The sequence below is a fragment of the Bradyrhizobium sp. RDM12 genome (assembly GCF_051917485.1).
GTDB lineage: Bacteria > Pseudomonadota > Alphaproteobacteria > Rhizobiales > Xanthobacteraceae > Bradyrhizobium.
In genome coordinates, this window is sequence record NZ_CM133064.1 from 2,111,918 (window position 1) to 2,561,515 (window position 449,598).

At 62.9% G+C, this 449,598-nt stretch carries 401 protein-coding genes, 2 tRNA genes, 60 pseudogenes and 1 riboswitch (2 of these 464 only partly in view); of the genes and pseudogenes, 253 read left to right on the top strand and 210 right to left on the bottom strand.

Annotated features, from left to right (window positions below):
* Both ACTGJ9_RS10055 and ACTGJ9_RS10060 read left to right on the top strand, forming a co-directional pair.
* Positions 1-204 carry the end of an FAD-linked oxidase C-terminal domain-containing protein gene (locus ACTGJ9_RS10055; RefSeq protein WP_456676931.1) on the top strand. Its footprint begins 1,290 nt before the window's first position, so 204 of the gene's 1,494 nt are visible here — the last part of the coding sequence; the start codon falls outside the window, past its left edge; it ends in the stop codon at positions 202-204.
* A 29-nt stretch (positions 205-233) separates the two neighbouring features.
* Positions 234-1,397 (top strand): acyltransferase family protein, encoded by a 1,164-nt coding sequence (locus tag ACTGJ9_RS10060; protein ID WP_456676932.1) that lies wholly within the window; start codon positions 234-236, stop codon positions 1,395-1,397.
* Positions 1,398-1,445: 48 nt separating this feature from the next.
* Here the strand turns inward: ACTGJ9_RS10060 and ACTGJ9_RS10065 are convergent, their stop codons facing one another.
* Complete coding sequence (locus tag ACTGJ9_RS10065; protein ID WP_456676933.1) at positions 1,446-1,979, bottom strand: putative quinol monooxygenase; 534 nt, start codon at positions 1,977-1,979, stop codon at positions 1,446-1,448.
* Positions 1,980-2,115: 136 nt separating this feature from the next.
* On the opposite strand from ACTGJ9_RS10065, the gene ACTGJ9_RS10070 reads away from it, so the two are divergent.
* The 5 genes from ACTGJ9_RS10070 to ACTGJ9_RS10090 all read left to right on the top strand — a co-directional run bounded on the left by ACTGJ9_RS10070 (position 2,116) and on the right by ACTGJ9_RS10090 (position 7,282).
* Positions 2,116-2,805: an ArsR/SmtB family transcription factor gene (locus ACTGJ9_RS10070; RefSeq protein WP_456676934.1), complete on the top strand. Its 690-nt coding sequence runs from the start codon at positions 2,116-2,118 to the stop codon at positions 2,803-2,805.
* A gap of 33 nt (positions 2,806-2,838) precedes the next feature.
* Positions 2,839-4,077, top strand: a complete 1,239-nt coding sequence (locus ACTGJ9_RS10075; protein ID WP_456676935.1) for an FAD-binding protein — start codon at positions 2,839-2,841, stop codon at positions 4,075-4,077.
* Complete coding sequence (gene glcF / locus ACTGJ9_RS10080; protein WP_456676936.1) at positions 4,074-5,396, top strand: glycolate oxidase subunit GlcF; 1,323 nt, start codon at positions 4,074-4,076, stop codon at positions 5,394-5,396. The genes ACTGJ9_RS10075 and glcF overlap by 4 nt, the downstream gene beginning before the upstream one ends.
* A 47-nt stretch (positions 5,397-5,443) precedes the next feature.
* Positions 5,444-5,887 carry a hypothetical protein gene (locus tag ACTGJ9_RS10085; protein WP_456676937.1) on the top strand — a complete coding sequence of 148 codons (444 nt, stop codon included), beginning with the start codon at positions 5,444-5,446 and terminating at the stop codon, positions 5,885-5,887.
* 369 nt (positions 5,888-6,256) lie between these two features.
* Positions 6,257-7,282: a TorF family putative porin gene (locus ACTGJ9_RS10090; protein ID WP_456676938.1), complete on the top strand. Its 1,026-nt coding sequence runs from the start codon at positions 6,257-6,259 to the stop codon at positions 7,280-7,282.
* 72 nt (positions 7,283-7,354) lie between these two features.
* Here the strand turns inward: ACTGJ9_RS10090 and ACTGJ9_RS10095 are convergent, their stop codons facing one another.
* Positions 7,355-9,118, bottom strand: a complete 1,764-nt coding sequence (locus ACTGJ9_RS10095; RefSeq protein ID WP_456676939.1) for an ABC transporter ATP-binding protein/permease — start codon at positions 9,116-9,118, stop codon at positions 7,355-7,357.
* A 314-nt stretch (positions 9,119-9,432) separates the two neighbouring features.
* Here ACTGJ9_RS10095 and ACTGJ9_RS10100 point away from each other — a divergent pair, with 314 nt between their 5' ends.
* On the top strand, positions 9,433-11,097 hold the full coding sequence (locus ACTGJ9_RS10100; RefSeq protein WP_456676940.1) for an L-lactate permease: 1,665 nt from the start codon (positions 9,433-9,435) through the stop codon (positions 11,095-11,097).
* A gap of 135 nt (positions 11,098-11,232) precedes the next feature.
* A pseudogene (locus ACTGJ9_RS10105) lies at positions 11,233-11,630 on the top strand (META domain-containing protein).
* 132 nt (positions 11,631-11,762) lie between these two features.
* Here the strand turns inward: ACTGJ9_RS10105 and ACTGJ9_RS10110 are convergent.
* The 3 genes from ACTGJ9_RS10110 to ACTGJ9_RS10120 form a co-directional block, all read right to left on the bottom strand.
* Positions 11,763-12,974, bottom strand: a complete 1,212-nt coding sequence (locus tag ACTGJ9_RS10110) for a hypothetical protein (protein ID WP_456676941.1) — start codon at positions 12,972-12,974, stop codon at positions 11,763-11,765.
* Between the two features lie 143 nt (positions 12,975-13,117).
* Complete coding sequence (gene groL, locus ACTGJ9_RS10115) at positions 13,118-14,746, bottom strand: chaperonin GroEL (RefSeq protein ID WP_456676942.1); 1,629 nt, start codon at positions 14,744-14,746, stop codon at positions 13,118-13,120.
* 117 nt (positions 14,747-14,863) lie between these two features.
* Positions 14,864-15,160, bottom strand: coding sequence for a co-chaperone GroES (locus ACTGJ9_RS10120; protein ID WP_200296220.1), 297 nt, complete (start codon positions 15,158-15,160; stop codon positions 14,864-14,866).
* Positions 15,161-15,478: 318 nt separating this feature from the next.
* On the opposite strand from ACTGJ9_RS10120, the gene ACTGJ9_RS10125 reads away from it, so the two are divergent.
* A complete protein-coding gene (locus ACTGJ9_RS10125; protein WP_456676943.1) occupies positions 15,479-16,000 on the top strand; it encodes a hypothetical protein in 522 nt (173 codons plus the stop codon).
* 246 nt (positions 16,001-16,246) lie between these two features.
* Here the strand turns inward: ACTGJ9_RS10125 and ACTGJ9_RS10130 are convergent, their stop codons facing one another.
* The gene (locus ACTGJ9_RS10130; RefSeq protein ID WP_456676944.1) at positions 16,247-17,026 is read right to left on the bottom strand and encodes a protein phosphatase CheZ; all 780 of its coding nucleotides are present in this window, start codon (positions 17,024-17,026) and stop codon (positions 16,247-16,249) included.
* A 312-nt stretch (positions 17,027-17,338) separates the two neighbouring features.
* On the opposite strand from ACTGJ9_RS10130, the gene ACTGJ9_RS10135 reads away from it, so the two are divergent.
* A complete protein-coding gene (locus ACTGJ9_RS10135) occupies positions 17,339-18,154 on the top strand; it encodes a L,D-transpeptidase (RefSeq protein ID WP_456676945.1) in 816 nt (271 codons plus the stop codon).
* A 70-nt stretch (positions 18,155-18,224) separates the two neighbouring features.
* Here ACTGJ9_RS10135 and ACTGJ9_RS10140 read toward each other — a convergent pair whose 3' ends face one another.
* The 9 genes and pseudogenes from ACTGJ9_RS10140 to ACTGJ9_RS10180 all read right to left on the bottom strand — a co-directional run bounded on the left by ACTGJ9_RS10140 (position 18,225) and on the right by ACTGJ9_RS10180 (position 28,086).
* Positions 18,225-19,052 (bottom strand): DUF2076 domain-containing protein, encoded by an 828-nt coding sequence (locus ACTGJ9_RS10140; protein WP_456676946.1) that lies wholly within the window; start codon positions 19,050-19,052, stop codon positions 18,225-18,227.
* A gap of 124 nt (positions 19,053-19,176) precedes the next feature.
* On the bottom strand, positions 19,177-20,022 hold the full coding sequence (locus tag ACTGJ9_RS10145; RefSeq protein WP_456676947.1) for a ChbG/HpnK family deacetylase: 846 nt from the start codon (positions 20,020-20,022) through the stop codon (positions 19,177-19,179).
* Positions 20,019-21,065 carry a glycosyltransferase family 2 protein gene (locus tag ACTGJ9_RS10150; protein ID WP_456676948.1) on the bottom strand — a complete coding sequence of 349 codons (1,047 nt, stop codon included), beginning with the start codon at positions 21,063-21,065 and terminating at the stop codon, positions 20,019-20,021. The genes ACTGJ9_RS10145 and ACTGJ9_RS10150 overlap by 4 nt, the downstream gene beginning before the upstream one ends.
* 86 nt (positions 21,066-21,151) lie before the next feature.
* Positions 21,152-22,129, bottom strand: coding sequence for an ATP phosphoribosyltransferase (gene hisG, locus ACTGJ9_RS10155; RefSeq protein WP_456676949.1), 978 nt, complete (start codon positions 22,127-22,129; stop codon positions 21,152-21,154).
* Positions 22,130-22,132: 3 nt separating this feature from the next.
* Positions 22,133-23,284, bottom strand: a complete 1,152-nt coding sequence (locus tag ACTGJ9_RS10160) for an ATP phosphoribosyltransferase regulatory subunit (protein ID WP_456676950.1) — start codon at positions 23,282-23,284, stop codon at positions 22,133-22,135.
* Between the two features lie 201 nt (positions 23,285-23,485).
* Positions 23,486-24,078: pseudogene (locus ACTGJ9_RS10165) on the bottom strand (DUF1349 domain-containing protein).
* Positions 24,079-24,216: 138 nt separating this feature from the next.
* Positions 24,217-25,140, bottom strand: a complete 924-nt coding sequence (locus tag ACTGJ9_RS10170) for a substrate-binding domain-containing protein (protein ID WP_456678490.1) — start codon at positions 25,138-25,140, stop codon at positions 24,217-24,219.
* 37 nt (positions 25,141-25,177) lie between these two features.
* Positions 25,178-26,515 (bottom strand): ABC transporter permease, encoded by a 1,338-nt coding sequence (locus ACTGJ9_RS10175; protein ID WP_456676951.1) that lies wholly within the window; start codon positions 26,513-26,515, stop codon positions 25,178-25,180.
* Positions 26,512-28,086, bottom strand: a complete 1,575-nt coding sequence (locus ACTGJ9_RS10180) for a sugar ABC transporter ATP-binding protein (RefSeq protein WP_456678491.1) — start codon at positions 28,084-28,086, stop codon at positions 26,512-26,514. Before ACTGJ9_RS10180 ends, ACTGJ9_RS10175 begins: the two co-directional genes overlap by 4 nt.
* 238 nt (positions 28,087-28,324) lie before the next feature.
* Here ACTGJ9_RS10180 and ACTGJ9_RS10185 point away from each other — a divergent pair, with 238 nt between their 5' ends.
* The 3 genes from ACTGJ9_RS10185 to ACTGJ9_RS10195 all read left to right on the top strand — a co-directional run bounded on the left by ACTGJ9_RS10185 (position 28,325) and on the right by ACTGJ9_RS10195 (position 30,715).
* Complete coding sequence (locus ACTGJ9_RS10185; RefSeq protein WP_456676952.1) at positions 28,325-29,032, top strand: GntR family transcriptional regulator; 708 nt, start codon at positions 28,325-28,327, stop codon at positions 29,030-29,032.
* 158 nt (positions 29,033-29,190) lie between these two features.
* Positions 29,191-29,697 carry a hypothetical protein gene (locus ACTGJ9_RS10190; RefSeq protein ID WP_456676953.1) on the top strand — a complete coding sequence of 169 codons (507 nt, stop codon included), beginning with the start codon at positions 29,191-29,193 and terminating at the stop codon, positions 29,695-29,697.
* A 172-nt stretch (positions 29,698-29,869) separates the two neighbouring features.
* Positions 29,870-30,715 (top strand): helix-turn-helix domain-containing protein, encoded by an 846-nt coding sequence (locus ACTGJ9_RS10195; RefSeq protein WP_456676954.1) that lies wholly within the window; start codon positions 29,870-29,872, stop codon positions 30,713-30,715.
* Positions 30,716-30,730: 15 nt separating this feature from the next.
* Here the strand turns inward: ACTGJ9_RS10195 and ACTGJ9_RS10200 are convergent.
* A pseudogene (locus ACTGJ9_RS10200) lies at positions 30,731-31,485 on the bottom strand (16S rRNA (uracil(1498)-N(3))-methyltransferase).
* Between the two features lie 211 nt (positions 31,486-31,696).
* On the opposite strand from ACTGJ9_RS10200, the gene ACTGJ9_RS10205 reads away from it, so the two are divergent.
* Positions 31,697-32,356 carry a hypothetical protein gene (locus ACTGJ9_RS10205; protein WP_456676955.1) on the top strand — a complete coding sequence of 220 codons (660 nt, stop codon included), beginning with the start codon at positions 31,697-31,699 and terminating at the stop codon, positions 32,354-32,356.
* Positions 32,353-33,285, top strand: coding sequence for a 4-hydroxybenzoate octaprenyltransferase (gene ubiA / locus ACTGJ9_RS10210; protein ID WP_456676956.1), 933 nt, complete (start codon positions 32,353-32,355; stop codon positions 33,283-33,285). The genes ACTGJ9_RS10205 and ubiA overlap by 4 nt, the downstream gene beginning before the upstream one ends.
* Here the strand turns inward: ubiA and ACTGJ9_RS10215 are convergent.
* Positions 33,282-33,800: a DUF6101 family protein gene (locus tag ACTGJ9_RS10215; protein WP_456676957.1), complete on the bottom strand. Its 519-nt coding sequence runs from the start codon at positions 33,798-33,800 to the stop codon at positions 33,282-33,284. The genes ubiA and ACTGJ9_RS10215 overlap by 4 nt on opposite strands.
* Before the next feature lie 278 nt (positions 33,801-34,078).
* Here ACTGJ9_RS10215 and ACTGJ9_RS10220 point away from each other — a divergent pair, with 278 nt between their 5' ends.
* From ACTGJ9_RS10220 to lpxK, 6 genes are read left to right on the top strand one after another with little or no spacing between them, the layout of a single operon-like run.
* The gene (locus ACTGJ9_RS10220; protein WP_456676958.1) at positions 34,079-35,482 is read left to right on the top strand and encodes a TldD/PmbA family protein; all 1,404 of its coding nucleotides are present in this window, start codon (positions 34,079-34,081) and stop codon (positions 35,480-35,482) included.
* Complete coding sequence (locus tag ACTGJ9_RS10225) at positions 35,469-36,281, top strand: 3'(2'),5'-bisphosphate nucleotidase CysQ (protein ID WP_456676959.1); 813 nt, start codon at positions 35,469-35,471, stop codon at positions 36,279-36,281. Before ACTGJ9_RS10220 ends, ACTGJ9_RS10225 begins: the two co-directional genes overlap by 14 nt.
* Positions 36,282-36,338: 57 nt before the next feature.
* Positions 36,339-36,584: a DUF4170 domain-containing protein gene (locus tag ACTGJ9_RS10230; RefSeq protein ID WP_456676960.1), complete on the top strand. Its 246-nt coding sequence runs from the start codon at positions 36,339-36,341 to the stop codon at positions 36,582-36,584.
* Positions 36,581-37,294 (top strand): lysophospholipid acyltransferase family protein, encoded by a 714-nt coding sequence (locus ACTGJ9_RS10235; protein WP_456676961.1) that lies wholly within the window; start codon positions 36,581-36,583, stop codon positions 37,292-37,294. Before ACTGJ9_RS10230 ends, ACTGJ9_RS10235 begins: the two co-directional genes overlap by 4 nt.
* Positions 37,257-38,603 (top strand): 3-deoxy-D-manno-octulosonic acid transferase, encoded by a 1,347-nt coding sequence (locus ACTGJ9_RS10240; protein ID WP_456676962.1) that lies wholly within the window; start codon positions 37,257-37,259, stop codon positions 38,601-38,603. The genes ACTGJ9_RS10235 and ACTGJ9_RS10240 overlap by 38 nt, the downstream gene beginning before the upstream one ends.
* Complete coding sequence (gene lpxK / locus ACTGJ9_RS10245; protein WP_456676963.1) at positions 38,596-39,612, top strand: tetraacyldisaccharide 4'-kinase; 1,017 nt, start codon at positions 38,596-38,598, stop codon at positions 39,610-39,612. Before ACTGJ9_RS10240 ends, lpxK begins: the two co-directional genes overlap by 8 nt.
* 202 nt (positions 39,613-39,814) lie before the next feature.
* Here the strand turns inward: lpxK and ACTGJ9_RS10250 are convergent, their stop codons facing one another.
* Positions 39,815-41,068, bottom strand: a complete 1,254-nt coding sequence (locus ACTGJ9_RS10250) for an IS110 family RNA-guided transposase (RefSeq protein ID WP_456676042.1) — start codon at positions 41,066-41,068, stop codon at positions 39,815-39,817.
* Between the two features lie 377 nt (positions 41,069-41,445).
* Between ACTGJ9_RS10250 and ACTGJ9_RS10255 the strand changes: the two genes are divergently transcribed.
* Positions 41,446-41,751 carry a hypothetical protein gene (locus tag ACTGJ9_RS10255; protein ID WP_456676964.1) on the top strand — a complete coding sequence of 102 codons (306 nt, stop codon included), beginning with the start codon at positions 41,446-41,448 and terminating at the stop codon, positions 41,749-41,751.
* Positions 41,752-41,773: 22 nt separating this feature from the next.
* On the opposite strand, the gene ACTGJ9_RS10260 is transcribed toward ACTGJ9_RS10255, so the two are convergent.
* Positions 41,774-41,995: a DUF2093 domain-containing protein gene (locus ACTGJ9_RS10260; protein ID WP_456676965.1), complete on the bottom strand. Its 222-nt coding sequence runs from the start codon at positions 41,993-41,995 to the stop codon at positions 41,774-41,776.
* A gap of 184 nt (positions 41,996-42,179) precedes the next feature.
* Between ACTGJ9_RS10260 and ACTGJ9_RS10265 the strand changes: the two genes are divergently transcribed.
* Both ACTGJ9_RS10265 and ACTGJ9_RS10270 read left to right on the top strand, forming a co-directional pair.
* The gene (locus tag ACTGJ9_RS10265; RefSeq protein ID WP_456676966.1) at positions 42,180-43,010 is read left to right on the top strand and encodes a dienelactone hydrolase family protein; all 831 of its coding nucleotides are present in this window, start codon (positions 42,180-42,182) and stop codon (positions 43,008-43,010) included.
* 163 nt (positions 43,011-43,173) lie between these two features.
* The gene (locus tag ACTGJ9_RS10270; protein WP_456676967.1) at positions 43,174-43,323 is read left to right on the top strand and encodes a hypothetical protein; all 150 of its coding nucleotides are present in this window, start codon (positions 43,174-43,176) and stop codon (positions 43,321-43,323) included.
* A gap of 550 nt (positions 43,324-43,873) precedes the next feature.
* On the opposite strand, the gene ACTGJ9_RS10275 is transcribed toward ACTGJ9_RS10270, so the two are convergent.
* Complete coding sequence (locus ACTGJ9_RS10275; protein WP_456675946.1) at positions 43,874-45,037, bottom strand: IS110 family RNA-guided transposase; 1,164 nt, start codon at positions 45,035-45,037, stop codon at positions 43,874-43,876.
* A gap of 577 nt (positions 45,038-45,614) precedes the next feature.
* Between ACTGJ9_RS10275 and ltrA (ACTGJ9_RS10280) the strand changes: the two genes are divergently transcribed.
* Positions 45,615-46,991, top strand: coding sequence for a group II intron reverse transcriptase/maturase (gene ltrA / locus ACTGJ9_RS10280; protein ID WP_456673659.1), 1,377 nt, complete (start codon positions 45,615-45,617; stop codon positions 46,989-46,991).
* 176 nt (positions 46,992-47,167) lie between these two features.
* On the opposite strand, the gene xseA is transcribed toward ltrA (ACTGJ9_RS10280), so the two are convergent.
* On the bottom strand, positions 47,168-48,808 hold the full coding sequence (xseA, locus tag ACTGJ9_RS10285) for an exodeoxyribonuclease VII large subunit (protein WP_456676968.1): 1,641 nt from the start codon (positions 48,806-48,808) through the stop codon (positions 47,168-47,170).
* Positions 48,809-48,926: 118 nt separating this feature from the next.
* Here xseA and ACTGJ9_RS10290 point away from each other — a divergent pair, with 118 nt between their 5' ends.
* From ACTGJ9_RS10290 to ACTGJ9_RS10315, 6 genes are all read left to right on the top strand, one after another.
* Entirely contained in the window at positions 48,927-49,937 is a 1,011-nt protein-coding gene (locus ACTGJ9_RS10290; protein ID WP_456676969.1) for an alpha/beta hydrolase, read from the top strand.
* The gene (locus ACTGJ9_RS10295; RefSeq protein WP_456676970.1) at positions 49,934-50,488 is read left to right on the top strand and encodes a hypothetical protein; all 555 of its coding nucleotides are present in this window, start codon (positions 49,934-49,936) and stop codon (positions 50,486-50,488) included. The genes ACTGJ9_RS10290 and ACTGJ9_RS10295 overlap by 4 nt, the downstream gene beginning before the upstream one ends.
* Positions 50,489-50,492: 4 nt before the next feature.
* Positions 50,493-50,792, top strand: a complete 300-nt coding sequence (locus ACTGJ9_RS10300) for a winged helix-turn-helix domain-containing protein (protein WP_456676971.1) — start codon at positions 50,493-50,495, stop codon at positions 50,790-50,792.
* A 223-nt stretch (positions 50,793-51,015) separates the two neighbouring features.
* The gene (locus tag ACTGJ9_RS10305; RefSeq protein WP_456675789.1) at positions 51,016-52,614 is read left to right on the top strand and encodes an IS1182 family transposase; all 1,599 of its coding nucleotides are present in this window, start codon (positions 51,016-51,018) and stop codon (positions 52,612-52,614) included.
* A gap of 287 nt (positions 52,615-52,901) precedes the next feature.
* Positions 52,902-53,141 (top strand): hypothetical protein, encoded by a 240-nt coding sequence (locus tag ACTGJ9_RS10310; RefSeq protein WP_456676972.1) that lies wholly within the window; start codon positions 52,902-52,904, stop codon positions 53,139-53,141.
* Positions 53,142-53,956: 815 nt separating this feature from the next.
* Positions 53,957-54,820, top strand: coding sequence for a hypothetical protein (locus tag ACTGJ9_RS10315; protein WP_456676973.1), 864 nt, complete (start codon positions 53,957-53,959; stop codon positions 54,818-54,820).
* A 127-nt stretch (positions 54,821-54,947) separates the two neighbouring features.
* Here the strand turns inward: ACTGJ9_RS10315 and ACTGJ9_RS10320 are convergent, their stop codons facing one another.
* Positions 54,948-55,805: a DUF3800 domain-containing protein gene (locus ACTGJ9_RS10320; RefSeq protein WP_456676974.1), complete on the bottom strand. Its 858-nt coding sequence runs from the start codon at positions 55,803-55,805 to the stop codon at positions 54,948-54,950.
* 290 nt (positions 55,806-56,095) lie between these two features.
* Here ACTGJ9_RS10320 and purD point away from each other — a divergent pair.
* Both purD and ACTGJ9_RS10330 read left to right on the top strand, forming a co-directional pair.
* A pseudogene (purD, locus tag ACTGJ9_RS10325) lies at positions 56,096-57,380 on the top strand (phosphoribosylamine--glycine ligase).
* 138 nt (positions 57,381-57,518) lie between these two features.
* Positions 57,519-58,423: pseudogene (locus ACTGJ9_RS10330) on the top strand (alpha/beta fold hydrolase).
* Positions 58,424-58,587: 164 nt separating this feature from the next.
* Here ACTGJ9_RS10330 and ACTGJ9_RS10335 read toward each other — a convergent pair.
* On the bottom strand, positions 58,588-59,985 hold the full coding sequence (locus tag ACTGJ9_RS10335) for an IS1380 family transposase (RefSeq protein ID WP_456673068.1): 1,398 nt from the start codon (positions 59,983-59,985) through the stop codon (positions 58,588-58,590).
* 92 nt (positions 59,986-60,077) lie between these two features.
* Complete coding sequence (locus tag ACTGJ9_RS10340) at positions 60,078-60,536, bottom strand: nucleoside deaminase (RefSeq protein WP_456678492.1); 459 nt, start codon at positions 60,534-60,536, stop codon at positions 60,078-60,080.
* A gap of 119 nt (positions 60,537-60,655) precedes the next feature.
* Here ACTGJ9_RS10340 and ACTGJ9_RS10345 point away from each other — a divergent pair.
* Positions 60,656-62,712 (top strand): annotated as a pseudogene (locus ACTGJ9_RS10345) (pseudouridine synthase).
* 1 nt (position 62,713) lies between these two features.
* The gene (gene rsmD, locus ACTGJ9_RS10350) at positions 62,714-63,271 is read left to right on the top strand and encodes a 16S rRNA (guanine(966)-N(2))-methyltransferase RsmD (RefSeq protein WP_456676975.1); all 558 of its coding nucleotides are present in this window, start codon (positions 62,714-62,716) and stop codon (positions 63,269-63,271) included.
* A 1-nt stretch (position 63,272) separates the two neighbouring features.
* On the opposite strand, the gene mutL is transcribed toward rsmD, so the two are convergent.
* Positions 63,273-65,084 carry a DNA mismatch repair endonuclease MutL gene (gene mutL, locus ACTGJ9_RS10355; protein WP_456676976.1) on the bottom strand — a complete coding sequence of 604 codons (1,812 nt, stop codon included), beginning with the start codon at positions 65,082-65,084 and terminating at the stop codon, positions 63,273-63,275.
* Positions 65,085-65,317: 233 nt separating this feature from the next.
* On the opposite strand from mutL, the gene ACTGJ9_RS10360 reads away from it, so the two are divergent.
* Positions 65,318-65,635, top strand: a complete 318-nt coding sequence (locus ACTGJ9_RS10360; RefSeq protein ID WP_456676977.1) for a ribbon-helix-helix domain-containing protein — start codon at positions 65,318-65,320, stop codon at positions 65,633-65,635.
* A 78-nt stretch (positions 65,636-65,713) separates the two neighbouring features.
* Here ACTGJ9_RS10360 and ACTGJ9_RS10365 read toward each other — a convergent pair whose 3' ends face one another.
* The 4 genes from ACTGJ9_RS10365 to ACTGJ9_RS10380 are packed head-to-tail and all read right to left on the bottom strand — an operon-like array spanning position 65,714 to position 68,688.
* Positions 65,714-67,282, bottom strand: coding sequence for a GMC family oxidoreductase (locus tag ACTGJ9_RS10365; protein WP_456676978.1), 1,569 nt, complete (start codon positions 67,280-67,282; stop codon positions 65,714-65,716).
* 29 nt (positions 67,283-67,311) lie between these two features.
* Complete coding sequence (locus tag ACTGJ9_RS10370) at positions 67,312-67,860, bottom strand: gluconate 2-dehydrogenase subunit 3 family protein (protein ID WP_456676979.1); 549 nt, start codon at positions 67,858-67,860, stop codon at positions 67,312-67,314.
* A 45-nt stretch (positions 67,861-67,905) separates the two neighbouring features.
* Entirely contained in the window at positions 67,906-68,301 is a 396-nt protein-coding gene (locus ACTGJ9_RS10375; protein ID WP_456676980.1) for a VOC family protein, read from the bottom strand.
* The gene (locus ACTGJ9_RS10380; RefSeq protein ID WP_456676981.1) at positions 68,302-68,688 is read right to left on the bottom strand and encodes a c-type cytochrome; all 387 of its coding nucleotides are present in this window, start codon (positions 68,686-68,688) and stop codon (positions 68,302-68,304) included.
* A 317-nt stretch (positions 68,689-69,005) separates the two neighbouring features.
* Between ACTGJ9_RS10380 and ACTGJ9_RS10385 the strand changes: the two genes are divergently transcribed.
* A complete protein-coding gene (locus ACTGJ9_RS10385) occupies positions 69,006-69,311 on the top strand; it encodes a hypothetical protein (RefSeq protein ID WP_456676982.1) in 306 nt (101 codons plus the stop codon).
* A gap of 63 nt (positions 69,312-69,374) precedes the next feature.
* Here ACTGJ9_RS10385 and arfB read toward each other — a convergent pair whose 3' ends face one another.
* From arfB to ileS, 6 genes are all read right to left on the bottom strand, one after another.
* Positions 69,375-69,797: an alternative ribosome rescue aminoacyl-tRNA hydrolase ArfB gene (arfB, locus tag ACTGJ9_RS10390; protein ID WP_354032971.1), complete on the bottom strand. Its 423-nt coding sequence runs from the start codon at positions 69,795-69,797 to the stop codon at positions 69,375-69,377.
* 115 nt (positions 69,798-69,912) lie between these two features.
* A complete protein-coding gene (locus tag ACTGJ9_RS10395) occupies positions 69,913-71,286 on the bottom strand; it encodes a M16 family metallopeptidase (RefSeq protein ID WP_456676983.1) in 1,374 nt (457 codons plus the stop codon).
* Positions 71,283-72,674 carry a M16 family metallopeptidase gene (locus tag ACTGJ9_RS10400; RefSeq protein WP_456676984.1) on the bottom strand — a complete coding sequence of 464 codons (1,392 nt, stop codon included), beginning with the start codon at positions 72,672-72,674 and terminating at the stop codon, positions 71,283-71,285. The genes ACTGJ9_RS10395 and ACTGJ9_RS10400 overlap by 4 nt, the downstream gene beginning before the upstream one ends.
* A gap of 194 nt (positions 72,675-72,868) precedes the next feature.
* Entirely contained in the window at positions 72,869-73,600 is a 732-nt protein-coding gene (locus tag ACTGJ9_RS10405) for a hypothetical protein (RefSeq protein ID WP_456676985.1), read from the bottom strand.
* A 110-nt stretch (positions 73,601-73,710) separates the two neighbouring features.
* Complete coding sequence (gene lspA / locus ACTGJ9_RS10410) at positions 73,711-74,205, bottom strand: signal peptidase II (protein WP_456676986.1); 495 nt, start codon at positions 74,203-74,205, stop codon at positions 73,711-73,713.
* Positions 74,206-74,214: 9 nt separating this feature from the next.
* Positions 74,215-77,223, bottom strand: coding sequence for an isoleucine--tRNA ligase (gene ileS, locus ACTGJ9_RS10415; RefSeq protein WP_456676987.1), 3,009 nt, complete (start codon positions 77,221-77,223; stop codon positions 74,215-74,217).
* A 264-nt stretch (positions 77,224-77,487) separates the two neighbouring features.
* On the opposite strand from ileS, the gene ACTGJ9_RS10420 reads away from it, so the two are divergent.
* Together ACTGJ9_RS10420 and ACTGJ9_RS10425 are read left to right on the top strand one after the other, a co-directional pair.
* On the top strand, positions 77,488-77,886 hold the full coding sequence (locus ACTGJ9_RS10420) for an antitoxin Xre/MbcA/ParS toxin-binding domain-containing protein (protein ID WP_456676988.1): 399 nt from the start codon (positions 77,488-77,490) through the stop codon (positions 77,884-77,886).
* Between the two features lie 9 nt (positions 77,887-77,895).
* On the top strand, positions 77,896-78,336 hold the full coding sequence (locus ACTGJ9_RS10425) for an RES family NAD+ phosphorylase (protein ID WP_456676989.1): 441 nt from the start codon (positions 77,896-77,898) through the stop codon (positions 78,334-78,336).
* A gap of 13 nt (positions 78,337-78,349) precedes the next feature.
* On the opposite strand, the gene ACTGJ9_RS10430 is transcribed toward ACTGJ9_RS10425, so the two are convergent.
* Positions 78,350-79,321, bottom strand: coding sequence for a bifunctional riboflavin kinase/FAD synthetase (locus ACTGJ9_RS10430; RefSeq protein WP_456676990.1), 972 nt, complete (start codon positions 79,319-79,321; stop codon positions 78,350-78,352).
* 228 nt (positions 79,322-79,549) lie between these two features.
* Here ACTGJ9_RS10430 and ACTGJ9_RS10435 point away from each other — a divergent pair, with 228 nt between their 5' ends.
* The gene (locus ACTGJ9_RS10435; protein ID WP_007596883.1) at positions 79,550-79,945 is read left to right on the top strand and encodes a response regulator; all 396 of its coding nucleotides are present in this window, start codon (positions 79,550-79,552) and stop codon (positions 79,943-79,945) included.
* 93 nt (positions 79,946-80,038) lie between these two features.
* Here the strand turns inward: ACTGJ9_RS10435 and ACTGJ9_RS10440 are convergent, their stop codons facing one another.
* The 9 genes from ACTGJ9_RS10440 to uvrC form a co-directional block, all read right to left on the bottom strand.
* Complete coding sequence (locus ACTGJ9_RS10440) at positions 80,039-80,893, bottom strand: TIGR01459 family HAD-type hydrolase (protein WP_456676991.1); 855 nt, start codon at positions 80,891-80,893, stop codon at positions 80,039-80,041.
* Positions 80,894-80,908: 15 nt separating this feature from the next.
* The gene (locus tag ACTGJ9_RS10445; protein ID WP_456676992.1) at positions 80,909-82,387 is read right to left on the bottom strand and encodes an EAL domain-containing protein; all 1,479 of its coding nucleotides are present in this window, start codon (positions 82,385-82,387) and stop codon (positions 80,909-80,911) included.
* 151 nt (positions 82,388-82,538) lie between these two features.
* Complete coding sequence (locus ACTGJ9_RS10450; RefSeq protein ID WP_456678493.1) at positions 82,539-83,669, bottom strand: YihY/virulence factor BrkB family protein; 1,131 nt, start codon at positions 83,667-83,669, stop codon at positions 82,539-82,541.
* Positions 83,669-84,256, bottom strand: coding sequence for a phage holin family protein (locus tag ACTGJ9_RS10455; protein WP_456676993.1), 588 nt, complete (start codon positions 84,254-84,256; stop codon positions 83,669-83,671). The genes ACTGJ9_RS10450 and ACTGJ9_RS10455 overlap by 1 nt, the downstream gene beginning before the upstream one ends.
* A 78-nt stretch (positions 84,257-84,334) precedes the next feature.
* A complete protein-coding gene (prmB, locus tag ACTGJ9_RS10460) occupies positions 84,335-85,294 on the bottom strand; it encodes a 50S ribosomal protein L3 N(5)-glutamine methyltransferase (protein ID WP_456676994.1) in 960 nt (319 codons plus the stop codon).
* A complete protein-coding gene (locus ACTGJ9_RS10465; RefSeq protein WP_456676995.1) occupies positions 85,294-85,779 on the bottom strand; it encodes a molybdenum cofactor biosynthesis protein MoaE in 486 nt (161 codons plus the stop codon). The genes prmB and ACTGJ9_RS10465 overlap by 1 nt, the downstream gene beginning before the upstream one ends.
* Positions 85,780-85,793: 14 nt before the next feature.
* Positions 85,794-86,045, bottom strand: coding sequence for a molybdopterin converting factor subunit 1 (gene moaD, locus ACTGJ9_RS10470; protein ID WP_456676996.1), 252 nt, complete (start codon positions 86,043-86,045; stop codon positions 85,794-85,796).
* The gene (gene pgsA / locus ACTGJ9_RS10475) at positions 86,042-86,659 is read right to left on the bottom strand and encodes a CDP-diacylglycerol--glycerol-3-phosphate 3-phosphatidyltransferase (protein WP_148751106.1); all 618 of its coding nucleotides are present in this window, start codon (positions 86,657-86,659) and stop codon (positions 86,042-86,044) included. Before pgsA ends, moaD begins: the two co-directional genes overlap by 4 nt.
* A gap of 94 nt (positions 86,660-86,753) precedes the next feature.
* Positions 86,754-88,835, bottom strand: coding sequence for an excinuclease ABC subunit UvrC (gene uvrC / locus ACTGJ9_RS10480; RefSeq protein WP_456676997.1), 2,082 nt, complete (start codon positions 88,833-88,835; stop codon positions 86,754-86,756).
* 251 nt (positions 88,836-89,086) lie between these two features.
* Here uvrC and ACTGJ9_RS10485 point away from each other — a divergent pair, with 251 nt between their 5' ends.
* Entirely contained in the window at positions 89,087-89,710 is a 624-nt protein-coding gene (locus ACTGJ9_RS10485; protein ID WP_456676998.1) for an outer membrane protein, read from the top strand.
* An 86-nt stretch (positions 89,711-89,796) separates the two neighbouring features.
* Here ACTGJ9_RS10485 and ACTGJ9_RS10490 read toward each other — a convergent pair whose 3' ends face one another.
* The 4 genes from ACTGJ9_RS10490 to ACTGJ9_RS10505 form a co-directional block, all read right to left on the bottom strand.
* On the bottom strand, positions 89,797-90,012 hold the full coding sequence (locus ACTGJ9_RS10490) for a cold-shock protein (RefSeq protein ID WP_027534220.1): 216 nt from the start codon (positions 90,010-90,012) through the stop codon (positions 89,797-89,799).
* Positions 90,013-90,264: 252 nt separating this feature from the next.
* Complete coding sequence (locus ACTGJ9_RS10495; RefSeq protein ID WP_456676999.1) at positions 90,265-91,125, bottom strand: 23S rRNA (adenine(2030)-N(6))-methyltransferase RlmJ; 861 nt, start codon at positions 91,123-91,125, stop codon at positions 90,265-90,267.
* Positions 91,126-91,178: 53 nt separating this feature from the next.
* The gene (locus ACTGJ9_RS10500) at positions 91,179-91,880 is read right to left on the bottom strand and encodes a ribonuclease T2 family protein (protein WP_456677000.1); all 702 of its coding nucleotides are present in this window, start codon (positions 91,878-91,880) and stop codon (positions 91,179-91,181) included.
* Between the two features lie 134 nt (positions 91,881-92,014).
* A complete protein-coding gene (locus ACTGJ9_RS10505) occupies positions 92,015-92,479 on the bottom strand; it encodes a hypothetical protein (protein ID WP_456677001.1) in 465 nt (154 codons plus the stop codon).
* Between the two features lie 182 nt (positions 92,480-92,661).
* On the opposite strand from ACTGJ9_RS10505, the gene ACTGJ9_RS10510 reads away from it, so the two are divergent.
* Together ACTGJ9_RS10510 and ACTGJ9_RS10515 are read left to right on the top strand one after the other, a co-directional pair.
* Positions 92,662-92,955, top strand: coding sequence for a hypothetical protein (locus ACTGJ9_RS10510; RefSeq protein WP_456677002.1), 294 nt, complete (start codon positions 92,662-92,664; stop codon positions 92,953-92,955).
* A gap of 55 nt (positions 92,956-93,010) precedes the next feature.
* Positions 93,011-93,541, top strand: coding sequence for a DUF3617 domain-containing protein (locus ACTGJ9_RS10515; RefSeq protein WP_456677003.1), 531 nt, complete (start codon positions 93,011-93,013; stop codon positions 93,539-93,541).
* Positions 93,542-93,554: 13 nt separating this feature from the next.
* Here the strand turns inward: ACTGJ9_RS10515 and ACTGJ9_RS10520 are convergent, their stop codons facing one another.
* From ACTGJ9_RS10520 to ACTGJ9_RS10530, 3 genes are read right to left on the bottom strand one after another with little or no spacing between them, the layout of a single operon-like run.
* Positions 93,555-94,943: an ATP-binding protein gene (locus ACTGJ9_RS10520; protein ID WP_456677004.1), complete on the bottom strand. Its 1,389-nt coding sequence runs from the start codon at positions 94,941-94,943 to the stop codon at positions 93,555-93,557.
* A 19-nt stretch (positions 94,944-94,962) separates the two neighbouring features.
* Positions 94,963-95,694 (bottom strand): response regulator, encoded by a 732-nt coding sequence (locus ACTGJ9_RS10525; RefSeq protein WP_456677005.1) that lies wholly within the window; start codon positions 95,692-95,694, stop codon positions 94,963-94,965.
* Entirely contained in the window at positions 95,691-96,233 is a 543-nt protein-coding gene (locus ACTGJ9_RS10530; RefSeq protein ID WP_456677006.1) for a MarR family winged helix-turn-helix transcriptional regulator, read from the bottom strand. The genes ACTGJ9_RS10525 and ACTGJ9_RS10530 overlap by 4 nt, the downstream gene beginning before the upstream one ends.
* 338 nt (positions 96,234-96,571) lie before the next feature.
* Between ACTGJ9_RS10530 and ACTGJ9_RS10535 the strand changes: the two genes are divergently transcribed.
* The 4 genes from ACTGJ9_RS10535 (at position 96,572) to ACTGJ9_RS10550 (ending at position 100,083) form a co-directional block, all read left to right on the top strand.
* A complete protein-coding gene (locus ACTGJ9_RS10535) occupies positions 96,572-97,654 on the top strand; it encodes a branched-chain amino acid aminotransferase (protein ID WP_456677007.1) in 1,083 nt (360 codons plus the stop codon).
* Positions 97,655-97,741: 87 nt separating this feature from the next.
* Entirely contained in the window at positions 97,742-99,262 is a 1,521-nt protein-coding gene (gene hisS, locus ACTGJ9_RS10540; protein ID WP_456677008.1) for a histidine--tRNA ligase, read from the top strand.
* 122 nt (positions 99,263-99,384) lie between these two features.
* Positions 99,385-99,588 carry a tautomerase family protein gene (locus tag ACTGJ9_RS10545; protein WP_456677009.1) on the top strand — a complete coding sequence of 68 codons (204 nt, stop codon included), beginning with the start codon at positions 99,385-99,387 and terminating at the stop codon, positions 99,586-99,588.
* Between the two features lie 90 nt (positions 99,589-99,678).
* Positions 99,679-100,083 (top strand): thioesterase family protein, encoded by a 405-nt coding sequence (locus ACTGJ9_RS10550; RefSeq protein WP_456677010.1) that lies wholly within the window; start codon positions 99,679-99,681, stop codon positions 100,081-100,083.
* A 98-nt stretch (positions 100,084-100,181) separates the two neighbouring features.
* Here the strand turns inward: ACTGJ9_RS10550 and proC are convergent.
* Together proC and ACTGJ9_RS10560 are read right to left on the bottom strand one after the other, a co-directional pair.
* Positions 100,182-101,007 (bottom strand): annotated as a pseudogene (gene proC / locus ACTGJ9_RS10555) (pyrroline-5-carboxylate reductase).
* A 177-nt stretch (positions 101,008-101,184) separates the two neighbouring features.
* A complete protein-coding gene (locus ACTGJ9_RS10560) occupies positions 101,185-101,685 on the bottom strand; it encodes a YbjN domain-containing protein (protein ID WP_456678494.1) in 501 nt (166 codons plus the stop codon).
* 407 nt (positions 101,686-102,092) lie between these two features.
* A riboswitch (FMN riboswitch) is annotated at positions 102,093-102,250 on the top strand.
* 76 nt (positions 102,251-102,326) lie between these two features.
* Between ACTGJ9_RS10560 and ACTGJ9_RS10565 the strand changes: the two genes are divergently transcribed.
* On the top strand, positions 102,327-102,884 hold the full coding sequence (locus ACTGJ9_RS10565; RefSeq protein WP_456677011.1) for a 6,7-dimethyl-8-ribityllumazine synthase: 558 nt from the start codon (positions 102,327-102,329) through the stop codon (positions 102,882-102,884).
* Positions 102,885-103,194: 310 nt separating this feature from the next.
* Here the strand turns inward: ACTGJ9_RS10565 and ACTGJ9_RS10570 are convergent, their stop codons facing one another.
* The 6 genes and pseudogenes from ACTGJ9_RS10570 to ACTGJ9_RS10595 all read right to left on the bottom strand — a co-directional run bounded on the left by ACTGJ9_RS10570 (position 103,195) and on the right by ACTGJ9_RS10595 (position 108,589).
* Positions 103,195-104,148 (bottom strand): ribose-phosphate pyrophosphokinase, encoded by a 954-nt coding sequence (locus ACTGJ9_RS10570; protein WP_456677012.1) that lies wholly within the window; start codon positions 104,146-104,148, stop codon positions 103,195-103,197.
* Between the two features lie 193 nt (positions 104,149-104,341).
* Positions 104,342-104,970 (bottom strand): annotated as a pseudogene (locus ACTGJ9_RS10575) (hypothetical protein).
* A gap of 120 nt (positions 104,971-105,090) precedes the next feature.
* Positions 105,091-105,858, bottom strand: a complete 768-nt coding sequence (pgeF, locus tag ACTGJ9_RS10580) for a peptidoglycan editing factor PgeF (RefSeq protein ID WP_456677013.1) — start codon at positions 105,856-105,858, stop codon at positions 105,091-105,093.
* The gene (locus tag ACTGJ9_RS10585) at positions 105,855-106,976 is read right to left on the bottom strand and encodes a class I SAM-dependent methyltransferase (RefSeq protein WP_456677014.1); all 1,122 of its coding nucleotides are present in this window, start codon (positions 106,974-106,976) and stop codon (positions 105,855-105,857) included. The genes pgeF and ACTGJ9_RS10585 overlap by 4 nt, the downstream gene beginning before the upstream one ends.
* A 21-nt stretch (positions 106,977-106,997) precedes the next feature.
* Entirely contained in the window at positions 106,998-107,843 is an 846-nt protein-coding gene (gene lgt / locus ACTGJ9_RS10590; RefSeq protein ID WP_456677015.1) for a prolipoprotein diacylglyceryl transferase, read from the bottom strand.
* Between the two features lie 8 nt (positions 107,844-107,851).
* Positions 107,852-108,589 (bottom strand): dienelactone hydrolase family protein, encoded by a 738-nt coding sequence (locus ACTGJ9_RS10595; RefSeq protein WP_456677016.1) that lies wholly within the window; start codon positions 108,587-108,589, stop codon positions 107,852-107,854.
* A gap of 172 nt (positions 108,590-108,761) precedes the next feature.
* On the opposite strand from ACTGJ9_RS10595, the gene ACTGJ9_RS10600 reads away from it, so the two are divergent.
* The 4 genes and pseudogenes from ACTGJ9_RS10600 (at position 108,762) to ychF (ending at position 111,752) form a co-directional block, all read left to right on the top strand.
* Positions 108,762-109,013 (top strand): accessory factor UbiK family protein, encoded by a 252-nt coding sequence (locus ACTGJ9_RS10600; RefSeq protein WP_456677017.1) that lies wholly within the window; start codon positions 108,762-108,764, stop codon positions 109,011-109,013.
* A gap of 245 nt (positions 109,014-109,258) precedes the next feature.
* A complete protein-coding gene (locus tag ACTGJ9_RS10605; RefSeq protein ID WP_456677018.1) occupies positions 109,259-109,984 on the top strand; it encodes a 50S ribosomal protein L25/general stress protein Ctc in 726 nt (241 codons plus the stop codon).
* Between the two features lie 58 nt (positions 109,985-110,042).
* A complete protein-coding gene (gene pth / locus ACTGJ9_RS10610) occupies positions 110,043-110,648 on the top strand; it encodes an aminoacyl-tRNA hydrolase (RefSeq protein WP_456677019.1) in 606 nt (201 codons plus the stop codon).
* 5 nt (positions 110,649-110,653) lie between these two features.
* A pseudogene (gene ychF / locus ACTGJ9_RS10615) lies at positions 110,654-111,752 on the top strand (redox-regulated ATPase YchF).
* A gap of 18 nt (positions 111,753-111,770) precedes the next feature.
* Here ychF and ACTGJ9_RS10620 read toward each other — a convergent pair.
* A complete protein-coding gene (locus tag ACTGJ9_RS10620; protein ID WP_369721030.1) occupies positions 111,771-112,067 on the bottom strand; it encodes a DUF4282 domain-containing protein in 297 nt (98 codons plus the stop codon).
* A gap of 159 nt (positions 112,068-112,226) precedes the next feature.
* Between ACTGJ9_RS10620 and ACTGJ9_RS10625 the strand changes: the two genes are divergently transcribed.
* The 3 genes from ACTGJ9_RS10625 to ACTGJ9_RS10635 all read left to right on the top strand — a co-directional run bounded on the left by ACTGJ9_RS10625 (position 112,227) and on the right by ACTGJ9_RS10635 (position 113,506).
* Positions 112,227-112,679, top strand: coding sequence for a MaoC family dehydratase (locus tag ACTGJ9_RS10625; RefSeq protein ID WP_456677020.1), 453 nt, complete (start codon positions 112,227-112,229; stop codon positions 112,677-112,679).
* Positions 112,679-113,158 carry a MaoC family dehydratase gene (locus ACTGJ9_RS10630; protein WP_456677021.1) on the top strand — a complete coding sequence of 160 codons (480 nt, stop codon included), beginning with the start codon at positions 112,679-112,681 and terminating at the stop codon, positions 113,156-113,158. Before ACTGJ9_RS10625 ends, ACTGJ9_RS10630 begins: the two co-directional genes overlap by 1 nt.
* Before the next feature lie 201 nt (positions 113,159-113,359).
* Positions 113,360-113,506, top strand: coding sequence for a hypothetical protein (locus tag ACTGJ9_RS10635; protein ID WP_164938884.1), 147 nt, complete (start codon positions 113,360-113,362; stop codon positions 113,504-113,506).
* A 65-nt stretch (positions 113,507-113,571) separates the two neighbouring features.
* Here ACTGJ9_RS10635 and ACTGJ9_RS10640 read toward each other — a convergent pair whose 3' ends face one another.
* From ACTGJ9_RS10640 to ACTGJ9_RS10655, 4 genes are all read right to left on the bottom strand, one after another.
* Positions 113,572-113,709, bottom strand: coding sequence for a hypothetical protein (locus tag ACTGJ9_RS10640; RefSeq protein WP_187437467.1), 138 nt, complete (start codon positions 113,707-113,709; stop codon positions 113,572-113,574).
* Positions 113,710-114,007: 298 nt separating this feature from the next.
* Positions 114,008-114,430: a hypothetical protein gene (locus ACTGJ9_RS10645; RefSeq protein ID WP_456677022.1), complete on the bottom strand. Its 423-nt coding sequence runs from the start codon at positions 114,428-114,430 to the stop codon at positions 114,008-114,010.
* Between the two features lie 172 nt (positions 114,431-114,602).
* Positions 114,603-115,511, bottom strand: coding sequence for a hypothetical protein (locus ACTGJ9_RS10650; protein WP_456677023.1), 909 nt, complete (start codon positions 115,509-115,511; stop codon positions 114,603-114,605).
* Positions 115,512-115,724: 213 nt separating this feature from the next.
* Positions 115,725-116,165: a nuclear transport factor 2 family protein gene (locus ACTGJ9_RS10655; RefSeq protein WP_456677024.1), complete on the bottom strand. Its 441-nt coding sequence runs from the start codon at positions 116,163-116,165 to the stop codon at positions 115,725-115,727.
* Positions 116,166-116,439: 274 nt separating this feature from the next.
* Here ACTGJ9_RS10655 and ACTGJ9_RS10660 point away from each other — a divergent pair, with 274 nt between their 5' ends.
* Entirely contained in the window at positions 116,440-116,679 is a 240-nt protein-coding gene (locus ACTGJ9_RS10660; protein ID WP_456677025.1) for a hypothetical protein, read from the top strand.
* A gap of 102 nt (positions 116,680-116,781) precedes the next feature.
* Here ACTGJ9_RS10660 and uvrB read toward each other — a convergent pair whose 3' ends face one another.
* From uvrB to ACTGJ9_RS10680, 4 genes are all read right to left on the bottom strand, one after another.
* On the bottom strand, positions 116,782-119,757 hold the full coding sequence (uvrB, locus tag ACTGJ9_RS10665) for an excinuclease ABC subunit UvrB (protein WP_456677026.1): 2,976 nt from the start codon (positions 119,755-119,757) through the stop codon (positions 116,782-116,784).
* Positions 119,758-119,865: 108 nt separating this feature from the next.
* Complete coding sequence (locus tag ACTGJ9_RS10670) at positions 119,866-120,096, bottom strand: hypothetical protein (RefSeq protein ID WP_456677027.1); 231 nt, start codon at positions 120,094-120,096, stop codon at positions 119,866-119,868.
* A gap of 60 nt (positions 120,097-120,156) precedes the next feature.
* Positions 120,157-120,384, bottom strand: a complete 228-nt coding sequence (locus ACTGJ9_RS10675; RefSeq protein WP_456677028.1) for a hypothetical protein — start codon at positions 120,382-120,384, stop codon at positions 120,157-120,159.
* Positions 120,385-120,494: 110 nt separating this feature from the next.
* Positions 120,495-121,409, bottom strand: coding sequence for a LysR substrate-binding domain-containing protein (locus ACTGJ9_RS10680; protein ID WP_456677029.1), 915 nt, complete (start codon positions 121,407-121,409; stop codon positions 120,495-120,497).
* Between the two features lie 314 nt (positions 121,410-121,723).
* On the opposite strand from ACTGJ9_RS10680, the gene ACTGJ9_RS10685 reads away from it, so the two are divergent.
* Positions 121,724-122,503 carry a TSUP family transporter gene (locus ACTGJ9_RS10685; RefSeq protein WP_456677030.1) on the top strand — a complete coding sequence of 260 codons (780 nt, stop codon included), beginning with the start codon at positions 121,724-121,726 and terminating at the stop codon, positions 122,501-122,503.
* Complete coding sequence (locus ACTGJ9_RS10690; protein WP_148751146.1) at positions 122,500-122,730, top strand: hypothetical protein; 231 nt, start codon at positions 122,500-122,502, stop codon at positions 122,728-122,730. The genes ACTGJ9_RS10685 and ACTGJ9_RS10690 overlap by 4 nt, the downstream gene beginning before the upstream one ends.
* Before the next feature lie 35 nt (positions 122,731-122,765).
* On the opposite strand, the gene ACTGJ9_RS10695 is transcribed toward ACTGJ9_RS10690, so the two are convergent.
* Both ACTGJ9_RS10695 and ACTGJ9_RS10700 read right to left on the bottom strand, forming a co-directional pair.
* The gene (locus ACTGJ9_RS10695; RefSeq protein ID WP_456677031.1) at positions 122,766-123,377 is read right to left on the bottom strand and encodes an SCO family protein; all 612 of its coding nucleotides are present in this window, start codon (positions 123,375-123,377) and stop codon (positions 122,766-122,768) included.
* Positions 123,377-124,491 (bottom strand): annotated as a pseudogene (locus ACTGJ9_RS10700) (MBL fold metallo-hydrolase). The gene ACTGJ9_RS10695 and the pseudogene ACTGJ9_RS10700 overlap by 1 nt, the downstream one beginning before the upstream one ends.
* Positions 124,492-124,692: 201 nt before the next feature.
* Between ACTGJ9_RS10700 and ACTGJ9_RS10705 the strand changes: the two are divergent.
* Positions 124,693-125,400, top strand: coding sequence for a glutathione binding-like protein (locus ACTGJ9_RS10705; protein WP_456677032.1), 708 nt, complete (start codon positions 124,693-124,695; stop codon positions 125,398-125,400).
* A gap of 188 nt (positions 125,401-125,588) precedes the next feature.
* A complete protein-coding gene (locus ACTGJ9_RS10710) occupies positions 125,589-126,284 on the top strand; it encodes a glutathione S-transferase family protein (protein ID WP_456677033.1) in 696 nt (231 codons plus the stop codon).
* A gap of 60 nt (positions 126,285-126,344) precedes the next feature.
* Here the strand turns inward: ACTGJ9_RS10710 and ACTGJ9_RS10715 are convergent, their stop codons facing one another.
* Together ACTGJ9_RS10715 and ACTGJ9_RS10720 are read right to left on the bottom strand one after the other, a co-directional pair.
* Positions 126,345-127,169, bottom strand: coding sequence for an outer membrane protein (locus ACTGJ9_RS10715; protein ID WP_456677034.1), 825 nt, complete (start codon positions 127,167-127,169; stop codon positions 126,345-126,347).
* A gap of 167 nt (positions 127,170-127,336) precedes the next feature.
* Positions 127,337-127,534, bottom strand: a complete 198-nt coding sequence (locus ACTGJ9_RS10720) for a cysteine-rich CWC family protein (RefSeq protein ID WP_456677035.1) — start codon at positions 127,532-127,534, stop codon at positions 127,337-127,339.
* A gap of 114 nt (positions 127,535-127,648) precedes the next feature.
* On the opposite strand from ACTGJ9_RS10720, the gene ACTGJ9_RS10725 reads away from it, so the two are divergent.
* From ACTGJ9_RS10725 to ACTGJ9_RS10735, 3 genes are all read left to right on the top strand, one after another.
* Positions 127,649-129,205: a DUF1800 domain-containing protein gene (locus ACTGJ9_RS10725; RefSeq protein WP_456677036.1), complete on the top strand. Its 1,557-nt coding sequence runs from the start codon at positions 127,649-127,651 to the stop codon at positions 129,203-129,205.
* Positions 129,206-129,207: 2 nt separating this feature from the next.
* On the top strand, positions 129,208-130,425 hold the full coding sequence (locus tag ACTGJ9_RS10730; RefSeq protein ID WP_456678495.1) for a DUF1501 domain-containing protein: 1,218 nt from the start codon (positions 129,208-129,210) through the stop codon (positions 130,423-130,425).
* Between the two features lie 513 nt (positions 130,426-130,938).
* A complete protein-coding gene (locus ACTGJ9_RS10735; protein ID WP_456677037.1) occupies positions 130,939-131,262 on the top strand; it encodes an antibiotic biosynthesis monooxygenase family protein in 324 nt (107 codons plus the stop codon).
* 17 nt (positions 131,263-131,279) lie between these two features.
* On the opposite strand, the gene ACTGJ9_RS10740 is transcribed toward ACTGJ9_RS10735, so the two are convergent.
* From ACTGJ9_RS10740 to ACTGJ9_RS10765, 6 genes and pseudogenes are all read right to left on the bottom strand, one after another.
* Positions 131,280-132,221 (bottom strand): aldo/keto reductase, encoded by a 942-nt coding sequence (locus ACTGJ9_RS10740; protein ID WP_456677038.1) that lies wholly within the window; start codon positions 132,219-132,221, stop codon positions 131,280-131,282.
* A 263-nt stretch (positions 132,222-132,484) separates the two neighbouring features.
* Positions 132,485-132,940, bottom strand: a complete 456-nt coding sequence (locus ACTGJ9_RS10745; protein WP_456677039.1) for an N-acetyltransferase family protein — start codon at positions 132,938-132,940, stop codon at positions 132,485-132,487.
* Positions 132,941-133,014: 74 nt separating this feature from the next.
* Positions 133,015-133,825: pseudogene (locus tag ACTGJ9_RS10750) on the bottom strand (PAS-domain containing protein).
* A gap of 129 nt (positions 133,826-133,954) precedes the next feature.
* Positions 133,955-134,101: a hypothetical protein gene (locus ACTGJ9_RS10755; RefSeq protein ID WP_456678791.1), complete on the bottom strand. Its 147-nt coding sequence runs from the start codon at positions 134,099-134,101 to the stop codon at positions 133,955-133,957.
* 76 nt (positions 134,102-134,177) lie between these two features.
* A complete protein-coding gene (locus tag ACTGJ9_RS10760; protein WP_167527470.1) occupies positions 134,178-134,354 on the bottom strand; it encodes a hypothetical protein in 177 nt (58 codons plus the stop codon).
* A gap of 155 nt (positions 134,355-134,509) precedes the next feature.
* Positions 134,510-135,160, bottom strand: a complete 651-nt coding sequence (locus tag ACTGJ9_RS10765; RefSeq protein ID WP_456677040.1) for a glutathione S-transferase family protein — start codon at positions 135,158-135,160, stop codon at positions 134,510-134,512.
* Positions 135,161-135,736: 576 nt separating this feature from the next.
* On the opposite strand from ACTGJ9_RS10765, the gene ACTGJ9_RS10770 reads away from it, so the two are divergent.
* From ACTGJ9_RS10770 to ACTGJ9_RS10805, 8 genes and pseudogenes are all read left to right on the top strand, one after another.
* Positions 135,737-136,939, top strand: a complete 1,203-nt coding sequence (locus tag ACTGJ9_RS10770) for a pyridoxal phosphate-dependent aminotransferase (protein WP_456677041.1) — start codon at positions 135,737-135,739, stop codon at positions 136,937-136,939.
* A 422-nt stretch (positions 136,940-137,361) separates the two neighbouring features.
* A complete protein-coding gene (locus ACTGJ9_RS10775) occupies positions 137,362-137,841 on the top strand; it encodes a DUF992 domain-containing protein (RefSeq protein ID WP_456677042.1) in 480 nt (159 codons plus the stop codon).
* A 185-nt stretch (positions 137,842-138,026) separates the two neighbouring features.
* Entirely contained in the window at positions 138,027-140,075 is a 2,049-nt protein-coding gene (locus tag ACTGJ9_RS10780; RefSeq protein ID WP_456677043.1) for an elongation factor G, read from the top strand.
* 292 nt (positions 140,076-140,367) lie between these two features.
* Positions 140,368-140,675, top strand: a pseudogene (locus ACTGJ9_RS10785) (helix-turn-helix domain-containing protein).
* A 53-nt stretch (positions 140,676-140,728) separates the two neighbouring features.
* Positions 140,729-142,487, top strand: a pseudogene (locus tag ACTGJ9_RS10790) (SulP family inorganic anion transporter).
* A 52-nt stretch (positions 142,488-142,539) separates the two neighbouring features.
* A complete protein-coding gene (locus ACTGJ9_RS10795; protein WP_456677044.1) occupies positions 142,540-143,379 on the top strand; it encodes a shikimate dehydrogenase in 840 nt (279 codons plus the stop codon).
* Positions 143,380-143,435: 56 nt separating this feature from the next.
* A complete protein-coding gene (locus ACTGJ9_RS10800; protein WP_456677045.1) occupies positions 143,436-144,062 on the top strand; it encodes a hypothetical protein in 627 nt (208 codons plus the stop codon).
* 74 nt (positions 144,063-144,136) lie between these two features.
* The gene (locus ACTGJ9_RS10805) at positions 144,137-144,766 is read left to right on the top strand and encodes a hypothetical protein (RefSeq protein ID WP_456677046.1); all 630 of its coding nucleotides are present in this window, start codon (positions 144,137-144,139) and stop codon (positions 144,764-144,766) included.
* 245 nt (positions 144,767-145,011) lie between these two features.
* Here ACTGJ9_RS10805 and ACTGJ9_RS10810 read toward each other — a convergent pair whose 3' ends face one another.
* Positions 145,012-146,148, bottom strand: coding sequence for an alpha-hydroxy acid oxidase (locus ACTGJ9_RS10810; RefSeq protein ID WP_456677047.1), 1,137 nt, complete (start codon positions 146,146-146,148; stop codon positions 145,012-145,014).
* 117 nt (positions 146,149-146,265) lie between these two features.
* Here ACTGJ9_RS10810 and ACTGJ9_RS10815 point away from each other — a divergent pair, with 117 nt between their 5' ends.
* From ACTGJ9_RS10815 to ACTGJ9_RS10865, 11 genes are all read left to right on the top strand, one after another.
* On the top strand, positions 146,266-146,433 hold the full coding sequence (locus ACTGJ9_RS10815) for a hypothetical protein (RefSeq protein ID WP_456677048.1): 168 nt from the start codon (positions 146,266-146,268) through the stop codon (positions 146,431-146,433).
* A gap of 219 nt (positions 146,434-146,652) precedes the next feature.
* Positions 146,653-147,999 (top strand): phosphoglucosamine mutase, encoded by a 1,347-nt coding sequence (glmM, locus tag ACTGJ9_RS10820; RefSeq protein ID WP_456677049.1) that lies wholly within the window; start codon positions 146,653-146,655, stop codon positions 147,997-147,999.
* 303 nt (positions 148,000-148,302) lie between these two features.
* The gene (locus ACTGJ9_RS10825; RefSeq protein WP_456677050.1) at positions 148,303-149,544 is read left to right on the top strand and encodes an MFS transporter; all 1,242 of its coding nucleotides are present in this window, start codon (positions 148,303-148,305) and stop codon (positions 149,542-149,544) included.
* Positions 149,545-149,771: 227 nt separating this feature from the next.
* Complete coding sequence (locus ACTGJ9_RS10830) at positions 149,772-150,623, top strand: outer membrane protein (RefSeq protein WP_456677051.1); 852 nt, start codon at positions 149,772-149,774, stop codon at positions 150,621-150,623.
* A 170-nt stretch (positions 150,624-150,793) separates the two neighbouring features.
* The gene (locus ACTGJ9_RS10835; protein WP_456678496.1) at positions 150,794-151,615 is read left to right on the top strand and encodes an outer membrane protein; all 822 of its coding nucleotides are present in this window, start codon (positions 150,794-150,796) and stop codon (positions 151,613-151,615) included.
* A 75-nt stretch (positions 151,616-151,690) separates the two neighbouring features.
* Positions 151,691-152,281, top strand: coding sequence for a glutathione S-transferase family protein (locus ACTGJ9_RS10840; protein ID WP_456677052.1), 591 nt, complete (start codon positions 151,691-151,693; stop codon positions 152,279-152,281).
* A gap of 30 nt (positions 152,282-152,311) precedes the next feature.
* Entirely contained in the window at positions 152,312-152,776 is a 465-nt protein-coding gene (locus tag ACTGJ9_RS10845) for an N-acetyltransferase family protein (RefSeq protein WP_456677053.1), read from the top strand.
* A gap of 173 nt (positions 152,777-152,949) precedes the next feature.
* Entirely contained in the window at positions 152,950-153,141 is a 192-nt protein-coding gene (locus ACTGJ9_RS10850; RefSeq protein ID WP_456677054.1) for a hypothetical protein, read from the top strand.
* Positions 153,142-153,220: 79 nt separating this feature from the next.
* Positions 153,221-154,393: a phosphoserine transaminase gene (locus ACTGJ9_RS10855; protein WP_456677055.1), complete on the top strand. Its 1,173-nt coding sequence runs from the start codon at positions 153,221-153,223 to the stop codon at positions 154,391-154,393.
* 188 nt (positions 154,394-154,581) lie between these two features.
* The gene (gene serA, locus ACTGJ9_RS10860) at positions 154,582-156,171 is read left to right on the top strand and encodes a phosphoglycerate dehydrogenase (RefSeq protein ID WP_456677056.1); all 1,590 of its coding nucleotides are present in this window, start codon (positions 154,582-154,584) and stop codon (positions 156,169-156,171) included.
* Between the two features lie 182 nt (positions 156,172-156,353).
* Positions 156,354-157,526 carry a thiolase family protein gene (locus ACTGJ9_RS10865; RefSeq protein WP_456677057.1) on the top strand — a complete coding sequence of 391 codons (1,173 nt, stop codon included), beginning with the start codon at positions 156,354-156,356 and terminating at the stop codon, positions 157,524-157,526.
* An 81-nt stretch (positions 157,527-157,607) separates the two neighbouring features.
* On the opposite strand, the gene ACTGJ9_RS10870 is transcribed toward ACTGJ9_RS10865, so the two are convergent.
* On the bottom strand, positions 157,608-160,997 hold the full coding sequence (locus ACTGJ9_RS10870; protein ID WP_456677058.1) for a PAS domain S-box protein: 3,390 nt from the start codon (positions 160,995-160,997) through the stop codon (positions 157,608-157,610).
* A gap of 305 nt (positions 160,998-161,302) precedes the next feature.
* Here ACTGJ9_RS10870 and ACTGJ9_RS10875 point away from each other — a divergent pair, with 305 nt between their 5' ends.
* The 5 genes from ACTGJ9_RS10875 to ACTGJ9_RS10895 all read left to right on the top strand — a co-directional run bounded on the left by ACTGJ9_RS10875 (position 161,303) and on the right by ACTGJ9_RS10895 (position 163,654).
* Positions 161,303-161,686, top strand: coding sequence for a phasin family protein (locus tag ACTGJ9_RS10875; protein WP_456677059.1), 384 nt, complete (start codon positions 161,303-161,305; stop codon positions 161,684-161,686).
* Between the two features lie 403 nt (positions 161,687-162,089).
* Positions 162,090-162,527, top strand: coding sequence for a phasin (locus tag ACTGJ9_RS10880; RefSeq protein ID WP_456677060.1), 438 nt, complete (start codon positions 162,090-162,092; stop codon positions 162,525-162,527).
* 194 nt (positions 162,528-162,721) lie between these two features.
* A tRNA-His gene (locus tag ACTGJ9_RS10885) sits at positions 162,722-162,798 on the top strand.
* Positions 162,799-163,242: 444 nt separating this feature from the next.
* Positions 163,243-163,401 carry a hypothetical protein gene (locus ACTGJ9_RS10890; RefSeq protein ID WP_456677061.1) on the top strand — a complete coding sequence of 53 codons (159 nt, stop codon included), beginning with the start codon at positions 163,243-163,245 and terminating at the stop codon, positions 163,399-163,401.
* 94 nt (positions 163,402-163,495) lie between these two features.
* A complete protein-coding gene (locus ACTGJ9_RS10895) occupies positions 163,496-163,654 on the top strand; it encodes a hypothetical protein (RefSeq protein WP_456677062.1) in 159 nt (52 codons plus the stop codon).
* A gap of 341 nt (positions 163,655-163,995) precedes the next feature.
* Here ACTGJ9_RS10895 and ACTGJ9_RS10900 read toward each other — a convergent pair whose 3' ends face one another.
* From ACTGJ9_RS10900 to ACTGJ9_RS10920, 5 genes and pseudogenes are all read right to left on the bottom strand, one after another.
* Positions 163,996-165,222 (bottom strand): reverse transcriptase domain-containing protein, encoded by a 1,227-nt coding sequence (locus ACTGJ9_RS10900; protein WP_456677063.1) that lies wholly within the window; start codon positions 165,220-165,222, stop codon positions 163,996-163,998.
* A gap of 528 nt (positions 165,223-165,750) precedes the next feature.
* Complete coding sequence (locus tag ACTGJ9_RS10905) at positions 165,751-165,909, bottom strand: hypothetical protein (RefSeq protein WP_456677064.1); 159 nt, start codon at positions 165,907-165,909, stop codon at positions 165,751-165,753.
* A gap of 162 nt (positions 165,910-166,071) precedes the next feature.
* The gene (locus ACTGJ9_RS10910) at positions 166,072-166,476 is read right to left on the bottom strand and encodes a nuclear transport factor 2 family protein (RefSeq protein ID WP_456677065.1); all 405 of its coding nucleotides are present in this window, start codon (positions 166,474-166,476) and stop codon (positions 166,072-166,074) included.
* 222 nt (positions 166,477-166,698) lie between these two features.
* Entirely contained in the window at positions 166,699-166,908 is a 210-nt protein-coding gene (locus tag ACTGJ9_RS10915; protein WP_456677066.1) for a hypothetical protein, read from the bottom strand.
* Between the two features lie 635 nt (positions 166,909-167,543).
* A pseudogene (locus ACTGJ9_RS10920) lies at positions 167,544-168,438 on the bottom strand (LysR family transcriptional regulator).
* 267 nt (positions 168,439-168,705) lie between these two features.
* Between ACTGJ9_RS10920 and ACTGJ9_RS10925 the strand changes: the two are divergent.
* From ACTGJ9_RS10925 to ACTGJ9_RS10940, 4 genes and pseudogenes are all read left to right on the top strand, one after another.
* Positions 168,706-169,440 carry an SDR family NAD(P)-dependent oxidoreductase gene (locus ACTGJ9_RS10925; protein WP_456677067.1) on the top strand — a complete coding sequence of 245 codons (735 nt, stop codon included), beginning with the start codon at positions 168,706-168,708 and terminating at the stop codon, positions 169,438-169,440.
* A gap of 45 nt (positions 169,441-169,485) precedes the next feature.
* Positions 169,486-170,087: pseudogene (locus tag ACTGJ9_RS10930) on the top strand (NADPH-dependent F420 reductase).
* Positions 170,088-170,090: 3 nt separating this feature from the next.
* Positions 170,091-170,594 (top strand): SRPBCC domain-containing protein, encoded by a 504-nt coding sequence (locus tag ACTGJ9_RS10935; RefSeq protein WP_456677068.1) that lies wholly within the window; start codon positions 170,091-170,093, stop codon positions 170,592-170,594.
* Between the two features lie 111 nt (positions 170,595-170,705).
* The gene (locus ACTGJ9_RS10940; RefSeq protein ID WP_456677069.1) at positions 170,706-171,518 is read left to right on the top strand and encodes an SDR family NAD(P)-dependent oxidoreductase; all 813 of its coding nucleotides are present in this window, start codon (positions 170,706-170,708) and stop codon (positions 171,516-171,518) included.
* Between the two features lie 492 nt (positions 171,519-172,010).
* Here the strand turns inward: ACTGJ9_RS10940 and ACTGJ9_RS10945 are convergent, their stop codons facing one another.
* Together ACTGJ9_RS10945 and ACTGJ9_RS10950 are read right to left on the bottom strand one after the other, a co-directional pair.
* On the bottom strand, positions 172,011-172,664 hold the full coding sequence (locus ACTGJ9_RS10945) for an AEC family transporter (protein ID WP_456677070.1): 654 nt from the start codon (positions 172,662-172,664) through the stop codon (positions 172,011-172,013).
* Entirely contained in the window at positions 172,628-172,954 is a 327-nt protein-coding gene (locus ACTGJ9_RS10950) for an AEC family transporter (RefSeq protein ID WP_456677071.1), read from the bottom strand. The genes ACTGJ9_RS10945 and ACTGJ9_RS10950 overlap by 37 nt, the downstream gene beginning before the upstream one ends.
* Before the next feature lie 454 nt (positions 172,955-173,408).
* Here ACTGJ9_RS10950 and ACTGJ9_RS10955 point away from each other — a divergent pair, with 454 nt between their 5' ends.
* Positions 173,409-173,750 (top strand): hypothetical protein, encoded by a 342-nt coding sequence (locus ACTGJ9_RS10955; RefSeq protein WP_456677072.1) that lies wholly within the window; start codon positions 173,409-173,411, stop codon positions 173,748-173,750.
* 379 nt (positions 173,751-174,129) lie between these two features.
* A complete protein-coding gene (locus ACTGJ9_RS10960; protein WP_456678497.1) occupies positions 174,130-174,807 on the top strand; it encodes an AAA family ATPase in 678 nt (225 codons plus the stop codon).
* A 75-nt stretch (positions 174,808-174,882) separates the two neighbouring features.
* On the opposite strand, the gene ACTGJ9_RS10965 is transcribed toward ACTGJ9_RS10960, so the two are convergent.
* The 5 genes from ACTGJ9_RS10965 to trxB all read right to left on the bottom strand — a co-directional run bounded on the left by ACTGJ9_RS10965 (position 174,883) and on the right by trxB (position 178,742).
* The gene (locus ACTGJ9_RS10965; protein WP_456677073.1) at positions 174,883-175,029 is read right to left on the bottom strand and encodes a hypothetical protein; all 147 of its coding nucleotides are present in this window, start codon (positions 175,027-175,029) and stop codon (positions 174,883-174,885) included.
* A 132-nt stretch (positions 175,030-175,161) separates the two neighbouring features.
* Positions 175,162-175,383, bottom strand: a complete 222-nt coding sequence (locus ACTGJ9_RS10970) for a hypothetical protein (protein ID WP_456677074.1) — start codon at positions 175,381-175,383, stop codon at positions 175,162-175,164.
* A 108-nt stretch (positions 175,384-175,491) separates the two neighbouring features.
* Positions 175,492-176,400 (bottom strand): 4-hydroxy-tetrahydrodipicolinate synthase family protein, encoded by a 909-nt coding sequence (locus ACTGJ9_RS10975; protein ID WP_456677075.1) that lies wholly within the window; start codon positions 176,398-176,400, stop codon positions 175,492-175,494.
* A 447-nt stretch (positions 176,401-176,847) separates the two neighbouring features.
* Positions 176,848-177,771: a LysR family transcriptional regulator gene (locus ACTGJ9_RS10980; protein ID WP_027534296.1), complete on the bottom strand. Its 924-nt coding sequence runs from the start codon at positions 177,769-177,771 to the stop codon at positions 176,848-176,850.
* Between the two features lie 5 nt (positions 177,772-177,776).
* Complete coding sequence (gene trxB, locus ACTGJ9_RS10985; RefSeq protein WP_456677076.1) at positions 177,777-178,742, bottom strand: thioredoxin-disulfide reductase; 966 nt, start codon at positions 178,740-178,742, stop codon at positions 177,777-177,779.
* Between the two features lie 267 nt (positions 178,743-179,009).
* On the opposite strand from trxB, the gene ACTGJ9_RS10990 reads away from it, so the two are divergent.
* Complete coding sequence (locus ACTGJ9_RS10990; RefSeq protein WP_027534298.1) at positions 179,010-179,489, top strand: Lrp/AsnC family transcriptional regulator; 480 nt, start codon at positions 179,010-179,012, stop codon at positions 179,487-179,489.
* Positions 179,490-179,603: 114 nt separating this feature from the next.
* Here the strand turns inward: ACTGJ9_RS10990 and greA (ACTGJ9_RS10995) are convergent, their stop codons facing one another.
* The 3 genes from greA (ACTGJ9_RS10995) to ACTGJ9_RS11005 form a co-directional block, all read right to left on the bottom strand.
* Entirely contained in the window at positions 179,604-180,077 is a 474-nt protein-coding gene (gene greA / locus ACTGJ9_RS10995; RefSeq protein WP_027534300.1) for a transcription elongation factor GreA, read from the bottom strand.
* Positions 180,078-180,288: 211 nt separating this feature from the next.
* On the bottom strand, positions 180,289-183,753 hold the full coding sequence (carB, locus tag ACTGJ9_RS11000) for a carbamoyl-phosphate synthase large subunit (RefSeq protein ID WP_456677077.1): 3,465 nt from the start codon (positions 183,751-183,753) through the stop codon (positions 180,289-180,291).
* A gap of 143 nt (positions 183,754-183,896) precedes the next feature.
* The gene (locus ACTGJ9_RS11005; protein WP_456677078.1) at positions 183,897-185,066 is read right to left on the bottom strand and encodes an MFS transporter; all 1,170 of its coding nucleotides are present in this window, start codon (positions 185,064-185,066) and stop codon (positions 183,897-183,899) included.
* Positions 185,067-185,178: 112 nt separating this feature from the next.
* On the opposite strand from ACTGJ9_RS11005, the gene ACTGJ9_RS11010 reads away from it, so the two are divergent.
* The gene (locus ACTGJ9_RS11010; protein WP_456677079.1) at positions 185,179-185,550 is read left to right on the top strand and encodes an ArsR/SmtB family transcription factor; all 372 of its coding nucleotides are present in this window, start codon (positions 185,179-185,181) and stop codon (positions 185,548-185,550) included.
* Positions 185,551-185,814: 264 nt separating this feature from the next.
* Here the strand turns inward: ACTGJ9_RS11010 and ACTGJ9_RS11015 are convergent, their stop codons facing one another.
* The gene (locus tag ACTGJ9_RS11015; RefSeq protein WP_456677080.1) at positions 185,815-186,516 is read right to left on the bottom strand and encodes a class I SAM-dependent methyltransferase; all 702 of its coding nucleotides are present in this window, start codon (positions 186,514-186,516) and stop codon (positions 185,815-185,817) included.
* Positions 186,517-186,620: 104 nt separating this feature from the next.
* On the opposite strand from ACTGJ9_RS11015, the gene ACTGJ9_RS11020 reads away from it, so the two are divergent.
* Positions 186,621-187,145: a Dps family protein gene (locus ACTGJ9_RS11020; RefSeq protein ID WP_456677081.1), complete on the top strand. Its 525-nt coding sequence runs from the start codon at positions 186,621-186,623 to the stop codon at positions 187,143-187,145.
* Positions 187,146-187,264: 119 nt separating this feature from the next.
* On the opposite strand, the gene ACTGJ9_RS11025 is transcribed toward ACTGJ9_RS11020, so the two are convergent.
* Positions 187,265-187,786, bottom strand: coding sequence for a cupin domain-containing protein (locus ACTGJ9_RS11025; protein ID WP_456677082.1), 522 nt, complete (start codon positions 187,784-187,786; stop codon positions 187,265-187,267).
* A gap of 209 nt (positions 187,787-187,995) precedes the next feature.
* The gene (gene carA, locus ACTGJ9_RS11030; protein WP_456677083.1) at positions 187,996-189,186 is read right to left on the bottom strand and encodes a glutamine-hydrolyzing carbamoyl-phosphate synthase small subunit; all 1,191 of its coding nucleotides are present in this window, start codon (positions 189,184-189,186) and stop codon (positions 187,996-187,998) included.
* A gap of 225 nt (positions 189,187-189,411) precedes the next feature.
* On the opposite strand from carA, the gene ACTGJ9_RS11035 reads away from it, so the two are divergent.
* From ACTGJ9_RS11035 to ACTGJ9_RS11045, 3 genes and pseudogenes are all read left to right on the top strand, one after another.
* Positions 189,412-189,867, top strand: a complete 456-nt coding sequence (locus ACTGJ9_RS11035; RefSeq protein WP_456677084.1) for a GatB/YqeY domain-containing protein — start codon at positions 189,412-189,414, stop codon at positions 189,865-189,867.
* A gap of 123 nt (positions 189,868-189,990) precedes the next feature.
* Positions 189,991-191,130, top strand: coding sequence for an epoxide hydrolase family protein (locus ACTGJ9_RS11040; RefSeq protein ID WP_456677085.1), 1,140 nt, complete (start codon positions 189,991-189,993; stop codon positions 191,128-191,130).
* Positions 191,131-191,133: 3 nt separating this feature from the next.
* A pseudogene (locus ACTGJ9_RS11045) lies at positions 191,134-192,742 on the top strand (acyl-CoA synthetase).
* 62 nt (positions 192,743-192,804) lie between these two features.
* Here ACTGJ9_RS11045 and ACTGJ9_RS11050 read toward each other — a convergent pair.
* The 3 genes and pseudogenes from ACTGJ9_RS11050 to ACTGJ9_RS11060 all read right to left on the bottom strand — a co-directional run bounded on the left by ACTGJ9_RS11050 (position 192,805) and on the right by ACTGJ9_RS11060 (position 194,090).
* Positions 192,805-193,316 (bottom strand): annotated as a pseudogene (locus ACTGJ9_RS11050) (SRPBCC family protein).
* The gene (locus ACTGJ9_RS11055; protein WP_456677086.1) at positions 193,313-193,783 is read right to left on the bottom strand and encodes an SRPBCC family protein; all 471 of its coding nucleotides are present in this window, start codon (positions 193,781-193,783) and stop codon (positions 193,313-193,315) included. Before ACTGJ9_RS11055 ends, ACTGJ9_RS11050 begins: the two are co-directional and overlap by 4 nt.
* Positions 193,776-194,090: an ArsR/SmtB family transcription factor gene (locus ACTGJ9_RS11060; RefSeq protein WP_456678498.1), complete on the bottom strand. Its 315-nt coding sequence runs from the start codon at positions 194,088-194,090 to the stop codon at positions 193,776-193,778. Before ACTGJ9_RS11060 ends, ACTGJ9_RS11055 begins: the two co-directional genes overlap by 8 nt.
* Positions 194,091-194,204: 114 nt before the next feature.
* Here ACTGJ9_RS11060 and ACTGJ9_RS11065 point away from each other — a divergent pair.
* From ACTGJ9_RS11065 to ACTGJ9_RS11075, 3 genes and pseudogenes are all read left to right on the top strand, one after another.
* Positions 194,205-195,340 (top strand): annotated as a pseudogene (locus ACTGJ9_RS11065) (LVIVD repeat-containing protein).
* A gap of 2 nt (positions 195,341-195,342) precedes the next feature.
* Positions 195,343-195,891, top strand: a complete 549-nt coding sequence (locus ACTGJ9_RS11070; RefSeq protein ID WP_456677087.1) for a hypothetical protein — start codon at positions 195,343-195,345, stop codon at positions 195,889-195,891.
* Positions 195,892-195,938: 47 nt separating this feature from the next.
* A complete protein-coding gene (locus tag ACTGJ9_RS11075; RefSeq protein WP_456677088.1) occupies positions 195,939-196,559 on the top strand; it encodes a LysE family translocator in 621 nt (206 codons plus the stop codon).
* Positions 196,560-196,594: 35 nt separating this feature from the next.
* Here ACTGJ9_RS11075 and ACTGJ9_RS11080 read toward each other — a convergent pair.
* Positions 196,595-197,400 (bottom strand): annotated as a pseudogene (locus ACTGJ9_RS11080) (N-formylglutamate amidohydrolase).
* A 92-nt stretch (positions 197,401-197,492) separates the two neighbouring features.
* Here ACTGJ9_RS11080 and ACTGJ9_RS11085 point away from each other — a divergent pair.
* Both ACTGJ9_RS11085 and ACTGJ9_RS11090 read left to right on the top strand, forming a co-directional pair.
* Positions 197,493-197,588, top strand: a pseudogene (locus ACTGJ9_RS11085) (transglutaminase N-terminal domain-containing protein); the annotation flags it as partial.
* Positions 197,589-197,760: 172 nt separating this feature from the next.
* On the top strand, positions 197,761-198,159 hold the full coding sequence (locus ACTGJ9_RS11090) for a gamma-glutamylcyclotransferase family protein (protein WP_456677089.1): 399 nt from the start codon (positions 197,761-197,763) through the stop codon (positions 198,157-198,159).
* 163 nt (positions 198,160-198,322) lie between these two features.
* On the opposite strand, the gene ACTGJ9_RS11095 is transcribed toward ACTGJ9_RS11090, so the two are convergent.
* From ACTGJ9_RS11095 to ACTGJ9_RS11105, 3 genes are all read right to left on the bottom strand, one after another.
* Positions 198,323-198,886, bottom strand: a complete 564-nt coding sequence (locus tag ACTGJ9_RS11095; protein WP_456677090.1) for a chlorite dismutase family protein — start codon at positions 198,884-198,886, stop codon at positions 198,323-198,325.
* Positions 198,887-199,071: 185 nt separating this feature from the next.
* Positions 199,072-199,305, bottom strand: coding sequence for a BrnA antitoxin family protein (locus ACTGJ9_RS11100; protein ID WP_456677091.1), 234 nt, complete (start codon positions 199,303-199,305; stop codon positions 199,072-199,074).
* A gap of 19 nt (positions 199,306-199,324) precedes the next feature.
* Positions 199,325-199,642, bottom strand: a complete 318-nt coding sequence (locus ACTGJ9_RS11105) for a BrnT family toxin (RefSeq protein WP_456677092.1) — start codon at positions 199,640-199,642, stop codon at positions 199,325-199,327.
* Between the two features lie 160 nt (positions 199,643-199,802).
* Between ACTGJ9_RS11105 and dnaG the strand changes: the two are divergent.
* Positions 199,803-201,844, top strand: a pseudogene (gene dnaG / locus ACTGJ9_RS11110) (DNA primase).
* 373 nt (positions 201,845-202,217) lie between these two features.
* A complete protein-coding gene (gene rpoD / locus ACTGJ9_RS11115) occupies positions 202,218-204,362 on the top strand; it encodes an RNA polymerase sigma factor RpoD (protein WP_456677093.1) in 2,145 nt (714 codons plus the stop codon).
* A gap of 169 nt (positions 204,363-204,531) precedes the next feature.
* Here the strand turns inward: rpoD and ACTGJ9_RS11120 are convergent, their stop codons facing one another.
* Both ACTGJ9_RS11120 and ACTGJ9_RS11125 read right to left on the bottom strand, forming a co-directional pair.
* Entirely contained in the window at positions 204,532-205,101 is a 570-nt protein-coding gene (locus tag ACTGJ9_RS11120) for a hypothetical protein (RefSeq protein WP_456677094.1), read from the bottom strand.
* Positions 205,101-205,559: a hypothetical protein gene (locus tag ACTGJ9_RS11125; RefSeq protein ID WP_456677095.1), complete on the bottom strand. Its 459-nt coding sequence runs from the start codon at positions 205,557-205,559 to the stop codon at positions 205,101-205,103. The genes ACTGJ9_RS11120 and ACTGJ9_RS11125 overlap by 1 nt, the downstream gene beginning before the upstream one ends.
* 261 nt (positions 205,560-205,820) lie before the next feature.
* Here ACTGJ9_RS11125 and ACTGJ9_RS11130 point away from each other — a divergent pair, with 261 nt between their 5' ends.
* The 4 genes and pseudogenes from ACTGJ9_RS11130 to ACTGJ9_RS11145 all read left to right on the top strand — a co-directional run.
* Positions 205,821-206,237: a hypothetical protein gene (locus ACTGJ9_RS11130; protein WP_456677096.1), complete on the top strand. Its 417-nt coding sequence runs from the start codon at positions 205,821-205,823 to the stop codon at positions 206,235-206,237.
* A gap of 108 nt (positions 206,238-206,345) precedes the next feature.
* Positions 206,346-206,627: a hypothetical protein gene (locus tag ACTGJ9_RS11135; RefSeq protein WP_456677097.1), complete on the top strand. Its 282-nt coding sequence runs from the start codon at positions 206,346-206,348 to the stop codon at positions 206,625-206,627.
* A 574-nt stretch (positions 206,628-207,201) separates the two neighbouring features.
* Positions 207,202-208,278 (top strand): hypothetical protein, encoded by a 1,077-nt coding sequence (locus ACTGJ9_RS11140; RefSeq protein WP_456677098.1) that lies wholly within the window; start codon positions 207,202-207,204, stop codon positions 208,276-208,278.
* Between the two features lie 111 nt (positions 208,279-208,389).
* A pseudogene (locus ACTGJ9_RS11145) lies at positions 208,390-208,781 on the top strand (thiol-disulfide oxidoreductase DCC family protein); the annotation flags it as partial.
* A 22-nt stretch (positions 208,782-208,803) separates the two neighbouring features.
* Here ACTGJ9_RS11145 and ACTGJ9_RS11150 read toward each other — a convergent pair.
* On the bottom strand, positions 208,804-209,040 hold the full coding sequence (locus tag ACTGJ9_RS11150) for a hypothetical protein (protein WP_456677099.1): 237 nt from the start codon (positions 209,038-209,040) through the stop codon (positions 208,804-208,806).
* 780 nt (positions 209,041-209,820) lie between these two features.
* On the opposite strand from ACTGJ9_RS11150, the gene ACTGJ9_RS11155 reads away from it, so the two are divergent.
* Entirely contained in the window at positions 209,821-210,627 is an 807-nt protein-coding gene (locus ACTGJ9_RS11155; protein ID WP_456677100.1) for a lytic murein transglycosylase, read from the top strand.
* 213 nt (positions 210,628-210,840) lie between these two features.
* Here the strand turns inward: ACTGJ9_RS11155 and ACTGJ9_RS11160 are convergent, their stop codons facing one another.
* Together ACTGJ9_RS11160 and ACTGJ9_RS11165 are read right to left on the bottom strand one after the other, a co-directional pair.
* Positions 210,841-212,094 carry an IS110 family RNA-guided transposase gene (locus ACTGJ9_RS11160; protein WP_456677101.1) on the bottom strand — a complete coding sequence of 418 codons (1,254 nt, stop codon included), beginning with the start codon at positions 212,092-212,094 and terminating at the stop codon, positions 210,841-210,843.
* 342 nt (positions 212,095-212,436) lie between these two features.
* Complete coding sequence (locus ACTGJ9_RS11165) at positions 212,437-213,267, bottom strand: SDR family NAD(P)-dependent oxidoreductase (protein ID WP_456677102.1); 831 nt, start codon at positions 213,265-213,267, stop codon at positions 212,437-212,439.
* Positions 213,268-213,391: 124 nt separating this feature from the next.
* On the opposite strand from ACTGJ9_RS11165, the gene ACTGJ9_RS11170 reads away from it, so the two are divergent.
* The 4 genes from ACTGJ9_RS11170 (at position 213,392) to ACTGJ9_RS11185 (ending at position 216,868) form a co-directional block, all read left to right on the top strand.
* Complete coding sequence (locus ACTGJ9_RS11170) at positions 213,392-213,766, top strand: response regulator (protein WP_456677103.1); 375 nt, start codon at positions 213,392-213,394, stop codon at positions 213,764-213,766.
* Positions 213,767-213,829: 63 nt separating this feature from the next.
* The gene (locus ACTGJ9_RS11175; RefSeq protein WP_456677104.1) at positions 213,830-214,441 is read left to right on the top strand and encodes a LysE family translocator; all 612 of its coding nucleotides are present in this window, start codon (positions 213,830-213,832) and stop codon (positions 214,439-214,441) included.
* Positions 214,442-215,008: 567 nt separating this feature from the next.
* The gene (locus tag ACTGJ9_RS11180; RefSeq protein WP_456677105.1) at positions 215,009-216,211 is read left to right on the top strand and encodes a GGDEF domain-containing protein; all 1,203 of its coding nucleotides are present in this window, start codon (positions 215,009-215,011) and stop codon (positions 216,209-216,211) included.
* A 36-nt stretch (positions 216,212-216,247) separates the two neighbouring features.
* A complete protein-coding gene (locus ACTGJ9_RS11185) occupies positions 216,248-216,868 on the top strand; it encodes a peptidoglycan recognition protein family protein (RefSeq protein WP_456677106.1) in 621 nt (206 codons plus the stop codon).
* 9 nt (positions 216,869-216,877) lie between these two features.
* Here the strand turns inward: ACTGJ9_RS11185 and ACTGJ9_RS11190 are convergent, their stop codons facing one another.
* The 3 genes from ACTGJ9_RS11190 to ACTGJ9_RS11200 form a co-directional block, all read right to left on the bottom strand.
* The gene (locus tag ACTGJ9_RS11190; protein ID WP_456677107.1) at positions 216,878-217,219 is read right to left on the bottom strand and encodes a hypothetical protein; all 342 of its coding nucleotides are present in this window, start codon (positions 217,217-217,219) and stop codon (positions 216,878-216,880) included.
* 187 nt (positions 217,220-217,406) lie between these two features.
* Complete coding sequence (gene rpoH, locus ACTGJ9_RS11195) at positions 217,407-218,306, bottom strand: RNA polymerase sigma factor RpoH (RefSeq protein ID WP_148755811.1); 900 nt, start codon at positions 218,304-218,306, stop codon at positions 217,407-217,409.
* Between the two features lie 218 nt (positions 218,307-218,524).
* Positions 218,525-219,532: an RluA family pseudouridine synthase gene (locus ACTGJ9_RS11200; protein ID WP_456677108.1), complete on the bottom strand. Its 1,008-nt coding sequence runs from the start codon at positions 219,530-219,532 to the stop codon at positions 218,525-218,527.
* On the opposite strand from ACTGJ9_RS11200, the gene ACTGJ9_RS11205 reads away from it, so the two are divergent.
* Together ACTGJ9_RS11205 and ACTGJ9_RS11210 are read left to right on the top strand one after the other, a co-directional pair.
* A complete protein-coding gene (locus ACTGJ9_RS11205; RefSeq protein ID WP_456677109.1) occupies positions 219,531-219,875 on the top strand; it encodes a hypothetical protein in 345 nt (114 codons plus the stop codon). The genes ACTGJ9_RS11200 and ACTGJ9_RS11205 overlap by 2 nt on opposite strands.
* Before the next feature lie 57 nt (positions 219,876-219,932).
* Positions 219,933-220,007, top strand: a tRNA-Glu gene (locus ACTGJ9_RS11210).
* A gap of 92 nt (positions 220,008-220,099) precedes the next feature.
* Here ACTGJ9_RS11210 and ACTGJ9_RS11215 read toward each other — a convergent pair.
* The gene (locus ACTGJ9_RS11215) at positions 220,100-221,053 is read right to left on the bottom strand and encodes an alpha/beta hydrolase (RefSeq protein ID WP_456677110.1); all 954 of its coding nucleotides are present in this window, start codon (positions 221,051-221,053) and stop codon (positions 220,100-220,102) included.
* Between the two features lie 347 nt (positions 221,054-221,400).
* On the opposite strand from ACTGJ9_RS11215, the gene ACTGJ9_RS11220 reads away from it, so the two are divergent.
* Entirely contained in the window at positions 221,401-222,120 is a 720-nt protein-coding gene (locus ACTGJ9_RS11220; RefSeq protein WP_456677111.1) for a hypothetical protein, read from the top strand.
* 139 nt (positions 222,121-222,259) lie between these two features.
* Positions 222,260-222,421, top strand: coding sequence for a hypothetical protein (locus ACTGJ9_RS11225; RefSeq protein ID WP_456677112.1), 162 nt, complete (start codon positions 222,260-222,262; stop codon positions 222,419-222,421).
* A gap of 19 nt (positions 222,422-222,440) precedes the next feature.
* On the opposite strand, the gene ACTGJ9_RS11230 is transcribed toward ACTGJ9_RS11225, so the two are convergent.
* On the bottom strand, positions 222,441-222,872 hold the full coding sequence (locus ACTGJ9_RS11230) for a hypothetical protein (RefSeq protein ID WP_456677113.1): 432 nt from the start codon (positions 222,870-222,872) through the stop codon (positions 222,441-222,443).
* Positions 222,873-223,201: 329 nt separating this feature from the next.
* Between ACTGJ9_RS11230 and ACTGJ9_RS11235 the strand changes: the two genes are divergently transcribed.
* Genes ACTGJ9_RS11235 through ACTGJ9_RS11245 form a run of 3 tightly spaced genes read left to right on the top strand, consistent with a single transcriptional unit; the run spans position 223,202 to position 226,533 of the window.
* Positions 223,202-224,692, top strand: a complete 1,491-nt coding sequence (locus tag ACTGJ9_RS11235; RefSeq protein ID WP_456677114.1) for an amidohydrolase family protein — start codon at positions 223,202-223,204, stop codon at positions 224,690-224,692.
* A gap of 3 nt (positions 224,693-224,695) precedes the next feature.
* Positions 224,696-225,625 (top strand): CobW family GTP-binding protein, encoded by a 930-nt coding sequence (locus tag ACTGJ9_RS11240; RefSeq protein ID WP_456677115.1) that lies wholly within the window; start codon positions 224,696-224,698, stop codon positions 225,623-225,625.
* Positions 225,626-225,669: 44 nt separating this feature from the next.
* A complete protein-coding gene (locus ACTGJ9_RS11245) occupies positions 225,670-226,533 on the top strand; it encodes an urea carboxylase-associated family protein (protein ID WP_456677116.1) in 864 nt (287 codons plus the stop codon).
* A gap of 41 nt (positions 226,534-226,574) precedes the next feature.
* On the opposite strand, the pseudogene ACTGJ9_RS11250 reads toward ACTGJ9_RS11245, so the two are convergent.
* Positions 226,575-226,950: pseudogene (locus ACTGJ9_RS11250) on the bottom strand (tautomerase family protein).
* A gap of 166 nt (positions 226,951-227,116) precedes the next feature.
* Between ACTGJ9_RS11250 and ACTGJ9_RS11255 the strand changes: the two are divergent.
* The 5 genes and pseudogenes from ACTGJ9_RS11255 (at position 227,117) to ACTGJ9_RS11275 (ending at position 236,663) form a co-directional block, all read left to right on the top strand.
* The gene (locus ACTGJ9_RS11255; RefSeq protein ID WP_456677117.1) at positions 227,117-227,716 is read left to right on the top strand and encodes a TetR/AcrR family transcriptional regulator; all 600 of its coding nucleotides are present in this window, start codon (positions 227,117-227,119) and stop codon (positions 227,714-227,716) included.
* 119 nt (positions 227,717-227,835) lie between these two features.
* Entirely contained in the window at positions 227,836-229,518 is a 1,683-nt protein-coding gene (locus tag ACTGJ9_RS11260; protein ID WP_456677118.1) for a methyl-accepting chemotaxis protein, read from the top strand.
* Between the two features lie 155 nt (positions 229,519-229,673).
* Positions 229,674-231,394 (top strand): annotated as a pseudogene (locus ACTGJ9_RS11265) (AMP-binding protein).
* Between the two features lie 11 nt (positions 231,395-231,405).
* Positions 231,406-234,710: pseudogene (locus tag ACTGJ9_RS11270) on the top strand (acetyl-CoA carboxylase family protein).
* 96 nt (positions 234,711-234,806) lie between these two features.
* Positions 234,807-236,663, top strand: a complete 1,857-nt coding sequence (locus tag ACTGJ9_RS11275) for a sigma-54-dependent Fis family transcriptional regulator (RefSeq protein ID WP_456677119.1) — start codon at positions 234,807-234,809, stop codon at positions 236,661-236,663.
* A 9-nt stretch (positions 236,664-236,672) separates the two neighbouring features.
* Here ACTGJ9_RS11275 and ACTGJ9_RS11280 read toward each other — a convergent pair.
* Positions 236,673-237,242 (bottom strand): annotated as a pseudogene (locus tag ACTGJ9_RS11280) (flavin reductase family protein).
* A 58-nt stretch (positions 237,243-237,300) separates the two neighbouring features.
* Positions 237,301-238,398 (bottom strand): LLM class flavin-dependent oxidoreductase, encoded by a 1,098-nt coding sequence (locus ACTGJ9_RS11285; RefSeq protein ID WP_456678499.1) that lies wholly within the window; start codon positions 238,396-238,398, stop codon positions 237,301-237,303.
* A 221-nt stretch (positions 238,399-238,619) separates the two neighbouring features.
* Between ACTGJ9_RS11285 and ACTGJ9_RS11290 the strand changes: the two genes are divergently transcribed.
* The 3 genes and pseudogenes from ACTGJ9_RS11290 to poxB all read left to right on the top strand — a co-directional run bounded on the left by ACTGJ9_RS11290 (position 238,620) and on the right by poxB (position 241,995).
* Positions 238,620-239,534, top strand: a complete 915-nt coding sequence (locus tag ACTGJ9_RS11290; RefSeq protein ID WP_456677120.1) for a 2-dehydro-3-deoxygalactonokinase — start codon at positions 238,620-238,622, stop codon at positions 239,532-239,534.
* 13 nt (positions 239,535-239,547) lie between these two features.
* On the top strand, positions 239,548-240,180 hold the full coding sequence (locus tag ACTGJ9_RS11295) for a 2-dehydro-3-deoxy-6-phosphogalactonate aldolase (protein WP_456677121.1): 633 nt from the start codon (positions 239,548-239,550) through the stop codon (positions 240,178-240,180).
* 81 nt (positions 240,181-240,261) lie between these two features.
* Positions 240,262-241,995 (top strand): annotated as a pseudogene (poxB, locus tag ACTGJ9_RS11300) (ubiquinone-dependent pyruvate dehydrogenase).
* On the opposite strand, the gene ACTGJ9_RS11305 reads toward poxB, so the two are convergent.
* Both ACTGJ9_RS11305 and ACTGJ9_RS11310 read right to left on the bottom strand, forming a co-directional pair.
* Positions 241,992-242,357 carry a hypothetical protein gene (locus tag ACTGJ9_RS11305; protein WP_456677122.1) on the bottom strand — a complete coding sequence of 122 codons (366 nt, stop codon included), beginning with the start codon at positions 242,355-242,357 and terminating at the stop codon, positions 241,992-241,994. The pseudogene poxB and the gene ACTGJ9_RS11305 sit on opposite strands and share 4 nt — an antisense overlap.
* A 66-nt stretch (positions 242,358-242,423) precedes the next feature.
* Positions 242,424-243,332 carry a PaaI family thioesterase gene (locus ACTGJ9_RS11310; RefSeq protein WP_456677123.1) on the bottom strand — a complete coding sequence of 303 codons (909 nt, stop codon included), beginning with the start codon at positions 243,330-243,332 and terminating at the stop codon, positions 242,424-242,426.
* A 137-nt stretch (positions 243,333-243,469) separates the two neighbouring features.
* Here ACTGJ9_RS11310 and ACTGJ9_RS11315 point away from each other — a divergent pair, with 137 nt between their 5' ends.
* The gene (locus ACTGJ9_RS11315; RefSeq protein ID WP_456677124.1) at positions 243,470-243,787 is read left to right on the top strand and encodes a hypothetical protein; all 318 of its coding nucleotides are present in this window, start codon (positions 243,470-243,472) and stop codon (positions 243,785-243,787) included.
* 9 nt (positions 243,788-243,796) lie between these two features.
* Here ACTGJ9_RS11315 and ACTGJ9_RS11320 read toward each other — a convergent pair whose 3' ends face one another.
* The 3 genes from ACTGJ9_RS11320 to atzD form a co-directional block, all read right to left on the bottom strand.
* Positions 243,797-244,675, bottom strand: coding sequence for a DUF1186 domain-containing protein (locus ACTGJ9_RS11320; RefSeq protein WP_456677125.1), 879 nt, complete (start codon positions 244,673-244,675; stop codon positions 243,797-243,799).
* A 34-nt stretch (positions 244,676-244,709) separates the two neighbouring features.
* Complete coding sequence (locus ACTGJ9_RS11325; RefSeq protein ID WP_456677126.1) at positions 244,710-246,185, bottom strand: amidase; 1,476 nt, start codon at positions 246,183-246,185, stop codon at positions 244,710-244,712.
* 107 nt (positions 246,186-246,292) lie between these two features.
* Positions 246,293-247,399, bottom strand: a complete 1,107-nt coding sequence (gene atzD / locus ACTGJ9_RS11330; protein ID WP_456677127.1) for a cyanuric acid amidohydrolase — start codon at positions 247,397-247,399, stop codon at positions 246,293-246,295.
* 351 nt (positions 247,400-247,750) lie between these two features.
* On the opposite strand from atzD, the pseudogene ACTGJ9_RS11335 reads away from it, so the two are divergent.
* From ACTGJ9_RS11335 to ACTGJ9_RS11350, 4 genes and pseudogenes are all read left to right on the top strand, one after another.
* Positions 247,751-250,089 (top strand): annotated as a pseudogene (locus ACTGJ9_RS11335) (Tex family protein).
* A gap of 262 nt (positions 250,090-250,351) precedes the next feature.
* Positions 250,352-250,873 (top strand): hypothetical protein, encoded by a 522-nt coding sequence (locus ACTGJ9_RS11340; protein ID WP_456677128.1) that lies wholly within the window; start codon positions 250,352-250,354, stop codon positions 250,871-250,873.
* 96 nt (positions 250,874-250,969) lie between these two features.
* A complete protein-coding gene (locus ACTGJ9_RS11345; protein ID WP_456677129.1) occupies positions 250,970-251,662 on the top strand; it encodes a response regulator transcription factor in 693 nt (230 codons plus the stop codon).
* On the top strand, positions 251,649-252,719 hold the full coding sequence (locus tag ACTGJ9_RS11350) for a sensor histidine kinase (RefSeq protein WP_456677130.1): 1,071 nt from the start codon (positions 251,649-251,651) through the stop codon (positions 252,717-252,719). The genes ACTGJ9_RS11345 and ACTGJ9_RS11350 overlap by 14 nt, the downstream gene beginning before the upstream one ends.
* On the opposite strand, the gene ACTGJ9_RS11355 is transcribed toward ACTGJ9_RS11350, so the two are convergent.
* From ACTGJ9_RS11355 to ACTGJ9_RS11365, 3 genes are all read right to left on the bottom strand, one after another.
* Positions 252,714-253,085 carry a response regulator transcription factor gene (locus tag ACTGJ9_RS11355; RefSeq protein WP_456677131.1) on the bottom strand — a complete coding sequence of 124 codons (372 nt, stop codon included), beginning with the start codon at positions 253,083-253,085 and terminating at the stop codon, positions 252,714-252,716. The two genes, ACTGJ9_RS11350 and ACTGJ9_RS11355, sit on opposite strands and share 6 nt — an antisense overlap.
* Positions 253,082-253,948 (bottom strand): S1C family serine protease, encoded by an 867-nt coding sequence (locus ACTGJ9_RS11360; RefSeq protein WP_456677132.1) that lies wholly within the window; start codon positions 253,946-253,948, stop codon positions 253,082-253,084. Before ACTGJ9_RS11360 ends, ACTGJ9_RS11355 begins: the two co-directional genes overlap by 4 nt.
* Before the next feature lie 202 nt (positions 253,949-254,150).
* Entirely contained in the window at positions 254,151-254,885 is a 735-nt protein-coding gene (locus tag ACTGJ9_RS11365; protein ID WP_456677133.1) for a transporter, read from the bottom strand.
* Between the two features lie 208 nt (positions 254,886-255,093).
* Between ACTGJ9_RS11365 and ACTGJ9_RS11370 the strand changes: the two genes are divergently transcribed.
* On the top strand, positions 255,094-255,969 hold the full coding sequence (locus ACTGJ9_RS11370; protein ID WP_456677134.1) for a dihydrodipicolinate synthase family protein: 876 nt from the start codon (positions 255,094-255,096) through the stop codon (positions 255,967-255,969).
* A gap of 246 nt (positions 255,970-256,215) precedes the next feature.
* On the top strand, positions 256,216-258,540 hold the full coding sequence (locus ACTGJ9_RS11375) for a xanthine dehydrogenase family protein molybdopterin-binding subunit (RefSeq protein ID WP_456677135.1): 2,325 nt from the start codon (positions 256,216-256,218) through the stop codon (positions 258,538-258,540).
* A gap of 119 nt (positions 258,541-258,659) precedes the next feature.
* On the opposite strand, the gene ACTGJ9_RS11380 is transcribed toward ACTGJ9_RS11375, so the two are convergent.
* Genes ACTGJ9_RS11380 through ACTGJ9_RS11390 form a run of 3 tightly spaced genes read right to left on the bottom strand, consistent with a single transcriptional unit; the run spans position 258,660 to position 261,876 of the window.
* Positions 258,660-259,856, bottom strand: coding sequence for an acyl-CoA dehydrogenase family protein (locus ACTGJ9_RS11380; RefSeq protein ID WP_456677136.1), 1,197 nt, complete (start codon positions 259,854-259,856; stop codon positions 258,660-258,662).
* Between the two features lie 15 nt (positions 259,857-259,871).
* Positions 259,872-261,020, bottom strand: coding sequence for an acyl-CoA dehydrogenase family protein (locus ACTGJ9_RS11385; protein WP_456677137.1), 1,149 nt, complete (start codon positions 261,018-261,020; stop codon positions 259,872-259,874).
* Between the two features lie 4 nt (positions 261,021-261,024).
* Complete coding sequence (locus ACTGJ9_RS11390) at positions 261,025-261,876, bottom strand: enoyl-CoA hydratase (RefSeq protein ID WP_456677138.1); 852 nt, start codon at positions 261,874-261,876, stop codon at positions 261,025-261,027.
* 172 nt (positions 261,877-262,048) lie between these two features.
* Between ACTGJ9_RS11390 and ACTGJ9_RS11395 the strand changes: the two genes are divergently transcribed.
* The 3 genes and pseudogenes from ACTGJ9_RS11395 to ACTGJ9_RS11405 all read left to right on the top strand — a co-directional run bounded on the left by ACTGJ9_RS11395 (position 262,049) and on the right by ACTGJ9_RS11405 (position 264,188).
* Positions 262,049-262,657 (top strand): LemA family protein, encoded by a 609-nt coding sequence (locus ACTGJ9_RS11395; RefSeq protein WP_456677139.1) that lies wholly within the window; start codon positions 262,049-262,051, stop codon positions 262,655-262,657.
* Between the two features lie 138 nt (positions 262,658-262,795).
* Positions 262,796-263,686, top strand: coding sequence for a TPM domain-containing protein (locus tag ACTGJ9_RS11400; protein WP_456677140.1), 891 nt, complete (start codon positions 262,796-262,798; stop codon positions 263,684-263,686).
* 2 nt (positions 263,687-263,688) lie between these two features.
* Positions 263,689-264,188 (top strand): annotated as a pseudogene (locus ACTGJ9_RS11405) (TPM domain-containing protein).
* A gap of 110 nt (positions 264,189-264,298) precedes the next feature.
* On the opposite strand, the gene ACTGJ9_RS11410 reads toward ACTGJ9_RS11405, so the two are convergent.
* The gene (locus ACTGJ9_RS11410) at positions 264,299-265,111 is read right to left on the bottom strand and encodes an MBL fold metallo-hydrolase (protein ID WP_456677141.1); all 813 of its coding nucleotides are present in this window, start codon (positions 265,109-265,111) and stop codon (positions 264,299-264,301) included.
* A complete protein-coding gene (locus ACTGJ9_RS11415) occupies positions 265,108-265,479 on the bottom strand; it encodes a Crp/Fnr family transcriptional regulator (RefSeq protein ID WP_456677142.1) in 372 nt (123 codons plus the stop codon). The genes ACTGJ9_RS11410 and ACTGJ9_RS11415 overlap by 4 nt, the downstream gene beginning before the upstream one ends.
* A gap of 282 nt (positions 265,480-265,761) precedes the next feature.
* Here ACTGJ9_RS11415 and ACTGJ9_RS11420 point away from each other — a divergent pair.
* The 3 genes and pseudogenes from ACTGJ9_RS11420 to ACTGJ9_RS11430 all read left to right on the top strand — a co-directional run bounded on the left by ACTGJ9_RS11420 (position 265,762) and on the right by ACTGJ9_RS11430 (position 268,586).
* Positions 265,762-266,759 (top strand): annotated as a pseudogene (locus ACTGJ9_RS11420) (hypothetical protein).
* 94 nt (positions 266,760-266,853) lie between these two features.
* Positions 266,854-268,404, top strand: a complete 1,551-nt coding sequence (locus tag ACTGJ9_RS11425) for a hypothetical protein (RefSeq protein ID WP_456677143.1) — start codon at positions 266,854-266,856, stop codon at positions 268,402-268,404.
* A 17-nt stretch (positions 268,405-268,421) separates the two neighbouring features.
* A complete protein-coding gene (locus ACTGJ9_RS11430) occupies positions 268,422-268,586 on the top strand; it encodes a hypothetical protein (RefSeq protein ID WP_177243364.1) in 165 nt (54 codons plus the stop codon).
* 9 nt (positions 268,587-268,595) lie between these two features.
* On the opposite strand, the gene ACTGJ9_RS11435 is transcribed toward ACTGJ9_RS11430, so the two are convergent.
* From ACTGJ9_RS11435 to putA, 3 genes are all read right to left on the bottom strand, one after another.
* Positions 268,596-269,243 carry a glutathione S-transferase family protein gene (locus tag ACTGJ9_RS11435; RefSeq protein ID WP_456677144.1) on the bottom strand — a complete coding sequence of 216 codons (648 nt, stop codon included), beginning with the start codon at positions 269,241-269,243 and terminating at the stop codon, positions 268,596-268,598.
* A gap of 146 nt (positions 269,244-269,389) precedes the next feature.
* Positions 269,390-270,595 carry a CaiB/BaiF CoA transferase family protein gene (locus tag ACTGJ9_RS11440; RefSeq protein WP_456677145.1) on the bottom strand — a complete coding sequence of 402 codons (1,206 nt, stop codon included), beginning with the start codon at positions 270,593-270,595 and terminating at the stop codon, positions 269,390-269,392.
* 116 nt (positions 270,596-270,711) lie between these two features.
* On the bottom strand, positions 270,712-273,711 hold the full coding sequence (putA, locus tag ACTGJ9_RS11445; protein ID WP_456677146.1) for a bifunctional proline dehydrogenase/L-glutamate gamma-semialdehyde dehydrogenase PutA: 3,000 nt from the start codon (positions 273,709-273,711) through the stop codon (positions 270,712-270,714).
* A gap of 115 nt (positions 273,712-273,826) precedes the next feature.
* Between putA and ACTGJ9_RS11450 the strand changes: the two are divergent.
* Positions 273,827-274,287, top strand: a pseudogene (locus ACTGJ9_RS11450) (Lrp/AsnC ligand binding domain-containing protein).
* 168 nt (positions 274,288-274,455) lie between these two features.
* Here ACTGJ9_RS11450 and ACTGJ9_RS11455 read toward each other — a convergent pair.
* From ACTGJ9_RS11455 to ACTGJ9_RS11470, 4 genes are all read right to left on the bottom strand, one after another.
* Positions 274,456-274,656 carry a cold-shock protein gene (locus ACTGJ9_RS11455; RefSeq protein ID WP_008134691.1) on the bottom strand — a complete coding sequence of 67 codons (201 nt, stop codon included), beginning with the start codon at positions 274,654-274,656 and terminating at the stop codon, positions 274,456-274,458.
* 208 nt (positions 274,657-274,864) lie between these two features.
* Entirely contained in the window at positions 274,865-275,173 is a 309-nt protein-coding gene (gene sorB, locus ACTGJ9_RS11460) for a SorB family sulfite dehydrogenase c-type cytochrome subunit (protein ID WP_456677147.1), read from the bottom strand.
* A gap of 11 nt (positions 275,174-275,184) precedes the next feature.
* Positions 275,185-276,384 carry a SorA family sulfite dehydrogenase catalytic subunit gene (gene sorA / locus ACTGJ9_RS11465; RefSeq protein ID WP_456677148.1) on the bottom strand — a complete coding sequence of 400 codons (1,200 nt, stop codon included), beginning with the start codon at positions 276,382-276,384 and terminating at the stop codon, positions 275,185-275,187.
* A gap of 194 nt (positions 276,385-276,578) precedes the next feature.
* The gene (locus ACTGJ9_RS11470; protein ID WP_456677149.1) at positions 276,579-278,315 is read right to left on the bottom strand and encodes an adenylate/guanylate cyclase domain-containing protein; all 1,737 of its coding nucleotides are present in this window, start codon (positions 278,313-278,315) and stop codon (positions 276,579-276,581) included.
* A 334-nt stretch (positions 278,316-278,649) separates the two neighbouring features.
* Here ACTGJ9_RS11470 and ACTGJ9_RS11475 point away from each other — a divergent pair, with 334 nt between their 5' ends.
* Complete coding sequence (locus tag ACTGJ9_RS11475; RefSeq protein ID WP_456678500.1) at positions 278,650-280,248, top strand: glycosyltransferase family 39 protein; 1,599 nt, start codon at positions 278,650-278,652, stop codon at positions 280,246-280,248.
* Here the strand turns inward: ACTGJ9_RS11475 and ACTGJ9_RS11480 are convergent.
* Positions 280,157-281,185, bottom strand: a complete 1,029-nt coding sequence (locus tag ACTGJ9_RS11480) for a YcjF family protein (RefSeq protein WP_456677150.1) — start codon at positions 281,183-281,185, stop codon at positions 280,157-280,159. The genes ACTGJ9_RS11475 and ACTGJ9_RS11480 overlap by 92 nt on opposite strands.
* Positions 281,182-282,651 carry a YcjX family protein gene (locus ACTGJ9_RS11485; protein WP_456677151.1) on the bottom strand — a complete coding sequence of 490 codons (1,470 nt, stop codon included), beginning with the start codon at positions 282,649-282,651 and terminating at the stop codon, positions 281,182-281,184. Before ACTGJ9_RS11485 ends, ACTGJ9_RS11480 begins: the two co-directional genes overlap by 4 nt.
* A 182-nt stretch (positions 282,652-282,833) precedes the next feature.
* On the opposite strand from ACTGJ9_RS11485, the gene trhA reads away from it, so the two are divergent.
* On the top strand, positions 282,834-283,529 hold the full coding sequence (gene trhA / locus ACTGJ9_RS11490) for a PAQR family membrane homeostasis protein TrhA (protein WP_456677152.1): 696 nt from the start codon (positions 282,834-282,836) through the stop codon (positions 283,527-283,529).
* A gap of 52 nt (positions 283,530-283,581) precedes the next feature.
* The gene (locus ACTGJ9_RS11495; protein ID WP_456677153.1) at positions 283,582-284,376 is read left to right on the top strand and encodes an SDR family oxidoreductase; all 795 of its coding nucleotides are present in this window, start codon (positions 283,582-283,584) and stop codon (positions 284,374-284,376) included.
* Positions 284,377-284,409: 33 nt separating this feature from the next.
* Here ACTGJ9_RS11495 and mdlC read toward each other — a convergent pair.
* The 4 genes and pseudogenes from mdlC to ACTGJ9_RS11515 all read right to left on the bottom strand — a co-directional run bounded on the left by mdlC (position 284,410) and on the right by ACTGJ9_RS11515 (position 289,333).
* Positions 284,410-286,031 (bottom strand): annotated as a pseudogene (gene mdlC / locus ACTGJ9_RS11500) (benzoylformate decarboxylase).
* A gap of 164 nt (positions 286,032-286,195) precedes the next feature.
* Positions 286,196-287,042, bottom strand: a pseudogene (locus tag ACTGJ9_RS11505) (HTD2 family dehydratase).
* A gap of 14 nt (positions 287,043-287,056) precedes the next feature.
* Positions 287,057-288,156: pseudogene (locus ACTGJ9_RS11510) on the bottom strand (CaiB/BaiF CoA transferase family protein).
* Positions 288,157-288,163: 7 nt separating this feature from the next.
* Complete coding sequence (locus ACTGJ9_RS11515) at positions 288,164-289,333, bottom strand: acyl-CoA dehydrogenase family protein (protein WP_456677154.1); 1,170 nt, start codon at positions 289,331-289,333, stop codon at positions 288,164-288,166.
* A gap of 125 nt (positions 289,334-289,458) precedes the next feature.
* Between ACTGJ9_RS11515 and ACTGJ9_RS11520 the strand changes: the two genes are divergently transcribed.
* The 3 genes and pseudogenes from ACTGJ9_RS11520 to ACTGJ9_RS11530 all read left to right on the top strand — a co-directional run bounded on the left by ACTGJ9_RS11520 (position 289,459) and on the right by ACTGJ9_RS11530 (position 292,341).
* Complete coding sequence (locus tag ACTGJ9_RS11520) at positions 289,459-290,379, top strand: LysR substrate-binding domain-containing protein (RefSeq protein WP_456677155.1); 921 nt, start codon at positions 289,459-289,461, stop codon at positions 290,377-290,379.
* 722 nt (positions 290,380-291,101) lie between these two features.
* Positions 291,102-291,863, top strand: a pseudogene (gene ltrA / locus ACTGJ9_RS11525) (group II intron reverse transcriptase/maturase); the annotation flags it as partial.
* A 4-nt stretch (positions 291,864-291,867) separates the two neighbouring features.
* Positions 291,868-292,341 carry a group II intron maturase-specific domain-containing protein gene (locus ACTGJ9_RS11530; RefSeq protein ID WP_456677156.1) on the top strand — a complete coding sequence of 158 codons (474 nt, stop codon included), beginning with the start codon at positions 291,868-291,870 and terminating at the stop codon, positions 292,339-292,341.
* 199 nt (positions 292,342-292,540) lie between these two features.
* Here the strand turns inward: ACTGJ9_RS11530 and ACTGJ9_RS11535 are convergent, their stop codons facing one another.
* Complete coding sequence (locus ACTGJ9_RS11535) at positions 292,541-293,815, bottom strand: cytochrome P450 (protein WP_456677157.1); 1,275 nt, start codon at positions 293,813-293,815, stop codon at positions 292,541-292,543.
* Positions 293,816-293,989: 174 nt separating this feature from the next.
* Positions 293,990-295,255, bottom strand: a complete 1,266-nt coding sequence (locus ACTGJ9_RS11540) for a cytochrome P450 (RefSeq protein ID WP_456677158.1) — start codon at positions 295,253-295,255, stop codon at positions 293,990-293,992.
* A gap of 300 nt (positions 295,256-295,555) precedes the next feature.
* On the opposite strand from ACTGJ9_RS11540, the pseudogene ACTGJ9_RS11545 reads away from it, so the two are divergent.
* Together ACTGJ9_RS11545 and ACTGJ9_RS11550 are read left to right on the top strand one after the other, a co-directional pair.
* A pseudogene (locus ACTGJ9_RS11545) lies at positions 295,556-296,712 on the top strand (YjgN family protein).
* A gap of 3 nt (positions 296,713-296,715) precedes the next feature.
* Positions 296,716-297,846, top strand: coding sequence for a M48 family metallopeptidase (locus tag ACTGJ9_RS11550; RefSeq protein ID WP_456677159.1), 1,131 nt, complete (start codon positions 296,716-296,718; stop codon positions 297,844-297,846).
* 9 nt (positions 297,847-297,855) lie between these two features.
* Here the strand turns inward: ACTGJ9_RS11550 and upp are convergent, their stop codons facing one another.
* The 3 genes and pseudogenes from upp to ACTGJ9_RS11565 form a co-directional block, all read right to left on the bottom strand.
* Positions 297,856-298,485, bottom strand: coding sequence for a uracil phosphoribosyltransferase (gene upp / locus ACTGJ9_RS11555; protein WP_456677160.1), 630 nt, complete (start codon positions 298,483-298,485; stop codon positions 297,856-297,858).
* Positions 298,486-298,651: 166 nt separating this feature from the next.
* Positions 298,652-299,888, bottom strand: a pseudogene (locus ACTGJ9_RS11560) (URC4/urg3 family protein).
* Between the two features lie 7 nt (positions 299,889-299,895).
* Entirely contained in the window at positions 299,896-301,152 is a 1,257-nt protein-coding gene (locus tag ACTGJ9_RS11565; RefSeq protein ID WP_456677161.1) for a GTP cyclohydrolase II, read from the bottom strand.
* 341 nt (positions 301,153-301,493) lie between these two features.
* On the opposite strand from ACTGJ9_RS11565, the pseudogene ACTGJ9_RS11570 reads away from it, so the two are divergent.
* Positions 301,494-302,621: pseudogene (locus ACTGJ9_RS11570) on the top strand (threonine synthase).
* Between the two features lie 106 nt (positions 302,622-302,727).
* On the opposite strand, the gene ACTGJ9_RS11575 reads toward ACTGJ9_RS11570, so the two are convergent.
* Together ACTGJ9_RS11575 and ACTGJ9_RS11580 are read right to left on the bottom strand one after the other, a co-directional pair.
* On the bottom strand, positions 302,728-303,543 hold the full coding sequence (locus ACTGJ9_RS11575) for a DUF2927 domain-containing protein (RefSeq protein WP_456677162.1): 816 nt from the start codon (positions 303,541-303,543) through the stop codon (positions 302,728-302,730).
* A 135-nt stretch (positions 303,544-303,678) separates the two neighbouring features.
* On the bottom strand, positions 303,679-304,254 hold the full coding sequence (locus ACTGJ9_RS11580; protein WP_456677163.1) for a L,D-transpeptidase: 576 nt from the start codon (positions 304,252-304,254) through the stop codon (positions 303,679-303,681).
* Positions 304,255-304,616: 362 nt separating this feature from the next.
* Between ACTGJ9_RS11580 and ACTGJ9_RS11585 the strand changes: the two genes are divergently transcribed.
* Together ACTGJ9_RS11585 and ACTGJ9_RS11590 are read left to right on the top strand one after the other, a co-directional pair.
* On the top strand, positions 304,617-306,164 hold the full coding sequence (locus ACTGJ9_RS11585; protein WP_456677164.1) for an acetolactate synthase large subunit: 1,548 nt from the start codon (positions 304,617-304,619) through the stop codon (positions 306,162-306,164).
* 252 nt (positions 306,165-306,416) lie between these two features.
* Positions 306,417-306,935, top strand: a complete 519-nt coding sequence (locus ACTGJ9_RS11590; RefSeq protein ID WP_456678501.1) for a hypothetical protein — start codon at positions 306,417-306,419, stop codon at positions 306,933-306,935.
* A gap of 256 nt (positions 306,936-307,191) precedes the next feature.
* Here ACTGJ9_RS11590 and ACTGJ9_RS11595 read toward each other — a convergent pair.
* Positions 307,192-308,235, bottom strand: a pseudogene (locus ACTGJ9_RS11595) (peroxidase family protein); the annotation flags it as partial.
* A gap of 498 nt (positions 308,236-308,733) precedes the next feature.
* Between ACTGJ9_RS11595 and ACTGJ9_RS11600 the strand changes: the two are divergent.
* The 3 genes from ACTGJ9_RS11600 (at position 308,734) to ACTGJ9_RS11610 (ending at position 311,364) form a co-directional block, all read left to right on the top strand.
* On the top strand, positions 308,734-309,201 hold the full coding sequence (locus ACTGJ9_RS11600) for a hypothetical protein (RefSeq protein ID WP_456677165.1): 468 nt from the start codon (positions 308,734-308,736) through the stop codon (positions 309,199-309,201).
* A gap of 96 nt (positions 309,202-309,297) precedes the next feature.
* Positions 309,298-309,780 (top strand): transcription elongation factor GreA, encoded by a 483-nt coding sequence (gene greA / locus ACTGJ9_RS11605; protein ID WP_456677166.1) that lies wholly within the window; start codon positions 309,298-309,300, stop codon positions 309,778-309,780.
* A gap of 555 nt (positions 309,781-310,335) precedes the next feature.
* Positions 310,336-311,364 (top strand): ABC transporter substrate-binding protein, encoded by a 1,029-nt coding sequence (locus ACTGJ9_RS11610; protein WP_456677167.1) that lies wholly within the window; start codon positions 310,336-310,338, stop codon positions 311,362-311,364.
* Between the two features lie 150 nt (positions 311,365-311,514).
* Here ACTGJ9_RS11610 and ACTGJ9_RS11615 read toward each other — a convergent pair.
* Positions 311,515-312,060, bottom strand: a pseudogene (locus ACTGJ9_RS11615) (ATP-binding protein); the annotation flags it as partial.
* A gap of 77 nt (positions 312,061-312,137) precedes the next feature.
* Between ACTGJ9_RS11615 and ACTGJ9_RS11620 the strand changes: the two are divergent.
* The 3 genes and pseudogenes from ACTGJ9_RS11620 to ACTGJ9_RS11630 form a co-directional block, all read left to right on the top strand.
* Positions 312,138-312,260, top strand: a pseudogene (locus ACTGJ9_RS11620) (hypothetical protein); the annotation flags it as partial.
* 112 nt (positions 312,261-312,372) lie between these two features.
* The gene (locus ACTGJ9_RS11625) at positions 312,373-312,573 is read left to right on the top strand and encodes a hypothetical protein (protein WP_456675590.1); all 201 of its coding nucleotides are present in this window, start codon (positions 312,373-312,375) and stop codon (positions 312,571-312,573) included.
* Positions 312,554-314,623, top strand: a complete 2,070-nt coding sequence (locus ACTGJ9_RS11630; protein WP_456675589.1) for a recombinase family protein — start codon at positions 312,554-312,556, stop codon at positions 314,621-314,623. The genes ACTGJ9_RS11625 and ACTGJ9_RS11630 overlap by 20 nt, the downstream gene beginning before the upstream one ends.
* A gap of 34 nt (positions 314,624-314,657) precedes the next feature.
* Here the strand turns inward: ACTGJ9_RS11630 and ACTGJ9_RS11635 are convergent.
* Positions 314,658-314,978 (bottom strand): annotated as a pseudogene (locus ACTGJ9_RS11635) (ATP-binding protein); the annotation flags it as partial.
* An 8-nt stretch (positions 314,979-314,986) separates the two neighbouring features.
* Positions 314,987-316,477 (bottom strand): annotated as a pseudogene (gene istA / locus ACTGJ9_RS11640) (IS21 family transposase); the annotation flags it as partial.
* 99 nt (positions 316,478-316,576) lie between these two features.
* On the opposite strand from istA, the gene ACTGJ9_RS11645 reads away from it, so the two are divergent.
* Together ACTGJ9_RS11645 and ACTGJ9_RS11650 are read left to right on the top strand one after the other, a co-directional pair.
* The gene (locus ACTGJ9_RS11645) at positions 316,577-316,945 is read left to right on the top strand and encodes a hypothetical protein (protein WP_456677168.1); all 369 of its coding nucleotides are present in this window, start codon (positions 316,577-316,579) and stop codon (positions 316,943-316,945) included.
* A 293-nt stretch (positions 316,946-317,238) separates the two neighbouring features.
* Positions 317,239-317,394: a hypothetical protein gene (locus ACTGJ9_RS11650; protein WP_456677169.1), complete on the top strand. Its 156-nt coding sequence runs from the start codon at positions 317,239-317,241 to the stop codon at positions 317,392-317,394.
* 241 nt (positions 317,395-317,635) lie between these two features.
* On the opposite strand, the gene ACTGJ9_RS11655 is transcribed toward ACTGJ9_RS11650, so the two are convergent.
* On the bottom strand, positions 317,636-318,400 hold the full coding sequence (locus tag ACTGJ9_RS11655; protein WP_051448454.1) for a response regulator: 765 nt from the start codon (positions 318,398-318,400) through the stop codon (positions 317,636-317,638).
* Between the two features lie 188 nt (positions 318,401-318,588).
* Here ACTGJ9_RS11655 and ACTGJ9_RS11660 point away from each other — a divergent pair, with 188 nt between their 5' ends.
* From ACTGJ9_RS11660 to ACTGJ9_RS11700, 9 genes are all read left to right on the top strand, one after another.
* On the top strand, positions 318,589-319,398 hold the full coding sequence (locus ACTGJ9_RS11660; protein WP_456678502.1) for a cytochrome-c peroxidase: 810 nt from the start codon (positions 318,589-318,591) through the stop codon (positions 319,396-319,398).
* Positions 319,395-321,860 carry a two-component system VirA-like sensor kinase gene (locus tag ACTGJ9_RS11665; RefSeq protein WP_456677170.1) on the top strand — a complete coding sequence of 822 codons (2,466 nt, stop codon included), beginning with the start codon at positions 319,395-319,397 and terminating at the stop codon, positions 321,858-321,860. Before ACTGJ9_RS11660 ends, ACTGJ9_RS11665 begins: the two co-directional genes overlap by 4 nt.
* Before the next feature lie 100 nt (positions 321,861-321,960).
* Positions 321,961-322,149: a hypothetical protein gene (locus ACTGJ9_RS11670; RefSeq protein WP_456677171.1), complete on the top strand. Its 189-nt coding sequence runs from the start codon at positions 321,961-321,963 to the stop codon at positions 322,147-322,149.
* Between the two features lie 144 nt (positions 322,150-322,293).
* Entirely contained in the window at positions 322,294-324,894 is a 2,601-nt protein-coding gene (locus ACTGJ9_RS11675; protein ID WP_456677172.1) for a beta strand repeat-containing protein, read from the top strand.
* Positions 324,894-325,130, top strand: coding sequence for a hypothetical protein (locus ACTGJ9_RS11680; RefSeq protein WP_456678503.1), 237 nt, complete (start codon positions 324,894-324,896; stop codon positions 325,128-325,130). Before ACTGJ9_RS11675 ends, ACTGJ9_RS11680 begins: the two co-directional genes overlap by 1 nt.
* A 29-nt stretch (positions 325,131-325,159) precedes the next feature.
* On the top strand, positions 325,160-327,301 hold the full coding sequence (locus ACTGJ9_RS11685) for a type I secretion system permease/ATPase (RefSeq protein WP_456677173.1): 2,142 nt from the start codon (positions 325,160-325,162) through the stop codon (positions 327,299-327,301).
* Complete coding sequence (locus ACTGJ9_RS11690) at positions 327,288-328,739, top strand: HlyD family type I secretion periplasmic adaptor subunit (protein ID WP_456677174.1); 1,452 nt, start codon at positions 327,288-327,290, stop codon at positions 328,737-328,739. The genes ACTGJ9_RS11685 and ACTGJ9_RS11690 overlap by 14 nt, the downstream gene beginning before the upstream one ends.
* Before the next feature lie 65 nt (positions 328,740-328,804).
* Positions 328,805-329,332, top strand: coding sequence for a DUF3455 domain-containing protein (locus tag ACTGJ9_RS11695; protein ID WP_035969062.1), 528 nt, complete (start codon positions 328,805-328,807; stop codon positions 329,330-329,332).
* A gap of 645 nt (positions 329,333-329,977) precedes the next feature.
* Positions 329,978-330,151, top strand: coding sequence for a hypothetical protein (locus tag ACTGJ9_RS11700; RefSeq protein WP_198034903.1), 174 nt, complete (start codon positions 329,978-329,980; stop codon positions 330,149-330,151).
* Between the two features lie 562 nt (positions 330,152-330,713).
* On the opposite strand, the gene ACTGJ9_RS11705 is transcribed toward ACTGJ9_RS11700, so the two are convergent.
* From ACTGJ9_RS11705 to ACTGJ9_RS11735, 7 genes and pseudogenes are all read right to left on the bottom strand, one after another.
* The gene (locus ACTGJ9_RS11705) at positions 330,714-331,163 is read right to left on the bottom strand and encodes a GcrA family cell cycle regulator (protein WP_369721251.1); all 450 of its coding nucleotides are present in this window, start codon (positions 331,161-331,163) and stop codon (positions 330,714-330,716) included.
* Positions 331,081-331,251: a hypothetical protein gene (locus tag ACTGJ9_RS11710; RefSeq protein ID WP_198034902.1), complete on the bottom strand. Its 171-nt coding sequence runs from the start codon at positions 331,249-331,251 to the stop codon at positions 331,081-331,083. Before ACTGJ9_RS11710 ends, ACTGJ9_RS11705 begins: the two co-directional genes overlap by 83 nt.
* A gap of 87 nt (positions 331,252-331,338) precedes the next feature.
* The gene (locus tag ACTGJ9_RS11715; protein ID WP_027520182.1) at positions 331,339-331,650 is read right to left on the bottom strand and encodes a hypothetical protein; all 312 of its coding nucleotides are present in this window, start codon (positions 331,648-331,650) and stop codon (positions 331,339-331,341) included.
* A gap of 31 nt (positions 331,651-331,681) precedes the next feature.
* Positions 331,682-332,071 carry a dodecin family protein gene (locus tag ACTGJ9_RS11720; RefSeq protein ID WP_456677175.1) on the bottom strand — a complete coding sequence of 130 codons (390 nt, stop codon included), beginning with the start codon at positions 332,069-332,071 and terminating at the stop codon, positions 331,682-331,684.
* Positions 332,072-332,493: 422 nt separating this feature from the next.
* Complete coding sequence (locus ACTGJ9_RS11725; protein ID WP_456673553.1) at positions 332,494-333,693, bottom strand: IS91 family transposase; 1,200 nt, start codon at positions 333,691-333,693, stop codon at positions 332,494-332,496.
* 10 nt (positions 333,694-333,703) lie between these two features.
* Positions 333,704-334,579 (bottom strand): tyrosine-type recombinase/integrase, encoded by an 876-nt coding sequence (locus tag ACTGJ9_RS11730; RefSeq protein WP_456673554.1) that lies wholly within the window; start codon positions 334,577-334,579, stop codon positions 333,704-333,706.
* A gap of 669 nt (positions 334,580-335,248) precedes the next feature.
* Positions 335,249-335,701, bottom strand: a pseudogene (locus ACTGJ9_RS11735) (IS110 family RNA-guided transposase); the annotation flags it as partial.
* Between the two features lie 698 nt (positions 335,702-336,399).
* Between ACTGJ9_RS11735 and ACTGJ9_RS11740 the strand changes: the two are divergent.
* Both ACTGJ9_RS11740 and ACTGJ9_RS11745 read left to right on the top strand, forming a co-directional pair.
* Positions 336,400-336,747 (top strand): annotated as a pseudogene (locus ACTGJ9_RS11740) (transposase); the annotation flags it as partial.
* A gap of 97 nt (positions 336,748-336,844) precedes the next feature.
* Positions 336,845-337,069 carry a hypothetical protein gene (locus ACTGJ9_RS11745; protein ID WP_051448451.1) on the top strand — a complete coding sequence of 75 codons (225 nt, stop codon included), beginning with the start codon at positions 336,845-336,847 and terminating at the stop codon, positions 337,067-337,069.
* Positions 337,070-337,224: 155 nt separating this feature from the next.
* Here ACTGJ9_RS11745 and ACTGJ9_RS11750 read toward each other — a convergent pair whose 3' ends face one another.
* The 4 genes and pseudogenes from ACTGJ9_RS11750 to ACTGJ9_RS11765 form a co-directional block, all read right to left on the bottom strand.
* Positions 337,225-338,373 carry a PAS domain-containing sensor histidine kinase gene (locus ACTGJ9_RS11750; protein ID WP_456677176.1) on the bottom strand — a complete coding sequence of 383 codons (1,149 nt, stop codon included), beginning with the start codon at positions 338,371-338,373 and terminating at the stop codon, positions 337,225-337,227.
* Positions 338,374-339,162 carry an alpha/beta fold hydrolase gene (locus ACTGJ9_RS11755; protein WP_027520179.1) on the bottom strand — a complete coding sequence of 263 codons (789 nt, stop codon included), beginning with the start codon at positions 339,160-339,162 and terminating at the stop codon, positions 338,374-338,376.
* A 787-nt stretch (positions 339,163-339,949) separates the two neighbouring features.
* Positions 339,950-340,549: pseudogene (locus ACTGJ9_RS11760) on the bottom strand (LabA-like NYN domain-containing protein); the annotation flags it as partial.
* Between the two features lie 529 nt (positions 340,550-341,078).
* Positions 341,079-341,438 carry a response regulator transcription factor gene (locus ACTGJ9_RS11765; protein WP_456677177.1) on the bottom strand — a complete coding sequence of 120 codons (360 nt, stop codon included), beginning with the start codon at positions 341,436-341,438 and terminating at the stop codon, positions 341,079-341,081.
* Between the two features lie 691 nt (positions 341,439-342,129).
* On the opposite strand from ACTGJ9_RS11765, the gene ACTGJ9_RS11770 reads away from it, so the two are divergent.
* The 4 genes from ACTGJ9_RS11770 (at position 342,130) to ACTGJ9_RS11785 (ending at position 344,656) form a co-directional block, all read left to right on the top strand.
* Complete coding sequence (locus tag ACTGJ9_RS11770) at positions 342,130-342,435, top strand: hypothetical protein (RefSeq protein ID WP_027520174.1); 306 nt, start codon at positions 342,130-342,132, stop codon at positions 342,433-342,435.
* Positions 342,436-343,246: 811 nt separating this feature from the next.
* Positions 343,247-343,369, top strand: coding sequence for a hypothetical protein (locus tag ACTGJ9_RS11775; RefSeq protein WP_456677178.1), 123 nt, complete (start codon positions 343,247-343,249; stop codon positions 343,367-343,369).
* Between the two features lie 218 nt (positions 343,370-343,587).
* On the top strand, positions 343,588-343,773 hold the full coding sequence (locus tag ACTGJ9_RS11780) for a hypothetical protein (protein WP_035969060.1): 186 nt from the start codon (positions 343,588-343,590) through the stop codon (positions 343,771-343,773).
* A 691-nt stretch (positions 343,774-344,464) separates the two neighbouring features.
* Positions 344,465-344,656, top strand: a complete 192-nt coding sequence (locus ACTGJ9_RS11785) for a hypothetical protein (protein ID WP_027520173.1) — start codon at positions 344,465-344,467, stop codon at positions 344,654-344,656.
* Here the strand turns inward: ACTGJ9_RS11785 and ACTGJ9_RS11790 are convergent.
* From ACTGJ9_RS11790 to ACTGJ9_RS11800, 3 genes and pseudogenes are all read right to left on the bottom strand, one after another.
* On the bottom strand, positions 344,653-344,835 hold the full coding sequence (locus ACTGJ9_RS11790) for a hypothetical protein (RefSeq protein ID WP_027520172.1): 183 nt from the start codon (positions 344,833-344,835) through the stop codon (positions 344,653-344,655). The genes ACTGJ9_RS11785 and ACTGJ9_RS11790 overlap by 4 nt on opposite strands.
* A gap of 82 nt (positions 344,836-344,917) precedes the next feature.
* Positions 344,918-345,046: pseudogene (locus tag ACTGJ9_RS11795) on the bottom strand (DNA ligase); the annotation flags it as partial.
* 1,694 nt (positions 345,047-346,740) lie between these two features.
* Positions 346,741-346,920, bottom strand: a complete 180-nt coding sequence (locus ACTGJ9_RS11800) for a hypothetical protein (RefSeq protein WP_369721299.1) — start codon at positions 346,918-346,920, stop codon at positions 346,741-346,743.
* Between the two features lie 309 nt (positions 346,921-347,229).
* On the opposite strand from ACTGJ9_RS11800, the gene ACTGJ9_RS11805 reads away from it, so the two are divergent.
* From ACTGJ9_RS11805 to ACTGJ9_RS11830, 6 genes are all read left to right on the top strand, one after another.
* Positions 347,230-347,445, top strand: a complete 216-nt coding sequence (locus ACTGJ9_RS11805; RefSeq protein WP_456677179.1) for a hypothetical protein — start codon at positions 347,230-347,232, stop codon at positions 347,443-347,445.
* A 268-nt stretch (positions 347,446-347,713) separates the two neighbouring features.
* Complete coding sequence (locus ACTGJ9_RS11810; protein WP_456677180.1) at positions 347,714-348,034, top strand: hypothetical protein; 321 nt, start codon at positions 347,714-347,716, stop codon at positions 348,032-348,034.
* A 37-nt stretch (positions 348,035-348,071) separates the two neighbouring features.
* Positions 348,072-348,692: a hypothetical protein gene (locus ACTGJ9_RS11815; RefSeq protein ID WP_456677181.1), complete on the top strand. Its 621-nt coding sequence runs from the start codon at positions 348,072-348,074 to the stop codon at positions 348,690-348,692.
* Between the two features lie 76 nt (positions 348,693-348,768).
* Positions 348,769-349,227, top strand: coding sequence for a YidB family protein (locus ACTGJ9_RS11820; protein WP_456677182.1), 459 nt, complete (start codon positions 348,769-348,771; stop codon positions 349,225-349,227).
* 23 nt (positions 349,228-349,250) lie between these two features.
* Positions 349,251-349,514: a GlsB/YeaQ/YmgE family stress response membrane protein gene (locus ACTGJ9_RS11825; protein ID WP_369721305.1), complete on the top strand. Its 264-nt coding sequence runs from the start codon at positions 349,251-349,253 to the stop codon at positions 349,512-349,514.
* A gap of 439 nt (positions 349,515-349,953) precedes the next feature.
* Positions 349,954-350,154 (top strand): hypothetical protein, encoded by a 201-nt coding sequence (locus ACTGJ9_RS11830; RefSeq protein WP_198034942.1) that lies wholly within the window; start codon positions 349,954-349,956, stop codon positions 350,152-350,154.
* Between the two features lie 575 nt (positions 350,155-350,729).
* On the opposite strand, the gene ACTGJ9_RS11835 is transcribed toward ACTGJ9_RS11830, so the two are convergent.
* On the bottom strand, positions 350,730-350,924 hold the full coding sequence (locus tag ACTGJ9_RS11835) for a hypothetical protein (protein WP_027520168.1): 195 nt from the start codon (positions 350,922-350,924) through the stop codon (positions 350,730-350,732).
* A gap of 777 nt (positions 350,925-351,701) precedes the next feature.
* Between ACTGJ9_RS11835 and ACTGJ9_RS11840 the strand changes: the two genes are divergently transcribed.
* The 3 genes from ACTGJ9_RS11840 to ACTGJ9_RS11850 all read left to right on the top strand — a co-directional run bounded on the left by ACTGJ9_RS11840 (position 351,702) and on the right by ACTGJ9_RS11850 (position 352,778).
* A complete protein-coding gene (locus ACTGJ9_RS11840; RefSeq protein WP_027520167.1) occupies positions 351,702-351,905 on the top strand; it encodes a cold-shock protein in 204 nt (67 codons plus the stop codon).
* Between the two features lie 338 nt (positions 351,906-352,243).
* The gene (locus ACTGJ9_RS11845; protein WP_456677183.1) at positions 352,244-352,633 is read left to right on the top strand and encodes a hypothetical protein; all 390 of its coding nucleotides are present in this window, start codon (positions 352,244-352,246) and stop codon (positions 352,631-352,633) included.
* Positions 352,626-352,778 (top strand): hypothetical protein, encoded by a 153-nt coding sequence (locus ACTGJ9_RS11850; protein ID WP_456677184.1) that lies wholly within the window; start codon positions 352,626-352,628, stop codon positions 352,776-352,778. Before ACTGJ9_RS11845 ends, ACTGJ9_RS11850 begins: the two co-directional genes overlap by 8 nt.
* A 209-nt stretch (positions 352,779-352,987) precedes the next feature.
* On the opposite strand, the gene ACTGJ9_RS11855 is transcribed toward ACTGJ9_RS11850, so the two are convergent.
* Both ACTGJ9_RS11855 and ACTGJ9_RS11860 read right to left on the bottom strand, forming a co-directional pair.
* The gene (locus tag ACTGJ9_RS11855) at positions 352,988-354,358 is read right to left on the bottom strand and encodes a transposase (protein WP_456677185.1); all 1,371 of its coding nucleotides are present in this window, start codon (positions 354,356-354,358) and stop codon (positions 352,988-352,990) included.
* 105 nt (positions 354,359-354,463) lie between these two features.
* Positions 354,464-354,997 carry a cytochrome b gene (locus ACTGJ9_RS11860; RefSeq protein ID WP_456677186.1) on the bottom strand — a complete coding sequence of 178 codons (534 nt, stop codon included), beginning with the start codon at positions 354,995-354,997 and terminating at the stop codon, positions 354,464-354,466.
* A gap of 230 nt (positions 354,998-355,227) precedes the next feature.
* Here ACTGJ9_RS11860 and ACTGJ9_RS11865 point away from each other — a divergent pair, with 230 nt between their 5' ends.
* Positions 355,228-355,590 carry a hypothetical protein gene (locus tag ACTGJ9_RS11865; RefSeq protein ID WP_456677187.1) on the top strand — a complete coding sequence of 121 codons (363 nt, stop codon included), beginning with the start codon at positions 355,228-355,230 and terminating at the stop codon, positions 355,588-355,590.
* A gap of 52 nt (positions 355,591-355,642) precedes the next feature.
* Here the strand turns inward: ACTGJ9_RS11865 and ACTGJ9_RS11870 are convergent, their stop codons facing one another.
* Both ACTGJ9_RS11870 and ACTGJ9_RS11875 read right to left on the bottom strand, forming a co-directional pair.
* Entirely contained in the window at positions 355,643-356,365 is a 723-nt protein-coding gene (locus tag ACTGJ9_RS11870; protein WP_456678504.1) for a hypothetical protein, read from the bottom strand.
* Positions 356,366-356,833: 468 nt separating this feature from the next.
* Positions 356,834-358,780, bottom strand: a complete 1,947-nt coding sequence (locus tag ACTGJ9_RS11875) for an acyltransferase family protein (protein ID WP_456678505.1) — start codon at positions 358,778-358,780, stop codon at positions 356,834-356,836.
* 205 nt (positions 358,781-358,985) lie between these two features.
* Here ACTGJ9_RS11875 and ACTGJ9_RS11880 point away from each other — a divergent pair, with 205 nt between their 5' ends.
* The 4 genes and pseudogenes from ACTGJ9_RS11880 to ACTGJ9_RS11895 all read left to right on the top strand — a co-directional run bounded on the left by ACTGJ9_RS11880 (position 358,986) and on the right by ACTGJ9_RS11895 (position 360,897).
* The gene (locus ACTGJ9_RS11880) at positions 358,986-359,474 is read left to right on the top strand and encodes a hypothetical protein (RefSeq protein WP_456677188.1); all 489 of its coding nucleotides are present in this window, start codon (positions 358,986-358,988) and stop codon (positions 359,472-359,474) included.
* A 15-nt stretch (positions 359,475-359,489) separates the two neighbouring features.
* Positions 359,490-359,645: pseudogene (locus ACTGJ9_RS11885) on the top strand (SOS response-associated peptidase); the annotation flags it as partial.
* Between the two features lie 175 nt (positions 359,646-359,820).
* Positions 359,821-360,144, top strand: coding sequence for a hypothetical protein (locus ACTGJ9_RS11890; RefSeq protein ID WP_456678792.1), 324 nt, complete (start codon positions 359,821-359,823; stop codon positions 360,142-360,144).
* 471 nt (positions 360,145-360,615) lie between these two features.
* Positions 360,616-360,897: a hypothetical protein gene (locus ACTGJ9_RS11895; protein WP_456677189.1), complete on the top strand. Its 282-nt coding sequence runs from the start codon at positions 360,616-360,618 to the stop codon at positions 360,895-360,897.
* Here the strand turns inward: ACTGJ9_RS11895 and tnpC (ACTGJ9_RS11900) are convergent.
* From tnpC (ACTGJ9_RS11900) to ACTGJ9_RS11910, 3 genes are all read right to left on the bottom strand, one after another.
* Entirely contained in the window at positions 360,880-362,469 is a 1,590-nt protein-coding gene (gene tnpC / locus ACTGJ9_RS11900; RefSeq protein WP_456677190.1) for an IS66 family transposase, read from the bottom strand. The two genes, ACTGJ9_RS11895 and tnpC (ACTGJ9_RS11900), sit on opposite strands and share 18 nt — an antisense overlap.
* Before the next feature lie 69 nt (positions 362,470-362,538).
* Positions 362,539-362,892 carry an IS66 family insertion sequence element accessory protein TnpB gene (gene tnpB, locus ACTGJ9_RS11905; RefSeq protein WP_456674892.1) on the bottom strand — a complete coding sequence of 118 codons (354 nt, stop codon included), beginning with the start codon at positions 362,890-362,892 and terminating at the stop codon, positions 362,539-362,541.
* Complete coding sequence (locus ACTGJ9_RS11910; RefSeq protein ID WP_456677191.1) at positions 362,889-363,311, bottom strand: transposase; 423 nt, start codon at positions 363,309-363,311, stop codon at positions 362,889-362,891. Before ACTGJ9_RS11910 ends, tnpB (ACTGJ9_RS11905) begins: the two co-directional genes overlap by 4 nt.
* Positions 363,312-363,591: 280 nt before the next feature.
* Here ACTGJ9_RS11910 and ACTGJ9_RS11915 point away from each other — a divergent pair, with 280 nt between their 5' ends.
* Entirely contained in the window at positions 363,592-363,822 is a 231-nt protein-coding gene (locus tag ACTGJ9_RS11915) for a hypothetical protein (RefSeq protein WP_456677192.1), read from the top strand.
* A gap of 151 nt (positions 363,823-363,973) precedes the next feature.
* Here the strand turns inward: ACTGJ9_RS11915 and ACTGJ9_RS11920 are convergent.
* Positions 363,974-367,884: pseudogene (locus ACTGJ9_RS11920) on the bottom strand (autotransporter outer membrane beta-barrel domain-containing protein).
* 1,262 nt (positions 367,885-369,146) lie between these two features.
* On the opposite strand from ACTGJ9_RS11920, the gene ACTGJ9_RS11925 reads away from it, so the two are divergent.
* From ACTGJ9_RS11925 to ACTGJ9_RS11935, 3 genes are all read left to right on the top strand, one after another.
* Positions 369,147-369,275, top strand: a complete 129-nt coding sequence (locus ACTGJ9_RS11925) for a hypothetical protein (protein WP_456677193.1) — start codon at positions 369,147-369,149, stop codon at positions 369,273-369,275.
* 817 nt (positions 369,276-370,092) lie between these two features.
* Positions 370,093-370,305, top strand: a complete 213-nt coding sequence (locus ACTGJ9_RS11930; protein ID WP_456677194.1) for a hypothetical protein — start codon at positions 370,093-370,095, stop codon at positions 370,303-370,305.
* A gap of 23 nt (positions 370,306-370,328) precedes the next feature.
* Complete coding sequence (locus ACTGJ9_RS11935; protein WP_456677195.1) at positions 370,329-370,571, top strand: PilZ domain-containing protein; 243 nt, start codon at positions 370,329-370,331, stop codon at positions 370,569-370,571.
* 469 nt (positions 370,572-371,040) lie between these two features.
* Here ACTGJ9_RS11935 and ACTGJ9_RS11940 read toward each other — a convergent pair whose 3' ends face one another.
* Entirely contained in the window at positions 371,041-371,610 is a 570-nt protein-coding gene (locus ACTGJ9_RS11940) for a hypothetical protein (protein WP_456677196.1), read from the bottom strand.
* Positions 371,611-371,749: 139 nt separating this feature from the next.
* Between ACTGJ9_RS11940 and ACTGJ9_RS11945 the strand changes: the two genes are divergently transcribed.
* Together ACTGJ9_RS11945 and ACTGJ9_RS11950 are read left to right on the top strand one after the other, a co-directional pair.
* A complete protein-coding gene (locus tag ACTGJ9_RS11945; protein ID WP_456677197.1) occupies positions 371,750-372,667 on the top strand; it encodes a hypothetical protein in 918 nt (305 codons plus the stop codon).
* A 510-nt stretch (positions 372,668-373,177) separates the two neighbouring features.
* The gene (locus tag ACTGJ9_RS11950; protein ID WP_456677198.1) at positions 373,178-374,509 is read left to right on the top strand and encodes a tyrosine-type recombinase/integrase; all 1,332 of its coding nucleotides are present in this window, start codon (positions 373,178-373,180) and stop codon (positions 374,507-374,509) included.
* On the opposite strand, the gene ACTGJ9_RS11955 is transcribed toward ACTGJ9_RS11950, so the two are convergent.
* Complete coding sequence (locus tag ACTGJ9_RS11955; protein WP_456677199.1) at positions 374,454-374,822, bottom strand: hypothetical protein; 369 nt, start codon at positions 374,820-374,822, stop codon at positions 374,454-374,456. The genes ACTGJ9_RS11950 and ACTGJ9_RS11955 overlap by 56 nt on opposite strands.
* Before the next feature lie 513 nt (positions 374,823-375,335).
* Between ACTGJ9_RS11955 and ACTGJ9_RS11960 the strand changes: the two genes are divergently transcribed.
* The 18 genes and pseudogenes from ACTGJ9_RS11960 to ACTGJ9_RS12045 all read left to right on the top strand — a co-directional run bounded on the left by ACTGJ9_RS11960 (position 375,336) and on the right by ACTGJ9_RS12045 (position 388,558).
* Positions 375,336-375,887 (top strand): SMODS domain-containing nucleotidyltransferase, encoded by a 552-nt coding sequence (locus ACTGJ9_RS11960; protein WP_456677200.1) that lies wholly within the window; start codon positions 375,336-375,338, stop codon positions 375,885-375,887.
* Positions 375,884-376,285 carry a hypothetical protein gene (locus ACTGJ9_RS11965; RefSeq protein WP_456677201.1) on the top strand — a complete coding sequence of 134 codons (402 nt, stop codon included), beginning with the start codon at positions 375,884-375,886 and terminating at the stop codon, positions 376,283-376,285. Before ACTGJ9_RS11960 ends, ACTGJ9_RS11965 begins: the two co-directional genes overlap by 4 nt.
* The gene (locus ACTGJ9_RS11970; RefSeq protein WP_268738918.1) at positions 376,282-376,461 is read left to right on the top strand and encodes an HORMA-1 domain-containing protein; all 180 of its coding nucleotides are present in this window, start codon (positions 376,282-376,284) and stop codon (positions 376,459-376,461) included. The genes ACTGJ9_RS11965 and ACTGJ9_RS11970 overlap by 4 nt, the downstream gene beginning before the upstream one ends.
* Complete coding sequence (locus tag ACTGJ9_RS11975) at positions 376,421-376,786, top strand: HORMA-1 domain-containing protein (protein WP_456677202.1); 366 nt, start codon at positions 376,421-376,423, stop codon at positions 376,784-376,786. The genes ACTGJ9_RS11970 and ACTGJ9_RS11975 overlap by 41 nt, the downstream gene beginning before the upstream one ends.
* Positions 376,783-377,685 (top strand): AAA family ATPase, encoded by a 903-nt coding sequence (locus ACTGJ9_RS11980; protein ID WP_456677203.1) that lies wholly within the window; start codon positions 376,783-376,785, stop codon positions 377,683-377,685. The genes ACTGJ9_RS11975 and ACTGJ9_RS11980 overlap by 4 nt, the downstream gene beginning before the upstream one ends.
* A pseudogene (locus ACTGJ9_RS11985) lies at positions 377,685-378,846 on the top strand (hypothetical protein). The gene ACTGJ9_RS11980 and the pseudogene ACTGJ9_RS11985 overlap by 1 nt, the downstream one beginning before the upstream one ends.
* Positions 378,843-379,409 (top strand): 3'-5' exonuclease, encoded by a 567-nt coding sequence (locus ACTGJ9_RS11990; protein ID WP_456677204.1) that lies wholly within the window; start codon positions 378,843-378,845, stop codon positions 379,407-379,409. The pseudogene ACTGJ9_RS11985 and the gene ACTGJ9_RS11990 overlap by 4 nt, the downstream one beginning before the upstream one ends.
* Positions 379,410-379,447: 38 nt before the next feature.
* On the top strand, positions 379,448-379,771 hold the full coding sequence (locus ACTGJ9_RS11995) for a helix-turn-helix domain-containing protein (RefSeq protein WP_247396089.1): 324 nt from the start codon (positions 379,448-379,450) through the stop codon (positions 379,769-379,771).
* Positions 379,768-380,652 (top strand): ImmA/IrrE family metallo-endopeptidase, encoded by an 885-nt coding sequence (locus ACTGJ9_RS12000; protein ID WP_456677205.1) that lies wholly within the window; start codon positions 379,768-379,770, stop codon positions 380,650-380,652. The genes ACTGJ9_RS11995 and ACTGJ9_RS12000 overlap by 4 nt, the downstream gene beginning before the upstream one ends.
* A 156-nt stretch (positions 380,653-380,808) precedes the next feature.
* Positions 380,809-381,612, top strand: a complete 804-nt coding sequence (locus tag ACTGJ9_RS12005) for a hypothetical protein (RefSeq protein ID WP_456677206.1) — start codon at positions 380,809-380,811, stop codon at positions 381,610-381,612.
* A gap of 78 nt (positions 381,613-381,690) precedes the next feature.
* A complete protein-coding gene (gene tnpA / locus ACTGJ9_RS12010) occupies positions 381,691-382,164 on the top strand; it encodes an IS66-like element accessory protein TnpA (protein ID WP_456677207.1) in 474 nt (157 codons plus the stop codon).
* Positions 382,145-382,498, top strand: coding sequence for an IS66 family insertion sequence element accessory protein TnpB (gene tnpB, locus ACTGJ9_RS12015; RefSeq protein WP_456677208.1), 354 nt, complete (start codon positions 382,145-382,147; stop codon positions 382,496-382,498). The genes tnpA and tnpB (ACTGJ9_RS12015) overlap by 20 nt, the downstream gene beginning before the upstream one ends.
* A 52-nt stretch (positions 382,499-382,550) precedes the next feature.
* On the top strand, positions 382,551-384,122 hold the full coding sequence (tnpC, locus tag ACTGJ9_RS12020; protein ID WP_456677209.1) for an IS66 family transposase: 1,572 nt from the start codon (positions 382,551-382,553) through the stop codon (positions 384,120-384,122).
* Complete coding sequence (locus ACTGJ9_RS12025) at positions 384,115-384,654, top strand: hypothetical protein (protein WP_456677210.1); 540 nt, start codon at positions 384,115-384,117, stop codon at positions 384,652-384,654. Before tnpC (ACTGJ9_RS12020) ends, ACTGJ9_RS12025 begins: the two co-directional genes overlap by 8 nt.
* 127 nt (positions 384,655-384,781) lie before the next feature.
* Positions 384,782-386,065, top strand: a complete 1,284-nt coding sequence (locus ACTGJ9_RS12030) for a DUF4062 domain-containing protein (protein ID WP_456677211.1) — start codon at positions 384,782-384,784, stop codon at positions 386,063-386,065.
* A gap of 387 nt (positions 386,066-386,452) precedes the next feature.
* Positions 386,453-386,557 (top strand): annotated as a pseudogene (locus ACTGJ9_RS12035) (hypothetical protein); the annotation flags it as partial.
* Between the two features lie 221 nt (positions 386,558-386,778).
* A complete protein-coding gene (locus tag ACTGJ9_RS12040; RefSeq protein ID WP_456677212.1) occupies positions 386,779-387,378 on the top strand; it encodes a DUF4238 domain-containing protein in 600 nt (199 codons plus the stop codon).
* 955 nt (positions 387,379-388,333) lie between these two features.
* Positions 388,334-388,558 (top strand): hypothetical protein, encoded by a 225-nt coding sequence (locus ACTGJ9_RS12045; protein WP_456677213.1) that lies wholly within the window; start codon positions 388,334-388,336, stop codon positions 388,556-388,558.
* Between the two features lie 307 nt (positions 388,559-388,865).
* On the opposite strand, the gene ACTGJ9_RS12050 is transcribed toward ACTGJ9_RS12045, so the two are convergent.
* Genes ACTGJ9_RS12050 through ACTGJ9_RS12060 form a run of 3 tightly spaced genes read right to left on the bottom strand, consistent with a single transcriptional unit; the run spans position 388,866 to position 390,239 of the window.
* A complete protein-coding gene (locus tag ACTGJ9_RS12050; protein WP_456677214.1) occupies positions 388,866-389,381 on the bottom strand; it encodes a hypothetical protein in 516 nt (171 codons plus the stop codon).
* 47 nt (positions 389,382-389,428) lie between these two features.
* The gene (locus tag ACTGJ9_RS12055; RefSeq protein ID WP_456677215.1) at positions 389,429-389,776 is read right to left on the bottom strand and encodes a hypothetical protein; all 348 of its coding nucleotides are present in this window, start codon (positions 389,774-389,776) and stop codon (positions 389,429-389,431) included.
* Positions 389,777-389,795: 19 nt separating this feature from the next.
* On the bottom strand, positions 389,796-390,239 hold the full coding sequence (locus ACTGJ9_RS12060) for a hypothetical protein (RefSeq protein WP_456677216.1): 444 nt from the start codon (positions 390,237-390,239) through the stop codon (positions 389,796-389,798).
* A 142-nt stretch (positions 390,240-390,381) separates the two neighbouring features.
* Here ACTGJ9_RS12060 and ACTGJ9_RS12065 point away from each other — a divergent pair, with 142 nt between their 5' ends.
* Both ACTGJ9_RS12065 and ACTGJ9_RS12070 read left to right on the top strand, forming a co-directional pair.
* The gene (locus ACTGJ9_RS12065) at positions 390,382-390,930 is read left to right on the top strand and encodes a hypothetical protein (RefSeq protein ID WP_456677217.1); all 549 of its coding nucleotides are present in this window, start codon (positions 390,382-390,384) and stop codon (positions 390,928-390,930) included.
* 1,019 nt (positions 390,931-391,949) lie between these two features.
* On the top strand, positions 391,950-392,465 hold the full coding sequence (locus ACTGJ9_RS12070) for a hypothetical protein (protein WP_456677218.1): 516 nt from the start codon (positions 391,950-391,952) through the stop codon (positions 392,463-392,465).
* A gap of 8 nt (positions 392,466-392,473) precedes the next feature.
* On the opposite strand, the gene ACTGJ9_RS12075 is transcribed toward ACTGJ9_RS12070, so the two are convergent.
* Both ACTGJ9_RS12075 and ACTGJ9_RS12080 read right to left on the bottom strand, forming a co-directional pair.
* Positions 392,474-392,842 carry a hypothetical protein gene (locus ACTGJ9_RS12075; protein WP_456677219.1) on the bottom strand — a complete coding sequence of 123 codons (369 nt, stop codon included), beginning with the start codon at positions 392,840-392,842 and terminating at the stop codon, positions 392,474-392,476.
* Positions 392,843-392,877: 35 nt separating this feature from the next.
* Positions 392,878-393,441 (bottom strand): hypothetical protein, encoded by a 564-nt coding sequence (locus ACTGJ9_RS12080; protein WP_456677220.1) that lies wholly within the window; start codon positions 393,439-393,441, stop codon positions 392,878-392,880.
* A gap of 297 nt (positions 393,442-393,738) precedes the next feature.
* Between ACTGJ9_RS12080 and ACTGJ9_RS12085 the strand changes: the two genes are divergently transcribed.
* The 4 genes and pseudogenes from ACTGJ9_RS12085 (at position 393,739) to ACTGJ9_RS12100 (ending at position 397,437) form a co-directional block, all read left to right on the top strand.
* Positions 393,739-395,577, top strand: a complete 1,839-nt coding sequence (locus ACTGJ9_RS12085; protein ID WP_456677221.1) for a hypothetical protein — start codon at positions 393,739-393,741, stop codon at positions 395,575-395,577.
* Positions 395,578-395,805: 228 nt separating this feature from the next.
* Positions 395,806-396,012 (top strand): annotated as a pseudogene (locus tag ACTGJ9_RS12090) (hypothetical protein); the annotation flags it as partial.
* A gap of 23 nt (positions 396,013-396,035) precedes the next feature.
* Positions 396,036-396,158: a hypothetical protein gene (locus tag ACTGJ9_RS12095; protein WP_456678793.1), complete on the top strand. Its 123-nt coding sequence runs from the start codon at positions 396,036-396,038 to the stop codon at positions 396,156-396,158.
* Positions 396,159-396,304: 146 nt separating this feature from the next.
* A protein-coding gene (locus ACTGJ9_RS12100) for an IS3 family transposase (protein ID WP_456678506.1) occupies positions 396,305-397,437 on the top strand; the annotation gives its coding sequence in 2 pieces (ribosomal slippage) (positions 396,305-396,560 and positions 396,560-397,437; 1,134 coding nt in all).
* A 253-nt stretch (positions 397,438-397,690) separates the two neighbouring features.
* Here the strand turns inward: ACTGJ9_RS12100 and ACTGJ9_RS12105 are convergent.
* A complete protein-coding gene (locus ACTGJ9_RS12105; protein WP_456677222.1) occupies positions 397,691-397,906 on the bottom strand; it encodes a hypothetical protein in 216 nt (71 codons plus the stop codon).
* Positions 397,907-398,554: 648 nt separating this feature from the next.
* Here ACTGJ9_RS12105 and ACTGJ9_RS12110 point away from each other — a divergent pair.
* Positions 398,555-398,857, top strand: coding sequence for a hypothetical protein (locus ACTGJ9_RS12110; RefSeq protein WP_456677223.1), 303 nt, complete (start codon positions 398,555-398,557; stop codon positions 398,855-398,857).
* A gap of 347 nt (positions 398,858-399,204) precedes the next feature.
* Positions 399,205-399,471 carry a DUF3551 domain-containing protein gene (locus tag ACTGJ9_RS12115; RefSeq protein WP_456677224.1) on the top strand — a complete coding sequence of 89 codons (267 nt, stop codon included), beginning with the start codon at positions 399,205-399,207 and terminating at the stop codon, positions 399,469-399,471.
* Between the two features lie 771 nt (positions 399,472-400,242).
* Here the strand turns inward: ACTGJ9_RS12115 and ACTGJ9_RS12120 are convergent.
* From ACTGJ9_RS12120 to fixL, 8 genes are all read right to left on the bottom strand, one after another.
* The gene (locus tag ACTGJ9_RS12120; protein WP_456677225.1) at positions 400,243-400,734 is read right to left on the bottom strand and encodes a GNAT family N-acetyltransferase; all 492 of its coding nucleotides are present in this window, start codon (positions 400,732-400,734) and stop codon (positions 400,243-400,245) included.
* Positions 400,735-400,818: 84 nt separating this feature from the next.
* Positions 400,819-401,946 carry a hypothetical protein gene (locus ACTGJ9_RS12125; protein ID WP_456677226.1) on the bottom strand — a complete coding sequence of 376 codons (1,128 nt, stop codon included), beginning with the start codon at positions 401,944-401,946 and terminating at the stop codon, positions 400,819-400,821.
* Between the two features lie 83 nt (positions 401,947-402,029).
* The gene (locus ACTGJ9_RS12130) at positions 402,030-403,505 is read right to left on the bottom strand and encodes a coproporphyrinogen-III oxidase family protein (RefSeq protein WP_456677227.1); all 1,476 of its coding nucleotides are present in this window, start codon (positions 403,503-403,505) and stop codon (positions 402,030-402,032) included.
* 1,605 nt (positions 403,506-405,110) lie between these two features.
* A complete protein-coding gene (locus ACTGJ9_RS12135; RefSeq protein WP_456677228.1) occupies positions 405,111-406,391 on the bottom strand; it encodes an NAD(P)/FAD-dependent oxidoreductase in 1,281 nt (426 codons plus the stop codon).
* Between the two features lie 204 nt (positions 406,392-406,595).
* Complete coding sequence (locus ACTGJ9_RS12140) at positions 406,596-407,294, bottom strand: helix-turn-helix domain-containing protein (RefSeq protein WP_456677229.1); 699 nt, start codon at positions 407,292-407,294, stop codon at positions 406,596-406,598.
* Between the two features lie 103 nt (positions 407,295-407,397).
* On the bottom strand, positions 407,398-407,820 hold the full coding sequence (locus ACTGJ9_RS12145) for a response regulator (RefSeq protein WP_456677230.1): 423 nt from the start codon (positions 407,818-407,820) through the stop codon (positions 407,398-407,400).
* 44 nt (positions 407,821-407,864) lie between these two features.
* Positions 407,865-408,482, bottom strand: coding sequence for a response regulator FixJ (gene fixJ / locus ACTGJ9_RS12150; RefSeq protein ID WP_456677231.1), 618 nt, complete (start codon positions 408,480-408,482; stop codon positions 407,865-407,867).
* Positions 408,483-408,485: 3 nt separating this feature from the next.
* Complete coding sequence (fixL, locus tag ACTGJ9_RS12155; protein WP_456677232.1) at positions 408,486-410,003, bottom strand: sensor protein FixL; 1,518 nt, start codon at positions 410,001-410,003, stop codon at positions 408,486-408,488.
* A 203-nt stretch (positions 410,004-410,206) separates the two neighbouring features.
* Here fixL and ACTGJ9_RS12160 point away from each other — a divergent pair.
* From ACTGJ9_RS12160 to ACTGJ9_RS12220, 13 genes and pseudogenes are all read left to right on the top strand, one after another.
* Positions 410,207-410,695: pseudogene (locus tag ACTGJ9_RS12160) on the top strand (universal stress protein); the annotation flags it as partial.
* Between the two features lie 22 nt (positions 410,696-410,717).
* Complete coding sequence (locus ACTGJ9_RS12165) at positions 410,718-411,143, top strand: CBS domain-containing protein (protein ID WP_456677233.1); 426 nt, start codon at positions 410,718-410,720, stop codon at positions 411,141-411,143.
* A 207-nt stretch (positions 411,144-411,350) separates the two neighbouring features.
* Positions 411,351-413,000, top strand: a complete 1,650-nt coding sequence (ccoN, locus tag ACTGJ9_RS12170) for a cytochrome-c oxidase, cbb3-type subunit I (protein ID WP_456677234.1) — start codon at positions 411,351-411,353, stop codon at positions 412,998-413,000.
* Positions 413,001-413,010: 10 nt separating this feature from the next.
* Positions 413,011-413,745, top strand: a complete 735-nt coding sequence (gene ccoO / locus ACTGJ9_RS12175) for a cytochrome-c oxidase, cbb3-type subunit II (RefSeq protein WP_456677235.1) — start codon at positions 413,011-413,013, stop codon at positions 413,743-413,745.
* Positions 413,746-413,759: 14 nt separating this feature from the next.
* Positions 413,760-413,924 (top strand): cbb3-type cytochrome oxidase subunit 3, encoded by a 165-nt coding sequence (locus ACTGJ9_RS12180; RefSeq protein ID WP_456677236.1) that lies wholly within the window; start codon positions 413,760-413,762, stop codon positions 413,922-413,924.
* A 6-nt stretch (positions 413,925-413,930) separates the two neighbouring features.
* Positions 413,931-414,809 carry a cytochrome-c oxidase, cbb3-type subunit III gene (gene ccoP / locus ACTGJ9_RS12185; RefSeq protein ID WP_456677237.1) on the top strand — a complete coding sequence of 293 codons (879 nt, stop codon included), beginning with the start codon at positions 413,931-413,933 and terminating at the stop codon, positions 414,807-414,809.
* Between the two features lie 97 nt (positions 414,810-414,906).
* On the top strand, positions 414,907-416,373 hold the full coding sequence (gene ccoG, locus ACTGJ9_RS12190; RefSeq protein ID WP_456677238.1) for a cytochrome c oxidase accessory protein CcoG: 1,467 nt from the start codon (positions 414,907-414,909) through the stop codon (positions 416,371-416,373).
* 18 nt (positions 416,374-416,391) lie between these two features.
* Positions 416,392-416,883, top strand: a complete 492-nt coding sequence (locus tag ACTGJ9_RS12195) for a FixH family protein (protein ID WP_456677239.1) — start codon at positions 416,392-416,394, stop codon at positions 416,881-416,883.
* Between the two features lie 11 nt (positions 416,884-416,894).
* Positions 416,895-419,082, top strand: a pseudogene (locus ACTGJ9_RS12200) (cation-translocating P-type ATPase).
* Complete coding sequence (gene ccoS / locus ACTGJ9_RS12205) at positions 419,082-419,243, top strand: cbb3-type cytochrome oxidase assembly protein CcoS (RefSeq protein ID WP_456678507.1); 162 nt, start codon at positions 419,082-419,084, stop codon at positions 419,241-419,243. Before ACTGJ9_RS12200 ends, ccoS begins: the two are co-directional and overlap by 1 nt.
* Positions 419,244-419,806: 563 nt before the next feature.
* The gene (gene ybgC / locus ACTGJ9_RS12210) at positions 419,807-420,250 is read left to right on the top strand and encodes a tol-pal system-associated acyl-CoA thioesterase (RefSeq protein ID WP_456677240.1); all 444 of its coding nucleotides are present in this window, start codon (positions 419,807-419,809) and stop codon (positions 420,248-420,250) included.
* Positions 420,251-420,543: 293 nt separating this feature from the next.
* On the top strand, positions 420,544-421,005 hold the full coding sequence (locus tag ACTGJ9_RS12215) for a GNAT family N-acetyltransferase (protein ID WP_456677241.1): 462 nt from the start codon (positions 420,544-420,546) through the stop codon (positions 421,003-421,005).
* Positions 421,006-421,127: 122 nt separating this feature from the next.
* Positions 421,128-421,499 (top strand): phospholipid-binding protein, encoded by a 372-nt coding sequence (locus ACTGJ9_RS12220; RefSeq protein ID WP_456677242.1) that lies wholly within the window; start codon positions 421,128-421,130, stop codon positions 421,497-421,499.
* A 54-nt stretch (positions 421,500-421,553) separates the two neighbouring features.
* Here ACTGJ9_RS12220 and ACTGJ9_RS12225 read toward each other — a convergent pair whose 3' ends face one another.
* On the bottom strand, positions 421,554-422,045 hold the full coding sequence (locus ACTGJ9_RS12225) for a hypothetical protein (protein WP_456677243.1): 492 nt from the start codon (positions 422,043-422,045) through the stop codon (positions 421,554-421,556).
* Positions 422,046-422,473: 428 nt separating this feature from the next.
* On the opposite strand from ACTGJ9_RS12225, the gene ACTGJ9_RS12230 reads away from it, so the two are divergent.
* Positions 422,474-422,992 (top strand): hypothetical protein, encoded by a 519-nt coding sequence (locus tag ACTGJ9_RS12230; RefSeq protein ID WP_456677244.1) that lies wholly within the window; start codon positions 422,474-422,476, stop codon positions 422,990-422,992.
* A gap of 442 nt (positions 422,993-423,434) precedes the next feature.
* Here ACTGJ9_RS12230 and ACTGJ9_RS12235 read toward each other — a convergent pair whose 3' ends face one another.
* Positions 423,435-424,586 (bottom strand): LysR family transcriptional regulator, encoded by a 1,152-nt coding sequence (locus ACTGJ9_RS12235; protein WP_456677245.1) that lies wholly within the window; start codon positions 424,584-424,586, stop codon positions 423,435-423,437.
* Positions 424,587-424,736: 150 nt separating this feature from the next.
* Between ACTGJ9_RS12235 and ACTGJ9_RS12240 the strand changes: the two are divergent.
* Together ACTGJ9_RS12240 and ACTGJ9_RS12245 are read left to right on the top strand one after the other, a co-directional pair.
* Positions 424,737-424,874 (top strand): annotated as a pseudogene (locus ACTGJ9_RS12240) (helix-turn-helix domain-containing protein); the annotation flags it as partial.
* Between the two features lie 241 nt (positions 424,875-425,115).
* Positions 425,116-425,640, top strand: coding sequence for a LysR substrate-binding domain-containing protein (locus ACTGJ9_RS12245; protein ID WP_456677246.1), 525 nt, complete (start codon positions 425,116-425,118; stop codon positions 425,638-425,640).
* 189 nt (positions 425,641-425,829) lie between these two features.
* On the opposite strand, the gene ACTGJ9_RS12250 is transcribed toward ACTGJ9_RS12245, so the two are convergent.
* The 4 genes from ACTGJ9_RS12250 to ACTGJ9_RS12265 form a co-directional block, all read right to left on the bottom strand.
* Positions 425,830-426,552 (bottom strand): SDR family NAD(P)-dependent oxidoreductase, encoded by a 723-nt coding sequence (locus ACTGJ9_RS12250; RefSeq protein WP_456677247.1) that lies wholly within the window; start codon positions 426,550-426,552, stop codon positions 425,830-425,832.
* Positions 426,553-426,731: 179 nt separating this feature from the next.
* Positions 426,732-427,766, bottom strand: a complete 1,035-nt coding sequence (locus ACTGJ9_RS12255; protein ID WP_456677248.1) for an ABC transporter permease — start codon at positions 427,764-427,766, stop codon at positions 426,732-426,734.
* Positions 427,763-429,325 (bottom strand): sugar ABC transporter ATP-binding protein, encoded by a 1,563-nt coding sequence (locus ACTGJ9_RS12260; RefSeq protein ID WP_456677249.1) that lies wholly within the window; start codon positions 429,323-429,325, stop codon positions 427,763-427,765. The genes ACTGJ9_RS12255 and ACTGJ9_RS12260 overlap by 4 nt, the downstream gene beginning before the upstream one ends.
* Complete coding sequence (locus tag ACTGJ9_RS12265; RefSeq protein ID WP_456677250.1) at positions 429,322-430,344, bottom strand: sugar ABC transporter substrate-binding protein; 1,023 nt, start codon at positions 430,342-430,344, stop codon at positions 429,322-429,324. The genes ACTGJ9_RS12260 and ACTGJ9_RS12265 overlap by 4 nt, the downstream gene beginning before the upstream one ends.
* A 953-nt stretch (positions 430,345-431,297) precedes the next feature.
* Here ACTGJ9_RS12265 and ACTGJ9_RS12270 point away from each other — a divergent pair.
* The 4 genes and pseudogenes from ACTGJ9_RS12270 to ACTGJ9_RS12285 all read left to right on the top strand — a co-directional run bounded on the left by ACTGJ9_RS12270 (position 431,298) and on the right by ACTGJ9_RS12285 (position 432,694).
* Positions 431,298-431,801 (top strand): sugar phosphate isomerase/epimerase family protein, encoded by a 504-nt coding sequence (locus tag ACTGJ9_RS12270; protein WP_456677251.1) that lies wholly within the window; start codon positions 431,298-431,300, stop codon positions 431,799-431,801.
* A 109-nt stretch (positions 431,802-431,910) separates the two neighbouring features.
* Positions 431,911-432,156, top strand: coding sequence for a hypothetical protein (locus ACTGJ9_RS12275; RefSeq protein WP_456677252.1), 246 nt, complete (start codon positions 431,911-431,913; stop codon positions 432,154-432,156).
* A 135-nt stretch (positions 432,157-432,291) separates the two neighbouring features.
* Positions 432,292-432,483, top strand: a pseudogene (locus tag ACTGJ9_RS12280) (CoA-transferase); the annotation flags it as partial.
* The gene (locus ACTGJ9_RS12285) at positions 432,464-432,694 is read left to right on the top strand and encodes a hypothetical protein (RefSeq protein ID WP_456678794.1); all 231 of its coding nucleotides are present in this window, start codon (positions 432,464-432,466) and stop codon (positions 432,692-432,694) included. The pseudogene ACTGJ9_RS12280 and the gene ACTGJ9_RS12285, both read left to right, overlap by 20 nt.
* Positions 432,695-432,755: 61 nt before the next feature.
* Here the strand turns inward: ACTGJ9_RS12285 and icmH are convergent.
* Together icmH and ACTGJ9_RS12295 are read right to left on the bottom strand one after the other, a co-directional pair.
* Positions 432,756-433,255, bottom strand: a pseudogene (gene icmH / locus ACTGJ9_RS12290) (type IVB secretion system protein IcmH/DotU).
* A 29-nt stretch (positions 433,256-433,284) separates the two neighbouring features.
* Positions 433,285-433,893, bottom strand: a pseudogene (locus ACTGJ9_RS12295) (aminotransferase class III-fold pyridoxal phosphate-dependent enzyme); the annotation flags it as partial.
* Between the two features lie 1,651 nt (positions 433,894-435,544).
* Between ACTGJ9_RS12295 and ACTGJ9_RS12300 the strand changes: the two are divergent.
* From ACTGJ9_RS12300 to ACTGJ9_RS12320, 5 genes and pseudogenes are all read left to right on the top strand, one after another.
* Positions 435,545-436,501, top strand: a complete 957-nt coding sequence (locus tag ACTGJ9_RS12300; RefSeq protein ID WP_456677253.1) for a nucleotidyl transferase AbiEii/AbiGii toxin family protein — start codon at positions 435,545-435,547, stop codon at positions 436,499-436,501.
* A 2-nt stretch (positions 436,502-436,503) separates the two neighbouring features.
* A pseudogene (locus tag ACTGJ9_RS12305) lies at positions 436,504-437,316 on the top strand (IS3 family transposase); the annotation flags it as partial.
* A 232-nt stretch (positions 437,317-437,548) separates the two neighbouring features.
* A complete protein-coding gene (locus ACTGJ9_RS12310; RefSeq protein ID WP_456677254.1) occupies positions 437,549-438,250 on the top strand; it encodes a TetR/AcrR family transcriptional regulator in 702 nt (233 codons plus the stop codon).
* Position 438,251: 1 nt separating this feature from the next.
* Positions 438,252-439,445 carry an efflux RND transporter periplasmic adaptor subunit gene (locus tag ACTGJ9_RS12315; protein WP_456677255.1) on the top strand — a complete coding sequence of 398 codons (1,194 nt, stop codon included), beginning with the start codon at positions 438,252-438,254 and terminating at the stop codon, positions 439,443-439,445.
* Between the two features lie 75 nt (positions 439,446-439,520).
* Complete coding sequence (locus tag ACTGJ9_RS12320; RefSeq protein WP_456677256.1) at positions 439,521-442,616, top strand: multidrug efflux RND transporter permease subunit; 3,096 nt, start codon at positions 439,521-439,523, stop codon at positions 442,614-442,616.
* 684 nt (positions 442,617-443,300) lie between these two features.
* Here ACTGJ9_RS12320 and ACTGJ9_RS12325 read toward each other — a convergent pair.
* The gene (locus ACTGJ9_RS12325) at positions 443,301-443,969 is read right to left on the bottom strand and encodes a LabA-like NYN domain-containing protein (protein WP_456677257.1); all 669 of its coding nucleotides are present in this window, start codon (positions 443,967-443,969) and stop codon (positions 443,301-443,303) included.
* Between the two features lie 1,587 nt (positions 443,970-445,556).
* The gene (locus tag ACTGJ9_RS12330; protein ID WP_456677258.1) at positions 445,557-446,033 is read right to left on the bottom strand and encodes a DUF3833 family protein; all 477 of its coding nucleotides are present in this window, start codon (positions 446,031-446,033) and stop codon (positions 445,557-445,559) included.
* Between the two features lie 214 nt (positions 446,034-446,247).
* On the opposite strand from ACTGJ9_RS12330, the gene ACTGJ9_RS12335 reads away from it, so the two are divergent.
* Positions 446,248-446,619, top strand: a complete 372-nt coding sequence (locus ACTGJ9_RS12335; protein ID WP_456677259.1) for a DUF2934 domain-containing protein — start codon at positions 446,248-446,250, stop codon at positions 446,617-446,619.
* A 721-nt stretch (positions 446,620-447,340) separates the two neighbouring features.
* Here ACTGJ9_RS12335 and ACTGJ9_RS12340 read toward each other — a convergent pair.
* The 4 genes and pseudogenes from ACTGJ9_RS12340 to ACTGJ9_RS12355 form a co-directional block, all read right to left on the bottom strand.
* A complete protein-coding gene (locus ACTGJ9_RS12340; RefSeq protein ID WP_456675400.1) occupies positions 447,341-447,592 on the bottom strand; it encodes a hypothetical protein in 252 nt (83 codons plus the stop codon).
* A 24-nt stretch (positions 447,593-447,616) separates the two neighbouring features.
* Positions 447,617-447,688 (bottom strand): annotated as a pseudogene (locus ACTGJ9_RS12345) (hypothetical protein); the annotation flags it as partial.
* A gap of 46 nt (positions 447,689-447,734) precedes the next feature.
* Complete coding sequence (locus ACTGJ9_RS12350; protein ID WP_456678508.1) at positions 447,735-447,986, bottom strand: recombinase family protein; 252 nt, start codon at positions 447,984-447,986, stop codon at positions 447,735-447,737.
* Positions 447,926-448,405 (bottom strand): recombinase family protein, encoded by a 480-nt coding sequence (locus tag ACTGJ9_RS12355; protein ID WP_456675399.1) that lies wholly within the window; start codon positions 448,403-448,405, stop codon positions 447,926-447,928. The genes ACTGJ9_RS12350 and ACTGJ9_RS12355 overlap by 61 nt, the downstream gene beginning before the upstream one ends.
* 168 nt (positions 448,406-448,573) lie before the next feature.
* On the opposite strand from ACTGJ9_RS12355, the gene ACTGJ9_RS12360 reads away from it, so the two are divergent.
* Together ACTGJ9_RS12360 and ACTGJ9_RS12365 are read left to right on the top strand one after the other, a co-directional pair.
* A complete protein-coding gene (locus tag ACTGJ9_RS12360) occupies positions 448,574-449,404 on the top strand; it encodes a DUF6088 family protein (protein ID WP_456677260.1) in 831 nt (276 codons plus the stop codon).
* On the top strand, positions 449,401-449,598 hold the beginning of the coding sequence (locus tag ACTGJ9_RS12365; RefSeq protein ID WP_456677261.1) for a nucleotidyl transferase AbiEii/AbiGii toxin family protein. Its footprint extends 882 nt past the window's final position; 198 of the gene's 1,080 nt are visible here — the first part of the coding sequence; its start codon is at positions 449,401-449,403; the stop codon falls past the right edge of the window. Before ACTGJ9_RS12360 ends, ACTGJ9_RS12365 begins: the two co-directional genes overlap by 4 nt.

Below are 449,598 nucleotides of genomic sequence, written 5' to 3' on the forward strand. Positions count from 1 at the left end.
GTCGGCATCGAGAAGCGTGATCTCATGCCCGACATGTTCACCGAGATCGACCTCAATCAGCAGCAGCGGCTGAAATGCGCCTTCGACGCGCAGGGCCTGCTCAACCCCGGAAAAGTGTTTCCGACCCTGCACCGCTGCGCCGAGCTCGGCCGCATGCATGTGCATGCCGGCAGAGTTGCGTTCCCCGACATTCCGCGGTTTTGACGGACGGATATCCGGGGCATGGTGGCGGCATGGTGGACGTATCGGTCAACGTCAGGAACGAAACGCTGGCCAAGCCGGCGGCGGCCTCGCGGCTGCTCTTCATCGACAACATCCGCTGGTCGATGATCGTTCTTGTGCTGAGCATGCACGCGGCCGACACCTACTCGCCGTTCGGCAATTGGTACTATGTCGACCGGCAGGAGACCGGCTTTGGCACGGCTTTGTTCTTCGGCATCTATCAGAGCTTCCTTCAGGCCTTCTTCATGGCCGCGCTGTTTTTCATCGCGGGCTATTTCGCGGCCGGCGCCTTCGATCGGAAAGGGGCTCCGAGATTTGCGCGTGATCGGCTGATCAGGCTCGGCTTGCCGACCTTGCTCTACATGTCGGTGATTGGCCCGCTGACGCAGTATTTTCTGTCCTCGACCTGGGGCAAGGGCGGCTTCGGCCATCAATGGCTGATCCATCTGAGAGACGGCGAGTGGCTCTCCGAGACGGGGCCGATGTGGTTCTGCGCGGTGTTGCTGCTGGTCTCGCTCCTCTACGGCCTGATCCGCCGCACCGGATGGCGCGAACCGCAGCTCGCGCTGCGCGGCTGGGGAATTGTCCTGTTCATTGCGGCTATGGCGGCGACCACCTTCGCCGTTCGCATCGCGGCCCACGCCGATGCCTCCGTGCTCAACGTTCACCCCGGCGACATTCCGCAATATCTTCTCATGTTCGCAGCCGGCAGCTTAGGCTATCGGGGTAATTGGATGCTTGGGGTCGCCGACCGTTCGTGCATACGTTGGGGATTGCTCGCGCTGTCGCTTTCTGCGCCGCTGTTTGCGGCGCTCCTGCTGTTTGGCGGAGGCCTGCACGGCGACACGGCGCTCTATGGAGGCGGCTTCAACCTCGTCAGTGCCGGGAAGTGCCTGTGGGAGGCGCTGGTCTGCGTCGGCATGGGCCTTTTGATGCTGGCCATCTACCGCCGCCATTTTGATGCGCAGGGCCCGGTGGCCAAATGGCTCTCGGACAACGCCTTCGGCGTCTATTTGATTCACCCGCCGATCCTGATCGGCTTCGCGCTGCTCCTGCACGCCCTGCCGCTGTTCGCACTCACGAAGGCGCTGCTGCTGACGATGCTGGCCGCGATCGGCAGCCTGGCCGTCTCGGCGTTGATCCTGCGCAAATCGCCGCTGCGCGCGATCATCTAGTCGCGCGACGCCGCGGTCCGGTCTGGACCGCGGCGTGCGAGCTCGCTCCTACAGCAGATCGTATTGCGCGCGCTCACGCCTCGCCAGCAGTGGCAGCGCTTCGCCGGCGATGTAGCTCTTGAAATGCGCGCTCTCCTGGTGTGCCTTGAACGCGGCTTCGTCTCGGAACAGTTCGTAGAACAGGAACTGCGCCGGATTGTCCTTGCCGCGCGAGATCAGGAACAGCTTGACGCCGTCCTCGCGCTGCGCCTCCGGGAGGAAGCGGTCGAGGATGGCTGCGATCCTGTCGGCCTCGCCGGGCTTGGCCTCCCACTGCGCGACCACGAGCAGGCCGCCTCCGTCGACGGCGTCGCTGACCGATTTCTGTGTTGCATAATGCTTCATTGTCTTTGCTCCTTGTTCGAGTGCCTGAGATGACGTCGCCGTCCATGGCGAGAGATAGATCGCCAGGATGGTGCCGCAGGCGCGGATCACCGACCTGCGGCTGAACGCTTCACGTGCGCGCGGCGCTGGCCGCGCTTGTCTCGATCGCTCCATCTTTGCCTCCGCTGCTTCGTCTTCGATCGCGATCGCTGCGACCATGTCGCGATGTCGTGCCGGTTGGTTTCGCCGGCGATCGAAGTGTCGATGTCGTGAACATTTCGACCATGATCGAAACGTTGCGGCGGCGTCCTGTGCGACAAGCGAGATGGGTTTTCGTCACATGCCGGAGCCGGCCATGCCGACCATCGCACGCGAGCTCGCCGATCTGGCGGCCCTGATCGCCGATCCCGGCCGGGCCCTGATCCTGTCGCGATTGATGGACGGACGCGCGCAGACTGCGGGCGAGCTGGCGCTGGTCGCCGGCGTCACGCCTCAGACGGCGAGCTGGCATCTCGGCAGGCTGGTGCAGCACGCAATCCTGAAAGTCGAACGGCGGGGGCCGCGCCGGCTGTACCGGCTGGCCACGCCGTTGGTAGCGCAGATCCTGGAGGGGATGATGACGGTTGCCGTAACGGGTCCGCAGGGCACGCGGCCTCCGGCACGGATCGATACCGCGATGCGGCGGGCCAGGACCTGCTACGATCACCTCGCGGGCGAGCTCGGTGTCGCCCTCGCTGACGCGCTGCGGGAGCGCGAATATCTGGTTCTCGACCACGAGGTTGGCGAGCTGACGGAAGCGGGCATGGCGTTCCTCGGCAGTTTCGGCATCGATCTCCGCCCGTCGGCGCGGCACCGGCGGGTGCTGTGCCGGCCCTGTCTCGACTGGAGCGAACGCCGGCCGCATCTGGCCGGGCGGGCAGGGGCGGCGCTGGCTGAGCTGGCGTTCCAACGGGACTGGATCCGCCGCAGGCCGCAGGGGCGCTCCGTCGAGATCACCGGTACCGGGCTTGACGCATTCCGCTCCCTGTTCGGTGTCCGCATTTGATTTTGGGACCAAATTTCGTTACCCGCTAGACGCGTGGATACGCTCAGGGTCAGAGACGCCAAAGACGTCGAAGAGGTGGTGCGGGCGGCGATTGCCAATGAGCAGCCGCTCGAGATCATCGGTCATGGCAGCAAGCGCAGCATCGGGCACGCGATGGCGACCAACGCCGTGCTCGACGTCTCCGCGCTGAATGCGATCACCTCCTACGAGCCCAATGAATTGATCGTGACGCTCCAGGCCGGCGCGCCGCTGGCCGACGTGCTGTCGCTGATCGATGCCAAGAACCAGCAATTCGCCTTCGAGCCGATCAACACCGCCCCGCTGCTCGGCACGCCCGTATCAGGGACGATCGGCGGCATGATTGCGGCCGGGCTCGCCGGTCCGCGCCGGATCAAGGCGGGTGGCGCGCGCGATCACCTGCTCGGGGCGCATGCCGTTTCGGGCTTCGGCGACAGCTTCAAGACTGGCGGCAAGGTGGTGAAGAACGTCACGGGTTACGACCTCTGCAAGCTGCTTTCGGGCTCCTGGGGCACGCTGTCGGTAATGACCGAAGTGACGCTGAAGGTGATGCCGAAGCCAGAGGCTGAGCGGACGCTGCTGCTGCGCCGGCTCGACGATGCCGCCGCCAACAAGGCGATGACCGCCGCCCTCGGCTCGCCGTTCGACGTCTCCGCCGCCGCGCATCTGCCGAAATCGGCCTTCCGCGCCAACACCGAGGGGCTTGGCGATATCGCCGGCCAGGGCGAAGCGCTGACGGTGCTGCGGCTCGAGGGCATCACGGCCTCCGCCGCCCATCGCGCCGGCTCGCTCCGCGAATTGCTGGCGCCGTTCGGAACCGCAACCCTGATCGAGGACGCAGCGTCATCCGCGCTGTGGGCCACCATCCGCGACGTGCTGCCGTTCGCGGCCGGCGGCGCGCTTGGCGCCTGGCCGGTGTGGCGGATCGTCTGTCCGCCGGCTTCGGGCGCGGCACTCGGCACGCAATTGGCGCGCGAGACCGGCGGCGATGTCATCTACGATTGGGGCGGCGGGCTGATCTGGGCGGCACTGCCGCCGACGACCGACGCGCATGCCCCGGCCGTGCGCCAGCGGGCCAATGCGTTCGGCGGGCATGCCACGCTGATCCGGGCCGCCGAGGACGTCAGGCGCAGCGTCGACGTTTTCCATCCGCAAGCGCCGGGTATCGCCGCCCTGAGCGAACGGGTCCGCGCCGGTTTCGATCCGAAGTCCATTTTGAACCGGGGGCGGTTGACGCGGGGCACTGCGGCATGAAGACCGAATTTTCACTCGCGCAGCTCGCGGATCCCGACATCGCGGAAGCCGACAAGATCCTGCGCGCCTGCGTTCATTGCGGCTTCTGCACCGCGACCTGTCCGACCTATGTGCTGCTCGGCGACGAGCTCGATAGCCCGCGCGGCCGCATCTATCTGATCAAGGAGATGCTGGAGAAGGACCAGGCGCCGACGGCCGAGGTGGTCAAGCATGTCGACCGCTGCCTGTCGTGCCTGGCCTGCATGACGACCTGCCCCTCCGGGGTGAACTACATGCACCTCGTCGATCAGGCCCGTGTCAGAATCGAGCAGCGTTATCAGCGGCCGCTCGCCGAGCGGCTGCTGCGCCAGGTGCTGGCCTTCGTCCTGCCCGACCCGCAGCGGTTTCGCATCAGCATGCGGCTGGCGCAGCTGGCCGGGCCCTTTGCCGTCTTGCTGTCGACCCCGCGGCCCTCGGCCACGCCCGGCCTGATCCAGCGCCTCAAGGCGATGCTGGCGCTGGCTCCAGGCCGGCTGCCGGCGCCGGGCGCGCCTCCGGGCAGCGTGTTCGCAGCGCTTGGCAAGAAGCGCGGCCGGGTCGCACTGCTCCAGGGCTGCGCCCAGCAGGTGCTGGCACCGCGCATCAACCAGGCCGCCATCAGCCTGCTGACCCGTCACGGCATCGAGGTCGTCCTGGTCAAGGACGAGCAATGCTGCGGCGCGCTGACCCATCACCTCGGTTACGACGATGACGCGCTGGGCCGGGCCCGCGCCAACGTCAGGGCGTGGCAGAAGGAGGCTGCTGGCGAGGGGCTCGACGCCATCCTGGTGACGGCGTCCGGCTGCGGCACAGTGATCAAGGACTACGGCTATCTGCTGCGCGAGGATGCCGCGTTCGCAGCCGATGCGGCAAAGGTGTCCGCGCTTGCGAAGGACATCACCGAATATGTCGCGGGCCTCGGATTGCAAACGACTACACGGCAAGACGACATCGTCGTCGCCTATCATTCCGCGTGTTCGTTGCAGCACGGGCAGAAAATCTCGGACCTTCCGAAAGAATTGCTTTCCAAGAATGGATTCGTGGTGAAAGATGTGCCGGAGAGCCATTTGTGTTGCGGTTCGGCGGGGACCTACAACATTCTCCAGCCTGAGCTTGCGGGCCGGTTGCGCGATCGCAAGGTCGCCAACATCGCGAGCGTCAAGCCGGACATGATTGCCGCGGGCAATATCGGTTGCATGGTGCAGATTGCCAGTGGCACGTCAGTCCCGGTCGTACACACGATTGAGCTTCTCGATTGGGCTACGGGCGGGGCGCGGCCGGCACTGAATGCGTCGCGTTGAGCTTTCGTCCGGAGGCGACGGCTTAAGGGCGCCCGATCGACCATTGTTTGGCGGCAACAGGAGGACCACGATGGCGAAAGCGAGTAAGAAAAAACCAAGAAGACCAAGAAGGCCAAGAAGGCCAAGAAGGTTGTAGCGGCGAAGAAGAAGGCGGCCAAGAAGTCCGCCAAGAAGTCTGCGAAGAAATCGGCCAAGAAGGCTGCGCCGAAGAAGGCCGCCAAGAAGACGGCAAAGAAGGCTGCGGCCAAGAAAGCCGTAAAGAAGGCAGCGCCGAAGAAGGCCGCCAAGAAAGCAGCACCGAAGAAGGCGAAGGCAGCTCCCGCGCCGAAGCCGGCAGCTCCAATGGCAGCTCCGGCACCCGAGCCTGCCGCCGAGACAAGCTGGGCGATGCCTTCGTCTTCTGCGGAACCGACACCGGCCGAAGGACAAGGCTAGGCCCTCCAGGGCTGGGCCTCCAGGCTCAGGCCCAAGGCCGACTTACCCGAGCATGATCGACAACAGCAAGGCCGCAGCGGTGACGCTGCGGCCTTTTTTGCATCGCCGCTCCGGCTGCCGGAGGCTGCTCTTTTTGAATCAGTTGATTCGTAGCACGCGCGCCACGGTGTCGCGGACCTACGTAGTATCCCGGACGGCTCTCTGCACTTTGGAGTGAGAATGATGTGATCGAGAAGCAACACCGGATGACAACCTTTCGTGGAATCCTCAGAACGCCCAAAAAGGCGGCAGATGCCCGTGTTTTTTGCTTCCCGGTTCCGGTGCCTCCCTACAGATTGCCGAGGTAACGAAATTTGCAATCAGGTCGGGTGGCCCCGGGGCTTCCGGAGCTCGACCGGGGTCTAGAACTGGTGATGGGGATCGAAATGAAAAAAGTGACTTTGTTAGCAACGGCGCTGGCAATGGTGACGGGTTCGGCTTTCGCGGCGGACATGCCCTTGAAAGCTCTGAAGGCCCCTCCCGCGCCCGCGTTTGATCCTTGGGACATCGCCTTCGGCGGCGCGATCATGAGCGACTACATTTTCCGCGGCGTGACTCAGTCGAACCACAAGCCTTCGGTCGCCGCCTATTTCGAGCCCCGCTACAACATCAACAAGGACCTCCAGCTCTATGTCGGCGTGTCCGGCGAGAGCATCTCCTTCGCCAACCGCGCTGCGGCCGAAATCGACGTCTACGGCGGCATCCGCCCGACCTTCGGCGCATTCGCCTTCGATATCGGCGTTTGGGGTTACCTGTATCCGGGCGGAACCTGCTACAACGGCGGCAACGGCGGCTTGGCTGTCGATGCGGGCGGCAACCCGATTAGCGCGGAATGCTTCGCGAACTTCCTTCCCAACGGCAACGTCATGAAGAAGGATGTCAGCTTCTTCGAAGTCTACGGCAAGGTCACTTACACCATTAACGACAACTGGTCGGTCGGCTTGAACGAGTACTACTCGCCGAACTTCCTGAACTCCGGCGCCTGGGGCGACTACGCCTCGATCACCGCCAAGTACACCGCGCCCAGCACGATCTTCGGTTCGAGCGGCGTCGGCATGTATGTGTCGGGCGAGTTCGGCCGCCAGTTTCTCGGCACCAGCGACTCCTTCTACGGCACGACCTTCACCAATCCCGGCTTTGCCGGGCCGTTCCCGAACGGCATCAAGTACGCCGACTATAACACCTGGAATATCGGCGTCGGCTTCACCTACAAGGTGTTCACCCTCGATCTGCGTTACTCCGACACCGACCTGAACAAGGGTAATTGCAACGCCTTCACCAGTGCCTTCAACGGCTCCGGTACCACCAACGTCACCGCGATCAACCCGACCGGCGTCGGCTCCAACTGGTGCGGCACGGCCGGCATCGCCAAGCTGTCCTTCGACCTGACGGCGATGACCAACCTGAAGTAAGTTTGTCCCGAGACGACTAACGAGGGCGGCAGAGCAATCTGCCGCCCTTTGTTTGGGCGCCGCTTCGCGCGCTCAGCGCGCCGCGCTCGCCTCCGGCTCGGCTGGTGCACCGTCATTGCCCAGGACATGGATCGCGCCGTCTTTCACCATCGCCACCTTGCGGGTGTGGAAGGCGTCGAGCGTCGAACGATGGCCGATGGAGACGATGGTGGCCCGCGGCAGCTTCTCCGCCAGCAGCCGGTAGAGCCGCGCCTCGGACGCCTCGTCGAGCGAGGCGGTGGCCTCGTCGAGGAAGAGATAGTCCGGCCCGTGCAGCAGCGCGCGGGCGAGCCCGAGGCGCTGCTGCTCGCCCAGCGAGAGCATCCGGTTCCAGTGGCCGTCCTCGTTGAGCCGTTCGGCTAGGTCGGGCAGGCCGACGGCGATCACCGCGTCCCGGATCTGGGCTGCCTGGAATGCGCCGGGGCCTGCGGGATAGATCACGGCGTCACCCAGCGCGCCGACCGGGAAATAAGGGCGTTGCGGCAGCATCATCAGCTTCGCCTGCGCGGGGATGGCGATGGTGCCGGTGCCGAACGGCCAGATGCCGGCGATGGCACGGAACAGGGTCGACTTGCCGGAGCCCGACGGCCCGGTCACGAGCACGCGCTCGGGCGCCTGGATGGCGAAGCCATCGGCTGCGACCAGCGGCGTGCCATTGGGGAGATACACGCAGAGCTTCTCGAGGCCGATATTACGGCTGCCGCCCGCCGCCCTGAGCTCGATCGTCGCCTCATGGGCCGGCAGGTTTGCCGCGGCCGCAACCGACATCTCGAAGCCGTCGAGACGCGCGACGATCGCGCGCCATTCGGCGATCGTCCGATAGGCCGTGACGAAGAAGGACAGGGCATCCTGCACCTGGCCAAACGCCGAGCCGGTCTGCATCATGTCGCCGAGCTGGATGCTCTTGGCGAAGTAGGCCGGCGAGACCACCACATAGGGAAAGATCGTCGCAGCCTGACCGTAGCTCGCCGTGAAGGCGGTCAGTCGCTTGGTCCGGCTCATGATCGCATACCAGTTGCCGATGACGTAGCCGAAGCGCTGGAGCAGATGACCTCGCTCCGCGCTCTCTCCCTTCAAGAGTGCAATCTGCTCGGAATTTTCGCGCACGCGGATCAGGTTGAAGCGGAAGTCTGCCTCGTAGCGCTGCTTCTCGAAATAAAGATTGATGAGCGGCGCGCCGATCCAGTGCGTCAGTGCCGTACCCAGGAGCGCGTAGGCCAGCGCGCACCAGACCAGGAAACCCGGGATCACGATATCGGTACCGTAAATGTGCAGGGGCGCCTTGTTGGACAGACCCCAGAGGATGACGATGAACGACGCCAGCGTCACGATGGACGACAGCAGGCCGAGACCGAGCACGAGCGTTTGCTCGACGAAGTTCGTGACGTCCTCGGTGAGACGCTGGTCCGGGTTATCGGCGGCGTCGCCCTTCAGCTGCATGCGGTAGTGCGTGGCGCCTTCCAGCCATTCGGCGAGATAGTGCTGCGTGAGCCATCGGCGCCAGCGGATCTGCAGCCACTGGTTCAGGTAAAGCTTGTACACGGCCAGAGCGACGTAGGTGAAGGCAAGGCCGAGGAAGATCCAAACCTGCATGACAAACTCATTCAGATCGTAGGCCTGGAGTGCGCTGTAGAACCGGTTCTGCCATTGGTTGAGCAGCACGTTGATCGCGACGAGCGCCAGCTCCATTGCGATGACGACGCCGAGCAGGCCGCGGCCGGCCCATTTGTCCTCCGATCGGAAATACGGGCCGGCGATTCGCCAGACGGTCGCGAGCGTGGCGCTGATGTTTCTCACAGAGGGGGATCTCCTGACGGATATGCACAGCGACCCCGGAGCCAAGCGGCTGGGGCCATGGCAGAAAATGGGTGCGCTTAGACTAAAGTCGCAAGTTCTGCAATTTGCGTTGGCTAGCCGCAGCTTGCAACCCTAGCATGGGCACAACGGCGTGGGGTGGGGGCCTCCCGATTTTCGCGAGCTTGTGAGCAGGCGGGAACCGCGGCTTTCGCGAGGAATTCGCGTCCAACTCGGGGGTTATCGCTTCCAACGTCGAGCAGGCCCGCCGCCCACGCTGGCCGGCCTGCCACATGAACGCGTGGGGGAGGAAGACCATGTGGAATCAAATCTATGATCCGCTGCACAGCCCCGTGCTGTCGACGATCGCGGCGGCGATACCCGTCGTCACGCTGCTGGTCCTGATCGCGAGCGGGCGGGTTCAGGCTCACATCGCAGCCGTCGTCGCCGTGATCGTGACCAACCTGATCACGATTTTCGTTTTCACCATGCCGGTGAACATGTCGATCCGCGCCTCGATCCTCGGCATCGTGACCGGCTTTTTCCCGATCGGCTGGATCGTTCTCAACGTCATCTTCCTCTACCAGGTGACGGTGACGACCGGGCGGTTCGAACTCTTGAAGCGCGCAGTCGGCGGCGTCACCGAGGACCGGCGGCTGCAATTGCTGCTGATCGCGTTTTCCTTCGGCGCCTTTTTCGAGGGCGCTTCCGGCTTCGGCACGCCGGTGGCGATCACCGGCGCCGTGCTGATCGGCCTGGGCTTCTCGCCGCTTGCGGCAAGCGGCCTGTCGCTGATCGCCAACACTGCGCCTGTCGCCTTCGGCGCGCTGGGCACGCCGATCCAGGGCCTCGCTTCCGTCACCGGGCTCGATCCCTACATTCTCGGTGCGATGGTGGGACGGCAATTGCCGCTGTTCTCGCTGATCGTGCCGTTCTGGGTGGTGTGGGCGTTCGCGGGCTGGAAGGGCATGAAGGACATCTGGCCCGCGATCCTCGTCACCGGCGTGTCGTTCGCGGTCCCGCAATTCGTGATCTCGAACTACGTCAATCCCTGGATCGTCGACATCGGTGCGTCGCTGATCTCGATGGGCGCGCTGATCCTGTTCCTGAAGGTCTGGCAGCCGAAGCAGCTCTGGCTGTCGCCGGCGCTGCGCGGACATGATGAATCGGCGGCGACGATGGCCACCGCAAAGCCGCTCGACAAGACGCCGCTGACGCAGAGCGAGCTCTTCAGCGCGCTGTTGCCGTGGATCATCGTCTGCGTCGTGATGCTGATCTGGGGCAACGGTGCCTTCAAGACCTGGGCGAACGGGATCTTCACCTGGAACTACGCCGTTCCCGAACTGCACCAGATGATCAACAAGATGCCGCCGGTCGCGCCGGCGCCGACCAAGGAAGGGGCGGTGTTCGCCTTCACCTATCTGTCCTTCACCGGCAGCGGCATGCTGATTGCCGCGATCATCTCCGGCTTCCTGATGGGCGTCGGTCCCGGCAGGCTGCTGGTTGAATATGGCCGCACCATCCGGCTCTGCGCGATCTCGCTGATCACGATTTCGGCGATGCTCGCGATCGGCACGCTGACGCGCCTTTCCGGCGTCGACGCGACGCTGGGTCTCGCCTTCGCCGCAACCGGCGTGCTCTATCCCTTCTTCGGCACGCTGCTCGGCTGGTTGGGCGTGGCACTGACCGGATCGGATACGTCGTCGAACATCCTGTTCGGCAACCTCCAGAAGATCACGTCCCAGCAACTCGGTTTGTCGCCAATCCTGATGGCGGCGGCGAACTCGTCCGGCGGCGTGATGGGCAAGATGATCGACGCGCAATCGATCGTCGTCGCCTCCACCGCGACCAATTGGTACGGCCACGAAGGCACGATCCTGCGCTTCGTGTTCTGGCACTCGATCGTGCTGGCCTGCCTCGTCGGCGTGTTCGTGACGTTGCAAGCCTATGTCTATCCGTTCACGGAGCTCGTCCTGAAGTAGCAGGCGACGTCCGGCTTCGACGAAAAACCCCGCGGGATCGTCCCGCGGGGTTTTGGTGCGTCGAAACGGCGAACCTTCTCAAAGGCTTTGCCGTCTTATAAAAGACCCCGCGAAGCGGGTCGGTCGAGAGGTCTCATGGTATCGTTGAAGCAGATGGTGGGTGCGGCGGTCGCAGTGCTGTCGATGTCGGTTGCCGCGCGTGCGGAGGAGGGCTTCCCCTTCGGGACCGAGATGACGCTGGAGGCCATGCCGCAGCCCGGCTCGAAACGAATTCGAACATCGAGATCGGTGACAATGGCGAGGTCGCGCTCGAGCTCTGGTGCAAGAGCGGCAAGGGGCAGTTCTCGGTGGCCGGCAACACCGTGATTTTCGTTCCCGGCGCAATTCAGGATCGCTCCTGTCCGCCGGCAAAGGCCCAGGCCGATGACGATCTCGTCGCCGCTCTCGCCGCCGTCGAGACCTGGAAGCGCCAGGGCGACGTGCTCACGCTGGTCGGCCCGAAGCCACTGCGCTTCCGTACCAACGGGAATTGAGGCTCGCTCTCGTCCTTCCCCGCGAAGGCGGGGAATCCAGTACGCCGCGGCCCATCTATTCAATAACAATCGTCTCGGAGTACTGGATCGCCCGGCCAAGCCGGGCGATGACAGCGCGTTGTCGTGTGCGCCTTACTTCCACACCGACTTGTCGGCGTCCCAACGCTGGCCCTTCAGCTCCTTGGCGAGCGCCTCGATCGAGCCGTTGTCGTCGGGCTGGTCGCCTTCCTCATCGGCCGCCGCCTCGTCTGACACGTTGAGCTTCGCGCCGCTGCTCTCGTCTGCGGTCGTGGTCGAGGGGCTGCCGATCCAGACCATCAGTTTGTCGGTCGGCCCCGGCTTGTCGGCGGAGACGAGGCCCGAGACCTCGATCGTGTCGGTGAGCTCGAGCGCCGGGAAATCCTGGTTCGGCCGCTTGAAGACGAGCTTGAGCTTGCCGGTGGCGGCGTTGAAGCTCTGCGACGCCGGCTTGGCCGCGAGCGTCTTGCTCAGCACGCCGGCAATTGCGCTGGCGAGCTTGTCGCGGTTGATCTTGTCGCCATCGCGCCAGTCGGCGGCGGGGATGCGGATGGTGCGGTCCATCTCCGCCAGCCCTGCGGTCCAGCCGGCGGCGGTGACGCCCGGCATAGCCTTGAATTTCGCGAGCAGCGCGGCGGAGCGCTCCGGGTCGACCGACATGTTGATGGTCTGCTCGCCGGCGCGCAGCGCATCGCAGCCGACGGTGAGACTTGCCAGCGTCACCTCGACGTCCTGACCCCTGAGGCTCTTCAGGAAATCGGTCGCGTTGTCCAGCTTGACCTTGACCGCGATCGCCTCCGGCGAGACTTCGGTGAAGTCCTTCGGCTGGGGCGTGATGCCGTCGTCGGTGGTCTGGTTGTCCAGAAATTCCTTCTCACTGAGATCGGCATTGTCGGGCGAGGTCACTTCGGTCACGACCTGGCCGATGCCGATCTGGCCGCGGAACTCGAAGGTGTCGCCGGTCGGCTTGCGCGTGAGCTTGACCGTGACCGGCGCCTTCTCGCCGAGGCTCGAGGTCGTGCCGGTCAGCGTCTGGCCCGCGATCTGGAGATTGACGACGAAGCGGTCCTTGCGGTCGGAGTTCCTGGCGACGGGGTAGCAGACGTCGAGCACGGCTGCGGTGACCGTCTTGCCCTGCCGCGTCTCCTTCAGGATCACGTCGGCATTGCCGTCCATCAGACCGTCGATCGAGGTGAAATAGCGCGTCTCCACGCCGCCGGGCGCCGCGGCCTTCGGCGACAGCTTCATCTGGGCTGAGGCGACCTCGGGAGAGACGGAGAGCAAGGCCGCCAAAAGGGCGGTCGAACAAACCAGAAGCGCGCGCATTGACGAGATCCTCGAAGGAATGGAATCGGGCGCCACCGTAGTGGGTTTTGGCCGCCGGTTGAATCGGAAAGCGTGCAGCATGATCGGCAAAAAAGAAGGCCGCCCGGAGGCGGCCTTCGCAACGCGATCGGGTGAGGATCGGCTCAGAAGCCGCCCATGCCGCCGCCGGCCGGCTGCGGGCGGGTTTCCTTCTTCGGCGCCTCGGCGACCATCGCCTCGGTGGTCACCAGCAGGCCCGCCACGGAGGCGGCGTCCTGCAGCGCGGTGCGCACCACCTTGGCGGGATCGATGATGCCCTTCTCGATCATGTCGACATAGTCCTCGGTCTGGGCGTCGAAGCCGAAGGTCTCGGACTTGTTCTCGAGGATCTTGCCGACCACGATGGAGCCTTCCACGCCGGCATTCTCCGAGATCTGGCGGATCGGAGCTTCAAGCGCCTTCAGCACGATGTTGATGCCGGCCTGCACGTCGGCATTGGCGTTGGTGAGACGTCCCACAGCCTTCTTGGCGCGCAGCAGCGTCACGCCGCCGCCGGGGACGATGCCTTCCTGCACCGCGGCGCGGGTGGCGTTGAGCGCGTCCTCGACGCGGTCCTTCTTCTCCTTGACCTCGATCTCGGTGGCACCGCCGACGCGGATCACCGCGACGCCGCCGGCGAGCTTGGCGAGACGCTCCTGGAGTTTCTCACGGTCGTAGTCCGAGGTAGTCTCCTCGATCTGGGCCTTGATCTGACCGACGCGGGCCTCGATCTCCGGCTTCTTGCCGGCGCCCTTGACGATCGTGGTGTTCTCCTTGTCGATCACGACCTTGCCGGCACGACCGAGCATCTTCACCGTGACGTTCTCGAGCTTCATGCCGAGATCTTCGGAGATCAGCTGACCGCCGGTCAGGATCGCGAGGTCTTCCAGCATGGCCTTGCGGCGATCACCGAACCCCGGCGCCTTGACGGCGGCGACCTTGAGGCCGCCACGCAGGCGGTTGACGACCAGGGTCGCCAGCGCCTCGCCCTCGACGTCCTCGGCGATGATGACGAGCGGCTTGCCCGACTGCACCACGGCTTCCAGCACCGGCAGCATGGCCTGCAGGCCGGAGAGCTTCTTCTCGTGCAGGAGGATGTAAGCATCCTCGAGCTCGGCGGTCATCTTCTCGGGGTTGGTCACGAAATAGGGGCTGAGATAGCCGCGGTCGAACTTCATGCCCTCGACGATGTCGACTTCGGTGTCGAGCGACTTGTTTTCCTCGACGGTGATGACGCCCTCGTTGCCGACCTTCTGCATCGCCTGCGCGATCATCTTGCCGATGGCGGTATCGCCATTGGCCGAGATGGTGCCGACCTGGGCGACCTCGGAGGAGGCGGCGACCGGCTTGGCCCGCTTCTCGATGTCCTTGACCACGGCCGTCACGGCAATATCGATCCCCCGCTTGAGGTCCATCGGGTTCATGCCGGCGGCAACCGCCTTGGCGCCTTCGCGCACGATGGCTTGGGCCAGCACGGTCGCGGTGGTGGTGCCGTCGCCGGCGAGGTCGTTGGTCTTGGAGGCGACCTCACGCACCATCTGGGCGCCCATGTTCTCGAACTTGTCCTCGAGCTCGATCTCCTTGGCGACGGTGACGCCGTCCTTGGTGATGCGAGGCGCGCCGAACGACTTCTCGATGACGACGTTGCGGCCCTTGGGGCCGAGCGTCACCTTGACGGCGTTGGCGAGAATGTCGACGCCGCGCAGCATGCGATCGCGTGCGTCTCCGGAAAACTTGACGTCCTTGGCAGCCATGGTCTGCAACCCCTGTTATGTCGTGATGTGTCTTGTTTGGTGGTGTGCCGTGGAATGATGGATGCCCGGACCTGACGACCCGGGCATGGTATTCAGCGGCTGTTCAGGCGTTCGGCCTTAGGCCATCACACCCATGATGTCCGACTCCTTCATGATCAGGAGCTCATCGTTGTCGATCTTGACCTCGGTGCCCGACCACTTGCCGAACAGCACGCGGTCGCCGACCTTCAGGTCGATCGGGATCAGCTTGCCAGCCTCGTCGCGGCCGCCGGGGCCGACGGCGACGACTTCGCCCTGGGACGGCTTTTCCTTGGCGGTGTCGGGGATGATGATGCCGCCCTTGGTCTTTTCCTCGGCATCGATACGTTTGACCACGACACGGTCATGCAGCGGACGAAATTTGGACTTAGCCATGACGTTTCCCTTTGGAGGCTGGGTTTTCCGAAAGCAGCGGAAGTGGGTGAGGGCGGCGCTCCCGTCCACCCTCTGCCCGAGGATCGAACGGTACGCTTAGCAATCGGTCTTTCCGAGTGCTAATAGTGCGCCCGGAAATATGGCTTGGCCGCGATCCTGTCAAGCAAAGGTGGTTAAGCGATTGGTGAGGCGGATATAGCATGGTGTCTACGGAAGCTGGATTCCGGTGCGGGCGTATATTAGGACGTCATTGCTCTGGCAGCGGTTTTACGCTTGGCTGCGGGAGGGTGCGGCCATGGACTTGTTTGGGGGAATGCCATGATCAGTTCAGCTCACGCGCGCACGATTGCCAATCTGGCGGCGGCCTCTTGCCTGGCGCTGCTGCTCGGCGCCTGCGGCGGCGGCACGAGCCTGCCGTCCTTCTCCTCCTCCCAGCCGGCGTCCGAGGCCGAGCCGGGCGCCGGGCCGGAAATGCCGGCCTCGATCCGCGCCGACGAGATCGTTGGCCGCTGGGGCCTTGCCTCGTTCCAGAACCCGGCCGACCGCGCTCGCACCGAGGCGGCCGCGCGGGCCCAGTGCAAAAATCCCTACGTGATCGGCGCCGGTTCCTCCGGCGGCGTGATCATGCATCTCGCCGACCAGGCCACGCCGCAGGAACTGCGGCTGAAGGGCTCGCCGAGCGGCAAGAATTATATCGGCCCCTCCGGCCCGACGCCGGGCGAGCAGGACCGCGAGATCGTCTCCTTCGACGGCCGGGTCATGATCACCCGCTTCGTCGACAAGGACGCCGCCACCCGCTACGGCAACATGGTCTACGTCCGCTGCGCGCCGAGGGCGTAGTAGAGTTAGCCAAGACGCATACTGCACCCTCGCCCTTGTGGGAGAGGGTGGCTTCGCTGCAAGCGAAGCCGGGTGAGGGTTCTTTCCGCGAGTCCAACGCTCATTGAATTCGCCGAGGCAAACCCTCATCCGGCGCTTCGCGCCACCTTCTCCCACAAGGGGAGAAGGGAAGGCAGTCTCGCAACGACGGCAAACAAAAAACGCCGGCTCGCGCCGGCGTTTTGTTTTCCTCTCGATCGCGTTCGCTTAATCGAACAGCGCGTCGATGTCGTCCTGCGAGGCGTGGCCGACGTCGCCGGCGAGCTTCGGGCCGTTGAGCAGCTTGTCGTCCTCGCTGCGGGTATCGACCTGCGCCGGCACGTGGGCCTTGATGGCGTCGACGCCGCCCCAGATTTCCATCATCGCATTGATGTGCTGCTCGATGAACTTCATCGTGCCCATCACCTTGCTGATGCGCTGGCCGGTCAGGTCCTGGAAGTTGCAGGCTTCGAAGATCGAGATCACGCGTTCCTGGATGTCGTCGGCGAGCCGCTTCTGCTGGTCGGCCGATTGCACCTTGGACATCGCGCTGGCCGCCTGGTCGATCGATTCCGCGGCTTCGAGGATCTGCTGGGTCGCCTGTTCGGTGCCTCCGACCACCGCGCCGAGCTCGCCATTGACCTTGGCCATTTCGCCGCCGTCAAAGCTCTTGCCGTGCAGCGTCGCGATCTCGCGCTTGGTGCGGTCGATGGCGTCATGAATGAGGTCGAGCTCGACCTTCAGCTTCTCGCATTGCTCGATCTGCGCCCGATAGGTCTCGAGCATCGTGCGGGCGTCGGAAAGCTCCTGGTTGGTGGAGGCGTCGATCGCCGCCATGGCTGCGCTGCCGGACATGGGCACAGTGCCCTTTGCCATCTGTGCGCGGATCGCGCGCAGCTCCGCCATAATCTCGGTATGCATCGGGCCTGCCTCTTCTGCTACGTCAAGAATTGGCATCTCGCCACCGGCGATATCCTCGACACGAAAACGCTTGCGGTGAACAGCCATCAGGAACTCCCCCCACCTCACTCACGCGTCTTTGTAGGCAGAACCGATTTAACACGAGGTTCACGGCAGGAACCGTTGTGCGGCCGCGCGCGACGGCATGCAAACACGCGATTAACCATGAGGCTGCGCCCTTCATCGAAAATAAACGCTGATCGCCAAATTGCCCCGCCGCTCGCGACGTGGTGAATCCAAACGCGGCTTCCGTTTACCAAACGAAACGGAGTTTGCTCTTTATTGACCACGTCGAGGACGCGGACAGCAAGCCGCGTTCGGCGGCGAACGCAACGAGACGAAACAGTACAGAGTACGTCGATGTTCAAGAAAATGTCTGTCGCGCTGCTCGGCAGCGCTTGCGCCTTCATTGCCGGCGCCGATCGCGCGAGCGCCTTCGACAATACGGTGCCGAACGATCCGCCCGCGGTGCTTTACCAGCCGCAGGTGCCGCCGGCGCCGGTGCGCATCGCCTCCAACGCAAATATGGGCGGTGGCTTCATCGAGTTCCTGTTCGGCGATGGACCCGGCCGCGGTTCGGCCTATGCGCCGCAGCAGCCGATCTATCAGCAGCAGCCCGCTTACAACGATCCACGCCGCCTGCCGCCGATGGGCGAGCCGCAGATGCAGGGTGGATATCAGCAGGGCGCGGGTCTCCAGCAGGAGGCCATCGATCCGCGGCAGCGTCCGTTCGATCCGAAATTCGAGAAACAACTTGTTGACTACAGCGGCAAGGAAAGTGCCGGCACGATCGTGGTCGATTCCAACAACAAGTTTCTCTATCTCGTCGAGGGCAACGGCCGGGCGATGCGCTACGGCATCGGCGTCGGACGCGAGGGTTTCACCTGGAGCGGCGTGAAGTCGATCACGGCCAAGCGCGAATGGCCGGATTGGACGCCGCCGGCGGAAATGATCGCCCGCCGTCCCGATCTGCCGCGGCACATGGAAGGCGGCCCGGAAAACCCGCTGGGCGCGCGCGCGATGTATCTGGGCTCCACGCTCTACCGCATTCACGGCTCCAACGAGCCCTGGACCATCGGCACCAATGTCTCCTCCGGCTGCATCCGCATGCGCAACGAGGACGTCATCGACCTCTACGGTCGTGTCAATGTCGGCACCAAGGTCGTGGTGATGTGATCACCTGATGTTTCGAATGGAAACGGCCGCCTCATCGGCGGCCGTTGTTGTTTGGCGGCTCAGAGCAGCCTCACGCGTAATCGCTGCCGCCGTCGTCTCCGCCGCCGAAGTCGCTGTCGTCGGCTACGTCCATATTGCCGTTGTCGTTGTTATCGTCGTCCTGATCGTCGCCGTCGCGATCGTTCGAGGCCTGGTCGAAGAAGCCCTGCTGAGAATCCTGGCGCAGATCCCGGCTCGCCCCGATGTCGTTGAGGCCGGCATCGCGCGCGAGCGAGCTGCCGGACTGGTCGCCGCTCCAGGGGCTGCCACCCCCGCCGCGTTCCTCGATGATATTGGTGTCGCCAAAAGCCTGATGCGATCCGCCGCCCATCATGCCGCGGATGCTGGAGAGCAGCAGCGAGCCGCCGACCATGCCGGCTGCGGCCGCGGCCGCCGTGCCCAGGAACGAACCGCCGCCACCGCCGACCGGGGGTGCGCCGTAGCCACCCTGACCCTGTCCGTAAGCCTGACCATAGGGCGGCTGGCCGTAGCCCGGCTGGGCCTGCTGCATCGCCTGGCCGCTGTTCCAGACCGGCCGCTGCTCGCGCGGCGGCACGTTCGGAACCGAGCCGCGCGACGGGCTCGAGCCGAACAGCGTGTCTCGCATGGTGTCGAGGAAGCCGCCGGACTGGGGCTGCTCCGGCGCGTGGGCCGCTTCCAGCTCCTGGATCCGGTTATGCGCGCGCTTCAGCGCTTCGTCCTGCAACAGCGTGGTCTGCACCAGCGCATAGACTGCGCCCGGCGCCTTGCGTAGGCCGTCCGAAATCGCGGCGATCGCGTCGGGATCGCGCGGTGCATTTTCCAGTTTTGAGAGCCGGTCGAAAAGCTCGTCGACGAGCTGGCGTTCCTGCGGCGTCATGATCTGTCTCCCTCGCGCGAAACAAGCGCAAGCGGGATGTAGGGTTCCGTTGTGGTCCCAACAGTGCTGGCCGGATTAAATTTCGGTATGCGACAGACTGCCCGCGGGCTCGATTTCGCCGGTTTCATCCCAATGTCACATGGCTGGCTGCGAGAAGCTGGGCAAAGGCGTCGCTCGCGAGATAGGCATGCTCGCGTTCCCTGACATCCGTCATCGGGTCGAGGCCGGTGAGGACCTCGTCGACGAAGCCGGGATGGCACATCACCAGGCCCTCCTCGGGGAGGCCTTCCAGGAACTGCCGCATCAGATCGCCGAAATCGGCCGCGCGCGTGAAATCATAGGCGCCGGCAAAGGCGGGATTAAAGGCGAGACCGGCGCGCGCCGCGCGACGGCGGAATTGCGCGCTGAGGACGTCGAGCACCATCGCTTTCGGCGACGCGACCCGTTGCGCCAGCGGCAGGTCGCGTCCGCACTGGCGCACCCACGCGCCGGGCGCCGCCTCGCTGACGGCATCGACGAAGCCGTCGCGCACTTGCGGAAACAGCTGCACATGCTGATGGCCGTCGACGAAATCGGGCGCGCGGCCGAAGGCTTCCGCGAAAGCGGCGAGCTGCGCTCTCACCTCGTTGCGAAAGAATTCGCGGTCGAGCCGCCGCAGAAATCCGGCGCGCAGCAGTTTTGGAAAGGCCATGAATATGTCGCCGTCGAGCGGCCGGAAATGCATCGTCAGGGGACGGAACGGCGCCGACAGCGTCACATGCAATCCGATCGCGCAGCGCGGGCTGGTCTTCGCTGCGGCCTGGAGCGTATCGATCTCGCCACGCTCGATCGCGGGGCCCACCATCATCACCGAGGTCGCGTTGAGGCGGCCGCGCGCGATCAGCTCGCGGATGGCGCGATTGACGCCCGGGCTGATGCCGTAATCGTCGGCGCAGAGCCAGATCCGCCGCGGCGTTGCCGCCGCGCTCATTCGGCCGCCGTCCTCTTCGACGCGTCGTCGGCCTTGCCGGTCTCGAAATGCTTTTCGCTGTGCTCGGCGACGAAGTAGATCGGACGCGCCTTCAGCTCCGAGAGGATCTTGCCGATATATTCGCCGACGATGCCGATCATGATGAGCTGCACGCCGCCGATCGTCATCAGGCCGATCACGAGCGAGGGATAGCCGGGCACCTGCTTGCCGGTGGTCCAGACCTCCCACAGGATCGACAGGCCGAACAGGAAGGCGCCGCCGGCGAGGATCACACCGAGCAGGCTCGCAAAGCGCAGCGGCGCCACCGAGAACGAGGTCACCCCTTCGATCGACAGACCAAGCAGACGCGCGGCGCTGAACGTCGTCACGCCGTGGGTGCGCGGCGCGGGTTCGTAGTCGACGCGGATCTGGCGGAAGCCGATCCAGCTCGCCAGACCCTTGAAGAAGCGGTTGCGCTCCGGCAGCTGCCGCAGCGCCGCGACCGCGCGCGGCGACAGCAGGCGGAAGTCGCCGGCGTCTTCCGGGATCTTCTGGCGGGCGCCCCAATTGATCAGCGCGTAGAAGCCGTGCACGGCCAGCCGGCGCAGGAAGGGCTCGTTGTCGCGATGCGCCTTGGCGGTATAGACGACGTCGTAGCCGTCCTCGATCCAGTGCCGCACCAGCTGCTCGACCAGCGTCGGCGGATGCTGGCCGTCGCCGTCCATGAACATCACGGCGCCGAGCCGGGCATGGTCGAGGCCGGCCATCAGCGCGGCCTCCTTGCCGAAATTGCGCGACAGCGAGACCACCTGGACGTCGACCGCATCGGCCGGCAGGCTGCGTGCGATCGACAGCGTCGCGTCCGCGCTGCCGTCGTCGACATAGACGACCTCGCAAGGCAAGCGATAGCGCTGCCGCAAGGTCTTGGCGAGATCGCAGATGCGCTGGTGCAGCGCGGCAAGGCCCGCGGCCTCGTTATAGACCGGGACGACAATCGACAGCCCCTTCGCGGCGGCACTCGCCGCGGTGGTGGTCAGGCCGGAAACGTCAGAGCCCAGCGTCATCGATCAAGGTTCCAGAGGCGTCGAAATCATCTCAACAGCATATGGTAGCTGCTGCTTGCTGTCGCTACGCTGAACGGACCTGAGGCTCACTGCCGCAGGAACGCTTCGAGCTTTGCAAACAGCGGGTTCTCCCGGTCGAACACGTAATCGAGCGAGACCACGGAGACGGTCTCGGCGCCGTGTTCGCGCAGGAAGCTCGCGAGCGCATAGAGCTGTCCGGGCGGGCAGTGCAGCGTGAGCATGCCCGACGAGGTCGGTCCGCCAAACGGAGCCTCGACCCCGAACCGGGTGTGGGCCTCGGTGAGCAGGGTGGCGTCGCATTGCCGGAAGCGGGTCCGGACCTCGCGGTATTTGTTGGCCCGGGCCCGGGCGGCGATGTGGTCGAGGATGATTCGGGCGGTCTCGCGGGCCTGCGGCGACCAGTCGGCCTGCTTTGAGGCGACCAGATTGGCCTGGCTGCGCAGGATCACGCCGTCGTCGAGCACCCGCAAGCCATTGGCGGCGAGCGTCGCACCTGTCGTGGTGATGTCGACGATCAGCTCGGCGCTGCCGGCCGCCGGCGCGCCCTCCGTCGCGCCTGTGCTCTCGACGATGCGGTAATCGGTGATGCCGTGGCTCTGGAAGAAGCTGCGGGTGAGGTTGACGAACTTGGTCGCAACCCGCATCCGCATGTGATGCTGCTCGCGGAAGCCGGTGGTGACGTCGTCGAGATCCGCCATGGTGCGGACATCGATCCAGGCCTGCGGCACCGCGACCACGACATCGGCATAGCCGAAGCCGAGCCCGTCGATCAGCGATACGTGCTTGTCGGCCTCGGCGATATTCTCGCGCACCAGGTCTTCGCCGGTGACGCCGAGATGCGCGACGCCGCGGGCGAGCTGCGATGCGATCTCGCTCGCCGAGAGATAGGCGACCTCGACATTGTCCAGCCCTGCAAGCGTGCCGCGATAGTCGCGGGCGCCGCCGGCCTTGGACAGTTTCAGCCCGGCACGGGCGAAGAAGGCCTCGGTGTTCTCCTGGAGGCGGCCCTTGGAGGGAACGGCCAGAACGAATGGCGCGCTCATGACTTAAGCTCCCACCTTGCGGCCGATGCTGGTCAGCGCGTCCACCCAGACCGAGAAGCCGACGGCCGGAATCGGCGCCGGCGATCCGAGCTGGGTCATCAGTCCATCATAGCGGCCACCGGCAACCAGCGGCTCGGTGCCGTTGCCTTTGTGATGCAGCTCGAATTCGAAGCCGGTGTAGTAATCGAGGCCGCGCCCGAACGCGGTCGAGAAGCGCGTGACCTTCACGTCGATGCCGCGCGCCGCCATGAAGCCGATCCGGCTCTCGAACTGGTCGATTGCGCCGGCAAGGTCGAGCTTGGCGTCAGCGGTCAGCGCGCGTAGCGCGGCAATGGCATCGTCCGGATTGCCTGAGATCGACAGGAAGCGCTTCAGCACGATGATCGCCTCGCGCGGCAGCGCGCCGCCTTTCAGCGTCGATTGCTCGAGGAAGCGGTCGGCGATCTCGGCCGTGGTGCGGCCACCGACATTAGTGGTGCCGGCGATCGACATCAGATCGGTGACGAAGGCCAGCGCCGCCTTGCGATCGGAGCCCGCCAGCGCGGCCAGGACGCCCTCATATTCGCTGCGCGTCGTTGCGGTCGTGCGGGCCAGCCCTTCCAGATCCTGCTCCAGGCTGATCTTGCGATGGAAGTCCTTGACCAGGCGGCGGCGCCAGACCGGATAAAGGTCGAGCGCGTCGAGCAATGCGTTGAACAGCGCCACGTCGCCGGTGCGGATCTCGACGTCGCGCACGCCGAAAGCGGCGGTCGCCTCCAGCGCCAGCGCCAGCGTCTCGGCATCCGCGGCAGCACGATCCTGGCGGCCGAACGACTCGATCCCGGCCTGGAGGAATTCACTGGCCTGTCCACTGCGGTAGCGGAAGACGGGACCCAGATAGCTGAACCCGGCCGGCTGGCCGGCGCGGCTGGAGGCGAGGTAGTCGCGCGCCACGGGGATCGTCAGGTCGGGGCGCAGACAGAGCTCGTCGCCGGACAGGTCCGTCGTCAGATAGAGGCTTTTGCGGATGTCCTCGCCGGAGAGGTCGAGGAATGGCTCGGCCGGCTGCAGGATGGCGGGCTCGGCCCTGACGTAGCCGGCCTGCGCAAACGATAACAGCAGCGTATCCGCCCAGGCGGCGGAGCCGGCAGCATTTGAGGTGGCAGTCACGGTCATCTCGGGGTCCATGGTCCCGGCGGAACCGGGCAGGGCAAGGTGAGGCAAAAGGGAGGCAAGGCGTTGGCGCAGCCCTTAGCATGGTCCGAAAGCGGTTTCGACCTCCAAAGGATCAATCGCTTAACGACTGGCTGTCGCGCCCAAGATACCTAAGCGACCAGCGGCCGGGATGCGCCTGCGATAGAGGCTGACGCGCGCCCCTCAGCCGAGATCATGCAGATCCTTGCCGAGCGGGGGTATCAGGCGAAACGCCGAAAAAGCGACCTTCAATCCGGCCCGCTCGGGCGTGCAGGCCATCGGCCCCACGAGGTAGGAGTCTGCCCTGGCGAATGGCGCCAATCGCACAAGCGGCCAGAGCTTGCCATCGGCCGAAACCTGCAAGCGAAGGACGCCATTGGTCACGGTCGCGCGCATCCAGAAGTCGCCGGCGTCGTGCTCATAGGGGCTGTCGCCCAGTCGGATCGTCCGTCGGTCAGAACGCTGCCAAGCATGGCGCGGCCGTCGGAGAATTCGATTCCGGCCTTGACCCAATGTTGCGCGTCGATGCGGACCATGATGCCCGCCTGGTCGTAGAGCGCCCGAAAATCGCCTTGGACGCGCAATTCGGCGGTGAATGCCTCGGCGGTGCGGAAGCCCAGGAAATGCCCGCTGTCCCGGCTGAAGCCGTAATGGGTTTCGCGCCAGAAATCGGTGGCTCGATCAGTGACCATCTCGAGACCGTCGTCGCGCGCGGTCCACCGTTCCGGTTCATTGAGCCACACGCCATCGCTTCTGCCGAAGATCGGATCGCTCATGTCAAACCTCGATTAGCATTGGCACTCGATCAAGCGCCATCCCGCAAGCAGGAGGACGACCCAACGAATGACAGAGTCTGGTTCGACCATGTCGAACCAGACTCTGTCAGCTCCTGCGTCGGCCTGAAGATACGGAGCTCAAAGCAGCCCGTTCTTCTTCAGGATCTCCGATGCGTTGTCCTTCGTAATCAGCATCGTGGGCAAGGTGATGACCGGCTCCAGCTTCTCGCCCTTCAAGAGTTTGACAGCTTGCCGTAGCCCTTCGGCTCCGGGCGTCGCATAGAGGAATGTCGCCGTGAGCTGCCCCTTGCTGACCCAGGTCACGCCTTCATCCGGCAGGCCATCGATGCCAAGGATGAACTTGATATCCTTGTCGCGGCCGGCGTCCTTGGCCGCGAGATAGGCGCCGTAGGCCATCGGATCGTTATGGCCATAGACCAGGTCGATCTTCTCATTGTTGCGCAGCGCGGTCGTCATGATGTTGTAGGCTTTGTCCTGCTTCCAGTCGCCCGACTGATTGTTGAGCAGGTTCTTGATGCCTGGCTCCTTGTCGGTGAAAGCATGGAAGCCGTCGTGCCGGTCGTGGGCCGGCTGCGTGCCCATGCCGCCCCAGATTTCGACGACGTTGCCGGCCGCCTTGCCGGGACCGCCGAGCAGCTTCACGGCATATTCGCCCGCTGCCTTGCCGATCGCGACGTTGTCGCCGCCGATGAACTGCGTGATCCGCTTGGTGTCGACGTTGCGATCCAGCACGATGACTGGGATCTTGGCGTCGATCGCCTTCTCGACGACGCCGGTCAGGCCCGCCGATTCCTTGGGTGAGATCAAGAGAACGTTGACCTGCTGGACAATGAGGTTCTCGCAATCGGCGACCTGCTTCTCGGTCTTGTCTTGCCCGTCGGTGATGACGAGCTCGACATCGGGCTGTTTCTTGGCCTCGGCCTGGATGTCCTTGTTGAACTGAACGCGCCACGGCTCGAGCGTGGTGCATTGGCTGAAGCCGACCTTCCACTTCGCGGCGGCCCTGGCGGGACTCCAGCCGGCCGGCACGTAGATCGTCATCGCGGCGCCGGCTATGCTGGTCGACAGTTTTAGGAATTCACGACGCTTCATCGACATCCTCCCTTGCAAATTGCGCCTTGGCGGCGCTTGGCAGCCGATAGGACTCGGCTGGTTTCGGATCGGCGCTGGCGTCCGGCGATCGGCTGAACCGCCATCGCGCAATGAGCTGGCCGAGATTCTGCTCCTGCACCAGCACGGTGCAGACGATGATCAACCCCTTCATCAGCAACTGGACGTTGGAGTCGATGTTCTGAAGCTGCAGGATGTCCGACAGCAAACCGAAGATCAGGACGCCGACGAAAGTGCCGGCGAGACCGCCTCGGCCGCCCATCAGGCTCGTGCCGCCGATCACGACCGCGGCGATGGCGTCGAGTTCGAGCCCGGCGCCGGCATCAGGCTTGCCTTGCCGGTACTGCGCGACGAACAGGACGCCTGCAATTCCCGCCAGGAGTCCGGACAGCAGATAGGCCGCGAGCTGGACCTGGGCGACCTTGATGCCTGAAAGCTTGGCGGCCTCGATATTGCCGCCGATCGCATAGGCGTAGCGTCCAAAGGTCGTGAAGCGCAGGATGGCGCCGAACAGGATGATCGCCGCGAGGAAGAATACACTCGGCACCGGCAGCACGCCCCACAGCATCGAGCGGAGCAGCTCGAACGCCTCGGTGGCGTTGGTGCCGGTGTAGACCGGCACGACGGCATTGTCCTGGCCGGCGGTGAGACGGGCGATGCCGAGTGCGCTGACCATCATCGCCAGCGTTGCAATGAAGGGCTGCAAGCGCCCGGTCACGATCAGGACGCCGTTGATCGCCCCGAGCATCAAGGCGAGGCAGGGCGCGACGAGGAGAACGCCGAGAACACCGAATTTGGTCGCGACCTGGTTGCCCGTCCACCATGCCACCGCGATCGCGACGACAAGGCCGAGCAATCCTGGAAGCCCCGTGCTGCGCCATGACGATAGCGCGATCTCGCGGCGTCGCCCCGCGCTGACATCACGGCCACGGGCGAGACCGGCAAAGATGAAGCGCGCAGCAAGGGCAACGGCAACACCGCTGACGAGCGTCGCCGCCGGAACGCCCATCACAGCGGCCGCGGTCCAGCCGGGCTTGGTGAGCAGCATCGCGCAGATCACCGTCGCAAAGCCCATGACCGAGCCGACCGACAAATCGATGCCGCCGAGCAGAATGACCATCGTCATGCCGGTGGCGACCAGGCCCGTAATCGAGACCTGCCGCAGGACATCGGTCAGGTTGCCATAGGACAGGAAGATATTGTTGCCGGATGACGTATGCGGCGAGGTGAGGGCTCCGACCAGGCAGATGAGCAGCAACCCCCAGTAAAGCTTGGTCCGGGACAAGAGCCGAAGAAACGCCTTCATGACAATGTTTCCTGCGACCACGCTGCCATGCCCGGCGCTGCAAGACGCATCACCGTCTCTTGCGTCGCGCTTTCGCGCCGCAGGATTCCGGTCTGCCGTCCCTCACACATCACCAGGATGCGGTCGGATAACAGAAGAAGCTCCGGCATCTCGGAGGTGACCACGACGATGCCGAGACCTTGCGCGGCGAGATCAAAGATCAGCCGGTAGATGTCCTGCTTGGCGCCGATATCGATGCCGCGGGTCGGCTCGTCGAGCAGGAGAATCCGGGGTTCGGTGGCGAGCCACTTGCCGATCACGACCTTCTGCTGATTGCCGCCGGAGAGCGCTGCCGCCGTCTGGTCGATGCCGGTGCAGCGGACCGAGAGCCGGCCGACCATGTCGGCTGCCAGCGCGCGTTCATGCGCGACGGCGCGCAGGCCGAAGCGCGACAGCGCGCCGATCGAGGGCAGGGCGATATTGTCGCAGATCGAGGCGGCAAGGTGCAGGCCGCGCTCTTTGCGATCCTCGCTCACGAGCGCGACACCGAGGCGGTAGGCATCCGCCGGCGAGTTGATATCGACGGTCGTGCCATCGATCGCGATGGCGCCGCCCCGCCAACCGTTCGCGACACCAAAGATCGACTCCAGGATCTCCGTCCTGCCGGAACCGAGCAGGCCGCCGATGCCCAGGATCTCGCCGCGCCCGAGCTGAAAGCTGACGCCGTGCAACATCCGGCGCCAGCCGTGCGGACCGAGCGTGTCCAGCGTCAGGTCATCCACCGAAAGGACGTTCGCGCCGCCTTGCGCGGCGGCACCGCGATCGCTCGTGACCATGTCGCGGCCGACCATCGCCGAGATGATCGCGCCCCGCGACAAGTCACCGATCGGAGCCGTGACAACGTGCCTGCCGTCGCGCAGCACCGTCACCCGGTCGGCGAGATCGAGCACCTCCTCGATCCGATGCGAGGTGTAGATGATCGCGACGCCTTCGCTCGCGAGTTGTCGCACGATCTTGAACAGGGTCTCGCATTCCGACGACGACAATGCAGAGGTCGGCTCGTCCATGATGAGGATGCGGGCGTCGAGCGATAGCGCCTTGGCGATTTCCACCAATTGCTGCTCGCCCACGCGCAAATCGGCGATTCGACTTTCGGGAGCGATCCAGACGCCGAGGCGGTGCAGCAGGCGCTCCGCCGCCTTGACCATGCGGCGGCGGTTGATCAATACGCCGCCGGTCAGCGGCTCGCGACCGAGAAAGATGTTATCGGCGAGGCTCAGCTCGGGGACGAGATTGAGCTCCTGGTGGATGATCGCGACGCCGGCCTCTTCAGCATCGCGCACACCGGCAAAGACGGCGGCCCGGCCGCCGACCTGAATCGTCCCTTGATAACTCGTATGCACGCCCGCAAGGATTTTCATCAAGGTGCTTTTGCCGGCGCCGTTCTCGCCCATCAGTGCGTGCACCTCGCCGCAGCGCAGATCGAAGTCGATGCTATCGAGCGCCTTTACGCCGGCAAAAGATTTGGAGACGCGCTGCGCAGAAAGCACAATCTGCCCGGTCGGCGCGCTGGCCCGGCCAAGCTCGACCATACGCGGGGAGCGGTCCGCGGCGCGATCATCCTCTCCTCCGAGGGCGCCGAAGCGTGTCTGCATCGGGTTGCTCTCCTCCCGGCGCGCTCAAAGTCTTTGGAGACGTCGAGCGGCAGGTATTCGTTGGTTATTTTTCTGATATGCTAGTTATATCAGTTGCCGCTCGTCAAGCCTCTTGGTGTCCACAATTGGCTCCCGCGCCGCTGGAAATGTGAACGTCAGCCACAGGGACAACAGCATGCATTCAGTCGGCGGATTCAGCGGAGGAACGGCCGCCGCACGTCGGGCGGGCAGGTCGAAAGTCGACCAGGCCTATTTGGCGCTCAAGCGTGCCATCGTCTCGGGTGCGCTCGCGCCGGACGCTCCGATCGACAAGAACGAGTGGTGTGCAATTTTCGAAGTGTCTCGACTCTCCATAACGACCGCGATCAATCGGCTGGCTTTCGAGGGGCTCGTCGTGGTTGAGCCGCAGCGCGGCTCTTACGTGGCGAAGATCCACCTCGAGGATGTCAGGCAATGGATGTTGATGAGGCGTGCGCTGGAGGTAGAGGTTGTCGGGGTCTGCGCGGCCGACATGCCGGACGATGCGATTGCCGCGCTCGGCCAGAACCTCGCCTATCAGATGGCCGCCATCACCAGCGGTGACCTCCAGGGTTTCCACGAACTCGACACCCGATTTCATCGCCAGATGACGGAGGGCCTGCGTCTGGGGCGGGTTGGCGAGGTTCTCGATCCGATCCGAACGCATCTTGAACGAGTTCGCCGGACGCTTCTGCCGGAGCCGGGACGCCCGGAGGGAACCTTCCGCGAGCACGAAGCGATATTTCGAGCGATTGCGGCGCATCAGCCTGATCAGGCAAAAATCGAAATGGCGAACCATCTCGATCGTGTATCGCGCGAGCTGCAGGCTTTTGTCGCGAAACACCCCGGCTTCTTTGAAGACTAACACCCGGAATCACAGCTTTCGCGTCCCGACGCGCCTGCCCCCCGATCTCAATGAGAGATTGAGTACGGCTGACAAGTCGTCGCATACTCATTTTGGGTATGGCGGATGAGACCTTCGCTGCTGCCTTCGTTTACAAGATGAATGTTGGCTTCTGATTCATGCGCAATGCTTCTGATATTATCCGGACGGTCTCGCGACATACGCTGGCCTATATGCTATTTTCGATCAGCGAGATGTTCCGGAATTACGACGAATTCGATCCGATGGACCTTCTGATCGTTCACGCGATTCTCAATGCGAACGTCATCAATGTGATGAACGATGCGTCGCTGGACGAGAGGTTTTCCAGCATTCACACGGTCGAGCCGGATACGATCAAGCAGGGCGTGTCCCGCGCGGCACTCTCTCGCTTCCTCGGGCTGCCGCTGGAGACGGTTCGCCGTCGCGTGGCGGGATTGAAGAGGCGGAAGATTCTCGCTGAGACCAAGGCCGGCCTGATCGTGACCGAGCAGAACGCATTCAAGTTTGGCAACAACCACGAGCTACAGAAGAGCAACATGCTGCTGCTGACGAAGCTGCTTCGCGATCTGAAGCGCGCCGGCATCAACGGACCGGACGATCTGAGTGCCGCCAAAGTCGTCGTGGCGGCGAAGAAGGGGAAGTAAGCGGCAGGACATGGATCAAAGCCACCGCAACATTGCTCGCGATGGAATTCAAGAAAGCGCTGCGGAGCGCTTGTTGTCGTTCCAGGATCTCAAGCCATCCTCGGCGCTCGAGCTCCAGTCGTACGACATCGATCATTTCGGCGACAGTGAGAGATATGCCGGTGCGTCCAGCATGCCGTTGTCTGCCGGGTCGACTGCGATCATGCGCGCGCGGCTCAGTCTGCCGACCCTGAGCGTGTCGCTGGTGAGGACCTTCCCGCGGATCATTCGCGGTTATCAGCTGGCGCATGCCGCCGCCGTGGTGGTGCCGATGGATCATGTGACCTCGACCCGCATCAACGGGCAGTTAATCGGTAGTTCGATCGTCATTTTGAAGGGCGCATCCGATTGCCTGGTCTATGAGCCGGTCGGCCGTCTGATCGGTGTCGTCTATCTCACTCCGCCCGCGTGCGAACCCTGGTCTCGATTGGATGGCTATCATTTGCTGAGCCCGGCATCGGACGTGCTCGCCTCCCTGCGGGGCCTTATCTCCGCAACGCTCGAAACCGCCGCCAATGATCCGGACTTTCTGAACGAGCCGACATCGCGCGCGGTTGTCGAACAATCCCTGCTCGGCGCGATCGACGGCGCCATCCAGTGCAGCGTGGACAGCAGGTCTGTGCACGCCACGACGGAGAGCTATCTGCGGATCGTCGCGGACATGGAAAGATTGATCCGGCACGATCTGACGGTCTGGCTCAAGACGACCGAAATGGCCGAGCGGGTGGGCGTGTCGGTGCGGACCCTGCAGAGTGCGACGCAGGCCATCTGCGGCATGAGCCCGAATCGCTATAGCCGGGTCCTGCGTCTCTGGTCGGTGCGCCGGCAACTGCGCACCGGCCCGGAACGGCGCAGCGTGAAAGCCTGCGCCATCGCCCATGGCTTCTGGCATTTGAGCGAGTTCGCGGCGAGCTACCGGGCAGCGTTCGGCGAGCTGCCGTCCGAGACCCTGCATCGAGCCGTGCGGGAGTGCAGCTAGAACGGAGATCGCGACCTAATCGCGCGTGCCGCCCCAATCGCCCAGCACGGCCTGCACCAGCGCCAGCGCCGCCACTGCCGCCGTGTCGGCCCGCAGGATCCGCGGGCCCAGCGCCAGCCGCAGGATGCTGGGCTGGCGCAACAAAAGGGCCCGCTCTTCTTCGGCGAAGCCGCCCTCGGGGCCGATCAGGACGTCGATGCCGTGCCCCGACTCGCGCGCCCGTTGCAGGTTCTGAATGGGATTCCCGATCTCGGCCGCCTCGTCGCAGAACACCAGCAGACGGTTGGCGGGGCGCTGGCTGAGGTAGCGCTCGAGCGGCGCCGGTTCGGCCACACTGGCGAGGCTCAGGATCCCGCATTGCTCGGCGGCCTCGATGACGTTGGCGCGCATGCGCTCGGTGTTGACGCGGGAGGCCTGGGTGAACCGGGTCTGGACCGGTTGCAGGATCGCGGCGCCCATCTCCACGGCCTTCTGGACCGTGTAATCGAGCCGGGCATGCTTGAGCGGGGCGAAGACGTAGGCGAGGTCGGGCAGCCGATCCTGGGCGCGGACCTGCTGGAGGATCACGAGGTTGTCGGGCCGCCTGCGACCTTCGATCGCGGCCTGCCATTCGCCGTCGCGGCCGTTAAAGGCCAAAACCTCGGCGCCGGCGGCAAGCCGCAGGACATTGCCGAGGTAGTTGCTCTGGTCACGGTCGAGCGGAACCCTGGCATCCCGGGCCAGGGAGGTCTCGACGAACAGGCGGGGGCGCGAAAATCGTGGGAGGGCATTGGTCAAAAGTCCGATTTGCCGCCGTTCTTAACCGAAAGCAGCCGTTTCGGGGTAAATATTGCCGAATTGGTGCGTCGGCGCGCCGCGCTCTTGCCCTATTCGACGGGTTGTTAAGCGCCGGCGGGAATCGTAAAATCGCGAGCGCGCTGGTTGCGTTTCAATTGAGAAGACGCCGAGCCCCCGTAAGCTCCTGCCGGAGAGACTGTCTTGATGATCCGTCGTTTGATGGTTCCGATCACTGCCGCCATGCTCAGCATGGGTGCTGCTGGTGCCTACGCCCAGGGGTTCCCGGCTCCGCTGCCGGGCCAGTCCGCACCCGATCCCGCGTTTCCGCCCGTGAACGGTTCGGCGCCGGTCGCCTCCTTCGGCGGTGCGCCGCAAGCATCCTTCCCCACGAACGGTGCCGCACCCATCGGCGGTGCCGGCGCCTTCAGCGCTGCGCCGCCGACGCAAGGCGGTCCCGGCGAGGATTGCATGAAGGCCTTCATGCCTCTGCGCGAGGAAGCAGAGAAGCGCGGCAAGCTGATCAAGGCGGCGAGCGATCGTCACGCGCCGCCGGACGAGGCCTGCAAGCTGATCCGCAATTTCAGCCAGGCCGAGACCAAGATGATCAAGTACATCGAGGGTCACGCCGCCAAGTGCGGAATCCCGCCAAATGTCAGCGGCCAGATGAAGGATAGCCACAAGAACACCGAGGCCATGGCAACCAAGGTCTGCAACGTTGCGCAGCAGATGCAGCAGCAGCAGGCGCGTCCGACCGGCCCGTCGCTGAGCGAGGTGGTCGGTTCGGGATCGGCCCCGGAAGCCAATGCCGGCAAAAAGGGCGGCAGCACCTTCGACACACTCAATGGCAACGTCCTGACCCGATGAGCGACACATCCGCCCGCGTTGCCGATTCCACCGGCAACTGGGTCGATACGCTCGCGCCGCGATGGGCGCGGCCATATTTGCGCTTGTCCCGCTTCGATCGTCCGATCGGCTCCTGGCTTTTGCTGATGCCGTGCTGGTGGTCGGCCGCGCTGGCCGCCGGCATGGCACATGATGTCCATCGCCTGCCGCTTGTCATCGTGCTGTTCTTCATCGGCGCCTTCGTGATGCGCGGCGCCGGCTGCACCTGGAACGACATCACCGACCGCGACCTCGACGACAAGGTCGAGCGCACCCGCTCGCGGCCGCTGCCGTCGGGCCAGGTGACCACCACGCAGGCGCTCGCCTTCATGGTCGCGCAGGCCCTGATCGGGCTCGTCGTGCTGCTGCAGTTCAACCGCTTCGCGGTTCTGACCGGCATCGCCTCGCTTCTGATCGTTGCGATCTATCCCTTCATGAAGCGCATCACCTGGTGGCCGCAGATCGTGCTCGGGCTCGCCTTCTCCTGGGGCGCCCTGATGGGATTCGCCGTCACCTTCGGCCGCATCGACGTCACCGCACTGGTGCTCTACGCCGGCGCGATTTCCTGGGTGATCGGCTATGACACCATTTATGCGCATCAGGACACCGAGGACGACGCGCTGATCGGCATCAAGTCCACCGCGCGCCTGTTCGGCGCACATACGCACCAGGCGCTGATCCTGTTCTACGGATTATCGGTGATGCTGATCGGGGTCGCGCTGGCGTCAGGGGATGCGCGCTGGCCGGCCTGGATCGGGCTTGCCGCCTTTGCCGTGCATCTGGGCTGGCAGATCGCGCGGCTCCGGACCGAGGATCCCGAGCTCTGCAGGCGGCTGTTCTATTCGAATAAATATGCGGGGGCGCTGCTGTTCGCGGGATTGCTGGGCGACGCGGTGATCCGCGCGGCCTAGTTCCGCGCGATGATCTCGCGTTCTTCGCGATGAACCGGCAGCTCGCGCGTCATGACGGTGCGGCGGCGCATCAGGAATTTCGGCCGGCGGTCGCGGATCGCGTTGCGGCGGCGCCGGCGCGGCGCGGGCTCGCGGGCACCTTCATCGAGTTGCGGCAGCGCAAAGATCTCGCTCCAGATCGCCCAAGCCTCGGCGAGGTCGTCGCCATCGGCGCTGACCAGCAGCGGAACAGAGAGCGAGGGATCGCGATGCACCAGGACGAGGGTCTGCGCCTCGTCATCGCCGCGCAGCGCGACGCCGGTGAAGTCGCTGACGCGGACATTGATCGCCATCTGCATGCCGCGGACGGCACGGCGCAGCACGACACGCTCGCGATGCAGCTCGATTTGCCTGGTGTAGCCGTCGGCGCGCGGATCATGCGCGTCGAAGCGGACCGGAAGGGAAAGAGGGTCGAGCCGCAAGTTGCGGCTCGACCCGGCGGGGTTGGCCCCGCATGTTGCTGTTTGACGCCTCACGGCTTTCGTTCTCCCCGCCAGGATTATGTTCCCGGTCGATGCGAGGACCCTAGCGCGCCCGTTTCCGAAACTGCTTAAAAAGGCTGGTTAATCCAGCGTCACCTCGCGCCATGATTGACAAGTCCTTGGCGCGCATGATTGACGAGACGTTGCGCGGAAGCCGCGAATCCGAGCCTTCGGTAGGCTTAAAATACTTGAAGTCCGCACCATTTGGGCACATCTGGTGTTCAGGGCCCCGATCGCCCCGAAACCTCCCGCGCCCCAACAGGATTTCGTTTGTGAACCCTTCACCAAGCTCGACGCTTTCGCCCCAGGATTCGTCCAAGGCCAATCGCGCCCTGTTCGATCAGTCCGCGTTGTCGGATCTCGCTCAGCGTCTGGTCGAGGCGGCGAAGCGCGCCGGCGCGGATGCGGCCGATGCGGTCGCGGTGCGCGGCATCTCGCAAGGGGTCGAGGTGCGCGACGGGCGCGTCGAGGAGTCCGAGCGGTCCGAGGGCGACGATGTCGGCCTGCGCGTTCTGGTCGGCCAGCGCCAGGCCGTGGTCTCGACCAATGACGCCAGCGGCGATGCCGTGACCAGGCTTGCGGAACGCGCGGTCGCGATGGCCAGGGTCGCGCCTTCGGACAAATATGTCGGCCTCGCCGATCCCGCGCTGCTCGCGCGCGACTTCCCCGATCTCGATCTGCTCGATCCCGATGTGCCCGCGACATCAGAGCTCGAGCGCCGGGCGCTTGAAGCCGAGGCCGCTGCGCTTGCCGTCAAGGGCGTCTCGAAATCCGGCGGCGCCTCGGCCTCCGCCGGCATGGGCGGCATGGTGCTCGTCACCTCGACCGGTTTCCACGGCTCATACCTGCGTTCCAGCCAGGGCATCTCGGCGACCGCGATCGTCGGCGAAGGCACCGGCATGGAGCGCGACTACGACTTCACCTCGGCGCCGCACGGTGCCGATCTGCTGTCGCCCGAAATCGTCGGCCGCTCCGCCGGCGAGCGCACCGTGGCGCGCTACAATCCGCGCAAGGTCGAGACCTGCAAGGTGCCCGTCGTGTTCGATCCGCGCGTCGCGGGCTCGCTGGTCGGCCATGTCGTCGGCGCCATCAACGGCGCCTCGATCGCGCGCAAGACCAGCTTCCTCAAGGACAAACTCGGTCAGCAGCTGTTTGCGAAAAACATCCGCATCATTGACGATCCCCTGCGCAAGCGCGGCCTGCGCTCGCAGACGTTTGACGCTGAGGGCGTCGCCGTGAAGAGGACCGCGCTGATCGACGAGGGCGTGCTCACGACCTGGCTGCTCGATTGCGCCACCGCGCGCGAGCTCGGCCTCACCACCACCGGCCACGCCCATCGCGGCGTGTCGTCCTCCCCGTCGCCCGGACCGTACAATTTGCATCTCGAGCCCGGCACGCCGACGCCGGCAGAGCTGATCTCGGACATCAAGCAGGGCTTTTACGTCACCGATCTGATCGGCTCCGGCGTCAACGGCGTCACCGGCGATTACAGCCGCGGCGCCTCCGGCTTCTGGATCGAGAACGGCGAGCTCACCTATCCCGTGAGCGAGGTGACGATCGCGGGCCATCTGTTCGAGATCTTCAAGTCGATGCAGCCGGCCAATAATCTCGAGTTCCGCTACGGCATCAATGCGCCGACGGTGCGCATCGAAGGACTGACGCTTGGCGGACGCTGACAGTCGCGACGCGACGATCCTGACGCGCGACGCGGTGCTGCTGCAAGACACCGTGCGGGAGGCGGGAGGGCTCGCGCAGTCGATGTTCCGCACCGAGCTGAAGAAGTGGACCAAGGGCGCGTCCTCGCCGGTCTCGGAAGCCGACATCGCCGTCAACGACCTGCTCGAAGCGCGCCTGCGCGGCGCCACGCCGGACTATGGCTGGCTGTCGGAGGAGAGCGCCGACGATTCCACGCGGCTGTCGCGGCGGCTGACCTGGGTGGTCGATCCCATCGACGGCACCCGCAACTATCTCAATGGCCATGACGAATGGTGCGTCAGCGTCGCGCTGGTCGAAGATGCCTTCCCCGTGCTGGCCGCGGTGTTCGCGCCGACCTGCAACGAGTTCTTTTTCGCCGCCCGCGGCCGGGGCACGATCCTCAACGGCAAGCCGGCCCGGGCGACGGGAGGGACCGCGCTCGACTTCGCCCGGGTCGCCGGCCCGAAGCCGATGGTCGAGCGGATCAATACAAGCGGCGGCGACATCAAGCTGCATCCGCGAATCGGCTCGCTGGCGCTGCGGCTCTGCCGGGTCGCCAGTGGCGGGCTGGACGCGGCCTTTGCGGGGGGCAACAGCCATGATTGGGACCTTGCGGCGGCCGATTTGATCGTGCAGGAAGCGGATGGTAGGATGAGCGACCTCTCCGGAGATCCCATCCTCTATAATCGTCGGGAAGTGACGCACGGGGTGCTGGTGGCAGCGGGACGCGATCGTCATGCGAGCATTGTCGCGCATTTTCGAGATCGTCCCTTGCCCTGAGCGCCTCCGTTATGCTTTTCGAACACTGCTTTGCCGGGCAGCCCGTTAGGAGAACCCATGTCTGATAATGCCCCGCAACAACTGCTCCATCTCGTCATCGGCGGTGAGCTGCTCGACCTCGAGCACAACACCTTCAAGAATCTCGACGACGTCGAGATCGTCGGCCTTTATCCGAACTATGCGTCCGCCCACGCCGCCTGGCGCGCCAAGGCGCAGAGCACGGTCGACAACGCGCAGATGCGCTATTTCATCGTTCATCTCCACCGGCTGCTCGATCCGAATCAAGAAACGAAGGCACGTTGAAAAAACTGCTTCGCAATACGCTGCGAAGCAGCTGGTTTCAGCGTGCCGTCGGGGTCCTGGCGGCCGAATATCTGCGCCTGGTCTGGCGGACCAACAAGTTCACGTTCGATCCGCCCGACGTCTATGACATCGTCGAGCCGCAGATCCCGGCGATCTTCGCATTCTGGCACGGCCAACATTTCCTCACCCCTTTCATCAAGACCAAGGATTCCTACCGGGCCAAGGTGCTGATCTCCCGGCATCGGGATGGCGAGTTTAACGCGATCGCCGTCGAGCGGCTCGGCATCGGCCTGATCCGGGGTTCCGGAGATCACGGCGGCGCTTTCCACCGCAAAGGCGGCGTCGGCGCCTTCAGGGAAATGGTGTACACGCTTCAGGACGGTTGTAATGTCGCGCTGACCGCCGATGTCCCCAAGCGCTCGCGCGTGGCGGGGCTCGGCATTATCATGCTGGCTCGCGAATCGGGGCGCCCGATCATGCCTTTCGCAATGGCGACCAGCCGCTTCATCCGGCTCAAGAACTGGGACCGCACCACCATCAACCTGCCGTTCGGGCGGGGCGCTCTGGTCGGCATCAAGGAAATCCACGTGCCGCCGGATGCCGATGCCGCCACCATGGAAGCGCTGCGGCAGGAGCTGGAAGACACGCTCAACGAAGCGACCCGCCGCGCCTATGCGCAGCTCGGCCGCCCGGGACCCGCAGATGGCTAATGCGCTGCCCAAGTCCCTGCCGATGACGCTGCGGATGTATCGGCGCCTGGCCACGGGCCTGGTGCCGCTCGCGCCTGCGCTGATCAAGCGGCGGCTGAAGCAGGGCAAGGAAGATCCCGCGCGCGTCGGCGAACGGCGGGGGCTCAGCCGCGACGTGCGCCCGCATGGTCCCCTGGTCTGGATCCACGGTGCCAGCGTCGGCGAGGTGCTGGCCGCGGCCGCGCTGATCGAGCGCTTGCGCGACCTCAATTTGCGCATCCTGCTCACCTCGGGCACGGTCACCTCGGCCGCCGTCGTGGCAAAGCGTTTTCCGCCCGACGTCATCCATCAATACGTGCCGTATGATTCCCCGCGCTACGTCGCGCGCTTCCTCGACCATTGGAAGCCGTCGCTGGCACTGTTCATCGAATCCGACCTGTGGCCGAACCTGATTTTGGCTGGCGCGGCGCGCCGGGTGCCGATGGTGCTGATCAACGGGCGGATGTCGCCGCGCTCCTTCCCGCGCTGGCGGCGGATGTACGGCACCATCTCGGCGCTGCTGTCGCGGTTCGACATTTGTCTCGCGCAATCCAGGGTCGATGCCGAACGTTTCTCCGCGCTCGGCAGCCGGGACATCGTCACCACGGGCAATCTCAAGCTCGATGTCCCGGCGCCGCCGGCCGATCCCGCAAAGCTCGAACGGCTGATGACGATGACGCGGGGGCGTCCGATCGTCGTCGCAGCCTCGACCCATCCGGGCGAGGACGAGATGCTGGTTGCGGCGCATCGCAACCTCGTCGGTTTCTTCCCGCAGCTTCTGACCGTCATCGTGCCGCGGCATCCCGATCGGGGCTCGTCGATATCAGGCCTGATCACGGCATCCGGCCTGAAGCCGGCCTTGCGCTCGCGCGAGGAGCTGCCGACGGCTGCGACCGACGTCTATGTCGCCGATACCATGGGCGAACTCGGCCTGTTCTACCGTCTCTCGCCGATCGTGTTCATGGGTGGATCGCTGATCCGCCATGGCGGCCAGAATCCGATCGAGGCGATCAAGCTCGGTGCGGCCATCGTCCACGGTCCGCACGTCTTCAACTTTGCCGATGTCTATGAAGCGCTCGACGGCCGCGGCGGCGCGCGCCAGGCCGACACGCAGGAGGCGCTGGTCAAGCAGCTCGGCCTGCTGCTGGCCGATCCGGCCGTACGCGACAAGATGCAGCAGGCAGGTCACGGCGTGGTCGAGCAACTCGGCGGCGCGCTGGAGCGCACCATGACCGCGCTCGAACCGTATCTGATGCAGTTGCGGATCGAGATGGGAGCCGCCAATGCGTGAGCCGGCCTTCTGGTACCGGCCGCGTTCCCCGAAGTCGCATCTCCTCAGCCCATTGGGCGCGCTCTATGGCGCCATCACTGCGCGCCGCATGGCGCGCCGGGGATTTGATGCCGGCATCCCCGTGATCTGCGTCGGCAATTATCATGTCGGCGGCGCCGGCAAGACGCCGACCGTGCTGGCGCTGACCAAGCTGCTGCGCGAGCTCGGCGAGACACCGGTGGTGCTCAGTCGCGGCTATGGCGGACACTTGCACGGCCCGGTGATGGTCGATCGCGAACGTCATACCGCCGCCGATATCGGCGACGAGCCGCTGATGATGGTGCGCGACGTCCCCGTCGCCGTCGCACGCGACCGCCTCGACGGCGTCGCGCTGGCCAAATCACAAGGCGCCACCGTGATCCTGATGGACGACGGTTTCCAGAATCCACAATTGTTGAAGGACGCCGCGCTGATCGTGATCGACAGCGAGCGCGGCCTCGGCAATGGCAAGGTCTTTCCTGCAGGCCCGTTGCGCGCGCCGCTGAGGGCGCAGCTTTCGCGCACCGATGTGCTGGTGCTGATCGGCGACGGCCATGCCGCGGACGATGTTGCATCGGAGATCTCCGCGCGCGGCAAGCCGGTACTGCGCGCGCGCCTGAAGCCGGATGCGGCCGGGGTCGCGCAACTGTTCGGCAAGCGGGTTTTGGCTTTTGCCGGGATCGGCGATCCCGAGCGCTTCTTCCGCAGCTTGCGCGCCAGCGGCATCGAGGTCGCACGCACGCGTCCCTTCGCCGATCACCACATGTTTTCGCGAGAGGAGCTCTTAGCGCTGGCAGCCGACGCCCGGCGCGAGCAGCTCATCCTGGTGACGACGGAAAAGGATCTCGCGCGCCTGCGCGGCCGCGAGCGCGTGCCCGATGGCATCGTGCCGTTCGCGGTCCAGCTCGAGTTCGACGATCTCGCCACGCTCCGCCGCGTCATCAGCGACCATCTCTACAAGGCCCGCGAGCGGCGCTTCAGCAGGCGATGATCTCGTAGGACCTCCTACCGTCCGTCAAGGGGAAGTGTCCTTGCTGAACCCAGCATAGCGCCGTGCTCGACGCAGTCCAGGACGCTGCGCGCCGGCTTTGCCGGTGCCTTCGGCATCCTGGACATCGTCTGCGCGCGACGCTTGGCGATCGTCAGGTCGGGACGAAGGAATGGTCCGCGCCCGGCCGAACAAAGGAATGAGATTACGCTGTCGCGGTGATGTTTTCGCTGTTGTAGTCCGCATCGTAAGGGGTCTGCCGCCTGAGTGTCGTGCAGAGGGCAAAGAGCAAACGATCCCCGACGCTGCGCAGGGCGCGCGCGTGGCCATGTCCCCGCGCCCGCAAGGCATCATACCGTTTCCGGGTGGCCGCATCGTGTTGCATGGCGACACGAGACCAGTGATGGACCGCGCTCTGCAGCCGCCTGTTGCAGGCGAGGCGACGGACCACGAAGCGCTGCTTGCCGCTTTGCCGCGTCACCGGGGCAGCTCCTGCCAAAGCGCGCAGAGCATGGTAATCTCGTCTGCGCAGGGGCTCTGCGGCCTCGGCGAGCAGTGTGGCGAGATTGATCCTGCCGATACCTGGCCAGGAGCGTAGGATCGTCACGTCGCACTGCGCCGGGCTCTGCCCCGAGGCGCTCTCCTCTGCTTCGAGCTCGGCACAGAGACGGTCCAGGCTCTGATGAGCCTCCTTGATCTGCCGATTGACCAGATGCAGGCGCGCCGCCAGGCTGCGGATGTGGGCGCAGGCGGCCTCGGTCGTGCCCGACGCCACGAACAGCGGGGTCTCACGCAAGATCTTGAGCGCCGCCGCCGCATCGAAACGGCGGATACGATATGCACTCAGGATGCGCGCGATGGCCTTCTCGCTGGCCTTGGCCGCCCTGTCCGGGGTCGGCACCTTCTGCCAAAGGGCCAGGAACCATTCGTCGGCGACATCGTCGGTCAACTTGGTGGCTTGGGGATAATAGCGCCACAACTGCTGGCGAAGACGGTTGGCGAGACGCGTGCGCTCCTGCTGCAGTTCGTCGGCCAAGCGCGACCACTCACGCAACTCGATCATCGTGGGATCATCAACCACAAGCCGGCGGAAGGCCGCGCGATCCGTGCGCAGCGAGCCTGCGAGCACATGGGCATCGCGGCGGTCGTCCTTGGCACCAGCTGCCGTGAAACGATCACGGAAGCGGTCGAGCTGCTTGGGATTGATGGCAAACACCGCAAACCCGTGTTCGAGCAACATCTCCACCACCGGGCCGTGCGGCATCTCGATCGCCACGGCGATCTGTCCCGGTGCGGCCTTGGTCTTCTCAAGCAGCCAGTCACGCAGCTCCGTCAGCCCAGCGCCGTCATGGGCGAACTCGCGCCGAGCAACCTGTCTTCCTTCGGCATCCAGCAGGCAAACGCTATGGCTCTGCGTTGCCCAATCGATCCCGGCGAACCAGTGTGCATCTTCGATCATTTTGGGACCTCCTTGCTCTCAAAAGCGGGCCACCGCGATCTCGATCAATCCCTGTACTGGCGCTCTCGGCGCAAACCTCCTACTGGATATCGACCGCGGCCGCTCCGCCGGGGCGCGGCTCCTACGTCGGTGTTCAAGACACAAGTGGGCAAGGCTGCTCCCGGCGGATCGGCCCGCACTCCCAGTCTACACCGTTAGACTGGCTGCGAACCCCAAAAGGGTACAGGGTGGGCAAAGCGCAGCGTGCCCACCATCTATGTTCGTATCCGGAGTGAGGTGGTGGGCACGCTGCGCTTTGCCCACCCCACGGCAATTCGCCATTCACGCGGCATTCATCGCAAAACCTCTATCGATCCCGCGCGATCCCGGAGAATGCGATGAAACTGCCCGTCGCGGCCATTGCCGCCAGCCTTGCGTGTCTGATCGTTGCGCCCCTGTTTGCACAGACGACGCCGGCTCCCGCTGCTCCAACCACGGTGCCGGTTCCCGCGACCAAGCGCGTGACCTGTCTCGCAACGACGCAAAATCTCAAGGGGCAGGACAAGCGCGACCAGATGCAGCTCTGCATGGCGCAGGCGCGGCTCGATTGTCTGAAACAGGCGATCGATCAGAAGGTGGTCGGCGAAGCGCGGAAGAGTGCGATCAAGACTTGCGTGGGCACGGATGGTCCCGAGCAGCAATAGCCGTCCGGGTGAGGCCTCGCGATCACGGCTTCGGCGCGCCCGGAAAATGCCGCTGCAGTACGGCCGTGGGCGTGGCGTAGGCTTCCTGCAGGTCCACGCTCCAGTATTTCAATTCGTCGAGCGGGATCCGTGTGTCGGTGATGGCACAGCGCACGAACGTTCCCGGCGAGATCACGCGGAAATCGCCGTCGAGATATTGCACCTGCGCCTCGCCATGGCCCGAGGGGCCGAACTTGTTCAGCACGGTCGAAAGTCTCCGTGGATGGGCCCTGTTTGGAAAACCTTGCGGGGCATGATGTGTTGGACCGGATCTAGCATAAATAGGGTGGCTTGTCCGCCCGTTAAACCCACCGGTTTGTGATGTTTTGCCGCCGTTTACGCATGTTAGTGCTGGAGGCCGTGCGGCACCTCTCCTGCGACAGAGTCCGATGCGCCTTCCACTGACCGCCCTGTTCCTGACGTTTCTGATATCCGCCGTGCACGCTGCGCCGGCGCCTGTACCTGCGCAGGTCGAGATTCCGCTGTCCTCAGGCGTTCTGCATGCTCAGCTCTTCAAGCCCGAAGGCGAGGGGCCGTTTCCGACCGTGATCGCGCTGCATGGCTGCGGCGGGCTTGGCAGCCGTTCCGATTCCGTCCAGCCGCGTTATCGCGACTGGGCCGAACGCCTGCTCAGGGCGGGCAATGCGGTGCTGCTGCCCGACAGCTACGGCTCGCGCGAGCTTGGGCCGCAATGCCGCGTCAAGGAGGCGCACGTCAAGGCGCGGCGCGAGCGCGTCACCGACATCGCGGCATCGCGCGCCTGGCTGATGAAGCAGAACTGGGTGGCGCGTAACCGTGTCAGCCTGATCGGCTGGGCCAATGGCGCCAGCGCGCTGCTCTGGGCGGTGCGTCCGCAGAGCGTGGCGCGCGATGCGGGACCGGATTTCCGTGCCGCGATCGCGTTCTATCCTGATTGCCGGATCTCCGCCGGTCTCGGCTGGAGCACGCGGGTGCCGACGCTGGTGCTGATTGGCGCCAATGACGACGTCTCGTCGCCGCCCGCCTGCCGCCAGATGGTGGATGGCGCGCACGGCCGCAGCGCGCTCGCGCGCATCGTGGTCTATCCCGGCGCCTATCACGATTTCGACCGCGCCAACACGCCGCTGCACGCGGTCGCCAGCAGCACCGATGCCGCGGTGCCCGAGCACGGTCATCTCGGCACCGATTCCGAGGCGCGTGCGGACTCGCAGAAGGAAGTCGCGGAGTGGCTGGCGCGATAAGCGGGGCCGCCCGAGGAACAAGGTGAGGCGGACGGCCCCGCATCGACCACCGCCCTGCACGGACTAAGATGGCCGACCGGGAAACTACGGTTCGTGCATCATCCCGGTTTCAGCCGATGTCGGTGCCTTAGTTCGACCATGATGTCGGCTAAACGCATCTCTCATGCGCAATCGCTTCGTCCTCTTCTCCTCCGCACTGGTGATCTTCACCGTCGTGATCTTCCTGTTCGAAGCCCACGCCGGCTCGCCCCAGCTCGCCCCGCAACATTGCGGCTTCTGGACCACGATGGACGCAGGCTTATCCTGCCGGTAGGCGGGTGGGACTGCACACCGCCCCCACATCGTCATTGCGAGCGCAGCGAAGCAATCCAGAATCTTTCCGCGGAGGGGCTCTGGATTGCTCACATGGGGATTAGGTGTGTCAAGGCGGTTGTTCAGCTCTTTGTTCGATTGCAGGCCAGCTCTTCGTCCCGACCGCGGGATGTTTCGGATGGCGCGCGGAGATCGCGTCAAGGTCGGCTCGTTAGAGCCGCCGCGCAGCGGCTTGACCTTGACGTGATCGAGCACGCCATCAGGCTTGTGTGGTCGGGAGGCCGCGGGCGAACTCCTCCTTATGGTTCAGCGATCTCAGGGTCGAGCCGGTTTTGACAATCTGGTTTTGCGTGCCAGATCAAACTCACATCCGGTCGTCGCGCGGTAGCGACTGCACCAACATTCCGCTTGCGGCGGGCAGGCTCGAGAGGACGGGACCATTCTTCGTTGCGGCGTTTGAAGCCATGCAATCCATCGGTTCGTCCACCCCGGATCGGCCGAGGCTGATCGTTCCTCGGCTGATTGGTTTTAAGGCTGCGGGAAGCGTTGCATCAGGCGACGGTCTTCATCACGGCTCCCTCGATCACGACGCCGGCGGTCACGTACTTCCACAAGGCCACGAGCAGCTTGCGGGCCAGCGCCACGATCGTGCGCTTGCGGCCGCGCTGGCTGTTGGCCTTGAACCACTGGGTCAGCGCCGATTGAGGCTGGTGGCGTATCCACAACCAGGCGAGCTGGATCATCGTGGTCCTCAGCCGCGGATTGCCGGCCTTCGACACCCCTTGTTCGCGCTCGATGCCGCCGCTCCGCCATGGCGTGGCCGCAAGACCGGCATAGGACGCAACCTGACGGCGGTTGGCGAATTGCCGCCAGAACGCCTCCGTCCAGAGAACGGCCGCGAAGTTCGGGCCCATGCTCTTCAGGGCGAGCAGCATCGTGACGGGATCCGCCTTCTCCCCGGCTGGCTTGCTCACGACCAGCAACGCCTCCTGCTCGCGCTCCACCGCCGCGATCTGGTCGAGCAGCAGTTCGAGACGATCGAGCTCGCGGCTGATCTGGGCCTTCAGATGCGCCGGCAGCATGCGCCCATCTCCGGTCCGCAAGGCTTCGAGCCGTGCCCGTCGATCGCGCCGCAGCGGCACGTCGCCGAATATCCCTTGCGCGAACAGAACGCCCTTGATCCGGTTCACATGCTCGATCCGCTCGGCGATCAATGTCCGCCGCTCGCGGCAAAGCCTGCGGCGGTCCTCCGCTTCCGGAGAGGGCGCCACCACCATCGCGCAGACCCGCGGCTCGCCGCGCTTATAGGCCAGAAGCGCCCGCAACAGCGTCTCGCCATCGAGCCGATCCGTCTTGGCCCGCCTGCGCCGGCGCGGCGTCGCAATCGAGGCCGGATCGACCACGTGGCTCTCGATGCCTTCCTGCTGCAAGGCGCGGTGCAGCCAGAACCCGTCCAGCCCCGCCTCCTGGATCGTGATGATCGGATAGCTCTCACCCGTTCGCGCCTGTGCCTTGCGCTTCAGCTCCGCAAACAGCTTCAAGAGTTCCGCAAGATCGCCGGCCTCCACGCTGCGCTTCGACATCTTCTCGCCCTTGCCGGGCGACAGCGAGGTCACCAGCCATGTCGAGCGGCTCAGTTCCAATGACACGAAAATTGCGCCAAACTGCGTGCGGATAGCGGCCAGTCCGTCGGAAGGATGATCGAGCAACATCATTGTCTCCAGGTTGAGTGTTTCAGCAACCTCAGTCTGGCCTCAGACTTGGCTGCTATCCACTCCCCATGGAATCTTCGCTGCGCTCGCAATGACGAGGTTGGGGCTGCGCGCATTCCCATAACCGGTGTCGTCGCCCGGCTTGACCGGGCGATCCAGTAGTGTGCCGAGTATGAACGACAGCTTGGAGGTGGAAGTCCTCTATCCAGCCTGATGACGGCGAAGGATTAGCAAAGCGCAAGGGCGTCATCGCGAGGTGGGGTCTGAAGACAGCGTGGAGCAAAGCCGCGGCCCGATGAACAAACACCGGATAACGAGGTCTACCCGACCGGACGAGCGAGCTACTGATCGCGAAGTCCATAGTCATCAAGGGCCGGGGTGGTAGATCCGGCGGGCGTGCGGCGAAGGCGGTCGATCTTACCTCGGGAGGTCTGCACGGTGTCCCGGCAACGGGACTGAGGTCGCCGCAAGGCGGCCTGACCGCAGTGCAGAAGTCAGCAGAGGGCATAGTAGGCGGCGGCGCGCCGCCGAAGGCCTGAACGGTGGAAGAGGCCAGTAGAGCGGCGATCTCGTGCGAGCCATGCGGCAGAAGAATCAGGTCGAGCTGAACTTGGGCACCGGGGCGGAGGGTGAAGCCCGAAGCGCTGCCGCCCGAGAGCCTGAAGCCTGCCCGGCGGAAGCCTGTCTCGAACGCCCGGCGGTCGCGGGACCGTCGATGGAAGACGTTGTCGGGCGTGAGAACCTGAAGGCAGCGTTGGCGCGAGTGAAGCGCAATAAGGGTGCGGCAGGCGTTGACGGGATGACCGTCGGCGAACTGCCGGCCTATCTGAAGGAGCACTGGCTCACGATCCGCGTCCAGTTGCTTGACGGCACCTACAAACCGCAGCCGGTGCGGCGGGCGGAGATACCGAAGGCGTCGGGTGGCCTGCGGCCGCTCGGCATTCCGACGGTGCTCGACCGCTTCATTCAGCAGGCGGTGATGCAGGTGCTGCAGGCGGATTGGGACGGAACGTTCTCCGAGACGAGCTTCGGCTTTCGGCCGGGCCGCTCGGCGCATCAGGCGGTGGAACGAGCGCAGGCGTATATTGCGTCCGGGCACACTGTCGTCGTGGACATCGACCTGGAGAAGTTCTTCGACCGGGTCAACCACGACATCCTGATGGGGCTCATTGCCAAACGGGTTGCTGACAAGCGTCTCCTGAAGCTCATCCGCAGCTTCTTGAATGCGGGTGTGCTGGAGGGAGGATTGGTCAGTTCGACGGAAGAGGGCACGCCGCAAGGTGGACCGCTCTCGCCGCTGTTGTCGAACCTGATGCTGGATGTGCTGGACAAGGAGCTGGAGAAGCGCGGCCATCGCTTCGTGCGCTACGCCGACGACTGCAACATCTATGTGCGCAGTCAGAAGGCGGGTGAGCGGGTGCTGGCGGGCATCGAACGTTTCCTCGAAAAGCGCCTCAAGCTGAAGGTCAACAGGGCCAAGAGTGCGGTGGCCAAGCCGAGCATCCGCAAGTTCCTGGGCTTCAGCTTTACCCGCGAGCCGCTGCCACGACGGCGCATTGCGCCGCAGGCGATCGCCCGCTTCAAGGCGAGAGTTCGGGAGCTGACGCGACGCACGTGTGGCCAAAGCCTTGCGCAGACTGTCAAGGAGCTGTCACGCTATCTGATCGGATGGCGTGGCTACTTTGGCTTCTGCCAGACGCCGTCGGTGATGCGCGCACTTGACGAATGGATCAGGCGGCGGTTGCGCGCCATCGCCTGGAAGCAGTGGAAGCGTGGACCGGCTCGCTTCGCCGAGCTGCGACGCCGCGGCGTCGGCCGGGTTCTGGCGGCAAAGACCGCCGGCAGCCCACGTGGCCCTTGGCGGCTCAGCAACAGCCCCGCGCTCAACATTGCCGTGCCAAAAGCTCTCTTCGGTTCGCTCGGTCTGGCTTCCATCGCGGCACAGCGGCCCGCATAGTCCATCGAACCGCCGTATACGAGACCCGTACGTACGGTGGTGTGGGAGGGGAGGAGTCGCGAGACTCCCCTATCCCGATCTCCGAAACGTTAGTGATTGACCGAGAAGCCGCGGCGTACTGGATTCCCCGCTTTCGCGGGGAATGACGGCGGGGGTGGGGCGACGCCATCGCACCTCTAGAACAAACTGCCCTGATCCACCGGCTTGCCGACGCGCTTCGGCGCTGGCTTCGTGTCTTGCGCCGCGGGCTTCGGCTGCGCCGGGGCGCGCTTGGCTACAGGCGGCGGCCGATCCGCATCCGCCGTCGCGTTCACGCGCCCATCCGCAAACTCGATCGCGATCCGCGCATTCGGTCCGACGCTATTCGCCGAATGCAGCGGATGCCCGGCGTCGTCGCGCACCAGCGCGAAACCACGGGCGAGCACACCGCGATAGGACAGCGCGGAGAGCAGCTTGCCGCTGTTCTCGACGCGGGCATCGAGCCGCTGCAGCAAGGTGACCAGCGCGCGGTTGGCGCGCTCGGCGAGGCGATGGGTGCGCTCGCGCTGGCGGACAATCGCGTTGCGCTGGGCCTGCGCGTTGGAGAGTTTTGAGGCGCGCAGGCGCACTTCAAGCCCGGCGAAGCGGTCGCGGCGGCGCCGCAGCAGCGAGCGCGCGGACAGGCCGAGCCGTTCGCCGCACACGGTGAGACGGTGCCCGGCCTGCGAGATCTGGCCGTGCAGCACCCGCAGCGTCAGCTTCGAGCTTGCCGCCGTAAACCTGCGGAAATGCGCATGCGTGTTGGCCTTCAATCCGCGGGGCAGGGAGGCACCCGCTGAATCCAGCCGCTGCCGCGGGATCGCGAGCAGATCGCCTGCAGCAGGCAGCGAGCGCGCGGCGGCGCGCAATTCGCTGCGGCGGCTCTCGTGGCCGCGCTGCCAACAGGCACGCGTGCGCCGCGCGAGATCGGCGACCTCGACGAACAAGTCGCTGCGCACCGGCACGGCCATTTCGGCGGCGGCCGTCGGCGTCGGCGCGCGCTTGTCGGCGACGAAATCGATCAGCGTGATGTCGGTCTCGTGGCCGACCGCGGAGATCAGCGGGATCATGCTCTCGGCGGCTGCGCGGACCACGATCTCCTCGTTGAAGGACCAGAGATCCTCCAGCGAGCCGCCGCCGCGCGCGACGATGAGAACGTCGGGCCGCGGAATCTTGCCGCCCTCCGGCAGCGCATTGAAGCCGCGGATCGCGGCCGCAACCTGCTCGGCCGAGCCTTCGCCCTGAACTTTCACCGGCCACACCAGCACATGGCGCGGAAAGCGGTCCTCGAGCCGGTGCAGGATGTCCCGGATCACGGCGCCGGTCGGCGAGGTCACGACGCCGATCACGTCGGGCAGCCACGGCAGCAACTGCTTGCGCGCTTCGTCGAACAGGCCCTCGGCGGCGAGCTTCTTCTTGCGCTCCTCCATCAGCGCCATCAGCGCGCCGATGCCGGCCGGCTCCAGCGCCTCGATGACGATCTGGTACTTCGAGGAGCCCGGATAGGTCGTGAGCTTGCCGGTGGCGATGACCTCGAGCCCTTCCTGGGGCTTGAAGCGCATCCGGCCGTGCACGCCCTTCCAGATCACCGCCTCGATCTTGGCGCTCTCGTCCTTGAGCGCGAAATAGCAGTGACCCGAGGAATGGGCGCCACGAAACCCCGAGATTTCGCCGCGGACCCGGACATGGCCATAGGTGTCCTCCACCGTCCGCTTCAGGGACTGGGAGAGCTCGGAAACGGTGAATTCGGGCGTATTGAGCAGAGGTTCCGCAGGCGGCATCGGCAAACGATTCGGCATTTTGGGGTCGATCTCGACGTTAAGGATTTTCGCCGGCCAGCGCCAATCCGGTTCTTGAGCGCAAGAGAACTCTGTGCTACAGAGTTATCTATGAAGGTCTTATAAGGGAGTTTGAACCATGGCGATGCGGTTGCTGCGAGGTGCCCTGGGCTTGCTGAAATGGGGTCTGTGCGCGGTCGGTGCAGTGGCCCTGATCTTCATCGCTTTGATCGCCACTCCGTTGGAGCGGCCCGCGGAGCTGCGTTCCGTCTCCGACTCCCGCAAGGGCGTCGACTTCTCGACCCTGCCGGCGCTCGAGCGTTTCCAGGCCCGCGACGGCACCTGGCTCGGCTACCGCCACTACGCGGCGGGCGGCGCCGCGACCGGCCGCGGCGCGATCTTCATCCACGGTTCGTCCGGCTCCTCCGGCACGGTCAATCACGCGCTGACCGCGGCATTCGCCGCGCACGGCGTCGAGAGCTGGGCGCTCGACACGCGCGGCCACGGCGCCTCGGGCACGCGGGGCGACATCGGCTATGTCGGCCAGCTCGAGGACGACCTCGTCGACTTCGTCGCCCATGTCCGCAAGAGCGCGCCGGATCTGCCGCTCACTTTGGTCGGCCATTCCGCCGGCGGCGGCTTCTCGCTGCGCGTCGCCGCAACCCCGATCGTGCAGGATCTGTTCGTCCGCACCGTGCTGGTCGCGCCCTATCTCGGCTATGACGCGCCGACCAACAAGCCGCACTCCGGCGGCTGGGCCAATGCCGACACTCCTCGCTTCCTCGGGCTCGCCGCGCTGCGCAAGCTCGGCATCGACTGCTGCGCGCAGCTTCCGGTGCTCGCCTTCGCGGTGCCGCCGAATTCGGAACGGATTTTGACCCCGACCTATTCCGAGCGCCTGATGCGCAATTTCGCCACGCGCGGCTATCGGCTCGATCTGCCTGATGTGACGCATCCGATGACGATCTTTGGCGGTGCCGAGGATGAGATGATGATCTCGGAAAAATATGCCGAGACCGTGCAGGCCATAAAACCGTCCGTCGACGTCAAGCTGATCGAGGGCGTCAACCACATGGGCATGGTCACCCAACCGAAGGCGGTCAATGCGATTGCCGAGGACGTGGCAACGCGGGGAGCAGGGCAGTCATGATCGACAGCAAGCAGGCCTCGCAGGCGCTGGCCGAGATCGACGACATCGTCCAGCGCGTGCGGCAGTCGCGCATCTACGATCTCGCCAGCCAGATGATGATCATGTGGGGCGTGCTGGTGTTCGCCGCCAATATCGCGACCTGGCTCTGGCCGCGTGAAGCCTATTACTATTGGCTCGCGGTCTACGTCCTCGGCATCGCCGGCTCGTTCGCGATCAGCTCGGCGAACCAGACCGCGACGGGCGTTCGCGGCTTCGACCTGCGGATGCTGATCGCCTTCCTGATGTTCGTCGCCTTCGGCTTCCTCTGCGCGCACGTGCTCGGTCATTTCACGCCACGACAGCAGGGCACGTTCTGGACCATCTATTTCATGCTGTTCTATGCGCTGGCCGGGCTGTGGTTCGGCACTGCCTTCGTCGTGATCGCACTCATGATCACCGCGCTGACACTGGTCGGGTACTTCTTCGTCACCGGTGATGCCTTCCTGCCGTGGATGGCCGTCGTCAACGGCGCCGGCCTGATCATCGGCGGCCTCTGGATGCGACGGAGCTAGCGCCATGGCCGAGCTCGACGACATCATCCACCAGCCGCTGCGCCTCAAGATCATGGCGGCGCTCAACGCACTGCCCGTGTCCGCCGGCCTGGAGTTCTCGCGCTTGAAGAAGCTCACCGGCGCCACCGACGGCAATCTCGGCGCGCATATCGAGACGCTGGCCAAGGCCGGCTACGTCTCGGTGGAGAAGGCGTTCGTCGGGAAGAAGCCGCAGACCACGGTGACCGCAACTGCGGCGGGCCGCGGCGCGTTCGCGCGGCATGTTGCGACGCTGCAGGAGATCATTGCAGGGAAACAGATCTAGCGCTGCACTGTTGCGCCAACGCGCGCCTCTGTCATTCCGGGGCGTCGCGAAGCGACGGGCCCGGAATCCATTCATCCACCGACGCTGTGGCTCGATGGATTCCGGGCTCGCGCTACGCGCGCCCCGGAATGACGGGGAGGGAGGTACCAGTTCGTAGGATGGGTTGAGCCCTTGAGACTGGGCAAGAATCTAGCCGTTTGTGCAGAGGAGTGTACGATTCGGTATGACGAATCGTATGTTCAAGACCGGGGTAAGCCGGGATCAGGCGAGCTTTCTTCCGCCGAGAGTGGAAGATTACGTGGCTGGCGACAACCCTGTTCGCGCCATCGATGCTTTTGTCGCAGCGCTGGACCTTAAACGGCTTGGCTTCGGCCATGCTGGGTCAGGCGGCGGGGCAGGACAACCTGCTTACGATCCCGCCGACCTGCTGAAGCTCTATCTTTATGGCTACATCAACAGAATCCGCTCCTCGCGCGCTCTTGAACGCGAGGCCGGGCGCAACCTCGAACTTATCTGGCTGATGAAGCACCTGGCGCCCGGCTATCGTACCATTGCCAATTTCCGCCGGGACAACTGGAAGGCGCTCAAGGCGGCGAACCGGGAGTTCGTGCTGCTGATGCGTGAACTCGACCTTCTGGGTGGTGAGGTGGTGGCGATCGACGGGGCGTTTTTTGATGGCAACGCCAGCAAGGCGAGCATCAAGACGCAACGCCGACTTGCCAAGCGGCTGGCGGAGATCGAACAGGAGATTGAAGCCTATGGTGCCGCGCTGGAGGCCAACGACAGCGTGGAGGCGGAACGTCCGCCGGCGGGGCCAGATGGTGGCGGGGGCGAAGGCGGCGGGGACGTCGCGCAGAAGGTGGCGACCTTGATGGCCAAGCGCACAGCCCTGAAGGTGGATTTGGCGCGGCTGGAAGAGAGTGGTCAGACGCAGTTGTCGCGAACCGATGCGGATGCCCGCTTGCTGGCAAAGAACGGCCAGGTGGTGGCGGGCTACAACGTTCAGATCGCCGTCGACGACAAGCACAAGCTGATCGTGGCGAGCGAGGTCGTCAACGACGGCAACGACACCGGCCAGCTTTACGATATAGCCAAAGCCGCGAAGGAGGAGCTTGGCGTCGAGACGCTCACGGCGCTGGCCGATACCGGTTATTACAACGGCCACACGCTGAAGGACTGCGAGGAGAACGGGATCGTGGCCTACGTTCCGCAAGCCAGGCGGACCGCGCGGCTCGAAGCGCAAGATCGCATCAGCCATGAAGAGTTCGCCTATGACACCGAAGCCAATGTCTATCGCTGTCCCGCCGGCAGGCTCCTGAGCCCGACGGACGGCCGCAAGACCAACGGCAAACGGATCGAGATCCGGTATGTCAGCCGCAAATCCGACTGCGACGCCTGCGCGCTACGCTCACGCTGCCTCTCTGCCAAGACGCCGACGCGCACCGTTTACCGCTGGGAGCATGAGGCGGTGCTCGAGCGGCATCGTGCGCGGATGCAGGACGCCGACGCCCAGATGCGACGCCGGGCAGAACTCGCCGAACATCCCTTCGGTACCCTGAAATGCCGGGCGGGCTATCGCCACTTCCTCGTTCGCGGCTTCGACAAGGTGCGCGGCGAATGGAGCCTGATGGCACTCTGCTACAACTTCTCCCGCGTGCTGAACATCCTCGGCAGCGACAGTTTCATGGCTTATCTGGCCAACCGCCATCCATATTGGGCGTTCTTGCTGCTCAAAGCCGTCTCGGCCATCGTCAACCGCCTACAAGCCAGCATGCCGCTCTCCCAAGGCAAAGTGCGCCTGACCTTCGCCATAGCCACATAATCAGCGCGCAATACAATTCTTGCCCAGTCTCCCTTGCGAAACCCATCGCTTTCCTATTCCCGCCCTTCGTCATCGCGGCTGTCATCCGATTGTAAGTGACGACAAATCGCGGATGGCGCCCGGTCGGCCACTTTACGGATGCTTCGAGAAACACATGTGATGGGTTTCGCAAGGGCTCAACCCATCCTACGGGCTCCGCAGGACGCTGTTCGAACAGCAATTATTCTGGTATGAAAGCGAATACTTTTCGATTGTCTATTTTTCGAAATCAATTTTGAGGGCGGCTTATGTTTGTGACCATTGTCGCAGTGCTTTGCCATATGGCATCGACCGATTGCATCGAAGAGATCGTCACCAGCTCTGTACTGGACAGCGCCGTGACCTTTCAGAGTTGCGCCATCGGAGGCCAAGCGAGCTTGGCCAAATGGAAGGAAGATCACCCGGTCTACCGTTCCGAAACTTGGCATGTTCAGCGCTACAAGTGCGTGCCGGGGGATTACAAGATGATTGCTCAACATAAAATCTAGGTTTGCTGCAGATCGCGGTGCAGGTTGCTGTGCCCTCGCCCCTTGTGGGAGAGGGCATCTCCGCCGGTAGACACGGGCTCACTCGGGTGAGGGGTCTGTTTCCGCGAGCACTTGTGCGTGTGGATGGAAACCCTCATCCGGCGCTTCGCGCGAGAAAAACCCTCTCGATACCAGCGCCGACCGTGACGCCGTTTTACTCCAGTGGGGGAAGTCGCCGCGCATGGGGTCTAGCTTTGCGGACCAGCGCATTCGTAATGCGCAAGCCGCAACCCCGCTACTAGCCTGGACGGCCACGGAAGGTGGAGTAGAAAACCGCTGATCAGGCCAACCACTTGAACGATCATCCACTTTCCGCAGTGATGGTCTGCCAAAGTCTCTTCCCGTCATGTTGTCGCGCTATCGCGCGGGGCTTTGACCGCGCGCTCAGATACTTATCGGTATAGTATTTTGAGTGGCCTACATCAGCGGTTCTTTTGCAAGAGCGCTGATGACCTTACGTCCTGCTTAAGGCCTTACAATCGCTCAGGATCTTTCTTGAGCGCCGAATAATCTTGGCACAACGAGCCGACGCTGAGCCAATGGCGACATCGGTTCGGATCGTCTGAGCCAAGTCGCACGGAGCAATGTGGTGGACCAATTTCAACGACTCGAAATACACTTTCTCGGAGCAGTTATCCGGGCCGACGGCGTGGTCGGCATAGCCGCGGCGGTTGTGATTATCACCATCATTCTATTGATGTACTTGCAAGCTGAGGGGCTGTGACCGGACAATGGCGCTAACTCTCACGCAACTAATAGATTCTTACCGAAGTGATTTGGACTCGCCTTTCCAAAAACTTCGCTATCAAGTGCGCATCAAGCAGGGCCGCTCGTTTGATCGCATAATTGAGAAATACGGCCGCCATCAGCTCCGAGACATTAAGACGCCAACGCTGATTTACTGGTACAAAGTTTCGGGTGCTGGCGGTAGGACTGCCGCTGCGAATGAAATGATCGCGCGGCTTCGCGCTTTATTTAAATTTGGCTTTACGCTGCTCGAAGATCCAGAATGCAAGCGTCTTGCGGAAATACTTCGCGAGAGCCGGTTTGGCACTCAGGGACCGCGCCTCGTGCAACTAACTGCCGAGCACGTCCGAGCAATCCGTCGCACGGCTCGCGAACACTTTGGTTGGTATTCGATAGCTCTCGTCCAAGCGTTTCAATTCGAATTGAGGCTTAGCCAAAAGGATGTAATCGGTGAGTGGGTTCCTATCGGCGAGCGGGGAAGCTCCGATTTCGAAATCCATGGTCGAAAGTGGCTTCGTGGCCTGCGTTGGTCCGACATCGACAAGAATTTGATCTTGCGACACACGACAGGATCAAGCGGCCGCCCGATTGAAGTCGATCTGAAGAAGGCTCCGATGGTGTTGGAGGAGGTCAAGGCAATTGGGCTCGACGTTTTGGCCCTCCCAACGTCCGGCCCAATCATCATAAACGATGTTACCGGCTTACCTTGGTCCACGACTGAATTCCGCAGAAAGTGGAGACTGGTGGCTAAGAAAGCTGGGGTACCTGATGTGGTTAAGAACAGGGACAGCGTTCCAACCGGGACAATAGTGGGCGGACCGGATCAGGCTCCAGTGTCGCAGCGGATAGCGCTTGCGCGCATTGGTCAAAGTTTGAGGAGGGGCCGTCGCTAGAAGGGCAGATCTGGGGATGTGTCCTTGCTCCTCAAATGATTAGGGCGTGCCTGATGCGTAAAGAACATCGCCAACCGGCTTCGATCTACGCAATGGCTGGCGCGCTGCTCACGGAGTGCTTCATGCGTCATGGCCAGAACCTATAGCCGTAGACCTCGAAGATCTGCCTTTGCTTGGTGTCCAGCTTCGCTTTCCACGTGGGCGTTGGCTGAAGGGCCACGCCATAGCCCATGGATGACCCGCTCTCCGTTGCCATAATTGGCTTCAGCAGCCTTGCAAATTCGTTATTCCACTTCGTCGGCGGAAGCGTATCCACAGCTTGATAGAAAGCGCTCGTTACAACGTCCGCAAGCTGCGCGCCTGGACTTGCTGAGTGCGATACTGGTTGGGCAAGCCGCCAATCCAAAACTTCCCACATAATTCGCCGCTTCCTAACGACGAGAGCCCCGGCTCTTGCCTGCACCTTCAGAAGCTCATGATAGGCCGCTGTTTGAGCGTAAGAATGAATACTGCGTTCGCTGTATAGGACCTTCACAAAACGGTCCTTTGCGTGCTCTTTGGCTGCATGCTGATAGCAGAAGTCAGTTACCCGTTCCAAAAGTAGGCGCAGGCAATAGTTGTAGAACCATTGCTGGGCTCCAGCGCGCTCGGCTCGCTCATTTCGGTGACCACGCATGTTCTTCTTGTTCGACGCAAGAACAAAGCCACGCAAAGGGAGCTGAGCGATCTCGCCCAAAGCAATCCGTTTCTGAGAAACGGACAAGTGCCTGTAGTGAAGGTCGGCGCGGTTGCTCTCAGCCTTTGACAAGATCGCTCGAACCCAGTTGTCCACTTCGGACTCGTGCTTAGCTTTGATTAGCACTGCGCCAAGGCAAAGCCATTCCGTCGCGCCCACATCGTCAATCGTGCGTACCTTCTTCAGTCCGGCGTCGCCCGCCTCATCAATGTAAGCGACGTAGTACGGCTCTGGGATTTGAGTCGCCATGGTGCGCAACTATGGCGTGCTCGGAAATGCTGGATCAATCCGTGTGGACCCGGTGGAGCGCTGTTATAAATAGGCGAGCCGCGGAAAGCCCTTAGGGACACCAGAGGGACGCCAACGATGTAAGCCATTGAAGTATCAGACAGTATATGAGCCGCCTTCTCCCACAAGGGGAGATGGACAGCAGGAGCACGCGCGCCCCGGAATGACGGGGAAGCCGGTCTGCCCCCTTGAGACCCGCCCCGATCTGTGCGACCTCCGCCGCCAGCAAAACCCCTCATTTCGAGCCTTCGATGCACATTCTCCTGCTTGGTTCCGGCGGCCGCGAACATGCCCTGGCGTGGAAGATCGCGGCCCTCCCCCCTGGTGACCAAATTCTGGTGCGCGCCCGGCAATGCCGGCATCGCGCGCGAGGCGGAATGCGTGGCGCTCGATGTTGCCGACCATGGCGCCGTGATCGACTTCTGTAAAAGGAATGCGGTCGAGCTCGTGGTGGTCGGCCCGGAGACGCCGCTGGCGGCCGGCATCGTCGATGATCTCACCGCCGCCGGCATCAAGGCGTTCGGGCCGAACAAGATCCCGGCCCAGCTCGAAAGCTCCAAGGGCTTTACCAAGGCGCTCTGCACCGAATTCGGCATTCCGACCGGCGCCTACAGGCGCTTCACCAACGCCAACGATGCGCGCGCCTATGTGCAGAGCCAGGGCGCGCCGATCGTGGTGAAGGCCGATGGGCTTGCCGCCGGCAAGGGCGTCGTCGTCGCCAAGACCGTGCGCGAGGCCGAGGACGCCATCGCCATGATGTTCGAGGGCGCGTTCGGTGAAGCCGGCGCCGAAGTGGTGATCGAGGAGTTTCTGCCGGGCCGCGAGATCAGCTTCTTCGCGCTCTGCGACGGCGAGACCGCCATTCCGCTGGCGTCCGCCCAGGACCACAAGCGCGTGTTCGACCACGACGTCGGGCCGAACACCGGCGGCATGGGGGCCTATTCGCCGACGCCGCTGGTGACGCCGGCAATCCACGACGCGATCATGGCCAAGATCATTCTGCCGACGGTGGCCGGCATGAAGCAGCGCGGCACGCCGTTCCGCGGCATTCTCTACGCCGGCATCATGCTGACCACGCAGGGCCCAAAGCTGTTCGAGTTCAACGTCCGCTTCGGCGATCCCGAGTGCCAGGTGCTGATGCTGCGCATGATGTCGGACATCGTGCCGGCGTTCCTCGCTGCCTGCGACGGGCAGCTGAAGAATTTCGATCTGCGCTGGTATCCGGAATCCGCGCTCACGGTGGTGATGGCCGCAAAGGGCTATCCCGGCGACTATCAGAAGGGCACGCGGATCGAGGGGCTCGATGACGCCGCCAAGGTCGACACCGTCGAGATCTTCCACGCCGGCACGGTCGCGAAGGACGGCGCCATCCTCGCCAATGGCGGCCGCGTGCTCAATGTCTGCGCGCTCGGGGCGACCGTGACGCAAGCGCAGGCGCGCGCCTATCAGGCCGTCGACCGCATCAACTGGCCGGAAGGCTTCTGCCGCCGCGACATCGGCTGGCAGGCGGTGGAAGCCGAGAAGGCCAAGGGCTAGCAGGGGCTAGCTCGAAGGCGCCATCGGGCCGCCACATCGTGATTTCAAATGCGCAATCGGCTGTTGGGGTTAGCGAGCCTCCGCCGAATCACCCTGCTACTGTGCATGGGGTTGTTTTCGACATTTGAGGGGGAACTGATGTCCGATCTCGCCGATCTCTATCCCGGCTTCGCCTCCGAATGGATCAACACCTCGTTCGGCCGCATCTTCGCCCGCGTCGGCGGCAAGGGGCCGCCGCTGCTGCTCCTGCACGGTTTCTCCGAGACCCATGTGATGTGGCACCGCGTGGCGCCTGAGCTCGCCGACCGGTTCGCGCTGATCATCGCCGATCTGCCGGGCTATGGCTGGTCCGACATGCCCGAGAGCGATGCGCTGCACATGCCCTACAGCAAGCGCGCGATGGCCAAGGCCATCGTGGAGGCGATGGAGCAGCTCGGCCACGTCCATTTCGCGCTCGCCGGCCATGATCGCGGCGGCCGGGTGTCCTATCGGCTGGCGCTCGATCATCCCGGCCGGCTGTCGAGGCTCGCCGTGCTCGATATCCTGCCGACCTATAATACTGGGAGCGGATCAACCGCGCCTGTGCGCTGAAGATCTATCACTGGACGTTTCTGGCCCAGCCCGCGCCGTTGCCGGAGACGCTGATCGCAGGCCAGGGCGAATTCTTCCTGCGCTTCAAGATGGCGAGCCAGACCAAGTCGAAGACGCTGGACGCGATCGACACGCGCGCGCTCGCGCACTACATCGCCCCGTTCCGCGATCCCGCCCGCATCCATGCGATGTGCGAGGATTACCGCGCCGGCGCCTATATCGACTACGACCTCGACAAGGCCGATTTCGAGGCCGGCAAGAAGATCACCATTCCCATGTTGGCGCTGTGGGGTGGCGTCGGCATCGCCCAGGCAGCGGCGACCCCGCTCGAGATCTGGAAGCAATGGGCGACCAACGTCGAAGGCCAGCCGGTGGATTCCGGCCACTTTCTCACCGAGGAGAACCCCGACGTCACCGCGAAGGCGCTGCGGGAGTTTTTCGCACGCGGTTAGCCCGCATTTCTCACACGACCGATTGCTCAGCGACGGAGGATAGGAGGATTTGGCAAGGCAACGGGGAGCCGTGGCGCTGAAGGCGCAGCCGGCGATTTGGTTTTGAATGTCTCCGTTGGGCCTGTTGGTGATGCCGCCGATTGAGCGCGTCGCAGCGTCGCGTGTCAGGCCGGCGAGGCGCGAGCCTTGGCGGCTTCGGCCAGGCGACGAGCCGCGTGTCCCCACGGCTGAGCGGCTGGGCAGGCCGAGGCCATGGCGATCCTGATGCGGCGGACGCTGATGCGCACCAGTGCGCCGATCTTGAGGAGCTTGAGGCGGATGGTGCCGCAGGTGGCGTCCGCAAAGGTGGTTTCGGCAAGGCCGATGCGCCGCAGGGCACAGATCAGCACATAGGCCATCGAGGCGAACCACAGCCGCAGCTGGTTGGCGCGCATGGTGGCGGCCGAGGTGCGGTCGGCGTAGAGATCGAGCTGGCACTCCTTGATGCGGTTCTCCATGTCGCCGCGGGCGCAGTAGATGTCCTCATAGAGCTGCCGCACGCCCGCCGCGCTGCGCTTGAGCGAGGTGACGACGAAGCGCGGATTGGCCTCGCCTTGCGTCCACTCCGCCTTGGCGACGACGCGGCGCTCCTGGCTCCAGGTGTCGCGCGTACGCCATTGGAAGTCCTTGAAGCGGCGTGCCGGTTGGCCGGTCGTCTCGGCTGTGGCTCTCGCCGCGGCGAGCTCCTCCTCGATCATGGCGACCAGGCGCGTGTTGCGGGCGAGCCCGAACAGATAATCCACGCGGTTTTGCTCACACCACGCCATCAGCGCCTCGCGCGCAAAGCCACTGTCGGCGCGCAGCACGATGCGCACGAACGGCCAGCGGGCGCGGATTTGCCGGACAATCCGCGCGATCTCCGCGACACTGCCTGCGCTGGCATCGATGTCGGCGCGCCGCAGCTTGGCCGCCAGCAGATGCCGGCCGCAGAACACGTACAGCGGCAGATAGCAGTAGCAGTCGTAATAGCCGTGGAAGAAGCGCCCCTCCTGATGCCCGTGCAGAGGATCGTCGGTGGCGTCGAGATCGAGGATGATCTGCGGCGGCGGTCGCTTGTGCGCCTCCAGGAACAGCGTCACCGGCAACGCCTCGATCGCCGCCGCGTCGTAGGCGATCTTGTGATAGCGCGAAGGTTCCTCCCGGCCCAGTTCCAGCCGGTTCAGCGTCGACTTGCCGGCCACCGGTGCGCAGTCCTCGCGCCTGGCAACAAGCTTGCCCGCCAGCACCGCCATCAGCGGGTCGTGCCGCAACTCGTCGTGATCGTTGATGTCTTCGTAGCCAAGTGCGATGCCAAAGACCCGCTGTCCGACCAACGTTCCGACTGCGTGCTCGATCAAGTCCACCCGGCGATGATCGCGAAAGCAATCGGCAAAGCGCCCCACCAGATCAATCGCCCGATCAGACGCGCCCAGCAGCAGCGCGCCCGCATCCGACGTCACCAGGCCACCATCAAAAGCCGCTTCCACGATGCGGCCTTCCACCTCTCCAAAATCAAACCGTTCTGCGCTACACTGTGCCGGCATCGGGGCATTCTGAATCACCGCGAAGTCCTTCTCGCAAAAGAACTTTCGCTGATTCGCGCCCCGATGCGCCTCAACACTGTGAGAAATGCGGGTTAGCGCCGCTCGCGAAAGAACTCCTTGAGCAGCCGCGCCGCCTCGCTCTCGCCCACCCCGGAATAGACATCCGGGGCGTGGTGGCAGGTTGGGGATGCGAAGAACCGCACGCCGGACTCGACCGCGCCGCCCTTGGGGTCGGCCGCCCCGTAATAGAGCCGCCTGACCCTTGCAAAGGAGATCGCGCCCGCACACATGGTGCAGGGCTCCAGCGTCACGTAGAGGTCGCAGTCGACCAGGCGCTCGCTGCCGATTTTCCTGGCTGCCTCGCGCAGCGCAACGATCTCGGCATGGCCGGTGGGGTCGTAATCGGTCAGCGTCCGGTTGGCGGCGGTGGCGATTACCTCGTAATTGCGGACCACCACGCATCCGATCGGAACTTCGCCCGCCTTTCCGGCGTTTTCGGCCGTTTTGAGCGCCAAATCCATGAAAGAGGGGGCTTTCAAGCCTCGTATCATCCGAAGAAACCTGCTAGTAGCTGCGCCTTCAGCAGAAGTGCTTACCGAATTTGCCTGAGCATGCGGCTCGACATGAGCGCGCACAATGCTCACTGGCCATCCCCTGAGTGAGATTATTCATGCCTCGCGACAGCGACAAAGACAACGATTCCCGCGGCCGGCGAGGCCCGGCCAAAGGCGGCCGCAGCGGCAAGCCGCGCGGTCCCGACAAGAAATTCGCCAAGCGCGGCTACGAAGGTAAGGGCGACCGCGACAGCCGTCCGCCCCGCGGCGATCGCGACAGCCGCCCGTTCCGCCCCCGCGCGGATGGCGATGCGCCGCGCCGCGATTTTTCCGACCGTCCCCGCGTCAAGCGCGACGATCGCGGCGGCGAAAGCCGCGGCGAGCGCAGCTTCAAGCCGCGTGGCGACCGTCCATTTTCCGATCGTCCGTCGCGTGATGGCGAGAAGCGGCCGTTCAAGCCGCGCGGTGACCGTCCGTCGCACGGCCGCGACGACCGTCCGCCGCGCAGTCGGGATCGCGACGACGCGCGTCCCGCCGCCCGTTTCGGCGACAAGAAGTTCGGCGATAAGCGGCCGTATGCGCCGCGCAGCGAGCGTCCGGAGCGCAAGTTCGACGGCGAACGAAAGTTTTCGCGCGATCGCGGCGAGCGGAACGACTCAAAGCCGTGGCAGAAGCGCGATGATCGTCCGCGGGGCGACCGGCCGCCCCGCAAGGATTTTGGCAAGGATTTTGGCAAGGGTCCGCGCAAGGATTTCGGCGGGCGTGACCGCAGCGAGGACAAGCCCTGGCAGAAGCGCGAAGGCGGTGGTGAGGACCGTCCGCGCTTCTCGCGTTCGCGCGACGATCGCGCACCGGGTGATCGTCCGTTCCGGGAGCGACCGAAGTTCGATCGACCAAAGTTCGATCGTTCGCGCGATGATCGCCCCAAATTTGACCGCCCTCGTCGCGATGGCGACCGTGGTGCGCGCGGCGGCGACCGCCCGAAATTCGATCGTCCGCGCGAGCGCCCGAAGGTCGCGCCGACTGGCACGAGCATCCGCGCAACGAAGGCCCCTTCGGCGATCGTCCGCGTCGTGAAAACGAGGACGAGAGCAGGATCTTCGAGAAGCGTCCGGCCTTCGGTGGTCGTGGCGCCTATCGCGCGCGCGAGCGTGATTTCGAAGGCCGCCCACGTCGTGAAGAAGCGCCGAAGCCGAAGAAGGCCGGCGAACGCATCGCCAAGGCGCTGGCCCGCGTGGGGCTCGCGTCGCGCCGCGACGCCGAGGAGATGGTCAAGCAGGGCCGCGTCACCGTCAACGGCCGCGTGATCAACTCTCCGGCGCTCGACATCACGAAGAACGACGTCGTTTTGGTCGACGGCAAGCCGTTGCCGGAGCGCGAGCGCACGCGGCTGTTCCTCTATCACAAGCCGCGCGGACTGATGACGACGCATGACGACCCCGAGGGCCGTCCGACTGTGTTCGACAATCTGCCCGAAGGTCTGCCGCGCCTGATCTCGATCGGCCGGCTCGACTTCAACACCGAGGGCTTGTTGCTGCTCACCAACGACGGCGGCCTCGCACGTACGCTCGAGCTGCCGGACACCGGTTGGCTGCGGCGTTACCGCGTTCGCGCCCATGGCGAGGTCACCCAGGCCCAGCTCGATCAGCTCAAGGAAGGCATCGAGGTTGAAGGTGTGAAATACGGCCCGATCGACGCGACGCTGGAGCGCGACCAGGGCGCCAATGTCTGGCTGGTGTTTGCGATCCGCGAAGGCAAGAACCGCGAGGTGCGCAACGTCTGCGCTCATCTCGGCCTCGAAGTGAACCGGCTGATCCGCGTCTCCTACGGACCGTTCCAGCTCGGCGAGGTGCCGGAGGGCCAGGTCGAGGAAATCCGCGCGCGCGTGCTGCGCGAGCAGCTCGGCGACAAGATCATCGAGAAGTCGGGCGCGCAGTTCGACTTGCCGCAGAAATCTTCGTCGAGCGACGACGCTGAAGCGGCGCGGGACAAGAAGCCTGCCACCAAGCGCGATGTGATCAACGACCGCAAGGGTCGCCGTGTGCTGGTGCAGCGCACCGGCAGCGACGAAGCGCGCGAGCGCAACGAGGCCGAGGCGAGCGGCTATGGCCCGCCGCGCCGTCCCAAGCGCGGTTATCACGGCAAGCGCGATCTGACGCCGCGGGAGGACTAGCTTGCGCGTCGTCGGCGGTCGTTTGAAGGGGCGCAATCTCGCCTCGCCGTCTTCGCGTGACATCCGTCCCACGGCGGATCGCCTGCGCGAATCCGTGTTCAACATCCTCGTGCACGCTTATGACGATCCGATCGCGGACGCACGCGTGCTCGATCTCTTTGCCGGCACCGGCGCGCTCGGCATCGAAGCATCGTCGCGCGGCGCGAAATTCACGCTGTTCGTGGACAATGGCGCCGAGGCCCGTGCGCTGCTCCGTAACAATATCGAGTCGCTCGGCCTCGGCGGCGTCACAAAGGTCTATCGCCGCGACGCGACCGATCTCGGCCCCGCACATCCCGTCGAGCCGTTCTCGCTGGTGTTTCTCGATCCGCCCTACGGCAAGGGCTTTGCGGAGAAGGCCCTCGCGTCCATGCGCGATGGTGGCTGGCTGACGCCAGGAGCGTTGCTCGTGGTGGAAGAGGCGAAGGCTGCGCAGTTCGCGACGCCGGACGGGTACGAGGAGCTGGAGCGACGGGCGTATGACGATACGGAGTTCGTGTTTTTGAAGCGCAACCCGTAACTCACCTCCGCCCGAACAGCTTCTCCACATCGGCCAGCTTCAGCTCGACATAGGTCGGCCGGCCGTGGTTGCACTGGCCCGAGTTCGGCGTCTCCTCCATCTCGCGGAGCAGCGCGTTCATCTCCTCCGGCCGCAACCTGCGGCCGGCGCGCACCGAGCCGTGGCAGGCCATGGTGGCGGCGACGTGCATCAGGCGGCGCTCCAGCGGCAGCGCCTCGTCCCATTCGGCCATGTGCTCGGAGAGATCGCGCAAGAGCCCGCCCGCATTGGTCTTGCCGAGCAGCGACGGCGTTTCGCGCACGGCCACTGCGCCGGGACCGAAGGATTCGATCGCAAGACCGAACGATCCGAGTTCTTCGCTGCGTTCAAGCAGCCGCTCCACCGTGGCCTCGTCCATCTCGACGATCTCGGGGATCAGCAGGATCTGCCGCTGCACGCCGTTTTCGGCGAGTGACGCCTTCAGTCGCTCATAGACAATGCGCTCATGGGCGGCGTGCTGGTCGACGATGATGAGACCGTCGCGGGTCTGCGATACGATATAGGTCTCGTGCAGCTGCGTGCGTGCCGCGCCGAGTGGACGGTCGACGAGATCGGCCACGGGCTGGGCCTCGAACCGCACGTCGGCACTCGGCGCGCCGACGTCGAACGCTGACTGCGTGCGCTCGCCGAACGCGGGCGCGGCGGAGCCTTCGAACGACGGTATTGATGCGACCGGCGCGGATGGCGAAGCCCGCCAGTCCCAGCTTGCGGGGCGCGGCGTGAAAGCAGGCCGGAACGATGACAATGCGCTCTCGCCGCTGTTGGCGGCGGTGCGGCGGCCCTCGCGTGCAAGACCATCCTTCAGCCCGTGCACGATCAGCGCGCGCACGAGGCCGGCGTTGCGGAAGCGCACCTCGGACTTGGCCGGATGCACGTTGGCGTCGACTTCGCGTGGATCCAGCGTGACAAACAGCGCCAGCACCGGATGCCGGTCGCGCGGCAGATAGTCGGCGTAGGCTCCGCGCACGGCGCCCAGGATCAGCTTGTCGCGCACCGGACGGCCGTTGACGAAGAGATATTGTCCGAGCGCGTTGGCCTTGGTCAGCGCAGGTGCTGCGGCATAGCCGGCGACGACGACGCCCTCGCGCTCGGCATGGACCTCGAAGGCATGGCTGCGGAACTCTGCACCGAGGATGTCGCCGAGCCGTGTCAGGCGCCCGGCCGCGCCGGGCAGCGCGGCGGTCCAGGTCACCGGCGCGCGCTCTTCGCCTGCGAGTGTGAAAGCGACATCGGGCCGTGCCATGGCGAGGCGCCGCACCACTTCCCGGATCGCCTCCGCCTCGGTGCGGTCGGTTTTCAAGAATTTCAGCCGCGCTGGCGTCGCATAGAAGAGATCGTTGACCTCGACGCGGGTGCCGTGCGCGAGCGCGGCCGGCATGACCTCGGATTTTTCGCCGCCCTCGACGGTGAGCGCCCAGGCATGGGGCGCGCTGGCATGCCGCGTGGTGATGGAGAGACGCGCGACCGAGCCGATCGAGGGCAGCGCCTCGCCGCGAAAGCCGAGCGTGCGGATCTGGAGCAGGTCCTCGTCGTCGAGCTTCGACGTGGCATGGCGCTCGACCGCGAGCGCAAGATCCTTCGCTGTCATCCCGCTGCCGTCATCGGTGATTCCGATCCGCCGCCGCCCGCCACCATCGGTGAAGACGTCGATCCGGCTCGCGCCGGCATCGATCGCATTCTCGACGAGTTCCTTGACCACGCTCGCCGGGCGCTCGACCACCTCGCCGGCGGCGATGCGGTTGACGACCTGTTCTGGAAGCTGACGGACGGGCATGGGATTGATCTGGGGATTCGCTGGACGCGCCATTCTATGCCGTGTTGCGTCAAAACCATGTGCCAAGCAACAGGATCGTGATCCAGTGGAGAAGGCTGTGGACCATTGTGTTGAAGCCATTGGACATTCGAGCAAATCGCCGCGCCGGCCGTCCCCCTCGCTCAGTCCTGATTGTGAGGCCCGGAGAGCAGGTGTAGCATCGTGAAAAAGCGGCAACAGGACGGGAGGACGCCATGTGCCATCTCTTCGCGCACCAGCCCCAACGTGACTATGGATCCCAGACCCGCTCGTTGCGGATCGGCGGGCATTGCACCTCGATCCGGCTGGAGATGGCGTTCTGGGATACGCTGGAGGAGATCGCCGCCAAGGAGAGCATGAGCCTCGGCAAGTTCCTGACCACGCTCTACAACGAGGTGCTCGACCACCACGGCGAGCTCAATAATTTTGCCTCGCTATTGCGCTGCTCCTGCCTGATCTATCGCTCGAAGAGCCTGGCGCCGGTGCGGGAGTTCAAGGCCTTGGTGGCACCCATCCTCGACGCGGCCGAATAGCCGCATCCGTTCCGAACCATCGTCAAAGGAAAAGCGGCCCTGTCCGGGCATTACAGGGCCGCTTTGGCGTGTGAGATATCAGATCTCTTTCTTCTGCATCGCGCCCGAAATGTAATCCGCCTGCCGGATCGCAAGCGCGACGATGGTCAAGGTCGGATTGCAGGCCGCGCCGCTGGTGAACTGGCTGCCGTCGGAGACGAACAAGTTCTTCACGTCGTGGCTCTGGCCGAACTTGTTGACCACGCCGTCGCGCGGCTTCTCGCTCATCCGGTTGGAGCCGAGATTGTGCGTGCTCGGATAGGGTGGCGTCGGATAGGTCACGGTGGCGCCGACTGCGTCATAGACCGCCGCACCCTGCTTGTAGGCGTGCGCCCGCATCGCGACGTCGTTGGGATGATCGTCGTAATGCACGCTCGCCACTGGCTGGCCGAACTTGTCCTTCACGGTCGGATCGAGCGTGATGCGGTTGGTCTCCTGCGGCATGTCCTCGCCCACCAGCCACATGCCGGCCATCCGCGGATAGCCGTCGATCGCGGCAGTGAACGGCCTGCCCCAAGAGCCTGGATTGAGGAACGCCGCCATGAATGGCAGTCCGAGCGACAGCGTCTCCATCTCATAGCCGCCGACAAAGCCGCGCTTCGGATTGTTGGCGGCCTCGTCGCGGATAATGCCGGCCATGGTGGTGCCGCGATACATGTGCACCGACTTCTCGAACACGGCGTAGACGCTGCCGGTCATGTGACGCATGTAGTTGCGGCCGACCTGACCGCTTGAGTTGCCGAGCCCGTCAGGGAACATGCTGGAAGCGCTGTTGAGCAGCAGCCGCGGGCTCTCGATCGAATTGCCGGCCACCGCAACGATCCGCGCCTTCTGGCGCTGCATCGCGCCGTTCTCGTCGGCATAGACCACGCCGGTGACCTTGCCGCTGGAGTCATGCTCGATCTTGACCGCCATGCTGCTCGGCCGGACCTCGAGATTGCCAGTCGCCTCGCCCTTGGGGATCTCGGTGTAGAGCGTCGACCATTTCGCGCCGGATTTGCAGCCCTGGAAGCAGAAGCCGATCTGTTGGCAGGATCCGCGTCCGTCGCGCGGCTGGCTGTTGATCGCCATGTTGCCGGTGTGCACGGTCTTGTAGCCGAGTTTTTTCGCGCCGGCCTCCAACACCCTGAAATTATTGTTGCCGGGAAGTCCGGGGATGCCGTTGGTGCGGGTCACGCCCATCTTGTTCTCCGCCTTGGCGTACCACGGCTCCATCTCGGCGAGCGTCACCGGCCAGTCCAAAAGGTTCGCACCGGGAATGTTGCCGTAGGTGCTCTTGATCCTGAACTCGTGCTCGTCGAAGCGCAGCGAGGCGCCGGCCCAGTGGATGGTGGAGCCGCCGACCGCCTTGACGATCCAGGCGGGCAGGCCCGAGAAATCCTTGGCGACGCGCCATGTTCCCGACGTGGTGCGGGCATCCGTCCAGGCGAGCTGGGAGAAGCTGTCCCACTCATCATTGATGAAGTCCTGGTTCTCGATGCGCGGACCGGCCTCGAGGATGACCACCTTGACGCCTTTCTGCGCGAGCTCGTTGCCCAGCGTGCCGCCGCCGGCGCCGGAGCCGACGATCACCACAACGCTGTTATCGTTCAGATCGAATTTTGCCATATGCGTTCTCCTGAACCGTTGGGTGGCCGCTAAGCTTTCGGCAGCCAGTCGATGTCGGCGAAGCCGCGGTTGATGTAGCCGCCGTGCTCGGCGGAGGAGCCCTCGTAGCCGAACCGCGGCCAGACCTCTTTCTGGTTGTAGAGGGACACGACGAGGTCGCCGCGCACCTTCTGGAAGAAGTCGCTCTGCTCGATCTCCTTCAGGAGCACCACGCGATCGGCTTCCCAGGGGACATCGGCATAGGGCACCTTGTGGCGATCCCTCGCGTTCTGATCGAGCCTGGCAATGCCGTCGCTGATGAGCGTCTTGACGGAGGCGTCCTTCGCCGCCTTGTCATCCCACGGCTTGATCGCAGTGATGTAATAGCTGTCGCCGAGAACGTCGTGCGGATAGATGTCGCGCGCGACCTTCAGCAGCGTCTTCATCGTCGCGGGCGAAAGTGTGCCGGCCTCATCGGCCCAGGCGCCCTCGATCTTGACGGCGACACTGGTCGCCACAGCCACGACCGGCACGGCGGTCGCCGCGCCCTTGAGAAAGACACGACGGCTATGCTTGCTTCGACGATCGACTTCTCTCATGGGTTCCTCCGTCAATTTTCGTGATTTGGATTTGTGTGATTTTGATCAGCCGAAACGTCCGCCCCGCTGGATCACTTCGATGTTGTAACCATCGGGATCGCTGACGAAGAAGAAGCGCGCCAGCGTCTTGCCGTCGTGCTTGAAGTCGCGCAGCGGCCCCGGTGCGAGCTGCTCGCGCGCGAAGCGGGCATGCTCGGCATCGATATCCTCGACCACCACGGCGAGATGGCCATAGCCGTCGCCGAGCTGGTACGGCTCCCTGCGATCGAAATTGACCGTTAGCTCGACCTCAAAGGGTGAGGAGGGGTGACGCAGATAGATCAGTGCAAAATCTGGAAACTTCAGATGGTCAGCGACTTCGAGGCCGAAAGCGCGCCGGTAGAAGTCGAGCGAGCGCGCTTCGTCGAGCACGCGGATCATGGAATGGACGGGCTTGGCCATTCAGTTCAGCTCCTTGAGGTAGGCGATGATGGCGGCGCGCGTCTCGGGCTTGCCCTGGCGATAGGCCATGACCACGCCGGGAATGACGGCTTGCGGATTGGTCAGCCAGGCATCGAGCCTCGCGTCGTCCCAGGTGAAATCAGCTTTCGCGAGGCCGTCAGAGTAATGAAAGCCTTCGACCTTGCCGGCGGGCCGGCCCACGACCTTCACCAGCGGCGGGCCTTGCCGCATCGGTTCCGACAGGTTGGTGGTGTGGCACACCGCGCATTGCTGCTTGAACAGCGTTGCGCCATCCGGCGGCTTTGCAGCCGGTAACGGCATTTGTGCGTCGGCAATCCGCACCGCCAGCACCACTGCGCTGCACAATCCCAGCACGATCGTCCGCATCGCCAAAGCCCGCCCACCACATCAACGCGAGTTGCGCGAACTCTAGGCGGCGTCAGATGGGTGGTGGTAGTAGCGGGCTGTTTCGCCGTCGAAGCCGTCAATATGAAAACGCACGTACGCGCCGCCTACGTGTTCTCCGCCGCATATGAGGAGAACATTTCCGCGAAATGGCCGTGAAATTCCTAAACGATGACCACACGACGCGGCTTGCATGAGGCCGCGCCGTTCGGATCTCGGCGCGATGGGACGGTCCGTCCAGGCGAACGGCGTTGGGGATGCTCCGAACCGTTCATCGCGAGTCAATCCAGGAGAAATGAATGAAGTTGATGAAGACCTCCGTGATCGCATGCGCTCTCTCTGCATTGCTGGTGGGGCCGGTTCTTGCGCAAGGCGCGTCACCCGAGACCAAGTTGCGTGGCGGCGCGCAGGGCAAGACCATGCAAGGCGGCGCCTCAAGCGGTGATGAAGAGAATTTGGGCGCCCAGCCGGGCGCTGCGGGCGAGAGGGCGGGTATGAAGCCGACCAAGGGGACGAAGGGCACGATCGGCACCACCGGCAGCGCAACGCACAAGGGGACGATCGACGATTCCGCCTCTAGCCCCAGCACCGGCAAGCGCTACTGACGTCAGCTGAAACGGCAAACCTCCGGTCCCCGGCGGCCGGAGGTTTCGCCGTCAATGCTCTGGTCAATCGTCGAAGCCGCGGCCGCCTCCGCGTCCGGCCTTGATGTCGCTGCGGCGCTTCTTGCCCTCAAGCCGACGCTGCTTCGAGCCAAAGGTCGGTTTCGTCGCGCGCCTCGGCGTCGGCCGGATCATCGCTTCGCTCAGGATATCGACGAGCCGGTCGATGGCGTCCTGCCGGTTACGTTCCTGGGTGCGGAAGCGCTGGGCGTGGATCACGATCACGCCATCCTTGGTCATGCGCTGGCCGGCGATGCGGGCGAGCCGGATCGCCGCATCCTCCGGGATGGTCAGCTTGCGCGTGTCGAAGCGCAACTGGGCCGAGGTCGCGACCTTGTTGACGTTCTGCCCGCCCGGACCGGAGGCGCGGACAAAGCCGATCTCGATGTCGTCCTCGTCGATAACGAGATCGCGGGATATCCGCAGCATGATGGCACCATTCGTGACGCCCGGACATATCGCGGACGTCCATTTTCGGCAATGGTGCATCTGGAAACGCAAATGGCCGGGCGAGCCCGGCCATTTCAGCAAACGTCAGGGGACGTCAGTTCGACTTGGTCGCCGGTGCCGCGGCCGGTTGCGCGGCGGCCTGCGGGGCACGGCCGACGATGACGGTCAAAAGCCCCTGGCCCCACAGCCGCTTGGCGGCGGCCTTGGCGTCGTCCAGCGTCACCGCGTCGACGATGCCGTTGCGCTTCTCGATATAGTCGATCGGCAGCTTGTCCTGCTGATATTGCAGCAGCGCCTGCGCGAGCTTGGAGGAGGTGTCGAGCGCCAGCATCTGCGAGCCCTTGAGGTACGACTTGGCCTCGTCGAGCTCCTTCTGTGTCGGGCCCTCGTCGGCGATGCGGCGCACTTCCTTTTCGATCGCATCCATGGTGTCGCCGGCACGGTCGGCGCGGGTGCCGGTGTTGCCGATGAAGATCGCCGAATGCTCCATCCAGAGCAGCGATTCGAACACGGAATAGGCCAGCCCGCGCTTTTCGCGGACCTCACGATAAAGTCGCGATGACAATCCGCCGCCGCCGAGGATGTGGTTGACGACATAGGCCGCCATGAAGTTCGGATCGCTGCGCATCACGCCGGGACCGCCGAAGGTGATCACGGTCTGCGGCACATCGAGCGGCACGAAGGCGCGCTGCGGCGGCTTGGCGGCCTCGACATCGGGGACCGGCGTCAGGGTGGCCTTGGCAGGCAAGCTCCCAAACGTATGATCGAGCAGCTTGCCGAGGGTGTCCGGATCGACGTCGCCGACGACGGCGATCTTCAGCGTGTCCTTGGCGAGGACGCGGCCGACATAATCCTTCATGTCCGCGACCGTGATGGTCGGCACGCTCTCCAGCGTGCCGTTGGTCTGCTGCCCGTAAGGATGATCGCCGAACGCCATCTCCAGGAATTTGCGGCTCGCGAGCGAACTCGGGTTGGTGGTGTCGCGGCGCAGGCCCGAGATCACCTGCGAGCGGATGCGTTCGACATCGGCGGTGTCGAAATGCGGTGAGGTCAGTGCCGAGCGCAACAGCTCGAAGGCCTCGTCCTTGTTGTCACGCAGCATGCGCAGGCTGCCGCGGAAGGTATCGCGGGTCGCACTGAACGAGAGCTCGATGGCGCGGCGGTCGAGCCGTTCATGGAACGCCTTGGAATCGAGATCACCCGAGCCCTCGTCGAGGAGATCGCCGACCAGATTGGCGACGCCGGGCTTGTCCTTGGGATCCTGCGCCGAGCCGCCGGCAAAGGAATACTCCATGGCGATCAGCGGCACGGTTGCGTCCTGGACGAACCAGGCTTCGATACCGCCCGGCGAGACCAAGTGCTGGATTTTTGCCGCTGCCTGCGAGGGCGACACCGAAGCAAGCGCGAGTGCCGCGCCGGTGGCGAGTGACAATAGGAAGTGGTTTGCGCGACGGAAGGGATGGGTCACGAACGCTTCTCCTCGCGCTTGGCGGCAGCGGTGTCCTTGATCAGATAGCCGGTCACCGAGCGCTTCTTCTCGAGCCATTTTTGCGCGGCTTGCCGGACTTGCTCGGCGGTGACGGCGCGGATCCGGTCGGGCCAGCTTCGGATGTCCTCGATCGACAGTCCCGTGGTCAGTGCGCCGCCATACCAGCGCGCCAGCACCGCCTGATTGTCTTGGGCGTAAATCGCTTCCGCGATGAGCTGGGTCTTCACCCGCTCGAGATCCTCGGCGCGGATCGGGTTCGCAACAATGTCCGCGATGACACCGTCGATGACCTGCTCGACGTCGGCGAAGGTGACACCGGATTTTGGCGACGCCGAGATCATGAACTGGGTCGGGTCGAGCGAGATGCTCGAGTAGCTGGCGCTGGCGGAGACCGCGAGCGGCTTGTCGACGACGAGCGCGCGGTAGAGATAGGAGTTGCTGCCGCTGCCCATCAACTGCGCCAGCACGTCGAGCGCGGCGCTCTCGCCGGCCGCAGCCGTCGTCGCCGAGGGCACCAGGTAAAAGCGGCGAAGGCTCGGCTGTTCGACACGCGGGTCGGATAGTGTGACGGTGCGCGGGGCCGCAGGCTCCGGCTCCTGCGGGCGGATGCGCCGCGCGGGGATCGCCGGCTGGGCCGGGATCGGGCCGAAATTGCGTTCGACCAGCGGGCGCACGTCGGCGGCCTCGACGTCGCCGGCGATCACCAGGATCGCGTTGTTCGGCGCGTAGAAGCGGCGGTAAAAGGCGAGTGCGTCCTCGCGATTGAGCTTCTCGATCTCCTGGTGCCAGCCGATCACCGGCCGGCCATAGGGATGGTTGAGATAGAGCGCGGCCATGACCTGCTCGTTGAGCCGTGCGTCCGGGCTGTTGGCGACGCGCATGTTGTACTCTTCGAGCACGACGTCGCGCTCGGGCAGCACATTCTCGTCCTTGAGGATCAAGCCGGTCATGCGATCGGCCTCGAACTCCATCATGCTCGGCAGTTGCTCCCGCGGCACGCGCTGGTAGTAGTTGGTGTAGTCGACCGAGGTCGAGGCATTCTCGTTGCCGCCGACGCGGAGCACGGTCTGCGAGAACTCACCGACCGGGTGCTTCTCGGTGCCCTTGAACATCAGGTGCTCGAGGAAGTGGGCGAGGCCGGATTTGCCCGGCGTCTCGTCGGCCGAACCGACCTTGTACCAGATCATCTCCGTGACCACGGGCGTGCGGTGGTCAGGGATCACCAAGACCTGGAGGCCATTGCTGAGCGTGAAGCTGGCGGGCGGCGCGGACGTGACCGTCGTCTGGGCGAGTGCGCTGCCGACGGAGAAAGCGGACGTCGAGAGCAGCGCGGCGAAAAGGCAGGCAACCGATCGGTGTGAGGACATCACGATCCTTGGGAAAGCCCGGACCCCGAGGTCCGGGCGTGAAAGCACGGCATGCTACACCGCACGGCTTTGAGCTTCGGGTCACGAAGCAGAGAACGCGGCCAAATTGTACTTAAAAATAGGTCATCTACCGCGTCCGGCCTACACCGGACGATTGCGGCGGGTCCACGCCTGCGTGCGACGGGGCAAGGAGCTTATTGCTCCTTTTCCTTACCCGACATGACATCGAAATAGGTCTTCCGCGACTTATCCTCGCCGGAACCGTAGGCATAGTTCGGCGAAGGCGTCTGATAGCCCGGGGGCGGTTCGACCAGCGACTGGCGCGGCGGTTCGCTCGTGAATTGCGTGGCCTCGCTCTTGTTGCTCGAAAACAACTTGAACAGGCCGCCAGTGTAACCGAGCTCGGCCGGGCTCATCGTCGGGTTGGTGACATTGGTGCCCGGCTGGATCGGATCATTGACGGTCTTATCGGGGCCGACCGTCTTGTGGGCGTCCAACTCGGCCGGCGACAGCGGTCGCGCTGCTTGCCAGGACTCCGTTGCCTTGTTGCCCGCCTTCTTTCGCTGAGCGATGGCCTCCTTGCGGCGCTTCTCGTCGGGATCCTTCGGCCAGTTCGGCGCATTCTTGGCGTCAGCGCTGGCCGGCGGCGGCAGGTCGAGCTTCGGCGGCACCACCAGGGGCGACCGCTCGCGGTATTCGATGCCTTTCTTTTCCATGCTCTTGGCACCGATACCAGACATCAAATTGTCGATGAGCTTCTCTTCGAAGGTCATGTCGTCGTCATCATCGCCATCGTCACCGGCGCGGACCGGGCCGGCCGACATGACGAGACCGATGCCGAGCGCGACGGCTGACAATTTCAGCGCCAGCCAAAGTCCCCGCCGGGCGTCTCGGCCGATCGAACCGCTGGTCTCGGAGCTGCGCATGCCTGTACCTGTTCCATATTGTGGCAGTCTTGAATATGCCGGTCTTGCCGCGTCTCGCACGACTACCCCTCGCCAAGCAAGGTTCCGCCTCCGGTCCGTATCAGCCGGGATCAGGGCGCTTTTGCGGCGGGTACCCCGAGGAAGGAATCATACAATAGGGCCGCGACCCCAGCAACGATGGCCACGTCCGCCAGGTTGAAGACGTACCAATTATAGGTATTTCCGGCGATCTCGATGTGGAACAGGGCGAAATCGATCACCGCGCCATAAGCCAGGCGGTCGATGCCGTTGCCGATGGCGCCGCCGATGATCAATCCCAGGGCCATTGTGGCGAGCCGGGTCCGTGACCGCGCCATCCAGATCGCGAGCGCAATCACTGCGACGACCTTCACCGCCATCAGCGCGAGCTGCGCGGCCTGACCGTCATTCTGGAGCCAGCCGAAACTGATCCCGATATTCAAAGCCAGCACCAGGTCGAAGAACGGCGTCACCTTCACCACGCCGCGACCGGCAAGGTCGAATCCGTTCAGCAGCCAGAGCTTTGAGCCCTGGTCGGCCACGAGCGTGGCCACGGCCGCGAGAATGCCGGCGCGGAGCGGGGTCATGGCCGGTGATCAGACGCTTACCCCCAACGTCTTCCATTCGCGCAGCGCCTTGGCGTCGCGCGGGGTGACGTCGGGATATTCAGGGTCTTCACCCACGGTCGGCGAGATTTTCCAGGAGCGGGCGCATTTGGTGCCGACGGCCTTCTCCACCACGACCGCGACGCCGGGCACGGCATCGAGACGGAATGCAGAGGCCGGCGTCTCGCCCTCACGCACCTCGTAGTTCGAGGTGATGCAGATCTCGGCGAGATCGGTGTCGAACAATTTCGCCAGCATGTCGCGGTCGGCGACATAGATCACCGGCGAGGCCTCGAGCGAGGAGCCGATGTTCTTGGCGGCACGTTCGAGCTCCAGCGCGCCGGTGACGACGCGGCGGACGTTGCGGATGGTCTCCCACTTTGCGGCGAGCTTGTCGTCGCGGAATTGTTCGAGCCCGTCCGGGAACAGCGTCAAATGCACCGACGCTTCGGCTTCCGGCCTGTACATCCGCCAGCCTTCTTCGGCGGTGAAGCTCAGGACCGGGGCCAGCCATTTCAGGATTGAATTGCACAGCAGGTCGATCGTGGTCAGGGCCGCCTTGCGTGTCAGCGAGGACGGCGGATCGCAATAGAGCGTGTCCTTGCGGATGTCGATATAGAACGCCGAGAGCTCGCTGTTCATGAAGGCGGACAGTGTTGCGACCACGCTCTTGAAGTCGAACGTCTGATAGGCCTTGCGGACCAATTCGGCGCGCGTCGCAAGCTCGTGCAGCATCAGCCGCTCGAGTTCGGGCATCTCGGCGGGCGCGACCGCGTCGGCCGGCTTGTAGTGATGCAGCGTGCCGAGCATCCAGCGCACCGTGTTGCGCAGCTTGCGATAGGTCTCGACCGTGTTCTTCAGGATCTCGGGGCCGATGCGCTGATCGTCGGTATAGTCGCAGGATGCGACCCAGAGTCTCAGGATGTCGGCGCCGGATTCCTTGATGACGGCCTGCGGCTCGATGGTGTTGCCGAGCGATTTCGACATCTTGCGGCCGTCCTCGGCCTGGGTGAAGCCGTGGGTCAGCACGATGTCGTAGGGCGCGCGGCCGCGCGTGCCGCAGCTCTCCAGCAGCGAGGAATGGAACCAGCCGCGATGCTGGTCCGAGCCTTCGAGATACATCACAGTGTCGGTGCCGCCATCCACCTTGCGCTTGATGCCGGCAAGCCCGGGGAATTGCACGGGGTCTTCGAGCACGAAGGCGTGCGTCGAGCCGGAATCGAACCAGACGTCGAGGATGTCGTCGACCTTCTGCCAATCCTCGTTGGCACGCGAGCCCAGGAAACGCTCGCGCGCGCCGATCGCGTACCAGGCGTCTGCGCCTTCTTTTTCGAAGGCATCGCCGATGCGGGTGTTGACGGCCTCGTCCTGGAGGATCTCGGCGGAGCCGTCGCCCTTCTCGCGGACGAACACGGCGATCGGCACGCCCCAGGCGCGCTGACGCGAGATCACCCAGTCCGGGCGGGCCTCGATCATGCCGTTGATGCGGTTCTCGCCTGACGGCGGCACCCATTGCGTCACCGAGATTGCGTGCAGCGCGCGGGCGCGCAGCGTGTCGCCGGATCTGGTCTTGCCGTCGTCCGCAATGTCCTTGTCCATCGCGATGAACCATTGCGGCGTGTTGCGGAAGATCACCGGCTTCTTCGAACGCCAGGAATGCGGATATTGGTGCTTGAGCCGGCCGCGCGCGAGCAGCATGCCGTTGTCGGCGAGCGCCTTGATCACGGCCTCGTTGGCGTCACCCTTCTCGCCCTTGTCGTTGATGACGCGCTTCCCCGTAAAGCCCGGCGCCTGGTCAGTATAGGCGCCGTTCTCGTCGACGGTGTAGGGGATCGCGCTGTTGATGCCGCGGGCGTCGAGCTCGCGGGTATTTACCATCCAGACGTCGAAGTCTTCGCGGCCGTGGCTGGGTGCTGTGTGCACGAAGCCGGTGCCGGTGTCGTCGGTGACGTGGTCGCCGGACAGGAGCGGCACGATGAATTCATAGCCGCCGGCAAGCGCCTTCAGCGGATGGGCGCATTCGATCGCGTCCATGGTGTCGCCGGGGATGTCGCGCACCTTCTCGTAAGCCGCGACGCGCGCCTGCTTGAACACCTCTGCAGCGAGCGCGTCGGCAAGGATCAGCAGATCGCCGGTCTTGGCCCAATTGTCCGCGGGCGCGTCCGTCACTTTGTAGAGGCCGTAGGCAATCTTCGGCGAGAACGAGATGGCGCGGTTGCCGGGCAGCGTCCAGGGCGTGGTGGTCCAGATCACGACACTCGCCGATGCCAGCGCGCCGTGCGCGGGTGAGGTGACCGGGAATTTCACCCAGACCATGTCCGACGTGTAGTCCTCGTACTCGACCTCGGCTTCGGCCAGCGCGGTCTTCTCGACCACGCTCCACATCACCGGCTTGGAGCCGCGATAGAGCGTGCCGTTGGCGGCGAACTTCATCAGTTCGCGCGCGATCTGGGCTTCGGCCGGAAAGTTCATGGTGGCGTAGGGATGAGCCCAGTCGCCGATCACGCCGAGACGCTTGAACTCCTCGCGCTGCACGTTGAGCCAATGCGTCGCGTAGGCACGGCACTCTCTGCGGAAATCGATCATCGCGGCTGAGTCGCGGAAGTCGGGCTTCTGCTTGCCCTTCTTGCGATAGTTCTCCTCCTCGACCTTCCACTCGATCGGCAGGCCGTGGCAGTCCCAGCCGGGTACGTAGTTGGAATCGAAGCCGAGCATCTGCTGGCTCTTGGTGACGAGATCCTTGAGGATCTTGTTCAGCGCCGTGCCGATATGGATGTTGCCGTTGGCATAGGGCGGGCCGTCATGCAGCACGAACTTGTCGCGGCCCTTTGCGCTCTCGCGCAGCTTCTCGTAGAGGCCGATCTCGTACCAGCGCTTGAGGATTTCCGGCTCGCGCTGCGGCAGGCCGGCGCGCATCGGGAATTCGGTCTGCGGCAGGAACAGGGTTTTCGAATAATCTTTAGCTTCGGATTTTTGGGACTTTTGCGGCTTTTCGGACATGAGGCTGACTGGCTCGGAATGGCGCGGGAACGGATGGCGATGCGGAATCGCGGGGTGAAACGACAAAATCCCGGTCTTGCGCCGAGCCGGAGGCTCAGGCGGAAGCCGGGCCGCTAATCCCTATGATGCGCCGCGCAAACATGGGCCCTCCATAGCAGGGGGCCAAAGGAAGCGCAAAGGGAGGGTGAGCCAATCCTGAGCCGCAAGGCGCTATTGCGGAATTCCAAGACGGAATTAATGTATTGATTAACGGAGACAAATTCCATGAGCACAGGTTCACTTGCCGAGGTTTTCGAGGAGCTCAAGCAGCTTCGTCGGCTTGGCGGAAAGCGAGACCCTCAGGCTCATTCAGAGGTTGTATCATCGCTTGAGGGTGCTTACACCGTGTTGATCAAGGCTGGTCAGCGAGAGACAGCGGAACTGCTTCGGACGGTGATTGAAGATCTTGCCTCGTCAGAGAGATCTGGGGCGCCGGTCAGAATCCTCGAGATCAAGACGGTCGCGGATCGTGTCTTTGGCGATGAAGCAAAGGCGAAGGCTTGGCTCCAGCGGCCAAACCAATCGTTGTCGGGTCAGAAGCCAGCCGACTTGTTGCAGGATGAACTCGGTGCGGCCGTTGTCCGTGAATTGCTCGAACGGATTGATCACGGAATTTTTGCCTGAGCCCGCAAGATGGAGCTCTGGCGGATTTCGAACTATATCGATCTTTCCGGAATTGGCGGCCTGAAGATAGCCGGCAGATGGCATTCACAGGGCAAGCGGATCGTCTATCTCGCCGATCATCCGTCAAGTGCATTGCTGGAAATGTTGATCCATATGGATCGCGATCTTATCCCGCCGACGTATCAGTTGCTGCGCGTCGCGGTCCCCGACGACGTTGTCGTTGAGACTGTCGGATCAGAATTGCCTCTGAACTGGCGGTCTCAGACGATGGTTAGCCGCGGGATCGGCGATCGATGGCTTGATCGGTCGACGAGTGCGCTCTTGCAGGTGCCGTCTGCGATAAGTTCGCATGGAGCCAATTTTCTTCTGAACCCTGCGCATCTGGATGCTGCGCGTGTTGGCATCGCTGAGGTGGTTCAGGCGCCATTCGATCCACGGCTGCTCGCCTAGCCCGGCCCCTAGATTAATCGACCGTCCCGAGCCGCGGAAACGCATCCGGGGCGGCGGCCAGCATGGCGCGAGCGCGGGCGGAATCGTCGTCCATCTGACGGATCAGGGCCTCCAGGCTGTCGAATTTCAGCTCCTCGCGGATGAAGCCGATAAAGGCGCAATCCAGCGCCTGCCCGTAAAGGTCGCCCTTGAAGTCGAACAGGAAGATTTCGAGCAGCGGCGCGCCATTATCAAAGGTCGGCCGACGGCCGAAGCTTGCCACCCCGTTCAGACGCTCAGGCCCGCGGCCGACCCGCACGGCATAGATGCCGTGCTTCAGGCCGCAATTGGCGTCGAGCCGGATGTTGGCGGTGGGATAGCCGAGGTCACGGCCGCGCTTCTCGCCGTGAATGACCTCGCCGGTGACGAACCAGGGCGCGCCCAGCATGGTGGTGGCCTCGTCGAGTTGTCCCTCGGCGAGCGCGATCCGGATCGCACTGGAGGAGACCGGCCGCTCGTCGATGTCGACATGCGGCTGCACGTCGACCTCGATACCTAGCCTGGGGGCCTCGTTGACCAAAAGGCCGGGCGAGCCGACGCGTCCTTTGCCGAAATGAAAGTCGTAGCCGACCGCAATCCCGCTGACGCCGAGGCGCTCGATCAGGTCATGGTGAATGAAATCTTGCGCACTGGTGCCGGCGCGGGCCTTGTCGAAGGTCATGACCACGGCACCGGCAAGCCCGGTCCCGGCCAGAAGCCGCAGCTTGGCGCGTTCGTCCGTGAGGCGAAATTGCGGGGTGTTGGGGCTGAAGAACCGGCGCGGATGCGGCTCGAAGGTCAGCGCCAGCGCAGGGCGGCCGTGCGCCCGGCCCATTTCCAGAGCTGCGGCAATAACGGCGCGGTGGCCGAGATGGACCCCGTCGAAATTGCCCATGGCGACCACGGCTCCCTTCAGGATCGCTGAATCGGGCGTGGTATCGCGGATAACGGTAAATTGCGGGGCCATCAGGGGAAATTCTCGAGCCGGCGGGACCGGCCGGACCGTGGCTTGACCGGGCCGATGAAGTCAAGCGCGCGGGGCGAACGCATGGAACGCGATTTCCATTCAGCGCGGCCGGCCCCAGTTAACGCGCTGTTTAACGCCTTGGTGCTAGTGCTTGAAACGTGGAACCACGGGCTACGGCCCGGCAGGTCCGATCGTAATATTTCCTGGGTTTGCGTTGGGGGAGTCGAGATGGCGGTTGATTTGTCGATGTCGGTTCTGGTGGTGGACGACTATAGCACCATGATCCGTATCATCCGGAATCTGCTGAAGCAGCTTGGCTTCGAGAATATCGATGATGCCAGCGACGGTTCGGCGGCGCTGAACAAGATGCGCGGCAAGAAGTACGGGCTCGTGATTTCCGACTGGAACATGGAGCCGATGACCGGCTATGACCTGCTGCGCGAAGTGCGGGCCGATCCCAATCTCGCCACCACGCCTTTCATCATGATCACGGCGGAATCGAAGACCGAGAACGTGATCGCGGCCAAGAAAGCCGGCGTGAACAACTACATCGTCAAGCCGTTCAATGCGGCGACGCTGAAGACCAAGATCGAGGCGGTCTTCCCGGATATGGCGAGCGCGTAAGCGCGCGATCGACGCCATCAGCTCAATTTGGAAAGCCCGGGCATTTGTCCCGGGCTTTCTGTATTGGGTGCCTTCCCTTCGGAACGCCGGATCTCACCACTTCAATTCGCGCATCAGCGCCTTCGGCGGGTGGCCGAACAATTCCGTCACTGACTTGGGATCGAGCTGGTCGAGGCCCTCGAACTCCTCGGCATGGATGCCGCGGGTGACGAACAGGCAGTCGATGCCGAACTCACGTGCGCCGGTCAGGTCGGTGCGGACGGAATCGCCGATGGCGAGCACCTTTTTCCGGTCGATCGGGTGGCCATGGCGTTCGCCGGCGAGCGCCATCGCGCGCTCGTAGATCGGCCGGTGCGGCTTGCCGTAGAAGATCACCTCGCCGCCAAGCTCGCGATACAGCTCGGCGATCGCGCCGGCACAATAGATCAGCCGGTCGCCGCGCTCGACCACGATGTCGGGATTGGCGCAGATCAGCGTCAGCTTGCGCTCGCGCGCCTTGAGCATCATGCCGCGATAGTCTTCCGCGGTCTCGGTCTCGTCATCATAGAGACCGGTGCAGACGATGTAGTCGGCCTCTTCCAGCGGCGCGGTCTTCGCATCGAGGCCGCGATAGATCGAGTTGTCGCGCTCGGGGCCGAGCCAGAACATCTTGCGGCCGGGATGCTCAGCGACATAGTGCCGGGTCAGATCGCCCGAGGAGACGATCGCGTCATAGGTCTCGTCGGCGACACCGAGCTTGCGCAATTGCCGCTGCACGGAGGCGGCCGGGCGCGGTGCGTTGGTGATCAGGATCACCGTACCGCCACGGCTGCGATAGGTGTGCAGCGCCTCGCAAGCCTCGGGGAAGGATTCCAGTCCGTTATGGACCACGCCCCAGATGTCGCTGAGCACGACCTCGACCCCATCCACGAGTTCGCGCAGCCTTTTGGCGAAATGCAACGTGGTCATGATGCGTGCGGCCGATCAGATGCGCCGCGCCAGCGCCGCGTTGCCGGTGATGCGCGATGACGGAGTGGCAGGCGCCCCGCCTGGGCTGGGTGTTCCGGAGCCATTGGATCCCTGAATGTCCTGCGCCGGGTTCGACGCGGCCCCGCCGGTAGCAGATGCCCCCTCGGGCCGCAATGGCCGGGGCGGCGCGAACAGAAAGCCCTGGCCGAACCGCACGTCATAGTCGAGCAAGTCGACCACCGCGCGCTCGCCCTCGATCCGCTCCGCGATCAAATCGATACCGAAGCGGCCGAGCAGGTCGGACAGGTCGGAGGGATGAATGTCCGAGGTCGACGCCTGCCTCGGGTCGAGCAGGAGCGAGGCCGGGACCTTGATGAAGCGCACGCCGCGGTCGGCGAGCTCGCGCGGCTCGATCCGCAAGTCGGTGACATGGTCGATCGAGAAGCGGAAGCCGCGCTGCGCGAGCGCCGCGAGATTCTCCGTCTCTGCAGGGCCGAGGCCGCGGAAGGTCGACTGCTTGAACTCCAGCACCAGCGATGGCGCGAGCGCCCGGTTGGCCTCGAGGAAGTCGAGGCATTGCGCGAAGGTGGTGGAATTGCCGAGCGTCGAGGCCGCGACATTGCAGAACACGCCGACATCCTTGTTGCGCACCATCAGCCGGCGCAACACCTGGACACAGCGCAGCAACACCATGTTGTCGATGCGTCCGATCAGCCCGGAGGCCTCGGCGATGCTGATGAACTCTTCGGCAGCAATCAGCTGGTCGCGCTCGTCGCGAAGCCTGGTCACGGCCTCGTAGAAGCGGACCTTGCGCTGCGGCAGCGTCACCATCGGCTGGAGGAAGATGTCGATGCGGTTCTCGTCAATGGCATTGCGCAACGTCGCCAGCATCTGGGTCTGATTGCGGCCGTTGACCGTCGAAACGGCATTGGCGGTGTGGGTCTGGACTGCCGGCGGCGTCGGCCGCGGCGGCGGAGTTGCTGGAAGCGGCGGAGGAGGGGGCGCCCGGTCCTCGAGCGGCGCCATCAGGTCGACCGGCGCTTCCGCCTCCAGCCTGGCGGCCGGAGCGGCGGCCAGCGCCGGCGCGTGACCGGCCAGCAGGTCCTCATGGATCGACACGGTGGCGGCAAGCTGCCTGACCAGCCCGCCGAGTTCGTTGATCTCGCCGACCACCGACTGGACACGATCGGAATTGGTCGAATTGGACGAGGCGATGCGGCCCTCGATCGCCGCGAGCCGGCGGCCGAACTCGGCCACCTGGCGGGCGAGATCGGCGGTGCCGCGCGACAGGTCGGCGATCTGGCCGCCGACGTCACTGCGGTCGCGCAGCCGCATCGAGACCGCGTTGTAGAGGATCAGGAAGGTCAGCGCGGTCAGCGCCACGATCGCGGATTCGGTTCCGCTGATGCCGGCGACCGCGTAGAGCCCGAGCCCGAGCGAGGCCGCGACCAGGACCATGCAGATGGCGATGAAGATCGTCGAAATGCGAATCATGCCGCGCGCTATGCCTCAAGAGCTGACTGCCTCACCCGGGAAAACACGGGCCGCAATTCGCACCCGTTACGCCTCATGCTCCCCAAGCATGAATGACCCTAACATCATTGTTGATTCGAGGGGATAGCGGCCGCAAGCGGCGAGTGCCGGGTCAGGACGGCGCGGCGGCACCGACCGTGTCGGCCGAAACGGCGTCGCGGCTGCCGAGCGGCTTCGGCCGCCCGGTGGTCGTATCGCGCAGGGTCTGCCGTTCGATTTCAGAATTCAGCTCGGCCCCGAACATGATCACGATGGCCGACACCCACATCCACATCATCAGGCCGATCGCTGCGCCGAGCGAGCCGTAGGTCGCGCTGTAATTGGCGAATTTGGACAGATACCAGGACAACAGTGCCGAGCCGGCGATCCAAAGGATGGAGGCCGTCACTGCGCCGAGGCTCAGCCATTGCCAGCGCGGCGCATCCCGGCTCGGCGCGAAGCGGTAGAGGATGGCAAGCGCGACCAGCAGGAGGACGAACAGCAGCGGCCATCGTGCGAGGGCGATGATCAGCTTGCTTTGGGGAGCAAGCCCGAGATGGTTCAGCGCGAGCGGGAAGGCGACCACGGCGCCCACCATCAACAGCAGCGCTGCGATGCCGCCGACCGTGAAGGCCAGCGACACCAGGTTCAGGCGGATGAAGCTGCGCTTTTCACGCTCCTCGTAGGCGACGTTGAGCGCGTCGAAGATGGATTTGACGCCGGCGTTGGCGCTCCAGATCGCAAGCACAAGACCGAACAGGAACGTGGCTCCAAGTGCTGTATTGCCCTTGGACACCACGCGGGCGACCTGGTCCTGGATGATCTGGAACGTACCCTCGGGCAGCATCAACGCCAGGGTCTGCAGGTTGCCGGCAATCGTCGAGGGATTGGCGAACAGGCCGTAGAACGAGACGAGCGCGGTTATCGCCGGAAAGATCGCCAGCAACCCGAAGAAGACGACGCCGCCCGCGGTCGCCAGCAAGCGATCTTCACCGATGCGCTGATAGGTGCGCCAGAAAATATCCTTCCAGCCGGCCCAAGGAATTGCGAAGGGATTGTCGGAGTGACGGCCGCGTCCGGGCTGCGCGGCCGCACGCCCGGCACTCGTCTCCGGCGAATTCGCCTCGTTATTGCGGTGGTCCTGCGGAGGCCCCGTCCGGATCAAGCCGGACTCCTTAAAATACCGTTCCGCGCTCAGCACCAGCACGGCAGTCGCCGCCATCAGCAGCCAGTTGTCGAACTGATCGGAGCGCCGCGCGAGCATCACGCGTCCAATCCATGCCCGTGCCGCCTCCGCCGCGCGGCGGTGAGCCCCAAGACACCTATCGCCGCGAGCATCAGGCCAAGCTGCACCGGCCGGTTGGTGTGGATGGAGCGGGGTTTACTGCCATTGCCGCGTTCGCCCGGCGCGAGCGGCACCAAGGGAATCGTTGTCGCGACCTCCTTTACCGCCTCCTTGACGGTTCCGCGCCGGATGCGCGGGGTGGCGATCGCCACCCGAAGCCGGCTGGCGAGTGGCACGATCGACTTGGGCTTGCGCCTCATCTGCACCATGGCGATGCCAGCGCAGATGACGGCCAGCACCAACAGCACCGCCCCGACGGCCCCAAAGCCCCAGAATTGTCCATAGGTAATGGCAACCCAGCGGTAGAGGGCGATCAGGCCGACAAAGAAGGTTGCAATCAGGAACAGCCCGGCTACGGCGAACAATCCCGCCGCGACCGCATAAGACGTCAGGCGACCCGTGGTCTGGCTGGTGCGGTCACGCAGATACGACCGCGTTGCGCGCTTGAGATGGTTGAGTTTCAGCGCCATGCCGGCGCGCAGCAATTCGCCCGATGGCGCGAGCATGCGGACATCCTCCGAGAGCGAGACAATTCGTCCGGGGATGAACGTGGCCGAATTTGACTTGTTCCGTCGCGCGCTCGATCAACCGAGATCGGCGGTCGCGATCCAGAACACCTCGCCCTCGGACTCCTCCGTGTCGAGCCAGAGCAGGGGCAGTTCCGGAAAAGCCTCGTCGACCAGCTCGCGACCGCGGCCGATCTCGCAGAGCAGGCCGCCGTCCGGTGTGAGATGGTCTGGCGCATCGCGCAGGATGCGACGGACGACGTCGAGACCGTCGGCGCCACCGTCGAAGGCGAGCTTCGGCTCGGCCCGGCATTCCGGCGGCAGCGCCGCCATGCCTTCCGCGTCGACATAGGGCGGGTTGGTGATGATCAGATCGTATTTGTTGGCGCCGAGCGGCGCGAACAGATCGCCCCGATGCAGCGTGATCCGCTCATCCAGCCCATGATCCCCAACATTGCGCGCCGCGACGTCGAGCGCGCCCTTGGAGATATCGACGGCGTCGACCATGGCATTCGGGAAATGATATGCGGCGAGGATCGCAAGGCATCCCGATCCCGTGCAGAGATCGAGCACGCTTTCAATGGCCGTGGGATCGTCGATCAGCGAACCCGCTTCGCCGTCGCCGCCGAAATGCGAATCCAGAAGCTCGCCAATGAAGGAGCGCGGAACGATGACGCGCTCGTCGACATAGAACGGCAGGCCGCGCATGTAGATCTTGTTGACGAGGTAGGCCGTCGGTTTGCGTGTGGTCACGCGCTTCTGGATAAGGTCAAGCAGTCTCTGGCCTTCCGCGGCGGTGACGCGAGCATGGCCAAAAATCTCGAACTGGTCGGGATGCATGTGCAACGCTTCGCAGACCAGGAAGACGGCTTCCGCCACCGCATCGGTGGTGCCGTGGGCAAAGGCAAGTTTCGCCTCGACGAAGCAGCTGACCGCATAACGGACGAAATCGATCAGCGTGAGCAGCTCGCCGCGACCGACCTTGGCGAATTTTGACGCGACGGGGCCGCGCGTCGTCTTTTTCACGGCTCTTGCCATCAGGATCGGGTCCAGCGTGCGGCGGCCTCGTCGTCGCGGGCGTGGGCCTCGACCCAGCCGGTGCCGGTGGCGCTCTCTTCCTTCTTCCAGAAGGGTGCGCTGGTCTTGAGATAATCCATCAGAAACTCGGCCGCCTCGAACGCCGCCCTGCGATGTTGCGAGGCGGTGAGCACCAGCACGATGTTCTGGCCGGGCATGAACCGCCCGACGCGATGGATGACGGTGACGCCGTTGAGTGGCCAGCGCGAGATGGCCTCGTCGACATGGCGCTTGATCTCTTCTTCCGCCATACCAGGGTAATGTTCGAGCGTGAGCGCCGCGATGTTCGAACTGTCCTCGTCGGCGCGACAGATGCCGGAGAAGCTGACGACCGCTCCGATATCGGTGCGGCTCTCGGTCAGGACCGCGATCTCGCGCGCGATGTCGAAATCGTCTTCCTGGATGCGGATGGCGACAGGGCAGGTGGTCACAGCGGAAGTGGTCACAGGGGAGTCATGGCCTAGCCGCCGGTCATCGGCGGGAAGAACGCGATCTCGCGGGCGCCCGCGATCGTGGCGTCGGACTTGACGTGGGCGTGGTCGATCGCGGTGCGGATCACCTTCGGCTTCTCGAACGCATAAGCATAAGCTTCGCTTCGACCGGACAGCCAGGCGATCAGCTCCTCGACGGTGCGCACCGTCGCGGGCGGCTCGATCGTCTCCTCGGCCTTGCCCACGCGCTCTCGCACCCAGGCGAAGTACTTCACCTTCATCCCTCGTCCTCCTTGATGAGGTGATGGATGCCGGCACGGAAATAGTCGTAGCCGGTGTACATGGTCAGGATCGCGGAGGCCCACAGCAGGACGAGGCCGATCAGTGAGACCATCGGGACAACCTCGTCGCCGGCCGGACCGGCGAGCAGGAAGCCGATGGCGACGAGCTGAACCGTGGTCTTCCACTTGGCGAGCTTGGTCACGGGCACGCTGACACGCAGCGCGGCGAGGTATTCGCGCAGCCCCGACACGAGAATCTCGCGGCACAGGATCACGATGGCGGCCCACAGCGACCAGCCATGGATGATGCCGTCGGCGGCCAGCATGAGGAGGCAGGAGGCGACCAGCAGCTTGTCGGCGATCGGGTCGAGCATCCGGCCGAACGCCGATTGCTGATTCCAGATCCGCGCGTAATAGCCGTCGAGATAGTCCGTCACCGCGGCGCCGATGAAGATCGCGACCGCGACCCAGCGCAGCCACAGCGGATAGTCCATGATCGACTGTGCATAGATGCATCCGACCACGACCGGGATCGCGGCGATCCGGCCATAGGTCAGGATGTTCGGGAGGGACATCGCGCGGCTGGTCGTCCCTCGTGTCGTGGCGATGTTCATCCGTCCTACCAATACCGCTCAAGCCTGAACGTCAACCGTCCGTCCCCAATGGGGGTGCCGGATGCGACGACCATATGACTACGGCCTCTTTAGTTCACCCCGACTGGGGATGGAAATAGTCGAAAATCCTGCGGGCGCTCTCGGCGCTCACCCCAGGAACCTTGCCGAGATCGGCGATCGAGGCGCGTTCGATCTCCTTCAGGGTTCCGAAATGGTGCAGCAAGGCACGTTTGCGTGACGGGCCGATGCCCGGAATCTCCTGCAAACCGGCCTCGCGAATGTCCTTCTTGCGCAGCTTGCGGTGCGAGCCGATGACGAAGCGGTGCGCCTCGTCGCGCAGGCGCTGGATGAAATAGAGCACGGGGTCGCGCGGCTCCAGCTTGATCGCCTCGCGCTCCGGCATGAACAGGGTCTCGCGGCCGGCATCCCGGTCCGGCCCTTTGGCGACCGACATCAGTGACACCTGGGTCAGGCCGAGATTGGTGAAGATCTCCCGGACGGCGTTGAGCTGGCCGCGGCCGCCGTCGATGATCACGAGATCGGGCCATTGCGGGAAATCGTCGTCCTTGGCCTTGGCAGCGCTCTCTTCGGGCGGGTTGATCAGGCGCTTGAAGCGGCGCTCCAGCACCTCGCGCATCATGCCGTAATCGTCGCCGGGCGTGAGCCCTTCGGACTTGATGTTGAACTTGCGGTACTGGTTTTTCACAAAGCCGTCCGGGCCGGCGACGATCATGGCGCCGACAGCGTTGGTGCCCTGGATGTGGCTGTTGTCGTAGACCTCGATGCGCTTGGGCGCATGCGGCAGGCTTAGCGTGGTGGCCATGGCGTCGAGCAGGCGACTTTGGGTCGCGGTATCCGCGAGCTTGCGGCCGAGCGCTTCGCGCGCATTGGTCAGCGCGTGGGTGACGAGCTCCTTCTTCTCGCCGCGCCTGGGCGTGGTGACCTCGATCTTGTGGCCGGCCTTGATCGATAGCGCGTTGGCGAGCAGGTCGCTCTCCTCAATGTCATGCGAGAGCAGGATGGTCTTCGGCGGCGGCTTGTCGTCGTAGAACTGGGCGAGGAAGGAGCCCAGCACCTCCTCCGGCGTATAGGTCTTCTCCGCGCGCGGGAAATAGGCGCGGTTGCCCCAGTTCTGTCCGGTGCGGAAGAAGAACACTTCGACGCAGGAGAAGCCGCCTTCCTGGTGGATGGCGAACACGTCGGCTTCCTCCACCGTGCGCGGATTGATGCCCTGCTGCGATTGGATCGCCGACAGCGCGGCGAGGCGGTCGCGATAGAGCGCCGCGCTCTCGAATTCGAGCTCGCCCGAAGCCTTCTCCATCTCGCCTGCGAGCTCCTGCTTCACCGCCTGGCTCTTGCCGGACAGGAAGTCGGTCGCCTCGCGCACCAGCGTCGTATAGCCGGGAAAGTCGATCTCGCGGGTGCACGGGCCGGCGCAGCGGCGGATCTGGTAGAGCAGGCAGGGCCGCGAGCGGCTCTCGAAGAAGGAATCCGTGCAGGAGCGGATCAGGAATGCGCGCTGCAAGGCCGTGATGGTGCGGTTGACGGCGCCGGCGGAGGCGAACGGGCCGAAATAGCGCCCGGGCCGGGTCTGCGCGCCGCGGTGCTTCAGGATCTGCGGTGCCCAATGGTCGCCGGTGATCAGAATATAGGGAAATGATTTATCGTCGCGCAGCTGCACGTTAAAGCGCGGCCGCAGCTGCTTGATGAGATTGGCTTCCAGCAGCAGCGCCTCGGTCTCGGTCGTGGTCGAGACGATCTCCACGGTCACCGTGGCCGCGATCATGCGCAGGATGCGCGCCGGCTGCGGCGCGCTCTGGCGCGCGTAGTTGGACAGGCGCTTTTTGACGTTCTTGGCCTTGCCGACATAGAGCACGTCGGCATTGGCGCTGAGCATGCGATAGACGCCCGGCGAGGTCGGCGCGAGCCGGACCGCGCGCTCGATCGCCTCGTGACCGCTCGCCAGCGGCTCTTCGTCGATCGCGCCGCTTTCTTCCAGAATGTCCGGCAGCCGCGCATCGTCCTCGTCATCGCCGCCCGCAGTGGCGGGATCGAGATCGGGCGGCGCCGTCTCTTGCGGCTCCTGACGCTCTTGGCGCGGAGCGTCGACGGTCGCGACTCGCGGCGATTTGCGCGCGCGTGCCTCGTCCGGATTGTCGGTGGAATCGTGAACCATGATGCGAATTTAGGCGCTGGGGGAGCCGATTTGAAGTTCCGGCCGTGTCGCACGCACAGGATGGCGGCGCAGTTCCCGGTAACGCTTCCTTAAGTCTGTTAACAGCGCAGTAACGGGTCTTAACAGCCCTTTAACTTAAAACTCTCGATAAATCTTACGCGAAAAAGTGGTGGTTCCGTAACCGTGCGGTTTGGCCTTGCGCAGCGGCGCGGGCATCGCACCCGGTTGCGGCAGTTGCGTTGGAGTGCGTGATGAAGAGGCTCGTTGTGGGCGCAGCTGCATTGGCTGCAGCCGGCTGGACGGCGTCGGCAGAGGCCGCCGATCTCAGTTACGGGCAACGTGCGCCTTATACGGTCAATCAGCCGCTCAATGGCTATAGCTGGGCCGGCCCGTATCTCGGCGCCAATGTCGGCTATGAATGGGGCTCGGTGAGCAACACGCCCGTGAAGCCATCCGGCTTCGTCGGCGGCGCGCAGGCCGGCTACAATTTCCAGAACGGCCCGTGGGTGTTCGGGGTCGAGGGCGACATCCAGGCAGCAGGCGCCGACGACACTTTCGCGCCGTGGAAGTTCTCCAATCCCTGGTTCGGCACGCTGCGTGGTCGCGCCGGCTATGCCTTCAGCAACATCTTGTTCTACGGCACCGCCGGCTTCGCTTTCGGCGAGCTGCGCGCGCAGACCTTCGGCTGGACGGAATCGCACACCACCGCCGGCTGGACCGCCGGCGTCGGCGCAGAAGTCGGCTTCGCGCCGAACTGGAGCGCGAAGCTCGAATATCTCTACGTCGATCTGTCGTCGAGCCAGTTCGCAATTACAGGCGTGTCAAACGGCTATAGCGCCAGCGTTGTTCGCGCAGGCGTGAACTATCACTTCTGATAGCCAACTAAGAAAATACCGGACTACAGCCTCCCGGCCGCTCGCGGCCGGGATTTTTTTGCGGCAGTCTTCTCGGGGCAGGTCCGCTACGAAAGGATCACGAGATTGACCGCCTTCGGCCCCTTCCCCTTCTTGTCCGGTTCGACTTCGAACGTGATACGCTGTCCTTCGGCAAGGTCCTTCAGTCCCGCCCGCTCAACCGCGGTGATGTGAACGAAGACATCGCGACCGCCGTCGTCCGGCTTGATGAAGCCGTAGCCGCGCTCGCCGTTGAAGAACTTAACCGTTCCCGTATTGGCCATCGGGAAACTCCCCCTCATTGCTCCTCCGTCGCAACGCAGACGCGCGTCGCGACATGACCGGGCATCACGTAGCCCGGGAGAGCTGGCCATCCTTGGGCAGACCCTGCGGTCCGACTGGATCTTTGTTAGGCCTTCACTCCGCCGCAACCATTCGCGGAAGCGGAACGCAAAGCCAGTCACACCAACAGCATAATACGGTTCATTGCAGATTGACTACCGTTACTGCATATTTTTCCCAAGAATGGCGGCGGCTTAGGGCTTCGGCACCTCTAATCGGAATCTGGCAGCTCCGCCCTGGCCGAGCGGTATTTCCAGCTCGGGCAGGATTGTCTTGAGCTCGCTCTGCAGCGTGTAAGGCGGATTGACGATCAGCAGCCCAGTCGAGGTGAGGGCCGCGCCGTCAACCTGTGGTGCGACGCTGAATTCGAGCCGCAGGCATTTTCCGGGAGTCTTTGCTGCGGCCGCGGTCCGCGCCACGAGTTGCGCCAGCGTGTCGGTGGCGCGCCGGCTCTTGGCGGGGTACCAGATTACATAGATACCGGTCGGCCATTTTGCGAACGCGGTGGAGAAGGCCTCGCCCAGTCTTTCGAACTCGTCTTTCGCCTCAAACGGTGGGTCGATCAGCACGAGTCCGCGCCGCTCCTTCGGCGGCACGAACGCAGGCAGCGCCATCCAGCCATCGAGATCGACCACGCGGGCCTGTTCGTCGCGCCGCAACACGTCGATCAACGCCCTGCGCGCCCTCGGCTCGAGCTCGCAGGCCACGAGCCGGTCTTGCGGCCGCATCAGGCCGCGCGCGATCAAGGGCGAGCCCGGATAGGCCTTGAGCTCGCCCTTCGGATTGAATGCGCAAACGATCTCCATGTACGGCTTGGTCAGCGCGACGGTCTCGTTCGAAAGGCGCGACTGCATCAGCCGCGCGATCCCCGTCAGCCATTCGCCGCTGCGGCGGGCCTCGTCGCTGTCGAGGTCATAGAGGCCGGCACCCGCATGGGTGTCGATGACGCGGAAGGCAGCCGGCTTGTCCTGCAAATAGGTCAGGATGCGTGCCAGCACGATGTGCTTGATGACATCGGCGAAATTGCCGGCGTGAAAGGCGTGGCGATAGTTCATGCAAGAGCACTACGCCACGCGATGGCTTCAGCAAAGAGGTACAACAGCCTGAACTACCCACCCCTGATCGGCGGCATCGTCACCTGGTCGCGGCGACAGGCGCGGCGGTCGAGTTCTTCGCAGGCGCGAAACTGCAAATCCTTGCTGAGGCAGATGCGGACCTCGGAAAGCCGGGTCCGGTTGCAGGTAACCGAGACGGCCGCGTTGCTCAGGCCCGGATTAGCCTTGATGAAGGCTTCTTCGACCTCGCCCGGCGCCACCGTCTTGGGCTGCGACAGGTCGAGATATTCGACCGGAATCTTGATCACGGCGCGCGCCTTGCGGATCGTCTCGAAGTAATTGCGGTCGGTCAGCCCCGAGCAGGTGCCGTGCTTGTCCCACTCGTTGAAGATCAGCCCCGGCGCCGGCATCAGATCGAGCATCGAGGAGACGATGTTGCGGTTCAGCCGCCGCGACGGCCGCTGGCAATATTCCGGAAAGCCGTTCTCATATTGCGGCCACAGCCCGTGCACCACGAAGGAATAAGGCCGTCCCTCGCACTGGATGTTCGAGCGCCCGCCGCCGCGTCCGCGCTCGGCCGCGTCCTCGCAGAAGGACGGCGACCAGGATAGCGACAGCACATAGAAATCGAATTCACCCGGCGCGTTCTGCCGTTTGTCCTGCGCCTTCGCGCCGCCGGCCAGCGAGATCAGCCCGGCGGCAAGGGTCAGCGAGATCACAAGGCGGAAGAAGGATTGCAATCTGAAATCAAACATGGCGACGCCCCTCAGCTAGACTATGCAATGAGCCTAGCAGGCAATAAGAACATTTCAAGAACAAATTTCGAGCGGCCGGCGTTCGGCCGCCGGATCGATTCGAATCAGGGACCTTCGAATTAGGGACCTTCGAATTAGGGCTTGGCGGCGCGGCAGGCCGGATTGTAGGCCCAGTTGCGGTCGAGCCCGACTAGGCACCATTCGACGCCCTGGCCGTAACCGGCAAAGCCGCCGTCCTCGATAATCGAGAAGTGCACCCTGCGCACCTTGCCGTCGTTCAGCATGGCCTCGCCGGTGCAGTAGCGCCGCGGAATGTTGTCGGACGCCCAGGGCCGGAATGCGGTCTCGTGAACGGCCGAGAAGCCCTCGATCTTCAAAGGCGAATTCCAGAACGAGCTTTCCTTCTCCCAGAACTGGTTCGCGATCGTCGGCAGTGCCTTCTCGCAATCGGCGACGTTGCCATCATAACGCGGCCCGCTCAGCCAGAAATTCAGCTCCAGCGGATTGGCGGCCCTGGCCTCACCGAGCGACAGCGCTCCGAAGATGAGGCCGAGAACGGCGGCAAAGCGAAGGGATTTCAGGGAGGTTGAGGCGCGCATGGGCAATCCAGACAGCATGATCTGCGAGGGTGGGACGGTGACGCGAAGGGCGGAGGAGGTCAAGTGCAGCGCGGCAACACTCGGCCACGACTTGACCATAACGTCGCCGCCGACGCCCTATCCGTTCTTTTCACCGCCGGCCCGGCACCGTAGAGTGCTGCCAGCCAATCGGAGTGACGGGAATGCGAATCATTGCGGCCGCGGGCCTTCTTGCCTTGGGGATCATGGCGAGCCAGTCGGCGCGCGCCGACATCCTTCCGGTGCCGCCCTTCAAGGGCAACGACACCGGCGGCATCATCGCCTATTCCATGGCGACGCAGACCGATGCGCGCCAGGTCGCGGTCGATCACTGTGCGCGCTATGGCAAGGTGGTGAAATTCCTCGCGATGCAGGCCTATGAGGGCGGCTACATCTCCTTTGCCTGCCGCTGGGTGCCTTATGGCGCCGCCGATCGTCCGATCCGCACGCTCTACTGAGGCGTTTCGGAACGCCGAAGGCCGCGCCACGACGTCTCAGCCGGGAGTCTCTCGCATGACGTGCAAGCTTGCTTTGCTCGGATCAGTCGTTGGTCTCGTATTGTCGGCGGTCGGCGCCTCGGCCGACGATCTGCCGGTGCGCAAGGCCGGTCTCTGGGAGTTGAAGATGGTCAGGACCGGCTCGGCGATGCCGGAGATGACCATGCAGCACTGCACCGACGAGGCTGTCGACAGGGAGATGAATAACAACATCTCGCCGATGGCCAAGCAGGTCTGCTCCAGGCAGGACGTCAAGAAGACGGCGACCGGCTATGTCAGCGATTCCGAGTGCAGTGTCGCCGGCATGTCCACGACGTCGCACGCCGAGATCACCGGCGATTTCAATTCGGCCTACACGGTGAAGACCTCGTCGCATGCGCAAGGTGGCGCGGTCGGTGCCGCGGGGCGCGACAGCACCATGACGCTCGAAGCGAAATGGCTCGGCGCCTGCAAGCCGGACCAGAAGCCCGGCGACATCGTGATGCCCGGCGGCTTCAAGATGAACGTGCGCGACGTCGACAAGCTGAAAGCGCTGCTGCCAAAGTAGACGGGGGGCGCAGCTACACCGGAATCCGCACGCTCGCCCTTAATCCGCCCATCGGGCTGTCGCCGAGCGTGATATCGCCGCCATGCGAGCGGGCGATGTCGCGAGCGATGGCGAGGCCCAAGCCCGTGCCGCCTTGGTCCTGGTTGCGGGCGTTGTCGAGCCGCAGGAACGGCTTGAACACTTCTTCACGCAGATGGACGGGAATGCCGGGGCCGTCGTCGTCGACGGTCACGGTGAGATAACGGTGATCGCGCTGGCCGGAGATGGCGATGGCGTTGCCGTAGCGCGCGGCATTGGTGACGAGATTGGCGAGACATCGCTTGAACGAGGCCGGCTTCACCGTGACCACGGGCAGGCCGCTGAATGTCACGGTCGCGGTGTGGCCGTGGCGTTCGGCGTCGCTGCGCAGCTCCTCGAGCGCCTGCGCCATGTCGGTCGGCTGCGACTGCTCGCCGGAATCGCCGCGGGCGAACGCAAGGTAATCCTCCAGCATCATCGACATCTCGTCGACGTCCTTGCGCATGCCCTCCATCTCGGGACTGTCGCCGATCAGCGCCAGCTCGAGCTTGAAGCGGGTGAGGATGGTGCGCAGATCGTGGCTGACACCGGCGAGCATCGCGGTGCGCTGCTCCATCGCACGTTCGATGCGCGACTTCATTTCGAGGAAGGCGCCCGCCGCGCGCCGCACCTCGCGCGCGCCGCGCGGCCTGAAGTTCGGCGCCTCGCGGCCCTTGCCGAAACTTTCCGCGGCGTCCGCAAGCCGCAGGATCGGCTTGATCTGGTTGCGCAGGAACAGCACCGACACGATCAGCAGGATGGACGATGTCCCGACCATCCAGAACAGGAAGATTTCCGAGTTCGAGGCATAGGCCGCGCTGCGCTGCGCGAACACGCGCATCACGGCATCGTCGAGCTGGATGCGGATCTCGACGAGGTTGGAGCGGCCGACCGTATCGATCCAGAACGAGCGCCCGATCTGGCGACCGAGCTGCACCGACAGCGTCTGGTCGAGCAGCGAGAAAAACGGCTTTGGTCCCGGTGGCGGCATGTCACCGGCGGGGAGGAAGTCGACGACGAGACCGAGGCGCTGTTGGGCGATGCGGCGGATCTGGTCGCGATCCTTGTCCTGCGGATAGCCCTTGTAGACGTCGATCAGCGCGGCGATGTCTTGCACCACCGCGGCCGACAGGCGGCGCGTCACCGTGTTCCAGTGCCGCTCCATGAACACGAAGGCGACGACCGACTGCAGGATCACCATCGGCACGATCATGATGAGCAGCGCGCGCGCGTAGAGGCCGGTCGGCATCCAGCCCTTGAACGCGTTGCCCATCCAGCCATTGGCGGCAGAGACGCGCCCGGCCGCGCTTCGTAGCAGCGTCAGGCCGGTATCGATCGTGCTCATCGGTCGTGCTTCACTGCTTTTACGGCGAGGCCACCAGCCGATAGCCGATGCCGCGCACCGCCTGAAGGAAGAGCGGATTGGCGGGATCGGTTTCGATCTTGCGCCTGAGGCGGTTGATCTGCACATCGACGGCCCGCTCGTTGACGCTGCCATTTCCGGTCAGGGCACTGCGCGGCACCGTCTCGCCCGGCGTCTCCGAGAGAATCCGCAGCATCTCGCGCTCGCGGTCGGTGAGATGAATGACCTCCTCGCCCTGGCGCAACTCGCCGCGATCGAGATGGTAGACGTAGGGACCGAATGCGATCTTCTCCACCGCTGCGGCCTGGGGCGTGGGCGCCGCGCGCTTGAGGATGTTGTTGATGCGCAGCGCCAGCTCGCGCGGCTCGAACGGCTTTGCCACGTAGTCGTCGGCGCCGATCTGAAGACCCTCGATGCGGGCCTCGGCTTCATGGCGCGCCGTCAGCATCACGATCGGCACGGAGGAAGACGTGCGGATGAACCGGGCGAGATCGAAACCGGTCTCGCCGGGCATCATGACGTCGAGAATGAGCAAGTCGAAATGCAGGCCCAAAAGCTTTGACCGCGCGTCACCCGCGCTTGAAGCGGTAGTCACGCGATAGCCCTCGGCCGCGAGAAAGCGCGACAAGAGATCGCGGATGCGGCGATCGTCGTCGACCAGCAGCAGATGGGGGGCGTCGTCGGCCGGTTGCAGCGGCGGGCGGGCGAGCGTGGCAGCGAGCGGCACGGTCACTCCTTTGCGTCTTGATGGTTGGTGGCGAAGATCGTCTCCAGCACCTTGTCCGGATCGTCGCGATCGATCATCGCGAGCAGGAAACGCTTGACGGTTTCGGCATCCTGCGGCGCCAGCTCGGCGAGCGCCTTGGTAATGCGCGTGGTCTGCAGGCCGGCGAGCTTCTGCACCAGCGCCTCCCCCTTCGGTGTCGCATAGAGCAGCCGCTGGCGGCGGTCATTGTCGCCGGTCTTCTGCAAGATGTAGCCTTCGTCAAGGAGCTGCTTGAGCACGCGGCCGAGCGACTGTTTTGTGATGCGCAGGACGTCGAGCAGGTCGGCGACCTTCAGGCCGGGATAACGATAGACGAAGTGCATGACCCGGTGATGGGCCCGGCCGAAGCCGAAAGCCTCCAGCTCCTGGTCGGGGTCGCCGACGAAATCGCGATACGCGAAGAACAGCAGCTCGATGATATCCCAGCGCAAATTGCCTCCATCGCCTGCGGCCGGCCGTGGCTCGGCAGCGCTTTGAGAGGGAGTTGCGAAATTTATGTCAGGCATATTGACGTATCTTGGGTTCAATGTTACAAAACGATCATCCCGCACGAAATTTTAGATCGTTTCGCGTCGGGTGGCACTTCGAAGAGCGGCCGGAGTGAGCCGGACAGGCGGCAACGGCCGGATCAGATCTACCGTGCGATTGTCGAGCGGCATTTCGGCAAAACATACTGGACTTCCGCCTTCCGCAAAAGCATGTCCTCGGAAGACATGCTGGCCACGGAAACCGGCCGTAACAAGGCTGGCGGTGGTTCGGCCAGAAACCACATCAAGCCAACCGGGCCCGAAATGGGCAGGCGGGCGCCAGAACAGCGTCGCCACCGGCAGCGGGAGCCAAGGACATGAGCATGAAATTCGACATCCAGCCCGCATCCAATCCAACGTCCGAGAAGGACCGGGTCGCCAGGCTGGTCGATCCCGGCTTCGGACGCGTCTTTACCGATCACATGGCGGTGGTCCGCTACAACCAGGCCAAGGGCGGCTGGTATGAGGCGCGCATCGAGGCCCGCGCCAATTTCCAGATCGATCCGGCCGGCGCCGTCCTGCACTACGCCCAGGAAATTTTCGAAGGCCTCAAGGCCTACAAGCGCGACGACGGCGGCGTGAACCTGTTCCGCCCCGACGCCAATGCGCGCCGCTTCAAGGACTCCGCCGACCGCATGGCGATGGCGCAGATCCCCGAGGACGTCTTCATCGAGGCGGTCGAGCAGGTCGTGCGGATCGACCGCGCCTGGATGCCGGGCGGCGAGGGCAGCCTTTATCTGCGCCCCTTCATGATCGCGAGTGAGACCTTCCTCGGCGTCAAGCCATCGTCGGAATACATCTTTGCGGTGATCGCTTCGCCGGTCGGCTCTTATTTCAAGGGCGGCCCCGCGCCGGTCTCGATCTGGGTCTCCGAGAATTACACGCGCGCCGCGGTCGGCGGCACCGGCGCGGTCAAATGCGGCGGTAATTATGCTGCGAGCCTGCGTGCGCAGGCGGAAGCGATCCAGCACGGCTGCGACCAGGTCGTGTTCCTCGATGCGATCGAACGCCGCTACATCGAGGAGCTCGGCGGCATGAATGTGTTCTTTGTGTTCGAGGACGGCTCGCTGTCGACGCCGCCGCTCGGCACCATCCTGCCTGGCATCACCCGCGACTCCATCATTGCGCTCGCCCGCGATGCCGGCAAGACCGTGCGCGAAGAGCCGTACTCGCTCGACCAGTGGCGCAAGGATGCGGCCAGCGGCAAGCTCAAGGAAGCCTTTGCCTGTGGGACCGCCGCCGTCATCTCGCCGATCGGCAAGGTGCGCTCGGTCAGCGGTGATTTCGAGATCAGCGGGGGCGCTGCCGGCCCCGTCGCCATGGGCCTGCGCAAGCAACTCGTCGACATCCAGTACGGCCGCACCAACGATCCGCACAACTGGATCCGCAAGGTGTTTTGACCGGCTCTCTCTTCCCACTCCCCGCTTGCGGGGAGTGGGGCCGAGAACTGCGGTTGCCGCATCGCGCGTCGGCTGGTAAACGCCCGCATGGCCGAAAAACCCAAAAAACCCCAGAAACTGAAGGCGCGTCTGCCGCGCGGGCTCGAGGATCGCGACCCCGCCGCGATCCGGGCGACGCGCGAGATGGTCGAGAAAATCCGGGCGGTCTACGAGCTCTACGGGTTCGAGCCGGTGGAGACGCCGGCGATGGAATACACCGACGCGCTCGGCAAATTCCTGCCCGATCAGGACCGTCCGAACGAGGGCGTATTCTCGTTCCAGGACGACGACGAACAGTGGATCTCGCTGCGCTACGATCTAACCGCGCCGCTGGCGCGCTATGTCGGCGAGCGCTATGGCACCGACGGCTTGGTGCTGCCGTATCGGAGCTACCGCGTCGGCTACGTCTTCCGCAATGAGAAGCCCGGCCCCGGCCGCTTCCGCCAGTTCATGCAGTTTGACGCCGACACGGTCGGCTCGGCGACGCCGGCGGCGGATGCCGAAATCTGCATGATGGCCGCGGATACGATGGAAGCGCTTGGCGTTGCGCGCGGCCAGTACGTGGTGAAGGTGAATAATCGCAAAGTGCTCGACGGCGTGCTGGAAGCGATCGGGCTCGCGGGTGAGGAGAATTCGGCACGCAGGCTGACCGTGCTGCGCGCGATCGACAAGCTCGACAAGTTTTCCGCCGACGAAGTGCGCAAATTGCTCGGTCCCGGACGATGGGATGGCGGCGAAGAGGGCAAGGGCGACTTCACGAAAGGCGCCAATCTGAGCGCGGCAGAGGCTGACGTCGTTCTCGCCATCACCAAGCCGCGCGACGACTGGAAAGAGGCCATTGCGGCGGCGGAAACCTATCTGGCCAAGAGCGAGGTTGGTCAGGCCGGCGTGAGCGAGCTGGAAGAGATTGCCAAGCTGGTCACGGCGTCGGGTTACGGCGTCGATCGCATCAAGATCGATCCCTCCGTCGTGCGCGGCCTCGAATATTACACCGGGCCCGTCTACGAGGTCGAATTGCTGCTCGATACCAAGGACGAGAAGGGCCGTCCCGTACGTTTCGGCTCGGTCGGCGGCGGCGGACGCTACGACGGTCTCGTCTCGCGCTTCCGTGGCGAGCCGGTGCCGGCGACCGGTTTCTCGATCGGCGTGTCGCGGCTCCAGGCCGCGCTGACCTTGCTCGGCAAGCTCGACACGCGGCCCGAATTCGGGCCCGTCGTCGTGACCGTGTTCGACCGCGACCGCGTTGCCGACTACCAGAAGATGGTCGCAAGCTTGCGGACCGCGGGCATCCGCGCAGAGCTCTATCTCGGCAATCCCAAGAATATGGGCAACCAGCTCAAATATGCCGACCGCCGCAACTCACCTTGCGTGATCATCCAAGGCTCGGATGAAAAGGCACGCGGCGAGGTGCAGGTCAAGGATCTGATCGAGGGCGCCAAGGCCGCGGCCGCGATCGCATCCAACCAGGAATGGCGCGAGAGCCGCCCCGCGCAGTTCTCGTGCAGCGAAGCCGACCTCGTCGCAAAAGTGCGCGAGGTGCTGGCGCGCCATGACGTGAGCTGGGGCTAGCCATTCGTTTCGATCGTCGTGCCCGGGCTTGTCCCGGGCACCCACGTCTTGTTTGATAGCGATGTCCGTGGATGGCTGGGACAAGCCCGGCCATGACGGAGAGGCGAGAGGGAGAAAACAATATGCCTGAGATCACTGTCAGCATGGCCGAAGGCCGCACCGACGAACAGAAGGCCGGCATGATGCGCGACATCACCCAGGCGCTGGTGAAAGATCTCGGCGTCGACGCCGATGCCGTCGTCATCCAGATCAACGAAGCCCCGCTCCGCCACAAGATGAAGGGCGGCAAGACCTTTGTGGAGCGCGCCGCGGCTGCGAAGAAGTAGCCAGCGCTGTAGCGTCAGCAACTGCCGTCGTCCCGGATCAGCGCGCACTGCGTTCGCTTGTCCGGGACGACAGCGGAGTTTGAGGCGACCATGGACGCACGCGATTTCATCAAGGTCGGCATGAGCGCCGAGCGTAAGCTGGTGGTGGCGGCCGAGCGCACGGTCGGGCATTTCGTGCCCGGCATGCCGATGGTCTATGCGACGCCGATGATGATCCTGGAAATGGAGATGACGTCGGGCGATGCGATCCGCTCGGCGCTGCAGCCGGGCTGGGTCACTGTCGGCACCGAGGTCGACATCCGCCATCTCGCCGCCGCCCTCGTCGGCGCAACTGTGCGGACCACTGCGAAAGTGATCGCGGTCGAGCGCCGCGTCATCCGCTTCGAGGTCGAGGCATTCGAAGGCGCGCGCAAGCTCGGCGAAGGCCGCCATGCGCGCGGGCTCGTCAATGTCGAGATGTTCAACAAGCGGCTAGCCGCAAGCTCGAAACTGTAGGGTGGGCAAAGGCGCGAAGCGCTGTGCCCACCATTCTCTCCGCAATTTCGAATGAAGTTGGTGGGCTCGCTTCGCTTTGCCCGCCTTACGACACCTGTTTACTTCGCCAATTCCTTCGACCGCTTTGTTGCTGCCGCAATCGCGCGGGTCATCAGATCGCGCAGGCCGGGCTCGCCCATCAGGACGCCGAGCGCCGCGGCAGGTGGTGCCGCCGGGCGAGGTGACGTTCTGACGCAGCGTGCTGGAGGGAAGCTCCGACTGATGCAGCAACTCGCCGGAGCCCGCGACCGTTTCACGCGCGAGCTTCGTCGCCAGCGCTTCGGGCAGGCCCGCTTCGACGCCCGCGCGTGCGAGCTCTTCGGCCAGCAGGAACACATAAGCGGGCCCGGAGCCGGATACGGCGGTCACCGCATCCATCAGGCTTTCATCCTCGACCCATTCGACCGAGCCGGTGGCGCGTAGCAATGCATCGGCCACCGCGCGCTGCGAGGTGCTGACATTCTTCGCAGCAACGGCCACCGTGATGCCACGGCCGATCGCGGCCGGCGTGTTCGGCATCGCGCGCACCACGGCGCCGCCGCAGATCTCCTCGAGCGAGAGAATCGTGGTTCCCGCCATGATCGAGACCACCGAGGTGTTTTCCGAGACGAACGCTTTCAGCCTGGCGCCGGCCTCGCGGAACATCTGCGGCTTCACCGCGACGACCATCGTTTCGACGCGACCCGCCGCCTGCACGTCAGGATTGAGCGCGATGCCCTTGGCGGCAAGCGCCGTGATCTCGGGCGAGATGTGCGGATCGATCACCGCGACGCGGCGCGGATCGAGCCCGCCTGCCAGCCATCCGGTCAGCATCGCACCGCCCATCTTGCCGGCGCCCGCGAGAAGGATGGTTCCGGTGATGTTTTGGAGAGTGCTGTTTGCCATCGCTGTTGCCAAATCCGTCGTCCTGGCGAAAGCCAGGACCCATTACCCCAAAGGGTTCTAGTGGATGGAGGTGTTGGCAACAAGCACCGCGCGATACCGCAAGACCTCGCGGTATGGCTCCTGGCTTTCGCCAGGACGACGCTGAGGGAGATGCGGCTTCCTCACTTCATGAGGCGGCTACGCTTCGCCCACCGTATCGAACATCGCCGCGTCCATCGCCTGCGCGGTTGTCTTCCCTGCCCACACCACGAATTGGAACGCCGGATAATAGCGTTCGCAGGCGTGAATCGCGCCGGCGAGCATGGCTTCGCATTGCGCGGTCGAGGCGATGAGGCCGCCCGGCAGCACCAGCGCCTGACGGTGCATGATCATGCCGGTGGTGGTCCACAGGTCGAAATGGCCGATCCACAATTGCTCGTTGACCGCGGCGACGAGCCGCTGCACCTCGCCTCGTCGTGCGACCGGAATCTTCATGTCGAAAGCGCAAGCCAGATGCAGCGCTTCGATCTCGCCCATCCAGGTGAACGAGATCTGGTAATCGGTCCATTGCCCTTTGGAGACAATGGTCAGTTCGTCTTCGCCGGAGCGTTCGAACGGCCAGTTGTTGCTGGCAGCGATATCCTCGACCACAGCGAGCGGGTGGCTTTTGGAATCGATAGCGCCTTCGAGCAGGGACATGCCGTCTCGACCTCTTGCCTTCTTGTTGTCTTTGATACGCACGCGGTTGGTCCGGCACGCGCTCCTTGAATGTCGTTAAGGTGATCCCTTCGGAGTCGCTGTTGCGATCTCGGGATCAGCGCGGGCTTGTCGCGGATCAACTGATGTGATTTGCGGAATCTGCGCAACCGGCTGCCGAGTCCGTCCACAAGCCAGGACTCGTTCGTCCACAGCTCATCTCGGCCACAATTATTAACGAAAAGAACAAACCGGAATCGGACTCCCGGACCCCGCACCGTTAATCCGCCGCGCAAGGGCCAGCCCGCCATGGGCGGCATGGGACCATGCGGTTTTCCCATGCGGAACACGCTTGCTGCGGCCCCCAACCGGCGTCATATTTCCACTCAGGTCGCTCAATCCCGAGCGGCCGATGTTCTCAGGGCGGGGTGAAAGTCCCCACCGGCGGTAAGGGCCGAAAGGCCTAAGCCCGCGAGCGCCTTCCCCAAGGTTTTGCTGAAGGGAAGGGTCAGCAGATTCGGTGCAACTCCGAAGCCGACGGTCAAAGTCCGGATGAAAGAGAACGGTCGGTGGCAGACGCATCGCAAGATGCGGCTGTCTGTCGTTCCGTGTGCCCTGATTCTGGTCCTTAACTGAGGAAAGCCATGAATCAGATGTTGCAAGATCCCCAAACCGAAACCTCCCAGATACAGCCGCCGTCGGTTCCACAGGCCCCGGCGACCGAGCATCCGCGCTTTGCAAAGCCGCAGCGGGTGGCCTTCGTGCAGGCCTGCTGGCACCGCGACGTGGTCGAGGAGGCCCGCATCGCCTTTGTGAGGGAGGCCGAGGCGCGTCACCTCACCCATGTCGACGTGTTCGAGGTACCGGGCTCGTTCGAGATCCCGCTGCACGCGCAGGTCCTTGCCAAGACGCGGCGCTACACCGCGATCGTCGCGGCCGGGCTTGTCGTTGACGGTGGCATCTATCGCCACGAGTTCGTCGCCGACACCGTGATCAAGGCGCTGATGGACGTGCAGCTCCGCACCGAGGTGCCGGTGTTTTCGGCGGTGCTGACGCCGCAGCAATTCCACGAGACCGAAGTGCATTACGATTTCTTCCGCAGGCACTTTGCGATCAAAGGCGTCGAGGTCGCGGCCGCCTGTGCGGAGACGTTGCACGGCCTCGAGCGCCTGCGCGGCCAGGTCGCGGCGGGGATTGTGTAGCGCTCTCAAAGGACGCTCACCCCTCATCCTGAGGAGCGCGTCAGCGCGTCTCGAAGGATGAAGGCCCGAACGGAGCCTCATGGTTCGAGACGGCGCTTGCGCGCCTCCTCACCATGAGGCCCTTGTCGCCTTCACGCGCCGGTCCGGTCCGGCTTGAGCAGCCGGTAATGCAGCCGGGCGTAGCCGCCGAACCATCCGAGCGGCGCCCGATCTCGTCGTGGTGATCCACTGCGGAAACTATCGGCGACCCGGCCAGGAGTGGGCGCGGCGCCTCGCGCCCTTGCCCGCCCTAAAACACCGCAAAACCAGGTCAGTCGAACAGGCTCGAGACCGACTCTTCCGCCGCGGTGCGCGCGATCGCGTCGGAGATCAGGCTTGCGATCGGCAGCGTGCGGATATTCGGTGCCTTGCTCACAGCATCCGTCGGCAGGATCGAGTCGGTGATCACAAGCTCTTTCAGCTTCGAGTTTGTGATACGGGCCGCCGCGCCGCCGGAGAGCACGCCGTGGGTGATGTAGGCGTAGACATCCTTCGCGCCTTTGGCGATCAGCGCATCGGCCGCGTTCACCAGCGTGCCGCCGGAGTCCACGATGTCGTCGATCAGGATGCAGGTGTAGCCGGAGACGTCGCCGATCACGTTCATGACCTCGGATTCACCGGCACGTTCGCGGCGCTTGTCGACGATCGCGAGCGGGGTGTTGATGCGCTTGGCGAGGCCGCGGGCGCGGGCGACGCCGCCGACGTCGGGCGAGATCACCATCGTCTTGGAGAGATCGAACTTCTCCTTAATGTCGCGCACCATCAGCGGCGCCGCGTAGAGATTGTCGGTCGGGATGTCGAAAAAGCCTTGGATCTGTAAGGCATGCAAATCGAGCGTCATGACGCGGTCGACGCCGGCCTGCGTGATCAGATTGGCGACGAGCTTGGCCGAAATCGGTGTTCGGGAGGCGGATTTCCGGTCCTGCCGGGCGTAGCCGAAATAGGGGATCACTGCTGTGATGCGGTGCGCCGACGAGCGGCGCAGCGCGTCGGTGATGATCAGCAGCTCCATCAGATGGTCGTTCGCCGGGAACGAGGTCGACTGGACGATGAAGGCATCCGAGCCGCGAACGTTCTCCTGAATCTCGACGAAGATCTCCATGTCGGCGAAGCGCCGCACCACCGCCTTGGTCAGCGGCAGGTCGAGGCCCTGCGCGATGGCTTGCGCAAGGGCGGGATTGGAGTTGCCGGAGACGAGCTTGATGGAGCCGTTCTTGCCCGACATGGACGCTTCCTCCCGCGCTTTGCTGGATACGACGTTCAACATCAGAGAATACCCACTGGCAGCACGGTTACGACGGGCGAGGAAATATCAGGCCGAAGCCCGCAATGGCAACCCGGGATGCTACGTTTCCCTCTGATAATCCTGAGTCGGGCCAATAGCTTGGCAGCTACCTGGGCCCGTGGTTGAGCGGTGGTTATTGCTGGGCATAGCCGAGCGCCGAGCCCGGCAACTCGGGCGCCCGCGCCTCCGGCGTCACGCTTGCCACGGCGGGTCCGCGCAGGCCGGGAACCGAGCCCGGCGAGTCCGCCGGCGCTCCGTTGATCATATTGGAAAGTCCGCTGAATCCGGCCTGGGCGATCTTCCGCAGCACGAGGTCGTCAGCGGCCTGCCAGGGTCACGCGTCGCGTCCCGGCCGCCCTTGGGTGCCGTCGGTTCCTCGCCGGAGAGGCGCAGCGCCCGCTGCTGATTGGCGTCATAAACGTCCCAGACCCAAGCGATCACGGTCTTGCCGCGCACCACCTGGGCGGAGAGGTAGCTGCGCACCCGGTAGGCAGCCGTCGCCTCGCGGGAGACCACGGACACGCTGCGAAGCTTGGATTCGCTGTCGAGCACGCCGACCATGCGGTCGAACACCTGCGGCGGCGGCCCGTCGATCGACTCGAAGGCGACCGTCGCTCCGGAGCCGGCGCTCGGCGCCATCGCGTAGGAATTGGCGGGCGCGTTGCTGCCGGCGCAGCCGGCCAGCACGGTTGCTGCTGCCAGCAGCATGGCCGCCAGCACGCGCGAGCCCGCGCGGCGCAAGATGGATGACGCTTCCCTCATTGAGAGGCAGCGATATCGTTAAAATCGATTAAGGTCTAGGGCAGAGGCGAGACAGACCCGGTGCATTACCGGCGCGAAATTTGTGCATCGCCCCGGAATGAAACGACGTTGCCTGTGTGTTCACCCTTGCAGCGCGATCGCGTGAATGTGGCGGCCGTAGTCCGGCTCCTTGCGATGCACCGAGCGGCGATAGCTGAAGAAGCGCTCGTCTGCGTAGGTGTCGAGGCCGAGATCGTCGATCATCAGGATGCCGGCGGCTTCCAGCCGCTTGCGGATGAAGCCGGCGAGGTCGAACATCGCGTGCCCGTCGCGCACCGACGGGATGAAGAACACAGCGTTGTCCGCATCGGCCTCGATGAAGCGTGCGACGAACTCGTTGCCGACCTCGTAGCTGTCCTGCCGGATCAACGGGCCGATCGCGGCGATGATGCCGTCGCGAGTGGCGCCGAGTGTCTCCATCGCCAGAATCGTGGATTCAAGCACGCCCGTGAGCGCGCCCTTCCAGCCGGCATGGGCGCCGCCGATGACGCCCGCATGGGGATCGACGAACAGCACGGGGCCGCAATCGGCGGTGGAGACGCCGAGCGCGATGCCCGGCGTTTTGGTCACCAGCGCATCCCCCTTCGGCCTCGGGCCGCTTGGCCAGGGCGCGTCGGCGACGAGGACGTCAGGCGAATGAATCTGGTGCAGGCTGAGGAAGCGCTCCGGCGCGACGCCGACATGCTCGGCCATGCGGCGGCGGTTCTCTGCAACAAGGCCCTGATCGTCGTTGGAGCCGAGCCCGCCGTTCAGCGCGGCATAGATGCCATTGGAGACGCCGCCTTCACGCGTGAAGAAGGAATGGCGCAGGCCGGGCACCGCCGAGAGCAGCGACGAGGTGAGAGTCATCGATGGCCTCCGGTCTGTTCGAGATCGCTGAGACCCGCAAGGCCCGTCAGCCTCGGCTCGGAGATGCCGAGCACCTTGAACATCGCACCCATGCCGCTGCGCCCGGTGTCGGTCAGCCGCTTCAGCGCCAGGGAAATGTCAGTGGCCACCTCCGGCGTCGCCTTCTGCATCAGCGCGGCTGCACGGGTGTCGATGCCGACGCGCTTGAGGAAATCGCCTTGCGTGACCGGCCCGTGCACGCGAGCGCCGACGTCCTCGGCCGCGCGCGCGAGTGCCTGGAAATCGACATGGGCGGTGACGTCGGCCTGGCCCGGCGCCTTCAGGGGATCCGTGAAGGTGTGACGTGCGATGGCCTGAAAAGTGTCGCCGGCATCGCTGCGCAGATGGCCGTAATCGACGATCAGCGCCGCGCCATCCTGGTCGCGTACGCGCGTGGCGAGCTTCATGACCTCAGTATCGGGCCGCCATTCGAACACCGCGCCGACCGGCGCCGCGCGCACCAACGGCGGCAGCAGCACCTCGAAGCGTGGCGTCGGCTCGGCGGCCGCACCGAACTGAAGCTTGCCGTGGTGGTCGACCTCGACCACACGCTCGTGCCAGCCGTTATCGAGCTTCACCATCTGATGGATCGGCAGCACGTCGAAATATTCGTTGGCGAGGATGATGCTCGGTCCATCCGGCACGTTGTCGATGCTGTCGTGCCAGGCGATGTTGTTGCGCACGCCCGACAATGTCGCACTCTGCCGCTCGCGCAGGACCGGATTGACCTCGACCAGATGAATGCTCAGCCCCTGATAGAGCGGCGGCAGCACGCGCAGTGCGCGCAGCGCGTCCGCCATCATGGTACCGCGGCCGGGGCCGATTTCGATCAGCCGCAGGAATTGCGGCGAGCCCATTTGCTTCCACACCGAGGCGGCCCACAATCCCAGGAGCTCGCCGAACATCTGGCTGACTTCGGGCGCAGTGGTGAAGTCGCCTTCTCGTCCCAATGGATCGCGCGAGACGTAATATCCGTAGCGCGGATGCATCAGGCACGATTCCATGTATCGCCAGACCGGCATGGGGCCTGAGGATTTGATCAGCGCCTTGATCTCGTTGAGCAATGGCTGTTCAGTCACGATCTGTTGTCTCGAAATGAATTAACGAACGGGATCGAGCGCCTTCGGCGCACCGCGCCTGACAGCCCATACAATAAGTATACCGCCGACGATAAGCATCGGGATCGACAGCAGCATGCCCATGGTTAACCCGCCCCAGAGGAAGCCGAGCTGCTCGTCCGGTTCGCGGAAATGCTCGCCGGCGATCCGCGTCAGCCCATAGATCAGGATGAAGCTGCCGAGGATCATACCCGGCCGTTTCAGCGCGCCGAAGCGGATCATGATCGCGAGCACCGTGAACAGCAGGATGCCCTCCATGCCGGCTTCATAGAGCTGGCTCGGATGGCGGGGCAGGTGGGTCGGATCGTGGGGAAAAATCATCGCCCAGGGCAGGCTCGCATCGGTGGCGCGGCCCCATAATTCGCCATTGATGAAATTGGCGATCCGCCCGAGCAGAAGCCCGATCGGAGCGACTGCGGTCGTGATGTCGCCGAGCGACAGGATCGAGATGCCGTTGCGATGGGCAAACCACATCACCGCGACGACGCAGCCGAGAAAGCCGCCATGAAACGACATGCCGCCCTCCCACAGCCGGAAGATCGCGGCGGGATGATCGATGAAGAAGGGCAAATTGTAGAACAGCACGTAGCCGGTGCGGCCGCCCAGGATGATGCCGAGCGTAACCCACAGAATGAAGTCGTCGATCTGCACCAGCGACATCGGCGCGGGGCCGCCCCACAGCCGCTCGTTCTTCAGCAGCGAGCGCGCATAGAGCCAGCCGATGACGATGCCGCCGATATAGGCCAGCGCGTACCAGCGGATCGCGAACGGCCCGATCGCGATCGCGATCGGGTTGAAGGACGGAAAGTCGATGAGCAGGAAGGGCATCGCGCCTGCTATGACTGGACGAGATTGCGGTGATAGAGCGCCAGCAGGCGCTCCCAATGCCGCTCGGCCGCGTCGCGGTCATAGACCGGGCGCTTGGGAAAGGCGAAGCCGTGATGGGTGCCGGGATAGATTTCGACCTCGGCTTTCGCGCCGCTCATGCCCTGCTTCAGCTTCTCGATGATTTCGGCCGGCGCGTAGATGTCGGTCTCGGCGCAGGCGAAATAGAGCTCGGCCCGGGTCTTGCTCGCGGCGAGATGCGGGCTGTCGTCCTGATCGGTCGCGAGCTGCGTGCCGTAGATCGATGCGGCCGCCTTGACGCGATCGGGGAAATGCGTGGCGGCGTTGACGGCATAGCGGCCGCTCATGCAATAGCCGACGGTGCCGATGATCTCAGTGTTCGCGGCGGTCTGGCCCTCGGCATAGGTCAGCAGCGCGCTTGTGTCGTCCATGATCATGGGAATCGTGAGCGAGCCCATCAGCGCGAACATGCGCTTGCGCTCCGGCGCGTTCGGATCGGCCGGCAGCGCGCCGAGCTCCATCACGCCCGAACGGTAATAGAGGTTCGGCAGCATCACGTAATAGCCCGATGTCGCGAGCCGGCGCGCCATGTCGCGCAGCTCTTCGCGGATCGCCGGCGCGTCCATGTAGAACAGGATGACCGGGAAGGGGCCGCCGCGCTCGGGATGAGCGATGAAGGTCGCGGTGTGGCCGTCCTTGGTGGGAATTGCGATCTGCTGCTCGATCATGTCTTGCGTTCCGCCCTGTGATTCTTGTTATGCAGGGACCTCGAATACGATTGCAAGGAAACCGGGGCATGACAAGGATACCGCCGCGCGGCTCTTGAACCGGCCTCCGCGCATTGCCATTGTCTTATCCGCCGTTCGCGCAAAGTTTATCGCAGGCCGCCAGGAGACCGACATGACCCAGACCACCAACCGGTTTTTCGACGAGATCGGCCGCTTGATGAACGACGCCGCCGGCGCAGCCCAGGGCGCCAAGCGGGAGTTCGATACGGTGCTGCGCAACCAGGCCGAAAAATTCCTGCGCGACATGGATCTGGTCAAGCGCGAGGAGTTCGAGGCGGTCAAGGACATGGCCTGCCTCGCCCGTGAGGAGAACGAGGCCCTGAAGGCGCGCATCGCGGCGCTGGAGGCCAAGCTCGGCGGGTAACGCCGGTCCTGTAGCCCGGATGGAGTGCAGCGCAATCCGGGGTGCTGCTTCCGCGGAACCACCCGGATTTCGCTGCACTCCATCCGGGCTACCGTTCCTAGCCAGCCCATTCTCCTTGTCATTTCTGCATCTTCCGGGTAAAAGCCCGGCAGTTCGTGGCCCCCGCACCCCTGGAGGCTTGCTGCGAACGATGCCATGGGCCGCGCTGCGGCCCATTAACTTTTGCAAAAACAAGGACTTAGACTATGGCGACGACCGTCAAGGAATTGAAGGCGACCGCACGTCCGAAGAGCGGCAAGGGGGCCGCCCGGGCTGAGCGTCGCGCCGGGAAAGTGCCCGGAGTGATCTATGGTAACAAGCAGCCCCCGCTCCCGATCTCGGTTGACGATCGCGAACTGCGTCAGCGCATCCTCGCCGGCCGGTTCCTGACCACGCTGGTCGATATCGACCTCGAAGGCCAGAAGCACCGCGTGATTCCGCGCGATTACCACCTCGATCCGGTCAAGGACTTCCCGATCCATGTCGACTTCATGCGGCTCGGCGAAGGCGCCACCATCCGCATCAGCGTGCCTCTGCACGTGGTGAGGGCGGAAGGCTCGCCCGGCGTGAAGCGCGGCGGCGCCGTCAACATCGTCGCCCATGCGATCGAGCTCGAATGCGGCGTCGAGAGCATCCCGCAATACATCGAGGCCGATGTCGGCTCGCTCGAAATCGGTCACTCGCTGCATCTGGCCGACATCAAGCTGCCGGCCGGCGTCAAGGCGCTGACTCGCGAGGACGCGACCCTCGTCACCATCGTGCCGCCGTCCGGCTACGCCGAAGAGCAGAAGGCCGCGGCTGCGGCTGCTGCTGGTGGCGCGGCTCCGGCGGCTGGTGCCGCTGCTCCGGCGGCAGGTGCCGCTCCGGCTGCGGGTGCTGCTGCTCCGGCGGCTGCTGCCAAGGCTCCCGCCGGCGGCGACAAGAAGAAGTAATCTCTCAAAGCTGGCGCGCGGTCTCTGATCGCGCGCCGAGCGAAGGACGCGCCGCGTCATGCGACTCTTTGTTGGGCTCGGCAATCCCGGCGCGAAATACGCACGTAACCGGCACAATATCGGCTTCATGGCCGTCGACGAGATTGCGCGGCGTCATGGTTTCGCACCATGGCGCCGTCGTTTTCAGGGCGAGATCTCGGAAGGCACGCTCGGCACCGAGCGCGTGATCCTGCTCAAGCCGACGACGTATATGAACGACTCCGGCCGCAGCGTTCAGGAGGCGGCAAGCTTCTTCAAGATCGCGCCGGGCGACACCACAGTGTTTCACGACGAGCTCGAACTGCCGCCGGGCAAGGTGCGGGTGAAGATCGGCGGCGGCATCGCCGGGCATAACGGCCTGCGCTCGATCTCGGCGCATATCGGCAACGAGTATCGCCGTGTCAGGCTCGGCATCGGTCATCCCGGCGTCAAGGAGATGGTGCACGGCCATGTGCTGTCGGACTTCGCCAAGGCCGACAACGACTGGGTGACGACGCTCTGCGACGCGGTGGCCGAGCATGCCGCACTGATCGTCAAGGGCACGGACGCGACCTTCGCCAACAGGGTGCATCTCGCGATGCAGGCGAAGGGATTTTTGACCAAGGACGAGAACGGCAAGGAATAACGCTCGTGGGATTCAAATGCGGAATCGTCGGATTGCCCAATGTCGGCAAGTCGACCTTGTTCAATGCGCTGACCGAGACGGCCGCGGCGCAGGCCGCGAACTATCCGTTCTGCACCATCGAACCCAATGTCGGTGAGGTCGCCGTGCCCGATCCGCGGCTCGACAAGCTGTCGGCGATCGCCAAATCGGCGCAGATCATTCCGACCCGGCTGACCTTCGTCGACATCGCCGGCCTCGTGCGCGGCGCCTCCAAGGGCGAAGGCCTCGGCAATCAGTTCCTCGCCAACATCCGCGAGGTCGACGCCATCGTGCATGTCGTGCGCTGCTTCGAGGATTCCGACATCACCCATGTCGAGGGCAAGATTGCCCCGCTCGCCGACATCGAGACCATCGAGACCGAGCTGATGCTCGCCGATCTCGACAGCCTCGAGAAGCGCGTCGACAACCTCTCGAAGAAGGCCAAGGGCAACGACAAGGACGCCAAGGAACAGCTCGACCTCGTCAACCGCACGCTGGTGCTGCTGCGCGAAGGCAAGCCCGCGCGCCTCGTCGAGCGCAAGCCCGAGGAGGAGCGCGCCTTCGGCATGCTCGGCCTGCTGTCGTCCAAGCCGGTGCTCTACGTCTGCAACGTCGAGGAAGGCTCGGCTGCCACCGGCAACGGCTTCTCCAGGGCCGTCGAAGAGCAGGCAGCGAAAGAGGCCGCCATCGCCGTCGTCATCTCCGCCAAGATCGAGATCCGAGATCGCCACCATCTCGCGTGAAGAGCGAGCCGACTTCCTGGAGACGCTGGGTCTGGAAGAGGCCGGCCTCGACCGCCTGATCCGCGCCGGCTACCGGCTGCTCGACCTCATCACCTATTTCACCGTGGGGCCGAAGGAAGCACGCGCCTGGACTATCCATCGCGGCACCAAGGCGCCGGGCGCCGCCGGTGTGATCCATACCGATTTCGAGAAGGGCTTCATCCGCGCCGAGACGATTGCGTATGAGGACTACGTCGCGCTGAACGGTGAAGCCGGCGCCCGCGATGCCGGCAAGCTGCGGCTCGAAGGCAAGGAATACGTCGTCGCCGACGGCGACGTGATGCATTTCCGGTTTAATACGTAAGGCGCGGAGAGAGGCGCCTCACCGCACCCCGCCGCCCTGATCCCGGATCGCGCCGAGATGCTCGTTGATGCGGAACACGATCAGGATCAATTCCGCGGCGATGCGCGAGAACACGATTCCGACGACGACACCCGCAATCGATTCCAGCACGACCAGGAAGCCGGCGAACGGGCTGATCGCCATCGCGCTGAGGCCGGCAAAAATTCCGGAGAGTCCGAACAGGCAGATCACGCCGATCACCAGCCAATAGAAGGTCTTGATGATCGTCGGCGTGATGAAGCGGTCCCATTGAAACAGGTCGCTGAATGAAAACATCTCTCTCCCCCGGGCAAATGGCGTCCCCGGCTGCGTCAATCCGACAATGAGGCAGGTCCGGCCCGACTCGCCGAATGTAGCACGAGCCATGCGGGCCGGCGGGTTGAGATTGCCGCAAAGTGCGGCCACAATCTGTCATTCCCGCAAAGCTTTCCCAAGATGACCCTGACCTTCGAAGATTTCCCGACCGGCCGCTACGGAACGTTCGGCCCGCGCCACGTCACCCGCGACGAGATCCTGGCTTTCGCCGCCGAGTTCGATCCGCAGCCGATGCATCTGGACGAGGAGGCCGCCAGCAAGAGCATGCTGCGCGGCCTGTCGGGCTCGGGCTGGCACCTCTGCTCGCTGATGATGCGGATGATGGCCGACGGTTTTATTACCCGCGCCGCCTCGCTCGGATCTCCCGGCGTCGATGAGGTGCGCTGGCTGTCTCCTTTGAGGCCCGGCGACGACCTCATGCTCGACGTCGACGTGGTGGAAGCCCGGACCTCGAAGAGCAGGCCGGACCTCGGCATCGTCAAGTTCAAATGCACGATGCGCAACGCCAGGGGCGAAGCGCTGTGCGAGATGACCTCGCCGATCCTGATCGAGCGGCGCGCGGGGGCGGTCTGATGCGGTTCTTCGAAGAAATCGAGATCGGCCATCGCCGCGACATCGGTGCCTACACTTTCACGGCGGAGTCCATCAAGGCGTTCGCGGCGAAATTCGATCCGCAGCGTTTCCACCTCGACGAGGAGGAAGGCAAGAACTCGCTGTTCGGCGGGCTCGCGGCATCGGGCTGGCATGTCGGCTCGGCCTGCATGAGCCTGCTGGTCGCCGACGGCCAGCGCCTGGCGCGTGAAGCCGCAGCGCGTGGCGAGGAGGTCGCGGCGTGGGGGCCGTCACCGGGCTTTCGCGACCTGCGCTGGATCAAGCCGGTGCTGGCCGGCGACACCATCAGCTATTCCAACGTCGTCATCGACAAGCGTATCTCCGCCTCGCGCCCCGGCTGGGGCATCCTCACCGCGCGCACCACCGGCACCAACCAGCGTGGCGAAGAGGTCTATTCCATCACCGCCAGCGCCTTCGTTCCGATGCGGAACGGCGGTTAGACCAGTTCCAGGATGAACGGCCGAAATCGGCGAGCGAGTGTTGCCCGCGCGCTATGGACGCGATTCCGGGCTACTGCCATAAGCCTCGGCGAGATGGCGGGTCCTTGCGAAGCCGTGACCGGAACCATCGAGTTGCTAACCAATTATGAACCTGTCGCTGTCTATTTGAACGAACTGGGCAGAGGACAGGGGACGAGCACAATGGCAGACCGCGGCGCACTCAAGCTGGTTGGATTTATCTTCGCGACCGCGACGCTCGCCGTGATGCTGGTTGCCGGCATGGTGGTGAAGGGCTACGCCGACGGTGCCTATACTCTGGAAGCCTCGACGGTCGACGCGAGCCGTTAAGAGCTCGTTAACTCCGCGGGGCCACCAAGTGGCCTCAGCGCGGGGCCGCGACGCGGCCTCCACTCTCAGCGGCTATAGACGAACGCTAAAATCGCGATCGCAACCGCCAGCAGCCCGACAAAGCGCAGCATGATGGTCCCGAACTGGTTCGGCGCGGGCCGCAGCGGTATCGGGTCCGTGTTGTCGGGCCGAATGCTTTCCATCTGAAAATGTCCCCGAGGCCCGGTCGTAGGCGGCACGGGCGCTTGGCATTGGTCGCGGGGGACGAGCGCAGGGTTCAAGGTGTTTGAGCCGCATTCTCCGCCGTCATGCCCGCGAAGGCGGGGCATCCAGTATGCCGCGGCAGACATTGGGTTCGACAACTTCGGCCACGGAGTACCGGATCACCCGCTTTCGCGGGTGATGACACCTTTCATGCGAGTGCGCATCCATGACGCCCCACGATCAAAACCGCCGCGCCCCTTCCGGAACGCGGCGGCCGGTGATGCCTGATGCTTGCGATCAGCTGTTGCGCAGGCCGTCGGCGGCGCGCTTCCACTGCGCGACATTGTCGGCGATCATGCGGGTCGACTTCATCGCGGCTTGGCTGAGCTGGGCGTAGCCCGAGATCTCGCGCTGGACGCGCTGGCCTTCGGCATGGAGCAGGTCGCGCAGGCTCTCGAGCTCGGAGATCAGATTCTCGATCTCGGCGAGCGAGGTGCCGGCGACGCGCTGGATCAGCGAGTTGACGTTGGTGACGGTGGCCTCCGCGCTCGCATCGAGCGGCGGCGCGTCCGTGCTGGTTGCGGCCGGCCGGCGCAGATAGGCAATGTCGTTGCGGACGAAATCGCGGATGCCGGCTTCGACTTCCGTCACGGCGGCGAGGTTGGTGTCGACCGTCTCGGTCTCGGTGGTCTCGGTCTTTTCCGGACGCATGGCGTTCATCGTTATTCCCCTGTTCGCGTTGAGCGCAGCGCGAGTGTCCCCCGCACGACGATGGGTGTCAGGTCGGCGCATCAGGGCGTCCGATTTTGACCGCAACGGGGCCGAGATGCGGCAAGGGCGGACCATTCGGGGGTTTTGCCGTGGCGCATGGTTACGAGTTTCCAAAGAAGGCTCACCAGCTCTTCTTGAAGCCCGCGGTCAGGCTCTTGTTGATCGCGCCTTGCGAGGTTTCGCCGACCGAGCCTGACACGGTGACGTTGTCGAACAGCTTCTGCTCGGCGCCGAACTTGCGCAGCCATTTGTCGTCGGTGGTCGACATGGTCTGGCCGGCGGTGATGCTGGTTCCGGTGTCGGTGATCTCGACCTTGGCGGACTGGTCGGTCTCGTAATTGCGGGTGACGCGGCCGCCGACCCCGGGCAGGGCCGTGGTGCCTTGTTGGTTGACGCTGTAGCCGTTCTGGAGCGTCAGCGAATAATCGCCCGACAGCGGCACCGATTTGACGAGCGAGGCGCCAAGCTTGCTCTGCTCGGCGCCGGGATCCACGCGGGCTTCGACCGCGGTCTTGTCCCAGACCGGGCCCGCGCCCGGCGCGGTCGCGGTGGCCCAGGCACTGCCGGAGGATTGCGGCAGGCTGCCGCCGTTGGCGGCCTTCTCCGCCATCAGCTCCGACATCGTGGTCGGCTCTTTGGCCACCGTCATGTCGGCGCCGATCCGGGTGTCCCAGAACGAGGACACCGCCTGCTTCACGGTCACGGCCGAGGAGCCGTTCGCGTTCGCGTTGGACGACCAGTTGATGCCGCTATTGGCGGCGGCCTGCGCGCGCTTCTTGGCGGCGATGAGGTCGTTGAGCGTGCCGGCGTCGATGGCGAGCTGGCTCCAGTCGAGCTTGTCGACGTCGATGCCTTTGAGCACGTCGGGATCGGCGGTCTCGGCGGCGTCGGCCTCCTCGTCAGGCGCGGTCGCGGCGGGGGCAGGGGAGAAGGGCGGAATGAACTGTGCCGGGGCTGTTAGAACCGAGCCGAAAATGAACGCGGCCGCCAGCGGCAGCCGGATCCAGCCAAAACCTGTCGAGAATTCCATTACCTTGCCCGCGAGCCCAGTTCGTGTGCAGGATGCGGCGCTATCGTCGCAAAATTGTGGCGCCAAGAATGGCGAACCAACGGGCCGCGCACAAGACGCGCGCGCCCGATGACGAGCATCTCCACGATGGCGCCCGGCGGGGCTGGAGGCCAGAACGCGTCGCGGGAGCATCAATCGATCGGTCCCGAATTGCGGAGCCCGTTGGTGTCCCCCTCAGCCGACGCTGGTCATCTTCGGCAGATGAATGGCGCGGCCGAGTGCCTGTTCGACCAGGTCGAAAGTGTCGATCAGCACGCGCATGCTGATGAGCCGGTCTGCCCTGAACTGGGCGAATTGCGCGACGCGCAAGCTGATCGGCTTGTCGGAATCCAGCGCGGTGAGCGAATAACGCAGCATCGAGGAGGCGGAATCGACCCCCAGCATGATGCTCTCGCGCTCGAACCGGCGGACGCGGAAATTGTCCGCGAGCTGGCGGATGACCTGGAGCACGGCCGCCTTGCCCTGGCGCGCGCCGAGGAACGGAAACATGTCGATCGGGCCGTAGATCGCCCACTCGACGTCCTCGTCGATCAGGGCCCCGATGTCCTCGAAATGCCGGTCGTTGATCGCGCGGTGCAACGCACGCGAGAAACGCCAGAGACTGTGCTCTGTCATTTTGGGCCGTCCTGAAACTGGCTTGCAGAAAAACGGAAAACAACCCCATGCACCGTAAGGCGCGAGGCGGCCGCTTAATTCATTCGTGTACAAACAAAATAATCGTGATCTGCGAAAATGCAAATCACGATTTTGCAATGCACAATTGAGCGCAGATTGTGAGATTTACAATAGAACCCCGTAATCTTACCGGAATCGGGTCGGTCCTCGCGTCGGGAACCTCAGCCCGCCACGCCAGTTGAGACGGCAGATACCGCATCCGGAGACATCGTTCATGAAATCCCCGCTCATCGCCATCACTGCCGCGCTCCTCGTGCTCGGCGCAAGCTCCGGCGCCAATGCCAAGGGCTGCATCAAGGGCGCCGTGGTCGGCGGCGTCGCCGGTCATTATGCCGGTCATCACGGCGTGCTCGGCGCCGCCGCGGGTTGCCTCTACGGCCGCCATCGCGCCAACGAGCAAGAGAAGCAGCAGCAACAGCAGCAGAGCCAGGCGAACGGGCAGGGCAAGCTGTAGGGATCACTCCATCGGCGCCTGCGGTGCGCTTCTTCCACCGCGAGATAGTCGCGCCGGCACAACGCGCTCGAACGCCGACAAGCGCGGACGATATTCTGCCGCCTACCTCTTCTTCCACCCACCCCTGTGTCCCGGCATCCCGCCCGTCGACTTCGGCGCCGGCCCAAACTCCGGTCCGGACTGCCGTGAATCCGTCGGCTGGATGATCCGGCTGGTGCTACCGAACGGCTTTGCGGGCAGGCTCTGGTTCTCGCGGTAGGGCAACGACTCCGGGCCGTGCATCTCGTCGAGATGCGGCTTGTGCACCTTCGAACCAGCGCCAGCGCCGCTTGCCTTCAGCGCGGAGCTCACAGTCTTTTTCTTCATCGCGCTGACGGGGAGATTGGCGGCGTCGCCGTATTTCTTCGCTCCGGCATAGGCGCCGGCCTTGCCGGCCACGGTGCGCTGCTTGACGGTGGGGTCGTCGACCACTGCGAGTTCGGTGGCGCGCAGGCGCTTGACTTCATCGCGCAGGCGCGCGGCTTCCTCGAAGTTCAGATCGGCGGCGGCCTCGCGCATGCGGGTCTCGAGATCGGCGAGCACGGCCTCAAAATTGTGGCCGATCGAGATGACGTCGTCGGTCATGTCGTGACCGCCGACCTCGACCAGCACGTGGTCGCGCTCGTAGACCGAGTTGAGGATGTCGCCGATGTTCTTCTTCACGCTCTCCGGCGTGATGCCGTGCTCCGTGTTGTACTCGACCTGCTTCTCGCGGCGGCGGTTGGTCTCGGCGATGGCGCGCTCCATCGATCCGGTCATCTGGTCGGCATAGAGGATCACCTTGCCGTCGACGTTGCGCGCGGCGCGGCCGATGGTCTGAATCAAGGATGTTTCGCTGCGCAGAAATCCTTCCTTGTCGGCGTCGAGAATGGCGACCAGCGCGCATTCGGGAATGTCGAGGCCCTCGCGCAAGAGGTTGATGCCGACCAGCGCGTCGAAAGCACCGAGCCTGAGATCGCGGATGATTTCGATCCGCTCGATGGTGTCGATGTCAGAGTGCATGTAGCGGACGCGAATGCCCTGCTCATGCAGATATTCGGTGAGGTCCTCCGCCATGCGTTTCGTCAGCACGGTGATCAGCGAGCGATAGCCGGCTTGCGCCGTGGCGCGCACCTCGCCGACGAGATCGTCGACCTGGGTGCGGGCGGGGCGGATGTTGACAGGAGGATCAATCAGGCCGGTCGGGCGAATGACCTGCTCGACGAACACGCCGCCGCTTTCGTTCAGCTCCCAGGCGCTGGGCGTGGCCGAGACCGCGACCGTCTGCGGCCGCATCATGTCCCATTCCTCGAAACGCAGCGGGCGGTTGTCCATGCAGGAGGGCAGGCGGAAGCCGTATTCGGCCAGCGTCGCCTTGCGGCGGAAGTCGCCGCGGAACATGCCGCCGATCTGCGGTACCGTGACGTGGCTTTCGTCGGCGAACACCAGCGCATTGTCGGGGACGTATTCGAACAGCGTCGGCGGCGGCTCGCCGGGCAGCCGGCCGGTGAGATAGCGCGAATAGTTCTCGATGCCGGCGCAGCTCCCCGTCGCCTCCATCATCTCGAGATCGAAGGTGGTGCGCTGCTCCAGCCGCTGCGCCTCCAGCAGGCGGCCCTGGTCGTGCAGCTGGTCGAGCCGTTGTTTCAGCTCGGCCTTGATCGACTTGATCGCCTGCACCAGCGTCGGACGCGGCGTCACATAGTGCGAGTTGGCGTACATCTTGATGAATTCGAGCTCGTCCTGCTTGTGGCCGGTGAGCGGATCGAACTCCTCGATGTTCTCGATGGTGTCGCCGAACAGGTTGACGCGCCAGGCCCGGTCCTCATAGTGCGCCGGGAAGATGTCGATGACATCGCCGCGCACGCGAAACGTGCCGCGGGTGAAATCGGCTTGCGTCCGCTTGTACTGGAGCGCGACGAGATCGGCGATGAGCTGGCGCTGGTCGATACGCTCGCCCTTCTTCAGCGCAAAGGTCATCGCGGTGTAGGTCTCGACCGAGCCGATACCGTAGATGCACGAGACCGAGGCGACGATGATGACGTCGTCGCGTTCGAGCAGCGCGCGCGTCGCCGAGTGGCGCATGCGGTCGATCTGCTCGTTGATCGAGGAGTCCTTCTCGATATAGGTGTCGGTGCGCGGAACGTAGGCTTCCGGCTGGTAGTAATCGTAATACGAGACGAAATACTCGACCGCGTTGTCGGGGAAGAAGCTCTTGAACTCGCCATAGAGCTGGGCGGCGAGCGTCTTGTTCGGCGCCAGGATGATGGCTGGCCGCTGCGTCGCCTCGATCACCTTGGCCATGGTGTAGGTCTTGCCCGAGCCGGTGACGCCAAGCAGCACCTGCGAGCGGTCGTTGCGGTTGATGCCTTCGACCAGTTCGGCGATCGCGGTCGGCTGGTCGCCGCGCGGCTCGTATTCCGACTTGATCTCGAAGCGCACGCCGCCTTCGGACTTTTCCGGTCGCGGCGGCCGGTGCGGGGTCCATACTTTCGTGGAGCCGTCATCCCTGCGGAACTCCGGCCGGCCCTCGCGGATCAGCGATTCCAGCGCTTCCGCGGTCGCCTTGACGCCGAGCGCCTCCATCTTGTTACGCGGCGGGCGCGCCAAGGCCTCGGCGTCGTCCTCCTCGGTGGGAAGGCCGAGCTGGCGGGCCAGTTCCGGATCGAGCGTCGGGATCGTGGCGGCGGTTCCGTAATTGGCCTGCGGCGCCTCTTCAAATGCACCGGCCCCTCTGCTCCCTTCCCCTTTGTGGGGGAGGGTCGGGGAGAGGGGTAAGCCACGAGTCGCGCTGCTCGATGCACTATCCTGCGGAAAGTCCTTCGGCGTCGAGGCGCGCGCCCGATGCGCGGCGGCTTCGCCCCCGGCCCGGCGGTCGCGCGAATTGTCCGGCGGCGGCTGCAGGCCGGTGCCGGAGCCAAGCCCGGCATCGCCGCGATTGATCGCGGGATTGAGCAATTCGGCCAGGGCCGGCCCGATCGGCTGCACGTCGGGCCGATGGGCCTTCGAGTTCGGAGCTTTGGATTTCGGGGATTTTGGGGGAGCAGGTTTCTTCGCCATGAGGCGAATATGGGACGAGTCCGCCGCTCAGAAAAGAGCGAATGCCCGTCCGTGCTCAGGCTGCTGACAGCAGGTTGGCAGCAGCGGCCATCGTTCAGCGATCTCGCTTCACGCCGCCGGCAGCGGTCCTTCGCCGTCCACGACCGTCAGGCGCGGCTCGAGGATGTCGAGATGGATCCCGCCGCAATCGGTGCAGCGCATGGTCCAGTACTCGCACCCGGCGCGGCCGCCGATCACACGGAGCACCGTGAGATCGCCGTCACATTCCGGGCATATCGCCAGCACCTTGCGCGAATAAATTCGCGGCCGCGACGCGTCTTCGACGTCGATGACTGACATGAACCGGTATCCCCCTGTTACGCCACGCTGTCGCTCAGTGCTGTTGCGGTCTCGCCGGGTCTATTCGTCGCTGCTGTCGTCGGCACGCCGGCGGAAGCGGTCGATGTGATGCTTGGCGTCGGCGATCGCGGCGTCGGGATCGGGCCAGGCGAAGCCGACTTCCATGGCCGGAAACAGCACGCCGTCGATGGCAACCGGGCTGAAATCGGCGCGCCGGATCCGCGCGTGCCACAGTCCCTTGCCAGCTTCGAAGGATTCGATGTCAAAGCCGTCGTAAAGGGTCGTCATTGGTAGTCCCCAAATGCTCTCATGTCGGAGGAATAGAGGACCACGTCTGCGGATTTTGGAATGTGAAGCCATTCACAGGCGGCCGGCTTTTTCACCCGAAAGGGTGATGATCAGCCCCGTCCAGCGCCGCGCGCGGACCGCCGCGGCCGGGCCGCGGGTTCCGCCGCCGCGCGCATGATCCAGCGGCGGAACGCGGCGAAGTCACGCTGCTCGGTCTGAAAGCTGCGGTAGAGCAGGTACCAGCGCATGCCCTTGGGCACCGAGAGGTTGAACGGCGCCATCAGGCGTCCGGCGGCGAGGTCGTCGTCGATATAGGGCCGGATGCCCATGGCGATGCCGAGCCCGTCAACGGCGGCCTGGAGCGCCTGGCCGTAAAACTGGAACTCCGGCCCGCGCGCATTGATGCGGGGCACGCCGGCGGCCTTGAGCCAGAGCGGCCAGTCCTCGGTCGAATGCGTGACGCGGATCAGGCTCGGCCCCTTGAGATCGGCGGGACGCTTCAGGCTCGCGGCGAGGCGGGGCACGCAGACCGGCGTGAGGTCGCCGGCGAACAGCGGCTCGGCGACCAGCCCCGGCCAGTCGCCGGTGCCGAGCTTGATGCCGCAGCTCCAGTCCTCGCCGAATGCGACCTCGGCGCCGCCCGTGGTGAAGCGCACCTCGATGTCGGGCTCCTCGCTGCGAAACTCCGACAGCCGCGGGATCAGCCAGCGCATCGCAAAGGTGTGGCCGACGCCGATGGTGAGCACGCGAACGCCGGAGGGCGCCGTGACCTGTGCGGTGAGACTTGCGAGCGCATCGAAGATCGGCGTCAGCCCGCTCTGATAGGCGCGGCCCGCCTGCGTCGTCGCGAGCTTGTTGGCCTTGCGCTCGAACAGCGTGACGCCGAGCCGCTCTTCCAGCAGATGCACCATGCGGCTAACGGCGGCCGCCGACACGCTCAGCTCGACGCCGGCCGCGGCAAAGCTGCCGGTCCGCGCCGCCGCTTCGAATGCCTTGATGCCGTTGAGAAAGAGCAGCCGCCGCAAATCAAGTACCCTCAGGAAAGCTGATGCCAGGCCAAGATAACTCAGTTTGCGAAGGAGGAGCAAGCGAGGCAGAAATACCAGCGTAATTACTGCTGATTTGTTGCCGCGGAGGTGCTGCCCTTCGCGTCTCCCCGCCTGCGGGGAGAGGCCGGAATTTGAGCGAAGCGCAAATTGCGGGTGAGTCTCCGCGCATCCAACTGCTACTTTGATTGCGGATGCAGCCCCTCACCCCACCCTCTCCCCGTAAGAACGGGGCGAGGGAGCGCAGGCAGCGTGGGTTCCTCACTCGACATGTCCACCACCGGAGACCCTCCGTGACGTCCATCATGATCGCTGCCCTTGGATTGCTGATGGTCGCCACCGCGTTCCTGTCGGGGTTGTTCGGCATGGCGGGCGGGCTGGTCCTGATCGGCGTGCTGCTGGCCTTGATGCCGCTGCCGACTGCAATGGTGCTGCATGCGATCACGCAAATGGCCTCGAACGGCTGGCGCGCGCTGCTGTGGCGGGCGCATATCCGCTGGCGGCCGGTCGCGAACTACATGGTCGGGGCTGCCATCGCGCTGGCGGCCTGGTCGCTCACCCGCTACGTGCCGGACAAGCCGATGGCGCTGCTGATGCTTGGCGCAACGCCGTTTATGGCACGGCTGCTGCCCACGAATATCAAGCCCGACCCCGATAGGCTCTGGCAGGGTACCGTCTACGGCACGATCTGCATGGGCCTGATGCTGATGACCGGCGTCTCCGGTCCGCTGCTCGACACCTTCTTTCTCGGCGGCGATTTCGGCCGCCGCGAGAAGGTGGCGATCAAGGCGATGTGCCAGCTCGTCAGTCACTTCACCAAGCTGATCTATTTCGGCGGCGTCATCGACCAGGCCGCGACGCTTGATCCCGTGCTCGCGGGCGTCGCGATCGCAGCCTCGATGCTCGGCACCACGCTGGCGCGGCGCATTCTCGAAGCCATGACCGACCAGCAATTCGTCGCCTGGTCGAACAAGCTGATCAGCACCATCGCCTGCTACTACATCGCCTATGGCGGCTGGCTGCTGGTTCGCACGCCGGTGCTGGCGGCCTTCGACAAGGGAGGTTTGCAATGAGCGAAACCGCGGACCCGCTGGTGCTGGACTTCGTCGAATGGATCGCGCGCGAGCCGCGTGCCTATGCCGAGGTGATCGCGACCTGGAAAACCTCGTGCCCGCGGCTCACCATCTGGGAGGACGCCGCCGATCGCGGTTTCGTCGCGCGCGAGACGCTGCCCGGCATCGGCCTGATCATCGCGGTGACGGAAGACGGCGAAAGGCTGCTGCGAACCAACGGGCGGTGAGAAGACCGAGATCTGTAACATTGCGGCGAGACGGCTTACCGCTCGGCCGTCGCGAGCCGCGGCCGGAGGATTTCGACCATGCGTTCGGCCGATGTGCCCGGCGGGAAAAATCCAAGATATTTCCCGTCGCGATCCATCAGGTAGATATAGGCGGTGTGATCGACCGTGTAGTCATCGGCGTCCTTGCCGGTCGCAACCTTGGCAAAATAGACCTTGTACGCATCCGCCGCTGCTCGGATCGCGTCGAGGTCGCCCGTCAGTCCGATCAGACGCGGATGAAACATCCCCACGTAATCGGCCAGATGCTCTGCGGTGTCACGCTCGGGATCGACGGTGATGAACAGGGGCTGCACCTTGTCGGCGTCGGCTCCCAACAAGTCCAGCGTTTGGGCGATCGCCATCAAATCGGTCGGGCAGACGTCGGGACAATAGGTGAAGCCGAAATAGACCAGCATGAGCTTCCCACGGAAGTCGCGGTCGGTGCGTGCCTTTCCGGTGTGATCGGTGAGCGCGAACGGGCCGCCAACCGGCTCCCTGTTCCACATCAGAATGTCCATGGTCTCCGCGGCCGAGCGTGCAACCGCATGGCCCGCCCAGACCAATGTGAGCGCCAGCCCCAGGCCGAGCCAGCGGGCAGCGCGCAGCATCACAGGCCGAAGCTGAGGCGGCTGCCCGTCGTCGTCACCACCACCTTGTCAGGCATCTGAGCACTCGACTCCTGCACGAAGTTGAGCCCGCTGCAATGCATGGGCACGACGACATCAGGGTTGAGCGCCTTGATCTCGCCGACGACCTGCGTGAGATAGTCCTTCGGCGCCGGCCCGAGATGAAAGCCGCCGACGATGGCATGTACCTTCTGGATGCCGGAGACCTCCTGCGCCTGCTTCACCGAATTGACGATGCCGACATGGCCGCAGGACGAGATGACGACGAGGCCGAGATCCCTGACGTTGAAGCAGGTGGCGTGCTCGTGGATGTGTTCGTCAGGCACGATCTTGCCGTCCATCTCCGCCGGCAGGTAGTGCCCAACACTACAGCCAAGCCCGTCCTTCATGCCGAACTCGACCAGCGTGTTCGGCAACACGCGCTCCGAGCTGCGGCGGGTGATCTTGCCCGTTGTGAAGGCGTGCCCCGCGATCACCGTCGGTGTTTCGCACAGCACGGTCGTTACCTTCTGCGCGGCGAGTTGGCGGCGGTCCAGCGTTCCGAAATCGGAAAACTGTCCTTGCGTCGGCGTCGGGTTGACGCGATGGCGAAATTGTCCTCGCCGCCGGCGTAGAGCTTGACGTCGGGCGGCAGCTTGTCGCGGAACTTGTCGAGAAAGCCATTGAGACCGCCGAAATGGTCGTAATGTCCGTGGCTGACGATCAGCGCGTCGAGCTTTCCGGGATCGACACCGATCAGCGCCATGTTGTTGAGCAGGACCTCGGGCGTATAGCCATAGTCCAGCATCAGCGTGCGCTGGTTGCCGCCGCCCTGCGACTCCAGCCACAGCGACAGACCCCATTCATTGTGCAGCGATCTGCGGAAGTCGGCCGATCGCGCCGCGGGCGCAATGGCGACGCCGTTGATCTTCTTGGGACGGAAAAACAGATCGTAGCTGGAATCGACCAGCACCTGGATCGACAGCTTGTCGACAGTCGGCACCTCGATCGGCGCCGCCCCCGCAATCTCGACACAGGTGAAGGCGTTGGTCGCCGCTGCGCCGGCCAGTGCCGCCGAGCCCAGAAGAAAGTCGCGTCGCGCAATGCTGCTCATCACAAACTCCAATATTCGGTCCTTGAAAATGGCGCGAGCATAGGTCCGATGTGCGACAGGCACAACGCGCGCCGCGGCATTCTGCGGGAATTCCCAATCACTGCGGCGTGACGCCGGTCCGATTGACAGGCGCAGTGAATGGCGCGAGCTTCATGCAGTCGCATCTTCTTGCGAGAGCATCCTTCCAGCCCGGGATATTGAGCCATGATCGACCTGCACTATTGGACGACGCCGAACGGCCACAAGATCACGATCTTTCTCGAGGAGACCGGGCTGAAATACAAGATCATCCCGGTCAACATCGGCAAGGGCGAGCAGTTCACGCCGGAGTTTCTGGCGGTCGCGCCTAACAACCGCATTCCCGCCATCGTCGATCACGAACCAAAAGGGGGAACCCGGCCGCTGGCGCTTTTCAGATCCGGCGCGATCCTGCTGTATCTCGCCGAGAAGACCGGCAAATTTCTCCCAACTGATCTTTACGCGCATTACGACGTCATCCAATGGACGTTCTGGCAGATGGGCGGGCTCGGTCCGATGGCCGGCCAGAACCACCATTTTCGCAACTACGCGCAGGAGAAGATTCCCTACGCGATCGATCGCTACGTCAACGAGACCAACCGTCTCTACGGCGTGCTCAACAAGCGCCTCGCCGATCGCGAATTCGTTGCCGGCGACTATTCGATCGCCGACATGGCGTCCTATCCCTGGGTGGTCGGCTATGCCAACCAGGGCCAGAACATCGACGACTTCCCGCATCTGAAGCGCTGGCTCGAAACGATCCGCGCCCGTCCCGCCACCGAGCGCGCGTATGCGCTGGCAAAGGAAGTCAATCCGAACTTCGGCAAGCCCGCGATCCGCACCGAAGAGGAGCGCAAGATCCTGTTCGGACAGACCGCGTCGGTGGTGCGGTAGGCGCGTTGTACGCAATTTCACGACGTCATTGCGAGCGGAAGCGAAGCAATCCAGAATGGGAGACCCTCGCCCTGAGGAGCGCGCATCTTGCGCGCGTCTCGAAGGGCGAGGCCCGCGATCGGCCTTCATCCTTCGAGACGCGCGTTGCGCGCTCCCCAGCATGAGCATCTGGTAGGTCAGGATTCTCCATGTCAATCAAACTCTACGAACTCGTCGGTACCGACGCCTCGCGCCCCTTCAGCCCTTACTGCTGGCGCACGCGGATGGCGCTGGCGCATAAGGGGTTGACGGCGGAATCATTGCCCTGGCGCTTCACCGAGAAGAGCACGATCGCGCCGCACGGCTCCGAGAAGGTGCCGGTGCTGCTGCATCACGACAAGCCGGTGGTGGATTCCTGGGCGATCGCGAATTATCTCGAAGACCATTTTCCGGATCGTCCGTCGCTGTTCGGCGGCGAGGGCGGCCGCGCCATGGCGCGCATGCTCAACGCGTGGGGCGACATCGCGATCGTCGGCGGCATCTTTCCGCTGATCATCGCCGACATCCCGAAAAACCTCGCCGAGGTCGATGCCGCCTATTTCCGCAAGTCGCGCGAGGCGCGCGTCGGCAAGCGCCTGGAGGAAGTGCAGGCGAGCCGCGACACCGGTATCGTCGCGTTCCGCAAATCGCTGGAGGTGATGCGGCAGACGTTCAAGACGCAGCCCTATCTCGGCGGCAGCGCGCCGAACTATGCCGACTACATCGTGTTCGGCGGTTTTCAGTGGGCGCGTGTGGTGAGCCCGTTCAGGCTGCTCGAAGCGGACGATCCGGTCTATGCCTGGCGCGAAAAGCTGCTCGGTGCGTTCGACGGCATGGCGCGGAAGTCGCCGGGATTTGCGGTGTAACCTATCGCAGGGGGAGTTGGCCGCAGGCGCAGCTCCCCCTGATGCGGAGTGTGGCTTGCGTTAGAACTTGTAGGCGATGCCGAGACGCCCGATGTCGCTGCGCAGCTTGGCCGACACGTTGAAGGTCGCGGTAGGTGCGCCGCCGGTCGTGACGAGGCCGGAGGTGGAGACGGAGCCAAGATCCACGTGCAAATATTCCCCGCTCACCACCCAATGTGGCGCAATCGCATAGTCGATGCCGGCGCCGACCGTCCAGCCGACCCGGGTCTGGTTGGCTGAGGCCGCCTCGAATTCGGAGCCGAGTCCGAGCGGAGAAAAGCCCACATAGGCGTTCGAATATTTGACGTCGCCGATGGCGACACCGCCGGTGGCATAGAACAGCGCCTTGTCGACCGCATAACCGATGCGGGGACGAATGGTTGCGAGCCAGTTGGTCGAGACGGAGGTTGAGAACGCTGCGGCGCCAAAGGGGTAGGTCAGGAACGGATTGCCGGCCGTTGCCGCCGTCTTGTTGAAGTGAAACCACGAAATGTCGCCTTCGAGGCCGGCAACGAAACTGCCCCATTGCTGATTGTAACCGGCCTTGGTGCCGACGATCGCATTGGTGCCCGACAGCCCGGGCGACCCGAGCGCGCTCAGCCCGGGAATATCGGCGGGGAAGTACAGCGGGGCGGGTCCATTCACGATGCTCAGGCTTGGATCAGCCTGGGTCCACCCGGCGCCAGCGGTCGCGCCGACGTAAAATCCCGTCCAGGTGAACGGAGCGACTGTAGGGAGGGCCTTGTAGACCGGAGCCTGCATGTCGGCTGCCGCAGCCGCGGAGACCGACGCCATTCCGCCGATGGCGGCGAAGAGCGCGAGTCGTGAAAAGCAAATTCGTGCCATGGAAGCCCCTCGCCGATAAAACCTGAGGTGGTTCACTAGCAGGGGACCGGCCCATTGGCTGTTCCTGAAATGTCACGCGACGCTCAAGCCGTGGCGTCGAGACCGACATGGTCACGCTCGTGACGACATCGGCAGGATAATATCCGATCGCGATGCGGGCGCGGAAGTCACGCCTCCGCCGCCGCCCTGCGCAAACACTCCCGGCACAGGCAATCCTCGCCCTTGACCGGCATCGGCAGCTTCGCCGTCTCCTCAGCGCACCAGCAATTGCCCGAAAGGTCGCAGCCGAACTCGGTGCCGCAGCGGGAACAGGCGAGGCGGCGCGGGGCCGGTTGCGTGAGCGCGATGTCTTTCGGATTTGTCATGATTTACGCAATAGCTTCGCCGTCATTTTCATGTCGGGTTCATCTCCCGCTGCGCTATATTAGGCGCCGCGCACGTATCAGGAAAGCGGTTGGCACCGCGCGGAGGACAAATCGATGGCCCGCGATTCGCAAGCCGCCCTCGTTGCGCTGAACCGCTTCGGCTTCGGCGCCCGCGGCGGGGCGTCCGGCGATCTCATCAATGCGGCCTCCGATCCCCGCGGATTCGTGAAAGCGGAATTGGCGCGTCCCTCGGGCGTGCTGCTGGAAGCACCGGGCCTGCAATCGACGCCGCAACTCGGCCAGGCCGTGTTTGCCTATCAGGACCAGGTCAAGCAGGCGCGCGAGGCGGCGGCAAAGGCCGGCGCGCCGACTGAAGCGCCGCCGCAGGCGCCGGCCGATCAGAAGCTGCGTCGCAATCTCTCGCTGAACACGGTCGCGACCGAGATCGCCGCGGGCCAGATGGCCGAGGCGAAGCCGGCCGACACAGCCGCGAAGCCAGAGACCATGCAGCCGAACATGGCCGCGCCGCCGCCCGCTAAACCTGCGCCGCAACCGCTCAACGTCATCCAGAAAACCTTTCGCGCCGAGGCGCTGGCGCGGCTGCAACGCGCGATGATGGTCGATTGCGGCTTCACCGAGCGCCTTGTCGTGTTCTGGTCCAATCATTTCTGCATCTCCGCGAACAAGGGCGAGCTGGCGCGGATGTGGGCCGGCGCGTTCGAGCGCGAGGCGATCCGCCCGCACGTGCTCGGGCGTTTCGCCGACATGCTGAAGGCGGTCGAGCAGCATCCGGCGATGCTGTTCTTTCTCGACAACCAGCAATCGCTCGGACCGGATTCGCGCGCGGGCCAGAACCGCAAGCGCGGGCTCAACGAGAACCTCGCGCGCGAGATCATGGAGCTGCATACGCTTGGTGTCGGCGGCGGCTATACGCAGGAGGACGTCACCTCGCTCGCGCGGATCATCACGGGATGGACCTTTGCCGGCCGGCAGGGGCAGCTCGGAGCACCCGGCTCGTTCGTCTTCAACGCCAACGCGCACCAGCCCGGGCCGCAGCAGCTGCTCGGCAAGACCTACGAAGCGACTGGCCTGGCGCAGGGCGAAGCCGCGCTCGCCGACATCGCGCGCCATCCCTCGACCGCGAACTTCATCGCAACCAAATTCGTCCGCCACTTCGTTGCCGATGATCCGCCACAGGCGCTGGTTGCACGTTTGCGCGATGTCTTCGTCAGGACTGACGGCGACCTCAAGGCGCTCGCAACGGCGCTGGTCGATTCCGACGAAGCCTGGACGGCGTCGCTGACCAAGATGCGCTCGCCTTACGATTTCCTGGTCGCGAGCGGCCGGCTGCTCGCACGCGTGCCGGAGGATCCGGGTTTCTATCTCAACAATCTGAATCTGCTCGGCCAACCGCTGTGGACACCGGCCGGACCGAACGGTTTTCCGGACACGTCCGTGGCCTGGGCCGCTCCGGAAGGCATGAAGCTCCGGCTCGACATCGCCTCGCAGATGGGTGCGCGGCTCGGGCCAAACATCGATCCGCTCGATCTTCTTGAATTCGCCGCCGCCGATGCGGCGTCAACCGAAACGCGCAAAACCGTCGAGCGCGCGGAATCGCGCCAGCAGGCGCTGGCGCTGCTGCTGATGTCGCCGGAATTGCAGAGGAGATGATGATGATCGACTGCGTCGAAAACCGGCTCCTCACCTCGCGCCGCGGCCTCCTGCTCGGCGGCGCCTCATTCGCGGCCTGGGCCTATTTGCCGAAATTCGCGCGCGCGGCGGACGGGCGCGACCCCCGGCTGGTCGTGGTGATCCTGCGCGGTGCGCTCGACGGGCTCGCGACCGTCGCGCCGGTCGGCGATCCCGACTATGCCGGCCTGCACGGCTCGATCGCGCTGACGCCGGACGGCGCGCATCCCGCAATCATGCTCGACAGCTTCTTCGCGCTGCATCCGGCGATGCCGGAATTTGCGCGGATGTATCGCGCGCAGCATGCCGCGGTGATTCATGCCGTGGCGACACCTTATCGCGATCGCTCGCATTTCGACGGGCAGGACGTGCTCGAGAGCGGCTATGCCGGTCCGGGCCGCGTGCAATCCGGCTGGCTCAACCGCGCGCTGGAAGCGCTGCCGCGCGGCGAGCGCGTGTCGAGCGGGCTTGCGGTCGGCCCGACCACGCCGCTGGTGCTGCGCGGCAATGCGCCGACGGTCGGCTGGGCTCCGGTCGCGCTGCCGCAGGCCGACGACGACACCGCGATGCGGCTCGTTGATCTCTATCGTCATCGCGATCCCGCTTTGGCCGCGGCGCTGTCGCAAGGTCTCCAGTTGGAAAAGGCCGCGAGCGGCGACGACATGAAGCCGAAGCCCGGCAATCAGGTTGCGCAGATGCGGCAGGTCGCGAGGGGCGCAGCAAAACTGATGGCCGCCGATGACGGTCCGCGCATCGCCGCACTCGCCTTCGACGGCTGGGACACGCATGCCAACGAAGGCGGTCCGGTCGGACGGCTCGCCTTCCTGCTCGGCGGTCTCGATGGTGCGCTCGCCGAATTCGAAAGCGGCCTGGGCGACCGCTGGCGCGACTCTGTTGTTGTCATCGCCACTGAATTCGGCCGTACCGCGCGCATCAACGGCACCGACGGCACCGACCACGGCACCGGCACCATCGCACTGCTCGCCGGCGGCGCGGTGAAGGGCGGCCGCGTCATCTCCGACTGGCCTGGCCTCAAGCCCGCCAACCTCTTTGAGGCCCGCGACCTCAAGCCCACCACCGATCTGCGCTCCGTGATCAAGGGCGTGCTGCAGGGCCAGTTCGGCCTGTCGGATCGCGTGCTGGCCGAGACGGTGTTCCCCGACAGCGCAACCGCCAGGCCAATGAAGGGGCTGGTACTTTAACCTCTCCCCGCCCTTTGCGGGGGAGGTCGGATTACCCCGGGCGATGCGAAGCATCGTCGGACGCAATCCGGGTGAGGGGCAGGGCACAGTGTTGCCGAGATGGTGATCCATACGACTCGCACAATGACAGTGTGCGCATGACGCGCTTCGCTTACAATTCAGACCGAACTCGCGGAGGCAGCCCCTCACCCCACCCTCTCCCCGTAAGAACGGGGCGAGGGAGTGAGAGAGCGGCGCGTCCCTGACTGAGTCCAATCGGAAGGGGTTCGAGGCACACTAAACCTCTCCCCGCTCTTTGCGGGGAGAGGTCGGATCGCATAGCGATCCGGGTGAGGAGCAAGGCACATAGTTTCCCAAAGCAGCGGTCCATCCGACTCGCACAATCACAGTGCGCACGTCACGCACATCGCCTACATTTCACACCGAACTTGCGGAGGTAGCCCCTCACCCCACCCTCTCCCCGGGGCTAGGGAGCGATAGAACGGCGCCTCCTCACTTCAGGAGAAATCATTCATGTACATCGCCATGAACCGCTTCCGCGTCACCAAAGGCTCCGAAGCCGCCTTCGAGCAGGTCTGGCTCTCCCGCGACACGCATCTGGACAAGGTGCCGGGCTTCGTCGAATTCCACCTGCTCAGAGGGCCCGAGCTCGAGGACTACACGCTGTATGCCTCGCACACGGTGTGGGCCAATCACGCGGCGTTCGAGGCCTGGACCAAATCGGAGGCGTTTCGCGCCGCGCATCACAGGGCCGGCGACAACAAGCCGCTCTATCTCGGCCATCCCCAGTTCGAAGGCTTTGAAGTCATTCAGACGGTCGGACGCGGCGCCAAATAGCGCCGCGTTTCAAAACATCAGCCCTTGGTGATCTCATCGATCGCGGCAAGATCGTCCGCGCCGAGCTGCCAGGCGATGGCCTTGACGTTCTGCTCGACCTGCTCGACGCGGGTGGCGCCGGCGATCACGCTCGACACCTGCGGGCGGGCGGCGAGCCAGGAGAAGGCGAGTTCGAGCATCGAATGGCCGCGCGCCTTCGCAAAGGCCTGGAGCTTCTCGACGATGTCCTCGTTGCGCGGCGTGACGTAGCGGTCGCGCAGCGCCGGCGCCTTGCCGAAGCGCGTGTCGGCGGGGGCTGCCGCGCCGCGCTGGTATTTGCCGGTCAACAGGCCGCTCGCCAGCGGGAAGAACGGCAGCAGGCCGAGCTTGTATTCCTGGGCTGCGGGCAGCAGATCCTTCTCGATGTCGCGGACGACGAGGCTGTACTCGTCCTGGGCCGAGACGAAGCGGCCGACGTTCATCGCGCGCGCGGTGAACTCGGCCTCAGCGATGCGCCACGCCGGAAAGTTGGAATGACCGATGTAGCGGACCTTGCCCTGGCGGACGAGATCGTCGAGCGCGCGCAGCGTCTCCTCCAGCGGCGTCAGCGGATCGTAATCATGCTGCTGGTAGAGATCGATGTAATCGGTCTTGAGCCGCGTCAGGCTGGCCTCGACCGCGTTCATGATGTAGCGGCGCGAGGCGCCCTGCTTGGTGCCGTCGGCCGCCATCGGCTTGGAATATTTGGTGGCGAGCACGATGTCCTTGCGGCGGTCGCCGAGCACGGTGCCGAGCACCGTCTCCGAGCCGCCCTGGCCGGCATAGATGTCGGCGGTGTCGAACAGCGTGATGCCGAGATCGATGGCGCGGTGGATCACCTTTCGCGAGGTCTCCAGATCGGTGCGCTGGCCGAAATTGTTGCAGCCGAGCCCGACTGCGGACACGCGCAGGCCGGAACCGCCGAGATTACGAATTTCCATGGGAGATCCTGTCAGAAGAGAGCAGACGCTCATTGTGACTGCGGTGCGACGCAGCGGCAAGCGTCTGCCTGCGTTGCAGCCATGCTGAAAGGAACTGCGGATAAAAAAATGCGGCCCCTGTCAGACGCGGCGACTGACGGGGGACCGCTTGGGCGCTTGATCTGTGACGGGGGGCCTGATCAGACGCAGGCCCAAGCTAGTCCCGGTGTGTTACGCGCCGGTGACAGGTGGAGTTATCCACAGGGCGCTCGTCTCAGCAAAAATCAGAATATCTTGCGATAGACGATGAAGCCGGAGCGTTCCGCGACCTTGTCGTACAGGCTTTGCGCCGTGACGTTGGTCTCGTGCGTCTGCCAATAGACCCGCGGCGAGCCCGCGAGCCTGGCGCGCTCATAGACACCATCAATCAGCGCCGAGGCGACGCCCTTGCCGCGTGCGGCTTCTAGCGTGAACAGGTCCTGCAGATAGCACGACGGCTCGATCGCGGTGGTGCTGCGATGGAACAGGTAGTGCGTAAGCCCGAGCAGGCGGCCGTCACTTTCGGCGACCAGCGCATGCACCGGCTCGTAGGCATCGAAGAAGCGCTGCCAGGTCACCTTCGTAATCTCAGGCGCGAGCGCGGTCGGACCGGAGCGGCCGTAGAAGGCGTTGTAGCCGTCCCACAGCGGCAGCCATTGATCGTAATCCTGTCGAGTGACGGAGCGAACGGTAAGCGACATCTGGCAAATCCGCGATCGATGAGGTGCCCTTCATACGTGATGAAGGGCGTATCAATCAATTGCGATGTCGCGCATCACTCTGCGACCCGCAAGTACCGGATCAGCTTCCGCCCTGTGGGATCGCGCAGCGAGCGAAAGTAATCGGCGCGCGCCGGCGCGTCGGTGTGGCGCACGAGGTCGGTCACCGGCGTGTAGCTCAGCATGCGACCGCCGTCGGGCAGCGCGGCGCAGACGAAACGCAGCACCTCGCCGTTGCGCAACGCGATATTGATCGGCGTCGGGTCGCCGATCCGCATCATCTCCATGCGCTGCGCGATGAAGATGCCCAACTCGTCCTCCGGCAGTTCGAAGGCGCCGGTGTCGCGGCCGTGATACATCAGCGCGATGAAGGGCGGCTTGTTATCGGCCGTTTCGTCCGGCAGCGCGAAATAATCGCGGAAGGCGCGGTTGATGAATTCGGCGCGGGTCTCGGCGTCGAGCAGCACGATACCGATATCGATCTGGTCGAGCGCCGCCGACAGCCGTGCCGCAACGGCGTGGTTGTGCCGCTCGGCGGCAAAGGCCTCGAGCAGACGTTCGCGCAGCAGCCCTGTCATGGCGGCGGTGCCGGCACTCGCCAGCGCGAGCAGCCCGAGTGGCGCGAGGTCGGTCACGTCAAAGCCGGGCGTGGTGCGGTGGCTGAGCGCGAGCAGCGCCGCGCCGATCACGGCAATGGCGGCGCTGCCGAGTGCGGACGCAAAGCCCGAGAGCGAGCCGGCCAACGCCACGACGCCGACGAACAGCGGTGCAGGCGAGCGCGGGAGCGTGACGGTCGAGCAGGATTGCCAGCAGTGCGATCGCTGCCGTCAGCACGGGACCGGAAATGGCACGCCATCCGAACCGCATGGGCCTGGCTCGTTCCTCCCTGAACGGGATAAGGCCGTCAGACTGACCGATGGTTGCGCAAGCGCAATCCGATTTCGCGCGGTGCGCTTAACGGGCGCTTGCCTGCGTGCTCAAAGCTTTCGGATGATTTTAGACCAAATGCGCGTGCATCTTGCGCTGCTGCAGTGCGGGCGCGTTCCACGTCGACGTCCCCGGGCCCTTGCGGGTGCCGACGAAAATCAAAAGCGACGCCGCGACCAGGATGGCCGCAGTCAGCGTGATTGCAACGACTACCACAGGCGATTTCATCATTGTCCTGTCGCGATGCCGGTCGGCGCGAGGCACCTTGAAGCTAGCGAGGACGAAACGGGGATCAGACCGGCAGGCCCATCGCCATGGTCGCCTTGGTCGAGAGCACCGTGAGGGTGACGATCAGGCATAGCGAGAGGGCGGCGACGGCGAGCGAGGCCGCGACCGCGTGGGTCAACCGGGAAGATGCGACGGTATCGGGACGGCCCTGAAAGCCAGCCGTGCCGGACGCCCGAATCATGGTCTAAATCCTTCAACGTGCGAGCAGATCACCCGCGACGCCGGACAACCTCACAATTTCAGCGGGCAATAATGGGGCGGCAACTCCCCTGAAAGCGGCGGGAATGGGGCAAAGGTTAACGCAATGCCCGCTATTTCTTAACGCTGCACCGGTTTTCAGGCCTCCGCCGCGATGCTGGCGGGGTCGTCGATGTTGGCGGGGCGCCAGTCCATCGCCACGAAACCGGGCGCGGCCTCGACGCGCTTCAGCCAGTCGCGGATCGCCGGGAAGGGCGAGAGGTCGAAGTCGCAGCGGTCGGCTAGGTGGGTGTAACCGTACAACGCGATGTCGGCGACCGTGAGCTGGCGGGCGGCGAAATAGGCGTTGGTCTTGAGGTGGTTCTCCATCACCTGGAGCGCGCCATAGCCGCGCTCCATCCAGTCCTCCAGCGCGTGGACCTGCAGGTCGCGGCCGCCCTTGACCAGCGAGAGCCAGAAATAGGCGGCACCGATGTTGGGCTCGAGCGCGTGCTGCTCGAAGAACATCCATTGCAGCGCCTCGGCGCGATCAATGCGGTTCTCCGGCGCGAGCGGCGTGCCGATGGCGACGTACCACAGGATGGCGTTGGACTCGGCGAGATAGCGATTGTCGCCGACCTCGAGCAGCGGCACCTGTCCGGACGGGTTCTTCGCCAGGAAGTCCGGCGTCTTGCTCTCGCCGCGCAGAATGTCCACCTCGATCGGTTCGTAGGGCAGGTTCAACAGCGCCAGCGCGAGGCGGACCTTGTAGCTGTTGCCTGAGCGTTGCATCGAATAGAGCTTGTACATTCTGGGAGTTCGATTCAGGGAACGGGAAGGTGCGGCGCGCTTGTTGCCCCGCACCGCGGCTAAACAATGATGCCGATGCGAATCCGCCGCAAGGGCCGCCCCGTAGAAAAACTCGAAATCCCTACCGCACTGCAACGCCGCGGAAGATCATGTTCGTGCGACGCTGCAAATCAGATCACGCTTGCGTCAACATGCGGGACGCATCGCTCTGCGCATTGTGTGAGACGGTCGAGCTTCCATACCGTCATGGCCGGGCTTTGACCCCGCCATCCACGCCTTGCCACACGGCAAACAACGTCGATGCCAGGACAAGCCCGGGCCTGCCCACAATCTGGTTGACCATCACGCAATTGCCGAATTGCTCCGAGGACAAGCCTTGCCGGATATGAGGGGTTTGCCCGGCAAAGTTGCGGAAAATTGCGGGAAATCGCGCCTCGAATCGCTCCAAACCCGTAAACTTTTTCGAGATCGGGCCGAAGTTTCTTGCGGCGCAGCGACACACGTTTTAGGGTGTTTTCATTCCCACAATCAGAGTCGTGAGGCCAAAGGGTTCACGACGCTTGTCAGGAGATGACGATGGCCTTTCTTGCTGCTGCGCTCGACCGTGTGAAGCCGTCCGCGACCATCGCGGTCACGGATAAAGCACGCGCGCTGAAAGCGGCGGGCCGCAATGTCATCGGCCTCGGCGCCGGCGAGCCCGACTTCGACACGCCCGCGAACATCAAGCTGGCGGCGATCCACGCCATCGAATCCGGCAAGACCAAGTACACCGCGGTCGACGGCATCCCCGAGCTGAAGGACGCGATCATCGCGAAGTTTCAGCGCGAGAACGGCGTCGTCTACAAGCCGAACCAGATCATCGTCGGCACGGGCGGCAAGCAGGTGCTCTACAACGCGCTGATGGCGACCATCAATCCGGGCGACGAGGTGATCATCCCGGCGCCCTATTGGGTCAGCTATCCCGAGATGGTGGCGCTCGCCGGCGGCGAGCCGGTGCCGGTGGTCTGTACAGCCGCGAGCGGGTTCAAGCTCCAGGCCGAAGCGCTCGATCGCGCGATCACGCCCAAGACCAAATGGGTGATCCTATGCTCGCCGTCGAACCCGACCGGTGCGGCCTACACCAAGGCCGAGCTCAAGGCGCTCACCGACGTGCTGGTCAAGCATCCGCATGTGTGGGTGATGACCGACGACATGTACGAGCACCTCGTCTATGACGATTTCCAGTTCACCACCGTCGCACAGGTCGAGCCCGGCCTCTACGACCGCACGCTCACCGTGAACGGCGTCTCGAAAGCCTATTGCATGACCGGCTGGCGCATCGGCTATGCCGGTGGTCCCGCGCAGCTGATCAAGGCGATGTCGACGATCCAGTCGCAGTCGACCTCGAACCCGTCCTCGATCTCACAATGGGCGTCGGTGGAAGCGCTGAACGGTCCGCAGGACTTCATCGCCGCCAACAACAAGGTGTTCAAGGAACGTCGCGATCTCGTCGTCTCCATGCTCAACCAGGCCAACGGCATCGAGTGCCCGCGTCCCGAGGGTGCGTTCTACGTCTATCCGTCCTGCGCGGGCACGATCGGCAAGAAGGCGCCGTCGGGCAGCGTGATCTCCAACGACGAGCAGTTCGTCACCGAGCTGCTGGAGACCGAAGGCGTCGCCGTGGTGCAGGGTTCTGCCTTCGGCCTCGGCCCGGCCTTCCGCATCTCCTACGCGACCAAGACCTCGGATCTCGAAGACGCCTGCAAGCGCATCCAGCGCTTCTGCGGCAATCTGCGCTAACCACGCCCGCAGTTGAGAATTGAAAGGCCCGCTTCGGCGGGCCTTTGTCGTTAGTGCCTCGATCGAGCGGAGTCGGATGGATTTCGTTTGGGCCAGCAGCGTGCCTTGCCCTTCACCCGGATCGCTTTGGACGATGCTGCGCATCGCCAGGCGCAATCCGATCTCTCCCCGCGGAAGGGCGGGGAGAGATTAAGTCGCACCCGATAGCGCGCTCCAATGATTGCCTGACGTAAGGGGCGCACCGGCGGCGCCCTCCCTCGCCCCGCTCTTGCGGGGAGAGGGTGGGGTGAGGGCTCTTTGCGCGAGTTCGCCTTTCAACGCATCCGATCTGGTACCCACAAGGTTGTTGTGGCATAGACCATCGCGCGCGTCGGGAATGGCGCCTGCTCTACTCGCATCACATTCATAGCCGGAGACATTTCATGCGCCGCTCACTCCTCCTTGCCGGATTCACCATTGCGAGCCTCGTCGCCTCCGTCGCAGGCGCCAGCGCGCAATCGCGGATGGTGCAGGTCGGCGTGCTCGAATGCCGCGGCGGCGCCAGCGTCGGCTTCGTGGTGGGATCGGTGACCAATCTCGGCTGTGTGCTGCGTGCCGAGGGTTTGCCCGAAGACCGCTATGTCGCGACCATCCGTAAAGTGGGCCTCGACCTCGGCATCACCCAGGAGACGTCGCTCGCCTGGGGCGTGTTCGCGCCGGTCAACCGGCTCGGCCCCGGCGATCTCTCCGGCAATTATGCCGGCGCGCAGGGCAGCGCCTCGGTCGGCGTCGGCCTCGGCGGCAATGCGCTGATCGGCGGCTCCAACAATTCGATCGCGCTTCAACCGTTGAGCGTACAGGGGCAGGTCGGCCTCAACGTCGCCGCGGGGCTCGAGAGCCTGGAACTCCGTCCGGGCCGTTAAGCGCACCGGCGGAGGTGTTGCTTCACCTTTCGCGATGGGAGAGGTGGAACACAAGCCGTTAAAGACTTGGTCTAACTGAGGACGCACCGCAGCGACGTTTGATGCTTGCCAAATCTCGGGGACCGGCAGAGCATCTGCGTTTGCCGACCCAATCATGGGCCGAGCTCCAAACAAGGAGGCGGCGAATGGGACAAGACGTCAGAAGTCCCCGAGGTCCACGGTGCATTGCGCTGGTGGGCCCTTTCCAAAGCGGTAAAACCACTCTTCTCGAAGCAATCCTGGCGCGAACGGGCGCAATCCCGCGCGCCGGCAGCGTCGATGCCGGAACTTCCGTCGGCGACGCCACGCCTGAGGCCCGTCATCACAAGATGACCGTCGGGCTGACTGCCGCCACCACGAGTTTCATGGGCGACAGCTACACCTTGCTGGATTGTCCCGGTTCCGTCGAGTTCGCCCACGACATGCGCGCCGCGCTTCCTGCGGTCGACGCCGCGGTCGTGGTGTGCGAGGCCGACGAGAAAAAGCTGCCGCAGCTTCAGATCATCCTCCGCGAGCTGGAGGAGCTGAAGATCCCGCGTTTCCTGTTCCTCAACAAGATCGACCGCGCCAACAAGCGCATCCGCGAGACGCTCGCGACACTCCAGCCCGCCTCGCGCGTGCCGCTGGTGCTGCGTCAGATCCCGATCTGGAAGGGCGAACTGATCGAGGGCTTTGTCGATCTTGCGCTGGAACGCGCGTTCGTCTATCGCGAGCACAAGGCATCCGAAGTGGTTGCGCTCGATGGCGGTGATCTCGATCGCGAGAAGGAGGCCCGCTTCTCGATGCTGGAGAAGCTCGCCGACCACGATGACGCGCTGATGGAGCAATTGCTCGAGGATATCCAGCCGCCGCGCGATGCCGTGTTCGACGACCTCGCCCGCGAATTGCGCGAGGGACTGATCTGCCCCGTGCTGCTCGGCGCTGCCGCGCGTGAAAACGGCGTGCTGCGTCTCATGAAGGCGCTGCGCCATGAGGCGCCCGGCATTGCGGAGACCGCAAAGCGTCTCGGCGTGCCCTCCGCCAAGGACGCGCTCGGCTTCGTCTTCAAGACGCTGCATTCGCAACACGGCGGAAAACTATCGCTGACGCGGCTGCTCGCCGGCCATCTCGACGACGGCGCCACGCTGCAATCCTCCTCCGGCGGCGTGGGCCGCATCTCCGGCATCCTCGCCGTCAACGGCGCTTACGACAGCAAGCGTGCCTCGGCCGAAGCCGGCGACACCGTGGCGCTCGCCAAGCTCGATCCGGTCAAGACCGGAGACACGGTCTCAAGCGGCAAGACCGCGCCAGCCGCGCTCGCGGCCGCAGAGCCGACGCCGCCGGTGCTCGCAATTTCGGTTGCGGCCACCGATCGCAAGGACGACGTCAAGCTCGGCCAGGCGCTGTCGCGGCTGCACGAGGAGGATCCGTCGCTCGTCATCGTGATGAACGCCCAGACCCACGACACCGTGCTGTGGGGCCAGGGCGAGATGCACCTGCGGGTCGCCAGCGAGCGGCTGCGCGATCGCTTCGGCGTCAAGATCTCCTCGCATCCGCCCGCGATCGGCTACCAGGAGACCATCCGCAAGCCGATCGTCCAGCGCGGCCGCCACAAGAAGCAGTCCGGCGGTCACGGCCAGTTCGGCGATGTCGTGCTCGACATCAGGCCGCTGCCGCGCGGCGAGGGCTTCAAGTTCGACGAGAAGGTCGTCGGCGGCGCGGTGCCGCGCAACTATATCGGTGCGGTGGAGGAGGGGGTCGTCGACGGGCTCGCGCGCGGTCCGCTCGGCTTCCCGGTCACCGATTTGCAGGTGACGCTGACTGACGGCTCCTATCACAGCGTCGATTCCTCCGACCTCGCCTTCCGCACGGCGGCGAGGGTCGGGCTCAATGAAGGCCTGCCGCAATGCCAGTCGGTGCTGCTTGAGCCGATCCATGTGGTCGAGATCGTGTGTCCGACCGATGCCACCGCCAAGATCAACGCGATCCTGTCGGCGCGGCGCGGCCAGATCCTCGGCTTCGACACCCGCGACGGCTGGAGCGGATGGGACTGCGTCCGCGCCATGATGCCGGAGGCCGAGATCGGCGAGCTGATCGTCGAGCTGCGCTCGGCAACCGCAGGCGCCGGCAGCTTCACCCGTCAGTTCGACCACATGGCCGAAGTTACGGGCCGCGCCGCCGACCAGATCATCGCCGCGCATCAGCACGCGGCGTGATCTGCGTCGCGCGATAAGGGCAGGCACCACTCTGACACTCCCTCTCCGTTCTCACGGGGAGAGGGCGTGTGAGGGGCTGTTTCCACGACCGCCTTCCTGAATTGTCTTACGAGTCGGACGGACATTGGCTCGCCGCAACAGCGTGCCAGCCCCTCACCCGGATCGCTACCGCGATCCGACCTCTCCCCGCAGAAGGGCAGGGAGAGCACTTGCGCTTGCCCTGGTGTGATGTATTTTACATCATTGTACATACTCCAGATATCACTTATAAGCTCTGACACGTGAGGCCAAGGTGATCACGTCATTCCAGATGCGGGCAGCTCGCGCGCTGCTCGGCATTGACCAGAAAACTCTGGCCGAGCTCGCCGGCGTTTCGCTGCCGACCATCCAGCGGATGGAAGCAAGCACCGGCAACGTTCGCGGCGTGGTCGAGACCCTGATGAAGGTGGTCGAAGCGTTCGAGCGGGCCGGCGTCGAGCTGATCGCCGAACAGGCGCGCAGCGAGGGCGGGGACGTGGCGTTCGGCTGAGGGAGCCGGGGCCGCCGCGTCGGGTGGGGCATGATCCCGCGATGATCATGCTCGGAAGCAGTCTGAACTAACGCACCGTCGCGCCGGAGCACGCGGCTGCACGATGCATCGGAGCATTGTGGGCATGAGCATCACGGGCGAACACGCAGGCAAGCTGCACCAGCTTCGTCAGCCGACCTTTACCGAACTCTATCTGCCAAAGCTCATCACCGTCTGGCGGGAAGGCTATGGCCTCGCGGATTTCCGCGCCGACGTGTGTTTGCGGGCCTCACGGTCGCAATCGTCGCGCTGCCGCTGTCGATGGCAATCGCGATCGCCTCCGGCGTGACGCCGGACCGCGGGCTCTACACTGCGGTCGTCGGCGGCTTCATCGTGTCGCTGCTCGGCGGCAGCCGCTTCCAGATCGGCGGGCCTGCGGGCGCTTTCATCGTGCTGGTCGCGGTGACGGCGGAGCGGCATGGCGTCGACGGCGTCATCCTCGCCACCATGATGGCGGGCATGGTGTTGATCGCTGCGGGCTTGCTGCGCGTCGGCACCTATATCAAGTTCATTCCCTATCCCGTCACGGTCGGCTTCACCGCCGGTATCGCCGTGATCATCTTCGCGAGCCAGCTGCGCGATCTCTCGGGCATCACGCTCGCGGGGAAGGAGCCGAGCGAGTTCGTGCCGAAGCTCGCAGCACTCGCGGGCGGCCTTCACACCATCAATCCGTCCGCGCTCGGCGTCGCTCTCGTCAGCATCGCCATCATCGCGGGCTTGCGGCGCTGGCGGCCGTCCTGGCCCGGCATCCTGATTGCGGTCGTGCTCGCGGCGATCGCGACGGCTGCACTGTCGCTGCCGATCGAAACCGTCGGCAGCCGTTTCGGCGGCATCCCGCGCGAATTGCCCTCGCCGGCGCTGCCGGCGTTCTCGCTGCGAAGGCGAAAGCGGTGCTGCCGGATGCGATCTCGTTCGCGCTGCTCGCGGCCATCGAATCGCTGCTGTCGGCGGTGGTGGCCGACGGCATGACCGGTCGCCGCCATCGCTCCAATTGCGAGCTGGTAGCACAAGGCGTCGCCAATATCGGCGCGGCGCTGTTCGGCGGCATCTGCGTCACCGGCCTGATTGCGCGCACCGCGACCAACATCCGCGCCGGCGCGCGCGGGCCGCTGGCGGGCATGCTGCACTCCGCCTTCCTGCTGCTGTTCATGCTGGTCGCTGCACCGCTCGCGAGCTACATCCCGCTCGCAGCACTGGCCGCCGTGCTGGTCGTGGTGTCCTGGACCATGGCGGAGAAACAGGAATTCGCGACGCTGCTGCGTTCGTCCTGGGGCGATGCGGTCGTGCTGCTGGCGACCTTCCTGCTCACGATCTTCCGCGATCTGACCGAAGGCATTCTGGTCGGCTTCGCGCTCGGTGCGGTGCTGTTCATCCATCGCATGGCGGAGATGACCGGCATCGAGGAGCGCTCGCCGCTGGTCGCGGCCGATCGTCCCGACGACGGCAATGGCGCGCGCGTGCCCTACGATCCCGCGCTGGCGGTCGACCGCGACGTGCTGGTCTACCGCATCACCGGCGCGTTTTTCTTCGGTGCGGCGTCTGCGATCGGAGGCGTGCTCGACGGCATCGCCGACAAGCGCAAGGCGCTCGTGGTCGATTTCGCCGCGGTGCCGTTCCTGGATTCCACCGCCGCAAACGTGCTCGGCCGCGTCGCGGCCAAGGCCAAGCGACAAGGCATCCGGCTGTTCATTACCGGGGCCTCGCCTGCGGTGCGCCGCGCGCTGCTGACTCATGGCGTGAGCCCGCAGCGCGCGCGCTATCGCCAGACCATCGATCGCGCGGTTGCCGATATCAAGGCCGTGCCCGGCGTGACCGAATCCGCGGAGCCGTCCCCGCCTGCTTGACAGGACCGGCCGGACGCGAAATGGATCGCCCTCGACACGACCCGAGGGAAAGATGACCGCGCCCAAATCGCCCGCAGCCTGCTTGATCGGATGGCCGGCTGCGCATTCGCGCTCGCCGCTGATCCATCATTATTGGCTGCGCACGCTCGGCATCTCGGGCGGCTATGTCATCGAGGCGGTTCCGCCCGAAAACCTGCGCGATTTCGTGCTGCGGCTGTCGCTGCGTGGTTTTGTCGGCGCCAATGTCACCATTCCGCACAAGGAGGGCGTGCTGGAGCTGTCGACGCCCGACGCGCGTGCCAGGGCGGTGGGCGCCGCCAACACGCTGTGGTTTGCCGACGGCGAGTTGCGCTCGACCAATACCGATGTCGAAGGCTTTCTCGGCAATCTCGACGCCAGCGCGCCCGGCTGGGACAAGGCGGACGAAGCGCTGGTGCTGGGGGCCGGCGGTTCCTCGCGCGCGGTGGTGTTCGGGCTGCTCGAACGCGGCTTTGACCGGGTCCATCTCGCCAACCGCACTTTGGCGCGGGCCGAGGCGCTGGCCGCGGAATTCGGGCCGAACGTGTATCCGCTTGGCTGGGACGGGATCAACAATGTCCTGCCGCGGGCGAAACTTCTCGTGAACACAACCTCGCTCGGGATGCACGGCCAGCTTTCACTCGAGGTTGATGTGACGCGGCTCCCGCAAGGGGCGGTCGTCGCCGACCTCGTTTATGTCCCGCTGGTGACGCCGCTGCTCGCGGCCGCCAGGGCCCGCGGGCTCAACACCGCCGACGGGCTCGGTATGCTCCTGCACCAGGCGGTGCGCGGCTTCGAGCTGTGGTTCGGCCAGCGGCCCGAGGTGAGTGCGGAACTACGCGCGCTGGTCGAGGCCGATCTCACAAAGACTTGAGAGAATAGTGCGCCGTCTCCGGCGTTCATTATCCGTGGGGATAATCGGAGACTGTCATGACGATCCAACGTGCAAATTTCACGCGCCCGCTCATCGCTGTTGCGATGGTGGCTGCTTCCACCCTCGCGGCCGTCGCGCAAAAGGCGCCGGTACCGACCCGCGTGCGCGGCACGATCGAGAGCGTCGAGGGTGACACCATGCTGGTCAAGTCGCGCAGCGGTGAGGACGTCAAGCTTCACATCGCATCGGATTTGCGCGTGGCAGGCGTCACCAGGATTTCGCTCGCAGATATCAAGGTCGGCTCCTTCGTCGGCGCCACCACCGTGCCGGGACCGGAGGGCGGCGAGAACGCGGTCGAGGTGCACGTGTTTCCGGAGAGCATGCGCGGCACCGGCGAAGGCTCGCGGCCCTATGACCTCAAACCCAATTCCCGCATGACCAATGCCACGGTGTCGGAGAGCGTGGTCGGCAATGACGGCCATACGTTGCTGGTGAAGTACAAGGACGGCGAGAAGAAGGTGTTCGTCTCCGATATGACACCGGTGGTGACCTTCGTGCCCGCCGACAAGTCCGAGCTGAAGGCCGGCGCCAAGGTCATCGCCTTCATGAAGCAATTGCCCGACGGCTCGTTCGAGACCAATCGCGTCAGTGTCGGCCGTGATGGCCTGACCCCGCCGATGTGATCGGGATTCAGGGAATAGCGGCAGTCAGACGGGGTTGCCCTGTCTGATCGCCGCAAACTCTGAAGGGGACCATCATGCCAAGCCTGAACAACTGGATGCCGCGCGCCGTCGCGGCAGCATTCGTCGCTTGCATCGTGACATCATCTGCTTCAGCGCAGCAGCAGGCGCCGACCGTCCGCATTCGCGGCACCATCGAGAGCGTCGACGGCAACACGCTCGGCATCAAGACGCGCGAGGGCACCGATGTGACGGTGAAGATGACCGACAACGTCGCCGTCTTCGCCGTGGTGAAGACGCAGCTCTCCGAGATCAAGGAGGGCTCCTATATCGGCGTCACCGCCATGCCCGAGCCCGACGGAACGCAGAAGGCCATTGCCGTCCATATCTTTCCGGAAAACCAGCGCGGCGCCGCCGAAGGCTTCCGCCCATGGGATGCCCGCGCCAACTCGACCATGACCAACGCCACCGTGGCGCAGACCGTCGAGGGCACCAATGGCCAGAACATCACGGTCAAATACAAGGACGGCGAGAAGAAAGTCGTGGTGCCGCCCGACACGCCGATCGTCACCTTCGTCGCCAGCGACAAGTCCGAGATCAAGCCCGGCGCCAGGCTGATCATCTTTGGCGCGGCGAAGAAGGATGACGGCACGCTGGAAGCGAACCGGGTCAATGTCGGCCGCGATGGCGTGACGCCGCCGATGTGAGCAGTGAGCGGCGCGTCGCCATTTCACTCCCTCGCTCCGTTCTTACGGGGAGAGGGTGGGGTGAGGGGCTGCCTCCCCAAGTTGGGCTTTGAACGAGAGCTGAGTCACGGCGGGAGTCGGATAGCTCTTTGTTGGAGCGGCCGCGTGCCTTGCCCCTCACCCGGATTGCTTTGGACGATGCTGCGCATCGCCAGGCGCCATCCGACCTCTCTCCGCAGAAGAGCGGGGAGAGGTTAGGAAGCATCTCATACCGCGATAATGTGCTCGTCGATCTCGTCGATCCTGTTGACGCCGCACAGGCCCATGGTCGTGAGCAGCTCCTTCTGGATGATATCGATCGCCTTGGCGACGCCGGCCTGGCCGCCGGCGCCCAGCCCGTAGGCATAAGCGCGGCCGATCATGCAGGATTTTGCGCCGAGCGCGAGCGCGCGCATCACGTCCTGGCCGGAGCGGATGCCGCCGTCGAACATGATCTCCATCTTTTCGCCGACGGCGTCGGCGATCTCGGGCAGCACCTCGATCGAGGACGGCGCGCCGTCGAGCTGACGGCCGCCATGGTTGGACACCACCAGCGCCTGCGCGCCGGTCTTGGCCGCTTCCTCGGCGTCCTCGACGTCCAGAATGCCCTTGATGACGAGCTTGCCCGGCCAGATGCTCCGGATCCACTCGACGTCCTTCCAGTTCAGCGAGGTGTCGAACTGCGAGGCGGTCCATTCGGCGAGGCGGTTGAGGTCCTCGGTGTTCTTCACGTGGCCGGCGATGTTGCCGAAGGTGCGGCGCTTGCCCTGCAGCACGCCGGAGACCCAGGCCGGCTTGGTGGCGAAATCGATGAACTTCGACAGCGACCATTCCGGCGGAATGGTCATGCCGTTCTTGATGTCGGCATGGCGCTGGCCGATCACCTGGAGATCGACGGTCAGCACCAGCGCGCTGCACTTCGCCGCGATCGCGCGCTGAACCAGCTCCTTGATGAAGCCGCGGTCCTTCATGACGTAGAGCTGGAACCAGAACGGCTTCTCGACATTGGCCGCGATGTCCTCGATCGAGCAGATCGACATCGTCGACTGCGTGAACGGGATGCCCGCGGCCTGCGCCGCGCGGCAGGCGTGAATCTCGCCATCGCCATGCTGCATGCCGAGCAGGCCCACGGGCGCCAGGATCAGCGGCATGGTCGATTGCTCGCCGAGAATCGTGGTCGAGGTGTCGCGCCTGGAGACGTCGACCAGGATGCGCTGGCGGAACTTGATCGCCTGCATGTCCTCGCGGTTGGCGCGCAGCGTCTCCTCGGCGTAGGAGCCGCGGTCGCAATAGTCGAAGAACGCCTTCGGCACGCGGCGCTTATGCAATGCGCGAAGATCGTCGATACAGGTGATGTGCTTCATGAACGTTCCCCGGCCCGGCTTGATCAGGAGGCCAATATTCAGAGTCTTGCATCGGAAGGTTTCGGGGTCATCTAGCATGGTTGGATGCACAGCCAAATCGTTTGCGAGAGGCGCGCCATGACCAAGCCGCACAGAGGACCTTCGCCGGAAGAGCTCAAGGAGAAGCAGGACCTCGAAGACGCGCTCGAGGAGGGGTTGGAAGAGACCTTTCCGGGCTCCGATCCGGTCAGCGTCACCCAGCCGGCGCCGAGCCGTGCGGACGGCCATGTGAAGCGAAAGCCCTGAGCGCGGTTCCACCCCCGTTCCGGCGTTCAAACGGGAAATACAGTGTTAACAAGAAGTTACCAGGATGTTGGCGGCGCCGGTTCCGTAATGATTTATCATATTTTTTGAAGCCAATTTAGCGGCGGAGGCATTATAAGAACCCAGCAAATCAGGGATGCGGGGACCGTTCGGGCACCCCGAGGTGTCGTGGGGCTCCCTGGTTGTTGCGTGGGGGACGATATGAGCCGCAAATATTTCGGGACGGACGGGATCCGCGGCCGCGCCAACGGACTGATCACGCCGGAGCTCGCGCTCAAGGTCGGCCAGGCCGCGGGCCTCGCGTTTCAGCGCGGTGACCATCGCCACCGGGTCGTGATCGGCAAGGACACCCGCCTGTCCGGCTACATGATCGAATATGCGATGGTCGCTGGTTTCACCTCGGTCGGCATGGACGTGCTGCTGGTCGGCCCGATGCCGACACCGGCGGTGGCGATGCTTACCAAATCGATGCGCGCCGATCTCGGCGTCATGATCTCCGCCTCGCACAATCTGTTCGAGGACAACGGCATCAAGCTGTTCGGCCCGCAGGGCTTCAAGCTCTCCGACGACGTCGAGAAGCAGATCGAGCAGCTGCTCGACGAGCCAATCGAGAAGAGGCTCGCACAAAGTGCGAGCCTGGGCCGCGCCCGCCGTATCGACGGCGTGCATGACCGCTACATCGAATTCGCCAAGCGCACGCTGCCGCGCGATCTCTCGCTCGACGGCCTGCGCGTCGTGATCGACTGCGCCAACGGCGCCGCCTACAAGGTGGTGCCGGAAGCGCTGTGGGAATTGGGCGCCGACGTGGTGCCGATCGGCGTCGAGCCCGATGGCTTCAACATCAACAAGGATTGCGGCTCGACCTCGCCGGAAGCGTTGTCGCGGAAGGTGCGCGAGATGCGCGCCGACATCGGCATTGCGCTCGACGGCGACGCGGATCGCGTCATCCTGGTCGACGAGCGCGGCCATGTCGTCGACGGCGACCAGCTGCTGGCCGTGATCGCGCAGAGCTGGAAGGAAGATGGACGGCTGTCGCGTCCGGGCATCGTCGCGACCGTGATGTCCAATCTCGGCCTCGAGCGCTTCCTGAAAGGGCAGGGGCTCGACCTCGTGCGCACGCCGGTCGGCGATCGTTACGTGCTCGAGCAGATGCTGAGCGGCGGCTACAACCTCGGCGGCGAGCAGTCCGGCCATATCATCCTGTCCGACTATGCCACCACCGGCGACGGCTTCGTGGCCGCGCTGCAGGTGCTGGCGGTGGTGCAGAAGCTGCGCCGGCCGGTGTCGGAAGTCTGTCACCGCTTCGATCCGCTGCCGCAGATCCTCAAGAACGTCCGCCACAAGGGCGGCAAGCCGCTCGACGATTCCGAGGTGAAGTCGGCGATCTCCGACGGCGAGAAGCGGCTCAACGGCCACGGGCGCCTCCTGATCCGCTCCTCCGGCACCGAGCCCGTGATCCGCGTCATGGGCGAAGGCGAAGACCGCGTCCTGATCGAGGACGTCGTCGACACCATCGTCTTGGCGCTCGGCCAGGCCGCTGCGGCTTGAGGCCTTCCGTCTCCCGTTGGGGGAGCATCGTAGGGCGGGCAAGCGACTTGTCCGCCGTAGCTCGAAGAGCGAAGGCGGAAGCGTGCCCACCGCTTCTGCTGCAATGTTGGATCGATGGTGGGCACGGCGCAAGTGCGCCTTTGCCTACCCTGTGACTCCAGACTCGGGGAGAGAGACCTCTCCGGCAGAGCAAGAAGGGCAAACAGACGCATTCCAGCTATCGAGCTTTGGCGGTGGTTCGCCCACTACGGCCATCGTAGTTAGGCAGTGCGGCTGTTCGCCGCGCCTGCCGGGATCGATCCATTGAACAAGCCAGTTCTCGTCTCCGAGGAAACCCTGACCGAGCCGGTCGTCGTCGCCGGCATCACGCCCGCCGCCGCAGGGCCGGCCTATATCGTGCTCACCGGCATCAGCTTCTCGCACTTTCTCAACGACACCATGCAGTCGCTGATCGCCTCGGTGTATCCGATCCTGAAGGACACCTACGCGCTCGACTTCGCGCAGATCGGCATGATCACGCTGGCGTTCCAGTTCACGGCGTCGCTGCTCCAGCCGGTGGTCGGTCACTACACCGACAAGAAGGCGCAGCCGTACTCGCTGTCGATCGGCATGGCCTCGACCTTCTTCGGCCTGCTGCTGCTCAGCGCCGCGCACCAATATCTCGTCATCCTGATTGCCGCCGCCCTGGTCGGTCTCGGCTCGGCGGTGTTTCACCCGGAATCCGCGCGCATCGCGCGGCTGGCCTCCGGCGGCCGCTACGGCTTCGCGCAATCGGTGTTTCAGCTCGGCGGCAGCTTTGGTACCTCGATGGGGCCGGTGCTTGCTGCGCTCATCGTGGTGCCATTCGGGCAGGGCAGCATCGCCTGGTTCTCCTCGATCGCGTTCCTCGCCATCGTCATCCTCTGGCGCATCGGCCGCTGGTACGAGCCGCAGATCAAGGCGAAGAAGACAGTGGTCGCGCAGGCGCATCCCGACGCGCCGAGCTCGCGCCGGGTCGCGGTCGCGCTGCTCGTGCTGGTGGCGCTGCTGTTCTCCAAGCAGCTCTACGTCTCGAGCCTGTCGAGCTACTATATCTTCTACCTGATCGACCGCTTTGCCGTGTCGACGCAGGCCGCCCAAATGTACCTCTTCATCTTCCTTGCGGCGAATGCGGTCGGTGCGTTTCTCGGCGGGCCGCTGGGCGATCGCTTCGGCCGCAAGATCGTGATCTGGATTTCGATTCTGGGCGCGCTGCCGTTCACGCTGGCGCTGCCCTATGCCGGGCTCTATGCGAGTGCGGTGCTGACGGTGATCATCGGTCTGATCATCTCCTCGACGACGTCGTCGATCATCGTGTTCGCGCAGGAGCTGGTGCCGCATCGCTTCGGCATGATCTCCGGCGTGTTCTTCGGCGTTGCCTTCGGCATCGGTGGGCTCGGCGCGGCCGTGCTCGGCAAGCTCGCCGATCACACCTCGATCGAGTTCGTCTACCAGGTCTGCGCCTATCTGCCGGCGATCGGCCTGCTCGCGGTGTTCCTGCCCAAGCTGCCGCGTCACGTACGTTGACAAATCCTGTTTTGCCGCTACGCGGCTTCATCAATCGTTAGCAATTGCGGCGTGCACGTGCCGCATTTTTGCAACGCTTGCGCCGCAAGCGCGCGCTCGTTGCGAAAAAATCAACCTTAAAAATTAGGGTTAAGTGGCGCTTAAGCATTTGGTGCGATCGTCCGCCTGTGAGTTTCCAGAACGTGAGGCAGCTGCATTTTGCCTCACCGGCCATAAGGACGATGCCAATGCGTAGCGTTAAGTCTCTCCTTGCCGCGGGTGCGGCATCACTGATCTCGTCGATGGCGTTCGCCGCCGATATGCCGATCGCAGCTCCGCCCCCGATGTACGCGCCCGCCCCGCCGGCGGACTTCGGCGGCTGGTATCTCCGCGGCGACATTGGCTTCAGCAACCAGCGCGTCGACCGGGTGCTCGACACCAACGCGGCCGCCTACAACAATGTGGCGGTCTCGCAGACCAGCAGCTTCAACAGCGCCGGCATCTTCGACCTTGGCGCTGGCTATCGCTTCAACAACTGGTTCCGGGCCGATGTCACCGGCCAGTACCGCGGCAAGTCGACTTTCACGGGGCTGGATGTCGTCACCGGCGTGGGTCCAGGAGCCGGCTTTGCGGGCACCAACAACTACACCGCGACCAAGCAGGAATTGCTCTTCTTGGCCAACGCGTATGTTGATCTAGGTACCTGGTGGTGCATCACGCCGTTCATCGGCGCGGGCGTCGGCACGGCGCGCGTCTCGATCTCTGACTTCACCGACTCCGGCGACAGCATCGGCGCAGGTGGCCAGGGCCGCAGCCTGAACTATGCCGGCACTGGATCAAAGTGGAACTTCGCCTGGGCCGCACATGCCGGTCTGGCCTACAAGGTCAACCCGAGCCTCACTCTCGAACTGGCTTACAGCTACGTCGATATGGGCAGCGGCATCACCGGTGCCAGCTACTCGTTCGACGGCGTGACCAACACCACGCACGCGGCGTTCCAGTTCAGGGACATCACCTCGCATGACATCAAGCTCGGTGTGCGCTGGAATCTCGACAGCCCGCCGGCCTACATGCCGCCGCCGCTCGTCACCAAGGGCTGATCACCAGCCCCATCGCTTAATGTCTCTTAACGGCGCGGGATCATCCCGCGCCGTTTTGCTTTGCGTATTTTTTCATTGCTTGGCGGCGACGAACGCCTCTGGCGCAACCATTGGTTAAGGTTAACGAGCCATGATCACGAGTGAAAGTTCGAGTTCGATGGAGCGTTGCAATGCGTAGGCTTTGGTTGGCGGCGGTGATGTTGGGAACGGTGTCTGCCGCGCACGCGGCCGACATGCCGGATGTACCGATCCTGCGCGGCAGCTTCACCGATGGTCTGAGCAATTCCAACGTCAACTGGCAAGGCTTCTACGTTGGCGGTCAGGCCGGCTACGGATCGTCGGACGAAAGCTTCAGTGGCACGAACACCAACATGCTCGCCGCTTTGCTCGACCATAACGTCGTCGAGCAGATGCAGGTCTCGCAATGGAATCTCGGGCTTGGCAAGCAATCGAGCCGCGCCAGCGGCTATGGTGCCTTCTTCGGATATAATGAGCAGTGGGAAGACGCCGTCTATGGTCTTGAAGTGAGCTATTTGCACGGCTCGTATGGCGGCTCATCCAACGCATTCAAGGAGCTTGTCAGCGGAACCGCGCTGTCCGACGGCGCCTTTCATGATGTTGCGGTAACGTCATCAGCCGCCATATCGATCTCGGATATGGCGACATTCCGTGGCCGCGCGGCTTATGCCTGGGGTTGCTTCCTTCCTTACATGTTCGGCGGACTCGCGCTTGGTAAGGCCGACATCTCGCGTTCGGTCCTGGTCACCGATGCGGTCAGCACCAACGGAGTTTCGTGGACACCGCTGCAGCCGCTGTCGGCGAACGATACCCAGCACAATCACCTGATCTACGGCTACACCGCCGGTCTCGGCGTCGATGTGAACCTGGTCGGTGGCTTGTTCATGCGGGCGGAGTACGAATATATCCGCTTCTCCTCGGCAGTTGATACCAGCATCAACACCGTTCGTGCCGGCCTCGGCTACAAGTTCTGACGCTGCTTCGCTGCGTCGTGGTTGACAGCTTGCTTCCGTCCTGATGCTCTGCCGGGCGAAAGCGGGGCGGCAGCGATGCAGATTTACGGCGACAGCAACTCGGGCAATTGTCTGAAGGTGAAGTGGGTCTGCGACACGCTCGCATTGCCCTATCGCTGGATCGAGATCGATACGCGCAAGGGCGAGACGCGCACGCCGCAATTCCTGAAAATGAACGGCGCCGGCCAGGTGCCGACCGTCGCCTTCGACGACGGCCGCGCGCTGGCGCAGTCCAATGCCATCATCCGCTATCTCGCCCGCGACAGCGCGCTGGTTCCGCGCGATGCTTTTGCTGCCGCCAAGATGGACGAATGGCTGTTCTGGGAGCAGTACAGCCATGAGCCCTATATCGCGGTGTGCCGCTTCCAGCTGGTCTATCTCGGCAAGGAGGTATCCGAGCTCGATCCTGACAAGGTCAAGCGCGGCTATGCGGCGCTTGATCGCATGGAGGCGCATCTCACCGCGAGCCGCTTCTTCGCGGAGGATGAGGTTTCGCTCGCCGACGTCTCGCTGCTTGCCTACACCCGTCTCGCGCATGAGGGCGGCTTCGATCTCGGCCGCCATGCCGCCGTCCGCCGCTGGATCGCTGAAGCCGAGGCTTATCTCGGTCTACCGCCGGCGCGCTGAGTCCCTCACGCGGAATCTGGAGCTTCCTGTATGACCGACAAGTCCGTTTCCATCCGTCCCGCGCGCCGCGAGGACGTTCCCGCGATCGTCGCGATGCTCGCCGACGATCATCTCGGCCGCGCCCGCGAGCGCGTCGAGGATCCGCTTCCGGCGGTCTACTATCAGGCGTTCGAGCGGGTCGCGCGCGACCAGAAACTCACGCTCGTGGTCGCCGAGACCGGGGGCAGGGTGGTCGGCTGCCTGCAGCTTGCGGTGCTCGCAGGCATCAGCTCGCAAGGTGGCATTCGCGGCCTGCTCGAGGATGTGCGCGTTGCCTCCGATTGCCGCAGCCGCGGCATCGGCGAGCAATTGGTGCAATGGGCGATCACGGAAGCCAAAGCCCGCGGCTGCAATCTGGTCGAATTGCTGACGCATGCGAGCCGTGTCGACGCGCAGCGCTTCTACAAGCGTCTCGGATTTGCATCGAGTCACGCCGGCATGACTGTCCGCTTTTGATGCAGCATCTTGCGACCGTTGCGCAAGCTGCACAATCGGATCGCGCATTCGTTCATCTTAAGAGCTGATAAACTACCCCCTGGTCGTTCACGTTGATCGAGGAACGAACGGTGCTACGCGAGCGTCTGAAACCGGGCTCGGTCGGTTCGGGGATTTCGATGACATGCTATTCCATGATCAAGGTCGGCAACGATTACGTTGTGCAGGCCAACGACAAATGTATTTTGAAGGTCGGCAGCCGCCGCCGTGCCGCGCAATTGATCAGCGAGGCCACGGATTTGCTGAATGCGCTCGCCCCGGTTGCATCGCCCGATCTCGTACCGGAGCAGCCATCACTCCAGCGTGAGACGCCGGAACTTCCTTGACTGCCCTTCCCGATTCCCGTATCAGCCGCGGCGGGACACCTCCCCCCAACGGGAGGCTTACTATCTGGAAGGGTAGATTATGACTGTAGCGAAGCCCGCTTCGCGGCCGAACGTGCCGCATTTCTCCTCCGGCCCCTGCGCCAAGCGCCCCGGCTGGAACGCCCAAAATCTCAAGGACGCAGCGCTCGGCCGTTCGCATCGCGCGAAGGTCGGCAAGACCAAGCTCAAGCTCGCGATCGATCTGACGCGCGAAGTGCTTGAAGTGCCGGCCGATTATCGCATCGGCATCGTGCCGGCGTCCGATACCGGCGCGGTCGAGATGGCGCTGTGGTCGCTGCTCGGGGCACGGCCCGTCACCACGCTCGCCTGGGAATCCTTCGGCGAGGGCTGGGTCAGCGATATCGTCAAGGAATTGAAGCTCAAGGACGTCACCAAGCTCAACGCGGCTTATGGTGAAATTCCCGACCTCTCCAAGGTCGATCCCAAGAGCGACGTCGTCTTCACCTGGAACGGCACCACCTCTGGCGTGCGCGTGCCGAACGCCGACTGGATCAGCGCGACCCGCGAGGGCCTGACCATTTGCGACGCGACCTCGGCCGCGTTTGCGCAAGCGCTCGACTGGGCCAAGCTCGATGTCGTCACCTTCTCCTGGCAGAAGGCGCTCGGCGGCGAAGCCGCGCACGGCATGCTGGTCCTTTCCCCGCGCGCGGTGGAGCGGCTCGAGACCTATAAGCCGGCCTGGCCGCTGCCGAAAATCTTCCGCATGACCAAGGGCGGCAAGATCAACGAAGGCATCTTCGTCGGCGAGACCATCAACACGCCGTCGATGCTCTGCGTCGAGGACTATCTTGATGCACTGAACTGGGCCAAGTCGATCGGCGGCCTCAAGGCGCTGATCGCGCGTGCCGATGCCAACACCAAGGTGCTGGCCGACTGGAAGGCGAAGACGCCCTGGATCGACTTCCTGGCCAAGGACGCCGCGATCCGCTCCAACACCTCGGTGTGCCTGAAGTTCACCGATCCCGCGATCACCTCGCTCTCGGAGGATGCGCAGGCCGACTTCTCCAAGAAGCTCGTCGCTCTCGTCGAGAAGGAAGGCGCCGGCTATGACTTCGCCTACTACCGCGATGCGCCGGCCGGCTTGCGCATCTGGTGCGGCGCCACCGTCGAGGCCAGGGACGTCGAGCTGCTGACGCAGTGGATCGACTGGGCTTTTGCCGAGACCAAGGCGCAGCTCGCCAAGGCAGCGTAAGTTTGCTTTTCACCTCTTCCGTCGGCGCGTAGCGCCGGGTGAGGGCCCTCTCCGCGAGCGCCTTTGCCCGTGGCTGCCCCTCACCCCAGCCCTCTCCCCGTAAGAACGGGGAGAGGGAGAAGTGCTCCGAGACATTCACCCAAACCGGTCTAAGGCTCTCCCATCAGGGAAGGCAGAGGAACATTCCGATGACCAAACCCAAAGTTCTCATTTCCGACGCGCTCTCGCCTGCTGCCGTGCAGATCTTCAAAGACCGCGGCGTCGAGGTCGACTTCCAGCCCAACCTCGGCAAGGACAAGGACAAGCTCGCCGAGATCATCGGCAATTACGACGGCCTCGCGATCCGCTCCGCGACCAAGGCGACCGCCAAGATCCTGGAGAAGGCCACCAACCTCAAGGTGATCGGCCGTGCCGGCATCGGCGTCGACAATGTCGAGATCTCCGCCGCGACCGCCAAGGGCATCATCGTGATGAACACGCCGTTCGGCAATTCGATCACGACCGCCGAGCACGCCATCACCCTGATGCTGGCGCTGGCCCGCGAGATCCCGCAGGCCGATGCCTCGACCCAGGCCGGCAAATGGGAGAAGAACCGCTTCATGGGGGTCGAGATCACCGGCAAGGTGCTCGGCGTGGTCGGCTGCGGCAATATCGGCTCGATCGTCGCCGACCGCGCGCTCGGCCTGCGCATGAAGGTCGTCGCGTTCGACCCGTTCCTGTCGCCTGAGCGCGCCAAGGACATCGGCGTCGAGAAGGTCGAGCTCGACGACCTGCTCAAGCGCGCCGACTTCATCACGCTGCACACGCCGTTGACCGACAAGACCAGGAACATCATCGACGCATCCGCGATCGCCAAGATGAAGAAGGGCGTGCGCCTGATCAACTGTGCCCGCGGCGGTCTCGTCGACGAGCAGGCGGTGGTCGATGCGCTCAACTCCAAGCACATTGCCGGCGCCGCCTTCGACGTCTTCGTCGAGGAGCCCGCGACGACGAACGTGCTGTTCGGCCATCCCAACGTGATCTGCACCCCGCATCTCGGCGCCTCCACCACGGAAGCGCAGGAGAACGTCGCGCTCCAGGTCGCCGAGCAGATGTCGGATTACTTGCTCACCGGCGCGATCTCGAATGCGGTGAACTTCCCCTCGATCACCGCGGAAGAAGCGCCGAAGCTGAAGCCGTTCATCGCGCTCGCCGAGAAGCTCGGCTCGTTCGCCGGCCAGCTCACCGAGACAGGCATCCTCAAGGTCGAGATCACCTATGAGGGGCACGTCGCCGAGATGAAGATCAAGGCGATCACCTCGGCGGTGCTGTCGGGCCTGCTGCGGCCGATGCTGGGCGAGGTCAACGTGGTGTCCGCGCCCGTCGTCGCCAAGGAGCGTGGCATGGTGGTGGACGAGATCGTCCGCGCCGCCCAGAGCGACTATGAGAGCCTGATCACGGTCACGGTCGCTACCGAACGCCAGGAGCGCTCGGTCTCCGGCACCGTCTATCATGACGGCAAGCCGCGCCTCGTCGACATCAAGGGCATCCGCGTCGACGCCGAGTTCGGCAAGTCGATGATCTACGTCACCAACGAGGACAAGCCGGGCTTCATCGGCAAGTTCGCGGGGCTCCTCGGCGACTCCAGGATCAACATCGCGACCTTCCATCTCGGCCGCGTCGAGCAGGGCGGCGATGCGATCGCGCTGGTCGAGGTCGACGGCGCGGTGCCGGCGGACCTGCTCGCCAAGGTGCAGGCGCTGCCGCAGGTCAAGCAGGTCAAGGCGCTGACGTTCTGATCCTTCACCTCTCCCGTAAGGAGAGGTGACAGAGCACGCCCGTCGCCACATATTCCGACCCGCGGAACAATGCCGCCTTCATCACCGAAGGCGGCATTTTTATTTCTCCCGCAGCCTTCCAACTTTGTGTACCAATGGCGATCGAGAACGCCTCCATACCAATGTTCGAAAGGGAGAAAACAATGCGTGAAGCCGTCATCGTTTCCTATGCGCGCACGGGCCTGGCCAAGTCTGGCCGTGGCGGGTTCAACATCACGCCGCCGATGTCGCTCGCGGCCCACGCCATCCACCACGCGGTCGACCGCGCCGGCGTCGACAAGGATTATGTCGAGGATTGCTATCTCGGCAATTGCGCCCATGGCGCGCCGAATATCGGCCGTCAGGCCGCGCTGCTCGCCGGCCTGCCGAAGTCGACCGGCGGCGTGTCGGTAAATCGCTTCTGCTCCTCGGGGCTTCAGACCATCGCGATGGCCGCCAACTCGATCCGCTCCGACGGTGCCGATTGCATCGTCGCCGGCGGCGTCGAGAGCATCTCGATGCCCGGCGGCGGTACCCCGAAGGAGACGATCGATCCCGAGCTGCTCAAGACCGCGCCCGACATCTTCATGGCGATGATCGACACCGCCGACATCGTCGCCGAGCGCTACAAGCTCAGCCGCGAATACCAGGACGAGTATTCGCTGGAGTCGCAGCGCCGCATGGCCGCGGCCCAGCAGGCCAACAAGTTCAAGGACGAAATCGTCCCGATGAAGACGAAGATGAAGGTGGTGGACAAGGCGACCAAGGCCGAGAGCATCGTCGACTACGTCGTCGACCGCGACGAATGCAATCGTCCCGAAACCACGCTGGAAGGTCTCGCCAAGCTCGAGCCGGTGAAAGGCCCTGGCAAGTTCGTCACCGCCGGCAATGCCAGCCAGCTCTCCGATGGCGCTGCCGCCGTGGTGCTGATGGAAGCCAAGGATGCCGAGAAGCGCGGCCTCAAGCCGCTCGGCCGTTTCGTCGCCTGGGCTGCCGCGGGCTGTGAGCCGGACGAGATGGGCATCGGGCCGATCTTCGCCGTGCCGAAGCTCCTGAAGCGTCACGGCCTGAAGATCGACGACATCGATCTCTGGGAACTCAACGAGGCCTTTGCCAGCCAGTGCCTCTATTCGCGCGACAAGCTCGGCATCGATCCCGAGAAGTACAACGTCAACGGCGGCTCGATCGCGATCGGCCATCCCTTCGGCATGACCGGCGCCCGTCTCACCGGTCATCTGCTGCAGGAAGGCGCCCGCCGCAAGGCCAAGTGGGGCGTCGTGACCATGTGCATCGGCGGCGGCCAGGGCGGCGCCGGCCTGTTCGAAATCTACAGCTGAGGCGATCGCCTCCTGAATGCGAAAGGGCACGGCGCGCGCCGTGCCCTTTTTGCGGTCGTCATTCCGGGACGTCGCTGACGATTATGCCCTTGCCACCACCGGCGCGAACGTCACTTCGATCAGCGTGCCGGAATTCGCCGCGCTCCTGATGTTGAACTGGGCGCGGTTGGCTTCGACCAGCGCCTTGGTCAGCGACAGGCTCAGCGCGGAATTGTCCGCGGCGTCGCCCGGCGGCGGCATGCGGAACGGCTCCATCGCGGCTGCGACTTCCGTTTCGCTCAGGCCATGGCCGGTGTCGCGGATGCGCAGCGCGATCTCGCCGCGATCGTTCAATGCGGTCGAGACGATGACCTGGCCGCCGGCGCTGGCAAGCCTGATCGAGTTCGAGATCAGATTCATCGTAACCTGGCGCAGCGCGCGCGCGTCCGCCGTCACCTGCGGCAGCGCATGCGCGAGCGAGGTGCGGATGATGATGCGCTCGCGGTTGGCCTGCGGCTGCATCACGGTGACGCAGGCTTCCACGAGGTCGTTGAGGCTGAGGTTGGTGAAGACGAGATCGAGCTTGCCGGTCTCGATCCGCGACAGCTCGAGCAAATCGTCGATGATGGTGATGACGCGCTCGCCGGAGGCGCGGATGTCCTTCATGTATTCGCCGTAGCGCTCGTTGCCGAGCGCACCAAAACGCTCGGAGATCATCACCTCGGCAAAGCCGATGATGGCGTTGAGCGGCGTGCGGATCTCGTGGCTGATCCGCGCCAGCATGTCGGCCTTGGCGTTCGCGGCGCCGTCGACCAGACGTCGCGCCTGCGTCAGTTCGCTCTCGCCCTTCTTGCTGTGCGAGAGGTCGCGGAACACGGCAAAGAAATTCGGGCCACCGGGCCGCGTGCGGCCCATGATCATGGCGAGCGGAAGCACGCCGCCCTTCTTCTCGCGGCCCAGCACCTCGCGGCCGTGGTCGAGCAGGCTCGCGATGTCCTCGCCCTTGATGCTTTCGAGATAGTCGAGGACGATCTGCTGGCTCTCGGGCGCGAACAGCGTCAGCAGATTCTGCTGCATCAGCGCCTCGCCGTCATAGCCGAACAGCGCCTCGGCGCTGCGGTTGCAGGCGTGGATGTTGCCTTCGGCATCGAACATTACGATGCCCTCGGCCGTGGTGTCGAGGATCGCGGCGAGATCTTCGGCGTCGGCATCGCCGGCCTCCACCTCGGTCTCCAAGTCGGCCTCAGGCTCCGGCAGATCGGGGGTCACCACCACCGGATCGGCCAGCGCGGGCGCTGCGACGACAGGCGTGGTCTGCGGCAGCGCGCAGATCAGCGCATGCGCGCTGGCGCCGTCCCAGTCGATCGTGTGCAGATGCGCTTCCGTGGTCACCAGCGGCTGCTCGCCATTGGCGATCGCAGCACTGATCGTCACCGGCGTGCCCGCCTGCGACGTGCTGCTCGCTGCGGAAACGCCAGGCTCGACATACAGCGCGTCGAGCCCGCCGGCATCTTCCAGGGCGGTCAGGCTGGCATAGCCCATCCGCGAGAGGAAGGCGGGATTGGCATAGAGCAGGCGATCGAGCTGGTAGATCAGCATGCCCGTCGGCACCAGATCGAGCAGCGCGCGGTCGCGCGTGCTGTGGCCTTGCGCAGGCGGCGCGGGCTCGGTCAGCCATTCGGCCGCGGCCGGCGGTGCCTGAGGCTCCGACGTCTGTACTTCTTGCGTGATCTCGTCCGCCGGCGGTTCGCTTGCGATGGAGGCAATCGTCTCCCGCTCGCGTTCGAGCCGCTCGGACAGTTGCCGCGCGAGCTCGTTGAACGCGCTGTTCTCGACCGGTGTCAGCGTCGGCGACCTCTGGTCACCCTGTGATCTCGGGTCACCTTGTGACCTGGGATCACCGGGGGCGCGGAACGGCACGACATTCGGAGGCGTTTCCACTGGCGTTTCCGGCTCGGTTGGGTGTGAATTCAGCTCAGAGAGTGGTGCGGGCGGTTCAGGCTCAGTTGCAGGCTTGGGCTCAGTCTCAGCCTCAGGTTCAGCCTCAGGCGGCGGCGCCTCCGGTTCGGGATCAGGCTCGCCGACCTCGGCCGACAGGCTCTGTGCGATGCGCGGCTCCGACAACTGCTCGTAGCGGCGGAGCGCCTCGAGCCGGTTGAGGCCGTCGAGATCGCGGCAGACGCCAAAACCCTTGAAGCCGGCAAAATTGCGCTCGCGGTCGTAGACCGGCAGGCCTGCGAGCTCGACCGGCAGATGCTCGCCGCCATCGGCCGGCCAGTTCACGGTGATGCCGGCCCAGGTGTCGTGGCTTGCGAGCGCCTGCGCCACGCGTCCGTCCGGATCGAGCGCAAACGCGGCGGCGATCTCGTGCCAGGGCCGGCCGAAGCCGGCCGCGGTGTGCGGGCCGATCAGGCGGATGAACTCGCTCGACGCCAGCACAAAGCGCCCCTGCGCATCCATCTGCCACAGGAAACGCAGCGGATGCTGGCGCGGTGTCTCCGCATGTGCGGACCGCGTCTCCGCGTGTCCAGATTGCGGCTCGACCATGGTGTTGGTGATCGGCGCGGCTTGCGGCGGCACGATGGCTGCGGGCGGGTTTTCAACTGGTGTTTCCGGCTCCGCTTCGCGCGCGGGCGGCTCGGGCGTGATCGCCTCGGCCGTCTCAGGCGTTTCGTCCAGATCGGCAAAGGCGTCGAACAGATCGATTCCCGCAGCGGGCTCGTTCGCTGGCGTCGTCTCGACGGCTTGTGATACGGGCTCAGCAGGGGCTTCGGGAGCAGGGGCTGACACCACATCAGGAACAGGATCCGGCACGCTCTCGGCCGCAGGCGCAGCCTGCGCCACCGCAGGCTCGATCAATGCGACGAGGGCGACATCGGCGCCGGCGCCGACCCGTTGCAGCACCATCTTGCCGATCCCGATCGGCATCTCGACGCGACCTTGCGCCAGCGCATCGCTGCGCGCCTGCTCGAGGCCGGCTTCGCCGAGATCGCGAAAGCCGAGCAGGGGGCGGGCGGCCTCGCTGGCGCCGGCGAACATGCCATCGGGCGCGAACGCCGCCATCGGCACGGCCGCGCCGTCGACGAGCCGATGCAGCCGCTCGACCAGCGACATGGTGCGCGCGCCCGCCTCCATCGCGGTGACGAGCACGCCTTCGCCGCCATCGGCAAAGATCAACCTCGCGCAGGCGCAGGTCATCAGCGTACCGAGCCGGGCGCCGAAGCCGCGCAGCCGTTCGAGCCTGATGGCGCCGCTCGCCGGCAACTGGCGGGCAAGCCGGACGATTTGGCGGCGATGGGTATCGGCCGGTCCGAACCTCTTGTCCGCCAGCGCAGCCGCGTTGGCCGCGCCGAAAAACTTTGCGCCGACCGCATTGGCCCACAGCACGCGGCTGCCGTCGGGCGACCAGAGCCAGGCCGGCAGCGGAGAGGTCGCATGCACGGACAGCCTGGGATCGCCGACGCCGCGCAACTGGAAATCCGAACTCGTCATCCGACCGGCTTTAGATCCCGCTTGTTGGCTTCAGGTCAGGACTGCCGGGAATGACAGCCTTAAGAAAGGGTTAGTATCGCCCGCGGCGGCGGGCAGGTCCACGGCCGGAGCTTAACGAGCGCGTCCTAAAGCCGCGATAACCTTAATGTGGCTGAACCCGCAAGCCGCCGCGTCGTTGCATCCGCAGGATTCGAGCAAGCCCCGGCATCATCCCGGCAATAGCGTCGCCGGCCAGGCTCGCTTGGGACGGGGCGGAACGGCCGCAGGGCCGGCAAAACCAGCACGACGTGACAGGAGCCGCAGCCATGACCGATCAGCCCCATCAGTCTTTCGAGCTTCCGCCCGAGATGCGCAACATGGCGGAATCGAGTCTCAAGCAGGCCCGCGACGCCTTCGGAAAGTTGCTCGCCAATGCCGAGGCCGCCGCCGGCTCGATCGAGGAGCGCGGCGCCAGCATGCGCGCCGGCGCCAAGGACATGGGCGCCAGGGCGATCGCCTTCGCCGAGACCAACGTGCAGGCCTCGCTCGACTACGCCCAGTCGCTGCTCCACGCCAAGGACGTCACCGAGGTGATGCGGCTGCACAGCGAATATGTCCGGGCCCAGATGAAGGCCCTGGCCGAGCAGGCCAGCGAAATAGGCCAGATCGTCGGCCGCGCGGCGATGGATTCGACCAAGCCGAAGCAGTAGCCCGCCCCGTCATTCCGGGGCGCGACGAAGTCGCGAGCCTGGAATCCATTCGGGCGGCAGTGGCAGGCGGAGGAATGGATTCTCGGATGCGCAACGCGCATCATACCTCGCGCGACGCGTGCCCGGGAATGATGGGATGGAAATACCTCAACCCCCGGTTCCCCACCCCGGGAACCTCACCTTATCCTAGATTAAATTTGCGCAACGCACCCCCGGATCGCGTTGCGTCGCACAATGTTGACATGATAGGCAGGGATAGTGCTGGGCGCTGGACGAGTTATCTCGATTGTTCTGCGTTTCCAGTCTTTCGTACCCGCCAATTCGTAAGAAGAAATGGCCCCGATTGGGTCGGCGGGCGCGCCAGAAGGCTCACTCCATTTTTTCATTATCGTGAGGGACAACCATGACAGGTGCGACTGATCCGTTTTCTGCCTCGATCATTCCGTTCGAGGTCCCCGAGCAGGTGCGCGCATTCGCCGAAAAGGGCGTTTCGCAGGCCCGCGAGAACTACGCCAAGTTCAAGGACGCCGCCGAGACCCACAACGGCACCATCGAGGCCGTGTTCGCCTCCGCCTCCAAGGGCGCGAACGAGTACACCGCCAAGGTGATGGAATTCGCCAAGGCCAACGCCACCGCGCACCTGGACTTCACCCAGGAGCTGCTCGGCGTGAGGTCGCCGACCGACGCCTTCCAGCTCTGGACCGGCCACGCCAAGAAGCAGCTCGAGACCTTCCAGGCCCAGGCCAAGGAGCTCGTCGAGCTGACCCAGCGCGTCGCCGCCCAGACCGCCGAGCCGATCAAGGCCTCTGCCTCCAAGCTCTACCAGCAGCCCGCCGCCTGAGCGGATCGAGCCTGAATTGACTAGGAAACCCGGGCCGACAGCCCGGGTTTTGCTTTGGAAATAACGTTGTCCGAGGCGCGATTATCGGGTTTTGCGGCCTTGCCAAAAACGGCCGTTGCACCTAGTTTCCGCCCCGTCCAGCCCCCTCGGTGACAGGCCCTCTCAGGGCGCCCGGAGGTGCGGCTCGCAAGGATGCAGTTGTAGCTCAGTTGGTTAGAGCGCCTGTCTGTGGAACAGGAGGTCGGTGGTTCGAGCCCACCCAACTGTACCAGCGATGGATCTCCGCCGGAAACCGCCCAGCAAAGCTCGTGCTGCTATTCGCCTGCACGGCCAGACTAAATTTTGCTGGCCAGGCGAGCAAAAGACTCCGCGTAAGTCCTGACCAATTCATACTGCGGAGTCAGGAGTTCAATGGGTATGTTCCATTCAGCGCTGATTGTGCGGATCATATCCAGTGTCAACGGACGGACGCGGTTCAGTATTTCAGACGCGCGATTCCGTCCGATCAGTTCGCTCAGGCCAGCCTGAGTTTTTCCCATCGATTCAATTGCGAACTTCAGGACCTCTACTGGATCGACATGTGGGATTTCAAACTGTCACCCGTGACCTGATTGCCCGTCGAAATCCTTTCGGGGCGCGTTCGCGCGCGTAGGAACGTTTCGGCCTCCTGGTGAGTCCTAGATGCGACGTCGACCCTGTGCCTGTGGGGCGACCGATGGACAAAGTACTCGCCTACGCGATCTCAGCTTTCATCGTGGGCTTCGGCCTGTGGATCCTTATTGTCGGGCTCCACTCCAGCACACCGGCCTTTTTGGCCTGCATCGCCCTGATCCCCATCGCGATCGGGCTCGCGAGCGCTGTCGGCCCCGTGTAAGGCTGGGGAAAACGGCCATTAGGTCAGCGCGCCTGCATTTTCCGAATCTGCTCTCCGTGATCGCTCTCGTGTTTCAATTTGCACGGATGCACGCGTGAGCCATTTCGCCTTCATTCTTCTGCTTGCCCTCGCCTTGACGCTGACGGTGTGTTTCGGCGTTGCTGCCTGGCGCCAATCGGAGGGCAGAGAAGGCGATATCACCGCCACCATTGCGCATCAGGAATACGGTTGGAGAACCAGGCCGAGCAACTAAAGGTCTTGCGCTCCAATCCCGCCTCATCGCGCGTCAGGAGATGATGGTCTTGATTTGCGCAGTGTCCGCGAACTCAATCAGCTCAATGATCTTGCCATCCTGAAACTTGAAGAGGTCCAGGACTTCGGTATTGAAAACTTTCCCGCTTGGACGGTATCGGATGACAAGGCGGGACCGTATTGCAGCACAATTCCCTTCAACCAACTCGTCAGGATCTCGCGCTTTTCGAAGTCGAAATGGTCAATGAATTGGAATTACGGTGACAGTGCTGGCACCGTAACTCCTGTTTCCCGCAACGTTGTCCGATGCTGGTGCTTTCGCTATCTGAGATGTTTGGATTTTCAGGTCGTATCGAAATCGCGCAGTTCCCTGTCGATCATGCGTTCAAGACGGAGGACTTGCCGGACTATTTTCTTGCTATCAAACGCCTTGGCCGACCTGCGCGCGTAGGACGAAAAATTCCGTAGGCCGACAGGATAAAAGCGCTTTCGGAGTTTTTTTGTGAAGATCTTGGATGCTTGCCCGGCTGCTATGGCAGCAGCTCCAATTCTCTTAGTTCGTGAGATGCTGCGTCGGGCTTTTCTCCATTGTCGAGCCAGCGAGCCAGGTCTGACTACTGCTCCCTCGGGAGAAATGTTGAAGCCGAGATATTGAAACGTCTCCAAATTGGCTTTGTCGAAGACCACTCGCTCGGACTTGTCCTTATTGAGCGCAAGTTGATGCTCACTAAGTTGAAGATCGAACGTTGATGCGATTTCTGTTTCATCTTCGGCATTACAAACAATAAGAATGTCGTCAGAGTATCTTTGATACATAGCTCCGCGCTTCTGGCAGAGGTCAACCATCTTCTCGTCGATATCCAGCATATAAAGGTTAGAGAACACGCTGCTAATTGGTGTTCCCTGCGGAATGCCGAACTTATTGGGATTGGATTTTATCGGAAGGCCTTCTGCGAGGATTTCGGCTATCGTGGCGATGGGTTCCCGCGACTTCAGAGACATTTTAGGCCCGAACTGCGGGTGGTCCGCAATCGTCTGCCTTTCGATCCAGCGATAGCGTGTCACACGCCGCAGTACACGAAACCAATCCGGTGAAAGTTCGGATACCTGTAGGATGCGTTTCAGACGGTCCTTTAAAATCCGATGGTCGAGATGATCGAAAAATCCACCGACGTCATAACATAGAACGACGCATTTCGAACTTGATCGAGCGAACTGCAGCGCGTCCGCGGAAAAATGATAGTTTGATTTCCCCAGTTTGCGATAAGCGATGACGTGCCGTCCGAGCTTCGACTTCTCATAATGTTCATCAAGTCGGCGCGATAGATCCCAAGCATACTTTGATAGGATGCAAGCATCTCGATGTGATGCATACATGATCGGCCGGAGCTTAAAGGCGGTCTTGCCGTCCTTCGGCTTGTACCTCTTGGTTCGCTTTTCATAGTGGATTAATGGCAACCACGAATGTCTTTCGACGGCTTCCGGTTGCGAAATTCGTTCGGCGAACGAGGCCCCCACCTGGGCATCGAAGTGCCGGTATCCGCGAGGCCTGAACCAATCGACGACCACGTTGGCTCCTGTGCAGAGTTTGGAGGACTAGCTCTGACCCTGAGCCTCGGCCGAAGCCGAACGTCCCCCAAACGCACGCCTTAATCCGTCGATCATTTCCGCTGCAGTGCGCGGCTACTCCCGACGCGGGTCTAGAAAACACAAGGCAGTACAATGTAGTCGTGGAGGTACGAGCTATGCTCGCAGTCTCGTCGCTGCAGGACACCTGGCCGGTGCTGATCATCAGCGCCGCGCTTTGGCTAGTGCAACAAGTTGACGGGTTCAACGACCGCGCCCATCGGCCAATTCCGTGGGCACGTCTGATGTGGTGGGCGCCAGCAGTTCCGCAAGGGGAACACATTTGGGGAGTACATCATTTTGCGTTTGACTTCTTCAATTAATACATCATGTGGGGCCACGGAACCGATTCGACTTGACGCACGGCAACGGTTCCACTGGCGCTATTTCGCTCCCGCCACGTTTGCCACCACCACCGGCAACGTCGCTGCTTCCAGCGCCACCGTGCCCGAGACGGGGTTCAACACGCTACTAAACCGCAAAGATATACGCGTTCGCGCCGGTCGGCATCGCCGCGAGGAGCACGACGACGCCTGTCACGGTCGGCGGCAGGTTCAACAGTTTTGGCAGCATGAACGCAATCGCGGCGTCGAGCAGCTTGAGCGCGCTCGTCGCGACGGCGCTCGGCATCTCGCCCTTCACCTCGAAGCGGAACAAATTGATGCCGAGCCCGATCAGCGATTACGGTCCAGTGCACTAAACTCCCGGAGCGCACGTTATCCGCAACGCTGATCAATGCCAGTTTTGTGCACTCTCACCTAAACACTCGCTCCAATCCCGCCTCATCGCGCGTCAGGAGATGATGGTCTTGATTTGCGCAGTGTCCGCGAACTCAATCAGTTCAATGATCTTGCCATCCTGAAACTTGAAGAGGTCCAGGACTTCGGTATTGAAAACTTTCCCGCTTGGACGGTATCGGATGACAAGGCGGGACCGTATTGCAGCACAATTCCCTTCAACCAACTCGGTCAGGATCTCGCGCTTTTCGAAGTCGAAATGGTCAATGAATTGACCGAAGGCGCTAAGCAGTGGCGGGTGCCCCTGCACACTTCCGGTCAGGTGCAGAGCGCTGTTGTCGCCCACCAGGTTGAACAGGCCCGCGGGATGAAAAGCTGCCACCAGGCCCTCCACATCGCCAGCGCCGCGCGCGGCGTAAGCGCGCTTGATGACGTCGAGCATTTCCTCGCGATGTCCCATATCCGCCTCCTGCTTTGGATGTCATCGCAGGCTAGCTACCTTTGCGTGCAAAGGCAAAATCATAACGGTGCTTTCCTGGCGATCACCACCATCACCACCGTACCAGGGAGCAGCCAGCCATTGACGTCGAAGCCGGGGCGAACGCGATCGGTGCCGAAGTCCCTGAGCATGGGAAGCACGTCGCGCCGCCGTTGATGAGGACGAGCGCTAAGCCAGGCAACTCTAGGCCAAGCGACTGTCCGGGCCTCCTGATCGATCGCGATGCGCCTCGTTTGAGAACGAGCTGACCAATATCTCCAGCTTCGATTGCTCTTCGTTCAAGCGTCTTTCGACAAACTGGCGCTCAAACTCTGTCAGGCGGGTTTGCAATAAGTGGCGATAGCGTTGAATATTGTTGCGATGTACACGCGCTAACTGGTCGTCAATCATCATCGACTTCCTTTGACGGGTACTCATTGAGTCCTTTTTTGCTTCACGGGGTGAGGCGGTCCCGAGGCAACATTCCAGGACGTCTCCGGAGCGGAATATCTTCGCGCCGCGACGCCGTTATTCCCCTGGCCGGGGCTTTAAATCCCGGCTCTCCTATTCTGACGGACTTAGATGACAGAAACAAGAAGCACCCAATGGCTCGGTGCCCGCGGCGCTTCCCTTCAAACTAGAGGGCTTTTCTGTTGCTATCTGTGAACTCCTTCACAAGCGCAATCGCCGTTGTCTGTTATAGGCAAGCCATTGCCTGGACCAATTGATTGCTTTGACAACACCCCCGGCGTTTGCGCGCTGGGGGTTTTTGCGTCTGCGAGAGACGATTGCGCCGGGGCGGCCCCTTTCACCTTTTAAGCGCTGCCGTGATGACAGGAACCCAGCCGTGTGTATGTTCATGTGCAAACGGTCGGGCTTGATTCGTCATGCTGGAAGCAATTCTCGTATTGCTCGGGATCGGGGCGGCGGCGCTTCTGCTGATCGCGTTCTGGGGGCTCCGATCGCAGGCATAGGGGCCGTCTCCGCGTGAGGCACGAGACGACCACGGCTGCGTCGTTGCTTTCCCCAAATGGCTGGCCTGCCCGGCCTCACTCGCGCGAGATCGACAGCCCCGCGAGAAGCGGACCATACGCGGCGAGCCTGCGGGATACGAACTCCGTGAAGAGCCGCACGCGCTTGGTCTTGCGTGTCTCACCTTGGGTCAGCAGCCAAACCGTTCCGTACATGTGCAACTCGGTACCCGGCACCCTCGCCAGCAGGGGGTCGGCGTCGCCGATGAAGCACGGCAGTGTCGTCATCCGAGCCCTTGCCGGACGGCGGCGATCTGCGCCTCGGCGTCCGTGATCCTGAAGGAACGCCGGTGGCGCGAACCTCACCCTCGGTGGCCCAGTCCGGGATTCCATGAATGCTGATGACGATCCACCGGATGGGATCAGGCGCGCCCGCCCGCCACCCGGCCAGTCGATCGCGGGAGATGTAGAGCCCGCCGAACAGCTCCGGTCCCTTCAGGCCGTGAAGATTGAGCGGCAGGGTTTTGCGGTCGTAGACGACGCGGATCGCGACGTCGGCCTCCCGGTTGGTCAGATTTGCCAGCTCGCCGGACGACAGGATCTCCATCTCGATATCAGGATGCAGACGCGCGAAATCGGCGAAGTCCGGCATCAGCAGGTGTGTGGCCAGCGGCGGCGCCAGCGTCACCCGCAGCAGCCCGCGCACGCTCTGGTCGCGCCCGAAGACGCGCGTCTCCAGCTGGTGCGACGAGGCTTCCATCTGGTCCGCGAACTCGAGGACCTCCTCGCCCGCAGCCGTCAGGCGGTAGCCCGATGGCAGCTTTTCGAACATCTGGACCCCGAGCCGTTCCTCGAGCTGGGCGATGCGCCGCAGCACGGTCGCGTGGTTCACGCCGAGGTGCTCGGCGGCCGCCCGCACCGAGCCTCCGCGCGCGACGGCAAGGAAGTAGCGAACGTCATCCCACTCGATCATGGTGCAATCCCGCACCGCTGGGTGCGCCTTCCAAAGTCCGTATCTAGCACATTTAACAGCAGAACGGGCCATCACAGCCCTGGGCCGACAAGAACGGCCCAATTCCGGGCGCCGGACACTGATCGTCGCGGCCGCGGTCAATCGCTTCAGCCGGATCGATTTCGCACCACCGATGTGCGCGCTTCCGCACTCAACGCCTGACGCCGCCAGACCCATCTCGAGGCTCTCGGGGGCAGATGCTGTCCCGACATCACAACAGGAGAAGTTATGGGAAAGCTTGAGGGTAAGGTTGCAGTCGTCACGGGTGGATCGAGCGGCATGGCGCTGGCGAGCGCTAGGCGCTTCGTTGACGAAGGCGCCTATGTTTTCATCACGGGCAGGAGGCAGGAGGCGCTCGACGAGGCCGTCAAGCTGATCGGCCGGAACGTGACCGGCGTGCGCGGCGACGCGGCCAATCTCGGCGACCTCGACCGCCTGTTCGACACGGTCAAGCGGGAAAAGGGCAGGATCGACGTCCTGTACGCCAGCGCCGGCACGGGCGAAGCCGTCCCGCTGGGCGAGATCACCGAGCAGCATTTCGATGCGACCTTCAACCTGAATGCGCGCGGCACGCTGTTTACGGTCCAGAAGGCGTTGCCGCTGTTTCGCGACGGCGGATCGATCTTCATGACCGGGTCGGTTGCTTCGATCAAAGGTTTTCCTGGCTACAGCGTGTATGCGGCGAGCAAGGCGACCTTGCACGCATTCGCACGCGGTTGGCTCAACGAACTGAAGGGCAGGAATATCCGGGTGAACGTGCTGCACCCGGGGCCGATCGCCACACCGATGCAGGACCAGGTTCTCACCGACGAGGCGAAGCGGATGTTCGAATCCCTGATCCCGCGGGGAAAGATGGGCCGTCCCGAGGAAATTGCGGCGGCCGCGCTGTTCCTCGCTTCAGACGATTCGAGCTTCGTGAACGGGGTGGAGTTGTCTGTCGACGGCGGCTTCTCGGCCATCTGAAGCGCCGGGCAATCAATCTCAACAACACGGATCGGAGAAGTTAGAATGAGCTATGCGATTGTAGGATTCGGCAAGATAGGCCAGGCCCTCGCCCACGCCTTCGCCCGTAAAAACATCGACGTGACCGTCGCGAGCCGCCGGCCGCCCGAGGCATTGGCGCCGCAGGCTCGGGCGATTGGACCCAGTGTCGTCGCCAGGTCGCTGCGGGATGCACTCGAGGCCGACACGATCATCCTGGCGGTCCCGTTCGGAGAGCATCGCGAGGTTGCGAAGGCCCTGCCGAGCTGGAAAGGCAAGACGATCATCGACGCGACCAACGCGTTTCCAGTCCCTGAAGAACTGCACGGTCTCCCGTCCTCCGCGTTCGTCGCGAAAGCGTTCACCGGCGCCAGGCTCGTGAAAGGTTTCAATCACCTGGGTGCGGCCACCCTGGCTGCCGATCCGGTCGTCGAGGGCGGTCACCGGGTCGTCTTTCTATCAAGCGACGACGAGGACGCGACCGCTCCCGTGGCGGCGCTGGCCAAACGACTCGGGTTCGCACCCGTCGAGTTGGGAAAGCTCCATGAGGGCGGCGCGCTGGTGCACGCGCGCGCGGCCGCACCTGGGGCCGGCTCATCTTCAAGGATCTGTTCAGGAAGGAGCAGTGAGCGATGTACGACCATGTGATTTGGCCCGAGCGATATGATCCGAAAACGTCGGCTATCTACGCACTCAACGACATTGACGTGAAGGCGCCGCCTGAAGTGGTCTGGAAGCTGCTCGTCGACGCCGAGAATTGGTCGAGCTATTTTCCCGCCGAAGATCAGGTCAGGATACTGACCGGCGAGGCGGAGCTGGCGCTTGAAACCAGATACAGGCGGGTGACGGTTGGCTTTCCGATGAGTCTGGTCGTGACGGAGTGCGAACCCTTCCGCAGACTGGCATGGGCGACAACAGTCGAGGGCGACGCCACTGGATCGAGCGCGTACCACGGCTGGGTCATCACTCCTACTGTCGATGGCTGCCATGTGCTGACCGAAGAAACGCAGCAGGGCCCTTGGTTCCTTGAGGAACTCGGGCGCAAGCATCCCGGTGCACTCTACCGCTATCACCAGGAATGGGTCGAAAGCCTCGCCCGCGCGGCGGAGGCTGAAGTCGCGAACAAGGCGGCTTGACGTGCTGGTCCCGAAGTCTCGCCGCGTTGCCTGCGCCGCGATGCTTTCGACCGAACAGTGCTGGGCCCGCCCTCGTCCGATGATCACCACCTGCCATTGGAGATGAATGACATGAAAATTGAACTCAGGGGCCGCAAGGCGATTGTCACCGGATCCACCGCCGGTATCGGCCGCACGACGGCGGAGGGGCTGGTCCGTGCCGGCGCATCGATCGTCGTCAACGGCCGTGGGAATACCCGGGTCGAGGAGGCGGTGCGGCAGATGCGGCAGGCCATTCCCGGAAGCGACATCTCGGGCATCGCCGCCGATCTTGCGACAGCGGAGGGTGCCGAGGCCCTAATCGCGCAGGCGCCGGACGCCGATATCCTTGTGAACAACGTTGGTACGGCTCATATCCGGGGCTACACTGGCGTCGCGGACATCGCGAAGATCCCTGACGAAGACTGGCTCGGTCTCTTCCAGTTGAACGTAATGAGTGGCGTGCGCGTGACCCGTCATTACCTGCCGCGGATGGTGGCGAAAGGCTGGGGCCGTGTCGTGTTTGTAAGTAGCGAGTCCGCGGTCAACATCCCCAAGGAAATGCTCGACTACGGCATGACCAAGACCGCTCAACTCGCGATCTCGCGCGGGCTTGCCGAGGCGGTCGCGGGTACGGGCGTCACCGTCAACGCCGTCCTGCCGGGACCCACTCGCTCTGAGATCCTGGGCGACTTCATGGCGAAGCAGGCCGAAGCACACGGAATCACGCAGGAGGAAGCCGAGCAGGGCTTCCTGAAGGCGATGCGTCCGACCACCCTCATCCAACGCTTCGCGACCACCGATGAGGTGGCCAACATGATCATCTACGCATGCTCGGAGCAGGCTTCGGCGACAACCGGCGCGGCTTTGCGGGTGGATGGCGGCGTGGTCCGTTTCGTCGCATAGCTGCCGGATTACGCGGCGGGGATTACGGGATTACGGTGACGGTGCACAAAACCCCCGATCCTGCAGAGTGTGTGCGATCAAGCGCCGGCCAACGCTAATTTTGTGCATCGTCGCCGCAAGTCCGATAGCCGAAATCCGCTCGGCTACAGGCGCGCGCCAACAGTGACGCGATCCAGCGAGCACCTGAGGCAGCGCTGCATTGTCAGTGATCGCTAAGGACCTGGACAAGCTCCACTTCGAGCTTTAGGCCGGGCGATTGTTTTGCGAACCCCGTGCAGGACGTGGATGAATCGTCGACGGAGCGGCCTGACACGACGACTTCGATCTCATCCAGCCCAAAGACGCCGGGTTGCCCCGGCACACGCGTCGGGCAGAAAGACTGGCTTTGAAGTGCTCGCGCTGCTGTGTCCGCCAGAACAAAATGGCGATCGATTGTTCTGCGGCATAAACAATCTCAGGACAAACGGACATTCGCTGCGCGGCTCTCCCGCGCTACCTCATCCCCGCCACCACCATTACCACCACTGGCAACGTCACCGCCGCCAGCACCGTCCCCAGCGCCACAGCGCCCGACACCGGGTTCACCAGCCGCTGATACTGGACCGCAAAGATATAGGCGTTCGCGCCGGTCGGCATCGCCGCGAACAGCACGACGACGCCTGTCACGATCGGCGGCAGGTTCAACAGTTTTGCGAGAGCGAATGCGATCGCCGGCATCGCCAGCAGCTTGAGTGCGCTCATCGCGGCGACGCTTCCCATCTCGCCCTTCACCTCGAAGCGGAACAGGTTGATGCCGAGCGCGATCAGCGCGGCCGGCGAGCCCGCCTGGGCGAGCAGCTCGATCGTCTTGTCGACCACGGGGTTGAGGCCGAGGCCGGTGAAGCGCCAGACGACGCCGAAACCGATCCCCAGCATCAGCGGATTGCGCGCGAGATCGGCCAGCACGGGCCGGATCACCGCGAGCGGCGAGCCGGCGCGCTTGCGGCTGACAAGCTCCATCTGCAAGATGCCGCAGAGCCAGAGCAGCGGCGTGTTCACCGACAGGATCAGCGACATCGGGCCCGCGGCCTCGTTGCCGAGCGCCGAGAGCACCAGCGGAATGCCGAGCATCACGATGTTGCCGTAGACCGAGCCGATCGCGAACACGACGCCGTCCTCGCGGTCCTTGCGCCCTCGCGCAGCAGGACCGAGATCAGGAGCGCCGCCATCCAGGTGAGGGCGAGCGCGCCGTAATAGGCGCCCCACATCCGCCACGGGCTGACGTCTGGGAATTCCGAGACGACGATGGTGCGAAACAGCAGCGCAGGGATCGCGATGCTGAAGGCGAATTCGGAGATGCCCTTGTGCGCGCCCTCGGAGACGAAGCGAAACAGCACCGACGCATAGCCGGCCGCGATCAGCGCAAACACCGGCGCGACGATCAACACGGTGGCCATGCGGTCCTCCCCCTCACGGGGAGATTAGGCCGACCACCCCACGCAGCTCTCGATCCTGCCATCATGCCGGTGTTTTGCCCGACGTGTCAAAGGAAATTCGTAAAATCCGCAAGACGCAAAAACCGGCGAGGCGGCCGAGGGCCCTCGCTACTGTGCATGGGGTTGTTTTGCGGTTTTGGGGCTGGGGCTGCCCCGGCACACGACTGTCATCCCCCGCGAAGGCGGGGGATCCAGTACGCCGCGGCACCTCAGGGAACGTCAAACGTCTCGGAATACTGGATCGCCCGGTCCTGATGCGCAATTGCGCATGAGGCCGGGCGATGACAGTGGAGAAGATGGCCGGCAGTTCTCCCTGTTGCCGAGAGCGCACAGCGCCTGGCTTTCGCATCGCCCCTCGTTGCCAACGAACGCCCGTTCACCCAGTATCTCCCTGACTCGACATTTTGGGGGATCGATGCCCGCATCTCGCTTCAGGACATCCTCGGCTGCTGCAGCATTCGCCCTCGCGCTCGGTGTTCTCGCCCTGCCGGGCACGGGCTTCGCCTACACGCCCGAGCAGCAGCAGGCCTGCACGCCGGATGCGATGAGCCTGTGCGGCGAGTTCGTTCCGGACGTCGACGCCATCACCGCCTGCATGATCCGGAAGAAGGCGCAGCTGTCGCCGCAATGCGCGGCATTCTTCCGCCGCGGGCCGGAGCCGGAGGAGGTTCGCGCCGGTCAGCCTGCCAACATCAAGCCGGTCGTGGCGAAGAAGAGCAAGCCAAAGGCCAGGAAGAAAAAGACCGACGACGACTAGCCGTCCGCGTTCCCCTGAAACCCCCGTCACGCCCCTCGCGTCGAAATGACCCACGGCGCATCAGCCTCGCGACAGCCTCCGGACTCGTTTTGTTCGCGGCGCGAGCCTGCAGCGATCGCGATCAGGTGCGAGGGAGAAAGCCGCGTGAGGGTTTGCGCGGTGAGGTTGAACTCAATTTTTCCCGCCTGATCGCCTGGAAAACACGCGATTGCCGATGTGAACAGCGATTCATAGCGCCCGTCACGCGCAGCAGTGTGACTCAAAAGCCAACACGTCTTGTTATTTCGTGGCAGCGACGCAACTCCCGATAAATTTTTCTTTCACGAATCAGCGCGGTGATTCATTTTCGCGGCCTGGGGTCAATCTGGAGGCCAGAGGTATGAACGTTATTGTTTTTGCATCGCGTAAAGGCGGCTCGGGCAAGAGTACCCTGGCCGCACATCTCGCTGCGCAGATCAAGCAGAGCAAGCAGGTGATGCTTGTGGACGCGGATCCGCAAGGCTCGCTCACGCTGTGGCACAAGCTGCGTGGCACCAACGAGCCGCCGATCAAGGCGGCCGTGAACTCGGTCAGCGGCATCGTCTCCGCTGCCAGGCGCGACGGTTATGAGTGGGTGCTGATCGACACGCCGCCGAATCTCTCGGCCGTGGTCGACGACGCGATCAAGAACGCGACGATGGTGGTCATTCCGGCACGTCCCGGCGTGTTCGACGTCAACGCGGTGCAGGAAACCATTCAGATGTGCCGCGCGGCGCGCAAGCCGTACGCGGTCGTTCTCAACGGTGCTCCGGCGCGTCGCGACGAATCGGAAAGCCCGATCGTCACCATCGCCCGCGAGGCGCTGGCCAAGTTCCGCGCGCCGGTGTGGGGCGGTCAGATCACCAATCGTTCGGATTTGTTGATGGCACTCAGCCACGGCGAAGGCGCGCGTGAGTATCAGGCCGAGAGTCGTGCAGCTCAGGAAATTGCAAGGCTGTGGGCGGCAATCGAGCGTTCAGTCAAAGCCATTCGCGGCACGGCGTCGGCGTCCGGCGCAATGCACAAGCAAGCAGCATAATTTCATCAATCATTTCCCCGGACGACAAACGCGCGGCGCTCCGCGCGTTTTGCGTTTCTGGGATTGATCATGACGTTACGCGATCATCAGCATGTAGAATATGATGACCGGCGAGAGCGTCAGGATGACGGACCAGATGCCGACGGCCCAGATGATGTCTTCGGTGGAAAAGCCCTGTTGTCCGGCGTCGTAATGCGACGCCGCATCATTCTGATTGTTCAAGATCGCCCCCGCGATTTCTTCGCTTATGGGCCGGACGATACGCAGGATGTTTTAAGATTCCGGCTCGCAGCAGCGCTCGCATTTTGAGCGCATTTGTGATCCCGGCTTAACCATGCAAGCGGTCTCTCGTCATTAGGCGAGCCAGACACGAAACAGCAGCACCGGCATCAGGCCGAGCAACACGGCCCAGAAACCGAACGACGAAACCATCAGGATTCCCTGCAAAAGATCGGCAGGTGCGAAGATTTCCGCCGCGGTCGGGCGAACGCGTTGCCCCATGGTCATTCCCCCTGTTTGAAGACTTTGCAGGGAAACGATAAGCGCCATTGCGTAAACGAGGCGTGGATGCGCCATGCGGCAGCTGCGAAGGAAGTTGGTGCGCGGTTAACCACGGGCGGTGCTCTCCCACTCCCTCTCCCCGTTCTCAAGGGGAGAGGGCTGTCGCCGCAAAAGGGTAAGGAGCTACGCCGCGACTTTCATCCGCCGCTCGATCTCGCGATCGAGTTCGGCGGCGAGTTCGCTGCTCACCTCCACCATCGGCAGACGCACCTCGGGGCTGTCGATCAGGCCGCATCGCCACAGCCAGTACTTCGCCGGCGCCGGGCTCGGTTCAGCGAACAGCAGCCGCGTCAGCTCCGCGACCTCACGCCAGCGCGCTTCTGCCGCATCCCGGCTGCCGCGCTTCAGCTCGGCATAGACGGCGGCGAAGGTTGCGGTCTCGAGATGAGCTGACAGCAAAATGCCGCCATCGGCGCCGTCGCCGAGCGCCTCGAAATAGTTCGCGTCCTCGCCGGTGAGCACGCGAAAGTCCCTCGGCCTGTCGCGCAGCAGTGCGACCGACTGCTCGCGGCTCGCACCGCAATCCTTCAGTCCGATGATGTTCGGATGCTCGGCGAGCCGCAGCAGGGTCTGGTCGGTGATGCCGACGGCGCAGCGATAGGGAATGTTGTAGAGCGCGAGCGGCCAGGCGGCGTGATCGGCCAGCGCCTCGAAATGCGCGAGGATGCCGCGCTGCGACGGCCGCACGTAATAGGGACTTGCGATCAGATAGAAGTCGATCGCCCAGTCCGCGGTTTCATCCAGCCGCTCCTTCATCCGCGAGGTGTCCGCGCCTGACAGCCCGAGGCCGATCGGCACGCTGCGGCGGCCGGCGGCCATTTCGTCGCGCACGATGGCTGTGAGGTGTTCGAGCTCGGCCTCGCGCAGCGTCATGCCTTCGCCCGAGGTCGCCCCCAGGATGAAGCCGTCGATCGCCTGCGTGCAGTAGTGCCGCGTCAGCCGCCGCAGCGATATCTCGTCGAGGCGGCCGTCGCGAAACGGCGTCACCAGCGGCAGCCAGAGCCCATGCATATGGCTTCGCAAGTCGGTCATGTTGTTATCTCCTTCTCGGGAAAAACCTGAGACGGAGGGCACATGAAAAAATCCCGTCCAGGTGGCGGGGTTTTCGGGATTTGGCTCGCGACGACGAAGTCAGCCTAGCGCGCGCAAAAATCCGAGGTCCCCGACTGGGGGCCTTTTTTCGAGACGATTGCGCACGACTTCGTGATCATTTGGAAATGATGCGGGGTACACCCAAAACTGTCAATACACGCGGAGGGCGAAAGCCGAATTGGGCAGAAAAAAAGCCGGACCCGAAGGCCCGGCTTAGGTATTGGCCACGTGAGGCCGACACAATCACCTTCCAAGAGGGATTACTGAACTCCCGCGCCACTGGAGGAGGGGGACAAATGCGCAACGCGAAGGCTCAGCGTCGAAACATTATGGGCTCGACCCGCGCCATGCAGCAACCGTCCAAGCCGCATGTCAGACATGCGGAAATCAGGAAGGCCAACGCTGCGCCTTGCTGACCACGAAGTCGCGGAACACCTGCACGCGCGCGACCGTCTTCAGCTCTTCCGGATAGACGAAATACGTATCGAGCTGGATCGAATCCGATTCGCCGAACAGTTGTACGAGGCGGCTCTGTTCTTCGATCAGATAATCCGGCAGCGCCGCGATGCCGAGGCCCTGCTGACAGGCGCGCACCAGGCCGAGGATGTTGTTGACCCTGAAATAGGCCTCGCGCGGACCCGAGCCGTTGCGCCCGGCTTCGACAAGCCAGTTGCGGTTCTGCAAGTGCGGCGCGAAGTTGCCGTCCGACAGCGTGATGATGCGATGGGAGTCGAGCTCCTCCAGCGTGCGCGGCGTGCCGAAGCGCTTGATGTAGTCCGGCGAGCAATAGGCGTGGAAGCCCATCGCGAAAAGCTTGCGCTGGATGAGATCCGGCTGCGTCGGCTTGCGGGTGCGGATCGCAACGTCGGCCTCGCGCATCGAAAGATCCAGCTCCTCGTCGGTGACGATCAGCGAGATCCGGATCTCCGGGTAGAGCGCGGTGAATTCACCGAGCCGCGGGATCAGCCAGTTGATGCCGACGCCGGGCGTGGTGGTGATCTTGAGATCGCCGCTCGGCCGCTCGCGGCTGTCGGTCAGTTTCGCGCGCGCCGCCTGCAGCTGCATGAACACGTCATGCGCGGTGCGGAACAGCAGGTCGCCCTGCTCGGTGAGGATCAGGCCGCGGGCGTGGCGGTGGAACAGCGAGACCGAGAGCTCCTGCTCCAGAGCCGAGACCTGGCGTGAGACCGCCGATTGCGACAGGCCGAGCTGCTCTCCCGCATGCGTGAAGCTTCCCGCTTCCGCCGCCGCGTGAAACACCTTCAGCTTGTCCCAATCCATATCCGTAAATCCGTCGCGTGTTCGAGGCATGATCGTTATTCCGCTGCCGCGCGCTCGCTGGCGCGCAGGGCCAAGAAACGTTCGGCCTCGAGGGCTGCCATGCAGCCGAGGCCGGCGGCCGTCACGGCCTGGCGATAGGTTTCGTCGGCAACGTCGCCGGCGGCGAACAGGCCGGGCACGGAGGTTGCGGTCGAGTTCGGGGCGACCTCGACATAACCCGACGGTTTCAGCTTGATCTGGTCTTTCACGAGCTCCGTCGCCGGCGCGTGGCCGATGGCAATGAAGACGCCGTCGGTCTTCAGCTCGGTGAGCGCGCCAGTCCTAACGTTCTTCAGGCGAACATGGGTGACCTGGTTCGGTTTTTCGGTGCCGCAGATCTCGTCGACGGCGGAGTCCCAGACCACCTTGATCTTCGGGTGCTTGAACAGGCGTTCCTGCAGGATGCGCTCGGCGCGAAAGTGATCGCGGCGATGCACGATGGTGACGCGCGAGGCATGGTTGGTCAGATACAGGGCCTCCTCGACCGCGGTATTGCCGCCGCCGACCACCACGACGTCCTTGTTGCGGTAGAAGAAGCCGTCGCAGGTGGCGCAGGCCGACACACCGCCGCCCTGGAATTTCGCCTCGGAGGGCAACCCGAGCCAGTGCGCTTGCGCGCCGGTGGCGAGGATCACGGTTTCGGCGAGATAGACGTCTCCCGAGTCGCAGGTCAGGCGGAACGGCCGGTGCGCAGTCTCGAGCTTGGTGACCAGGTCGGTGACGACCTTGGTGCCGACGTGGACCGCCTGCTTCTCCATCTGTTCCATCAGCCAGGGCCCTTGGATCACGTCGGCGAAGCCCGGATAGTTCTCGACATCGGTGGTGATGGTGAGCTGACCGCCGGCCTGCATGCCCTGGATCAGGATCGGCTCAAGCATCGCGCGCGCGGCGTAGATCGCCGCGGTGTAGCCGGCGGGGCCGGAGCCAATGATGACGACCTTTGCATGAACAGGAGCGGACATATTTGCGGACGCCTTTCACGGGGGATCTGCAGCGCGGGCGCGGAACGTGCCGGGAGGCCTCGCGGAGGCGCTGAAATATCAGAGCTAATCTAAGCCTTCTGGTGAGCTATGCAAGAATTGCATTCCCAATCGGCGGTTTTTTCCAACAAGGAACAAAAGTGAGATCGGATGAACGCGCAATAAAATTGCGCTAACGCGCGCGACTGAGCTATGAGGATGCAATCAGACCCACCCGATGCCGCCATAAAGGCCAGGAGTTCCAATCACGTGTCGCGGAACCTAGACGAGATCGACCTCAAAATTCTCGCCGAGATCCAGGCCGACGGTCGAATCACCAATGTCGAGCTCGCCAAACGGGTCGGTATTTCGCCTCCGCCCTGTCTGCGCCGGGTCCGGGCGCTGGAGGAGGAGGGTTATATCCATGGCTACCGCGGGCTGCTGGATGCGCGAAAGCTCGGCTTCGACGTCACGGTGTTCGCCGCGGTGCACCTCTCCAGCCAAGCAGAAGCCGATCTGCGCGCTTTCGAGGAATTCGTGCGCGCCGAGCCGCTGGTGCGGGAGTGCTGGATGCTGTCGGGCGAGGTCGATTTCATCCTGAAATGCGTCGCGCCCGACATGGCGACCTTCCAGGACTTTGTGACGCACCTGACCGCCGCGCCCCACGTGCGAAACGTGCGGACCTCGCTGGTGCTGCATAATTCGAAATATGAGGCGGCGGTGCCGCTGGACGTGAAGGGAAGAAGGTAGCGCTTGCCCTCGCGCGAGCGTAGCCAAGCAATCCAAGCAGCAATACGGCGAAACAAAAAGGCCGCGCAAATCGCGCGGCCTTTTCGAAAACTCAATGCGCGCAGCGGCAGATCCTTACCGCCACTCTACTTTGGTGATCTCATACGCCTTGGCGCCGCCGGGGGCGTTGACCTCGACGGTCGAGCCCTTCTTCTTGCCAATCAGCGCGCGCGCCAGCGGCGAGGTGATGGAGATGCGGCCCTTCTTCGCGTCGGCCTCGACCTCGCCGACGATCTGCCACACCGCCTTCTTCTCGGTATCCTCGTCGACCAGCGTCACCGTGGCGCCGAACTTGATGGTGTCGCCGGAGAGTTTTGAGATATCGATGATGTCGGCGCGCGCGAGCTTGTCCTCGAGCTCGGCGATGCGGCCCTCATTGTGAGACTGCTCTTCCTTCGCGGCATGGTATTCGGCGTTCTCGGACAGGTCGCCGTGCGAACGCGCCTCAGCGATATGCTCGATGATGCGCGGACGGTCCTCGGACTGGCGCTTCTTCAATTCTTCCCCGAGCGCGGCAAAGCCGCCCGCAGTCATCGGAACCTTTTCCATCTCTTCTCTCGTCCTTCGGCCTCGCGCCCCGCAAGAACGGCGGGCGCGACAACCTTGATTCGTCGGTATTCCCGGGGCTGAAAACGCCGCCGCCGGAACGTTATGTGGGTCTGGCGCCGGAACAGAACAACCACATGGCCGGACAGTTCCTCCGGCCATTGTGGCTTCATCGCCAATCACTTAGCGAGAGGCTTGGCCCTTTCGCTCGCGATCAGGTTTCCGAAAAGTAGCTCTGCAGGGTACGAACCTCAAGGTCCCCACCCAGATAGGCGCGGATGCCCTGCGCGGCCGCCACGGCCCCGGAAAGAGTGGTGTAATACGGCACTTTATGCAAGAGGGCCGCGCGCCGCAGCGAGCGGCTGTCGGCAAGCGCCTGCGGGCCTTCGGTGGTGTTGAAGACCAGCTGGACATCGCCGTTGGTGATGGCGTCGACGATGTGCGGCCGCCCCTCCAGCACCTTGTTCACCTTTTCGGTCGGGATGCCCTCATCGGTCAGGAAGCGTGCCGTTCCCGATGTCGCCAGCACCTTGAAGCCGAGCGAATGCAATTCGCGAACGGCCTCTGCGATGCGCGTCTTGTCGCTCTCGCGCACCGAAACGAACACCGTACCCTTGCGCGGCACCCGTGTGCCGCCGCCGAGCTGGCTTTTGGCGAATGCCACCGCGAAGGAGCGGTCGATGCCCATGACCTCGCCGGTCGAGCGCATCTCGGGACCGAGCACCGTGTCGACACCCGGGAAGCGGGCGAACGGAAACACCGATTCCTTCACGCCGACATGCTTGAAGTCGGCCTTCTTCAGCTTGAAATCGGCGAGCTTCTCGCCGGCCATGATGCGCGCGGCGATCTTCGCGACCGGCGTGCCGACCACCTTGGCCACGAACGGCACCGTGCGGGACGCACGCGGATTGACCTCGAGCACATAGATCTCGCCGTCCTTGATCGCGTATTGGACATTCATCAGGCCGACGACGTCGAGGCCGAGCGCGAGCTCTCGCGTCTGCCGCTCCAGTTCCTCGATCATCCTGGCGTCGAGCGAGTGCGGCGGCAGCGAGCAGGCAGAGTCGCCGGAATGGATGCCGGCTTCCTCGATGTGCTCCATGATGCCCACGATAAAGGTATCCTTGCCGTCGCAGAGGCAGTCGACGTCGATCTCGGTGGCATCGGACAGATAGCGGTCGAACAACAGCGGGTTTTTGCCGAGCACGGTGTTGATCTGCCCGGTCTTGTCGTTCGGATAGCGCGCCTTGACGTCGGCCGGCACCAGCTCCGGCAGCGTGCCGAGCAGGTAGTCGCTGAGCTGGTTCTCCTCGCGGATGATCTGCATCGCGCGGCCGCCGAGCACATAGGACGGGCGCACCACCAGCGGCAGGCCGAGATCTGCCGCAACGAGGCGGGCCTGCTCGACCGAATAGGCGATGCCGTTCTTGGGCTGCTTCAGCCGCAGCTTGTCGAGCACGCGCTTGAAGCGGTCGCGGTCCTCGGCAAGATCGATGGCGTCGGGCGAGGTGCCGAGGATCGGCACTTCAGCGGCTTCCAGCGCCCGTGCGAGCTTGAGCGGGGTCTGGCCGCCGAACTGCACGATCACGCCGTGCAGCGTGCCGTTGCTGCGCTCCTTCGCGATGATCTCCAGCACGTCCTCGGCGGTGAGCGGCTCGAAATAGAGCCGGTCCGCGGTGTCGTAGTCCGTCGATACCGTTTCCGGGTTGCAGTTGACCATGATGGATTCGTAGCCGGCGTCATGCAGCGCGAAGCAGGCGTGACAGCAGCAATAGTCGAACTCGATGCCCTGGCCGATGCGGTTCGGGCCGCCGCCGAGGATGATGACCTTCTTCTTGTCCGACGGCGTGCTCTCGTCGGCAACGCTGCCTGCAAACGGCGACTCGTAGGTCGAGTACATGTAGGCGGTGGGCGAGGCGAATTCGGCCGCGCACGTGTCGATGCGCTTGTAGACCGGACGGACTGCGAGTGCGTGACGCTTCGCCGTGACCTCGGCCTCCGTCGTCTCGGCGAGCACCGCAAGACGCGCATCCGAAAAACCCATGGCCTTGAGTGTGCGCATGCCGAAGGCATTGCCGGGCAGGCCGTGCTTCCTGACCTTCTGCTCCATGTCGACGATGCCGCGCATCTCGCCGAGGAACCACGGATCGATCTTGCAGGAGTTGAAGATCTCCTCGTTCGACCAGCCGAGCCGCATGGCCTGCGCAACCTGGAGAATGCGGTTCGGCGTCGGCGTGCCGAGCGCGGCGCGGATCGCATTCTTGTCGTCGTCGCGACCGAGACCTTCGATTTCGATCTCGTCGAGGCCGGTCAACCCGGTCTCGAGCCCGCGCAGCGCCTTCTGCAGGCTCTCCTGGAAGGTGCGGCCGATCGCCATGACCTCGCCGACCGATTTCATCGAGGTCGTCAGCGTGGAGGAGGCGCCGGGGAATTTCTCGAAGGCGAAACGCGGAATCTTGGTCACCACGTAATCGATCGTCGGCTCGAACGACGCCGGTGTAGCGCCGCCGGTGATGTCGTTGGCGATTTCATCGAGCGTGTAGCCGATCGCGAGCTTGGCCGCGACTTTGGCGATCGGGAAGCCGGTGGCCTTGGAAGCCAGCGCCGACGACCGCGATACGCGCGGATTCATCTCGATCACGACCATGCGGCCGTCCTCGGGATTGACGCCGAACTGCACGTTGGAGCCGCCGGTCTCGACGCCGATCTCGCGCAGCACCGCCAGCGAGGCGTCGCGCATGATCTGGTATTCCTTGTCCGTCAGCGTCAGCGCCGGAGCGACCGTGATGGAGTCGCCGGTGTGCACGCCCATCGGATCGAAATTCTCGATCGAGCAGACGATGATGCAATTGTCCTTCTTGTCGCGCACCACCTCCATCTCGAACTCTTTCCAGCCGAGGACGGATTCCTCGATCAGGACTTCGTTGGTGGGGGACGCGTCAAGGCCGCGCTCGATGATGTCGAGGAACTCCTCCTTGTTGTAGGCGATGCCGCCGCCGGTGCCGCCCATCGTGAAGGAGGGGCGGATGATCGCGGGCAGGCCGATCTCGGACAGCGCCATCATGGCCTGGCCGAAAGCATATTCCTGGTAGCGCTTGCGGCGGTCGCCTTCACCGAGGGTCCATTGGCGGTCGAGCTCTTCGAGCGCCGCGCCCGACAGCTTCTCGCGTTCGGCGTGGTACTTGTCGCGGAACGACTTCTTCAACTCGGACGCGTTGGCGAGGCGCGACTTCGGCGTCTCGAGCCCGATCTTGGTCATGGCCTCGCGGAACAGCTGGCGATCCTCGGCCTTGTCGATGGCATCAGCCGTCGCGCCGATCATCTCGACGTCGAACTTGTCCAGCGTGCCCTGCCGGCGCAGCGATAGCGCGCAGTTCAGCGCGGTCTGCCCGCCCATGGTGGGCAGCAGCGCGAAACCGCCCGGGATGACGTGACGCTCCTTCTCGATGATTTTTGCGACGATCTCGGGCGTGATCGGCTCGATATAGGTCGCATCCGCCAATTCCGGATCGGTCATGATCGTGGCCGGATTGGAATTGACGAGAACGATGCGATAGCCCTCTTCCTTCAGCGTCTTCACCGCCTGCGTGCCCGAATAATCGAACTCGCAGGCTTGGCCGATCACGATGGGACCGGCGCCGATGATCAGGATGGTCGAGATGTCGGTTCGTTTAGGCATCACCGCTCGCGGGCTGGAATTCGGGCACAAAAAAAGGGCGCGCTTGCCGCGCGTCCCCTTGTGCGAGAGCGCGGGGTCTCCCCTCGCGCGCGGGTGGGTCTTAGACCAGTTTTCGGGGCGGCGAAACCCCGAAAAATGCCCCGTCAACCGGCAATTTTGGCGGGTTTCGGTCGCGCCTGCCAGCCGCGGGCGAGGTGCAGCAGAAGGGCGGTTGTGACACTCGCACCGCCGACCCAGCCGAGGTCGGACGGGCTCCACGCCGCAAGCACGGCGCCGCCCAATGCTCCCCCGATCGCAAAGCCGAGATACATCGCCGAGGCATTGATGGAGAGCGCGACCATCGAAGCCTGCGGGTCGATCCGGATAATGCTGGCGATCTGGGCCGGATAGAACGCCCAGCCCGAAACGCCCTGGAGGAATATCGGACCCATGATCGCATAGTGCGCCTGCCCGGGGAGGAATTTCAGCACCAGCGAATGCAGGAAAAGCGCGCTGGCCATACCGGTCAGTCCGAGCGCCGCGGTGACGACGGTGCCGAGCCGGTCGGCCAGGAGACCGCCGAGTATGTTGCCGATCGCCGCCGCCGCGCCGAACACCAGGAGGGCGAGGCTGATGTGCATGGCGTCGAAGCCCAAAGCACGAAGCGGGACGGCAAAATAGGTGAACATGGTGAAGCCGCCGAGCGCCCATAAGACCGTGATGAGGAGCGCGATCAGGACGTTGCCGTGACGTGCCACGGCCAGCCGCTCGGCGAGCGAAGCTGTGCTTTTGGGAAGGCCTCGGGGAAGCCCAAAGAGGAGCCCGGCCAGCGCGATCGCGCCCAGCATTGCGACCATGGCGAACGTCGCCCGCCAGCCGAACAGGCTGCCGACGAGGTTACCGAGGGGGACACCGACGACGGTTGCGATCGTCATTCCCGACGTGACCAGCGCCACCGCCCGGCCGCGCCGGTCCGGCGAGGCGACGGCGACCGAGACGGCAAGCGCCGTCGGCATGCACAGTCCTGCGCCGACCGCCATCAACATGCGCGAGGCCAGCAGCAGCGCGTAGCCCGAAGCCATCACCGCGAACAGGTTTCCGGCGATGAAGGTCGACAGCGCCAGCGCCAGCACGGTGCGGCGGTCGATGTTGTTCAATGTCACCGCCAGGATCGGCGAGCCGACGACATAAGTAAGGGCGTAGGCGGTCACCAATTGACCGGCGGCCGAGACCGAAATCGAGAGGTCGTTGGCGATCGTCGGCAAAAGACCCGCAATAACAAAGCTTTCGGTGCCAATCGCGAACGCCGCCAAGGCCAGCCAGAATACGCCCATTGCAAACAACCCTATGTTCAATGTTTATTGAACTATCGAATACGACGGATTTGAAGTCAATTGGTTCAAGAACTATTGAACATTATAGCCGCACCGCTATGATTCCGACGTCATGAGCCGCACGCCTCCCCACCCCACCCGTGAGCAGATCGAGCTGCCCCTAGTTCTGGATTGCCTGAGCGATCCGATCCGGTTGGCGATCGTATATCAGCTCGCCCAGCAGGAACCTGTCAGCAGCGAGCTTTGCTGCGGCGACTTCAACGGCCTCTCCGGCAAGTCGAACCTCACCTATCACTTCGCAAAGCTGCGCGATTGCGGGCTGATGCAGACGCGCGTGGCGGGCACCAACCGCTTCATGCGGCTGCGCCGCGAGGATCTCGAAGCCCGCTTCCCCGGCCTGCTCGACGCCGTACTCAACTCGGCGGCCAAGGACGCAGACAGGCTTCAGCTTGTTGCGGAGTGTGACGTGGTCGAGGCGGATTGAGGTTTTGGGCGGGCAGTCCGTCTACGCTTTCGCTGCGCTTCAGCTACGCCGGACACGCTTCGCCCCTGCGGGCCTTGCGTGGCTGCGCCACGCGTAGCCCCGAAAGGGGCGAAGCGTGGAGACCCGGCCTGGATTTGAACCAGGATGAAGAGCGATGCACTGCTCTCGCGTAGACGCTTCCGCCACCGGGCCGCGGCGATCATTGCCGATCGAGGTACGACAAGCCACCTCAGGTGGTCGTTATGCTTAACGCACCCGGGAAGCTTAGCGAACCAAAGGCGGCCGCGCGATAAAGGTCATGCGCCAGCGGTTGTGGCCGATATTGGTCTCGGCACGCTGGCTCGCGAAGCCCGCCGCCTTCAGCTTGGCCATGATCTCGTCCTCGCTGTAGCGCTTGAGCCCGATGCGCGCGCGCAGATGACGATAATCTGACAGCGCGGTGCTGACCAACCCGATCAGCGCGTCCTTCAGGAAGCCGTGACGCAGACCGAAGGACAGCAGCGCCGCCACGTCTCGTACCATGCCGACATGCGGCTGGAGGATATCGCCGAGCACCAGCTTGCCGGACGGTTTCAGGATGCGCCTGACATTGAGGAGCGCGGCATCGAGCTCCTCCGCCGTCATGTATTGCGCGACCGAGTTCATCACCACCAGGTCGATAGATTGGTCCTGCATCTTGCGGACGTCGTCGAGCGAGCGGACGCGGATCTTCGTGTTCGGCGCAAACCGCGCGATCAGCCGGCCGCGGACGCCGGGCGCGGGCTCGGCCAGGATCAGCTGGCCGCACGCAGCCGCCACCTGGGTCGCCGACAGCGCCTCGCCGCAGGCATAGTCCAGCACGGTCGCCTCGGGCGAGGTGATGTAGCCGATTATGTCCCGCGCGATGATCTGGAAGTGCAAATCGCGATGCAGCTTGCTGACATAGATCGTATGCGTCGAGTCGTAATAATCGATCCAATCGTCCATGATATCCCGCCCAGCGGTTCCTGGTCAGGAACCGCGCTGCCCGCCTTGCGTTAGGGGTGCGACGGCGCGCCGTCAATGTCTGCGTCCTAACAGGAAGGTTTCCCGTGAGCAAAGCCCCCAGCAAGGTTTCTCCCGACCTCGACACCCCCACCGATCTGTCGTCCCAGGCGGTCAATAAGGTCTCGGAGGCGCTCAACGTGCTTCTGGCCGACGCCTTCGCGCTCTATCTCAAGACCAAGAATTTCCACTGGCACATCAGCGGCCGGCACTTCCGCGACTATCATCTGCTGCTCGACGAGCAGTCGGATCAGATTTTTGCCACCACGGACCAACTCGCCGAGCGCGTCCGCAAGATCGGCGGCGCCACGGTGAAGTCGATCGGCCAGATCTCAAAGCTCCAGACCATCAAGGACAACAACGAGGATTACGTCCCGCCGCGCGAAATGCTCCGCGAGTTGATGCAGGACAACAAGCATGTCGCCGCGGCGATGCGCAAAGCGCACGAGGTCTGCGATGACGCTGGCGACGTCGCCAGCGCCAGCATCCTCGAGAACTTCATCGACGAGACCGAGCGCCGCACCTGGTTCCTGTTCGAAGCCACCCGCCAGGAAGGCGGCAACAAATCATAACGGCCGGGCTGCCGTAGGGTGGCAAAGGCGCTCTTGCGCGCCGTGCCCACCATCTATCCGTGTGGCATAAATTGGTTGGTGGGCACGCTTCGCTTTGCCCACCCTACCCACGCTTGTCGCTAACGCCACAGCCGCATCAGCGCGCCATGCTTGCCGGTCACCGGATCGGCCGGCGGCCGCGCAACGTTTGGAATCGTCTTCAACGCCTTGGCGTGATTCTCGGGCGTGGCCCGCGCGATCTCCATCTTCGATCCCGGCGGATAAGCGCCGATCACACAGAAATCATCGCTCGCCTTGATGCATTGATGCCCGGTGCCGGCCGGGAGGATCGCGACGTCGCCGGCCTTGATCTCAAGCTCCTGCCCGTGATCGCCACCGAAGCGGACGCGGGCATGGCCACGCGCCACGCCGAGCACCTCATGCACGGTCGCGTGGTAGTGCAGGTAATCGTAGACGCCGTTGCGCCACGTGCCGCCCCAATTGTTGGATTCGAACAGGTCTTCGATGGTCTCCTCCGGGTGCTCCGGATCGAGCTTCACCGCGCCCTGGTAGACCAGGAACGGGAGGATGTTGTTCGGCACCAGCCCGTCATCCTCGAACACGATGGCGAGCGGTTCGGCAGAGTCGCGGACGGCGGACATGACGGGGCTCCGGAAGAAAACCGTACACCCCTTAACCGACGTTGCCCGGATTGCGTTCCTCTCCTGTCCCGGACGCGATGCAGCGCCAAGCGGTGCGTCGCAGAGCCGGGACCCGGAGTGCCGAGGCTATGGGCCCCGGTTCAGCAGCGCATCACGCCGCGAACAGCGGCGTGGTGCGCCGCGCCGGGGCACGAGAGCCGCAGCTGAGCTTACGCGCTCTTTTTCTGCCGCATCAGATCGGCAAAGCGCTGGAAGAGGTAGTGCGAGTCGCGCGGACCCGGCGACGCCTCGGGATGGTACTGCACCGAGAACACCGGCTTGCCGTCGAGCTGGATGCCGCAATTGGATCCGTCGAACAGCGAGATGTGGGTCTGCGTTGCGCCCTTTGGCAGCGTGTTCTCGTCCACGGCGAAACCGTGGTTCATCGAGGTGATCTCGACCTTGCCGGTGGTCTCGTCCTTCACGGGATGATTGGCGCCGTGATGGCCCTGATGCATCTTCTTGGTCTTCGCGCCGACCGCCAGGCCCAGCATCTGGTGGCCGAGGCAGATTCCGAAGGTCGGCGTGCCCGACTTGATGACGTCCTGGATCACAGGCACGGCGTATTTGCCGGTCGCGGCCGGATCACCCGGACCATTCGACAGGAATACGCCGTCCGGCTTCATCGCCAGAATGTCTTCAGATGATGTCGTTGCCGGCACCACCGTCACCTTGCAGCCGACGCCGGCGAGCAGGCGCAAAATGTTGCGTTTGATGCCGTAGTCGATGGCGACGACGTTGAACTCTGGTTTGTCCTGCCGCCCAAAACCCTTGTCCCACAGCCAGGGCGTCTCGTCCCAGGTGAAGCGCTGGCCGGAGGTGACCATCGGCACGAGGTCCATGCCCTCGAGCCCGGGCCATTCGCGCGCTTCTTCCTTCAGCCCATGCAAATCGAACTCGCCGTTCCTTGCGTGTGCGATCACGGCGTTAGGCATGCCCTTGCTGCGGATCAGCGCAGTCAACGCGCGGGTGTCGATGCCGGAAAGGCCGATGATGCCGCGCGCCTTCAGCCACTGGTCGAGATGCTTGGTGGCGCGGTAATTCGAGGGGTCTGTGATCGCGGTGCGGAGGATCACGCCGCGCGCGCCGGGCGTCGCGGCCATGTTCACCGTCTCGATGTCTTCCTCATTGGTACCGACGTTGCCGATATGCGGGAAGGTGAAGGTGATGAGCTGGCCGGCATAGGAGGGATCGGTGAGGATCTCTTCATAGCCGGTCATCGCGGTGTTGAAGCAGACTTCACCGACGGCGTGGCCTTCGGCGCCGAGACCAAAGCCCTCGAGCACCGTGCCGTCGGCGAGCACGAGGAGCGCGGTCGGTTTGTGGTCCGGCCAGGCGGTATCGTTTTCATGTTGTGTCATGAGCCCGCTTCATAAGCCCCCGGCGCGCGCCCGTCAAAGCGCGAAACGGCGGATTCACATGCGTTTTTGCATATTTGACAGGTCTCCTCAGGCACTCTAAGCTGGAACGGGTAATTTTTGCGCAGTTTCGACAGCCGGTTCGGAAACAATGAACCGCGGGCCCGGTATGGCCTCTTTCCCGCAAACGGCTTAGATCAGGCGCAACGGATTAAAGGGATCACGGCCATGCTGCGCGACGACATCAACAATGCGGTCAAGGAGGCCATGAAGGCCAAGAACGAGCGCAAGCTGTCCACGCTGCGCATGGTCAACTCGACCATCAAGAACGCCGATATCGAGGCGCGCGGCAGCGGCAAGCCGCCGCTGTCGGATGCCGACCTGCTCGGCGTCCTCCAGAAGATGATCAAGCAGCGCCAGGAATCGGTCGAGCTCTACGACAAGGGCGGCCGCGCCGAGCTCGCCGCGCAGGAGCGCGAGGAGATCGCGGTGATCTCGGCCTACTTGCCGAAGCAGATGTCGGACGACGAGGTGAAGAAGGCGATCGCGGACGCCATCACTGAAACCGGAGCCGCCGGCATGAAGGACATGGGCAAGGTGATCGCGACGTTGCGGGCGAAGTACGCCGGGCAAATGGATTTTGGTAAGGCCAGCGGTCTGGTGAAGGCGGCGCTGACGGGCTGAGGCCGTCATTCCGGGGCGCGCGTAAGCGCGAGCCCGGAATCCATCGGGCCGCCGATTCCGTTGATCAATGGATTCCGGGCTCGCGCCAAGAGGCGCGCCCCCGAATGACAAGGGAGGCAACCGATGACCGCCGCGATCAAACCGTTCCGCATCGCGATCAGTGACGACATCCTCGCTGACCTCAAATCACGCCTCGCACGCACGCGCTGGCCGGAGGCGGAGCTGGTCGATGACTGGAGCCAGGGCGCGCCGTTGCATTGGATCCAGGAGATCTGCTCCTACTGGGCGAACGGTTATGATTGGCGAGCGCGTGAGGCAAAGCTCAACCGGTTCGCGCAGTTCACCACCGAGATCGACGGGCTCGACATCCACTTTTTGCATGTGCGCTCGAAGGAGCCGTCGGCGCTGCCGCTGATCATCACGCATGGCTGGCCGGGCTCGATCGTCGAATTTCAGAAGGTGATCGCGCCACTCGTCGATCCGGTCGCGCATGGCGGCAACGCCGCCGATGCCTTCCATGTCGTCTGTCCGTCGCTGCCCGGCTTCGGCTTCTCGGCGAAACCAACAACAACCGGCTGGGGCGTCGACCGCATCGCGGCGACCTGGGCGAAGTTGATGGACCGGCTGGGTTACGCGCGTTACGGCGCGCAAGGCGGCGACTGGGGCTCGGCGGTTACGACCTCGCTCGGTGGGCAGGACGCGGAGCATTGCGCGGGCATCCACATCACGCTCGCCTTCAATGCGGCGCCGAAGGTCGACGGCGAGCCGACGGCGGAAGAGAAGCGTGCGCTTGCGGGGCTCAAGCACTACGTCGATCTCGACTCCGGCTACTCCAAGCAGCAATCGACCCGACCGCAGACGCTCGGCTATGGCCTGACGGACTCGCCGAGCGGGCAGGCGGCCTGGATCCTGGAAAAATTCTGGGCCTGGACTGATAGCAACGGCCACCCGGAAAACATTCTTGACAAGGACGAGCTGCTCGACAACGTCATGCTCTATTGGACGACGGAGACGGCGACGTCGTCCGCACGGCTCTATTGGGAGAGTTTTGGCAAGCGCCGCACGACGCCCAAAGTGATCGTGCCGACCGGTGTTGCGGTGTTTCCCAAGGAGATCATCACGCCGGTGCGGCGCTGGATGGAGCCGAATTTCCACAACATCACGCATTGGAGCGAGATGGAGAGGGGCGGGCACTTTGCCGCATTCGAGCAGCCGGAGCTGTTCGTGCGCGACGTCAGAAAATTCTTTGCGACGGTGCGCTGAGTCATGCTGACCGAGGCCGCCAGCTACGACGGGCTCACCCGCAATTTCCGCTGGGATATCCCCGCGCGCTTCAACATCGCGGAGGCGTGCTGCGATCGCCATGCCGACGGCACCGGACGTCTCGCGCTGGTCTATGTCGACGAGAATGGTGCCACCAAGCGCATCTCCTTCGATGAGGTCGCCGACGCATCGCGCCGCTTCGCCAATGTGCTGAGGGCGGATGGGCTCACGCGCGGCGACCGCGTCGCAGTTTTCCTGTCGCAGTCGCTGGAGTTGCCGATCTCGCATATGGCGGCGTTTCGTTCCGGCATGATCTCGGTCCCGCTGTTTGCATTGTTCGGGGAGGATGCGCTGGAATTCCGGCTGTCGAATTCGCAGGCCAAGGCGATCGTCACCGACGAGGCGGCTGGGAGAAGCTTGCGAAGATCCGCGATCGGCTGCCGGATCTGAAAAACGTCTATGTCGTCGGTGACCGCGCGCCCGCGGGCACAAAGTCGTTCCGGGATGCAGCCAAAACCGCATCCGCCGACTTCACTCGCGTCGACACCTCCGCCGATGATCCCGCGCTGATCATCTATACCTCAGGCACCACGGGCAATCGAAGGGCGCGCTGCATGCGCACCGCGTCGTGCTCGGGCATCTGCCGAACGTCGAGATGTGTCACAACTTCCTGCCCAAACCCGGCGATCTCATGTGGACGCCGGCGGATTGGGCCTGGATCGGCGGGCTCATCAACGGCCTGTTCGCGTTCTGGTACCACGGCATTCCCCTGGTCGGTCATCGTGCCCGAAAATTCGAGCCGCAGGCGGCGATGCAGATGATGGCCGATCTCGGCGTGCGCAACGTCTTCCTGCCGCCGACCGCGCTGAAACTGATGCGACAGGCCGGCGTAAAACATCCTGGTGTCAAGCTGCGCAGCATTTTTACGGGTGGTGAATCGCTCGGGGGTGAGTTGCTCGGCTGGGTGCGCGAGACCTTTGGCGTCGATGCCCATGAGGTCTTCGGCCAGACTGAATGCAATCTCGTGATCGGCAGCAACTCGAACCTTTTTCCCATCCGCCCCGGCTCGATGGGCAAGGCGACGCCGGGTTTTGATGTCCGCATCGTCAACGACGAGGGCGAGGAGCTACCCACCGGCCAGCGCGGCATCATCGGCGTGCGTCAGCCATGTCCCGTGACCATGCTCGAATACTGGCGCAATCCCGAGGCAACGGCGAAGAAATATGCCGGCGAATTCCTGCTCACCGGCGATCTCGGCGTGCAGGATGAGGACGGCTATTTCTGGTACGTCAGCCGCGAGGACGACGTCATCACCACCGCCGGCTATCGCGTCGGCCCATCCGAGATCGAGCATACGCTGATGAAGCATCCGTCGGTGGCGATGGCCGCCGTGGTCGGCATTCCCGATCCGATCCGCACGGAATCGATCAAGGCCTGGATCGTGCTGCGCCCGGGCTTTGCTGCGGGCGATACGCTGGCGCGCGAGATCCAGCAATTCGTGAAAGTGCAACTCGCAGCGCACGAATATCCGCGCTTCGTCGAGTTCGCCGAGACCTTGCCGATGACCGCGACAGGCAAGGTGCTCCGGCGCGAGCTGCGGGCGAGAGGCTAGGGCAAATCCTATCGTGTTGCCGATAACGCGGATCGCAACCATTGGGACAAGATCCTTCTTCCCTAGGGCGTCCTAATCCCCATCGCGTTCAGCGCTTCCAGCATCCTTAGCGGCGGCGACATCTTGATTTGCGGCGCCTTGCCGGTCTCGAGCAGGCTTTTCAATCCCGACAGGATCGCGGGCCATCCGGTACGGCCGCCGGAGAGGATGTCATCGCTGAGCTCGCGGTCGTGGCCTTCGCTCATGGTCAGCCGGACCGCGTCGCCGACCGGCTCGATGTCATAGGTCACGAGCGTCGGCCCGAGCTTCTCGATCAACTCCGGCCAGTTCACGTTGAAGGTGATCGAGAGCCTTCTCGGCGGGTCGTATGCGAGCACCTCGCCGCTGATGTGCGGGGCGCCGTCGGGCGTGCGCACGGTGAAGCTTCCGCCGAGCCGCGGCTCGACCTCTACGGCATTGCCGAAGAAATACTGCCGGCTGAATTCGGCCGAGGTCAGTGCCTCCACACCTTCTCCGGCGTGGAGACGATGTAGATGGTGTAGACCGTCAGCGGCTTGAATTGATCGAGATTCATTTTGCGTCGAATCCCTTGTTGAGCGCCGCGCGAGGAATGGCGAGCACCTGGCCGCGTTCCAGCAGGCTCTTCAGCCCGGACAGGATCGCCGGCCAGCCATTGGAGACGGCGCCGAGATATTTGCCGCCCTCGACAAAGCCGTCATGCAGCACGGTCAAACGCACGAGCGAGCCAAAGGGTTCGATGGTGAAGAGGACACGCGAGATCGGCTCGCCGCGCAGCTCCTCGAATTTCTGGTGCTTGAAGCTGTAGGACAGGCGCCGCGGCGGATCGGCCTCCAGAATCTCGCCGGAATCGGTGACCTCACCGTCGAGTGTGAGCGCGAACGGCGAGCCGACCTTCCAGTCGGAGCGAACCTCGGCGCCGAACCAATATTGCCTGGTGAACGCGCTCGACGTCAGCGCCTCCCACAGCTGCTCCGGCGTGGTTTCGATATAGGTCACGTAGACGAATTGGGGCTTACTCATCACGCTTCTCCAACTGGCGTTTCAACTCGCTGAGCGCAGCGAGCTTGCCGCGTTCGAATTTTCTGATCCAGCGCTCGCCGATCTGGTGGATCGGCACCGGATTGAGATAGTGCAGCTTCTCGCGGCCATGCTTGATGGTCGTGACCAGATTGGCCTCTTCCAGGATGACCAGGTGCTTTGTCACCGCCTGGCGCGTCATCGCGAGGCCCTCGCAAAGCTCGTTCAAGGTCTGGCCGTTCCTGGCGTGAAGCCTGTCCAGCAGCGACCGTCGCGTCACATCGGCGAGCGCTTTGAAGACCTCATCCATGGCGACCATAATAGGCAACCAAATGGTTGCGTGTCAAGATGGGGTCTTTGGCGCGCGCGAGTGGCTGTGCTAGCCTTGAATCTCAGCCAACGCAGATTGGTTCGGGAGGACTTGATGCTCCGTTACGTCTTGACTGCTGCCGCCCTCGCGCTTTTCGCTGGCAGCACTTTTGTTCACGCCCAGAAGCAGACCATCGGTGCGCCGCCCGAGGCGTCCAACATGAAGCTGGTGGGCACCAACGATTTGCAGGCGCGCAGCGCCTATCAGCCGACCATCCATCACCAGGGCGACCGCTGGATCGCCTATATCGGCCACCACGGCGGCACCGATGACGTGCCGGCGCCCGTCAATCCGATGACGGGCCAGGCCGAGCCGAACGGCACCTCGATCGTCGATGTCACTGATCCCGCGCATCCCAAATATCTCAAACATTTGCCTGGGCAGGAGGGCAAGTATGAATCCGGCGGCGCGCAGATGGTGCGCGTCTGCGACGGCAAGAGCTTGCCGAAGGGCGATCCGAACGCGGTCTATATGCTGCGCACGTTCGGCAGCGAGGCACATGAGATCTGGAACGTTGCCGATCCCGCCAATCCCGCGCTGATTACGCGCATCGGCGGCTTGAAGGACACGCACAAGAGCTGGTGGGAATGCGATACCGGTATTGCCTATCGGCGTTCAACGGCGCGCACACCACGTTTCCGATGCTCGATATGCCCGTCGCCGAATTCGCCGAGGACAAGGACGGCAAGACCCGCGACATCGTCATGATCGTCGACGAGGCGATTTTGAACGAATGCGGCGAGGCGCGCCAGATGGTGTGGTTCGCCGACGTCACCACCGAAACGCGCCCAATGATGATCTCGAGCTACACCGTGCCGGAGGCGAGCGGGCAGTTCTGCCAGCGCGGCGGCCGCTTCGGCTCGCATTCCTCGAACGAGAGCATGGCGCCGGTCTACTACAAGAAGATGGCTTTCATCGCCTTCTTCAATGCCGGTGTGCGCGCGCTCGACATTCGCGATCCCTATCATCCCAGGGAAGTCGGCTATTTCATTCCTGCGATCACGCAGGCGACCGACAAGCGCTGCATTCCGGTCGAAGGCGGCGAGCGCTGCAAGGTCGCGATCCAGACCAACAATGTCGAGACCGACGAGCGCGGCTACATCTACATCGTCGACCGCGCCAACACCGGCCTGCACATTCTCGAACTGACCGGGCCGGCCCGCGCCGTCGCCGGCCTGCCGAAGAACTGACGATGCGGCGCGCCGCGACGATCGCGCTTGCGCTTGCTGCGCTCGGCGTCGTGTCCGGCGCCGGCGTATATCAGCTTGCGCCGCAGCCTGCGTCGACATCGGCGCGTTGGCGCGAGCTCGCCTGGCCGTTCCCGCGCGACGGTTGGCCTGCGGGCCGTGCGTTTCGCTGCGAGAGCGGTGGCTGCGAGGGCGCCGAGCTCTATGTCCGCGCCAAGCGCGGCTTCTGCAATTGCGATAGCGGTGTCGCCGACGACGACGAGGTCGATCGTGTTGCCGATATCGATCTGATCACCCCGCGCTTTACGGCGACCGCGCCGGGCGAGGTGGTGCATGTCGGCGAGATGCGCGGTCGCGCGCGGCGCTATGATCTCGCCATATATGACGGTGCGAACCACGCCGCGGTTGGCGTTGCCGTCTCACGGCGCTGCGATCTCTTCGTGGCGGCGGCGCAGGGGCGGGGCGAGGCCAACGCGATGCAGCATGCGGCGCTCGCATTCCTGGAGACGCAGGAGATGAAAGCGTGGCTGGTCGCGACGCTGGACGGGAAGTAAGTGCCATGCATTAATACCTGCAAACGCCCCCAGCTCGAGTCCTCGTCATGATATCCATGCAAGCCTATCTCGCCTTCATCGCCGCCTGCATCGCGCTCGCGCTGCTGCCGGGCCCGATCGTCACCCTCGTCATCGCCAACGGCCTGCGCCACGGCACGCGCGCGGCGCTGACCAACATTCTCGGCGTGCAGGTGGGGCTGCTGATCGTGATCGGCATCCTTGCGGTGGGCCTCACCACGCTGATGGCGACGATGGGCTATTGGTTCAACTGGGTGCGCTTTGCGGGCGCGGCCTATCTGGTCTGGCTCGGCATCAAGCTGATCCGCTCTCCGGTTGAGGGCGTCGACACCGACGCGCCGCCGCCGCCCCCTCGCGGCGGCTTCCTTTTGCAGGGCTTTGTCGTGGCGTTGTCGAACCCGAAGCTGCTGGTGTTCTTCGGTGCGTTCATTCCGCAATTCATGGATATGAGCAAGGATCATCTGTCGCAGGTCCTGGTGCTCGGAATCACCTTCATGGTGCTTGCCGGCTTGACGGACGGAATCTACGCACTGCTCGCCGGTCAGGTCCGCGGCTTTTTCTCGGCGCGCCGCACCCGCATGGTGTCCCGCGTGTCCGGTGGCTTCATGATCGGCGGCGGCATCTGGCTGGCATTGATCAGGGCCAAATGAGCCGACAATCCGGTTGAACCTTCGTCGACGCGCGGCTAGTCGACCAGCCGCTCCGTCCGCAGCTCGATCTCGATCTCCTTAAAGATCCTTGCCAGCCGCTCCGCCCATTGCTGTTGGCCGGATTGATCCGCGATCAGATCCTGGCGGATCTCGATGCCGGTGTTGACGAGGCCGCGGGCCTCGCCGTGCACGGGGATGGTGTAATCACTGAGATCGCTCACCGCATAGGGCTCATTGTCGCCGACGACGAGATCGCCCTCGGCGCGCAGATGTTTCAGCAGCAGCTTCGGCAGCACGGTGTTACGGTTGTAGAGCGCGCCGATGTGCCAGGGCCGCGCGACGCCGGCATAAACAGGCGTAAAACTGTGCAGCGACACCAGCACGGTCGGCCGCTTGGCGCGTATCCGGCCATCGATCACCGTGTCGATGCGATCATGATAAGGCTCAAAGATCTCGCGCCGCCGCGCCGCGCGCTCGCTGTCCGAAATGCCCTCGTTGCGCGGGATCGCCGTCGCCTCGGAAATGACGGGGATCGAACTCGCCACGCCCGGCGGGCGGTTGCAGTCGATCACGAGACGCGAATATCGCTGCGCGACAAGATGGGCATCCAGCATGTCCGCCATCCGCTCGGCAACGCCGGCGATGCCGATGTCCCAGGCGATGTGCCTGACAAGCTCGCTTTCGAGACGCCGAGATCGCCGAGCGAGCGCGGCAGGATGCGGCCGTAATGGTCGGTCGTGAGCAGGAAGGGTGATATGCCCTCTGCATTCACCTCATGCACTGGCGGAATATCGCCTTCGCCAAGGAGTTGATCCGTTGCCTCGGCTGTGTTGAAAGCCATCCTCATTGCCTATGCAAAAAGCAGTCGCCCCGGAAATTGGGCAAGGAATCGCTGTAAATGGGCCTGCCCAAAATCACCATGATCTTCCGACGATGCCGCTGCTGACGATTCACCACAAGACCGAATATCGCTACAATCGTCCGGTGGCCTTCGGCGAGCACAGATTCATGCTGCGGCCGAGCATCGGTGCGGTGAGGAGCTGGACGCTGTCTCCTTCGTCATTGCGAGCGACTTGTCCGCCATAGCTCGAAGAGCGACGGCGGAAGCGAAGCAATCCAGGGTCTTTGCAACGACGATAGTCTGGATTGCTTCGTCGCAAGAGCTCCTCGCAATGACGGCGTGGAGAGTTTATAGAGCCCCATGACCTCCGATCGTCTCTTCGTCTACGGCACCCTGATGCGCGGCTTCGACCACCCGATGGCGCGGCTGCTGGCGCAGCATGCGGATTTCCTGGGCGAGGCGAGCTGCCGCGGCCGGCTCGTGCTCGTAAAGCATTATCCGGGGTTGCTGCTGTCCGATGCGCCGTCGGATGTCGCGCACGGCGAACTCTTCCGCTTGCGTGCAGGCGACGAGCTCCTGCGCGAGCTCGACATGTACGAAGCCTGCGGCGAGGGTTTTCCGGGGCCGACGGAATATCTGCGCCAGTTGGTCGACGTGACCGGCGCGGATGGCACGACTGCGCCGGCCTGGACCTACGTCTACAACTGGCCGGTGACGGATCTGCCCCGCATCGAATCCGGCCGCTTCCTGGATCATTGACGGCGGATGCTTGCTTACCTCGCCCCGCTTGCGGGGAGAGGTCGGATTGCATCGAAGATGCAATCCGGGTGAGGGGGTACAGATCTCACAACGATCTCGCGTGTGGAGAGAAGCCCCTCTTCCCGTGAGAACGGAGCGAGGCAGCGCACCGCTTCCTGGCTCTCTAAGCCGACAGCACTTCCTTCACTACGCGCACGTTGACCTCGCGCTCGACATAGGTCCACTCTTCGGTCTGCCTGAGCATGCCGACCAGCTCCTCGAACAGCGGGGCATGGGCGGGCGCGAACTCGAACCAGGTCAGGAAATCGAAGGGCTCGCCGAGATCGCGGCAGTGATAGAGCTGGCGCGCGATTGCGGGCAGAAAACGAAGAGTGCTCGCGATGTGGTGCGACTTGTCTTCAAAAATGCTGCGCCGCTCTTCCTGCGTCAGCTCCCACCAGGCCTGCGATTTGCGGATCGGGATCAGCGCCGCGCTGGTTGCCTCCGGTCGGCCGAGGCCGGCTTGCATGCTCGCCAGTTGCTGCTTCTCGGCGCGTTCGGTGTAGCGCAAGCTGCTCGGCACGCCGACCAGGCGCCACGCGTTGCGCGAGGGCACCAGCGGCAACGAGACGGCGTCGCTGTCGTTGACCGACAACGCTGGCATGAAGGGCAGGGGCTCGCCCGTCACTGACGACATCGAGGTCACGCGCCAGCCCCCGCTCTGGCCACCCCGAAAGGTCCTGAACATGGCCCATGGAAGCGTGGAACCGGGCGGGGTTCAAGCTTTTCCCGTCATTCCGGGGCGCGCCTCGTGGCGCGAGCCAGGAATCCATCGCGCCGCCAGAATGCTCGGAGAAATGGATTCCGGGCTCGATGCTCCGCGTCGCCCCGGAATGACGAGATTGGGGATCTAAACTCGATGCGCCGCCCGGATCAGGCCCGCTTCTTCGACTTCTGCTGCATGTAGGAGCGCAGCACCGCATTCATGCGCCGCTGATAGCCCTCGCCCTCGCGCTTGAAGAAATCGAGCACATCTTCGTCGAGCCGGATGGAGATGGCCCTTTTCTTTGGTGGCATCACCAGCACGGCGTCCGACCAGTCGATATCCTTGAACTCCGCCCAGTCGGGGTCGTCTGCGATCGAGGCTTCCAATTCCTCGTCCGTCATCGCATCGACACGGGCCCAATCAGTGTTTCCCTTGCGGCGATCGCCCCATTGACGCCTCACGATATGCTCTTTTTTCATCTGGCCTCGGACGTCGCGCTGAAATGATGCGGATCGCTTTGTCTCGTAGGGTAAAAATCACCGCCAGAATTCGGTCGTTGGACTCTCCGATCCCGATCCACCGCTCCTCGTCCTTACGATCCGATCGTTTGACGATGAAGGGTCCATCGAAAATCTGACTGGCGTCATCGAAGCTGATGCCGTGTTTGATCAGATTAGCCCGGTTCTTCTCCTCGTCCCATTCAAACCCGGCAGACGCGAGAGATCTGAAATCCGGCATCAGTTTCTCTGTATATACAATCGTATTTCTGAGGTATCAAGCCTGTGGATATGGACTGAACATATCGCGAACACTAAATAAGCGTTTGAAGCGAGGCAAGTGTTGTCCTTTCTGAGATGGGCGCTTCATGCGGCCGAGCTGACTGAGTTCCATTTCGCCAATGCGCTTCACGCCCCAATTCCTCGACGAGCTTCGCGCCCGGCTTTCGGTCTCCGAAGTCGTGGGCAAGCGCGTCAAGCTGAAGAAGGCGGGACGGGAGTGGAAGGGGCTGTCGCCGTTCCAGCAGGAGAAGACGCCGTCCTTCTACGTCAACGACCAGAAGGGCTTTTACCACGACTTCTCCTCCGGCAAGCACGGCGACATCATCAACTTCGTGATGGAGACCGACGGCCTGCCGTTTGCAGAGGCCGTCGAGCGGCTCGCCAGCATGGCCGGCCTATCGCTGCCCGCGGTGACGCCGGATGCGGCGCGGCACGAGCAGCGCCGTCGCACCCTGCATGACGTGATGGAGCTCGCGGCCAAGTTTTTCTCCGAAACCTTGGCCTCGCGCGTCGGCGCGAAAGCGCGCGGCTATCTCGCCGACCGCGCCATTTCGCCGGCGACGCAATTGCAGTTTCGTCTTGGCTATGCGCCGCCACCACCCGAGCGCTTCGCGCTCAAGGAGCATCTCGGCAAGCTCGGCGTGTCCGTCGAGGACATGATCGAGACCGGGCTGCTGGTTGCCGGCAACGACATCCCCGTGCCCTACGATCGCTTCCGCGATCGCGTGATGTTTCCGATCACTGACTTGCGCGGCCGCGTCATCGCCTTCGGCGGACGCGCGCTGGAGAAGGACGTTCCGGCCAAGTACCTGAACTCGCCGGAGACGCCGCTCTTCCACAAGGGCGACAATCTCTACAACCACCAGACCGCGCGCAAAGCCACCCATGACGGCAGCGCGTTGATCGTGGTCGAAGGCTATGTCGATGTCATCGCCATGGTCACCGCGGGTTTCGCAGGCGCGGTTGCGCCGCTCGGCACCGCGCTGACCGAAAACCAGCTCGCGCTGCTCTGGAAGATGGCGGACGAGCCGATCCTCTGCTTCGACGGCGATCGCGCCGGACAGAAGGCCGCGTATCGCGCTGCCGACCTCGCACTGCCGTTTCTCGCGCCAGGCAAGAGCCTGCGCTTTGCGCTGTTGCCGGAAGGGCAGGACCCCGACGATCTCGCGCGCTCGGGCGGCCGCGGTGCGATCGAGGAAGTCATCGCGGCGGCGCGTCCGCTCGCCGACATGATCTGGTCGCGCGAGCTCGAAGGCGGGAATTTTGCCACGCCCGAACGCCGCGCGGCGCCTGAAGCGCGCATCAAGGAATTGTCCAACGGCATCCGTGATGAGGTGGTCCGGCGCTACTATCGCAACGAATTCGTCGAGCGGCTCCAGCGCACGTTTGCGCCCGATGGCGGGCGCGGCGGCTTTGCCGGCCGGGGCAATTTCCGCCAAGGGGCGGCGGCCGCGCGTTCCAGCCCCGCGGCGGCGGGCAGGCGAATCGATTCGGTGGCCAGGGATTCGGCCAGGGATTTGGCCAGGGATTCGGCGGAGGCCGCCGCGGCCCGCCCGGCCCGGCCTCGCTCCCTTCGGGCCCCTACCAGGCGGCGAGCCCCCAGCTGGCGGCGAGCCTGATCATGCGGGGGCAGCGCAGCGCCATTTCCCGCCGCGAGGCCCTGATCCTGCAAAGCCTGATCAACCACCCCTGGCTGTTGCATGAGCACCTCGAGGAAGTCGCCGCCCTGGAGTTCGCCCACCCCGAGGCCCACAAGCTCAGGGCCGGCATTATCGCCGCTTTCGCCAATGATCATCACCACTCGCCGGACCCCGGCGAGCAGGTCGAGAAGATGCGGGCCGATATCGAGAAGGGCGGATTTTCCCAACTTCTTCAACGGGTTGAAGGCGGAATTACCACAGCGGCGGTGTGGGGCGCTCGCGAGGGCGCGGCGCGGGACGACGTTCTTGCGACCTGGCACCAGCTCGTTGCCTTGCATCGGCAGTACCATTCACTACTTAGAGAGCTGAAGGACGCCGAGCTGGCCTTGGGGGACGATCCCAGCGAGGCCAATTTGGCGTGGCTGCGTGACGTCAAGGCCCGGCTGGCCGTGGTCGACGGCACCGAGGCCCTGATCGAGGGTTTTGGCGAGCTGTCGGGCCGGTTCCAGAAGAGCGTGTGATGAAAGAATCATGCGGACGGCCGCAGCCGGGACCGCTAAAAGACTCGCCAAATCCAAGGTTTGGCGGCAAAAACAGGGTTAATCGAGGCTTAACGGTATTGTAGCACTTTGGCCCCCAGGCGGCCGCAGGCAGAACAGACGCGTCAGGAATGAATCCGCGCAATAGCTGTTGGCACTTCACCTGCATCCGCTGCGACAAAGAGGCTCACGAAGCGTTAGGCAAATCCGGCGAGAGCAAGGTCGGGGTGGCGAGAGATGTGCGCGCCGCCCTTTCCGTGTCGAGATCTGGCGAAGCGAGAGCGTCGAGCAACAGGTTCAAGTGATTTCACGCGGGCACGCGCACGCCTGCATGAAGCGCGTTTAGGAGCAATGGATGGCCACCAAGGCAAAGACGCTGCAGACGAAGGACAAGGAAAAGGACGACAAGGCAGCGGACGCGCCGGAGAAAGACTCCCAGGACGCGCCGTCTCCCTTGCTCGATCTATCCGACGCGGCAGTGAAGAAGATGATCAAGCAGGCCAAGAAGCGCGGCTTCGTGACCTTCGATCAGCTCAATGAAGTTTTGCCGTCCGACCAGACCTCGCCCGAGCAGATCGAGGACATCATGTCCATGCTCTCGGACATGGGCATCAACGTCACCGAAGCCGACGATAGCGAAGGCGAGGAAGACAAGGACGAGGGCGGCGAGGACGAGACCGACAACGAGCTCGTCGAGGTCACGCAGAAAGCCGTCACCGAGGTCAAGAAGAGCGAGCCGGGCGAACGCACCGACGATCCCGTGCGCATGTATCTGCGCGAGATGGGCACCGTCGAGCTGCTGTCCCGTGAAGGCGAAATCGCGATCGCCAAGCGCATCGAGGCCGGCCGCGAGGCGATGATCGCGGGCCTCTGCGAAAGCCCGTTGACCTTCCAGGCCATCATCATCTGGCGCGACGAATTGAACGAAGGAAAGATCTTCCTTCGCGACATCATCGATCTCGAAGCGACCTATGCCGGCCCCGATGCCAAGGCCGGCATGAACACGGCGATGATCGCCGGTCCCAATGGCGAGAACGGCGAAGCCTCGGCCGAAGGTGGCCAGGTTGCCGCGGTCGTGGGTGCGCCCGCGCATGTCGCGCCACCGGCCGCTCCCCCGGCGCCGACCCCGTTCCGTGCCGCGCCTGCCGGCGGCAATGTCGGCGAGGCCGAGAAGGATCCTGCGGAGTCCGCCGCCGAAGCCGACATGGACGAGGACGACGAGTTCGAGAACCAGATGTCGCTTGCGGCGATCGAGGCCGAGCTCAAGCCGAAGGTGGTCGAGATTTTCGACAAGATCGCCGACAGCTACAAGAAGCTGCGCAAGCTTCAGGAGCAGGACATCCAGAACCAGCTCCAGAACGAGTCGCTCTCGCCGCACCAGGAGCGCAAGTACAAGAAGCTGAAGGACGAGATCATCGTCGAGGTGAAGTCGCTGCGCCTCAACCAGGCCCGTATCGATTCACTGGTCGAGCAGCTCTACGACATCAACAAGCGCCTCGTCTCGCATGAGGGCCGCCTGATGCGCCTCGCCGACAGCCACGGGGTCGCGCGCGAGGATTTTCTGCGCAACTACACAGGCTCGGAGCTCGATCCGCGCTGGCTCAATCGTGTCTCGAAACTCTCCGCCAAGGGCTGGAAGAACTTCGTCCATCACGAGAAGGACCGCATCAAGGACCTCCGCCACGAGGTGCATCAGCTCGCGGCGCTGACCGGCCTCGAGATCGTCGAGTTCCGCAAGATCGTGCACTCCGTGCAGAAGGGCGAGCGCGAAGCCCGCCAGGCCAAGAAGGAGATGGTGGAAGCCAACCTCCGTCTCGTGATCTCGATCGCCAAGAAGTACACCAACCGCGGCCTGCAGTTCCTCGACCTGATCCAGGAAGGCAACATCGGCCTGATGAAGGCCGTCGACAAGTTCGAGTACCGCCGCGGCTACAAGTTCTCGACTTACGCCACGTGGTGGATCCGGCAGGCGATCACCCGCTCGATCGCCGACCAGGCGCGCACCATCCGCATTCCCGTGCACATGATCGAGACGATCAACAAGATCGTGCGCACGAGCCGCCAGATGCTCAACGAGATCGGCCGCGAGCCGACCCCGGAAGAGCTCGCCGAGAAGCTCGGCATGCCGCTCGAAAAGGTCCGCAAGGTCCTCAAGATCGCCAAGGAGCCGCTGTCGCTCGAAACCCCGGTCGGCGACGAAGAGGATTCACACCTCGGCGACTTCATCGAGGACAAGAACGCGATCCTGCCGATCGATGCCGCGATCCAGTCGAACCTGCGCGAGACCACTACGCGCGTGCTCGCCTCGCTCACCCCGCGCGAAGAGCGCGTGCTGCGCATGCGCTTCGGCATCGGCATGAACACCGACCACACCCTGGAAGAAGTCGGCCAGCAGTTCTCGGTGACCCGCGAACGTATCCGCCAGATCGAAGCCAAGGCGCTGCGCAAGCTGAAGCATCCGTCGAGGTCAAGGAAGCTGCGGAGCTTCTTGGATAATTAGTCGGAAAGTCTTTCTTGGATCTAGAACGGCGGGTGATAAACCCGCCGTTTCTCGTTTGGATCACTCCCGAGAGGTTAGCCGGATAAAATGTTCATCGCGAGGTTTTCGATTGCCGCTGCAAGGCGCTGCATGATGCGCTTAGCCTCGCTGAACTGCTTAAACGTCTTCATCAAAGCTTCTTTGTGTACGCAACTGGCTTAGAAAGGGCCGCGGGCGGCTTGAACGGCTGGGTCTTGATTTTGCCAGCCCTAAAGCGCCCCTCGAAATTCAAGAACGCAATCAGGTCGCGGGCATACTCCAGATAGGCCTCTTGGGAGAGCAGGAGGGCTTCGTCGATATAAAAGAATGACAGGTCGTCGAGATCCTTGACCTCCGCATCCTCTTTGGCGAGTTCTTCTAGGGAAACGTAACACAGGGCTTTACCATGTTGGGGATCATGCCAATAGGCGTGGGCGTATCGGTTGCGGATGGCCAGGCAGTTCCGCAGGGCTTCGATCATTAGGCCAAATTCGGTGCCGAGACCCAGCTTCTCGTAGGCCACATGTGCCAGACCATCGGCGATCAAAACGCGATTGGTCTCCCCACGAATCCGAAACATCGGTTTGAGTGTGCCGTTCAGGTCGAAACCGCGCGCGACCTGTACGCAGTTCATCAGATCGACTTCCAATTCGCCGTAATCGAGCAGGATGCGGCCGATGACAGCCATTTCTTTTGGAAAGGTGCGGTGGATTGGAAACATCAGGCGCCCAACAATTTAGCCGCGATGAGGATAAGGCTCTGGGCCGCAGCGCTCACGGCTACGTATCCCTTCGCACGCTCTTCCAAGCCCCTAAACAAGCTGAAGAGAATAGGCTTCTTGCGCGCGCCGACAATCTGTTCGCCGATTGCTTGAACGAAGTCGATGAGTTCCTGTTTTCCGGCCTTGTCGATCTCTTTTGAGTCAACGATGGCCTGGGCGAGGGACTTTATCGCGAGGCCGATGGCGTCGGCATCACTGTCCTTCGTTAGGGTAATGACGGCATCGATCTTCGCGAGGTCGCCGGTATTTACGACGCCGATGTTCGAGTTTGAAATGCTGATGTTATTGTAGGTGGACTTGGTGCTCATCGCGCTCGCCAGTGCTGCTACCGGTATCCTGCCGCCACTCGGACCAAAGCCTGTCATCTCATCCATGTCATCCATCGCCTGATTCATCATGGCTGCGTTCTGGAGGAACTGGAGAAAGTTCGCTTGCTGAAACTTATGCCAGCAGTCTAGGCACAGCGGCACCTTCTGGTCACCGACCTGATAGAAAGCTGGCTTTCGGCATTGAGCGCACGGCATAGAAAATTGCCCGGTTGAGCGCGGGATGCGCCCATGCAAATAATATGGTTGAGTGAAGCTGCAAATACTACCTTTGGCCGTCCATTCCCACGACAATCGGCGGATCAGGTGCGACTCTATCATCGGATTTTGAACATGAATTTATACGCTATCGCGGGCGTTCTAACCGCCTTTCCTCTTTTCTATTTCCTGAGCTTCGATCCCAATCCCCGCGTTCGAGTTTACCTTGAGATCAACCCCAGCGCTGAACCCACAATGACTTTCGACAAGATATCGACCCCGTTTGGTTGGGCGGGGTTGGCGCCTTTGGCCTGGGTCGCGGGGATGGGAATCCTTGATGGTGCTCGAGGGGACCTGTTCGTTCAACGTGCAAAACATTTGGTCAGTCCAGACCTTGGCAGCCGTCGCTTCCATCGCACTGACATCGAAGGTCGTGTTCGGGCCAGCATTCAGCACGTTCAAGAGCCTGCTGTTGACGCGGGCATGAAAATGAAACGGCCTTGGTCGTACAAGGTCTTTGATGTCGCCACCTCTATCCCGTCAACTTCGTAACCGGGTCACCAAAAAGTTGATCTACTTCTCGATCGCGGCCGGCATTTGGTGGCTGCTGGCGAAGATCGGCCACTACGCCGGCATCAAACAACGGTCCTGCCGGATTACGTGTTCGTCGCGGTGGTCTTCTCGTACCTGGGGAGAATGAGCCATCTCTACATCAATCTCCGGACCCGGGCGGTGATGTTTCAGCAAATCCGATGGGCTGGTTGGGAGATAGCGCTTTGCTTCTTGGGGCTGCTGGCTTCCTTCATCATGGCCGTTGGAATGCTGGAGAAGATACTGCGATCCTGTGGAGCCACACCCAACGTCCTGCCGCACTACACCGACGTTGTTGCTGGCGTGCTCACTTGGCCTGTCATCGAGGGCATTCTGGCGACGATTTTCTGAGCCCGTAGGATGGGTTGAGCCTTTGCGAAACTCATCCTCCTCTCGTCGTCGGCCGACGAGTTGATGGGTTTCGCTCTCGCTCAACCTATCCTACGAGCTGCGGAGCTTCTTGGATAATTAGTTCATTGCGGAGCCAGCCGCCGGACGAAAATTGGACTAGCTGAGCTATTCATCGAGACGACAAGCAATTGGCTGTTGGAGCCAGCCGCTTTCGCGTTTTCTCAGGAGGTGTGTCTAGCAGCGACAATACCGGTGTGACGAATCACAACTTCTGAAAGATATTGCAGCATGCAACATCATTTGAGTCGGCACAATGAGTATCACTGGTTCTGGGGGGACCACGGCTTCAGAAAGGTATCTGAACGAGCTCTGTAAGCGTTCGTTCTTGAGCCTGTGGAGCTATCCAAATTTGTTTCGCGATCAAGGACGCAGAGGTAAAGGTGACGGCAAGGAGCTCTGCGATCACCTGATAGTATTCAACGAGCACGTGATAATTTTTTCGGACAAGTCGTGTGCTTTTCCAAATTCTGGCAGCACTGAGCTAGATTGGAAACGATGGTACAAGCGGTCAATAATGCAGTCGGCCGAACAGATTTTCGGTGCAGAGCGCTGGCTTCGCGAGCACTCAGATCGAATCTACAAGGATCGATCATGTACCAAAAAAATTCCCATTCCAGTACGTCAGGATAGCCGCTTTCATCGCGTCGTTGTAGCTCTGAACGCCTCAACGCGGTGCAAGCAGTTTTTTGGTAATTCTGGAAGCGGAAGCTTGGCGATCATGTCGTCGCTGCAAGCGGCTGATCGTCCCTTCTGCATTGGCGACCTGGATCCTAATAGCGGGTTTGTCCACGTGCTTGATGATGTCACGCTCGACATTATTCTACGCGAAATCGATACCATCAGTGATTTCACAAGCTACCTAACTAAGAAGGAGAACCTTTTTAGATCAAAGAAGATAGTCATGGCAGCCGGAGAGGAAGATGTTCTCGCGCACTATCTGACTCATACGAACAAGCAGCAACAGCATGATTTTGTAGTTGGCAAGCGATTTGATGGAGTCTCCTTTCCCGAGGGAGCGTGGGCGAAGGTTGCAATCAATCCGCAATATTTGGCGAAGAAGGATGCAAATAAATCTAGCTACGCGTGGGACGAACTGATCGAAAAATTCAATTCTCACGTACTTGATGGCACGCTCGCTCAAGGAAACGAGCGGCCACTCGCCGACCATGAGCAGGGTCTTCGCCAAATGGCTAGCCAGTCGCGGTTTTCAAGAAGAAGTCTGGTTCGAGCTTTGTTCGATTTGCTTGCGACGACCCCTGATGGCCAAAATAAGATGCGAATGGTTCTTCCAAACCAAGAACAAGAACGCGCTTATGTGCTTCTCGTTGCAGGACAGGATACACGGCATCCTGAATACCGTGAGAGACGATCTGGTCTCTTAGCGGCGTATTGCCAAGTTGCGAAAGTACATCGACCGAAACTCCGAGACATTGTTGGAATAGCGACAGAGCCTGTCGATTTTGATGCCCGATCTGAAGACTTGATCTACCTTAACGCACGCTACCGGCGTGCGGAGGATCAAAGCAACGCAGAGAATTTGCAAAGGGAGCTGGGACTTTTCACGGCTTACGCGGACCCCATTTCACGATAGTGAATATCCGACCGATGTTAGCCGCCGCCAAACTGGGGACTCAGAGCCAAAAAGGACCACTAACAGGAGCATACGTAGGGCGCAGATGAAGGAGCGCCGCAATAAGTGGCGATAAGCGAAACCCGCCATGCCTACCCCCACCTCACCGTCTACTACAACACCTGCTGCCCCGTCTGTGACGCCGGCATCGAATGGCAGCGCAACAAGCTCTTGGCGCTGGTTCGCGCGGACACGGTCGAATTTACTGATATCAACGAGCAGCCGGATGCGCTGGCGCACTTCGGCGCTTCGCTCGACGACATCATGCGCCGGCTGCATACGACCGATGAGGCCGGCCGGCTCATCGTCGGTGTGGATGTTACGATTGCACTGTGGCGGCTGACGCCGGGGCGGGGTGGCTTGCGGCATTGCTTGGGAATCGCGTGGCACTGCCGTTTACGCGGTTCTTCTACCGCCGTTTTGCCGATCTGCTGTTTGCCTGGAATAAGCGGAAGGGGCGTTGGTCAGCGCCCGCCAATCGTCGGCCTACTTCTTCTTCGCCCCAACCCGGTCGAGGCTCTTGATCTCGAGTGGCGGGCGGCCGGACTTTTCGGCGATCTCGCGATCCTGCTCCATGATGAAGCCGCGCGCGGGCTCGTCGCCATCGAGGCCACCAAGCAGCTCCGACGGCACACGCCGGTTGGAGCGTTGGGAGCCGTCTTCGTAGAAGACGTTGAAAAAGGCGAATTCGCCTTTGGGATTGGTTCCAGGTTTTTTGGCCATGGCGGGCTTTTCGTCGATCAGGGCGCTGCAGTCAAATGACTTCGACAGCCGCCAGCGTCAATCCGGCAGCTTTCTGCGCAATCGTTTGGCGATCTGTCTGCCCGCCCGGGGCGCCAGGCGTCCCGCAAGGTCCGATGCGACCCCGACCCTCAAATAAACGGCGGGCCGATAAGCCCGCCGTTTATTGTTGGTCGTCAGCGTCGCCCGGGGCTGGCAGGGGAACAACCTGAGATAGAAGGCTATAGCTTGCGCCCTGCGATGGCAAGAAAAATTGTCGTCGCGCTGATCTCGCAGCAAGCGCATCGGATATGCGGCTGGTAGCATTACGGGTTCCTGCGGTTTCGAAAGGCGGATACTTGGATCCTCAAAGTAGCTTGTTCATCTCACCGCGCTTGCGCGACGCAGCGAGCTCGCACGCGGTCGCCCGGGATTAAGCTGCAGGGGCCTGTGACGATGCGCAGTGGGATGTCCGTGCTGTCGGGCAATGATGGTGGATCGCACGACGTTCTCCGGACGCGGCGCGGGAAGGCGCCAAGGTCGGAGTCTGCGATGCTGGCACCATACCCCTGTTTTGCCCGACGGGTCAATTGGATTCGGAAAAATCGCAGATGGTCGGCGCCCGGCTCCTACTGTGCATGGGGTTGTTTTTCGATTTTTGTTTCGGCGCAGTTGAGCGCGAGCACCGATACGATCGGTTCGATGTCCGCTTTGACGCGAATCCAGTTCCCGGGCATGATCGCCCGCCGTTTCCGCATATGGCTGCCCCAAGGATTTTCCCGCATGTTGAGATACGCTTTTGCCGTCGCTTCCATCGTTGGGCTGGCCGGCGGGTCGGCTGAGGCCGCGCGTTGCGGCGGCGACTTCAACAGTTTCGTCGCCGGCATGACGGCAGAGGCGCAGGCGGCCGGGGTCTCGGCGGGCGTGACCAGCGCGGCGTTCAGCGGCATCACCGAGGATGGCGCCGTGCTCGCCTTCGACCGGCGCCAGCGCTACACGTTCAAGAAAAGTTTTGAGCAGTACGTCTCGACCCGCGTCGGCCCCGGCCGCATCAATGGCGGGCGTGCGCTGCTGCAGCGTCATGCCGCGCTGCTCTCGCGCATCGAGCAGCAGTTCGGCGTGCCGCGGCAGATCCTGGTCGCGATCTGGGGCCTGGAGAGCGATTTCGGCAAGGGCGACATGGGCAAGCTGCCGGTGATCCGCACGCTTGCGACGCTCGCGCATCATTGCCGCCGCACCGAGCTGTTCCAGGGCGAGCTGCTCGCCGCGCTCAAGATCGTGCAGCGCGGCGACCTGCCGCTGCGCGACCTCATCGGCGCCTATGCCGGCGAGATCGGACAGACCCAGTTCCTGCCGTCGTCCTACATCAAATACGGTGTCGACTTCGACGGCGACGGCCATGTCGATCTCCGCCACAGCGTGCCCGACGTGCTCGCCTCGACCGCGAACCTGCTGCACTCCAACGGCTTCAAGATGGGCCAGCCCTATGACGAAGGCTCAGCCAATTTCGAGGCGATGCGCGAGTGGAACAGGGCGGTGATCTACCGCAAGACGATCGGGTATTTTGCGGACCGGCTGGTGGGGCAGTAGGGCGCATTTGCCTCGTAGGACCTCCTACCGTCCGTCAAGGGGGAAGTGTCCTTGCTGAACCCAGCATAGCGCCGTGCTCGACGCAGTCCAGGACGCTGCGCGCCGGCTTTGCCGGTGCCTTCGGCATCCTGGACATCGTCTGCGCGCGACGCTTGGCGATCGTCAGGTCGGGACGAAGGAATGGTCCGCGCCCGGCCGAACAAAGGAATGAGATTACGCTGTCGCGGTGATGTTTTCGCTGTTGTAGTCCGCATCGTAAGGGGTCTGCCGCCTGAGTGTCGTGCAGAGGGCAAAGAGCAAACGATCCCCGACGCTGCGCAGGGCGCGCGCGTGGCCATGTCCCCGCGCCCGCAAGGCATCATACCGTTTCCGGGTGGCCGCATCGTGTTGCATGGCGACACGAGACCAGTGATGGACCGCGCTCTGCAGCCGCCTGTTGCAGGCGAGGCGACGGACCACGAAGCGCTGCTTGCCGCTTTGCCGCGTCACCGGGGCAGCTCCTGCCAAAGCGCGCAGAGCATGGTAATCTCGTCTGCGCAGGGGCTCTGCGGCCTCGGCGAGCAGTGTGGCGAGATTGATCCTGCCGATACCTGGCCAGGAGCGTAGGATCGTCACGTCGCACTGCGCCGGGCTCTGCCCCGAGGCGCTCTCCTCTGCTTCGAGCTCGGCACAGAGACGGTCCAGGCTCTGATGAGCCTCCTTGATCTGCCGATTGACCAGATGCAGGCGCGCCGCCAGGCTGCGGATGTGGGCGCAGGCGGCCTCGGTCGTGCCTGACGCCACGAACAGCGGGGTCTCACGCAAGATCTTGAGCGCCGCCGCCGCATCGAAACGGCGGATACGATATGCACTCAGGATGCGCGCGATGGCCTTCTCGCTGGCCTTGGCCGCCCTGTCCGGGGTCGGCACCTTCTGCCAAAGGGCCAGGAACCATTCGTCGGCGACATCGTCGGTCAACTTGGTGGCTTGGGGATAATAGCGCCACAACTGCTGGCGAAGGCGGTTGGCGAGACGCGTGCGCTCCTGCTGCAGTTCGTCGCCCAAGCGCGACCACTCACGCAACTCGATCATCGTGGGATCATCAACCACAAGCCGGCGGAAGGCCGCGCGATCCGTGCGCAGCGAGCCTGCGAGCACATGGGCATCGCGGCGGTCGTCCTTGGCACCAGCTGCCGTGAAGCGATCACGGAAGCGGTCGAGCTGCTTGGGATTGATGGCAAACACCGCAAACCCGTGTTCGAGCAACATCTCCACCACCGGGCCGTGCGGCATCTCGATCGCCACGGCGATCTGTCCCGGTGCGGCCTTGGTCTTCTCAAGCAGCCAGTCACGCAGCTCCGTCAGCCCAGCGCCGTCATGGGCGAACTCGCGCCGAGCAACCTGTCTTTCTTCGGCATCCAGCAGGCAAACGCTATGGCTCTGCGTTGCCCAATCGATCCCGGCGAACCAGCGTACATCTTCGATCATTTTGGGACCTCCTTGCTCTCAAAAGCGGGCCACCGCGATCTTGATCAATCCCTGTACTGGCGCTCTCGGCGCAAACCTCCTACTGGATATCGACCGCGGCCGCTCCGCCGGGGCGCGGCTCCTACGTCGGTGTTCAAGACACAGGTGGGCAAGGCTGCTCCCGGCGGATCGGCCCGCACTCCCAGTCTACACCGTTAGACTGGCTGCGAACCCCAAAAGGGTACAGGGTGGGCAAAGGCGCGAAGCGCCGTGCCCACCATTCCTTGCGATGTTGGAAGTGGTGGGCACGCTGCGCTTTGCCCACCCTACGACAGCGCGGTGTGTGGTTCGACCATCGCGCCACTACTTTCCCTTCGCCATTTTCTCCAGCCGCCGCTGCAACGGCGCCCAGTATGTCCCGGGGCGGAAGCGCTGCAGGATGTCCATGAACCTCGCGTCGTTGCCGATCAGGATGCGCGGCTCGTTTCTCTCGATGCCCCTGATGATGCGCAGCGCCGCGTCCTTCGGTGTCGTCCGCGCCGCAGTCTCGAAGCGATCGATCATCTGCGCACGGCGCGCATTGTCGGTGACGCCGGCCCCGGTGCGCGATGAGCGCGCGATGCTCGTGGCGACGCCGCCGGGATGCACCACCGACAGTCTGACCGGGCTGGCCGCCATCGCCAGCTCGTGCCGCACGCTCTCGGAGAAGCCGCGTACTGCGAATTTGGCCGCCGCATAGGCCGATTGTCCTGGTGGCGCGATGATGCCGAAGATCGAGGAGACGTTGACGATATGCGCCTCGGGGCGGGTCTTCAGGTGCGGCAGGAAAGCGCGCGTGCCGTGCACCACGCCCCAGAAATTGATGTCGAACAGCCAGTCCATCTGCGTCTGGTCGAGCTCCTCGAATTGCCCGAGCAGCGCCACGCCGGCATTATTGACGAGGATGTTGAGCGCGGGATGCGCCGCAATCGCAGCGCTTGCGAATTGCGCGATGTCAGCGGGCGCGCCGACGTCGACGCGATGCAGGCTGACCTTGCGCTGAGCGCCGATCTCCGCGGCGAGGCTCTTCAAGCCCGCCTCGTCGCGATCGGCGAGCGCGAGGTCACAGCCGCGGCTTGCCAGCTCGATCGCCAGCGCACGGCCGATGCCGCTCGCCGCTCCGGTGATGGCGGCGGCGCCGTGGATTGCAGTCATGGGTGGCTCCCGATCCCAGTTGGAACTTCAATGTACATATTTTCAGTATGGAACCGAACCATATCGCCTCTCGCCTCCTTAACACAGGTTACTTAAGCGGATGCGAGAGCATTGGAGCAGCCAGATGAGACAGGCCCAACCATATCCAGCGACCGCATTGATCGTTGAGGACGACGCCATGCAGCGGGAGATGCTCTGTCTCCTGCTGGAAGAGAGCGGGTATCAGGTCATCCAGTGCGAGAGTGCGGAAGCGGCCGAGCTTGTGCTGGACAAGAGTGCCGGTGCGCTCTGCCTGATGCTGACCGACGTGCAGCTCGCCGGCCGCATGAACGGCGTCGAGCTGGCGCACGTCGCCAAGGATCGCAATCCGAGGCTCGACGTCGTCGTCACCTCGGGCCGTCCCCTGGTGCAAGCCCTGCCTGACGGCGCAAAGTTCTGGGCCAAGCCGTGGGCGCCGCTCGACGTTCTACGCGAAGCCGAGATTGCCCAGCTCAACTGAGGCGCATGCGCGCTGACCGGGTCGTGACTTCTCGGCAAGCGTCAGGGGTGGTAGGGACGAGGCATGTCCTGGTCCTTCCTTCTCACCTCGTTCATCGTCGTCGCCTCGCCCGGCACCGGCGTGCTCTACACCCTGGCCGCGGCGCTGACCCGCGGCTCGCGCGCCAGCGTGGCGGCAGCGTTCGGCTGTACCCTCGGGATCGTGCCGCACATGATTGCGGCGATGCTCGGCCTTGCCGCCGTGCTGCACACCAGCGCGCTGGCCTTTGCTGCGCTGAAATGGTGCGGCGTCGCCTATCTGCTCTACATGTCCTGGCAGGCGCTGCGCGAAACCGGTGCGCTTGCGGTCGAGGCTGATCTCAAGGAGCGCTCCAGCGGCCGGGTCATCGTTACCGGCTTCCTGATCAACATCCTCAACCCAAAGCTCTCGATCTTCTTCCTCGCCTTCCTGCCGCAATTCATTGCGGCGGACGAGACTTCCGTCCTGGCGCGAATGCTGGAATTGAGCGGCGCCTTCATGGCGATGACCTTTGCGGTGTTCGTCGTCTACGGCCTCTGCGCGGCCTCCGTGCGCGAGCGTGTCATCTCCCGCCCCGGCGTGATGGCCTGGCTGCGCCGCTCGTTTGCGGCCGGCTTTGCCCTGTTAGGTGCCAAGCTCGCGTTCGCCGAGCGCTAGCCAATAAAAAAGCGGGCCTCGCGCCCGCTACCTTCAGCCTTTCCCGGAGCCCGGGCGGAGCGAGGCTCCACCCGGGCGAATGAAAAGAAGCTGCGCTACTTCTTCTTCGCCTTCTTGGCCTTTTTCTTCGTCGCCTTCTTCGCCTTCTTCGCTTTCTTAGCCATAGGATCCTCTTAAGGGTTAATGGTGAAACGCGACACGAGGAACGCTCGGCGGAGGGCCAGCCTCGCAGCATCCTCGATCACAAGCTCAGCAGATTCGCGGGGCGCTGCCTTGCGCTGTCACATCCGTGTCATCCCGTTATCCACAGCTCAGATGCGTTTTCGGGTGCTTTTGCTCCGCGAAGCACGCCGACGCGATACCGCATCGACGCCGGCGACGTAGCTAACGATCCGATAATCGAGACGCGGCGTTCATGAATCCAAAACCAAGGGCGCGCTTTCGACGATCGCAGTGAGGTTCCGTTAAGTGCACCCGCGCATGATCCACCGCAAGAACACGGGGACGGGTCATGGACGAACTTCTGCCAGAGACAGGGGGCGGGACGCTGCGCGCGCTGCGGGCGTCATGCTGAACGTACCGACGCTTTGGATGGTCTTCGTCGTCAACTTCTCGGCGCTCGGCGTCATCTGGGCCTACGTGACGCGCTCCTATCCGAAATTCGAAGCCGCGCGGTACTGGATGGCATCGGCCTTTGTCGGTGCGGCCGGCGCGATGACGGCGCTGGTCCGCCTGTTTGTCGATTCTCCCATGCCGCTGCTGTTCGGCGCGGCCGGCATCATTTCGGCGAGTTGTCTCGCCGCCATAGGCATTCAGCGCTTCTATGACCGGCCGGTGCATCTGCGTCTCATGGCCGTAACGGCGATGCTGAGCCTCGCCGGCGTCGTGGTGTTCATGGTCGGGTTCGACCAGGTGCAGCTGCGCATGCTCTGCTACACGGTTGGTCAAGCCCTGCCGCTGGTGCTGTCGCTGCGTCTCTTGCTGTCGCCGCCCGAAGGCCGCGTCAGTCCGGGTGCGCGGCTGTCCGGCATCGTGATCCTCACCATTATCGGGATCTTCGTGATACGCGCGGTCGGCAATCTGCTTGGCTACGATTTCTCGGCGAGGGCAGGCGGTCAGACCCACGCCGTCATGGTGCTGGTGCTGCTCTTCCTGTCGATGACACTCAATTTCGGCTTCCTGCTGATGGCGATGGATCGCTTGCGCAACGAGGTCGCCGACCTCGCGCTGCTCGACGATCTCACGGGAGTAGCCAACCGCCGCCATCTGTTGCAGCGGCTGTCGGAAGAATGCGCCCGCTCGGAGCGCAGTGGCGAGCCGTTCTCGCTGCTGGTGATCGATCTCGACGGCTTCAAGACCATCAATGATACCCATGGCCATGCTGCGGGCGATGCCTGCCTCCAGCACTTCACCCTGATGGCGCAGACGCGCTTGAGGCCCGGCGACATGTTGGCCCGCACCGGCGGCGACGAGTTTTGCGTCGTGCTGCCGTCCACCTCCTTGCGCGAAGGCGCGCTGATCGCCCGCCGCGTGCTCGAGGTCTGCCGCCAGGATGCCGCCGGCTGCTCTGGCAACGACATCCCGATCGGGATCTCGATCGGCGTTGCGGAATGGGATCGCGGCATCGGCCAATTCCCTGATAGGCTGATCGCCCATGCCGACCACGCCCTCTACGCCGCCAAGAAGAACGGCAAGAACGACTTTGCGGTCTATGATCCAGCGCCGCCGCTTTCACCCGAGCCGGTCGAAGCCGCACGCAAATTCGCTTGAACCCTGCTAGGCTCGGGTCCGTTGTTGGATCCCCATATGCTGTCCCGCCTTGTCGCGGCTCTTCTCGCCGCTCTTCTCATCGCTCCCGCGGCCGCCATGGACGCCGAGCTCACAAAGCTCGCGCGCAGCTCCGGCACGCCCGCCATTCCCGGCCTGAAGATCGTCTGGCTCGCGCCATGGGGCGATATCCGTGATGCCCATGCCTGGCGCAACATCATCGTGCACCAGACCGAAGGACCGGCCGGCTCAGCGCATGCGGGCGCCGAGGCGCAATCGAAGAATCCCACCCGCCGCGGCGTGATGGTCTGGGTCGAGACCGACGGCACGGTCTACTGGTCGGTCGCGGACAATCTGGTGCCGACCCATACCGACGGCGCCAACCGCAACGACAACAAATACATCGACAACAGCGCGACCTACCATCAGGTCGTGCGCGACAATTCGATCGGCGTCGAGTTCGCCGGCAATTATCCCGATGTCACGATCGGTCCGATGGCCGCACAGGTGGCGGCCTGGAAGATCCTGGTCCAGGTTCTGCGCGCGCGTTACGGCATCCCGCTCGACCACGTTTATGCCCACAACTGGATCGACTACAAGGACGCCCGCTATTGCGAAGGCTGCTGGCTCGCGACGCTGGCGCGGACGTGGGCGGAGTGACGGTCGAGACTACACCGGCTGCGCCATCCAGCCGAACAAGCGCCGGATCAGTCCGGCCTGCTCAGGCAATTCCGGCGGCCCGTCTGCGGCCAGCACGCGCTTGAGGAAATAGTCCAGAAACACCATGTCATTCGGCTCGGTGACGGTGAATGTCTCCTCGCCGAAATACACGCTGTAGTTAAAGAAGAATGGCCCCATGATCGGGATCGTTGCGGTCGAGGCATAGTCCTTGGAGATCACGAACTCGGAGGGATCGAGCCCGTGGTCGCGCATGGCCTGCTCGATCAGCGGCAGCTTGCGCATGAACTGGGCGGAGAAGCCGCCGACGGAGGATTGCAGGATGATCGACACGGTGTGTGTCCGTTCTCTGGATGCGGCCTGATCATATTGGTCGTCTGACCCGCCGCGTGCGTTCAAGATGCCTCGCCGGCGCGTCGCGGGAACATGCTGCAGCTCACACACACCAAAAGAAGCCGGCGTTGCCGCCGGCTTTCTGTCTCCTTTCGATCCGCCAATTCGTGGGCCGCAAGAACCGCGCTTAGTGCGCGGCTTCCAGCGCGGCCTGTTCGGCCCTTGCGATCGTGCCCTTGACCGCCGACTGCACCTTCTCGAAGGCGCGGACCTCGATCTGGCGGACGCGCTCGCGCGACACGCCGAACTCGGCGGCAAGGTCTTCCAGCGTCATCGGCTCATCGGCGAGGCGACGGGCTTCGAAGATGCGGCGTTCGCGCGGGTTGAGCACACCCATGGCGCCATTCAGCGCGTCACGGCGGTGATCATACTCCTCGTGCTCGGCCAGCATGGCTTCCTGGTTGGGCGTATTGTCGACCAGCCAGTCCTGCCATTCGCCGGCTTCGCCGTCGTCGCGGATCGGAGCGTTGAGTGACGCGTCGCCGCCGAGGCGGCGGTTCATGTCGATCACGTCCTGATCGGTGACGCCGAGGCGCTTGGCAATGATCTTCACCTGGTCGGGGCGGAGATCGCCTTCGTCCAGCGCGTTGATCTTGCTCTTCGCCTTGCGCAGGTTGAAGAACAGCTTCTTCTGGTTCGCGGTGGTGCCCATTTTCACGAGCGACCAGGAACGCAGGATGTACTCTTGAATCGACGCCTTGATCCACCACATCGCGTAGGTGGCGAGACGGAACCCCTTCTCGGGCTCGAATCGCTTCACCGCCTGCATCAGGCCGACATTGCCTTCCGAGACGACCTCGGAGATCGGCAAGCCGTAGCCGCGATAGCCCATGGCGATCTTGGCGACGAGCCGGAGATGGCTGGTGACGAGTTGATGCGCCGCGTCGCGATCGTCATGCTCGCGCCAACGCTTGGCGAGCATGTATTCCTGCTGGGGTTCCAGCATCGGGAACTTGCGGATCTCGGCGAGGTAGCGAGAGAGGCCGGATTCTCCATTGAGGACCGGCAAAGCAGCGGTACGGGCCATTGTGAAGCCCTCCAAAGGTTCAGGCCCCCGATAGCGGCGGGCCAGGCAGACGACCGCTTGGTTAAAGCCGGTCGTAGCTGCGATGTTCCACGTTGGTCATCTCCAACGCAGGCGCAATATATCCTATTGGGGGGCAAAAAGGGAAGGATTGCTGACGTCACGTCCCCGTGTGGCAGCTATAACTTTTGTAAGGTAACGGTTTTCTCAAACTGCCTGCGTCATAGCGCCGCTTTCAAAGCGCGCTCCAGGAGAAGCAAATCCTCCGGCAGACCCGCCTCCCAGTGAAGAAGTTCTCCGGTCCGGGGGTGCTCCAGGACCAGTAAATAAGCATGCAGGGCCTGCCGCCCAAGCGCCATTAAAGCGCCTTGCGACTCCGGCTCGAGCTGGTTCGCCTTGGTCTTGAAATGCGGGCCATAGACCGCGTCGCCCATCAAGGGGTGGCCGATATGGGCGAGGTGGACGCGGATCTGGTGAGTGCGCCCGGTCTCGAGCTCGCAGGCCAGCAGCCCCGCGATCGGCTTGCCGTCGCGGGCCGCAAAACTCTCGAGCAGCTCCCAATGCGTCACTGCCTCGCGTCCGCCCTGGCGTACCGCCATTTTCTCGCGCGCATGCGGATGGCGGTCGATCGGCGCATCGACCGTGCCGCGTTGCCGGCCCGGCAGCCCCCAGGCGAACGCCTTGTAGCCGCGCCGCATCGGCCCGGTGCGGCCATGGTCGGCGAATTGGGCGGTCAGCGAGGCGTGCGCCAGGTCGTTCTTGGCGATCACCATCAGCCCGGTGGTGTCCTTGTCCAGCCGGTGCACGATGCCGGGCCGACGCACTCCGCCGATGCCCGAGAGCGAAGTGCCGCAATGGGCGATCAGCGCGTTCACCAACGTGCCGGTCTCGTGCCCGGCCGCGGGGTGCACCACTAACCCGCTAGGCTTGTTGATGACGATGATGTCGTCGTCCTCGAACACGATATCGAGGGCGATATCCTCGCCCTTCGGCTCCGGTGGGGCCGCCTCCGGCACGTCGATTATGATCGTATCGCCGGATGCGACGTGATAAGCGGGGTCGCGGACCGCGGAGGCCTTCAGGCTCACCGCGCCCGCTAGAATCAGGGTTTTGAGCCTTGATCGCGACAGGTCGGGAAGGCGCGCTGCCAACACGCGGTCGAGCCGGGTCGAGCCCTCGTCGCCTTCGACCGTGACCTCCAACCTTTGCGCTGAGCCTGAGCTATCCATGACGACGTCTGATACCGCTGTTCCCGAACCGACCTCCGAACAGGCCGCGCTGTTTGCGCGGGTGCGGCGGATGATGCTGATCGCGGGGTTGACCTCGGCGCTGGCCATCTGCGCCGTCCTGATCGCGGTGGGCTACCGCCTTTTCAAGTCGGAGGGAAGGGCGGCTGAGACGCCCAGTGACGTCACCGCCGTCTTACCAAAGGGCGCCAAGATCGTCTCGACCGGGGTCGCCGGCGACCGCCTCGTGGTCACGCTCGAGGTCGGCGGGGTCACCGAGATCCGCACCTTCGATGCCTACACGCTCAAGCCGGCCGGAAAGCTGAAATTTGCCAATGAGCCTTAAAAGGGCGGTTCGGGTCCTTGCGGCGGACAAATTTCGAGGTTATTGGCTAGCCCTCACGCTCCCTTCGTCTAGCGGTTAGGACGCGGCCCTCTCAAGGCTGAAACAGGGGTTCGATTCCCCTAGGGAGCGCCACTTGCGTAGGAGACCGGGCATTCCGTAACCCGGCCGTTTTTCCGGTTGTAGCGGCGACCAGCGTGCCCACGAGCCTTCGGCTCGGCGCTCTCTTATGCGGTCGTGCCGTCGATCGAGCGGCGGATCACCCGCTGCACTTCCGCATTCGACAGAAACAGATCGTGGTTGATGATGCCCCAGCCTTCCTGCGAGGCATCGACCACGCGTACACCGAGCTGCGCGATGGCGGCCTTCTCGGCGGCGCCGACCCTGGTCATTCCCCCTGCGATCTGTCCCGACAGCGCCAGCGCGCGATCGTTCGTCGCGGCGATCACGGTAATCTTTCCGGCAAGCGGACCAATGCGCTGGACCGACGACGAGAACACATCCATGTCGATATCAGGCGCGGCAAACACGACCGCGCCGATCTTGCCCGTGACGGTGTCGCCGTATCGCGCATAGAGTTGACGCAGGCTTTCGAGCGTCAGCATGGTTCCCATGCTGTGCGCAACGATGTGCACGCGGCCAGTGCCTGGCGCCGACACGAGCGCAGAGAGCACGCGTTCGAAATCATCGCGGGACCACATCGCGCTATCGCGGTCGTAGGCATAGTCGAACAGTCCTGCCTTGGAGGGCCAGGAGAACACCATGGTCCGGCCGCGGAACTTGATCCCGTCGGAGAGATGGGCGCCATCTAGCACCGCCGTCTCGAATGTCTGCTTGAAGCCGTGCACATAGATCAGCACGTCTCCTCCGCCGGCCTGCGCAACGAGATCGCCAACGTCGATCGACACCGGTTCGACCCGGTCAAGGCGCCAATCGCCAATTCCGACCGACGCGAGAGAAAGACGGCCCTCGTCCGGCGCCACCAGCTTCGCCCGCGCGACTGTCATGGTCGTGGCGCGCTCCGGCCCGAACCAGGGTTTCGTGCGACCGCCGTTCACGGGCTTGCGCGTGGTGGTGACAAGCAATGTGGGGTCAACCGAGAGGGACGACGCGTCGAAGCGCGCGCCGGTCGCACTCAGGCCGGCGCATCCGCCGAGCGCAAGGGCACTTCCTGCCGACAAAATTCCGCCGAGCAGAGCCCGGCGCGAAACAGAATGACGGGAGTCGCGTTGCAGAATACCTCTGACGATCACACGGAACCTTTGGAACTTTGCCCACCGTAGCGCTACCCCGTCTAGCTCCCTGAATGACAATGGGGGCGAGAAGACGGCGGGAGCAGCTTCGCTTGGCGATCGCCGTGCAAGCGGGGTTGGTGGCAGTGGCTGACCGAGTACGATCGGCTCGGAAAATTTCCTCTTGAAATTCCCGATCATCAGCCGTTGAATCCCGGTGAGATACGTATGGCAAGGCTTTGGTATCTCGTCTTTCTCGGAATGGCCGCTGGTCGTGGTTCGCAGCTGATATCACCATGAGCCGGAAGAATAAGGTTCCACTTTCTGATCGCGTTGTCAGAGCGGCCGAAGCCGCGCTTGCCGCTCGGCAGTTTGCGAGTGCCATCGATATTCTCGTCGGGATCGGATGGCTTGACCCTGGAGCGGCGGAGCGTTGGCGCCGTGGCCAGATCGACTGTCTTGAGGAGGCTATCCCGACCGATCCCGCGCGCGTCTTGGAAGCCATGCGGCTGTTCCGGTCCTGGGCGACCGCGCAAGGACTGCTTGCAAACCCGACGGAATATGTCGCGCGTACACCGCGTCGCGAACCGCTCCGATTCAGCCGCAGCGATGATCCAGCTCTCGAGGAGTCATACCGCACACATTGGGTGTCGCCGGAGCTTTCCGAGAAGAAGCGCGAGCGACTGGCGGAAAAGGTGAGCCGTGCCCCGGAACTGGTCGTTGTTCAACCGTTGAAGGCGGACTGGACATGCCATCGGTGCGGCGGCACCGGCGATCTCCTGATGATGGAGACTCCAGGCCCGGCATGCTTGCGCTGCGCTGGCCTCGACGATCTCGAATTTCTTCCTGCGGGCGAGGCTCTGCTGACCCGGCGCGCCAAGGCGAGGAGCACCCGATATGCCGTCGTCGTACGCTTCAGCAAGACCCGCCGCCGCTACGAACGACAGGGGCTACTGGTCGAGCCTCAGGCCGCAGCGGATGCGGCCCGACCAACACCTGCGGCCGGACACGGCTGATGGCCGGCAGCACTCTGCGTCCCCGCTTCGCCCGTCGGGTGAGCCCGTAGCATTGGCGATCAATCTCAGAGCCGACAACAGTTCAGCCGGGGAGATCGAGCGGCTGTGAGATCACGTCGCTGCGTTCGAAGCCCAGCCGTTGATGCGTGCGCTCGGCTACCGTCCGCATCTTACATTTGCGATCTACGATGCGGCTGCGATCGAGGAGAAAGCCGCATGGGGCGCGATGCGGGCCGCTGTCGCCGACGAGGCGCAATTGCGCATCGAGTTCAAACGACTTCGTTGGTTCGAAGGCGCGTGATGCGATCGGGAGCGCCGGATCAGCCGGCGATTTCGATCGAATGTCGCGCGCACCATTCGCGCAAGGCCCGCTCGGTGGCTTTCGCCTCGAAGGAATGCCAGCGATCGAGCGCACCTCGTCTGGCGAGCAGGGCCTTGAATTTGTGGTAGGCGCCGCGCTTGTTGAAGAAATAGCGCGCCTCGTCAAAATCGTCGGGCAGGAACTCTCGGGCGAACTCGAGGACGAGCGGCTCGCCAAGGTCGAGATCGCGCTTGTCCGGCAGCGCGACGTATTTTCGGCCGTCTTCAATGTCCTCCGGCAGTTCGTCGAGCAACTCTGCGGTGTCCGGAAAATCAGTTTGATAGTGAATTGTCCCGGTCCGCTTGCAGACGAAGGCGCGAAACTCTCCCATGTCGCCGCCGGTATTGGCGAACTCGAAAGCTTCGGCGATCTCGTCGAACTTCACCGGCATGGGTCCTTCCAACTCTATCGGTCTCAAATCGCTTCGCAGGACGCGCTGCTCCGCAACAATCTGCGCTTAGGCTATTGGCTCGCCGAATGCTTCGCAAGATCCTGGTCCGACGCCATTTTAGGCCTCCTACGGTCAAGCAAGCGCACGTCTGCGATCGCTGTGAACCGACCTCCCGTGCGAGCATGAGACATCGGCATCGGTGGAGGTGGTCGCTGGCGCGAAAATCTGCCTTGATGCGAGTGGAGCCGGCGCGACGCGGCCGGCCTCAGCCTCCGAAGCTGCTGCCGGGCCTTCGCAGGTTCTGGCATTCTGCTTTCGGGAGTGACGGTATGAGCGGTTTGGTGATCTCTGGCGGCCGGGTCGTGGATCCGGCGAGCGGAATGGACGGCATCGGCGACGTGGCGGTGGTGGACGGCAAGATCGCCGCCGTCGGCTCCGCGCTCGGCGGCGCCGAGCGGGTGATCGATGCGACCGGGCTCGTGGTCGCGCCTGGCTTCATCGATTTGCACGCCCATGGCCAGTCGATCCCGGCCGATCGCATGCAGGCGTTCGACGGCGTGACGACGACGCTCGATCTCGAGGCCGGCGTGCTTCCGGTGGGGTCCTGGTATGAGCGTCAGGCCCGGAAGGGCCGTGTGCTGAACTATGGCGCCGCCACCAACTGGGCGTTTGCGCGCATCGGCGCGATGACGGGCTCGAATGCGGAGAGCTCGCTGGAGGCGTTCGGCAACGCGATGCGCGATCGCCGCTGGATGGACAACGTCGCGACCGATGCGGAGGTCGCCGGCATTCTGGAACGTCTTGCGCGCGGCCTGAACGAGGGCGGTATCGGCATCGGCATCCTGAATGCCTATGCGCCGGGCGCCGGCGTGCAGGAGCTGACCGCGGTGTGCCAGCTCGCGGCCAAGCAGGACGTGCCGACCTTCACCCACGTGGCCTACATGTCGCGCATCGACCCCGAAAGCGCGGCGGAGGCCTATATCCGCTTGATCGGCTATGCCGGCGCCACCGGCGCGCACATGCACATCTGCCATTTCAATTCGTCGAGCAAGACCGACATCGAACGCTGCCGCGTGCTGATCGAGAAGGCGCAGGCGCAGGGCCTTCCCATCACGGTCGAGGCTTACCCCTACGGCACCGGCTCGACGGTGCTGGCGGCGGCCTTCTTCAGCGATCCCCAGTTCGTCGAGCGCAACGGCACCGGCTACGATTCCGTGCAGCGCGTGACCGACGGCTACCGCTTCCACGATCGCGAGGAACTGCTGAAGGCGCAGGCCGAGGAGCCGTCCTTGCTCGTGCTCTGGCACATCCTCGACACCGAAAGCAATGCGCATCACCGCGATCTGCTCGACATGTCGGTGCTCTATCCCGGCGGCGCAATTGCCTCCGACGCGATGCCGTGGACGACGTCCGACGGCAAGACCTACACCGGCGATGCCTGGCCGCTGCCCGATGACGCCACCTCGCATCCGCGCTCGGCCGGCTGTTTCACAAAATTCATCCGCGAATGGGTGCGCGAGCGCAAGACCGTGTCGCTGCTCGAAGGCGTGCGCAAATGCGCTCTGATCCCTGCGGACATCCTGTCGCAAAGCACGCCCGCGATGCGCTCCAAGGGCAGGCTCACGAAGGATGCCGATGCCGACATCGTCGTGTTCGACTACGAGAAGCTCTCGGACCGCGCGACATTCAGCGCGATGAACCGTCCGTCCGAAGGCGTCCGCCATCTCGTCGTCAGCGGCCAGCCGCTGATCACCGACGGCGTGCTCGACGTCGCGGCACGGCCCGGTCGTCCCGTGCGCCGTCCCGTCGTCGGAGGCTGACCCATGCCGGTCCCCGTTCTCCTGGTGACGGGTTTCCTGGGGGCGGGCAAGACCACGGTCGTCAACCATCTGCTGGCAAACGCGGACGGACGGCGGATCGCCGCAATCGTCAACGATTTCGGCGCGATCAACATCGATGCGGAGCTGATCGCGGGCGCGAGCGATGGCGTGGTCAGCCTTGCCAATGGCTGCATCTGCTGTTCGCTCGAAGGCGATTTGCTGCGCACGCTCTCGACGCTGCTGCGGCGTGATCCGAAGCCCGAGTACATCGTCATCGAAACCAGCGGCGTCGCCGATCCCGCCGACATCGTGCGCAATCTGCTGGACCCCGTGATCCTGCGCGAGGCACCGCTGGAGACGGTGCTTTGCGTGATGGACGCGGCAACGCCGCCGGCTGCCCTCGACGATGCGCTGATGCGGTCGCAGTTGCGCGTCGCTGACATCGTGGCGTTGAGCAAGCTCGACCTGGCGGACGATGAGGCGGGGCAGCGGATGCGCGAGGCTGTCCGCGCGCTACGCTCACCTGCCGTGGTGGTCGACGCGCGGCATGGTGAAATTCCCGCGGCCTTATTGTTTCCCGCGGTCGTCGATCGCGCGCCCGCACGGCGCGAGCCGGGGCCGAAACGGCCGGCGGAAGAACGCTTCGAGACGCTGAGCTGGATCTCGGATCATCCAATCTCGCTACCGCGCTTGCAGCAGGCGATCGGCAAGCTGGCACCGAAGCTCGCGCGCGCGAAAGGCCTGTTCGAGACCATCGAGCAGCCCGGACGTCTGATGGTGTTTCAATTCGCCGGTGGCCGCGCGACGTTGGCGCCGGGCGATGCGCCGACGCCAGGCGTGCCGCGCGCACGGATCGTCTTCATCGCCGAACTCGGGGTGCTATCGAAGGCCGAGCTCGACGGGATCATGGAGGGGTGCGTTGCGAGCGGGTGAGGTGAGGCGATAGGATGGATTGCAGTCACAGGGACAAGCTTGGCATGTCGCCCAAAATCGCACCCGCAGACGCCGCTTCGCGTCGTGCCGCCAAACCGACGATCGTCTATCCCGCGGGCACCATGCCCGGGCCCGACATGGCCGTGCTCGAGCAAGCTCGCAGCACGATGGTCAAGACGCACGAGCTCACCGTGCCGCCTCGCGACGCCAGGACATTCCGCGTGGCGCGCGGCCAGTTCTTCCGCGTCGTCAGCATCGAAGGCCCTCAGGTCGGCGACCTCAATCTCTGGAACGCGGACGATCTCTCCGAGCGTTTCTTCAGTGGCAAGACGCGGGCGCTTCATGGCACGCATGTCGGCGCCGGCGACCGGCTCTGGAGCAACATGCCCTATCTTCGGCCGATGGCGACCATCAGCCACGACACGCTCGGCTGGTATGGTTTCGATGAGGACGGCGCCGGCATTCACGATGTCATCGGCACCCGCTGCGATCCCTACACCAACCTGATGCTCAACGGCGGCAGCTATGATTTCTGCTGCCATTCCAACCTGTCCCGCGCGCTTGCCGCCGAGCTGGCGATGGAGCCACGCGCGGTCGAGCATCACGTCCACGACGTGCTCAACGTCTTCATGTGCACCGGCTTCACCAGGGACACACACCAATATTTCATGAAGGCAAGTCCGGTCCGTCCCGGCGACTTCATCGAGTTCTTCGCGGAGATCGATCTGCTCGGCGCGTTGTCAGCCTGTCCCGGTGGAGACTGTAGCGCAACCCATTCGAGCGACGCTGCGGCATGCCACCCGCTCAAGATCGAGATCTTTGAGCCGGATCGAGCGATGTTGGAGGGCCGGAGCTGGCCGTCGCCAAGTGGGTATCACCGCGGCCACGGTGCGGATGCGCAAAGCTGAGCCTCAGTCCATCTCACTCCCGCTCCGGATCGGCCGGCCTGTCAGGCGAATTGCGCCAGCCCGTGGCCGACGGACCAGTTCTCCGCGGGGGCATCGAGCACGTTCACGAATACGTCCTCGGGGCGGATGCCAGGGTCGTCGCCGAGCAGGTCGGCGATCCGGCGGTACAGCGCTTTCTTCTGCTCAGAAGTACGCGAAGCGAACACGGTGATCTGGATCAACACGGCGTCATCGCTGCGCTTGACGCCGTAGGCATTGCCGCAGCGGAAGTTTGCAGGCGAGTTCGCTGATGGTCATGAACTCGTCGCCTTCGGGCACGTTCAGCGCCTCGCGCATCGCGCGGTAGAGGCCGTCGAGGATCGCCTGCCGGTAGGCTTCGGGCTTGCCGGCGCGCATCGAAATGTGAAGGAGAGGCATCAGTTAGTCCCTCTGCATGCGAACCCGATCGGCCGGGCCCAATTCAAGCGCCGGCCGTCCGGCCCATTGACGAAACGGGCTATCAATCCCGGCGAGTTTTTGACACGATGTCTAGAAAGCATGTTTTTGACGCCGCGTCAAATACACCGCCGAAGGAGAGCATGATTTGAGACCGCGCGAATTCGATCACGAGGACGTCCTGCGCATCGCGTTCGACCAGTTCTGGCGTAAGGGCGTGCGCGGCACCTCGCTCTCCGACATCGCGCGCGATGCCGGCGTTCAGCGTGGCAGCCTCTACAATGCGTTCGGCAGCAAGGAGGCGTTGTTTCTCCAGGCCTATGAGCGCTACGCCGGCGACTATCTCCTCGCCCTGCAGAAGGCACTCGGCGCCGGCTCATTGCGTAAACGCCTCATCGCGTTTTTCGACCTGACCATCACCAATTTCCGGTCCGGCTCGCCGCCGCGCGGATGTCCGACCACGCGCGGGCTGATGGAGCTCGGCGCCGCCGAAGGAGAGGGGCTCGACGAAGGCGCTCGGACAGCTTTTGCCAACCTGGTGTCTGGCATCACCAGTTTGGTTGAGGACACATTGTCGGCGGGCGCCGAGCGCGGCGAGTTCAGGGGCAACCCGGCGGCTGCAGCGCTGCACATTGTCACGGTCACGCGCGGTCTTGCCGTGCTTGAACGCGCCTTCGGCGACGAGCCCCAACTGCGCAAGATCGCGGCCCACACCATCGACCTCGTGCTCGGCAAGGGCGCCCGGTAAGGCTCAGCAGAATGCCAGATCGAGCGGCGGTGCTGTTGCGGGAACCCGAATGCTTAAAGCTTTGCTAAGGGGAGCGAGATAAATTGGCATATCAGCCCCGCCAATTTTTGCGAGCACCGATGATCTTCTCCCGCATCAGTTCCAAGCTGGTTCTCATTGTCGGCATCAGCCTCCTCGGCATGATCGCGCTGGCGCCGATCGCGCTCTCGACGCTGCGCAGCCAGATGATAGCCGATCGCCAGGCCAAGACGCAGCACATGGTCGATGTCGGCTACGGCATCCTCGCGCATTACCAGAAGCTAGAGAGCGACGGAAAACTCACGCGCGAGCAGGCGCAGGCCGCCGCGATGGCCGAAATCAAGAGCCTGCGCTACGACAAGGTCGAGTATTTCTGGGTCAACGACATGACTCCCAGGATGATCATGCATCCGATCAAGCCCGAGCTTGACGGCAAGGATCTCGCCGGAATGAAGGATCCCTCCGGCAACGCGCTGTTCGTCGGCTTCGTCGATGTTGTCAAGAAACAAGGTGCGGGCTTCTACAGCTATCTCTGGCCGAAGCCCGGCTTCGACCAGCCCGTTGCCAAGATTTCCTATGTAAAGGGGTTTGCGCCCTGGGGCTGGATCATCGGCACCGGCATCTATCTCGACGACGTCGACGCCGTCTTCCGCCAGGATGCGATGACGTTCGGCCTGGTGTGCCTCGTAGTGTTCGTGCTCGTGCTCGGCGCCTCGTTCGTGATCGGCCGCAGCGTGACCCGGCCGCTGGCGAAAATCACCGACCTGACCGAACGCCTTGCGGCCGGCGACGGCGCCTTCGAGGTGCCCTATACCGACCGCAGCGACGAGCTCGGTGGGCTCGCCAAGGCGCTCTCCGTGTTCAAGGACAACGCGTCGGCGGTCGGCCGGATGCATGCCGAGCAGCAGGAGACCAAGCTGCGGGCCGACGACGAGAAGCGCAAGACGATGACCGATCTCGCCGGCAAGTTCGAGGCGAGCGTCCAGGCCGTCGTCCGCGACGTCTTCAACGAGGCGCGGGCGATGCAGCAGGCTGCGCAAGGCATGTCGGAGACCGCGAACAAGGCGACCGACCGCGCGAGCTTCGTCGCCACGGCCTGTCAGCAGGCCTCCAGCAATGTGCAGACGGTGGCATCGGCCGCGGGCCAGCTGTCGGCCTCGATCACCGAGATCAGCCAGCGCGTCGCGCAGGCCGCGTCCGTGGCCGACAAGGCGGCGGCCGATGGTCAGCGCACCAACGACACCGTGCAGGGTCTGGCCGCGGCCGCACACAAGATCGGCGAGGTCATCGACCTCATCAACCAGATCGCCTCGCAGACCAATCTGCTCGCGCTCAATGCCACAATCGAAGCCGCGCGCGCGGGTGAGGCCGGTAGAGGATTTGCCGTGGTCGCGAGCGAAGTGAAGTCGCTAGCGAGTCAGACCGCGAAGGCGACCGACGAGATCGGCGCGCAGATCACTGCGATCCAGGCCGAGACCAACCAGGTCGTCGGCAACATCGAGAGCATCCGCGCCACCATCATGGAGGTCAACGAGATATCCTCGTCGATCGCAGCCGCCGTCGAAGAACAGGGCGCCGCGACGCAGGCCATTGCCCACAGCGTGCAGGAGGCGGCCTCAGGCACCGACCAGGTCTCGCAAAACATCTCCGGCGTCACCGATGCGACGGCGGAGACCGGCCAGGCCGCGGGCCGCGTGCTGCAGTCGAGCGGACGCCTGACCGAGAAGCTGCAGTCGCTGGAGAACGAGGTCAGCGCCTTCGTTGCGGGCGTGCGGGCGGCCTGACGCGCGCGCCTGCTCGACGTTTTTCCGCGTCACGGCATCGCCCGTGATGCGGACGAACTGTTTGTCTTGACATGACGTTCGCTGTGCTCGACGTGTAATGACGTCGGTCGAAGGCATATCTGTGCCCGAAAAGAAAAGCACACGGGAAGGACGTCATGAGCGCAGGCCTCAGCGAAAAGGACTACCTCGCCACCTTGCAGGGCTTGTGGGAGAAGGCCTGGCCCAAGGGCATGCCGCGCTCGCCGAACTATCTGCATGGCGAAGTTCCGCTGACGGAATATCTGCGCGCCTGGGCGAAGCAGAGTCCCGCGCGGGCTGCGGTGATCTTCTACGGGCACGTCACGACCTATGCGGACCTCGACCAGCAGAGCGACCGCTTTGCGGCGCTGTTGCAGGCCAAGGGCGTGCGCAAGGGCGATCGCGTCGCCGTCTTCCTGCCGAACTGTCCGCAATTCCACATCGTGTTCTTCGGCGTTCTGAAGCTCGGCGCGGTCCACGTTCCCGTGAGCCCGCTGTCGCGCGCGTTCGAACTGTCCTACGAGCTCAACGACACCAAGGCCGAGGTGATCGTGGCCCTCGACCAGCTGATCCCGGTCGTCGAACAGGTAAGGGCTGAGGTGAGCCTGCGCGAGATCATCGTCACGAGCTTCGCCGATGTCGTGCCGGCAGCACCCGCGTTTCCGACGCCGGACTCGATCCGCACGCCGCGTGTCGCGATCTCGGGCGCGACCGATCTGCTGCCCGCGCTCGCCGCAATGCCCGCGCCACCGCCGTTGCCGCAGCCCGGCCTCGATGAGGTCGCGGCACTCAACTACACCGGCGGCACCACCGGCATGCCCAAGGGCTGCGTCCATACCCATCGCGACATGGTCTACACGGCCGCCGCCAATTACGGCATCTCGGTGCTGTCGGACGAGAGCAGCGTGTTCCTGTCGTTCTTTCCCGAATTCTGGATTGCCGGCGAGAATTTCGGCCTGATCTTCCCGCTGTTCTCCGGCGGGACATTGATCCTGCTGGCGCGCTGGGACGCCGTCGGCGCGATGGCCGCGATCGACAAGTACAAGGTCACCATCACCGCGATGCCGGTCGATGGCGCGGTCGAGCTGATGGATCATCCGCGCTGGAGCGAGTTCGACCTGTCGTCGCTGAAGCAGGTCCGCGTGGTGTCCTTTGTCAAGAAGCTCAACGCCGATTATCGCAAGCGTTGGAAGGAGCTCACCGGCACGCTCCTGATGGAGGCGGCCTGGGGTATGACGGAGACCCACACCTCCAACACTTTCACATCGGGCTTCCAGGATGACGATTTCGATCTCAACAATCAGCCGATCTTCGTCGGACTGCCGGTCCCCGGCGCCGAGTTCAAGATCACCGATTTCGAGACCGGCGAATTGCTGCCGCTCGGCGCGGAAGGCGAGATCCGCGTGCGAACGCCGTCGCTGCTCAAGAGCTACTGGAATAAGCCGAGGCAACCGCGGAGTCGCTGATCGACGGCTGGCTGCGCACCGGCGACATCGGCACCATCGACAAGGATGGCTTTCTGCACTTCCTCGGTCGCCGCAAGGAGATGCTGAAGGTCAAGGGCATGAGCGTGTTTCCGCCGGAGATTGAGGCAGTGCTGGGGCAGCATCCGAAGGTATTAGGCTCGGGCGTGGTCGGGCGCGACGACCCCGACAAGGGGCAGGTGCCGGTGGCCTATGTCCAGCTCAAGCCGGAGGCGGTTGGCGCCATCTCCGCCGAGGACTTGCGCGCCTGGTGCGCCGAGCGCATGGCCGTCTACAAGGTCCCGGAGGTGCGCATCATCGCCGCGCTGCCTTTGACGGCCACGGGCAAAGTGAAAAAGCAGGACCTCAACCCGAACCAGGCTGCTGCAGTGTGAGTGAGAGACCGATGTCGTTCAAGAAGCTCCTGATCGCCAATCGCGGCGAGATCGCCATCCGCATTGCGCGCGCAGCGGCCGATGCCGGCATTGCCACGGTCGCGATCCACCCCGTGGATGACGCGCTGTCGCTGCATGTGCGCGTGGCCGACGACGCCGTGGAGATTTCCGGCCGCGGTGCACGGGCCTATCTCGATATCGAGGCCATGGTGAAGGCGGCGACGAGCGCCGGCTGCGATGCCGTGCATCCCGGCTATGGTTTTCTGAGCGAGAATGCCGCGTTCGCCAAGGCCTGCGCTGACGCCGGCATTGTCTTTGTCGGACCCAAGCCGGCAGCGCTCGAACTGTTCGGCGACAAGGTCGCGGCACGGCAATTGGCAAAACGCTGCGGTGTGCCGATCATTGCCGGCACTAGCGGCCCGTCATCGCTCGACGAGATCAGGGCGTTCTTCGCCTCGCTCGGCAGCAACGCGGCAATTGTGATCAAGGCGATGGCCGGCGGCGGCGGTCGCGGCATGCGTGTTGTCGAGAACGCAGCCGATCTCGCGGAAGCCTATGCGCGCTGCCAGTCCGAGGCCAAGGCAGCGTTCGGCTTCGACGGTGTGTATGCCGAGCGCTTGATCCGGCAAGCGCGCCATATCGAGGTACAGATCGTCGGCGACCGCCACGGCGCGATCTCGCATCTCTGGGAGCGCGAGTGTACCGTTCAGCGCCGGCACCAGAAGTTGATCGAGGTTGCGCCGAGCCCCTCGCTGAGCGAGATCTTGCGCGGTCGCATCATCGAGGCGGCGAAGCAGCTCGCGGCTGCGGCGTCGTATGACAATCTCGGCACCTTCGAGTTCCTGGTCGACGGCACGGCCGAGGACAGCTTTGCCTTCATCGAGGCCAATCCGCGGCTCCAGGTCGAGCATACCGTGACGGAGGAGGTGCTCGGCCTCGACCTCGTTCGCGCCCAGCTCGCGATTGCTGCAGGCAGCACATTGGCCTCGCTCGGTCTGGACCAGGGCGCGATTCCTAAGCCGCGCGGCTATGCCATGCAGCTCCGAGTCAACATGGAGACGCTGGACGAAACAGGCGCGACGCATCCGACCGGAGGGGTACTCGCCGTGTTCGAGCCGCCGTCGGGGCCCGGCGTCCGCGTCGATAGTTTTGGCTATGCCGGCTACAAGACCAGCGCGGCGTTCGACTCCCTGCTGGCCAAGGTCATCGTGCATACGCCGGGCGAAGCCTGGCATGACGTCGTGGCAAAAGCCTCGCGCGCTTTGCGTGAATTCCGGATCGACGGCATCGTCACCAACATCGCGTTCCTCCAGGCGGTGCTGGCGCATCCGGATTTCCGGACCAATCGCATTGCGACCGACTTCATCGATCGGAATATCGCAAAGCTGGTCGAGGCGGCCGATGGCGCAGCCAAGCCGCTCTATTTTGCTGCGGCTGAGGGAGGCGGCGCTCATGCCGCCGAGACTCTCGTCGCGCAGATCGTGCCTGAGGGTACGGTGATGGTTGCTGCGCCCCTGCAAGGCACCATCGTCACGATCCAGGTGAAGGAAGGCGAGATTGTGCGCCCCGGCCAGCAGCTCGCCGTGATCGAGTCCATGAAGATGGAGCATCTGGTGATGGCCGAGCAGGGCGGCCGCGTCATGAAGCTCGCGGCCGGCGAGGGCGTCACGCTGCTGCATGGCGAGCCGATCCTCTATCTCGAGCCGCTCGACGTCGCCGCGGACGCGTCGGCTGTCGAAACCGACATCGATCTCGATCACATCCGCCCGGATCTGGCCGAGCTGATCGCGCGCCACGCCAACACGCTCGATGCGAACCGACCGGCCTCGGTCGAACGCCGTCGCAACACCAATCAGCGCACCGTGCGCGAGAACGTCGCGCAGCTCGTCGACGACGGCTCGTTCATGGAATATGGCAGCCTCGCCATTGCCGCCCAGCGGCGTCGCCGCAAGCTCGACGACCTCATCAAGAACACCCCGGCCGACGGCCTCGTGATGGGCGTTGCCACAGTCAACGCCGAAAAGTTCGGCCCCGATGCCGCGCGCTGCATTGTCGTGGCCTATGACTACACGGTGCTCGCGGGCACGCAGGGCCATATGAACCACAAGAAGATCGACCGCATGCTCACGCTGGCGGAAGACTGGCGCGTGCCGCTGGTATTCTACGCCGAAGGCGGCGGCGGCCGGCCCGGCGACACCGACCGGCTCGGCATGACCGGTCTCGACGGTCCATCGTTCGTGCAGTTCGCAAGGCTCTCCGGTCTCGTGCCTGTGATCGGCGTGGTCTCCGGCTATTGCTTCGCCGGCAACGCCGCGATGCTCGGCTGCTGTGATGTCATCATCGCCACCAAGAACGCCTCGATCGGCATGGGGGCCCCGCGATGATCGAGGGCGGCGGGCTCGGCGTCTATCACCCGGCGGAGGTCGGTCCGGTCTCGTTCCAGGCGCCGAACGGCGTCATCGACATCGTGGTTGAGGACGAGGAGGAGGCGACGTCCGTCGCGCAAAAGTACCTGTCCTACTTCCAGGGCGCGGTAACGGAGTGGCAGGCGGCCGACCAGCGCCTGCTCCGCCGTGCCATTCCCGAGAACCGCTTGCGCGTCTACGACATCCGCAGCGTGATCGAACTCGTCGCGGACAAGGACAGCGTGCTGGAGCTGCGCCGCGACTACGGAGTCGGCATGATCACGGTGCTGATCCGCATCGAAGGAAAGCCGTTCGGCCTGATCGCCAACAACCCGCGCCATCTCGGCGGCGCGATCGATGCCGATGCCGGCGACAAGGCCGCGCGCTTCCTCCAGCTCTGCGATGCCTTCGATCTGCCGATCGTTTCGCTCTGCGACACGCCCGGCTTCATGGTGGGCCCGGAAGCCGAGAAGACCGCGATCGTGCGCCACGTCTCGCGCATGTTCGTGACGGGCGCGAGCCTGACCGTGCCCTTGTTCGGCATCGTGCTGCGCAAGGGCTATGGCCTCGGCGCGCAGTCGATGATCGGCGGCGGCTTCCACGCCTCCTTCTTCACGGCGGCCTGGCCGACCGGCGAGTTCGGCGGCATGGGGCTGGAGGGCTATGTCCGCCTTGGCTTCCGCAAGGAGATGGAGGCGATCGCCGACCCCGAAGAGCGCGAGACCTATTATCGCAACAAGGTTGCGGAGCTCTATGCCAACGGCAAGGCGGTCTCGATCGCCTCGGTGTTCGAGATCGACAACGTGATCGACCCCGCCGAGACGCGGCGCTGGATCATGGCCGGGCTGCGCTCGGTGCCAAAGCCGCCGGTGCGAACGGAGAAGAAGCGGCCGTGCATTGACACGTGGTGAGCGCAGTGCAGCAACAGCCTGCGTCCCGGTTCCCGATTGACATCCCCGCCTGTGGTGCCAGACTTTGCACAATAATACAGGGTGGAGACGTCCGCGATGGCCAGCCTTTCGGCCTCGAATCATGTCGCCCGTGTCTTGTCCGTCGCCAATCATGTGGCTGACGTCGATGCGGAGTCGCGGATCGCGACCTCCTGGCGGCGCTGTTTGATCAGCCACAAGCTCGATCCCGCCCGCCAGGGCCCGCCGCAGACGCTCACCGAAGCCGAAGTCCGTCACGTCGCCGAGCCCCTGGAACAGACCATCAGGCTGCTCACGCCCGAGCTCGACGATCTTGCCCGCGTGCTGCGCGATGCCGGCTATTGCGTCAATCTCGCTGACGCGAACGCGACCATGCTGTTCAGCCGTCTGCCCGGCGAGGCCGACGCGCGGATGTTCATGGACTGGAAGATCTATACCGGTTCGAACTTCGCCGAGACGTTTGAGGGCACCAACGGGCTCGGCACCGCGCTCGCAGAGCAGAAGCCGATCCTGGTCCATCGCGACGAGCATTTTCGCGCGCAGTGGCACATGTTCTCCTGCGCGGTCGCGCCGCTGTTCGATCACGCCGGGCGTCTTGCCGGGGCGGTGAACATTACCTCGTGCCGCGAGGATCTCGAACGCGCTGCGCATCAGCTTGCACTTGCGGTGACGATGGAGGCGACGCGGCGGATGGAGGGCGCAATCTTCCGCGATCATTTCCGCAATGCGTGGATCGCGACCGTGCCGGGCGATGGCGGCAGCGGCCTGCTTGCCTATGATGACGATCGCCGCATCGTCGGCGCCTGCCGCTCGGCGCGTGCCTTGCTGGGCCTGACCGACGGCCTGATCGCATCCGGCATCGATCTGTCGCGCTACGTCAAGCTCGACCACCACACCGCGCGACATGCCGACGAGATCGTCGAGCTGCGCCGCGCCGACGGCCGTCCATTAGGCCAGGGCCGTCTCGCGCCGCCGCTGCGTGCAAAATCCGCGACGCTGCGCCGTGATGCGTCCGTCGATCGGTTCGATGCGTTGCATCGGCTCGCCGGCAATGATCCCGGCCTGGACAGAAGCGTGAAGCGGCTCAGAAGCATCGGCGATCGCAATCTGCCGGTGCTGCTGCATGGCGAGACCGGCGTCGGCAAGGATGTGTTCGCGCGCGCCATTCATGCCGCGAGCAACCGGGCCCGCAACAACTATGTCGCGCTGAACTGCGCGGCGATGCCGGAGAGCCTGATCGACGCCGAGCTGTTCGGCTACGAGGCCGGCGCCTTCACGGGTGCGCGCCGCGACGGCTCGAAGGGCCTGATCGTGCAGGCCGATGGCGGTACGTTGTTCCTGGATGAGATCGGCGACATGCCGATCGCGCTGCAGACGCGGCTTTTGCGCGTGCTGGAGAATCGCGAGGTCTGGCCGCTCGGCGCGCTGAAGCCGGTGCCGGTGGATATCCGATTGATCAGCGCCACCCATCGCGACCTCGGCCGCATGGCCGAGGAGGGCGCCTTCCGCGCCGACCTCTATTTCCGCTTGCGCGGCATGGAGGTGCGGCTGCCGGCGCTGCGCGAGCGCGCCGACCGGGATGACATCATCCGCCAGATCGCGCGCGAGGAGGCGCCGAACTGCAGGCTCTCGGATGAAGCCTGGTCGCTGCTCGCAGCCTATCGCTACCCCGGCAATATGCGCCAGCTCCGCCACGTGCTCCGGCTCGCCGGCTGCACGGCGGAGGATGGTGTGATCACGGATGCCGATCTCGACCTGCCGCCGTTTGGCGGAAGGGCCACGGAAACGGACCTCCAAGCGGCCGAACGCGCGACGATCGTCCAGACGCTTCGCAAGCATGGCGGCCGCGTCACCGAAGCGGCGCGCGCCCTGAAACTCAGCCGTGCGACGCTGTATCGCAAGATCAAGCAGCTGAAGATCGAGACGGCGCAGTAGTCGCCGCTCCTACGAGAAATCGCTCCAGCTCAGATGCCGCAGAATCGAGGTCGCCGACTGAAACGGTGCCGCGGATTTCGTGAGGGTGTGGAAGCTGCTGCGCAGATAGACGAGCGGCGAGGCGCCGTCCGAGTGCGTCGCGCCGCGCACCTCGCCGACGAAGATCGAATGCGTCCTGGCCTCGAATTCCTGCGTCAGCACGCAGTCGAACGCGGCCACCGCATCGGTCAGCACCGGCGCGCCCGTGGCGCCGCGCGTCCACTGTCCAAAGGCAAAGCGGTCGTCACCATTGACGCCCTTCTGGCCGCTGAAGGTGAGGGCGAGCAGCGCGTGATCCTCGTGCAGGAAATTGATGGCGAACGCACCTTCCTCGCGGATGCGCGCATGCGCGCTGGCGTTGCGGTTGACGCAGACGATCAGCGATGGCGGACTGTCCGACAGCGAGCATGCCGATGTCACCGTCAATCCCGTGCGCTTGCCGTGCTCGGCGCCAACAGTGACGAGCGCAACGGCGCCGGCGCATTGGCGCATCGCCTGCTTGAAATCCTTGGCGTCGAAAGGATTGGCGTCGACGGTCACGCGGACATCTCCGAATTGAATAGCGGGTGCGGCAGGTTCGCGCCGCACCCGCATTCGGTCAAGCCGCCTTCTTCGCGGAGCCGAGATGCTTCAGGCGCGGCATCACCTCGTTCTTGAGCAGCGAGAGCGAGTGGTGCCAAGCCTCCGCCTTGTGCTTGTAGTCGAAGCCGAACACCAAGAGCACGCCGAAGCCGCCGACCTCGTCGTAGATATTCTCGATCTTCTCGGCGACGGTTGCGGGCGAGCCGACGATCCAGTTCCGCTTGGCGCAATATTCGACGGTGACGTCGCTGTCGGGCACGTCGGGCGCATGCTTCAGATAGTCCTTGAAGCCGAAATGGCCGAGCAGCGGCAGGAAGTATTCGCTCATCATCCGGCCCATCATGTCGCCGGTCGAGAGCTTCCACGCCTCCTCGTCAGTGTCGGCGACGAACACCTCGCGCACCAGCCGCCAGTCCGCGCGGTTCGGCTTGCGCCCGGTCTTGGCGGCGCCGATCTCGACCGAGTCCCAATGGCTGCCGACATAGGCCGGATTGAGGTTGAGGCTCATCGGGATGAAGCCGCGCTCGCCCGCGAGCTTGAGCGTGTCCGAGTTCTTCGAGAGCCCGGCAACGCCGATCGGCGGATGCGGCGCCTGCAACGGCTTGATGTGGGGCTTGAGGAAATCGAACATCGTGTCCGGCTTGGTCACCGTCCAGAACTTGCCCTTGTAGGTGAAGGGCGCGGGGTCGGACCACAGCTTCAGGATGATCTCCAGCGCCTCCCGGGTCATGTCGCGGTTCTGCCCGCTCATGCCGTCGACGTTGAACATCGCCCAGTCGCTCGGCAGGCCGGAGGCCGCAACGCCGAAATTGAGCCGGCCCTCAGAGAGATGGTCCAGCATCGCGACGCGGTTGGCGAGCTCGGCCGGGTGGTGATAGGGCAGCAGGAAGCCGCCCGGTCCGATGCGGATATTCTTGGTCTGCATCAGCGCCTGCGCGATCAGAAGGTCCGGCGTGGGATTGGGTTCCCACGGCGCGGTGTGGTGCTCGCCGACCCAGGCCTCCTGATAGCCGAGCTCGTCGAGCCAGCGCATGACCTGCAGGTCCCAGTCCTGTCCTTCCTTCAGGCCGCACTCCGGCGGGTGCGAAGGCATCGTGAAATAGCCGATCTCCATGGGTTTCCTCATCTGATGTTGACGCGTCTTGCTGCGCGTTCCGGGACGTAAACGAGAACAGCTTCAGCAAGCGGTGTGCCAGCGCGGGCCGTGGCCCAGACCTGCGAGAAAAGGCTGGTTTGGGGCCGCAATAGCCGATATCCCGGGGCAGATTTGCGGAGCGTCCGTCTCATTGTCGCGAGACGGCGTCTTGGCGTTGAGACTTGAGGATACGATTCGAAATGACCGAACCCGCTTTTGTCGCGGTGGACTGGGGTACCAGCAGCTTTCGTCTGTGGCTGGTCGATCGCACCGGCCACGTGCTGGCCGAACGCCGCAGCGACGAAGGCATGATGGCGGCCGCCAAGGCCGGATTTCCCGGCGTGCTGCAATCGCATCTGGCCGCGGTTGCCGCGCCGGATCATCTGCCCGTGCTGGTCTGCGGCATGGCCGGCGCGCGCACCGGCTGGGTCGAGGCCGGCTATGTCGACACGCCGGCGCCGCTCTCCGCTGTGCTGAAGCAGGCCGCGCGTGTGCCGGGCGAAGCGCGCGACATCCGCATCCTGCCGGGCATCGCGCAGCGCGATACAAGAGCGCCGGACGTGATGCGCGGCGAGGAGACGCAATTGCTCGGCGCACTCGGCCTGGAAGCCGCGGGCGAGGCGCTGGTCTGCATGCCCGGCACCCATTCGAAATGGGTGCGGGTGAAGGACGGCGCGGTCGCGCATTTTTCGACGTTCATGACCGGTGAGCTCTTCAGCGCCGTATCGCGCGAGACGATCTTGTCGCTCGCGGTGGCCGGCGCCGATGATGCCGAGGATATCGCGAGCTTCAAGGCGGCGGCGAAAGCCGCCTACGAGGCGCCGGCCTTCGCCGCAAACCTCCTGTTCGGCGCGCGGTCGCGTCAGCTGCTGTTCGGCGGCACGCCGGCCGCGGCGCGCGAGACGCTGTCGGGCACGTTGATCGGTGTCGAGCTCGCCGCGGGTCTCTCAGGCCCTATGCCGAAAGCCGGCGTCACGCTGATCGCGTCGGGACGGCTGGCGATACTCTACCGGCAGGCGTTCGATGCGCTGAAGGTCGACGTGAACCTGATCGATGCCGATGAAGCGGTGCGCCGCGGCCTCTCGATGGCGGCTGTGGCGATCTGGACGAAGTAAAAGGACTCTTGAGATGAGCGTTCCCTTTCCGCCGATGAAACGGCCCCTGGTCGCGATCCTGCGCGGCGTCAAGCCCGAGGAGACCGAGGCCATTGTCGGCGTGCTGATCGAGGCCGGCATGACCGCGATCGAAATCCCGCTGAATTCGCCGGATCCGTTCCGTTCCATTGGGCTCGCGGTGAAGCTCGCACCGGCCGGCGTGCTGATCGGTGCTGGCACGGTGCTGAGCACGGCGGATGTCGATCGTCTCAACGACGTCGGCGGCACGCTGATGGTCTCGCCGAATGTGGATACGCAGGTGCTCGCGCGTGCGCATCAGTACGCCATGATCACGCTGCCGGGCGTCTTCTCGCCGACCGAGGCACTGCTTGCCGCGCGTTCCGGCGCGTCCGGCCTGAAATTCTTTCCGGCGAGTGTGCTCGGCGCATCCGGCATCGCCGCGATCCGCGCCGTGTTGCCCGCCGGTGCGATGATTGCCGCCGTCGGCGGCGTCTCCGACCAGAACTTTGCGGAGTATATCAAGGGCGGCGTCACGGCGTTCGGGCTCGGCTCCAGCCTCTACAAGCCCGGCATGTCGGCGGCCGACGTCGCCGCGCGTGCGAAAGCGACGATCGACGCCTATGATCGGGCGATTGTGAAAGACTGAAACCGCAATAAACAAGCCGTGATGTCGTCACGGTCGTGCGTTGTCCTATCTTGCTGCTACCGGTGAGATCAGGAGACCGACATGGCGATCAACAACATAGCCGATCTGTTCGTGGCAACGCTCGAACAGGCCGGCGTCAAGCGCATCTATGGCATTGTCGGCGACAGCCTGAACGGTCTCACCGAGGCGCTGCGCCGCCGCGACACCATCGCATGGGTGCACGTCCGCCATGAGGAGGTCGCGGCGTTCGCGGCCGCCGGCGAAGCCGAGATGACGGGCAGCCTTGCGGTGTGCGCGGGTTCCTGCGGGCCGGGCAATCTGCATCTGATCAACGGCCTGTTCGACGCACATCGCAGCCGCGTCCCGTGCTGGCGATCGCGGCGCAGATCCCGTCGGCCGAGATCGGCGGCGGCTATTTTCAGGAGACGCACCCGCAAAACCTGTTTCGCGAATGCAGTCATTATTGCGAGCTGATCTCGGATCCGAGCCAGCTTCCTTTCGTGCTGGAGAATGCGATCCGCGCGGCGGTGGGGCTGCGCGGCGTCGCGGTCGTCGCCATGCCCGGCGATGTCGCCTTCCGCGCGCCGCCGAAGCGCGCGTTGTCGACGACCCGCGGGCTTGCGTTGTCCCCGCCAAGGTCGTGCCGCAAGCCGACGAGCTGAAGGCGCTCGCCGATCTCCTCAACGGCGCCGAGCGCATCACGCTGTTCTGCGGCCGCGGCTGCGCCGGCGCGCATGCACCGCTGATGCAACTCGCCGAAGCGCTCAAGAGTCCGATCGTGCATGCACTCGGCGGCAAGGAGCATGTCGAGTACGATAATCCCTACGATGTCGGCATGACCGGTTTCATCGGTTTCTCCTCGGGTTATGCCGCCATGCACGCCTGCGATGCGCTGGTGATGCTCGGCACGGATTTTCCCTACAAACAGTTCTTCCCTGACGATGCCAAGGTCGCGCAGATCGACATTCGTCCGGACAATCTGGGACGGCGGTGCAGGATCGATCTCGGCCTCGTCGGCGATGTCAAGCTGACCATCGAGGCGCTGCTGCCGCTGCTCAAGACCAAGACGCAGCGCAAGCATCTCGACGCCGCCGTTGCGCACTACAAGAAGGCGCGTGAGGGCCTCGACTCGCTTGCCAAGGGCACGCCGGGCAGCAAGCCGATCCATCCGCAATATCTGGCAAAAGTCATCAGCGACCACGCGAGTGACAATGCCGTCTTCACCGCCGATGTCGGCACGCCCACTGTGTGGGCTGCGCGCTATCTCAACATGAACGGCCGCCGCCGCCTGATCGGCTCCTTCGTGCACGGCTCGATGGCCAACGCCATGCCGCAGGCGATCGGCGCGCAGGCCGCGCAGCCCGGCCGCCAGGTGATCTCGCTCTCGGGCGACGGCGGCTTCACCATGCTGATGGGCGATCTGATCACACTGACGCAGATGAAGCTGCCGGTGAAGATCGTCATCTTCAACAACGGGGTGCTCGGCTTCGTCGCACTGGAGATGAAGGCGGCGGGCTTCGTCGACACCAATGTCGATCTGGAAAATCCGGACTTCGCGGCGATGGCACGTGCGATGGGCATCTTCGCCAAGCGCGTCGAGGACCCCGGCGAACTCCCCGGCGCGATGAAGGAGATGCTGGCCCACGACGGCCCGGCGGTGCTCGATGTCGTCACCGCCAAGCAGGAGCTGTCGATGCCCCGACCATCACGGCGGAGCAGGTCAAGGGGTTCAGCTTGTGGGTGCTGCGCGCGGTGATGAACGGCCGCGGCGACGAGGTCGTGGATCTCGCAAAGACGAATCTGCTGCCGCGCTAGCCGCGCTTCGCCGACGGCACGGGCAACCGCTCATGGCGGCGCTGGAAGCGCTGCCAGTGCAGCACGATGCCGATCAGCGCCGCCGGGATGAAGCCGAGCACGATCAGGAAATGCGGCAACTCCTTCGGCGAGATGAAGGCGATCGCAATGTCCGAGATCAGCCAGAGCGCTGCGAACATCACCGCGAAATCCGTGCGCGGGCAGCGCAGATAGTAGAACACGGCGGTGATGACCACGGCGGGCCCGATCGCGATGGCGATCATGACCGCCGTCAGCTCTTTCGGTGTCAGCGCGTCGAGCACCATCGACGCCAACAGCCAGATGGCGGCAAACATGGCGATGATGTCGATCGGATGCCGCAACCGAATACCCCTCGCAGGAATGCGCTATGGTTGAGTCCGGAGCCTGTTCCGTCAAGTAAAATACGCCTATTCCTCGTCGCTTCCGGGCGTCGGACGCAGCATGAAATGACCGAAGGCGGAGGCGATCGGCTTGTCCGGATCGTCCTGCCAGGCCCGCGCCTCGAAGGCGACGATACGCCGGCCCTGTTTCACGATCGAGACATTGGCAATGGTGTCCAGCGCGCGGCCGGAGCGGAGATAGTTGACGGTCAGCCCGATCGGCTTCGGCAGCGTCGCGATCCCGAGCTCGCGCCGCACCCCGAGGATCGCGGTGGTCTCAAGGAAGGCGCCGGTCATGCCGCCATGGATCGCGGGGAGGATCGGGTTGCCGATGATTTTCGGTGAGAACGGCATCGTCAGCGTGCCGTCATCATTCACGAGAATACCGAGGCAGCGCGCGAACGGGCTGTTTGCGAACGGCCCATCCGGATTCTCCGGCGCCTCCAGCGTCGGAATGCTGCGCGAGTCCATCCTGCGATCTGCAAGCATGTTGGTGCGGTTGGCGCCGATCATGAAGCAGGCGGTGGCCGTCGCCACCGGATCCTCCTCGGACTCCTGGTAAGCCGTGGAGCGCACGAAGGCGATCGAGCGGGTGGTGCGGTAGCAGACTGAGTGCGCCTTGATGTCGAGGCCGGGCGTGGCTGGCTTCTGGTAGTCGATGCGCAAGTCGAGCGTCGCGATCGCGCTGGTGCCGTCGAGCGCGAGCTGCACCGCCATGCCGCAGCTCTCGTCCAGCATCGCGGTGACGACGCCGCCATGCAGCACGCCGGTCTCGGTATCGCCGACGAAGACGGGCCGGTAGGGGAGGCTTGACCAGGCTTCGCCCGGTGCAAACCCGTCGAGCTGGAGTCCGCTGATATGGCCGTAATCGGAGCGGCGGCCCTTGATGTCTTCGGCGAGCTCCTCGAAGGGAAGCGTGATCGGTGTGGTGGACATGGTGATGTTCTAGACCACTGCCGGGCGCCGCGCAAAACCCGCATGCACCGCCGCACGACGGCCGGTTTGGCCTCGACAGAGCCGGCCGAAGCAACGATGGTGGGCGCTTCGCCCGTCGACTAGCCCAAGGAGTGCCCATGGCCGATCCTGAAACACCCGCCACCAGCCCGGGGCCTGTCACCATTTCCAGCTCGAGCTCGGAGCGGGCGCCGATCATCTATTTCGACGGCGCCTCCTGCTTCGGTCATCACAACGGTGCGATCCAGATCGAGCTCGCTGCGAACCTTTTGATGCCGATCGGTGCCGCCGTCAGAGTCGACGTGGTCCAGACCGCCCATCTGCGCTGCAGCCCGGCCGCGGCGCTGGCCTTGCGCGAAGCGCTCGACAAGGCGCTTGCGATGCTCAAGCTCGGACAGCAGCAGCCGGAGGAAACGATTCCGGACGTGAAGAATTGAGGCCGGAAGTCAGCCGGCGGGACTCGCGTTAAGGCAGCATTTCTTGAATTTCTTTCCACTGCCACAGGGGCAGGGATCGTTGCGGCCGACCTTGCGAAACGGATTGCGTTCGGGATGATAGAATGAGACCGGCGTTGGTTTCTTTGTGGGTGGCTCCGGATTGAAGGAGGCCCACGTGGACAGTTCCAAAATCGTATCGTCGAATAAGGTCAGATCATTTTCGGCGCGGAGAGGCGGAGCATCGGGATTGTCGAGCGTGTATTGCAGATCTCCTTCGAAATCCGCGTATGAAAGCCACGATTTCTCGATGAATCCTTGTGCAAAGGCGCGTTCAACCAACGGCTTCAGACTGGAGAGTCCAAGCCAGGCAATCGATTGCTGCCAACCGGACCAGACATAACAATAGTCTTGCGGCCGAATCCGGTCGTAGCACTCGCGCAAGAATTGTTCGGACCAGGCGCGCGAAACGTCTCCGCGCAAGGTCAATAGTGCGATCGCCTCGATCATGCGTGAACGAACGAACTCATCAGCATTTTCATCATGGATGATCTCGCACAATGGCTGCATGTTGCCATCGAACACGGACGCCATCACGCGGTGAGTCGTCTCGGTGATTGCACCGCCCAAGACAGAATCCACGAGGTCGGGGGGCCTGCGCAAGAATCTTGCAAGCACCGGGTAGGCAGGATTCACGCGCCATTCGCCAAGGAGGTGGAACGCGAAGAACAACGCTGCCTTGTAATCCGGTTGACCAAGCGATTCGACTTCTTCGAAGGCACGCAAAAAGACGGGAATGACCGAGTCTTTGTCGGCCCGCGCCGCTTGAATCGCTTCGGTCGGAAGACCCTCGGTCTTGTTGAGGCTCTCCAGAATCTGGAATGGGTCCAAGTCGTGTCCTCCGATGGATCAGCGTAATATTACTTCATCCCTTCGCCACGTGGACCTTTGCCGTGTTGCCGCCGTTCCACTTGCCGTCGAGCGCGCGTTCGATCTGGGCGGCGAGCTGCAGCAGCAGGCCGTCATTGGCCTGCTTTGCAATCGCCTGGATGCCGAGCGGCAGGCCGTGCTCTTGGGCTGCCATCGGCATCGAGATCGCCGGCATGCCGCAGAGATTGGCGAGCGGCGTGAACGCGAAGAAGCGCCAGAGATTGCCGAACCAGTCGAGCACGTCCGGATTGTCCGACATGGTGAGATATTCCTTGGTGCCGACCTTCGGCGTCGGCAGCGCCGTGATCGGCGTCAGGACCACGTCCCACTGCTCGAAGAAGCTGCCGAAGCCGCGCGACGTGGTGTTGAAGACGGTCTGCATTTTCGCCCGATCGGCGAAGCTGGTGTGAAGCCCGGCTTCCCAGATCCGGATGTTCATCGGCTCGATCAGATCCTCTGGCGGGCGCTCCAGCCCGCGCGCGGCGAGCATGTTGGAGATCACCACGGAAAAGTTCGAGATGTAGCAGGTGGTCTGCGCCGCGAAGGCGGCACGGAAATCGAGCTCGGGCAGCGCGTAGTCGACGTGATGGCCGAGGCCCTCGAGGAAGCGGCCGGTTTTCTCCAGTTCGGCTACGATCTCGCGCGTCGCGGTGTAATCGCCCCAGGTGTGCGACAGCGCGATGCGCAGCTTTGACGGGTCGCGCTTGATCATCTCGCTGTAGGGCTGCGCAGTGGTCCAGAACGGCATGAACTCGCCGGGTGCGGGCCCGCGGGCATGGTCGACGAAAGCCGCGGTGTCGCGCACCGTGCGCGACTGGCAGCCCTGGATTGAGACCAGGCCCGTGAGATCAGACATGTGCGGCGCGAGCGAGAACACGCCGCGCGACACCTTCAGCCCGATATTGCCGTTGACGCCGGCGGGAATGCGGATCGAGCCGCCGCCGTCGGTGGCGTGCGCGATCGGCACCACGCCGGCCGCCACCATCGCGGCGCTGCCCGCCGACGAGCCGCAGGTGGTGTAGTCGGTATTCCAGGGATTGCGGGTGACATAGACGGCGGGATTATCGGCCGAGCTGCACACGCCGAATTCCGGCGTCGTCGTGCGTCCGATCAGGTTGAGGCCGGCGTGGCGGAATTTGCCGGTCAGGAACGTGTCGGCCGCGGCGCGATTGCCGCGCATCAGCAGCGATCCCATCTCCTGCAGCCGGCCCTTCATGGTCGGCCCCAGGTCCTTCATCAGGAAGGGCAGCCCGGCGAACGGACCGGCGAGATTGGCGCCATCCTTGGCGGGATCGGCGATCACGTCATCGAACAGCTCGACCACGCCCGACAGCGTCGGATTGACTTTGGCGACGGCCGCCGCTGCCTGACGTGCCAGTTCCTTCGCCGTCAGCTCGCCCTTGCGGACGCGCGCCGCCAGGCCCACGCCATCGTGCTGCGCCCATTCATTCCAGGTCATCGGCAAAGTCATGAAGTCAAATCCTCAAGGTGCGGGCGCCAGCTTTTTCGCAAGGTGCCGCCCGGATCAACTGAGCCGGCACGAAGGGCAGGGTTGCGCCGGACGGAGAGGTCGCGGCATCATTCCTTGAGCCTGGCGATCGCCGCGACCGGTCCGCCGCCGCCAGGCCCCTGATGCTCCGCGCCGCCGGAGACGTAGACGGCGCTGGTGCCGGTAAGGCCGGCGATCAGGCCGCCGACGGCTGCGCGGGCATGGCGTGTCGAGCTGATGTCGGTGTCTTCCAGCATGGTGTGGCGGAAGCCGCGCACGGTGCCATCAGGCGAGGCCTCGGCCTTGGCGAAGATATTGACGAGCTCGCGGCCCGGCTGCAGCGCCGTGCCAAGCCCAGCGCTCTTCAAGGCGGACATCACCGCCGCTGCATCGATGGCATCATTCATCACCGCATGCCCGATTTCGAACTCGCTTGCTGATGAGGCCGAGTTACCTAGCACGATGACGACGTTGTGCATCAGCTCGATCCCCGACGAGGTTGAAGCAACCTTCGAGAACAGATCGTAGCGCCGCAGTACAACGTCATCGCTTATGTCGGATGGGACCTCGCCGAGCGCAACCGCAACACCGAGTGCGGAGGCGCCGCGCGAATGGGCCATGGAGCTGTAGGCGCTGATCGTCGCCGTCTTGTTGCCGCGCGCGGCTGCCGCCTCGACACGTTCGCTGGTGAGCAGCGGGCATTTGATCTGGACGAAATGGACGTCGGCGGCGTCAGCGATGCCGGCATCGGCCATCGCGGCCGTCACTGCCTTGGCGGTCTCGGTGATCTGTGCCGAGCGCCCAAGCTCTTCAGGCAGAAAATCGCGTGTCTGCGCCATGCCGATGCTCAGGCGTTTGCCGGAGACGCCCGCCGACCACTCCGCAACCTGCTGGCGCGTGAACACCGTGATGTGCGGGCTGAGCACGCCCTCGGTGCCGCCGGACATCACAAACGCAATGCGCTGCTCGACTTCGTGCGGCGTCAGATCAAGCTTCGGTGCCAGCGCCCCGCACAGGGCAGCGACGGCATATTCCCGGGTGAAATCATTGACGCCGCCATTGCCTTCGGTCTTGCCGAGGATCGCCAGGATGGAGGCCGGATCGATCGCGCCCGAGCCGATCAGACTCATGAGGCCGGAAACGTCGCCGGGGCCCTTGGTGGCGACCTTGAAGACGCCGACCGATGTTGTCCGCATGGATAGTCCTCGTGGGAAGTTCGGTGGTCCGGCAGGGTCAACCAGCCGCGGAAGTGGGGTAGCTGTCAAGCGGCAACAGGATCCTGCGTCGTCCACTCCGTCATTGTGGAAACAGCGTGCGCTATAGTCCGTTCTCGTCCCCCGGACGCAGCGCATCCGGGACAGGAGAGCGCGTCCGCAGACCCCGCGACATCCCCACGATTGTGGCGAGATCGCATCGGTTCAACAAAAAATCCTCTGTCGACGGTTGCGCGCCGCACCTTGATGAATCAACCTCGGTTGGTCCATAAGCGGCGTCCCGCGGCCGGATTTCGGTTTGCGTCGCGTGCTTGGATATAAAGGGATTCTCGCGTGGCAAATATCAACCAGAAAATTGCGCAGGAGCTTGGGGTCCGGGCGGAGCAGGTCGAGGCGACGGTGGCGTTGCTCGACGGCGGCGCGACGGTTCCCTTCATCGCGCGCTACCGCAAGGAAGCGACCGGTGCGCTCGACGACGCGCAATTGCGCACCCTGGAGGAGCGGCTGGGCTATCTGCGCGAGCTCGAAGACCGCCGCAAGGCGATCCTCGAATCAGTCCGCGAGCAGGGCAAGCTCGATTCCGCGCTGGAGGCCTCTATTCTCGCCGCCGACAGCAAGGCGCGCCTGGAAGACATCTATCTGCCGTTCAAGCCGAAGCGTCGCACCAAGGCCGAGATCGCCAGAGAGGCCGGCCTCGAGCCGCTCGCCAATCAGCTGATGGCTGAACCCGGCAACGATCCCAAGGTCGTCGCAGAGGGCTTCATCAACGCCGAGAAGGGCGTCGCGGATGTTGCGGCCGCACTCGACGGCGCCCGCGCCATCCTGGTCGAACGTTTTGACGAAGACGCCGACTTGATCGGCGTGTTGCGCGAGGAGATGTGGACCAACGCGCGCATGGCCTCCAAGGTGCGCGACGGCAAGAAGACCGAGGGCGAGAAATTTGCCGACTACTTCGATTTCTCCGAGCCGTTGACCAAACTGCCCTCGCACCGCATCCTCGCGATGTTCCGCGGCGAGAAGGAGGAGATCCTCGATCTCCAGATCCAGGCCGAGGCGGAAGTGCCGCCCGCCGGCGTGCCCGGAGCCTATGAGCTGAAGATCATGAAGCGGTTCGGCATCGCCGATCTCAAGCGCGCCGGCGACCGCTGGCTGATCGACACCGTGCGCTGGGCCTGGCGCACCAAGATCCAGGTGCATCTCAATATCGACCTGCGCATGCGGTTGTGGAATGCGGCCGAGACCGAAGCCGTGCGCGTGTTCGCCTCGAACCTGCGCGACCTCCTGCTGGCCGCGCCGGCCGGCACCCGCACCACCATGGGGCTCGATCCCGGTTACCGCACCGGCGTCAAGGTCGCCGTGACCGATGCGACCGGCAAGGTGGTCGATACCGCCGTGATCTATCCGCACGAGCCGCAGCGGCAGTGGAACGAGTCGCTCGCGATCCTCGGCAAGCTTGCGATCAAGCACCGCGTCGAACTGATCGCGATCGGCAACGGCACCGCCTCGCGCGAAACCGACAAGCTCGCGGGCGATCTCGTCAAGGGCCTCGCCGAGCTGAAGATGAGCAAGATCGTGGTGTCGGAAGCCGGCGCGTCGGTCTATTCGGCCTCCGCTTTCGCCTCGGAGGAATTGCCTGATCTCGACGTCACCCTGCGCGGTGCGGTCTCGATCGCCCGCCGCCTCCAGGATCCGCTCGCCGAGCTCGTCAAGATCGAGCCCAAGGCGATCGGCGTCGGCCAGTATCAGCACGATCTCGGCCAGGCCAAGCTTGCAAAGTCGCTCGATGCCGTGGTCGAAGACTGCGTGAACGCGGTTGGCGTCGACGTCAACACCGCTTCGGCGCCGTTGCTCGCCCGCGTGTCGGGCGTGGGCTCCGGCCTGGCGCAGAGCATCGTGGCGCACCGTGACGCCAACGGGCCGTTCAAGTCACGCAAGGCGCTGAAGGAAGTGCCGCGGCTCGGCCCGAAGGCGTTCGAGCAATGCGCCGGCTTCCTGCGCATCCTCGGCGGCGAGGATCCGCTCGATGCCTCCGGCGTACATCCGGAAGCCTATCCGGTGGTGCGCCGGATCCTCGCGGCCACCAAGAGCGACATCAAGGCGCTGATCGGCAGCAGCGAGATCGTGCGCACGCTGAAGCCGAAGGATTTCGTCGACGAGACCTTCGGTCTGCCGACCGTTACCGACATTCTGCGCGAACTGGAAAAGCCCGGGCGCGACCCGCGTCCGGCGTTCAAGGCAGCGGTGTTCAAGGAAGGCGTCGAGGAGATCAAGCATCTCCAGAAGGGCATGATCCTCGAGGGTACCGTCACCAACGTCGCCGCCTTCGGTGCCTTCGTCGACATCGGCGTGCACCAGGACGGTCTCGTGCACATCTCGGCGATGTCAAAGACCTTCATCAAGGATCCGCGCGAGGTGGTGAAGCCCGGTGACATCGTCAAGGTGAAGGTGCTGGACTTCGAGGTCGCCCGCAAGCGCATCTCGCTGACCTTGCGGCTCGACGACGAAGTCGGCGCCAAGAAGGACGCCCCCGGCATGCAGCGCGACAACGGCGCACGTAATCCCGCCCGCATGACCTCGTCGGCGCCACGTCAGCAGGGTCTTCCGGCGGCGGCGGCGCCCTCGCCGAGGCAATGCGTAGGGCTGCGGAGAAGAACGGCGGCAAGCGCGTGTAGGAGGTGAGCTGCCCGACATAGGGCGAGTTCTATCCATGTCGTCATTGCGAGTATAGCGAAGCAATCCAGAGTCCCTCCGCGGAAACAGTCTGGATTGCTTTGTCGCAAGCGCTCCTCGCAATGACGAGGAGACAGCGCGAGGCCTCCCTAACTTTCGCGTCAGAATCTGGCGCGTTTGTAAGTTGAAGGTGCTTGTCCCTTCCTCTCAACTGATCCTCCTCGCGCGGCACCGGTGTCGCCGCGCAGCACGGAGGATGCTTCGATGGACAACAGGCTTCTCAAACGCCTCACTGCGGTGACGATCGCCGCAACGATGGCGCTGGCTTCACCGGTACTCGCCCGCGGCGGAGGTGGCGGCGGCGGCCATGGGGGTGGTGGCTTCGGCGGCGGCGGACGTGGCGGAGGCGGCTTCGGCGGCGGGATGCACGGCGGTGGCTTCGGTGGCGGCATGCACGCAGGAGGCTTCGGCGGAATGCATGTCGGCGGCATGGGCGGCGGTGCGCACTTCGCCCATATGGGTGGACCAGGCTTTGCTGGACCGTCCTTCGGCGGCGCGCGCTTCGCGCATGCGGCGATCGGGCCGCGTTTCGCCGGGGCCGGCTGGCACGGCCGACCCTTCATCGGCCGTCACGCCTTCTTCTTCCATCATCACCATTTCCGTCGTTTCGCCGTGTTCGGCGCGCCTTACTACTACTCCAACTATTATGACGATGGCTGCTGGCGCAGGAGCTTGACGCCCTCAGGGTGGCAATGGGTCAATGTGTGCGGGGACAATTGGTACTAGCATTGCCGTACCGCACCATTGTCGCGATCGCCACCGGGTGTTCCGCTCAGCCCCGGAACGGGATAGTCTGGTGGCGATCGTCGCGCGGAGTTTGTCATGAGCGGAGGCCACCGTCGCATCCTGGTCGTCGAGGACGATCCAGAAACCGCAGGCCAGCTCGTCGGGGAACTGACGACCTCCGGCTACGATGTCGATCTCGCCGCAACGGGGCGAGAAGCGCTCAGTCACGGCGTCGCGCGCGACTACGCGGTGATCACGATCGACCGCATGCTGCCCGACATCGACGGCATCACCGTGATGCGGCAAATGCGTGACGATGGCGTTGCCGCGCCCTTCCTGATCATCTCCGCCCTCGGCGAGGTCGACGACCGCGTGCGCGGACTGCGCGCAGGCGGCGACGATTATCTCGTCAAACCGTTCTCCTTCGTCGAGCTGCTCGCGCGGCTCGAGGCGCTCGGTCGCCGCAGCGAGACCATCGCCAAGGAAACCATTTTGCGCGTCGGCGATCTCGCGGTCGATCTGATCGCGCGTAACGCCAGCCGCCGCGGCCGGAAGATTCCGCTGCTGCCGCGCGAGTTCCAGCTGCTCGAATATCTCGCGCGCAACGAGGGCCGCGTCGTGTCCCGCGCGATGCTGCTCCAGCACGTGTGGGACCTGCATTTCGACCCCTCCACCAACATCATCGACGTCTATGTCGGACGGGTCCGACGCAAGGTCGATGATGCCCAGGCTTATCCATTGATCCACACCATCCGCGGCATCGGATATTGCCTCCGTGCTCCTGGCTGACACGCTTCGGTCCTCGACCTTCCGCCTGGCGCTGATCGCGATCGCGATCTTCGGCCTGATCGTCGCGGCGATCATGGCGTATGTCTATTTCGGTACGCTCGCCTATGTGCGGAGCCGGGTCGGCGATATCGGCGACCACAGCGGCTTTGTCGCGATGCTCGAGCTCGCAATGATCGCGGTTGCCGTGCTGCTCGTGGTGCTGGCAGGCCTCGCCGCCGTGCTGGTGACGCGGCGCACAGTCGGACGAATCGAGGAGATCAACGCCACCAGCCGTGCCATCATGCTGTCCGGCCTCGACCGCCGCATTCCCCTGCGCGGCAGCAACGACGAATGGGACCGTGTGGCCGAAAATCTCAACCAGATGCTCGATCGCATCGAGACGCTGATGGGCGAGGTCAAGCAGGTCAGCGACAACGTCGCTCACGATCTGCGCACGCCGCTGACGCGGATGCGCGGCAGGCTGGAAAAGGCCTATCACGCTCCGCGCGAGGGCGAAGCCGATGCCGCGCTGATCGGCGACACCATCGCCGACCTCGATGCCGTGCTCGGCATGTTCGCCTCGATCACGCGGATCTCGGAGATCGAGACCCGCGCCCGCAGGCGCGCATTTCGCGCGCTCAATCTTGCCGAGATCGCCGGCGAGGTCGTCGAGCTCTACGACGCCGCCGCCGAGCAGGTCGCGACGCGCCTCAGTCTCGGCGGTGACCGTGAGATTGCCGTGACCGGCGATCGCGACCTGTTGTTCGATGCCATCGCCAACCTGGTCGACAACGCGATCAAGCATGGCCGCCCGGGCGGTAAGGTCATGGTGACCTGCCGCAACACCGGGGACGTCGCGACGATTGCCGTCGCCGATGATGGTCCGGGCATTGCCGCCGATCAGCACGATCACGTGTTCAAACGCTTCTACCGGCTCGAGCAGAGCCGCTATACGCCCGGCAACGGCCTGGGCCTGAGCCTGGTCGCGGCGGTGTCGCGCCTCCACGGCGCCGAGATCGCGCTGCATGACAACGCGCCGGGCCTGACGGTCCAGCTCAGCTTCCCGATCGCGCTATAGCTCGATCACGCCACGCCGCGCCGCATGCGCGACGGCATCGGTGCGGCCGGTGGCATCCAGCTTGTCGAGCAGCGAACCGACGTGGAATTTCACGGTGTGCACGGAGATGTTGAGCTGCCGCGCGATCATCTTGTTGGAGGCGCCTTCCGCCATCAATGCCAGCACGTCGAGCTCGCGCGGCGTCAGCGCGATGTCTTCCGGTATGACGCGCGGATCGCGCGCGACGACGCTCGCTGCGGCGGTCTCGCCGGGGGCGGCAAGACGAAGCCCCGCTACACTGCCGAGCAGCGTCGCGAGGCGGTCGGCCAGCGCAGGATCGTCGATCTGCAGGGACAGCACGATCTCGGGTGCGTTGTCCTCGCTCACGCCTCCGGCCTCTCGCCGATCGTGACCTTGAAGCTCGCCGGCTCGCCGCCGCGGCGGACCGCGACATCGACCACCTGGCCGACGCTCGCAGGTCCCAATGTTCGCAAGAGCGCGCGCACGCCGGAGAGCTTCTGGTCATTGACTGCCACGATCACGTCGCCCTGGCGGATGCCGGCTGTGGCCGCCGGACCAGCCTTGTCGACATTCATCACCATCGCGCCGACGCCGTCGTCGAGCCGCAGCGGCTGCAGTCCGAGCCCGAGATACCCGCGCGCGATGCGGCCGCGCGTCTCGAGCTGTGCGGCGACACGTTCGATCGTGGCCGTCGGGATCACCAGCACCCGCCGCGGACCCAAGACGGTCATGCCGAAAGCCTCGCCCGAGGCATCGAGGGCAAGGCCGCCCTCCTGGTTCGGCCGCAGGCGAACATCGAGCTCGATCCGCGCATCGATCTCGCCGCCGCGCAAGGAGCGCCAGCTCTTGCCTGAGACCGACACCATCCCGAGCGCCGCGTTCGGCGCATCGCGACTGGTGGCGACCACGACCGACAGCGCGCCGAGGCGAGGGACCGTTGCGGCCAGCTTGACCGGCGCGATGTTGGTGTCGGCGCGCAGCAGCGCGATATCGGTGGTGTGGTCGCGGCCGACGATGTTGGCAACAGTCGTGCTGCCGTCGGCGAGCACGATCCGGACGTCGCCCTCATCGGCCAGTGCCTCGTCGGCGGTCACGATCAGGCCGGGCTTCCAGACGAAGCCGGTTGAGCGGGCGCGATGCGAATGCACGGAGACGACGGACGGCGCGATGCGCGCCACGACATCCGCGAGCGCGGACGACAGTAAGGCGAGAGGAGTGAAATCGGTCATGGAAGGCTCCTGTAAGCTCTCCACAATCTGGGATGTAACGGGCCATTGCGAAACTGGCCGGGTGGCCAGTCCTCCCCAGGCCGCAACTGATGAACACATGATCGGGGGCCGCTCACGGGAACGTGTAGCAATTCGAACCTTGCGCCGATGCCGCTACTCCAGGAGCGAGCCAGCCGCGCGAGGCCGGAACGGTTCATTCCCGTCAATGCCGAAGCATCGGTCGCGCCGCCGTGCCGATGACGTTGTCCCAGCGGTAGGAATAGCCGACGCCGATGATGTAATCCGGCGAATTCCGGTTGAGGCCGAAGGCCAGGTGGAAATCGATCTGCTCGGTCCGGCTCAAGAGATAGCCGCCGCCGACATTGAGCAGCGCCGTGCTCGCGCCGCGTGACGGTGTGTCGCTGACATATTCCGCGAACAGCGCCAGCTTTTCGCTGATCTTCCGTTCGATCACGAAGGTCGCCTCGCTGGTCTGATGATTGGCGAGATCCGATGGGCGGAAGAAGCTCGTGAACATGCCGCTGATGCCCCAGCCGCCGGCGAGCTCGTACGACCAGGGGAATTGCAGATAGGGCTGAAAGCCTGTGCCGGTGATCCCCGGCGTGTCGGTCGGCAGGCCGACGCCGAACACCACCGAGAGGTTTGCGGGCTCAGGCAGTCCGCTGACCTGCCATTTCAGGCCGGGGGTGACATTGGTGAAACCGGTGTCGACCGTGCCGGTTAGCCGGCCGACATAGCTCGGCACATCAACCAGCACTTCGAGGCAGGGCGCGACGCCGAAGCGGAGACGGCTGTTGCTGCCGTCAAAGCCTTTGCCGGCGCTCTGGCCGGAGGCGTTGAGGCCGGTCTCGATCTGGATGCTGCCATCAGGCACGACCAGGCTGGAATTGGTCACGTCAGGACGATCGGTCGCGATCTCCGATTGCGGCGAGGGCATTCACCGGCCTGAGCCATGCCGGGACTCAGCGCGGCGGCAAGGAGGCCGACGCACCACAACGAAACCCGCCAACGTTGCAGGACCATTCCCAAAACCACAGATACGCTCTTCGAAAGCAGGTCGCTTGCTGGCAACAGGACCCCATGGTAGCAGGCGATGGATCGCGCGCCTGCCAGACAGGACTCAGCTCCTGGACTTTATTCCCGACATGACCGACTTTCGCGGTGTCTTTCCCTATCTGGTCTCGCCCGTCGGCACGGACGGCACGGTGCGAACGGATGTGCTCGCAAAGCTCTGTGACGATTTGATCGGCGCCGGCGTGCACGGTCTGACACCGCTCGGCTCGACCGGCGAGTTTGCCTATCTCAACGCCGCGCAGCGCATGGCGGTGGTGCAGACCACGATCGACGCTGCGCAGGGCCGCGTGCCTGTGGTTGCAGGCGTCGCGTCCACCTCGACGGCCGATGCAGTGGCACAGGCGCAGGCTTACGAGAGGCTTGGTGCCAACGGCATTCTGGCGATCCTTGAAGCCTACTTTCCGCTCGCGGATGCCCAAATCGAGTCTTATTTCCGCAGCATCGCGGATGCCGTGGACATTCCGGTCGTCATCTACACCAATCCGCAATTCCAGCGCTCGGACCTGAGCCTCGACACCATCGCGCATCTCGCCGAGCATCCCCGCATCGGCTACATCAAGGATGCCTCGACCAACACCGGGCGGCTGCTCTCGATCATGAACCGCTGCGGCGATCGCTTGCGCGTGTTCTCGGCCTCCGCCCACATCCCGGCCGCGGTGATGCTGATCGGCGGCCTCGGCTGGATGGCGGGACCGGCCTGCATCATCCCGCGCCAGAGCGTTGCGCTCTACGATCTCTGCCAGGCCGGCCGCTGGGACGAGGCCATGGCGCTCCAGCGCAGGCTGTGGCGCATCAACGAGGCCTTCGCGCGCTTCAGCCTCGCCGCCTGCATCAAGACCGGACTCGCGATCCAGGGCTATGACGTCGGCGATCCCATCCCGCCGCAGGCCCCTCTGACAGCCGACGCGCGCAAGATCGTGGAAGCGGCATTGCGAGAGCTTGATTAGCGATCCGTCATTCCCGACACGATCGGTGCTGTAGGGTGGGCAAGGCGTAGCGTGCCCACCATCTGATCGCGTCCGTCGACCGATGCTGGGCACGGCGCAAATGCGCCTTTGCCCATCCCTGCCGAATCGCAGACGCGGCGGCATGACGAAAACGTGGATATACCGCCTAAAACCGCGGCTGGTCTCGCATCGCTCGATCCGCTAAAAGGCAGCCCGAATTTCAAGAGACCCTGAGGACCCTGCGGAATGAACATTCTTCCCGGCAATTTGCGTTTCGGAGCGGGGCAGCCCGTCAAGCGTTTGGAAGACCAGCGGCTGCTCACCGGGAAGGGGCAATTCATCGACGACAAGCCGGAGGACGGCGCGCTGTGGTTGCACGTGCTGCGCTCGCCGCATGCCCACGCCAGGATCGTCTCGATCGACACCAGCGCCGCGGCGTCGATGGCTGGCGTCACCGCGATCTACACCGGCGCCGACCTGATCAAGGACGACGTCGGCACCATCCCGACCCTGAGCATCTTCAAGCGTCCCGACGGCAAGCCGATGACGGTGCCGCCGCGGCGGCTGCTCGCCCATGAGGTCGCGCGCTATACCGGCGAGGCGGTGGCGGCGGTGGTGGCTTCGTCGCGTGCGGAGGCACAGAGCGCGGCCGAATCGATCGTGGTCGAATACGACGTGCTGCCCGCCGTGGTCGATCCCGTCGAAGCCGCGAAATCCGGCGCGCCCGTGGTGTGGCCTGAGGCGCCCGACAACATCGTCGGCGCGATGAGCTATGGCGACGCCGCCAAGGTGGACGAGGCCTTCGCCAAGGCCGCGCACACGGTCGAGCTCGATCTCGTCAGCCAGCGCCTCGTACCCTCAGCGATGGAGCCCCGCTCGACCATTGCCGAGATCGACAAGACCACCGGCCGTCTCCTCCTGCACGTGCAGTCGCAGACGCCGGCTTCCACCCGCGACGTACTGGCCGAAGCCGTGCTGAAGCGTCCCAAGGACAGCGTCCGCGTGCTGGTCGGCGACATCGGCGGCGGTTTTGGCCAGAAGACCAATCTCTATCCGGAAGACGGCATCGTCGCCTTTGCCGCGACCAAGCTGAACAGGAAGATCCGCTGGCGCGGCGACCGCACCGACGAATTCGTCGGTGGCACCCATGGCCGCGACCTCACCTCGACGGCGTCCTTCGCGCTGGACGACAAGGGCAAGGTGCTGGCCTATCGCGTCACCTCGATCGGCTGCACCGGCGCGTACTCCTCGGGTGCGGCCAATATCATCCCGCTTGTGCTCGGGCCGTTCGTGCAGACCGGCGTCTACGACCTGCCGCTGGTGCATTTTGAGGTCAAGTCGGTGATGACGCACACAGCACCGGTCGGTGCCTATCGTGGTGCCGGTCGTCCGGAAGCCGTCTTTATCGTCGAGCGCCTGTTCGACGCTGCCGCGCGAAAAATCGGCATGGATCCGCGCGCGATCCGCAAAGCGAACTACATCAAGCCGGCGCAGCTGCCCTATACCAACGCCGCCGGTCAGGTGTACGATTCCGGCGCCTTCGCCCACATGCTCGATCGCGCGGTCAAACTCGCCGACTGGGACGGCTTTGCCGCACGCAAGAAGGCCGCGAAGAAGAAGGGCCTGCTCTACGGCCGCGGTCTCACCTCCTACATCGAATGGACCGGCGGCCGCGCCCATACCGAGAAGGTCAGCCTGCATGCGACCTCGCAAGGTCGGGTCGTGCTGCATTCCGGCACCATGGCGATGGGGCAGGGGCTGCAGACCACCTACACCCAGATGATCTCCGACACGCTCGGTATCCCCATGGACAAGATCGACGTCGTCCAGGGCGATACAGATCTCGCGATGGGTTTTGGCAGCGTCGGCTCGCGCTCGCTGTTCGTCGGCGGCACCGCCGTGGCGGTCTCCTCCAACGATCTGATCCAGAAGGCGCGCGAGAGGGCGGCGAACGTGCTGGAGACCTCGGTTGAGGATATCGAGTACCAAGGCGGCATGCTCACCGTGGTCGGCACCGATCGCCGCATCAGCCTGTTCGACATCGCCGAGAAGGAGAGTGGCGCAAAACTCAGCGTCGATTCCGAAGGCGAGGTCGATGGTCCCAGCTGGCCCAACGGCACGCATATCTGCGAGGTCGAGATCGACCCGGAGACCGGCGTGTCCAAGGTCGTGCGCTACACGACCGTCGACGACGTCGGTGTGGCCGTGAACCCGATGCTGGTGACCGGTCAGATCCATGGCGGCGTCGCGCAGGGCATCGGTCAGGCGCTGTATGAGGGTGTCTCCTATGATGCCGACGGCCAGCTCCTGACCGCAAGCTATCAGGACTATTGCATCCCGCGCGCCGATGACGTCCCGCCGATCGTGGTGACGCTCGACGATTCCGCGCCCTGCCGCACCAATCCGCTCGGCGCCAAGGGCTGCGGCGAGTCCGGCGCCATCGGCGGCCCGCCTTGTGTCACGAACGGCGTGATGGACGCGCTGGCCGAACTCGGCATCACCCAGCTGAATACACCGCTGACCCCGCAGAAGATCTGGAAGGCGATCAAGGACGCGAGGGCGGGCGCCTAGGCACAGCGTCGGAATGGCTGCGCAGGCTGCCGCCGCACTCTCCGCTGTCGTCCCGGATCGGCGCTCCGCCTCGCTGCGCTTGTCCGGGACGACGGCCAACAATGAAGCACTGACGTGGGCTAAATCCCCAACATCATCTTCGCGATGATGTCACGCTGGATCTCCGACGTGCCGCCGAAGATCGTGTAGGCCCGGCCGTTGAGATATTCCGGCACCATCGTCAGCATGTCTTCCGGCAGCGCCGGCTCGTGGTTGAGCTTGTAGAGCGGGCGCATCGGCTCGACGGCGAGCGCATCGTGGCCGATCACGTCGACGCCGAGCCGCGTCACGGCTTGCCGGATCTCGCTGTTGCGCAGCTTCAGGATGGACGATACCGCGCCGGGATTCTGTCCGGTCTGCAGCGCCGAGAGGACGCGCAGCTCCGTCATCTCCAGCGCGTCGATGTCGACCTCGACCTCCGAGATGCGGGACGCGATGTCAGGACTGTCGATCGCGCGTCCCGTGAGATCGGACTCCGCCAGCTCAGTGATGGCGCGCAGCCCTTCGCGCAGCTTGGCCGACGCAATGCCGGAGCCGCGCTCGAACTCGAGCAGATATTTGCCGTAAGTCCAGCCCTTGCCTTCGTCGCCGACGCGGTTGGTGACGGGTACGCGCACGTCGTCGAAGAAGACCTGGTTGACCTCATGGTCGCCGCCAATGGTGAGGATGGGCCGCGTCGTGATCCCCGGCGTTGTCATGTCGATCAGGATGAAGCTGATGCCGTCCTGCTGCCGCGGCCCGTCGCTGGTGCGCACCAGCGCGAACATGCGGTTGGCGTGGTGCGCATGCGTGGTCCAGATTTTTGTGCCGTTGATGATGTAGTCGTTGCCGTCGCGCACCGCGCGCGTCTTCAGCGAGGACAGATCGGAGCCGGAGCCCGGCTCGGAATAGCCTTGGCACCAATAATCCTCGCCGGAGAGAATGCGCGGCAGATAAAAATTCCTCTGCTCGGGCGAGCCGAAGCCGATGATGACGGGCCCGACCATCTTCACGCCCATCACGTTGACATTCGGCACACCCGCACGCGCGGACTCGGTCTCAAAAATCCAGCGCTGTGCCGGCGTCCAGTCCGGGCCGCCATATTCGACCGGCCAGCCCGGTGCACCCCAGCCCTGCTTGTGCAGCGCGCGCTGCCAGGCCATGCCGATACCGGGATCGGAGAACACCGATGGCGTCAGCGCCGTGGCGCGCTTCATTTCCTCCGTGAGATTTTTAGCGATGAAGCCACGCACCTCGTCCTGGAAGGCGCGTTCCTCGGCACTGAACGACAGGTCCATGATGCGCTCCTCGTGTCAGGCGGATTGGGTGGTGCGGCCAAGCTGGGCGTGGCGGCTATAGTGATGCGCGCTGCCGCCGAACAGGGTGTCGAAGGCGACGAGCCGCTTGAAATAGGCGCCGACCTCGAGTTCCTCGGTGACGCCCATGCCGCCGTGAAGCTGGATCGATTGCTCGCCGACGAAGCGGGCGCATTTGCCGATCTTCGCCTTCGCAGCTGAAGCGGCGCGGGCGCGCGCGACCGGCGGATCATCGGCCTTTAGCGCGGCGCGCAGCGCCATCGAACGGGCTTCGTCGACCTGGATCGCCATGTCGGCGAGGCGATGGCGGATCACCTGGTTGGCGGACAGCGGACGGCCGAACTGTTTTCTGATCTTGGTGTACTCAAGCGTGGTGTCGAGCAGCGTCTGCATGATGCCGACAGCTTCCGCCCCGAGCGCGGCCATGGCGCGATCGACGGCCCATTCAATCGCCGGCAGCGCGTCCTTGCCGTCGCCGAGCAGCGTATCCTCCGTCAGCTGCACGTCGGAGAGTTCGATGTTGCAGGCGCGTCCGCCGCCGAGGCGCGGATAGTCGGAGATCGAAAGGCCCGGCGTCATTGCCGGCACCAGAAACAGGCCGATCCGCCCCGATGGTCCCTGATGATCATGCACTCGCGCGGAGACGATGATTTTATCGGCGGCGTGGCCGTCGAGCACGGCGATCTTGCTGCCGGTGAGGCGCCAGCCTTGTGCCGTCTTGTTTGCGGTGGTCGCGACCCTGGCAAGATCGAACCGCGCGGCGCGCTCGGAATGCGCAAACGCAAGTTTCAACGATCCGTCCGCGATCTTGGGCAGGCTGGCCTGCTTCTGCGCCTCGCTGCCGCACTTCTCGATCAGTGCAGCCCCGAGCACGATCGTTGCAATGTACGGCTCCGACACGAGCCCACGGCCAAACGCTTCCATCAAAATGCCGATCTCGATCGGGCTGCCGCCGAGCCCGTCAAACTCCTCCGGAATCGGCAGCGCCAGCCAGCCGAGTCCAGCGAACTGCTTCCACACCGCCGGGCTGTAGCCGTGCGGATCGTTGGCCGTCTTGCGACGGTGGTCGGCATCGTAGCTCTCGGCCACGAAGCGCTCCGCGCTCTCCCGCAGCAGCCGTTGCTCGTCGCTGAGATTGAGATCCATATCCTTACTCCGCGGCCGCCGGCTTGCGCACGGAGGGATGCAGTCCGGACGGATCGACCACCATGCCGAACTCCTGAAGATTGTGGGCGTGACAGAGCTGATGCAGCGCAAAAGCCTGGTCGATCGCGGCGGGCTGGCCCATTACGTCGACGGAGCGGTTCACGGCCTCCTTGGTCAGCTTGAGTGCAAAGGACGGTTTTGATGCGATCCTGCGCGCCAGCTCCAGCACCCGGGCTGTCAACTCCGCGCGCGGCACGACCTGGCTCACCATGCCGAGCCGGTGCGCCTCCTCGGCGCTCCAGCTGTCCGCCGTGAACAGAAATTCCTTGGCCTTGCGCGGGCCCAGCTCCCAGGGATGCACGAACCATTCGACGCCGCACACGCCCATCGTGACGACGGGGTCGCAGAACTCCGCGTCGTCGCTCGCAACGATCAGATCGCAGGCCCAGGCCAGCATCAACCCGCCGGCGATGCACTTGCCGTGTACTTCGGCGATCACGGGCTTGGCGAGGTTGCGCCAGCGCCGCGTGATCTGGAGATAGATTTCCTGCTCGCGCGCGAAGCGGCCGTGCGCATTGGGCTCGGCAAAGCCGCCCCAATTTCCAATCGGCGGAAAATCGACGCCTGCGGCATTCTTGGCGCCGGGGCGCAGATCGTGTCCCGACGAGAAATGCGGCCCGTTGCCCGCAAGGATGATCACCTTGACCGCGTCGTCCTGGACCGCCGCGTCGAAGGCGGCGTTGAGGTCGTAGGTCATTTGCAGGTTCTGCGCGTTGCGTGCGTCGGGCCGGTTCATCACGATCCGGGCAATCGCCGGCTCCGGCCGCTCCACGAGGATGGTCTCGAATGAGGACATGGCGCGCTCCCCTGTATTTTTCGTCTTGTTTGCTTCGAGTTGACTATGTCGGCCGATGATAGGCAAGAGGCTTGCGTCAGCCGGCTGCTTTTCGCGCCGTCCGTGCGGGATAGCTGGCGCGGCGCGCGCTCAATCTGGTAGTTTGCACCCGATTCCACCGGGAGAAATTTTGATGCGCAAGATCCTGACCGTACTGGCAGCGCTGGCCTCGCTCAGCCTCACCAATTGCGGCTACAACGCGATCCAGAGCGAGGACGAGCAGATCAAGGCCAACTGGTCCGAGGTGGTGAACCAGTATCAGCGCCGCGCCGACCTCGTGCCCAATCTCGTCAACTCGGTGAAGGGCTTTGCGCAGCAGGAGAAGGACGTGCTGCTCGGCGTCACCAATGCCCGCGCCAAGGTCGGCAGCATCCAGGCGACGCCGGAGGTGTTGAACGATCCATCCGCTTTCCAGAAATTCCAGGCCGCGCAAGGCGAGCTCTCCAGCGCATTGTCACGGCTCCTTGTGGTCACGGAAAATTATCCGCAGCTCAAGTCGGACGCCCTGTTCAAGGATCTGATGTCGCAGCTCGAGGGCACCGAAAACCGCATCACGGTCGCGCGCAACCGCTACATCAAATCGGTGCAGGACTATAACGTCACCGTCCGATCATTCCCGAACAACCTCACCGCGATGATGTTCGGCTACAAGGAGAAGCCGAATTTCTCGGTCGAGAACGAGAAAGAAATCTCGACCGTGCCGAAGGTCGATTTCAATCCGACCCCCGCGCCGTCGAAGTAAGCGCGCGTCATTTTGCGAATGCGCTTCGCCCCACCCACCACTGTCATTCCCCGCGAAGACGGGGAATCCGGTACGCCGCGGCCTCTCCGCATCTCGCCGGCGTCTCTGGGGTACTGGGTCGCCCGGTCAAGCCGGGCGATGACGGTTACGCTGTGGCGAGCGGTAGTCGTGCTCGCGCTCGTCCTTGGCTGGGCGTTCCCCGCCTCAGCCGATGTCGCCGTGCCGCAGCTCACCGGCCGCGTGGTCGACCGGACGGGCACGTTGTCGAGCAGTGACATTGCCGCCCTGTCGCAAAAGCTCAGCGATTTCGAAACGCGGAAGGGCAGCCAGATCGCAGTGCTGATCGTGCCAACCACGGACCCGGAGACGATCGAGCAGTTCTCGATCCGCGTTGCGGAGGCCTGGAAGATCGGCCGCAAGAAGGTCGATGACGGCGCGATCCTGGTCGTTGCCAAGAACGACCGGCATCTGCGCATCGAGGTCGGCTACGGCCTCGAAGGCGCGCTCACCGACGTCACCTCGCGGCGGATCATCGACGAGGTGATCACGCCAAAATTCAGGGACGGTGATTTCGCCGGCGGCATCTCGGCCGGCGTCGAGCGGATGATGCGCGTCGTCGACGGCGAGCCACTGCCGGTTCCCTCGCGCACCGTGAATTTCGCCAATCTGGACGAGATCGGGCCGCTCGCCCCGGTCGTCCTGTTTGCCTCGCTCATTGTCGGCGGCTTCCTGCGCGCGCTGCTGGGGCGGTTGCTGGGTTCGGTCGCCACGGGCAGCGTGATCGCCATCCTGGCGTTGCTTATCATCGGATCGGCTGGGATTGCCTTGCTCGCCGGGATCATCGGTTTCGTGCTATCCTTCATCGCTGATCTGTTTCCGGCATCGACCGGGTCGTCGCGCGGCGGTTCGTGGTCGAGCGGTTCTTCGTCGGGAGGCAGCTGGAGCAGCGGATCATCGTCCAGTGACAGCGGCGGCTTCAGCGGAGGCGGCGGCAGCTTCGGTGGCGGCGGCGCCTCGGGGAGCTGGTAGTCATGAGTATCGGGCGCATCGTCAGGCATCTCGTCCAGCACCATTGGCGTGCGAGGCAGGTGTTTCCGCAAAGCCTGCTCGACCGCATCGAGCAGGCCATCAAGCAAAGCGAAGCGACGCATTCCGGTCAGGTCCGCTTTGTCGTCGAAGGCGCGCTCGACGGCCGTCCGCTGTTTCGCAATCAGCATGCTCGCGAGCGCGCGCTCGACGTGTTCTCGCATTTGCGGATCTGGGACACCGCGAACAATAACGGCGTGCTGCTCTACCTGCTGCGCTCGCCGACCGCGACGTCGAGATCATCGCCGACCGTGGCATCGACGCGAAGGTGGGCGCGGCAGGGTGGGAAAGCATCTGCCGCGCGATGGAGGTGGAGTTCAGGGCCGGCCAGTTCGAACGCGGCGTGATCGATGGTATCGCGGCGGTGTCGCGGGAGTTCGCCAAGCATTACCCGCCGGGCGGCCCGCATCCGAACGAGCTGCCGGACAAACCGATGGTGATGTAGCCCCAAGTCTGTCCGCTCACTCCGTCATTGCGAGCGCAGCGAAGCAATCCAGACTGTCACCGCGGAGAGACTCTGGATTGCTTCGTCGCTTCGCCCCTCGCAATGACGGATCAATCATCCAGCTTGTTCAGATCCCGCACCGACTGCATGATCGGCTCGAAGTTCGAGCGTGCGTCCAGCGCGTCGAACAATTGCGCGGTGTCCTCCAGCAGGCCGTGCGATCGCGCAATGGCAATGCGCACGTCGTCCTGCGGCGTGTCCGACAGCCGTCCGTGCCCTGACAGCAGGAGTTTCGTATCCAGCCCCTTGATGCGTTCCAGCGACTGGATGTAGTCGGAGATGCTGCCGGAGCCGAATACGCCGCCCATCACGCCGCCCGGCATCAGGGTGTCTGCGGCGAACAACAGGCCCTTGTCCTGGTCGAACAGCGTGATGCAGGCTGAGGTATGGCCCGGCGTGTACATCACGTTGAGGCGGAAATTGCCGAGGTCGATCAGATTGCCTTCCTCGAGCCAGATGTCGATATTGATTGGCACATTCGGCTCGTTGAACATCTTGCGGAGCATGGAAAAGTCGTCGCGCAGCATGATCTTGTTGGCGGCGAGCCGATGGGCGACGACCAAGGTGCGGCGTTCGTTGAAGTGCCAGGCGGCGCCGATATGGTCGAGATGCTCGTGGCTCAGCACCACCATGTCGATCTTCTCCGGTGGGCAGCCGGCGAAATTCAGGCATTCGACCATCGCCGGATAGTTCGAGGACAGACCGACGTCGATCAGGATGGTGCGCGCCGAGCCGCGCACCAGATAGGCATTGGCGGCGCGGTTGGCGAAGCGGATCTGGTAGACGTCGTCGGCCGCCTGGATCAGGGAGCAGACATCGTTCTTCATCAGGATCGGGAATGATGTAGGCTTGCGATCGCTCATGATTGCGCTGCCCGGTAGACCACGGCGTTGGACGCGCGCAGGCGTTTCGAAAGCGCGTCCATCACCATCAGCGCGAACGCCGGCTGCTGGCTGACGAGATAGACGAAGCGGGCGTGGTTGATGCGCATCACTTTCGTGTTCGGCGCCGATGCGATCGCCGTTGCGGAGCGGGCCGAGCCGTCGATCACCGCCATCTCGCCGAAGAACTCGCCCTTGCCGAGCTTGACAATGCTGGTCTTGCGCGCGCCGTCGAGCTTGACGATCTCGACCTCGCCGTCGAGCACGACGAACAGTTCACGACCGGTCGAGCCTTCCTCGAAGATCACCTCATCGACGGCAAACGCGTTGATGCATTTCTCGATCGTCATGGCACCCCCAAACGCCTTCTGGCTGACGGGACGGCCCATGTTAGCCGGGGAACAGTGACGGGCAAACAACCCCTTCGGCTAAGCCGGAGCGCCTTGCCGCCGGTCAGTATCGGCTGACAAATTGTTGCACGCGGCCACGCCGGTTCCACGTTCCCGACCCAATTCGGCCTCGGAGGAGTTCCTAAAATTTCGGTAAGCGGGTCCCGGGGTAAGGAATTCGCAAGCAATGAAAGTTACCAAAAAGTCAACCTGGACTGGAGTATTTGAGCCGTGAGCGAACCAATGCCCGAACTGGCCGGACGAGAGACGCGTGACCGGACCGGCGCCGCCGACGCCGCTGCGCCGCAGGCCCTCGACGCTGCCGCCGGCATCGAGGCCCCCTCGATCGCCCCCGACCACGAGACGCCGCCCAAAGCGGACGAGCCGCCAAGGATCGAGGCTTCACGGATCGAGGTCCCGAAATTCGAAGCCAAGGCGGGTGCTACGGCTGACGTCAAGGCTGAAATCAAGCCCGAGCCCAAACCCGGCAAGCTCATCGTGATGGCGCCCTCTGAGCGGTCCTGGGACCGCGAAGAGTTGCTCCGCACGTGAAGGCGGACGAGGTGCGCGACGCCGGCAACAAGCGCCGCCTGTCGGCGATGGCCGCGGTGGTGGCGATCGCGGCCTGCGTCGGCGCCGTCAGTGGTGCGCTCGCGACCGCCGGCATGATGCATTTCGCCAGCCCCGCGCCGGCACAACTGGCCGATACCAGTGCGCTGGACGCGTCGGTCTCGCGGATCGATGCCGACCTCGTCGCGCTCAAGGCCAATGTCGAGCACATCTCCAAGACGGGCCTCAGCCAATTCAACCGGGCCAACGACCGTCTCGACAAGCTCGAGAAGGCGCAGGCCGAGCCGATGGCCAAGATCGCAAAGCTGTCCGAGACCGTCGACAAGCTCCGCACCACGCCGCCCGCCGCTCCCGCGCAGGCCGCAGCCGCCGCGCCGGTGAAGGAGACCACAGGCTCGATCGCGCCGGCTCCGGCCCAGGTCGCGACCGCCGCCGCTGTCCCGGCTCCGGCGCCCGCCGCACCGAAGACCGAGGTCGGCCGCCTGCCGACGATTGACGGCTGGAGGCTCCGCGACGTCGCCAATGGCGGCGCGCTGATCGAGGGCCGGGGTGGGCTGTACGAGGTCTATGCCGGCGATCCCATCCCCGGGCTCGGCCGCGTCGATGCGATCCGCCGCCAGGATGGCCGATGGGTGGTCGTCACCGCCAAGGGCCTGATCGTCGCGCGCTAAGCGGCCGATATTCGACTTTTCAAAGAGGCGCTTCACCACCGCGTGAAGCGCCTTTTTACTTGAATAGGCTGTCACGCGCGGTGTTACTGGAGGCATGAGCCGCGCGCTGCGAATTTTTCTGGCTGCCATTCTGTTGTTAGGCGGCATCATGCCGCTCTCGGCGGCGGAGACCACGCCGCTTGCGCGCGGCACCGCGATCATCGATCCCGATCTCCTCCGCAAGCTCGATCAGAGCGATGCCCTGTCGATTTCCCGCCTGCTGCAGCCTGAGCGAAACGCGCATGTTCCGCTGACCAGCGATCTGCTGTTCGCCTCGCTGCCGCAGCTGAAGGCGATTCCGCCGGCGATCGATGCGGAGTTCGATTACTACATCGCACAGCACAAGGCGACCTCGCCAACCGAGACCATTGGCGTCGGCGAAGGCTTCGACGTCCAGCTGTTCGATCGTGCCGCGCTGAAATCCCCCGACACGCGCTTCGTGCTGGCCGGCATCGTCAACCGCATGGACCGCGCCTATGTCTCGGAAGAGCAATGCGGCGAGATACGGCTGATCTATCGGCTGGCGCGGTTCGAGGCCAGGCCGGACGGCAGCACCACCGCGACACGCTTGCCGATGACGTTCAATCTGGTGATGAAGGCGCGCGATGCACGTCAGACGGATGGCAGCGGCAGGCCCGTCACCTGCGCCGAGGTCGCGCGGCGCTGGCTGGACCATGGCGATTGGCAAGGGCTGATCGGCAGCCGCACTGTTCCCGATGACGCGATGATCGATCGCATCGAGACCAACATCCAGATCTCGATCGCACCGAAATCGGCGCTGCACGATTTCCGCTCCGACTATCTGCTCAAGGTGTTCAAATACGATGCCGCGACCAGGACGTTCGAGGAATCGACGCTGGAGAACCAGATCGACCGAGATCGCATCCTGGCCGATGATGCGCTCCGGCGCGACTTCAAGGCCTGGCTGCTTGCGCCTGCAAATCTTCGCGAGTTCGATCGCGGCACCGTGCTGGTCCCCGAGAAATTTCTCGCCAAGGCCGCCGTGGTGCCGACACCTGCGGGCCTCGACGCCTCGGCGCTGCAGCCGGAGTTCGGCTTGATGCAAGGGGAAGAAGGAGGCGAGGGCAAGAGCGATCCCGTGTTCACCGACAACGACGTCGTCGGCGCGTTGAAGCAGGCTGCGGCACGCGGCATCACCATGGAGAACATCCGCTCGGTCGCGGGCTTCCAGCGCCGGCTCAACGACGTTACCTGCTCGGGCTGTCATCAGACCCGCGGCATCGGCGGCTTCCATTTCCCGGGCGTGGACTGGTTTACGGACAAGCCGTCGAACTCCACCATCGTGCCGGCCTCGCCGCATTTTGTCGGCGATCAGCTCCGCCGCCGCGACATCCTGACCGCTTTTGCCGCTGGCAAACGCCCTGATTTCTCACGCGGATTTGCCGGCCGGCCGCAGACCCGGGGCAGCCGGGAGCTCGCCGGCACCGAATATCAGGACGGCTGGGGCGCCCATTGTTCTCTGCAAAACCAGGGATCGGGAACGCCGGATAAGAGTTTTACGTCATGGACCTGTGCTAAAGGTCTCACCTGTCAGGCCGCCGCGGCCTCGAGCCGCATTGGCATGTGCTTCATCAAGACGCGCTAAACCGATCGGGATGATCCATGACGGACACCAGCGACGCCAACAAGGAGCGCAATCGCGAGATCGCGCGCAATGAGGAAGCCAAACAGGTCACCGGTAGCATCCGCGTCAGCACCTGGGCTGTCGCGGTGGTCGTCATCATCGGCGGCATCCTGTTCACGCTCGGCTGGCTGGCGCTGCGATAGCCGCGGGCCTTACTTCGCGTAGTTCGTCATCCGCTTTCCCGGAAGCAGCTCATAGGCGGGCTTCCAGCCCGGCAGCGCGGCCATGCGGCCGAGCCAGGCGTGGATGGCGGGATGGCTCGCCGCGAAATCGAAACCGTGCTCGTCGCTCGGATAATGCAGATAGGCCATCATCGAGATATCGGCCACGGTCGGCCTGGTGCCGATCGCAAAAGTATTGTGCTGGAGATGTCCGTCGAGAATGCCGAGGAAGTCCTCCAGCCGGCGGCGAAAGTGCTTCAACACCTGCGGATCGTTGTTCTCGGTGAAGGCGCGCATGAAGCGATAGGTCGCCATGTAGCCGGTGAGCTTGTGGTTGTCCCAGAACAGCCAGCGCAGCAGCTCGAACTTTTCGTCCTCTGTCTCGGCGCCGAAACGGCCATATTGCTCGGCAAGCTTGAGCAGCAGCGGCGCGGTCTGCGTCATCTTCACGCCGTCGACCTCGAGCACGGGAATCTCGCCCATCTCGTTGACGGCCTTGCGCCACTCCGCCGTGCGTGTGACGCCGCCGCCAAAGTCGGTCCAGACCGGCTCGAACGTCTCGCCGCAAAGCGCGAGCATCAGCGCCAGCTTGTAGCTGTTGCCGGATTCGGGGAAGTAGTGCAGGCGATAGCTGGGCATGAGACCTCACGCGGCGCGATGTTGCCGTGAGTTATAGCGAGATCGTCCGGCGCCGTCCTTGCGAGCGCAGCGAAGCAATCCAGCAATGCATCCGCGGTGGGATTCTGGATTGCTTCGCTGCGCTCACGGGAGCGTTAGGACGCTCCCTACCCCACAGCCCCCTTCGCCCGCAGCTGGCTGATCGCCGCTTCGTCGTATCCCGCGCCACGCAAAATCTCGTCACTGTGCTCGCCGACGCCGGGCGGCTTGCGCGGCTGCACCTTCTTGGTGCCGTCGATCCAGATCGGGCTGGCAATGGTGAGCATGGTGTCGTTCTCGAACGGCACCAGCACCTCGTTATCGAGCATCTGCTTGTCGTTCGGGATATCGTCGAGAATGCCGACGATGCCGAACACCAGCCCGTTGCCGTCGAGGATCTTGCGCCATTCGGCGAGGTCCCTGGTGGCAAACGTCTCGTCAAAAATCTTGATCAGCTCGATCGAGCGGGCGTGACGGTCGGGCTTGGTGGCGAAGCGGGGATCGGCGATCAGGTCCTCGCGTCCGAGGCATTTGGCCAGCGTCGGCCATTGCTTCTCCTCGTTGAGCAGCGACAGGATCAGCCAGCGGCCGTCCTTGCATTGATAGTGGTTGGCGACCGCGTTGAGCGCGCGCTCGCGCGGGCGCCGCTCGCCGAACTTGGCGCCGCAGAGCTTGGCCTGCGCCAGCACGCTTGCGGCCCACACTCCGTTGGCCATCAGGTTGGAGGCGACATGCGAGCCCTTGCCGGTCTTCTCGCGCTGATAGAGCGCAGTGACGATCGCGCTGTACAGCGCCATGGCGCAGGGATGGTCGCCCATGCCGGCGACCGAGCGTGCCGGCGTCGTGTCGATGTCGGCGCGGACGAGGTCCATCAGGCCGGAGCGCGCCCAATAAGCGTTGCTGTCGAAGCCGGGCTTGTTGGCTTCCTCGCCCTTCTCGCCATATCCGGTGAAGGAGGCGTAGATCAGCCTGTCGTTGAGATGGACGAGGTGGTCATAGGTGATGCCGAGCTTGATCCGCACCGGCGGCGGCATGTTGGTGATGAAGACGTCGGCCTCCGCGACCAGCTTGTAGAGCACCGCCTGGGCTTCGGGCTTGGAAAGGTCGAGCGCGAGGCTCTTCTTGTTGCGAGCCTCCAGCAGCCAGGCGAAATTGTGCTCGCCGGTGGGATAGCCGGGCAGGTTGGGCAGATTGCGGTAGGGGTCGCCGGCACCGGGCGGCTCGATCTTGATGACGTCGGCGCCGAAATCGGACAGCACGGTCGCAGCCGCGGGCGCCGCGATGAAGCTCGCGCAGTCCAGAACCTTGAGACCTGCAAAAATGCCTTTTTCCATCGCGGCGTTGCTCCCTCGCTCTTGTTGTTTCCCGCTGGCTGGAATTGGCGCGGGCACGTCATGGGAGCCATTAGACCGATGTTTTGCCGGGATGCAACGGCGCCGGGCGCAAGGCCTCACTCCTCGCCCGCAAGCAGCGCGGCATTGCCGCCGGCGGCGGCGGTGTTGATGGTGACAGTCTGCTCCGTGGCAAAGCGCGCGAGATAATGCGGGCCGCCGGCCTTGGGGCCGGTTCCGGACAGGCCGTTGCCGCCGAACGGCTGCACACCGACCACGGCGCCGATCATGTTGCGGTTGATGTAGATGTTGCCGACCTGGACACGGTCGATGATGGCCTCGACCGTGTCGTCGATGCGGGAGTGGACGCCGAGCGTCAGGCCGTAGCCGGTGCGCGCGATCGCTTGCAGCACGTGTTCGAGGGTGTCGGCGCGGTAGCGCACCACATGCAGGATGGGGCCGAACACCTCCTCGGTGAGCTGGCCGGCGTCCTTGAGTTCGAAGATATGCGGCGCGACGAAGCAGCCCTCCGGCGCGGTACCTGCATAGTGCAGCCGCGCCTCGGTCTTCATCCGCGCGATGTGCGCCTTGAGCCGCTGCTTGGCCTCGTCGTCGATGACCGGGCCGACATGGGTCGCGACGTCGGCGGGATCGCCGATCTTCAACTCGCGCGCCGCGCCCGCGATCATCTCGATCATGCGGTCGGCGACGTCCTCCTGCACGAACAAGAGCCGCAGCGCCGAGCAGCGCTGTCCGGCCGAGCGGAACGCCGAGGTGACGACGTCGTCGGCGACCTGCTCGGGCAGCGCCGTCGCATCCGCGATCATGGCGTTGATGCCGCCGGTCTCCGCGATCAGCGGCACGATGGGTCCGTCTTTGGCGGCAAGCGTCCGGTTGATGTGACGCGCAACCTCGGTCGAGCCGGTGAAAACGACGCCTGCAATATCAGGATGCGCAGTTAGCGCCGCGCCGATGCGGCCGTCGCCGGTGGCGAGATGCAGCGCGCTTTTCGGGACGCCGGCCTCGTGCAGCAGCGCGACAGCCGCACGCGCGATGCGCGGCGTCTGCTCGGCGGGCTTTGCAACGACGCTGTTGCCGGCCATCAGTGCCGCCGTGACCTGGCCGACGAAGATCGCCAGCGGAAAATTCCACGGCGAGATCGCCACGAACACGCCGCGGCCCCGCATGGCGAGCGAATTGCTCTCGCCGGTCGGGCCCGGCATCGCGACCTCGCTGCCGAACAGTTTTCGGCCCTGCGCCGCATAATAGCGGCAGAAATCGGCGGCCTCGCGCAGCTCGGAGAGCGCGTCGTCGAGCGTCTTGCCGCCTTCGCGCTGAAGAGCCGCGATGAAATGCGCGCTGCGGCTCTCCAGCAGATGCGCGGCCTGCTCCAGCGCCGCCGCGCGTGCCGAGGCCGGCGTCCGGCTCCAGGTCACGAAGCCCGCGCGGGCCGCAGCCATCGCTGCGGCCGCCTGCTCGGGCGTTGCGTCCGTGACCGGCTTGAGGTCGGTCGTTGCGGCCTTGACGTCGGTCAGCAACCGGTCGAGCGCCGCGCGCTCGCCGAACTCGATGCCGCCCGAATTATGCCGTTCCGGCGCAAAGAGATCACCCGGCAACGGGATTTTGGCATGATGCGCGTGGTCAGGCCGCACGATGAGATCGGCCGGACGCTTCAGCAGCGCTTGGACGGGGACGCGGTAGTCGGCCGCCTGCGCCACGAAGGAGGAGTTGGCGCCGTTCTCGAGCAGCCGCCGCACCAGATAGGCGAGCAGGTCGCGATGGCTGCCGACCGGCGCATAGGTGCGGTAGGCGATATCGGGATGATCCTTGGCGAGTTGCTCGTAGAGCGCTTCGCCCATGCCGTGCAGGCGCTGGAATTCGAAGCCGCCGCTGTCACCGGCCAGCTCCAGCACGGTTGCGACACTGAGCGCGTTGTGGGTCGCAAATTGCGGGAAGATGCGCGGCCGCAGACTCAAAAGCTTTGACGCGCAGGCGACGTAGTTCAGATCCGTCATCGCCTTGCGGGTGAACACCGGATAGCCATCGAGCCCGCGCTCCTGCGCGCGCTTGATCTCGGTGTCCCAATAGGCGCCCTTGACCAGGCGTACCATCAGCTTGCACTCGTGCGCCCGCGCAAGCTCGTGGATGTAGTCGATCACCGCGCTGGCGCGCTTTTGATAAGCCTGGATCGCAAGCCCGAACCCGTCCCAGCCCTTGAGCGAGGGATCGGCGAGCGTTGCCGTGATGACGTCGAGCGACAGCTCGAGCCGGTCGGCTTCCTCGGCATCGACGGTGAAGTTGAGGTCGTACGCCTTGGCGCGCCGCGCCAGATCCAGCAGTTGCGGCACCAGCTCGGCCATCACGCGCGCGCGGCTGATCGCCTCGAAGCGCGGATGCAGCGCCGAGAGTTTCACCGAGATGCCGGGCCGGTCGGGCAGGGGACGGTCGCCCGCCGTCTTGCCGATGGTTTCGATCGCGCTCGCATAGGCCTCGAAATAGCGCTTCGCATCCGCAGCCGTCCGCGCGCCTTCGCCGAGCATGTCGAAGGAGTAGCGCGGCTTTTGGCCGGAGCGCGGCTTACCCGGTTCCAGCGCCTGATCGATGGTCTCGCCCAGCACGAAATGATTGCCCATCAGCCGCATCGCCTGACGCGTGGCGGTGCGCACGGCCGGCGCGCCCAGCCGTTTCACCAGCCGGCCGATCGTGCCGTCGGGCGTCTCGCCGGGCTGGATCACGCGCGCCGACAGGCCGAGCGCCCAGGCCGAGGCGTTGACCAGGAACGCCGTGGACTTGGTCTCGTGATGGATGAAATCGCCCTCGCCGAGCTTGTCCTCGATGAACTGGTCGGCGGTGCGCGCGTCGGGCACGCGCAGCAGCGCTTCCGCCAGCACCATCAGCGCGAGGCCTTCCTTGGTCGAGAGCGCGAACTCGCGGAGCATGTCCTCGACCCCGCCGAGCCGGTCGTCGCGCTTGCGGATCGCCTCGATCAGCCGGGTCGCAGTGCGGTCGATCCGCGCCTCCTGCGGCGGGCCTAGATGGGCAGACGCCAGCAGGCGCGCAGCGATGTCGGCATCGTCGGGCGCGTAAGGGGCGGTGAAGGGCGGCGGGATATTCGGCATGGCGTGTCCTGTGGCTCACATTCAGGATAAGGCCCGCATGACCGTAGTTCGATGGACAAGATAGGCCATTTTACCTTAGAAAATGAAGAGTACTGGCAAACTGGCCTCATAAAGTATGGAACTCGATCGGATCGACCGGAAGATCCTCGCGATCTTGCAGGAGGATGGGCGAATCGCCAATGTCGAGCTGGCCGAGCGCATCGGGCTGTCGCCGACCTCGATCGGCGAGCGGTTGAAGCGCCTGCAGCGCGAGGGCTTCGTCGAGGGCTATGGGGCGCGGCTCAATCCGCACCGGCTCGGCCTCGGATTGCTGGTGTTCGTCGAGGTGCTGCTCGACAAGACCACGCCGGACAATTTCGAGCGCTTTGCGCGCGCGGTGAAACTCGCGCCCGAGGTGCTGGAGTGTCACATGGTCGCCGGAGGCTTCGATTATCTGGTGAAGGCGCGGCTGGCCGACATGACCGCGTATCGGCGCTTCCTCGGCGAGAGCTTGCTGTCGATGCCGGGGTGCGCGAGACGCGCACCTATGCGGTGATGGAGGAGATCAAGCGCGACGCACCGTTGCCGGTTGGCTGATGAAATGCGGTCGCGATTGTCACTGCTGCGGCGTTGATCGGCGATCTCTACGGGCAAATAGTTTCCGCGCGCAATCGCAACGCCTGTCGTCGAATGCACTGATCGTCTTCTAAAATTTTCTTGGCCCGACTCCCGGACAGATCCGGGAGGCAGCAAAGGCCGGCGGGCTTATACTTTGAGGTTCTCTGCGGACGTCTTGCCCCGGTTTGCGATCTCTTCATACTCAACCGTCTGGCCCTCGTTGAGGGACGACAGACCGGCTTTCTGCACTGCCGAGATATGCACGAACACATCCTTGCCGCCCGACGCAGGCTGGATAAATCCATAACCCTTCGTCGGATTGAACCACTTGACCGTACCTTTAGCCATCACGTCTTCTCCGCGGGTCTTCCTCCGAGATCGCGAACCGCCAGTCCCCGCCAACCGGCCGGTTCGGTCCTAACAGGATACGCGGAATGTGGCGGCCTTGGTAGATCAAACCATATCGGCATTTCGCGGAAATTCGCTCAACTTCGCGGCGCTTTTGCCGATTTTGCCCGTTTCGCGGTCAATTCGTCCGGACGCATCGCGGCCTCCGTCAATAGGTCGCGGCCAGATAGTCGACGATCTTGCCGACGTCGGCGTCGTCGATCGGTGCGCCGTACACCTTGATCATCTTGGTCACCTCGGCCTGCCAAAACCCTTTCTTGTCCTTCATCGGCGGCTGCGTGGCGATGTAGTCGGACGAGTGGCAGGCGGCGCAATTGCCCTGAACCACCTCGAGATTGGGGCCGGGCTTGAAGGCTGCAACCTCGTCCGGCGTCTTGTAGTTGACCGGCGCTGCGAGGGCCGAACCCACAGCAGTGGCGACGGTAAGTGTGATGGCGAGGAGAACGGTGCGCTGCATGATCATTCTCCTCAGGCTACGCTGACGCGGACGGTTTCTACGACGTTGCGCAAATAGCCCGCCGGGTTCCAGCGCGGCGTCTCTGGCTGCGTCTCGCCGGAATTGCTGGTTGCGCGCACCCTGAGCTCGACCTGGCCCGCCGCAAGCTTCACCGGCAGCTTCCATTCGCGGAATGAGTAGTTGCCGAGGTCCTTGCCGAGCCTGGCGCTGGTCCAGGTCTTGCCTCCATCGGTGGAGACAGAGACGTCCTTGATGCCCTTGCCGCCGTCGAAGGCGATGCCGCGCAGCGTCGTGCGTCCGGCCTTCAGCCTGGCGCCGTCAGTCACGTTGGTGATGAAGGAGCGGATGGTGAAGCGGTTGATCGGGATCGTAGCCTTCGGCGCGGTGCCGGGCTCGATCGAATTATTCGGCGTGTCCGGGATGCGATAGGCCGACTTCATCCAGAAGCCGTCATAGACGGTGTCGATGACGGTGATCTCGTTGAGGTGCTTGACCCAGTAGGTGCCGTAATAACCTGGCACGACCAGGCGCAGCGGGAAGCCGTTGAGGAACGGCAAATCGTCGCCATTCATGCCATAGGCCAGCATCACCTCGCCGTCGCTGGCGTGAGCGAGGTCGAGCGCCTTGGCGAAGTCGGGCGTCTTGTCGCTCACCGGGCCATCCATGCCGCCGAAAACCACCTGCTTGGCGCCGGCCTGCACGCCCGCCATCTCCAGTACCGCCTTCAGCGGCACGCCGCGCCAGCGCGCATTGCCCATCGCGCCATTGCCGAGCTGGCCGCCGGCGACACGCGGCTCTACGAGGCCGCGGCTGTTGCCGGAGCATTGGTTGACGGCGACGATCTCGGTCGCCTTCATCTTCCTGATGTCCTTCAGCGACAGCTTCAGCGGCTTGTCGACCTTGCCCTTGACCTCGAGCGTGAACGTGTCGGGATCGAGATTGTAGGGGAGGTCGGCGAGATGATAGCGCACGAAGAACGCGTTGTTTGGCGTGATCGGACCGTCGTTGAACACCGCAAATGGAGTCTCGAGCTGCGGCGGCCGGCTGGTGAGACCGATCATCGGCCGCTTCTGCGGATATTTCACCAGCGGCCGTTCGCCATTGGCGAAGGGCAGCGTAACGGTGTCGCGTGCCAGCGCTCTGGTGGAATTCAGTGTGGCCGTGATAGCGGCAAGGCCCGCTCCTTTGAGCAGGTCGCGTCGGTCGAACATGTCGTCTCCTCCCGGAGCTTTTCGTTGGTTCGCGGTCATCACCGCGAACACGCACTCATCTGTCGCAACGACCAGGGCGAAGTCAATTCGTGCTTTCGCAGCAAGCCCATGCCGTTGCGCTGCAGCAAGGCGGTGTTGGTGGGGCACCTCTCCCGCAAGCGGAAGAGGGAGCGCAACTCCCGCGCGGTGGAATCTCAGGCCGCGACGCGCTCGCCGCCGGCGATGAGAGCCGACAATGTCCTGGTGTTGGTGACGACGCGCACCAGCATCGGCTCGTCGCGGCCGCGAATCGCGACCTCCTGCTTCGGCAGCGCATCGTCGGGAACGCCGGCGGTGCGCCGGACCTCCTCGGAGACGATCGCCTCGCAGGCCAGCGTCTTGGTCATGTCCTGGAGGCGGGCGGCGACGTTCACGGCGTCGCCCAGCGCGGTGAAGACGATGTGATCGCGATAGCCGATATCGCCGATGATGACCTCGCCGCCGTGAACACCGATGCCGAAGCGAATCGGCTGGCGCAGATCGTGGCTCAGGAGCTCGTTGAGCTCGTCCACATGGGTCGCGATTGCGGCCACCGCCTTCAGCGCCTGCCGGCAGGCGGTCTGCGGATCGCTGCTGAGGCCGAACAGCGCCAGCATGCCGTCGCCGACGAACTGGTTCGGCTGGCCGCCGTTCTCGATCACGGCCTGCGACACGGCGCCGAGGAAGCGATTGACGATGAAGACGGTGTCGAACGGCAGCCGCTTCTCGGCGAGCTGCGTCGAGCCGCGCATGTCCACGAACAGGCTGACGAGATAGCGCTCCTGCCCGATTCGCGAAGGCGAGGACGCGTGCGCGCTGGCCGACAGCATGTGCGGCATGAACAGTTGGAAGAAGGAGAGGTCGGAGTTCGGCCGCAGCTGGCAGGCAAGCCGGATCGAGGGATCGGCGGTGCCGACGCGGGCCAGCACGAAGGCCTCGCGCTGCGACGGCTCGGGCAAGGTGCCGTGGTCGCCAATAATGCGGATGCGGCAGGTCGAGCAGCGGGCGCGGCCGCCGCAGATGCTGGCATGTGGCACGTTGTGGCGCAGGCTGGCCTCGAGCACGGAGAGGCCCTTGGGCACGCGCACGGTCTTGCCGTTGCCGTAGGACAACGCGATCATGCCGCCGCGCCGCTCACGCCAGCCGCGCACACCGCGCCCGAGCAGCACCAGTCCGAGCAGGCCGATGTAACCCATCGTCAGTCCACCCGTGATGCGATCGAGCGTATCGGCCTCGGCGACCGTTCCGACCTGGCGCTGCGTGAAATTATGCGTGCGCCACTCGCCGTCCTCGCTCTCGGCGGCGATGCTGCGGCCACCCTGGTAAATACCGAGCAGCGCCAGCGTCGGGGTCAGCACGGCTGCCGCCAGCAAATACGGTGCCGCGCGGATGAAGAACGGCTTGAGCCGGAGCCAGAAATAGATGCCGATGCAGCCGTGTACCCAGGCGACGATGAGCAGGATCGTCATCGTCCAGAGCCGGCCGGGCGCCGCGACGAAGAACAGATAGAGCTCCTGCGGATACAGCTTCTCGTGGCCGTAGAGTGTCTGGCCGAGCCGCACGCCGATCACATGCGCCATCACCAGCGCCGGGATGCTCAGCCCCAGCACCAGCTGCAGCGGCTCGATCGTCCGCCAACGGAACTGGCGGCGCTGGTACGTCGCATAGACGCCGAGGCCCATATGGGTGAGGGCTGCGCCGTAGAACACGATTGCGACGGGCAGGAACTGCCAGAACGACGTGTGGTAATAAACCCCGATCTGCATGGCATCGACGGAGATGTTGCCGAGCGCATGGTTGAGGAAATGGCTGACCACGTAAGCGAACAGGATCACGCCGCAGACCAGCCGCACCTGCCGCGCGCTGGTCGAGCGGATGAGTTCGAGCAATCGTGAAAGAGCGGTCGTGGCCATGATTCGGTTGTACCAGTTCACTGACGAGAACGGCCAGCGGAGAGTTAAATTCCGCAGGCGAACGGTCTCTTCGATCACATGCGCGGCAAGTGACGTAATGGTAAGTATCGTAGGGTGGGCAAAGGCGCTTTGCGCCGTGCCCACCATCCTGACGTATCGTGGGGTGGTGGGCACGCTTCGCTTTGCCCACCCTGCGAGTCTGTCCGGGACGGCCGACACAGGCCGTAACACCCCCACATTGACTCCCCCTCCCAAGTCGGGGAAAAGCGCGGCCGTGACGATCGCTCCCGACATCACCGTGAAGCCCAACGGCGCGTCGCGCCGGCCGCTCGTCATGGCCGCGCTGGTGATCGCCGCGATGACGGTGCTGCGCATCGTCTATGCCTCCGCGATCGAGCTGCGCACCGACGAGGCCTATTACTGGACCTGGTCGAAGGAGGCGGCGCTGAGCTTTCTCGATCATCCGCCCGGCATCGCCTGGCTGATCCGCTTCGGCACCGCGATCTTCGGCGACACCGTGCTCGGGGTCCGCTTCGGCGGGATCGTTGCGATGCTGGTGACGCAGTGCCTGCTCGCCGACATCGTGCGCCGCCTCACCCATGATGTGCGCGCGATCGTGGTCGCGGTGCTGATGCCGGAGGCCGCGCTCTATTACGGGCTACTGATGGCCAAGGTCGCCCCTGACGTCGCCATGATTCCGTTCGCGGTGGCGATGATGTGGTCGCTGGTGCGGCTGGCGCAGAGCGGGGATGGACGCTGGTGGCTCGCGACCGGCCTGTTCGCCGGCCTGTCGCTGCTGTCGAAATTCACCGCGATCATGTTCGCGCCTGCGGTCGCCGCGTTTCTGCTGGTGCCGGATTGGCGCTGGCGCTGGCTGCGCAGCCCCTATCCCTGGCTCGCGGCGCTGATCGCGGTCGCATTATTCTCGCCGGTGCTGATCTGGAACGCGCAGCACGACTGGGCCTCGTTCCGTTTCCAGGGCGTGCGCGCCACCGCCAATTACGGCATTTCGCTCCGTACCGTCGGCGATTTTGTCGGCCTGCAATTCGGCCTCGTCGGTTTTGTCGTCTTGCCTGTCGTGCTGTTCGGCCTCGCGATGACGGCGTGGCGCGGCTATCGCAGGCGTGAACCGGTTGCGATCCTGTTGTCGACGGCGGTGCTGGTGCCGTTCGTCTATTTCTTCTTCAAGTCGCTGACGCTCAGGGTCGGCGACACTTGGCCGATGTTCATGTGGCCGGCAGGCTTGGCCGCCACCGCGGTGAACCTCGCTCTGATGCCCAGAGAAGGCTGGTCGGCGCGAATGATCCGGTCGAGCATATTTTGGGCGAAGGCGGCTCTGGTTTCCGGGATCGCCTTCGTCGTGATCGTCTTCCTCTATTACGTCGCCGCGCCCTGGAATTTCCTCGGCAAGATGGATCCGATCGGCGCCGAATCCGGCTACGAGCAGGTCGCCGCGCGCGCGCAGGCCGCGCTCGACGAAACCGGCGCGACCTGGATCGCGACCACGGATTACCGCACCTATGCCATGATGCGCTGGCTGTTCCGGGGCCGCGTTCCCGTGGTCGAAATCAACGAGCGCGGCCGCTTTCAGGATTTTCGCGATCCCGGCATGGACCGGATACGGGGGCAGGCGGGGATCTACATCGGCCGCCAGCCCGATGATCACTCGCCTCTCTGGCAGGCGATCCCCGCGAGGCGCGAGCCGATGGGGCAGGTCGAACGCCGCTGGCGCGGTGTCCTGATCGATACCTACACGATCGACAAGCTCTCCGGATGGACCCCGGAGCTGTCTCCGCCAAAGGACGCGCCGCTGTTCCAGTGGCGCGTCCTGGCTCTGCGAGCTACGCCTCGTCCTCTTTTCTTCGCAATAAATCCGTCGCGAGATCCGACAGCTTTGGCGGCGGCAGGGCTGCGAACGGTAGCGGTCTTGTAACGTCGATCGCAGCCAATCCGAGCCGCGCCGTCAGCAGCCCGTTGAGCATGCCTTCACCGAGCCGCTGCGATAGTTTTGCTGCAATCCCGTGCCCGAGCATCTGCTGCACCAGGCTGTCGCTCGCGGCGAGACCGCCGGTGATGGCGAGATGGGCGATGACGTGGCGGAGCAGGCGGATCATGCCGAGCGCGCCGGGCCGGCCACCATAGAGCCGGGCGAGCTGGCGGATCAGGCGCAGCGAGGCCACGAACACGAAGAGCACGTCGAACAGCGCGCGCGGCGACACGGCGGTGACAATCGATACCCGCTGCGCCGCCGACGACACCAGCCGCCGCGCCTCCGCATCCAGCGGCGACATCAACTCGCGCTCGGCCAGCCGGATCATGTCGGCGCCGTCGATGATCTCGCCGGAATGGCTTTCGAGCGCGGCCCGGGCGCGGGCAAGCCGCGGGTTCTGGTGTGCAATCGCGATCAGTTCCTGCACGATGGCACGGCTCTCCTTGCGATCGTCGCTGGCGAGGACCTCGGCGGCACGCCGATGCAGCTTTTCGATCGTCGCAAGCCGTGCGAGGCCAAACGCCTCGCGCCCGATCACCACCGCGAGCGCAAGCGTGGTGAGGAAGGCGAGCGCGAGGCCAACGAAGCCGAGGCTCTCGCTGCGCGCGAACAGATCCTCGATCAGACGGACGACGCCAAGCCCGGTGCCGAGCAGCGTCAACCCGGCGACGCCGGACCAGAACAGTGCGCCCCAGGGAAATCCGCGCCGGGCGGTGCGCGCCGTTTCGATCGGCACCGGCAATGTCGCCGGATCCGGCTCAGGCGTGATCTGGATGGTTGCGCGACTGATGCGGCTCGTCTCGTCGGCTTCGGTCACGACGACGCCGGGATCGTCGAGCCGGAACGTCGCCGGCCGCCGCGGCGGGGATCGGTCGTTCATGCGAGCTTGTCTCCGATCAGGAACTGCAAGGCACGGTCGAGACGGATGTGGGGTAGCGCGGGCTCTTCCGTACCTTCGCGTTCGAGCTTTGGCGGACGGAAGCGCAGGAAGCGGAAGTCGCTTGTCTCGGCGGCTTCCGTCGACAATCCGCGGAACGCATCGGTGCCGTTGAACAGTGGCTCGGGATCGAGCGGCAGATCGCCCGGAAAGGTCGCGACTTCCGTGTTGCCGTTAAAGAACTCACCGCCGGCGCTTTCGCCTGCGGCCGGCGTTCCCAGGATCGAGGGCAATTTGTCGCGGCCACGGGTGACCTGAGCTTCCCGGGTGGCACGGACGGCGGCGAGTGCCACCACGTCGATTTGCGCGCCGGTATTTTCCGCACGCGCGAGCGCCCGGGTCACCGCGCGGCGCAGCACGGCCTCGAGCCGGTCGTGGCTGGAATGATGCAGATGATCCGCTTTCGTCGCCGCGAACAGGATGCGGTCGATGCGCGGCCGAAACAGGCTGGAAAGAATCGTGCTGCGGCCGATGTTGAAGCAGTCGAGAATGCCGGCGAGCGCCGCTTCGAGATCGTGCAGTGCCTCGGGTCCGGAGTTGAATGCCGCGAGCGCATCGGCGAGCACGATCTGGCGATCGAGCCGTGCAAAATGGTCCCTGAAGAACGGCCGCACCACGACGTCCTTGTAGGCTTGGTAGCGGCGCACCATCATCGCCCACAGCGATCCCTCCGGAGCCTGCGCACCGACGGGCACCTCGAGCGGCGCAAACGTCAGCGCCGGCGTGTCGGCGAGACTGCCTGGCATCAGGAAGCGGCCGGGCGGCAGCAGGCTCATCGCAAAGCGTTCGTCGCGGCAGGCGCGCAGATAATTGGTGAAGAGCTTTGCGGCGGTGAGCGTCGCCTGCTCGTCTTCGCGCGCCTCGGGCTTGAGCGTCGCGAGATGGGCGTGCCAGTCCGCGGCCAGATGCGCCCGCGGCGCTTCGCGCGACAGCGCCAGGCTTTCGGCCGACCATTGCTCAAAGCTCTTCTGCAGCAGCGGCAGGTCGAGCAGCCATTCGCCGGGATAGTCGACGATGTCGAGCGTCAATGTGCGGTCGGCGCCGTTCGGGCGCTGATAGTCGATGACGAGACGCAGCTCGCTGATGTCCACGGTCGAACTCGGCCAGCGCCGCTCCTCAATCAGCGCGCGCAGATGGCTTTCATAGGAAAAACGCGGCACGGCATCGTCCGGCTGCGGCGCCAGATGCGCCCGCGCGATCCGCCCGGAGGCATAGGCCTCGAATACCGGAAACCGGCCGCCGCGCGTCAGCCCGTTGATCAGCGCCGTGATGAACACGGTCTTACCGGCCCGCGACAGACCGGTGACGCCAAGCCGCACCGTCGGATTGAAGAAGTGCTCGCCATAGTCGATCAGCGCCCGGGCCGACAGGCGCGCCTCTTCGACCATGTCCTGGAAACTGAATGCCATATGAACGCGATTGATCCCGGGCGGGCGGAACAGTGAAGCCATTCACAAAAGTGGCAGTTGCGTGAGGAAAATCAAGCTTCATACTTCCACCGTCTTTGTCGGCAAATCAGCCGATTGAACGACACGCCACGCCCCGAAACACCCATAGAAGAAGACATTGTCTTAAGCCTTTGCGGATTGCCATGACCGTCTTCCAATTGAAACAGCTCGCCTCCCATTCCGTCCATGTCGCGGCCGATGCGGTCGGCTGGCATTACGATCGTGCCGAACTGATCGCCGACGGTGTCATCCATGCCGTCGGCGTGCTCTCCGGCACCATTGCCGCGACGGTGCTGGTGGTGCTGGCAGTGGTCTACGCCGATGCCACCGACATCGTCGGCGTCTCGATCTATGTCGCCGGCCTGCTCGCGATGCTGGTGCTGTCGGCGAGCTATAATCTCTGGCCGGTCTCGCCGGTCAAATGGCTGCTGCGGCGGTTCGACCACTCCGCGATCTACCTCCTGATCGCCGCGACCTACACGCCGTTCATCCTGGAGGCGAAGGACAGCGTGTTCGCGCTGGCGCTGCTGGTCTGCGTCTGGTGCGTCGCGATCGTCGGCATCGTGCTGAAGCTTCGCTATCCCGGCCGGTTCGACCGTGTCGCCATCGGCATCTATCTCGCGATGGGCTGGAGCGGCGTGATGCTCTACGGCCCCGTGGTCAAGGCCTTGCCTGCGCTGGCGCTGGGCTTCGTGCTGGCGGGCGGCATTCTCTACAGCCTCGGCGTGATCTTCCACGCCTGGCGACGGCTGCGCTTCCAGAACGCGATCTGGCACGGCTTTGTCTTGGCCGGCGCGGCATGCCATTATACCGCGGTGCTCGACCTCGTGCTGAACTGAGCGCAAACCCGCCAAGCGGGACAAGGCCAATCAAGACAAGAGGAGACGTCGCATGCAGGTGACCGGCAAGGTCGTGGTCGTCACGGGCGGCGCAAACGGCATCGGCAAGGCGCTGTGCGAGGCCTTTCACAAGGCGGGTGCGGCCAAGGTCGTGGTCGCGGACATGGACGCTGCGAACGCGCGCGCCGTCGCCGCCACGGTGGACGGCGCGGCGTTCAAATGCGACGTCGCGCAGGAAAAGGACATTTCTCACGTCATCGAGGAAACCGAGCGGCAGTTCGGCCCCATCGAATTATTCTGCTCGAATGCCGGCATCGGCGGCGGCTTCGACCCGATGTCGGTCAATGCCGGCGGCGCCTCCGATGAACCCTGGCAGCGCAGCTGGGCGATCCACGTGATGGCGCATGTCTATGCGGCGCGGCATCTCATTCCCCGCATGAAGACGCGCGGCGGCGGTTATTTCCTCAACACCATCTCGGCCGCGGGCCTGCTGTCGCAGGTCGGCAGCCCGGCCTATTCCACCACCAAGCACGCCGCGGTCGGCTTTGCCGAAAACCTCGCGATCTCGCACAAGGCTGACAATATCAAGGTCTCGATCCTCTGCCCGCAAGGCGTCGACACCAACATGCTGCGCTCGATTCCGAAGGGCCCGCAGTCCGGCGACGGCGATCTCACGCCCGAGCAGGTTGCCAAAGACGTGCTGGCCGGCCTCGAGCAGGAAACGTTTTTGATCCTGCCGCATCCCCAGGTGCTCGGCTACATGCGCAAGAAGACCGAGAATTACGACCGCTGGATCGGCGGCATGGCCAAGATCCAGGCCAGGATGCGGGACGAGTTCGGGAAGTAAGGAAGGCTCGCGCCACGCTCTCGGCGTAGCTGCCTAATGCTTCTGCCCGTACAGCACCGGCACGGCCGAATCCACGACGACCTCGATGAGGCTCGTGCCCTCGTGCGCCATGCCGCGCTTGAGCGCCTCACCGAGCTCCGCCGCCTTGCTGACCCGCACCGCATGGCACCCCATGCCTTCGGCGAGCCGGACGAAATCGATACCCGGCAGCTCCAGGCCCGGCACGTTGCGCACCTGCATCACCTGGCTGAACGAGCGCATCGCACCGTAGCCGGAATTGTTGATGACGACGATGGTGAGCGGCAGTTTTCGCTGCGCGGCGGTCCACAGCGCCTGGATCGAATACATCGCCGAGCCGTCGCCGATCAGGCACACCGTGCGGCTGTTTGGCTTGCCCAGCGCCATCCCGACGGCGGCGGGCAGCGAATAGCCGAGGCCGCCGCTCGCCATGGTGTAGAAACTGTCCTGGCCGCGCATCGGCAGGAATTTCTGCATCGCCGGCCGGTGCGAGGGCACTTCCTCGACAAGTGACGCGCCATCCGGCATCGCCTGCGACAGCGAGTGCAGCAGAAACTCCACGGGCAGCGGATCGGCTGCCTGCGGCGCCGGCGGCAATTTGCGGCCCTTGGCGCGGCGCGTTCGCTCTCGGGCAAGAGGTCGAGCAACGCGCTCAGCGCCGGCTTCATCGTCGCGATGATGCTGGTGCCGACGGGAGTCACCGCGGCCGCATCGGGATCATCGGTGATCTGGAAGATCGTCGCGCCGCCATCGAAAATCGCGGCATGGCCTTCGACATGGAAGGTGAACACAGGGGCACCGACCACGACGATCAGATCGTGCTCGCGCAGCGCGTCGGAGAGTTGCGCCGGCGAGGCATGCAAAAAGCCCGCGAACTGCGGATGCGGTTCGGGGAACGAGCAGCGCGCCGAGAACGGGCTGACCCAGACGCTCGCCTTGGCCTTCTCGGCGACGCGCACCATCAAATCCACCGCGCCGGCGCGGTCGACGCCGGGGCCGACGACGAGGGCAGGGTGTTTTGCGGAAGAGAACGCCGCGACCAGCGCCTTCGTCGCCTCAGGCTCGGGCCCGATCTCGCGGCTGACCGTGCGCGCTTCGACAGGAGCCGTCGCATGCGCCCAGTCGTCGATCGGGATCGACACGAAGGTCGGCCCGCAGGGCGGCTGCATCGCGGTGTAATAGGCCCGCGCGATCGCGGCCGGCACGTCCTCGGGCCGCGCCGGCTCGACGCTGTACTTCACATAGGGCCGCGGAAATTCGGAGGCGCGCTCGGCGTAAAGAAACGCCTGTAGCGGCAAGATCGAGCGGGCCTGCTGTCCCGCGGTGATCACGAGCGGCGTCTGGTTGCGGTGCGCGGTGTAGATATTGCCGAGCGCGTTGCCGACGCCGGCCGCCGAGTGCAGATTGACGAAGCCGGCGTTGCGCGTCGCCTGCGCATAGCCGTCGGCCATGCCGACCGCGCTGGCCTCCTGCAGCGCCAGCACATAGTCGATGTCGTCGGGCCAGTCGCTGAGGAACGGCAGCTCGGTCGAGCCGGGATTGCCGAAGACCTTTTTGATGCCGAACGAGCGCAGCAGGTCGAGCGTTGCCTGCTTGACGGTGACGGACTTGCTGCCGGTCTTGCCGTTCTTGGACATTGGTTTCCGTCCCCTGTTGTTTATCTACGCTCCCAGCCCCACCGTCATTGCGAGGAGCCCTTGCGACGAAGCAATCCAGACTGTCGCTGCTGAGGGATTCTGGATTGCCGCTACGCTCGCAATGACGAGGAGGCAGCTACGCTCGCAATGACGAGGAGGGAGCGCTACCACACCGCCGTGCCCTTCATCGTCGGCTGTCCCTCGGCGTTCGCGGTCCACAGCTCCATGCCATCGGCGGTCTCGTTGGCGTTGATGGAGAACTCGCTGCCCTCGAACAGCGGCTGCAGGCCGCGATAGGTGAATTTCTTCGGCGGCTTGCCACTTCGCAACTTCGCCGCCAACTCGATGATGAGCGCCGCCTGCAGCGGGCCGTGGAAGATCAGGCCCGGATAGCCCTCGACCTTGGTGACGTAGTCGCGGTCGTAATGGATGCGGTGGCCATTGAAGGTCAGCGCGGAATAGCGAAACAGCAGCACGGGATCCGAGACGTGGGTCTCGCGGTGCTGCGGCTTCGGCGGCGGGGCCTTTGCGGTCGCGGGCGCGCTGCTCGTCATCTCGCGATAGACGATGTCCTGCCGCTCGCGGATGGCAAGCGCCGCGCGGCGAGGAGATGCTGTGCTCCACCGAGACGAAGCACAATGTGCCGGTCGAACCTGATTTCACCTGCACGTCGGCAATGCGCGAGGTCCGGGTCGATTCATCGCCGACGCGCAAAGGCTGCAAGAATTCGATCTCGCCGCCGGCCCACATCCGGCGCGGCAGCGGCACCGGCGGCAGAAAGCCGCCGCGGGTGGGGTGGCCGTCGGGCCCCAACATCGACATCGGAAACACCGGCTGGGCCAGGCACCAATGCACCGTGAACGGTGCGGCATCGCCCGTCCTGGGTTCGCCGACGTCCTGGAACAGCGTCGCGCGCAGGCCTTTGACGAGCTGCGCGGTGACGATGTCGGTTGCCTCTTCGCTGCGGCCGATCCATTGCCGCAAATGATCGATGTCGAGCTTTTCGGTCATGACGCCTCGCTCTGTTACTTCTTGGATGGATTTTCGCCGATCGCCGGCACCGCGCCGTAAGCGCGCGTCTCGCCGACGATGATCGGCGCCGGCGCGGATAGCTGACACGGCCGTTCGGCGTATCCACCTCGATGCGGCGCAGATGCGGATGGTTGGCAAGGTCGGCCATGGTGTTGACCTCCGCGAAGGCGATGTCGGCATCGGACAGCCGCTTCAACAGCTCGTCGCGCGTCATCTTGCCGAAGCTAGCGGCCACCGTCGTGTCGGTGAAATCGCGGTTGCGCACGCGCTCCACCATGTTGGCGACGCGCGGATCCTTGGGCAGATCAGGCTGATCGAGCACCTCGGCGCAGAGCGTCTTCCACTCGCGCTCGCTCTGGATGGAGATCAAAATGTCCTTGCCGTCCTTCGAGGTGAACACGCCATAGGGCGCGATCGAGGGATGACGCAGGCCCATGCGCTTGGGCGGATTGCCGGCCTCCGCGTTGAGCAGCGGCACGGTGCACCAGTCCGCCATCACGTCGAACATGGAGATGCGGATGTCACAGCCCTTGCCGGTCCGTCCGCGCGCGATCAGCGCTTCCAGGATCGCAGCGTGGGCGGTCGCGCCGGTCGCGACATCGACGATCGACATGCCGACGCGCGAGGCGCCGTCGGGATTGCCGGTGATCGAGGCGAGCCCGCTCTCGGCCTGGATCAGGAGATCATAAGCCTTGCGGTGCGAGTAGGGACCTTCGTCGCCATAGCCGGTGATGGTGCAGGAGATCATCTTGGGATAGTCCTTCAGCAGCCGCTCGCGGGAAAAGCCGAGCTTGTCCATTGAGCCCGGCTTGAGATTCTGCACCAGCACGTCGGCGCTCGCGATCAGCTTTTCCAGCTCGGCGCGTCCCTCCCTGGTGGCGAGGTCGACCACGGCCGATTGCTTGCCGCGGTTGAGCCAGACGAAATAGCTGCTCTGGCCCTTGGCCGCCGCGTCATAGCCGCGCGCGAAATCGCCCTCGGGCCGCTCGATCTTGATCACCTCTGCGCCGGCATCGGCCAGACGCGACGAGCAGAATGGTGCCGCCACGGCCTGCTCGACCGCAATCACCCTGATCCCGTCCAATGCTCCCATGATGCCCTCAGTACGAGCGGGGCATGCCGAGCACGTGCTCGGCGACAAAGGACAGCACGAGATTGGTCGAGATCGGCGCCACCTGATACAGCCGCGTCTCGCGGAATTTGCGCTCGACGTCGTATTCCTCGGCGAAGCCGAAGCCGCCATGGGTCTGGATACAGGCGTTTGCCGCTTCCCAGGACGCATCGGCCGCCAGCATCTTGGCCATGTTGGCCTCGGCGCCGCAGTCGAGCCCGGCCTCGTATTTGCGTGTCGCTTCCTTCACCATCAGCTCGGCCGCCCGCATCGCGGCGTAGGCCTTCGCGATCGGGAACTGAATGCCCTGGTTCTGGCCGATCGGCCGGCCGAACACCGCGCGCTCCTTGGCGTAGTTGGTGGCCTTGGCGATGAACCACTTGGCGTCGCCAATGCATTCGGCCGCGATCAAAATGCGCTCGGCATTCATGCCGGAGAGGATGTAGCGAAAACCCTTGCCTTCCTCGCCGATCAGATTCTCCGCCGGTACCTTCATGTCGGTAAAGAACACCTCGGTGGTGGCGTGGTTCATCATGGTGCGGATCGGGCGGATCTCGAGGCCATTGTTCTTGGCCTCGCGCATGTCGACGATGAACACGGAGAGGCCATCGGTGCGCTTCTTGGCCTCATCCTTCGGCGTGGTCCGCGCCAGCAACAGCATCAGGTCGGAATGCTCGGCGCGGCTGGTCCAGATCTTCTGGCCGTTGACGATGTAGCCGGCATTGCCGTCCTTGCGCGCAAAGGTCTTGAGCGAGGTCGTGTCGGTGCCGCTGGTCGGTTCGGTGACGCCGAAGGCCTGCAGCCGCAATTCGCCGCTTGCGATCTTCGGCAGGTACTTTGCCTTCTGCTCGTCATTGCCGTGCCGCAGCACGGTGCCCATCGTGTACATCTGGGCGTGACAGCCGCCGCCGTTGCAGCCCGCACGCTGGATCTCTTCGAGGATGGCAGCCGCCGCCGAAAGCTTCAGGCCCGCGCCGCCATATTCCTCGGGGATCAGCACCGAGAGGTAACCGGCCTGCGTCAGCGCGTCGACGAAAGCCTTGGGGTAAGCCATCTCGCGATCGAGCTTGCGCCAGTATTCGCCGGGAAACTGCGCGCAGAGCTTTGCGACGGCTTCGCGGATGTCGGCGTGATCTTCGCTGTGGTGGTCTTCACTCATGGCGTTTCCCGTTAGGTGCGGCAGTTAAGATAACGCCGGCCGATCCTCTGGCGTTGTGAAAACAACGCCATCCCCCTATGCTCATTTGCTATAGCGTATGGAGTAGCCTTCCAGGATTGGCAAGCATGGATTTCCGGCAGCTCAGGACCTTCAGTTGTGTGGCGGAGCTCGGCAGCCTGAGCAAAGCGTCCGACACGTTGCGCGTGGCGCAGCCGGCGCTGAGCCGGCAGATCAAGCTGTTGGAACACGAGCTGCGCACGGAACTGTTCACCCGCAACGGCCGTGGCATGGTGTTGACCGAGGCCGGGCGTCTGCTGCTGGCGCGCACCTCCGGTATCGTGCGGCAGATCGACCAGATCCGCGACGACATCCAGTCGACCAAGGGGCCGCCGGCGGGCCAGGTCGTGCTCGGCCTGGTCCCGACCGTGAGCTGCGTGCTGTCGGCGCGGTTTGCGCGACGCTGCGTCGAAAAATATCCCGGCATTTCGCTGCGCATCGTCGAAAGCTACAGCGGCCACATCGTCGAATGGCTGCATCGAGGCGAGATGGACCTTGCCATCCTGTACGGTCGCTCCGCCGATCTTCATCTCAATGTGCAGAGCCTCGGCCGCGATAACATCGTTGTGGTCGGCCCGCGCGGCTGCGGTCTCGCGCGCAAGAAGAACGTCGATATCGGCTGGCTGCTGCGGCAGCGCTTGGTGCTGCCTAGTCATTCGCACGGCCTCCGTGCGCTGATCGAGCACGCGGCCGCCCAGCGCAAGATCAAGCTCAACGTCCAGCTCGAAGCGGATTCGTTCCGCGTGCTGACGAGCCTGGTCGAGGAAGGGCTCGGCTTCGCGCTGCTGCCGCCATCGTCGGTCCATGCCGAGGTCGCGGACGGCCGGCTGGAAACCGCTGTCGTCTCCAAGCCGATGTCACGCGAGCTCATTTTCGCCTCTCCGATCGACCGCCCGCCCTCGACGGCTTCGCTGGCCGTCACCACACTGCTGCGCGACGAGGTTGCCGCCTGCCGCAAGGAAGGCGTGTGGGACATCAAATTGAGTTAGATGCGCTCGTGTCGTAGACCAGCCGGGCGCCGCATTGCCTTCGCATCTTGTGCGACCTGTCATGCCGGAATTTTATAGCTGGGCGGAGGTGTGATAGCCGAGCGTCGGGGGCGATGCGCTTCTAGCCCCATTCTCGATGTCATTGCCCGCGAAGGCGGGCAAACGAGTAGTGTGCCGAGTATGAACGACAGCTTGGAGGTGGAAGTCCTCTATCCAGCCTGATGACGGCGAAGGATTAGCAAAGCGCAAGGGCGTCATCGCGAGGTGGGGTCTGAAGACAGCGTGGAGCAAAGCCGCGGCCCGATGAACAAACACCGGATAACGAGGCCTACCCGACCGGACGAGCGAGCTACTGATCGCGAAGTCCATAGTCATCAAGGGCCGGGGTGGTAGATCCGGCGGGCGTGCGGCGAAGGCGGTCGATCTTACCTCGGGAGGTCTGCACGGTGTCCCGGCAACGGGACGAGGTCGCCGCAAGGCGGCCTGACCGCAGTGCAGAAGTCAGCAGAGGGCATAGTAGGCGGCGGCGCGCCGCCGAAGGCCTGAACGGTGGAAGAGGCCAGTAGAGCGGCGATCTCGTGCGAGCCATGCGGCAGAAGAATCAGGTCGAGCTGAACTTGGGCACCGGGGCGGAGGGTGAAGCCCGAAGCGCTGCCGCCCGAGAGCCTGAAGCCTGCACGGCGGAAGCCTGTCTCGAACGCCCGGCGGTCGCGGGACCGTCGATGGAAGACGTTGTCGGGCGTGAGAACCTGAAGGCAGCGTTGGCGCGAGTGAAGCGCAATAAGGGTGCGGCAGGCGTTGACGGGATGACCGTCGGCGAACTGCCGGCCTATCTGAAGGAGCACTGGCTCACGATCCGCGTCCAGTTGCTTGACGGCACCTACAAACCGCAGCCGGTGCGGCGGGCGGAGATACCGAAGGCGTCGGGTGGCCTGCGGCCGCTCGGCATTCCGACGGTGCTCGACCGCTTCATTCAGCAGGCGGTGATGCAGGTGCTGCAGGCGGATTGGGACGGAACATTCTCCGAGACGAGCTTCGGCTTTCGGCCGGGCCGCTCGGCGCATCAGGCGGTGGAACGAGCGCAGGCGTATATTGCGTCCGGGCACACTGTCGTCGTGGACATCGACCTGGAGAAGTTCTTCGACCGGGTCAACCACGACATCCTGATGGGGCTCATTGCCAAACGGGTTGCTGACAAGCGTCTCCTGAAGCTCATCCGCAGCTTCTTGAATGCGGGTGTGCTGGAGGGAGGATTGGTCAGTCCGACGGAAGAGGGCACGCCGCAAGGTGGACCGCTCTCGCCGCTGTTGTCGAACCTGATGCTGGATGTGCTGGACAAGGAGCTGGAGAAGCGCGGCCATCGCTTCGTGCGCTACGCCGATGACTGCAACATCTATGTGCGCAGTCAGAAGGCGGGTGAGCGGGTGCTGGCGGGCATCGAACGTTTCCTCGAAAAGCGCCTCAAGCTGAAGGTCAACAGGGCCAAGAGTGCGGTGGCCAAGCCGAGCATCCGCAAGTTCCTGGGCTTCAGCTTTACCCGCGAGCCGCTGCCACGACGGCGCATTGCGCCGCAGGCGATCGCCCGCTTCAAGGCGAGTTCGGGAGCTGACGCGACGCACGTGTGGCCAAAGCCTTGCGCAGACTGTCAAGGAGCTGTCACGCTATCTGATCGGATGGCGTGGCTACTTTGGCTTCTGCCAGACGCCGTCGGTGATGCGCGCACTTGACGAATGGATCAGGCGGCGGTTGCGCGCCATCGCCTGGAAGCAGTGGAAGCGTGGACCGGCTCGCTTCGCCGAGCTGCGACGCCGCGGCGTCGGCCGGGTTCTGGCGGCAAAGACCGCCGGCAGCCCACGTGGCCCTTGGCGGCTCAGCAACAGCCCCGCGCTCAACATTGCCGTGCCAAAAGCTCTCTTCGGTTCGCTCGGTCTGGCTTCCATCGCGGCACAGCGGCCCGCATAATCCATCGAACCGCCGTATACGAGACCCGTACGTACGGTGGTGGGGAGGGGAGGAGTCGCGAGACTCCCCTATCCCGATTTCCAGAGGCCGTAGTGCTAGAACCGAAAAGCCGCGGCGTACTGGATGCCCCGCCTTCGCGGGGCATGACGGCGGAGATTGGGGATGCGGCTTGCCGTAAGGCCGGCGCACGGCGATGGGCCTACGCCGGTATCCGCACCGGCAGCGACTCATATCCCTTGATGAAGCTCGAATAGATCCGCTTCGGCTCGCCGACCACCTCGATGCGGTCGAACCGCTTCAGCATCTCCTCCCAGACGATCCGCAGCTGCAGTTCGGCGAGCCGCATGCCGACGCAGCGATGAATGCCGAAGCCGAAGGAGAGATGGGTGCGCGGCCGGGTGCGGTCGATGATGAAGTCGTTCGGCTGCTCGATCATCTCCTCGTCGCGGTTGCCGGAGACGTACCACATCACGACGCGGTCGCCCTTCCTGATGTGCTTGCCGCCGATCTCGGTATCCTGGAGCGCGGTGCGCCGCATATGCGCCAGCGGGGTCTGCCAGCGGATCACCTCGGGCACCATGGTATCGATCAGCGCCGGGTTGGCGCGCAGCTTGTCGTACTGTTCGGGATTCTCGTTCAACGCCAGCACCGAACCGGTCATGGTGTTGCGCGTGGTGTCGTTGCCGCCGACGATGAGCAGGATGATGTTGCCCATCAGGTTGTCGGGGTCCATGAAGCGCGTAGCGTCGTTGTGCGCCATCAGCGACAGCAAATCGTTGCGCGGCGTCGAGTTGACGCGCTCGTTCCACAGCTTCGACATGTAAGCGTAGCACTCGTCCATCTCGCGGCGGCGCTCTTCGGCGGATCTGACGATGCCGCTCTTGGGCAGCGCGGTCGCGACGTCCGACCAGCGCGTCAGCTTGCGCCGCTCCTCCCAGGGAAAGTCGAACAGGGTCGCCAGCATCTGCGTCGTCAGCTCGATCGAGACCCGCTCGACGAAGTTGAAGGTCTCGTTGCGCGGCAGATTGTCGAGCACGGTCTGCGAGCGCTGGCGGATCAGCGTTGCGAGCTCGTCCAGATGCGTCGGCGTGAACATCGGCGACACCGTCTTGCGTTGGGACGAGTGCCTGGGCTGGTCCATCGCAATGAAGCTCGGCCAGTCGTAGCCGTCCGGCACGTCGCGGATGCCGATGCCGCCGAGCGTCGAGTCGGAAGAGAAAATGCCGTGATTGGTGTCGACATGCATGATGTCGTTGTATTTCACCACCGACCAGTACGGCGCGATCGGCGCATTGGTGCAGTAATGCACCGGCTCTTCCTTGCGCAGCCGCTCGAACCACGGCCACAGGGTGTCGTCCTGGAACAGCCGCGGCGCGCCCGGATGAAAATTCTTCAGCGGCGTCGCATAGGCCTCCTCGCGCGCGCGCCGCATGCGTTCGGCCGTATCCACTCTAACCGGCGCTTGGATGTTCATGGTGGTGGCTCCAGTTGGCTCTTTCTTCGCCTCTCCGCGGTTGCGGGAGAGGCCGGCGCGTAGCGCCGGGTGAGGGCTCCTGCCTCTTGAGATTCTCGCCCGCGAAGATACCCCCCCCCCCCTCCCCCGCAGGCGGGAGAGGGGGCGCAGTGTCCTCGTGGAGGTAGCCCGATCTCACGCCGCAATCTTGACCGGCAACGTTTCCAGGCCCTTCACAAAGCTCGAATAGACCCGCTTCGGCTCGCCGACCACGTCGATATGGTCGAATCGCTTCAGGATCTCCTCCCAGATAATCTTGAGTTGGAGTTCGGCAAGCCGCAATCCGACGCAGCGGTGGATGCCGAAGCCGAACGAGAGATGCGTGCGCGGCCGGGCGCGATCGATGATGAAGTCGTAGGGCTTCTCGATTGCCTCTTCGTCGCGGTTGCCCGAGACGTACCACATCACGACCTTGTCACCTTTCTTGATCTGCTTGCCGCGAAACTCGAAATCGGCGAGCGCGGTGCGGCGCATATGCGCAAGCGGGGTCTGCCAGCGGATCACTTCGGGCACGAAGCTGTCGAGCAGCGCGGGGTTTTCACGCAGCTTGCGGTATTGTTCGGGATGCTGGCTCAGCGCGAGAAGCGAGCCCGACATGGTGTTGCGGGTGGTGTCGTTGCCGCCGACGATCAAAAGGACGAGATTGCCGAGGAAGTTGCGCGCGTCCATGTCGCGGGTCGCGGCGCCATGCGCCATCATCGAGAGCAGGTCGCTCTTCGGCGGCTGGTCGATGCGCTCCTTCCAGAGACGCGCGAAATAGCCGGCGCATTCCGCGAGCTCGGCCTGCCGCTCGTCCTCGGTCGCGACCAGGCCGTCGGGCCCGGGAATGGTGGTGGCGATGTCCGACCAGCGCGTCAGCTTGCGGCGGTCCTCCCAGGGGAAGTCGAACAGCACCGCGAGCATCTGGGTGGTGAGCTCGATCGAGACCTGGTCGACCCAGTCGAACACCTCACTGCGCGGCAGATTGTCCAGGCACTCGGCCGAGCGCTTGCGGATGTTGAGCGCGAGATTGTCCAGATGTGTCGGCGTGAACATCGGCGCCACGGTCTTGCGCTGCGCTGCATGGCGCGGCGGGTCCATCGCGATGAAGCTCTCGCGGCGCAGATCGGGGTCGATGTCACGAATGGTGATGCCGCCGAGGGCCGAGGCCGAGGAGAACACCGAATGGTTGGTCTCGATCTCCATGATGTCGTTGTAGCGCGTCACCGACCAGTACGGACCGAACATCGAGTCCTTGCAATAGTGCACGGGGTCTTCGCGGCGTAGCCGGTCGAAATACGGCCAGAACGTATCCGTCCTGAACAATTCGGGATCGCCGGGATCGTATTGGTCCAACGGAAGTGACGACGCGCGCTCGCGCAATGCGTCGATCTTGGCCGCGCTCTCGATGGTCCCGTGCATGACCGTTCTCCCTGACATGAACCGCGCGGTTTTCTTGAATTCTGCGCTGCGGTATTTGGCTGCAATTACAGCGCGTTGTCTGCGCCGGAGCAAGGGCGAGTTTTGCCACATCCGAGCTTTCGCGAGAGTGTCGGGCGGGCGCCGTGCTTTTGCGAACGTGACCTCCGGCACGCATCGGCCCGCGGAGTGGTGCGAGAAATCGCTTGAAACCGAGGTAAATCGAACCGGCCCAGCTTGGGGATCGACCAACCTCTGATCTACAGTTTGAGCGGATCAGATCCGCATCCCGAGGTTGCTGCCGTGAACGACATGCAATGGGCCCCCATCGGCCCCTCCGAACCGGTGCCGCCGCCGCTGCCGCCCTCCCAGGTCGCCTTCACCGGCAGTCGCACCGAGTTCCGCAGGATGGTCACCAGGGGTGCCATGCTGGAGCTCGTCACCTTCGGCTTCTACCGGTTCTGGCTCGTCACCGACATCCGACGCCATTTGTGGTCGAACACCGCGGTCGACGGCGACGCCGCCGAATATACCGGCCGGGCTAAGGAGCTCTTGATCGGCTTCCTGTTCGCGCTCGCGATCCTGGTCCCGATCTATCTCGCCTATTTCCTCGTCGGTATCGAGTTCGAGCGCTGGCAGGGCTTTGCCTCGAGCCGCTGTTCATCTCCTTCTATGCCTTCGGCCAGTTCGCGATTTTTCGCGCGCGACGTTATCGTTTGACCCGCACGGTCTGGCGCGGCGTGCGCTTCTGGATGGACGGCTCCGGCTGGGCCTATTCGCTTCGTGCGATGCTGTGGGGCTTGCTGGTGTTCCTGACGCTCGGCCTGGCGTTGCCGTGGCGCGAGGCCTCGCTCGAGCGCTACAAGATGCGGCATACGCATTTCGGCGATCTGCAGGGCGATTTCGAAGGCGACGGCTGGACGTTCTTCAAGCGGGGCTGGTGGCTGTGGCTGCTCACTCCGATCGCGGTCATCATCTTTCCGGTTGCGCCGTTCCTCTATGCCGAGTTCAAGGCGCGCGAATGGCGCTGGTGGCTGGACGGCATCCGCGTCGGCGGCGTCAGCCTGTCCTCGGATCTGCCGCACAATGCGTTCTACGGCCTTTACTGGAAGGTGATCGGCTGGTGGCTGCTGCTCTCGACCCTGTTCGGCCTCTATCTCGGCGGCACCACCATGCTCATCGTCAAGCTGAGCGGCGTGCCGGTTGAGCAGGTGTTCGGGCCGGACCACGCCGCCAAGAGCATCCCGATGCTGGCGATGATGGTGACCGGCTATTTCGCGCTTGCGCTTGCCATCAACATCATCATGCGCGTTTATCTCCAGCGCGATCTCTGGGCCAGGGCGCTGGAGACTGTCGTGGTGCACGATATCGGAGCGGCAGCCGACGTCCGCGCCAGCGGCTACCTCGCCAGCGCGCTCGGTGAAGGCTTTGCAGATGGTCTCGATGTCGCGGGATTCTAGATCGTGAGTGACGTGACCGCCGAGCCCGGCGCCGGGACGAAGCCCGGACAACCCGCGATCTTCTTCGACGGACTGTCGAGCCGGCGGCGGCAGGTCATGCTGACGCTGGGTGACGCGCTCGAGATCGCCGAGCCGAGCGACGTACAGGCGGGCCAGACCGTCACGCGCTGGGCCTATGGCGAAATCCGTCGTGCCGACAGTCCGGCCGGCATCCTGCGCCTGACCTCGACCTCAGCGCCCCCGCTGGCGCGGCTCGAGATCCGCGATGCGGCTTTCGGAGCCGATCTGGCCGCGCGATGTCCTGGGCTCGACGAGCACCAGACCACGCGCCGTGGTGTGGCAAAAATCGTCGGCTGGTCGGTGGCCGCTGCCGTCTCGATCGTCTGCGTCGTACTGTTCGGCGTGCCGCTCGCCGCGGATCGTCTGGCGCCGCTGGTGCCGAAACCGATCGAGCGGCGGATCGGCGATGCGTCCGAGGTCCAGGTGAAGACCATCTTCGGCCGCGAGACCTGCAGTGATCCGGCCGGGCAGGCGGCGTTTTCCAAGCTGGTCAATCGCCTGCGCGACGCCGCGGGCCTTGACGACGACAGCATGACGGCCGGCGTGCTGCCAAGCTCGGTGCCGAATGCGTTCGCGCTCCCGGGCGGCAAGGTCTTCGTGCTCAACGCCCTGCTCGACAAGGCCGACAATCCCGACGAGATCGCCGGCATCCTTGCTCACGAGCTCGGCCATCTCAAGCATCACGACAACATGCGCGGCCTGATCTACAACGGCGGCACCTCGTTCCTGATCGGCCTGTTGTTCGGCGACGTCACCGGCTCGTCCGCCGTGATCTTCGCCTCGCGCAGCCTGGTCGAAGCCTCCTACTCGCGCGACGCCGAGACCAATGCCGACACCTTCGCGATCGACATCATGCACAAGCTCGGCCGCTCGCCGAAACCCGCGGCCGAGTTGATGTTCCGCATCACCGGCAAGGAGGGCGGCAGCGGCTTCACCATTTTGGCGAGCCATCCGCTGACCGAGGATCGCCTCGCGCGCATGACGAAGGAAGACCGTCCCGCCAGCGGGCCGCCGCTGCTGACCGACAAGGAATGGCACGCGCTGAAGGGCATCTGCCGCAGCGGCAGGATTTGAGCTTGCCGCTTATCGCGTGCCGTAGGCGCGGTCGCCGGCATCGCCGAGGCCCGGGAGAATAAATCCGTTCTCGTCCAGACCTTCATCCACCGCGGCGGTCCAGATATGCACGTCCGGATGCAAGCCGCGCAAGCGCTCTAATCCTTCCGGCGCCGCGATCAGGCAGGCGAGACGAATGTCCTTGGCGCCGCGCTCCTTCAGTCGGTCGACTGCCGCGACGGCCGTATTGGCGGTCGCGACCACAGGCGTCACCACGATCGCCAGCCGCTCGCCGAGATCGGACGGCGATTTGAAGAAATACTCGACCGCGGCAAAGCTCTCGGGCTCGCGGTAGAGGCCGATATGGGCGACGCGCGCGGTCGGCACCAGATCCATCATGCCGTCGACGAAGGTCGTGCCGGCGCGCAGCATCGGCACGAACACCAGCTTCTTGCCGGCGATCTTGGCCGAGTGCATCGTTGCCAGCGGCGTGTCGATCACGGTGTCGGCGAGCGGCAGGTCCCGCGTCACCTCGTAGCAGAGCAGCATGCCGATCTCCTTGATCAGCTCGCGGAACGACTTTGTCGAGATCGATTTGTCCCGCACCAGCGTCAGCTTGTGCTGCACCAGCGGATGATCGACGATCGTGACGCCTTGCATGATCGGTTGCTCTTGCTTTTCCCTTCTCCCCCTGTGGGAGAAGCTGGCGCGAAGCGCCGGATGAGGGGTCGTCTCCGCGAACTCCAATGAGAGAGGTGCCTGCGGACGCAACCCCTCACCCGGCTTCGTTTTCGCGAAGCCACCCTCTCCCACAGGGGGAGAGGGTTTAGAACACAGTGCCGTCGCTGATCACCTTGAGTGGCGGTGAGCCATCGGAACGGCGCGCAAAGGCGATGGCCCGGCCGGCGGCCCAGGTGCCGCCCTCCAGGATGCTGGCGAGCGGCAGCGACTGCGGAGTGCGGCCGAGCTTGGCGCGAACCAGTTCGGCAACGCGATCAAGCAATGCGACCGTCAGCGCGCGCCACTCGACGACGAGCAGAGAGTCCACCGCATGCGCGCGCTCTGCATCCGCGGCATTGCGCAGGCGCAGCACCTCGTGATCGACGAACAGGCCGCCATTGCGGTATTCGGCGAGCCCGGTCAGGCCATCGATGTCGGTGACCTCAAATCCGGCGCGCTGGAGCGGCTCGATCAGCGAATAGCTCAGCCATTGCGACAGCTTGTGCAGCGGCACGAGGCCTGCGGTCGCATCATCGGCCTTGATCGCCGGATGGCGCCAGCAATCGCCGAGCGGGACGCCCGCGAGCTCGAGCCGCGACGGCCAGATCGGTCCGAGCTGGTTCAGCACCGCGGACAGGATCGCGGGTGCGGGGATGGCGCCATTCGTTGCCTGCGCGGCGATATGATCGAACAGGCCGCCCGGTCGTGGCGTGTCGTGCATGCCGAAGACATCAACGCGCGCAGCAACCTGCTTGCCGAGGCGCCGCAGCAGATCGGTGCGTCCCTCGAGGCCGAGCAACGGATTGTCGTCGCTCGCCTGGAAGACCGCATTGAGCGCAGCAAGCGGCAATGTTTCGAGCACGCCGGCATCGACCCGGAACGGCGCGCGCGCATCGGCTGAGAAAAGTCCGCCGGCAAACATGTCGAGGCTTGCAATCGCAAGCCCTTCGGATCGGCCGATGCCTTGCCCCGTCACAGCGTCGCGATAGCGCCACGCAGCGCCGGCGCCAGCATCGAGCAGCACGCTCACGATGGCAAGGTCGAACTCCGCACGCCCGCGCCGCGCGATCAGGCCAAGATGTCGCATCGGCCAGCTGCGCCCAGCGGTCGACGCCGCCGAACATAAAATGCCGCCACCGCGCATGGAAGGGTATGTCGAGCGTCGGATAGGCTTTTCGCGTGACGGCCAGCACGGCGTCGGCAATGCCATCCATGCGGTCGAGATCGATGGTGAAATGCGTGAGCCCGCCATGCAGGCCGATCTCGAGCATTTGCCCGGCGCGCGCGCGGACCGCCTTTGCAGTGAGCAGCGCGCGTGCCTCTCGTTCCAAAGAATCCGACATCAATCGATCAGTATTTTTCCAGCGAACGTCCGACGATGCCGTCGACGTCCTTCTCCGGCGCAATGTCGGTCGAGTAATAGCCGGCGGCTTTCTTCGCGGCGATCTCGACATAGGCGTCGGCCGGGATCAGCTCCGGCGGAATCGGCACGCGCTCGACGATGTCGATGCCCTGCGAGGTCAGCGCGTCGTACTTCATGTCGCTCATCGACAGGAAGCGGTCGATGCGCTTCAGGCCGAGCCAGTGGATGGTGTCGGGCATCAGCTGCTGGAAGCGCGCGTCCTGGACGCCGGCGACGCATTCGGTGCGCTCGAAATAGGCGGCCGCCGCATCGCCGTCCTCCTGACGCTTGCGTGCGTTGTAGACCAGGAATTTGGTGACCTCGCCGAGCGCGCGGCCTTCCTTGCGGTTGTAGACGACGAGCCCGAGCCCGCCCTCCTGCGCACCGCGCGCGGATTCCTCGATGCCGTGGATCAGGTAGGGCCGGCAGGTGCAGATGTCGGAGCCGAACACGTCGGAGCCGTTGCACTCGTCATGCACGCGGCAGGTGATCTTGGTGCGGTGGTCCGGCAGTTTTGTCACATCGCCGAACATGTAGACCGTGGTGCCGCCGATCGGCGGCAGGAACACCTTCAGGTCGGGCCGGGTCACGAGCTCGGGGAACATGCCGGCGGTCTGCTCGAATAGCGTGCGGCGCAGCTCGGTCTCGCCGGTCGCAAAGCGCTCGGCAAGGCCGGGCAGGTACCAGACCGGATCGATCGCGATCTTCACCACCGAGACGCTGCCATTGGCGTGCACGACCTCGCCGTCGGCCCGCAATCGCTTTGCCGCAAGCGCCTCGCGGATCTCGGGCAGGTCGAGGCGGGCGCGCGTTACCGCGATGCTCGGGCGGATGTCGACGCCCTCGGCGATGTCCTTGCCGAAATTCTCCGCGACGAGATGACCCCAGGGATCCAGCGCGACGATTTTTGCGGGATCGCGCCACTGCTCGAACGGTCCGATGGTCGCCGCCGGAAACGTGTTGGTCAGATCAGGACGCCGGATCGGATCGAGCGCGCCGGCGGAGACGGCGAGCGCGCGGTACATCGCGTAAGAGCCGCCATGGCTGCCGATCACATTGCGATCCCCGGCGCGCGACACCGTGCCGATGATCGGGCCGCGGGCGCGCGCATCGGCTGCCCCCCAGTGAATCGGGAAAGCGGCCTTGCGGCCCGGCTCCGGATGCGAGGTGAGGCGGATGTGGTCGGTACGGTTCGCGCGGCTCATGGCCAAACTCCCAAAGCCGACGGCCCGCCGCTCGGACGGGCCTGGCTCTGCGGCGTTGCCGGCAGAGCCCGGCGACGCAATCCAACATATTGTAGCGGCGAGGGACGACAGACAAGTTAATCGTGCCGCGCCGGGCAGGCCGGCTCGCCGGCATGCCGCGCCTTCGCCCGGGCCGACCTTCTTATTCGATCCGCACGATAGCTCTAAGGGTTTGAAATAGTTTTATTTTTCATGTTTTCAAGAGGGCGGCGCGTCAGGTGCCGCAACCGCGGTGCCGTGGGCTGGACCAGACCCGCATAATCGGACAAATCGTGGAGATCGCCGATCGCCTGGAGACTGCCATGCCCACCGCCAGCTACATCGATCCCCGCAATGGAAAACGCTATCCGCTTGACGAGCCGCGCTGGTGCTCGGACGAGCGCACGCCGCTGCTGGTGACGCCGGGCGCGGGAATTTCACGCGCGGACATCGACAGCCGCACGCGGTCGCTCTGGCGCTACCGCGCGGCGCTGCCCGTGGAGATCAAGGATCCGATTTCGCTTGGCACGGGCTGCACGCCACTGGTGCAGCAGGGGTGGGGCGATCTGCGGCCGTTCTTCAAGCTCGAATGGTTCAATCCGACCGGCAGCTTCAAGGACCGCGGCTCTGCCGTCATGCTCTCGTTCCTCCGGCAGATCGGTGTCGATGCCATTCTGGAGGACAGTTCCGGCAATGGCGGCTCATCCATGGCGGGGCTTGGTGCGGCCGGCGGCATGCGCGTGAAGATCTTGGCGCCGGCCTCGACCTCGCCGGCCAAGATCGCGCAGGTGCGCGCCTACGGCGCCGAGGTGCAACTTGTCGACGGCCCGCGCGAGGAGTCGGAGGCCGAGGCCATCCGGCAGTCGAGCCAGACCTTCTATGCCAGCCACAACTGGCAGCCGTTTTTCCTCGAGGGCACAAAATCGCTCGCCTATGAAATCTGGGAAGATCTTGGTTTTGTCGCGCCCGACAACGTCATCGTTCCCTGTCGGTGCCGGCAGCAGCCTGCTCGGCTGCGCGTTCGGCTTCCGCGAGTTGTTGAAGGCGGGGCAGATTGCAAAGCTGCCGCGCCTGTTCGCGGCCCAGCCGCTGAACTGCTCGCCGATCGATGCCAGCTTCAAGGCCGGCGTCGATATTCCCGTCGCGCGCGAGGTCAACAAGACCATCGCCGAAGGCACTGCGATCAAGCATCCGCTGCGGCTGCGCGAGATCATTGGCTCCTTGCTCGAAAGCGGCGGCGCCACAATTGCGCTCACCGAGGACGAGATCGTCGCCGCCCTGCGCCGTCTGGCGCGGCAGGGCCTGTTCGCCGAACCCACCAGTGCCAGCGCGGCCGCGGCGCTGGAAAAGCTCTTCGCCGCCGGCGCCATCAAGGCAACGAGACCACGGTCGCCGTCCTCACCGGCACCGGCCTGAAGGCCGCCACCACCGTCGCCGATCTCGTGCAGTAGATGCTCCTTGCTCCGTCATTGCGAGCGTAGCGAAGCAATCCAGTCTGCCACCCGCGGAAAGACTCTGGATTGCTTCGCGGCGCTCGCAATGACGAAAGCGTCGCCCTCAATCCTTCAGCTCATTCACCCGCTTCACCCAGGCGCGCACGTCGGCGAGCACCTCGGGCAGCACCGATCTCACCTCCAGCACGGTCATGCCGGGCTTGATGCGGGGATCGTAGAGCAGGTTGAGAATGTACTGGTCGTAGACGTCGAAATAGCCCATCGACACATTGTCGTTGAACATCGTCCACGGCACGCTCGCGGTGTCGTTGATCGGTCCGAGCGACTGCAGCAGCTCCTCATAGGCGCAATCGAGGAAGGTGAAGTCGCCATTGTCGACGGTGAGGATGACGTCGGAATGCTCGATCTCGAAATTGTCGTTCTTGCGGAAGCCGGACAGGCATTGCGGATCGAGCGAGGTGCGGATCTCGCGCGCCTTCTCCGCGCCGTAGAAGCTCGAAATCGTGCGATAGAGGTCGCGGTCGCGCACGAGCTTCACCCGCACATTCGCCGCCTCGCTGGTGTCGGTCATGGCGATGTCGAGATGCTGCACGCGCGTGCCGATGTCGGCCACGACCTTTGCGAGCTGCGCCTTGCGGTCGGCGCGGTCGCTCTCGGCGAACACGCGCACCGGCGCGTCGAACTTGCGGATGCGGTCGACACGGCCGGCAAGGTGGTATTCGGCGCCGAAGGCGGTCTTCAGGAAGCCGTCGACGATCTCGGCGTCGGTAAAGCTCTTCTGCTCGGCGCGCTGGCGCGAGGCGATCGCGGGCAGCTCGCCGGCGGTCGCCATGGGTGCGGTGTCAGGCGCACATGTGAGCGCTGCAAACGTCAGCAGGGCGAAGCGAAGGGCAGCTGAGGGCGGGACCAATGCGCTCATCGTTACGAAACGCTGCCGTATTCGCGAGGCGCACACAAGTCCGCATATCCAGGTGCCGAGCGGGTTCCTGCAGTCCCCCCAACCTCTCTCGCTTGGCAAGCGGGAGAGCACCTTGTGCGCGGAGGCAATTGCGCCCTAGTTGTTCAGCACCACCACGGTGGTACCGACCCCGACGCGGCCGTAGAGGTCGGTGACGTCGTCATTGGTCATGCGGAAGCAACCGGAGGACACCGCCTGGCCGATCGTCTCCGGCTCGTTGGAGCCGTGGATGCGGTAGAGCGTCGATCCCAGATACATCGCGCGCGCGCCGAGCGGGTTCTCGATCCCGCCCTTCATGTGGCGCGGCAGGTCGGGCCGGCGGGCGATCATCTGCGACGGCGGCGTCCATTCCGGCCATTCCTTCTTGGCGGTGATCTTGTGCACGCCGCCCCAGCGGAAGCCGTCGCGGCCGACGCCGATGCCGTAGCGCAGCGCCTGGCCGTTCTGGAGCACCAGATAGAGCCGGCGCTCGGCGGTGTTTATCACGACCGTGCCGGGAGCATAATTGCCGTTGTACGTGACGGTGGTGCGGGGGATCGGGCTCGCGCCGCCGCCGAGATAGCCGGTGAAGCTGGTGCCCGTGAAGTCCACCATCCCCGCTGCTGACGCGTCGGCCGCGCCAGCCAGCAAGAGTGCCATTGCGGTCAGCTGCACGGCAAAAAACCGGATCATTGTTTCCCCCACAAAAAAATAGATTCAACCAAAGCCAGAGGCCATATTTGCGCGCATTCCGCAAGCCACGGGCCCGTGAGGGGCGTCACCTCCCGCGGTTGGCGTTAGCAAATCGGCAACCCTGTCAATTTGCCGAAAAGCGTAAAAGCGTTTTCAAGCGAGGTGGACGCCGGTTCGCATCAAGAAAGCGCGTCAAAACAAGAATCTAATGCCGTTCCGATTTATTCGGAACGGGCATTAGCCAAACCGGCAGGTCGCCATGCGGGGCAGGGCCGCGATGCCGGCTATTGCTTTGACGGGTTCCGCGAACAATGATTGATCGCATGGATCTCTGGAAATAGCCGGTTGCGGGAGCAGACAGAATGAACGGTGCGGAAAGCCTGGTACGGACGATGGTCGAGGGCGGGGTGGACGTCTGCTTCACCAACCCGGGCACCTCCGAGATGCATTTTGTCGCGGCGCTCGACCGCGTGCCGGGCATGCGCTGCGTGCTCGGCCTGTTCGAAGGCGTGGTGACGGGCGCGGCCGACGGCTATTTCCGCATGAAGGGCACGCCGGCTTCGACCTTGCTGCATCTCGGCCCCGGCCTCGCCAACGGCCTTGCCAATCTGCACAACGCCAAGAAGGCCAATTCCGGCATCGTCAACATCGTCGGCCAGCACGCCGTCTACCACATCGGCTACAACGCGCCGCTGACCTCCGACATCGAGGGTCTGGCCCGGCCGATGTCGTCCTGGGTCCGCACCTCGCCGGATTCCAAATCGGTCGCCGCCGACGGCGCCGCGGCGATTGCCGCCGCCAGGAGTGCCCCGCCGCAGATCGCGACGCTGATCCTGCCCGCCGACACCGCCTGGAACGAGGCCGACGGCATCGCCGAGGTGCCGGCCGAGCAGCAGCGCGCCGGCTACTCCCCGCAAGCGGTCGAGCAGGCCGCAAGGATCCTGCGCGGCGACGGCGAGGGCACGCTGCTGCTGATGACTGGCAGCGCGCTGAGCGAAAAGGGCCTGGCGCTAGCCGAGCGCATCGCGGGCAAGACCGGCTGCACCGTGATGGGCCCGACCTTCCGCCCGAAGATGGCGCGCGGCCGCGGCCGCTATTCGATTGACCGCATTCATTACGTGATCGAGAACGCGCTGCCGATGCTGGCGAAATTCCGTCACATCGTGCTGGTCGAGTCCGACGATCCCGTGGCGTTCTTCGCCTATCCGAACAAGCCGAGCATGCTCAAGCCCGAGGGCTGCGACGTCCATCGCATGACCTCCTGGGGCGAGAACTCCGTCGCAGCGCTCGAAGCGCTGGCCGGCGCCGTGAAGGCCAGCGCCAAGGATGTCAAGCCGCAGGCCTTGACGGAGTTGGTCAAGCCGACCGGCGCGCTCACCTTTGCCTCGATCGCGCAGGCGATCGCATGCGCGATCCCCGAGAACGCGATCATGGTCGACGAATCCCTCACCACCGGCCGCGGCTTCTTCCCGCCGACTGCGGCGGCCGCGCCGCACGACTGGCTCCAGAACATGGGCGGCTCGATCGGCTTCTCGACGCCGCTCTCGATCGGCGCCGCGATCGCCTGTCCGGACCGCAAGGTCATCACCATGGTCGGCGACGGCAGCGCGATGTACACGATCCAGTCGCTGTGGACGCAGGCGAGAGAGAACCTTGACATCGTCACCATCGTGTTCGCCAACCGCATCTACCAGATCCTGCGCGGCGAGTTCGACAATGTCGGCGCCGGCGAACCCGGCCAGCGTGCCAACGACATGCTCCGCCTCGACCGTCCCACGCTCGATTTCGTTGCGCTGGCCAAGGGCATGGGCGTGCCCGGCCGCGCCGTCACCAACGCCGATGAGTTCAACAAGGCGCTGGCCGAGGCCGTCGCCGAACCGGGGCCGCGGCTGATCGAAGTCCAGATGTAGGATGCATCTTTACCTCTCCCGCCCTTCTGCGGGGAGAGGTCGGATCGCGCAGCGATTCGGGTGAGGGGCAAGGCAGGCTGCGAACTCGGGCAAAGGTCTATCCGACTCTGCGCGCCGGGCGTATTCCATTTATCATTCAATCGATTTTGCGGAGGCGGCCCCTCACCCCACCCTCTCCCCGTAAGAACGGGGCGAGGGAGCGAGGGACCGTGCGGAATCCAATCGATGCAGGTGGGATGGGTCGGGGGCACGATGCAGACCGAGCTGAACAAGGTGATCGCGGCGCTCCGGGACTTCTACGCCCAGGAAGGATTTTTGTTCGAGAAGGACATCGGCGAGCGCGCGATCACGCACCGCTTCGCCGTCTATCTCGAGCGGCAATTTTCAGGCTGGGCGGTCGATTGCAACTATGACCGGCTCGGCGAGCGCACGCTGCATCTGCCGCACGGCACGATCATCTCGACCGACGATCATCTGGGCAAGTCGATCTACCCCGACGTCGTCGTGCATCAGCGCGAGATCCTGAACAATCTGCTCACCGTCGAGATCCGCAAGGCCAGCAATCACACCTCGCTCGATCACGACCAGCACAAGCTGAAGGCGATGACCGATCCGCATGTCTGGTTCGCCTATTGGATCGGCGTGCTGCTGGTGCTGGACAGGCACAACGTGACCATGTCGGAAGTCTATGTCAGCGGCCTCCTCGATCAGCCACTGTCGCTCTGGTTCGCGGAGCAGCTCGCGGAGAGCGGCCTCGCGGCTGCGCATTAAATCAATCATAGCTGAATTTTGGTTTGATCGATCTGTGCTCAGGGCGCGATTCACCTCTCCCGCAGGGAGAGGTCGGAGCGCATCGAAGATGCGATCCGGGTGAGGGGTTTAGGTCTCACCGGATGCCGCAGCCCCTCACCCGGATTGCTCAGGCGCGCAATTGCGCGCCAACGTATCCGACCTCTCCCCGTCGGGGAGAGGTGGACCACAAGGCCGCCCGCGCGATGCGGCGGCCTAGTCGTCAGTTGTCACCAGCTCAATGCAGCGGAGCGCCCTGGCCCAGCGCGTAGGTCACGAGATCCTTCAACCGGAAATCGGGGCCGGTCACCGGCGTCCAGTTCGGATCGAGTGACAGCACGGAGGAGGCGTCGCCGAACATCATGCCGAGGAAGACTTCGGCGACGATGCGGCCGCCGACGGGTCCAAGCTGCGGCGTGTTGATGCCGCTCGCCGGCGCACCGGTGGCCGGGACCGTGACGGCGGTCTGGAACTGGCGCGCCTCGGCCAGGATGTAGGTCCAGAGCGGGCAGTTACCCCTGAACACGCCGTTCGCGATCGATGCGATCGGCACCTGCGGATCCCCGGTCGGGTCGGGGTTGTCGACGGCCCGGCCGATGACGATCTGCTCGTCGGTCAGCGGCGTCAGGTGCATCGCCCTGGCGACCGCCTGGCCCGAAGGCAGCCCGAGCCGCCAGCTGCGTTCGAGATTGCGAAGCGCGAGCGACGACGGATTGGAGGCGACCTCCGGCGGCAGCTTGCGCAGCGGATCGACCAGCGAGGTGTCGATGCGATAGGCGAACTGCAGCCGCCGTTTGTTGTCCGGATTGGTGCTGTCGTCCTCGACGCCATAGGCGCGCGTGTCGATGTCGATGAACCGCCCCCAGTCGATGGCGCGTCCCGGACCCATGGAGCGGAAGCCGGTCAGCGCGTTGTTGACGGGGTTGTTGGGATCGGGGAAGATCTGCAGCAGCATGTTGTCCGCGTCGTTCAGCCGATAGCCGGGCCGGATCATCGAGTGGCCGAGCCGGTAGGCCGCGACCGAAAATTCGACCGGCATGAATGGAAAATTCTTCCAGTGATAGTAGGCTAGTCTGCTGCGATCGTAATGGCCACCGGTCCTGAGATCGTTCAGCACGCCGGCATTGACGATGCGCGGCAGGAAATCGTTCAGCACGATATATTGATAGTGGAAGCGCACGCGCTGCTGCACGGCCTCGAAGGACAGCCCCTCATTGCCGTCGACCATGCGGTTGTGGAAGCGCAGCATCAGTCCCTGAAACTGCGACACGATGAATTTTTCCCGCAGCAATGCCGAATAACATCCTCGTCATCGAAATCTCGACGCGCACCAATGTCAGCTTCGTCGACCTAATCGGCAAAGTGTTTTGTCCTCGCGAACATCGTGCTCGCGTATATTCCGTTCGAGGAGCAGTCACCGATCCCACCTCGGCGCGAGCGCAATCGCATATGGCATTCTGCACGACCTCAGTGCGCGCCTCGTCCTTCGAGACGACCGCGGAGCCTGTCATCGTGCCGCGCTTTGCGCGGACCGGTGGCGGTCTCCTCAGCATGAGGCCAAGCGGCATTGGTGCGCGTCAAACCTAGGCCCACGCTCGGTCCTCATCCTGAGGGCCCGCCAACGGCGGGCGTCTCGAAGGATGGCCACAGGGAATCGCTCGATGCGCCGCGGTGGAACCGGACGGGGGCCAAGCAGGAGCGATGGCTCGATCTGATCAGCTGACCTTGTGGCGGTCTACGGCGCCGGTGTTAAAGTAGGCCGAGCCCGGGGGGGGCCGTGATGAGTGACGATGCGAGGGATGCAGGCCTTGTGGCCATGATCAGCAGCATCCTGGGAGGCAACAAGCGCGCAGAGGCCGCGAGCCCGCCGCCGCTTGCCGACTCCATGCCGGCCGCGCCGATGGCGGAAGTCGCACAAATCCCGGAAGCCGAGTCTCCGAAGCTCCAGGACGCATCCGATCCTGCGGTGACCGCTGTGCAGCCGGTTGCGCCAAGTCAGCCGCTGACGCCCGATGGCAAGCGGCGTCTGCCGGCGGAGGCGATTGCCGATCTCGTGCTGGGCGAATTGCGCAAGATCGAGGGCTTTCCGGCGTCCGGCGTCTCGGTGACCGTCTACGGCTACCGGCACTGGAACGCGATGATCACGTTCGCGCCGTTCTCGACCACGTTCCGGAACGCGACCCGGTTCCGCCAGGCCCTGCCCGACCTCGTCGTCAAGCTGCGCCGTTTCGTCGAACTTGAGATATAGTGAGCGACGATCGCCGGCAGCCCGGCGGTTCATGTCGGTGGATTCGCGGTGCGATGGCGCGGTGGTCACCGTAAAACTGTTTACGGGATATTCGAATTGAGCGTCGCCTTTACCAAGGAAGAGAGCGCCGAGACCGCCTCCGAGACATTGCTGCCGGATCGCCCGATCTCGCCGCATCCGAACCTCGTGACCGATGCAGGCTTGCAGGCGCTGCAGACGCAGTTCCAGGACGCGCGCGCGGCCTATGAAGCCGCGCAAGCCATCGATGACGTCAACGAGAAGCGCCGGCAGTCGGCCGCGCCCCTGCGCGATGTCCGCTACTTCGCCGAACGGCTGCGCACCGCGCAACTGGTCCCCAATCCGGCGTCGAACGATGTTGTCGCGTTCGGAAGCACGGTGACGTTCAGCCGCGCCGACGGGCGCGTGCAGACATACCGCATTGTCGGAGAGGACGAAGCCGACCCGAAGGCCGGGTCCATTTCGTTCGTCTCGCCGGTCGCGAAGTCGCTGATGGGGAAGAGCGTCGGCGACGTCGTCGGCTCGGGAACACAAGAGCTCGAGCTTGTCGAGATCGCCTAATTAGGCACTCCGGGCCTCGCCCTTAGTCCTCAATCAGGTACCCTTGTCGCTACTTCTTCAGCAGTGTTCCCACACTACGCGCCATTCGCCTCACAGATCCTGCGTGACGGCCCAGCTCGGCTGCAATCTTCGATACGCCAGCTCCTGCTCGGGCGAGCTTCAACAATCGCTGCAACTCGCGCTCGGTCCATTGCTTTGGCTTCGGCGTTTTCATAGATGGCGCTCAAACTCACCACCTAATCAGTAAGTTTGGCTGCCCAACACTTGGGAAATTTACGGGTGGTGCCCGCGACCACGAGGCTCGCGACACGGCGGCTTTGCCGGTCGCCAGATGGGCGTGCGGCGTCAGATAGATGCGCGCGAACTCTATTGGGGATCGGATCGGCGACCGATAGTTGGCGTTGCGGGCGTGGGGAGGTCCGCTGTCAAGGGTAGTCCGGACCTGCCGTATGCGAACCCCGGACCGCCGCTTTTGACCCGTAGCCCGACCTGCCCGCCTAGAACTTTCCTCGACTGGAGAGGGTTTGCCACTCGCCGGAGCATCCCCACCAGACTATGATCGCCGATCAGGTAACAAGCATGGGAGAGACCATGCGAAGGCGCGAACTCGTTCTACTTCTGATAACCACCGCACTCGCGTGGCCCTGGGCGCTGCACGCGCAGCAATCGTCACCTGCAATCCGTCGCATCGGCGTGCTCGTACCGCTCAGGGAGGGCGATGCCCGCGGTCTGGCAGGTATCGCGGCACTACGCGATGGATTGCGGCAATTGGGATGGATCGATGGCCGCAACGTTCTCATTGAGGTACACTGGTCGAACGGAGGCAGCGCCGACGTGCAGAGAGCGGCAGCTGAACTAGTGGCGCTTAGGCCCGACCTGCTCGTCGCGGTTAGCGCCACAGCGACTGGTCCAATGCTACAAGCAACCCACACACTACCCATTGTCTTTGTGAACGTCGCCGATCCGGTCGGGGCTGGATTTGTCGAAAGCTTGGCCCGGCCGGGCGGCAATGCCACGGGTTTCACTTCGTTTGACTATGCTGTGGTCGGTAAATGGCTTGACATTCTCAAGCAGACCGTACCGACGTTGAGGCGAGTAGTGGTAGTGCGAGATCCCACTATAGCAACCGGCATTGGTCAGTTCGGCGCTATCCAAGCTATCGCGACACCCCTGGGCATCGCATTAAGCCCGGTCGGCGTTGGGGATGCGAGCGAGATCGAAAGGGTCATCAGCTCACTCGCTCGGAATGGAGACGCTGGTCTCATCGTGACGGGGAGCGCGACAGCCCTCACTCAACGCAAGCTGTTCGTCGAGTTAGCTAGCAAGTACAAGCTTCCGGCAATCTATTTCGAGCGCGCGTTCGCGACCGATGGCGGGCTCATGTCCTACGGTTCCGAATTTGTTGACAACTATCGCCGCGCAGCAGCGTATGTAAATCGCATCCTCAAGGGCGAGAAGCCCGCCGATCTTCCGGTGCAGACACCGACGAAATACCTCTTCGTGATCAACCTAAAGACCGCGAAGCAGCTAGAACTCACCGTGCCTGCCTCGGTACTCGCGATAGCGGACGAGGTCCTTGAGTAGAGGAGACTTCCGGACTTGGCCCTAAGCCGAAGAGCGGTTGAAGACGTGACATGCCAGCTGTCAGAGGCAAACCGGACGCCAATCCCGCTTTGACTCCATTGCCCCTTTTGGTCCGAAGGCGAACAAGACCCCACTCACAGGTTATGTCTGTCAATCGGCGTTCGACTGGGACCCCCTATCGGCATCCAAAAGGGACCCCTTTGAGCGGCGTGCTCTGCTGGTAGCGCTCGGGTCGTCGGAGCTGGTCGGGGTTGCGGAGACGGCGCGAGCGCGGGTTGTTTGAACATCGTCGCGGCTTTTGAATCGCCAGCTGTCGTTGCCGGTCTCGACGATGTCGCAGTGATGGGTCAATCGGTCGAGTAGCGCGGTGGTCATTTTGGCATCGCCGAACACGCTCGGCCATTCGCCGAACGCAAGATTGGTGGTGACAATGATCGAGGTGCGCTCGTAGAGCCGGCTGATGAGATGGAACAGGAGCTGACCGCCGGATTGCGCGAACGGCAGATAGCCCAGCTCGTCGAGAACGATGAAGTCCATGCGGGTCAGATGCTCGGCGAGCCGTCCCTGCCGACCGTTGCGGGTCTCGGTCTCGAGCCGGTTGACGAGGTCGACGACGTTATAGAAGCGGCCACGGGCGCCGGATCGGATGCAGCTTCGCGCGATAGCGATGGCCAGATGGGTCTTGCCGGTGCCCGTCGAGACAGCGTCACAATGCCGGGTGTCTGGCGTTCGAGGTTTTGATCCTCTATCCGTTCCATCCTCGGGCCGGGCAGATGGTGCAGGTCGAGCACCGCAAGCGCTTCGCCGGCGAGGACCATTTGGTCGTGGTGCAGCCCGACGGGACACTCGCCCTAATCCCGGCCTGGATGAGCGAGGATATTGCTCGCTCTGCAACGCTCACAGCAAGCCCTCGGTTGGCTGTCGAAAGGCTCGTCGAGCTGCGGGCGCGAATCGATGTGCTTATCGCCTCTCGAGGCGGGGCGCGGCCCCTGCGTGAAGGAGGGGATCATGCAACCAAGACGCTACTTGCAACGAAGCCTGTTCGAGGAGGATCGCCAGACGCCCGCGATTCCGGCGTCGCAGAGAAGCACTCTCGTCCGCCTGATCGAGAGGCTGCTGGTCGAGGCCCTCGCCGACGGCGCCAATATCGAGACGGGCACGCCAACCGCAGAGACGAGGGAGGCCGCTCATGAGCAAGGTCACGCCTGAGCACCTCGCCCGTCAGGCCGTCGTCTACATCCGTCAGTCGACGCCTGATCAGGTCGCCCACAACCTGGAAAGTAAGCGCCGTCAGTACAATTTGCCGGAGCGCGCGCGACAGCTGGGCTGGAGCGATGTTGCCGTCATTGATGACGATCTCGGTCGCTCCGGTGGTGGCGTCGCGAGGCCCGGCTTCGAGAAGCTGCTGGCCGCCATCTGTGAGGTGCGCGTCGGAGTCGTGGTCTCGATCGAAGCGTCGCGGCTCGCACGCAACGGTCGCGACTGGCACACCCTGCTCGAGTTCTGCGGTCTCGTCGGCACACTGATCGCCGACGAGGACGGCGTCTACGATCCGCGACAGCCCAACGATCGCCTACTGCTCGGCATGAAGGGTACCATGAGCGAGATGGAGTTGTCGGTACTGCGCCAGCGTTCGCTCGAAGCGCTGAAGCAGAAGGCGCGCCGGGGCGAGCTGTTCATGACGGTCGCCGTCGGCTACGTGCGGGTCGGCCACAACCGTATCGAGAAGGACCCGGATCGGCGCGTCGGCGAGGCGATTGCGCTCGTCTTTGCCAAGTTCACCGAGATGCAGTCGGTGCGTCAGGTGCACCTCTGGTTCAGACACGAGCGCGTTCCGCTGCCGGCCGTCACCTATGGCGCCGAAGGCCGCCTGGTCGAGTGGAAGCTGCCGGTCTACAACACGATCCTGCACATTCTGACCAACCCAATCTATGCGGGCGCGTATGCATTCGGGCGCACTGGCAGCCGCATCAGCATCGAGGCCGGCCGCAAGAAGGTGGTTCGCGGCTTCAAGAGGGAGCGCAAGGATTGGGAGGTGTTGATTCCGAACCATCATGAGGGTTATCTGAGCTGGGCGGACCATGAGAGGAACCTCGGCCTGATTGCGGATAACGCCAACGGCAAGAACCCGATGAGCCGCGGTGCCCTGCGCCGAGGTGAGGCTCTGCTCGCCGGCCTGCTGCGCTGTGGCCATTGTGGGCGCAAACTTCACGTCGCCTACTCCGGCAAGGACGGCAACACCGGTCGCTACCATTGTCGGGGCGGCGCCAACAATCATGGCGGTGACCCTTGCATCTCGTTCGGCGGCATGCGGATCGATCGTGACGTGGCCGCCGAGGTGGTCGAGCGCCTGCAGCCGCTCGGTATCGAGGCGGCACTCGCCGCGCAGGCTGCGCGCAGCCGTGCGAACGAAGACAAACGCGGCCAAGTCGAACTGGCGCTGGAGCAGGCTCGCTATGAGGTCGGGCGGGCGCGCCGCCAATACGATGCCGTCGATCCCGCCAATCGTCTCGTCGCCGCCGAGCTGGAAAAGCGATGGAATGACCGGCTGGCGGTCGCGCGCAATCTGGAGACCGAGCTGGACGCACTGACGGCTTCGCCCGCTGTTGATCTCACACCTGCCGACCGGGAGCGGCTGATGACGCTAGGCGCCGACCTGGAGCGTGCTTGGTCGAGTGCCAGCGTGGCCCCCGAGACGCGCAAGCGGATCGTGCGAACGCTGATCGACGAGATCGTCGTCCGCGTCGAGGACACCACGCTCGATCTGGTGATCCGCTGGCACGGCGGTGACCACTCCGCTCTCAAGGTCAAGAAGAATCGCTCCGGCCAGCACCGCTGGAGCGCAGCGGGAGAGACAGTCGATCTCGTGCGCGTGCTGGCGCGGCAGATGCCGGACAAAGCGATCGCGTCGGTGCTAAACCGCTCCGGCAAGACCACGGGGCGCGGCAATGGCTGGACCAAGTCGCGAGTGTGCAGCTTGCGCAGCCACAACGACGTCGCAGCCTATCGTGAAGGCGAGCGCCACGACCGCGGCGAGGTCACTCTGGACGAGGCGGCCGCGGCCCTCTCCGTCAGCCCATCAACCGTGCGACGTCTGATCAAGGACGACCAGCTCGCGGCGGGCCAGCTTTGCAAAGGGGCACCTTGGATCATCAAAGCAGCCGATCTTGAGCGTGCTGACGTCAAACGAGCCGCCACCGCGCGGCGCCTCAGACGTCCGCCGTCCGGCACTCCGCTACAAAAAGAACTGGAACTCTAACGAGATAGAAAGGTGAGCATTATGAAGCGGGCTCGGTTCCGCCGACCAGGACGACGTTGCGTTGCTGGGCGATGAAGCCGCCGCCAGCGAGATCATTGACGAGAGTCTGATTGATCGGCGTCCCGTCGAACTGGAAGTCGGCGATGTCCTTGGCAAGCGGCAGCTTGGCAATGGTGAGCTGGTATTTAATCGACCTGGCTTGCTTCTCGTTGATCTCGGCGTTGAGCAGGTCGCCGACAATGCGCTGGGGTTCGTGCTGGCGCTTGACGGCAGTTGCCATGATCTCGTCGAAGGCAGCCTTCATGCCGTAGAGCTTGAGTTCGCCCATGAGGTCGAAGATTTGGGTTCGTTCCATCAGATGGTCCTCCGGAGGTTGTCGTAGCGTGCACAATCGGCGATCGGTGCATGACGGAGCGTCAGTGCGGCCGGCATCATGATGTTGGCCGGTGGGGCGGGTTCACGTTGACGGGCCAGGATATTGAGAACGACATCGGCGGAATGGACGCTGTGACTGAGCGCTTCGGCACAGGCCGCTTCCACCGCGGACAGGCCGTCAGTCAGCACCGCGTTGAGGATGTCGACCATCTGCCGATTGCCATCGTCAGTGCTGGCCAGCTTGCGCCGGACCCGCTCGATCGCGGCCGGCAGCACCCAGTCTTTGAAGGGAGCACCGTTGCGCAAGGCGCCGGGTTTGCGAGCGAGCACCGGCACATAATGCCAGGGGTCGTAGACGGTATCGCCGCGGCCAAAGGATCGCGGATGCTCGGCAACGATCCGGCCGTCCTGACGGATCACGATGCGATCGGCATAGGCTTGAACCTCGACCGGTCGTCCGACTGCGCTGGCTGCGACCGAGTACTTGTTGTTGTCGAAGCGCACCAGGCAGGTCTTCGAGACAGATGCTGTCACTGCATGGAAGCCGTCGAAACGGCCGGCATAGGGAACGAGTTTGGGGCGTTCGGCTTCGAACACGTCCCAGATCGTCTGATCGGCCAGCTCCGGATGACGATGAGCCTTGGCGTAGGCGATGCATTTGTCGAGCAGCCAGGCGTTTAACTCGTCGAGGTTTTTGAACCGCAGCCGCGGCGTGAAGAAGCGTTCCCGGACCAGCCCGACCTGGTTCTCGACCTGCCCCTTCTCCCACCCCGACGCTGGCGTACAGGCGACCGGATCGACCAGATAGTGGCTGCACATCTGCAGGAAGCGGCGATTGTAGAGACGGCCTTTACCGACGAAGATCGTCTCTACGGCGGTCTTCATGTTGTCGTAGATGCCGCGGGTGCAGGTGCCTTTGAACAGGGCGAACGCCCGGTCGTGGGCGTCGAACACCATCTCCTGCGTCTCCCGCGGATAGGCCCGCACGAACAGCATGCGGCTGTGACAGAGCCGGACATGAGCAGCCTTCACCATCACCGTGGTGCCGCTCAGCAGGACGACCTCGTGGCTCCAGTCGAACTGGTAGGCTTCACCTGGTGCAAAGCTGAGCGGCACATAGGCCGACGCTGTCGAGCTGCCGCGTTCCTTGCTCCACCGTCGTGCGTATCGACGAACCGCATCATAGCCGCCGGCGTAACCCAGGCCGCGAAGCTCTTCGAATAGCCGGATCAGCGTCAGCCGTTCCCGCGCCGCCTTGCTCTCATTCCCTGCCAGCAACCGGTCAAGCTCGGCACTCCAGGCACCCATCTTCGGGAGCGGCTGCGTCTCGCGCTCATACCGGAACTCCGTCGCTTGAGAACGAATGACCTTGCGAACCACCTTCCGCGATACGCCAAGTTCTCGGCAGATCGCCTTGATCGGACGACCATCAACAAAGTAGGCGCGACGGATCTTACCAATCGTCTCCACCACCAGCATCCCAACCTCGGCTTCCATGACTCGATGGAAGCCACTGTGGACCCTTATCCCGGGGTCCCGATTGGATGCCGATCACCCCGAAAACGGGGTCCTTATTCCATGCCGAAACACACGCAACAGTCAGAACAGGCACGGGATCGCGACCGCCAGAGCGCTGAGGACACCCGCATCAATCGAGATTGGACCACCCGGCAAAGTCGCGGCGATGACCCCATGGATATGGATCGCATGCGTCAGATGCATCGGCAGATGGGCCGTATGATGGACCAAGACGAGGACCACCGAACGATCGGCCAAAACTGGCGTCGCGAGGATGATGATATTGACCGCGGTTCTGGATACGCTTCGCCGGGCCGCGGCGAGGGACGGTATGAAGGCCGGTATCATGGAGAAATGCGGCCTTATCCTCGCGTCAAAACCTGCATCGAGTATGAAAACGGCGACGAGTTCTGCCGATATCGGGATTAACCGATGCGTTGGGCTTCCAGCATCACACGACTGCGGCACCGGCGGCTCGCTGGTGAACGCCAGCGCAGAGAAACCCGTGATCGGCGGGACCTTTGTTGATTGAGGCGAGTTCCTCCATCGGGGTTGCGGTTTTGTCCCCGGGAGACGGAGTAACGAGCGTGAGGGGCAGCCGGATCAGGCGAAGGATCGAGAAGCTTGGACCTTACCAGTCACTCGCCGTCTTAGCCGTACCTGTGTGCACGGTGGAGCCCGCCAAACTGTTGGCCGTGGCTCTCGTCGGAGAGGACCACTGGGTGACTGGTACGGTAATGATCGTGCTGGCCTATGCGTTGAGCTTGGCTTTTGTTCACCGGCTATTCCTGATCGTAAAGCCCAAGCTGCTCAGCCTCCATTGGTTCGCACGCGCCTGGGAATGGTTCGTGACGCGCTCAAGAATGTTGGCACCGTAATTCAGCTCATCAGCACGGTTTCCCCCACGCGCACGTCCTTGTTCAGCAGGAGCGCGCGTCGCCGAGCCGCGCCCGCGACTGATCGCCAAGAACACATCAAGGTCAGGGATATCTCCGAGTGATGCACTTCGGGCCAGCAGACGGCACGGCCATTGCCTCGAGAAATCGAAGTCGCACCGCGCTAGGGCTAATGGCTGGGCCGTGAATGCGCAGCTCCGCCACATTTCGCCGTCTGTCCCGATTAAATGCGGTCCACTGGGACGGCGAACACATATCCGACGCCGCGCTCGGTCTGTATCACACGCGGGGCACTAGGATCACGCTCGAGCTTGCGCCGCAATCGAAGAATCTGCACGTCAATGCTGCGATCGAAGACATCTTCGTGAACGCGGGTCGCCTGCAGCAGTTGCTCGCGGCTAAGCGGACGTTGTGGCGCTTCGAGAAATGCAAGCAGCATCGCATACTCCCCCTTCGTCAAAGCGACGGGGGTGCCGGCCGGGTCAGTCAACTGTCGGATCCTGCGGTCGAGCTGCCAGCCGGAAAATCGAAAGCGTCCCCGCTCGGGGGCACGAGCCGGAGCGGCTCTTCCGGCATCGAACCGTCGCAGTATCGCGCGGACACGCGCAAGCAATTCGCGCAGGTTGAATGGTTTGGTCAGGTAGTCGTCGGCACCGAGTTCCAATCCGACCACGCGGTCGATGTCATCGCGGCGGTGACCGGTTATGATGATGACCGGTACGTCGGAGCCAAGCCGGACCTCTCGTAACAGGTCGAGACCGTCCTCGAGCCCGAGCCGAAGATCGAGGATCACCAGGTTAACCTCGGTATCGCCGAGCCGGTCGACCATCTCCTGGCGATTGGACGCCAGCAGGGTACGGATGTTGTTCTCTCCGAAATAGTTTAGGATCATGCGCTGTAAGGCAGGGTCGTCCTCTACGACGAGAACGCACACCTGACGCTCAACGTTTCCGCGAAGGCCTGCGTCCGTCGACGATGAACCGCCCATCAGGCTCAACCCTTCCGCTGATCCTCCGAGCGCTGGCGACCTCGATCCGCTGGCGCGGAATTTCATTGCTCTATCTCTGCCTCATTACCCCGGGACTGGCCGCCGCTCAATCGCCAAACCCTCCTGTGGGCGCCGTCCAGGAGCCGATCACGCCAATTCCCCTTGCCCATGGCCAGGAGCTACAGCGGGTGTTGCTCGGAGAGAAATTGTTCAGCGACAAACGGCTATCTCGCAGTAGCACACAAAGTTGTTCGTCATGCCACGACATAGGAACCAACGGCGCCAGTGCCAACGTCAGCGACACTCGGGAGGGGCAAACATTGGCCCTCAACACGCCCACGGTCTTTAACGCAGGCTTGAATTTTCGTCTGAACTGGGAGGGAAACATGCGCTCGCTTGAGGAAGGGGCCGAGCACATCCTGCGCAATCCCGCGATCATGGGGTCGAGCCCGGACGAAGTCGCCGCCAGGATGCGCGACGACCCGGAAATCGCAAGACAATTCCGCGATGCCTACGGCAAGGAGCCCGACGCTGCCGCCGTAGTGGATGCGCTCGTCTCGTACGAGCGATCCCTTACCACGCCGAACAGTCGCTTCGACCGGTGGCTCACTGGAGAAACCGATGCGATTAGCGCAGAGGAATTGTCTGGCTATCAATTGTTCAAATCGCTGGGCTGTGTCACTTGCCATCAAGGTGTCAACGTCGGCGGCAACCTGTTTCAGAGACACGGCGTCTTTCACCCGCTGGGCTCGCCAGCTCCCGAACTGCTCCGGGTCCCGAGCCTGCGAAACGTTGCGGCCACGGCGCCCTATTTCCACGATGGCAGCGCGCCGACGTTGCCCGAGGCGGTGAAGGCGATGGGCGTGGCCCAGCTCGACCGCGTTCTGACAGACCAGCAAACCTCGGCCATCGTTGCTTTCCTCAGAACATTGACCGGCACCTATCGAAATCAAGAGCTGCGGCCGGCCGCGCCCGGTACCGGCAGCGTGCGGCCATGAGGAATTTGCCAGGCGTACTTGGGGTTTCGCTGCTGCTAACCCTGCTGACCTGGCTGTTGCTGCGTGGGATCGATTCAAACGCGCCGGCCTATGCGGCGATCTTGCGGGTGTTCGACGATTATGCGCTTGCCGAAGCCTCGCTCCACCGAGACGTTCTGCAGGCGCGGACCGGGTTGCTGCGCGACTATGACAGTCTCGTCATCGCGGCGCGGGACATGGAAGAGGCGGTCAGCCGGCTTCGCGCCCACGCCCAAATCGAGCGTCTCGATACCGGCCCGGTTGACCTTCTCGGAGCCGCGGTTATCCGCCAGGAAGAATTGATGGAGCGATTCAAGACCAGCAACGCATTGCTGCAGAACTCGCTGTCCTATATCGGTCTACTGGGCACAAGTCCGGCATTCCGCGTGCACGACGAGCATCTCGCCGCAGCGGCCGCCGAACTGGGGGCAGCGATCCTTTACCTCGCGCGCGACACGTCGGCCGACGCTCTCAAGGCGCTCCAACAACGGATAAACGGGTTTGCGGCACAGGCGCCCGCCGAGGGGCCAGACGCGGAAGTCGCTCGTGCGATGCTGGCGCATACGCGGCTGCTGTATGGCCTCTTGCCCGAGATCGACGCGACGCTGAAGGCTTTTATCGCGGTGCCCGGCGGACACTACCTGCAGGCGGTCCGCGTTGTATTCTCCAACCACCGTTCAGCTGTCGAAGCCTCCGAGCAGCGCTTCAGGCTCCTGTTGTATTTGGTATCCTTGCTGCTGGTGGTCGTCCTGGTATTCGTCGGGCTTCGGCTTCGTGCCCGCGCCCTTGCGTTGCGCCGACGCGCCGCGTTCGAACACGTGATCGCCGAGAATTCGACGCGTCTGATCAACTGCTCGCCGGCCGAGACCGGGACGCGATTGAAGCAGGTGCTTTGCGAGTTTAGCCGTGTCGTCAATGCGGATCGCGCCTATGTGGTTCTGGACGAGAAGCCGGTCCGGATACACGCATGGTCAAGGGATGGAGTAACGTTTCCGCCCGGCTGGCCTCGACAGGCACTCTCAGTCGCCGAGCAGCTTGGCGCAGGTGAAAGTGTGACCATTGCCGACGCGAGCGCGTTGCCGGCTGGTGCCGTCAAGGACGCGCTGATGAACGCCGGCGTGCGCGCCTGGGCTTGTTTGCCCTTGGTCCGACCGGGTCGGGTACGCGGGATCATGGGTTTTGACCGCTTCCGGCCGATAAGAAACAAGATTTCTCCTGTCCCGATCACGCAGCTTGCTGGTGATGCCGTGGCCAACGCCCTCGAGCGCGAATTTCTGGAACGCGAGCAGGGCAAGCTCACGACGCGGCTGGAGCGGGCCCGTCGCATGCAGGTAGTCGGATCACTGGCCAGCGGGATTGCGCATAACTTCAACAACATCATCGGCGCCATCCTCGGCTATTCGGAGATGGTGGAGCCACAACTCATCCGCGGTACCAAACCGGCCCAGCATATCGATGAGATCCGCCGGGCCGCCGAGCGCGGTCGCGATCTCGTCGACAATATTCTAACCTTCGGCCGTCGGGCCGACGGGCGTGCCCGACCACTGGAGGTGCGCACCTTGTTCGACGAGGCTGCCTCATTGCTGCGGGCATCGCTGCCACCGGATATTGAACTGGTGTTCGAAGACGTCGCCGCTGACGTCGCAGTATCCGGCGAGCCTGCACAGCTGCAGCAGGTAATCCTCAATCTTTGCAGCAACGCCGCGCAAGCGATGGATGACAACGGGTGCATCCGGGTGGCCGCGAAGATCGAACACGTGGCCGCTCTCGTTACTATGAATGATGGCGAACTCTCCCCGGGCCACTACGTTTGCCTTTCCGTAACGGACGAAGGACGCGGAATCGACGAACGCGTCGCGCGACGAATGTTCGATCCGTTCTTCACGACGCGTGTCGCAGGAACTGGCCTCGGTCTCGCAACGGTTCGGGAAATCGTCCGTGATCATGATGGAGCTATCAACGTTCAGAGCGAACCGGGTTGCGGAAGCCGATTTGAGATTTGGCTGCCTGCGGTGGCGGCGGATACGATCGCGGAGGATAGGGGGTCAGGGCTGCCGCTCGGATACGGTGAGACCGTGTTGATTGTCGAAACCGAGCGAGAGCGCCTGCTCCGCGATGAAGAGAAACTCGCAGCGTTGGGCTACGAGCCGGTCGGGTTTGAGCTTGCGGCGGATGCCCTTGCGGCATGCCGTTCCGAACCCGGCCGCTTCGATGTCATCCTGGTCAGCCAGGGTTCGCAGCCTGAAGCCGCCGTGAATCTCGCACTGGCCCTGCACGAAACATCGCCACTGCAGCCGGTACTGCTTGCGACCGCGGTCGATGTCCCCATCAACGTGCTGGCGCATTCTGGAATCTCCGAGGTGCTGCGGTGGCCGCTCGAGCATACGGAGCTAGCCTCGGCATTGGCGCGCTGCCTGCGATCGCCCGCCAGGTTACAACCGTAACGCAATTTTCGTTTCCTGAAATACTTCCGTAGCGCAGGGCCGCCATTTCTGATGGCCCGGCAACCGCGCATCCGCGGGTCAAGAGTTAACGGAGGTGACAATGGCTACGAGATCGAATGTTTCGCCAGGTGCACACCTGGCCCATCAGAAAAACGTTCTTTTCCGCGAGTCTGAAACCGAGGCTAAGGCCGATGTACTCGGAATGGTCGCAATGTCTTGCGGCGCCGGCGTCGTCGTCACGCTGCTGTTTGCATTCTATGGCCTCGATCTAAGCATCGGATTCTTCTGAGAGGCTCGGGACGAAAATTTCGAAAGACCCATCATCTTCAACGCGTATTGCGCAACATATCAACTCAAAGGACGACCAACATGGCGATCACAGCCTCTTTTTCTGCTCGGACCGGCACGCTATCAGTGATTGGAGACGGACTGGATGATAGCATCGTCGCCAGCCGCGACGCAGCAGGCACGATTCAGAATCAACAACGGCGCGGTTACGGTCCTTGGGGACACGCCGTCGGTTGCCAACACCACGCTGATTCAACTGTTCGGCCAAGGCGGCAATGACACGATTGCAGTCGACGAAACCAACGGTGCAATGCCCGCCGTACAGCTGTTCGGCGGGGATGGCAACGACACCCTGATCGGAGGCTCCGGGAACGACCTGCTGTTCGGCCAGGCCGGCAATGACACGCTGCTCGGCAAAGGCGGCGACGATCTGCTGTTCGGTGGCGACGGCAACGACACGCTGATCGGTGGCGCCGGCAACGACCAGATGTTTGGACAGGCCGGTAACGATCGCATGATCTGGAACCCGGGAGACGGCACCGACCTCATGGAGGGTGGCGACGGCAACGATACCGCCGAAGTCAATGGCGGCAACGGGGCCGAAATCTTCACGCTCACCGCGAACGGCAGCCGCGTGCGTTTCGACCGCATCAGCCCGGCGCCGTTTTCGCTCGACATCGGCACCACCGAGAATTTCGTGCTCAACATGAACGGCGGCGATGACGTCTTCACCGCCGGAAACGGTCTCGCCAACCTGATCAGCCTTACTGTCGATGGCGGCGCCGGCAACGACACCATCACCGGCGGCGACGGAAACGACACGCTGCTCGGCGGCGATGGCAATGACGTCATCACCGGCGGCCGCGGCAACGACGTTGCACGCCTCGGCAGCGGCGATGACACTTTCGTCTGGAATCCAGGCGACGGCAGCGACACGGTCGAAGGCCAGGACGGCACCGATACGCTCCAATTCAACGGGGCCAACGTCAGTGAGAGCATGAGCATCACGGCCAATCACGGCCGGGTCAAGCTCACCCGCGACGTCGGCGACGTCACCATGGATCTGAACGGCATGGAGCATATCAACGTCGCGGCTCGCGGCGGCGCCGACAACCTCACCGTCGGCGACCTCACCGGTACCGGTGTTACCCAGGTCAATATCGACCTTGCGGCAGTGCCCGGCAGCGGCGTAGGCGACGGAGCAGCCGACACCGTGACCGTCAACGGCACCGCGGTCAATGACAGCATTCAAATAACTGGAACGGGAGGTTCGGTCACCGTGGCCGGCTTGCCGGCGACGGTCACCCTTACAGGCGCGGAGGGCGCAAACGACCGGCTCACCGTCAACGGCGGTACTGGCAACGACGTCATCAGCGCAGCCGGTCTTGCCGCCGGAAGTGTGCAGCTCGTGATCGATGGCGGGGCGGGCAATGACAACATCACCGGCAGCGCCGGCGCCGACCGTCTGATCGGCGGTGACGGAAACGATACCGTGATCGGCGGCCGTGGCGACGACGTCGCCGACCTCGGCAACGGCAACGATACCTTCATCTGGAATCCAGGTGACGGCAGCGACATTGTCGAAGGTGGGGCCGGCACCGATACGCTGGTCTTCAACGGCGCCAACATCAACGAGAACATCGACATCTCCGCCAATGGCTCGCGGGTGAGGATGTTCCGCGACGTGGGCAATGTCACCATGGACCTCGGCGGCATGGAGCACATCCACCTCGCCACCCTCGGGGGCGCCGACACCGTCAACGTCGGTGATCTCTCCGGAACCGACACCAAGCAAGTCGCGGTCGACCTGTCGGGCATACCGGGCACCGGTCAGGGCGACGGCGTTGCGGATACCGTGAACGTCAACGGCACCGCCGGCGACGACAAAATCAGTCTCGCCAGCAGCGGTTCATCGGTGGTCGTCAACGGGTTGGCGGCGCAGGTGACAGTCAACGGCACCGACACCGGCCTCGATCAGCTCGTCGTCAATGGAGGTGCCGGAAACGACATCATCAACGCTTCCGGGCTCCACGCCGGGCAGGTCAACCTCACCGTCAATGGCGGTGACGGCAACGACATCATCACCGGCAGCGCCGGCAACGACACCGTCACCGGCGGCCGCGGGAATGACATGGCCTCGATGGGAACGGGCGACGACACCTTCGTCTGGAATCCCGGAGACGGCAGCGACACGGTCGACGGCGGCGCGGGCAACGATACGCTCGTGTTCAACGGCTCAAATGCCAACGAGAGCATGGAGATCTCGGCCAATGGCAGAGGGGCGACGCTCACCCGCGACGTCGGACAGGTCACGATGAATCTCACCAACATCGAGACCATCGATGTCAACGCCCTGGGCGGCGCGGACACCATCACGGTGGACGACTTGTCCAAGACCAGTGTCAACCACGTCGCCATCGACCTGGAGTCGACGCCAGGCAGTGGCGTCGGCGACGGCCAGGTGGACACGGTCGTCATCAACGCGACCAATGCCAGCGACGTGATCAACATCAGCGATAACAACGGTGTGGTCACGGTGACGGGTCTCGCCAATGACGTGACGATCACCGGATTCGAGTCAACCGATCGCCTCGTCATCAACGGCCTTGGCGGCGATGATGTCATCAATGGGACCTCGCTCTCAGCCAACGTACAGCTTATCGCCAATGGCGGCGACGGAGATGACGTGCTGATCGGCGGTGCCGGCAACGACACCCTCAACGGCGGGGCGGGGATGACGTTCTGATCGGCGGAGGAGGTCAGGATGTACTCGACGGTGGACCTGGCAACAACATCCAGATCCAGGCGCCGGTGAGCCGAGGCGCCGCGGTTGCGACAAGCTCGCCGGCTGCGAGTGCCGCCCTGCTTGGCCAGTTCATGGCGTCGAGCCTGGTCTCGGCGGGAGAAGGTCACGATGCGGTCCCGATCGCCGCTCCCTCGGCGACCCAGCAACCGCAGCTCGCAGTGCCGCACGCCGCCTGAGCCGAAACCACTTCGCCCTGGAGAGCACCATGAAAATCGAAACCAACCGCCCGACACCGACCGATCCAGGTCTCGAGGCGCTTGTGACGCTGCTGCATCTCCAGGGCGTCGCGGCCGATGCCGCGCAGATCGCGCATCGGCTCGGAACGGACAAGATCGGCGCACCGGAGATGCTCCGATGCGCCAGGGATCTCGGCCTTAAGGCACGCGCCTACCGAACCGATTGGTCACGGCTGGGTGGCACGCCCTTGCTCGCCATCGCATCGCTCCGCGATGGCGGATTCCTGCTCCTCGCCAAGGCAGGCGAGGAAAGGGTGCTGGTGCAGTCGCCGCTGGCGCCCCGGCCTGTGTTGATGACGCGGGACGAACTCGTATCGGTCTGGGATGGTGGTCTGATCCTGATGGCCCGGCGCGCCGGATTATCGGATATCACCCGGCGGTTCGACATCACCTGGTTCCTCGCCGCGATTCAGAAATATCGACGTCTCTTGGGCGAAGTCTTGGTCGCGTCGTTCTTCCTGCAGCTGCTCGGCCTGGTCTCGCCACTGTTCTTCCAGGTGGTCATCGACAAGGTGCTGGTGCATCGTTCTCTGAGCACCCTCGACGTCCTTGTGCTCGGGCTGGTGACGATCTCGGTCTTCGAAACCGTGCTGGGAATCCTGCGCACCTATCTATTCGCGCACACCACGAACCGCATCGACGTCGAACTTGGCGCGCGGCTGTTTCACCATTTGCTGGCTTTGCCGATGGCGTATTTCCAGGCGCGGCGGGTCGGCGATTCGGTGGCGCGGGTCCGTGAATTGGAAAACATCCGCAACTTCCTCACCAGCTCGGCGCTGACGCTTGTCATCGACCTGCTCTTCACCTTTGTCTTTCTCGGGGTGATGTTCGTCTACTCGCCCTTGTTGAGCTGGATCGTGCTTGGCTCGTTCCCGTTCTACATCGCGATATCGGCCGGGGCGACACCACTGTTCAGGCGACGGCTGGATGAGAAATTCCGCCGCGGCGCCGAGAACCAGGCGTTCCTGGTCGAGAGCGTCACCGGAATCGAGACGCTGAAAGCAATGGCGGTCGAACCGCAGATGCAGCGCCGCTGGGAAGAGCAACTCGCCAGCTACGTGGCCGCGAGCTTCCGGGTCTTGAGCCTCGGCAACAGCGCGAGCCAGAGCGTGCAGCTGGTCAACAAGATCGTGATGGCGAGCCTGCTCTATTTCGGCGCCAGGCTCGTGATTGACGGCAGCCTCTCGGTCGGCGAACTCGTCGCTTTCAATATCCTGGCCGGTCGGGTGAGTGCGCCGGTGCTGCGTCTCGCACAGATATGGCAGGATTTTCACCAGGCGCGCCTGTCGATCGCCCGGCTTGGCGACATCCTCAACACCACCGCCGAGCCGACCTACTCGCCCGGTCGCGCGCGGCTGCCGGCAATCCGCGGCGATATCAAATTCGACCACGTCTCGTTCCGCTATCGCATCGACGGACAGGAGGTTCTGCACGACGTCTGTTTCGATGTGCCGGCGGGCCAGACAATTGGTATCGTCGGCCCTTCGGGATCGGGCAAGAGCACGTTCGCGAAACTGGTCCAGCGGCTGTACGTTCCGGAGCGAGGCCGCGTGCTGGTTGACGGCATGGATCTGGCGATGGCCGATGCCGCCTGGCTGCGCCGCCAGATCGGCGTAGTGCTGCAGGAGAACGTGCTGTTCAACCGCTCGGTCCGCGACAACATCGCGCTCGCGGATCCGGCGATGCCGATGGAGCGCGTGATCGCTGCGGCGCGGCTGGCGGGCGCGCATGAGTTCATCCTCGAACTGGCCGAGGGCTACGATACCGTCGTCGGCGAGCGCGGCTCGACCCTATCTGGCGGTCAGCGCCAGCGCATCGCCATTGCACGCGCGCTCGTCACCGATCCACGGATCCTGATCTTCGACGAGGCAACCAGCGCTCTGGACTATGAGAGCGAGCGCATCATTCAGCACAACATGAAGGCCATTGCCAACGGGCGGACGGTGCTCGTCATCGCGCACCGGCTTTCGACGGTCCGGACGGCGGATCGCATCGTCACGCTGGATCGGGGCCGACTGGTCGAGGACGGCAGCCACGAAACATTGATCAAAAGCGGCGGCCGGTATGCGTCGCTGCATCGGTTGCAAGGAGGCTTCCATGAAGTCAACTGAATCAGTGTTGCCAGCTGGGCCCACGCCACGCGTGGTCCCGTTCCGGTCTCCGCGACACCAGCGCGGCGAAGAACTGGCATTTCTGCCGGCTGCACTCGAGATTGTGGAAACGCCGCCGTCGCCGATTGGACGCGCCATCGCGACCACCATCATTGTGCTGTTCTGCACGGCGCTGCTGTGGGCTTGGTGGGGCACCATTGATATCGTAGCGGCGGCAACGGGAAAAATCCTCCCCAGCGGCCGCACGAAGATCGTGCAGCCGTTCGAGACCGGCGTGGTGCGTTCGATCCGGGTCCAGGATGGGCAAACGGTCAAGGCCGGCGACGTCCTGATCGAGCTCGATCCGACGGCTAACGAGGCCGAGCGCGACCACTTGCACAACGATCTGCTTGCCGAGCGGCTCAACATCGCACGATTGCGCGCGGCGCTTTCCGACGGCGATAATCCCATGGGCGAATTTGTGCCGCCGAACGGCGCAGAGCCCGAGCTGATCGGCACCCAACGCCAGCTTTTGCTGAACCAGGTGACCGAACATCGAGCCAAACTCGCAGCACTTTTCCGTCAACAGGCGCAGAAGGAAGCTGAGCAGGCGACCACGGTAGCAACGATCCACAAGCTCGAGACGATCATTCCCGTGATCCAGTCGCGCGTCGAGATCTGGAAGACGTTGGTCGAGAAAGAGCTGGGCTCGAAGCTGAGTTATTTCGAGGTGGTACAGCTGCTGGTCGAGCAACAAGAGGAGTTCAATGTGCAGAAGAGCCATCTGCATGAGACCGAAGCCGCCGTTGCCGCCATTCGCGAGACGCGCGGTCAGGCCGTGGCCGAATATCGGCATACCCTGTCCGACGAACTCGCCAAGGCCGAGCAGAAGGCCAGCGGGCTCGCCCAGGATCTGATCAAGGCGGAGCAGAGAACCAGGCTGCAGCTGTTGACCGCCCCGGTGGACGGCGTCGTGCAACAACTCGCGGTTCACACGGTCGGGGGCGTGGTGACGGCAGCGCAGCCCCTGGTGGTGGTGGTGCCGAGCGACAGCCAGCTGGAGATCGAGGCCATGGTGTCAAACAGCGACATCGGCTTCGTTCGAGCCGGACAACAAGCCGAGATCAAGGTCGATACCTTCAATTTCACCCGCTATGGCCTGTTGCATGGCCAGGTCATTTCGGTGTCGCAGGACGCCGTAATTCGTGACCGCCAGGACCGCACCGGTGAACGGCCGCTCGCGGCTACCAGCGAATCCAGTGAGCCGAAAGGTCAGGAGTTGAACTACAGCGCGCGCATCTCGCTCGACCGCACCCGAATGCAGATCGACGACAGGATGGTCAACTTGTCGCCCGGCATGGCGGTGACGGTCGAGATCAAGACCGGATCGCGGAGCCTCCTGAGCTATCTTCTGTCGCCGTTGCGCCGCTATCGCCAGGAGATGCTGCGCGAACGCTGAATGCCGGCTGCGTTAAGGATGAGGTCGAGACATAACCATGTTTGGATCTAAACTGGAGAGAATCGATGATTGGTGTCTTAAAACTGACGGTCGCCGTGGTCTGCCTCGTCGGTGCCTGGCTGGTCGCCAAGGTGTCGGCGGAGAGTACTGGATCGATCGTCGCGCGCGCCGGCGCAGTGATCGCAACATTTCATGCCGAGGGCGCCCAGATCTACCAGTGCCGGCCGGAGTCCGAAAAATATCCGTCGGAGCCTCGCGCGCTCAGCTGGCAATTTCGCGAGCCGGTTGCCACGCTCATCGCCGACGGGAAGTCGATCGGCTTGCACTCTGCCGGTCCGAGTTGGGATCACATCGACGGCAGCGGCGTGAAGGCCAGAGTGGTCTCCGCCGCGCCCGGCGAGACTGCAAACGACATTGCCTGGCTGAGGCTTGACACCATTGAACATCGCGGCAGCGGCGTACTGTCCGAAGCCGCGACGGTCGAGCGCATCAACACCAAAGGTGGCATGACGCAAGGACCTTGTGAAACTGCAGGCGCTTATCTCAGCGTTCCCTATTCCGCTGACTACGTTTTCTTGCGCAACAACAGCTGACCGGGGGCACCAGACAACAGCGGGGCGGGGCTACAGGAACTGTGCAGAGGCCATTTCGGTTTGCAAGCTGGGACTCGAATTTCCGCGCTTGCACCGGAAATCCGTGCAGCGACGATTCCGACCTTCTCAGGCGTGCCCGCCGGACTTACCGCGCTGTGCCTCGGTGCCGCGATGGCGATCCTGATAATTTCGTTAAGCCAACGCTCGGAGCCGCGGGCCCTTCCAGCATCAGTGCCACGTCGCAGGCAGGCCGCGGCTTGCTGAACAGAAGGCACTGCCAGTCGGTTCGCGCTGGCCCGCCTAACCGCACATACGAAGGCCGCAGCGGGAGGTTAAATCGCTGCGGCCCGCGCAGGTCAAAAAAAGCCGGGTTAAATAGACAAGTGAAATATGGACCAGCCCCGGGATCTAAAAACCTACTCCGTCATGTGTCCGGTGCAACATAAAATCGTTGTTTCCATTAACGGAACCGGGTTGCTGTTGCAAAATGGATGACAGCGCACTTGACATGGACGGGATGCACGCCCGATCGCCGAGAAGCTCCGTCGCAACCGCCTCAGTCGGCGTGCTCTTAGGTCTGTCGATCTATGTTAGTTCGCGGGCGGCTCCAGCGTGACAGGGTGTTCCCAACGGGGAACGAGCACGATGGACTACCGCGCTTACAGCCAGGACGGACATATCAGTGGAGTCCAAGAGCTCGACTGCGCTGACGACGATGAAGCCAAGGCGAAAGCCACCCAGATGCTCGACCGCCACGATTTGGAATTGTGGCAGCGAGATCGGCGCGTCGCTGTTTTGAAGCGCCATACAAGGCAGTAAGCCTGCCTCGGTTGACAGCCACCAGGGTTTTCGTTTTGTGCTTACCTTGAGGTAGATCAAGGTATCTAACAGGGCCCGGAACACATTGCGAACGCAAACTTTCCGCCTGCGGAACACAAGGTTAAGGCCGCCTCAGTTGGGCCGCCTGTTTCTGTGCGGCGGTTTACGGAATTCAGTAGCGCCGATAGTATCGATGGGCATAGGGCCGACGAACGACGACTACGCCGCGGCGATAGGCAGGACGATAGACCGGGCGGGTTCGGACGCATCCGTGCCGACCGCACACCAGGGCTACTGTCTCAACGCTCGCGATGTTTGATTGTCCAAGCGGAGCAACGGGCATCGCCGATGCCGTTGCAATTGAGAATGCGGTCCCACCGAGAACGGTCAGTGCGGCAAGTGTAAGTTTCATCCATCCTACTCCAGCGGAGCCCATCCCCGCTAACCAGCCTTAGACGTTCGTCCCTGAACCTCGGATGACCAAGCGCCCCAGCCTTGCGGGCGCGGGTACCGGTGGATGGTGGTCCGCTTTTTTGACCCAGCAGACGTTCGTGGTGAGCTCTTAACCAGTGTTTCTGACCGCCTCTGCCAGCATGGAGTAGAGCTGCTGCTTGCTGAATTCCTTGGGCTGCTGCCTCTCCGCTGTGTTTCGCGACACCTTCCGTGCGACTGAACGGGCGCAGGCTGCCGACGACGTCGGCCTCAGCTTCAGGGGCGGCCTTATCTTGGGCGTTGCCGTGGGCGGCTTGTGGCCACGCTTCAGCCCCAGACGGGTCAACATGCCGCAAACAGCGTTACGACTGCACCCGAGATGACGCGCTATCTGCGCGGCGCTCTGTCCTGCGGACCAGCGCCTGTTGAGGAGCGCTATGTTTTTCGCATCCCAGCCCATGCGAGATATTATAGCGTGGACTGCCGAACACGCTAGGCTAGTCTTCATCCGGCTCGCGCACGACCGGCGGTTCGTCAGCGTCATCTTCCTCTTCGTCGTCTTCGTCCTCGTCGTCTTCATCGGGATCTCTTGGTGGCATCGCGGTGCCGACGAACGTTGTCGAGTAGGTCGCTGGGATGGAAAATGCTTCGGAGGTGTGTTGCTTCATGTTGCTGCTCCGCAAACGCAACGGGGGACATCAAGTCGACGACATGAGCAAGGCGGTGGCATCCACCACGCAAATGACAGCGTTCAGCTACTTTATCCCCGAGGACTCATTCGGCTCTATGTTCACCAAAACCTTGCCCGTGGTGATTTCGGGAACTCCAAGGTCGAGGTCATGTAGACTTGCTTGAACAAACGCCAGTATCTTGGCGTTCGCTGCATTGGCGCTTTCTCGGTCGTCAAACATCATCACGGCGATGCCAACACCGTCACCCGCATCCAGCACATGGTAAGATCTGAATCCGTGCGATTGCCTTAGGATCTGGCCGACACCGCTCTTGGCGCGGCGAGCGGCGTCCGCCACCGAACGAACCTTGGTATACTTGCGAATGACCATGTACATGAGGCCACCACGAGCCACACGCCCCAACGCATCAAAGCATATCGCTCCCAGTCGGACTATGTCCAACTTCCGAGATGGGCCACAGTGTCCGGTTGGGCGGACCGGGCACCGCGCGCCTTCTCCAATCGGTCCTCCTCGCCCTGCACGTGGCGGCGAGGTGCTGAGGCTCAGGAGCCCTCGAACTTGAACGATACGTTGAGCTTGGCGCGATAGGCTTCCACTTTCCTTTGTCATCCAGCTGCATATCGAGCTTGACGACCTCTGCAATGCGAAGATCTCGGAGAGATTTTGCAGCTTGTTCGACCGCATTCGCGGCCGCCTTCTCCCATGAGTCGCCGCTTGTACCGACCAGTTCAATGACTTTGTAGACGCTATCAGGCATGTTGTTATTCTGTCCGGTATGACGCAGGAAATCTAGCATGAGGGTCTCGACGCGGATACGTCTCGGGGGATGCTACCCGGAGCCGCGAAGGGACAAAACTGCACTTGGCCGGAGGGCAGCTTTTGTGAAGGTTTTCGGATGCCGGCCCCATGACGGTGTTGCCGCGCACACGAGGGCCGGCGTCCGAAAGCCTCCAAGGGAGGAAACCGCGGGTGAGGCATGTGGGTGGCGCGGCGTGGGCTATGGGGATTTGCGTGCCGCGGATGATGTGTTTGATTGGAATTGAGCCGGTTCGGCGAGCTGGCCGAGGGCGGAGCAGCTCATGAATGAGGGGCCTGCCGCGTTGAACGGGGTGGATTGGCGGACGATTTGCGGCGGCTGGCGGATATCTGGGCGCGCTCTGCCATGGCCGGTCGAGAGGCAGCGCGCGCGATAAGCCGTTTTGCGGGATTGTGACGCGGTCATGAGGTGTCGATCCTGATGCGGTTCGTTGGAGCTGTTGGCCGATGTCGTGGCGTAGCACCGCGCTCGAAGACCTCGATGACGACCATGCGACCGCCGCAGCATGGGCAGCTCGGCTTGGTTTGATCGGCGGCGGCAGTGATGGGCTGACCTTCAGAATTTGCAGCGGCGAGCAGCTCACGCGCGCGAGCGATGTTATCGGCGCGGGTGCCACTGGCGAGCAGGCCGTAGTGACGGATGCGGTGGAAGCCTTGCGGCAGGACGTGGATGAGGAAGCGGCGGATGAACTCGCTGCTTGAGAGTGTCATGAGCTTCTGGCGGTCGCGACCCTCGGCGCGATAGTCCTTCCATCGGAAGGTGACGCCGGTGCGGTCGCAGGCGATCAGCCGGCTGTTTGCGATGGCGACGCGGTGGGTATAGCGCGATAGATAGGCCAGCACAGCCTGTGGCCCGCCGAACGGGCGCTTGGCATAGACCACCCATTCGGCTCGGCGCAGCGGCGCCAGATAGGCTGCGAACGCCTGCGGGTCGGCGAGAGCAGCATGGTTGCCGAAGAATTGGAGGCGGCCGGCGTTGTGGGCGGCGATCAGCTTCTCCAGCAACAACCGGCGGAACAGGCGCGAGAGCACGCGCACGGGGAGGAAGAAGCCCACCCGGCACGCCACCCAACGCTCGCCGTCGAGCGAGATGCCGCCGCCCGGCACGATCATGTGGACGTGCGGGTGATGGGTCATGGCCGAGCCCCAGGTATGGAGAACCGAGGTGACGCCGATGCGGGCGCCGAGGTGTTTTGGGTCGGCCGCGATCGTGGTCAAGGTCTCGGCCGAGGCTTTGAACAGCAGGTCGTAGATGGCGGCCTTGTTGTGATAGGCGATGTCGGCGATCGACGCCGGGAGCGTGAACACCACGTGATAGTACGGCACCGGCAACAGCTCCGCCTCGCGGTCGGTGAGCCAGTCCTTCGCGGCGGCGCCCTGGCACTTTGGGCAATGGCGGTTGCGACAGGAGTTGTAGGCGATGGTGGTATAGGCGCAGTCCGCACAGCGCGCGACATGGCCGCCGAGAGCGGCCGTGCGGCAGCGCTCGATTGCTGACATCACCTTCAATTGCTGGAGGCCGACATGACCGGCATGGGCTTTGCGCCATGCCGGGCCATGGTCGCGGAAGATATCCGCAACCTCCAAGGCCGGGCGCGACATGCGCGCCAGGTCAGCCGGGCGGCCGGTCCTCCTTCAGTTTGATCGCGATGTGCTCCAGCGGGCTCATGACCTCGCTGATCGTCTTGGTGGCGACGCGGGTATAGAGCGCCGTGGTGTCGAGCTTGGCGTGACCGAGCAGCACCTGGATCACGCGGACGTCGATGTTCTGCTCCAAGAGGTGGGTGGCGAAGCTGTGCCTCAGGGTATGCAGCGACACGCGCTTGTGGATCTCGGCCATTTGGGCGGCGGCATGACAGGCGCGATTGAGCTGCCGTGTCGTCATCGGCTGGGCCGGATCGCGGCCTGGAAATAGCCAACCCCGGGGCCGCGCCGCCCGCCACCAGGTGCGCAGCAGATCGAGCAGCAGTGGTGAGAGCATGACGTTACGGTCCTTGCCGCCTTTGCCCTGCTCGACGCGAATGATCATTTGCTTGCTGTCGATGTCGGCGACCTTGAGCGAGATGACCTCGGTGGCGCGCAGGCCGGCGCCGTAGGCCACGCTCAGCGCCGCCTTGTATTTGAGCCCGGGTGCGGCATCGAGCAGCCGCGCCACTTCCTCGGGGCTCAGCACCACCGGCAGCTTGCGAGGCTCGTGAATGACATGCGTATGCTCAACGATCTCGTGGCGCCTCAGCGTGACCCGGAAGAAGAACCGCAGTGTCGAAACCGTCTGATTGATGGTCGGCACACCAACGCCGCTCGCGGCCAGGTGCAGCTGATAGCGGCGCACGTCTTCGAAGCTCGCCGTATCCGGCGAGCGCTCGAGAAATGCGGCGAAGTTCTTGACCCTTTGCACGTAGTCATGTTGGGTCTTCGGGGCCAGCCTGCGGATCGTCATGTCTTCGATCATGCGCCGGCGCAACGGGCTCATTGCCTCGTCGGTCATGGGGATGCTCCTGTCTTGAGTGAGGTTGTTGCAACCCCTCATCTCAAGACAGGACGCCTCGTTGCGCTATCCCTCAGCCGTGCTGCCGGCCGTCGTGCCCTACCGCGCGAGCGGTTTAGTCCTGTGGCCGCAGCTAACCTGCCGAGCAGCGCCATCATGTCCGCTCATGGCGTGCAGACGGAAACGGGTCCGATTGGCTGTCACTTTTCTGTTTGACCCAATGTATGGTCCGGCCGTGCGTAGCAAGAAGATTTCGTCGGATTGGCGGTGAGCGGTCTTGCATCAATCTATATCCGGCCTCTGATTGGAGCGTGTCGTGCTCCGGGGCCATCATGGCTATCAGCGCGTGCGCGTGCGTTCTCATTAATGGACAGGCCTCGATCGAGCTATTCGGGTCACCAGTGTTCGCATGCGCCGGGAAGACCGAATCTCCATCTCGTCTCATCCTCTCGCAGACCTCGGCTGGAAACTGTTGATAGGGTTACGTCATCGCCTGCTCCTCATATCGCGCAGTTCCTTTGTTCGAGCCAAGGGCCGTTCCTTCGTCCCGGCCCGCAGAGCGTCGATCGCGTCGCGCGCAGGGGCGGTCAAGGCCGGCCGGCGCTTGGCTTGCGGCTGGCTCCGGCGTGGCCAGGCTGCGCCTTGACCGCGCCGAGCACGGCGCGAGGATCAAGCGGGTTGGACGCCTGCATCGTCGGTCCTCGTCAGTTCGAAGGCGCGTCCTTTAGCCAGCACCGCCCAGGCGATGCGGGCAAGCTTGTTGGCGAGCGCGATCGCCAGCACGTTGTGGTGCAACCGCCTCTTGGCGGCTTCGATCCAGGATTTGAGCCCGTAACGTTCCCAGTTCTTTATCCTGACCAGCACAACCCATGCCGCCTGTACGAACAGAACGCGCGGGTAGCGATTGCCGCGCCTCGAGATTTTGCCGAGGATCGTGCGATCTCCCGTCGAGATCTGCTTGGGCACCAGTCCAAGCCAGGCGCCGAAGTCGCGGCCTTTGGAGAAGACGTCTCCAGTGCCGATAGCCGCCACCATGGCACTCGAAATGATCGGCCCGATGCCAGGCACCGTCATCAGGCGCGAACAGGCCTGATCTTGACGGGCCAGTGCCTCGATCTCGCCGGGGCGGGGCAGGAGCACGGCCGGACCATCCCATTAGGGGGCTGGCAACCTGCTATAATCTTTCGCCTTTTTCTGTCACGCCTTTCGCGCTGTCCGCACGAACTCCTGGATTTTATGTGCTAAGGTAAGCAATTCTCACGCGATGAGACGTCAGATGAGGCGACGGCAATTTCTAACTCTTCTCGTGGGCGCAGCAGCCGCTCGGCCGATTAGAAGCAACGCACAACAGCCTGCAAAGCGACCCGTGATTGGTTTTCTGTTGGCAGGAACACAATCCTCCCATGGTGCATGGGTAGCCGCATTCACCCAGCGCTTGTCAGACTTGGGTGGATAGATGGACGGAACGTCACGATCGAGTATAGGTGGGCAGCGGGCGACGTTCAGCGAACTACGGAATATGCGGCTGAACTCGCGCGACGGAAAGTCGACCTGATCGTCACGTCGGCGTACGGCGTCGTGGCCTCCAAAGAAGCAACGTCACCATTCTTATACGCGCTGCCACCAAGCTTTCGCGCTCCTGGCGCTCCTACTAATTGCCTCGGCTCCCGGTGCTGGATAGCGGAGCCCGTGGCGAAAGCCAAAACTTCAAAAACTGATCAACGCGCTGGCTAACGTCGGCTCTTGGCCCAGGCCGTGTGAAAGCGTTCTGTTTCCGGTGATTCGCGCGATAGGATTCCCCGCACTTGCGGGGAGGTCCGATGAAGCGCTTTGTTGAAGGGGTGGATAGCGGGCAGAGCATGCTGTTTCCGGCATCGCTCGATGACTATGTGACCGTGGATAATCCAGTGCGAGCGGTCGACGTGTTCGTCGAGAGTCTCGATCTCGGCAAGCTCGGGTTCATCGGCGTCCAGCCATTCGACACGGGCCGACCCAGCTATCACCCCGGTACGATGCTCAAGCTTTACATCTACGGCTATCTCAATCGAGTTCCGTCGAGCCGGCGCTTGGAGCGGGAATGCCAGCGCAATATCGAGATGATTTGGTTGACCGGTCAGCTGACGCCGGATTTCAAGACGATCGCTGACTTCCGCAAGGACAATGGCAAATTGGGGCGCTCCTTCTTCGGGCGCGGTTTAGGTTTCCCCTTTCGAGCAGGCCTGCTGCTTAACCGTGTGGTCGTAGACGCGCCCCTGGAGTCGGTACATTAGCAGGTTCAGCGCAGGCTGCGTGATGGCCGGCGCCATCCACGAATGCGAGGAGCACGGCTGGGCGAAGGACCGCGCCGATCCGCACGCGCGCGAACGGGCCTTCGATATCGCCAGGCGCGATCCGCCCGAGAGTTCGTCCCCGGCGCAGGCCGCCGCCGAGATCCACGGCGTCCTTGGCTCCATCGGCGATACCTGCCCGGAGTGTCTGTCTGATTGCTGAGCATCGCCTGTCTGCGCCGGACGCCCCCAAAGCGCCGAAGTCACCGTCCTCGCTAAGCAGGGGCCAATCAGCTGCAGAGGGCCTGGTACTCCGGGCTATTCGCGCCGCCTAGGCGGGCTGGCCCAGTCTTCTCGCGGTGCGACCGCTCCTGACGGCTAGGGGCGCAGCGCCCCCTCCCATTGGAGCGGCATGCGGAACGTGAACCTGGTCTCCGCTTCGGACGAAGTAACCTCGATCGAGCCACTATGGGCCCTGGCAATCTCGGCTGCGATGTAGAGGCCAAGTCCGAGCCCTTGCGAGGGCCCGTGCGCCTCTCCCCGATAGAACGGCTGAAACAGGCGCTTGCGCGCCTCTTCCGGAATGGCCACCCCGCTGTTAGCCACCGAGAGCTCGAAGTGTCCTCCGCCGGCACTTGAATCGACACGCACAGGCCGGTCCGGTGCCCCGTGACTGATTGCATTGCCGAGCAAGTTAGAGAGCAACTGGGCGATGCGGGCCGGATCGCAGAAGACCGGTGTCTCGACCTCGAAATGAGTCTCGATGCTGCGATCCGGATGGGCCGCGGCCAGTTCCGCCACGACGTGGTCGAGCACGGGCTCGATGGCGGTGATGGCCTTCGACAGCGAAATTCCTCCCCCGAGGCGGCCCCGAGCCAGGTCCATGACGCTTTCGATCATTTTGGCCATGCGGCCCACGCTGCTCTGCATCATGGCCTCGAGCCGGAGCGCGTCCTCCGGCGTCTCGGCCTTGAGCATCAGACGTGCGCCGGCCGCGATCGATGCGAGCGGATTACGCAGGTCATGGCCGAGGACGGCGATGAACTGCTCGCGCAGTTCGGCATTTTCACGCTCCTGTCGCAGGCGCTCTTCCAGAGCCGTCTTGAGCTCCTCGCTTTCCTTTCGGGCGTCGATCAGCCCGCGCTCAAACCGGCGCCGGTCGGCAGCCCGCATGATCGTAAGACGCGTGAACAGGAGCGCATCGGCATCGGTCCGCCGCTCACGGGCGTTGGCGATCGCCGGCAACCGTGCACCACTCTTGGTAAGGAGATCGAGCGCGAACTCGTCGAAGAAGCCCTGCATGCGCAACAACGGAGCCACGTGCGTCTCCAGGAATATGCGCCCCGCCATGTTCAGGAGATCGCTCAGCCGCATCCCGGGCAGGTCATCTGGCGCGTAGCCCGTCCAGTCCGCAAGAGTCCGATTGGCACGATCGATGCGGCCATCCGGACGAACGGAGAGGTACCCGCAGGGCGCGTTTTCGTAGAGGTCTTCGAAATCGGTATCGGCAGGATGATTGTTATTCACTCAGACGAAATCTCGGATTGCGGCGACGACCTCTTTGGGGGCGCTCAGGTTCGGGCAGTGGCCGGTCGCCTTCAGAACGACCAGTTCGCTATTCGGGATGTTGCGTTGGACGTATGCACCGACCTGCTGCCCAGCGATGATGTCTTCGCTGCACTGGAGAATCAGCGTGCGCGCTTTGACCTTGGACAGGTCTGCGCGGTTGTCGGAGAGGAAGGTGACCCGGGCGAATTCCTTGGCGATGGCGGGGTCAGTACGGCAGAAGCTGTTGGTTAGTTCCGCGCCAAGCTCAGGCCGGTCGGGGTTGCCCATGATGGCAGGAGCCATCTGCGCCGACCATCCCATGTGGTTCTCCTCCAGAAACGAAAGAAGCTCTTCGATCTGCTGCGCGCTGAAGCCACCGACATAGTCGCCATCGTCGATGTAGCGCGCCGAAGGCCCCACCAGCACCAAGCTTTCGAAGAGTGTCGGATCGTTGACCGCGGCAAGCACTCCGATCATCGCACTGACGGAATGCCCCACGAATACGGCATCCTTCAGGCGCAGCGAGCGGCCGATCTCGACGACGTCATCGGCGTAGCCGGACAGCGTCGAATACTTTCGATGGTCGTAAGCGGTGAGGTCCGAACGGCCGGCTCCGACGTGGTCGAATAGCACCGTGGTGAAATCCGACTCGAACGGCGGCGCCACGAAGCGCCACATGTTCTGGTCGCACCCGAAGCCGTGGGCGAACATCATGGCCCGCTCACCGCGGCCGCGGACCTGCACGTTATTTCGGAATTCGACGGACACCTAGACCACCCTTTCGCGTGGGGCGTGGATTATTATTTTGAGGCAGCTTAGGGCCAAAGTGGCCGCAGCGCATTCGTTTTTCTAGGATGGGAACGAACGCAGGCGGGTGAGGAGACCTGACGTGGCCTCCACCGATTGCACGGGCCCAAAGGGTTTGGCCAACATGACGCTTTGCGGCACGCCCTTGACGGACCACCGATGCGCGCTATCTCCGGACACGTAAAGGATCAAGCAAGTTGGATCGTTCTCACGCGCGACACGAGCGAGCTCCATCCTGGCGCGGCCAAGCCCCAGCCCCCAAGAATCGGGGCCACCTCATTTCGGTCGGCTTTAGTCGCCCTGCGGATTTTTGGTCGCCATAACTTGCGTGAATCTCAGGTTGGGAAATTCTAGGCGTCATGGCTGCATCGCTGGGGGAGATCTCCGATCTTCGATGCCGAAACCACCGCGCCGCTGCCCGCAGTTCTCGAGGAGGTCTGCCAGAACGTTTGCCGCCGTGAGACCACCGCTCGCACGCACGTCGCCTCGAAAATCCTCAAAGCCGCGACCCGTGGCGAGACCGCGATGTCGAACCTGAAGCAGGTCGGTCGCAGGGCCCTGGGCGAGGCGCCCACGATGTGGCCATCGCAGCCGAACAGGAGGCCGAGCCAGGAGAGCGGCGCGAAGAGTTCCTGATCGAAGCTCGGTCGAGTGCGGAAAGGGGCGCCCAAGAAGCGCCCTGCGATTTCGCGCGCAGGGCTGGTGAGCTCCATGACCTACGGAATGAGTTCGTCGGGTTCCGCACGGGCGGCGCCGCGGTCGTACTGCGCCGCAGCGGCGTACCACGGACGTCGCCGCGCTCGCGGGCTGGCGCGCGCTCGGACACGTCCCGGCCTATCTTGGCTTGCAGCTCCACCATGTCGGTGAACACGTCCGCCCGGCGGCGCAGCTCGTCGGCGATCATCGGCGGCCGGCTGGCCATGGTCGAGACCACCGTGACCCGGACGCCACGACGCTGGACGGCCTCGACCAAGGAGCGGAAATCGCCGTCCCCGGAAAACAGGACCATCTCGTCGAGATTGCCGGCGAGCTCCATGGCATCGACCGCGAGCTCGATGTTCATGTTGCCCTTGACCTTGCGCCGTCCAGAGGGATCGACGAATTCCTTGGTGGGCTTCGTCACGACGGTGTAGCCGTTGTAATCGACCCAATCCAGCAGCGGCCGGATCGAGGAGAATTCCTCATCCTCCACGATGGCCGAGTAGTAGAAGGCGCGAAGCAGGGTACCCCGGCTCTGGAATTCGTTCAGAAGGCGCCGGTAGTCGACGTCGAAGCCAAGCGTCCTGGAGGTGGCGTGAAGATTGGCGCCGTCGATGAAAAGAGCGATCCTACTGGGCGAAGGCGACATGTGGGCAGCCTGAATGATCCGATCGGAAGCATCGCTCCCGTCCGGCGAATGGTTTGCTCAAGCGATGGGAGTTGGGGTACGGGACGGCCTTGGCCCGCCGCTCACTCGCATTCCGTGCAACCGAGCAGGAATCCGAGCTCCGGATACGAAGCTATCTCCATTGCCTAGAGCTATCAAAGCCTTTTTCATTAACACTGAACCTCGGCCGCCAAGCAAAGACAAACGAGAGTCATGCCGCATCAGCTCCCGCTTTTTGAGATTCACCTGAGCCAACGCCGCCGCACGTTTCAATGGTGTCTCTGCACGACTGAGGGCCGTCCGGTCATGCAGGGGGCGGAGGGCAGTCGGGTGGCGGCCAAGTACCAAGCAGATCGCGCGCTGTTTCTGATGCTGCTCGCTTCCGCCTACCGGCCGCAGCTGCCGGGAGCCGCCCGTTTCGAGTCGTCTGGTCGCGCGAATCCAGACGCATGATCGAAGGCCAACAGACAACGCATTAGCGTTGGACTGATCTCCCCAGACGGCTCTCCCCTCAACTCGGCGAAGCTCGCCTGGCCATGGTATTCGCGGCTCTGACGATCTCCGCGGGATCATAGGGCTTTTGCAGGAACAGACTGCCGGACACGGGGCGCGGCGCGACGGGCGAGAAGCCACTCGTGTAGATCACCGGGAGGTCGGGATCCTGCTCGCGGCAACGCTCGGCGATCTGCCAGCCGTCGACGCGCCCTGGCATCCTGACGTCGGTGACGAGCACGTCGGCGACCCGCTTCCCGCACCATTCCAGCGCGTCTTCGCCATTGGCCGCGTGGATGACCTCGTAGCCCTCCTCCCGCAGAGCCTCCACGACGAATTCGCGTATGAGGAGGTCGTCCTCGACGACGAGTATTCGCAACTGAATCCTCCTCGAAACCTCACATCTGATGCCATTCTGCGAACTACCGAAGCTTTGGACCGTTCCCGCATCCCCGATCCGGTCGGCCGATCGAGCGGGTCTTTGAATCAAGGATGGGCGAGGGGGCGTCTGGGAAGCGGGGTGCGTGCGTACGCGGTAATCAGCGAGCATCGGCCATCCGGTCCGGAACGGCCCTCCTCCAGGCGACTTGATCTCCGGATACAAGCAACTCGGAGAAGGGTCATGAAGACGATCTTGGCAATAGGCTGCCTGTCCGTACTCGCCTTGGCCTCGCCTCGTCCTCCCTCCAGGACGTAGCTCGACTCGATGCCCGGATGCGTATGACGTGCAACGGGCACCCCCGCCTCTGTGGTCACATCCATGATGATCGTCGCATAACCCGGGACATGTCCATCAACCTGCGACAAAATCTTGCGCGTAACCCCGCCTGATGCAGGCAGTTGTGCCCCTGCGCGAACGCCTCGGTTGCTATGAAATCCGTAATTCCACAAATGGCACATGACGCAACACCTGCAAAACCTCGGCGAGCTAAACTAAAGATCTTGAGCAGCTCGGCAACGACCGGCGCATGATCCGCCGGACCTCGCTGTAGGGCAACGAAGTTGCCGGCCGACCTCGACGATGCCAACGCTTTCCTGCGCGAGTTTCAGCGGAACCTTGGAGATCATCTATGAGCAAGTGGGTCGACGAGAACTACATCAACCGACTGTCGCCCGACCAGCTCCGTCGCGAGCTGCAGGACGCGCTCGATTTCCAGTACGAGCTTCTCGACGCGATGAAGAACCAAGTCGAGCTGCCCTCGCCGTACGTGCTGAAGTGCCTCGACCACGGCGCCAGCTGGCCCGAGGACAAGGCCATCGGCAACATGCTCCAGCCCAAACACGGTCTCGACGTCGTGCCACCCGTCTCGGAATGCGAGAGCGCCGCCGGCCTGTGGTGGCGGATCCTCCAGGGGCTCAAGGCCGAGCGGCCGTAGGAGCTGCCATGAACGCGGTGACCAAGCGGGACGCCTGCTCCGCCAGATCATCGCCGTCTGCGAGATCCAGCTCGGCAGCCGCGTGACCGTGGCACCGACGGCGAAGTACTCCAGCGAATGGGAGGGGCGAATACGTCGTGGTCCACATGGTCTTGGACTTCCAGGACACCCGGCCGCCGATGTTTATGGCCGGTGACGAGATCAAGCACCGCTACGGCTACACGGACGGCCTCGCTCGACGACCTGATCCTGGTGCGGCCATGAGCGTCCACCATCAGCGGCAGTCTGCTACCGCCGCGGGCCGCAGCTGTGGCGCCGAGGAACCTTTCAGCCCGCCCTTAGTTGCCCGCCATGCAAGTGGTCTGGCTCGGCATCATCATCGCGGGCCTACTTCTCCTGGTCGCGGCGGTCTCGGCGGCGATGATCGTGCTGATCTGAGAGCGAGGCGCTGGTGCGGCTTCGTACTGCGGAGCGATTTCTGACCTGGCCGATTCACAAATGTGCTGTTCAGGTGTCCCGGCGTAAGGCATCATTTTGATGGTGCGTATAGGGGCGGTCATGGACAGAGTTGAGTATGGGTTTGCGGTGACGGCGCTCACCGGTTTTTTGGTTCTGATTGCTGGAATGGCTTGGCTGATGCTGTAAGCCGCCTCGCGGAGGGCGCTGACGGCCGGTCGAGCAGAAGCGATGCGGCGACCGCGCTTGGGAAACGGGCTCGCGTTAGCTTAGATGCCCAAAAAGAATCCGGTCAAAATTGGCATCCGAACCCGCGCCCCGTATGATGCCGCCTGAGTGCACGCGAGGTGCTGCCATGACCACGGCGGAAGCCCTGAAGCAGATCCAAGGGCAAGCCACTGACGCGCATTTGCTTCCTGAGAAGCAGCGCCGGGTGGTCCTCGCCGGGGATCGTCGAGGTGTGTTGCAAGTTCGCTGAGGCCGGGAACGACACCATGCCCTCGCACCATTCGCTGCACTAGAGCTATCATTCCTCTTCTGGTGGCTGAGGCAAGCTTGGAGCTGGAAATCCGTACTGCTCTGCGCGCTACGCTGCGAGCTTACGATAGGCCCTAGCAGGCTGAGCATTTCATTTCGAAGGCTGTTCCAGAGCAGCGGCCCTTCACCTTTGGGAACGGCACTAAGCAGGCCGGCTGAATGGACGACACTGCTAACCAGATTGGTCTCAGTTCAAGCGGATCTATCCAAGCGAGCCGCTTTGAACCGCTCAGCTTTCCCCCCCAGCCAATGGCAGTCCATCGCCAAGAGGATCAGAGTGACTTTGTTGTCCTGATCAGCAGCGAGCTTGGCGCGGTTTTCACATTCGTCGGCAAGGTGCCGTAACCTGAATTGCAGTTTCCATTTGTTCAACCCTAGTTGAACGAAGATGGCAGCCAGCCATGGTAACAGGAGGCAAGGCTAAGTTCGTCCTCGTTCGGAACTGAACTTACGTTCCTTGCGCTTAGGAGCAATCCACCGCTGCGCAAGGAGGGTGTCGTGGGTGGCAAGTCTGGCCGCCAAGCTCAAAAAGCAGGCTGCACAGCTCCCTGCGGGTGCCGAGCGCGAGGCCCTTCTGAGAAAAGCCCGACTGGCAGACATCGGCGCTCACCTGACGGATTGGCTAACCTCGCCAGGACTGCAAACACCTGATTGATCACGACCTGAGTGCATCGCGGTGCGCAGAATTGGACCAAGGAAGAAGATAGGATTCTTCTTGAATTGAAGGCGGCTGGCAAGCACGTCGCTGTCATTGCTAAAGCGTTGAGCCGCACCGAAGCCACGGTCGTTACACCTCCATTCTGAGGCGGCGGGACGAGGACATCCGATCGAACGTTCACTCCTGACGCGGGCTGAGCGTAAGCCGCTCCAATGGGTCCTAAAGTGAAGGGCCGCTGCTCTGGAACAGCGGCCCACCCAGGTTTCAAAATCTTCGAAATGAAAATGCACCGCCTCCCCCGGGGTCTTCCGGTTAATGGGCAGCCGTCTGAATCGATTTATGTAGCGGCATGATGGGCGGGCCCATTGGGGAGCCACGATGAAGCTACTGAACGAATACCTAGAGCACGCGCTCACCTTTGAGCGCATGGCCGCCGAGGAAAGCAACCCGGAGGTTAAGGCGCAGTTCGAGCAGCAAGCCAAGGCTTATCGCAGGCTCGCGGCGCAGCGCGCAGAGAAGTACGGGCTTCCGGCTCCAAGCGAGCCACCAGAAGAGGAACGCCAGGTCTAGTTCAGCGAATGCACAGGCGGACGCTGGGATGACAGGCTGGCATCCTCGGCCAGAGTGAGTGATGCCTTCAGGCAAATCTGGATTATCCGATCGAGTACCAGCAGGCGCTGGCTGTCGGGGAGCAGATGCGCATCCTTCGTGATCGTATGGATGTGCTTCATGGCTTCCGTTGTGGTCATGGCTGTACCTCGCGTGCACTCACGGGTGCATCATACGGCGCGCCAAGATCGAACGCCAGATTTGTGCGGCGAGCGCACATGGCTTGCGCGAGTGAAGCGCATTGAAATCGGACCCGCCGTCGACACCCAAAATCACGGCCTCACCGTCGACCACAAAATGCTTCTGGCGGTTCTTCAGCGCCGCTTCGGCAATCCACGGATGGGACCTGCTTGACGGCGGTCACCAAGCAAAGCTCGTAGGCCATACGCATCTGCGAAAAGATCGGCGTTTTGCCGCATTATGCGAGTCGGGAACAAGCGGCAATGCACGCCGTTGTCACGGTGCTCCGGCTTCAAGCCCCCCTGCAAACCGGAGTATTTGACCCCGGCTCCTGCGCGCCCCGACGCAGGGGCCGCTTTTTTTCGACGTCCGGAAAAGGCCAAGGACGCTCTGGCCGTCGTGCGGTTCGCGAGCCGGCTGGAGTTGGTGATGGAGGCGCGCTGCGGGGAAGCGCCCCACCGAAACTCGGAGCAATGATCGTGCGCTCCGCAGGAACGGCACGGCACCGGCGTGGTCGAGCGAGCGCGTGGGCTTTCCTCGAATGCCCACTCGGCCCGGCTGCCAATGCCCCACAGCTCCAGATAGGCAGCCGGGCGCCGTGGGCGCCGCGCCCAAGCGCCTACGGGGGACCGGAGTGCTCTCGCCGAGCATGAGTATGTCGTGGCTTGCACGAACCGAGGTGCTGTTGCTGGAGCCGGGTTGGGCGCGCGCCAAAAAAATCTCAGCGGCGCCCGATAAGGCCGCACAGATCAAGCTTAGCGTCATCTCTTAGGAAGGGCGGCAATTAGCTTCGGTTGACGAACACAACCGCAAAACGGAGTTGACGATATGCGAAAGACAATTTTCTCGGTGGCGATGTGCGCCATGCTTGCGGGTGCCTCGATCGGCTTCGCCCACGCGCAGGCTGGCGGCGGTGCGGGTGGAGGTGCGGGCGCCGGCGGAACCGGTGCAGGTGCGGGCGCAGGAGCAGGCGGCGTCGGCGGAGCTGGCGTGGGCGGAGCTGGGCCCGCGGGATCGACAGGCGGCACGAGCGGCATGGGGGGCGGCGCTGGCGCCCGCTGGAGCTTGCGCCGCCGGCGCAAACAGCGGCGGAACGAGCAGCGGCCAGGGTGGCCCGCAAAGGGTTCGTCCGGGCGCGAGCCAGGATCCAACTGGTCGGTGACCTTTTGCCTCGTGACCGACACGAAAGAGGGCTGCTGAGTCCCTGCTCGGCAGCTTCTTTCAAACCATTATTAGTGCAGCGGATGCAGGGTCTCTTGCTCGCGGGGTTAGGAGTGGATCATGAACAGTCGAGATCAGAACTACCGGAGCAGCCCAATAGCCTGGGTGGTTGTCGCAATTGTCATGATCGCGGGTATCGCCGCGATTTTCTACAGCTCTGATAACCACACCACCGCGTCTAACCAGACCAGCGCGCCCACAACGAAGAGCAGCTCGACGAACCCGGCCACAACCACCGGCTCGAGCACCGGTTCTCCGGCAACTGCGCCATCCGCCGCGCCTGCAAATCCGGGAGCCGGGTCGAAGTAGCCACGCCCCGGAGCCGCTCCCCCGCTAGCCTTGGGGTTGGGCATCGCCGGCCTTTATGGAGTGCGACCCGCAGCGGGCCAGCCGCTTCACGCGTCATCACGTGTGATTGCAATCAGCTATCAGGAATTTCACTAATTGGAGCCACATGATTACGGCCGCCTAATACAGGGATTTTGCCAAGCAGAGTACAAGACACTTTGCTCAGCGGCCAACATTCCCGAACACCAAGCTTTCTTTGCGGGGTTTAGCTGGTCAATTGGATCGGCTGACGCTCTGGTGAGAGACGAAGCGACCCGGAGGCTCTCCCGCAGCTATGCCGCGCCAGCCCGCCTTCATCAGATGCGCTTCACACTGTCCGCGATTGCGCGTTCAACTTCTGATGCGAGAACCGTCAGGTGATCGGCCAGCCTAGTGAAAAGCTCTCGTTTCTTCGGGTCGGTCGCGAGGTCGCGGATGAGGGCGCACTCGGCCGCATCCGCACGGAGCTTTTCCAATTGAGCCTGCATGTCTTTCATTGCGGCTACTCGTTCCCCGAGGGAACAATATAGCGGCGTCCGAAAGTGAACAGAACTAATTGCCGGATGCACCTAGTGTCGGGACCTCTTGGCGATGACATGCCGCCTAGGGACCTCCAACGGCCCCGGCACATAGGGGTGTGTGCTGGGGCCGTTTCTATCCGTGCCGTTCAGCTTTGATGAGGCGCACGTAGGTCCCGCTCTCGTGCAGCTCGAAGCCAGCCGCATTCTGCGTGATAGGGACCATTCGATCAGCCTGCGGCTATTGGTCCTAGCCGGCAGCCAGCCACAATCCCTTTTACCCTCCGGATGATCGGCCTGGACGACTACACCGTCCACGAGGACCGGCAGCTAGTCGGCCGCATCTGCTATGCCGCCGAATGCTCTCCCGGGCTCTGGCTCTGGACCTGCGTCGTGACACTTCCCGGACCGCCTTTTGGGGACGCCGGCTCGCTCGACGAAGCGACGAAGGGCCGCTTCAAGGTCGCATGGGAGAAGGCCAGAAGATGTGGCGAAGGCATTTGAGGAATGAAGCACGCGAAGAGGCCAGCGCGGGATCTGCGCGAGTGCCCCGCAACCCCGCGGCTCTGCCAGAGAACTTCGGTTTTGTGCACCTGGCCCGGAAAGATCGACGACGATCAGGACACCGACTGCTCAAGCCGCAGCCGGGGCCCGCCGCCGTCTTCTTCAAAGTGCTCTCCTCGATCCAAGTAGATCCCATCCAAGCCCGTTGACCGGGAGAGGAACTTCTCAGCCAAGCATCTGTTGTGCCGTGCCACTACTGGAGGACCATATGAACAAGAAATTTCTTCTGCTGCTGACGGCTGCTTCGCTTCTGGTGGGTCCGTCGTTTGCGCAAAATCCGCCGGCGACCGATCGGCCCAACAACAATGCGGTCAACAGTTCCGATCAGAAAAACTCCAACAAGCCGGTTGCAGGCGCAAACAGTTTCACTGAGGGCCAGGCCAAATCGAAGATCGAGGATGCGGGCTACAGCAACGTCACATCCTTGAAGAAGGACGACAAAGGCATTTGGCGCGGAAAGGCCAGCAAAGGCGGCGCCTCGACCGATGTCAGTCTGGATTTCCAGGGCAACGTGAACGCGGCGAAATAGGTTGGCGCGCAGCAGCGAAAATTGAGAGGGATTCAAGATGACCGTTACGATTTCACGTCTCTACGATAACTACTCCGATGCGCAGCGCGCCGTGACGAACCTGGAAGCTGCGGGCGTGCCGCATTCGGATCTGAGCATCGTCGCGAACAATTCCGACAACTGGTACAGCACGGACAAGAAGGTCGATCGCGATCGCGACGGGGTTGACGATCGGACGGAAGGTGCGGCTACGGGAGCGGGCCTCGGCGCAGGTGTTGGTGGTGCTGCCGGCTTGCTCGCGGGCCTTGGTTTGTTGGCTATCCCCGGGCTGGGGCCCGTCGTGGCGGCCGGGTGGCTCGCGTCGACCGCGCTCGGTGCCGTTGCCGGCGGAGCTACGGGCGGCGTTGTCGGGGCATTGACGCAAGCCGGCGTATCCGATGAGGAAGCTCCGCTCTATGCCGAAGGTGTGAGGCGCGGCGGTACGCTGGTTTCAGCCCGTGTGCCGGATGCGGACCGGGCGCGATACGAAGCGATCCTGAACCAGTCCGCCGTCAATCTTCGCGACCGGAGCGCAGCCTGGCAGAAGGCTGGGTGGAAGAGTTACGATCCATCCGCCCAGCCTTATGGCGCGGAGGAGGTCCGCAAAGAGCGGCAACTCTACAGTACCGCTGTGCGATGAATTACCGGGCGGCCCGCCCCAGGCGGGTCGCCCTTTTCTTGCGTTTCTCGCCAATCGTCGAACTCAGGAGTCGAAAATGAGCCGCGGAATGCCATCGATGACCGCCCTCTTGGGTATGCTCGCAATCGCCGGTTACCAAAACCGGGACAAGCTGGCGGACATCTTTCGCAATGCGACCTCCGGTCAGCCGGCGGGCGCCAAGGATTCCCTGAGCGGTCTGCTCGGCAACCTTGGCGGCCTGGTGGGCAGCGGTGGCGTGGGTTCGCTGCTGAGTGGCGGGATCGGCGAGCTGCTCGAGCATTTCAAGCAGAACGGACAGGGCGAGGCGGCCCAATCCTGGATCAATCAAGGGCCAAACCGCGAAGTCACCCCGCCCGAACTTCAGCAGGCTATCGGTCCGGATGTCCTTCAAAAACTGGAGCAGCAGACCGGTCTGTCTCAGCAGGAGATTCTCGACCGATTGTCTCGCGAGCTCCCGACAGCCGTGGACAAATACACGCCTGACGGACGTCTTCCGGCTCCAACGGCGGGATAGCTTCGCAACAGTCGAGGAAAGACATGGGCATCATCTGGACGATCATCATCGGCTTCATCGCAGGCGTCATAGCCAAGTTCATCATGCCCGGCGACAACGAGCCGTCGGGTTTCATCCTGACCACGATCCTGGGAATAGTGGGGGCGTTCGTCGCCACCTATCTGGGCCAGTCTCTGGGCTGGTATCGGCCCGGAGAAGGCGCGGGGCTGGTCGGGGCAGTCGTAGGCGCCATCATCGTGCTTTTCGTCTACGGTTTGATAGCCGGTCGAAGCCGCCGGGCTATCTAACCACGGTGACCTTTTCGCGGTGCGATCGGTGCGAATGACAACTAGCAAGACGAATGGGTGCTCGTTGGCCGGGCAAGAGGCATGAGACCGGGCAACCCGACCTGGTCTTCGACAATGAGGTCTCGAGATCGGTGTCCTGCTCGTCCGTCTCGCGCCAGGCACAGCCGGCGCGGGCGCCGAAGTCTTCCAGCACGAGATAGATATCCCGGTCGAGGCGATCGCGCGGCACGATCGAAGCGGAGGGACGCATACGCAATAACTCCGACCGACGCCTTCTTAATCGATCGTCACCGTTGTCGTTCCGCCTTGGCGGTGAGGTGCTCATAGGGTGCGGCGCAACCTTTTCCACTTTTTCCTGATCGTATTAACCTATGCAAATGCAGGTTGCATAGCGAATGGGTTCTCTGCGCGCTGTACGTGCAAACCGGGGACGTTGATCGTGAATGACCATGTGCCGTCGCAGAGCAGATTTGTTATTCGCGCAGGTGGAAAAGGTTGGATGGTCTACGACCGGGAGCGCAAGGGCCCGGCACTGATCGGCGCCGAAGTGGGCTTTGCGGCCAATTTGACAAGGGAGCAGGCCGAGCGAGTGCATCGCACATTGACCGGCCCGAGCAATACCAATTCTCCCTCAGGGTGATGCTGCCTCCACTGCTCTATTGATCGAGCAGCTTGTCCCGCTCGCGCCGCCCGATCTGCCGCGCCTCTTCCAGGGCGGCGCGCGGGTCGAGATTTGGGGGGGTGTAGCCGGCGGCTCGGCACGTCGTCCCAATAGACGAAAATGCCCGGCCGCCCGTCGTCGAAATACACCTCGAAACTGCCGGTGTCGGGCACGGCCTCGTGCTTGCGGATCTTGGTGCTGGTCACGCGACCGATGTAATCAGGCGTCCTTGCGGTGCCAACGTGCGAGCTGAAACAGCAAGCGTGACAAGGCCCCAGCGGCAGGTTCCTAGCAGGGGGCGCGCGCGCTGGGGCCAGTAGCCTGCCGGAAATTGGCGGCCGCAGGCTCGACCGTATCATCCACCAGAATCGAAAGCCGCGCATTGACGCAAGTGAATATGTTCAATCTAGGAGGAGGTACCTCTTCACTGACCGCCTTGCGACAATTGGGCTCTTCCCACGCCTCGCGGTGCGCGCATCTCGAGAGTGCGACCGCGCCGCCGCCATGATGCCAAACCGGCGCGAGCCGACGAAGGGGGACCCGCCCGAAAGCAGTTAGCGTTGATGCCCCAAGCCAATGCCCAGCACCAAGGCTTTCTGACGAAGGGCGCCAACGGTGCGCTTCATCTGCTTGGATATCTTCACCACGGGTGTCCGTTGCTTCGAATGACCCTTCAGCGCTTTTAGGTCAGTCGCAGTCCATTCGCGGCGAGCACGCGTCTTGATCTTCTTCGTCTTCGCTGTTCTCACTGATCGCTTCCATTAACGTGATTTGAGCGAGGCTGTTAGCACATCGCGTGTAGTCGTCAACTAACTAATAGGTTAGCAAAGCGAAACGACGCAGATCAACGTGACTGTTAATGCGAGCAAGCTGGAACAGTGGGCAAGAGAGTTGTCTGTTCGCGGAATGCGCAGTGCAGTTCGAAGCGCAGTCGACATAGGCGCAAGGGCGATGCGGAAGATTGCTGTCGAATCATCGCCAAGGACATGGAAGGCGCATCAAAGACGCCGTGACCAACGTCAAGCGCAAGACGCGAACCGATCTCTCAGCGTCGTTCACTGCCAACAGGATGCGCATCAACACGCTTGCATTGCCGCGACCGTTAGCCGCCATGGCGCCATGACCGGAAGCACATATCGACTGCGTCGAGCCTCAGCATCCGCCATGCGTTCTTAGTATCGTAAGCCTCCACCGGAGGCTTACGCTACTCTGCGTTCTCCGCTCCTTTAAGACACTCGATGTGCCGCCGAGATGGAAAGGGCCGCAGGATCTTTCACGGTCCTGCGGCTCTATTTTTCCGGGAAAATTGAGTGCTTACGGAATGATCACTGCCAGCCCCGGGTAGCGCGATAATTCCAGAACTGGGTTTGCGGGTTGAGTCTCAAAACATCTGTTCCAAGGCGGAACATGGAAGACGTTGCGCTCGCGCAACAGCTTCCGGGGTGCAGACGAGGGCCGCCGGCCCCTTTTCGTTGTGATCAGCTTCTGGCAAGCTGGGTCGTTTTCGTTTTTCGGGAGAGACGTGCGTGGCGATAGGTACTGTAAAGTGGTTCAATCCGACCAAAGGTTACGGCTTCATCCAGCCCGACAATGGCGGCAAGGATGTTTTCGTTCACATCTCGGCCGTCGAAAGGGCGGGACTGAGCACGCTCAGCGAGGGCGCAAGGGTGAGCTACGAGGAAATGAGCAACAAGGGCAAAATGTCCGCTGAAAATCTGAGGGTCGCCTAGCCATATGGAGCGCAGGCGCTTCAAGGTAAGGCGGTGCGCAACTGAGCCCTGCTTCGTAGCGTCAAAAATCAAAGCCTGCTGCCTCGCGCTCGGCCGGCGACTCTGCTAGCTCGATCCAGTGATCGGTGCCCGCCGATCGCCAACAATCTCAATCAAACTCCGCCGGCTCCCGAGCCGGCGGGTTTTTGCGTGCCAATTGCTGCGGTAAGGCCTTGTTCGCGGCGCTTCGAGACAAGCCCCTCCAGGTCCATCACCCTCCCGTCAGGTCGGTTTGTCCGGACTTGTGGAGTTGAAGTCCCGCGCAGCGAGCTCCAGCTCAAGTTCGGCAATCCTTTTGCATGAAGCCCCAAGACGAGTTCGAGGGCATGCTAGCGGTCCAGATGATCGGCGCCCACAACGCCGCGATGGAATGCCACCGCCGGGCAATGATTCACGAGCAGTCGTTTGCCGGCAGGCAAGAAGCCCTCAACCAAGCGAACAAGCTCTCCCGCACCTATGCCACCCTCCTGGAGGCTCTGAACCGTCACCGCGGCAAGGGGCAACAGAAGGTCGTCGTCGAGCACGTCCACGTCTACCAAGGCGGGCAGGCCATCGTCGGCAACGTGGCGGGGGGTGGGGGTAAGGCAATTGTGGAAAATCAACCCCATGCTATTGGACATGCAGAATGCGCCCCGGTGCGGTGCGAAGACCCGCAGCGGCAGCCCCTGCCAGTCGCCGGCAATGCCTAACGGGCGCTGCTGGATGCACGGAGGGCCATCCCCGGGGCACCGAAGGGCAACCGGCACGCGCTCAAGCACGGCCGCTACACGGCGGAAGCAATTGCTCGGCGCCGGGAGATATCTGCCCTCGTTCGAGCTGCTCATGGCCTTTTGAGCGCAGGGGGTGCTGGTACTCATTAATCGGCTGTCCGCCTGACGTCCGGTTTACCGCCAGCAGGGGACATCACCGGCGCCGGTCGGGAGGTCGAGATGGGCCGATTTTGTTGCAAAAGTCGGCTGTGAGCGAAGGGATCGTTCGGCGATTTCGCTAAGGACGACCGGCTTTGATCCGCCGGCCCTGACGCTCTCTACGCAACTGGAACGCTACGCAGTGCACAGAGCCCGAGCAGGTGGCGGACGAGCGCCCAGCGACGCGAGCCGTCGCAGGTTCTGGGCGATGGCAGCAAGAACAAACTCGTCCTGGGCGCCTTTTGGTCCCCGCAGCCGGAGCCGACCGAGCTTCAGGATGCGCTTCAAATGTGCGAACCGCATCTCGATCTTCTTGCGCTCACGCCGTGACTTCTCAAAGTCGTCGGTATCAGCAATCGACCGGGCAACGTCTCGGGCGTATTCATGAATGTCGCGCGGGATCTTGCGCGACGGTTCTTTTGGACAGCACTGCGGTTTAAGCGGGCATACATCGCAGTCGAGCTTGCTTGCTCGATACAGCAGCGTCTTGCCTTCATGCACGGTGCCGCTTGTCCCAAGCCGCTTACCACCCGGGCAGTGATAGACGTCGCCGGTCGGATCATATCGAAAATCGCTACGCGAGAAGGTGCCGTCATCCCGCTTCGACTTGTCGAACACGGGGATATGTGGCGCGATGCCCTTCTCCTCGACCAGCCAGTTCAGCATTGGAGCGGCCCCGTAAGCGGTATCCCCGATAAGCCGCTCCGGCTTGAGACCAAAGCGCTCCTCCGTTCGCTCAATCATGGTCCTCGCTGCTCTGACCTCGGCCTGGCGAATGGAGCGGGAGGCCTCGACATCGACAATGACGCCGAACTTCACGTCGATGAGATAATTGTCGGAGTACGCGAAGAATGCCGGTCCCTTGTGAGCTCCGGTCCACTGCGCTGCCGGATCGGATGGGGAGACGAACTTCGGCACAACGTCGCTGGCGGCACCCCACGCTGTATCGTCAAGGGTCGCCAGATACTCCTTCACCGCGCGGCTGGACCTTTGCGGGTCGCGGTCCTTGCGCCAATCCTGACCTGCGATCGAGCGTCGCCTGTTGGCATCAGCCTGGATCAAGCTCGCATCGACTGCAAAGCCATCGCCGCCAACCAGACCTGCCGCAATGCACGCCTCCACGACCCGCTCGAACATGTGGCGAAATACATCTCCCTCGCGGAAGCGTTCGTTGCGGGCGCGCGAGAACGCCGAATGATCCGCGATAGCATCTTCGATCCCGAGCTTGCAGAACCAGCGATAAGCAAGGTTCACCTGCACTTCACGGCAGATCAGTCGCTCCGAACGGATCGCAAAGACATATCCCACGACCAGCATCCGGACCATCAGTTCCGGGTCGATCGACGGGCGACCCATGGACGAATAATGAGGTGCTAGTTCACTGCGAAGCCAGGACAGATCGAGAGCAGCATCGATCTTCCGTACGAGATGATCTTCAGGAACCGCGTCGCCAAGCTGAAACTCGTAGAACAATTGACCTTGGTCACTCTTCGCACGGCCCATCATGGATCGACCTCGCCGAGATTCGCGTCATCACAACGGAATCACGGTTCGCGGCTCGCCTCAACCGACTTTTGCAACAAAATCGGCCAACAAGAGACATTCGCAAAGTCACCGACGGCTTGGCAGCATTCGTTGCATGACGCCGTCGCGGTAAATAAAAATGTGAGCGAAGGCTGCGGCCATATGAATGCCGATTGCGATCAGCAACGCCCACTCCGCAATTTGATGCCAGCCGTCGATCTGATGGATCGCGGTCGTGTTTTTTTCCGTCAGCATCGGCAGCGGGATAAGATCGAAATAATAGACTAACCAACCTCGGAACGATGCGAACAGCCAGCCTGTGATGGTTGCAGCGAGAACCAAGATATAAAGCAGCCAGTGCACCGCCTCTGAGGAAACTCGCTGCCATGGCGGTAGTGAACTCTCCGGCGCCACCGGGTGGGTGATACGCCAGACAAGCCGCAACAAAATCAACGCGAGAATGGTCAGACCAAAGGAGATATGGAGCGTCATGGCCCTGCCCGGCGGACCCGCATGAACGTCTGGCATAAGCCAACCAATTGAGAACTGAACGGCCAGAAGGGCCACGACGAGCCAATGGAGCACTTTGGCCGGGGTACCGTAATGCAGCCGATCTGTCATAAGGTCCTGTCTTAATGTTTTGCAGGACGCGCTGCGTGCTGTCGTCCAGCACGTATGCCGATCCGGCGCCCGGCTCACCACTATCGCCATCTCTGCGTTCCGCAATAGATATGCTTGCGAGCGCGCCTCATGATCGACTCTTGCATTCAACGGCGCCGGGAACATTCGGCAATCCGTGGCGTTGCGGCTTGCCGGCCTCGCGTCCGGCGCCATGAACTGGAGAAGCAACCATGGACAAGAAGATCGCTGGCTTACTAGGAGCGGTGGCGTCGCTTGGCACCTTTACCGCTGCCGAGGCCGGTCCTGCACCCGCTCCGGCGGATGTTTTGCGCGCCAACTCATATGCCGACCTGCTGGAACCTATCCCGAACGCCGTCGCGCTGCTGCAAGCCGTTGACGAAGCCACACCAGATCCAGCGGCGGGGAACGTCCAGCTTGCCCAATTCTATCATCACCATCATCACCATCATCACCATAGCTTCTATCGGCACCACCACAGCTACTATCCGCGCGTCGTAGTCGTGCCCCGGTATCGCCGATACCACCATCACCACCACCACCACCACCACAGTTTCTATCGCCGCGACTATTGAACTACGCGCCCGAAGTGATGAAAACAGGACCGGGAGGTCCTGTTTTTTTATGCTATTCTCGCCGGGCCTTTTCCTTCGCGGCGCGGTGCAAATGGCGGTAAGTGCCGTCAAACACAGTATTGGTATCGGACGTCCACTCGGTCCCGGCTGCCAGGTTCGGCCGGTTGGCATAGATGCGCCGCGATTGCAGTTCGCGCTCGGCGCATTCCACCTCACCCATCGGTTCGAGATCGAAATTGGCTTCCTCCGGAATCACGATCATCTGAGCGAATGGTTCGTTCGGCCTGAAAATGTGCGTCCGCCCCTCCGCAGGCGCCTTGAAGACGCAAAAGAAAAGCATCGGCCACCAGTTCCGGATGAGAGCCGGTACCGCGACCGGCACGGTATCGGTCCGGTCGGTATAGAACCGCGGATGCGGTTCGGTGCGAACCGCCATGCCCTTCTCGACCTTGAGGTCGAGCAGGACTTGATAGGTGTAGAAAGCATCGCCGAAATTCCGAAAGGGCGGCCACTCGGCCCCTCCGTTCGGCGGCTCACCCCAATCGGCATCGAAGTTCAAATGACCATCTTTGGTGCTGACATGGAGCTCGAAGTCGTAGGGATAGAATAACTCGATCCCGTACTGTGCGCCCTCCGAAAACGGCACGCAATGCCATACCTGCTCGCGCGAGCCGTCTGCGCGCGGGTCGCGCTTGCCTGCCCAACCGGGAATCTCAAGTTTCGTCCGGCGTGGCGCCAAACGCGGATTGTTCAGGCGATACTTGACCTTGCTCATCATATCCCCCCTGGGATTAGGAACTGCGGAACTGAAACCAGCAAGCAGTCTCGTGGTTCCATTCAGGGGACGGTTCGTCTCATATTCGAAGGTACGATGCGGGCAGCCAGCAGACAACATCTCAAGCTCGATCACCTCATCGGCAAGGCATACACGCCCTAGCGAAGCAGCATTGATCTGATCGAACACGCAGAAAAAGCTGTTTCCCGCTCGTTCAAATGCCCGAGCTTAGCTAGTTCTGCAGCCACATCGCGCAAAGATCTGTTTTTAGTCGCCAATTGCTTTGCGACTTCGACCATTGCTGGCTTCCGCTCAGCCCAGCTCTTACGTCCCTCTACTTTGGCGCCCGTTCGACGGCGCTTTCGTTCCCTCGCCCCTCGCAGTCGCGGTGCAGAAAGCCCTAGAGGGCGCCGGGCGTCCAGTTCTTGAACCACGGACAGCCTGGCGTGAGGCTGAGGGCCAAATAGATCAATTCTCAGTTGATGCGCCTGAAGACATCGCGCTCGATACACCCAGAATGAACGTGCGAAATGTTGAGGCAGCCCTGTCGGTCATGAACATCGATCCCGCCAAGGTAAAATGCGTAGCGTCCCAATACAGCCAATGGCCCGCGTGATATGTTGGGCAAGTTTCGTCGCAGAGATAATCGACCGGTTTGAGCAGGTCGACCCGTCCGGGATACTTAGACTGGACGCGCGCGAGCATTGCATTAACGGCGGCACCCGCCATTACTGCGCTCGCCTTTGACATTGGCGCACATGGGCGCGGTGGCACGTGACGCAGCGGCCCTTGAAGCAACCGCGGCCGATTGATCTCGCAACTAGCAGGAACTTGGGCGCCCACAAGCATTACACGCCGAACAGGCGTTAATGCCCCTAGCGTCTCAGAAAGGGCGGCTTCGAGCTTGGTGAACGATCCAGCTTCGTTCGACCACATGCCTGGTCGGTCGTAGTCGATGCCCACATCGTCATAGGTTTCCCACCGCTGGATGAATATCAACGGGCGCGTTTGTGTCGCGAGTTGAGCGATTTGCTCATCGCGATCTCTGAGACAATCCATGCGTCGCCGCGATTTGATGGCTGCTCCTTTGACAATCGGACATCCGGCAGTGCCGACGTACTGGAGGTCTCCACCTTGGCTCTCGACCAACGGTAACATTGCCGCCACGTACATTTCAGCATGGGAGTCGCCAGCCAAGTCAACAATCGGTCGGTCCGACGGTCGAACGACTTGATCCCTGGCGGGAGAGCTGTCGAGCCTTCCGTCCGCCAAAACCGACTCAGGCACCCGCCATGCGAAACCCTTCAAAACGAATGTAGCGTGAGTGAGGACCACCAATGTCAGCGTAGCCGCGCTGAATTTCATTAATGCCTTCCACGGCACGCCCGAGGCGGCGGTGGAGATGATGAAGCGACGCTCAACAAAATAGTACATGCCACAAGCGATGAACAGCATGGTCACAAGCATGACCATAATTCCTCCGACAGAGTCCGCGGCTTCACCGAAGATGAAGCGTGAGTAGAAGATGATCGGCCAGTGGCAAAGATAGAGCGAATAGGAAATTGTCCCGATAGCGGTTAGCGCCTGAAGGCGAAGAACGCGAGAGATGAAGGTCGCGTCTCCGGCCCAAATCACAGCGGCAGCGCCAAGGCATGGGATTAGGACGAGTAGTTCTTGCCGTGACGTTTCTGGCCGCAGCATAAGTGCGCTGGACAAGATCACGGCGAAGCCGCTGGCCGAAAGCAGTTCACGGACCGACTGGCGGGGTGGCGTTTTTCCGACGAAATGCACTAGGGCGCCACAGCCGAACTCAAAGATGCGAAACGGCATCAAGAAGAAAACGGCAGATCTATCGATGGGGCCTATCCATATCGTCGCCATGAAGGATGCAAGCGATAACAGGACGATTGCCGATCTTATGCGTCCAACGCGCGCCGCCGCGATCAGGAGTGCGGGCCAAATAAGGTAGAACTGCTCTTCAAGCGACAGCGACCAACAGTGGAGCAGAGCGAGCTCGTCCGATTTCGCTGCGAAGTAGTGGCTTGCTTCTCTCCAATATTGGATGTTAGCGATTGAGAGGAGCGCGTGCGTGCACTCCTTCGCTATGTCGAGGAACAGCAGCGGGGCAGTCCATAGTGCGCCCGCAAGGTACGTCGCGAGCACCGTGAAGATTAGCGCGGGATAGATACGCCTCGTTCGTCGCAGATAAAACGCGCCAAACGAAAAACGCCCCTCAGCCTGTTCTCGGAGGATATTGCGAGTAATGAGGTAGCCGGAGATGACGAAAAAGACATCGACGCCGACGAACCCGCCTTGAAAGCCAGGTACCTTCAAATGGAACAGCAAAACGCTCAGGACAGCGATCGCTCTAAGCTGAACGATCTCCCCGCGAAATCCTTTTCCCCCTAAACTCATCCCCAATTAGGCCACCAGAAGCTGCAACGTTTCCAGATATTTCCCTGGATTGCAGTCTATTACCTGACCGGATTTCGGGGTGTAAACCTGAATTTCGGTCTGCCCCCGACGCAAGGCGATCTTGACGAACATCTGGGGCCAGATCTGCCGTCGTGGTCTAGTGCTAGCGGCTTCTCTCCGACCCTATTCAGCGCGATTATGAGATGTGTCTCCACGCATCATCCGCATTCCGCTATCGGGCGGCGACCGCAAGGCCCAGGCCAAGAGCATCCGCCAGGCTCACGGGTTGCACGCGAGCTACTACGCCCAATCCGTCCTGATCCGCAGCGCAGCGGAAGAGAAGCTGCGGGAGGCCGACCGGCTAGAGTGCGATGCGTGGAACGCCATTATGTGGGCCGGCGGCCCGGCGATGCCCTCGCCCGGTGAGCCGCAGGCCAACCCCACGATCGCCAAGGCTCTTAATGCCGGCTACGACCACCTGGAGGCCAAGTGCAATCGCTGCCGGCGGATCTCGCTGGTCCCTTTGCGCAGCCTCAAGCGTGCGCCAAGTACGCGTATCTGGAAGCTAGAACCAGCGTTGTATTGCGAGCCATGCTCAGAGAAGAAGATCGGCGGGCGTCGTCAGCGCGCTCATATTCTGCGGCTGACCTATGCCAAGCCAGACGGAGACGTGACCGAACAGGCGCAACGATGAAGGGGCTTGTTGATCGTGTGTAACCTCTACAGCGTCACCACGAACCAGGCCGCGATCAGCGCGCTCTTCCGCGTCGTCAACCGGTACGTTGGCAACTTGGCCCCGATGCCTGGTGTCTTTCCGGATTACAAAGCGCCGATCGTTCGGAACGGCTCGGACGGGCGCGAGCTCCGGCATGACGCGGCGCCATTCGGCGGTCGCAGCTTTGCCCAGCTAGGACGGCGGTTTGGTCGCGGCGTCGAGTGCAGCGGCAATTTCTGGTTTCCGGCCTCTCATTGGCTAGGACCATGGAGGGGCTTGCGTAATATCGGCGCGGAACTAACATTCCCAGCACTGAGGAGACGCGATGGCGAAGAAGATTGTTTCTGCGACCGATTTGGCTTGGATTGTGCTTGAAGAATTGATGAAGGAAGGTGTCAGACCGCAAGGGCTGGAATCATTCCCGATCGCAACAGTTGGAGCGTCGTCATTGAGACGAGAAGTCGGAAAAACTTGCAGAAAGGTGATTTGGAGCGAATTGCGGCCGTCGAAAAGAGACTTCGATCCATTTACGGTTTGGCGACCTAGCCTAGCATCAATCGATCCTCGCGAATTTGCGGAAGCGCTGGCGTGCGGCCGTGGCATAGGCTTCCGCCGCCGCCTCTTTGGTGGTGAACGTGCCGAGGCTTAGCGCGCGATCGTTGACGTAAACCCGATAGTTGCCTCGGAGTTTGGCGAACGCCTTCAAGTTTGTTGCGGGCCCTAATGCCGTACGACACCTGCCTCGGTGACGCCAAGCGGAAATTTGCCCAGCGAAAATTCGCTGGGTCGTGATCGCGGTTGATCACCTTGCGGGGCGGCCATTCCCTGGGTCATGTAAAGCCAAGCGAGGCGGCTAGCGAGGTAACATTCGCGGTGCTCGGCAAATTGCTCGCATGACCTGGACACGTTCTGATAGAATCGCGCTGTTTTCGTTGTTTGTTGCCGTTGGGTCGGCCGCGTTCGGCGCTGCGCAATTCTGGCTGGCACATCAGCAAGACGAACGCGCGCTGGCGGGCAAAAAGCCGGTAATAGACGTGCGTCTGAAGCAATCGATGGGCGCCACTGCAATCTCTCGATTACGGCCAACAACCGATCGGATCAGCGGATCGTTGCGACGGGCGTGGCGATTCCATCTCCAAAAGACGGCTTCATCACCATCAACCAGACTATGCCGGTCGGTCCGATGTATTCCGGTGCTCAATTGAACAGCACGCAGCAATTCGACAACCTCCACGCCGCTCGTCCGATAAGTGCGGGCGACGTAGGGTGTTTGGTCCGCGACCTACGAAATCGCGACGCGTTCCCGGCAAAGCCTGATGCCGCGCTCGCCCTTCAAATGAAGATCACCTCCTTGGGCAGCACGGGTAAGCGCTTAGCCGCAACCCTATTGAGGCTGGCTTGACGTTTTGCGCAATCGCCACGGCATAAGGTCTTCGATGCGGCTATGGGGATGGCCGTCGATGATCGTCTCGAGTGTTTCGGCGATGTAGGCGGCCGGGTTGATGTCGTTGAGCTTGCAGGTGGCGACGATCGACGCGAGCAGGGCCCAATTTTCCGCGCCGACTTCATGACCGGCGAAGAGCGCGTTTTTTCTGGTCAGGCAGACTGGCCGGATGGCGTTCTCGACCGGGTTCGTGTCAAGCTCGAGGCGCCCGTCTTCGAGGAAGCGGGTCAGCCCTTGCCAGTGATTGAGCGCGTAGCGGATGTCCTCGGCGAGCGTCGAACCACTGGAGATCATCGACAGCTGTTTCTCGAACCATGGCTTTAGCGCGGCGACGATTGGCAGCGAGTGCTCCTTGCGCGCGGCCAGCCGGATGTCCGGCGATGAACCGCGTACCATGGCTTCGATGGCGTAAAGCTGTGCGATGTGCCGAACCGCAGCCTCGGCGATCGGCGATTTGCTGTTGCGGGCCAATTTGACGAAGCGTCGGCGCAAATGGCTCCAGCAATGCACAAGCGTCCACGGCCCCTGCGGTCGAGCGACTTCGGTCAGCCGGTCATAACCGTCATAGGCATCGCATTGCAGGAAGCGTCCGTTAAAGCCATGCAGGAACTGCTCCGCGAAGGCGCCGCTGCGACCGGGGGCATATCGGAACAGCACGATCGGAGGACTTGGGCCGCTGTGGCCGCGGTCGTCGGAGACGATCGCCCAGAAGTAGCCTTTCTTCGTTTGGCCACGCCCGGGATCGAGCACCGGTGCCGTGGTTTCGTCCATGAACAGACGATCTGCCCTCTCCAGATGGCGACGCATGTGGTCCGCTACGGGTTGGAGATGGAAGCAGGCGCGGCCGGACCAGTTGCCCAGTGTCGCCCGATCAAGCCGGATCCCCTGCCGAGCATAGATCTCGGCCTGACGGTAAAACGGCGTATGGTCGCCGAACTTGGAGACGATCACGTGCGCAATGGCCGCTTCGGTCGGCAGCCCACCAAGCACGACGTGCTCCGGCGCGTGGGCCTGCACGACAGGGCCCGAGCAGCGGCGACAGATGTATTTCGGGCGGCGCGTGACCAGCACGCGCCATTGCGCCGGGATCACGTCGAGGCGTTTGCTGACGTCCTCGCCGATCTTTGTCATGGCGCCGCAACCGCACGGACAGAGCGTGCTCGCAGGCTCGATGATCCGTTCCACCCGAGGCAAATGGGCAGGCAAGCAGCCGCGATTGCGATGAGAACCTTGATCCGGCGCGCTCCGCGATCGGCCCTGGATCACAGCCTCGGCTCTCTCCTGAGCCGCGTCCAGGATGCCTTGCGCGATCTCCACGTCTTCCAGCGGCAAGTGATACTGATCTGGCCGTAGCTTCTCGGACTTCGCGCCGAACTTCTCGCGTCTCAATTCCCCGAGAATGACCTCCAGCCGACGTCGCGCTTCCTCCGATGCCGCCAATGCCCCCTGATGCTCGCTCAAGGCTGCCTGCGTTTGCGCCAAAAGCGCCTTCAGGCGTTCGTTTTCGTTGCGCAGCGCCGCAATGCTCATGCGCTATTTCGAGCACGTCGCCACCGCGCCTGCCACGTTCAAAATAGCTCCCGAGTCAATCTGCCGCAGTTATCCAGCCGCCTGGGGACGCCGCGCTTCTTTCGGGCGGACTAACCTCCAATCCAGCCCTTCGAACAGGGCTGCGAACATCGCTGGCGATATGCGCATCACGCCGTCTGCGATCGTTGGCCAAACGAACTTGCAGCCTTCGAGGCGCTTATGAACTAACACCAGGCCCGTTCGATCCCAGACCAAAATCTTGATCCGGTCCGCTCGTTTCGATCGGAACACGAAGGCTGCGCCGCTGAACGGGTCGAGGCCAAGCATCTCCTGCACCTTCGCCGCAACTCCATCGTGGCCACAGCGGAAGTCGATCGGCCGCGTCGCGATGTAAATCTTCAGATCGGCACCGGCCGCGATCATCGTGACGCTCGCACTGCGCGGATCACCCGGGACAGCTGCTCGCCATCTATTGCTGTGTCCGTCCGCAGCACGACATCGCCGATCGCGATCTCAAGCTTGATCGCCGGAACGTGACCCTCCTCCAACGCGCTTTCCACGACCAGCGGCGCGAATGTCGACTGCGACGCCTCGCACGGCGCCAACAGGCCTCGCTGTCGAAAGCGTCGTCGCCAATCGTAAATCTGCCAGCGCGTCGCCCCGTGCTTGCGCGCCACCTCGGAGACCTGGGCAGCGGGTAGCAGACTCTCGGCGACGATCCGAGCTCTCTCAGCCTCCGAACGCACGCGGCGTCCCGACGGTCCTTCAAGGACCTCCAGCCGGCTCACCGGCCCTACCGATGAGCCGTCCAAATGGACGTCCTTTTTGCTGTCCAATCCCATCCCAAACCTCCGTCCAAGCCGGAGGCTTCTTCGCACGTTCATTCGAATTCTGAAGCAAGGGTATCGGCTTCGCGCTTACCAGCACGGAAACTGGCGCAAGTTATATCCGTGACGCGGAAGCTCAACTGAGGTCATGAGCCGACCCGCTCGCAGGTAACATCCATCTTGCTCAACCAGGCCGGCGGCCTGCTACCGACAATAGCGTTGGCGCCTGGCTGTAACTCCGGCTTGCGGCCCTTCATGGTATTCTGTCCGCAGGCCGGCCGATTCGGAGGACTGATTGACCAAGATCATGAAGACCCGCAAAGAACTTGCCGCCATGATCGTGGAACGGGTTAACCGGGAGACGCCGGAGAAGATTGAGGGCGTCGACATTGTGCCGGTCCATAATCCCGTTGCGAATTGGACAATCGGATTGATCTGGCCGCCCGTCGCAAGAAACGGCGTTACAGAAGCCATCGTTGTGCATGTTGTCGCGGAGCTTTGTCGCAACTTCGATATAGTTGAATAGCTTCACGGGCCAACCCGCTCGCATTTAATGTCCATGCCAACGCGGCGGCCGATCTCGCTGATACGGATGATTTCGCATTCCCTCCCCGAACCAACCAAGCAGAGCACAAGAACAGCGGCATGAAGGCAGGTCCCAGGTGGCCGCGCGCGTCTCACCAAGTCACGCGGAATCCGCCGGTGCCCTTGTAGCCATGGTTCTGATCGGCATTGTCGAGACTGGCGCGATAGGTGACCTCGCCGAATAAGGCGTAACGACCGTTGGCCCAGCTATAGGTGCCGCCGCCGCCGATGCTGCCCCACAGCCGATTGTTGGCGCTGGCAAAGCCCGAGCCTGCGACATCGATGCTGGTGGTGTTGAGGAACTCGTAATGCAGATTGCCGATCGCGTAGACGTCGGAGCGAACGACGCCCGAGTCGTCGTTCCAAGTGCGCTGGTGATTGACCGAGAAGCCGAGGCGGCCGAGCAGGCTTTCGGCATTGCCGAGCGAAACCTGCGCACCAAAGCGGTCCGTAAAGGGGTCGAAATCGACCTTCGAATAGGCGAGCTGCGCCTGCGGCGTCAGCCAGAAGCCGTTGCCGAGGCCGAACCGCTTGCCGCTCTCGACGCTGAAGGCGTAGCCGAAGCCTTCGTTGCCATGGATCATGCTGCCGGCCAGCGCAGACGTCAGGTCGGTGCGGTAGAACATCGTCTGTGCCTGGCCGTCGACATAGAAGCCGTTGTCGCCGTACCAGGTCGCCGTGGCGCCGACGCCGCTGCCGGAGGCGCGGATCGTGCCGTTGCCGAAGAATGAATTGACGTGAGCCGTGGTCAGGCCGTATTGCGCGGTGAGGCCGACGATCAGCCGGCCGTAAGCATTGTCGAGAGCAAGGCCGTCGAGCCCGGTCTGCGCCTTCATCTGATCGGCGTTGTAGGTCGAGCCCGTGGTGTTGGACGGCTGCAAGCTGGTTTGGCCGCCCTCGATGCGGCCCCAGAACGCGGACTGCGTCCAGGACGGATCCGCCTGGGCCGTGTTGACGCCGGCGCGCGCCATGGCCTCGCTGCCGCCCCAATAGCGGTTGCCAACGCGCTGCTGCAGCGACGGCGCATCATTCATGCCGAGCAGCACCTGCGCGTAGTTCTCGTAAAGGGAACGCCGGGTTGATAGAGCGGGCCGGCAGGCGCTGAGGCTGGCGGATTGATCAAGCCCGATCGCAAGTACCAGTCGCCGTCAGTAGGATTGCTGATGCCGTTCTTTTGCAGGGTATAGGCATAGGCGCCTCCGACCACCGCCTGCTGGCCTTGAAGCACATAGTTGCCCTGCAGGCCGAACGTGCCGTTCGACGCGCCGACGACGTCGACGACCTTGATGCCCTCGGTTGTCGGCGCACCGGAGCCGCCGATATTGGTGACCCTGAGCGTGGAACTACCCGAGGTATTTCCCTGAACGACCAGCCGATCAGTCGGCGACGCGTCGCCGCCGAGCGCCGCGTTGAGCCGGACCAGGCCGCCATTACCGACATAGTTGTTGGCCATGGTGAGGGTCGTTCCCGGCGCGCCATTCAGCGCCACGGTGCCGGCGTTGCTCAGTGTCGTCAGCGTATGGTCGTACCCAGCGAGATCGAGCGTACCGCCTGAGAGCACCGAGAACGCCGAGTTTGGACTCAGCACATTGGAGCCACCTGCGCGCAGCGTGCCAGCCGAGACCGTGGTCGGGCCCGAATAGGTGCTTGCGCCTGTCAGCACGGTGGTACCCGGGCCGCTTTGATTCACCGCGCCGCCTCCCGACATCGCGGTCGAGAACACATAGTTGGGATCGGTGTGGTTGAAGTTGACGCGCCCCGTTCCGGGCCCGAACACCAGCGTCGCGGCATCGAGCGTGCCCGCGCCGGTGGCCGCTTGACCTTCCGCCCCGCCGATATTGAGGACGCCCGTGGCGCCGGCAGCGCTCGCGAACGTGAGCGCACCGCCGACGCTCATGCTTGCGCCGTCTGCCAGCGTGACGAATCCTTTGCCGGTACTGGCCCCGATCACCTGATTGCCGGTGACGAAATAAGTTGAGCCGGTGCCGGAAACCAGAAGATTGGCGGTGCCACCATTAATCGATGTGCCAATCGTTGACGTCGCTGCGCTCGCGGCTCCGCCGGCGAGGATCGACATCGATGCGCCGCTCTGCAGATTGAGGGCGCCAGTCGCTGTCCAGCTCGACCCCGCTCCCGAGATCACGACAGATTTCGTGCCCGTCGCAGCAAAAGAGGTTCCGACGGTTCCGCCGTTGCTCTGGACGGCGCCGCCATTGGTGATGTTCAGAAATCCGTCCGTAGCCGTATTGGAGCTCGAGACGTTGAGTGCACCCGCGGCATTTAGGCGAGATCCCGCGCCGTCGACATTGACAGTCGCTGTCTGTCCACCGGCGCCACCGAGAGCAGTCGTGGCATTGGTCGTCGTCGTAACCACGCCGCCGTTCAAGATGTTCAAGGTGGCCTTGCTTCCGACGGTCGCGCCTACCGAGACGCGCCCGGTCTGCAGGAGCGAGCCGGTCCCGCTCACCGTCGCGGTCACCGTCGCGTTCACTCCGTCCAGCAACGTGTTGCTGGTGCCGGTGATCTTGCCGCCGTTCAGAAGCTGCAAGTTGCCAGTGCCCGTCACGCTCGTGACGCCGGTGTAGTTGCTCGCCCCTGTGAGGGTCTCAGTGCCGGCCGAGACCGTCAGGCCGCCGGAGCCGGTGATCGCGCCCGCGAACGTGTCGTTGGCACTGGTCAAAGCCAGGAACTTGGCGCCGAGAACGACGCTGCCTGCTCCGGCAAGGCTCTGAATGCTTGCGCTCGCCGGAGTGACCGCGGAAATGTTGAATGTGCCGTCGGCGACCACGCGGCTTGAATTTGTAACCGCGCCGCTCCCCGACAGCGCCAAGGTGCCGGTCTGAATCCATGTCTGCCCGGAATAGGTGTTAGCGCCGGTCAGCGTGAGGGTGCTTCCGCCGGTCTTAGTGAGCGCGCCGCTACCAGCGAGAACTCCGGAAAGCGTCAGATTGGCGTCGGTCTGGAAAGTGCCGCCACCCGCGTTTATCGTGACCGGCAGCGCGGTCGTGAAGGCCCCCGTGTTCTGTAGCGTACCGCCATCAAAGGCCAGTCCGCCCGTGCCGAGATTGGTCGCGGCGGCCACCGAAAGCGTGCCGGCATTGATGGCCATCACACCGGAAAAATTGGTGCTATTTGCCCCGCTGAGCGTGAGTGTGCCCGCGCCGATCTTGGTGAACGTGCCCGTGCCGCTGAAGGGTGAGGACGCGGTCACGTTGAACCCGGCCGTATCTACCGTCAGTCCGCCTGGGGCTATGTTGAGCTCGGTTCCGGTAAAGCCGCTGACGAAGCTCGCGTCGTCGGCAGTCGCGCGCAATGTTGCGTTGTCGAAGTTGACCTGAGCGGCGCCAGCGCCCGCCACCAACCGAGAAGTTGCCAGCGTGCCGCCGCTGTTAATGTTCAGAGCGCCCGTCGAGGCCGCCGCGACCGCAACGGTTGTGACGCCCGCGACCGCCGTGCCACCATTTTGAATGTTGAGCGTGCCGTTGCCGTTGAGGCCGACGATGAGATCAGCGCCGACGTTCAAAAGCGAGTTGAGTCCCGTGACGGTCGCAACGCCGACTGTTCCACCAATATTTCCGCCGAGGTGAACAAAGGTAGTGGTTGTCAGCGTTCCGCCGCTCTCAATGTTCAGGATGCCGGAGCCCCCGCTACTAAATCCGAGACTGGCGCCGCCTGTGACCGCCACCCTGCCACCATTTTGGATGTTGAGCGTGCCGGCCCCAAACGAGCCGAGGCGGAGGGAATTGCCGACCACGGGGACGTTCATCGTCCACGTCGATCCCGCACCCGTCACGGTCGCGACGCCGGTTGATCCCAAAGTCGCGCCCAAGTTAACAAGAGTCTGGCTTGCCAACGTGCTGCCGTTCTGAATCCTGAAATTGCCCGTTCCACCGCCTGTACCGATGGTGATGGTGCCGCTCGTGGCAGTATTTGGACCGGTTACGCCGAGGATGGTGGGATTGGGCGCCGTCGTGTTGATGGTGACGGGGCCGTTCGCAGGCACGCCGCCGGTCCAGTTGGCGGCATTCGTCCAGTCGGTGCTGACGCTGCCGTTCCACGTCTGCGCTGCCGCCGAGCCTGCGGAGAGGGCCGTTAGTGCAGCGACCGAAACGGTTGCGAGGAGAAGTTGCCGGGCCGTTGTTCCAGTCGCGTCGGGCGCCCGTGCCGACTTCCGCGCCGACGATATGACGGCCTGAAACCAAGCTATTGCGCCTGGAGTATTCCCAACTTTCAAGTCACCCGCCCCCGGTCACACGAACCCGATCACCGTTCACATCCATTGACCCGCGGCGCTGTTGTGGCGCGCGCGATGGCGGACTCGGACTGCATCCACGCTAAGGGATCGCTCTTGATCGTGTCAACGAAGCCGATGTGCATTGAAGGCGGGAACAACCGGAGGTGTGCTCTAGGAGCAACTACCTGCGCCGTTAACCAAGCATCAACCATTCAAAGGCAAGTGCTCGCGGTCACGAAGCGGATCTCACTGGCGTCGCAACGTCTACAATGGGCCGCCGATCACGCCCAAGGTGGAGCACGGGCCTTGCTGATATCTAGGTGACTGGGGATTGTAGGCCCCAGTTTGAGACAGGGCGCCGCCGGGACAATGCATTTCGAGCCCGGCGGCGTATCTTTTAGGGACTAGCGGCACAAACCGCTTGCGGTGAAGTGGACGACGGCACACGCCGCAATTTCGCGGGCCGGTCATGCTCGGCTCGATCACGATCGGGTCCGTACGAAAGCTGCAGATGTTGGTCAGCAAGCTTATTCCGGTCGAACGCTCAAGTGAGAACAAGCCGTCACGAGCAGCAAGGTTCGCTGCACTGCCAATCCGGACCCAACCTTGGATCAGGCACTCCGCGAGAAGTGGCGATTGCCATAGTCGTGCCAGTCGCCACCAGAACAACGGCCATCAGCGCGAACAATCGAGAGGTTGTCCAATTGGCTTTCATGGCGCTTCCCTCCAGTTGAGCGCGCACGCTATGCTTAGTGATGCCTGCCGCTTGTGAACTACTTCACACAATGCGCATCACACCAGCGTGCAGGACGCCTGCCAGCGTAAACAGGCGGCCCGCTTGCCCCTCAGACATTTCGTGTTTCTGTCATCTAAGTCGGACAGAATAGAGGGCCTGGATTTAAGACCCGGCCAGGGAAATACCAGCGCCAAGGGGGCGAGGATACTCCGCTCTAACGGCGCTGTGGAATGTTGCCTCGGGCCGTCCCCGTGAAGCAAAAAGGAATGAGATAGTAGCCGTCAAAGGGAAGACGATGATGATTGACAACCAGTTGGCGCGTGCACATCGCAACAATATTCAACGCTATCGTCACTTATTGCAAACCAGCCTGACAGAGTTCGAGCGCCAGTTTGTCGAAAAGCGCTTGAACGAAGAGCGATGAACCTGGAGATTTTGGTCAGCTCGTTCTCAAAAGAAGCGCGTCGCGATCAATCACGAGCCCTTGACAGCCGCTTGGCTTAAGTTGCCTGAAGCGGCCGCATCTCTGGTTGCGACGCAGCAGGCCTGCCAGGGTGAACCGGCGGCCCGCTCTCCTGCGGAAGCATCAACCGTTCGGTTGAGATCTTAGCCGTCGAGGTTGAAGACCCGCCAAGGCCACCCGTCATTGCGCGATGACGGCTGGGCTACCCACGGACTCGGATGCCCAACCATCGTCGGTTAACCGCATCAGCCAGACCTTCAGCGTCACCCGGCTGCTGAAACGGTATGCGCAATGGACCTACACCGAGGTTCGGCGGGTCATGAGGGTGCTTCCAACTAGATCCCACGTCCGCCACTTCGCCGAAAACCGATAACCTTCTTATGGAAACTTATGAAAGCGTTAAATGGTCGTCGTAATACTACGTGCATATTTTGAAAATTTGGGGGACACCGGTGTTCAAGGTAGTCGATTTCCCGCGCGGTCGAGGGCGTCCTACATTTCATCCCGCTGTTCGTCGGCTCCAAGGACTAACGAACGTCTTGTCTGAGCTGCATGAAGTAGATCTTCAGAGCCAACACGACATGCGGCGCACTCTTTGGCTCCTCGATCTTACCAACAGGTGCGTCCAAATCGTTCTGTCTGACTTTAAGGATGATCCGTCTATCCTTGAGCTCACTCGGCAAGCAGAAGAACTAATCAATAGTGTCGCGACAGCCCGACAGGTGGTTGATCAACTGGGCTCAGTTTTGCACGGCGCTACTCTAAGCAGGTTTCAGTCATGAAGCTTGTTGCTACGCACGAGTATCCGTATCTCGACGTTCAAACCTTAAGTGAGCGCCGAGCGCGCGACACGTTATTTCGATGCGGCGAGAACTCCTTCTTGTTGCACATGACTCCCGGTGATGGGGAGGAAGACCAGCTTTTGTGGTTGGATAGCCGGGCGGCACTGCTCTGGATCAATCAAAGTGCTGAAGAATACGGATCGATTTAGGGACTGCTATAGCAGTTGAACCGATGGTGGAGACGCGTAACGCACCACGTTTTCGCGCGGCCATGCCAGCGCAAATCGAGGGTGCTGGAAACAAGACCTCCTGCATGATCCGCGATATCTCGACTTCGGGCGCGGCGCTGCAATTCTTGGATGCGACCGACCGAATACCTGCCAGTTTCATTTTGATTATCCCAGAGCACGGTCTGAAGTTGGCGTGTCGGGTGGCCTGGCGCGCACCCTTCCGGATGGGTGTGATGTTCCTTTGAAGGTTGGAACTTCAAGTTGCCGCTCAATCGGGGGTGTCGTGAGTATTTTATTACTTTTACTCGCGGCGTACGTTGTTGGCAGTCTTCTCCTCCTGGCATTTCGCCAATAGGGCCGACGACGGCCGCAACCGTTGCCGTAAATCCTCAGCCCAACGCCGGATTAAGGTTTCTGGCTGGTTGTTTTTGACTGTGTGCGCTTGAGCGCGTTCACTCCATGAAGCGGATGGAGACGAACGTGATCATCTGGCTATTAGTCATCCTCATTGGGATCAGTGTCGCAATCCTGATCGCGCACGCGATTGACGCAATACGTTCCTGAAATCAGGGTAGTGGCGCATGTTTCGGTTAGGTGTAAAAGCGCGCGCAAACTATGCGCGTCGGGGCCTGCGGGTCTCTACGACAATCGCAAGCTGATTAGGTCCTACGAGCGGACCACGTCCATAGTCGCGATCGGCCACTCGTTGTGGGCTCACTGCGCGGTCGCATCCGGCGCCACGCTCAACGGAGCTCCCCCGACTGAGATCGGACCTGTAGGGTTCATCACACGCGACGACGGCTTCTTTTGTTTGGAGACAACGTGCGTCGTTGGTACCGGCGATACGTGAGCCGTCGAAGCGGCAGGCGCGACAGCGGGCATCGGCGAAGGGAGTGATGGCGCGGCCGGTGCTTGAGGTGCTGGACTCTTCATGGCGTCGATCTTCGAGCTGAGGCTTGCGAGCTGACCCACTATCTCCTTTAGCTGCTCCTGCTGGTCGGCGATCGCCTTGTCAATGGCCGCCAAGTCGTCGCTCGCTTTTTGCTGTGCAGCGAGCAGATCCGTCATAACTGCCTTGTCGCTGGACCCAGTTTCTATTTCCGTCGTCTCGCGCCCGAGGGACTGAATGAGCATTCCCGGGTTGAGCCAAGCATAAGAACCAGCTGCGCCTACGAGCAAAAGTACGAAAATCAAAATGAGTACAAGCGGCCATCGTCGCCGAAGGGGCGGTGCGAGAGTGGGCGATTCTGCGTTCGGCCAATTTAAGGAAGATTCGGTGCTCATGTAGTCTTCCTAATCAGCCCTTTCGCCCAATGCAATCAGCGTTGATAAGCGGAGCTTGTTGGAAATTTGCGACCTTTTAGTCATTGCCTAATCTGGCGACATACGGAAGCATGAGCGCTTGCTAAGCAGGGCGCGCCGCATGGGCCTTTCTATCCGCTTTTATTTATTCGCCGAGGACGGGCTTCAAAGCATCTCTCAGCGCGTGATGACGGGTCTGATCCGCGGCAAAGACGCCATGCCGCAGTACGCTGGCACGAAGCAGAAGGTTGCTGACGTCATCCTTGAGAACGAGGGGAAGAAGCCGGTTCGGATCGAGAGAGTGCAGGGGAGTTTCCTGACCTTCGATGAAAAGGGCCACGTGCACAAGGATCTCGTGGCATCTGGCTTTGCTGCATTAGAAACGGGAATGGCGCTCGAAGAAGCTCTGAAAAAGCCGCAAAACAAGATCGTTGATCTCACCCCGAAGCTCAATCGTGAGAAATGGGAGAGAGAGAACCGGTGGACGCTCACCAAAGAGGATCTTGATGCGATTGCGGACGACATCTGGCGGCGTAAGCGCGCTGGACGGCCCAGGGTCGAGCGAGCAAAGGGAGCGGCACTCAAGCCTCCTAAAATTACGTGGGAGGCGGAGGAAGCCCTTAAAGAGATCAGCAACAGCCTTATGAGCATCGACAACAAACTCGGGTGGCTCAGCGAGCCTGCGTTGAAGGGCGTTGCTTTCAACTCCCGAGAGAATGCCAAGATCGAGGCTGATAGGGCAATGTGGCTGGGAGTTGCCGAAGCGGCGGATCGGTGCCGCGAGATACTTGTCCGGCGGCGGACAGGTCGCGGCGTCTGGTATGCGATCGTGCAAATCCTGAGGTGGGATGCGCCTCGGCGCGTAGCTGAAGCGTCGGCATCCTTCCACGAGCGGCATAACTCGATGGCGGAGGCGGAGGAGGCCGCCCAACGAATGCTAGTGGAGCATGCCACTCATTTTCGCGCCGACATGTCGGTTGAAGCGGAAGTCTTGTGCGAGCTTGAATGGGACCAAGATAGCGATTCAAGGCTGCTGTGATCTGGTAGAACATGGCCGGAACAAAATCCCCGATCTTTCCCCGGGTGTTGCTGCTTAGTTCTGCTCTTTCGTGCCTACAACTGCCGAATAGGCCTGAGGCCGAATTTTCAGAAACTCTGCGTTTTCAGGGGTTTTAATGGTGGGCGCACAAGGGATCGAACCTTGGACCTCTCCCGTGTGAACCACAATCCGTAGTCCCTAGCCAACCCGAGCTAGCCATAGTAAAAAGTAGATAAGTCCATGCATTGCATGGGGTTTCGCCATATGCGGCCATAATAGGCCACAACTGACCAAACTACATTTTGTATGCCCCCGCTGTGCCCCCGTGCCATCTTCCCTTGGGGCACACAAATCGGGGAGGGTCTGTGCCCCCTCTGTTCTTCAAGGGCCGTCCTTCCACGCTGGTGTGCCCCGAAGCGGAAAAAGCGAAGGAAAGTCAATGATCACTTTCCCTTCGCTTCGATGGTCCCGGAGGCTACGGGGCACACCGCGACAGGGAGCACAGGGAATATGCCGGAGCCGACCAACCACCTGACACTCACTGATGCCGTAATCCGCAACGCGACGTTGCCGCCGGGTAAGGCGCAGCATTATCTCCGCGACGACAAGTTGCCCGGCCTCGCGCTGCGCATGCGCGCGACCGGTGGCCGGACCTGGGTCTACCTTTTCACCAAGCCGGGGGTGAGGGGGACCCAGCGCAAGACCCTCGGCGCCTGGCCCAAATATAATGAGAAGGCAGCGCGCAAGGCCGCCACCATCGCCGCGGGCGAGGTCTTCAAGGGCGTGGATCCGAACGACGCCAAGCGCGAGGCGAGGCGGCAACAGGCAGCCGAGAAGCAGCGCACCACGCTAACCACCCTCATTGTTGAAGATGGTCCCTACCAGGCGTCCTTGACCGGACGCCAAGTCGTCAACTGGAAGCCAGCAATGTCGGCGCTCCGGCGCGGGCTCAAGGAACACGCCGAGAGCGCCGTCGGAGACCTGACGCGGCGGCAGATCATGGCGGCTGTCGACAAGATTACCAAGACCGGCAAGCGTGGGGCGGCCAAAGACCTGCGCAAGCACACCCACACCTTCCTCGAATGGTGCGTCGGCGAGGGTTATGTCGACCACAATGTGCTCGCTGGTTATCGCGAGCCGAAGGAAACCCGGGCGCAGCGGATCTTGCGCCGCACCAAGGGACGCGCGCTGAGCGATGACGAGATCATCAAGGTCTGGCAGGCATCCGGCAAGCTCGGGACTTTCGGGCTTCTGGTACGGATGTGCCTACTGGGCGGCCCGCGCCGCAGCGAGCCAACCATGATCGAGTGGTCGAAGCACGTCATGGACGACCGCATCACCTTCGATGCCACGTGGACCAAGATGGGCCTGCACCACGACCTGCCGCGCACCCATCTCGTTGACGAGGTGCTCGCGGCCGCGAAACATTTCCAGCGAGCAACCTCCGACTATGTCTTCCCGTCACCAAAGACCGGCGGCCAGATGTCCGGCTTCACCAAGATGGTCAACCGCTTGGTCAAGGAAGCGAGCGTCGCCAAGTTCACCATGCATGACTTAAGGCGCAGCTTACGCACCATCATGTCACGCTGTGGCTACGACAACGAAATCCAGCGGCTGTGTGTCGGGCAAAAACCTAGCGGAATCGATCAGGTCTACAATCACGACGAACAGTGGATCATCCGCAAGATGGCGTTTGAAGCGGCTCACGACTACATTGCGGAGTTGGTCGGCGCGAAACGGGTCGGCAAAATCGTGCGTCTGCAGCGGACGAATCCGCTTGACCCGATCAAGGCCGAGCTCCTCGGCCGTCTCCGTGAGCATTTTGCGGCTGAGGCGTCTTAGTGGTCTTATCGCACTTGGCCAGATAGTCGCGCACCGCATCGACACGATAGAGCGGGCGGCCATCGACGTAGCGCCATTTCAGCGGGTGGTTCGGATCGCGCCGCCACTGCTCCAGCGCTCCGGGCGTGCGCCGGATGACCGCGGCCGCCTCTAATGCCGTTAAATTGGAGCTGCCCGGTAGCGCATCGATATCGAAGGTGGCGGGCGGCGGCACGCCACGGTTCTTACGACGCCGCTTCGTGGCGTGTGGCATCTTCCGACTATTTGGTAGCTCTAACGCCTCGATCGGAACCTTTGCGTCCTTGCCGCTCATGCCTCAGTCCCGAACCGTGATCGGTCTGAGCCGATAAGATCGTACGCCGCTCTAACAGGAAAGAAATCAAGTTCGCAGGTGCAGCTGCTGGGTCGCTGTGGCGTACAAATAGGACGAACCGCTTCGATGCGTCTGGGACGCGCCCGGGACCCCCTTCGCTTCATCCCGAGCGCATAGGTTCAAAATCCTTCCCTGAAACGAAGTTTCTTCTGAATAAAATCAATGGATTATCCCGCCTTCAGCGGCTTTTTTCATGTGGCGTAAGGGATTTCCACACGTTACCCGGAATCCCTGTGCTTTTACATCGCAATATCAAGGTCTTACAGGCGCTCTTCTGATTGGTTGCCGAGCGTTGCAGTTTTCTACATGGCGCGCGTCTGGCGCATGACGAACGTCGAAAATCTCCTGTGAATGTTCGGAATAGGCGCACTTTTGCGCCTTGAATTTTCCTAAAGACTCGGTCACGGTGTTCGCTATTCCGAACTTTTTGTAACTCTTTAGAGGAGCCTCCCCGTGCCCCTGAACAACACAGAACTTCAGTATTACGACTTCAACGTGCTGCGCCTGCCGGCCGACAAGCGCAAGGAATATCACGAGCAGGTTGACCGCCTGATCACCGAACTCAGCCGCACGGTACGCGAGAAGACAGCGATCAAGATCACGAAGGTCGTCAAGGCGGGCTCCTTCGCAAAGTTCACGATCCTGCGGAAGACCTCGACCGACCCGGTCGACGTCGATGTCGTGTTCTACATCTCGGGCCGGAGCATCGACCATGAGACGCTCCAGGGTCTGAACGACACCATCTACAAGCTGCTGGTCGAGATCTATCCCAACAAGGATGTCGAGGACTTCGAGATCCAGCGCAAGGCCGCAACGGTCTCGTTCGTCGGCACGGGCCTGAGCGTGGACATCGTCCCCGTCATTGAAGACTCGCAGCGCGCCAGTTACGGCTGGCAGTTCGATTTGCAGGACGGCTCGAAGCTCCAGACCTGCGCTCCCTGCAGATCAAGTTCGTGCGCGACCGGAAGAACAAGGACAAGGACTTTCGCACGTTGGTCCGCTTGACGAAGAAGTGGCGCAATCACGCCGAGCTGAAACCGCTCAAATCCTTCATCATCGAGCTGCTCGTCGCGCACCTGCTCGACACGGAAGGCAACACCGGATCGATTGAGCAGCGGTTCCGGCGCATCCTTCTCTACATCGCGCAATCCGGGCTGACGGAGCGCATCCAGTTCGCCGAGAACACGCCGCCGTTCGGCACGTTCAACGACCCTGTCGTGATTATCGATCCGGTCTACAGCCTGAACAACGTCGCTAGCCGCATCACCGAGGCCGAGCGGCAGGTGATTGTGGCAGCCGCGCAGAACGCCTGGGAAGCCGCGCACTTTGCTTCGGCAGAGGATGACACCGAGGTGTGGAAGGAAATCTTTGGACCCCGCTTCAAGATCGAGGAACCTGCATGACCCACTCTGCAACTGCCAGTCAGACGTATTCTTACACCAACGCCGACGTCGAGGCGGTGGCGCGGAGGTTTACGGCCGATCTCGTCATGATCGCCCAGAGCTCCGGCGCCATCACCGAAGCCAAGGCGCGCGAGTATGCCCACGATGCGAGGCCCTCGCCAAGAAGGGGTTCCTGAAAAGGTTGACATCACCTTGCTCCGCGACTTCACGCAGGAGGTGTGCGCGGTGCAATACACCGTCAACACTGCCTCGGGCGATCTCACCATGAGCCGACCCGGCGGGGTCATGTGGCGGCCCAAGGTCGCCAATCCGTACTTGCGTATCGTTCTGTTCCACACCGACGATTACACGTTCCCCGAGCGCGCCGCGATGAGCTCCAAGCTGAAGATCAACTGGAGTCCAACAAGCGACGACACCAGCCATGCGACGCTGAAGTCGGCGGGCAACCGCGACTATGCCAGCAACGCATTCGGTATGCAGCGAAAGGACTTTGCCTCATGAACCAGCCGGCTCCCAAAGTCTTCGACAACGAAACTCCGCTTCCGGACCCTGCACTAACCGCCAAAGCGAAGACGCTGCTCGGATTTGAGGAGCGGTACAAGCGCGTTCACAATCAGCTTCGCCTCCTTTTGAGCCTCGATGAAATCGGTGCCTGGAACAAGAAGCACCACGGCGGCAAGTTGCTGCTGACTGAACTTGTCGCCGAACAGTATCCCCTCGCCATCTTTCACGGCGACGTGGGTACAGGAAAAACGGCCAATGCCGAATGCCTGGCCAACCGCATTGTTGCAGAGGCTCGTGCGGATGATTCGATCTTGTTCAAGCTCAGCAACCGCGTTCGCGGAAGCGGCAAGGTCGGAGAGATGGGCACGCACCTTTCGGAAGCGTTCCACCGCGTGACCCAATCCGCGGGCCGCGGGCGGCGCGCCATCCTTATTATCGACGAGGGCGACTCACTGGCGGCTTCTCGGTCTCAGGACAATAGCCACCACGAAGATAAAGTTGCCGTCAACACGCTCATACAAGGTATCGACGATCTACGCAGGTTTGGTGGCCGTGTCGTCACCTTCCTTTGCACAAACAGGCTTTCGATCCTTGATCCCGCTCTGCAAAGACGCGCGGCCATTGTCGAGGAATTCAAGAGGCCGACGGCTGAAGAACGCAGGCAGCTATTCAAGCTCGATTTGGCAGCCCTTGGCCTGCCGGAAAGTCAAATCGCGCAACTGGTAGTCGCGACTGAAGCAAAGAATGGTCAGCCGTCGTGGACGTACTCCGATATTCGCACCCGCCTTTATCCAAGTGCGTTGGCGCTCGCCTTTCCAGATCGCCCGCTCTCGTTCGAGCATCTCAAGTCTGTTGTTCTGGTCATGAAGGCATCGCCGACATTGGAGGATTGCTGATGGTCAAATCGCCTCTGTTTGGACGCCGCATCCACATCGCGGGCAGCGTGTCACTGGAGTTAGCTCACGCCGCCACGGCAGACGTCGCTCAGGCCCGCGAATTGCTACAGGGCGTTGTCCGGGAACTCGTCGCGCGAGGGGTAACCTTCGCGCTACCCGTTGACGGGGAGAAGGTCCGGCCTGTCGACAGCAAGCCGATCTGCTTCGATTGGCTGATCTTGGAGACAATACACAAGAATCTCGCCCGTCGCCCGACCGGTGCTCCAAATCCCCTCCTCGTTGCCGTGCAGCACCATAAAACGGAAGAGCAGATCCCCGCGGAATTTCAGGGCCTGTGGGATAAATTGCGTTCTTCAGATCTCATCCAGATCGAGAACGTGTCCCATTGGAATATGAACAGCAAACGGATGGAGGCACAGGCGCGCTGGGGCGACATCCTCCTTACTGTCGGTGGTTCTGAGGGTGTTGTTCCTCGCAAACCTGTATCACGACGCAGGAAAGCCAGTTGTGCCCCTCGGCTGCAAGGTCACACCGGCGGATCAGGGCTCGCGCCGGCTTTTCACCTTAGGTCTGTCAAGCAGTCAGGCTCCGCGCCTCTTTCGAACTGTGGCTCAAACCGCTCACACCTGGATGAATCGCATCAATTTCACGGCGCGTACCGATACGGCCGATCAGGTTAAAGGCATCATAGACCTTCTGGAAAATCTGGAACCGCCGCCCGCGTTCGTCGTTCGACTTTTGAATCCGGACCATGAGGACTGGGCCGATGTAGAGGCGTTTTTCCAGGTGGTGGTGCAGCCGGTAATTGAGGGAGAACTGGGTTATCGTATGGTTGTCGTGGATGGTCAGCAAAAGTACGAGCACGCGCGCATCGATCAGGAAATCTTTGCTAAGCTGCACAGGAGCCGGGTCGTCCTAGCCGACATTACGGGAATGCGACCCAATTGCTTTTTAGAGCTTGGCTATGCCTTTGGTCGGAGCCTTCCGACAATGCTGACCGTCAAGGAAGGGAGCGCTCATCCGTTCGACATCCACACCTTTGCGGGCCTGCATTGGAAGACGAAAGGAACGATCGAGGAGCGGCGGCGAGCGTTTCGAGAGCATTGGGCTGCGATCCAAAGTCGACCACCCCTTGTCGCCACAGAGCCCCTAATCTCATGAACTCCAAACGCGAAATATTCATTTCGATTGACGTTGAGGCGGCCGGCCCAATACCGGGAGAATACAGCCTTCTGTCAATCGGTGCCTGCGACGTGGACGAGCCGACGCGTGCATTTTCCTGTGAACTACAACCGATCAACAGAAATGCCGACCCCAAGGCTTTGGAAGTTGGCGGTTTCTCGCTGGAGAAATTAGCCAAGACGGGTATTCCCCCAAAGGAGGCGATGGCAAAGTTTGCGGCGTGGATCGAAAGCTTTGTGCGCGAGGGTGATACGGCGGTGTTCGTAGGCTTCAACGCACCGTTCGATTGGTCCTTCGTAAACTACTATTTCCACAAATTTCTTGGGAGGAATCCTTTCGGATTTACCGCGCTCGACATCAAGGCCTATTATATGGGCGCCACCGGATGTACATGGCGGGATACGCGCTCTAGTGCAATTGATAAGAAGCTAAACCCAAAGTCTAAATCGGATCACGACGCCTTGCACGATGCTCAATATCAAGCTGAACTGTTTCGTCTCATTCGTAAGAAGTTGGTATCTCGGCGGGCAGATAATGCCTGACAGTCACTCCAATTGTTACTCATAAAGGAGAGACACAGATGTCCACAGCGCTCGGAGACAAAATCCGCCGCCTTCGAAAAGAGAAGGGCTTCAGCCTCGACAAGCTCGCCGAGCTTTCAGAGTCGAGTAAGAGTTACATTTGGGAGCTAGAAAATAAGAACCCACCTCGACCATCTGCGGACAAGCTCGCGAAAATAGCGCATCAGCTTGATACAACGATAGAGTACCTTCTCGATGAAGGAGAGGCTCTCTCCACCGAAGATGCCGCAGACGCCAAATTCTATCGCCAGTACCGGCAAATGGATGATGCGACCAAGGCAAAGATACGAAAGATGGTAAAGCTTTGGGGCGATGACTCATGACCTCGCCGTTCTCTCCCGAGCGTTGGGCTTTCGAGATCACCCACGTTTTGAATGCGGTCTTGGGAGCAGAACACTTTCCAATTAACGTCACTGCCGTCGCCCAGGAATATAGCGCTCAAAAATTCCCCCATGACCCGATTTTAAGGATAGTCGGGGACAGTCTGCCCGGCTTCGATGGCGCTCTATACAAGGCTCCGGCGGGCAAGAAAGGATGGGGCATCTTTTACAACAACCAGATACGATCGACCGGCCGAATTAATTTTACGCTTGCGCATGAATTCGGCCATTACCTCCTGCACCGCCTTTCTTATCCCGACGGTATCAGATGTGGCGAGCTCGATTTCGTTCAGTGGGATTCCGAATACGGCCAAGTCGAGCACCAAGCCAACGTTTTTGCCGCCAATTTGCTTATGCCGCTCGACGATTTTCGCCGGCTTGTTCCACCCGATTCCACAATTGACCTAGACGCTATTTCCGACTGTGCGGACAGGTACCGCGTGTCGCTGATTGCAGCTGCGCTGCGCTGGCTTTCCTATACCGAAAAGCGCGCTGTTCTTGTTGTGTCGAGGGACGGCTTCATTCTTTGGGCTCGCTCCAGCGCAAGGGCGCTGCGGACAGGCGCGTATTTCCGTACATCGGCGGGGCCGATCGCCATTCCGGCTGCGTCGTTGGCTGCTCAACCATCGAGCGCCGAACGGCAGGCCACGCGGCAACACGACGGGGGTGTTTGGTTTCCGGAACCGGTCGTTGAAATAACCGTCCTCTCTGAGCAGTATGAATTCGCAATTTCGCTTCTTTTGCTTCCCAACGATCCTCCGCCGTTCGAGGATCGCTTCGGCGGCTCATTCTCTGGGTTCGCGGCGCAAAAGCGGACAACCTAGAGAAGCATCAATCACCGCGTATCGAGGGTACGTTATGCGTTGCATTTTTTGCCTGGAAGAGCGGCCACCAAGTCAAGAACACGTGTTTCCTCGGGTTTCGCCCGGAACGTCAGTCCGAGATGCTGGACAGCGAACGTCGCGACCTCTTGACAACTTATGAGCGAGAAGATCATCACGCTCGTAGGGTCAATTCTTCCTTCGACCGGCCTTCACTCGCTTGCGACGCTCACATGCGAGATGCTGGAGAAACAGGAGAAGTATCCCGACGGACCCAAGCCGGGTGTTTTTATTGCGACAACTGGAGATGACCTCCTGAATGACTTTGCCGCCGTTATCTCCTTCTTCCTAAATGTTACCTGCACTCCCGATTCCGACCTCACGCGGCGCCTTCTCCTCGCCGAACGGCCGAGCCTCGGCATCGAAGCGGTACCAAGCCGGTTCATCCGCCGCATGTTCGACAAGGACGTCCACGCCAAGGATGGCGAAGCCGCGGCGCTAGCTGCATTCATCACACAACTAATCGGGCTCGAGCGTGAGACTTTTGTCGGAGCCATGCGCGCCATCAGGCAGTTCGTGATCGGTTCACATCGCTTGGCGGACGACCTCAATCTGGCTTACACGCTGTTCGTGACGTCGATAGAATCTCTCGCGCAAGGTTTTGACGGTCATGTAGCCGAGTGGAGTGACTACGACCCGCGCAAGCGAAACAAGATTGACCAAGCCCTGAAGGATGCATCAGACGAAGTCGCCGCTGGTGTCCGAGACGCGGTTCTCTCTAACGAGCATGTTGCGCTGGCGCGCCGTTTCCGTGATTTCGCCATGGCCCATGTCGCGCCGTCATTCTTCCGGGAGGAGGCAGCCGGTGCGCAGGGACCGATAGGTCGGCCCGATCTTCCTAGTGCGCTTCAGCAAGCCGAGCCAGCGGCTTCCGATGTTGACGCTATACTTCCTTTTCCGTAAGCGCGAATTTCCCCGCACCTTTTGCGGTTGAGTGCTGTGATGCATCAGGTGTCCACCAAATTAGGTGGACACCTTGTGATGGCAGACGATAATCAGAAACTGCGGGTCAGGCTTGTTGGCCGGAATGGGCGCCGGCGATACGACCCCACGTCGAAGGACCGTCTTGTCGCGGCCTGCCTTGAACCTGGGGTTTCGGTATCGAGGCTTGCGCTCGAACATGGGATCAATGCGAACCTTCTTCGGAAGTGGATCAAGAAGTGGACGGCGACCAGGTCGCTGCCGCCGTCTTCACCACCGGCGTTCATCCCGGTTCAGCTTGAGAGGACTGCCGATCGGGCCCTGTCGCGGCAGAGCAGCGTGGCGACGGTGGATTTGCCGGCGACTTGCGATGAAGTGCGTGATTCGGAATCCAAACGGACTGCAGCTTTTTGCTCTCCGGCCAAAGTGAGCGCGTCCCTGCCGAACGGCGTGAAGCTCGCGCTGGAATGCGGCGATGTAGATGCATTGACGGCGATCATCGGAGCACTGAGCCATGTTCAGACTGGGCGGTGACCTGCAGGTCTATCTGCACCGTGAGCCGATCGACTTCCGGGCTGGCATCAACAGCCTTGCGGTTCTGGTCCAGGAGACGATGGCACTCGATCCGTTTGCTCCGGCGGTTTTTGCGTTCTGCAATCGCCGTTGCGACCGGATGAAGTTGCTGTTCTTCGACCGGTCCGGCTTTGTGCTGGTCCTGAAGCGGCTGACCGAAGACAAGTTCCGATGGCCGCGCCGCCGGGAGGCGGTCGTCACGCTGACGACCGAGCAATTGCACTGGATCCTTGACGGCATCGATATCGACGCGATGGTCCGCCATCCGGTGCGGCAATATCAGGTTGCCGGCTGAGCTCTCGAGTTGAGTGGTTGACGCGTCGGTACGGTTCAGATTCAAGAATCCGATGAATCGAACCGGCGATCCGAGTGTTGAAGTGCTGTTGGCGCGCATTGCCGCGCTGCAGGCGGAGAACCATCAACTCGCCGACCGCGTCGTCAAACTCGAGGAAGAACTGGCGCTGGCACGCCTGCATCGTTTTGCGCCACGCAGCGAAAAGCACGTCGATCGTCTCTTCAATGAAGCCGAGCAGGCCGCCGATGAGGATGACGCCGGCAGTGAAAAGAACAATATCGCCGAACTTCCGGACACGGGCTTGCCACCCGTCGAAAACACAACGGGAAAGAAGCGCGGCCGCAGGCCGCTGCCAGCGAACCTGCCGCGTGAGCGCGTCGAGTATGATCTGCCCGACGATCAGAAGGCGTGTCCTTGTTGCCGTGGCCAGATGCATCGCATGGGCGAGGCTGTCACCGAGCAACTTCATATCGAGGTGAAGGCGAAGGTTTTACAGAACGTACGCTTCAAATATGCGTGCCGCCATTGCGATCGCACTGGGATCAACGCCCCTGTCGTGACCGCGCCGATGCCGACGCAGCCGCTGCCGGGCAGCGTTGCCACGGCCTCAACGCTGGCGTTCGCGCTGGTTCATAAATATGTCGATGGCACGCCGCTCTACCGCCTGGCGCAGGCCTTCGAACGCGCCGGCGTTCCGGTCAGCCGCGGCGCTCTGGGCCACTGGGTGATCGGCTCAAGCGAGAAGCATCTCTCCCGCATCTCAGACGCCCTGAAGCTGCGGCTCAGATCGCAGCCCCTCATCCATGGCGACGAGACGACGGTTCAGGTCCTCAAGGAAAAGGACAGAGAGGCCACCAGCACATCGTATATGTGGGCCTATCGCAGCGGCGAGGACAGCGACCAGCCCATCGTGCTTCTCGATTATCAGCCAGGCCGTGGCCAAACCCACCCGCAGGCCTTTCTCGGCGATTACCGTGGCATCGTGATGAGTGACGGCTATACCGCCTGGCGCACGCTGGAAGGGGCAACCCACATTGGATGCATGGCCCACTCCAGGCGACGCTTTGTCGATGTCCTCAAGGCGAGGAAGAAAGGCGGCGGTCCGCCCGAGCAGGCGCTGCGGTTCTTCGAACAGCTTTACCGGGTTGAAAGGCAGGCGCGGGACGAAAAACCAGACAGAGGCGAAACGCCAGATCAATGCATTCGCCGCTTCCGCCAGCAACACAGCATTCCCGTCCTGAACGCCCTCAAGGAATGGCTCGATCAAATCGCCCCGAAGGTCTTGCCGGACAGCAAGCTTGGCGACGCCATATCCTACACCCGAAACCAATGGGAATATCTGACGCGCTACGCCGAGGACGGCAGGATGCCGATCGACAACAATCTCCTGGAGCGTGATATCAGAATCTTTGCCACTGGCAGAAAGAGCTGGCTGTTCAGCGACACCGTCGAAGGCGCCAGGGCCAGCGCCGTCGTCTACAGCCTGATGCTGACCTGCCGCGCCTCACGCGTCGAGCCGTTAGCCTGGTTGCGCCACGTTCTCACCGAATTGCCTCAGCGCGCGGGCGACGCCGATATCACCGACCTGCTGCCCTTCAACTTCCCCAAAACCGCCATTGCCTGAACAGGCCAGACGCCCCCCCGATACGAAGGCCATCCGTCAAAAGCGCAGGCCTCAACGTGCGAGGAAAATCGCGCTTACCCTTTTCCATCAGTTTGCAGGCCCTGAGTACAACTGCAAACAGTGGCCGGCCCTCTTTGAAAAGTATAGAGCCGATTTCGATGCGCCCACTATCGAAAGCTTCGTCGCCCATCTGATCGCGGGCTATCGGATTGATTGGACGTTGGCGCAGTTAGAGGAACTGCACAAAACCTACTTCAAGACACGGCATACAGCGAGCGTGACCAAGATTGGGCTCCTGCTTGAAGCTGCCCTGTCGCTCTATGTGGCCGAGGTTAACCGTGCTGCCGGTAACGACGCTCGGGCCCGGGCATTGGTCGCCTTTGCGGTGGACTCCCACCCAGGCCACGCGGCTCTTCGCAACTACGAGGCTTCGTTGCCGGCCGAGCTTGTCGAAATCGATTGGGCACACATCCTTCTTCCCGCGCGGCCAAACGATGAAGGCCCTGCTGTCGATCCAGCTCCTGCCGCCTAGTACAATTCCTCTGACCGCGGAAGAAGTAAAGTTCACTCATTCCTTGATGGCACGGCGATCGCGGGTTATTTACGGTTGTGGCGGAGCAAACGCCGCCCGCCGTCCACCTAAGCTGAGCACGTGATCCATGGACCGTCCCACGATCTTTATTTCTTCGACGATTTACGATTTCCGCGACATGCGGAGCGCGATCAAGGACCATTTGGAAGAGAGCGGGTGCAGGGTTCTGGCCTCGGAGTATAACGACTTCACTAAGCCGCTCGACAAGCACTCCTATCAGGCTTGCCTCGACACGATCCAACAGGCCGATTTCTTCCTGTTGTTGGTCGGCACGCGCGTCGGGGGATGGTATGACGCTCCCAACCGCGTCAGCATTACGCAGCAAGAATACCGCACCGCCTACGAATTGGCTCAGGAAGGAAAGATAAAGCTGCTCTCGTTTGTCCGCGAGGAAGTCTGGCTTCACCGGGAAAGCACCAAGGAGCTCTCCAAGTACCTTGAGGGCATAGCTGACCTGGACGATGAAATTCGAAAGAACATCGCTTCACGGCCGACCAAGTTCGCAAGCGATAACGATTTCATCGTTTCGTTTATCGATGAGATATCGCGGAACAAGGAGACGGCAGAGGCCGTAAAGGGGCGCTGCGCTATGCCAGTCGGTAACTGGGTGCATCCGTTCACGCGGTTCTCGGATATTCGCGACGTCCTCGATCCTCTGATCTTAAACGGCTTATCCGTCCGGCACGCCGCCGGCCGCAAGGCACTGCAAAATCAATTGCTCACCCTCCTGCGGGATGTCGTGCCGGTTATCAACGAGAAGGCAATGATTCCGGCGCCCACGATCCTGAAACTTGCGAAGGAGATTGACCTAAAAACTGAGGATCTCACCGGCTCAATCAAATTGCCGGATCAAACCTTTAGTCGGCTGGTATTCTTGGTGATGATTGCGCCAAACACGACGTTGAACGAAGCGGGACTCGAAGCGGCTTTGGGCTCAGATCTGCTGTTGGAATACGTGCCGGCGGAAGGCAACTTCAAGCAGACGCTCGCTTACGACTTGCTGACCGAGTTGCTTGACCAAATCCGGAAGCTTGAGAAGGTGCGAACAGGATTGAATCTAAACGATATCGTCGTCCTCCGTGGTTCGCCCAAAAGCCGCGGTGCGGATAAGTCGGTTACAGTCCCTACGCATCTCGTCGCGGGCGCGCTTCATACGCTTTTCCGCTGGGCCGATGTGGCGGCTCTCGCGAAAGCTCTTGCTCAGGTTCTGGACGGCAAGTCGCTAGTCACACCACAGCGTATGCCGCTGACCCCGTTCCGTGACCAGGAAGAAGAGCTCAAGCGTGAACAGGTTTCCCTGGATCACGTTCGCGCGTTCGTTGGGCTGGAATCGGGAAGTCCGCAGCAATAGCGCGCAACGCTGGCTAGCTAGCCGCTCCGCTGGTTATGCTTTCTAGTGGCTACCTTGAGCATTTCCTGAAGCAACCGTGCCATGGCCTTTTCAGGATCGTCTGGCATTTCTTTCCTGAGCGCAGTGCGAACTCTTTGAACTTATTTAGCATAACGGCGGTCGCTTTGATGCTGGCGATTCTGTCGCGCGAGCAGTTGCACCTTGGGATACAAGACATTGTGGTCATTTTCAGAACTGAATTCGCAGATCGCGGCGTCAAGCTCGTGATCTCCGATGCGCATGAGGACATTAGGGTAGGGCGGATTTGCCGGTAGGCCGCCCCTAGCTACCGGCTACGGCGGCATTTGCCGTGCTATAAGACAGCAATTGGCCAATCCGATTCACTTTATGCCGCATAATAAAAATCAACATTTCGTGCCGCGATGCCTGTTGCGCCCTTTCACCCTTGACGGGAACGGAGCGTCGATCAGTCTTTTCAATATCGCACGTGGTGTGGTCATTCCCAGAGCGCCAGCTAAGCATCAGTGTTCGAAAAACTACTTGCGGTTCTATGCGCAACCGGCGGAAAGGGACTCGTCTTCCCCAAAGGCGTCAACTCCCCGCGAAGGTGAACGACGTCAAGATGCTTGCGGGTCACGGCGCTCGCGGCGGTGGCAGCAATCAAGGCGATCAAGCGATGACCGCGCGCGACCTTTTACGATGATGGCGGTGAAGTGGAGAAGGCGCTTGCCGCTCTCGAAGGCGAATTTGCTACCATCTTACGCAAACTCGAACGCGGCGGTCTGCCCAACGAAGACAGCAAATTGCTGCTCCTGTTTCTTCTGGTCCAGTGGAGACGTACCGAAGCCGCAATCGAAGAACAGCAATCCCAGATGGAAGATTTCAAGGACAAAGTGTTCCTTGGCAATGAGGGGCAAAAGGATCAGCTCGATCTTTCGCATCGTGAGCTTGTCCAAATGTCGTTGAAGATAGCCTTTGACTGCGTCAAATACGCCGAAGACCTGAAGGTGGTAATCATTCAGAACAAATCCCAGACTGATTTTATCATTTCGGATAATCCAGCAGTTTTGACCAATCGACTTCATCTGCAAAAATGGAATGAGCGAAATTTCGCCATCCAAAGCTCTGGCGTGATCTTCACAATGCCGCTTGGGCCGAAGCTTGCAATGATCGCGTACGATCGTGCCGCGTATTCGAGTAGGAAGGTCTTCAAGTACAACGTGCTTGATTGCAGTGGCCCGCAAGACTCCGTGGTCGAGTTGGCTAAGGAGGTTCAGGTAGTCCGCTGCAAAGTCATTGGCGAGCGCGATTGATCTAACGCTTGCGCCCAAGGCACCGCTGTGCACGTTCCTTGTAGCCAAGCATTCGGCAGTTCCACGCTTCGCAGGCCAGCTTATCGGCCTGCTAGCGCGCTTCCTTTGGCGCGTTCGGCCGAAATGTTGATTTGCGTGCCGAACAGATACTGGCGGGACTTGGTGGACATGGCGACTTCAGAGAAGACCACCGCGCTCGTTGGCGCAAATTGTCAATCTCTTGGGGGCGGTAACGCCCACGGCCTACTCGCTATGGTGGATGTGGATAATCTCAACTGGATTCAAAGAGGCCCGCCACTGAGGCGGCCTCCGAGCATGCGTTTCCATATCGAATCAACGGTGCGGCGTGCGCGTACCGAACGTCCCGTTGTTCGGATTGAAGTTTCCAGACGTGCCGTAATTGTCTCGCTGAGTGCTATTTGGATTGGTCGCCGTGTAAGGCTGTACGTAAGTGCCGTTGCTGCGAGTATAGCCAGATGAACTGTGGGTGTTCGGATTCGAACCCGTCCCAACGTATTGCGCTTGCGCTCCCGTAGCGAAGAGAACTAGCAATGCAGCGAAGATGATCGATTTTGTCATTGTTGCCCCCTGGACGATTGTGCACAGCAAATAATCACGGAGGTTGCGAGAAGTCTAATTAGCAAGTGCGCGGACGATGTGAGTTCCGCTAATCAAAAAGTCGGCGGTAGTTCTACTGACAAAAGTAGTCAGCGCGTAGGATTCCACGACACTGTCACTGTTTCGACCCCACCACTTGCGGAGTTCGTCAACGGTTCTATGAATCCAGCACGCTCAGCGATCTTAATGCACCCATGATCCATTCGTTTTGCCAGGCCGTCTGTTGTCACGAATGCGATGGGAAGCGTCTTTGATTGCGTCTGTTCGGCAAGCCGATTGATCGGCACGCACTGTCGCAAGCCTCCTGCCGCCTTCGGCTAAAGTTGAAAATGGCCGAATGCTCTCCGCACGATGCGCGACGGTCAGCCACGACCTGGCAAGGGCGATGGGCATCCCGCGTGACACGACGGAGGCGCTGACGCATCACGCCATTGTCGGCAGCGGAAAAACCTATGACCGTTACGACATGCAGGCTGAGAAACGGCAGGCGGTTGACGCTATCGCGGCATATATCACTCGGACCTTGAGCCGCAGGGATGCTGCCGTCCAAGAGGCCGCCTAGCGCAGACCCACCCAAAGCTACCTCGGAAATGGCGAACCGGCCCCGTGGGTTGATATGCCATTACGTTCAAATGCCTTACGGGCCGCATCGAACGTTTCCTGCTCTTGGGCGTCTGCGTGGTCGAACCAGTGTCCAGGGGCGTTCGCGGCAATACGCCGCGCAAAAAATGAGGACGGGCGCCAGTCTTCTTTCGGTCGCTTGTCGAAGAGAACGACTCCCCCTCGGGTGAAATACCGTGGCCCCGCGATGTCACAGTTTACCTGCATTTGAAGATGCCAGAAGTCTCCGCTCTCCGGCTTCTCGTCATCTAGTTTCGGGGCGTAGCTAACTGCAACCGGATCATTGGTGATAGCGCACCGGCCAAGCTTAAGAAGGTCCCCAAGCTTGCCTTGCGCGGTGGTAACAAAGTTGAAGTTTGAGAGATCGTGCAAAAAGCCGAGGCTCGGCTTCTCTTCTCCTCGGTGACCTCGGTACCTATCAATGACAGCGCGAAGGGCTGCCAGCCCAGCTCCATCGGCTTTGCGTAAGGCGGGGCGAGCGTCGTCGTGCCGTCAGACGCCAATTCCCAGAAGATCGTATATTCGTCGCCCGATCTGTCATTGCTGTGTCTGGCCCATGAGAACGTAACGATTTCCTGACCGTCGCCAGTCTTATCGACCTCCCAGCCTCTGGGGACGAAGTGCGCGACCTTCGAGACCTTAGCAAAGAGTTGTTCGGCGGTCTCGCCGCTTTGCGCTCGCCAAGTTGACTTGACCTTGTTGATAAGCGCCGCATCGTCTGCGTGCACGCAGACGCTCGACAGCACAAAAACGAGACCAGTCAAGATTGGTTGCCGCACTGAAGGCCCTCCCGCCAAATCGTCGCTTGCCACTATGCCGGGTCGATAACATCCCAAATCGTCCCGAATCCGAAGCCGATGATAAGTCCTATCGGGTAGAACCAAACCCCTTGCGGGTCAGGCGCACCGTAGCGCAAGAGTGTAACCACACCCGCCCCCGTTAGCACCGCAACCGAGGCTGTCATTGCTGATCGATTCCACTGATCGGCTTCCTGGACAAAGAAGGCGACAAGCATGCCTATGATAAAGCCGAGCAGCGTACCGCCAACAGCCGCGCCAGTATCTTTGTGAAAGAACGCGACGCCCAAACCACCCAGCCCGATCAACACGAGAACGAGCCCGAACCAAAGCGGTCGCTTTCCCATCATCTTCTTCGCCATGTTCCCTCCAAAATGCTGACTACTCAGCAACGGTCCTAAAGCGGAGAACCGCTTCGAGTTTGCTCTTCGCTGCGGCTCGATTCCCGCCAAATTGATGCAGCGTGTTTGAGACCGCGAGAAGCGCGGTGCTGGCCGCCATCGGATCAAACTCCCAAAGACCGACAAGCCGCACTGCGAAGGGTTCATTCAGCGCGAACGCCCGCATTCCAGCCGCGAGATCGCGGAACGTGTCTTGAGCCTCACGCAATCTGGCTAGCTCGTCCTCATCCAAGCTGACCTGCTCAACTTCGTCATCTGCACTCACTTTCTGCACCGCCCTCACGTTGTCGTATAACACGCTCTTGTGGATCACTTCGTTGCGCAGATCAAAGAAGTGCCTAAACGGCTGAGCGACAAACGACGTCACTACCCAGCCGACACCACCAAGCACAAAGACGCCAACCGCACTCCAAACGCCAGCCATCCCCAAGCCCTCTCACGGTCTAGACTTTCGGCGAAGGCGCTATTGCGCGCATCCGCAGGTTGATATTCTATCGGCCTAAAGGGTCCGGGGTCTTTCAATGCGAATTGTATCCACAGCATTTGCTTCGCTTGCAGTCAGTTGGATGTTTGTCGGCATGCCCGTTCGGGCTGAAGACAGCGCTCCTAGCAGGCTAGACAGCATAACCAAGTCCGCGCGTGACATGATGCCTTCGATGCCCTCGGTCTCTTTGCCGTCAATGCCGGACCTATCGCTTCCCGATCTGTCCGATCCGACCGGCAAACTAATGTCCGAGTTCAACTCGTTCACCCAACAGGTAGGCGACGCTTTGCCTCTCCTCGAACAGATGGGCTATGAGGTCACTACGTTCAAAGTCATTTGGGGCCTGCCGCCTAAGGCGAGGTTGCGACTGAAGTCCATCGGCAACACAGACCCGCAGAAGGTAAGCGCCATGGCCGCAAAGGCTCCGAGCAGCGGGGTGTTGGTGTCAGCTCTGATCTCCAGCGCAGTAACCGCGAAGCGGATTCAGAGCAGCATGAAATTGGGTACAGCATTTCTCGACGTAGACTTCGCCGTGCCGCCGCGTGTGAATATGAAGTTCGTAAGCTCGAAGGACAGCGGGAAGGACGAGCCCCGTGATCTAGAGGACTTAGAACTTGCCTGCAAAAACTGATCGAGGGATCATTGCTAATGCTGCACGTTCGTCAACTCCTTGTGCTCTTAGTTTCATTCTCTCTAGTCGGCTGCGATCTTTTGAATGATACTACGCCGAAGCCTTGGATCGGATATGCTTGGAACAAAGAGCAGAAGCGGGTCGAATGGTTCTTTAATGGTTTTGAGACGTGGGACCGCGAAGAAGCAATGCTCCACGCAATCGAAACATCTCCCGATAATCAGTGGTACTCGAACCGATCGGTTGTGGCTACAACGGAAACGACTACTGGCGTGTGGCTATAATGAATGCTCTGTTCGGCGGTAAAGAGCTTGCCTGCATTGCGCGATCCACGAATGCGAGTGCAAGCGGAATGGGTTACGGTCCCGTACTTGACCGTCTAAAAAGGCGCGGTGAGGGTTGGTACTGCGTTTGACACGCAGTCGATTTTCAAATTAGCGATGCGCGTTCGCATCATCTGAACAATCGCCGGGCTTACCGCCTAGCCTGATGCAGGCCCGATAGAGCCAAGGCACGACGTAGCTCCCCGCCCATACGCCTTGCCCCGCCTGCTCTGCTTCGTGTTGGGCGCCGCTGTACTTACACGCCCTAGATCGATACCTGTTAAGGGGGACAACAAGGGGCCACCTTAGTCGACAGGATAGACTTGGAATGATGCCGCGTCCGATCTGTGTCAAGGGTGTGCCCTCCAATCAATTTGTCCCGCGTCTTGAGTCACTGCGTGGTCTCGCGGCTGTTTCGGTGGTCGGATTTCATGGCGGGATTTTCCACGATAGTGCCGTGACAGGCATGGCACCCGTGGTGCTTTTCTTCGTCCCGAGCGGATTCGTCCTCTCGCGTTCCCTCAACGCGCCGCTATCAGCGGAAGAGCAGACCTCATCTACAGCCGGACATCCTCATGAGCCTCACATAATAGAGATCCGACTTATAGAGCTGTCGCCAATATTCTTCGAGGCAGCTTGGGAATTGTGCAGGCGCGGAATTGTTCGACCCGGGTCCGAAGGTCGAGTGAGCAAGCGGTGGAGGAAGGCGGTTATTCGCTCACAGTCGCGGGGCGGGCCGCTCTAGCGTACCTCGACAATACAACTATCCTAATTGCGCAACCGGGCTCCCTTGCAGCTACCTTTAACGGCTATCGGCCTCTTTTCGGCGGCGGATTTCATCAACGTGCCATGGAAGCGATCAAGTGCCGAAATGCAGAAGGGTGGTTGGCTTGCTGTGCGATGGTCGGCGCAGCCGCCGAGTCGGTTTTGCTTGCGATTGCGATCACCAAGGAAGGGGACGCGGAACGGGTACTAAACGCATATCGCGGCAATCGAGGACGCCAAGCGGTGTTGAACATGATCGTTGGTCAAGCCGATGCGCAGAGGCGAAACACTCTGACGACGTTTGCAAGCATCGTTTCGCTCTGGCGAGATGATGCTACCCACGGCCGAGCCAGTCCTATTCACACGTCAAATGCAGATGAAGCCCTGCGTCAGCTTCTGCACATGTGCCAGTGGATTGCTCGCGAGTGGGATAACCTCACAAGTTGACGCTGCGATCACTGCGACAAATCTCGCTGATCCCAGAAGGTTGGGAGAATGGAATGAAAAAGGGCGTTTAGAACAAGCGAGCGGTGGCGACTATCGCGGCTACGGCCTTGACGAAAATCCCTCCAGCCGTGCTTGTCCCAGAGAAGTTCATCCAGCCTCACTAGGCTAATCCACAGATACATTAGTGCGTGTGCGAGTGTGGCCTTCGACATCTCGCCGACGTTCCCCAGCATCGCCAGGGGTTGGGAATTACCCTGCCAATCTTGAGGATGAGCAGACACGATGTGAGCAACAAAGTTGATGTGAACGAAATTGGATAGCCACGCATACGTGTCACGCCGGATTTCATCGGGTGTCATATTCACCGGAATGTTCATGGGCGCTGCAGCCTCAATCTTCGAGAGCAAGGTTCTCACGACGGCGGGCGAAAGATGTTTCCTCCAATGCTGATAGTTAGCTCCAGCATCTTCGAAGGATTTATGTACTCACGATACGTAGTTTCGCTCGCCAGTATGACAGTCAGTAAATCAACTATCTCGACGACGCCCCTGAACGTACTACGCGCTTGGCTTTCAAAGCCGTGAAGTATCAAAAGGCGGAACGCTTGCATGGATTGGGCGAAGTTTGAGGTCACTATGTAAAACACAGCGTTAGGGTTTGGTCGCTCCGATAACGGCAAGTCCTTCCAAATTATTCGCGTTCTATGGTCTTGGTTGTTGAGCCCAAAGACGGACATGTCGCAAACTTGCAGGAGCGCGAGATCAAAAAGCAACAACAGCGGCTGTAGCTTGCCTTTGGTGGATTCAAAAGCCTTTCTACGGTCACTCCATACAGCGCCTAGGAAACCTGAAAGTTCTTCTTCGATGCTCTTGGCGCTTTCGGCTGCAGTTTCCTGCAGCCAGTCTCGAAAATACGGGTGGGTGCCTGCAATGGTTTGGCATGTCTTCTCGAGTTGATCGCGCTCTTTCTGCCTCACCAAAAACTCCGTACACGTGATCTTCATGAAACAATTACATGTTGCGGGTCGTCGATATCAGTCTCGACGGTTGCCGGTCGTTGGATGCGGCTTGGTCGCGCCGGTTGTGCCGACGGTCATCGACGAAAACGGCCGCAGTGCCGGGGCACGGATCGAGGCGCTCGCGGGCGCCGCGCGGGCGATGCAGTAGGCCTGCGCAAAGGCTGTGAATAACCGGGACAAGCCTTCCAATCCTCGCGTTGCTACCCTGCATTGTGCGACGCTACGGCCAACTCATTCCCGCCGCAAGTTAGTCACATGAAAAACTTTTCAGACGAGAGAATTGCCATTGTCGGCTTGCTCGCACTCGCGGGGTGGCTGTTCGTAGGATTGCCTATCTATCATCGTCCGCCTTCCCCGGCTGCGCTGCTGCTGGCGACGGAAGAGTGCTACGCGAGATCCCTCGGAATTTGCTTCGTCATCCCGCCAGAGGGTAAAGGCGGCATATTCGGTTTCGCTGAATTCGTACAGGCTTTCGCGCTATTGGTGCTAATTTTTACAGTCAGCGGAATGCGCTACCAGTTTCGCGTTGAGACTGCGCCGATCCCGCTCTGGCAATTAACGTACTGGAGTTCTGGCTCGATTGGCATTGCCGCACTTCTTTCGGATTTGTGGTTTGCTCAGCGCTATCCAATCCCATGGTTTCTTTTAAGTCAGGCCTACTGGCAATCCATACTGGGCCTGTTGTTTCTCTCGCTCGCGATGACATGGCTTTGGTACGCCTTCGTCCGACCGCCGAAGTTCGGAAGAAGGAATGCCTATCGCTTCACCGGCGCGGTCTATCAGTACGTCATGCAGGGCATCGATAGCGATCTCTCAATCGTTGCGGACGAACTTCGTCGCTCCGCAGAACCGATCATAGAGTTCGCTTCAGTCGCATCCAATCGACATAACCGTCAACACCGTGATGGCGGACACGAACCGGAAGCTGAAGACTGCGCCCACGATCTTCTGCTTATCCTTGGAAATAAAAGGTTCTGTCGGCACGTTGCAGGAAACGCACCGAACACGGCGATTGCTCTATTCCGCGCCGTCGCTAAGACAAAACAATACAACGTTCCCATGTCGCAATTTGCGTCGTCTCTCGCGACTGAAGCGATCCTGAACAAGGATTCCATGCTGTATCACGAGGACGCGGGCTACTTCTCGGGCTATTTTGGTTATGCGCGACCGTTTACAAACACGATCTTTGGCAATTTTGAATTTGTAGAGGCTCTAGCAGCTAACGGAAATTCACCCCTTGATGTTGATCTCGACGTTAGATGGAAGTTCGACGGCCAGCAATTGGAAGCCTATCGGCGAGCGACGCTAACGACGTTCAAAGCAGCGCTTGGCAATGGCAATTTTTACCGACATTCCTACGCACTCGCTCGCGCCTTCCACATCATCGAACGTGGCTGCTCGGACCTCTACAAACTAAATGACCCGCTCAGCCCCCAAGAAAAGAGTGACATACACGACCGGCTTAGCGCCGTTATAGGGTTCATCGATGACGCAATTGAAGCGATGGGAGAATGCGGGGTTCAAACAACAAAGCTGCGGAGGCGCGGCCCGTCGTACAAGTGGCAGTATGAACATCAGTACGATAGAATCGCCCAATTGATTGCCGAGGTCATCGGCTATGCAAGTTGGGTTAAAATCAAGGAATTTGAAGGATGGACCATCCAGTACAGCTCAGTGTGGAGCAGGATATTCAATTCTGATGATGGCAAGACGAGAAGGATCGTGCTCTTCAAGGTCCGGCGGTTACTGTACGAAGAAATCAAAGGGGTTAAAGAGCACCCCAATTTTGCGAACGCCGCTTATCTTGGCTATTGCCTGAATGTGCTTGGTCTAAACGTCGGCGAAAAGCGAGACCACCGACGTGACGAATATCCGCTGAGAAAGGCCGTCATTTCCTTTGCACGAAAAAACTATCTCGCTCTAGTTGAGAGGCAACAGAAAGTAGCTGACGCGGTTCTGATCGGCACACTATCGTTCGACAGAGAAAAGAAGCAGCTAGTGAAGACATTTCAATCTGGTCTCGATTTGGTGCCTCCGACGGCCACGCTTGACCTCCTCGAACCAAAGGCAACAACCGCCGGATCGGCGACCTGACAGGCGCCCTTTCTCGACACACTCGCAAGCGCGGACTGGGTCCAGATGCCACTGCGAGACGCCGCAGCGCTGCATCCGCAACGCCCAGGCTCGGCCACCAGGCGCTTAGCATAATTCGCGGCTGGCGTTGCAGATTTACAACCCGCGCAGCCATTCGAGACACTAAGCTCGTCCATTGAAATGGCCGAAACATATTTCATTCTTAGTTCAATATGATCAGGGGGAAACGTGTTTGATGTCTATCGCAATGACAAGCGCGACTTGCTCGTTCTAAGTACAGGCTCTGCCGTACCCGTGCTTTACTCTGCACATAAGTGGCGTAAGAGCAGGAAACGAGTTCTCAAGGTCAGCGACGAAATCAAGTCAGCCGTTCAGGCACAAGGCTATTATCTCCGCAGCCTACGGACCACCAAGGAGCGAATGATCGAGGTGGAGTATGTCGGCGGCTGGTGCTCTCCATGCGCAACCACGACAGCATCACGACCAACCAAGCCGCTATTCTCGACCACGCCGAATGCCGTGTTGAGCCGATCCATCCGAAGGCGATGCCAGTGATCCTGACCACCGAAGAGCAAGCGTGAGCGACTTAAAGCGGCCTCAGGCCGTTAAGATGTTGAAGATATATAGCCCCTGTACAAGAGAGCCGGCTCCGCAAATTTGAACGGGTCGATAAGTGGAGTTTCTGCCTGACAGCGGGCACGCTGGTGCCTGCGAATCAGGAGCGAGGATGAGCAGACGAGCACGCCGGAACCACACACCGGCCTTCAGGGCGAAGGTGGCGCTTGCCGCCGTCAAGGGCGATCGGACAATAGCTCAGCTTGCCGAGCAGTTCGACGTCCACCCCAATCAGATTACGGCGTGGAAGGCGCAGCTGGAGGGTGGCGCTTCCGGGGTTTTCGGCTCGGGCAGCATGTCGCCCGCCGCGCCTGCGATCGATGTGAAGTCGCTGCATGCCAAGATCGGGGAGCTGACGCTGGAGAACGATTTTTTAGAAGGCGCGCTCACCAAGGCGGGATTGCTGAGCGCAAAGCGATGATCGACCGTGAGCACGATCTGTCGATCACCAGGCAGGCGGAAGTTTTGAAGATCAGCCGCGGCAGCGTTTATTACCTGCCGCGCCCGGTGCCGGACGCCGATCTCGCGATCATGCGGCGTCTCGACCGGCTGCATCTGGAGTTTCCCTTCGCCGGTTCGCGTATGCTGAAAGGCCTGCTGGCTGCCGAGGGGTGCAAGATCGGCCGTCGGCATGTGAAGACGCTGATGCGGCGGATGGGGATAGAGGCGCTCTATCGCCGTCCGGGCACCAGCAGACCCGAGCCCGGCCACAAGATCCATCCATACCTGCTGCGCGGCATGGAGATCACGCGACCGAACCAGGTCTGGGCGATGGACATCACCTACATCCCGATGGAGCGCGGTTTTGTCTACCTCGCGGTCGTGCTCGATTGGGCAACCCGTCGTGTTCTGTCGTGGCGGCTGTCGATCACCATGGAAGCAGCCTTCTGCGTCGAGACGCTGGAGGATGCCTTGGCTCGTCACGGCAAGCCGGACATCTTCAACACCGACCAAGGCTCGCAGTTCACCGGACAGGCTTTTACCGGCGTGCTCGCCTGCAACGGCATCGCGATCAGCATGGACGGCAAGGGCGCATGGCGGGACAACGTGTTTGTCGAACGGCTCTGGCGCAGCATCAAATACGAGGAGGTGTACCTGCGGGCCTGTGATAGCGTCAGCGAGGCGCGCAGTTCGATCGGTCGGTATCTCGACTTTTATAACAGCAGGCGTCCCCATTCGAGTCTTGACGGCAGCACGCCGGATCAAGCCTACTTCACCCCGCTGCCGCTCCGCATGGCAGCCTAACCCCGGCAGACGCTCCACTTATCGATGCGGAGATTCTGTTCAGACAACCGGGACCAGCTCTGTATCCGTTTCTCGGGTCATGGTTTAGCTCCGCAATAAGCCTTATCGAAAACCTTGAACCGTTGACGGCTTTTGTTTCAGGATCATTTCGTGGCCTACGGAAATTGGTTTCGTGGCAGCTATCGGCGATGTTCGTTCCGGTTTGCCGCTCCGTCTAGGAATGCCGTATCTGAACGGGAACAGCTTGGCACAGTTAGCTCGCCGCCGCGCCATCCAACCGCGCCAGCCCAGCCTCGATCACGACGACGATATCTTCCTCGATCTGCTGGACGGTCGTCCGAAAATCAAAACCTGCACGTGCCTTTAGGTCCACCGCCAGCTTCCAGCGCTGCATGCGGAGATCATCCAGAGCCCTCCGATTGTTCAAGCGAACGTAACCGTCCACAATCAGCTCGATTGCGTTTGGCATCCCCAACCCCTCTTGTCATCGACCGACGCCGACCCGCTTACCAGCGACACCCTTCAAAACGGCATCTCTTCGCAAACTGTCTCCAGCAGCCGTCAAATGAGACCCTATGGTCGGACCGAGCCGACCTAGCGTCAGGAGAGCAAGGGGGCTGCACAGCTCAATGGAAAGACCGGCTCCCAATATCGCAATGGCGCGTTGTTCATCCCTATCGAGATCGGCCCATGAGATGCCTTCCATGACGCGTCTCCGTCGCAAAGAACTATCTAAAATCCAAACGCGCGACTGATTTGCCGCAGCATAGCCATGGCCGCGTCGGTGTCCCGACCGTGGGTTAGGTATTGATCCACCTGCGCTGTACTGATCGCCGACTTGAACGAGGGCCGCAAGAGCTGCGTTAAGCTTCCTCAACCGTTAAATTAGGAAACGACGCGTTTTGAGTCTAGGATCGTTGCCACCGGGGCTGGACTGCATTTATTCACGATAAGCGTTTTGAACCCGGAAGGCCGGCGGCGATATTGTCGGCGGCCTTTTTCAGGGATAAGCGGATAAGGATTGGGCTGGCCTAGATGCGATCGGCGTCGGCCTCGATAGTCGTAGCTTGGCTTATGACGGATTGGCGCGCCATCGCGGCGGTGCCACACGGGGGCGTTGCATGATTGGAAGAGCGAACTCGACGCGCTCGTCGCTGAAACGATGGCTTTCGCCAAATCGCTGAAGGTGGAGATCGAACGACCGAGGCCTGAGCGGAAAAAAGTCGTCGAGCCGAGTGACCTCAGCTTGCCCGACTATGGCGGCAGCGAGCGCGATGAGATCAGGAAGCGGCTCGAGCCCTTCAAAGCACATCAAGAGCGCTTCATGCGCGAGCCGCGAGGAACATGCCGAGTTACTGCTGCGTCAGATCAGGCCAATCACGAAATCCTAGGAGAGATCAAGTTTGCTGAATCTTCCTGAGCCCTGCCAGGCCCGCTCAAGTCGCTCATGCCAAGCGATGCGCACTCGGCGGCGCACCTGAGGGGCGGGATCTTCCGCCCTTCAATCATAAGCGCGCCGTAGAGTTGGAGCCGCCCCGAACCGATTTTTGCAAGCTCGGATCGGCTGTTCCCGCGTTTTCGCTATCACGAGCTTGAAAACTGTGTTGCTTGCTAAGAAGTAGCCGGAATGCTGCTCCAAAGTCCGAGCGCCTGACGATCGAAGTTCTTTCGAAGGCGATCGCGGTCTACGAAGCGTTTTGGCCTTGACCAAGACCAAAACATCACAGATTCTCTATCCTCTCGAGACTTAACGGAGGCTAGAGTCTGATGCGCAACCTTCTCTTTGTCTGCGTGCTTGCACTTCCGATCCTCGTCGGCTTTGGATCGCCTTCGCCCGCGGCTCCGCGGGGGCGTTCGTACATTCCACCGGCTCGGCAGGACGTTTTTTGCTTGCAGGGACGTGCCTGGGGATATCCTGGCAATTGCCAGTTCTCGACATATGACCAGTGCATGGCCACTGCCTCCGGTACCTTAGCCTATTGCGGGATGAATCCAACCTACGCATTCCAGCGACAAGGAGGGCAATTGCGCTGATGTGTATCGTCAAGCGTGCTCGAGACATCAATATTTGCTCGTAAAGATGGATCCGCCCGCTCTGCAGGTTAAGCGTTGAGCTTCCGCCTGGTTGGAGATCCCGCTTAAGTACGCTCGCGTTCTCGGTTGCATCGGGACGCAAGGCAACACGATCCAGACGGGATGGCCTATCGGCCTCACATACCATCGGCATCCTTTCGCACCGGCTCGCTCAAATGCCGCTGATTGTACGACGAGCCGCGGCCACTTCGCGCTAGGCCAGAGCCAGACAGCCGTCAGTCAGACCAAGATTCTGATCGAAAAGCCTTATTCGTCCATGCGCGCGGCGTTGATAACTTTAAGGCTCGCTGAGCATAGCGACTCTGCCATTGTGCACGCCGACGTCGCAATGCGCGGAGACACGGATGGAACGGCCCGATTCGTGTTTGGTATTTTGGCGCTTCAGCCTTGCAGCCGCAGGGACTGGGTCGAGCTAGAGGGAAAGGGGTAGCGGCCTCTTGGAGCGTGGGACGAAGCGAATTGGATATGCAGGCAACACACCGACTTTGCGTTGTTGAGTTTTCCTCGAGGTCGTTCTTTATCGTCAGCGTTGGCATCGTCCTGCCGGCGTGGATCGCCTTGCACGCCGGCGGATCCAGCCTGGTTGGCCTTGTGCTGCTTACCTGAAGCGTCGCTGGATTCGTTCTGGCACCGCTCAGCGGGTACATCGTCGACCGACATAGCTGACTCCACTCACCGCAACGGCCTATCCGTCTCACAACCCTCATTTTCTCAAGCGGAGTCATCGTGGCCATTGAGCCGCTTCTCGTAAAAGATCACTGCATATCCATGCAACATCCCTTCCCTGCGGCGAACATATCCAGCGGACTCATAAAGTCTTTGAGCCCCTATTTGGATCGTTGTTGTGTCGAGCATTATCCACTTGAAACCGAGAGCAACAGCTCGCGACTCCAATTCACGAAGAACTGTCCTACCAAGCCCGCGTCGCTGAAGGATGGGATCGACCCGCATACGTTTAAGTTCTGCGACATCATCATCAAAAGGTTTCAATCCACCCATGGCAGCGAGTCGGGGACCAATATGCGCAACTACGAAGTCGCCGCCCGACCCGATGTACACTTGCTCGATATTGCGTAAATCATCCTCCCAGGTCCCTTCCGGGCCGCACACACCAACGTCCTGCGATGCGCTTCTGTGCAGATACGATACACCATCGCTATCCCCGGACTCGAAGCGACGAAGGATCAGTTCGTCTTGAGACATCGACTAACACCCCTCGACCGGTGTCGGACGCCTGTGCCTGTGGCACCGTTGTCTGTTTTTAGCCTAGCAGAGACCACCGTCAGCTCACCGAAGAGCCTCTGTCAACAGCCGCTGAGAAAGGACAGCCTCAACATTCTCCGATACCTCAACTCCGACAATTGGACGACCAGGCTCAACGGTATATTTTAAGGCCGTACTACGGTGCATCCGCGTAAACCGATCCAGTGCACAAATACAGGACGCGAGCAGCGTTTCGATTTCGCCGCCGTGATGCTCCATGACTGGCGAAATGGTCGCAACCCTGGGAAAGTCCGCTTTCCCTTCTAGCCAACCCGGCTTGAGCGACGCACTCTCTTTGTCTGACGACAGCCAGCGGAATACCTCGTGAATGCATCTCTGCGGGTAATATTTGGACAGCCGATATAGATCCCTATAAAATTGCGGTTTCTGGTGGAAGAGTTCTTCGCCGACCAGTAGCACCGAGACCGCCACGATGCGAGCCGAGAAGCGGCCGCTTGGACCAAGCGTATTCTTGTAAGGATTCTTTCCGTAAAATACACGAAATTGGCCAAATAAGTCCGGCGACATATGTTCATGAAAGCGCGTCAGAACATAATTTGCTGCCTCAAGGCGCTCCAGGCATAGCGCGAGACATTGCCCCGCATCCACGTCGGCCACATCCCGCAAGTTAAGCAGAGCGTCCATTGCTGACTGCAATTCGCTCTCGATGATCTGATGGCCCAAGCAAAAATCTCGCTCCTCGACCCCGGCCGCGCCGAGGCAGTATACGCGTGGATCGTTCTGCAACGGATTCGTAAGGATCATATCTTCATAGGAGAGGACCTCAATGCCAGGCCGGCGTTGACAACTTGAGCGCGCAAGGCGGCTCAGTGCCTCTCCCGCCGTCAGCTCGGCGTCCACGGGATGAAGGCCGGCAAACGCAGACATCTGATAAGCACAATTTGCGAGATATTGGATGTCTGTCTTGGCGATCTCGAAGTCTGACTGCGGCAAACTTAGCAGCTGCGCATCATAGTCCTTCTCCGCAATCATTGCGTTGATGCTACGCCCAAGATCCTTAACCGCTTCACAAGGTCGTTCACTGCATTTGATCTCCGCAATGCAGTGCGGCAGTTGATCGGCGACAAAATTGCTGACCAGCCCAAGCGGGCGTTCTCGCTGCCGGCGATCAATGCTATCGGTCAGATGCAAAAATATGTCCTGCGCCTGGCAGGGCGACCGTTGCGGGGTGTAAGCGGAGAAAGGAGCGACCATAAACGAGCGCGGCCCCGACCTCATCGAAAAGCAACTTGCATTTCGGCACTTGATCCGTAGCGAGCGGCCGGTGAGTAATCATGTTTTTCGAGCAGATCAGTTCGTTTGTCTGTTATCCTGCTGTCGTTGTACGCGACCCGCTCAAGTACACTGTTCGAGAAAAATAGCAGCGATACGGCGCCCGAATTGATAGTGCCGGCGGCAGTTAACGAAAGCAGGCCATCCTCTGAAATGCAGATGAGTCCTGCCTCATTCAAGATTTCAAGCTCGCGGCCAAAGCATTTCTCAATGGACACCCCAAATTCCCGCTCGAAGCGGGAGAGCAACACCCCACTGCTTCGCAGGGCAAACATTACCGTTCTGCGCATCAGATCATCTTGCGACAGGACAACACCCTTCCACACCGGCTTCTCGCCCGCCTCAACCCTATACAGGTAGCGATCTAAATCCGCCTCGTTATAGAACTGGCACTGGCTCATGTAGCCAAATCCGGCAACCCCAAACGGGACCAGATTATTGTCGTTCCAGGAATCGTATTTGCGGCGCTGTTGAACCGAGTGTGGCTGCGACTGCTTACTCCAATAGAAGATCGGCCCATGATGATAGCCAAGGCTCGTGAGGATATGCTCGGCCATAAAATGCATGATAATGCGCTCCTTGGCCCCGGCGAATTGATATCGTCCCTGAGCCAAATGGCGGGCCACGGGGTCTGTAGATTTAAACATCAATGGAAATACATTGAACTTCTCTATTCCCATATCCAGTAAGCCGATAAGTGAGTCGTACCAGCTCCGGAGCGTTTGCTGCGGCAATCCATACATGAGGTCAAGCGACAGATTCTCAACGCCCATCTCATTCAGTAATTTTACGAGTTGTACTACCTCGTCCACGCGGTGCCCGCGGTTTAATATGCGTAGAATGCTCGGATCCAGACTCTGAACGCCCAATACGAAGCGGTTTACGCCGGCTCTGAGCAGTGTGGATATGCGATCTGCAGCGTCCGCTTGCTTTGCGAGAGAGGGATGTAATTCGAAACTCACCTCCGACTTCGACAGATCAAAGCGCCGGCTAATCATACCAAATAGCGTTTTCAGTTGACGGTTGGTCAAGAACGAGGGGGTGCCGCCTCCAAAAAAAGCAGTCTCAATAGCTCTGTCAGCCAGCGCAGCGTCCGACCAACTCATCTCTTTATCTAAAGCCGCCAGGTAGCGCTCCACTCGCCCAGAAGATGGATGGATTTCCTTGGCGAAGTGGCAAAAGGTGCAATACTGGTCACAGAAGGGGATGTGAAAATAGAGATCAATTGACGACGTAACCTGAAGCAGCAACTTTTCGGCATTCAGGTCGCCCATTGCCTTGAGAGGCGGATACGTGCCGACGAGATAATCGTTATGCGTGTCAAGGTGCAAATTCCGTGACCTCAACATGTTAAGATTAATGTCGTACGACCGGTCGATCGCGTATTCCAAGGTTTCGGAATAAGTCGGCGCGTGCATTTTTTAAACTCCTCTAGCTTTCGTGTGAAGCAAGGCGCGATGGCACCTCCGTTCCTCGCTTCACATCGCGCTCTTCAGCTCGGGCTCGGTACCGAAGCCGTGCATTTCGATCAAAGGCGCGGATTTGTCGGCTCCCACTCGAGACAACCATCGTAGATCAGAACGAGCGTCGCCATCCGCTCGGCTACACGCGCGGATGATCATGGTTCGACGAGGAAGACGGATGCCGTGGCCCAGGCGAATGTCCTTCGGGCGTTTGCGAAACGGCACCGAGGAAGACTTCAGGCGCCGGGGGTACGAATACTGCTCGAGAAAATGGTGCTGCACCTCCGAGAGAGCGGCACCCGCGAGGAGCGCGGCAAAGCTTTAGGCCGGACCGCACGCAATAGCGCAGCGTCCATGGCATGGATTTCGCTCAATCGAGCGAGTTTCATTTGAACTCCTGGGCTGGCGACTGCGAGACCGTCATGGTCGTACGGATTTTGTATGGTGTCCCAGCAATCCACGTGCCACCAAAGCCATTTGCGAGCCTCGCTTGAGGAGGGCAAAACCATGCGCCTCGGGTCCACCGACGGAATACTCGCGCCTCAGTGTCTGGTCCCGGACAGTTAATGTCTTGAGCCGGACACGGCTGAACACGACATGCCGAAGTCGAACATCTGCTCCAGCGGCGATATTGCGGCCGAATCGCTCGGCTGACAGAGCACGCGTCTCGGCACGCGACGGATATGCAAATTAATTCCTCACTTTGTTGCGGCGGGGTGGCCAGGGAAAAATTCCGCCTGCTACCGTCTCAGAGAACAAGCGTACCCTCCAGGGTCTGACCGATGACGAGTTTGATCGAGAGCACTTCCTCCAAGCCTGTTCCCGGCTCATCGATCATTGTTTGGCCGTGACATCCCAGCCGCGGAGGGGGAGCCCATATGGATCTTCGGCCTTGAAGTGCGATGGCAGGTCAGAAAGCGTTACGGTGATCCGGATTGGCGCTTTGATATCGAGGTCGAAGAAATCGCAGTCGTCTGCAAAAATGTAGGACCTGGGATTCAGACACAGCTTGATCGCGTCCCGCACGGTGGTCTTGGTCGCAGATCCCCTGGGCCAATGAGACAATTACGCCGGGGGATGGCGCCCGCCCATTTTAACCTCTTGATGCCGCGGAAATTTTCCACTTCCAAGTAGACGATGCGCGTTGATTCCCCCAGGCCGTGCGGCACGCCGGCTAGTGAGCGCTTCGGCATCAATCGTTGCGCCCGGCCCGTCGAACAGCATGTAAAGTGAGGAAACGGCAGGAAGATTTTTCGCGCCCTTCTCAGGAAAAGGAGTGGTCGGCTTCACGCCGAGTGCCTTGCCCCGCTGCCACGCCGGCATGGTCAAGAGGTGACCCGGGCTTGCAACTGTCGCACCGGAATGTCTCGCTTAGGTCGTCGATCAGCTTGGGATAGTCGATGCCGACGTCAACGTCCGCGGCAGAGAAGGACTGCCACGCAATTGCTCGTTCGTTCCGTCGGTCAAACATACATTTAGTCGACGGCATCAGCACTCAGATCGTGCGGCATCGTTCCATACTGCTGCGAAGAAAGAGTGCCAACCGAGTTGCTCGGGTGATCAGAACCAGGAATCCATCAGGTGAACAAGCTGGGAGGCCGTATAAAAGGCTTCCTGCGCTACACGAAAACGCTGGCGTTCAACGGCAGTGACCGGCAACGGCAAATCGTTCTCCGCGATCTGCCCCAATACGTACGAAGCCAAAACACTGCCAAACACTGTGCCTGGTGCGATTCCGCGGCCGTTATAGCCACTGAAACCGATGACGTTGCGGTCTAGCTTGTGAAGCCGGGGCAAGTTGTCCGACGTCATTCCAATCATGCCAAACCAGCCGGTTTCAAACTGGACGTCCCGAAGTCTTGGAAAAAGCTTACGCAACGATCTTTGGGCCCAGGCCCGGTGAATAGACCGCCCCATCCCCTCAAGCGCACCAACACTGCCAAACACCAGTCGCCCGGAGCGGTCGAGGCGAAATGAAGAGAGGACCTCTCGAGTGTCCCACACACCCTGCCGCTCAGGCAGGATCGACTTTCTCAGATCGTCGGGCAGAGAAGGCGTGGCAAAGTTGAAATAGGGCAGTTGAATCTGTTCCTGCCGTACCTCAGACCAAATTCCCTTGCTATAAGCATCCGTCGCGACGACCACCCAGTCCGCCTCTACAGATCCGCTTTCGGTGCCGACTCTCCAGCGCAAACCGTTGTGTTGCGCCATGACGGCCTCGCTTTGCGTAAATATCCTGGCTCCCATCGCAAGCGCGGCCCGCGCTAACCCTCGCACATAGGCCAATGGTTGTAGGGTGCCGGCGCGGTTATCGAGCAGCGCGCCGGTGTAGTCGCCACCGCCTACTTTCCTGCGTGTTGCCTCCGCATTTAGCACCAAAACGGCCGCTCCACGCTTCTGCCATTGTTCGGCCCGGGCCTCAATCTCCTCCAAGCCCTTACGTCCCACCGCACAATGCAAGGTGCCGGCACGTTCCACTTCACATTCGATGTCGTGCTTTTCGATGAGTTCGAACACCGTCTGCGGTCCGCGGCCGAGTTGTTCAAGCAACCGTTCTCCAAATGGCGCGCGGAGCGCGGCCGGAAGCGCGTCAGCCATGAGCCACATGCCCGCATTCACGAGCCCGACGTTCCGCCCGGAGCCGCCGAATCCTATTTCAGACGCCTCTAAAAGCGCGACACGCGCTCCACCTTCAGCAAGATGAAGGGCCGCCGACAGCCCGGTATATCCACCGCCAATCACGACGATATCCGCTGCAGTTTCAGCGGTAAGGGGACCAGTTTCTGGCGCTGGTGGCGCAGTCATCGACCACAATCCGTGTGATCGTCGATTGTTTCGCATCCGCCAATCCTCTTACAACTGGCCTTCTTGATCGACCCGAGGTCCAGCAGCTATCGTGAATACCGGTAAGCTCTGGCGGACCTCTCTAGTATGCAAAACTGACGCCGGCCAGTCGCTTATTTCTCATTACATCATCCTTGGGCGCAATGAGTAGCCGCCATCAGGCCAAGTCACGGAGGAGAAACATCGGTCGGGTGAAAGCGATCAGGCGTCGAGATTGTGCAGGCGCTGGCGGTTGCGCAGCACGATCTGGCGAGCGCCGGAGAAGCCGAGTATGCCCTTTGCGTGAAGCTGCGAGAGCGCGCGCGACACGGTTTCGAGCGTGAGGCCGAGATAGTCGCCGATATCGCGCCGACACATCGGCAGCGCCATCATGCCGGCGACCGCGAGGCGGCGATCCATTTCGAGCAGGAAAGTTGCAACACGCTCCATCGCCGTCTTGCGCCCCAGCAGCAACATGTGATCTTCGGCGTGACGCAGCTCGCCCGCCGTCATGGCCCAGAGCTTGCGCGCGACCTGTACGTCGGTGCCGGCGACTCTTTCGAGGCTGGCCCGCTCCACGAGGCGCACGCTGGTGGCGATAATCGCTTCGGCCGCAAGGCGATGCGTCTGGCCGGGTTCGAGGCCGAACACGTCACTGGGGAGGTGGAACGCGCCGATCTGACGGCGGCCGTCGGAGAGCAGCTTGTAGCTGCGCACCGCGCCGGAGACGACCTGATAGACATATTCGGCGGGCTCGTCCTCGCCGTAGACCTCCTCGTCCTTGCGATAGGAGAACTCGGTGGCAACGAGGCCGGCATGTCCGGCGATCGCGCCGAACTGGTCGGAAACGGGACGCGCGGGAGCGATCTTACCGCCGATTTGGGTGTTAATCGCCTCGGTCTTGAGCGTCTGGGTCAGCATCTGTGCCATCTCCGTTGTGATGGTGCATTGGTACGCGGGATCGTACGGTCCGGAAATTTCGAGCGATATCTTAAGGAGGTTTACCTACGGAGAATCCCGTAGGTCAGTGGCCGCGCCTGTCCTGGATGGCGTGGCGGATGCATTTTGCGAGGCTTTCATCGAGGAGCGGCTTCAAAATCACGTCCTTGATCCCAGCCGCCGCCGCCCGTGCTGAGATCTGTCCGTCCGGATAACCCGTGATCAGGATCACGGGCGTGTCCACGTCGGATTGGCGCAGCCGCCCGGCCAGCTCGATGCCATTGATGTCAGGCATCTTGTAGTCGATGACGTAACAGTCTGCGCGTGGCGGGCTCGTCGCATTGAGCAGCGCCGTGGCATTCCTGAAGGTCCGTACGGCAAAACCGTCGGTTTCCAACAGGAACCGCAGGGAGCCCAGCACGGCGGCATCGTCATCGACCACATAGACGGTGAGCTTCGCCGATGACGCCATCGGGAGACGCTTATGCTGCAAGCCGATCTCGATCATGCTGATTGGCTAGCACAGGGCCAGCGCAAGGGCTTTGACCTGTCTCAATCCTTGATCAGGCCGGCGCGCATCGCCAGCCGCACCAGCTCCGAGAGGCTGTTGGCCTGCATCTTGGTCATCACATTGGCCCGGTACACCTCGATCGTGCGCGGGCTGATATCGTATTCGCGGGCGATCAGCTTGTTGGAGAGGCCTGCGATCAGGCCATCCATGACCTGCCGTTCGCGCGGGCTCAAGGAGGCGACGCGGGCGGCGATGTGATGGGCGACGGTCTCGTTCTTGGCGACCGGTTCGGCCTGGCGGATAGCGGCTTCGATCATGGTGACGAGGCGGTCGTCCTCGAATGGCTTCTCGAGAAAGTCGACCGCACCAAGCTTCATCGCCTCGACTGCGAGCGGCACCTCGCCGTGACCAGTCATGATCAGGATCGGAAACGGACTGTTCTGCGCCTTCATGCGCTTGAGAAGCTCGATCCCATCAAGGCCAGGCATGCGGATGTCCGAGACGACGCAGCCGAAGGCGAGGCCGGGCAGGGCGTCGAGAAAGCCTTGCGTGTTGTCGAACAACGTGACGCCGAAGCCGGAGGAGTCCAGCAGGAAGTTCAGCGAGTCCCGCATCGCCTCGTCGTCGTCGATGACGTAGACATGTCCCTCGGTCGTCATGAATCAGTTCTCATCGGCTGCCGGGAGGGTGAAGCGGAATGTCGCGCCGCCCGATGCGTTGCTTTCGGCCACCATGCGGCCGCCGTGAGCCTCGATGATCGAGCGGCTGATCGACAGTCCGACGCCCATGCCGGTCTCTTTGGTGGTGAAGAAGGTCTGGAACAGATTTGGAATGACGTCGACCTGAAAGCCGGGGCCGGTGTCGGACACTTCCACCTCGATCATGTCGTCACTGACGCGCCTGTTGATGACGGCGAGCTCGCGCCGCGGCGATTGCGCCATCGCTTCCAGCGCGTTGCGGAACAGGTTGACCAGCACCTGCTGGATCTGCACCCGGTCGGCAAGGACGAGATCGGCGTCCGGATCGAGGCTGAAGCGGAGCTGCACGTTCTGCTCGCGCGCGCCGGCAAGGCCCAGCGCGCCGGCTTCCTCGATCAGCTTGGACAAGCTTTCGACCCGCTTTTCGGACTCGCCGCGGCAAACGAAGTCGCGCAAGCGCCGGATGATCTGCCCGGCGCGTAGCGCCTGTTCCGAGGCGCGATCCAGCGCGCTCTCGATCTTCGGCGTGTTCGGATCGGTACTGCCGGCGAGCAGTCGCCGCGAGCCCTTCATGTAATTGCTGATCGCCGCGAGCGGCTGGTTGATCTCGTGGGCGAGCGCGGAAGCCATTTCGCCCATCGCGGTCAGCCGCGAGACGTGCACGAGCTCGGACTGCAATTCCTGGAGCCGCGCCTGGGTCTGCTGGTGCTCGGTCAGGTCGCGGACGAAGCCGGTGAAATAGGGCTCGCCGCCCGATTGCATCTCGCCGATCGACAGGTGCATCGGAAACGTTGTTCCGTCGCGACGCTTGCCGGTGACGATGCGGCCGATGCCGATGATGTGCGGATCGTGGGTGGAGCGATAGCGGGCGATGTAGCTGTCGTGGCGGGCGCGGTCGGGCTCCGGCATCAAAATGCTGACGTTCTGGCCGATCGCTTCGTGCTCGGACCAGCCGAACAGCCGCTCCGCCGCCGTGCTGAACAGCTGGATGATGCTGTTGCCGTCGATGACGATCATCGCATCGGGAATGGTGTGGAGGATCGAGCGGAGGTGGCTCTCGCGGGTGCGCAGCGCTTGCTCGACCTGTTTCTCCTCGTCGATGTCCAGAAAGATACCGCTGAGATGACGGGCGGCGCCGGCTTCATCGCGAATGACTCCCGCCCGGGCGCGGATCCATTGCCCATTCTCTGATTCGCCTGCGACCCGGAAAGACAGGTCGAACCCGCCGCCCCGCTCGGAGACGCGCTTGATCGCCGTCTCGACCCGCTGGCGGTCCCCGGGCTCGAGGCGGGACATAAACAGGTCGTAGCTCCGCGGCTGGCCCCGCGCGACGCCGAGCAAAGTACCGGCGGTTTCCGACCAGTCCAGCTCCCGCGTGTTGAGGTCGAGATCCCAGGTGCCGACGCCGAATCCTTCGATTCGGACCCGAAAATGTTCGCCGCGAGCGTCGTCTGGTGGATGCGTGACGCGGCTCGGCGACAAGCTAGTGCTCCTATTCTCCTGCGGCGGGTTCTGTGCCGTGAAGACGGCTGCAATTTCGCCCAAGGCCGGGCCGGAGGCAAGTTCGGATGTCTGATTTTATTGGCGGATTTCTTCCAGCTGGCGCGACGAAATTTGATCTACCTCATGCCGCCTTGCGTCGGCGCGGCTAGATTCCATTGCATCTCGCTGCCCGGAGGCTCCCGATGACATATGCGTCAGTGATGGTCAGCTTCGCGCTAGATCAGCCCAACAACGGCCGTCTTCGGGTCGCGGGCGAACTCACCGAACGGTTCGAGGCGGCCATAGTCGGCGTTGCCGCGGCGAAGTTCGCTCCGCCGCTCCATTTCGCTGACGGGGCCGAGGCTCAAGGGCTGATCGACCGGGAGCAGAATTCAGTCAGGAAACGTCTTACCAATCTGGAAGCGCAATTTCCGCGCCGCGACGAGGGCGCGCGGCGGACTTGCGCAATGGCGCAGCGCCATGGATTTCCCACGCGGTTTGTCCTCGCGCAGGTGCGGTGCGCCGATATCGGCGTCAGCGGCGGGCACAGCCCGGCCTTTCCGATGCCTTTTCGCTCGCAAGCCCGAAGGATCTGGTGATGCAGGCCGGGCCGGCCGCTCCTGATCGTGCCCGACGGGGTCAACTGGCTCAGTCTGCGCAGCGTGCTCGTGGCCTGGAAGGACACGCCCGACCCAGATGAATCGAGGACGAACCGTGTACAAGTTTCTTGAGCAGACCGTCGACGGCTACATGACGCGCGACGTCCGGATGGTGAAGCGCGATCTCGACCTGCTCGAACTCAGCGAGATGTTCGAGCGCGACGATTTCAACTCCTATCCGGTCGAGGACGACGGCCAGATGGTCGGCATCGTCACCAAATTCGACATCCTGAAGGGCTTCGCCTTCACGCCGAGCCAGATGCTGCCGCGCTATCACGATCTGACGAGCCGCAAGGTCGGCGACGTCATGACGCCTGAATTCATCTATGTCAGTCCCGACACCAAGTTGACGCGCGTGCTCCAGATCATGGTCGAGCACCGCATCAGGAGCGTCATCGTTCTCAACAGCCGCCAGAAGCTGGTCGGAATCATCGCCCGTGAGGACGTCATCGCCGCACTCAAGGCGACCGCGCGCGACTGACAGGCCGTCCGCAAATCCGTCGACTTGAGCTCCGTGGTTTCACGGAAGCGGTGGTTGCCGCGCGCTGCGCGGAGCGCGAGCGATTGATATCGCTCTCCGACCAGCGGCTGCTTCACATTACCAGAAATTCATTGACCTTGATTTCAATCAAGTCCCCGCGAGGGGGATGTGGTTTCTGGCGGCGTGTTCTTTCAGAGAGAATCCGCGATGCCCCAGCCCTCCATCTCCAAAACCATGACGACAGGCGAAAGCGGCCTGGCGTTCATCTTCGCGGTCGCTGCCTTCCTATGCTTGATCGCCTCGGCCAAGGCGCTCGACGCGCCGTTCGCCTTCCACGCCGGGCTGAGCGCGGCGGCGAGCGTGGCCGCCGTGTTCTTCATCATCAACCGCTACTACGACCGTCCGGCGGCGCTGCCGCCCGCGGAGACCAACGGTCGTCCCAACTACAACATGGGCCCGATCAAGTTCACCGCCGTCATGGCGATGGTTTGGGGCATCGCGGGCTTCCTGGTCGGGCTCATCATTGCCTCGCAGCTGGCCTGGCCCGCACTGAACTTCGATCTGCCGTGGATTCAATTCGGCCGGCTGCGGCCGCTGCACACCTCCGCCGTGATCTTCGCCTTCGGCGGCAACGTGCTGATCGGCACGTCGTTCTACGTCGTGCAGAAGTCCTGCCGCGCGCGGCTCGTCGGCGACCTCGCGCCCTGGTTCGTCGTGCTCGGCTACAACTATTTCATCCTCATCGCCGGCACGGGCTATCTGCTCGGCGTCACCCAGTCCAAGGAATATGCCGAGCCGGAATGGTACGCCGATCTCTGGCTCACCATCGTCTGGGTCACCTATCTGCTGGTCTTCCTCGGCACGATCATCAAGCGCAAGGAGCCGCATATCTTCGTCGCGAACTGGTTCTATCTCGCCTTCATCGTGACGATCGCGGTTCTGCATCTCGGCAACAACCCCGCGCTGCCGGTGTCGTTCTTCGGCTCGAAATCCTACATCGCCTGGGGCGGCATCCAGGATGCCATGTTCCAGTGGTGGTATGGCCATAACGCGGTCGGCTTCTTCCTGACCGCCGGCTTCCTCGCCATCATGTACTACTTCATTCCGAAGCGCGCGGAGCGGCCGATCTATTCCTACCGCCTGTCGATCATCCATTTCTGGGCGCTGATCTTCCTCTACATCTGGGCAGGTCCGCACCATCTGCACTACACCGCGCTGCCGGACTGGACGCAGACGCTGGGCATGACCTTCTCGATCATGCTGTGGATGCCGTCCTGGGGCGGCATGATCAACGGCCTGATGACGCTGTCGGGCGCCTGGGACAAGCTGCGCACCGACCCTGTGCTGCGCTTGCTCGTTGTCTCCGTCGCCTTCTATGGCATGTCGACCTTCGAGGGGCCGATGATGTCGATCAAGGTGGTCAACTCGCTCAGCCATTACACCGACTGGACCATCGGCCACGTGCATTCCGGCGCGCTCGGCTGGGTCGGCTTCGTCTCCTTCGGCGCGCTGTACTGCCTGGTGCCCTGGGTCTGGAATCGCAAGGGCCTCTACAGCCTGAAGCTCGTCAACTGGCATTTCTGGATCGCGACGCTGGGCATCGTTCTCTACATCTCGGCGATGTGGGTGTCCGGCATCCTGCAGGGCCTGATGTGGCGCGCCTACACCTCGCTCGGCTTCCTCGAATATTCCTTCATCGAGACCGTCGAGGCGATGCATCCCTTCTACATCATCCGTGCCGCCGGCGGCGCGCTGTTCCTGATCGGCGCGCTGATCATGGCCTACAATCTCTGGATGACGGTTCGCGTCGGCGAGCAGGAAGTCCAGATGCCCGCCGCTCTTCAGCCGGCGGAATGAGGAGCTTCCCATGTCGTTCTGGACACGCCATCAAATCTTCGAAAAGAACTCGATCATCCTGGTCGTCGGCATTTTGCTGGTGATCGCGATCGGCGGTCTCGTCGAGATCACGCCGCTGTTCTACCTCAAGAGCACGATCGAGGTGGTCGACGGCGTCAGGCCCTACACGCCGCTGGAGCTCGCCGGCCGCAACATCTATGTCCGCGAAGGCTGCTATCTCTGCCATTCGCAGATGATCCGTCCGTTGCGCGACGAGGTCGAACGCTACGGCCACTTCTCGCTCGCCGCCGAGAGCATGTTCGATCACCCGTTCCAGTGGGGGTCGAAGCGCACCGGGCCTGACCTTGCCCGCGTCGGCGCCAAATATTCCGACGACTGGCACGTCACGCATCTGACCAATCCGCGCGCGATCGTGCCGCAATCGGTGATGCCGGGTTATCCGTTCCTCAGTTCAACCGAGGTCGATCCCAGCACGATTGCCGACCACATGCGCACGCTGCGGACCGTCGGCGTTCCCTATACCGACGACCAGATCGCCAACGCGGGCGCTGACATGAAGGCCCAAGCCGATCCTGATAATGCCGGCACCGATGCCTTCACCAAGCGCTACGCCAAGGCCGTCGTGCGCAATTTCGACGGCAAGGCCGGAACGCCGACCGAGATGGACGCGCTGATCGCGTATTTGCAGATGCTCGGCACGCTGGTCGACTTCAAGCTTTACAACGAGAAAGCCAATCTTCGCTGAGAAGGCATCCACCGATGAAAGCCATCCTGACACTCGACAATCTCGCCTCCGGTCTCGTGACCACGATCTGGACGCCGGTCTTCGTCGCGATCTTTCTCGCGATCATCGCCTACGCGTTTTGGCCCCGCAACAAGGCTGAGTTCGACGAAGCGGCCAGCCTGCCGCTGCGGGAGGAGTGAGAGATCATGACCGATCATCATAGCGAGATCGATTCCGTTACCGGCAGGGCCACGACCGGCCATGAGTGGGACGGCATCAAGGAGCTGAACACGCCGTTGCCCCGCTGGTGGGTGATCACTTTCTATCTGACGATCGTTTGGGCGATCGGCTACTGGATCGTGTATCCGGCGTGGCCGCTGATCTCGAGTAACACGCGCGGCGTGCTCGGTTACTCCTCCCGCGCCGACGTCGCGGTCGAGCTTGCCAATCTCGACAAGATCCGGGGTGACAAGATGGCGGCACTTGGCGCGGCCTCGCTCGCCGACATCGAGAATGACCCGGCCTTGCTGGCTCTCGCGCGCGCCAAGGGCAAGACCGTGTTCGGCGACAATTGCGCGCCGTGCCACGGCTCTGGCGGTGCCGGCGCCAAGGGCTTCCCGAACCTGAACGACGACGACTGGCTGTGGGGCGGCACGCTCGACCAGATCATGCAGACCATCCAGTTCGGCGCCCGCTCCGGCCACGCCAAGACCCATGAAGGCCAGATGCTCGCCTTCGGCAAGGACGGCGTTCTGAAGGGCGACGAGATCGTCACGGTCGCCAACTACGTGCGCTCGCTGTCGGGCCTCTCAACCCGAAAGGGCTATCACGCCACCAAGGGCGAGAAGATCTTTGCGGACAATTGCGTCGCCTGCCATGGCGATGGCGGCAAGGGCAACCCGGAGCTCGGCGCGCCCAACTTGACCGACAAGATCTGGCTCTACGGTTCGGACGAGGCGACCCTTGTCGAGACCATCAGCAATGGCCGTGCCGGCGTCATGCCGGCCTGGGAAGGACGGCTTGATCCTTCCACCATCAAGGCGATGGCGGTCTACGTCCACTCCTGGGCGGCGGACAATAGTTGAGAGGCGGGGGCGAACAGAAACGCCCCCGCTTGAGCTGGATCAACTGACGCGGCGTGGTCGGGGCTAGGTTGAATCGCACCTTCGAAAAGTCCAGGCGATGAACAAGACCGTGAACCCGAACGAGCTCACATCGGATGACGATAGCGGACCGCTCTATGTGGCCCAGAAGAAGGTGTATCTCCAGAGCATCTCCGGGACCTTCCGCCGGATCAAATGGGGCCTGATGGCGTTCTGCCTCGGCGTCTATTACTTCCTGCCGTTCGTGCGCTGGAATCGCGGCCTCGGCGCGCCGAGCCAGGCTGTGCTGATCGACCTGCCGAACAGCCGCTTTTATTTCTTCTTCATCGAGCTGTGGCCGCAGGAGGTCTACTACTTCACCGGCCTCCTGATCGTGGCTGCGGTGGCGCTGTTCCTGATGAACTCGGTCGGCGGCCGCATCTGGTGCGGCTATCTCTGCCCGCAAACGGTGTGGACCGACCTGTTCTATGCCGTCGAGCGGCTGATCGAAGGCGATCGCCGCGAGCGGATGAAGAAGGACAAGTCGTCCGATCCGATGAAGCTCGAGCGCATCTCGGAGATCGTGCTCAAGCATTCGATCTGGCTCCTGATCGCCTGGTGGACCGGCGGTGCCTGGGTGCTCTACTTCAACGACGCACCGACCCTGGTGAAGGAGCTCGTCACCTTCCAGGCGCCGATGATCGCCTATATCTGGATCGGCATCCTGACGGCAACGACCCATGTGCTCGCCGGCTTCATGCGCGAGCAGGTCTGCACCTATATGTGCCCGTGGCCGCGCATCCAGGCCGCGCTCACCGACGAATGGGCGCTCAACGTCACCTACCGCTACGATCGTGGCGAGAAGCGCACTTCGGTGAAGAAGGCCGCGGAGCTGCGCGCGCTTGGCGAGCACGTCGGCGATTGCGTCGACTGCTATCAATGCGTCGCGGTCTGCCCGACCGGCATCGACATCCGCAACGGGCCGCAGCTCGAATGCATCCAGTGCGGGCTCTGCATCGACGCCTGCGACAACGTCATGACCAAGATCGGCCGGCCGAAGCGGCTGATCGGCTATGACAACGACATCAACATCCAGCGACGCCAGGAGGGCAAGGCGCCGATCTATCGCATCGTCCGGCCCCGCACCGTCGTCTACGGCGCGATCATCGCCACCGTCGGCGGCATCATGCTCTATACGCTGGCGACCCGCAGTCTGCTCGACGTCAACGTGCTGCACGACCGCAATCCGGTCGCAGTCAGGCTCAGCGACGGTTCGATCCGCAACGCCTATACGGTTCGGCTTCTGAACAAGAGCGGTTACGACCGCGTCATCGCGATCGACGCCAACGGTCCGGTCAACGCCACGATCCACGTCGTTGGCGTCGATTCCGTGACGCCCGACCGGCCCATAATCGTGATCCCGCGCGACTCCACTAGCGAGTTGCGGCTGCTCGTCACCGCGCCGGCGGACGTCAATCCGGAGAAGTCGACCCCCGTTCGCTTTCACGTCACCGATATCGGGCTCGGCGAGGTCGCCTCCGCCACCGACAATTTTGTCGCTCCTTGAGAAAGTCCGGAATTCGCCATGGCATCCACACCGAAGCCGCTGACCGGAACCAAAGTCATGCTGATGCTGGCCGCCTTCTTCGGCGTCGTGATCGGCGTCAACGTGACCATGGCGAAGCTCGCGATCGCGACGCTGCCCGGCACGGACGTCGACAGCCCCTATGCCGCGGGGCTCAGCTATGACCGGGAGATCTCGGCGGCGCAGGATCAGGCCGCACGCAAATGGCAGGTCAACGCCCATATCGAGCGCCGCACTGATGGTGGCGCCACGGTCCAGGTCGAGGCACGCGATTCCAGCGGCCAGCCCATGACCGGATTGAAGTTCGGCGGCCGCCTGGAGCGGCCGACCGACAAGCGCGCCGATCTCGCGGTAGAACTCTCCGAGGCCGGCGTCGGCATCTATCGCGGCAGCGCTACTTCCGTCGCGTCGGGCCAGTGGGATCTCGTGATCGAGGGCGAAGCACGGGGCGAGCGTGTGTTCATGTCGCGCAACCGCGTGATCCTAAACTGAAGGAAGTCGTCATGCACGTCACGCGCGATTTCTCCCACTATGTCCGTGTTGCGGGTGAGGGCGTCCAGCACATCGAACTCGCGGTCGAAGGCGTTCACTGCGCCGGTTGCATGGCCAAGATCGAGCGCGGGCTGTCGGCCATGCCCGACGTCACGCTGGCGCGCATGAACCTCACCGACCGCCGCGTCGCGCTGGAATGGAAGCAGGGCTCGCTCGACCCGGTCCGTTTCATCGATCGCCTCGAGGAGCTCGGCTACAAGGCTTACCCTTACGAGACCGAGAGTGCGGAAGCGAATGAGGTCGCGGAATCGCGCTTCCTGTTGCGCTGCCTCGGCGTCGCCGCGTTTGCCACCATGAACGTGATGATGCTGTCGATCCCGGTGTGGTCCGGCAACGTCTCGGACATGCTGCCCGAGCAGCGCGACTTCTTCCACTGGCTATCGGCGCTGATTGCGCTGCCGGCGGCGGCCTATGCCGGCCAGCCGTTCTTCCGCTCGGCCTGGCGGGCGCTGTCAAACAAGACCACCAACATGGACGTCCCGATCTCGATCGGTGTGACCTTGGCGCTCGGCATGTCCGTGGCCGAAACCATCCATCACGCAGAGCATGCCTATTTCGACGCGGCGATCATGCTGCTCACCTTCCTACTGGTCGGCCGCTTCCTCGACCAGAGCATGCGGCGGCGGACTCGCGCGGTTGCCGGCAATCTCGCCGCGCTGAAGGCGGAGACGGCGGCCAAGTTCGTCGGGTCCGACGAAATCTCGCAGGTGCCGGTCGCCGCGATCCATCCCGGCGACATCGTGCTGCTCCGGCCAGGTGAGCGCTGCGCGGTCGACGGCACCGTGATCGAGGGACGCTCCGAGATCGACCAGAGCCTGATCACCGGCGAGACGCTCTATGTCACGGCCGAGAGTGGCACGCCGGTCTATGCGGGATCGATGAACATCTCGGGTACGCTGCGGGTGCGGGTCTCGGTGGCCGCAGAGGCGACGCTGCTCGCCGAGATTACGCGGTTGCTCGACAACGCGCTCCAGGCGCGCTCGCGCTACATGCGGCTCGCCGACCGCGCCTCGCGGCTCTACGCACCGGTGGTGCATGCCACCGCGCTCGTGACTATTTTGGGCTGGGTCATCGCCGGCGCAAGCTGGCATGATGCGATCGTCACCGGCATTGCCGTGCTGATCATCACCTGTCCCTGCGCGCTCGGGCTCGCCATTCCCACCGTGCAGACGGTGGCCTCGGGCGCGATGTTCAAGTCCGGCGTGCTGCTCAATTCCGGCGACGCGATCGAGCGGCTGGCCGAAGCCAACCATGTCATTTTCGACAAGACCGGCACGCTGACGCTGCCCGATCTCGAAGTGACGAATGCCGCGGATATCCCCGCCGACATCTTCGAGCTCGCCGGTCGCCTCGCGCTGTCGAGCCATCATCCGGTCGCCGCCGCGGTTGCGCAGGCTGCTGGCGCCAGATCGCCGATCGTCGGCGCGGTCGAGGAGGCCGGGCAGGGCGTGCGAGCCGTTGTCGACAGCGTCGAGCTTCGCCTCGGCCGCCCATCCTTCTGCGGCGCCGAGGCTTTGGTCAGCGGTGCCAATTTCGACCCCGAAGCCTCCATCGTGGCCTTCAGCAAGGGGGCCGAAAAGTTCGTCCTCTCGGTGCGCCAGGGCCTGCGTCCGGATGCGCAGGCTGTGATAGCGGCGCTGAAGGCGCGCAATGTGGGTTTCGAGATCCTCTCCGGCGATCGCGAACCGGCGGTGTGGGCGGCGGCCAACTCCTCGGCATCGCCGAATGGCGTGCCGGCGTCACGCCAGCCGGCAAGATCGCGCGGATCGAGGAGTTGAAGCAGCGCGGCGCAAAGGTGCTGATGGTTGGCGACGGCATGAACGATGCGCCTTCGCTTGCGGCAGCTCACGTCTCGATGTCGCCGATCTCGGCCGCGCATCTCAGCCAAGCGACCGCCGATCTCGTCTTCCTCGGCCGGCCGCTGGCTCCGGTCGTCGCGGCGATCGACTCCGCGCGCAAGGCGCTGCGCCTGATGCGGCAAAACCTCTGGCTTGCCATCGGCTATAACGTCTTGGCGGTGCCGGTCGCGACTAGCGGCGTGGTGACGCCCTGATTGCGGCGGCCGCCATGAGCGGATCGTCAGTTCTGGTGATGCTGAATTCGCTGCGCGCACGCAGCACCTCGCGGGAGATCGCGTGATGGAAATTCTGGTGATCCTAGTTCCGCTGACGCTGGCACTCGGAGGTGCCGGTCTCATCGCCTTCCTCTGGTCGCTCAAGAGTGGCCAGTATGACGATCTCGACGGCGCAGCGTGGCGGGCCGTCGCCGAGGACCAGCCGCCGGAGGAGGCGCAGGGCTAGGCCTAGGTGTGGTCTTTCCAGAGGTGGTCCATCTGGTCTGAACCGAGCAAGCTGAGGTTGCGAAGCTTCAGTGTCCTAAGAGAGACCAGATGAAAGTCCAAAAGAAGGCGTCTTTGACGCGCACCGAGAGGCGGTGGTGCGAAGTGTCATCGAGGTCGGGCTGAGCAAGGCCGAGGCGGCCTATCAGTTCAACACGAGACCGAAGACCATCGCCAAATGGGTCAAGCGGTTCCGCAGAAGGTGTGAAGGGGCGCGTAATCGGTCCTCCAGCCCCACTCACCGTCCAGCCAGCCCCCGCCAACCAGTGCAAGGTCATCGAGACGTCGCGCCGGCAGGCGCCACACAGTCTAGCAAATCGCAGGCCAAATGGACAGTTCGTCATCACCCCGAAGATGCGGCCGAGCTTCCAAGTTGTTGATCTCTCTTGAGGGGGGCGCAGCACCCACGGCGGTGCGCCGGAGCCTCCGACTGCACGAACGAAGCCTAAGCCCATTGGCGCTTGCTGCAGAACGCGCCTCTCTGCGAGACAATGGGTCCCAAAAGGGCAGTAAGGGAACCGCACCGTGACAGCCTCTCTTGATGGCGAAATTCGCGACGGCCGCCATCATATGCAGATCCGGGTCTATTTCGAAGATACCGACTCCGGCCAGATTGTTTATCACGCGAATTTTTTGCGCTTCATGGAACGCGGCAGAACGAACTACTTGCGCCTGCTCGGAATGAATCAGCAAGCGCTACTCAAACAAGCCAAGAACGATGCGCCCGGCTTTGCCTTCGTTGTGCGCTCCATGACAATCGATTTTCTAAAACCGGCGGTCTTGGATGACCTTCTTGACGTCGTCACGGTCCCGCAAGAGGTGAGGGGCGCGTCGATTGCCTTGCTGCAGGAATGCAGGCGCGGAGACGATCTCCTCGTCGCGGCGCGTGTACGCGTGGCGTTTATCTCGGCCGGGAAGGCGCAGCGCATCCCGAAGTCGCTGCGGCTCGCTATGGAAGGGCATAGATAAATCTGTCGCCTCATTCCGCTTTTGCCTTCCAGCGCCCCAAGGAAATCAAGTCATTAGGGTTCTGTTGCGACATCGTCAAACCAATGTTCTCTACGCCACGACCACGGCTCTGCTTTATCCTATAGCGATCGAGCCTACACCACGGCTCGCTTGTAGAGGTCCATAGGTGCAGGCTGCTGCGTCGGGCTTCCAACTCGCGCAGTCGTGGGATTCGCGCTGCCACTGCCATTCACGGACGATAGGCTCAAGATCGTGATTTGGAGGCGAGGATAAATCCGGGTGACGGCGTAGGAATGACCGACATTCAGACCTTCATCTTAGAGCCCGGCACGCCCGAGTTGGCAATGTGCGCGTACTGGCGCGCAGACGCCTTTTCAGTGCTGCAAGCGTCCTTCGAGCAGGAATTGAGATCGATGGAGCTATTTGCTGCGGATCAGAGCCGCGGTATAGCGCTGGTCGCGAAAGCGGATGGTGAGCCGGTCGGGACGTGTCTTCTGATCGAGTCAGAGATCGAGCCTAGCCATGATCTGTCGCCTTGGCTCGCAGGCTTATTCGTCGTCCCCGAGCATCGGCGCAAAGGCGCTGGTGCCGCGTTGGTCCGAGCGATAGAAGATCAAGCCCGGCAACGAAAGTTTTCGCGACTTTACCTTTATACCACGGATACCGTGGGGTTCTACGAAAGGCTCGGCTGGGAAGTACGAGATCGCACTAACTGGAAGGGCTTTGATACGGCGCTAATGGTGCGCGATCTCTAGAGGTGCTGCGATGGCCGCTGCTTGCGTCGTTCAGCTCCTTCCTCGGGCCTCGCAGTCAAACTGACAAGTTGCGCCGTTAGGTTGAATCAACTCTGATGTGGCAAAAGCCCGGAGGAAGTACAATGCGAATTAAACTCGCCATTTCTGCAGCGGCTTTGTTTATTATGAGTACAGCGGATGCATCGGCATTCTCGATGAGCTTTCGGTGGTGCGGGCTAGGCTCTCCGGTGTTTGCTTTGAGCGGCGTGCCGAAAGGGACGACGACGCTGCAATTCCATATGATTGACCTTCAGGTCCCGAGCTACAATCATGGTGGTGGGACAGTGCAGTACAAGGGGCAATCGACTGTGCCATGCGGGGCTCTGACGAACTATTCGCCGCCGAGTCCGCCGAGCGGCAGCCATTCGTATCAGATCACAGTCACCGCATTCGGACCCGGCAACTCGAACGTCGGAACGGCGACCTTCACGAGGGAATTCCCGGAGAAGAAATGACCTGGGCCTGTCTGTGCACGCCTATGCATACTCAAACGCTGTATTGCAGAGTCATCAGTTTAGCTTGAAAAGGGTTTGTCCCAAGCGCTCCTTGAGTGTCTCCAGCAAAGACATTCTCGTACTAGGTTCCTGCACAATGTAAGCCGGTGCAGGCGCAATATTCAGTGGCGCCGCTGCTCGATGGGCGACGACCTTCTTCGCAGGTTCACGCCTTGCAACGTGCTTCCTAATATCAGCATCGGCGTTCGAAGCGGCTGGCTTTGGGTCGGCGTTAAACTCCGCAAACGCGACCTGTGATCTTTGCTGAGCAGGTTCGACAGCAGTGGTTGATGCATCGAAAATCACGCTTGGCGGCACGATAGTCGGCAAACTGGTATCGATAACCACTCTTTCTGGTAGTTGCTCGGCGGAACTGATTCTAATGGTCGGCTGCTCTACCTCGCTACGACTCGGTTCTGGCGCCGGTTGTTGGAAAAACCAAGCTATCCCGATGAGCAACAGGACTAGAGCACTGCCGACGAACACGAAGTATTTCATCAAAGGCATAGGCCGCCTCCATTTGGGCGGACCTTGAGATTTGGATTGTTAGCAGATTGCTAAAGATAGATTAAAACCGAAAACGTGGTTATCGCCGCTGCTGCGATGCGGAACGGCTCATGGTTGCAGAGCCGAAAAAGACGTATTCGAAACGTGCCGAAAGAGTTTAGAGAAAGAAAGGCATGCCGCTCGTCAGGTTGGGCAGCGACGGCCTCAATCCCTTGGAAGCCGCTTCGGCAGTTTCGGCAATTGGCTGGGATCAAACTTCTTGACTGCCTCGGACGCCTCCCGCGCGGCTGATGAGTCTTGGTTGAGAATAAATCTCACGTCCAACACCATTCCCGACGCCGCATCCGTCGTCCCTTGGCAGTCACGAAGGTCCCTATAGCCGTTCCGACGAGCTGCAATTCCATTTCGCCAATTCCGAGCACCGTGGCATGACCTTTGGTATGCCTCTTCGTCCTTATCGTCGCGGTAAAATCGGTCGCCATCGACCTTATAGCTACCACTGTACTGATGCTGTCAGGCCCCCAAAGCGCACCGTCTGCAAAATGGACAATGCCTGTGCCTTCGCCAATCGAGTTCCATCCTTGGGACATCGCGTGTCTCGTTTCAAGGCGATTACCTTAAGTAGGCGCCGCTTTGTGCATGAAGGATGGCGGCCGATCGCGGGGGCTCTGTTCCGCGCTCACCGACTCAATGTATCGATCGTATCGTGCGCTACCGTGAGATACGCCTCTGCTCGCCCCTTAGCCGACCCGGAAACCGCCGCCCGCAAGCTGGTCGAGATCGCCAGCGGCATCGACCGCGTGCAGGACGGATCGGTTTTCATTGAACTGGTCAACGTACTGTTTCTGAAGATGGGCGGGACAGGGGACCAGTTCCGCGGCGCAATCGCCTTGGCAAAGGAGCGAGGTTGGCCAGAGTTGCATGAGAGCGGACGTATGTGCGGCTGAACGAGGCGGCCCCAGATCTATTTGTCAACTCCAGCAAAACCTGACTGAGTAAGTCCGGTAAACGCCATGGACACTTCCCCCGCTGCTTTCGCGCTGAATAAATGCGCCTGTAGAGCCACACGCCCATCAAGTCAGACAAAACATACCGGGCAAAAGCAGCGCGGCAGCGGCGATCGGTGACATCACCAAAGACATTATCGGCACTGCGATAACGCAAGCAGTAACGAGGCCGCCTTTGGCAAGTCCGACCACGAACGCTGCCAGCATGCAATGACCTCGGGTGCGCTGTACATCATTGGTACCGAAAGGTATTCGATAACTCGAATTATTCGCCTATCGGACCTTCAGCGCAGTTGGAAATGGAAAGTGCGGGTTTGAATGAATACCGCTCATTAGCGACTTTTCTGCGTGCAAGACCTGCGCGAGCTAGGCGCCTCCGACATCAAACAACTCGTTGAGGGTGAAGCGGGTTGTTGTTAGTTGGACGGCGGCTCCTGTCTGTTGGTTGAGCTGCCAGTCGGCACTCACGAGCCGCTCCTGCAACATCTCCGCGCGAATGCCAAGCCCGTCGTCGAACCTGTTGCTGCGAAAATGGTTCCCCCGGAGCGCGGTCTGGCAAGGCAGTCTGAGGGAGGCGCGCCGCGCCGATGTCTGTCATTTCAGGACGCTGGGAAAGCTGGGTTGCATTCCAGCATCTTTCGTAATCCTTGTCCCGAAAACGAGCGGTCAGGAACTCGATGAAGAGGCGTACCTTGGCAGGAAGATGTGCCTTGGTCGGGAATGCAATATTCATTGTGAGCCTTGGAAGATCCCAGTCCTCCAGTACGTGGACCAAGCGTCCAGCTTTTAGATCGTCATAGATGATGTAAGCTGGCTGCGCTAATATGCCGAGGCCGTCGAGCGCAGCCGCGCGAACGATCTGCCCGTCGTTGGCTGATAGCAAGGGCCGCACCGGCACCACTTGTTCCTCGCCCTTCTTGCGAAGCCGAAACTCATAGGGCTTGTCCGCGAGCGTGTAGAGCAAGAACTTGTGTTGGGCGAGATCAGCGGGCGTTTGCGGCCGACCTTGTTTTTCAAGATAGGTCGGAGATGCCGCGAGCCAGCGCGGCGTTTCGGCCAGCTTTCGTATCGTTATAGATGAATCGGCTTCGAATTGCCGGGTACGAATGGCGATGTCGACACCGTTTTCGATCAGATCGTAATATCTATTTGCAGCGACAATATCGACCGAAATGTTGGGATACTGCGAGGTGAACTCCGGCACGAGCGGCGCAAGATGCTTCAGGCAAAAGGAAAGTGAGGCGGTGACGCGCAAGGTACCGGTTGGATTTATGGCGGCCTCACTCACGGAAGCTTCTGCTTCTTTCACACTCGCGAGAAGGTCTCTCGCTCGTACAAAGAATTGCTCTCCCGCTTCAGTCAAATGGAGACGGCGCGTCGTACGATGGACCAGACGAACGCCGAGACGCTCCTCCAGCGCCAGCAAATGGCGGCTCGCGGCAGAGGTCGAAATGTCGAGCTGTTCTGCCGCCCGGGTCAGACTACCGAGTTCGGCGGCCTGAATAAACGCCTCGAGTTCGTTCCACCGATCCATGGTCTGCTCCGGGCGTTTCCTCGATCAACGTCGCTTATTTCTGACTGTCGTCCCGCGTCGTGGGCGATTGCGACCAGGACCTAGGCTACAGTAGAATGAGATTGGGCAAAATGTCTCAATTTTCGGAACACAGTAGACCTGGGGTCTCCAATGGCTCGCGTCGAGCAATTAGCCGGGGTTGTCGCGTTCGTTGAAGCTGCACGGACGGGAAGCTTCACAACTGCCGCCCAACGACTCGGGATAACCAAATCGGCTGTCGGCAAAAGCATCGCACGCCTCGAGGAGCGCCTGGGCATCAAGCTATTTTATCGTACCACCCGCCATCTCAGTTTGACACCGGACGGTGAGGCATATTTCGCCAGTTGCGCTCACGCCCTTGATGAAATTGGCGACGCTGAACGCGCGTTGAGCTCGAAGCATGGCAAACCAAGCGGGAAGCTGCGGATCGATATGCCAGCTGCCTTTGGCAGGCTTGTTCTGCTTCCTCTGCTGCTCGATATCGAAAGCGTATCCAGCCTTGCGGTTAGTGATGACCTTTACCGACAGAATAGTCGATCCAGTGGAGAAGGGCATCGATCTTTCGATCCGGTTCGGAGAACTGCGCGACTCCAGCAGTCTCGTCTCACGGCGATTGGCGGAACAGGGGCTCCTGCTATGCGCCGCACCGCGTTATCTTCAGGCGCACGGCACTCCAATGCATCCGAACGAGGTTCAATTGCGCGATTGTATTGTCGGATACAAAAGAGGTACGACCTGGTCCTTTGTCGACGAACGGGGCGAGGCGATGCGTGTGACGCCGCCCGCTACGCATGAGGTCGGCGACGGCGATGCTATCGTTGCCGCCACGATCGCAGGGTGCGGACTATCACAAATGCCTAGCTCGCTTGTGCGTAAGCCGATCGGCGAGGGCACGATCGTGCCCCTGCTGACGGCCTTCTCGAAGGCGAAGGTCGAGATTCACGCGGTGTGGCCGAGGACTAGGCATTTGGTTCCTAAGGTCCGCACGGTCGTCGACGAGCTGGTTGCGAAGTCTCAAGCAGGCGCGCTCGACTGATGCCTCGGCTTGGACCTGGCGGGCTCGATTGCCCAACTTTTGCTACGCGACCTCCGCCGGTTTCGAGACTTCGTGGATGCGAAGCCATTCTTAAATCTGGATCGGCGCTCCGCACGAGTAGCTACGCTGTTCTGCGGGCTCGCTTCTGCCGGAAGTTCTGCGACGCACGAAAGCCCGTCCAATCACTAGCTAAGGCGCGGTGTAGCCCCCATCGATAACGAGTTCCGCTCCCGTCATGTAGCTCGATTCGTCACTGGCCAAGAACAATGCGCCCTGGGCGATTTCTTCCGGCTCTCCCAGTCGTTTCATCGGTGTGATGTTCACGATTGAATTCGTGATCTGCACGTCCTGCGCCTCGATCATCGGCGTCCGAATGATCCCGGGATGTATCGAGTTGACGCGAATGCCGTCGGCGACATACGTCAGGGCGGCATTCTTGCTCATGTGTCTGACTGCTGCTTTGGAGGCGGTGTACGCCGAGACGCCTGCGGCGCCCGCAATTCCCCAAATCGATGACGTATTGATGATCGACCCGCCGCCCATCGCCTTCATGTGCGGAATGACGGCTTTCATTCCGTAAAATGGTCCGGTCTGGTTGATGGCGATGACCTTGTTCCAGTCCTCGATGGAGATTTCTGCAATGCCTTCGTAAGACAGGACGGTGCCTGCATTGTTGAACAATATATCTATACGGCCATCGCGATCGATGATGTCCCGTACGACGGATTGCCAATTGGAGAAGTCGGTGACGTCCAATCGATGCTTTATGACACCATCCATGGCGACGTCCTCATCGAAGCTAAGATCGCACGTGTGGACTTTTGCACCTTCCTTGGCAAAGAGCTTCACCGTTGCCAAGCCGATACCGCGCGCGCCGCCAGTGATCAGAGCGACCTTGTTTGCAAGACGCATTGCTTCACCTTCTCAAGTCAGGCCCAGATGAGAGCCGGTTCTATCTTATGTTGTCACATTCCACGTACGCTGATTATCGCCGTGCGAAACATCACTGCCATCGCGAAACACTCCAGATCGGTTGATCCAAGTTGACCATGCTCGTCTTTTCGTCGCTCGGACTCGCTCGGTCGTTTTGTTCAAACCATTTTGTCGGCGCCACTGAACTTGCTGATGAGCAGCGCTATCAGGATGATTCCGCCAGTTGTGGCATTGATCCAGTAAGCAGGCACTTGGGACAAGACCAATACGTCCTGGATCAGAACCAGTAGCAGTACCCCGCCGCAGGCGCCGGGCATCGTGCCGCGACCGCCGTTAAGGCTTACGCCGCCGAGCACGGCAGCTGCGAAAGCGTTAAAGATCAGGTTTTGCCCGAGCGATGAGGGAATTGAGGCGATGCGACCCGCCTGCAGAAGGCCTGCCAGCGCGGCCAATACACCGGCAGTAATGAAGACCCACATGAGGACACGTTCTACCGGGATTCCAGCGACACGCGCAGCTTGGGAATTGCCCCCGACCGCATAAAGCATCCGCCCGATCCGGTGACGCGACATAAACAACGTGAGGATCGCGAGCAGGCTCAAGGCGATGAGGAACGACAACGGCAAGTCGCCGATGCTCGCCTCTCCCGGCGCAGTCAGCATCGCTGGCAATTCGGAAAGCGTCTGGCCGTGCGTCACACCGAGGCTGATGCCGCGGAGCAAAATCAGAGTGGCCAAGGTCGCGATGAAAGCGTTGAACCGAAGATATATCACCAAGACGCCATTCAGCGCACGGATGACGGCGCCGCAGGCGAAGATCGCCAATAGAGCCACAGCTGGCGAGTTCGTCAGCCCGAGACTGCCGCCGCTGACGTCGAGAAAGCAGTAGACGCCCAGCATGGGAGCGAGCCCAAAGGTTGACTCCAGCGACAGGTCGAATTTGCCGGCGATCAGCACGAGGGTTAGGCCCATGGTAAGGACGCCTAGCTCGCTCGCCTGCTGCATGACGCCGTAGATGTTGTCAAAGGAGAGGAAGGCCGGGTTCAAGATCGCGCCAACGATGATAACGACGATCAACACCGGCAATATCGCCCATTCGGGCTGAAACAAATTGCCGACGGACCTTCTGTTCGGAGCGGCGTTGATGCCTGTGAGGGTCGGCGCCGGCGGGGTGATATGTGTGCTGTTGCTCATGATTTCTCCGAAGGCAGATTGAAACCCTCCATCGCGGCAACGAGTTCTTCCTCGCTCATGCCGCTTTTCTCAGCGACGCTCTCGCCGCGAACCCAAACCTGGACCCTGTCACAAAACGCGAGCTCTTCCGGTTCATCGCTGACAAGGACCACCGCCAGACCCTGCCGACGGCGCCGCTCGACGATGTCCAGGATCGTGGCTTTGGAGGCAATGTCGACGCCCGCGGTGGGATGCAGCAGAATTAAGACGGTTGGTTTCGGACTCAAGGCTGAACCCAGCAGGACCTTTTGTTGATTGCCGCCGCTAAGCTCACTCACATTCTGGGTGACCGAATGACAGGCGATCCCGAGGTCTCTGCGGTTCGCTTCCGCAAACTGACGTCGTGCCTTGCGGTCGATAAGCACACGTCTCGAGAATGCTTTGAGGCTGGGAAGCGTGATGTTGTCTTCGATGGAAAGGCAGCCGACCAGGCCGGTCTTGATGCGATCTTCTGGGAGCAGGCTGATGCCTGTCCGTACCGCGGTATTAGGATTCCAAGCTCGCGCTACCTTCTCGCCCTTAAGAAGAATCTGACCCGTCCAGTTCGAATTGTGGCCAGCCAAGGCCAGAGCAAGTTGGCGAGTCCCCGAGCCGGAGTGGCCGGCAAGACCAACAACCTCACCCGCTCGCAGCGATAGGTTGAATATATGCTTGCACGCTGCGCTTTTGGTGTGCGCTTCCAAGACGACCGGCGCATCAGACGGTAGCGGAGCGCGTGCTACATGCTCGCTCGCGGTCAGGGCGATGCCTGTCGCCTCGTCGCCCACCATTGCGGTTACGATCTGCGTAGTGGTGAGCTTTTGCGCGTCCCCGTGCAGGACATCACGACCATTACGAAGCACAGTGACCGTGTCGCACACCTGCGGTATCTCATCGAGGTGATGAGAAATAAACAGGAAAGTCACCCCGCGCTGGCGGAGTTCGTTCACACGCGACATCAACTGGTCGATCTCGCTTGCGATCAATTGTGCTGTTGGCTCATCAAGAATGACGAAACGAGAGCCTTGGCTGAGCGCGCGTGCGATCTCGACCATCTGAGCCTCCCCAACGCCTAGATCTCTGACTTTCGTGTTCAGTAGGATAGGCATGTTCCAGCTATCGAGCTCGGCGGCTGCCTTCTTGTTCAACGCATGCCAGGAGATCGTCTGCTTGCCATGATACCGTCCGAGGTAGAGATTCTCCGCAACGCTCAGGTCGGGGACCAGTGTCCGGTGTTGATAGACACAGGACACGATCTCGCGCCAAGCGTTGCGATCGCTCGGTGCTGGCGGGGCACCGCCGTCCACCAGGAACTTGCCAAGATCAATGGCTCTCAAGCCCGTGAGAACCGAGACAAGTGTCGATTTGCCGGCGCCGTTGCGACCAACAAGGCCGTGCGACTCGCCCCGCGAGATCGTGAGCGACAGTTCATTGAGTGCGACTGTCTCCCCAAATCGCTTGACGGCCCTGTCGATCTGCACGATGGCGGCGAGCGGGGTCGCGGTTGTCGACGAGTCAGCGGGGCGAGACGCGGTTGTCATCGGCCGTTGCCCCACAGGTTGGGATCATCGGCGTTTTGTTTCGTGACGATCGGCGAGGGCAGCTCATCAACGTAGTAGGAGCCGTCCTGCACAACCGTGCTCTTGTGGTCAGTGGGACCAGCCTTCATTGCCTCGCCTTTGAGGGCAGCGGAGAGGTAGTGCACGCCGTATTTGGCATAGTCGGTCACGGGCTGCGATATCGTCGCGTCCAGAAAGCCGTCGCGGATTGCCTTCAGAGCTCCAGAGCCGCCGTCGATGGCAACCACGGGAATGTGGCCCGGTTGGCCAACGGGTAGCAGGCGCCCGCGCGACTTGAGGGCTGATGCAACAGGATCGTAACAGAGCGTGTCCGTAGCGAGGTAGATGCCGACGATGTTCGGATTCCCGCTCAGTACCGTCAAAGCGACGTTTGCGCTGGTGGGTCCGTCCCAGTTAGCCGTCTGCTCGATGACTGTGACCCCTGCAGCCTTCTTTTTGAATTCCTGGTTGAAACCATCCCTGCGGTTACGGCCGTTCGTTGTGGTCAACGCGCTCGTAATGTCGAGGACCTGACCGTTCTTTGCGGTGATCGCGGCAGCGAGCGCTTCGGCTGCTCGGGCGCCCATCGCCACATTGTCGGCACGGACGACTGCGTAGACGGCGCCTGCCGAGGGTTCGTCATCGACTATGACGACAGGCACATTGCGGCTCTTTGCGAAATCGAGCGCCGGCTTGATGGCCGCGCGATCGACGACGCCAGCGAGTATGGCATTGGCTCCCGCATTGATCAGATTCCGAAAGTCTGTGACTTGCTGACTTGCGTCTCTATTCGCGTTGGTCGTCTGCACGACGCTCCCGCCGGTAGCCTTGGCTTCGTTGGTGGCGGCGTTGACCAGGACGGTGAAGAAGGGTGTGTTAAGGGTGGGCATCGACAGGCCGAGCTTCATCATTGAATCTGCGGTCGCAGCGCCTGTTGCCCCGACGGCCACGGTTGCGGCAAAAACAGTCGACATCAGTGCAAATTTCAGCGTCTTGTTCATGGGCTCCTCTCCCGTTGACGGCTTATGCCGGTGTGATTGCTTTTGTTGGGACGTGCCATCGATGTGCGACCGTCCTCTTGGGAGCGCTTATCCTATATTGCGTTTGTTGGGATAAAGCCGTTGGACCGGGAAACACTGTTGTGTTTGGTGCAAAAAGCAGTTGCGACATCAACCGTGTGTGAGACGCGGCTTTGGCGAAGGAGATTGCATCTCTCGCCCGCTTGCCGGCAGGGCATCCGCTATTCAGGACGCGGCGCCCATCGGAAGCAGAGCACAACGTTCGAATCTCGGCTCATCGGGGATCGCAAGGTCCTCAGGCTCGTGCTCGCCTTCCTAAAAGCCGGTGTCATGATCGAGGGCACCGTCCGCCATCCTGTTACGGGCACCCCGCAGGGCGGCATCATCTCGCCGTTGCTGGCCAACGTCTATCTGGCGGCCATCGACGAGAGATACGGACGGTGGCCGATGCGCCCTCGCGAACGACCGCAGAATGCAGCCGACCGGCGCCTTTACGATCGCCGGAGAAACAGGCCGGGCGAACCGTTCCCGCCGTTGATCGGACTGTCGGGCTCGGGTGCAAGGCCGGCGCTTGCCGATGCGAGTCTCGTTAGGACCAAGGCATATTGGGTACCCGAGCAGCGACTCTTTCCGGCTGCACCACGGTGGCAAAGTTCTTTGCGCTATGTGCAAATCTGGCTTCTTGTTGATCGTTCCAAGGAGCCTTTGCTCGGCCTATCGCAGTCCGTTTTCACTGGAACAGTAGAAGCAAAGGCCGATCATCTCGGTTCTGAAAGTGATGGTTGGACATGCACGACGTTTACTTGCGGAATACGCAAAACTGTTTCCTGTGGCGCCCACTTTATGTCGGCTAGTGCCGTGATATCAGAACGGCAACCGGTGGTCTGTGGGCTGCCATACCTTACTTCACCGCTTGAACGCGCGAGGATAGTGCCGTGGCTAATGACGTAGAGCTTCTGATCTCGTATTTCGCGCTTTCGGGGGACGTTTACCCGCTGGGGCCTACTGAGGTCAGTCCATTCCCATTCAAAGACAGGGTGGAAGCGGCAGCGCGCGCGGGGTTCAAGGGGTTTGGTCTTCACTACGAAGACACGATGGTCACGCAAAGCAAGATGGGCTTTGCGGAGATGAGACGCATTCTTCAAGACAATGGCATCAAGTATCTGGAGATTGAATTTCTGCTCAATTGGTACAGTTCTGACGAGAAGCGAGTGGAGTCCGACAAATTCCGTCGGCAGCTGCTCGAGGTGTCCGCAGAACTTGGAATGCGGGATATCAAGGTGGGCCCGGGATTCCACGAAACCCATGCCGATGTGCCGCGCATGGCTGATGAGTTCGCGAAGTTGTGCCAGGAGGCCGCCGTCTACGGCGCCGATATCGTGCTCGAGATCATGCCGTGGTCAAATGTCGAACCATCGACACCGGCTTGGCCATCGTGAGCGGCGCCGACCAACCAAATGGCGGACTTCTGATCGACATCTGGCACATTGCGCGCGGAAACATTCCGTACGCAGACATACAAAAATCCCGACGCGCTACATCAAGGCCGTGGAGGTTGATGATGCCCCCAAAGTGCCGCCCATTGATGATTTGTGGGAGGACACGATCCATCATCGTGAATTGCCCGGCGAAGGCGAACTGGGCGTTCCGGCATTCCTTCGCGAAATCCGCGCAGCCGGTTATAGGGGCGTCTATGGAACGGAGATTTTGTCGGCGGGCCACCGCAAGTTAGGACTCGGCGAGATGGCCAAGCGGGTGTTCGACAGCACGATGGCTCAGTTCGCCAAGCTTTGAGCTTTGTCGTATCGCCTGTGAGCTGCTGGTCGTCGCGCGCCGGGCAGTTTTGTTCTTGATTCTCGATCCGCTTGAGAGGTCCCGTTTGCCTTGTTGAGTGAATCTCAAATCGATCGGTGAGTGCAGCAGGAGGTGATGAACAAGACGGCATCCAGCCTCGCGCAGGCAGTTGCGGACGTTCCCGATGGCGCGACGGTCATGATTGGCGGTTTCGGAGGCGTGGGCGCTCCAATCGAGCTGATGCATGCGCTTCTCGTGCGATTCCGCGCGTCGGGCCGTCCCAAGCACCTCACGGTAGTGAACAACAATGCCTGCAACGGTCACGTCGTTGGCAGCCCGCGTACCCGACTTGGATATATTCTCCCAAGGTCTCATCGAGCGGATGAACGGCGGCTGGCGTGTCACAGACGAGGGGCGCTCGGTTCTCGAGATTATGGAGGCGCGGATCGGCGCAAGCTCGAGCGAAAGCAGCGCCAACGGGACCGGCGAAGACAGGAGCGCGTATCCAGATGAACGCGTCGACCAGCAAAAGCGGTAAGGGTGACGATACCTCGAACCGAGAAGAGTGCAGCGAATTGAGCGCCAAACATCTTCACCTCTTAGGGTGGCCCCGAGTGGCCGATCACGGCGAGCAGTTGTTCGAGCTGCGCGAGTTCGTCCGATAGGCGCCACTGGATGAAGTTGTAGCCGGTCAGCATAATGAAGGCTGCGGCGACGAAGAGAATCCACAATGGCACGTAGCGACGCACGGCCGTACGTACTTTGATGCCGCGCCATCGGGTCGATAATTCGCGTGGTGCTGCGCTCGTATTGCCCCGCAAGAGACGCTGAACGTCCGACCGCAGCTCTTCAAGGCGCTCCCGACCCTCTTCCACCCCGCGATATTTGCCTTCGAACCTCATTAACAAGCAGATGTTGATGAGCTTGAGCAAGGCGATTGGTTGGCCGGCTTTGCCTGCACGAGCTCCAGTATCTGGAAGACCTTCGCGCCTCCCCTGGTCTCGTTCTGGAACTGATTAAGCAAGCTGTTGTCACTCCAGGCGCTTTCACAGCCCCAGCGTGTGGTAATCACCGCCTCGTCCGACAGCGCGTATATCACGTAACGGGCGCCTCTAATATCACCGCCCGCTTGGCCCGACGCGTCGCAAAGGTCTCCTCCGATTCTGCCCGGACGACTGTCTTTGTAGAAATGAGGGGAGCCCGTGTGCAGAATGTTCGGCAGCGGCAGATCGAACGAGCGGTGGTTCTCCGGCAATCCGGTTAGGCTTGCCGCAGCGATCGTGACGCCGTGATAGCCACGTAAACGGCTGATGACTTTCTTGCGCTGATGCTGGCCCAATGCATTCGAGCGATAGGCGATCAGCTTCAGCACCGTGTCATTCGCCTCCGAGCCCGAGTTTGTGAAGAACACTTTACTCATCGGCACCGGAGATATCTTCACGAGCTTCTCGGCGAGCTCGATCGAAGGCCCATTCGATCGTGAGTGAAGGTATGATAGAATGGCAGGACTTGCATCTGACGATGTGCGGCTTCGATGAGCCGTTTCTCACTGAAGCCAAGTCCCGCACTCCAGAGACCCGCCATGCCATCGAGGTAGCGGTTTCCGGCCGTGTCGAAGACACGGGGATCCTCGCCGCGTTCAATTATGAGCGGTCCGGCCTCTTGGTGCGACCGCGCGTTAGTATAGGCGTGGAGCTGATAGGCCACATCTCGGGCCTGTTGAGAATTGGGCCGCATGATCGACGTCACCGCATCGGTCGAGAATTCGCGCTCGGGAAACATGATCGAGCGCTAATATGATCAAATATTTGCGATGGTGCGAGCGAGTACCAATTTCCAGTGTCCGCCCGAGGATGTCCTGCAGCACTATTCCTTGGCGATCGCAAGCAAACGCTGCCCCAAACGATAATCCGATTCCTCGTTCGTCCCAACGTTGGTCGGGCCCTCACGAACTTCTGCCTGGCGCCCGGAGCCGAGCCAGTAGGGACAATCATCGTAGCGGCGCCGTCGGCCAGCCAACGCGTGGTGTGCCCACTTTGATTGACGTGCCTCTTGTAGGCCATCCTTGATATCCTTCGTCTCGTCTCCGCACCGGCCACGTTGCTCGGAGATGCGCGACCGAGGAGCCTGCTGGTATGCTAGTCAGAATTATTGAGTTCGCCACCTGCCAAACCTTGTAGGCTCTTATTTGGCACTTGGTACCGATGCCGAGGGCATTGCTTCCGTATCCGGCTTGGTACGGTTGCCGACCCTCCCGCCAGAGCAATCCGTTGGCGGAGGTCTTGCTGGGGCAATTGCAGACAAGGAGTCGGCTGATACCGTGCCGAACTGAGATAGCAGCGGATCGTCAGTGACAACGATTGCTCCGCCGACGTCGTCACACCGAGAAAGCCGATGAAGAACAGCTTCGTCGAGAGTTTCAACGACCATGCGATGAGCTGCTCAACGAGACCCTGATCTTCGATCTCACGACGCCAGCGCCAAGATCGCTGGTCTGGTTCGCCGACTACAATCTCCAGTGCCCCCACTTGTCGCTGAATATCTAACCCCCGCGGCCTATGCGGCCCACCTCACGGCAACGGACGATCGGCTATGCAACTCCGACCAGTTCCGCCGATCGTCCGTTGCTCCAGCCGATCGACATGCACTTGCGGTGGATGGCCGTTGTACGATCGTTGAACCTGTTGGCGTCGAATACTTGCAAGTGGACGAGAATCAGAACGCGGCAAAAGCGAGCGTAGAGCGCTGGGTATTGTGGGACGAACAGAAAAGGCCGTGGCCGCGCGTGTGCCCGCTGGAAACGTGGTTCCGTTCAACCGCACCGGCACGACACAGACATCGGCTGTGAAGCAGCCGACGCGCCTTCAGATAATCCGGGATTGACTCGATGAAGGCCCGGCTCGCTCCTGTTCGAAGGCCGTTTTGGATCGCGGCTTTGATGCCGATTACGCGATGCTGATCAAGTGTTTCGCGACGGAATAGGCCGGTCCCGGCCGCCACAGTCCGCCAAAGTCCGTCGGCGCGATCAAGAACACCATCATGGGAAACCCCGATCCTCCCCTCGTCAACACGCTGTTTGCCGAGCGCGAGAACCTGACCATGCGCATGTCCATGCGTCGGTTTGCGACCGACACCGTCTCGTAGAAGGTTTGTGAACCATTGCCATGCTGGCGCTGTACTTCTTCTTTCTACCACTTCTGCCGAGTTCATAGGACGTTTGCGCGACCGCGGCGATGGGGTCGGGTTTGGTTGATGACGTCATGAAGACGTAGGGACGCGGTGGCGCTGATCAAGAAGCGGGCACCGGAGGCGTCTGATGGTCGCGTCGCGAGAAACGCTTCAGAACATCGCGGCCGAGCGGCAGCTCCAGCCCGCGACGCTGGAGCGTGTGATCCGGCTGATCGACATTCTCGATGCCATCGGCGCCGACACGCTGATCGGGCCGCGCGTCGCCTTGAAGGGCGGCACGGCGCTCAACGTCTTTCATTCCGATCTGGACCGCCTCTCTGTCCATATCGACGTTAACTATGTCGGCGCGGTCGAGAAGGAACAGATGGACGCCGACCGGCCGGGGTTGGAAGACCGGATCGAGCGCTTGATGGAATCGAAAGGGTACGTCGCGCGGCGTGAGCCGTCCGAGCACGCTGGCGGCAAATGGATTTATCGCTACGCCTATGCGCTGGGCGGTGCGGGGACCATCGAGATCGATATCAATTATCTCTACCGCGGCCCGCTCTACGGCGTGGATCGCATGCCATCGGTGGCAATCGGATCCTACCAAGCCAGGAATGTTCCGGTCCTCGATATCCACGAGATCGTCGCCGGCAAGATGGTCGCGCTGATCACGCGGCGCACCGCGCGCGATCTGTTCGACGCCCACCGGATCATCGCCATGCCGTCTCTCGACTGGGCGAAGATCAAGGCGGCCACCTTGATGATCGGTGCGAGCGCCAAGAGCTTCGATTGGCGCACAGCCTCGCCCGAGGCGATCAGATGCGAGGTCGGCGACATTACCGGCAAGCTGACCATGTGCTTGCACGATCGGTATTTCGGCAGCTTTGGCGGCCCGGCAGTGTGGATCGAGAGCGTCGCGACCGAATGCCGGGAGAAGCTCGCGCCACTGTTTAAGTTCACAGCGGGGGAGGGCGCATTTTTGGAAGCCGTGCTGGATCGGGGTGAGATCGATGCGTCTTCTCTGGAGGCGCCAGCAAACGTGCGCGCCTCGATAGAAGCCAGTCCGGCCCTGCGGTGGAAAGCGCAGAATGTCAAAGCTTGGAAATCTGGCGACAAGTCGCTGGCGCCACGTACGAGACGAGCAGCGCGGTCGCGTGGAGAGACTAGGTGAATAAAGCCATCGGCTGCTGCCGCATGACCATGAGATACCAGAGGATCCGGCCAGCGTTCGCCAACGCATGAGGGCGATCGCGCAGGAGCGCCGCCGCTTCGGCTATCTGCAGCTGCACGTTCTGTTCGAGCGGGAGGGCTACGTGATCAACCACAAGAAACTGGTCCGGCGCTACCGGGAAGAGAAGCTGCGGTGCGCCGCCGCGGCGGTCGCAAGCCGCAATCGGGACCCGGGCGCCGATGGTGCCGATGGCGCCGAACGACCGCTGGTCGCTCGACTTCGTGTCGGATCAGCTCACGGATGGTCGCCGCTTCCGCACCTGACCGTGGTCGACGACTGCACCCGCGAGCGCCTGGCGCTGGTGGCCGACACCTCGCTGTCCGGCATCCGGGTGGCGCGGGAGCTGGACCGGCTGGTGATCGAGCGCCGTAAACCCAGCATGGTGGTCAGCGAGAACGGCAGCGAACCCGCCAGCAACGCCATTCTCTCATGGGCCGACCAGAGCCGTGTCGCATAGCACTACATCGCGCCTGGCAAGCCCATGCAGAATGCCTTCATCGAGAGCTTCACCGGTCGACTGCGGGATGAATTGTCGAGCGAGACGCTGTTCACGTCACTGGTCCAGGCCCGCGTCGCGCTTGGATGCTGGCGAGCCAATTACACGACCACACCCGCAGGTCGGATGGAAGACGCCGTCCGAGTTCGCCATGACCTGCCACCCGCGCCGGGATCTGGCGCTGCGCTATGCCAGCTCCCGTCGCTACCCCGCCCAACCGGGCGAATCCAACACCCGGGACGAACTCAGGACTGGATAAAACTTGGGGGCAAGGTCAGTTGACAAATACCCAAGAGGACATCGAAGCGCTGGCGCTAAACATTTTAGGCCTCCGCGCGTCAAAATGGTTATGAGTCGCGCAACGAGGGTCCGACCGCGCGGCTCACGTCAGGCCCTCTTCGGTCGGGATCATGGATAACTTTTTGATATCCTTGCAGGTTGCGTTGCACCATTAGCTTGACTTTTGAGTGGGTGAGTGCTCACTCACTCGTATGAGTTCATTGCGTATGACGAGCGACCTGAGGCGTCAATTGATCCTCGGAGCCGCGAAACGCTGCTTCGCCCGACACGGCTATACCGGCACCACGACCAAGAGCGTGGCGGCCGCTGCTGCCATTTCCGAGGCGCTGCTGTTCAAGCATTTCCTCTCCAAGGCGGCGCTGTACGCCGAAATTCTCAGCGATGAGTGCGAGGCTGACCCGGCATTGATGGAGTTGCTCGAGCGCGAGCCGTCAACGGCGGCCCTGGTCGAATTGATCCGCGGCATGGTCGACCATTTCCTCGAGATCGCCAGCGGCCCCGACCAGGAAGAAGCGCAGCGCCTCCGACTGATGGCCACGAGCCATCTGGATGATGGCGAATTCGCCCGTCTGCTGTATGCCAAAATCGAGACGCTGATCGGAGCGGCCTTCGTCGCCTCGCTCGAACGTGCGGTCGCCGCCGGCGATGCGCGGCCGTGCACCGGCGAGCCGTTCAACCTGTTCTGGTTTGCGCATCATTCGCTGGTGATGGCGGCGCTGACCAGGCTGCCGGCCGTGCCCTGTCTCGCCTACGGCAAGGCGAACGATCTGGAGCGCCAGCTCTGTGAGTTTCTTCTGAGAGGCATCGGACTTAACGACGCCGCAATTGCTTCGCATCTGGGCCGCGCTTTGGCGCCGGGTGCCGGCAAGACTGCGATTGCAGAAAGTGCATGACATGAATATCGTAATCGAACAGAAGATTTCGGGCGAACCGATCGACAGCAAAGCTCCCAAGCGTCCGGTTCGGCCGGTGCTGTGGTTCATCATCGTGGGCACGCTGCTGAGTGTGCTCGTCGGTGGTCTCGTCTGGTTCAATTATTTCCGTGGCCAGATGATCAAGCAGTTCTTCGCCAACAACAAGCCGCCGCCGACCGCCGTCAGCGCGGCGGAAGCGAAGTCCGAGGTGATCCCGAACCTGCTCACCGCGGTCGGCGGTCTCACCGCTGTGCACCAGGTCGACGTCAGCGCCGACGTCAATGGCCGCGTCACCGAGATCAAGTTCGAGCCCGGCGCCCATGTCGAGGCCGGCACGCCGCTGGTGCAGCTGTTCGACGCGCCCGATCAGGGTGACCTCGCCAACTGCAAGGCCCAGGCAACGGTCGCACAGCTCTCGCTCGACCGCGCCAAGCAACTGGCGTCGCGCCAGTTCGGTCCGCAGGCAACCGTCGATTCCGCGCAGGCCGCCTATGACCAGGCGCTGGCCGGCATCGCCAAGACCGAAGCGCTGATCTCGCAGAAGCTCGTCCGCGCGCCGTTCTCAGGCGATCTCGGCGTCCGCAAGGTCGAGGTCGGTCAGTATCTGACGGCGGGCACGGCGATCGTCTCGCTGACCGATCTGTCGGAGCTGTGGGCCAACTTCACGGTGACGGAAAAGGACTCGGGCAACCTCAAGGTTGGCCAGCTGGTCCGGCTGAAGGTCGACGCCTATCCGGGCCGCACGTTTGACGGCAAGATCACGACGATCGAGCCGCAGATCGCCGCCGACACGCGCAACATCCGCGTGCAGGCGACGGTCTCCAATCCGGAGAAGATCCTGAAGCCCGGCATGTTCGTGACCACGACAGTGGTGCTGCCGGACAAGCCGGCCGTGATCACCGTTCCGGAGACGGCGGTCGACTACACGCTTTACGGCGACTCGGTGTTCGTGATCACCGAGAAGAAGGGCGAGGACGGCAAGACCAGCCTGAGCGCGGTGCGCACGTTCGTGCAGACCGGCAGCCGGGTCGGTGGTCGCGTCGAAATCGTCAAGGGGGTGAAGCCGGGCGACAAGGTCGTCGCCGTTGGCCAGCTGAAGCTGCAGTCGGGCGCCGCGGTGGCGATTTCCACCGACCCGGCCCCGCAGATCCCGGCGCAGCCGCCGCGTTACTGACACCGCACATGACGCAGCATGATTCGGCACCCGGGTCATGCGCTTCGTTAGCCAAACGAAATCGAGATCGCCGCGATGGCCCTTACCGATATTTTCATCAAACGTCCGGTCCTGTCGGTCGTCGTCAGCCTGCTGATCCTGCTGATCGGCCTGCGTGCTGCGATGGTGCTGCCGATCCGGCAATATCCGAACCTTTCGAACACGGTCATCAACATCACGACCGTCTATCCCGGCGCGTCGGCCGACCTGATCCAGGGCTTCATCACGACGCCGGTCGAGCAGGCGGTCGCTTCCGCCGAGGGCGTCGACTACATCACCTCGTCCTCCGTGCTCGGCACCTCGACGATCCAGGTCTACATCAAGCTGAATTTCGATCCGAACCAGGCGCTCACTGAGGTGCTGGCCAAGACGAATTCGGTCAAATATCTGATTCCGAAGGAATCGAACGATCCGGTCGTCACCAAGACCACAGGCCAGACCACGGCCGTGATGTATCTCGGCTTCTCCTCCGAGGAACTGTCGGGCTCGGCGATCTCCGACTATCTGACGCGCGTGGTGCAGCCGGTGCTGTCGACCGTCGACGGCGTCGCGTCGGCCGACATCCTCGGCGGCCAGACCTTTGCGATGCGGCTCTGGCTTGATCCCGTGAAGATGGCTGGCCGCAACGTGTCCCCGGCTGACGTCGCGTCCGCGATTGCGGCCAACAACTTCCAGTCTGCGGCGGGACAGACCAAGGGCTATCTCATCGTTTCCAACATCTCGACGAACACCAGCCTGACCGACGTCAACCAGTTCCGGAAGATGATCGTCAAAGCCAAGGACGGCGGCTTCGTGCGGATGGAGGACATCGCCACCGTCGAGCTTGCCGCCCAAAGCACGGACGCGAGCGTCGCCTTCAACGGCGAGCACGCGATCTTCATTGGCGTGCAGGCAACGCCGCAGGGCAACCCGCTGACGCTGGTCAAGGGCGTGCGCACGCTGTTCCCCGAACTCGAGCGCAATTTGCCACCGTCGATGAAGATGAAGGTCGCCTACGATTCGACCAAGTTCATCCAGTCGTCGATCGACGAGGTGGAGAAGACGCTGGGCGAGGCCGTGATCATCGTGATCGTGGTGATCTTCCTGTTCCTGGCGTCGTTCCGTTCGGTCATCATTCCCGTCGTCACCATCCCGCTGTCGATGATCGGCGTTTGCACCTTGATGCTGGCGCTGGGCTTCAGCTTCAACCTGCTGACCCTGCTTGCCATGGTGCTCGCGATCGGTCTGGTCGTCGATGACGCCATCGTCGTGGTGGAGAACATCCATCGGCATCTGGAAGAGGGTAAGTCGCCGGTTCAGGCATCGTTGCAGGGCGCGCGCGAAATCGTCGGTCCCGTCATCTCGATGACAATCACGCTCGCCGCCGTGTACGCCCCGATCGGCTTCCTCGGCGGCCTCACCGGCTCGCTGTTCCGCGAATTCGCCTTCACGCTTGCGGGCTCGGTGATCGTGTCAGGCGTGATCGCGCTGACGCTGTCGCCGATGATGTGCTCCGTACTCCTCAAGAACACCGAAGAGGGCCGCTTCGCCAAGCTCGTCAACCGGGTGTTTGGCGCGCTGACGCGCTGGTACGGTCGCAGGCTTGACCGCTCGCTCGACTACAAGGCGATCACCGGCCTGTTCGCGGTGACGATCCTCGGGCTGGTCGGCTTCCTCTACATGCACACGTCGAAGGAGCTGGCGCCGGAGGAAGATCAGGGCATCGTGTTCGCGGTGACCAAGGCGCCGAAATACGCCAACATCGACTATGTCGATTTCTACGGCGAGAAGCTCGACGAGAAATTCCAGAAATTTTCCGAGACCGATCTGCGCTTCGTGCTGAACGGCATCAATGGCCCGCAAGGCGGCATGGCCGGCATGCTGCTGAAGCCGTGGGACGAAAGGAAGCGTTCCTCTATTCAGCTGAAGCCGCTGGTGCAGGTCGAGCTCTCCAAGATCGAGGGCGTCCAGGCCTTCGCGTTCAACCTGCCGCCGCTGCCGGGTGGCCCGGGCGGCCTGCCGGTGCAAATGGTGATCAGCTCGACCGCGGGCTTCCGGGCCGTCTATGAGCAGATGGAGAAGCTGAAGGACGCTGCCCGCAAGAGCGGCATGTTCATCGTCTCCGACAGCGACCTCGCCTACAATCAGCCGACCGTGACCGTGAAGATCGATCGCAGCAAGGCCCAGGATCTCGGCCTCAACATGCAGAACGTCGGCAGCGCGCTCGCCGTGCTGCTGGGCGGCAACTACGTCAACCGCTTCAACCTCGAGGGCCGCTCCTACCAAGTGATCCCGCAGGTGCCGCGCGGCCAGCGGCTTTCGCCGGAATCGCTCGGCGGCTATTACGTGACGACCAACACCGGTCAGCAGCTTCCGCTGTCGACGGTGGTTTCGATCGAGACCCTGACCAATCCGAATTCGCTGACGCACTACAATCAGCTGAATTCGGCGACGTTCTCGGCCGTGCCAATGCCCGGCGTGACGATCGGTGCGGCGGTCGACTTCCTTGAGGGCGAGGCCAAGAAGCTGCCACAGGGCTTCAGCCACGATTATCTCGCTGACAGCAGGCAGTATGTTCAGGAAGGCAATCAGCTCGCGGTCACCTTCGGGTTCGCGCTGATCATCATCTTCCTGGTGCTGGCGGCGCAGTTCGAAAGCTTGCGCGATCCGCTCGTGATCATGATCTCGGTGCCGATGGCGATCGTGGGCGCGCTGATCCCGCTGTTCTTCGGCGCAGCCACGATGAACATCTACACCCAGGTCGGTCTGCTCACCCTCGTCGGTCTGATCACCAAGCACGGCATCCTGATGGTGGAGTTCGCCAACGAGCTCCAGGTCAACGAACGGCTCGACCGCCGCTCGGCCATCAAAATGGCGGCCCGCATCCGGCTGCGGCCGATCCTGATGACGACGGCGGCGATGGTCACCGGCCTGATCCCGCTGCTGACTGCGTCCGGCGCCGGCGCGGCTAGCCGCTTCTCGATCGGTCTCGTGGTCGTCGCCGGCATGTCGATCGGCACGCTGTTCACCCTGTTCGTACTGCCGGCCGTCTATGTCGTGCTGGCGACTGACCATCGCGCGACGGCGGATTCGGAGCGGAACAAACAGATCGGCGACCTCGACATCGCCGGCGAAGCGCTGCGGCCGACTTAGATTTTGGCGAAAGTCTAACGCTTTACTTAGGCGGTCTTGTCCAAGTCCACCGACGCGCCCGGCAAGGAGATATCCTATGCCCTCGGCGTAAAGCCTGCAGATTCACCTCTTTGGCTTTAGCCGACCGGTATACGACAATCCATACCAAGTTCTCGCTCCATCGCGATCGGCCCTCGCGTCTAGCGCCTTAACGCAATTTCAAGATCAAGAAACGAGGCATCCCTAATACCAAGTAACACCTTACACATTCTGGAGAACGAAAAAACGATACTGCGTGCAGGCACCTGCACGGAGCAGCCTAGTGCGGTGCCTGATCGAACACCGGTAGAACCAACGATTTGATGTACGGTCTATAAGGATGAGAACCAAGTCCAAGCGCCCTTTCAACCAAGCTGCACCCTTCCATTGTTCGATGCTGCATCGCTCGGCGGCTGAAACGTCTGGCGCCTCCGCAAGGGGTGAAACCCTGACTGACGCTGTCAGAGGAGTCGAAGCTGGCGCGACGATGCTGACATCCAAACTACGGCGGCAACAGAACAACTCTTGCCGCTTAATCCAGCGAACCGCCGTATAGGGGCCCGTACGGTGGTGTGGGAGGAGGAGTCGCGAGACTCCCCTATCCCGATAAGCGTCCGCATTCTCCGGGCCGGCAAACAAACTCAACCAATATCTGAGTTTGCCAGGCTAGGTGGCGTCCGTCTCCGAAGACCTCGCTCGGGGATCACTTCTCGAGCAGGCTATCGTTTCCCTTCGGTCCCGCGACGGTCTCACGCCGCGGGAATTGCTGCGTTTGATGGCGCGACTCGCGCTCGCGGGGGCCGGGCGTTCGGACGGATCGCGGCCGATCTTGGATTGGAGCTCGATAAGGTCGGTGAACATGTCGGCCTGGCGGCGCAATTCGTCGGCGATCATCGGCGGCTGGCTGGCAATAGTAGACACCACGGTGACCCGCACACCGCGCCGCTGCACGGCTTCGACCAAAGGACGGAAGTCGCCGTCGCCGGAGAACAGAACCATCTGGTCGATATGGTCGGCGAGCTCCATGACATTGACAGCGAGCTCGATATCCATGTTGCCCTTGACCTTGCGGCGGCCGCCGGCGTCGATGAACTCCTTGGCCGGCTTGGTGACGACGGTGTAGCCGTTGTAGTCGAGCCAATCGATCAGCGGCCGGATCGAGGAGAATTCTTGGTCCTCGATAACGGCGGTGTAGTAGAACGCACGTAGAAGCGTACCGCGACTCTGAAATTCGCCCAGCAGGCGCTTGTAGTCGATGTCGAAACCGAGTGTCTTCGCCGTGGCGTAAAGATTGGCCCCATCAATGAAGAGCGCAATCTTGCTGGGAGATGACATGATGCGTGATCTCCGGAGGAGGAAGTGCCGTGCTGCGGGGGGCGTATATCTGAACCCGCCAATGAGGCGGCACTTCTAAAAAACTTTCATCAAAGCCGGACCTCCCGATGCTATACTGAGGTCCTTTAACCTTCAAACAGTTTAGCCGCCGCCAAGATTAATTCGAACACTTCATTCGAGCGAAAATTCCCCCTGGGCGCATAAAAAGGGGTGTCGGCACCTGTGGATCGGGTCACGCATTTCGACTATTCTCAGACCGTCCCTAGTTCTTTCGCAGCGCAATGCCTGACCAACTCAAAATCTTTGATATCGCCTTAGAACGGCGAGGCCGAAGGTGGACTTGGCGCGTGTGCACCTGCGAAGAGACGACCCTGATGTCAGGATGGGAGGACAGCCGCGCCGCCGCCAGATATAAAGCAGCCAGGGCGCTTTTCCTGATGCTGCTCTCGGCTCCCTATCGATCGACGACATGGAAGCCGTCCAACACAGGTCCGGTGCAAAGAGCAAAACACTCGCGTGACCAGTCGCAGCGTAGGCTGGCATCATAGCTGATTTTTAGCGCGAACATTGTCAGAGCCCTGGCGTTCTAGACGTTCAACTGCAGCTTTACCCTGGCATGCCTCATGGCGTCGTTGATGCTGAATTCATTTTCCGCCGCTTGCTATTCGCGGCTTACTTGGTCGGCGATCTATTTCAATTTCGTATAGGCAATCCCTGGAGGGTCGGGACGTCGTAAAAACTCCAGGATCTGATTCTCCATGAGAGTGGTTTCTCGTCTTCGAGTCTGTCGATATGAGTTCGCGAGTAAACGATACCGTAGTCAGCCTTAAGTCGCTTGAAACAAACCACTGCTTTGACAGTCATGCGACGTACTCCTGTTGGAGCCGTGCGCACGGCTGTTTGGTTAGCCGACATAAAATATTATCAGGAATCGCTCAGCTGAATATTTTTTTCAGGTGACCTTCGAGCTTTTGCAGCGCAACGCGCTTCTCTGGTAGGTAAGGGTACGCATTGGGTAGCGATCAATGCAAAACAGCAGCCTGCGTAAATCTCGCAGCGCGAAAAAGCGTTATACGAGCCAGAGGCCGGCCAACCTAATAGGGGTGCATTCATTTGGGCGATTGCATATCGTGCGCTTGGTCGGCCCAAGATTTCTGCAAGTGGCAGGAACAAACAAGCTGATCCGAAGTGAATTCAGGAGCTTTGTCTTTCTGCCGGAGGCGGCCCGCCATCGCCGTATGAGTGCACGACCATGCGTTACGTGGCATACGCTGTCGATCTATGGGGAGTCGCGCATGCGACCTACGAGCTAGAGTGCGGCGACGACGGCGACGCGAGACGTCGATCATTGAAATTCCTCGAAGCGCATCCGGTGATCGAGCTCTGGAGCGGCCCGCGGCGAATCGCAAGATTAACTGTGGATGGGCCTGGGAAGACGGAGCATGGGGCCGCGCCCCATCAACGACGTGGAGCTCGAAAAATCTCAGGACGACATGGCGCGTGAGCAGCTCAGCCCGCGCGGTGTTCCTAGCTCGCCGGCCCCGGGCGCGCATAGCCCGGAAGTACAGGAAAGTACGCGACGGTTGTTCATAACTTCCGATATGTTACGTGCGCCGTCGCAAACGGAATGCCCGCACGTCCAGCGCTCCCACGTACGATGCAGGCGCGATCGTCGATCGCATAGAACCAATCGTCGAAGTTCAGCTTGAAAGATTTGCCACCGATTTGCGGGGTGTCGCGGGTGTACTTCCAATGAAAGGCGCAACCTGCTTGCTCACCTATGGCCTCGCCTTCTAGTCGGTTTTCCAATCCGGTGTACCTACCCTCGTCGCCTTTTCGTATCGTCCAATGCAACGTGTCAGAATGTCCGTCATCAAATGTGTAAGTCTCGGTGAATAGAACGATTTGCGTGTCTGACTCGAATTCACCGTGCGCCGCGATTGTCGCGCGCTTCAGCAACCCGCCCACCAGACTTTCTACCACCGCCCAACCTTCGATCCGTCCCACAAAAAATTGCTCAGGAAGAAGTATCGGCCTTGTCCCTCTGAAATTGTCGATTGCCATTGGCGGATCCCGCTCAGGAATGCTCCCGAAAACTAAGTCTCCTGTTACCAATCGGTTCCGATCGGCGCTGCACAGCACGACGGGGCCTCACGTTGTCAAGCCACGCGGCCGTGCGACAATTACTACTAAAGAACTCCTTAGACCCCGGATCATTCGGGTAATACCCGCGAACATTCTTCGCTCTGCGGCGTCATATAAGCAGCCGGAGCAGCTCATGGCCTATCGAGAAGAACTTCAAAGGCCGCAACGTCAAATCGAACTGGCTAACCGCGCGATTCTCCTGATCAGGGATGAGGCGACGGCGAAGCGTCTGGCAAGGTTCGTAGATGAGATCAAGGGCAGGCTCGATAAGGTCCAAGCCGCCGCGCTATACGAGCAAACCAGCAGGCCCGCTTTGGAGGCCGCGCCTCATTGGGAGGTTCACATGACGCATGCCTACGAGGACGAGATACGAGCACGTGCGTATAAGCTCTGGGAAGCAGCCGGGAAGCCGGAAGGGCGCATGGATGAGTTCTGGTGCGAGGCCGAGCGGCAGCTCAAAGCGGAGCAGATCAAGCACGAGCTTAAAACACCTGATACCCTCTGAGCCGTAGGACTTCCTACGCAACTACTAATTTGTTTTCATGAGCTTCGAGCTTTTGCAGCGCAACGCGTTTCTCGGGCAGGTAATCATACCTGTCGTAAATCTCGTGAGGTCGGTTTTACCCGGTCTGTCACGTGGTTGAGCATGATCTCTGCGATCTCGCGCGATACTCCGAGGCGCGCGAGCATGGATCGGAAGGACCGCCGAAGATCGCGCACCTGCCATCCAGTCACACCTGATCGCTTGTCGATCTCTTTTTTTAAGTTCCCCGCGAGCCACGTTGAAGTGCGTACCCTTGATGTGAGCGGGGAAGTAATAGTCGGTATTCTTGTCTCGCCAATTATCACCCATTTTTTCTTGTCGATCGAGGATCGCACGCGCTATCGGCAGGATCGGGATTGCGTGCGCGCGCCCTTTCTTTGTGAATTCTCGGGGGATGGTGACCCACGCGACCTTCACGCGAGGCTCGCTGTAGCCGTCGTATTTCGCCGTTGCGACATCCCCACAAAATGATGAGCCGGATCATATCGCCGAAAAAGCCCTCGCACGCGTGCCACACTCTCTTGAGCTTGGCGTCGCTCAGAATGCGGCTGCGTTTCTTGTCATTGCCCGGAGCCGGATAGCCTTCGAGCGGACTGCGCTTGACGTAGCGATGAGGAGGTTTCGTGCACCACCGGGTCGTGTATCCCCGGTGGTGGTGTAGCTGGCGGTGAATCACCGCCAGCTACACCACGCCACGGGACACGATCCACCACCGAAGCATCGTGCGAAGCGCGCGGAATGCGTGAAGCTGTTCACTGGGCACGTCGGAAAGCTTCCCGAGTTCACGCTCGATCGTTGCATCGTCAAGTTCATCGAGCGTGCATCGGAATTCCAACCGGTTGAGGAGGCGAAGCGTTTCGGACTTAGTGCGCTCGCTTGGCGAAAGCAATCTCGCATCGATCTTGGCGGAAACGTCCGCGAGTAGAACGTCCATGTCAAAGCTTCGGGTGTGCGCGCAGGTGCCTCGGTGATGCGCGCCGGCGCATGCGGCCCGCGGCGCTCCATTCCGGGACGATTGCGCAATTCGCATGTGGCCGTTGCAAACGCCGCACGGGAGGATACCAGCAAGCGGATGCTTATTGTTGCGCGCAATCACGGGGCGACGTCGCGGCTTGCCGATGGGGCCACATATGGACAGCACGCGCGCTGCGAGCCCTCTGCGCTGTATCCCAGAGTTCTTGCGGAATGATCCGCAGCTCGGGGTTCTTGGCGATGACGTGGCGTTCGTCCGGATTGCGGCGCCTCTGCTTCTTCTGCGTCTCCAGGTTCAGAATTGTTGAACGAACATTCCAATGTATCTCGCCGATGTACAGCTTGTTGTCGAGAATTCCGCGACCATGATGACCACCAGATCAACGCCGTTGAACTCGAAAACCTGCTTCAGACGCTGGATCGTTGCGGGAACGCGCGACAAGCGATCGAAGTGCTCAACGACGATCACGTCGAAGTCATGGTTTCGCACACCGCTGAGAAGTTGCTGATAGTCATCCCGCGCATCTTCCGTAAGACCAGACTTTGCGGCGTCGACGAATTCACCGATAACATCCGGGCTGTTGCGTTCAGCGACCTTTCGGCAAAGCAATAGCTGACCGTCAATCGAAGTCGCCTTTTGCAAGTCGCTGGAATAACGGGCGTATAGCACCGCCGTCCTTTTCGGTGATGCTGTCGTCATGCCATTCCCTTTATCGGCTGTCCCAAACCGTCTTTGTTCATCCCGTACAATTTGCCGTCCGATGGTGCGCGCCAACTCAAGCCAAACTTCCTCATTGTCGGAATTGTCCGGAGAGCGGGAAGCGTCAAGCGGTCGGATGATTACCTTCTGCTCCCGGGATGATCGTATACCTGTCCGAAACATATATATGTATTTCGGACAGGTGGCTTGCCATTGTCCGAAAAAGTGCTACAATCTTCGGACATGAACACCGACTCGCCCCTCAAAGCCGCCATGCTCGACCGCATCCGGGCGGATGCCCCGCGCAAGGTCTGGACGCCCAGTGATTTCGTCGATCTCGCCTCCCGGGACGCCGTCGATAAGGCGTTGCAGCGGCTGACGAAGGCCGAAACCCTCAGGCGGATCGATCGCGGGCTTTACGATCAGCCTGGCTTCAACAAGCTCACCCAGAAACCCAACCCGCCCGATCCGCGCTCGGTCATCGACGCCGTCGGACGACGCGACCAAACGCGGATGCTGGTCGACGGCATGACGGCGGCGAACGATCTGGGCCTGACGGACGCCGTCCCGGCCAAAATCGTGGTGCACACCGACGCGCGGCGCCGCGCGATCAAGCTTGGGAACGTGACGATCACTTTTCGTCCAACCGCGGCCAGCAAGCTGTTCTGGGCCGGCCGACCGGCCATGCGGGTCGTGCAAGCGCTTCACTGGCTGCGCGATCTCCTGGTTCGTGAAGGCGAGAGCGATCAGATCAAGCACAAGCTCGCCAAGCTTTTCGAGGATCCGACGGCGGGGCCGCTCAAGGCCGATCTCACTGCGGGTCTGTCGGCTATTCCGACATGGATGCGGGTGTTTCTCAAGCCACTCATCGAAGCCGACGCTGATGCCGCCGGCATTGGCCGCCGGCCGATCGACGATGATGCTGATCATGCTAGCGCCGATCGCCATCATGGACAAAGTGACGGCGATGATGATCAGCGCCACGCCGCCACTGCACGTTCGAAGCCGACGCCGCGCTCCACCCAAAAGAAACCAGCCGCCAATCGTGGCGCAGCCCGGAGGACGGAGGCATGAACCCGGCTTTCGATGAGGTTCTCGCGGCCGGGTCGGACGCGATGTTGAGCGCCTTCGATACGACGGCGCTGCGCCTCGGCACGGCCTCCCAGAATATCGAGAAGGACTTCTGGGTCTGCTGGACGCTGGATGCCTTGTTCAATGGCCTGAAGGAGGGCGGACCCCGTCTCCTCTTCAAAGGTGGAACGTCCCTG

Excerpts from the sequence above, each read along its gene's own strand:
- ACTGJ9_RS10060 (WP_456676932.1), top strand. The coding sequence starts at position 234 with ATGGTGGACGTATCGGTCAACGTCAGGAACGAAACGCTGGCCAAGCCG.
- ACTGJ9_RS10065 (WP_456676933.1), bottom strand. The coding sequence starts at position 1,979 with ATGGTCGCAGCGATCGCGATCGAAGACGAAGCAGCGGAGGCAAAGATG.
- ACTGJ9_RS10070 (WP_456676934.1), top strand. The coding sequence starts at position 2,116 with ATGCCGACCATCGCACGCGAGCTCGCCGATCTGGCGGCCCTGATCGCC.
- glcF (WP_456676936.1), top strand. The coding sequence starts at position 4,074 with ATGAAGACCGAATTTTCACTCGCGCAGCTCGCGGATCCCGACATCGCG.
- ACTGJ9_RS10090 (WP_456676938.1), top strand. The coding sequence starts at position 6,257 with ATGAAAAAAGTGACTTTGTTAGCAACGGCGCTGGCAATGGTGACGGGT.
- ACTGJ9_RS10100 (WP_456676940.1), top strand. The coding sequence starts at position 9,433 with ATGTGGAATCAAATCTATGATCCGCTGCACAGCCCCGTGCTGTCGACG.
- ACTGJ9_RS10110 (WP_456676941.1), bottom strand. The coding sequence starts at position 12,974 with ATGCGCGCGCTTCTGGTTTGTTCGACCGCCCTTTTGGCGGCCTTGCTC.
- groL (WP_456676942.1), bottom strand. The coding sequence starts at position 14,746 with ATGGCTGCCAAGGACGTCAAGTTTTCCGGAGACGCACGCGATCGCATG.
- ACTGJ9_RS10120 (WP_200296220.1), bottom strand. The coding sequence starts at position 15,160 with ATGGCTAAGTCCAAATTTCGTCCGCTGCATGACCGTGTCGTGGTCAAA.
- ACTGJ9_RS10125 (WP_456676943.1), top strand. The coding sequence starts at position 15,479 with ATGATCAGTTCAGCTCACGCGCGCACGATTGCCAATCTGGCGGCGGCC.
- ACTGJ9_RS10130 (WP_456676944.1), bottom strand. The coding sequence starts at position 17,026 with ATGGCTGTTCACCGCAAGCGTTTTCGTGTCGAGGATATCGCCGGTGGC.
- ACTGJ9_RS10135 (WP_456676945.1), top strand. The coding sequence starts at position 17,339 with ATGTTCAAGAAAATGTCTGTCGCGCTGCTCGGCAGCGCTTGCGCCTTC.
- ACTGJ9_RS10140 (WP_456676946.1), bottom strand. The coding sequence starts at position 19,052 with ATGACGCCGCAGGAACGCCAGCTCGTCGACGAGCTTTTCGACCGGCTC.
- ACTGJ9_RS10145 (WP_456676947.1), bottom strand. The coding sequence starts at position 20,022 with ATGAGCGCGGCGGCAACGCCGCGGCGGATCTGGCTCTGCGCCGACGAT.
- ACTGJ9_RS10150 (WP_456676948.1), bottom strand. The coding sequence starts at position 21,065 with ATGACGCTGGGCTCTGACGTTTCCGGCCTGACCACCACCGCGGCGAGT.
- hisG (WP_456676949.1), bottom strand. The coding sequence starts at position 22,129 with ATGAGCGCGCCATTCGTTCTGGCCGTTCCCTCCAAGGGCCGCCTCCAG.
- ACTGJ9_RS10160 (WP_456676950.1), bottom strand. The coding sequence starts at position 23,284 with ATGACCGTGACTGCCACCTCAAATGCTGCCGGCTCCGCCGCCTGGGCG.
- ACTGJ9_RS10170 (WP_456678490.1), bottom strand. The coding sequence starts at position 25,140 with ATGACGATCTACGTGCCGGCCGGCTGGAGTCCCGCCAGGGCCGCCGCG.
- ACTGJ9_RS10175 (WP_456676951.1), bottom strand. The coding sequence starts at position 26,515 with ATGAAGGCGTTTCTTCGGCTCTTGTCCCGGACCAAGCTTTACTGGGGG.
- ACTGJ9_RS10180 (WP_456678491.1), bottom strand. The coding sequence starts at position 28,086 with ATGGTCGAGCTTGGCCGGGCCAGCGCGCCGACCGGGCAGATTGTGCTT.
- ACTGJ9_RS10185 (WP_456676952.1), top strand. The coding sequence starts at position 28,325 with ATGCATTCAGTCGGCGGATTCAGCGGAGGAACGGCCGCCGCACGTCGG.
- ACTGJ9_RS10190 (WP_456676953.1), top strand. The coding sequence starts at position 29,191 with ATGCGCAATGCTTCTGATATTATCCGGACGGTCTCGCGACATACGCTG.
- ACTGJ9_RS10195 (WP_456676954.1), top strand. The coding sequence starts at position 29,870 with ATGCCGTTGTCTGCCGGGTCGACTGCGATCATGCGCGCGCGGCTCAGT.
- ACTGJ9_RS10205 (WP_456676955.1), top strand. The coding sequence starts at position 31,697 with ATGATCCGTCGTTTGATGGTTCCGATCACTGCCGCCATGCTCAGCATG.
- ubiA (WP_456676956.1), top strand. The coding sequence starts at position 32,353 with ATGAGCGACACATCCGCCCGCGTTGCCGATTCCACCGGCAACTGGGTC.
- ACTGJ9_RS10230 (WP_456676960.1), top strand. The coding sequence starts at position 36,339 with ATGTCTGATAATGCCCCGCAACAACTGCTCCATCTCGTCATCGGCGGT.
- ACTGJ9_RS10240 (WP_456676962.1), top strand. The coding sequence starts at position 37,257 with ATGCGCAGCTCGGCCGCCCGGGACCCGCAGATGGCTAATGCGCTGCCC.
- lpxK (WP_456676963.1), top strand. The coding sequence starts at position 38,596 with ATGCGTGAGCCGGCCTTCTGGTACCGGCCGCGTTCCCCGAAGTCGCAT.
- ACTGJ9_RS10250 (WP_456676042.1), bottom strand. The coding sequence starts at position 41,068 with ATGATCGAAGATGCACACTGGTTCGCCGGGATCGATTGGGCAACGCAG.
- ACTGJ9_RS10255 (WP_456676964.1), top strand. The coding sequence starts at position 41,446 with ATGAAACTGCCCGTCGCGGCCATTGCCGCCAGCCTTGCGTGTCTGATC.
- ACTGJ9_RS10265 (WP_456676966.1), top strand. The coding sequence starts at position 42,180 with ATGCGCCTTCCACTGACCGCCCTGTTCCTGACGTTTCTGATATCCGCC.
- ACTGJ9_RS10270 (WP_456676967.1), top strand. The coding sequence starts at position 43,174 with ATGCGCAATCGCTTCGTCCTCTTCTCCTCCGCACTGGTGATCTTCACC.
- ACTGJ9_RS10275 (WP_456675946.1), bottom strand. The coding sequence starts at position 45,037 with ATGATGTTGCTCGATCATCCTTCCGACGGACTGGCCGCTATCCGCACG.
- ltrA (WP_456673659.1), top strand. The coding sequence starts at position 45,615 with ATGCGGCAGAAGAATCAGGTCGAGCTGAACTTGGGCACCGGGGCGGAG.
- xseA (WP_456676968.1), bottom strand. The coding sequence starts at position 48,808 with ATGCCGAATCGTTTGCCGATGCCGCCTGCGGAACCTCTGCTCAATACG.
- ACTGJ9_RS10290 (WP_456676969.1), top strand. The coding sequence starts at position 48,927 with ATGGCGATGCGGTTGCTGCGAGGTGCCCTGGGCTTGCTGAAATGGGGT.
- ACTGJ9_RS10295 (WP_456676970.1), top strand. The coding sequence starts at position 49,934 with ATGATCGACAGCAAGCAGGCCTCGCAGGCGCTGGCCGAGATCGACGAC.
- ACTGJ9_RS10300 (WP_456676971.1), top strand. The coding sequence starts at position 50,493 with ATGGCCGAGCTCGACGACATCATCCACCAGCCGCTGCGCCTCAAGATC.
- ACTGJ9_RS10305 (WP_456675789.1), top strand. The coding sequence starts at position 51,016 with ATGACGAATCGTATGTTCAAGACCGGGGTAAGCCGGGATCAGGCGAGC.
- ACTGJ9_RS10310 (WP_456676972.1), top strand. The coding sequence starts at position 52,902 with ATGTTTGTGACCATTGTCGCAGTGCTTTGCCATATGGCATCGACCGAT.
- ACTGJ9_RS10320 (WP_456676974.1), bottom strand. The coding sequence starts at position 55,805 with ATGGCGACTCAAATCCCAGAGCCGTACTACGTCGCTTACATTGATGAG.
- ACTGJ9_RS10335 (WP_456673068.1), bottom strand. The coding sequence starts at position 59,985 with ATGCCGGCACAGTGTAGCGCAGAACGGTTTGATTTTGGAGAGGTGGAA.
- ACTGJ9_RS10340 (WP_456678492.1), bottom strand. The coding sequence starts at position 60,536 with ATGATACGAGGCTTGAAAGCCCCCTCTTTCATGGATTTGGCGCTCAAA.
- mutL (WP_456676976.1), bottom strand. The coding sequence starts at position 65,084 with ATGCCCGTCCGTCAGCTTCCAGAACAGGTCGTCAACCGCATCGCCGCC.
- ACTGJ9_RS10360 (WP_456676977.1), top strand. The coding sequence starts at position 65,318 with ATGTGCCATCTCTTCGCGCACCAGCCCCAACGTGACTATGGATCCCAG.
- ACTGJ9_RS10365 (WP_456676978.1), bottom strand. The coding sequence starts at position 67,282 with ATGGCAAAATTCGATCTGAACGATAACAGCGTTGTGGTGATCGTCGGC.
- ACTGJ9_RS10370 (WP_456676979.1), bottom strand. The coding sequence starts at position 67,860 with ATGAGAGAAGTCGATCGTCGAAGCAAGCATAGCCGTCGTGTCTTTCTC.
- ACTGJ9_RS10375 (WP_456676980.1), bottom strand. The coding sequence starts at position 68,301 with ATGGCCAAGCCCGTCCATTCCATGATCCGCGTGCTCGACGAAGCGCGC.
- ACTGJ9_RS10380 (WP_456676981.1), bottom strand. The coding sequence starts at position 68,688 with ATGCGGACGATCGTGCTGGGATTGTGCAGCGCAGTGGTGCTGGCGGTG.
- ACTGJ9_RS10385 (WP_456676982.1), top strand. The coding sequence starts at position 69,006 with ATGAAGTTGATGAAGACCTCCGTGATCGCATGCGCTCTCTCTGCATTG.
- arfB (WP_354032971.1), bottom strand. The coding sequence starts at position 69,797 with ATGCTGCGGATATCCCGCGATCTCGTTATCGACGAGGACGACATCGAG.
- ACTGJ9_RS10400 (WP_456676984.1), bottom strand. The coding sequence starts at position 72,674 with ATGTCCTCACACCGATCGGTTGCCTGCCTTTTCGCCGCGCTGCTCTCG.
- ACTGJ9_RS10405 (WP_456676985.1), bottom strand. The coding sequence starts at position 73,600 with ATGCGCAGCTCCGAGACCAGCGGTTCGATCGGCCGAGACGCCCGGCGG.
- lspA (WP_456676986.1), bottom strand. The coding sequence starts at position 74,205 with ATGACCCCGCTCCGCGCCGGCATTCTCGCGGCCGTGGCCACGCTCGTG.
- ileS (WP_456676987.1), bottom strand. The coding sequence starts at position 77,223 with ATGTCCGAAAAGCCGCAAAAGTCCCAAAAATCCGAAGCTAAAGATTAT.
- ACTGJ9_RS10420 (WP_456676988.1), top strand. The coding sequence starts at position 77,488 with ATGAGCACAGGTTCACTTGCCGAGGTTTTCGAGGAGCTCAAGCAGCTT.
- ACTGJ9_RS10425 (WP_456676989.1), top strand. The coding sequence starts at position 77,896 with ATGGAGCTCTGGCGGATTTCGAACTATATCGATCTTTCCGGAATTGGC.
- ACTGJ9_RS10430 (WP_456676990.1), bottom strand. The coding sequence starts at position 79,321 with ATGGCCCCGCAATTTACCGTTATCCGCGATACCACGCCCGATTCAGCG.
- ACTGJ9_RS10435 (WP_007596883.1), top strand. The coding sequence starts at position 79,550 with ATGGCGGTTGATTTGTCGATGTCGGTTCTGGTGGTGGACGACTATAGC.
- ACTGJ9_RS10440 (WP_456676991.1), bottom strand. The coding sequence starts at position 80,893 with ATGACCACGTTGCATTTCGCCAAAAGGCTGCGCGAACTCGTGGATGGG.
- ACTGJ9_RS10445 (WP_456676992.1), bottom strand. The coding sequence starts at position 82,387 with ATGATTCGCATTTCGACGATCTTCATCGCCATCTGCATGGTCCTGGTC.
- ACTGJ9_RS10450 (WP_456678493.1), bottom strand. The coding sequence starts at position 83,669 with ATGCTCGCGCGGCGCTCCGATCAGTTCGACAACTGGCTGCTGATGGCG.
- ACTGJ9_RS10455 (WP_456676993.1), bottom strand. The coding sequence starts at position 84,256 with ATGCTCGCGCCATCGGGCGAATTGCTGCGCGCCGGCATGGCGCTGAAA.
- prmB (WP_456676994.1), bottom strand. The coding sequence starts at position 85,294 with ATGGCAAGAGCCGTGAAAAAGACGACGCGCGGCCCCGTCGCGTCAAAA.
- moaD (WP_456676996.1), bottom strand. The coding sequence starts at position 86,045 with ATGAAGGTGAAGTACTTCGCCTGGGTGCGAGAGCGCGTGGGCAAGGCC.
- pgsA (WP_148751106.1), bottom strand. The coding sequence starts at position 86,659 with ATGAACATCGCCACGACACGAGGGACGACCAGCCGCGCGATGTCCCTC.
- uvrC (WP_456676997.1), bottom strand. The coding sequence starts at position 88,835 with ATGGTTCACGATTCCACCGACAATCCGGACGAGGCACGCGCGCGCAAA.
- ACTGJ9_RS10485 (WP_456676998.1), top strand. The coding sequence starts at position 89,087 with ATGAAGAGGCTCGTTGTGGGCGCAGCTGCATTGGCTGCAGCCGGCTGG.
- ACTGJ9_RS10490 (WP_027534220.1), bottom strand. The coding sequence starts at position 90,012 with ATGGCCAATACGGGAACGGTTAAGTTCTTCAACGGCGAGCGCGGCTAC.
- ACTGJ9_RS10495 (WP_456676999.1), bottom strand. The coding sequence starts at position 91,125 with ATGAACTATCGCCACGCCTTTCACGCCGGCAATTTCGCCGATGTCATC.
- ACTGJ9_RS10500 (WP_456677000.1), bottom strand. The coding sequence starts at position 91,880 with ATGTTTGATTTCAGATTGCAATCCTTCTTCCGCCTTGTGATCTCGCTG.
- ACTGJ9_RS10505 (WP_456677001.1), bottom strand. The coding sequence starts at position 92,479 with ATGCGCGCCTCAACCTCCCTGAAATCCCTTCGCTTTGCCGCCGTTCTC.
- ACTGJ9_RS10510 (WP_456677002.1), top strand. The coding sequence starts at position 92,662 with ATGCGAATCATTGCGGCCGCGGGCCTTCTTGCCTTGGGGATCATGGCG.
- ACTGJ9_RS10515 (WP_456677003.1), top strand. The coding sequence starts at position 93,011 with ATGACGTGCAAGCTTGCTTTGCTCGGATCAGTCGTTGGTCTCGTATTG.
- ACTGJ9_RS10520 (WP_456677004.1), bottom strand. The coding sequence starts at position 94,943 with ATGAGCACGATCGATACCGGCCTGACGCTGCTACGAAGCGCGGCCGGG.
- ACTGJ9_RS10530 (WP_456677006.1), bottom strand. The coding sequence starts at position 96,233 with ATGCCTGACATAAATTTCGCAACTCCCTCTCAAAGCGCTGCCGAGCCA.
- ACTGJ9_RS10535 (WP_456677007.1), top strand. The coding sequence starts at position 96,572 with ATGAGCATGAAATTCGACATCCAGCCCGCATCCAATCCAACGTCCGAG.
- hisS (WP_456677008.1), top strand. The coding sequence starts at position 97,742 with ATGGCCGAAAAACCCAAAAAACCCCAGAAACTGAAGGCGCGTCTGCCG.
- ACTGJ9_RS10545 (WP_456677009.1), top strand. The coding sequence starts at position 99,385 with ATGCCTGAGATCACTGTCAGCATGGCCGAAGGCCGCACCGACGAACAG.
- ACTGJ9_RS10550 (WP_456677010.1), top strand. The coding sequence starts at position 99,679 with ATGGACGCACGCGATTTCATCAAGGTCGGCATGAGCGCCGAGCGTAAG.
- ACTGJ9_RS10560 (WP_456678494.1), bottom strand. The coding sequence starts at position 101,685 with ATGTCCCTGCTCGAAGGCGCTATCGATTCCAAAAGCCACCCGCTCGCT.
- ACTGJ9_RS10565 (WP_456677011.1), top strand. The coding sequence starts at position 102,327 with ATGAATCAGATGTTGCAAGATCCCCAAACCGAAACCTCCCAGATACAG.
- ACTGJ9_RS10570 (WP_456677012.1), bottom strand. The coding sequence starts at position 104,148 with ATGTCGGGCAAGAACGGCTCCATCAAGCTCGTCTCCGGCAACTCCAAT.
- pgeF (WP_456677013.1), bottom strand. The coding sequence starts at position 105,858 with ATGACTCTCACCTCGTCGCTGCTCTCGGCGGTGCCCGGCCTGCGCCAT.
- lgt (WP_456677015.1), bottom strand. The coding sequence starts at position 107,843 with ATGCCCTTCCTGCTCATCGACTTTCCGTCCTTCAACCCGATCGCGATC.
- ACTGJ9_RS10595 (WP_456677016.1), bottom strand. The coding sequence starts at position 108,589 with ATGATCGAGCAGCAGATCGCAATTCCCACCAAGGACGGCCACACCGCG.
- ACTGJ9_RS10600 (WP_456677017.1), top strand. The coding sequence starts at position 108,762 with ATGACCCAGACCACCAACCGGTTTTTCGACGAGATCGGCCGCTTGATG.
- ACTGJ9_RS10605 (WP_456677018.1), top strand. The coding sequence starts at position 109,259 with ATGGCGACGACCGTCAAGGAATTGAAGGCGACCGCACGTCCGAAGAGC.
- pth (WP_456677019.1), top strand. The coding sequence starts at position 110,043 with ATGCGACTCTTTGTTGGGCTCGGCAATCCCGGCGCGAAATACGCACGT.
- ACTGJ9_RS10620 (WP_369721030.1), bottom strand. The coding sequence starts at position 112,067 with ATGTTTTCATTCAGCGACCTGTTTCAATGGGACCGCTTCATCACGCCG.
- ACTGJ9_RS10625 (WP_456677020.1), top strand. The coding sequence starts at position 112,227 with ATGACCCTGACCTTCGAAGATTTCCCGACCGGCCGCTACGGAACGTTC.
- ACTGJ9_RS10630 (WP_456677021.1), top strand. The coding sequence starts at position 112,679 with ATGCGGTTCTTCGAAGAAATCGAGATCGGCCATCGCCGCGACATCGGT.
- ACTGJ9_RS10635 (WP_164938884.1), top strand. The coding sequence starts at position 113,360 with ATGGCAGACCGCGGCGCACTCAAGCTGGTTGGATTTATCTTCGCGACC.
- ACTGJ9_RS10640 (WP_187437467.1), bottom strand. The coding sequence starts at position 113,709 with ATGGAAAGCATTCGGCCCGACAACACGGACCCGATACCGCTGCGGCCC.
- ACTGJ9_RS10645 (WP_456677022.1), bottom strand. The coding sequence starts at position 114,430 with ATGAACGCCATGCGTCCGGAAAAGACCGAGACCACCGAGACCGAGACG.
- ACTGJ9_RS10650 (WP_456677023.1), bottom strand. The coding sequence starts at position 115,511 with ATGGAATTCTCGACAGGTTTTGGCTGGATCCGGCTGCCGCTGGCGGCC.
- ACTGJ9_RS10655 (WP_456677024.1), bottom strand. The coding sequence starts at position 116,165 with ATGACAGAGCACAGTCTCTGGCGTTTCTCGCGTGCGTTGCACCGCGCG.
- ACTGJ9_RS10660 (WP_456677025.1), top strand. The coding sequence starts at position 116,440 with ATGAAATCCCCGCTCATCGCCATCACTGCCGCGCTCCTCGTGCTCGGC.
- uvrB (WP_456677026.1), bottom strand. The coding sequence starts at position 119,757 with ATGGCGAAGAAACCTGCTCCCCCAAAATCCCCGAAATCCAAAGCTCCG.
- ACTGJ9_RS10670 (WP_456677027.1), bottom strand. The coding sequence starts at position 120,096 with ATGTCAGTCATCGACGTCGAAGACGCGTCGCGGCCGCGAATTTATTCG.
- ACTGJ9_RS10675 (WP_456677028.1), bottom strand. The coding sequence starts at position 120,384 with ATGACGACCCTTTACGACGGCTTTGACATCGAATCCTTCGAAGCTGGC.
- ACTGJ9_RS10690 (WP_148751146.1), top strand. The coding sequence starts at position 122,500 with ATGAGCGAAACCGCGGACCCGCTGGTGCTGGACTTCGTCGAATGGATC.
- ACTGJ9_RS10695 (WP_456677031.1), bottom strand. The coding sequence starts at position 123,377 with ATGCTGCGCGCTGCCCGCTGGCTCGGCCTGGGGCTGGCGCTCACATTG.
- ACTGJ9_RS10705 (WP_456677032.1), top strand. The coding sequence starts at position 124,693 with ATGATCGACCTGCACTATTGGACGACGCCGAACGGCCACAAGATCACG.
- ACTGJ9_RS10710 (WP_456677033.1), top strand. The coding sequence starts at position 125,589 with ATGTCAATCAAACTCTACGAACTCGTCGGTACCGACGCCTCGCGCCCC.
- ACTGJ9_RS10715 (WP_456677034.1), bottom strand. The coding sequence starts at position 127,169 with ATGGCACGAATTTGCTTTTCACGACTCGCGCTCTTCGCCGCCATCGGC.
- ACTGJ9_RS10720 (WP_456677035.1), bottom strand. The coding sequence starts at position 127,534 with ATGACAAATCCGAAAGACATCGCGCTCACGCAACCGGCCCCGCGCCGC.
- ACTGJ9_RS10725 (WP_456677036.1), top strand. The coding sequence starts at position 127,649 with ATGGCCCGCGATTCGCAAGCCGCCCTCGTTGCGCTGAACCGCTTCGGC.
- ACTGJ9_RS10730 (WP_456678495.1), top strand. The coding sequence starts at position 129,208 with ATGATCGACTGCGTCGAAAACCGGCTCCTCACCTCGCGCCGCGGCCTC.
- ACTGJ9_RS10735 (WP_456677037.1), top strand. The coding sequence starts at position 130,939 with ATGTACATCGCCATGAACCGCTTCCGCGTCACCAAAGGCTCCGAAGCC.
- ACTGJ9_RS10740 (WP_456677038.1), bottom strand. The coding sequence starts at position 132,221 with ATGGAAATTCGTAATCTCGGCGGTTCCGGCCTGCGCGTGTCCGCAGTC.
- ACTGJ9_RS10745 (WP_456677039.1), bottom strand. The coding sequence starts at position 132,940 with ATGTCGCTTACCGTTCGCTCCGTCACTCGACAGGATTACGATCAATGG.
- ACTGJ9_RS10760 (WP_167527470.1), bottom strand. The coding sequence starts at position 134,354 with ATGATTCGGGCGTCCGGCACGGCTGGCTTTCAGGGCCGTCCCGATACC.
- ACTGJ9_RS10765 (WP_456677040.1), bottom strand. The coding sequence starts at position 135,160 with ATGTACAAGCTCTATTCGATGCAACGCTCAGGCAACAGCTACAAGGTC.
- ACTGJ9_RS10770 (WP_456677041.1), top strand. The coding sequence starts at position 135,737 with ATGGCCTTTCTTGCTGCTGCGCTCGACCGTGTGAAGCCGTCCGCGACC.
- ACTGJ9_RS10775 (WP_456677042.1), top strand. The coding sequence starts at position 137,362 with ATGCGCCGCTCACTCCTCCTTGCCGGATTCACCATTGCGAGCCTCGTC.
- ACTGJ9_RS10780 (WP_456677043.1), top strand. The coding sequence starts at position 138,027 with ATGGGACAAGACGTCAGAAGTCCCCGAGGTCCACGGTGCATTGCGCTG.
- ACTGJ9_RS10795 (WP_456677044.1), top strand. The coding sequence starts at position 142,540 with ATGACCGCGCCCAAATCGCCCGCAGCCTGCTTGATCGGATGGCCGGCT.
- ACTGJ9_RS10800 (WP_456677045.1), top strand. The coding sequence starts at position 143,436 with ATGACGATCCAACGTGCAAATTTCACGCGCCCGCTCATCGCTGTTGCG.
- ACTGJ9_RS10805 (WP_456677046.1), top strand. The coding sequence starts at position 144,137 with ATGCCAAGCCTGAACAACTGGATGCCGCGCGCCGTCGCGGCAGCATTC.
- ACTGJ9_RS10810 (WP_456677047.1), bottom strand. The coding sequence starts at position 146,148 with ATGAAGCACATCACCTGTATCGACGATCTTCGCGCATTGCATAAGCGC.
- ACTGJ9_RS10815 (WP_456677048.1), top strand. The coding sequence starts at position 146,266 with ATGACCAAGCCGCACAGAGGACCTTCGCCGGAAGAGCTCAAGGAGAAG.
- glmM (WP_456677049.1), top strand. The coding sequence starts at position 146,653 with ATGAGCCGCAAATATTTCGGGACGGACGGGATCCGCGGCCGCGCCAAC.
- ACTGJ9_RS10830 (WP_456677051.1), top strand. The coding sequence starts at position 149,772 with ATGCGTAGCGTTAAGTCTCTCCTTGCCGCGGGTGCGGCATCACTGATC.
- ACTGJ9_RS10835 (WP_456678496.1), top strand. The coding sequence starts at position 150,794 with ATGCGTAGGCTTTGGTTGGCGGCGGTGATGTTGGGAACGGTGTCTGCC.
- ACTGJ9_RS10840 (WP_456677052.1), top strand. The coding sequence starts at position 151,691 with ATGCAGATTTACGGCGACAGCAACTCGGGCAATTGTCTGAAGGTGAAG.
- ACTGJ9_RS10845 (WP_456677053.1), top strand. The coding sequence starts at position 152,312 with ATGACCGACAAGTCCGTTTCCATCCGTCCCGCGCGCCGCGAGGACGTT.
- ACTGJ9_RS10850 (WP_456677054.1), top strand. The coding sequence starts at position 152,950 with ATGATCAAGGTCGGCAACGATTACGTTGTGCAGGCCAACGACAAATGT.
- ACTGJ9_RS10855 (WP_456677055.1), top strand. The coding sequence starts at position 153,221 with ATGACTGTAGCGAAGCCCGCTTCGCGGCCGAACGTGCCGCATTTCTCC.
- serA (WP_456677056.1), top strand. The coding sequence starts at position 154,582 with ATGACCAAACCCAAAGTTCTCATTTCCGACGCGCTCTCGCCTGCTGCC.
- ACTGJ9_RS10865 (WP_456677057.1), top strand. The coding sequence starts at position 156,354 with ATGCGTGAAGCCGTCATCGTTTCCTATGCGCGCACGGGCCTGGCCAAG.
- ACTGJ9_RS10870 (WP_456677058.1), bottom strand. The coding sequence starts at position 160,997 with ATGACGAGTTCGGATTTCCAGTTGCGCGGCGTCGGCGATCCCAGGCTG.
- ACTGJ9_RS10875 (WP_456677059.1), top strand. The coding sequence starts at position 161,303 with ATGACCGATCAGCCCCATCAGTCTTTCGAGCTTCCGCCCGAGATGCGC.
- ACTGJ9_RS10880 (WP_456677060.1), top strand. The coding sequence starts at position 162,090 with ATGACAGGTGCGACTGATCCGTTTTCTGCCTCGATCATTCCGTTCGAG.
- ACTGJ9_RS10890 (WP_456677061.1), top strand. The coding sequence starts at position 163,243 with ATGGACAAAGTACTCGCCTACGCGATCTCAGCTTTCATCGTGGGCTTC.
- ACTGJ9_RS10905 (WP_456677064.1), bottom strand. The coding sequence starts at position 165,909 with ATGCCGAGCGCCGTCGCGACGAGCGCGCTCAAGCTGCTCGACGCCGCG.
- ACTGJ9_RS10910 (WP_456677065.1), bottom strand. The coding sequence starts at position 166,476 with ATGGGACATCGCGAGGAAATGCTCGACGTCATCAAGCGCGCTTACGCC.
- ACTGJ9_RS10915 (WP_456677066.1), bottom strand. The coding sequence starts at position 166,908 with ATGATGATTGACGACCAGTTAGCGCGTGTACATCGCAACAATATTCAA.
- ACTGJ9_RS10925 (WP_456677067.1), top strand. The coding sequence starts at position 168,706 with ATGGGAAAGCTTGAGGGTAAGGTTGCAGTCGTCACGGGTGGATCGAGC.
- ACTGJ9_RS10935 (WP_456677068.1), top strand. The coding sequence starts at position 170,091 with ATGTACGACCATGTGATTTGGCCCGAGCGATATGATCCGAAAACGTCG.
- ACTGJ9_RS10940 (WP_456677069.1), top strand. The coding sequence starts at position 170,706 with ATGAAAATTGAACTCAGGGGCCGCAAGGCGATTGTCACCGGATCCACC.
- ACTGJ9_RS10950 (WP_456677071.1), bottom strand. The coding sequence starts at position 172,954 with ATGGCCACCGTGTTGATCGTCGCGCCGGTGTTTGCGCTGATCGCGGCC.
- ACTGJ9_RS10955 (WP_456677072.1), top strand. The coding sequence starts at position 173,409 with ATGCCCGCATCTCGCTTCAGGACATCCTCGGCTGCTGCAGCATTCGCC.
- ACTGJ9_RS10960 (WP_456678497.1), top strand. The coding sequence starts at position 174,130 with ATGAACGTTATTGTTTTTGCATCGCGTAAAGGCGGCTCGGGCAAGAGT.
- ACTGJ9_RS10970 (WP_456677074.1), bottom strand. The coding sequence starts at position 175,383 with ATGGCGCATCCACGCCTCGTTTACGCAATGGCGCTTATCGTTTCCCTG.
- ACTGJ9_RS10975 (WP_456677075.1), bottom strand. The coding sequence starts at position 176,400 with ATGACCGACTTGCGAAGCCATATGCATGGGCTCTGGCTGCCGCTGGTG.
- ACTGJ9_RS10980 (WP_027534296.1), bottom strand. The coding sequence starts at position 177,771 with ATGCCTCGAACACGCGACGGATTTACGGATATGGATTGGGACAAGCTG.
- trxB (WP_456677076.1), bottom strand. The coding sequence starts at position 178,742 with ATGTCCGCTCCTGTTCATGCAAAGGTCGTCATCATTGGCTCCGGCCCC.
- greA (WP_027534300.1), bottom strand. The coding sequence starts at position 180,077 with ATGGAAAAGGTTCCGATGACTGCGGGCGGCTTTGCCGCGCTCGGGGAA.
- carB (WP_456677077.1), bottom strand. The coding sequence starts at position 183,753 with ATGCCTAAACGAACCGACATCTCGACCATCCTGATCATCGGCGCCGGT.
- ACTGJ9_RS11005 (WP_456677078.1), bottom strand. The coding sequence starts at position 185,066 with ATGGGCGTATTCTGGCTGGCCTTGGCGGCGTTCGCGATTGGCACCGAA.
- ACTGJ9_RS11010 (WP_456677079.1), top strand. The coding sequence starts at position 185,179 with ATGAGCCGCACGCCTCCCCACCCCACCCGTGAGCAGATCGAGCTGCCC.
- ACTGJ9_RS11015 (WP_456677080.1), bottom strand. The coding sequence starts at position 186,516 with ATGGACGATTGGATCGATTATTACGACTCGACGCATACGATCTATGTC.
- ACTGJ9_RS11025 (WP_456677082.1), bottom strand. The coding sequence starts at position 187,786 with ATGTCCGCCGTCCGCGACTCTGCCGAACCGCTCGCCATCGTGTTCGAG.
- carA (WP_456677083.1), bottom strand. The coding sequence starts at position 189,186 with ATGACACAACATGAAAACGATACCGCCTGGCCGGACCACAAACCGACC.
- ACTGJ9_RS11035 (WP_456677084.1), top strand. The coding sequence starts at position 189,412 with ATGCTGCGCGACGACATCAACAATGCGGTCAAGGAGGCCATGAAGGCC.
- ACTGJ9_RS11040 (WP_456677085.1), top strand. The coding sequence starts at position 189,991 with ATGACCGCCGCGATCAAACCGTTCCGCATCGCGATCAGTGACGACATC.
- ACTGJ9_RS11055 (WP_456677086.1), bottom strand. The coding sequence starts at position 193,783 with ATGAGTAAGCCCCAATTCGTCTACGTGACCTATATCGAAACCACGCCG.
- ACTGJ9_RS11060 (WP_456678498.1), bottom strand. The coding sequence starts at position 194,090 with ATGGATGAGGTCTTCAAAGCGCTCGCCGATGTGACGCGACGGTCGCTG.
- ACTGJ9_RS11070 (WP_456677087.1), top strand. The coding sequence starts at position 195,343 with ATGCGGCGCGCCGCGACGATCGCGCTTGCGCTTGCTGCGCTCGGCGTC.
- ACTGJ9_RS11075 (WP_456677088.1), top strand. The coding sequence starts at position 195,939 with ATGATATCCATGCAAGCCTATCTCGCCTTCATCGCCGCCTGCATCGCG.
- ACTGJ9_RS11090 (WP_456677089.1), top strand. The coding sequence starts at position 197,761 with ATGACCTCCGATCGTCTCTTCGTCTACGGCACCCTGATGCGCGGCTTC.
- ACTGJ9_RS11095 (WP_456677090.1), bottom strand. The coding sequence starts at position 198,886 with ATGTTCAGGACCTTTCGGGGTGGCCAGAGCGGGGGCTGGCGCGTGACC.
- ACTGJ9_RS11100 (WP_456677091.1), bottom strand. The coding sequence starts at position 199,305 with ATGACGGACGAGGAATTGGAAGCCTCGATCGCAGACGACCCCGACTGG.
- ACTGJ9_RS11105 (WP_456677092.1), bottom strand. The coding sequence starts at position 199,642 with ATGCCGGATTTCAGATCTCTCGCGTCTGCCGGGTTTGAATGGGACGAG.
- rpoD (WP_456677093.1), top strand. The coding sequence starts at position 202,218 with ATGGCCACCAAGGCAAAGACGCTGCAGACGAAGGACAAGGAAAAGGAC.
- ACTGJ9_RS11120 (WP_456677094.1), bottom strand. The coding sequence starts at position 205,101 with ATGTTTCCAATCCACCGCACCTTTCCAAAAGAAATGGCTGTCATCGGC.
- ACTGJ9_RS11125 (WP_456677095.1), bottom strand. The coding sequence starts at position 205,559 with ATGATGAATCAGGCGATGGATGACATGGATGAGATGACAGGCTTTGGT.
- ACTGJ9_RS11130 (WP_456677096.1), top strand. The coding sequence starts at position 205,821 with ATGAATTTATACGCTATCGCGGGCGTTCTAACCGCCTTTCCTCTTTTC.
- ACTGJ9_RS11140 (WP_456677098.1), top strand. The coding sequence starts at position 207,202 with ATGCAGTCGGCCGAACAGATTTTCGGTGCAGAGCGCTGGCTTCGCGAG.
- ACTGJ9_RS11150 (WP_456677099.1), bottom strand. The coding sequence starts at position 209,040 with ATGGCCAAAAAACCTGGAACCAATCCCAAAGGCGAATTCGCCTTTTTC.
- ACTGJ9_RS11155 (WP_456677100.1), top strand. The coding sequence starts at position 209,821 with ATGTTGAGATACGCTTTTGCCGTCGCTTCCATCGTTGGGCTGGCCGGC.
- ACTGJ9_RS11160 (WP_456677101.1), bottom strand. The coding sequence starts at position 212,094 with ATGATCGAAGATGTACGCTGGTTCGCCGGGATCGATTGGGCAACGCAG.
- ACTGJ9_RS11165 (WP_456677102.1), bottom strand. The coding sequence starts at position 213,267 with ATGACTGCAATCCACGGCGCCGCCGCCATCACCGGAGCGGCGAGCGGC.
- ACTGJ9_RS11170 (WP_456677103.1), top strand. The coding sequence starts at position 213,392 with ATGAGACAGGCCCAACCATATCCAGCGACCGCATTGATCGTTGAGGAC.
- ACTGJ9_RS11175 (WP_456677104.1), top strand. The coding sequence starts at position 213,830 with ATGTCCTGGTCCTTCCTTCTCACCTCGTTCATCGTCGTCGCCTCGCCC.
- ACTGJ9_RS11180 (WP_456677105.1), top strand. The coding sequence starts at position 215,009 with ATGCTGAACGTACCGACGCTTTGGATGGTCTTCGTCGTCAACTTCTCG.
- ACTGJ9_RS11185 (WP_456677106.1), top strand. The coding sequence starts at position 216,248 with ATGCTGTCCCGCCTTGTCGCGGCTCTTCTCGCCGCTCTTCTCATCGCT.
- rpoH (WP_148755811.1), bottom strand. The coding sequence starts at position 218,306 with ATGGCCCGTACCGCTGCTTTGCCGGTCCTCAATGGAGAATCCGGCCTC.
- ACTGJ9_RS11205 (WP_456677109.1), top strand. The coding sequence starts at position 219,531 with ATGACGACGTCTGATACCGCTGTTCCCGAACCGACCTCCGAACAGGCC.
- ACTGJ9_RS11200 (WP_456677108.1), bottom strand. The coding sequence starts at position 219,532 with ATGGATAGCTCAGGCTCAGCGCAAAGGTTGGAGGTCACGGTCGAAGGC.
- ACTGJ9_RS11220 (WP_456677111.1), top strand. The coding sequence starts at position 221,401 with ATGAGCCGGAAGAATAAGGTTCCACTTTCTGATCGCGTTGTCAGAGCG.
- ACTGJ9_RS11230 (WP_456677113.1), bottom strand. The coding sequence starts at position 222,872 with ATGCCGGTGAAGTTCGACGAGATCGCCGAAGCTTTCGAGTTCGCCAAT.
- ACTGJ9_RS11235 (WP_456677114.1), top strand. The coding sequence starts at position 223,202 with ATGAGCGGTTTGGTGATCTCTGGCGGCCGGGTCGTGGATCCGGCGAGC.
- ACTGJ9_RS11240 (WP_456677115.1), top strand. The coding sequence starts at position 224,696 with ATGCCGGTCCCCGTTCTCCTGGTGACGGGTTTCCTGGGGGCGGGCAAG.
- ACTGJ9_RS11245 (WP_456677116.1), top strand. The coding sequence starts at position 225,670 with ATGTCGCCCAAAATCGCACCCGCAGACGCCGCTTCGCGTCGTGCCGCC.
- ACTGJ9_RS11260 (WP_456677118.1), top strand. The coding sequence starts at position 227,836 with ATGATCTTCTCCCGCATCAGTTCCAAGCTGGTTCTCATTGTCGGCATC.
- ACTGJ9_RS11275 (WP_456677119.1), top strand. The coding sequence starts at position 234,807 with ATGGCCAGCCTTTCGGCCTCGAATCATGTCGCCCGTGTCTTGTCCGTC.
- ACTGJ9_RS11285 (WP_456678499.1), bottom strand. The coding sequence starts at position 238,398 with ATGGAGATCGGCTATTTCACGATGCCTTCGCACCCGCCGGAGTGCGGC.
- ACTGJ9_RS11290 (WP_456677120.1), top strand. The coding sequence starts at position 238,620 with ATGACCGAACCCGCTTTTGTCGCGGTGGACTGGGGTACCAGCAGCTTT.
- ACTGJ9_RS11295 (WP_456677121.1), top strand. The coding sequence starts at position 239,548 with ATGAGCGTTCCCTTTCCGCCGATGAAACGGCCCCTGGTCGCGATCCTG.
- ACTGJ9_RS11310 (WP_456677123.1), bottom strand. The coding sequence starts at position 243,332 with ATGTCCACCACACCGATCACGCTTCCCTTCGAGGAGCTCGCCGAAGAC.
- ACTGJ9_RS11315 (WP_456677124.1), top strand. The coding sequence starts at position 243,470 with ATGGCCGATCCTGAAACACCCGCCACCAGCCCGGGGCCTGTCACCATT.
- ACTGJ9_RS11325 (WP_456677126.1), bottom strand. The coding sequence starts at position 246,185 with ATGACTTTGCCGATGACCTGGAATGAATGGGCGCAGCACGATGGCGTG.
- atzD (WP_456677127.1), bottom strand. The coding sequence starts at position 247,399 with ATGCGGACAACATCGGTCGGCGTCTTCAAGGTCGCCACCAAGGGCCCC.
- ACTGJ9_RS11340 (WP_456677128.1), top strand. The coding sequence starts at position 250,352 with ATGGACAACAGGCTTCTCAAACGCCTCACTGCGGTGACGATCGCCGCA.
- ACTGJ9_RS11345 (WP_456677129.1), top strand. The coding sequence starts at position 250,970 with ATGAGCGGAGGCCACCGTCGCATCCTGGTCGTCGAGGACGATCCAGAA.
- ACTGJ9_RS11360 (WP_456677132.1), bottom strand. The coding sequence starts at position 253,948 with ATGACCGATTTCACTCCTCTCGCCTTACTGTCGTCCGCGCTCGCGGAT.
- ACTGJ9_RS11365 (WP_456677133.1), bottom strand. The coding sequence starts at position 254,885 with ATGCCCTCGCCGCAATCGGAGATCGCGACCGATCGTCCTGACGTGACC.
- ACTGJ9_RS11370 (WP_456677134.1), top strand. The coding sequence starts at position 255,094 with ATGACCGACTTTCGCGGTGTCTTTCCCTATCTGGTCTCGCCCGTCGGC.
- ACTGJ9_RS11375 (WP_456677135.1), top strand. The coding sequence starts at position 256,216 with ATGAACATTCTTCCCGGCAATTTGCGTTTCGGAGCGGGGCAGCCCGTC.
- ACTGJ9_RS11380 (WP_456677136.1), bottom strand. The coding sequence starts at position 259,856 with ATGGACCTGTCGTTCAGTGCCGAGGAACGCGCCTTCCAGGACGAGGTG.
- ACTGJ9_RS11385 (WP_456677137.1), bottom strand. The coding sequence starts at position 261,020 with ATGGATCTCAATCTCAGCGACGAGCAACGGCTGCTGCGGGAGAGCGCG.
- ACTGJ9_RS11390 (WP_456677138.1), bottom strand. The coding sequence starts at position 261,876 with ATGTCCTCATTCGAGACCATCCTCGTGGAGCGGCCGGAGCCGGCGATT.
- ACTGJ9_RS11395 (WP_456677139.1), top strand. The coding sequence starts at position 262,049 with ATGCGCAAGATCCTGACCGTACTGGCAGCGCTGGCCTCGCTCAGCCTC.
- ACTGJ9_RS11400 (WP_456677140.1), top strand. The coding sequence starts at position 262,796 with ATGACGGTTACGCTGTGGCGAGCGGTAGTCGTGCTCGCGCTCGTCCTT.
- ACTGJ9_RS11410 (WP_456677141.1), bottom strand. The coding sequence starts at position 265,111 with ATGAGCGATCGCAAGCCTACATCATTCCCGATCCTGATGAAGAACGAT.
- ACTGJ9_RS11415 (WP_456677142.1), bottom strand. The coding sequence starts at position 265,479 with ATGACGATCGAGAAATGCATCAACGCGTTTGCCGTCGATGAGGTGATC.
- ACTGJ9_RS11425 (WP_456677143.1), top strand. The coding sequence starts at position 266,854 with ATGAGCCGCGCGCTGCGAATTTTTCTGGCTGCCATTCTGTTGTTAGGC.
- ACTGJ9_RS11430 (WP_177243364.1), top strand. The coding sequence starts at position 268,422 with ATGACGGACACCAGCGACGCCAACAAGGAGCGCAATCGCGAGATCGCG.
- ACTGJ9_RS11435 (WP_456677144.1), bottom strand. The coding sequence starts at position 269,243 with ATGCCCAGCTATCGCCTGCACTACTTCCCCGAATCCGGCAACAGCTAC.
- ACTGJ9_RS11440 (WP_456677145.1), bottom strand. The coding sequence starts at position 270,595 with ATGGAAAAAGGCATTTTTGCAGGTCTCAAGGTTCTGGACTGCGCGAGC.
- putA (WP_456677146.1), bottom strand. The coding sequence starts at position 273,711 with ATGCCGAATATCCCGCCGCCCTTCACCGCCCCTTACGCGCCCGACGAT.
- ACTGJ9_RS11455 (WP_008134691.1), bottom strand. The coding sequence starts at position 274,656 with ATGGCTAAAGGTACGGTCAAGTGGTTCAATCCGACGAAGGGTTATGGA.
- sorB (WP_456677147.1), bottom strand. The coding sequence starts at position 275,173 with ATGCAGCGCACCGTTCTCCTCGCCATCACACTTACCGTCGCCACTGCT.
- sorA (WP_456677148.1), bottom strand. The coding sequence starts at position 276,384 with ATGTTCGACCGACGCGACCTGCTCAAAGGAGCGGGCCTTGCCGCTATC.
- ACTGJ9_RS11470 (WP_456677149.1), bottom strand. The coding sequence starts at position 278,315 with ATGGCCACGACCGCTCTTTCACGATTGCTCGAACTCATCCGCTCGACC.
- ACTGJ9_RS11475 (WP_456678500.1), top strand. The coding sequence starts at position 278,650 with ATGGCCGCGCTGGTGATCGCCGCGATGACGGTGCTGCGCATCGTCTAT.
- ACTGJ9_RS11480 (WP_456677150.1), bottom strand. The coding sequence starts at position 281,185 with ATGAACGACCGATCCCCGCCGCGGCGGCCGGCGACGTTCCGGCTCGAC.
- ACTGJ9_RS11485 (WP_456677151.1), bottom strand. The coding sequence starts at position 282,651 with ATGGCATTCAGTTTCCAGGACATGGTCGAAGAGGCGCGCCTGTCGGCC.
- trhA (WP_456677152.1), top strand. The coding sequence starts at position 282,834 with ATGACCGTCTTCCAATTGAAACAGCTCGCCTCCCATTCCGTCCATGTC.
- ACTGJ9_RS11495 (WP_456677153.1), top strand. The coding sequence starts at position 283,582 with ATGCAGGTGACCGGCAAGGTCGTGGTCGTCACGGGCGGCGCAAACGGC.
- ACTGJ9_RS11515 (WP_456677154.1), bottom strand. The coding sequence starts at position 289,333 with ATGAGTGAAGACCACCACAGCGAAGATCACGCCGACATCCGCGAAGCC.
- ACTGJ9_RS11520 (WP_456677155.1), top strand. The coding sequence starts at position 289,459 with ATGGATTTCCGGCAGCTCAGGACCTTCAGTTGTGTGGCGGAGCTCGGC.
- ACTGJ9_RS11535 (WP_456677157.1), bottom strand. The coding sequence starts at position 293,815 with ATGAACATCCAAGCGCCGGTTAGAGTGGATACGGCCGAACGCATGCGG.
- ACTGJ9_RS11540 (WP_456677158.1), bottom strand. The coding sequence starts at position 295,255 with ATGCACGGGACCATCGAGAGCGCGGCCAAGATCGACGCATTGCGCGAG.
- upp (WP_456677160.1), bottom strand. The coding sequence starts at position 298,485 with ATGCAAGGCGTCACGATCGTCGATCATCCGCTGGTGCAGCACAAGCTG.
- ACTGJ9_RS11565 (WP_456677161.1), bottom strand. The coding sequence starts at position 301,152 with ATGAGCCGCGCGAACCGTACCGACCACATCCGCCTCACCTCGCATCCG.
- ACTGJ9_RS11575 (WP_456677162.1), bottom strand. The coding sequence starts at position 303,543 with ATGAGCGCATTGGTCCCGCCCTCAGCTGCCCTTCGCTTCGCCCTGCTG.
- ACTGJ9_RS11580 (WP_456677163.1), bottom strand. The coding sequence starts at position 304,254 with ATGATCCGGTTTTTTGCCGTGCAGCTGACCGCAATGGCACTCTTGCTG.
- ACTGJ9_RS11585 (WP_456677164.1), top strand. The coding sequence starts at position 304,617 with ATGAACGGTGCGGAAAGCCTGGTACGGACGATGGTCGAGGGCGGGGTG.
- ACTGJ9_RS11590 (WP_456678501.1), top strand. The coding sequence starts at position 306,417 with ATGCAGACCGAGCTGAACAAGGTGATCGCGGCGCTCCGGGACTTCTAC.
- ACTGJ9_RS11600 (WP_456677165.1), top strand. The coding sequence starts at position 308,734 with ATGAGTGACGATGCGAGGGATGCAGGCCTTGTGGCCATGATCAGCAGC.
- ACTGJ9_RS11610 (WP_456677167.1), top strand. The coding sequence starts at position 310,336 with ATGATCGCCGATCAGGTAACAAGCATGGGAGAGACCATGCGAAGGCGC.
- ACTGJ9_RS11625 (WP_456675590.1), top strand. The coding sequence starts at position 312,373 with ATGCAACCAAGACGCTACTTGCAACGAAGCCTGTTCGAGGAGGATCGC.
- ACTGJ9_RS11630 (WP_456675589.1), top strand. The coding sequence starts at position 312,554 with ATGAGCAAGGTCACGCCTGAGCACCTCGCCCGTCAGGCCGTCGTCTAC.
- ACTGJ9_RS11645 (WP_456677168.1), top strand. The coding sequence starts at position 316,577 with ATGCCGAAACACACGCAACAGTCAGAACAGGCACGGGATCGCGACCGC.
- ACTGJ9_RS11655 (WP_051448454.1), bottom strand. The coding sequence starts at position 318,400 with ATGGGCGGTTCATCGTCGACGGACGCAGGCCTTCGCGGAAACGTTGAG.
- ACTGJ9_RS11665 (WP_456677170.1), top strand. The coding sequence starts at position 319,395 with ATGAGGAATTTGCCAGGCGTACTTGGGGTTTCGCTGCTGCTAACCCTG.
- ACTGJ9_RS11670 (WP_456677171.1), top strand. The coding sequence starts at position 321,961 with ATGGCTACGAGATCGAATGTTTCGCCAGGTGCACACCTGGCCCATCAG.
- ACTGJ9_RS11675 (WP_456677172.1), top strand. The coding sequence starts at position 322,294 with ATGATAGCATCGTCGCCAGCCGCGACGCAGCAGGCACGATTCAGAATC.
- ACTGJ9_RS11685 (WP_456677173.1), top strand. The coding sequence starts at position 325,160 with ATGAAAATCGAAACCAACCGCCCGACACCGACCGATCCAGGTCTCGAG.
- ACTGJ9_RS11690 (WP_456677174.1), top strand. The coding sequence starts at position 327,288 with ATGAAGTCAACTGAATCAGTGTTGCCAGCTGGGCCCACGCCACGCGTG.
- ACTGJ9_RS11695 (WP_035969062.1), top strand. The coding sequence starts at position 328,805 with ATGATTGGTGTCTTAAAACTGACGGTCGCCGTGGTCTGCCTCGTCGGT.
- ACTGJ9_RS11700 (WP_198034903.1), top strand. The coding sequence starts at position 329,978 with ATGGACTACCGCGCTTACAGCCAGGACGGACATATCAGTGGAGTCCAA.
- ACTGJ9_RS11705 (WP_369721251.1), bottom strand. The coding sequence starts at position 331,163 with ATGAAGACGACGAGGACGAAGACGACGAAGAGGAAGATGACGCTGACG.
- ACTGJ9_RS11710 (WP_198034902.1), bottom strand. The coding sequence starts at position 331,251 with ATGAAGCAACACACCTCCGAAGCATTTTCCATCCCAGCGACCTACTCG.
- ACTGJ9_RS11715 (WP_027520182.1), bottom strand. The coding sequence starts at position 331,650 with ATGTACATGGTCATTCGCAAGTATACCAAGGTTCGTTCGGTGGCGGAC.
- ACTGJ9_RS11720 (WP_456677175.1), bottom strand. The coding sequence starts at position 332,071 with ATGCTAGATTTCCTGCGTCATACCGGACAGAATAACAACATGCCTGAT.
- ACTGJ9_RS11725 (WP_456673553.1), bottom strand. The coding sequence starts at position 333,693 with ATGTCGCGCCCGGCCTTGGAGGTTGCGGATATCTTCCGCGACCATGGC.
- ACTGJ9_RS11730 (WP_456673554.1), bottom strand. The coding sequence starts at position 334,579 with ATGACCGACGAGGCAATGAGCCCGTTGCGCCGGCGCATGATCGAAGAC.
- ACTGJ9_RS11770 (WP_027520174.1), top strand. The coding sequence starts at position 342,130 with ATGAGCAAGTGGGTCGACGAGAACTACATCAACCGACTGTCGCCCGAC.
- ACTGJ9_RS11775 (WP_456677178.1), top strand. The coding sequence starts at position 343,247 with ATGACCACGGCGGAAGCCCTGAAGCAGATCCAAGGGCAAGCCACTGAC.
- ACTGJ9_RS11780 (WP_035969060.1), top strand. The coding sequence starts at position 343,588 with ATGGACGACACTGCTAACCAGATTGGTCTCAGTTCAAGCGGATCTATC.
- ACTGJ9_RS11785 (WP_027520173.1), top strand. The coding sequence starts at position 344,465 with ATGAAGCTACTGAACGAATACCTAGAGCACGCGCTCACCTTTGAGCGC.
- ACTGJ9_RS11790 (WP_027520172.1), bottom strand. The coding sequence starts at position 344,835 with ATGACCACAACGGAAGCCATGAAGCACATCCATACGATCACGAAGGAT.
- ACTGJ9_RS11800 (WP_369721299.1), bottom strand. The coding sequence starts at position 346,920 with ATGAAAGACATGCAGGCTCAATTGGAAAAGCTCCGTGCGGATGCGGCC.
- ACTGJ9_RS11805 (WP_456677179.1), top strand. The coding sequence starts at position 347,230 with ATGATCGGCCTGGACGACTACACCGTCCACGAGGACCGGCAGCTAGTC.
- ACTGJ9_RS11810 (WP_456677180.1), top strand. The coding sequence starts at position 347,714 with ATGAACAAGAAATTTCTTCTGCTGCTGACGGCTGCTTCGCTTCTGGTG.
- ACTGJ9_RS11815 (WP_456677181.1), top strand. The coding sequence starts at position 348,072 with ATGACCGTTACGATTTCACGTCTCTACGATAACTACTCCGATGCGCAG.
- ACTGJ9_RS11820 (WP_456677182.1), top strand. The coding sequence starts at position 348,769 with ATGAGCCGCGGAATGCCATCGATGACCGCCCTCTTGGGTATGCTCGCA.
- ACTGJ9_RS11825 (WP_369721305.1), top strand. The coding sequence starts at position 349,251 with ATGGGCATCATCTGGACGATCATCATCGGCTTCATCGCAGGCGTCATA.
- ACTGJ9_RS11845 (WP_456677183.1), top strand. The coding sequence starts at position 352,244 with ATGAAGCCCCAAGACGAGTTCGAGGGCATGCTAGCGGTCCAGATGATC.
- ACTGJ9_RS11850 (WP_456677184.1), top strand. The coding sequence starts at position 352,626 with ATGCCTAACGGGCGCTGCTGGATGCACGGAGGGCCATCCCCGGGGCAC.
- ACTGJ9_RS11855 (WP_456677185.1), bottom strand. The coding sequence starts at position 354,358 with ATGATGGGCCGTGCGAAGAGTGACCAAGGTCAATTGTTCTACGAGTTT.
- ACTGJ9_RS11860 (WP_456677186.1), bottom strand. The coding sequence starts at position 354,997 with ATGACAGATCGGCTGCATTACGGTACCCCGGCCAAAGTGCTCCATTGG.
- ACTGJ9_RS11865 (WP_456677187.1), top strand. The coding sequence starts at position 355,228 with ATGGACAAGAAGATCGCTGGCTTACTAGGAGCGGTGGCGTCGCTTGGC.
- ACTGJ9_RS11870 (WP_456678504.1), bottom strand. The coding sequence starts at position 356,365 with ATGAGCAAGGTCAAGTATCGCCTGAACAATCCGCGTTTGGCGCCACGC.
- ACTGJ9_RS11875 (WP_456678505.1), bottom strand. The coding sequence starts at position 358,780 with ATGAGTTTAGGGGGAAAAGGATTTCGCGGGGAGATCGTTCAGCTTAGA.
- ACTGJ9_RS11890 (WP_456678792.1), top strand. The coding sequence starts at position 359,821 with ATGGCGAAGAAGATTGTTTCTGCGACCGATTTGGCTTGGATTGTGCTT.
- tnpC (WP_456677190.1), bottom strand. The coding sequence starts at position 362,469 with ATGAGCATTGCGGCGCTGCGCAACGAAAACGAACGCCTGAAGGCGCTT.
- tnpB (WP_456674892.1), bottom strand. The coding sequence starts at position 362,892 with ATGATCGCGGCCGGTGCCGATCTGAAGATTTACATCGCGACGCGGCCG.
- ACTGJ9_RS11910 (WP_456677191.1), bottom strand. The coding sequence starts at position 363,311 with ATGGGATTGGACAGCAAAAAGGACGTCCATTTGGACGGCTCATCGGTA.
- ACTGJ9_RS11925 (WP_456677193.1), top strand. The coding sequence starts at position 369,147 with ATGATGATTGACAACCAGTTGGCGCGTGCACATCGCAACAATATTCAA.
- ACTGJ9_RS11930 (WP_456677194.1), top strand. The coding sequence starts at position 370,093 with ATGAAGCTTGTTGCTACGCACGAGTATCCGTATCTCGACGTTCAAACC.
- ACTGJ9_RS11935 (WP_456677195.1), top strand. The coding sequence starts at position 370,329 with ATGGTGGAGACGCGTAACGCACCACGTTTTCGCGCGGCCATGCCAGCG.
- ACTGJ9_RS11940 (WP_456677196.1), bottom strand. The coding sequence starts at position 371,610 with ATGAGCACCGAATCTTCCTTAAATTGGCCGAACGCAGAATCGCCCACT.
- ACTGJ9_RS11945 (WP_456677197.1), top strand. The coding sequence starts at position 371,750 with ATGGGCCTTTCTATCCGCTTTTATTTATTCGCCGAGGACGGGCTTCAA.
- ACTGJ9_RS11950 (WP_456677198.1), top strand. The coding sequence starts at position 373,178 with ATGCCGGAGCCGACCAACCACCTGACACTCACTGATGCCGTAATCCGC.
- ACTGJ9_RS11955 (WP_456677199.1), bottom strand. The coding sequence starts at position 374,822 with ATGAGCGGCAAGGACGCAAAGGTTCCGATCGAGGCGTTAGAGCTACCA.
- ACTGJ9_RS11970 (WP_268738918.1), top strand. The coding sequence starts at position 376,282 with ATGACCCACTCTGCAACTGCCAGTCAGACGTATTCTTACACCAACGCC.
- ACTGJ9_RS11975 (WP_456677202.1), top strand. The coding sequence starts at position 376,421 with ATGCCCACGATGCGAGGCCCTCGCCAAGAAGGGGTTCCTGAAAAGGTT.
- ACTGJ9_RS11980 (WP_456677203.1), top strand. The coding sequence starts at position 376,783 with ATGAACCAGCCGGCTCCCAAAGTCTTCGACAACGAAACTCCGCTTCCG.
- ACTGJ9_RS11990 (WP_456677204.1), top strand. The coding sequence starts at position 378,843 with ATGAACTCCAAACGCGAAATATTCATTTCGATTGACGTTGAGGCGGCC.
- ACTGJ9_RS11995 (WP_247396089.1), top strand. The coding sequence starts at position 379,448 with ATGTCCACAGCGCTCGGAGACAAAATCCGCCGCCTTCGAAAAGAGAAG.
- ACTGJ9_RS12000 (WP_456677205.1), top strand. The coding sequence starts at position 379,768 with ATGACCTCGCCGTTCTCTCCCGAGCGTTGGGCTTTCGAGATCACCCAC.
- ACTGJ9_RS12005 (WP_456677206.1), top strand. The coding sequence starts at position 380,809 with ATGAGCGAGAAGATCATCACGCTCGTAGGGTCAATTCTTCCTTCGACC.
- tnpA (WP_456677207.1), top strand. The coding sequence starts at position 381,691 with ATGGCAGACGATAATCAGAAACTGCGGGTCAGGCTTGTTGGCCGGAAT.
- tnpB (WP_456677208.1), top strand. The coding sequence starts at position 382,145 with ATGTTCAGACTGGGCGGTGACCTGCAGGTCTATCTGCACCGTGAGCCG.
- tnpC (WP_456677209.1), top strand. The coding sequence starts at position 382,551 with ATGAATCGAACCGGCGATCCGAGTGTTGAAGTGCTGTTGGCGCGCATT.
- ACTGJ9_RS12030 (WP_456677211.1), top strand. The coding sequence starts at position 384,782 with ATGGACCGTCCCACGATCTTTATTTCTTCGACGATTTACGATTTCCGC.
- ACTGJ9_RS12045 (WP_456677213.1), top strand. The coding sequence starts at position 388,334 with ATGCTCTCCGCACGATGCGCGACGGTCAGCCACGACCTGGCAAGGGCG.
- ACTGJ9_RS12055 (WP_456677215.1), bottom strand. The coding sequence starts at position 389,776 with ATGGCGAAGAAGATGATGGGAAAGCGACCGCTTTGGTTCGGGCTCGTT.
- ACTGJ9_RS12060 (WP_456677216.1), bottom strand. The coding sequence starts at position 390,239 with ATGGCTGGCGTTTGGAGTGCGGTTGGCGTCTTTGTGCTTGGTGGTGTC.
- ACTGJ9_RS12065 (WP_456677217.1), top strand. The coding sequence starts at position 390,382 with ATGTTTGTCGGCATGCCCGTTCGGGCTGAAGACAGCGCTCCTAGCAGG.
- ACTGJ9_RS12075 (WP_456677219.1), bottom strand. The coding sequence starts at position 392,842 with ATGAACATTCCGGTGAATATGACACCCGATGAAATCCGGCGTGACACG.
- ACTGJ9_RS12085 (WP_456677221.1), top strand. The coding sequence starts at position 393,739 with ATGAAAAACTTTTCAGACGAGAGAATTGCCATTGTCGGCTTGCTCGCA.
- ACTGJ9_RS12095 (WP_456678793.1), top strand. The coding sequence starts at position 396,036 with ATGCGCAACCACGACAGCATCACGACCAACCAAGCCGCTATTCTCGAC.
- ACTGJ9_RS12105 (WP_456677222.1), bottom strand. The coding sequence starts at position 397,906 with ATGCCAAACGCAATCGAGCTGATTGTGGACGGTTACGTTCGCTTGAAC.
- ACTGJ9_RS12115 (WP_456677224.1), top strand. The coding sequence starts at position 399,205 with ATGCGCAACCTTCTCTTTGTCTGCGTGCTTGCACTTCCGATCCTCGTC.
- ACTGJ9_RS12120 (WP_456677225.1), bottom strand. The coding sequence starts at position 400,734 with ATGTCTCAAGACGAACTGATCCTTCGTCGCTTCGAGTCCGGGGATAGC.
- ACTGJ9_RS12130 (WP_456677227.1), bottom strand. The coding sequence starts at position 403,505 with ATGCACGCGCCGACTTATTCCGAAACCTTGGAATACGCGATCGACCGG.
- ACTGJ9_RS12135 (WP_456677228.1), bottom strand. The coding sequence starts at position 406,391 with ATGCGAAACAATCGACGATCACACGGATTGTGGTCGATGACTGCGCCA.
- ACTGJ9_RS12140 (WP_456677229.1), bottom strand. The coding sequence starts at position 407,294 with ATGCTGACCCAGACGCTCAAGACCGAGGCGATTAACACCCAAATCGGC.
- ACTGJ9_RS12145 (WP_456677230.1), bottom strand. The coding sequence starts at position 407,820 with ATGATCGAGATCGGCTTGCAGCATAAGCGTCTCCCGATGGCGTCATCG.
- fixJ (WP_456677231.1), bottom strand. The coding sequence starts at position 408,482 with ATGACGACCGAGGGACATGTCTACGTCATCGACGACGACGAGGCGATG.
- ccoN (WP_456677234.1), top strand. The coding sequence starts at position 411,351 with ATGCCCCAGCCCTCCATCTCCAAAACCATGACGACAGGCGAAAGCGGC.
- ccoO (WP_456677235.1), top strand. The coding sequence starts at position 413,011 with ATGTCGTTCTGGACACGCCATCAAATCTTCGAAAAGAACTCGATCATC.
- ACTGJ9_RS12180 (WP_456677236.1), top strand. The coding sequence starts at position 413,760 with ATGAAAGCCATCCTGACACTCGACAATCTCGCCTCCGGTCTCGTGACC.
- ccoP (WP_456677237.1), top strand. The coding sequence starts at position 413,931 with ATGACCGATCATCATAGCGAGATCGATTCCGTTACCGGCAGGGCCACG.
- ccoG (WP_456677238.1), top strand. The coding sequence starts at position 414,907 with ATGAACAAGACCGTGAACCCGAACGAGCTCACATCGGATGACGATAGC.
- ACTGJ9_RS12195 (WP_456677239.1), top strand. The coding sequence starts at position 416,392 with ATGGCATCCACACCGAAGCCGCTGACCGGAACCAAAGTCATGCTGATG.
- ccoS (WP_456678507.1), top strand. The coding sequence starts at position 419,082 with ATGGAAATTCTGGTGATCCTAGTTCCGCTGACGCTGGCACTCGGAGGT.
- ACTGJ9_RS12215 (WP_456677241.1), top strand. The coding sequence starts at position 420,544 with ATGACCGACATTCAGACCTTCATCTTAGAGCCCGGCACGCCCGAGTTG.
- ACTGJ9_RS12220 (WP_456677242.1), top strand. The coding sequence starts at position 421,128 with ATGCGAATTAAACTCGCCATTTCTGCAGCGGCTTTGTTTATTATGAGT.
- ACTGJ9_RS12225 (WP_456677243.1), bottom strand. The coding sequence starts at position 422,045 with ATGCCTTTGATGAAATACTTCGTGTTCGTCGGCAGTGCTCTAGTCCTG.
- ACTGJ9_RS12230 (WP_456677244.1), top strand. The coding sequence starts at position 422,474 with ATGACCTTTGGTATGCCTCTTCGTCCTTATCGTCGCGGTAAAATCGGT.
- ACTGJ9_RS12235 (WP_456677245.1), bottom strand. The coding sequence starts at position 424,586 with ATGGATCGGTGGAACGAACTCGAGGCGTTTATTCAGGCCGCCGAACTC.
- ACTGJ9_RS12245 (WP_456677246.1), top strand. The coding sequence starts at position 425,116 with ATGACCTTTACCGACAGAATAGTCGATCCAGTGGAGAAGGGCATCGAT.
- ACTGJ9_RS12250 (WP_456677247.1), bottom strand. The coding sequence starts at position 426,552 with ATGCGTCTTGCAAACAAGGTCGCTCTGATCACTGGCGGCGCGCGCGGT.
- ACTGJ9_RS12255 (WP_456677248.1), bottom strand. The coding sequence starts at position 427,766 with ATGAGCAACAGCACACATATCACCCCGCCGGCGCCGACCCTCACAGGC.
- ACTGJ9_RS12260 (WP_456677249.1), bottom strand. The coding sequence starts at position 429,325 with ATGACAACCGCGTCTCGCCCCGCTGACTCGTCGACAACCGCGACCCCG.
- ACTGJ9_RS12265 (WP_456677250.1), bottom strand. The coding sequence starts at position 430,344 with ATGAACAAGACGCTGAAATTTGCACTGATGTCGACTGTTTTTGCCGCA.
- ACTGJ9_RS12285 (WP_456678794.1), top strand. The coding sequence starts at position 432,464 with ATGCCTGCAACGGTCACGTCGTTGGCAGCCCGCGTACCCGACTTGGAT.
- ACTGJ9_RS12310 (WP_456677254.1), top strand. The coding sequence starts at position 437,549 with ATGAGTTCATTGCGTATGACGAGCGACCTGAGGCGTCAATTGATCCTC.
- ACTGJ9_RS12315 (WP_456677255.1), top strand. The coding sequence starts at position 438,252 with ATGAATATCGTAATCGAACAGAAGATTTCGGGCGAACCGATCGACAGC.
- ACTGJ9_RS12320 (WP_456677256.1), top strand. The coding sequence starts at position 439,521 with ATGGCCCTTACCGATATTTTCATCAAACGTCCGGTCCTGTCGGTCGTC.
- ACTGJ9_RS12325 (WP_456677257.1), bottom strand. The coding sequence starts at position 443,969 with ATGTCATCTCCCAGCAAGATTGCGCTCTTCATTGATGGGGCCAATCTT.
- ACTGJ9_RS12330 (WP_456677258.1), bottom strand. The coding sequence starts at position 446,033 with ATGGCAATCGACAATTTCAGAGGGACAAGGCCGATACTTCTTCCTGAG.
- ACTGJ9_RS12335 (WP_456677259.1), top strand. The coding sequence starts at position 446,248 with ATGGCCTATCGAGAAGAACTTCAAAGGCCGCAACGTCAAATCGAACTG.
- ACTGJ9_RS12340 (WP_456675400.1), bottom strand. The coding sequence starts at position 447,592 with ATGGACGTTCTACTCGCGGACGTTTCCGCCAAGATCGATGCGAGATTG.
- ACTGJ9_RS12360 (WP_456677260.1), top strand. The coding sequence starts at position 448,574 with ATGAACACCGACTCGCCCCTCAAAGCCGCCATGCTCGACCGCATCCGG.